The sequence below is a fragment of the Allosphingosinicella sp. genome (assembly GCF_035626655.1).
Taxonomy (GTDB): Bacteria; Pseudomonadota; Alphaproteobacteria; order Sphingomonadales; family Sphingomonadaceae; genus Allosphingosinicella.
The window spans coordinates 1-442487 of sequence record NZ_DASPNF010000005.1 but is presented as its reverse complement, the minus strand read 5'-3'; the positions used below and the strand labels follow the sequence as shown (position 1 = coordinate 442487).

The following is a 442487-nucleotide window of genomic DNA, read 5'->3' as shown; positions in this document are numbered from 1 at the left end:
GCTAGGCAAGGCGCCCCTGGGGGTGGACGTGACGCCTGAAATCTTCCTGCCGCCGGTCCTGTGCTTCCTGCTCGGCTATGCGCTCGGCTCGATCCCGTTCGGGCTGGTCCTGACCCGGGCCGCCGGGCTCGGCGACGTCCGCAACATCGGCTCGGGCAATATCGGCGCGACCAACGTGCTGAGGACCGGCAGGAAGGGGTTGGCCGCGGCCACCCTGGTTCTCGACGCCGCCAAGGGCGCGGCCGCGGTGCTGCTCGCGGCCTGGCTCTGGGCGGAGCTGCCGCAGGCGACGGGGATCGCCGCCATCGGGGCCTTGCTCGGCCATCTCTTTCCGGTCTGGCTCGGCTTCAGGGGCGGCAAGGGGGTCGCGACCCTGGTCGGCATCGTGCTGGCGCTGCACTGGCCGACCGGGCTGATCGTCGCGGGCGTCTGGCTCCTGACGCTCCTGGTCACGCGCTATTCCTCGGTCGGCGGGATGCTGGCCGCGGTCGCCGCGCCGGTCTCGACCTTCCTGTTCGGACGCGTGGATCTTGCCATCCTGCTGCTCGGCTTCGCCCTGCTGGTGCTCTGGAAGCACCGGGCGAATATCGGCCGGCTCGTCCGCGGGGAGGAGCCGAAGGTCGGGCGGAGCAAGGAGGCCTGACGGTGACGGCCGACCGGATCGCGCGGCTGCGCCTGATCCGCTCGAACAGCATCGGGCCAATCACCTACGTCCAGCTGCTGGCCCGCTTCGGCTCGGCGCAGGCGGCGCTCGCGGCGATCCCCGATCTTGCCGCGCGCGGCGGCGGCCGCCCGCCCCAGCTTGCCACGCAAAGCGAGATCGAGCGGGAAATGGAGACCGTAGCCCGCCTCGGCGCCCGCTACCTCTTTCTCGGCGAGGAGGGTTATCCGCCGCTGCTGACCGAGACCGATGCGCCCCCGCCGGCCCTCATCGTGAAGGGGGATGTCGGGTTGCTCGACCGGCAGGCCGTCGCGATCGTCGGCGCGCGCAACGCCTCGGCTGCCGCTTGCCGGTTCGCGCGCGGGCTGGCGCAGGCGCTCGGCGATGCCGGCTTGCTGGTCGTGTCGGGCCTGGCGCGCGGCGTCGATTCGGCCGCGCATGACGGTGCCCTGGCGACCGGCACGGCCGGCGTCATCGCCGGTGGCATCGACATCATCTATCCGCCCGAAAATGCGGACAGGCAGCGCGCGGTTGCCGAGCAGGGCTTGCTGATCGCCGAGATGCCGCCGGGCACCGAGCCACGCGGACGTCATTTCCCCCGGCGCAACCGGATCATCGCCGGGCTGGCGACGGGCACGGTCGTGATCGAGGCGGCGCCGAAATCGGGCTCGCTGATCACCGCCCGCCGCGCTGCCGATTATGGCCGCGAGGTGATGGCCGTGCCGGGCTCGCCGCTCGATCCACGGGCGCAGGGCTGCAACCTGCTGATCCGCGAAGGCGCGACCCTGATCCAGTCGGCGGAGGACGTGATCGAGGCAATTCGCCCCTCCGAGATTGCGCGGCCGCGCAAGACGGTGCCGGTCCGCGATACCGTGCCGGCGGCGAACGCCGGCGATGCCGACCGTGCCGCCCTCGCCGGCCTGCTGGGGCCGACGCCCGTTCCGGTCGACGAGCTCATCCGCCAGTCGGGCCTGGCGCCGGCTTTGGTGCCGACGATTCTGCTCGAACTGGAGCTGGCGGGGCGCCTTGAGCGCCATGCCGGAGGAAAGGTCAGTCTGCCATGAAGACGCCGCGCCTCATCTTCACCATGGCCGGCATTTACGGCCTCCTGATCCTGACGCCCTTCCTGTTCCTGGAACGCCGGATCGCCGAGGCGGCACCCGGCGGGATGACGCATCCCGAATATTATTACGGCTTCCTCGGGGCGGCACTGGTGATGCAGCTCGTCTATCTGGCGATCGGTCGCGATCCGGGGCGCTTACGCCCGCTCATGCCGATCGCGGCGCTCGCCAAGACGGCCTTCTTCCTGACCATCCTGGTCCTCTATCTGCAGGAGCGAGTGCCGGCGCCGGCGCTGGAATTCGCCTCGGTCGACGCGCTGCTCGCCTTCGCCTTCCTCTATGCGTGGCGGATCACGCCGCGAAGCTAGGCCGAATAGCGCCGCTCGTGGATCCAGCGGCTGCCGAGATACTTGACGCCGCTTTCGACCGGCAGCCCCGCATGTTCGGAGAGCGGGTCGAGGCTGCCGTCCGGGCGGGCGCTGACGAAGACGAGGACGTCGCCGGTACGGCCCTTCACCTTGAGACCGGTCTTCACGAACAGGGTCTCGCCGCCTTCATAATCCTCGTTGAGATAGACGAGGGCGGTCTTGATCCGGCCATTGTCGCCGCCGTCATAATCCACATGGGCGCGATATTGCTGGCCGGGGCGGTAGCGCAGCAGCTGCAGCGCCTCGCCCTGCTCCGGCGTCGTGTCGCTGAGCGCGGCGAGGCGGCGGTTGAGGGCGTGGACCGCCGGATCCTCGACGAGCCAGTGCGTGGTCGAGCCCTCGGCAGTGCGGATCGGATCCTGCACGTAGCCGCCCTTGCCGTCGGTCACGAGGCACGGCTTCCAGACGGGATCGGCGGTCTCGAGCAGATAGGCGCATTCCTCGGCCGTGAAGGCGGCGGGAAAGAGCTGGACCGCCGGCGCGTCGCTGAGCCGGTCCGGGGCCGGCAGAATGGCGGGATCTCCCTGGTCGTCGAGGCTCATGGCGTCGATGCGGGCGAGCACCCGCGCGCGTCCCGGATCCGACCGGGCCTCAAGGCGCAGCCGGGCGATCGCCGCCGGCCAGTCCCGCTCGCCGGCAATGCCGCTGGCGAGCAGGTTGGTATAGGCCATGTGCGCCCGGGGATGGCCGGCCTCCGACCCCCGCCGGAACAGCTCCCGCCCGCGCGCGAAATCCTGCGGCACCGGACCGCCCACCCAGGTCGTCTCGGCGAGCAGGAACAGGGCCTCGGGCTCGCCCGCTTCCGCGAGCCGGCGCAGCAGCGCGATCCCCTCCGCCAGCCGGCCCGAGCGGGCAAGCGCGATCGCCTGGGCGAGCATTGGATGGTGCTGTTGTTGCTGCTGCATCGCCGACGCTCATAGAGGCGACGGCGCGGCACTTCCAGCAGGTCCCGACCATCTTGACGGCGGGCGGAGCCACTCGTCACCCTGTACGCGTACGCGTGAGGAAAAACCGAACATTATGAAACTCGTCGTCGTCGAATCGCCCGCCAAGGCCAAGACCATCGAAAAGTATCTGGGCCCCGGTTACCGGGTGCTGGCCTCCTACGGCCATGTCCGCGACCTGCCGCCGAAGGACGGCTCGGTGGACCCCGACCAAGGCTTCGCCATGCAGTGGGAAACCTATGCGGACAAGGCGCGGCAGCTGAAGGCGATCGCCGACGAGGCTAAGGGCGCCGAGGCTTTGATCCTCGCCACCGACCCGGACCGCGAGGGGGAGGCGATCTCCTGGCATGTGCAGGAGGTGCTGGAGAAGCGGAAAGCGCTGCCGGCCCATGTCGAACGCGTGACCTTCAACGCGATCACCAAGGCGGCGGTGACGGACGCGATGGCTCATCCGCGCGGGCTCGACGAGGATCTGATCGACGCCTATCGGGCGCGGCGCGCGCTCGACTATCTGGTCGGCTTCACGCTCTCGCCGGTGCTCTGGCGCAAGCTGCCGGGCGCCAAGTCTGCGGGCCGCGTCCAGTCCGTGGCCTTGCGCCTGATCGTCGACCGGGAGCGCGAGATCGAGCTGTTCCGCCCGCAGGAATATTGGAGTGTCACCGCCCTGATGGAGGCGGACGGCACCGAGTTCCAGGCGCGCCTCGTCCGCTACAATGGCGAGAAGATCGACCGGCTGACGATCGGCGAGGAAGGCACCGCGCTCGCCGCGAAGCGGGCGGTGGAGGAGGGGCTTTTCTCGGTCGTCTCGGTCGACACCAAGCCGCTGACCCGCAACCCGCCGCCGCCCTTCACCACCTCGACCCTGCAGCAGGAGGCGGCGCGGAAGCTGGGCTTTGCGGCCAGCCAGACCATGCGGATCGCGCAGACGCTCTACGAGGAAGGCGCGATCACCTATATGCGCACCGACGGCGTGCAGATGGCCGAGGAGGCCGTTTCCGCGGCCCGGCGCGCGGTCGCGTCGCGCTTCGACGCCGGCTATGTGCCCGACAAGCCGCGCCATTATGCGACCAGGGCCAAGAATGCGCAGGAAGCGCACGAGGCGATCCGGCCGACCGACTTCTCCCGCGAGCGGGCCGGCTCGGGCGACCATGCGCGGCTCTACGAGCTGATCTGGAAGCGCGCGCTGGCGAGCCAGATGGCCTCGGCACGGCTGGAGCGGACCACCGCCGAGCTGGCCGACGGCACCGGTCAGCATGCGCTCCGGGCGACCGGCCAGGTCGTGCTCTTCCCCGGCTTCCTCGCGCTCTACGAGGAAGGCCGCGACGATGCCGAGGACGAGGACAGCCGCCGGCTCCCGCGTCTCCGCGACGGCGACACGCCGGCGAAGAAGCAGGTCACGGCGGAGCAGCATTTCACCCAGCCGCCGCCCCGTTATTCGGAGGCGAGCCTGGTCAAACGGATGGAGGAGCTCGGCATCGGCCGTCCCTCCACCTATGCCGCGACTTTGCAGACGCTGAAGGACCGCGACTATGTCCGGCTCGACAAGAACCGCTTCCATCCCGAGGAGAGCGGCCGGCTGCTGACCGCCTTCCTCGAGCGCTTCTTCGAGCGCTACGTCTCCTACGATTTCACCGCCCATCTCGAGGACGAGCTGGACGATATTTCGGGCGGGCGCATGCAGTGGCAGGCGGTGCTCGAGGAATTCTGGCGGGACTTCAAGCCGAAGACCGCCGAGGTGATGGAGCAGAAGCCGAGCGAGATCACCGCGGCGCTCGACGATTTCCTCTCGCCCTTCCTGTTTCCCGACAAAGGCGACGGTTCGGACCCGCGTCTCTGCCCCTTGTGCGGCACCGGCCGGCTGGGCCTGCGCGGCGGCCGCTTCGGCGCCTTCGTCGCCTGCTCCAACTATCCGGAGTGCAAGTTCACCCGCCGCTTCGGCCAGGCCGGCGAGCAAAGTGAGGACAGCGGCCCGCAGGTGCTCGGCCAGGATCCGGAGAGCGGGCAGGACGTGACCCTGCGCTCGGGCCGGTTCGGGCCCTATTTCCAGCTTGGCGACGGCAAGGAGGCGAAGCGCGCGTCCCTGCCCAAGGACGTGCCGGCCGCGGAGGCGGACCTCGACATGGCGCTGCGCTTCCTGAGGCTGCCGCGCACGGTCGGCGCGCATCCCGAAACGGGCAAGGAGATCATCGCGAATCTCGGCCGCTACGGCCCCTATCTCCAGCATGACGGCAAATATGCGAAGCTCGCGTCCACCGCCGAGATTTTCGAGATCGGCATGAACGCCGCGGTGGCGAAGCTGGCCGACGCCGCCGGCGGCGGCGGCCGGGCGCGGGGCTCGCGCGAGCCGCTGAAGCTGCTCGGCCCGCACCCGCGCACCGAGGCCGAGATCAAACTGATGGAAGGGCGCTTCGGGCCCTATGTCACCGATGGCACCACCAACGCGACCCTGCCCCGCTCGGTCGCCCCGGACCAGCTGACCCTGGAGGAAGCGGCGCAGCTGATCGACGAACGGGCCGCCAAGGGCCCGCCGGCGAAGAAGGGCCGGGGCCGCAAGGCTCCGGCGAAGAAGGCTCCCTCCAAGAAGAAGGCAGCGAAGAAATGATCCTGACCGCGCTCATCGCCCTCGCCGCCGCCGCGCAGGAGCCGCCGCCGCCGGCGCCCGGCGTCGACCGCTCCGATTTTCATTTCCGCTACCTCAACCGGCTCGATCCGCGCGAGGGCTGGAAGCGGACGATCAGCGGCATTCGCTACCGCCGCGTCGGCCGGGCGACGCGGGGCGCGCATCCGGCGCCGACCGACACCGTGACCATTCATTATGTCGGCCGCTTCATCGACGGGGTCGAGTTCGACTCCTCGGTCAGGCGCGGCGAGCCGGCCACCTTTCCGCTGCCCCGCCTGATCCGCGGCTGGCAGGAGGGCGTCCCGCTGATGCGCGTCGGCGAACGTTTCGAGTTCGCCATCCCCTGGAACCTCGCTTATGGCTCGAGCGGCCGCGGCCCGATTCCCGGCGGCGCGACCCTGGTCTTCACCATCGACCTGATCGGCATCGCTCCGCCCGCTCAATAGGCCGTCGCGCGCATCATGGTTGATCCAGCCTTAACCGTGCCTGCTTGAACTCGCTTTACGCGGGCCTGCCAGAAAGGCCGGATGCGTACGGGCAGGCTCAGTATCAGCCGGGGGCATCCGCAGGTGGCGACGGACGAGGCGCCGCCGCCGCACCTCGCCCTCGTTCCGCCGGTCGCGGAGCATGTCCCGGCCCCTCCGGCCAATCTCGAAGCCGTCAGCGAGCGCCTGACCGCGCTCGAGCGGCTGGTCCGTCTCTACGAGCAGGGCGCCCTCACCATCGAGGAGTTCGCCGCCGAGAAGGCCCAGATCCTCGGGGAGCCGCCGGTGACGCCGGTCCATTTCGTGCCGGCCAGGACGCGTCAGCGCCGGCCGTCATTGCTCGGGCGGATGCTGAGCTGGCCCTTCCTGTTGCTCTGCCTCGCTGCCGGCATCGGCCTCACCTATGCGACCCAGCCCGAGGCGACGAACCGCCTCGTCAGTCAGCTTTATCACGCCGTCGCCGGCTGACCGCATGCCCGGCAGGAAGGATCCTTTACGATGCGGATCGATCGCATTTCCGGCGTGAGCCCGTTGAACAGGTGGAGGCGGCCCGAGGAGCTCTGGCCGAACCCGACGATCTCGCGCACCACTTCGAGCGCCGCGAACGTGCCGGCCAGCCCGGCCATGGCGCCGAGCACGCCGAGCTCCGCGCAGGTGTCGCAATCGTCGGCGTCGAAGGCATCGCCCACGAAGCAGCGATAGCAGGGCCTGTCGGGCTCCCAGCCGCGCCACGTCCCGATCTGCGCCTGGAACTGGCCGATCGCGGCCGAGACCAAAGGTACGCGCGCCCTGGTGCAGGCGTCCGAGACGGCGAGGCGGGTGGCGAAATTGTCGGAGCCGTCGAGCACCACCGTCGCGCCCTCGACGAAGCGCAGGGCATTGTCCGGCCCGATCCGCCGCGCCGAGAAATCCACCGCCACGTCGGGGTTCAGCGCCTCCACCTTGCGCTTGGCGAGGCGGGACTTGGCCGCGCCGATATCCCTGGTCGTGAACAGCACCTGGCGCTGCAAATTGGCGAGCTCGACCTTGTCGTCGTCGAGGATGGTGAGCCGCCCGACCCCGGCCGCCGCCAGATACTGGATGGCCGGCGAGCCGATCCCGCCGGCGCCGACGATCACCACCTCGGCCTGCAGCAGCTTGCGCTGGCCCGCGCCGCCAATCTCCTTGAGAACGATGTGGCGCGCGTAACGGTCGAGCTGTTCGTCGCTGAGGGTCACGGCCGCCCGAAGAAGGTGAGCGTCGTCCCGTACCAGGCGGGGCCCGGCCCCGTTGGCGCCGTGACCTGGCCGCGGAAGCGGGTGTTCACGACGGAGCGGGCATAGTTGCGGATCGCGTCGCACGCCCCCGGCCTGGCGACGATGCTGCGGAAGCTGCCGTCGGGATTGACCAGGACGGCGAGGTCGATGCGGACGCCATGCATGTCGCTCCCCTCGCCGCCGATCGGGCCCACGCTCGTGCGGCATTCGGGCTGCCGGCGGGCAAGATCCATGATCGCGGCCGTGTCCTCTGGCGCCGCCCTTGCCCGGCGGCCCAGCTCCAGCTGGGGCAAGGTGGACCAGTCCCGCGGCAGAGGCGGCGCCGCCGGCTGGGCGGCCGCCTGGGCGAAAGCAAGCAACAGCAGACTCGTCATCCCTACCTCCCCGTCGAGCCGAATCCGCCCTCGCCGCGCGCGGTCTCGTCCAGCGCCTCGACCTCGACGAACGCCGCGCGGAGCACAGGGGCCGGGACGAGCTGGGCGATGCGATCGCCGCGGCGAATCTCGAAAGGTTCCTGGCCGAGATTGACCAGCACGACCATGATCTCGCCACGATAGTCGGCATCGATCGTGCCAGTCAGGCAGGTGATTCCGTTCCGGACTGCAGTTCCCGAGCGCGAGCGGACCTGTACTTCGTAGCCGTGCGGAATCGCCAGCGCGATCCCGGTTTTCACCGGATGTCGCGCGCCCGGGGGGAGGGTGACGTCCTCCGCGGCAATCGCGTCGAGCCCGACGGCATGTTCGGAGCCGTAGGCCGGCATGGGCAGCCCCTCGCCGTGTGGCAGGCGCTTCAACTCGATCCGGATCTCAGCTGAGCGCATGGGCGATTCTCTGCGCGAGGCGGCGCGCGACGTCGGTCTTGGACATGCGGTCCCAGCTTTCGGCATCGGTGCCGGTGATCAGATGGACGGCATTGGCGTCGCCGCCCATCACGTCGCCGGAGACGTCGTTGGCGACGATCCAGTCGGCGCCCTTGCGCGCGCGCTTGGCGGCGGCCTCGGCGGCGACATTCTCGGTCTCGGCCGCGAAGCCGACGATCAGGTGCGGACGCAGGTCGTGGGTGGCGAGCCCGGCCAGGATGTCGGGCGTGCGGCGCCAGTCGAGCACCGGCGGGCCGGCCTCCTTCTTGAGCTTCTCGCCGGCCGGCTCGACCCGCCAGTCGGCCACCGCCGCGACGAGCACGGCGGCGTCTGCGGGCAGAGCGGCGAGCACCGCCTGCTCCATCTCCTCGGCGGTCTCGACGTCGCGCCGCGCGACCCCGGCCGGCGTCTCCAGGTTCACCGGCCCGGCCACCAGCGTCACCCTGGCGCCGAGTGCGGCAAGCGCCCCGGCGATGGCGAAACCCTGCTTGCCCGAGGAGCGGTTGGCGATGACGCGGACCGGATCGATCGGCTCGTGCGTCGGGCCGGCGGTGACGATGACATGCCGGCCGGAAAGCGGTCCTGGGCCGCCCAGCGCCGCCTGGATCGCGGCGAAGATCGCCTCGGGCTCGGGCAGGCGTCCCGGTCCATATTCGCCGCAGGCCATCTCGCCCTCGTCGGGCTCCAGCACGGTGACGCCGTCGTTGCGGAGCTGCGCCACATTCCGCTGTGTGGCCGCATGCTGCCACATGCGCACGTTCATCGCCGGCGCGGCGAGCACCTGCTTGTCGGTGGCGAGCAGCAAGGTGGTGGCGAGATCGTCGGCGATCCCCGCCGCCATCTTCGCGAGCAGGTCAGCCGTCGCCGGCGCCACCACGACCAGGTCCGCCTCGCGGCTGAGCTGGATATGGCCCATCTCCGCCTCGTCCTTGAGGTCGAAGAGATTGGTGAAGACCTGCTGCTCGGAGAGCGCGGCGAGCGTCATCGGCGTGATGAACTGGGCGCCGCCGGCGGTCAGCACGCAGCGCACGCTGCCGCCCGCCTTGCGGATCAGCCGGACCAGCTCGCACGCCTTGTAGGCCGCGATCCCGCCGCCGACGATCAGGAGGACCTTCCTGCCGTTCATGCGCATGACCTGAGCACGGAGCGCGCCAAGATCAAGCCCGTACCCATTTGCGGAACAGCGCTTCTGCAGCCTCCCTTGCCGCTCCCGACAGCGTCGTGCGCTCCCGCGGCATGGCTGCAGCGATGGTGAACTCGGTGTCGATAAACCGCTCGACGGCCGCGGGGAGAGGTGTTTCGCCGAGCTCCCGGGTGACCGCCTTTCGAGCGATGAGTTCGTCGACGAGCGCGGCCAGATCGGCGGGTGGGTCGCACTCCGCCATCAGCGTTGGGAAGTGCATCGGCGCGATCGCGGCGTCCGGATGCAGCCGAAGCCAGCGCAGCGCGGCGGCGGGACGCAGGGCGTAGAATATCTTCTTGAGCTTCACCGCCTTGCCATCGGCGAAATAGGTGCTGCGCTGGCGCTCGCCCAGATGGAGATAGTGGCGGGCGATGCAACGGGCGTCGGCATGATCCCGCGCCAGCGCGCGCATGTCGGTGCGGAAGGCGGGGTCGCCGCGATAGACGATCGGCGACATCAGCCATTCGATCACCACGGCATTGCCCTTGAGCAGCAGCTTCAGCGCCTTGCCGAGCTCCCAGCCGTTGACGTCGAGATCCCCTTCGAGCGGTGTCTCGATCACGTCGCGCTTCGGCCATGGCGTCAGATAGTCATCCTCGCGTCGCACGAAGAGGAAGCGACAGTCATAGTCGCTGTCCGGCGAGGGGAAGCCCCAGGCGCGGCTGCCACTCTCGATGGCGAGCAGGACATGGGCGCCCGCGTGCCCGATCCCGTCGAGCCGGCCGTCGATGGCCGCGACCGCAGCGGGATCGAACTCGACCGGGATCGCTCGCATCAAGTCAGCCAGAGCGTCGCCGCCACGCCGGCCGCGGCTGACAGCAGCGCGGTCAGCGCGATCGGCCAGAAGCGGTGGGGACGGATCAGTGCGATCTCGGGCAGCGGCGGCGCGGGCGGGGCGGCGCCGGGTGGCGGGTAATAATAATCGATCCGGCGGACGAGGTCGGGAAGCTTGCGGAGCAGGCGGAAGCCGCGGATCAGTTCGTCGGCGATGCGCGCCTCGGGGCCGAGCTCGCTGCGCGCCCATTCGGTGAGGAAGGGCTCGGCCGTCTCCCACATGTTGATGTCGGGATCGAGCCAGGTGGCGACGCCTTCCTCCATGACCATCGTCTTCTGCAGCAGCAGCAGGTGCGGCTGGGTCGGCATGTCGAAGTCGCGGGTGATCTTGAACAGGCCCTCGAGCATCTGGCCGAGCGAGACTTCCTTGGCGGGCAGGCCGCGCATGGGCTCGCCGACCGCCCGCAAAGCGGTCGCGAACTCGTCGATATTGTGGTGGTGGGGCACATATTGCGCCTCGAAATGGATCTCCGCGACGCGGCGGTAATTGCCGGTGAGCAGGCCGTAGAGGATCTCGGCAAGCCAGATTCGGGCCTGGCGGTCGATCCGGCCCATGATCCCGAAATCGATGGCGGCGAGGCGGCCGTCGGGCAGGGCGAAGAGATTGCCCTGGTGGAGATCGGCGTGGAAGAAGCCGTCGACCACCGCCTGGCGCAGGAAGACGCGCACGAGCGTGGCGGCAAGCGCCTTCACGTCATGGCCGGCCTCGATCAGCTTCTTCCTGTCGGTGAGCTTGATGCCGTCGATCCATTCGAGCGTCAGCACCCGGCGGGAGGTGCGGCTCCAGTCGATCTCCGGCACGAAGAAGCCGGTTTCGGCGATAAGGTTCTGTCGGAGCTCCGAGGCGGAGGCGGCCTCCTGGCGAAGGTCGAGCTCGCGGTTCGTCCATTGCCGGAAGGTGGCGACGACGAGCCGTGGCCTGAGGCGCGCGGCCTCGCCGCCCATCGCCTCGACTTGCGCGGCCGCCCATTCATAGGTCTCGATCGCGTCGGCGAAATCCTCCTCGATACCGGGGCGGAGCACCTTGACCGCGACGACCTTGCCGTCGGTGGTGACGGCGCGGTGGACCTGGGCGATCGAGGCGGCCCCGACCGGCTCCGGGTCGATCTCGGCGAAGACCTCCTCGAGCGGGCGGCCGAGCGCCTGCTCGATCGACGGGCGGATCTGCGCGAACGGGGCGGGGGGCAGGCTGTCCTGCAGCCTGGCAAGATCATGCGCGGCCGCCTCGCCGACCAGGTCCGGGCGGGTGGCCAGCGCCTGGCCGAGCTTGATCGCCGCCGGCCCGATCGCCTGGAAGGCCTCGGCATAGCGGGGCACGTCCGGGATGCGGGCGCCGAAGCGGGCGAGGCGGCAGAGGCGGCGGACGGGCGGCGGCGTGTTCGGATCGCGCTCGATGCCGCGCAGCGCGCCGTGCCGCGCCAGCACCCGGCCCCATTTCAGCAGGCGCCAGACATGGGTGACGGAGCGGGTCAAATCTTCCAGCCGCTGTGAATGGCGACGAGGCCGCCGAGGATCGGCTCGGCCTTCACGTTGCGGAAGCCGGCCGCCTCGATCAGCCGCGCGAAGCCCGGCATGTCGGGGAAGCGCTCGATCGATTCGATCAGATAGCGATAGCTGTCCTCGTCGCTCGCCACCGCCTTGCCGATCTTCGGCACCACCCGGCGCGAATAGGTCTCATAGAGCGTCGCGAAGCCGGGCCACTGGGTCTGCGAGAATTCGAGGCAGAAGAAACGGCCGCCGAAGCGCAGCACCCGGTGGGCCTCGCGGAGCGCGGCGGGGATGTCGGTCACGTTCCGGATGCCGAAGGCGATCGTGTAGGCGTCGAAGCTGCTCTCGGCGAAGCTGAGCTTTTCCGCATTCTCCTCAGCCCAGACCAGGCCTTCGATGCCGCGTAGCCTGGCCCGCTCCACTCCGACCGCGAGCATCTCGGGATTGATGTCCGCGACGGTCACCCGGGCGCCGGCGCGGGCCAGCCGGAAGGCGATGTCGCCGGTGCCGCCGGCCATGTCGAGGATCGTCTCACCCTTGCGCGGGCGGACCTTGCGCACGAATGCGTGCTTCCACAGCCGGTGCTGGCCGCCCGACATCAGATCGTTCATCAGATCATATCGTCTGGCGACGCTGGAAAAAACGCCGCGCACCCGCCGCGTCTTTTCCTCGGGGCTGACCTGCTCGTGGCCGAAAGAGACCTTGTCCATCGCGGCGGGCTCTAGCAGGGGATAAGCCATGGTGAAACATGCCTGAGTTACCCGAAGTCGAGACGACGGTGCGCGGCTTGCGCCCGATCCTGGAAGGGCACCGGATCGAATCGCTCGACCTGCGCCGCGCCGATCTGCGCTGGCCCTTCCCGCCGGACCTGCGCCAGCGGGTGACCGGCGCCGTGGTGACGGGGCTCGGGCGGCGGGCGAAATATGGCCTGATCGACACCGACCGCGGCGATACGATGATCTTCCATCTCGGCATGTCGGGCCATTGGCGGATCGATCCCGCGGAGATCGGCAAGCATGACCATGTCGTGATCGAGACCGACCAGGGGCGGCGGCTGGCGCTCAACGATCATCGCCGCTTCGGCTCGCTCGACCTGGTCCGCACCGACGCGCTCGCGGCCTATCCCCCGTTCGTGAAGATGGGGCCGGAGCCGCTGGGCGGGGATTTCGACGGGGCCGCTTTGGCGAAGGCGCTGGACGGCCGGGCGGCGCCGATCAAGGCGCTGCTGCTCGACCAGAGAATCGTCGCCGGGCTGGGCAACATCTATGTCTGCGATGCGCTCAACCTCGCGCAGATCGCGCCGGGGCGGGCAGGGGGGCAGATCGCCCGCGCCCGGCTCGACCGGCTCGCGGTGGCGGTGAAGGACGTGCTCGGCGCGGCGATCGCGGCCGGCGGCTCGACGCTCCGCGACTATGTCCAGCCGGACGGCGAGCTCGGCTATTTCTCGAAGGAATGGCGGGTCTATGGCCGGGAAGGGCTGCCCTGTCCGCGCTGCGCCACGGCGATTCGCCGCCGCGTCGATTCGGGCCGGTCGACCTTCTTCTGCCCGAAGTGCCAGCGCTGACTTGACGATTCGGCTCTCTCCACGTAGAGGGCGCCCCCTGAGCGGGTGCGGTGCGAGGCCGCGCCCTTTTCATTTTCAGTTACGAGGCATTTGAGATGGCGAATACGCCGCAAGCAAAGAAGCGCATCCTCCGCAACGCGAAGCGGGCCGAAATCAACGGCGCCCGCGTCAGCCGCATTCGCACCTTCGTGAAGCAGGTCGAATCGGCGCTCGCGTCCGGCAACAAGGACGAGGCCAGGGCGGCCATCGCCCGCATGCAGCCGGAGCTGGCCCGCGGCGTCGCCCGCGGCGTGCTGCACAAGAACACCGCGGCGCGGAAATTGTCGCGGCTGACGAAGCGCGTGAGCGCGCTCGCCTAAGCGCTTTAGCCGCATCGAAAAAGCGACCCGCCGGTCCACTCCGGCGGGTTTTTTCGTGCCCGATTCCGGCCGGTTTGGAACGGATCGGGAAACCCTAGGATTCCCCGCGATTCGCGGTTCGCCACACCTGGCATCAGAGATTGCAGATCAATCCAAGTATCTGAAATGTAATGCGAAGTTATGACGAGTCACGGTTTTCTGCCGTTTTTGACAGGTCAACATATTTCTTTCGCATGACAGATTTTTTTCAGCTTGCGCCGGCCCCCTCGCGGTTCCAAGAAAGGGGTCTGGCCAGGCGAATCTCCTGGCCGGCGCAACAACAAAATCAACAAAGGCTGCGGCTGGCCGGGGGCTATCCGCACGGGGGAACATTTGCGCTGAAAAAGGAGCCCCGTCCAGCGGACGGGCGCCGAGGATCGAGGGGTGCGCACGCGGTGCAGAGAGCAGCTGAAGGCGGATTGGACACGGCAGCGGATGTGGGCGGCATGATCGCGTCCGCATGGGAATCGATTCGCGCGAATCTTCGCCGCGACTGCGGCGCCCGCACCTTCGACGGCTGGCTCCGCCCGATTGCGCTCGGCGACTTCGACGCCGACAGCGGCACGCTCCGCCTGCAGCTCCCGTCCCAGTTCATGGCCGACTGGGTGCAGACCCATTTCGCCGAGCGGCTGACCCTCGCCTGGAAGGCGCGCCTGCCGGAGGTCCGCCAGATCCGCATCTGCGTCGGCCCGGGCGCGCCCAGCACCGCTGCCCTGGTCGAGATCCCGGCCCCGCCCGAGAAGGAGGCGAAGGCGGCTCCCGGCCTCTACTCGGTCGCGCTGGAGCCCCGCTACCGCTTCGAGAATTTCGTGGTCGGGAAGGCGAACGAGGTCGCGTTCAGCGCCGCCCAGACGCTCGCCACCTCGGACAAGGTCGCCTTCAACCCGCTCTTCATCCATGGCGGCACCGGCCGCGGCAAGACCCACTTGCTGCATGCGATCGGCCACGAATTCCATCGCCTCCGGCCGCGCGCCAAGATCGTCTACATGTCGGCGGAGAAGTTCACTGTCGAGTTCCTCGCCGCCCTGCGCGCCAACGAGACCTTCAAGTTCAAGCAGCAGCTGCGCTCCGCCGACCTGCTGATGATCGACGACGTCCAGTTCATCGCCGGCAAGGAATCGACCCAGGAAGAATTCTTCCACACGATGAACGAGATCATGTCGGCCGGCCGGCGCTTCGTGATCAGCTCCGACCGCGCGCCGCAGGACCTGGACGGGCTCGAGCCGCGGATCCTCTCGCGCCTCTCCTGGGGCCTGGTCGCCGACATCAATGCGGCCGACCTGGAGCTCCGGCTCAACATCATCACCAAGAAACTGGAGGCCCTGCCCGACGTCAGCGTGCCCGACGACGTGGTGATGTTCCTCGCCAAGCGAATCAGCTCCAACGTCCGCGAGCTGGAGGGCGCGCTCAACCGGATCGCCGCCTATGCGACGATGCAGAACCGGGTGATCGACCTCGACTTCGTCGGCGAGGTGCTCGCGAACATCCTGCGCGCCAACCAGCGCCGCATCTCGATCGACGAGATCCAGACCCGGGTCAGCGACCATTACCGGATCCGCAAGGCCGAGATGACCTCGGCCCGCCGGGCTCGCGAGGTGGCGCGGCCGCGCCAGGTCGCCATGTACCTCTCCAAGCAGCTCACGCCGCGCTCGCTGCCCGAGATCGGCCGCCGCTTCGGCGGGCGCGATCACACCACGGTGATCCACGCCGTGCGGCAGATCGAGAAGCTGCGCGCGCTCGACGCCGAGCTCGACGCCGACATCCGCCTGCTGACGCGCCAGCTGGAGAGCTGAGGCTTCGGGATCGCGATGGACTTGCGTGCTCCTGCGCAGGCAGGAGCGTTGTAAGACCCGCTTTGCCGCCGGCCAGCGCTCCGGCCTTCGCCGGAGCACACCCAATGAGCGCAGCTTTTCCGTCGCATCGCCGTCATCGCTTCCGCGCCTTCGCGGCCGCTTTCCGGCGCATGCGGCGGTTGCGGGCGGGTGCGGAAGTTGACGTTGTTGACGGCACGTCGGGGAAGCATGGGTCCTCGCCGAGGTCGAAATCGCCATCGTCCAGCTCGTCCTCATCCTCTTCCGCCGGCGCGTTCGCGGCCGGGCCCCAGCGGAACAGATTGGCCGATTTCCACGGCTCCCCGTCGCCGTCCTGCGCCAGCTCGGCGATCACCTGGCGGCGCTGTCCTTCCTCGTCGCACCAGGCGTCCCGGGCCACCCAGGTCAGGGCGTCCGCCATGCCGAGCGCGGCGCGTTCCGGATGCGGCGCCCGGTCCCGCCGGTCGACATGCCTGCCGTAGCGGTAGGGCTTGCGGTAGCGCAGCAGGAACATGGCGAGCCGCTCGTCATAGCGGCGGTGGGTGCCGACCAGCTCGCCCTTGTAATAATGCGGCACCTCGACGCCGTTGACGGCGCGGCCGAAAGCGGCGTCCTCGACCTTGTCGACCGCGCCGTCGAGGGCGAGGTCCATGGCGAGGCGGAAGCTCTGCGCGTCCGGGCGCCGGCGGAGCGCATAGACCGCCTCATGCGACACGCCGACCTTCGCACAGGCCTCGCGGATGCAGCCGCAGGCGGCAAAGGCCTGGATCAGCGCCACCTGCCGCGCCGGCGTGAGGCCGTCATGGCGGTAGCGGAGCTTCACCGGCGCGAAGTCCGGAACGGAGGGCGCGCTTTCGCCCGCGCCGCGGCGTTTCCCTGTGTTCATCCGCGAGCGTAGATCAGAGATTTTCCAACATTGATCCAACAATCGTCGGACCGGGCTCGGAATTTCTCTTTCGCCGGAGCGCGGGGCGCGCCAGCCAGAACGTCAGACGACCTCGATTTCCTCGGTCGCCAGCGCCCGCTGCACTGCGGGGCGGGCGAGCATCGCCTGCTTGTGCGCGGTCCAGCCGGGATAGGCCGTCATGTCGAGCCCGATGCGGCCACCCCAGCGATAGAAGACCAGCAGATAGGGATCGGCGATCGAATAGCGGCCGCCGACCAGCCAGCTGCCATCCGGGACCAGGGCTTCGATCTCCGCGAAATAGGCCGCAATGGCGCGGCGACCGCTGGCCATGACCTCCTCGCGCGCGGCCTCGCCATCGGCAAAGCGGGCGGCGCGCCAGAGCTGCGCGAAGGCGATGTGGACGCTGGACGAGAAGAAGTTGAGCAGCTCGTGCGTCCGCCCGAGCCGGTTGACGTCGGCGAGGTCGAGCAGGCCCGCCTCGGGGAAGCGATGGCCGAGCCAGGACAGGATCGCCGGGCTCTCCGTCAGCACGAAGTCGCCATCGGTCAGCGCCGGCACCCTGCCGTGCGGGTTGATCGCCAGATATTCGGGCGTCTGGTGCTCGCCCGCGGCAAGGTTGATCCGGCTGGCGGTGAACGGTTCGCCGATCTCTTCGAGGATGATGTGGGCCGCGAGCGAGCAGGCGCCCGGGTGATGATAGAGCGTGATCATGGCCGACCTCCGCTTGGGACCTAATGCGGCGGCGGCGAAAGAAAAAGGGGCCGGTCACCCGGCCCCTTCCCTGGCGGCAGACGGCGGAAGCCTAGTTCCGCGCCTGGCCCTCGCGCTCGGGCATGACGGTAATCCGGACGGTCTCGCCATTGTTGCCGGGGAAGCCCGTGAACATCGCCTCGATCAGGTTCGGGACCAGCCGCGGCAGCTCGTTGCTGCGGCTGCGGGCCTGGGCCTTGCCCTCGAAGAGGGACTGGCCGTCGCTGGCGCGGCGGATGTCGAGCTCGAGGAAGGAGGTGTAGAGCGTGTAGCTGTGCACGTCGTAGCCGCCCCAGAACGGGTCGTGCCAGCCCCAGAAGAAGGGGCTGCGGTAGCGCCCGAAGCCGCCATAGCCGAAGCGGCTGTAATAGGGGTAACGGCCGAAGCCGCGATAGCCCCAGGGATCGAGGAACGGATCGGGCGTGGCGACGACGCGCTCACGGCCCTGGTCGACGCCATAATCGAGCGACACGATGAAATTCGCGTCCGCTTCGGACGAGGCCTCGCGATAGCCGAGCCCGGTCAGATGCTGGCGGACCAAAGCGGCATAGGTGCCGAATTCGAGCCCGCCATTCTTTTCGCGGTCCGCGGCGCGGACCACGAAGCTCTGCCCGGCCGGGGCCGGCATCGCCTGGAAGCGCGACACCTGGGTGGGAAGGCCGGTCGCGCAGGCGGACAGGCCGAGCGAGGCGGCCGCGGCCGCGACCGAAATGATCAATTTCCTGAGTGACATGGCACCAAGCCTTTGCAGTCGGGGCACCGCCGGAACGAGCGGAGCTTTATCCTGAATATAGAACGAGTTGGCCTGTTTGACAAAGGGCCGCTGAACCATGGGTTTACGAACCGATGCGGGACCGCCGGGCGACGCCCCCGCATGGCTTGGACGCCGCGGGGCGCGGGAAGCCGCAGGCGCAGTCAGTTCATCCTGCCTTCAAGCAGGGGATGGGACGAACGCGCGATGATCCTGTCCCTCACGCTCGCCGCTGCGCTGGCGGCCGATGCGGCGCCGCCGCCCTTGCTCCGGATGGAGAATGCGCGCGTGATCGCGGTCGGGCCGCGGCCTCCCGACTCGGGCATCTTCGCGAGCTATGCGGACATGGACGTCGCGCCCCCGGGCGGACGGCCGCAACGCATGTACATGCTCTGGGCGAGCCGGCACCAATATCTGCCCGACGTCGGCTCGGTCTGCAGGATCGTCTACCGGCGCGAGCCGCTGCTGCCGGGCAATTTGCACCGCCCGCCCGGGCACGGCCAACCCGACCGCGCGCCGTTCAACGTCGTCTACGAGCTCAATTGCGGTTTCGCACCGGGTGCGCCGCCGGTTCAACGCAACCCGAGCGCCTGATAGGCTGGTTCAACCGGGCTGCTGCGGGGAGAAGAAAACGCCAGCCAGATGACGCTCGAGCTCGACGACGAGTTCATAATCCTGGTCCGTGACACGCGGATTGCCCCAGAAAACAGTTGCCATGAGCGGACGATGTTCGATCGCAAGAAGCTCGCGAAATGGCTCGGAATCCGGCGCACTGCCGCGCACGAGGTCGACGCCTCGCATCGAAGTGAGGAAGGCATCGAGAACCCATTGGTCGGCCTCACGTGACAGGCCGCCGATGAGCACGGAGGACAGGGCGATCTCGTCGTCGACGCGTGACGTGAGCATTGCCGAGCCGGAAGCCGACGTAAAGTGCGTGGCGAGGTGGGCGAGAGGCCCGGTCCACGATGCTTTGAAGCTATCGCCATTGTGGCCGAGAAATTCGCGACAGACGCTGAGCCAGTGTTGGGACAGTGCATCGAACCGCCACTGCACGGTCCCGTTGTACCGACCATTGAAATCGAAGCTGGCGATGGAGAACCCCTCGGCGTTCCGCCGCATCATCATCTCAACGCAGGCCCATCGCGCGGTAGGCTCTCTCCAGCGTCGGCGCGGCGAGCGCTGCCGCTTTGGCCGAACCCTTTTCGAGGATCGCCTCCAGCGCCTCGGGATGCGCGTCGAAATCCTGCAGCCGGGCGCGGATCGGCGCCAGCGTCTCGACGACGAGGTCGGCCAGAGCGGGCTTGAACGCGCCGAAGCCCTTGCCGGCAAAGTCGTCCAGCACCGACTGGCTGGAGCGGTCGGTGAGCGCCGCATAGATGGTGACGAGGTTCAGCGCCTCGGGGCGGCCGGCCAGCGCGTCGACATTGTCGGGCAGCGGCTCCGGATCGGTCTTCGCCTTGCGGATCTTCTGCGCGATCGTGTCGCTGTCGTCGCCGAGATTGACCCGGCTCATGTCCGACGGATCGGACTTGGACATTTTCGCATTGCCGTCGCGCAGGCTCATGATCCGCGCCGCGGTCTCGCCGATCAGCGGCTCGGGCAGGATGAACAACTCGACCCCGTAATCGGTGTTGAACTTCTGGGCGATGTCCCGGGCCAGCTCCAGATGCTGTTTCTGGTCCTCGCCGACGGGCACGTGCGTCGCCTGGTAGAGCAGGACATCCGCCGCCTGCAGCACCGGATAGTCGAACAAAGCGACCGAGGCGCCCTCGCGATTCTTGCCGGCCTTGTCCTTCCACTGGGTCATGCGGTTCAGCCAGCCCATCCGTGCCGTGCCGTTGAGCAGCCAGCAGAGCTCGGCATGGGCGGGGATGCGCGCCTGATTGTAGAGCACGGCGATCTCGGGGTCGATGCCGCAGGCGATCAGCGAGGCGGCCATCTCATGCACGTTGCGCCGGCGCTCGGCCGCCGGGATATGTTCGCTGAGCGAGTGGAGATCGGCCAGGAAGATCAGGCACTCCATCTCGTGCTGCATGCGGACCCAGCGCCGGATCGCGCCGAGATAATTGCCGAGATGGAGGTTGCCGGTCGGCTGGATGCCTGAAACGACGCGCATCAGTCAGTCTTTCCCGTTGTTGCTTCCGGTCGTGGTTTGCGCCGGAGGAACGCCTTCAGCTCGGCGAGCGAATAGGCCCGCGTGGCGAAGACGGCGACCGCATAGACGATGACGCCGCCGCCGACCAGCAGCGCGAGGCCGGCGACGCGATGCTCGAAATTGCCGGCGAGGAAGGGGCGGATCCAGGGCGTGGCGGCGAACAGGGCGGCGGCCATGAGCAAGGCGGCGAGCGCGAGCCGGGCGACAAGGCTGGCCAGGCTGCGGTCCATCTCGAACTGGCCGCGCTTGCGGAGCGTCAGATAGAGCAGGGTGACGTTGACCCAGGAGGCGATGGCCGTGGCGAGCGGCGGGCCGACATGCCTGAGCGGCCAGATCAGGATGAGGTTGAGCACCAGGTTCACCGCGATCGAGATCAAAGCGAAGCGCAGCGGCGTCTTCATGTCCTGGCGGGCGTGATAGCCGGGGGTCAGCACCTTGATCAGGATGTAGGCGGGCAGGCCCGTCGAGAAGGCGGCGAGCGCCCAGGCGGTGGCGACCGCGTCGCCGTCGGTGAAGGCGCCATATTGGAGCAGGCCGCGGATGATCGGCTCGGCGCTGACGATGAGCGCAGCGGTCGCGGGGAGAGTGAGGAAGAGGGCGAGCTGCAGCCCCTTCTTCTGGAAATCGAGCGCGCCGCGCTCGTCGCCGCCGGCGAGCATGCGGGCGATGGTCGGCAGCAGCACGGTCCCGAGGCCGATGCCGACCAGGCCGAGCGGCAGCTGGTTCAGCCGGTCCGCATAATAGATGTAGGAGACCGAGCCCTCGTCGAGGAAGCGCGCGGCGAGCATGGTCGAGACGACGAGGTTGATCTGCATGGCGCCGGCGCCGGCCGCGGCGGGCCAGATCAATTTCAGGAGCTGCTTCACGTCGTCATTCAGCCGGGGCAGGCGCAGCTTCAGCTTCACCCCGGCGCGCCGGCAGGCGAGCCAGAGCCAGAGGAATTGCAGGACGCCGGCAATGGTGACGCCCCAGGCCTGGGCGCGGGCGGTGCCGTAATCGTCCGGCCCGTGGAAGAAGAGCAAAGCGGTGATCAGGGTGAGGTTGAGGAGGATCGGCGCCGCCGCATTCACCCAGAAGCGGTGCAGGCTGTTGAGGATGCCGCCGAGCAGGGAGACGAGGGAGATGAAGAGCAGATAGGGAAAGGTGATCCGCGCCAGCTCGGTGGCGAAGGCGAACTGCTCGGGCGTCACCTCGTTGAAGCCGCCGGAGAGGACGAGCACCGCGGGGCCGGCGAGCAGCATCAGCAGGCCGGTGAACAGGATCAGGAAGGGCAGGAGGATCGCCAGGGCCTGCTCGGCGAACAGGAAGGCGCGGTCCAGTCTGCCGTCATCCTCGCCAACCTTGCGGTTGAAGCTCGGCACGAAGGCGGAGGCGAAGGCGCCCTCGGCGAAGAGGGCGCGGAACATGTTGGGCAGGCGGAAGGCAATCAGGAAGGCGTCGGAGGCGAAGCCGGCGCCGAGGAAGCGCGCCATCAGCATGTCGCGCACGAAGCCCAGCACCCGGCTGACCAGGGTGAGGATGCCGATCGAGGAGAAGGATCGGACGAGATTCATGCGGTAATAATGGCCCTCCCGGTCCCCCCCATACCGTTCGGGCTGAGCTTGTCGAAGCCCTGCTTGTCCCTTTTCTGTGGGAAAGAAGGACAGCCCCCTTCGACAGGCTCAGGGCGAACGGGGTCGGTGGTCCCAGAGGTCGTCGGGATCAGGCCTGCCCGGTGTCCCCGAACTGGTTGCCGGTGGCTTCGGCCTGCTGCTGGGCGGCGCTCTGCATGTAGAGGCCGGCGAAATCGATCGGATCGAGCAGCAGCGGCGGGAAGCCGCCGTCGATCACCGTGTCGGCGATGATCCGGCGGGCGAAGGGGAAGAGCAGGCGCGGCGCCTCGGCGAGCAGGAAGGGCTGGAGCTGCTCCTCGGGGATGTTGCGCAGCGCGAACAGGCCCGCATAGAGGCACTCGACGCGGAAGGCGACGCCCTGGTCGCCCTTGGCCTCGACCTCGATCTTGAGCACGACCTCGTGCACGTCCTGGCCGACGCCCTGCACGCCGATATTGACCTGGACGTCCATCTGCGGCTGGCCCTGCCACTGGAAGACCGCCGGCGCGTTCGGATTCTCGAAGCTCAGATCCTTCACATATTGGGCGAGGATGCCGACCTGCGGCAGGCCGTCATTGCCATTGCCGGCATTGGTGTCGATGAAATCGGGAACGCCTGCGTCGTCGGCCATGTTATCGTCTTTCAGAACAAGGGTGATTGGCGTCGGCGCGCGGGCGCGCCGGGTCGCGGCGGCGGGTAGCAGGCGCGCCGCGAGGGCGCAACATCCGCGCCCATGGTTCGTTCATGTTTAATGCTTATTTGAAAGTGCACGGCATCGGGCCTATGTAGGAAAAACTTTCCGGGAGAATTTGGTTGACCGTCGAGATCGTCCTCTTGGCCATGATCGCCCTCTTCGTCGGGCTGCGGCTCTATGCCGTGCTGGGGCAGCGGACGGGCCACGAGCAGCAGCCGGTCAGCAGGCCGGAAGTCCCGCCCGAGACGAAGAAGCCGGCGCCGACGATCGCCGACGTCCCGGCCAACACCGCCGAGCCGAGCGGCCTCGCCTACGAGCGCGGCGCCGCCGCCGGCATCGGCGCGATCATCGCCGCCGACCCGAGCTTCGACGTCGCCCGCTTCATCGAGGGCGCGCAGGCCGCCTACCGGATGACCCTGGAAGCCTTTTGGAAGGGCGACCGCGAGGAGCTTGCCTGGCTCGCCAACGACCAGGTGCGCGCCGCCTTCGAGGAGGCGATCGACGCGCGCGAGGCCGCGGGCGAGACGCTGGAGAACAGGCTGGTGGGGATCGAGCGCGCCACGATCGAGGACGCGCGCCTGACCGGCAAGGTCGCCGAGATCGAGGTCCGCTTCGACGCCTTCATCGCCGCGGTGACGCGGAACAAGGACGGCGAGGTCGTCGCCGGCTCGCTCAGCGACGCGGTGCCCACCAAGGATCTCTGGACCTTCCAGCGCGACCTCAAGAGCCGCGACCCGAACTGGCGTCTCGTCGAGACCGACGAAGCCGCCTGACGCTCCGCGCAACCGTGCGGCGTTTCCTCTTTCTGACGGCTTCGCTCCTGGCGGTGAGCGCATGCGCCCGCGTCGTGCCGCCGCCGCGGCCGACGCCGCCGGTGCCGGCGCCAGCGCCGACGCCCGTGCCGGCCCCGACGCCTGTGCCGACACCGACACCGACCCCGCCGCCGGCGCCGGAATATGCGAATGCGCTGGCCGCGGGCGTGCGCGCGGGGCCGGCATTGCGGCTCGGCGCCGACGAGGCCGAGCGCGCCTACCGGGCCTTCCGCGCGTCCTGCCGGACTGTGACGACGCGGCGCGACACGAGCGGGCTGACCCAGCCCGAGGACTGGCGCGACGCCTGCGCCGGCGAGGCGCTGACCGAGCCCGCGGCGATGGTCCGCTTCTTCGAGCGCAATTTCGAGCCGGTGATCGTCGGCGACGGCGCGGCCTTCGTCACCGGCTATTACGAACCGGAGATCCGCGGCTGCCGGACCCGACAGCCGGGCTGCGAGGTGCCGATCTACCGCCGCCCGCCGGATTTGCTCGAGACCAATCCGCAGACCGGCGCCGCGGGCCGGGGACGGCTCGATGCGAGCGGGACGTTCGTCCCTTATTACGACCGCACGGAGATCGAGGCGGGGGTGCTGGCGGGGCGCGGCCTGGAGCTGGCTTATGCGGCCGACCCGGTCGATCTCTTCTTCCTCCAGATCCAGGGCTCGGGACGGCTCCGCCTGCCGGACGGCGGCGTGATGCGGATCGGCTACGCCCAGCAGAACGGGCGCGGCTATGTCCCGATCGGGCGGCTGCTGCGCGAGCGCGGCCTGATCGTGCCGCCCGTCACCATGCAGAAGATCGTCGCCTGGCTGCACGAAGATACCGGGCGCGGCGCGGCGATGATGCGGGAGAATCCGAGCTACGTCTTCTTCCGCGAGCTGACCGGGCCGGGCCCGCTCGGCTCGATCGGCGTGCCCGTCGTCGGCCGGGCCTCGGTCGCGGTCGATCCGCGCTTCATCCCCTATGGCGCGCCGGTCCTGCTCAGCGGGATGGACAATGCGCGCGCGGACGGGCTCTGGGTCGCGCAGGATACGGGCGGCGCGATCCGCGGGCCGAACCGGGTCGACACCTTCTGGGGCGCGGGCGAGGAGGCGGCGTTGATCGCGGGGGGCATGTCGGCGCGCGGGCGGGCCGTGCTGCTGCTGCCGAGAGGGGCGCTCGCGCGCATCCAGAGCCGTGCCGCGGCGGCTCAGCGCTGAGGAAGCGGCGCTCTGGCGCCGGGTCGTCGACAGCGTCAAACCCCTGCACGGCCCGCTGCCCGTGACGACCGGGACGCCGGCCGTCCCATTCCCGCCGAAGGCAATTGCAAAGCCGCGTGCCGTCGCGCCGCCGTCGAAGCCCGGGCCGGGGACGACGCTCGATGCAAGCTGGGACCGGCGGCTCGCGCGCGGCCTCGTCCAGCCGGACCGAAGCCTCGATCTGCACGGCCACAATCTCGCCACCGCCTACGACCTTCTCGACCGCCGCCTGCGCGAGGCGATCGCCGACGGGGCACGGTTATTGCTGCTGATCACCGGGAAGCCGCCCTCGAAGGAGCATAGCGGTCGCGGCGCGATCCGCGCGGCGGTGGGGGACTGGCTGGCCGCCTCGCCGCATGCGGGCGACATCGCCGCCGTCCGCAACGCCCATCCGCGCCATGGCGGCGCGGGGGCGCTCTACATCATCCTGAGGCGCCGCCGAGAGCCGACGAAATGACCCGCGCGTAGATGCGGGCCAGGGCGCGGATGTCTTCAATCGCGGCCGCCTCGTCCAGTTTGTGCATCGTTGCATTGGGCAAGCCGAAATCCACCACCGGGCAGAGCGCGATCAGGAAGCGGCCGTCGGAGGTCCCGCCATGGGTGGAGAGGCGTGGGCTCACGCCGGTCTCCGCCTCGATCGCCGCGGAGACGATCTCGTAGATCGGGCCGGGCGGGGTCAGGAAGGCCTCGCCGGAGATCTTCGCCTCGACAGTGGCACCGGGCGCGGCGGCCGCGGCGGTGCGGCGGACCAAATCGACCAGGTCGGCGCCGCGCTGGAGGTTGTTGAAGCGGATGTTGAGCTGGGCGCGGGCCCAGGCGGGAATGACGTTGGTCGCCCTGGTCGCGGTCTCGACCGCGGTGATCTCGAGGTTGGAGGGCTGGAAGGCGTCGTTGCCGTCGTCGAGATGCAGCGCTTCCAGCGCCTCGATCACCCTGGCCAGCTTCGGCACCGGATTGTCGGCGCGGTGCGGATAGGCGACATGACCCTGCACGCCGGGCACGGTCACCCACATGTTCACCGAGCCGCGCCGGCCGATCTTCACGATGTCGCCGAGCCGCGCCTCCGAGGTCGGCTCGCCGATCAGGATCATGTCGGGACGGATGCCGCGTTCGGCCATCCAGTCCATGAGGACGGGCGTGCCATAGGTGGCCGGGCCTTCCTCGTCGCCGGTGATGATCAGGCTGAGCGTGCCCTGATGCCGGGTCTGCGACGCCGCCGCGACGAAGGCCGCGATCCCGCCCTTCATGTCGACTGCGCCGCGGCCGTAGAGCACTTCGCCCTGAATTTCCGGGACGAACGGGTCGGTTAGCCAGCCGTCGCCCGGCGGCACCACGTCGAGATGGCCGGCAAAGCCGAAATGCGGGCCGCCGCTGCCGCGCGCGGCGTAGAGATTCTCGACCGGCCCGTCCGGCGCCTCGCCGGTGACGAAGCGATGGACCTCGAAGCCGATCGAGGCGAGCGCCTCCTCGAGCACGTCGAACACCTCGCCCTGCGAGGGCGTGATGCTTCGGCAGGCGATGAGGCGGGAGGCGAGGGCGACCGGGTCAATTTTTGGGGGATCGATTGCGGCTGTCATGGCTCCCGCCTAGAATATTTGCACGGAAGAGACACCCCACTCCGTTCGCCCTGAGCCTGTCGAAGGGCTGCCCTTTCTCGCTGCCGCCGCAAGAGAAGGACAGGGCTTCGACAGGCTCAGCCCGAACGGTTCAGTGGAAACCGGAGCGGGAACCCAGCATGCCGAAGCTCGACATCGATGCGATCGAACTGCTCAGCCGGACCACCTATCCGATGCCCTTCGCCGCGGAGATGGGCGGCCGCCATTATCGGCGGCTCGGCCCGGCCGGCGGGCTGACCCAGCTCGGCATCAGCCATTGCCGGCTCGATCCGGGCGGCGTTTCCAGCATGCGGCACTGGCACGAGGGCATCGACGAGTTCGTGGTCGTGCTGGAGGGCGAGGCGATGCTCGTCGAGGACGAGGGCGAGACCCTGCTCCGCGCCGGCGATTGCGCCGCCTTCCCCCGGGACGTGCCCAACGGCCACCGCCTGATCAACCGCAGCGACCGGCCCTGCCTCTTCCTGGCGATCGACTGCCGGCTCGGCGAGGGCGCCTGCCATTATCCCGATGTCGACCTGCATGCGCCCGCGGGGAGCGACGGCTACACCCACAAGGACGGCACGCCTTACTGAGTGGGAGGCTCGGGGACGCGGGTTGCCTGGATGTGGACTGCGCGCCACTCGCCGCCGAAGCGGCGGAAGGTGTCGGAAAAGCGGATGCGGACGGCAAAGGGCGCGCCGCCTGACGTTCCCCGCACGACGACGTCGCCGCCCACCACCCCCGCATCGGGACCGAGCGGCAGGAAATAGCGGTCGGTGATCGTGATCGGCTCGTAATGCGTCGACGGGTCCATCCAGCCGGCGATGAAGTCGGCGCGGCTCTGGCGCACGCCGTTGCTGCCGACGAAAACGAGGTCCGGCGCGGTCATCGCCTCCATCGTGGCCCGGTCCTGCGCGATCTGGGCCTGGTCGAAACGATCGGCGATCGTGCGGAGCGTCTCGACAGAAACGTCCGGCGCAGCGGCGGTGGCGAGCAGAGCTGCAGCCAGGACGGCAGGGCTCATCGCTGCGGCGCCTCATATTGCTCGATCACCCAGGGCTCCTCCTGCGCCGCCTCGATCCACTCCTTCATCCAGGCATGGTCGAGGATCGTTTCCATATAGGTCGCGGCGAAGCGGGGGACGGGGACGGAATAGGTGACGAAGCGGGTGACGACAGGCGCGAACATGATGTCGACCGCGCCGAAATCGCCGAACAGATAGGGGCCGCCCGAGCCGTGGCGGGCGCGGGCCTGGGCCCAGAGCTCGAGGATGCGCAGCACCTCCAGCTTCACCGGCTCGTTCAGCTCGCGGGTCGGGAATTGCTTGCGCACGTTCATCGACAGCTCGCGGCGCAGGTTCGGATAGGAGGAGTGCATCTCCGCCGCCATCGAGCGGGCCATGCCGCGGGCGGTGTCGTCGCGCGGCCAGTAGCGGGCACGGTCGGTCTTGTCGGCGAGCCATTCGATGATCGCGAGGCTGTCCCAGATCACGGTCTGGTCGTCCCAGAGGATCGGCACCTTGCCGCCCGACGGCGCGAACTCGTCGCCCTCGGTGCGCTTGTCCCACGCCTCGTCGAACATCGGGACGGTGATCTCCTCGAACATCAGGCCCGAATGCTTGACCGCCAGCCAGCCGCGCAGCGACCAGGAGGAATAGGCCTTGTTGCCGATGATGAGCTTGAGCACGCTGACCCGGTCCTCCCTTTTCGTCATGCCGGCAAAGGCTGGCATCCAGGCGGTCTCCGAGACGGTCTGGACCCCAGCCTTCGCCGGGGTGACGGGTTGCTTACGATTCAGCCGCCTCTAGCACCGCCGCGCGCAGACGGTCCATGCCGAGGCCCTTCTCGCTGGAGGTGGCGATGACCTCGGGATGGGCGGCGGGGCGCTTGCGGGCCTCGGCCTCGGTCTCCGCCTGGACGGCCTCGAGCGCGCTCGCCTTGATCTTGTCGGCCTTGGTGAGGACGAGCCGGTAGGAGACCGCGGTGTCGTCGAGCATCTTCATGATCTCGCGGTCGATCTCCTTCACGCCGTGGCGCGAATCGATCAGGACGAGCGCGCGCTTCAGCACCTGCCGGCCGCGGAGATAGTCGTTGACCAGCCAGCGCCATTTCCTGGCGACGTCCTTCGGCGCCCTGGCGAAACCGTAGCCGGGCATGTCGACGAGGCGCAGGCGCAAAGGCTCGCCGACCTCGAAGAAGTTCAGCTCCTGGGTGCGGCCGGGCCTGTTCGAGGTGCGGGCGAGGCCGCTCCGGTTGGTGAGCCGGTTGAGCAGGGACGATTTGCCGACGTTCGAGCGGCCGGCAAAGGCGATCTCCGGCACCGTCGCCGGCGGCAGGAACTTGAGCTCGGGCGCGGACTTCAGGAAGGAGACCGGCCCGGAAAAGAGCTTCCGGGCCGCTTCCTCGAGGTCCCTGTCGTCCGCGCTCACTTCTTGCGCGGCGGGCGGCTCCGCCTCTTGTTCGACTGGGCGCGGGTCACCTGCCGCGACTGGGTCGGCCCGGTCGGCGCCGCCGGCGCGGCCAGCGCCACGGCGGGCGGCGGCGTGTTCACGCCCAGCTTCCGGTTCAGGAACCAGATCTGCAGGATCGAGATCAGATTGTTGGTCACCCAGTAGACCTGGAAGCCCGCCGCGAAGGGCGCCATGATCACCACCAGGATCCACGGCATCCAGGCGAAGATCTTCTGCTGCATCGGGTCCATGGGCGCCGTGTTCATCTTCTGCTGGAGCCACATGGTGACGCCGACGAGGATGGGCAGGATGCCGATGGCGAGGATGCTCGGCGGCGTGAAGGGCAGCAGGCCGAACAGGTTGACCGGGGTCAGCGGGTCGGGCGCGGTGAGATCGTGGATCCACAGGGTGAAGGGCTGGTGGCGCATTTCCACCGCGACCATCAGCACCTTGTAGAGCGCGTAGAAGACCGGAATCTGCAGGAAGATGGGCAGGCAGCCGGCCATCGGATTGACCTGCTCCTCCTTGTACATCTTCATCATTTCCTGCTGCATGCGTGGCTTGTCGTCCTTGTACCGCTCCTGCAGGGCTTTGATCTTCGGCTGCAGCACCTTCATTTTCGCCATCGAGCTGAACTGCTTCTGGGCGAGCGGGAAGAGCAGGATGCGCACGATGATCGTCAGGCAGATAATCGCCACGCCGAAATTGCCGATCACCGAGAACAGCCAGGTCAGCAGGGCGAAGATCGGCTTCATGATGAAGTCGAACCAGCCCCAGTCGATCGCCCGGCCGAGGTCGGTGCCGAGATTGTCCCGGTAGAGGTTCAGATAGTGGATCTCCTTCGCGCCCGCGAACAGGTGCGAGGTGGCGGTCATGCGCTGGTTGGCGCCGATCTCGCGCATCTGGCCGGTATAATCCGCCTGGAAGACGTTGCCGGCCGCGTCGAGCTGGCGGAAGCTGGTGGCGACGTTCGCCTGCTGGCTCGGGATCACGGCGGCGAGCCAATATTTGTCGGTGAAGCCGAGCCAGCCGCCGCGGCTGTCCTGGCTCACGACATGGCCCTGGGTTTCGCCGAGCGTGCTATAGTCGGTGTCGTAATTGGCGGTGCCGTTGAACACGCCGACGGGGCCGACCTGGCTCACCCAGCTGTCGACGTCATGGCCGCGGCCGGTCCTGTTCACGAGCGCGCTCGTGGCCATCATGAGCGGCTGGCCGCGATTGATCAGGTTCTGCTCGGCGGTGAACAGATAGCCGTCGTCCACGCGCAGGACGATCTGGTAGATCTGGCCGCGCCCGTTGTTCCAGGTCAGCGTCACCGGCGTCGTCGGGGTGAGGGCCGGGCCGCCGCTCGCAGTCCAGAGCGTGTCCGCCTTGGGGCGCAGGTCATTGGTGCTCTGCGGCCCGCTCCAGCCGAAGCCGGCATAATAAGCCTCGCGCGTGCCCACGGGGGAGAACAGGCGGACCGGCGGGGAATTGGCGCCGATCCCCTCGCGGTGGCGGAGCAGGACGAGATCGTCGATCCGCGCGCCGCGGAGCGAGAGGCTGCCGCGCAGGAGCGGCGTCTCGATGCGGATGCGCTCGCCGGCCGTCTCGCGGAGCACGAGGTCGCGGTTGCGGTTGGCGACCGGCGTGGAGGAAACCGCGCTTGCCTGGGGCTGGGCGACCGGCACCTGCTTGCCATTCTCGGTCTTCGTCGCCGGCGGGTTGGCGGTCGGGAAATAATATTCGGAGATCGCGCTCCACCCGAACAGCACCAATGCAGACAGGACGACCGCCAGGATCATGTTACGATTGTCGTTGCTCACTTAGTCTTCCCTCAAGGCACAGGATCGTGGCCGGATCCCCCCCAGGGGTGGCAACGACAAAGACGGCGGAATGCCAGCCAGCTCCCGCGCAGCGCGCCATAGCGGGAAAGGGCGGTGATTGCATAGGCCGAGCAACTCGGGCTGTAGCGGCAGCTGGGCGGCAGGATGCGGGACGGGCCGAGCTGCCAGCCACGGGCGACCAGGATGAGCAGCTTCGCGATCACGATTGTGCCTCGCTACCCTCACCCGTTCGGCCTGAGCCTGTCGAAGGTCTGTCCTTCCTGGCTGCAGCAGAAAAAGGCAGGGCTTCGACAGGCTCAGCCCGAACGGTTTTTCCCTTCAATTTCGCCAGGGCTTTTCTGAGCTCGTCCGCGAGCAGGCCAAAGTCCCGTTCGATCCCGCCCTGCCGGCCGATCAGGACATGGTCCGCGCCCGGATGGCCGGATTCGGGGAGGACGGCGCGGGCCAGCTCGCGGAAGCGGCGCTTCATGCGATTGCGGGTGACGGCGTTGCCGACCTTCTTCGAGACGGTGAGGCCGAGGCGCATGGCCGGATCGCCGTCATTGCGGGGCCGGACGAGCAGGACGAAGCCCGGCGTCGGCGCGCGCAGGCCCGCATTCGCCGCGAGGAAGTCCGCGCGGCGGCTGAGCTTGCCGATATTCCCGGTGGTTACGCGGACAGCTTCTTGCGGCCGCGGCTGCGGCGGGCCGCCAGGACCTTGCGCCCGCCGACGGTCGCCATCCGGGCGCGGAAGCCGTGCCGGCGCTTGCGCACGAGATTGCTCGGCTGGAAGGTGCGCTTCATCGCTCATTCCTCGTAATTCGAAGTCTAAAGAAAACGGCCGCCGTAGAGGGCGGCCTCGTTGGGGGCGCGGATAGGGAAGGCGGCGGAGAAAGTCAATCGGAGACGCTTGCATCGCCGGCGGCAGCCTCCTCCGCCTGCTCGCGCTTGAGCCTGTCCTCGCGGCGGCGGGCGCTGAGCCGGCGCATGCCCCAGTCCGCCCAGCGGCCCTTGTTCGGGTGCTTCCGCTTGAATTTCACATATTGGCGCTTCGCCCATTCGCTGTTCTGCAGGACCAGCGCCAGGCCCGCGGCGAAGACGAAGACGCCGCCCGGGCCGGGGATCGCGCCGACCAGGGGCGCGATGATGATCAGCAGGCAGCCGAGCACGAACAGGCCCTGCCGGATCAGGACCGATTTCTTCCGGGGCGTCTTGCCGGGCGTCGCCATCGGCCTGATGTGGGGAAGCGAGGGCGATCTGCAAAGCCCCGGCCATTTGCTCCACTCCCGATCCTTTCGCTCGACTTCCGCGCCGGGCCCATTCAAAATGAATGGGTTTTCCGCCGAAATGGACGGAAAACGACAGGTGGGGGGGGCAAGATGGTCGCGCAGGTCGCCACGGTCGCATTTCTCGGGCTGGAGGCGCGCGCGGTCGAGGTGCAGGTGCAGATCGCCGCGGGCCTGCCGAAATTCCTCGTCGTCGGCCTGCCCGACAAGGCGGTAGGCGAGAGCCGGGAGCGCGTCCATGCCGCCCTGGCCGCGATCGGCCTGTCGCTGCCGCCCAAGCGGATCACCGTGAACCTCTCGCCGGCCGACCTGCCCAAGGAAGGCTCGCATTACGACCTGCCGATCGCGCTCGGCCTGCTCGCCGCGATGGGCGCGATCGACCGGGAGACCCTGGCGTCCTATTGCGCGGTCGGCGAGCTCAGCCTGGACGGGCGCGTGGCGCCGTCGCCCGGCGTCCTGCTGGCTGCTATCCATGCCTCGGCACAGGGGCTCGGCCTGATCTGCCCGGCCGTGCAGGGCACCGAGGCCGCCTGGGCCGGCGACGTGGAGGTGATCGCCGCGCCCGACCTGATCGCCCTGTTGAACCATCTGCGCGGCGGCGCGGTGCTGGCGCCGCCCCGGCCCGGCGAGGCCGAGCCGCCCGCGTCGGGGCCGGATCTCAGGCAGGTGAAGGGGCAGGAGACGGCCAAGCGCGCGCTCGAGATCGCCGCGGCTGGCGGGCATAATCTGCTGATGTCCGGGCCGCCGGGCGCGGGCAAATCGCTGCTCGCCGCCTGCATGCCCGGCATCTTGCCGCCTTTGACCCCGGCGGAGGCGCTGGAAGTCTCGATGATCGCCTCGGTCGCTGGCGAGCTGAAGGACGGGCGGCTGGTCAGGACCCGGCCCTATCGCGCGCCGCACCACAGCGCCTCCATGCCGGCCCTGGTCGGCGGCGGGCTGAAGGTGCGGCCCGGCGAGGTCAGCCTCGCCCATCTCGGTGTGCTCTTTCTGGACGAACTTCCCGAATTTCAGCGCGGCGTCCTCGATTCGCTCCGCCAGCCGCTGGAGACGGGGACGGTGCAGGTCGCGCGGGCCAATGCCCATGTGACCTTTCCGGCGAGAGTGCAGCTCGTCGCCGCGATGAATCCGTGCCGCTGCGGGCATCTCGGCGATCCGGCCCTCGCCTGCGCCCGCGCGCCGCGCTGCGCCGCCGACTATCAGGCCAAGGTCTCCGGGCCCTTGCTCGACCGGATCGACATCCATGTCGACGTCGCCGCCGTGGCCGCCGCCGACCTCGTCCTGCCGCCGCCGGCCGAGGGGTCGGCGGAGGTGGCGGGGCGGATCGCGGCGGCGCGGGCGGTGCAAACGGCGCGCTTCGAGAAGCAGGGCATCCGCACCAATGCCGAGGCGGACGGCGACCTGCTCGATTCTCTGGCGACCCCGGATGAGCCTGGTCGGCGGCTCCTAGCGCAGGCAGCGGAGGCAATGCGGCTCTCGGCGCGCGGCTATCACCGCGTGCTGCGCGTCGCGCGGACGGTGGCCGATCTCGCCGGCAGCGACGGGGTCGGCCGGGTCCATGTCGCCGAGGCGCTCAGTTACAGGCGGCAGGCGCCGCGCAGCTAGCGCTACATGCCGTAGGTCGAATCGTAGGGCCGCACGACGCCTGACGTCATCCCCGGCCCGCCGCGCGGCGGCGACACCTGGTTCTTGATCCAGCAAAGCCCGGTTGCGGCAACGAAGGTGAAGGAGCGGCAGGTGCCGTCCCGCTGGCAGATATTCCGGCACTGCGCAGGGCTCGCCGCCCGCAGGGTGTTGTAGTCGTGGCCCGGCCGGTCGACGCCGGGCTCCAGATCGTCGGTCGCGCCGTCGACATATTTGACGCCCGAGATGCAGCAGGTGTTGTAGTTCCGGCCGGGGACGTTGCCCTTGATCCAGCAGCGGCCCGGCAGGCGGGGATCGCTTGGCCTCACCCAGGTGAAGCTGCGGCAGCGCGCATCGCCGACGCAGACGCCCTGGCAGTTTGCCGGGCTTGGCGTCTCGAGGCTGTAGAGGTCGCCGCCATAGCGGTTCCAGTTGGTCTCGAGATGCACCACCCAGGAGCCTGGCTGGAAGGCTGCCGCCGCTGTGCCGAAGCGCGGGCCGAGGCCGATGAAGGCCAGGCCGCCGATGATGATTCCGGTCAGGAAGACAAGGAGTTTCCGCCGCATCGCCCGTTCCCCTTGAAGGGGGCGCTTTCCGCAAGGGGATTCCGCGGCAGGCACCCCGGTTACGCGCTACGCTCAAGCTGAGGCGGACCGGCTTCCGAAGGCGCATCTTCTGCGGATGCGCGCCGGTTCCGCCTGACCTGCGGGAGGGTGCAGGCTCGCCCGGATCGAGTCAAGGCGCGCGAGCGCTAGTTGCCGTAGACGATGCGGATGCCGTTCGACTGGCGGACCACGCGCGGGCCGGAGCGGGCAGGGGCCTGGCGCTGCTGCCGGGCGGTGGGACGCGCCGCGTTCTGCGACGAGGCCTGGGTCGCGCGCTGGGTCGGGCGCGGGCCGTAGGTGCGGTAGACCAGCTCGCGCGCCGGGATCGGGATTTCCGCGATCTGCAGCGGCTGATAGCGGTCGCGGCCCGGGACGCGGCGCTCCTGCGCGAAGCGCTCGCGCATACGCGGCGCGTAGATGGGCTGCTCGACGCGGACGTCCTCATAGCGCTCGCCGCGCATCCGGCCGAACGTCTCCGGCTCGTAATTGCCCGGCAGCTGGCTGAACGCCTCGACCGAGCGGCTGTCCGGGCGGGTGTAGAAGACATGCGCGCCGACCGTCGTCTGCGTGATCAGGCTCGGCGCCCAATAGGGCCGGATCGCCGTGGTGTGATAGTTCACGGCGAGGCCGACGGGGCGGAAGACGTTGCCGCGCAGCGCCGCCATCGCGATCCGCCGGGCGCGGTCCCAGGCCGCCGGCTCGCCGATCGGGCCCATCACGCCGGTGCAGGTGAAGCTGAACTGGCAGCCGGTGGTGCGCTCGGCGCCCTGGTAGACGACGCCGCAGACCGTGTTCGGATAGGCCGGGTGGCGGACCCGGTTCAGCACGACCTGCGCGACGGCGCGCTGCCCGTCCTCGGATTCGCTGCGCGCCTCGTAATAGATGGCCTCGGTCAGGCATTGGAGCGAGCGGTCGAAGGTCGCGGGATTGCGGTTCGCCACATAGGGCTCGGCCACGGTCCCGGCGAAGGCCGGGGCCGGCATGCTGAGGGTCGCGGCGATGAGAATCCCCGACAGGAGGTGAGAACGCATGATAGAATTTCCGCCCGATGTCTTTTTCGGGGCGGTTCTACCGGGGCAGGGTTGGGAAGCGGTTAACGCGAAAAGCGTGGAATTACCCGGGCTTCGTCATGTGCCGGCCTGTGGGGGCCATCATTTCTGCCGCGGCTGTTCCAGATCGTTGCCGGCGCTGACCAGGTGGCCGGCGCGGCGGGCCTGGACGGCCTCCAGCAATGTGCGCGCGGCGTTGCGGACCTCGTCCTGGATGGCCTGGTCCCTGTCGAGCGCCTCGTGGCTCGTCGCATAGGGCTCCCAATAGCCGATATAGCGGTCGAGCTCGGCGGGCACGCCGGCGGGGACGAGGTGCATGAAGCGCAGCCAGTCGGTCACCGAGCGGCGGACATTCTCGGCGCCCTCGACGTCGCCATGGACGACCACGGAGAAAAGCCGGCCCTCGAGATGGCGGGGATAGGGCCAGTCCGCCAGCTCCAGTTCCTTCGCCTTCTGCGCGTCCTTGCCGTGGGTGGAGCTCGGATCGGGATTGCCGCCGTCGGCGCAGACCAGCCGGTCGATCATCAGCTTCATCGGCGAGGAGGTGTGGTACCAGTTGACCGGCGTGATCAGCATGATGCCGTGCGCCCTGACCCAGAGCGGGTAGATCTCGTTCATCATGTCCTGGGTCTGGCCGAGCGAATAGTTCGGATAGCAGGAGCAGGGCCAGTGGCAGAGCGCCGCCGCGGTCGAGAAGCAGGCCTTGCAGGGATGGATGTGCTTTCCATACTCGGCGGCGAGGCGGGAGAGGTTGAGCGTGCGCACCTCGACGCCGTCGACCCCGCAAATCTCGGCGGCGATCTCCAGCAACCGCCAGCTCTTCGACATCTCGCCGGGGCAGGTATGCTCGGAGCGTGACGAGCCGTTGATGATCAGGATGCAGGGCGGCTCGGCCGGATCCTCATATTCGCGCTGCGCCCGGTCGATCGCAGCTTTGCCGTCGAGCCAGTCGACAGCGAGATCGTAATCGGGGTCGTCAAAGCCCGGGCCGGCCTTGCGGGTGCGGGGCGCCTTGCGGCTGTTGCGATACGCGTCCCAGGCCGCGTCCGCGATCCGCTCCAGCTCGACCTGGAGGGGCTCGAAAGCGGGGTCCGGAAATTGCGACCGGAAGCGGCGCTTGAACTCCGCTTCGTCGAGCTTCACCCCGGGCATGCCCTTGCGCGGCGCGGGCGCGCCGGAGAACAGGCTCATTGCGTGCTGTTGCCGCTGCCCGGCGGGTTGATGTTGATGTCGGGCGTCTTGATGTTGACGTTGATGTCCGTATCGGCCTTCCCGCCGCCGAGATAGCCGCCGAAATAGAGGAAGGCGGCGATGCCCGCGAGCAGGGCGACGATCAGCGCCAGCATGACCGCACCGCCGCCGCCGTCGCGCTCGCCACCGGCGTTAATGATCGTGGTTTCGTGCCTGACCGGCTCTACGTCGGGATCGCGTTCGTCCATGGCGGCCTCCTCGCCCGAAAGAACGCGACCGCAACGAGTGGAGTTCCGGGCAAAGCTGCTATGGGGGCGCGGTGACCGGCACGGATCCCATGCTCATCTGGCTCAACGGCGCCTATGGCAGCGGCAAGACGACAATCGCGCGCCGGCTCGTCCGGTCCTGCCCGGGCGCCTGGCTGCTCGATCCCGAGCGGATCGGCTTCGCCCTGCGGCGGCGGCGGGAGGTCGGCGAGGACTTCCGGGCCCTGCCGGCCTGGCGGGCGCAGACCCTCGCGGCGGCGCTGGCGGCGGCCGAGGGCGGAGCGGAGCGTCTCGCCATCGTGCCGATGGCGCTGGCCGAGCCAGACTGGTTCGACGAGATCGTCGGCGACCTGCGCCGTTGGGGCGTTCGCGTCCACCATTTCAGCCTGCTTGCGACGCCGGAGACGCTGCGCCGCCGCCTGCGCCGGCGGCTCGACTGGCCCGCCTCCCGCCGCTGGGCGCTGGCCCGGGTCGAGTGTTTCGAGGCGCTGCGTCAGCCCGGCTTCGCCGTGCAGATCGAGACGGATGGCCGCCCTGTCGAGGCGATCGTCCGCGAGATCGTCGGCCAGCTGCCGGCGGACCTGGCCGGCCGCTTTCGCGCCTGAGCGTCAGCCGGCCGGCTTGACCTGCTCCATCAGCGCGAGCAGCCGGCCCTCATTGTCCTTGAAGAAGCTCATCCACTCCTCGATGCCGTCCTCGTGGCGATGGATCAGGTGCGGCGCATCGACGAACTCGACGCCCTGGGATGCCAGCGCGATGTGGACGAGGCGGATGTCCTCAACGCGGAAATAGAGGATCGATTCGCTGTCGCTCCCGGCTTCGGTCTGCGACAGGAAGAGGCGGACGCCGCCGCAATCGAAGAAGGCGAGGTCGCCGAAGGAATAAAGGTGCGGGAGGCCGAGCGTCTCGCCGAAGAAGTGCCGCGCGGCGGCGATGTCCTTCACGTGGCGCGAGATCTGGCCGACCGGGCCGAGCAAGGCGTTGGCGTCGCCCATATTTTGCTCCTTCGCGTTAAGAGCGCTGTCGCGCCGGATTCCTGGCCAGTGGCGAAGCGCGATCCGGTTTGGCAGGTCGAGCTTGGCGAGGATGTTGGCCACGTGGAACTTGACCGCCTCGGTGCTGACGCCGGCGCGCCGCGCGATCTGCGGGCCGGTCATGCCGTGCCGGATCATCTCCACCATCCGCCATTCCGCGGGGGTGAGGACGTCGTCATGGGGCGGTCTGCCGCGCTTCGCCATGCGCGGGACCTAGCAGCCGCCGTCGCGAATTACCCTACCCGCGGGCGGCCGCGCCGATGGCCTCGGCGAAGCGCTGCTGGGCGCCCGCGCCATATTCCAGGAACAGGTCGGGCTCGACCGCTTCCAGCTCCATCAGGACGGGCCGACCGTCCCGGTCGCGGACCAGGTCGACGCGAGCGTAGAGCAGGGGCTCGCCGGCGGCCGCGAGCGCGGCCTCCGCGGCTTCGAGCTCGTCCGGGCTGGGATCATAGGGCGCGAGGATGCCCCGATATTCGGGCTGGACGCGGAAGTCGCCGGGCTGCGGGCGCTTGCTGACGGCGTGGCTGAAGCGGCCGCCCAGATAGAGAAGCGAGGGTTCGCCGCCGGTCAGCACGTCCTCCATGAACGGCTGGATCATCGCCGCGTCCGTCGGGGCCCCGTCGAGCGGCGTGCCCGGCGACCAGCGGATCGTGCGGAAGGCGCTGGCGGAAATGCGGGGCTTGGCGACGAGCCGGTCCGTGCCGAAGCGCGCCGCCGCCTCGTGCAGCGCCGCCTCCGTCACCTGCTCGACGAAGATCGTCGGGACGACGGGCGCACCCTTTGCGGCGAAGTCGCCCAGATAGGCCTTATCGGCGTTCCAGCGCAGCACGGCGGGCGGATTCTGCAGGCGCACGCCCGCCGCCTGCCAGCGTCCCACCTGGCCGGCCCAGTCGCCGTCGCGATGATAGCCCCAGGCGAGCAGGGCGAGGACGAGGTCGAAGCCGGTTAGATCCCGGTCGGTGGTCCATTCCACTGCCTCGATGCGCAGGCCCGCCGCCTCCTCCAGCGGCTCGACTATGCGCGCCAGCACTTCGGGCCAGCGCGTCCCGCCATATGAGCCATCCGCCGCCGGGACGAGGATGGCGATCCTTGCGTTGCTCATTCCTCGGGGAGGAAGTCCGGGACCGAGAGGTAGCGCTCGCCCGTATCGTAGTTGAAGCCGAGGATGCGCTTGCCGCTGAGCTCGGGCAATTTCTGGGCGATGGCGGCAAGCGTGGCGCCCGAGCTGATCCCGACGAGGATTCCTTCCTCGCGCGCGGCGCGGCGGGCCATCTCCTTGGCGTCCGCGGGCTCGACCTGGATGATCCCGTCGAGCAGGCTCACGTCCATGATGCCGGGGATGAAGCCGGCACCGATTCCCTGGATCGGGTGCGGGCCGGGCGCACCGCCGGAGAGGACAGGCGACAGGGTCGGCTCGACCGCGAAGACCTGCAGGCCCGGCCATTCCTTCTTCAGCACCTCGGCCGCGGCAGTGATGTGGCCGCCCGTGCCGACGCCCGTGACGATCACGTCGATCGGCGAATCGCGGAAGTCGGCGAGGATTTCCTGCGCGGTGGTCCGGCGGTGGACTTCGAGATTGGCGGGGTTCTCGAATTGCTGCGGCATCCAGCCGCCCTCGGTCTCGGCGACCAGCTCCTCGGCCCTGGCGATGGCGCCCTTCATGCCTTTCTCGCGTGGGGTGAGGTCGAAGGTCGCGCCATAAGCCAGCATCAGCCGGCGGCGCTCCAGGCTCATGCTCTCCGGCATGACGAGGACCAATTTGTAGCCCTTGACCGCGGCGACCATGGCGAGGCCGATGCCGGTATTGCCGGAGGTCGGCTCGATGATGACGCCGCCGGGCCTCAGCGCGCCCGTCCGCTCCGCGTCCTCGATCATGGCGAGCGCGATCCGGTCCTTGATCGACGCGCCAGGGTTGGAGCGCTCGGACTTCACCCAGACCTCGGCGTCCCCGAACAGGCGGTTGATCCGGATGTGCGGCGTATTGCCGATCGTCTCGAGAATATTGGCGGCTTTCATGGGGCGGCTCCTTCTATCGCGCAGGTCTCAAGGGGGTTAGGAATCGGGCGTGGCCGGTCTCTATCTTGCAGTTCCCGACGCGCTGAGCGGCGCACAATGCGACGCAGCGATCGGGCTGGCCGACGAACGGCTGGCGCCGGCGCCCGTTTATGGCGGGGACGGGGCCCGGATCGAGCCGATGATGCGCGATGCGGGGTCGGCCCTGATCGAGCGGGCGGAGGCGGAATGGCTGTTCGAGCGGCTGGATGCCTTGTTCGCGCGCGGCGCGGAGGCCTTCGCCCTGCCGGTGGGGCCGATCGCCGAGCCGATCCAGATCGTGCGCTACGCGACGGGCGGGCATTTCCAGATGTGGCATTCGGACGCCGGCGGCGACCGCGTCGAGCAGAGGCGCATCTCCATGTCGGTGGAGCTGTCGGCGCTGGCCGACCATGCGGGCGGGGCGCTGGAGGTGGTCCCGGACCTGGTCGGCCGTCCGCGGACGCTGGCGCGGGGCGGGGCGCATCTCTTCCCCTCGCGGGCGCTGCACCGCGTCGGGCCGGTGACCCGCGGCACGCGCTGGGCGCTGGTGGCCTGGACGGGCTGACCCGGTCATCTCTTCGTCCCCTCGGTCGCCAGGCCGGCGGCGAGCGGCGGCACGTTCACGTCCGGCATGTCCTTGCCGCATTCGTCGGCGATGGTTTCCGGATCGGGCTGGACGAAGCGGTCGGCCCTGCGGAGGCTCGGAAAGGCCCAGGCGCAGAAGCCGGTGGCCAGCACCGACAGCGCGCCGCCGCCGACCACCGCGATCACCGGCCCGAAGGCGGCGCCTGCAAGGCCGGCACGGAACTCGCCGAGCTCGTTCGAGGCGGAGATGAAGAGGCCCGAGACAGCGGAGACCCGGCCGCGCATGGCGTCGGGCGTGTGCAGCTGGATCAGGGAGGAGCGGACGTAGACGCTGATCATGTCCGCGGCGCCGATCACGAACAGGGCGGCGAGCGACAGCCACATCCAGCGGCTTTCCCCGAAGACCATCGTCGCCAGGCCGAACAGGCCGACGCAGAGGAACATCTTCACGCCGACCTGCCGCTTGAGCGGGTAGCGGGCGAGCAGCAGGGCGGTGAGCGCGGCGCCAACCGCAGGCGCGGCGCGGAGCGCGCCAAGACCCTCCGAGCCGACATGGAGGATGTCGCGGGCATAGACGGGCAGCATCGCGGTCGCGCCGCCGAGCAGGACGGCGAACAGGTCGAGGCTGATCGCGCCGAGCACGATCTTGTTGTCGCGCACATAGGCCAGGCCCTCGATCACCGCGCGCAAGGGCCGCGAGGCGCCGGCATTGCCGCGCGGGATCGGGCGGATCAGCAGCATGCAGCCGAGCGCGACGGCATAGAGCACCGCCGAGGCCTCGTAGGTGAGGCTGGGCGAGATCGCATAGGCCGCGCCGCCGAGCAGCGGCCCGGCGATCGCCCCCGCCTGCCAGGCGATCGAGTTCAGCGCGATGGCGCTCGGCAGCAATTCTGGAGGGACGATGTTGGGCGCGATCGAGGACAGGGCCGGGCCGGCAAAGGCGCGGCCGATGCCGAGGAGGACGGCGACGGCGAAGAGCGGGGCGAGGCTCATCGCCTCGAGCCAGACCAGGGCCGCGAGCGCGGCCGCGCAGAGCATCTCCACCGCGATGAACACCCGCACGATCCAGCGCCGGTCCAGCCGGTCGGCGACATAGCCGGCGACCAGGGTCAGGACGAAGAGCGGCAGGAACTGGGCGATGCCGATCATGCCAAGCCAGAAGCTGGCTTCCTCGATGCTCATGCCGGAGCGCCGGGCGATGTCGTAGACGTGGATGCCGATGACGACGACCAGCATCGTATTGGCGATCGTGCTCGCCAGCCGCGCCGCCCAGAAGGCGCGATAGTCGCGGAACTGGAATGGAGAGGCTGCGGCCATGGCTGCTCACCTAGGCGGGGAGGGCAGGGGCCGCAACCGCGGATGCTGCAAAGGGCAGTGATCGGCGCCCCCTGACGCGGGCCGCGCAAAGTTCTGCCCCCGCCGGCGGAAGCGACGGAGAAGATTTATGCCGGGACGGTGCCCTGCGGCCGGGGCACTGGCCGGATCGGGCGGAGATGGACGCCGACGCGGGACCGGTTGACGGGGACCGCGCCCCCCAAATATCGTCCGGGGCGCCCGGGGGCCCCTGGCTTGTCCTCTTTGCTTTCCCTCTTCCGTCGCAAATGCGGGGAATATTGTGACGATAGGCATCGATGACTGTCTCGCGCCCAGCTATTTCGTCTCCTATTCCCGCAGGCAGGAGGCGATCGCCCGCATGCTCAAGGAGGCGATCGCGGAGGATGCCCGCGCGACCTGGTTCGACCGGGATTCCATCCTCGTGGGCGATGCCTGGTTCGAGGAGATCCGGACCGGCATCGCCGGCGCGGACGAGGTGGTGCTGGTGCTCAGCGAGGACAGCCTGGCCAGCGAAGCCGTGGCGAAGGAGGTCGAGCTCGCCCGTGCCGGCGGCAAGCTCATTCGTCCGATCGCCGTCACGCCGCTGTCGCGGGAGCGGTCGCTGCACATCAGCACGATCCACTTTCTGGACGTGTCCGATGCCCTCGACGATCCCGATCTGCTGCGCGTGCGGCTGCGCGCTCATTTCGGCGCCATGGACGGGGACGATCGCGAGGATGTGCGGCTGAAGCTGTTCGCCACGCGATCGGTCTGGCCGCCTTTCACCGAAGCGCTGGTTTCGCCCGCCGGGCGGGACGATGCGCAGGATTATGCGTCGCGGCTCGTCCGCCTGGCCGAGCCCTACAAGCCGGCGAGCCCGATCCGGCTCAATGCCGGTTTGGCCATGTGCATGGCCGGCCAGTGGCGGGAGGGCGTGGCGCAGCTGACCGCCTATGCCGAGGAGGCCAATAATTTCGCCGGCTGGTATTTCCTGGCGCTGCACGCGCTGCGGCGCGAGCCGGTCGCAAGCGTTTCGCTCGACGGGATCAAGCTCGCCTCCCGGGCGATCGGCAAGGCGCTGCGCCTTGGCGACAACCCGCTGGCCCTGCTGACCGCCGCGGTGATCGAGACGGGCGGGTCCAATCTCGGCCCGGTCAATCTCGAGCGGCGGATGGCGGCGATGGCGGCCGCGCTGGGCGAGGAGAAGGATCCGCCAAGCGAGTATCTGCGCGCCTTCTGGTGCCTCAAGCCCTCGCTGCGCGTGCTCGGAAGATATGAAGAACCAGTCCGCAACCTCGTCAGGGAATTGATGGCATGACCGACAGCACGGAGACAGGCGGCGCCGCGTCGGACCGCAAGGACGTCCGGACCTTCTTCTCCGTCCGCATCCGCAAGGTGCCCGACAAGCGCGGCGTGAACTGGACTCTCGTCTGGATCATCGCGGGCATCGCTGCCGTCCTCGGGCTCGGAGGAGGCTTTGGCGGCTTCTTCCTGCTCGGGTTGCTGGGATTCGGATTGGGGATCTTCATCGATCGCAAGGTCGCGGCAGGCGAGATCCAGGAGGTCACGGGAGAGAACGAGGTCAACGAGGAGAAATTGCGCAGCCTTGCCGAGGTGACTCGCCGCGTGCAGGCCGCCGACCGGACGAAGGCGATCCTGCGCGTCTTCGACCGCACGCAGATCGACCGCGACAAGCTGCGTGTGCTCGATCATGTCTATATTTTCGAGGGCGAGGAGCAGCTGCTCGAAAACGAGCAGCACGAGCGCAAGCTCGGCGACCTGATCAACAAGTCCATCCAGTTCGTCACGCCGGCACGGGGCGGAAAGAGTTTCCACCCGGATGATGGCTGGCAGGCGGTGAAATGGCCGGACGGCAAGGTGGAACATTTCTTCAATCCGATACGCCTGGTCGTGCTTTTCCTGAGCGAGACGCAGCTGGTCATCTGCGACGTCGAGATCGATTCGGCCGAAGGCAGCCTGCGCGAGGAGATCCAGCGCGTCTCGCTGGCAAAGATCGTCAACCTGCACTTCGTCGCCGAGCGGACCCGTTATCCGCTCAAGCGCGCCGACATCATCAAGCGGGCCGAGCAGCTGAACTTCGACAAGGAGGCGATCGAGGAGATGAAGCGCGCGCCCGACAGCGAGATTGAGAATGACTGGAAGCTGGAAATGCTGACCTCCCGCCTCACCGTGTCCCGGACGGACGCCGGCGCGATCACCATGCCGATCCGGAGCCAGCTTTATTTCGGAAAGCATCTGAGCGCGCTGGACGACGACGATTCCCTCGGCGACGTCGAGGTGAAGATCGACCGGATGATCAACGAGCTCAACCGGCTGGTCGAAACCTATTGAGCCTGGAAGGAAAGGCGGCGGCGCAGCGTGCTGGCGCCTGCCCGCTTTTCGGTGCAGAAGGACGCGCGGTGGGCGGGGACAGACGCGGAGGAAGCGAATGGCGCCTCGATTCACCCTGATGCTCGTGTCGGCGGCGGCCGCCGCGCTCACCATCTCCGGCAGCAGCGTGCCGGCCGGCAGCGCCGAGGCCGCCCAGGCGAAGCAGCGCCGTCCCGCCACACGGCAGAACTGGGCGCAGTTCCTCCAGAGCTTCATCGACGGCGAGTTCCGCGCGAACCCGGCCTTCGCGGTCAACCAGGGCCGGCACGAATATGACGGCCAATTACCGGACTGGAGCGAGACCGGGCTCGCCAACGAGCGGATGCGGCTGCGCTCCGCGCTCGCCACCGCCCAGACCTTCAACCCGCGCAGCCTCAGCCGCGAGCAGCGCTTCGAGCGCGACTACCTGACGGCCTATGTGCGCGGCCAGCTCTTCTGGCTGGACGTCGCCGACCAGCCGCACACCAATCCGGCCTATTATATGGACGCGGGGTTGGATCCCTCCGTCTACGTGACGCGGCCCTATGCGCCCGCGGCCACGCGGCTGCGCTCCTATATCCGCTACCTCCGGGAGATCCCTCGCGCCGCGCGGCAGATCCGCGCCAACCTCAGGACGCCACTGCCGGTCAGCTTCATCGACTATGGCAAGGCGGCGTTCGGCGGCTTCGCGGAATATTATCCGGGCGACGGCACCCGCGCCTTCGCCGAGGTGCGCGACGCCCGGCTGCAGGCCGAGCTGCGCGACGCCTCCCGCGACGCCGCGCGGGCGATGCAGGGGCTCGCGGACTGGCTGGAAAGCCAGCGCCGCACCGCGACCACCAACTTCCAGCTCGGCGCGGCGCGCTTCGCGCAGATGGTCCGCGACACCGAGATGGTCGACATCCCGCTCGAGCGGCTGGAGGCGATCGGCCGGGCCGACCTGCAGCGGAATCGCACCGCCCTGGTCGCCGCCTGCCAGCGCTACGCGCCGGGCGCGTCGGTGCCGGACTGTATGGCGCGGATGAATGCCGACAAGCCCGAGGGCGGTCCGGTCGCCGGCGCCCGGCGGCAGCTGGCGGGCCTCAGGGCCTTCATCGAGCAGCACGACCTCGTCTCCATCCCCGGCACCGAGCAGGCGCAGGTGGAGGAATCGCCGCCCTATAACCGGCAGAATAGCGCCTATATCGACATTCCGGGGCCCTATGAGCGCGGCCTGCCGAGCGTCTATTATATCGCGCCGCCCGATCCGAGCTGGACGCGCGAGGTGCAGCAGGCCTTCATCCCGGGCGAGTCCGACCTGCTCTTCACCTCGGTGCACGAGGTCTGGCCGGGCCATTTCCTCAACTTCCTCCACGCCAACCGCTCTCCCTTCCTCTTCGGGCGGGTGTTCGTCGGCTATGCCTTCGCCGAGGGCTGGGCCCATTATGCCGAGGAGATGATGTGGGACGCTGGCCTGGGGAATGGCGACCCCGAGGTGCATATCGGCCAGCTCTCCAACGCTTTACTGCGCGACTGCCGCTTCCTCTCGGCGATCGGCATGCATACCGGGCGGATGACGCAGGAGGAGAGCTTCCGGCTGTTCCGCGAGCAATGCTACCAGGACGAGGGCAATGCCCGCCAGCAGGCGGCGCGCGGCACCTACGATCCCGCTTACCTGAACTACACGATGGGCAAGCTGCTGATCCGCCGGCTCAGGGACGACTGGGTCAGGACGCGGGGCGGGCGGCGGGCCTGGAAGGCCTTCCACGACCGCTTCCTCTCCTATGGCGGCCCGCCCATTCCGCTGGTCCGCGCACAGATGATGGGCGGCCCGGCCCGCGCTGTCTTCTAGCTCAGGCCACCACCTCCGCCAGCGCGCGGATCAGGTCGCCGCCTTTGCCGCGCCAGGCGCTGCCGTGCATGCAGGCGAGGGTCTCCGGCTCGGTCGCGGCGATCTTCGCCAGCGTCGCCCGCGTGGCCGGGCCATGGGCGTAATAGTCCATTGGCTGGCGGAACGCCTCGCTCGGGCCGAGGATGTCCCCTTCGGTGAGCGGCACGTCACCGATGCCGGGCTGGGTGAACAGGTCGCCGCAGAAGAGCGTGCCGGTCACCTCCTCGTAGAGATAGCCGCATTCCCACCCGTGCGGGACGTGCGGGGCGTCGAGCCAGCGGACCAGCCGGTTGCCGAGGCTGAGCACCTCGCCGTCGGCCATCGCGCGGGGCGCCCGGTCGGCGAGGTCATTGACCGAGACCATCGCGGCGATCTGGCCGCAGAGCGGCGTCGCGTGCGGCGCGGCCTCGAGCCAGTGGTTGAGCGAGCCGCATTCGTCCGCCTCGACATGGCTGAAGGCGATATGGCGGAGGCGCTCGACCGGCAGCACAGCGGCGACCGCGTCGCGCACGTGCGGGAAAAGCGACCGCAGACCGGTGTGGAAGAGCAAGGGCTCGTCCGCGAGCAGCAGATACTGGTTGAACGAGAATTGCTGGCCCGGGATCGGGACCGGCGTGTTGATCCGGTAGAGGCCGTCGCCGACCTCGCAGATGTTGGTGCCGTTTTCGGCATTGGTGACGAGCATGACGAATCCTTCAACCCGGAAGTCCTGGGCGCGCCCGTAGCGAAGGGAGAGGGAAAGTCCCGCGCGGCGCGACCAAGCGGGCGGGCGCAGCGACGAGGGCGACGTCAGGCCGGGGCCGTCTCATCCTGGCGCATGACGAAGGCGCGCGCCTCCTCGGCCTGGCCCCGCTCGAAGACGCGATAGTCGATATGCGGCAGGAGATGGCTCTCGATCCGGCCGACGGCGCGGATCCAGGCCGGGTCCGCGATCAGGGCCACCCGGTCCATCTTGCCGAGCATCCGCCCGATCACCGAGAGATGCCGCATTTCCTCGCCGATCGCCGACAGCTCGATGCTCACCTGGCCGCGCACGTCGGCGAGCAGGTCCACCTTGCCGTCGCCGTCCATCAGCGCGTCCATCCGCTGGAACGCCTCGCGCACGTCGTCCCTGGTGATGCGCCCCTCGACGACCGCCTTCAGCGCGCGCGGGGAGAGGGAGGTCCAGGTGATCATGGGGAGGTAACGCTTCGGGGGCGAAATGGTTCTGCCCGATGGCCGCGGGTTGCCAGCGGAAAGGCCGCCCTGCCATAACGCTTCCGGGGGCCGCGTCATGAAGATCTATCGTCCGGTGGCCGGGATCGCGAAAACGGAACTGCCGACGGTGCCGAAGCCCGGGCCGGATCCTGCCGCCGAGGCGAAGCGCAACCAGGAAGAAGCGGAGCGGAAGGCCCGCGCCGCGCTCTGGGCGATGAAGGCGCGCGCCGCCTGGTTTTCGGAGCTGGCCTACCATCACCACGAAGATCTTGCCGACCTGCGGCGGGAGAAGGGCCTGTACGAGTTCGAGTGCTTCGAGGACGGGTCGGGAACCAGTGCTGTCTTCGCGTTCATCTTCGAGGGGCGCGCCTGGCTGGTCTTTCGCGGCACAAATGACCTTAACGACATGGCACGCGATATCAGCTTCCTGCCGTTCTGGCATTTCGGCTTCCGGCTTTGCTTCAGCGAGATCCCGGGCAAACTTGACGACTGGGTCGAGCGCGCCGCAGCGCAGGATTATCGTTTCTGCATCGCCGGCCACTCGCTTGGCGGCGCTCTGGCCATGCTGGCGGCGGAGAAGCTGGCCGGCGACGGGCGGCCGATCGAGATGGTCTGCACCTTCGGCTGCCCACGGGTGTTTGCGCCCGCGCAAGCCGCGGCGTTCGACGGGTTGCCGGCGAACCTGCCGGGCCGGCCCTGCCTCTGCCTGAAGCAGGTGACGTACCGGATCGTCGATCGATATGAGGCGGTGTCGCACGTACCCTTTGCGCTGTTCGGGTTCCGGCATGTCGGCGTGCAGGATGAATATGGTCCGCTGGAGGGGCCCGTCGTGACGCGCGAAGCGGCTGCAGCCAGGGGCCTCCGCGACGATCTCGCCGCCGCTTTCCGCGAGACGTTGAAGGGCGCGCTGATCGGCCCCTATCTCCTGGCGCTGATCATCTTCGGAAAGGCCCTTTATCGCCTCATCAGGTGCCCGGGTGCCCACACGATGCTGCTCTACGCGCGCAATGTCGATCAGATGCAGGTCCTTCGAATCTCCCATGACAGGCCGCGCTCCCGCCGGGGCAAGGGGCGCTCCCGGCCGGCTTCGCTGATCCCGTTCATCATCTGGGGAGCGCTGCTCTGGCAGCTCTGGAGGCTGATCGGCCCGCCGCTGGGGCAGCTGGCGCGACGGACAGGCGAGATCATCTGGCAGGCGCCGTGGACCACCTTGCTTGCCCTGGCGGCGCTGGGCCTGGCGACCTTCTGGATCGAGTTCGCCAGGTTGCGGAGCGCGCGGCGCGAGGCGAAGGCCTGGCCGGTGGGCAGGTTCGATCACTTCCTGCATCCGGCACGGCAGAAGCCCCCCTTCACAGGATCCTGACGTAACCGCCCTGCGGGGCGCGAAACGGTCCCCCGGCGCGAATGACGCAAAGGTGACAAAGGTAACGCTACGTCGCACGCGATGCGTAGGCCGACTTGCGGCTCATCCCGACGCACTCGGCGGCGAAGGAGACGGCGCCGATCATGGCGAGGGCATGGACGAAGCCGCGCTGGCGCTCGGGCGCCTAGCCGTCATGGCGCTGGCGGCGGAAGGGACGGGCTCAAAGCAGAGCGGATCGGCGGACGAGTCGCGCATCGACCAGCTTATGATGGAAGGGAAGGGCTATAGGACAGTTCTTTTTTGTTCTCCTTGCCATCGGTGCGACGGGCGCCGTCAATCTCCGACGGGGGCGCGGGGCGAGGGTTCGCCCGATGGCACCATCTTGTCCGGCTCGGCCAGGCCGCCGACGTCGGCAAGGACTCGCCGGACCAGGTCGGCTTGCCGCGAGACCCCGACCTTCCCGTAGACCGTCTTCAGATGGTATTTGACGGTGTTGGGCGAGACAGCGAGCGCCTCTGCCACCGAGGCAACGCCATGACCCGCGACGAGCAAGGCAGCGGTGCGCGCCTCCGCCGGGGTCAGGCCATAGACAATTCTCAGGCGATCCTCCGAGGGCCGAGTGCTTCCTTTGGAGTCGCTGATGAAGAGGACCGCGCCAGGGGCGGCGGGATGGCCGAGCGCGCCGCCATGCGCGGGTGCCAGGGGTTCGGCGACCACGGCAAGCGGACGCTCATCCCCGGTCGGGAGGGCGAGGGCGTCGACTGCCACGGCGCCAGCACCGATCCCTGTCGCCGCCGCGCGCTCGATCAGTGATAGCAGCGCGTCCGTGTGACGCGGCCGGCCCGCACGAAGTCGTCCCTGGCGGGCGTCCAGGCCCTGGCCGCGGCTCAGCAGGGCATCCGCCGCGCGGTTCGCGAAACGGACCTGGCCGTCGGGCCCGGTCACGATGACCCCCCGTTCGATCCGGTCGAGGACGAAGCGGAGCGTCCCGGCCATCTCCTCCATTTCCGCAAGCGCGCGCCGAACGCGCCAGGCCCGCGCGAGATGCGGCAGCACCATGGCGAACGACTTCATGTCGGCTGATTTGAACTCGGGCTGATGTGCGCGGCGCCCCATGACCATGATGTTGGAGAATTCAGGCTGACGCTCGAGGACCGCTGCAGCAGTGTCGCCGAGATTGAACGGGATGTAGAAATCCTGCCAGATCCTGCTGCCTTCCAGGTGCTCCTTGCCGCCTACGTCGGCGACTGACGCCGGCCGCCGCAGAGGATGCTGCTCGGCCAGCGACAGCCAGGGATTGTGGGCTGGGTCGGCGAGCGGTCCTTCAAGAAGTGAAACAGCCTTGGGATCAGTCTGATGGCCGAAGGCGAACGAAACGCCGCGCCCGCCTCTCGTTATGTTCCCGACGAGGAGGAGGGGAGTATCGAGCATCCCGCACATGCGATCTATACCCTGCTTCCACATATCGGGGTCGACCACGCCCTCATGCAGGCGACCAGCGATTTCGAGGATTTCGCGAGCTGCGGCTGTCATCGGGGCAATTTCTTCGCCCGGCTTCCCGGAAAATCCAGTCGTTTTTTCGACCCACCCGGTCGGGTGGGGCGGGTCGCCTGCGACTCGCCTAACTGGATTGCCGCCGGTCCGCCGGGGCAGATTGCCAGGGCCGACAGGCGCAGATGCAAGGAGAATGACATGAGCAAGATCCTGATCGTTGCGGCGGCGACCCTCACCGCGGTCGCGCTCCCCCTGCCGGCCGCGGCCCAGGCCGCTTCCCAGCCGGAAGGCGTGCGGGTTTCCTATGCGGACCTCGATCTCAGCCGGGCCGAAGGCCGGGCCACCCTGTCGGGGCGCATTTCCCGCGCCGCCGCGCAGGTGTGCGGCCGCTCTTCCAGCTGGAATCCGGTCCACACATTGCTCGTGTCCCAGTGCCTGGTGAACGCCAGGCGGGACGCGCAGGCGCAGGTCGAGACGGCGATCGCCCGCGCGCAGGAGCGGGCGTCCGCCACCCGGCTCGCCGCGCGCTGAGCATGTGAACGGGGCGGCGGGGTCCCATTGTCCCGCCGCCTCACTTTTCCCTGCCGTCACTCTACGGCGCAATTGCCAGGCCGCTACCTCCCGGCTAGCCTCTCACCCGGTTCGAGACTGCGAAAGAGCCGGTGATCAGGGAGGCTGTTTTGAGGCTCGCACCGATTCTCGCGACATCGTTGTGCGCCGCCGCCGCGCAGGTTCAGGCGCAGCCATGGACTGCTTCGGCGCCCGCCCGCCCCGAGAAGTTCGCGCCGGAGGTGGTCGCGCGGGGCGATACCGAGGAATCGATGCTCAGCGTCTCGCCCGACGGGTCGCAGCTCTTCTGGGGGGTGAGCCGGGTCTGGTTCCCGATGTCGCGGGTCAGCGAGATCTGGACCGCGCGGCGGACGGTCAATGGCTGGGAGGGACGCGAGCGGGCGTCCTTCTCGTTCGGCTACAGCGACGGCGACCCGTTCGTCTCGCCCGACGGCAGGCGCATCTATTTCGTCTCGGTGCGGCCCGTGCGCGGCCCACGGCGGGACTTCGACCTCTATGTCGTCGAGCGGACCGCAACCGGCTTCGGCCCGGCGCGCAACCTCGGGACAAACGTCAACTCGCCGGAGGATGAGCTCTATCCGTCGGTCGCCGCCGACGGCACGGTCTATTTCGCCAGCGATCGCTCCGGGACCTGGAAAATCTATCGCGCCCGCCCGCAGGCCGACGGCAGCTATGGCGCGCCGGAGCCCTTGCCGGCGCCGGTGAACGCGGAGGGCAACTGGAACTTCAACCCCTTCGTCTCGGCCGACCACCGGACCCTGCTCTACACCTCGCTCAACCGCGCCGGCGACAGGGGAAGGGGCGACATCTGGATGGCGCGGCTCGACGCCGACGGCGCGGTGACAATCGCACGCAACCTCGGCCCGCTGGTGAACAGCGCGCAAGACGAGTTCCACCCGACCCTGTCGCCCGACGGCCGCGCGCTGTTCTTCATCCGCAGGACCGGCGAACCGGGCGCGACCGCCGACGTCTACTGGGTGCGGACCGATGGCCTGGGGCTGCGCTGAACCGCGCGTGAGACGGCCGGTTGGCCGCGAATGGTCCCAATGGTCGCACTGACCAAGGGGCGTCGTGCGGGTGCCCGCGATGCTCCCGGCGCCCGCACCGGTCACGGGAGGCCAAGCGGTCGTCCAGCCGCCATGGCGGTTGGAGGCGGAGGGAACGGGCTCGAAGGCGAGCGGATCGGCGGGTGTGTCGCGCATCGACCAGCTTATGATGTAGGAAATTGGGTGTAGGAAAGTTCTATTTATCTAAGCTTGGATGACGGGATGGTGCGGTCTTCGACGCAAGGCGGAGGAGCGAAATATGACGAATGGCTGGGACGTCTTTATTAGTCATGCGAGTGAAGACAAGAAGTCCGTTGCTCGTCCGCTGGCCTCTAAGCTGAGGCGACTTGGCTTAACAGTTTGGCTTGATGAAAATGAGCTCAAACTTGGTGATAGTCTTTCAAGGAAAATCGATGAGGGCCTAACAAAATCAAGTATGGTATTGTCGTACTATCGCGGGATTTTTTCAGGAAGAACTGGCCAGAATATGAGCTGCGTGGCCTCACCGCAAAGGTGATGGCCGGCGATGGGCGTATTATTCCGGTGTGGCACAATGTCGGACCAGGAGAGGTCATCCGCTACAGCCCAACTCTAGCTGATGCCGTCTCCGGAAACACCCGGTCACTAGATAAACTTGCGATCCAAATTGCGTCGGTGGCGCGGCCGGATCTTTTTCAGCCGATTATGCGGAAAGTGGCCTTTGCCCAAACTGTTGGGAAGGGAGAGATTATGGAATCTCCTGCGAGCAACATCCGGCAGGGGCCCATCCGACATGCGACCCTTCCGAATGACATGGTCAATCGCATCGACCTGATCAGAACGGCGCTATTAGAGGTAGTGCCACATTCCAGAAATGAGTGGATGGATGGGTTTCAGCGAGACGCTCACCCTTCGAAAGAGGTTGAGGTTTGGGAAGCAATTGCAGCACGATATTCGCGTGCTGTCGAAGCGCGGCAAATCAGTGACAGTGGCAAGCAAGCCATATTCCAGATGCTCCTCCTTTCAAGTCTAGGAAGTGATGAATCTGCGGCCGAAATCCTCTTCAAGGAATTCGGAGACCGGGCTCAGGCGGTCTTCGACCGAACCCGATATGACAAGGGGATTTTTACACCAATTTCAAACGAAGATCGAAGGCGCCAAGCCGAAATAAACGTCGAAATTCAAGATCTCAGCGGGCCCGGTGCGAGCATCGATCTAGCATACATTGAAGAGATAGTGGTAGAAATGAGTCGGAAAGACACAGGTGAATAGACCGCTATTCCACACTCACAAAACTATCCAGCACTCGCTTCCGCCCGGCCTTCTCGAAGTCGATCTCCAGCTTGTTGCCCTCGATCTCGGCGACCGTGCCGTAGCCGAACTTGGAGTGGAAGACGCGCTGGCCCAAAGCAATGTCGCTGCGCCCCGGATTGCCGAGACTGACGGCGCTCGCCTTCACGTCGATCACCCCCCGCACCGCGTTGCGGTCGAAGGCGCCGCTCGACACCGCCCTTTGCCAGCCGGGACCGCGGCCGGCGCCGCGTCCCACGTTCGAGAAGGGGTCGGCGCGTTCGGACCAGTTGGCGCGCCAGAGGCTCTCGCCGCCGGTCATGCTGCTTTCCGACTCGGTATGCGCGGCGGGGAGCTCGTTGACGAAGCGGCTGGGGATGGAGCTGGTCCACTGGCCGTAGATGCGGCGGTTGGCGGCGTGGAGGATCACGCAGCGCTTCCGGGCCCGGGTGATCGCGACATAGGCGAGGCGACGTTCCTCCTCCAGCGACGCGTTGCCGCCCTCGTCCATGGCGCGCTGCGAGGGGAAGACGCCTTCCTCCCAGCCGGCGAGGAAGACGGTGTCGAACTCCAGACCCTTGGCGGCGTGGATGGTCATGATCGTGACCTTGTCCGCCTCGCGGTCCGCGTCATTGTCCATCACCAGGCTGACATGCTCGAGGAAGGCGCCCAGCGTCTCGTAATCCTCCATCGCCCGCGCCAATTCGGCGAGATTTTCGAGGCGGCCGGCGCTCTCGGCGGAGCGGTCGGCCTGGAGCATGGCGGTGTAGCCGCTCTCGTCGAGGATCAGGCGGGCCAGCTCGGGGTGGGGCAATTCGTCGAGTTTCGAGCGCCAGCGGGCGAAGTCGCCGACCAGATTGCCGAGGCTGCGGCGGGCGGCGCCAGTCAACTCGTCCGTGTCGAGGATACGGGCGGCAGCAGCGGAGAGGGGGATGTTCTCGGCGCGGGCGAGCATGTGCAGCTTCGCCACCGCCTTGTCGCCGAGGCCGCGTTTCGGGACGTTGACGATCCGCTCGAAAGCGAGGTCGTCGGCGGGCTGGGCAATGACGCGCAGGTAAGCGAGGGCGTCGCGGATCTCGGCGCGCTCGTAGAAGCGAAAGCCGCCGACGATGCGGTAGGGCAGGCCGATGGCGATGAACCGGTCCTCGAACTCGCGGGTCTGGAACTGGGCGCGGACGAGGATCGCGCAATCGTCGAGCCGGCCGGGCTGGCCATGGTCGCCGCGGCGCTGGATGGTCTCGAGCTCGTCGCCGACCCGGCGGGCCTCCTCGGGCCCGTCCCAGACCCCGATGACCTGGACCTTGTCGCCCTCGTCCAGCTCGGTCCAGAGCGTTTTGCCGAGCCGGCCGCTATTCTGCGCGATCAGGCCGGAGGCGGCGGCGAGGATGTTCGGCGTCGAGCGGTAATTCTGCTCCAGCCGGATGATCTTCGCGCCGGGAAAATCCTTTTCGAACCGCAGGATGTTGGACACTTCTGCGCCGCGCCATGAATAGATCGACTGGTCGTCGTCGCCGACGCAGCAGATGTTCCTGCGCTCCTGCGCGAGCAGGCGAAGCCAGAGATACTGGCTCTGGTTGGTATCCTGATATTCGTCGACGAGGATATATTTGAAGCGCTGCTGATAATGGTCGAGCACGTCGCGACGGGTCTTCAGGATGACCAGCATGTGCAGCAAGAGGTCGCCGAAATCGCAGGCGTTCAGCTCGCGCAGGCGGGCTTGGTAGAGGGCGTAGAGCTTGGCGCCCTTGCCGTTGGCATAGCCCTCCGCCTCGCCGGCATCGACCTGGTCCGGGGTCCAGCCCTTGTTCTTCCAGCGGTCGATCAGCCCGGCGAGCGCGCGGGCGGGCCAGCGTTTCTCGTCGACGTCGGCGGCGGCGATGAGCTGCTTCAGCAGGCGGAGCTGGTCGTCCGTGTCGAGGATGGTGAAGTTGGACTGGAGCCCGACCAGCTCGGCATGGCGGCGCAGCATCTTCGCGCCGATCGAGTGGAAGGTGCCGAGCCAGGGCATGCCCTCCACCGCCTGGCCGATCAGCCGGCCGACGCGTTCGCGCATCTCCCGCGCCGCCTTGTTGGTGAAGGTGACGGCGAGGATCTCCGACGGCCAGGCGCGGCGGGTGTAGACCAGATGGGCGAGGCGCGCGGTCAGCGCCGCGGTCTTGCCCGTGCCGGCGCCGGCGAGGACGAGCACCGGCCCTTCCGTGGTGAGCACGGCGTCGCGCTGCGGCGCGTTGAGGCCGTCGAGATAAGGCGGCTCGGGCCAGGTGGCGGGCAGGTCGGTCACGGGCGAACAGCTAGGGAACGCGCGGGGGGCTGACAAGCTGCGTCAGCCGTTCTCCCTTGCGGATGAATGCGCTCGGATAGACTCAGAAGATCCGGAAGCCGCGGCGGCGGCGCGGGCGTTCCTCCTCATCCGGGGGCAGGTCCTCCACCTCCCAATAATGATCCTGCACCATGTGCGAGCGGACCGGGCGGCCGCTCTGGTCGCGCGAGGGGTCGAAGCGGAAGCGCTGCTCGATCAGCCGGCAGGTGGTGGCGTCGAGCGCGCGGTTGCCGCTCGACCGGGTGACCCGGCATTCCGTGGCGCGGCCGTCCGTCTCGATCGCGTAGATCACCGAGACGGTGCCGCCGATGCCGCCCTCGCCGACCGCGGCGGGATAGTCGCGGTCGGTGATCCGGCCGCGGATCCGGCGCGGCGGGGAATAGCCGCCGCCTTCGCCATCGCCATAGCCGGGGCCGTTGCCCCTGCCGCCGCGACCGGGGCCGTCGCCGAAGCGCCCGCTGCCGGTGCCGCTGCCGATGCCGCCCGCGCCGGTCCCCGGGCCGACAAGCGGGGTCGCGCCGGAGGTGGGCGCCATGTTCTGGCTGGCGACGGACGGCGCCGGCGGGACGGGCATCGGGATGGGCGGCACCGGCGCCGTCACCTCGTTCGGCCTGGCCTCGCGATTGGCCGGCGCCGCGGCGCCCTCCTCGCGGCCGCCCTCGGTCCGTTCGCGGACGGGCGGCGGGACCGGCTCGGGTGCCGGCGGGGGCGGGGCAAGGTTGACCAGCTGCAGCGCCTCGGGCGGGGCGAAGCTGGGCGTGACGCCGAGGCCGCGCAGGATCAGCAGGGCGAGCAGGGCATGGACGGCCAGTGCGGGCGCCGCGGCCCGGACGCGGTCTGACGGATTCGACTGCAGATACATGGGCTTGATCGACATTAGTCACCAAGCGGCGGGAATCAAAGCGGATTCTGCGCTGACCCGGCCCCGTTCCTGGCCCAACGGGACCGGGCGGATGGGTTATTTCTTCTTGGTCTTCTTGCCGCCTTTTTTCGGAGCGGTCTTGGCCGAGCTCGTGCCCGTGGCACCGTCGCCGCCTTCTTCCTTGGGTTTGGGTTCCAGCATCTCGCGGTTCCTCGATCCACCGGCCGCCGGGATGACGACCGGGGCAGGGCCAGAGAAGGCTATTTCCGCGGAAGGATCAAGACTTCAGGCGGTCCGCCGGAGCAAAAGCACAGTCGCCTTGCCGAACCGGCGCTCGGCGTCGAGGACGAGGCCGGGCGGCAGGACCGGCGCCTCGCCGTGCAGCTCGAGGCTGAGCCAGCCGCCCGGGACGAGCCAGGCGGCGGCGCGGTCGAGTGCGGCCTGGGCGAGACCGGCGCCGTAGGGCGGGTCCATCAGGATGAGGTCCGCAGGCGGGAGCGCGGCATGCGCCACGTCCTGGGCGCGGATCTCGGCGCGGTCGCCGGCGCCGAGTCGCTCCGCATTGCGGCGCAGGGTGTCGAGCGCGAGCCGGTCCTTCTCGACGAAGGTGCAATGCGCCGCGCCGCGGGAGAGCGCCTCGAGGCCGAGCGCGCCGGTGCCGGCGAAGAGATCGGCGACGGCGAGGCCCTCGAAGCTGCCGAGCCGGCTGGCGAGCATCGAGAACAGGCCCTCGCGGGCGCGGTCGCTGGTCGGGCGGGTGGAATTGCCCGGCGGCGCCTCGAGCGGGCGGCCGCGCCACTGGCCGGCGATGATTCTCACGCTCTAGCCCCTCCCCTTCGGGGGAGGGGTACGGGGTGGGGCCGGAGGCCGAGGCCGCGCGGGCTTGCGGGATTTCTCCCTTCTGCCCCACCCCAACCCCTCCCCTGAAGGGGAGGGGCTCTCCTTCAGCGACTTCCGGAACACCACCAGATCGTGCTGCCGCACCTCATCGACCGCGCCCGCCGGCAGATCCCCCAGCACGAGCGGGCCATAGGCGGTGCGGATCAGGCGGCTGACCTCGAGGCCGAGATGCTCGAGCACGCGGCGGACCTCGCGATTCTTGCCTTCGCGGAGCCGCATCTCGACCCAGCCGTTGCGCCCGGTACGCCGCTCCAGATTGGCGTTGATCGAGCCGTAGCGGACGCCCTCGATCTCCACGCCGTGGATCAGTTCCTCCAGCTGCGCCTGGCTGACATCGCCGAACACGCGGGCGCGGTAGCTACGCTCGACGCCGGTGGCCGGCAGCTCCAGCTGTCGCTTGAGCTCGCCGTCGGTGGTGAGCAGCAGGAGCCCTTCCGTATTCATGTCCAGGCGCCCGACCGGCATGACCCGGGGCAAGCCCTTGGGTAGCCGGTCGTAGATGGTCGGGCGGCCCTTCGGGTCGCGCTCGGTGGTGAGCAGGCCGCGGGGCTTGTGGTAGCGGAACAGGCGCGCCGGCGCCGGCGCCCTGACCGGCTTGCCGTCGACGGTGACGCCGTGCAGCGAGGTCAGCAGGGTGGCCGGCTTCCCGACCGTTACTCCGTCGATCGCGATCCGACCGTCCTCGATCATCCGCTCGATCTCGCGGCGCGAGGCGATGCCGGCACGGGCGAGCAATTTGGCGATGCGCTGTGGTTCGGCCATCATTTCTCTCAAAGCGGCCCATCCGACCTTTATTTGCGTCCGGGCGATTGCGGGGCGCGGCACCAGCACCCAGATATTCCGTTGAACGAGGCTCAATCGGGAGGGTGGCCCCTACATGCTCTTCGGCAGGCGCGAAAGACGGATCAGCAGGATCATGGTCGTCGAGGACGAGCCGCTCGTCGCCTTCGACAATGAGACGATGCTGCAGGACGACGGCTATGTCGTCGTCGCGACCGTCGACAATTTCGCCGACGCCGCGGCGGTGATGGCGCGCGAGCCGCTCGACCTGATCCTCACCGACATCAGCCTGGCCGGCGAGGGCAGCGGCATCGACGTCGCCCGCGAGGCCGCAGCGCGCGGCATCCCCGTCCTGTTCGTCACCGGCAATTGCACCGGGGAGGCGAAGGCGCTGGCGATCGGCTGCCTCGCCAAGCCCTATAGCGAGCGCGTCCTGCTCGGCACGCTGGAGGCGGTCGACCTCTCGCTGCAGGGCCGCGCGCCGAAGCGCGTGCCGGGGGAACTGACGCTTTACGCCAAGGCGTGATAGACCGCGCCGATGCGGCGCCCGCTCGTTTCCGCCTTGCTCCTCCTCGCCGCCTGCCAGCGCGCGCCCGAAACCGCGCAGCGGGCGCAGGCCAGACCGGCGGACGGAGCGGCGCTCAGGCCGGTGCTGGTCGAATTGTTCACCAGCCAGGGCTGCTCCTCCTGCCCGCCCGCCGACGCCTTCCTCGATCGCTTGCAGCACGAACCCAATATCGTCGCGATCAGCCGGCACGTCACCTGGTGGGACCGGCTCGGCTGGCGCGACACCCTGGCCCGGCAGGAGGATACGGAGCGGCAGCGCGCCTATGCGGCGCGGCACGGAGACGAGGCCTATACGCCGCAGGCGGTGGTGCAGGGCCGGGTGCTGCTGATCGGCGGCCGGGAGGGGGCGGTGCACCGGGCGATCGACGAATATCGCGCCGCTGCCGGCGCCGGGCCCAGCGTCCGCCTGGAGCGCGGGGCGCTCGTGCTCGACGGCGCCGTGGCGGGGCCGGCCGAGATCAGGCTCGTCGCGCTCCGCAGCCGGGTGCGGGTCGCGATCGGCGGCGGCGAGAATGTCGGGCGGACCTATGACTATGTGAATGTGGTCGTCGCCGAGACGCCGCTCGGCACCTGGCGGGGCGGAAGGCTGCGCCTGCCACTGGCGCCGGGCCGGCTGCGCACGCCGGGCGCGGACCGTCATGCGGTGATCGTGCAGGAGCCGGGTGCGGGGCAGGTGCTGGCCGCGGGTTTTCTTTGATCCTCCCCGGGACGGGGAGGTGGCAGCGCGGAGCGCTGACGGTGGGGGCGTGGTGCGAGTCTCTGGACCCCCTCCACCATGCTGCGCATGGTCCCCCTCCCCGTGCCGGGGAGGATCTTCAGGCCAGGGCCCTTTCCACCTGGTCGTGGAACTTGCGGATGCCGGTTTCCAGCGTGCCGAGGGTCAGCGTCTCGAGCGAGCCGGAGGAGAGGCCGCTCTGGCCGAGCGCCGCGGCACGATAATCCTCGCCGCCGAACACGCCCTCGTCGAGCAGGGTCCAGCTCTTCTCCCAATGCTCGATCTCCTCGGCCGTCGTCGGCGGCTGCGGGATCAGCATGAAATCCTCGACGAGGGTACGGCCGACATCCTGCGGCATCAGCACCATCAGGTTCACATAATCCGGGCTCATGATCATGATCGTCGCCGGGAAGAGCTGGTAGGCGAAGGTGATCACGGCGCGCAGCTGCGGCCAGTGCTCATGGTCGATCTCGGCCAGATATTCGTTGCGGCCGACCGCGGAGCGCTGGTGGATGCCGAGCTGGTCGGCGACGCTGACCCCGTCGGTGAAGAAGCGGCCGATCGTCTGCGCGTGCAGGCGCTGGACGTGATAGCCTTCGAGGAAGGCATCCATGATCAGCTTCCAGTTCGAGGCGATGTCGTGGACGCGGCGGCGGAAGAGATGGTGGCCGGCGAGATCGAAGGCGTCGAATTCGGGCGCGAGGCCGATCGCGTCAGAGAAATCATTGGGCTGGCGCGCGAACCAGATCAGCCCGCCGGCCTCGACATTGGGCAATTCGACGAGATGATGGTCGGCCTTGTCCATGCCGGGGAAGGTATCCGGGCGGGGGAGCGCCACCAGCGCGCCGTCCGGCGTGTAGGTCCAGGCGTGATAGGGGCAGACGATGCGCGGGCATTTCTGGACCTCGCCCGTCTCGATCAGCCGCGTGCCGCGGTGCCGGCAGACGTTCCAGAAGACGTGCGCCACGCCCTGCTTGTCGCGGGTGAGCAGCAAGGGGATGCCAAAGCCGTCATGGGTGACGGCCATGTTGCTGTCGGGCAGCAGCGCCGAGGGGGCGATCACCGTCGGCAGCCGGTCGAACAGGGCCGCCTTCTCGGCGGCGAAGCGGGCCGGATCGGTATAGACCGAGGCGGCGACGGTGGAGATCGAATCGCCCGTCGTCGGCGCGCCCGAGGCGAGCCGCCGGGCGAGGGCGAGCTGGCCCTCCGTGGGCCCGCGCCGGATCGGCATGTCCATGGCCGGACTTTGCGCCTTACGCGAACGTAAGGCAAGCAATCAGGTCTTTCCGGCCCGGTGCGACTTGTTACAAGAGCGGCATGAGTGACACCGCCACCGCAGCCCCGCGCACCTGGCGCGACCGCCTTCCCGCCGGGTTTAGGGAATATACGGAAAAGGCGCCGATCGCAGCCTTCTTCGTCGGCGTTTCCTCGGGCTTTCCCTATGCGATGATCGGCGCGACCCTGACGACGCGGCTCGCGCAGGATGGGATCGACAAGAAGACGGTGACCGCTTTCACGCTTGCCTTCCTCGTCTACAATTTCAAATTCCTGTGGTCGTGGATCATCGACGGCGTGAAGATCCCCGTGCTTCACCGGCTCGGCCAGCGCGTGTCCTGGCTGCTCGTCGCGGGGCTGCTGGTCATGGCGGCGGTTGCGAACCTTGCCTTCCAGGACCCGTCCGCGAACGTGTTGCAGACCGCGATTGCGGCCGTGCTGGTCGGCGCAGCCGGCGCGACCTTCGACATCGTGATCGACGCCTATCGCATCGAATTGCTCGAGCCGCGCCAGCTCGGCGTCGGCGCGGGCATGTCGCAATATGGCTGGCGGATCGGCTCGACGCTGGCGGCCGGGTTGGCGCTGATCCTTGCGGCCCGGGTCGGCTGGCAGATGGCCTACCTGGCCTGCGCCCTGTTCGCGCTGCCCGCGATGATCACCGGCCTCATTGCCGGCGAGCCGGCGCGGCACCGGGAGATCAGCGAGCGCAAGGGCATCGCCCAGACCTTCACCGCGATCTGGGGCCCGTTTGCGGAGTTCTTCAAGCGCAGCGGCGCCTGGCTCGTCCTCCTGTTTATCCTGCTGCACAAGATCGGCGACACACTCGCCAATCTGGTGCTGCGGCTGCTGCTCAATGCGCAGGGCTATACGAATGACGAGATCGCGATCTGGGATGTCGGCATCGGCTTCTGGGCGTTCCTGATCGGGATTTTCCTCGGCGGCTGGCTCTATTCCTCGCTCGGCCTGAAGCGTTCGGTGCTGCTGAGTCTCATCCTCATGGGCGTGTCGAATGCGAGCTTCGCCGTGCTCGCCATGGTCGGGCACACCAATATGGGCCTCGGCGCCACCATGGCGTTCGAGAACATCGCCAGCGGCATCGGCGGCGTCTGCCTGGTCGCCTATTTCTCGGCGCTGACCGACCTTCGCTTCACAGCCTCGCAATATGCCCTGATCTCCGCCGCGGCGAGCATCGTCGGCCGCTTGCTCACCGGCACGACGGCGGGCGCGATCGTCGAGCAGATGGGCTTCGTTTCCTTCTACTGGCTGACTGTCGCGGCCGCGGTGCCAGGCATTCTCCTGTTCTGGTGGATGATCCGGGCCGGGCTGATCGACCGATCGATCGGCAGTGCGGGCAAGACCGGCGAGGGCGACGCCCGCAAGGACGCGCCAGAGGCCGGCTGAGCCATGCCGATCCTGTTCGCGATCATCGCCCTGCAGATCGCCTGCGCCGTGCATTGCGTGAAGTCGGGGCGCAGCGGGACCTGGGTGATGGTGATCGTCTTCTTCCCGGTGATCGGGAGCCTGGCCTATGTGGTGATGGAGGTGCTGCCCGGTTCGGGTGTGCCGCAACAGGTGGGCAAGGCGCGCGCGAAGGCGGCGGCGAAGCTCGATCCGGACAAGCCGATCCGGCTGGCGCGCGAGGCGCTGGAGACCGCCGACACCGCCGCCACAAGGGTCCGGCTCGCCGATGCGCTGGCCGACCGCGCGCTGTGGGATGAGGCGATCCAGCATTATGAGCAGGGTGAGCTCAAGGCGCCGGGCGGCAGCGACCGCGGGATCCGGCTGAAGCTGATCCGGGCCCTGTTCGAGGCGGGGCGCACCAAGCGGGCGCGCGACATGCTGGAAGGGCTGGAGCCCTCCTCGCTCAGGAGCGACAATGACCGGGCCTCCCTGCTGCTGGCGCGGATGCTGGAGGCGGAAGGGGAGCACGAGCGGGCGCTGGCGCTCTATGCCGAGGTCGGCATCCGCCTGCCGGGCGCGGAGGCGCAGTGCCGCGAGGCCGGGCTGCTGCTCAGCCTCGGGCGGCGCAGCGAGGCAATGGTGCCCCTCGCCGAGGCGGAGCGCCGGGCGAAACGCATGGAGAAGAGCGAGCGCGCCAAGGACGGCGAGATGTACGCCTGGGCGGCGGAGACGCTGGCGGAATTGCGGGCGGAGGGGTTGGGCTGACCCGTGCTCCGGCGAAGGCCGGAGCGTTGCGAGACATGGCGCGGCTTTTTTCCGGCCAGCGCTCCGGCCTTCGCCGGAGCACAAAATCACCTTATTCCGGCTCTTCCCCGTTCGCCTTGAGCACGTTCCCCGCGAGGTAGAGCGAGCCCATGATCAGCACCACCGGCGGATGCGCGCGGTCGGCGTGGCGGGCGATCCATCTGAGCGCGTCCTCCACCCCGGCGGCGGGCAGCGCGGAGAGGCCCGCCTCGCGCGCGACGGCGGCGAGCGCTTCGGGGCTGTGATGCTCATGGCCGGGCACGGGGATGGTGTGGACCGTCACGTCGCGGCCGCGGAAAGGGTGGAGCACGCCCGCCGCGTCCTTGTTGACGACCAGGCCGAAGAGCATGTGGAAGGGCCGCCCGGCGGGGACGGCGCCGCGGAAATGATCGGCGACCGCGCGGGCGGCGGCGGGATTGTGGGCGCCGTCGAGCCAGAGCTCGGCGTCCCGAGGCAGCAGGTCGCGGACCGGGCCGGGGGAAAGTGTTTGCAGCCGCGCTGGCCATTCCGCCCAGCCCATGGCAGCGCGCAGGGCGGCCTCGGGGACAATGAGGCGGCTCTGGTGGCGGAGCATGGCCACGGCGAGCGCGGCATTGACCGCCTGATGCTCGCCGGCGAGGCGGGGGAGGGGCAGATCGAGGCTGCCGTCGCGGTCGCCATAATGGAGGCGGTCGTCGCGAAGCTCCGCATGCCAGGCGCGGCCGCGCGGCAGCCAGATGGCGCCCGCAGCCTCGGCCCTGTCGCGGATCACGGCTTCCAGCGCATCCGGATAGGCGAGGGTGACGAGCGGCGCGCCGGGCTTGGCGATGCCCGCTTTCTCCGCGGCGATTCCCTCCAGCGTGTCGCCGAGGAAGAAATGATGGTCGTGGCCGAGCTGGGCGATGCCGCAGACCAGAGGCGCCTCGATCACGTTGGTCGCGTCGAGCCGGCCGCCGAGCCCGACCTCGACGATGCAGGCGTCGGCAGGCGTGCGGGCGAAGGCGAGGAAGGCCGCGGCCGTGGTCGCCTCGAAGAAGCTCAGCTCCATCTCGCCGGCGGCCTCGAACACCTCGGCCAGGATTTCGGCCAGCGCCTCGTCCGCGATCAGCCGGCCGGCGAGGCGGATCCGCTCGTTGAAGCGGACCAGATGGGGGCTGGTATAGGCATGGACGTTGAGACCGGCGGCTTCGAGGGCGGCGCGGAGGAAGGCGCAGGTCGAGCCCTTGCCGTTGGTGCCGGCGACGTGGAGGACGGGCGGCAGCGCGCGCTCGGGATTGCCGAGCCTGCCGAGCAGGTCCGAGATGCGCTCGAGGCCGAGAATGTCGCGCCCAGGGGACAGGCGCGCCAGCCGGTCGAGCTGGGCCTGGACGCGCGGGTTGTCGGAGCTGGCGCGGTCCGCCACCGCGGTCCCTAGGCCGCCTCTTTCCGCGGCGAGAGATAATCGAGCAGCAGGCCCAGGCGGGCGCGCAGCTCCTTGCGGTGGACGACCATGTCAATCATGCCGTGATCGAGCAGATATTCGGCGCGCTGGAAGCCTTCGGGGAGCTTCTCGCGGATCGTCGATTCTATCACGCGCTGGCCGGCGAAGCCGATCAGGGCGCCGGGCTCGGCGATCTGGACGTCGCCGAGCATGGCGTAGGAAGCGGTGACGCCGCCCGTGGTCGGGTCGGTCAGCAGCACGATATAGGGCAGGCCCGCTTCCTTAAGCTCGGCGATCGCGACCGTGGCCTTGGGCATCTGCATCAGCGAGAGGATGCCTTCCTGCATGCGCGCGCCGCCGGCGGCGGTGATCACGACATAGGGACAGTTTTCCTCGATCGCGGCGCGGGCGCCGGCGACGAAGGCGGCGCCGACCGCCATGCCCATCGAGCCGCCCATGAAGGCGAAATCCTGCACGCCGAGCACGGCCCGGCGGCCCTCGATCGTGCCGCGCGCGTTGAGCAGGGCGTCCGGCTCGCCGGTGGCGGTGCGGGCGGCCTTCAGGCGGTCGGTGTAGCGCTTGGAATCGCGGAAGCGGAGCGGATCCTCCTGCACCCTGGGCGCGGCGAGGATGGTGTAGCCCGGGTCCAGCAGCAGGGCGAAACGCTGCTTCGGCCCGATCCGGCCATGATGGTCGCAGCGCGGGCAGACGTAGAGATTGTCCTCATATTCCTTGGTGAAGACCATCGCCTCGCATTGCGGGCATTTGTGCCAGAGATTGTCCGGCGTCTCGCGCTTGGGAAGGAAGGGGATCGCGTTGCGGACGCGGGTCAGCCAGCTCATCTCGTCATGCTCCTCGGGCGGCGCGGATAGGCCCGCGCGGCGCTGAAGTCCACTCTCAGAGCGTCGCCGCGATGGCGCGGGCGGCGGCGGCGGGGTCCTCGGCCAAGGTGATCGGGCGGCCGACGACGAGCACCGAGGCGCCCGCGTCGAGCGCCTGGCGCGGGGTGACGACGCGCTTCTGGTCGGCGACGGCGGCGTCGGCCGGCCGGACGCCGGGGACGACGATATGCGCCTCCGGCCAGGCCTCGCGGACCAGCGCGATCTCGGCGCCGGAGCAGACCACGCCGTCCAGCCCGGCCTCGCGGGCGAGCAGGGCAAGGCGCCCGACCTGGGCATCCGCCGCGCCGGGGACGCCGATGCTGTCCAGATCCTCGGCGTCGAGGCTGGTCAGCACGGTGACGCCGACCACCTTCGTGCCGGCGGGCGCGGCGGCCTTGGCGTCCTCCATCATCGCCCGGCCGCCGGCGGCATGGACGGTGAGGATGGCGGGCTCGAGCGGGCGCAGGGCGTGGATCGCCTTGGCGACGGTGTTGGGGATGTCGTGCAGCTTGAGGTCGAGGAAGATCGGCAGGCCGAGATGGGCGATCTCCATCACCCCTTCGCGGCCATTGTGGTTGAAGAACTCGAGGCCGAGCTTGAGCCCGCCGACCTGGCTCTTCACCCGGTTGGCGATGGCCCTGGCCTGGTCGAGATCGGGCGTGTCGAGCGCGACATAGACCGGGCTGGTCATGCGCTCGGCCAGGCCTTGCTGTCGGTCGCCTCGCGGTCCGGCGCGTCGCGCTCGGCGAGCGGGGTCTCTGAAGGCGAGGAGCTGCGGCGGACCGGCGTCGGCACCGGATTGGGAACCACCGACGGCCCGGCATTGCTCGGATTCTGCGTGTCCAGCCGGCGCTTCAGCGACCAGATGCGGGCGCGGTAGACGATGAAGGTGGGGAGGAACCCGATCAGCCAGGCAATCAGCACCAGGATCGGCAGCTTGATGTCGGCGACCAGCCCGGCCCAGAGGTTGACCGGCACGACATGCCAGTTGTCGCGGGCGAACAGCACCATCACCACCGCGAGCACGACCCAGAACAGGGTTTTCAGGAACTGCATGGCGGCCTCTTTCGTGGAATTTGCGCGCGGCGTCCAGTGGTCAGCCGACCTCGCGCTCCAGCTCGGCGAACAGGGTGTCGATATGGGTCAGGCGGCCGCGCTCCTGGGTGAGGATGGCGCGGAAGGCGTCGCGCTTCAGCTCGGCGATCGCCGCGGGCGCGAGCCGCTTGCCCTCGGGCACGGCGCTGTTGACGATGTCGATCAGCCGGTCGGCGCCGTGCAGGCGGCCCCAGAGATAGTCGTTCTCGCGATAGGCGCGGCTGAAGAAGGCACCGAAGCTGTTGAACTGGATGCCCTTCAGCGTCGCCGCCGCGCCGCCGGCGCGGATCGCAACCGCGTCGTTCGGGGAGATGCGGTCGACCTTGATCGGGTCGAACTCGTCCAGCCCCTCGCCCTGGAGAAGCGGCAGGGTGGCGATGTCGTAATACGGATAGCCGAGATAGGCGAGGATCAGGCCCCGCCGGTCCGCCTTGGGCAGCAGCAGCAAGGCGTCGCTCAGCACCTCGTCCGCCTGGGCGTCGATCGTCTCGAGCAGCCAGAGATCGCGCAAGGCGGCGAGCGCGGCCGCCGGCTCCTCGGCCGCCCGGACGAAGGGCGCGCGCAGCGGCTCGGCGACCTGCTCCGGGTCCCGGTCCCGGTAGCGGGCGATGATGGCGTGGAGGACGCGGAGCATGTCCTCCTGCTCCTCGCGCGGCGCCTCCATCTCGTCGGTCGTCTCGGTGATCCGCCGGGCGACGAAGCGCAGCCGGCGGGTGCGGAAGGTGAGGTCGAAATCGACGAGGAACTGGACCACGTCGTCGCGCGCGCCCCTGGCGGTCATCGCATCGGGGTCGGTGAGGCCGAGGGCGCGGACATGGGTCCAGACCGCCTCGCGCACGGCATGGCGCCGCGCACTGTCGCCGCCGCCCCCGCCAAGGCGCAGGATGCAGGCGGCGACCTCCTCGATCACGGTCGCGAGTTTGAGCTGGCCATAAGCGGCATAGGCATAGCCGGCCTCGCGCGCGGAGAGATTGTGCGCCTTGGTCCGCCAGCTTGCGAGCCGCGACGGTGTCGGGCTCGACAGGAAGAAGCTGGAGCCGACCGCGCGCTCGATCGCCGCCTCCACCTCGGGCCGGATCGCCTCCATGATCCACCTGAGGCGGCGGACGCGCGCGGAGATGCGCTTGATGCCCTCCAGATTGTCCCGGATCGGCTGCTCGCGGGGAATGTCGGAGAGGGCGCCGAAGAGGGTCGAGAGGAAACCGGGCGGCTCGACCTCGCCGCTGCCGCCGGGACTGGTCAGCCGGACGCTCTTCATGCCGGGCTTGGGGTCGATATAGACGAAGCGGCGGTCGACCTCGCGCCGGGCCGGGCGCTTCTCCAGCGCGGCGGTGGCCGGGCCGAAGGGGCGGTTGTGCAGCACCGAGCCGTCGATCAGGATCGCCTGCTCCGCCTCGCCCATCGCGTGGCGGCGCGGCAGGGTGCGGGCCAGGAAGGCGTCGCGGCCTGGCCAGGCTTGCCCTCGCTTTTCGAGGCATTGGTCGAGCTCGCCGACTCGAAATGGCGGAAAGGCGCCCGGGAAGCTCGCGGTTGCCCGCGCCGCATAGACGAGTTCGGCGGGGTCGCCGATCCGCCGCCCCGCGCCGCCCGGATCCTGGAAGCTGATGATCAGCCGGTGCTCGGTCTCGATCACCTCTGCGGGGGAGTTCAGCCGCAACCGCTCCGGATAGCCGTTGAAGTCCGTGACCGTAATGAAGAGGTCGAGCGGCTGATAGTCGGGCAGGAGGGGCGCGCCCTTCGGGCCCTTCGCCATCGCGTCGAAGGCGTCGAGCAGCAAATTGGTGAGCTGGGCCCCGCCGAAGGGCGGCTGCAGCCAGGGCGCGCGCACGAAATTGGCGAGCTTGGCCTTCACCTCGGCGCGGTGCGCGGGCTCCACCGTCTTGTCGATCGTACCCGAGCGCGAGGAGAGCAGCCAGGCGACCGGCACCGCGGCGCTCTTCACGAAGCGCTTGAGGCCGCTGCCATGCTCGGCGAGCAGGGCGTCGACGTCGGCCGAATCGAGCCAGAGGTCGGTCAGCGGATCGAGCGCCTCGCCGGTCGCGATCGCATGGCCGAGGAAGACGGCGTTGATCCCGCCCGCGCTGGCGCCGGCGAGGATGTCGACGAGGATGCGGATGTCGGTATCGGCCTCGAGCGCGATCCGGCGGAGCAGATGGGCGTAGATCGCCTCGGTCTCGCCTTCCTGGTCGGCGCGGATCGTCGAGCTGTGGACGTTCTGGCTGGCGCGGGCGAGCCGCCAGATCTCCTTGGTGATGCCGTGCATGTAGACGGCGAGGCTGACGCCGCCATAGCAGACCAGGGCGATCCTCAGCTCCTTCTCGCGCATGTCCGCAGCGTGGCAGGAAGGCGCCCGGCTGTCGAGGAAGGAAGGAGGGGAGCAACCCAGCGAGTCGTCCCGGCGGAAGCCGGGACCCAGGAACACAACAATGCGATGAAGGGCGAATGCGGCTTCGCTTGCCATCTGAAACTGGAGTTCATGGGTCCCGGCTTTCGCCGGGATGACTCAGACGTGGCGACGAACGGAGATTTGGCCGCTTTTCTTCCCCGGAAACGCGAGTTAGGTCCGGACCGTGTTGCGGGGGCGTCTGCCAGTTTATTTGCTGATCGGCCTGGTCGTGGCCGTGGCGCTGTGGGGCATGCTCCGCGGCCGCACGGGCGGCGGCGAGGCTGGGCAGAACAACAGCCAGACCGCGCGCTTCAACATTCCCGTCGCCAACCAGACGCCGCCGCCGGGCGCGGTCGATTATGCGCAGCTCGACGCCAGGCTGCAGCGCCTGATGCGCGACCGTTCTATGGTCGGCCTCGCCATCGGCGTGGTCGAGAATGGCGAGATCCGCTTCCTCAAGGGCTATGGCGTGACCCAGGCCGGCGGCAGCGAGCCGGTGACGCCCTCGACCGTGTTCCGCTGGGCCTCCTTGTCCAAGGGCGTCGCCGCGGACATGGTCGTCCGACTCGTCGCCGACGGGTCATTGTCGCTGACCGACCCGATCGCGCGCTGGGCCACGTCGGTGCGGCTGCCCGGCGGCACCGAGAGCAGCGTCACGGTGGCCGACATCCTCGCCCACACGACCGGCCTCTTCGCCCATGCCGAGGATCCGCGGCTGGAGGAGGGCATGGACCCGCATGTGCTGCGCGCCTCGATGGCGCTCCTCCACAATACCTGCGCGCCCGGCACCTGCCATGCCTATCAGAACGTTCTCTTCGACGCCTCGTCGGAAGTGGTGGAGCGGGTCACCGGCAAGCCCTACGGCCAGGTGCTGCGCGAGCGTTTCTTCGCGCCGCTCGGCATGACCACGGCGAGCAGCTCGCGCGCGGAGCTGATGGCCTCGCGCAGCTGGGCGCGTGGCCACGTCGGCGGCAATCCGCAGACCTTCGAGATCAGCGAATCCTATTATCGCGTGCCCGCCGCGGGCGGCATCAACGGCTCGATCCAGGACCTGTCGATCTGGATGCTCGCCAATATGGGGCTGGCGCCGGACGTGCTGAGCCCCGCCATGCTGCAGCAGGTGCAGACCCCGCGGATCAACACGCCAGGCGAGAACAGGCGTCGCCGGCGTTTCTCCGAGCGGACCGCGAGCACCCAATATGGGCTCGGCTGGCGGGTGATGGACTATGCCGGCCACCGGGTGATCGGCCATCATGGCGGGGTGAAGGGCTACCGCTCGATGATCCTGTTCGATCCAGCGCTCCGCTCGGGCGTCGTCGTCCTCTGGAACTCGGCGAGCTCGCGGCCGAACGGCATCGAATATGAGGTGATGGACATGGTCTATCATTTGCCGTTCCGCGACTGGCTGCGCCTCGACACGCCGGAAGACGCGCCCGTCGAGCGGGCGGAGGAGCCGGAAGCGGAGGGCCAGCCGGCGCCGCGCGGACGGGTCAGCGCGCGCTTCGAGACCGACGGACGGCGGCGGCCCGGGGCACGCTAGTTATTGGTCATTGCGAGAAGCATAGCGACGAAGCAATCCAGCCTGGCTTCAGGACTTACTGGGTTGCTTCGCTCTGCTCGCAATGACGGAGTTTGCTTAGCCACCCAGCGATCTGGTCCGCGGGCTGAGGTCCGCCCAGATCGGGAGGTGGTCGGAGGCGCGGCGGGAGAGAGCGGTGCGGTGCGCGCCGCTGTCCACCACCTTGAGGTCGCGGCTGACCATGATCCGGTCCAGAGTGGCGATCGGGCGGCGGGCGTGGAAGCTGCGGCCGCAGGGCGCGAAATCATGGTCGGCGGCAAAGTCGCGCAGGCAGCCGCCATTGGCGCTCCATTCATTGAGGTCGCCCATCAGGATCGTCGAGGGCGAACCCTCGCGCTCGTCGAGATGCTCGAGGATCGCCCGCGCCTGCCGCCGCCGCCAGAGCCCGGACAGGTCGAGATGCATGCCGACGCAGCGCAGCAGGGCGCCGTCCACCATGACGTCGGCCAGCACGGCGCCGCGCGGCTCCAGCGACGGCAAATGGAAGAGGTGATGCTCGAGCACCTCGACCGGCTTGCGGACGAGCAGGGCATTGCCGTGCCAGCCGATGGAGCCGGCGCGGATGTCGAGCTCCACCGCCTTATAGTCGCTGTGCGAGTCGAGCATGGCGACCGGGATCGCGCTCGCCTTGCTGCCGAAGCGGCGGTCCGCCTCCTGCAGGGCGACGATGTCGGCGTCGAGCTCGTTGAGCACGTCGATCGTCCGCTCGGGCCGGCGCTTGCGGTCGGTGCCGATCGCCTTGCGCATATTGTAGGACGCGACGCGGATCATCGGCCGCCCTTAGGGGTGCAGTCGGGATGGGCGCAAGCTCAGTGCGCCTTCTCCTTGCCGATCGCATGTTCGAGGGCGCGGACGGCCTTGTCGGCGGCGAGGCCGACGGCGATGTCGACCCGGTCAGCATCGGCGTGGACGGCGACCGGCGGATGGCCGTTGACCCGCGCCTCCAGTGTGACCTTCTTGTCGCCGCCGCCGCCCTTGGCCCCATTCATGTCGGCAACGTGGACCTCGACGTCGCTCAGCCGCGCCTCGTAGCGCTTCAGCTTCGCCCGCACCTTCTCCTCCAGCCGGGCGTTGGCCTCCGCGTCGCTGACGAGCCGGTTGTCGGTGCGGATCTGGACGAACATCAAGAGCCTCCTCGCTTGACCTGTGTAGGTTATTAATGCGGGGCCGGGCCGGTGCGTTCCATGATCGCATTTTCCGCTGGATGTTCCTGTGATGTTCCATTACCCAACGACGTCATGGCGAAGCCGAAGAAACGCTATGTCTGCCAGCTCTGCGGCTCGGTGAGCCCGCGCTGGACGGGGCAGTGCGTCGACTGCGGCGAGTGGAACAGCCTGGTCGAGGATGCGGAAGGGGTGGTGACACCTTTCTCAGCCAGGCATAATCTGCGCGGCGGCGGGCGGCGGATCGAGCTGGTCGGGCTCGACGCGGAGGTCATGCTGCCGGCGCGGGTCTCGACCGGGATCGCCGAGCTGGACCGGGCTTTGGGCGGCGGGCTGGTGGCGGGCTCGGCGACGCTGATGGGCGGCGATCCGGGGATCGGCAAGTCGACATTGTTGCTGCAGGCGGCCGCGAAGGTCGCCGCGCAAGGGCTTGAGGTCGCCTATATTTCCGGCGAGGAGGCGGCGGACCAGGTGCGACTGCGGGCGCGCCGGCTCGGGCTTGGCGCGGCGCCGCTGAGGCTGGCGGCGGCGACATCGGTGCGGGATATTTTGACCACGTTGGCGGAGGGCAGGGCGCCTACCCTGCTGGTAATCGATTCGATCCAGACCATGTATTCGGACCTGATCGAGGGCGCGCCGGGCACGGTGAGCCAGGTGCGGGCCGCCGCGCACGAGCTGATCCGCTTCGCCAAGGAGAGCGGGGCGGCTCTGGTGCTGGTCGGCCACGTCACCAAGGACGGGGCGATCGCGGGCCCGCGCGTGCTCGAGCATATGGTCGACACGGTGCTGAGCTTCGAGGGCGAGCGCAGCCATCAATATCGCATCCTGCGGGCGACCAAGAACCGCTTCGGCGGCACGGACGAGATCGGCGTGTTCGCGATGGGCGAGGAGGGGCTGGCCGAGGTCGCCAATCCCTCGGCCCTGTTCCTGACCGACCGGGGGGAGGCGGTGCCGGGGGCGGTGGTCTTCCCGGCGCTGGAGGGGACTAGGCCGGTCCTGGTAGAGATCCAGGCGCTCACCGTCCGCCTCGCCAGCGGGGCGACGCCGCGGCGGGCGGCGGTGGGCTGGGACAGCGGGCGGCTGGCGATGCTCCTTGCCGTTCTGGAGGCGCGCTGCGGGCTGAATTTCTCCAGCGCGGAGGTCTATCTGAACGTGGCGGGCGGCTACCGCGTGACCGATCCGGCCGCGGACCTTGCGGTGGCGGCGGCTCTGGTCTCGGCCTTGTCCGAGCGGCCCGTGCCGGCGGAGAGCGTGGCGTTCGGCGAGGTCGCCCTGTCGGGCGAGCTCCGCCCCGTGGCGCACGGCGCGCTCCGCCTCAAGGAAAGCGCCAAGCTCGGCTTCGAGCGCGCCCTGGTGCCGGCGGCGGTCGCGGCGGAGAAGGGGGCGATGCGGCTGACCGGGTTCCGCACGCTGGGCCAACTGGTCGATCATCTGCTGGGGCGCTAAGCTGCCGCGATTCGAGATTTTTCGGGGCTGGTCATGGCTGTTCGCGCGACCCTCGCCATGCTGCTGCTTTCCGTGCCGCCCGCCGCGCCCGTGGCAGCGCCGCCTGCCGCGCCGGCGCCGGGTGCTAACGTTACCTTGGGCTGGGCCTGCACCCATTCCATGCAGCTGGCGCGGGGAAGGCTGGACGTGACCCGCAATCTCGATGCCGAGGGGCGGCCGGAATATGATTATCTGTTCTGGCAGTCGGGCCCTTGGAACGGCCGGGCCACGGTCGGATGGCAGAGGCTCGATGCGCAGAGCTCAGCCATCCTCCCGTGGAGGGTGAGGACGGACATGATCCTGGCCCCGCTCACTCTGACAAGGCCGGTGCAGCATCCCGTCTGGCTCGTGCTGCGGATCGACGGCCGAATCTCCAGCCGCCGTCTGCTGCCGCAGCGGATGAGCGACCTGCCCGAATTCGATCCGGAGCGGATGGAACTTTTGGGGAGCTTCATGGCCGGCTCGCCCAGACCGGTCCCCGTTCCCGACGTGACGGACGAAAGCGAAGTACTCGTGACGGTCGAGGAAGAGGGTGGCGAAACGCTCGCCCGATATGCGGTGGCGCTGCCCGGCCGGGATGTGATCGATGAGGTGGTCGCCCGAGCGGTGCCGGCGCTTGAGGCCATGGCGGCCGACTTTCGGAACCGGTGCCGGGCAGACAGGGGGCAGGGTCGGGTGCACTAAGGGCCCGCCCGGCTGATCCGCCTTCCCCCGAATCGAAACTGCCTCTAGCAAGGCGCCATGGCTTTCACTGCGCTCGACATCATCGTCATTCTCCTCGTGGGCGGCGGGCTGGTCTTCGGCTGGCTGCGCGGCTTCGTTGCCGAGGTGCTGTCGCTCTTCGCCTGGTTCCTCGCGATCCTGGCGCTGCGCGTGCTGCACCCGCCTTTGTCCGATGCGCTTGAGGGGCCGATCGGGACCGTGTCGGGGGCGGCGGTGCTCGCCTTCATCATCATCTTCGGCCTGGTCTTCGTCGGCGGCAAGTTCGCCTCGCGCCGCGTCGGCGGCCGGGTGCGCAACTCGATCGTCGGACCGCTGGACCGCGTCCTCGGCGCCGCCTTCGGGGCGCTGAAGGGGCTAATCGGCGTGACCATCCTCTTCATGATCCTCAACATCGTCTACAGCTTCAGCTTCATGGGCGGCGCCGGCGGGCGGCCGGAATGGATGACCAACGCCGCCACTTACGGGCTGCTCAAGGCGACCAGCGGCACCGTGTCCGGGTTCGTCGCCGACCAGCAAAATGCGATGAACGCGGCGGAAGAGGGCAACGCGCAGAACGCCACGAACCGCCAATGACCGAGCTTCGCCTCTACGACACGATGGCGCGGGAGAAGCGCGTCTTCACGCCGGCCGATCCGGCCCGGGTGACGATGTATGTCTGCGGGCCGACCGTCTACAACCGCGCCCATATCGGCAATGCCCGCCCCGCGGTCGTGTTCGATGTGCTCTCGCGGCTGCTTCGCCATCTCTATGGCGAGGAGCATGTCGTCTACGCGCGCAACGTCACCGACGTCGACGACAAGATCATCGAGGCGGCGCGGGCCGAGGGCGTCGATCCCGCGGTGATCACGAGGCGCTACGAGGATTTCTACCTCGCCGACATGGGCGCGCTGGGCGTGCGTCCGCCGGACATCGCGCCGCACGCGACGCAGCATGTCGAGGCGATGGTCGCGATGATCGCGCGGCTGATCGGGACCGGCAACGCCTATGAGGCGGACGGGCATGTGCTGTTCCACGTGCCGTCCGACCCCGATTATGGCGCGCTCGGCCGGCGCGACCGGGAGGCGATGATCGCCGGCGCCCGCGTCGAAGTCGCCAGCTACAAAAAGGACCCGGCTGATTTCGTGCTCTGGAAGCCGTCGGAGGCGGGAGTGATCGGCTGGGACTCGCCCTGGGGCCGCGGCCGGCCGGGCTGGCATATCGAATGCTCGGCGATGATCCTGGCACATCTCGGCGAGACGATCGACATTCACGGCGGCGGCCTCGACCTGATCTTCCCGCACCACGAGAACGAGATCGCGCAGAGCCGCTGCGCGCACCGGGGCGCGCCGCTCGCGCGCTACTGGGTGCATAACGGCTTTCTGAGCATGGCCGGCTCGGAAAAGATGTCAAAGAGCCTGGGCAATGTGGTGACGGTCGCGGACCTGCTCGAGCGCGATCCGCGCGGTGAGATTTACCGCTTCGCCCTGCTCTCGGCCCATTACCGGCAGCCGCTCGAATGGTCCGAGGCCCTGATCGCGCAGAGCAAGGCGACGCTCGACCGGCTCTACCGGAGCGCCGGCGATGCAACCGGCGGCGCGCCTGACGAGGGCGTGCTGGAGGCGCTTGCCGACGATCTCAACACGCCGCTCGCTTTGTCGCGCCTCTCGGCGATCGGTGACGGCGCCACGCTCCGCGCCAGCGCCGCGCTCATGGGCCTGCTCGAAGGCGGCGCGTCGGCCTGGTTCCAGGGCGAGGGCGACAGCCGGATCGACGGCCTGGTCGCCGCCCGCACCGAGGCCAAGCAGAAGCGCGACTTCGCCGAGGCCGACCGGATTCGCGACGCGCTTGCGGCGGAGGGGATTTTGCTGGAGGATAGTCCGGTGGGCACCAGCTGGCGGCGCGCCTGACGCCGTCCTTCGTGGAGGGCTCATAGCTGTCCGAATCCTCTGGCTGACCGTCCTGCTCGGGGCCTGCGCGACCGTCCCGGCCGAGCCTCGCTTTCCCGTCGCGCCCGAGCGCTTCATCACGCAGTTCCGCGGCGCCGAAGGGCTGACCTTCAACGGGTCGGGCCAGCTGTTCATCGGGGCCAACAATGCGGTCTGGCTGGCGCAGCACGACGGCACGGTGCGCAGGCTGGTCGATGTCCATCGCCATCTGGGTCAGGCCGGGATCGGCGCGCGCGACATCCTTGCCGCCGATTTCGGGCCGACCAACGCCTTTCAGCAACCGGGGCCGAACGACGACGGGATGGTCTGGCGGATCACGCCGGAGGGCGAGCGGACCCTGTTCGCGACCGGCATCGGTGACCCGAACGCGATCCTCCGCCTGCCCGACGGCGCCTGGCTGGTGTCCGACGACGCGGTCGACATCATCTACCGAGTCCCCGCCGAAGGCGGCCGGGCCGAAATCTGGTCGCGCGCAGTGCCCTTCCCGAACGGCATGGCGCTCTCCCGCGATGGCAGGAAGCTCTACGTCGCCCAGATCTTCAGCGCGATCGGCCCGGTCGTGCCGGCCAATGCGATCTGGGAGATCCCGATCGCGGACGGCCGCCCGGCCGGCGAGGCACGGATCGTCGCGCGGACCGAGCGGGCGCCCGACGGGCTCGCCGCCGACGAGCATGGGCGCATCTACATCGCGGACAACGGCTCGGGCACGATCCGCCGCTTCGACCCTGCGACGGGCGAGCAGGTGGTGATCGCGTCGGGCATGCCGAACGTCGCCAGCCCCGTCTTCGGCGAGGGCCGCTTCGACCATTACTCGCTCTATGCGACCAGCACGGAGCGGGGCGGCGGCACGATCTGGCGGATCCGGGTCGGCGCGCGTGGTGCGCGCCCCCATCCCTGAGGGTTTCGCGATCGCGCGCGCCGCGCCTATATGCCCCGCGTGACCGCTCCTCTCTACAGCCGCGACATTCTCAGGCTCGCCACCTCGATCGCCCATCTCGGGCGGCTCGCCGATCCGCAGTCGAGCGCGGAGCGGCGGGCGCCGGTTTGCGGCAGCTCGATCGTCGTCGACGTCGCTTTGGACGGGGAGGGCAGGGTGGGCGCCTTCGCTCAGGAGGTGAGGGCCTGCGCCTTCGGCCAGGCGTCGGCGGCCCTGCTGGGGCGGCACGTGCTCGGCCGCAAGGCTGCGGAGCTCGCCGAAGCCCGCGACTCGCTCGCCGCGTGGCTGAGCGGGGAATGCGAGGATCCAGGCGACTGGCCCGGCCTCGACCTCCTCGCGCCCGCCCGCCGGCTCAGCGCCCGGCACGGCGCGATCCTGCTGCCCTTCCAGGCGGCGGCAGAGGCCGCGGAACAGGCCGCGCGCGAGACGGTGCGGCCATGACCGATCACGCCGCCCCGGCCGGCCCATCGCTGCTTCACGACGCCGTCATCCTGCTCGGCTTCGCGCTGGTCTTCGTCCTCGTCTTCCGCCGCCTCGGCCTTGGTGCCACTTTGGGCTTCCTCGTCGCCGGCGCCGTCGTGGGCCCCCAAGTCCTGGGCCTGGTCGCTGGTGGCGAGAACATGCTCCACATCGCCGAGCTCGGCATCGTGCTGCTGCTCTTCCTGGTCGGGCTTGAGCTCAACCTTTCCCGGCTCTGGCGCATGCGGCACGACATTTTCGGCTTCGGGCTGCTCCAGGTGGTGCTGTGCGGGCTGGCCGTCTCGGCCCTGGTCTGGCTTGCGACCGGCTCGAGCCTTGCCGCCGCCCTTGCGCTCGGCCTGCCGCTCGGCCTCTCCTCGACCGCGCAGGTGCTGCCGCTGCTGCAGTCGGCCGGGCGCCTGCGCACGCCGTTCGGCGAGCGGGCCTTCTCGATCCTGCTCTTCCAGGACCTCTCGATCGTCCCGTTGATCACCATCATCGCCGCGATGAGCCGCAACCCGGCCGACGCCGCGGGGCCGCCGGGCTGGCTGCTCGGGCTCTATACGGTCGGCGCCATCGTCGGGCTGGTGCTGGCCGGGCGCTTCGTGCTCCAGCCACTGTTCCGCCTGATCGGCAATATCGGCGAGCGGGAGATGTTCATCTTCGCCGCTCTGTTCACGGTGATCGCCAGCGCCGCGCTGATGGAGCTGCTCGGCCTCTCCACCGCGCTCGGCGCCTTCATCGCCGGCGTGATGCTCGCGGACACGCCGTACCGGCATGAGATCGAGGCGGATGTCGAGCCCTTCCGCTCGATCCTGCTCGGCCTCTTCTTCCTCGCCGTGGGCATGTTGCTCGACCTGCATGCCATTGCGGACCGGCCCTTCTTCGTGATCGGCATGGCGCTCGCACTGATCGCGCTCAAGGCGGCGATCATCATGGGCCTCGCCATGCTCTTCCGCATGGCGTGGCGGCCGGCCCTCGGCCTCGGCCTGCTGCTGAGCCAGGGCGGCGAGTTCGGCTTCGTCCTCTTCGCCCAGGCGCAGGGCGCGATGCTGATCGAGCCGGAGGCGGCCAGCCTGTTCGGAGCGATCGTTACTTTGTCCATGGCGACGACGCCGTTCCTGATGATGGCGACCAGGAAGCTGCGCGCCGAGCCGGTGAGCCGCGAGGCGGAGGAGCGCGAGGGGCCGAGTGCGGACGGCGCCAATGCACTGATCATCGGCTATGGCCGCTTCGGCCAGACGGTCGGGCAGATGCTGCTCGGCCAGGGCATCCAGGTCACCCTGATCGACACCGACATCGAGATGATCGACGTCGCCGGCAGCTTCGGCGCCAAGGTCTATTATGGCGACGGCACCAGGGTCGACATGCTCCGCCAGGCCGGGGCCGCGGAGGCGGAGCTGATCCTGTTCTGCCTGGATGGCGACCAGGTCGAGCCGGAGCTGGTCGAGGCGGTGCACGAGGCCTTTCCCAAGGCCGCGATCTTCGTCCGCGCCTTCGACCGGCGCGCCTATCTGAAGCTGCGCGGGGCGCCGATCGCGGGGATCGTCCGCGAGGTGCTTGAGTCGGCGGTGAAGATGGGGCGGCTGGCGATGGAATCCGCCGGCGTGGACGTCGAGGAGATCGACCGCACCGAGGAGCTCTACCGTGCCCGCGACCGCGAGCGGCTGAAGGCGCAGATCGCGACCGGCGACCTGCGCGCCAAGGTGGACCGGATGATCACCGAGCCCGAGACCACGCACGAAACGGTCAGCGAGGACGACGCCAAACGTTAGACGCCGAGCGCGGCCACGATCCGCGCTACCGTCTCCTCGTGCCGGCCGTCGCTGCGGATGCGCAAGTGCGCCTCGGCATAGAAGGGGTTGCGGAGCTCGGCGAGCGCCTGCAGCGAGCGGACCGGATCGGCCCTGTCGAGCAATGGCCGGCGGCCGCTCCGGCTCGCCCGCTCGGCGAGCAGCGCGATGTCGCCGTCGAGCCAGATTGCGATGCCGCGTTCCAGGATCAGGGCGCGGGTGTCCGGATTGACGAACGCGCCGCCACCGGTGGCGATGACGCGCGGCGGTCCCTCGATCAGGCGGGCGATCACCCGCCGCTCGCCGTCGCGGAAATGCGCCTCGCCGAAGCGCTCGAAGATCTCGGCGACGCTGAGCCCCGCCGCCGCCTCGATCTCCGCATCCGCGTCGGCGAAGGGGAGGCGGAGCCGCCTTGCGAGGCGCCGGCCGACGGTCGTCTTGCCGGCGCCCGGCAGGCCGACGAGCACGATCGGCTTTTTCACTCTTTCCGGCCCGTTCGACATGAAGCGGGGGCTATACAGAGCGCGCCCCGCTGGGGCAAAAGGCGCGCCATGCCCAAGTACAGCTTCGCGCCGCAGCGCCGCCGCCGCAATCCGATCGGCCTCCTTTTCCTCCTCATCCTGGTCCTGCTCGTCGGCTTCATGATCTGGCTCGGATTCCGTTCCAACGAGGTGCCCCAGCAGCGGATCGAGGTGGACGTCACCAATGCGCTTCCGGCTCAGAAATAAGGCCGGCCTGCTCGCCGGGGCGGCCCTGCTCGTCGCCATTCCGGCGCTGAGCCAGGAACGGCGTCCCGAATCCCTGCTCCCGCCGGGCTTCGGCGACCCGCAGACCCTGCCTCCTCCCGAAAAGGCGACGCCGCGCCCGCCGCGGCAGCCGGAGACGCCACGCCAGACGCCGGATTCGCCCCCGGCCCAGACCGGCAACGGCACGGAAACCGTCGCCGAGACCGAGAATGGCGTCGAGAGCGCGGCCGAGGGCGTCGATGAGGTGGCCGTCGATTCCAGTCAGCTGCCGCGCCCGACCAATTATTTCACCGTGCCGCAGGGGCTCGAGCGCTCGACCGATCTGATCGGGCCGCTGCTGCCGGGTAATATGGGCTTCGCCGCCGACGCCTTCGGGCGGACCGACGGCTTCCTGCTGCGCGCCCTGCTGCGGCGGACCAGCGCGCCTTTGGCCTCGCGCTGGGCGTCGATCGTGCTGCGCCGCGCCCTGCTCTCGCATCTGCCGGCGCCGGCGGGGGTGCAGCCGGTCGACTGGGCCGCCGAGCGCGCCGCCTTCCTCGTGAAGATGGGCGAGGCGGATGCGGCCCGGGCCCTGGTCCAGGCGGTGGACGTCGAGCAATATACACCGAGGATGATCGAGGCCGCGGGCGAGACCGCGCTCGCCACCGCCGATCCCGCCGCGCTGTGCCCGCTGGTCGGACCGGCGCGGACCATGTCGCAGGATCAGCTCTGGCTGCTCGCCGACGGCATGTGCGCCGCGCTCGAGGGCGAGGCGGCGCGGGCCGGCGGGATTATCGACCAGGTGCGCGGCCGCGGCGGTGCGAACATCGATCTGGCGCTGGCGGAAAAGGTGGTCGGGGTCGGCGCCGAGACCCGGCGGGCCGCCGAACTGCAGTGGGACGGCGTCAGTCAGATCACGCCCTGGCGGTTCGGCCTGGCGAGCGCGACCGGCGCCACCATCCCGGCGAATTTGATCGACAATGCCGAGCCGCGGATCCGCGCCTGGCTCGCCCGCGCGCCGATGGTGCCGATCGAGCAGCGCCTCGCCGCCGCCTCCACCGCCGCCTCGCTCGGCGTGTTCTCCTCGCACAGCCTCGTCGAGATCTACAGCCTGCAGCTCGACCAGACCGACCCGGCGGAAGCGGCCGGCACGGTCGGCGCGCGGCTGCGCATGGCCTGGGTCGAGCAGGATCCGGCCAGCCGCCTGGAGGCGCTGCGCAACCTCTGGGCTGAGGTCGAGGCGCCGGTCGAGCGGCAGGCGCGCCTGATCCTGACCGCGGGCGCGGCGTCGCGCATCCCGGTCAGCGACGATTATCTTGCCGACGCCCCCAACCTGATCGCCTCGATGCTGAGCGCCGGCATGGACGCGGAAGCGGCGCGCTGGGGCAGCGTGGTCGAGGCGGGCGGCGCCTCCGACAAGGCCTGGGCTTTGCTCGCGCTCGGCGCGCCGCGGCTCAACGTCGCAGTCGACGGCGGGCGGATCGGCGCCTTCGTCAGCGCCGACGACAGCCCGGGCCAGAAGCGCGGGCCGATGCTCGTCGCGGCGCTGGCGGGGCTCGGGCGGATCAGCATGGACCAGGCCTCCTCGTCGGGCTTCCGGCCGGGCGCAGACGATGCCTGGACGCGCGCGATCGACCGGGCGGCGCAGGCGCGCGAGCCGGGCACCGTGGCCCTGCTCGCCGGCGTCGGCCTGCAGAGCTCGGGCTGGCAGGGCGTGCCGCCCGATTATCTGTTCCGGATCGTGCGCGCGCTCCGCACCGTCGGCATGGACTTCGAGGCAAGGATGATCGCCGCCGAGGCCGTGGCGCGGCTGTGAGCCACCACGCCGAGCGTGAATCCCTGGCGGACCTGGACGACCGGACGAGCATCGCCGCCTTTCTCGAGATGATGGCCGCCGAGGCGGGGGCGGCGCGCAACACATTGCTCGCCTACGAGCGGGACCTGCGCGGGGCATCGGCGCTGCTCGGCGGCGCCCTTGCGGCGGCGACGCCGGAGGCGCTGCGCCGGCTCGGCGAGGCCTGGCTGCCGCTGAAGCGCGCCACCGTGGCCCGCAAGGCCGCGGCGCTCAGGCGCTTCTACGCCTTCCTGCAGGACGAGGGCATGCGGCGCGACGATCCGGGCGGCGCCCTGCCGCGCCCGGCGAGCGAGCGGCCGCTGCCGAAGATCCTCGACCATTGCGCCGTCGACGCCCTGTTCGCCGAGATCGAGCGGCGGAAGGTGGCCGGCGCACCCGGAGCGCTGCGCCTCGCCGCCCTGATCGAATTGCTCTACGGTTCCGGGCTGCGCGCGACCGAATTGGTCTCGCTGCCGCGGGGCGCCGTCCAGCCCGACAAGCCCTTCCTGATCCTGCGCGGCAAGGGCGGGCGGGAGCGGCTGGTGCCGATCTCGGACCGCGCGCGAGCCGCGATCGCCGTCTATGCCGCGACCCTGGCGCGCGACGCACTCTGGCTGTTCCCGTCGGGCAAGAAGCATCTGAGCCGGGTCAGGCTCTACCAGCTGGTGCGCGAGCTCGCCGCCGACGCGGGCGTCCCGCCGGACCGGATCAGCCCGCACGTGCTGCGCCATGCCTTCGCGACCCATCTGCTCGAGGGCGGGGCCGATCTGAGGGCGGTGCAGATGCTGCTGGGCCATGCCGATATCGCGACCACGCAGATCTACACCCATGTTGATTCGAGGCGGCTGATCGACCTCGTCAATACGCGCCACCCGCTCGCCGACCGGCCCGCGCGCGTTGACGGCGGCGCCAAGCCCGCCTAACCCCCGCGCCGCAATGGCCACCTTTCTCGATTTCGAAAAGCCGATCGCCGAGCTCGAAGCCCGGATCGCCGAGCTGCGCGACACCGCCTCGGCGACCGAGCCCAATATCGAGGCGGAGATCGGCCGCCTGCAGGAGCGCGCCCAGCGCCAGCTGCGCGACACCTATGCCAAGCTCACCCCCTGGCAGAAGACGCAGGTCGCCCGCCATCCGGAGCGGCCGCATCTCAAGGATTATGTCGAGGGGCTGATCGAGGATTTCGTGCCTTTGGCCGGCGACCGCAACTTCGCCGACGACAGCGCGATCATCGGCGGGCTCGGCAAATTGGGCGGGCGGCGCATCGTCCTGATCGGCCATGAGAAAGGTGACGACACGGCGAGCCGGCTCAAGCACAATTTCGGCATGGCCCGGCCCGAAGGCTATCGTAAGGCGATCCGGCTGATGCAGCTCGCCGACCGCTTCGGCCTGCCCGTGGTCACCCTGGTCGACACGCCGGGCGCCTTTCCGGGCGTGCAGGCGGAGGAGCGCGGCCAGGCCGAGGCGATCGCCCGCTCGACCGAGCAATGCCTTGCCCTCGGCGTGCCTTTGGTCGCCGCGATCGTCGGGGAAGGGGGCTCGGGCGGCGCCATCGCCATCGCCGCCGCCAACAAGGTGCTGATGCTGGAGCACAGCGTCTATGCGGTGATCTCGCCCGAGGGCTGCGCCTCGATCCTCTGGCGCACCGCCGAGAAGGCGGCCGACGCCGCCGAGGCGATGCGCGTCACCGCGCAGGACCTCAAGCAATTGGGCGTGATCGACCGAATCGTCGCCGAGCCGGCCGGCGGCGCACATCGCGAGGCCGCCGCCACGATCGCGGCCCTGGGCGCCGCGATCGGCGAGGAGCTGGACGCGCTCGCGCCGCTCTCCGCCGAGCAAGTGCGCAAGGCCCGCCGCGAGAAGTTCCTCTCGGTCGCCTGACCCCGGATGCGAAAAGGGCGGCGGGAGCTGCCTCCCGCCGCCCTTCGCGATCCTGCTCGAAGCGGCTTAGCCGTTCATCGCCGACGCGGCGTTGTTGAACGTCGTGCGGATCGAGGTGCCGAGGCCCTGCATCGCGGTGATGGCGGCGACGGCGATCAGGGCGGCGATCAGGCCATATTCGATGGCGGTGGCGCCCTTGCTGTTCCTGATCAGCTTCAGAATGCGCTGCATGTTCCGGTCTCCTTGGTTCCACTTGGCTCCTGGGGAAGGTCCACACTCCCCGGCCGTCCGTCCTTGCGAGGGGTTCGGCCATCCTTCCCCATAGAGGCTCAGCCTTGAGAAACATTTAATGGGCCGTTGCGGCGGAACCCGTGCCGCAGGCAAAGAAGAAGGGCGGCGGACCAAGGTCCACCGCCCCCCGTTACCGGTCTTAGCGAACGGCTTAGCCGTTCATCGCCGACGCGGCGTTGTTGAAGGTGGTGCGGATGCTGGTGCCGAGGCCCTGCATCGCCGCAATGGCGGCAACCGCGATCAGAGCCGCAATCAGGCCATACTCGATGGCGGTGGCGGCTTTGTTGTTGCGAATGAATTTGCGAATGGTCTGCATTGTCCGGTTCCTCGATCTCGATTTCAATCGCGGAGGGTCCACTGGCCACCCGCGTTGCCCCTCTTAGAGCAGACCCGTTTTGGGCTATCTGGCTTTACAATCCGTTAAAGGGCGGGTCCGTTTTTTGACCTGGATCAGCGACGGGGCGCCAGGGCGACCTATGCGGGCGGACCGACGCGGGCGCTTGCCGCGGGCCGGTCCACAGGACATTTCAAGGGACAGACGCTCAGGCGTCCTGGACTTCGGCGTTGACGTTGTTCCACATGGTAATCGTGGTGCTTGCAAGGGCGTAGACGCCAACGAGAATGGCAAGGAAGATGAGCGCGACGATCAGGCCATATTCGACGGCCGTCGCTGCCCTGGTCTCGCGTGCCAGCCGAAAGAATTTGCGCATCTTTTTCTTCCCTTGCCCGTGGCGAGGGGAGATACCGGAGTTGGAGTTAATGAAACCCTTCCGGGAACGCTGGTTTTGGAAAAAAATCCGACAATGACGGTGGTGGCGGCGGCCTTGCTCGACGGCGACGGGCGGATCCTGCTGCAGCAGCGCGCGCCCGGGCGGGCGATGCCTGGCCTGTGGGAATTTCCCGGCGGCAAGGTCGAGATGGGCGAGCTGCCCGAGGCTGCCCTGGCCCGCGAGCTGGAGGAGGAACTCGGCATCGCCATCCATCCCGCCGATTTCGTCCCGGCCTGCTTCGCCAGCGCGCCGGTGACCGGCCGGCACATGATCCTGCTTCTCTATCTCTGCCGGCGCTGGCGGGGCGAGCCGGCGGCGCTGGATGCGAGCGCGCTCGCCTGGCTGCGTCCGGACGAGATGCGGCCCGACGACATGCCGCCGGCCGACGCGCCGCTCATCCCGATGCTCGACGCCCTGCTCGCCGCGGGGGCGGCATGACCGGGCCGGAGGGGGAGGCCAGGCTGGAGCGGCTGCGCCTGCTGGCCATGGCGGTCTCGCTCTGCTTCCTCTTCCTGATCGTCACCGCGCTCGTCACCATCCTGCGCGACCCCTTTCAGATGGACTTCATCTCTTACTGGGCGGCGGGGCGGCTCGGGCTCGAGGGGCAGGCGGCGCTCGCCTATGACTTCAATGCCCATCGGGCGGTCGAGCTGCAGGCGACGATGGTGGCGGGAATCCCGTTCGGCTATCCGCCCGCCTTCCTGGTTCTGGCGACGCCCTTCGCGCTCTTTCCCTATCCGCCCGCCGCCGTTGCCTGGGTGATCCTGACCTGGGGCGCCTATGCGCTGGCGGTGCGGCTCTGGGCTCCCAAGGCTTTCTGGCTCGCCATGGCGATGCCCCCTCTGCTGATCAACGCGATCACCGGCCAGGCCGGCTTCCTGCTCGCGGCCCTGTTCATCGGCGGCATGGCGCTGCTGCCGAAGCGGCCTTTGCTCGGCGGGATCCTGCTCGGCCTGATCGTGGTGAAGCCGCAACTCGGCCTCGTCCTGCCCTTCGCCCTCGCGGCGGGGCGCGAATGGCGCGCCTTTGCCGGCGCCGCGCTCTCGGTGGGCGGCTTGCTGCTGCTCGGCCTCGTCCTGTTCGGCCTGGAAAGCTATCGCGCCTGGCTCGGCAATGCCGGCCTGTTTTCCTCGGTGGTGGCGGACGGGCTGGCGGGGTGGCAGCGCATGGCGAGCGTCTACAGCGCTTTGCGCTACGACGGCCTCGGCGCCGGGCCGGCCTGGCTCGCGCAAGGGCTGGTCGCGGTCGCCGCGATCGCCGCCGCCTGCCTCCTCTGGCACCGCAAGGCCGAGTGGGGGGCGCGGGCCGGGGCGCTGGCCGCCGCCACGGCGCTCGCGAGCCCCTATCTGTTCGGCTACGATACGTTGCTGCTCATCATGCCCTTCGCCTGGCTGCTGACCCGCGGCCGGCATGCGCTGCTGCTGGCGCTCTGCTGGGCGCTGATGCTGCTCGGCCTGCTCCAGGCTCTGGACTGGGCCGGCGGGCCGAACCTGGCGCCGCTCGTGCCCATCATCCTGCTCGCCCTGATCTGGCGCGAGGCTCAGCGCGCGCCGGAGCCCCCGGGCTTCAGCGCATCGGCGAGCGAGGCCGTGCCCGAGCCGCGCCTGGCCGGGGCCGGCTGAGACGGGGCCGGCGCCCAGCCGCTCAGGAAGATCAGCTCAAACCGCTCCACCGCGCTCTCCCCGAATTCCGCCGTGGCGGCGGCGAAGCCGAGCCGGGTGAAGGGCCGGCGCGCCCGCTGGGCGAGGATGTTGGTAGCGCCGGCGAGACGCAGGTCGGCGAGCAGGCGCGGCAGCGAGGCATAGCGGACCTCAACCACCTCCCGGTCCGCCACCGGCAACGCGAAGCCGGCGCGGGTCAGCAGGTCGCCCGCCGCGCGCACGTCGATCTGCGGGTGGATGCGCGGCGACGGATCGAGGCCCTCGGCCGCCTCGGCCGCGCGCATCGCCTGGCGCAGCCGCGGCAGGCTGCCGGCGCCGGCGAAGGCGGCGAGGAACAGCCCGTCCGGCTTCAGCGTGCGGCGGAGCAAAGCCAGCGCGCCGGGCAGATCGTTGATCGTGTCGAGCAGCCCGACCGAGACGGCGAGGTCCATGCTGGCGGGGGGCAGGCCCGGCAGGTCCGCCTCGTCGACGCGAAGCACCGACAGGCCGCGCTCGGCCAGCCGGTCGCCGAGCCAAGGGTCGCTGCTCAGCTCGAGCGCCGCCGCGAAGGGCCGCGCGACGAGCTCGAGCCGGTCGAGCAATTCCTCCGCGGCGCGCCGGTGCAGCCAGAAGGCGTCGCCCTTGCCCGCGCCCGCGCGCGCCCGGCGCAGGCGGCCGAGCCTGGCATCGAAGGGGAGGGCGGGGCCGTCGGTCATTGCCAGCGCCTATAGCAGAGCGCAGCCTTGCACCAACCGCCTGTCCATGAGCGGACAGTCTGTCCGGAATCGGACGCGATTTCGGCTGTGGCATTCCTGCCCGCAGAGAGGAAATTCGCTGGCACGCCTCTTGCTGCGATGCGGCGGAACGACCATTGGAGAAACGCTTTCCCTTCCCGGTCCTGGCCGATAAAAGCCCCGAAGACCGATAAGTGTATTGCGCCACTAAAACAGTTGTGCGAAGAGCCGCGACGATGACGGAATTGACCTTCGAACCCATGCGCCGCTCTATGGTGGCGAGCCAGCTCAGGACGACGGGCGTCAACGATCCGCGCGTCGTTGCGGCGATGGGCGAGGTCGCGCGCGAGCGCTTCGTGCCGGCGGAGCGCTGCGCGCTCGCTTATGCCGATGCCACCGTCCCGCTGGCCAATGGCCGGGCGCTCAATCCGCCGATGGCGCTGGGCCAGATGCTGACCGCCGCCGGGCTGCAGGGTGACGAGCGCGCGCTCGTGATCGGTGCCGGCTCGGGCTATGCCGCGGCGGTCGTCGCCCGGCTCGCCGGTTCGGTGACGGCGCTGGAGGAGGATGCCGCGCTCGCCGGCATGGCGCGCGAGGCGCTGGCCGGGACGGGGGTGACCGTCGTCGAGGGGCCGCTCGCCGCTGGCTGGTCCGCCGGGGCGCCCTATGAGTTCATCCTGATCGACGGCGCCGTCGAATATGTGCCGCAGGCGATTGTCGACCAGACCGCGGACGGGGGGCGGATCGCCCTGGCCTTGCTCGACCGGGGCGTGACCCGGCTCGGCATCGGCCGGGTCGTATCCGGAGCGTTCGGACTGACGACGATTTCCGATGCGGCGGTTGCCATCCTGCCGGGCTTCGAGAAGCCCCGCGGTTTTACCTTTTGAGAGCGGAGTGGGTTTAATGCGTTCAGCTTTGCTGGCAGCAGCCGGGGTGGCGGCCATCGCTGTGGGTGGCGCCGCGCTGGCGCAGCCCCAGAATACGGGCACGGCGCCGCGCTCGCAGACCCAGGCCTTCGTGCCCAATCCGGCGCGCGCCCCAGCCGCGACCACACCGCCAGCGGCCCCGGTCGACTATGGCCGCGAGCAGACGCTGCGCGACGCCCTGGTGCGCACCTACCAGACCAATCCGACCCTGATGGCCGAGCGCCAGTCGCTCCGCCAGCGCGACGAGGACGTGGACATCGCCCGTGCCGCCGGGCGTCCTCAGGCCGACGTCTCCGCGCAGGTCAATCGCGACATCTACACCCGCCACATCATCGGCGGGAACGGCGCCGACATGAGCGTGACCGGCCGGATCAGCCTGCCGCTCTATTCGGGCGGGCGGGTGCGCAATTCGGTGCGCGCCGCCAATACCCGTGTCGAGGCCGGCCGCGCCGACCTCAGGGCGACCGAGGGCGATCTCTTCACCGAAGCGGTGGCGGCCTATATGGACGTGATCCGCGACCGCTCGATCGTCCAGCTCAACCAGAACCAGGTCCGCGTGCTGGAGACCAACTTGCAGGCGACGCGCGACCGTTTCGAGGTCGGCGACCTGACCCGGACCGACGTCGCCCAGTCCGATGCCCGCCTCGCGCTCGCCCGCAGCCAGCTCTCCATCGCCGAGGGGCGCCTGCGCGCCAGCGAGGAGAATTACCGGCGCGTGATCGGCGAGAATCCCGAGGATCTGCAGCCGCCGCCGCATCTACCGAGCCTGCCGGGCACGGACGAGCAGGCCACCCAGATCGCGCTCGCCAACAATGCCGATCTCGCCTCGATCGCCGCCCAGGCCCGCGCCGCCGGCTATGACGTCCGCGTGGCGCGCGGCGCCCGGCTGCCGACGATCAGCGCGAACAGCACGACCACCTATTTCGACCGGCTCGGCACCGGCGTTGCCGGCGTGAACGGCGTCGGGCTGGACGTCGACAACACGACGAGCTCCGGCGTTGGTCTGTCGCTGACCATGCCGCTCTACCAAGGCGGCGCCGCGGCCTCGCGCGTGCGGCGGGCCGAGGCGGTGCGCGGCGAGCTGCTGGAGACCGCGGTCGCGGTCGAGCGCCTGGTCATCTCCAATACCAATGCCGCCTTCGCCAATTACCGGGCGGCGCTGCAGGCGATCGAGTCGAACGAGATCGCCGTCGCCGCCAACACGCTGGCGCTGGAGGGCACGCGCGCCGAGCAGACGGTCGGCACGCGCAACGTGCTCGACGTGCTCAACGCCGAGCAGGAATTGCTGAACAGCCAGGTGCTGCTGGTGACGGCGCGGCGCGACGCCTATGTCGCCGGTTTCCAGCTGCTCAACGCCATGGGCCAGGCCGAGGCCGAGGATCTCAACCTCGACGGCATCGGGCCGCTCTACGACCCGACGGTCAACTACAATCGCTACAACAACAATTGGAGCGACTGGGACGACGGGCCGCGCATCCGTCCGTCCTCCACCCGCACCGCGCCGCCCAATAACAACAGCCCGGTGACAGAACCCCCCGTGACAGTCTCGCCGCAATAAGCAATAAGCGCGGCGCTATGGGGGACGCCCAACCAGACCCGTCGATGGAGGAAATTCTCGCCTCCATCAAACGCGTTATCGCCGAGGACGGCAAGGCCGCGGCCGCCGTGGTCGCGGCACCTGCGGCGACGAGCGGGCGCGCCCGGCGGCTCCGTCCCGCCGCGCCGGTCACCGCGGAGACGGCCGACGACGACGTGCTCGAGCTGGACGAGCCGATCACCGAGGGTCCGACCTTGCTGTCGGACAATGCCGCCGCCTCCACCCGCTCGCGGCTTGCCTCGCTCTCGGCGCTGCGCCAGCGCGGGGAGGCGCAGGCCGCCGATCCGGGTGCGCTCGAGGCGGTGGTGCGCGAGATGCTGAAGCCGATGCTCAAGGAGTGGCTCGACCAGCGCCTGCCCGAGATCGTCGAGGAGCTCGTCACCCGCGAGATCGCCCGGCTGACGGGGCGGGATCTGTAGGCACCTTCGTGCTCCGGCGAAGGCCGGAGCGTTGCGAGACCCGCACAAGCTGTTCGACCAGCGGTCCGGCCTTCGCCGGACCACGATTTTGGTTAACGGCACCGGGTTGCCCGTCCTCCCGCGCCGGTGCTAACCGCGCTCCCCATGAAGAAGCTGCTGCTCGCGAGCCTTGCCGCGCTCGCTCTCGCCCAGGCGCCCGCCGCCTTCGCCCGCCCGATGACCGCCACCGACCTCGCCACCCTGCGACGGCTCTCTGCGCCCGCCGTCTCACCGGACGGCAATTGGGCGGTTTACCAGTTGCGCGAGACCGATCTTGCCGCGAACCGGGGCCGGACGGACCTTTATCTGCTCGATCTGCGCGCCGCGGACGCGCAGCCGGTGCGGATCGCCTCGGCGCCCGAGCATAACGAGCATGATCCGCGCTTCTCGCCCGACGGGCGCTGGCTCTATTATCTCTCCGACGCGTCCGGCAGCGACCAGATCTGGCGCGTCTCGCTGCCCTCGGGCACGCCGGAGAAAGTCACCGACCTCGCCACCGACGTCGCCGGCTTCGCGATCGCGCCGAGCGGGGACCGCGTGGCGATCTGGGCCGACCGCAACATGGCCTGCCAGGATTTCAGCTGCGCCAACGTCTCCGGGCCGGCGCCGGACCATGGCTCGGGCCGGGTCTACGACCAGACCTTCGTGCGCCACTGGGACACCTGGGTGGAGCCGGGCGTGCGCTCGCGCCTCTTCTCCTTCCCGATGGTCGACGGCCGCCCGCAGGGGCAGGGCACGCCGCTCGCGCCGAACCTGGTCGGCGATTCGCCCTCCAAGCCGTTCGGCGGGGCCGAGGAGATTGCCTGGAGTCCGGACGGACGGACCCTGTTCTTCGCGCTGCGCGAGGCGGGGCGGACCGAGCCGAACTCGACCAATCTCGACATCTTCTCGGTGCCCGCGGACGGCAGCGCGGCGCCGACCAACCTCACGCCCGCGCTGCGGGGCACGGACACGACGCCGGCCGTGTCACCGGACGGGCGCTGGCTGGCCTGGACCAACATGGCGCGGGCAACCTACGAGGCGGACCGGCAGGTCGTCCATCTGCGCAACCTGCAGACCGGCGAGGTCCGGGCGCTGACCGGCGGCTGGGACCGCTCGGTCGGCTCGATCGCGTGGGCGCCGGACGGGCGCTCATTGCTCGTGACCGCGGGCGACACGCTCGACAATCCGGTCTTCCGCGTGGACGTGGCGACGGGCCGGGTGACGCGGCTGACCCAGGGAGGCATCGCGGGCAACGTCATCCCGCTGCGCGACGGCGGCGCGCTCTACACGCTGAACAGCCTGCAGGCCCCGGACGACCTCTACCGGCTCGACCGGCGCGGCCGGGCGCGGCAGCTCACCCGGGTCAATGCGGACCGCATGGCGGACCTCGATCCGGTCACCGTGCAGCGTTTCTCCTTTCCCGGCGCGGGCGGCGACACGGTCTGGGGGCAGATCGTGAAGCCGGCGGGCGCGCAGGGCCGGCTGCCGGTCGCCTTCCTGATCCATGGCGGGCCGCAGTCCAGCTTCGCCAATGGCTGGTCCTATCGCTGGAACCCCTGGCTGTTCGCGGCGCCGGGCTATGCGGCGGTGACCATCGATTTCCACGGGAGCACCGGCTACGGCCAGGCCTTCACCGATGCGATCAACCGCGACTGGGGCGGCAAGCCACTCGAGGATCTGCGCCTCGGCCTCGCCGCGGCGGGGCGGACCGATCCGCAGGTCGACACCGCCAATGCCTGCGCGCTCGGCGGCTCCTATGGCGGCTTCATGGTCAACTGGATCGCGGGCAACTGGCCCGACGGCTTCCGCTGCCTGGTCAGCCATTCGGGCGTCTTCGACCAGCGTGCCATGGCCTATGAGACCGAGGAGCTCTGGTTCACCGAATGGGAGTTTGGCGGGCCCTATTTCGAGCCCGCGGCGCGCGAGAATTACGAGCGCAACAACCCTGTCAATTTCGTGCAGAATTTCCGCACGCCGATGCTGGTCATCCATGGCGAGCGCGACTTCCGGATTCCGTACAGCCAGTCGCTCGGCCTGTTCAACGCGCTGCAGCGGCGGAACATCCCCTCGCGGCTGGTGGTCTTCCCCGACGAGAATCACTGGATCCTGAAGCCGCAAAACTCGATCCAATGGTATCGCGAGGTCCACGGCTGGCTCGACCAGTGGCTCAGAAGGGGTGGCGGAGACGCGCAGGCGCGCTAAGAGCGCGTCCATGACCGAACTGCCAAAAACCTTCGACCCGGCCGCGATCGAGGCGCGCTGGTACGCCAGGTGGGAGAGCGAGGGGATGTTCCGCCCCGCGCGCCCGGACGCCGAGCCGTTCACGATCGTGATCCCGCCGCCCAACGTGACGGGCTCACTCCATATCGGCCACGCGCTCGACAATACGCTGCAGGACATCCTCATCCGCCATGCGCGGCTGCAGGGGAAGGATGCGCTCTGGGTGGTCGGCATGGACCATGCGGGCATCGCCACGCAGATGGTCGTCGAGCGCCAGCTCGAGGAGAAACAGGACAAGCGCACGAACTACACCCGCGACGAGTTCATCGCGAAGGTGTGGGAGTGGAAGGCGGAGAGCGGCGGCCAGATCACGCGCCAGCTCCGCCGGCTCGGCGCTTCCTGCGACTGGGCGAACGAGCGATTCACCATGGACCCGCATTTCGTGAAGGCGGTGCTGAAGGTGTTCGTCGACCTGTACAATCAGGGGCTGCTCTATCGCGACAAGAGGCTGGTGAACTGGGATCCGGGGCTGAAGACCGCAATCTCCGACCTCGAGGTGGAGACCAACGAGATCAAGTCCAGCTTCTGGCATTTCCGCTACCCGCTGGCGGACGGCTCGGGGGCGATCTCGGTGGCGACAACGCGCCCCGAGACGATGCTCGCCGACATGGCGGTGGCGGTCCATCCCGACGATGAGCGTTATCGGGCCTGGATCGGGAAGAAGGTCAGGCAGCCGGTCACGGGCCGGTTGATCCCGATCATCACCGACGAGCATGCCGATCCGGAGCTGGGCTCCGGCGCGGTGAAGATCACGCCGGGGCACGACTTCAACGATTTCGAGGTCGGCAGGCGCGCCGGCATCGCGCCGTCGGACATGCTCAACATGCTCGATGCCGACGCGAAGGTGGTGCAGACCGCGGACGGGCTGGTGCCGGCGGAACTGCTCGGCCTCGACCGGTTCGAGGCGCGTAGGCGCGTCGTCGCGATAATCGAGGCGGAAGGCTGCCTGGAAAAGGTCGAGGACCGGGTGGTCGCGACACCCTTCGGCGACCGCTCCGGCGTGGTGATCGAGCCCTGGCTGACCGATCAATGGTATGTCGACGCGGCGACTTTGGCGCAGAAGCCGATCGAGGCGGTGCGCTCCGGCGACATCCGCGTCGTGCCGAAGACCTGGGAGAAGACCTGGTTCAACTGGCTGGAGAATATCCAGCCCTGGTGCGTGTCGCGGCAGCTCTGGTGGGGGCACCAGATCCCGGCCTGGTATGACGACGCGGCGGGCAAGGTCTATGTCGCCGAGACCGAGGCGGAGGCGCAGGTGCAGGCCGGGGAGGGCGCGGTGCTGCGCCGTGATCCCGACGTGCTCGACACCTGGTTCTCCTCGGCGCTCTGGCCGTTCGCCACGCTCGGCTGGCCGGAGCAGACCGAAGAATTGCGCCGCCATTATCCCAACGACGTGCTGATCTCCGGCTTCGACATCATCTTCTTCTGGGATGCACGCATGGCGATGCAGGGCTTCCAGTTCATGGGAGAGAAGCCGTGGAAGACCTTGTACCTCCACGGTTTGGTCCGCGACGCCAGGGGCCAGAAGATGTCCAAGTCCAAGGGTAATACCGTGGACCCGCTCGGTCTGATCGACCGCTTTGGCGCCGACGCGCTGCGCTTCACTTTGGCGGCGATGGAGAGCCAGGGGCGCGACATCAAGCTCGATGAGAAGCGCGTCGAGGGCTATCGCAATTTCGCGACCAAGCTCTGGAATGCGGCCCGCTTCTGCCAGGCCAACGGCATCGGTGCCTCCGCGGCGATCGAGCCGCCCGCGACGACCCTGCCGGTGAACAAATGGATCATCGGCGAGACGGTGAAGACCATCCAGGCGCTCGACCTCGCGCTCGCCGATTTCCGCTTCGACGAGAGCGCCAACAATATCTACCACTTCACCTGGGCGACCTTCTGCGACTGGTATCTGGAGCTGATCAAATCGACGCTGACGGCGCCTGAAGCACCGCATCTTGCCGGCGGCGAATATGCGGAAGAGACTCGACACGTAGCCGGCTGGGTGCTCGACCAAATTCTGGTCATGCTCCACCCGTTCATGCCATTCGTGACCGAGGAATTGTGGAATGCGCTCGGCGATCGACCCTATCCGCTGATCCATGCCAGGTGGCCCGCTGGTGATGCTCGGGCACTTGATCCCTCGGCGGGGGTTGAGATTGATTGGCTCATCCGGCTGGTAGGTGGCATTCGCGCCGCTCGCGCGGAGCTGAACGTGCCGCCGGGCGCGAAACTGCCGCTCCATGTCCGGGACGCCTCCGACGAAACAGCCGGGAGGCTGGAGCGCGGCGCCACGGCCCTGCAACGTCTGGCCCGCATCAGTGGCATAAGTGATGGCGCTGTCGAGGGCGGCGCAGCGCAGATCGTGGTCGACGAGGCGACCTTCCTGCTGCCGCTGGAGGGCGTGATCGACATCGACGCGGAGAAGGCCCGTCTCGCCAAGGCGGCCGAGGCGGCGGAGAAGGAGCGCGATTCGCTGTCGGCCCGCCTCAACAATCCGAGCTTCGTCGAGCGCGCCAAGCCGGAGGCGGTCGAGAAGGCGCGGGCGGACCATGCGGAGAAGGCATCGGACGCGGAGAAATATCGGGCCGCGCTGGCCCGGCTCGGCTGAGGTCTCGCGCGAAATTCCTGCTGCGGGATCGGGCCCGGCGTGGCGTCTTGCGAGTCCGGAACCGCAGGCTGGACACCCGGTTCCACCCCTCAGACGAAGGAAATCCGATGGCGACTCGTGCCGGACCGGGCCCACGCGGCCGCCATGACCTGACCGAGGGCCCGATCGGCAAGGCCCTGCTCGCCTTCGCCCTCCCGACCCTGCTCTCCTCGATCCTGCAGTCGCTGAACGGCTCGATCAACGCGATCTGGGTTGGGCGCTTCCTCGGCGAGCAGGCGCTGGCGGCGACCTCCAACGCCAATCTCACCATGTTCCTGCTCATGGCCTTCGTCTTCGGTTTCGGCATGGCGGCGACGGTGCTGATCGGCCAAGCCTTCGGGCGGCGAGACATGGACTCGGTGCGCCGGACGATCGGCACCGCGATCGGCAGCTTCGCGCCCTTCGCAGCCCTGATTGGTCTGCTCGGCTGGATCTTCGCGCCGGATCTGCTGCGCCTGCTGGCGACGCCGGCGGAGAGCGCCGCGCTGGCGCTCGCCTATCTGCGCGTGATCTTCATCGCCATGCCGCCGATCCTGATTGCCGTGGTGCTGATCATGGGCCTCCGCGGCACCGGCGATTCGATCAGCCCGATGTGGTTCATGATCGTCGCGGTGGTGCTGGATTCGGGGCTCAACCCGGTCTTCATCCTCGGCCTCGGTCCGATCCCGGCCATGGGCATTGCGGGTTCGGCCATGGCGACGGTGATCGCCAATTATGCGGCCCTGATCGGCCTGCTCTTCTACATCTATGTTCGCGACCTGTCGGTCCGGCTGCGCGGGCCCGAATTGCGCTACCTGATCCCGGACCGGCAGCTGCTGAAGACGATGATCGTCAAGGGCTTCCCGATGGGGCTGCAGATGATCGTCATCTCCTCCTCGGGCCTCGCGACCCTGGGCCTGGTCAACCGCGAGGGCGTCGAGACGACCGCGGCCTTCGGCGTGGCGATGCAGCTCTGGACCTATCTCCAGATGCCGGCCATGGCGCTCGGCGCCGCCTGCAGCGCGATGGCGGCGCAGAATATCGGCGCCGGCAAGTGGGAGCGGGTGGGCGCGATCACCCGCTCGGCGATCACCTACAATCTGCTGATCACCGGCGTCCTCGTGGTGCTGCTGATCGCCTTCGACCGTGCCGCCCTGGCCCTCTTCCTCGGCGGCGGCAGCCCGGCCTTGCCGATCGCCCAGCATATCCAGCTGCTCGCAACCTGGAGCTTCCTCCTGTTTGGCGTGACAATGATCCTGTTCGGCACGGTGCGGGCGAACGGCGCCGTGATCGGGCCCCTGATCATCCTCTTCATCGGCCTCTATCCGGTGCGGCTCGGCTTCGCGCTCGGCGCCTATCACTGGCTCGGCGCGGATTCGATCTGGCTGAGCTTCACCGTCGGCAGCCTCGCCAATCTGGCGCTGGCCGCGGCCTATTACCTGCACGGCGGCTGGCGCAAGGCGCGGATGCAGCCGCCGCCGCGCGAGGAGCTGGTCGAGGAGGCGCAGGCGGATGCCGAGCCGGGCGGGCGGCTCAACCCGACGGCCTGAGGCTCAGGCCGGCACCATCACCTCGATCACCCCCTCCGCCACCTCGACCGCCGCCGGCGTGTGGCCGATCACCTCGCCGTCGATCGAGATGGGCAAAGGGGGATCGGTCTCGAGGCGCAGCTTGCGGGCATGGAAATCGATCACGGTCTGACGTTTCCAGGCCCGGTTGCGCGCCAGCACGGCGAGCCAGTTGCGCAGCAGGCGATGCCTGGCGCGGCCGGGCACGGCCTGAACGACGATCTCGCCGCTGTCGACGCGGGCTGCATCGATCACCTCCACGCCGCCATGATAGGGTCCGTTGGCGATCCGCACCTCCAGCGCTTCCATCTCGTGCCGCTCGCCATTCTCCAGCTCGACGATCAGGCGGAAGGGGCGGAAGCGGAACACGCAGCGTATCGCCCAGAGCAAATAGCCGACGCGCCCGAGCCAGCGCTTGAGCCCGTGCGGCACGGTGGCGCCGATCAACGGCGACAGGCCGATGGCGGCGCTGTTCGCGTAGAAATCGCCGTCGATCACGCCGAGATCGACGCGGCGGCGCCTGCCCGTCGCGATCGTCCTGATCGCGCCGTCCAGGTCGAGCGGGATGCCGAGCGTGCGGGCGAAGCTGTTCGCCGTCCCCAATGGCAGCAAGGCGAAGACGCAGTCGCGGTCGACCAGCTCGTCCACCGCAGAGGAGAGCGAGCCGTCGCCGCCGCCGACGATGACCATCGGCGCGCCGCTCCTGACCGCCTGCTTGACCGTCGGGATCAGATCCCTGGTCTTGCGCACGGCATGGGCGGAGCGGAGCCGGATGCCGGCTTCCCTCAGGCTGAAGACGGCCCGGCGGAAGAGCGCGCGGCCCTTGCGCGAGCGGGCATTGACGACCAGCACGGCCTCGCGCGGGATGGGCTTTTCGGCGGACATGGCGCTCCTAACTCATGGGCGCGGGCGGATGTCCACTGCCGATGCGCATCGGCGTTCGTCTAACGCGGCTTTGCAGGGCGCGGATCGGGCGCTAAGCCCCGCCCTCATGCCTGCCGCCACCTATCCCGCCCTTCGCCTGCGCCGGACGCGCGCCGCTCCGTGGAGCCGGGCGATGGTTGCCGAGACCAGCCTGTCGCCGTCGGACCTGATCTGGCCCCTGTTCATCGCGGAAGGGGGGGGCGTCGAGGAGCCGATCGCGAGCCTGCCCGGCGTCTCGCGCTGGTCGGTGGACCTGATCGCGGCGCGGGCGAAGGAGGCGCGCGCGCTAGGCATCCCGTGCATCGCGCTCTTCCCGAACACGCCGCAGGGCCTCAGGAGCGAGGATGCGCGCGAGGCGCTGAACCCGGACAATCTGATCTGCCGCGCGGTGAAGGCGGCCAAGGACGCGGCGCCGGAGGTCGGCGTGCTCACCGACGTCGCGCTCGATCCCTATACCAGCCACGGCCATGACGGGATCGTCGATCCGTTCGGCTATGTGCTGAACGACGAGACCAGCGCGGTCCTGGCCGACCAGGCCCTGGTCCAGGCCGATGCCGGCGCCGACATCATCGCGCCCTCCGACATGATGGACGGCCGCGTCGGCGCGATCCGCGGCGCGCTCGAGGAGGCCGGCCATGTCAACGTGCAGATCATGGCCTATGCCGCCAAATATGCCTCGGCCTTTTACGGCCCGTTCCGCGACGCGGTCGGCAGCAGGGGCCTGCTGAAGGGCGACAAGAAGACCTACCAGATGGACCCGGCCAATGCGCTGGAGGCCCTGCGCGAGGTCGCGCTCGATCTCGCCGAGGGCGCGGACACGGTGATGGTGAAGCCGGGCCTGCCCTATCTGGACATCGTCCGCCGCGTTAAGGAGCGGTTCGAGGTGCCGGTCTTCGCCTACCAGGTGTCCGGCGAATATGCGATGATCGAGGCCGCCGCCGCGGCGGGCGCGGGCGACCGCGACGCCCTGGTCCTCGAGACATTGATGGCGTTCAAGCGGGCCGGCTGCGCGGGCGTGCTGACCTATCACGCCCCGCTCGCCGCGCGGCTGCTCGCCAGCCGATGAGCGAAACCGCGCGGCTGCTGGCGCTGCAGCGGGCAGCGGCCCCGCTCGAGCCGGATGCGGGTGCGCGCGAAGCGCTTGCCGGGCTGACAATCGGACATGCGGAGGCGTTCCTCGCGGCGCTGGAGGAGGGCCCGTCCTACGCGGCCTGGACCGAGGCCAATGCCGCGGCGCTGGCGGCACCCTTTCCGGAAAGCGGGCGCGAGCCCGAAGCCGTGCTCGCCGAGTTCGACGCCTGCGTCGCCCGGCCGGGTATCACCACCGCTTCCGGGCGCTTCACCGGCTATATTCCGGGCGGCGGCCTGTTCCATGCGGCGCTCGGCGATTTCCTCGCCGCCGCGACCAACAAATATTCGGGCTTCGCGCCGGCTGCCCCGGGCGCCGTCAGACTGGAAAATGCCGTCGCGAGCTGGCTGGCCAGGGTGATCGACATGCCGGAAGGGGCAGCGGGGGTGCTGACCTCGGGCGGCAGCATGGCGAACCTCACCGCGATCGTCGCCGCGCGCGAGGCCGCGGACCCGGACGGGGGCGGGGCCATCTACCTGACCGGCTTCGCCCATCATTGCATCGACAAGGCGCTGCGCATCGCCGGACGGGCGCGGTCGCCGCGCCGGCTGATCGCTACCGACGAGCGCCACCGGATGCGCGCCGACGCCCTCGCCGAGGCGCTGGAGCAGGACAGGGCGGATGGTATCCGGCCCTGGCTGATCGTCGCCTCGGCCGGCACGGTCGACACCGGCACGGTCGACCCGCTTGCCGAGATCGCGGCGCTCGCCACCGAATATCGCGCCTGGCTGCACGTGGACGGCGCCTATGGCGGCCTGTTCATGCTCTGCGAGGAGGGGCGGGCAGCGCTCGGCGGGATCGAGCAAGCGGACAGCGTCGCGCTCGACCCGCACAAGACCCTGTTCCTCCCCTACGGCACGGGCGCCGTCGTCGTCCGGGAGGGGCGGAAGCTGTTCGAGGCGTTCAGCGCCAGCGCCGATTACATTCAGGAATTCGCCGCCAACGATGTCGGCCCGTCGCCCGCCAATCTCTCGCCCGAGCTGACCCGCCATTTCCGCGCCCTCCGGCTCTGGCTGCCGCTGCAGCTCGCCGGCGTCGCCGCCTTCCGCGCCGCCCAGTCGGAGAAGATCGGGCTCGCCCGCTATTTCCATGCGCGGCTGTCGGACATGCCGGACTGGGATGCGGGGCCGCCGCCCGACCTTTCGGTCGTCGCCTTCCGCTATCGCGGCAGCAACGCCTTCAACGACGGGCTGCTGGAGCGCCTCCAGCAGGACGGCCGCGTGTTCCTGAGCGGGACGCGGATCCAGGGCGAGACCTGGCTGCGCTGCGCGATATTGTCGTTCCGCACGCATCTGGCGCATATCGACGAGACGATCGACGTGCTGGCCACCACGGCGGCCGCCCTCCAAGCGGAAAGCAGGGACGAAAGTGCAGAATGAAGCCGCCTCCTTTCACCCATTGTTCAGCGACGCTGCGGGCATGATCGTCCGTCGCGCCGTTCGCGCCGAGGCCTTGAGGGACTGATGTCGAAGAAGAACCGCAGGCAGCAGGCCGCGAACAATCCGAAGCGCGATGCCGCCGCCACGCCGATCCTGCCGGCGCCGCGGGTGAACGAGCGCTATGCCCGCCCGCTCTTCGTGCTGACCATCGTCACCGGTTCGTTTCTGCTGTTTCTTACGCAACCGATGATCGCGCGTATGGCGCTGCCCCGGGTCGGCGGCGCGCCGTCTGTCTGGAACAGCGCGATGCTGGTCTACCAGCTGCTGCTGCTCGCCGGCTACGCCTATGCCCACTGGGCGGTGCGGCTGAAGCCGCGCAGGCAGGCGGGCCTGCACATCATCCTGCTCGGCGTCGCCGCGCTCTGGCTACCGATCGGGCTCACCCAGGCGGTGCCGCCAAGCGATTTCGAGCCGGCGCTCTGGGTGCCCTGGTTCCTGCTCTCCTCGATCGGCCCGGTCTTCTTCATCGTTTCCGCGCAGGCGCCTTTGATGCAGCGCTGGTATGCGCTGGAGACGAGCCGCGGCGATCCCTATCCGCTCTACGCCGCCTCCAATCTCGGCAGCTTCGCCGGCCTGATCTCCTATCCCCTGCTGGTCGAGCCGCTGATGAGCCTGCAGCAGCAGAGCTGGCTGTGGACGGCGATGTATGCCTTTCTGTTTCTTCTGGTCATCGCCTGCGCGCTGACCGTGCCCGCCGATGCGGTCGAGGTCGTGCCCGAGCATGACGAGCCGGCACCGACGACGCGGCAGATGCTGCACTGGATCGTGCTGGCGGCGGTGCCCTCGGGGCTGATGCTGTCGACGACGACGCACCTCACCACCGACATCGTCGCCATCCCGATGCTCTGGGTGCTGCCGCTCGGCCTCTATCTGCTGAGCTTCGTCATCGCCTTCGCCCACCGGCGCAAGGTCGCCGACTTTATCACCATGCTGGCGCCGATCATCATCCTGGTCGCCGGCGGGCTGGTCTTCGGCCGCGGCGCGAGCAACCCGCTCTATCCGGTGACGCTCGGCCTGCTGCTGCTGTTCGCGATCGCGGTGGCGCTGCACGGCGAGATGTTCCGGCTGCGTCCGGCGGCCAGCCACCTGACCCGCTTCTACCTCGCCATGTCGATCGGCGGCATGCTCGGCGGCCTGTTCTGCGCGATCGTCGCGCCTTTGCTGTTCGACTGGGCCTATGAATATCCCCTGCTGATCCTGGGCGCCGCCCTCCTTGTGCCGCAAATGCCGCTCGTGCCCTGGCCGAAGGAGCAGGAATGGCTGATGCGGCTCGCGCTGCCGGCCATGGCCGTCCTGCTCTCCGCCGCCGTCTACATGATGCGCTACAAGGGCTTCAGCTCGCAGATGGTGCTGATCGGCTCGATCCTGATCTCGCTGGCGGCGCTCGCCTGCTTGGGCCGGCGGGTCGCCTTCACCATCTGCCTGCTCGCTTTGATGGTGAGCTACGACAATCGCGGCGTGCTCAGCACCACCGTGGAGGGTGGCCGCACCCGCTCCTATTTCGGCATTTACGAAGTCTATGTCCGGCCCGACGGCAGCGCCCGCGTGCTGACCCACGGCACCACCCTGCACGGCATCCAGAATCTCGATCCGGCGCTGGAGCGCGAGCCGACCTCATATTATGCGCGCCGCTCCGGCGTCGGCATCGCGTTGACCAATGCCGACTCGCTTTTCGGCGCGCATCCGCGGATCGGCGTCGTCGGGCTCGGCTCGGGCACGCTCTCCTGCTACGCCTTCCCGAACCAGAGCTGGACCTTCTTCGAGATCGACCCGGCGATGGTCGAGGTCGCGCGCAACCGCTTCACCTTCCTCACCCGCTGCGCGCCGCAGGCCCGGATCGTGCTCGGCGACGCCCGGCTCAGCCTCGCCCAGCAACCGCCGGGCTCGATCGACCTGCTCGCGGTCGACGCCTTCTCCTCCGACGCGGTGCCGATGCACCTGCTTACCCACGAGGCGCTGCAGGTCTATGGCCGGGCCGTGCAGCAGAACGGCATCGTCCTCTTCCACATCTCCAACCGCTATCTGGACCTGCGCCCGGTGATCGCCGAGCTGGCGCAGAGCAGCGGCTGGCATGCGGCGATGCTCGAATATATGCCGACCGAGGCGGAGGAGGCGCAGAACGCGACCATCTCGGTCTGGATCGCCCTGTCGCGCAACCCGGAAACGCTGCAGCGGCTGATGCAGCTCAGCGGCAATGACGCGACCGCCTGGCGCTCGGTCGATCCGCGGCCCGGCTTCTCCGGCTGGACCGACGACCATGCCTCGATCCTGCCGATCCTGAACTTCGATTCCTTCATCCCGCGCGGCAATTGATGGGCGTAGCGATCGAGACCGGCCGGCTGCTGCTGCGCGACTGGCGCGAGGACGACATCGCGCCCTTCATCCGCCACACCAACACGCCGGCGGTGATGCGCTGGCTGGGCGGCGTGCAGACCGAAGCGCAGCTGGAGGAGGCGATCCGCACCCGGATGATGCGCTGGCAGCAGGAGCGCGGCTTCACCTTCTGGGTCGTGGAGCGCAAAGCAGACGGCGCGCTGCTCGGCTTTTGCGGGCTCAAGATCGCCGACACGCCGGGATCGCCGATCGAGGGCGTGCACGAGGTAGGCTGGCGGCTGCGCGAGGAAGCCTGGGGGCAGGGCTATGCGAAGGAGGCGGCGATCGCCTCGCTCGATTTCGCCTTCGACCGGCTGGGCGCGCAGCGCGTCGTCGCGATCACCTTCGTCGGGAATGAGCCAAGCTGGGGCCTGATGGAGCGGCTCGGCATGACCCGCCGGCCCGAGGACGATTATGACGATCCGCGCTTCCCGACGCTCAACCCCACGATCGTCTACGACATCCGCCCCGGGGAGCTGAAAAGATGAGCCTGATCCCGTTCGGCGGCAAGGCGCCGATCATCGATCCCGCCGCCTTCGTCGCGCCCGGCGCGCGGCTGATCGGCGACATCGAGATCGGGCCCGAATCCTCGATCTGGTACAATTGCGTGCTTCGCGGCGACGTGAACCGGATCCGGATCGGCGCGCGCACCAACATCCAGGACGGGACGGTGCTGCACGTCGATTCGCCACGGCCGGGCAACGAGGGCGGCCACCCGACCCTGATCGGCGACGAGGTGCTGATCGGCCATATGGCGATGGTCCATGGCTGCCTGCTGCACGACCGCGCCTTCGTCGGCCTCGGCGCGATCGTCATGGACGGCTGCGAAATCGAGAGCGACGCGATGCTCGCCGCCGGCGCCCTGCTCACCCAGGGCAAGCGCATCCCCGCCGGCCAGCTCTGGGCAGGGCGCCCGGCCAAATATGTCCGGGACCTTGGCGAGGCGGATTTCCGGGGCATGCGCGCCGGCGTGGCGCATTATGTCGCGCTGGCGAAGCTGCATGCGGAGGCGGTGCGAGCGGCCGGGTAGGACCCCCGCTCCTTTCGCCCTGAAGTGCAGGGCTTCGACGGGCTCAGCCCGAACGGCGCTATCGGGTGTCCCGTGGACTAGCGCCTGATCCGGTTCAGCCGGGTCTGCTGCGAGGCCACGATCCCGTCGACCTGCGCGATTGCGGCCTCGAGCGCGGCGAGGTCGGCGGGGCTGGTGGGCTGGCCGGCGCGGGCCAGAGCGAGCTGGTGGAGCTCGGCGGCGGCGTCGGTGGCGCGCAGGCGCGAGGCTTCCGCGCGGGACCAGGCCTGCTGGGCATCGATCCAGCTGTCCGAGCCCTCGGCGCCGGCCCGGCCCGCAGCCCGCGCGGCCGCCGCATAATCGTCCTCGAACGCCGCATCGCCGGCGCGGGCCTCGCTCACCAGCCGGTTGATCTGCACGCGCAGCGCACTGTCGTCGGCGATCTGCGGCGCCTCGCGCACGGGCTCCTCGATCGCCAGCCGTTCGTCGGGACGCGGCGCCAGCGAGGGGAAGGGGCCCTCGGACACGCAGCCCGCGAGCAGGGCGGCGGCGCAGGCGAGGAGGGGGGCACGCAACGGCTTCATCACCTTCTCCCTATGCCCCCGCGCCTCCGCCCGCAACACCGGCCTCCGCCAGTGCAGGCGAGGGGTTGCGCACCGCAGACCTTCCCCCTATGTCGGCGCCTCCCGCGCGCCCGTAGCTCAGCTGGATAGAGCACCAGACTACGAATCTGGGGGCCGGAGGTTCGAATCCTTCCGGGCGCGCCATTTTCCGATCCAGGACCCGAACAAGCCCCTGCTCAGTGCGCGGGGTCACCCAGCATATGGTCCGCCAGGCCGTAACAGTGGCTCGCCTGATAGGCGTTCCGGCCCCGGTTCATGTGCGTCAGGTTGAAGGCACGGACGGCCCGCAACGCACGGGGCGTCGCGAGGAACTTGCAGATCGAGCGGAAGCCGCGGACCTTGACGCCGAAAATGTCGTCGCCGCGCGGGAAGATGCAGGAGACGTCTTCCGGCCTCACGACACAGCGCTCGAGGAAGGCGTCGTCCACCCGGCCCTCGTCCAGCGACCGGTCGGTGGTGAAATCGGAAAGGTGCACCAGGAACAGGGCGCGGATGTCCTCTCCGTCCGCATAGAGCGAAAAAAGCTCCATCCAGCTCGCATTGATGCGAACGAGCGCCTTCCCCGGCGTCGAGGGCAGGCAGGACACCGACCAATAATGGCGCTCGGTCCGGCGCGGGATCGGGATGCAGTCGCGGCCGTAGAGCCGGATTATGGCCAGAACCGCCTCGGCCTGCGGCCGGCGCATCAGCTTCTCGACCCGCCCGGCATATCTGAAGCGCAGCTCCAGCGATTCCGAACGCTCGTCGGCGTCGCGCGGGACCGCCTTGCCCTGCAGCCAGTCTTGCTGCTGCTGGACATCCAGGAACTGGCGCAAGCCGGTCGTGCCCGCGCGGCGGGGCGCGCTCACCTCGTCATTCGCAGCGCATCGTCGGCCGGTAGACCTGCATGGCGTTGGTGCCCGAATTCCCGCCCAGGGTGATGCCGCCCCCCGGCAGGAAGATTCGCCCGCCGATCACCGCGCTCCCCTTGAGGCCATGCACCGCGATCGGAAGGTTGGGCAATGTCGTCCAGCGGTCGGTGCGGGGATCATAGCCATAGGCGTTGGGCGTCAGGCCCAGCACATGGGTCGGCTCGCCCTCGCCGCCGAAGACGAACATGCAGCCGGCATAAGCGGCGCCGGTGATGCCGCCGCGCGGCGCCGGCAGCGAGGCGCCGCGGCTCCACCGACGCGTCGCGGGATCGTAAATCTCGACCACGTCGACGCGGGGGGCGCCCGCGCCGGGACCGGTGCGCCCGCCGGCGACGTAGATCCTGCCGTTGATCGCTACCATGGCGAGGTGATTGCGCTGGGTGGGCAAGTCGGGAAGCCGCTCCCAGCTGTCGGTCGCCGGGTCGTAGACCTCGAAGGCGGAGCCGCCGGGCGGGCGGCCGCCGGCGACGTAGATCTTGCCGTCGATCACGGCCTTGCCCCCGCCGCCGCGCGCCGTCGGCATCGGTGCCCGTGGCACCCAGCCGCCGACCGCCGGATCGTGCATCCAGACATCCGGGACGAAGCGCTCCGGCCGCCCCGTGCTCGCGCCTTCGACCTCGCCGCCGAGCAGATAGATCCGGCCGCCGACCGACGCGACATGGGTGTGATGGATCGGTTGGGGCAGCGTCGGGCCGAGCGTCCAGCGGCCCGTGGCGGGATCGTAGATCTGAACGAGGTTGGAGGGGAGCCGCCCGGGCGGGTAGCCGCCCAGCACCCAGATCCTGCCGCCGAATTCCGCGACCGCATGTTCTGAGCGCGGGAGCGGCATCGCCGTTCCCATGCTCCAGCCCTCGAACTCGGGAAAGGCGCCGACGGGCGGGCCGGCGCTTACCCGCGGATTCCACGCCTCCAACAACTCGCCCGCCTCGACGCGGACGGCAGGGCCGGCGGGCGGACCGCCGTCTGGGCCCTGCTTTGCCTTGGCGGGCGCTGGTTGCGCCTGCCCAGCCTGCGCAATCGCCGCGACGGACAAAGCGAGCGCTGCCGCCCCGGCCATCGCTCCGGAACCGAATTTCGTCATCCTCGCCACCGCATCCTCCCTCGTCGGCCAGCGGGGATGCTGCCATCGTTTGAGCGGCCTTACCATAGATCGGGGTTGCGTTTTCCGAGGCTCGAACGTTGACACGAGCGGCAAGTCCCGCACTGTGCCCCGCTTGGGGGACTCGCGGCGATGGCAGCGAAGGGCACGGACAGGCAAGGAGAGGTCTCCGAGCCCACCCTCACGCGCCTGCCGCCCGTCGGCTTCTGGAGCTATGCCCGGCAGGACGACGAGCTGTCCTTCGGCAAATTGAGCACGCTGCGCTCCTTGCTCATTCACGAGCTGCAGCAGCAATATGGCCGGGAACAGATCCGGCTCTTCCAGGACGCCAGCACGATCCCGCACGGCTCGGACTGGGAGAAGGAGATCAAGAAGGCGATCGACGCCTCGGTCTTCTTCATCCCGATCATCACGCCCAATTTCATCCAGAGCGAATGGTGCGCGCGCGAGGTCGAACTCTTCCTGGCGCGGGAGCGGAGCCTGCACACCGACTATCCCGGGCTGCGCGGCCAGAGCCGGATCTTTCCGATCCTGTTCATCGACATCGAGGACGTCGATCCGGAGAATCCGGAGGCGCTTGCCGCCCTGCAGAAGCTGCAATGGTTCGACTTCAGGCGCTTCCGCCACAAGAGCTATGAGGAAGCGTCGGTCCGCGAGGCCCTGTCCGAGCTCGCGGGCACGATCCGTTCGCTGCTGAAGGTCAAGGTCGTGGCCGACGGGAAGGACGCCAGGTCGGTGCCGCCGCCCGCGCCGGAGGTCAGCGCCAGCCCGCCGCCCCCCGCCGAGCCGGAGGGCAAGGCGGAGCGCTCTCCGGCCAGGCCGGCGGTCCGCCAGATCGAGACCGGCGACCTGCTCAATCACATGTTCGAGGTGAAGAGGTTCATCAAGGCCGGCGGCATGGGCCAGGTCTTCGAGGGCGCGAACATCATGACCGGGGAGCGGGTCGCGATCAAAGCGCTGCTGCCCGCCCTGGCCAACGACCCGAAGGTCACCGAGCTCTTCCAGCGGGAAGCGCTGACCCTGACCCGGCTGAACCATGAGTCGCTGGTCCAGTATCGCGCGCTCGCCAGGGAGCCGGAACTCGGCATCCTCTATATCGTCACTGATTATGTCGACGGGGTCGATCTCGCGGACGCCCTCGGCGAGGTCGAACGCGGTCCGGCCGAGCTGAAGCGGCTGCTCGGGCGGCTCGCCTCGGGGCTCGCGGTCGCGCACCGGCTGGGGGCGATCCACCGCGACATCTCGCCGGATAATGTCATGCTGCCGGGCGGCGATATCAGGCAGGCGAAGATCATCGATTTCGGGATCGCCAAGGATCTGGGCGGCAATCTGCCGACCCTGATCGGGCCGGGCTTCGCGGGCAAGCTCAACTATGTCGCGCCGGAGCAGCTCGGCGAGCATGAGGGCGAGATCGGGCCCTGGACCGACGTGTACAGCCTCGCTCTGCTGATCCTGGCCGTGGCCGGCGGCAAGAAGGTCGACATGTCGGGCAGCATCTCGGATGCGATCCGCAAGCGGCGGACAGGCCCCGACCTCTCCGCCGCCCCGGAGGAATTGCGGCCTCTGCTCGCCGACATGCTGAAGCTCGATCCGGCGGAGCGGCTCCGCTCGATGGACGAGGTGATCGCCCGGCTCGAGGCGCCGGATCAGCCGGGCGCGCGCCCGGCCCCCGCCAAGGCGGCCTCGCCGAAGCCCGCCGCGCCAGCCCCGGCCGACCCGCCCGAACCGCCGCCCGCGGAAGATGCGGCGAAGACCGTGGTCCAGGCGTCTCCGGCCATCGGCGGCATCGCGCCTCCGGCGGGAGAAACGGCGGAGCCCGGGACAGGGACGACTCCCTCGCGGCGGATCCCCGTCCTGAACCTGGCCTTCGCCGCCATCGCTGCGATCGTGGCGGTCGTCCTGCTCCTGCCAAAGGGGGAGGAGGAGGCGGCGCCGCAGCCCCGCGCGGAGAATATGGCGGCTGTGACGCAAACCGCGCCCGGAGCTCCCGGCACCCGGCCCCCGCCCGCGGCGGACGGCGCGTGGCTCCACGGCCGCTGGTGCGTCAGGGATGCCGCGACCGGACGGCAGGCGGTCTGGACGATCAGGCGGCAGGGCAACCGGCTGCGGGCGACCTATCCGGGCGGCAGCCAGTCCGAGGCAATTCGCAGCGTCACCGCGGCGGCCGTGACCACCGACGCCGCCACCTATATGCGGGATCCGGCCGGCAATGCCGTGACGGTCCGCGAACAGAATGCGGTGACGAGGCTCGAGCGGTGCCGGTGAGACGGGTCCTGCTGCTCGTCGTCGCGGCAATGCTCCTCGCGGGTTGGGGCATGCGCGGTGCTTCGGCAGAAGCGCAGAGCGCCCGCCACTGCGCTACCGAACGCGCGCTGGGCCGCTACCCGCCGGGCTGCCCAAGGCGGGTCACGCCGCGTCCGGTGCAGCGCACGCCGGCAAGCCCAGCCCGCGCCCGTGGCCTTATCCTGAGAAACGGTTGCGACGAGCGCCTGGAACTCGTGCTCGATTTCCGGACGGCGCGCGGCGTCGAACATGTCCCGATCGACGATACGTGGTTCATAGGGCCGGGCGAAACCTCCGGCCCGATGGCGCTTGGCGGTCGGCGCCTCGCGCTGGTGTCGGATGAAATCTACTATGTGGTCTTCAGGTCCGGATCTCGCTGGCAACTGACCGGGGCAGTGCGTCGAGACCATGGTAGCGGCTATCTGGACATGGCCCGGGCGCCGGTGTCGATCGACCGCAGCGGCGCCTATGTCGTTACGTTCTGCCGGGCGCCCGGCACACAAACCTCTATCCCTGGTCATTTCAGGGCGTATTTTGTCTGGGACAGCGACGAGATCATCCCGGAAGCTGCTGCCGTGTTGAACGAAGCCGCGGCAAATTATCTGCGATTGCGCGATTCCGCCGCCCGCATCATCGTGTCGGGTCACGCCTATGTCGAAGGGCCACGGACCGACGCCCTCGATATCAGCCGCCGCCGGGCCAACAATGTCCGTGCCTACCTCGTCTCTCGCGGTGTGCCCGCTGCCTCGATCACCACCGAAGCATGGGGAGATTCCCGGCCCGCCGTCGAGGGGCAGACGGAGGATGTGAGAGTGCAGAACCGGCGCGTCGAGATCCTCTTCGGCGCGGCGACGCCCGGCTAGGCGCGCGCCGGCTTCGTCGCGCCGCCCGCCAGCTTAATCGCAGCAGACTTCTCCATTCACCCTTCCTTCAGCACGATTCGTCGACATACGCGGGGCGGCGGCCGTGCTTATACGGCGCCGCGACAGGGTTCGAAGAGGGGTCAGATGAAACGTCTCGGGACTGCACTCGTGCTCGGCGCCGCCATGGCGGCCTTCGCGCTTCCGCCGTCGGCGATCGGCCAGGAAGGCGGCGCTCCCGCGCCCCGCAGCCTGTCCGTCGGCCAGAGCCTCACCGGCGAGCTCAGCCAGAACGACGCGCAGCGCCGCTCCGGCAAATATGAGGACGTCTATCTGATCCAGGGCCGGCAGGGCGAGCGCGTCGACCTCCGCCTGCTCTCCGAGGCGTTCGACCCGTTGCTGGTGGTCAGCGGCCCGCAGGGCTTCTCGCTGTCGAACGACGACGAGGAGGGGCAGAGCCAGTCCACCAACAGCCGCCTCGTCCTGCAGCTCCCCGTCGACGGCACCTACCGCGTCTCGGTGACCAGCTTCCGCGCCGGCGAGACCGGCGCCTACCGGCTCCAGGCCGCGACCCCGCCCGCCAACGTCGCGGTCAGCCGCGCCACGCCGGCGACGCCGATCCGCATCGGCCAGACCGTCAACGGCAGCCTGACCCGCAATGACGGCCAGCTCGCCTCGGGCGAATATCAGGACCAGTACCGGTTCAGCGCCCGCCGCGGGCAGCGCGTGCGCGTCGAGCTGACCGGCGTCGGCGAGATGGACACCTATCTGATCCTTCGCCGCCCCGATGGCTCGCAGGACGCCAATGACGATTCCGAATATGACGGCGAGCCCTCGCTGAACAGCCGCATCGACACGGTGCTGGCCGAGGATGGCGATTATGTGATCGTCGCCACCACCTACCGCCCCAACACGACCGGTTCCTACCGCCTCAGCCTGCAGCAGAGCCCCGGCCTGCCGCGCCAGGCGCGGGTACAGGGCGGGCCGCGGGTGATCGTGCTGGCGGTCGGCGTTTCCGATTATGGCGGCCGGACAAGCAACCTGCCCAATACCGACGCGGATGCGCGCGAGCTCTACAACAGCATGCGCAGCGCCGGCCTGCTTCACCCTGCGAGCCAGTTGCTGGTCAATGACGAGGCGACGACCAAGAACGTCGCCAACGCCTTTTCCCGCGCGGCGGCTGCGGCGGGGCCGAACGACATGTTCCTCTTCTTCTACTCGGGCCACGGCAACCAGGTCGACGTGCCGGTGAGTGCTGCCGAGCTGGACGGCCGGGCGGAGACGATCGAGCTTTATGACGAGGCGATGACCGACGCCCAGGTCCAGCCGCTGTTCCAGAGCGTGCGTGCGCGCATGTCGATGGTGGTGATCGACGCCTGCTTCGCGGGGGGCTTTCGCAGCTTCATCAACCGGCCGAACGTGATGGGCCTGTTCAGCTCCGAGGAGGATCTGACCAGCCTGGTCGCGGACCGGTTCAAGGCGGGCGGCTTCCTCTCCTACTTCCTGCGCGCCGGGCTGCAGGGCGATGCCGACGACGACGGCGACCGGATCGTCACCGCGGGCGAGCTCTCCACCTATGTCCGCCGCCGCTTCCGCCGCGAGGGCGACATCCCCGCCCAGACCCGCGAGGACGAGAACAACTTCCAGAATATCCTGGTTGAGCGCGGCGGCGTCCATATCGACGACGTGGTCGTGCGCCTCGCCTCGGCGCAGACCGGCGACATGCCGCGCCAGCGCCTGGCGCCGGTCCAGGTGCAGCCGATGCCGGTCGGCGACAGCGAGGGCAAGCGCCGCACGGCGCGGCCGGTGAAGGCGGTTCGGCGGTAGGTTCAGAAGCGTTCAGTCGCCCACGTGCTCGGGCTTGCCCTTGCGCTTGGTCGAGGCGAATTCCTCGAGCTGCTTCTCGGTCATCGATTCCACCATGTGGCGCGAGGCGCCCTTGAGCTCGCTCTTTGGCGTCTCGCCGCGCTTGGCTGACAGCGCGGCGCCGGCGGCCTTCTGCTGGGCGGCGGATTTGGCGGGCATGGCTGGTCTCCTTCGCCCGCGAAAACGGGTGGCGCGAAGCCGCGGTTCCGGCGATGCTGGGCCATGACCGGATGGACGCGGCGGAGGGTGCTGGGCGCGGGCGCGGCGGGCTTGCTTGTCCCCAGCCTCGTCCATGCCCGGCCGCGGCGCCGGAGCCGGCTCGTCTTGCTCGGCACCAAAGGCGGACCGACGCCGAACCGCTTCCGCGCGCCCGCCTCGAACCTGCTCGTCGTCGATGGCGAACCCTATGTGATCGATGCCCCCGACGGGGTCGCCTCGCGGCTGGTGCAGGCGGGCATCGACCTCGCCCGGCTGCGCAACCTCTTCGTCACCCACAATCACAGCGATCACAATGCCGGGCTCGGCGCCCTGCTGATCCTTGCCTGGGGGTCGGGGCTGCAGGACCAGGTCGACCTTTACGGTCCCGCGCCGCTGCGCCGCCTCGTCGCCGCCCAGCTCGCGGCCAATGCCTATGACATCCAGGTGCGGCGGGCCGAGGAGGGACGGCCGCCGCTCGCTCCTTTGGTCCGTGTGCACGAAATCAGCGCCGGTCCGGCCATGGCCAGGAACGGTGTCCGCGTCCGCTGCGCGCTTGCCGACCATCTGACCGTGCCCAATTACGCCTATCGCTTCGACACGCCGGACCGGAGCTTCGTCTTCTCGGGCGACACCAGGCCGAGCGAGGCGCTGATCGCGCTGGCCCGCGGCGCCGATGTGCTGGTCCACGAGGTGATGCTGCCCTCGGCGCTGGGCGGCATCGTCGACCGCAACGCGCCGCGCGTCATCGACCATATCCTGCGTAGCCATACGACGACCGAGGAGCTGGGCCGCGTCGCCGCCGCCGCTGGCGTTCGGACCCTGGTGCTGAGCCACCTCGTGCCGGCCTTCCCGTCGATCACCGACGACATGTGGCTCGAGGGCGCCCGGCGCCATTTCTCCGGCGAGATCATCGTCGGCCGCGACATGATGGAGCTTTAGGCCCCCGGTCGAAGGACGGCGCGTTCCGTCGAAACGGAGATGAAGGCCGGCGCAGGCGAGGCAAGCTGAGATGATGTTCGCCCTGCTCGCCGCTCTTCTGGTCCAGCCGGCCGCGTTGCCGTTGCACGTGACGGGCGACCCGGCGGTCCGGATCGAATGGCGACAGGATTTTGCGAGCCCCGGCGACGACTGGGTGAACGACCTGGTCGCGCTTCCCGACGGCCATATCCTGGCGGTCGGCTTCCTGGACCGTGGCGACGGGCGGGACTGGCGCGGCTTCTCGGCCTTCCTGGGGGCGGACGGACGGCTTGCGGCGCGCCACGATTATGGCGCAGGCGGCGGCATCGATTCCTTCTGGAGTGCGACCGCCCAACCGAATGGCGGCATCGTCTATGCCGGCTTCACGTCGCGGCTTGGCGGGAGCGGAATCGACGGCTGGGCGGTGTTCGCCGATGCGGCGGGGCGCGTGACCGGCGAGCGCGCGTTCGGCGGCGCGGGCTATGACCGGTTCACCGATCTGGCCGTGGCGGGGGACGAGACGCTCCTCATCGGCCACAGCCAGCGTCCCGGGGATGACCGGCGGCGCCTGTTCGCCGTCCGGCTGCGCGCCGACGGCACGACGCGCTGGGAGCGGATCATCGAGGGGCCGGAGACGATCGCACCGCTCTATGCCGAGCCCGCGCCCGGCGGCGGCTTCATCATCGCCGGCGGAATCGGCGACGACCTTTTGGTCATGAAGCTGGACGAGGAGGGGCGCGAAGTGTGGCGCCGCCGGATCGGCGAGGCGGGGACCAATGACACCAATCACGGGCTCGCCTTGCTCCCCAACGGGCGGATCCTGGTGGTCGGGTACAGCCAGAGCTGGGGTGCGCAGGGAAATGACATAGTCGCCGTGACCTTGTCGGCCGACGGCGAGGTGCTGCACCGCGCCATGTTCGGCGGGCCGGGAGACGACCGGCCGAGCCTGGTCAAGGCCGACGCCGCCGGACGCGCCTGGATCATCGGTCAGACGACCAGCGCCGGGGCGGGCAGGCAGGACGCCCTGCTCCTCCGCGTCGATGCGCGCGGGCGGTTCGAGCCGGGGGCGGTGCTGATCGGGACAACGGCGGAGGAGCGTGGAACGGCCTTGCTGCCGCTGGGGGACGGCAGCGTGATCGTCGCGGGCTTCAGCACCGCGCCCGGCGCGGGGGGCGAGGATGCCTTCGTCGCGCGTCTCTCCGCGCCCACTTTCGCGGAGCCGGCCGCGGGCTTCTCCCGGCGCGATCTGCCCTAGGCGAGCTCGCCCAGGTCCAGCGCTGAGAGCAGGGCAGAGCGGGCGGCTGCGATCCTGCCCCAGAGCTCGGGATCGGCGAGATCGGCCGGGGCGATCCGTTCCGGCCACCAGGCGGTGATCATCGCCGCAATCCGGTCGAGCTTCTCCTCGTCGACGAGGAAGCGCGGATCGACCGTCGCCGGATCGGCGACGACGCGCAGCCTCAGACAGGCGGGGCCGCCGCCATTGGCCATGGACTGGCGCACGTCGACCAGGCAGAGCCGGCGGATCGGGCCGTTGCCGGCGGCCATCGCCTCCAGCCAAGACCAGACAGCGGGCGTTTCCTTCGCCTCGCCGGGCAGGATCAGCGCCATGCCGCCGTCGGGCAGGCTGACCAGCTGGGCGTTGAACAGATAGGACTTCACCGCATCGGCAAGGCTGACGACGCTGGCCGGGACCTCGACGATCTCCGTCTCCGGCAGCAGCCGCTTCAGCTCGCCATAGAAGCCAGCCTTGTCGGCGAAGGCCTGCTCGTGCGTGAACAGGACATGCGCGTTCGCGACGGCGACCACGTCATTGTGAAAGGCGCCGGCGGCGATCGCCTCGCCGGATTGCTGGACGAACAGGGTGCGGGCCGGGTCGAGCCGGTTCAGCCGGGCGATCGCGCGCGATGCCTCGAGATGCTGGCGGGCGGGGAAGGGGCCGCCGCTCACCCCGTAGACGAAGACTTCCACCCCCGGCGCGTCGTGGCCGGCGCAGAGCCGCATGTGATTGGCCGCACCCTCATCGCCGAAGGTGGCCGGGACCGGCTCGTGCACCGCGAAATGCGCCTCGTCGGCGAAGGCCAGGCGGAGCTGGGCGAGCGTCTCGGGCCATTCATGGCTGCGATGCGCCATGGTGCGCAGGTTCGCGACGGTCAGGTGGCAGCGGGCGTCGGCCGTGTCCGGTGCCGGCGAGACGGTCGCCGCATTGGCCGCCCACATCGCCGAGGCGGAGAAAGCGGCGGGCCTGAGGCTCTCCGCCGCCTCGGCCGTCGTGCCGAGCGCGGCCAGCCAGTCGCGGTTCGGGCGCCGGTGCGGCGGCAGCACGCCCTGGACGAGGCCGAGGCCGAGATTGTGGCGCATCTTGCCGACGCCCTGCAGCGCCGCCTCGCGGGGAAAGGCGATGTTGCCGGCATTGGCCGTCGCCGCGAGATTGCCGAGGCTGAGCCCCGAATAATTGTGGCTCGGCCCGACGATGCCGTCGAAATTGATCTCGACCAGCGCCATGGCGTCAGCGCCCGACCGCGAGGAAGGCGTCGCCGACGCCGATGCCGAGCACGGAAGCGCTCTTCGTGTCGATCACGGCGGTTCCGTCCGGCTCGGCATGGCCGTGCGCGAAGGTCGCGGCGAAATCTGCGAACCGCCCGGAGGCGGCCAGCATCTTCTCGCCGTCAGTCTCCCCGCACAGGCCTGCGACCCTCAGCTCGCGCGCCTCCCGCACCGTGCGAATTTCCGCGGTTTTCGCCGACATGGTCGGGCCGCCGTCGAATATGTCGATATAGCCTTCATTCTCGAAGCCCTCGCGCTCGAGCATCCGCATCGCCGCCTCGCCGCTCGGATGGGGCCTGCGCATGACGGCGAGCGCCTCGGGCGAGAGCATCGCCGTGTAGATCGGCGTCTTCGGCATCAGGTCGGCGATGAACTGGGTGCCGTGGGCGCCGTTGAACGCATCGGCCTCGTTGAAACCCATGCCGAAGAAGCGCCCGGCGATCGCGTCCCAGAAGGGCGAATTGCCCTCGGCGTCGATCACCCCGCGCAATTCGGCGACCATCGTCTCGGCGAAGCGCTCGAGATTGCGGCGGATGAACAGATAGCGGCTGCGCGCGAGCAGGAGCCCGAGCCCGAGGCCGCTGGCCCGCGCCTCGGGATGGAGGAACAGGCCGCCGACCTCGGAGCAGTCGTTGAAGTCGGTGCAGAGCGTCAGCATCTCGGTCCGGAAGGTCCGGTCCAGCTCGGGCGAGGTCTGGGTGAGCTTGGAAATCCGGTAGGAATAGAAGGGGTGCTCGACGCCGATCCGGCTGAAGACCTGGCAGGTGCCGCGAATTTCGCCACTTTCGGCATTTTCGAGCACGAACAGGAAGAGGTCGCCTTCCGGATTGCCGGTGTCGCTTGCGAACGCGGCTTCGGACCGGGCGAGCTTCGCGACGAGCGCGCCCTTGTCCTGCGGCAGGTTGGTGAAGCCGCCGCCGGTCAGCAGCGCCATGTCGTGGATCGCCTGGAAGTCCCCGTTCCGTGCCGGCCTTACCCTGAAGCTCACAAATCCTCCCCGTTGGCGAGGCGCAGGATCGTCAGCGCGGACAATTGCGCACGCTCGACCAGGCTCTCGACGATCAGAAATTCCTCCGAAGAATGGATGGCGCCACCGCGGGCGCCCATCGTGTCGACCACGGGGACGCCGCAGGCGGCGATATTGTTGCCGTCGCAGACCCCGCCCGAATCCCGCCAGCTGATCCCCTGACCGAGATCGGCGCCGGCGCGTTTCACCAGTGCGAACAATTTCCCGGCCCTGGGGTCGATCGGCTTGGGCGCGCGGGCGAAGCCGCCATGGACGTGGATGGTCACATCATGCCTCGCGGCGACCGCCGCCACCGCTTCGTCGAACAGGGCCTGCGCCTTTGCCTGCAGCTCCAGTGTGCGCGGCCGCAGGTTGACGCGGAGCACCGCATGGTCGGGCACGACATTGTTCGGTCCGCCGCCGTCGATCTTCGCGGGATTGACGCTGAGCCCGTCCTGCCGCGCCTCGGCCAGCCGGAGCGCAAGCTCGGCGGCGGCGAGCACGGCGTTGCGCCCGTCCTCGGGATTGCGGCCGGCATGGGCGGAGCGGCCGCTGATCCGGATCGAGAAGTTCCCGCTGCCGGGCCTCGCGCCGGCCAGCGTGCCGTCGGGCAAGGCCGAGGGCTCGTAGGTCAGGGCCGCCTTCTTCCCGCGCGCCGCCGCGGCGAGCAGGGCGGCGGAGCCGGGCGAGCCGACCTCCTCGTCCGAATTGATCACCACCTCATAGCCGAGCTGCGGCACGCCGGCGCCCTCCACCGCGCGCAAGGCCGCCAGCATGACGGCGAGGCCGCTCTTCATGTCGGCGACGCCGGGCCCGCCGAGCACGCCTTCCTCGCGCCAGAATACCTTCTGGAAGTCATGGTCGGGGCCGAACACCGTGTCCATATGGCCGGTGAGCAGCATCTGCACCTGTGCCTCGGGACGCACCCTGAGATGCAGGTTGCGGCCATGAGCGACCTGGCAGAGGCTCCCGTCCGCCGCCATCGCCTCGACGGGCGCGGCCTCGGCCAGCAGCACCTCTCCGGGCAGGGCAGCAAAGGCGTCGGCGAGCAGGCCCGCGACATCGGCCAGGCCGGCGAGGTTGCGCGAGCCGCTGTTGACCGCGGCCCAGGCCGTGACCTGGTCGAGCATCGGCGCGTCGGCGCAGCGCTCGACCGTGGCCGCCTCTTGTCCGTTAAGCTCCGGCATGGCGCGGCTCTAGCGCGGCAACGAAACTAAAGCCACTCCGCGAAGGCCTTCAGCACGTCGCGGTAGAGGCCCTTCTTGAACGGCACGATCAGCTCCGGCAGCTCCTGCGGCTCGGCCCATTTCCAGGCGCGGAATTCGGGCTCGGGCGTCGCCAGGTTCACGTCCCTGTCCTCACCGAGGAAGCGGGCGAGGAACCAGGTCTGGCTCTGGCCGCGCCACTTACCCTTCCAGACCTTGCCGAGCAGATCGTCGGGCAGGTCGTAGAGCAATTGCCGGTCGCAGCAGGCCAGGATCTCGACCTTGTCGCGGGGAATGCCGGTCTCCTCCTCGAGCTCGCGGAGCGCGCCCTCGCGCGGCTCCTCGCCGGGATCGAGCCCGCCCTGCGGCATCTGCCAGGCGGTGAGGGTGGAATCGAGCCTCTGGCCGACCCAGACCTTACCCTCCCGATTGAGCAGCATCACCCCCGCCGCCGGACGGTAGGGCAGGGTCTCGCGGTCGATCCGCTTGCTCATGCGCCCTCCGCCAGCAGAAGCTTCAGTGCCGCGATCCCGTCGAGCAGATCCTGGTGCGCGGACGGGATCGCCTTCCTGAGGTTCATATAGCCGTGGATATTGCCCTTCGCCTCCAGGAAGATGGTCGGCACGCCGGCCTCGATGCAGGCGGCGGCATAGGCGCGGCCCTGGTCGCGGATCGGATCGAGGCTGGCGGTGGTGACGAGGGTCGGCGGCATGCCCGCCTGGCTCTTCACCAGCGGGTCGTAGCGCCAGTCCCCGGGGTCGGCGCCATAGCAATCCTCGAACCAGTCCATGCCCGGCCTGGTGAGCAGATGGCCCTCGGCGAAATCCTCGTAACTCGGATAGTCCGCGCCCGGGCCGGGATTGGCGGCGGGATAGATCGGCCATTGCGCCAGCACCGGCACCCGGGCCGGCGTGTCGCGCAGCGCGAGGCTGACAATGATCGCGAAATTGCCGCCCGCGCTGTCGCCGCAGGGGACGAGCCCGGTGACGTCGCGGCCGAGCGCGTTCGGACTTTCCGCCGCCCAGTAGGCCGCGGCGATCGCATCCTCCACGCCCGCCGGCCAGGGATGCTCCGGCGCGAGCCGATAGTCGACCGCCAGCACGGGCAGGTCGAGCTGCCGGGCCAGCTCGGCGCAGAGCGGCTCGTGGCTGTCGAGATCGCCAAGCACGAAACCGCCGCCGTGGAGAAAGAGCATGAGCGGCCCCGCCGCGCGCGTCTCGCGCGCATCGAACAGCCGCAACGGGATTTCCCCGCCGGGACCCGGGCAGGTCATGTTCCGGATCACCGCCAGCTCCCCGGTCGGCAGGTCCGCGACATAGCGCATCGGCTTCATCAGCGCGCGCGCCTCCGCGGGCGGCAGCTCATGCGTCTTCGGCCCCGGCAGGGCGTTCAGATAGGTGAGGAACTGGCGGACGTCCGGACGGACATAGGGTTCGGACAAATCGGGCTCCTCAGGCGAATCGCTCGCCTGTGGTCATAGGCAGGGAAGGGGCGATTGTCGCGGCGCGCGGCATAAGCTAGCCTCCACCCGGGCTCGGAAAGGACGTCATGCTCGCATTCCTCCTTGCCTTCGCCATTATCGCCGTCCCGACAGGCGCGCCCGTCGCGCTCGACGGTCATTTCGCGCCGTCGGAATGGGACGATGCCGCCGCAGTGCCGCTCGGCGACGGCTTCACCCTGCACCTGAAGCGCAGCGGCGCGGATCTGCTGCTCGCGGTCCGCTACCCCGCGCCCGCGCCGCCGGCGTCGACCTGTTTCTCGAGGGCGCGCAGGGCAGCCTGCTCAACCTCCATGCCTCGGCCCGGCTCGGCGAGCGGTTGCCGACGGGCGGCGGCTGGTCGCCCTGGGCCTGGGGCAATAACCGGCTCTGGGACAGCCATGTCACCATGACGCCGCAGCCGGGCCGGGAATTCCGCATCGCCCGCGCCCGCCTCGCCGCCGGCACGGTGCGGCTGCGCATCGCCGTGCATGGCGAACGCTCCTTCATCTGGCCCGCCGGAACGCACGAATTCCGGTCCCCCGACTGGGCGGCGATCCGGTTGCCGTGAGAGACGCAGGGGTCTAGGGTTTCCCGCCATTCCAAGACTCAAGGAAGTCCAATTGGCTACGGCCAGTCATTTTCAAACCCCCGAAGAAGCGAAATCCGACGCGCCGCTCGAGGCGGTGGTGGTCCGGTTCGCGGGCGATTCCGGCGACGGCATGCAGCTGACCGGCGGCCAGTTCACGCTGTCCACCGCGCTCGCGGGCAACGACCTTGCCACCTTCCCGGATTTCCCCGCCGAGATCCGCGCGCCGCAGGGTACCACCTTCGGCGTCTCCGCCTTTCAGATCAATTTCGGCTCCTCGGCGATCGAGACGGCGGGCGATGCGCCCGACGTGCTGATCGCGATGAATCCGGCGGCGCTGAAGACCAATGTCGGCGACCTCAAGCCCGGCGGCCTGATCATCGCCGACGAAGGCGAGTTCGGCGCCCGCAACCTCGCCAAGGCCGGCTATGAATCCAACCCGCTCGACGACGACCAGCTCGCCAGATGGCAGGTGATCAGGCTCAACATCTCGCAGCTCACGCTCGATGCGGTGAAGCCCTTCGGCCTTGGCAACAAGGAGGCCCTGCGCTGCAAGAATATGTGGACGCTCGGCCTCGCACTCTGGATGTTCGACCGGGACCGCGCGCCGATCGTCCAGTGGCTCAAGAGCAAGTTCGCCAAGGCGGCGGAGCTGGCCGAGGCCAATATCGCCGCGCTCAACGCCGGCCATGCCTATGGCGAGACCGCCGAGATGGGCGGGCAGGTGACCCAGCATCATATCGGCGCGGCGCCGGTCGAGCCCGGCCTCTACCGCACGGTCACCGGCGCCGAGGCGATCTCGCTCGGCCTCGTCGCGGGCGCCAGGCTGGCCGGGCTGCCGATGTTCTTCGGCGGCTATCCGATCACCCCGGCCTCGGCGATCCTCCACCATCTCTCGCGGCTCAAGGAATATGGCGTCACCACCTTCCAGGCGGAGGACGAGATCGCGGCGATCGCCGCCTCGATCGGCGCAAGCTTCGCCGGCTCGCTCGGCGTCACCTCCTCCTCCGGCCCCGGCATCGCGCTGAAGACCGAAGCGATGGGCCTCGCGATCATGACCGAGCTGCCCCTGGTGATCGTCAATTCGCAGCGCGGCGGCCCGTCCACGGGCCTGCCGACCAAGACCGAGCAGTCGGACCTCTACCAGGCCGTCTACGGCCGCAACGCCGATGCGCCGCTGCCGGTGATCGCTGCGCGCTCGCCCGCCGACGCCTTCGATTGCGCGATCGAGGCCTGCCGGATCGCGGTCCAGTACATGACCCCGGTGATCCTGCTCACCGACGGCTATATCGCCAATGCCGCCGAGCCCTGGAAGGTCCCGGACATGGGCAGCTACGAGCCCTTCCCGGTCTCCTTCCAGGAAGAGGCGCCGGGTGAAGGGGAGGCGGTCAACCCCTACAAGCGCGACGAAAGGCTGAAGCGCGTCTGGATCAAGCCGGGCACGCCCGACCTGATGCACCGGATCGGCGGCATCGAGAAGAATGTCGGCACCGGCCATATCGACTATGCGCCCGAGAACCACCAGGCGATGACCGACATCCGCGCCGACAAGGTGCTGGGCGTGGCGAAAAGCTGCCCGCCGCAGGACGTCTGCCTGGGCGGGGAGGGGGGCAGGCTCGCGGTCGTCGGCTGGGGCTCGACCTTCGGCCCGATCCACCAGGCCGTCCGCCGCGCCCGCCGCGACGGCAAGGACGTCAGCCACATCCACCTGCGCCACATCTGGCCGCTGCCGACCAATCTCGGCGACCTGCTCCGCTCCTACGAGCGGATCATCGTGCCGGAGATGAACAAAGGCCAGCTCAAGACGCTGCTCCGCGACCAATATCTGGTCGACGCGAGGCCCGTGACCAAGGTTTCCGGCCAGCCCTTCAAGATCGCCGAGATCGAGGCGGCGATCGACGAGGCCCTGGGGTGAGGCATGGATCCGAGACCGCCACGGCTGTTCCCATTGCTCGCCATGCTGGTCGTGGTGGTTGCGATCATCGTCTATTTCTACACGAAAAGTTGAGGACCCCATGACCGAGATGGTCAAGCTCACCGCCAAGGATTTCGCCACCGATCAGGAGGTGCGCTGGTGCCCGGGCTGCGGCGATTATGCGATCCTGAAGGCTGTCCAGCGCACCATGCCGGATCTCGGCGTGGACCCGGCGAAGACCGTCTTCGTCTCCGGCATCGGCTGCTCGAGCCGCTTCCCTTATTATATGGAGACCTACGGCTTCCACACGATCCACGGCCGCGCCCCGGCGCTGGCGACGGGCGTGAAGCTCGCCAATCCCGAGCTCGACGTCTGGATCGTGACCGGCGACGGCGACGCCTTGTCGATCGGCGGCAATCACACCATGCATATCCTGAGGCGCAACCTCGATTGCCAGATCCTGCTGTTCAACAACGAGATCTACGGCCTCACCAAGGGGCAATATTCGCCCACGTCCCGCGTCGGCACGCGCAGTCCGTCGACGCCCTTCGGCTCGGTCGACCGCCCGGTCCGCCCCTGCGCCTTCGCCCTGGGCTCGGGCGGGCGCTTCGTCGCCCGCGCGATCGACGTGCACAAGAACCTGCCCGACGTGCTGAAGGCCGCCCACGCCCATAAGGGCGCCGCCTTCGTCGAGATTTTCCAGAATTGCATCGTCTACAATGACGACGTCTTCGCGCCCTTCACCGCCAAGGAGCATAGCGGCAAGCAGCTCTGGCTGAAGGCGGGCGAGCCGATGCTGTTCGACAATGGCTCGAAGGGCCTGACCCTCGACCGCCAGGCGCTGAACCTCAAGGTCGTCGACGTGGTGGACGGCGACTGGCAGGCGGCCGACGTGATCGTCCACGATCCGGGCAACAAGGCGGTCGCGCACATGCTGATCGACATGCCGATCGGCTCCTTCCCGATGGCGCTCGGCGTGATCTACGACGATCCGCGCCCGACCTTCGAGAGCGCCGTGCTCGAGCAGCAGGCGCAGGCGGCCGCCGGCAAGCCCGCCGACCTGCAGGCTTTGGTCTCGCGCGGCCAGACCTGGCAGGTCGACAAGGAACCACACGAGCTTTGACGGGACGCTTGCGCCGCGCCGCAACGCATCGCATCTAGCGACAGGGATGCTGCAGCGGGGCAAACATCTGGTCGGGGCGGACCGCGGCTTCGCCAAGGGGGGCGGGCTGTTCGCGCCCCTGTTCGCCGGCGGCCTGAACAGGCTGATCGACCGCGTCGACCGCGGCATAAAGGAAGGCCGGATCGAGGCGACCCTGCCGGACGGGAGCTTCCGCATCGTCGGCGGGCGCGGCGAGGGGCCGGCCGCGATCATCCACCTGAAGAGCTGGCGCGCGATGGTCAGGCTCGTCGTCTCGGGCTCGGTCGGCTGGTACGTCGCCTGGGCGCGGGGGGAGTGGACCAGCCCGGACCCGGTGAAGATTTTCGAGATCTTCCTGCGCAACGCGCCCTCGCTCGGCGATACGGGCCGCGCCAAGGGGCCCTGGAAGGCGGTGAACTGGCTCGCGCACCGGCTGCGCGCCAACGGCCGCAAGCGGGCGCGGCGCAACATCGCCCATCATTACGACCTGGGGAATGATTTCTACGCCGCCTGGCTCGATCCCTCGATGACCTATTCGAGCGCGATCTTCCATGCACCGACCCAGACGCTGGAGCGTGCCCAGGAGTCGAAGATCCGGCTGCTGCTCGACCGGCTCGACCTCCAGCCCGGCCAGCGCCTCCTGGAGATCGGCTGCGGCTGGGGCGCGCTCGCCGAGATCGCGGCGCGCGATTACGGCGTCCATGTCACCGGCCTCACCCTCTCCGAGGAACAGAAGGCCTGGGCGGACGCCCGGCTCGCCAAAGCGGGACTCTCCGACAGGGCCGACATCCGGCTCACCGACTATCGCGACGTCGAAGGCCAGTTCGACGCGGTCGCCAGCGTCGAGATGGTGGAGGCGGTGGGCCGGGAATATTGGCCGGCCTATCTCCAGGCCATCGCCAGGGCGCTGAAGCCCGGCGGCAAGGCGGCGATCCAGCTCATCTCGATCCGCGACGACCTCTTCCCGCGCTATGCCGCGAATGCGGACTTCATCCAGACCTATATCTTCCCGGGCGGCATGCTGGTCGGGGAGGCGGAGTTCCGCAGGATCGGCGAGGAAGCCGGTCTCGCCTGGTGCGACCGCATCGGCTACGGCGCTCATTACGCCCAGACCCTGGGGATCTGGCGCTCGCGCTACGACGAAGCGGTGCGCGAGGGCCGGCTCCCGGACGGGTTCGACGAAGCCTTCCACAATCTCTGGCGCTACTATCTCATGTATTGCGAGGGCGGCTTTCGCAGCGGCGGCATCGACGTGGCCCAGGTCACCCTGGTGAAGGACGGGCTTGGGACGGATGGAGGCGGCCATGGCTGATCAGGACGTGACCGCCGCCGACTGGGTGACGCTCGGGGTTGCCCTGCTCCAGGCCGAAGGCCCGGCCTCGCTGGAGGTCTCGCGCCTGTGCCAGAGGCTCGGCTGCAGCCTGGCCGACTTCGAGGCGCATTTCGCGGACACCGGCGCCTATGCGTTGGAGGTGGCGCGGCACTGGGCCGACGGGGCCGAGAAGGCCGCGCGGGAAGCGCGACGCGACAGGAAGCCCAGCGAGCGCCTGCTCGCCATGCTGGCGCTGACCGTCGAGGCCGATGTCGCGCTCGAGCGCGGCGTGCGCGCACTCGCGGCCGATCATGAGGGGGTGGCGGACCTGGTCCGCGCCGCCGACGACCGGCACGAGTTGATCCTCACCACCGATCTCGCCGCGGTCTACGGCCTGGGCGCGGAAGAGGCGCAGGAATTCGGCCGCGCGCTGCACGCGCTCCATGTCGCGACGATGAGCCGGCCGATGGCGGAGGCTAAGACTTGGGGCTCGGGCCCGGCCCGCGCGATCACGGCCCTGCTCGGCTCGAACTTCCCGATCGAGTAAGATCGAAGCGGGCGCCGCTCTCGAAATCCCGCTTCAGCAGCTCGACCACCGCCTGGCCGACCGCGTCGGGCTGCTTCAGCGTCGCCGGGTCCTCGCCCGGAAAGGCGCGGGCGCGCATCTGGGTGGCGGTGGCGCCCGGATTGACGATCGCGGTGCGGATCGGCGTCACGTTGCCGACCTCCTGGCCGTAAGCGGTGACCAAAGTCTCCAGCGCCGCCTTGGACGCGCCATAGGCGCCCCAATAGGCGCGGGGCGCGGCGGCCACGCTCGAGGTCAAGGCCAGCACCCGGCCCGCCTCGCTCCGCCGCAGCATTGGATCGAAGGCCGCGATCAGCGCCTGCTGGGCGAGCAGGTTGAGGGTCAGGACCTTCGAGAATTCCTTTACGTCGATCTGCGCGACCGGGCCGAGCGTGCCGAGCAGGGCGGCGTTGAGCACGAGCATGTCGAGCGCCTCCCAGCGCCCGCCAATGGCACTGGCGAGCCGGCTGATGCTCTCCGGCTCGGTGAGGTCGAGTGGCGCGATCGTCGCCGAGCCGCCGGCCTGGTGGATCTTCTCCTCGACCTGCTCGAGATCAGCCGCGGTGCGTGCAGTCAGCACGACATGGGCGCCTTCCGCGCCCAGCGCCTCCGCGATCGCCGCGCCGATCCCCCGGCTGGCGCCGGTAACCAGGGCGAGTTTTCCTTCGAAAGAACCTGTCATTCTCACTCCGTCATGCCAGCGCAGGCTGGCATCCATTCCGAATCATTGTCTCAAAGGCCGCCTGGACCCCAGCCTTCGCCGGGGCGACGGGGAAGATCAGGCCCGGCGCCCCTCCTGGAGCAGGAGCTGGTTGCGCCGCTCCAGGTCGTCATGGTCGGTGAGGCTGGTCGGATAGTCGCCGGTGAAGCAGGCGTCGCAATGCTGCGGCGCCGCTTCGTCCCGGCCCTCCTCGCCAAGCGCCCGGTAGAGACCCTCGGTCGAGACGAAGGCGAGGCTGTCGGCATGGATGAAGCGGTTCATCGCCGACACGTCCATCTGCGCCGCCAGCAATTTCGCCCGCTCCGGCGTGTCGACCCCGTAGAAGCAGGAGTGGCGGGTCGGCGGGCTGGCGATCCGCATATGGACCTCCCGCGCGCCGGCATCGCGCATCATCTGCACGATCTTCATCGAGGTGGTGCCGCGGACGATCGAATCGTCGACCAGCACGATGCGCTTGCCCTGGATCAGGGCACTGTTCGCATTGTGCTTCAGCTTGACGCCCAGGTGGCGGACATGGTCGCCGGGCTGGATGAAGGTGCGGCCGACATAATGGGAGCGGATGATGCCGAGCTCGAACGGAATACCGGCTTCCTGCGCATAGCCGATCGCCGCCGGCACGCCGCTGTCCGGCACCGGCACGATCAGATCGGCCTCGACCGGGCTCTCGATGGCGAGCTGAGCGCCGATCTTCTTGCGGACATTGTAGACGCTGTGCCCGTCCAGCACGCTGTCCGGCCGCGAGAAATAGATATGCTCGAAGATGCAGGGCCGCGGGCGCTGCGGCGCGAACGGCCGGTGCGAGCGCAGGCCCTTGTCGGAGACCTCGATCAGCTCGCCCGGCTCGACCGAGCGCAAGTAGGTCGCGCCGACGATGTCGAGGGCCACCGTCTCCGAGGCGAAGATGTAGGATTCGCCGAGTCGGCCCATGACCAGGGGACGGATGCCGAGCGGGTCGCGGCAGGCGATCATGCCCTCATTGGTCAGGCAGACTAGGCTGTACGCGCCCTCCACCTGCTTCAGCGCGTCGATGAAACGGTCGAGTAGGGTGCGGTATTCCGACGTGGCGACGAGGTGGATGATCACCTCGGTGTCGCTGGTCGACTGGAAGATCGAGCCGCGCCGGTTGAGCTCGCCGCGCAGCCGCAGCGCGTTCGAAATATTGCCGTTATGCGCGACCGCGAAGCCGCCGAGCGAGAGCTCGGCGAAGAGCGGCTGCACGTTGCGCAAGGCCGTTTCGCCGGTGGTCGAATAGCGGACATGGCCGATCGCGGCGCGCCCGGCGAGCCGGCGGATCACCGCCTCATTCTCGAAATTGTCGGCGACATGACCCATGCCGCGATGGCTGTGGAAGGCCTGGCCGTCGAAGCTGGTCATGCCCGCGGCCTCCTGGCCGCGATGCTGCAGCGCGTGCAGGCCGAGCGCGACCAGGGCCGACGCGCCGTCCGCGCCCCAGACGCCGAAGACGCCGCACTCCTCGCGCAATTTGTCTGAATCGAAGGGGTTGGTGCTAAGCATGTCCGCCTGCTGGCCGGCTGATCCTGGCGCGCATATAGTCATGGCATCGTCATTTGTCGCCCCGGATAAAGGCGGCCCGGACCACAAAATTGCCGGGTCCCGAGCCGGGGGGAGTGCTTGACGTTAACGTAAAGGTGAAGTACGCCATCGCCATGCCCGAGACCGCGCTCCATTCGGACTATCACGAGCCGCGCCAGGTGCGTACCTACACGATCACCCAGCTCTGCGACGAATTCGGCGTCACCGCCCGCGCGCTCCGCTTCTACGAGGACGAGGGCCTGATCTTCCCGAAGCGCAACGGCCTCGCCCGGGTCTATAGCTGGCGGGACCGCGCCCGGCTCGCCTGGATCCTGCGCGGCAAGCGCGTCGGTTTCTCGCTCTCCGACATTCGCGAGATGATCGACCTCTACGATGCCGGCGACGGCCGTCTCTCGCAGCGCCGTGTCACCCTCGAAAAATGCCGCGCCCGGGTCGAGACGCTGAAGAAGCAGAAGCTCGATATCGACGCCACGATCGACGAGCTCGACCGGTTCATCGCCATGGTCGAGGCCAGCGATCCCCAACTCGCCCGATAAGGAACCCGCCTCATGCCCAGCTACACCGCCCCCGTCGCCGACACGCGCTACGTGCTCGAGGAGGTGCTCGGCATCGAGCGCTACTCGAACCTGCCCGGTTTCGAGAACGCGACGCCGGACCTGGTCGAGGCGATCCTGACCGAGGGCGGCCGCTTCGCGGCGGAGGTTTTGTTCCCGCTCAACCGGGTCGGCGACGAGCATGGCTGCGTCCGCCACGAGGACGGCTCGGTGACGACGCCGCCGGGCTTCAAGGAGGCCTATGAGCAATTCTGCGCGGGCGGCTGGACGACGCTCTCGGCGCCGGAGCAATATGGCGGGCAGGGGCTTCCGTCAGTCCTCGCCACCGCCGTCACCGAATATCTGCTCTCCGCCAACCAGGCGCTCGAAATGTATAACGGCCTTACCCAGGGCGCGATCGCCTCGATCCTGGTCAAGGGCTCGGACGAGCAGAAGGAAAAGTACCTCCCCAATATGGTCGCCGGCAAATGGACCGGGACGATGAACCTGACCGAGCCGCATTGCGGCACCGACCTCGGCCTGCTGAGGACGAAGGCCGAGCCCCAGCCCGACGGCACCTACAGGATCACCGGCACCAAGATCTTCATCTCCTCCGGCGAGCACGACATGGCGGAGAACATCATCCACCTCGTCCTCGCCAAGATCACCGGCGCCCCGGACAATGTGAAGGGCATCTCGCTCTTCATCGTGCCGAAGTTCCTGGTCAATGACGACGGCTCGCTCGGCGAGCGCAACGGCGTGGTCTGCGGCTCGATCGAGGAGAAGATGGGCATTCACGGCAACTCGACCTGCCTGCTCAACTACGACAATGCGACCGGCTATCTGATCGGCACCGCGGAGAAGGGGCTGGAGGCGATGTTCATCATGATGAACGCGGCCCGGCTCGGCGTCGGCCTGCAGGGCCTGGCGCAGGGCGAGATCGCCTATCAGAACGCCGTCATCTACGCGAAGGACCGCCGCCAGGGTAAGGCGCTGCGCCCCGAGGAGCGCGAGGAGGGCGCTAAGGCCGACACGATCATCCACCATCCCGACGTCCGCCGCATGCTGATGGAGGCGAAGGCGTTCAACGAGGCGGCGCGCGCGCTCGTCCTCTGGGGCGCGCTGCAGGTCGACATCTCCCGCAAGGCGCAGACCGAGGCGGAGCGCGAGGCGGCCAACGACCTGCTCGGCCTGCTCACCCCGGTGATCAAGGGCTATCTCACCGACAAGGGCTTCGAGGCCGCGGTCAACAGCCAGCAAATCTATGGCGGCCACGGCTATATCCGCGAATGGGGGATGGAGCAGTTCGTCCGCGACGCCCGCATCGCCCAGATTTACGAGGGCACGAACGGCATCCAGGCGCTCGACCTGGTCGGCCGCAAGCTCGGCAAGGACAATGGCCGCGCCATCCAGGCTTTCTTCAGGATCGTCGGCGAGGAGGCCGCGGCGGCCAAGGCCGATCCGGAGCTGGCCGCGCTGGCGAGCGGGCTGGAGCGCGCCAATGGCGACCTGCAGACGGCCTCGCTCTGGCTGATGCAGAACGGCCTCGCCAATCCGAACAATGCCGGCGCCGCGGCCTACCCGTACATGAACCTGATGGGCGTGGTCTGCCTGGGCCTGATGTGGCTGCGCATGGCCAAGGTCAGCAGCGCCGCGCTCGCGAACGGGACGGACAACGAAACCTTTCACCGCAACAAGCTGGCCACCGCCCGCTTCTACGCCGACCGCATTCTGCCGGAGAGCAATGCGCACCGGCGTAAGCTGGAGAGCGGTGCGGACAGCCTGATGGCGTTGCCGGCGGAGGCGTTCTGAGCCGGTAAGCCTTCGTTTATGAAGACCAGCCTAGCCTGGCCGCATGTTCGCCGCGTTCATGCTGATCCTGGCCGGGGTGTCGCAGCCGGCCGCTGGCGTTCGCCTCCCGCAGGGCAGTCATTTCTATCACGCGCCGCCCGTTGCGGTCGACCATGAGGCGGTCGTCGTTTCGCACCGGATCAGCGGTTCGGACACCAGCGCCGGCCAGAACGAGCGCCGGCACTGGATCGTCCGCTCCGGCAGCTGGATTCGCGAGAGCGGTTCGGCGGACGCGCGCAGCGGCTTCGCCTATTCGGACTTCGCCACCGGGATCAGCATCGCCTATTCGCGCGACGCAGACGGCTATCAGAGCCTGACGCGACCGGCGTGCACGAGCGGGTGCTCGGCGAGGATTGCGAGATCTGGCGCACGACCAGGGTTCAGGCGATCGCGGGTGCGGATCTCGAGCTGCTGAGCTGCGACACCGCTGACGGTGTCCAGCTCTGGTCGCGCGCCGTGGGGTTTCGCGGCGTCATTATTGCCGAGTCGCGGACGCTTTCCTTCCGCCGGCGTCCCGTCAGCAGAGACGAGGTCCGGCCGCCGGCCGACCTGCTTCGCTGGGCTTATTGGCGGAACCTGCCCGCGCGGGAAGTACTCCCGGTCTGGCCGTCGCGCCGGCCGCGCGATTACGAGCTCCACCAGCAGGGCGGAGAACATGGCGAGCGGGCGCGCCTGCTGCGCAGCCATGGCGACTGGACCTATACGGACAGGATTCGGGGTTGGGGCGGCCGGCATGTGCGGATCGACAACCGCATCATCCTGTTCGATTATGAAGCGGAGACCGATGGCCGTCCCATCGCTCTCGTCATCCACCGCCTGCACCCCGGACAGGCCGGCCGGGATGACAGTTCGGGCTATCTCCCGATCGCTCCGCCGGCGTCCGAGCGCCTGATCGGCGAGACCTGCACCTGGTCGAATCCGGGCACGATCGGCGAAGTCGTGCGCATCTCCGGGGACCATCGCTACTGCGTGACTGCCGACGGGCTGCCGCTCAGGGTCATCGAGCATCATCACGGGTGGATCGCCAATCTGACCGCGACGAGGCTGATCCGGAGGCCGCCGCCGCTGGACGCGGTGATGCCGCCCGCCGAAGCCTTCGACTGGGCGCGCTGGGGCATCGAGCCGCTCGGCTGAGACGTCAGCGCAAGCCACGCAAACCCCGCAGCCGCGCCTGCCGCTCTTCCCGCGTCATCGCCAGCGCCCAGGTCCAGGCGCCGTCATAGTCATAACCGGTGGGGATCCGCCGCTCGAGCCGGACCATCCGGTTGGCGAACTCCTGCCCATAGAGGTCGGTCCAGACATCGTAGAGGAACAGATAGAGCAGGCGGTGATCGTCGAGCCCGGCGGTCCGCGGCATCTGCGCGGTCAGGCAATGGCCCAGCTCGTGGATCAGCGTCCCGATCGCGGCCGAGCCCGTATAGGTGCCGCGCAGCCGGATCGCGCTGCAGCCATAGCCGGTCATCGGCCGCCCGTCGCGCAGGATGATCTCCAGCGGCCGGGCCGGGAAAGCGAAGCCGCTGTGCCGCTCCAGCGCGGCGACGATCCGGCCACCCTCTCGACTCCAGAGCGCGCGGTAATAGTCGGCGGTCTCCGCGAAGCGGGGCTCGAGCGGGGTGAAGGTCACGGGCGGCGCGGCGGCGCCGAGCAGGAGCCAGAAGCCAAGGCCGGCCGACCACCTCACGACAGCGCCGCCTCGAGCAGGTCCAGCAAAGGCGCCTGGCTCGGCAGGATCTTCTCCCGCGCCTCGTCCAGCGTGAACCAGGCCGCGCGGTCGATCTCCGGCCAGGCCTGGAAGCGCCCGCTGCGCGGCGGCCATTCCAGAGTGAACGTATTGCTGCTGATCGCCCCGGGATCGAGCGCGCCCTCCAGCGCGAAGGCCTCGACATATTTGCCGCCTTTCTGCCGGATCCGGCCCAGCGGGACGAGGGGGCCCTCCGCCGGAAAGCCCAGTTCCTCCTCGAACTCCCGCCGCGCCGCCTGCTCGTGCGTCTCGCCTTCCCCGACCAGGCCCTTGGGGATCGCCCAGGCACCGGCGTCGCGCTTCGCCCAAGCCGGGCCGCCGAAATGGCCGAGCAGCACCTCCGGCGCGCCGCCCGCGCCATGACGCCACATCAGGATGCCCGCGCTCAGCACCATCAGGTCCGCATAGGCCGCTCTTGCCAGCGGCGCCAGCGCGTGGCCAAGTGGGAGCGAGGGAGGCGTCATGCTGGTCACCGAGCTCATCCGCCGCGGGGCGCTCTATCACCGGGATCGCCCGGCGTTGCTGTTCGGCGAACGCGCGATGACCTTTGCCGAGGTCGAGACCCTGTCCAACCGACTCGCGCAGGTGCTGGGCGGCCGGCTCGGGCTCGGCAAGGGCAGCCCGGTCTGCCTGCTGCTCGACAACGACCTGGTCTCGGTACCAACCGATTTCGCCTGCGTAAAGGCCGGGCTGGTCCGCACGCCGCTGAATGGCCGCCTGTCGCTCGACGAGCAGCTGGCGATGATCGCCAGGACCGGCGCGCTGACCCTGATCTACGGCCCGGCCCAGGCGGAGCGGGCCGCGTTGGTGAAGGCCGCTCGCCCCGATCTCACCATCTGCGGCGCCGGCGACGACCAGGTGGGCCCCGATCTGCTCGTGCTCGCCGACGATGCGCCTGACCGCGACCCGCGGCTCGATCACCAGCCCGACGACGTGATCCTCGCGCTCTTCACCTCGGGCACGACCGGCACGCTGAAGGCCGTGCACCACACCCATGCCAGCTACGCGGCGGTGGTCCAGAACGTGCTCGCCAACGTGATCGACCCGCAGCGCGGCCAGATCATGCTCCATGCCGCCTCGCTCATCCACGCCAGCGGCTGCTTCGTCATGCCTTACTGGCTGCGTGGCGGCATTGCGGCGATCCTGCCCGGCTTCACCCCGCCTTCCTATATCGAGGCGATCGAGCGGCTGCGGCCACAGGCGCTGAACCTCGTGCCGACCATGCTGCAGATGCTGTTCCAGACGCCGGGCATCGACGAGGCCGATCTCTCCTCGGTCGAGACCATCGTCTACGGCGCGTCGCCCATGCCGCGTCCCGTGCTGGAGAAGGCGCTGGCCCGCTGGGGCCCGGTCTTCGTCCAATATTACGGGCAGACCGAGGCGCCGCTCGCAATTTGCTGCATGAGCAAGGCCGACCATGCGGACGCGCCGCCCGAGCGCCTGCTCTCCTGCGGCCGGCCCAGCCCGGAGACCGAGATCAGGCTGGTCGACGAGGGCGGGCAGGAGGTCCCGCCCGGCGAGGCCGGCGAGATCCTGCTGCGCGCGCCCTTCATGATGAAGGGCTATTCCGATCCTGCCCTGACCGCGGAGGCGATCCTGCCCGGCGGCTGGCTGCGCACGCGCGACATCGGCCGCTTCGACGCGGAGGGCTATCTCACCCTCGTCGACCGCACCTCCGACATGATCGTCACCGGCGGCTACAACGTCTATCCGCGCGAGGTGGAGGACGTGCTGGCCGGGCATGAAGCGGTGGCCCAGGCCGCCGTGGTCGGCCTGCCCGACGAGCGCTGGGGCGAGATCGTGACCGCCTTCGTCATCCTGCGCCAGGGCGCCGCTGCCGACGAGACGGCGCTGATCGCGCACGCCCATGCCCATCTCGCCGGCTACAAGGCGCCGAAGGCGGTGCGCTTCGTGGAGTCCATCCCGTTGAGCCCGGTCGGCAAGCCGCTCCGCCGGGCCTTGCGCGATCCCTTCTGGGTGGGACGGGAGCGGCGGATATGAGCGTCCGTGTCGAGCGGGACGGCGCGGTGGTCACCATCGTCATCGACCGGCCGGAGGCGCGCAACGCGGTCGATCCGGCGACCGCCGAGGCGCTGCGCCAGGCCTTCGATGTCTTCGAGGCGGACGAAAGCGCGCGCGTCGCCGTCCTGACCGGCGCCGGCGGCCATTTCTGCGCGGGCTTCGACCTCAAGGCGCTGGCCGGCGGCGGCGTCGATTACGACCCGGCGGGCGAAGGTCCGATGGGGCCGACGCGCCGGCTGCTCTCCAAGCCGGTGCTGGCCGCGGTCGAGGGCTATGCGGTGGCCGGCGGACTGGAGCTGGCGCTCTGGTGCGACCTCAGGATCGCCGCGGCGAGCGCGACCTTCGGGGTCTTCTGCCGGCGCTGGGGCGTGCCTTTGATCGACGGCGGCACCGTGCGGCTGCCGCGGATCGTCGGGCAGGGCAGGGCGCTGGACATGATCCTTACCGGGCGCCCGGTCGGGGCCGAGGAGGCGCTCGCCATGGGCCTCGCCAACCGGGTCGTGCCGGACGGGCAGGCGCGGGCCGAGGCCGAAAACATCGCGCAACAAATCGCCCGCTTCCCGCAACTTTGCCTGCGCACCGACCGCCACAGCGCCTGCGCAGCCTGGGACCACGACCTGGCAGGGGCGCTCCGGGCCGAGGCGGTCGCCGGCGAGGCCCCCGTCCTCGAGGGCGCCAGAGAGGGCGCCGCCCGCTTCGCCGGCGGAGACGGCCGCCGCGGCACTTTCGACAACATCCGGAAGGGGTGAAGATGCATTATCTGCTGCTGCCGCTGAGACGTTACGCGGACTTTTCGGGGCGCTCGCGGCGGCTCGAATTCTGGCTGTGGGCGCTGCTGAACACGGTCGTCGCGGGCATCCTGACGGTCATGATCCTGATGTCTGTGTTCGACGCGCTGGCCGGCCTCAGGGACCGCGCCGCCGCGGGCGAGTTCGACGGCCTTGCCGGCAGCGAGTTGGGCTACGTGGATCTGAATGGGGATGTCTTCTACGTGCCGCCGGAGATCCTCTTCCGGACCGTCTTCGAAGCCATGGGCGTTCCGGGCATCCTGTTCCTGATCTATTCCGTGCTGCTCTTCATTCCGAACCTGGCAGTGAGCGTGCGGCGCCTCCACGATCAGGACAAATCGGGCTGGTGGATCCTGATCGGGTTCATCCCCATCGTGGGCGGGATCTGGCTGCTCGTCCTCTATCTGCTCGACGGCACGCGAGGCCCCAATCGCTTCGGACCCGATCCCAAGGAGCCGCCAACCTCGCAGATCTTCACCTGAGGGGCCATTGCGGCCGGCCTCCCGCGCCGATAGAGAGCGGCACGTGCCCCTGTGGCGGAATTGGTAGACGCGCTCGACTCAAAATCGAGTTCCGCAAGGAGTGCCCGTTCGAGTCGGGCCAGGGGCACCACCATCGGGAGCGGATATCGCCGGCTGTTCGTACCGCTCATTCCCGCCGCAATTCTGCCTTCTCAGCCGCCCGCGCGTCGGGCATGGTCGCGCCATGAGGAAGCCGGCAGACAAGATGAAGGAAACGCTGCCGACACGGCGCCGGACGCGCTCGATCCTGCCGCGCGCCTCCGAGGTGCCGGCGCCCGAGGATGCCGGCAACAATATCTGGCGGCGCGACCGGCTGCTCGCCTCGATGACGCTGATCACCGGCGCCGGGGTGCTGATCGCCCTGCCGTTCGCGCTCCGGGCCGGCGCGGAATTCTTCCTGCCGGTGACCGCTGCGCTGGTAATCGCCATCGCCCTCGTCCCGCCGCTCGAATGGATGGAGCGACGCCGGGTGCCCTCGGGCCTCGCGGCTTTTCTCTGCCTGATGCTGTTTCTGGTGATCGCCAATGCCGCGATCGCAGCCATCGTCTTCCCCGCCAGCGAATGGGTCAGGATGCTGCCCGAGCGGATCGAGCGCGTGCGCAGCACGCTGGCGCCGATCATCGAGGCCTTTTCGGACCTCGATTCCTTCATCAGCAACGTCACCCACCAATTCTCGAGCGGGCCAGGCCTCGCCAGCCAGACGGTGACCGTCGAGACTCCCAATTCCCTGCTGTCGATCATCGCCACGTCGGCGCCATTCGCCCTGATCCAGATGTTCTTCGCGACCCTGGTGATCTACTTCTTCCTCGCCGGCTGGACGAAGATGCGCAAGCGCACGATCACCAACCGGGCGAGCTTCGACGGTGCGATGACGACGGCGCGGGTGATCCAGCAGGTGGTCGACGCGACCTCCACCTATCTCGGCACGATCACGGTGGTGAACATCAGCCTCGGCCTGCTCGTCGGCCTGATCCTCTGGGCGATCGGCATGGAATCGCCGCTCATGTGGGGCGGCATCGTCGCCGTGCTCAACTATATCCCCTATCTGGGCCCGATCGTGGCGGCGCTGTTGCTCGGCGTCGGCGGCCTGATGGTGTTCGACGAGCCCTGGCGGGCGATGCTGCCCTCGATCATCTTCATCGTCCTGCACCTGATCGAGGCGAACATCGTCACTCCGACCGTGGTCGGGCGAAGGCTCACCATCAATCCGCTGATGATCCTGCTCGCCCTGAGCTTCTGGGCCTGGGTCTGGGGGACGACGGGGGCGCTGCTGGCGGTGCCGCTGCTGATCATCCTGAACACGGTTTTCGCCGCCGCGGGCAAGCCGGACATTACCGGTTTCCTGTTCGAGGAAGGGACTTTGGTGCAGGACCCGGACGAGCCCCGGAATCATTCGCCGCCGGTCGCTTGACAGGCCCCGGCACCTTCACTAGGTCGCCGCCTTCACCGCACGCGGGTGTAGCTCAGTTGGTTAGAGCGCCGGCCTGTCACGCCGGAGGTCGCGGGTTCGAGCCCCGTCACTCGCGCCATTATCTTCCGTCCAGAGTCCAGCCTTGCACGCGCACCGTCGCGCAGGCCGGCGTGCCGTCCGCGCGGTGCCCTGCACGGTGCCGACGAGCCGTTTCCCCGCCATCGCGCCGTCGAGCAGGGCCGGCGGGATGTCGTGGATGTCGATCTTCATCCGGCGGCTCCAGCAGGCGTCGTGAGCGCCCGCCTGCCGCCTGATCGCGATATAGACGAAGCGCCGCTCCGGGCCCTCGCTGCGCACCTGCTCGCCGCAATATTTCGGCCGGGCGCGATGCGGACCGGGAAATCGAAGCAGAGCGGCTCCCCGGACGCCGAGACCCTGGCATCGACGGGCTGGTTCTTGTCCTGCAGGCTGTGCGCCACGCCGGGCACCGGATCCTCGACCACGAGGCGCAGGCGGATCTCGTTCCGGGCGCCGCGCGCCGTCATCCCGCCTTGCGCCAGCGGCCCGTCTCCATCCAGCGGAGCACGGGCTTCAGCGGGAAGATCCAGGCGATTCCCGCGACGACGTAGAACGGCGTCTGCGCCCAGATGGGCGCATCCTTGATCAGCCCGCCGATGCTGGCCGCGCCGACGCACCAGAGGACAATCCAGGCCAGGATCAGGGCCATGCCGGCGCCCTGCCGCCATGTCGGTTCTACGCGCATGCCACCCATTCGCCCGGAGTCGCGACCGCGTCCAGCCTCATGTCCCAGGGATCGACGGGGAGGGGGCCGTCGACGAGCTGGTCCGGCCAGCACAGGCCGATCGTCATGACCGGACGGCCGCCGCCACGGAGATTGGCGAGGGCGCGGTCATAATGGCCCTTGCCGTGGCCGATCCGGACGCCGCTGCGGTCGGCGAGAACGATGGGGACGAGGACGATGTCGGGCAGCAGCGCCTCCGCCTCCGCGGGCGGCTGGGCGACGCCCCAGGGGCTCGGTTCGGTCGCCGGCCCCTCGCGCCAGAGGAAGATCGCGTCGCGATGCTCGAACCAGGGCAGGCCGTAGCGCTGGCCAGCGCCGAGCCCGGCGAGGATCGGCGCCGGACTGATTTCATCCTTGAGCGGATGATAAGCGGCGATCACGCGGGCGCCGAGCAGGTGCGGGAGCACGATCTGCGCCAGCGCCTGCTCCAGGGCCGCGCGGGTGGCGTCGTCGAGGCTCTCGGCATAAGCGCGCCGGCGCCGGAGGCCCTCGGCGCGCAGGTCGCTCTTGCTGGGGGAAGGGGTGGGTGACGGGACCGCCATGGCCGTTTGCCGGAATATCCACTGACGCCAGAACGTCAGGTGGGGGCCATGTACGTCGGGCCAGGGCCCGGGCAGGGACAGCCCCCGAGGATGTCTTATCGCCTCAGGGATGTTCTCTAGAGCTCGTACCGGGCAGTACCCGTCACCGGCCTATCTAGGAAGTTCAGCCGTCCTTCTCAAGGCTGTCGGCCAGGGCTTCCATCCGCGCGGCGAGGCGCTCCAGCGCCTGGGCGACCGCCGGGTCGGGCGGCGGCGGGGGCGGCTCGACGAGGCCGGCGCCGGCGCGCATCTCCTTGATGTCGTCGGCCATGAGCAAGGCGGCGAACAGCAACTGGCGGGTCTCCGTGAGGCTGCCCAGGGCCTCGGAGGCGTCGCGGGCGCGCTGGTCGACCATGGCGGCGACCGAGTGGAGGTGCGCCTCCTCGCCGTCCCGGCAGGCGACATTGTAGCGGCGGCCGGCGACCTCGATATCGATCGACGCCATCAGCGATTCTCGCTTTCGAGCAGGAGGTCGATCTGGCCGATCGCACCCTCGACGCGGGCGCGCAACGCCTGGTGGGCGGTACGCAGCTCGATCAGTTCGGCCGGATCGGAGGATGATTGTGAGGATCTGCGGCCAGAGGCCTCGATTCGCGCCAGCGCGCGCTCGATCCGGGCAATCGCATCAAGGGCGCGTACATCCCCCATAGGCAACGGCATAACATGATCGGGAGCTACCGCAAACTGCCACGGTTGACGGGCGCGCGAGGGCGGATAAAGGGACCGCAGCGTCTCCACGCGTCCATTTCCGGATAGACCCCAAGGAGCCTATGGCCGCCCCGATCCGCACGCTCGCCAACGCCATCCGCGCCCTTGCGATGGATGCGGTCGAGGCCGCAAACAGCGGCCATCCCGGCATGCCCATGGGCATGGCCGACGCCGCCACTGTCCTCTGGACCGAATATCTGAAGCACGATCCTGCGGATCCGAAATGGCCTGACCGCGACCGCTTCGTGCTCTCGGCCGGCCACGGCTCGATGCTGATCTACGCCTTGCTGCACCTGACGGGCTATGCGCATCCGACGATCGACGAGATCCGCCATTTCCGCCAGCTGGGCAGCCCCTGCGCCGGCCATCCCGAGAATTTCCTGCTGGACGGCGTCGAGGCGACGACCGGGCCGCTCGGTCAGGGCTTGGCGATGGCGGTCGGCATGGCGATCGCGGAGCGCCATCTGAACGCCGCGTTCGGCGACGAGCTGGTCGATCACCGCACCTGGGTGATCGCTGGCGACGGCTGCCTGATGGAGGGCGTGAATCACGAGGCGGCGGGCCTTGCCGGCCATCTCGGGCTCGGCCGGCTCAACGTGCTCTGGGACGACAACAGGATCACGATCGACGGTGCCACCGATCTTTCGACCTCGGAGGATATCGAGGCGCGCTACCGGGCCTATGGCTGGCATGTGGTGCGCTGCGACGGCCTCGACGCCGACGACGTCCGCCGCGCGCTCGACGAGGCGGTGGCCGATGAGCGGCCGAGCCTGATCGCCTGCCGAACGGTCATCGGCTTCGGCGCGCCCAACAAGCAGGGCACGGCGGCAACGCACGGCGCCGCTCTGGGCGCGGACGAGGTGGCGGCGGCGCGAGCGGAGCTGGGCTGGGACTATCCGCCCTTCGAAATCCCGGCCGGGCTGCTCAGCACCTGGCATGCGCTGGGCGCGCGGGGGCAGGAGGCGCACGGCGCCTGGAATGCGCGTCTCGCCGCCAGCGACTTGGCCGCAGAGTTCAGCCGCCGGATGGCCGGGGACCTGCCCGAGGGCTTCTCGCTCGACGATTATATCGCCGGGCTGATCGCCAACCCGCAGAAGCTGGCGACGCGCAAGGCGTCGGAGGCCGCGCTCGGCGCGATCAACGCGCTGCTGCCGGAGACGATCGGCGGCTCCGCCGACCTCACTGGTTCGAACAACACCAAAACGAAGGGCCAGAACCCTCTGACGAAAGAGGATTATTCTGGCCGTTACATCTATTACGGCATCCGCGAATTCGGCATGGGCGCGGCGATGAACGGCATGGCGCTGCACGGCGGAGTGATCCCCTATGGCGGCACCTTCCTGGTCTTCGCCGATTATGCCCGCCCCGCCATCCGCCTCTCCGCGCTGCAGCAGGCGCGCGTCATCTATGTGATGACCCACGATTCGATCGGCCTCGGCGAGGACGGGCCGACGCACCAGCCCGTCGAGCATCTGATGAGCCTCAGGGCCATGCCCAATCTCGACGTTTACCGCCCCGCGGACGTGGTCGAGACCGCGGAATGCTGGGAGCTGGCGCTGCGCAAGACGGACGGGCCGTCTTTGCTCGCCCTGACCCGGCAGAATCTGCCGCAAGTCCGTACCGAGGCTTCGGAAAACCTCTCGGCCCGGGGCGCCTACCGGCTGCGCGCCGCCGCCGCGCACCGCCGGGTGGTGCTGCTCGCCACCGGCTCCGAGGTCGAGGTGGCGCTGGCGACGGCCGAAGTGCTCGAGGGGCAGGGGATCGGGGCCGACGTCGTCTCCATGCCCTGCTGGAGCCTGTTCGACGCGCAGGACCCGGTCTGGCGCGCCGGCCTCATCCCCGGCGACGCGCTGATCGTCTCGATCGAGGCGGGCGCGACCCTCGGCTGGGAGCGCTATACCGGCCGCAAGGGCCTGAATATCGGCCTCGACCGGTTCGGCGCCTCGGCGCCCGCCGGCGACCTCTTCAAGCGCTTCGGCTTCACCGCCGGGGCGATCGTGCCGCAGATCATTGCGGCCCTGGAAACTCAAGGAGATCAGTAAGATGGCAACCAGAGTTGCAATTAACGGCTTCGGCCGGATCGGCCGCCTCGTGGCCCGCGCTTTGCTCGCGAAGCAGGAGAGCGGCCTCGAGCTGGTCTCGATCAACGACCTGGCCGACGCCGAGTCCAACGCGTTGCTGTTCAAGCGCGATTCCGTGCACGGCCCCTATCCGGGCGAGGTCCGCGCCGACGGCAACGACCTGATCATCGACGGCCGGCGGATCCACGTCACCGCCGAGAAGGACCCGGCGAAGCTGCCGCACGCGGCAAACAATATCGACCTGGTCCTCGAATGCACCGGCTTCTTCGCGGATCGTGAGAAGGCGAGCGCGCATCTCACTGCCGGCGCGAAGAAAGTCCTGATTTCAGCGCCCGCCAAGGGCGTCGATCTCACCGTCGTCTACGGGGTCAATCACGATCAGCTGAAGGCGGAGCATGTGATCGTCTCCAACGCTTCCTGCACGACCAACTGCCTGGCGCCGGTCGCCAAGGTGATGCACGACAATATCGGCATCGCCCGCGGCCTGATGACGACGATCCACGCCTACACCAACGACCAGCGCATCCTCGACCAGATCCACAGCGACAAGCGTCGCGCGCGCGCCGCCGCCATGTCGCTCATCCCGACCACCACGGGCGCCGCCCGCGCCGTTGGCGAGGTGCTGCCGGAGCTCAAGGGCAAACTGGACGGCTCCTCGGTGCGCGTGCCGACGCCGAACGTCAGCCTCGTCGACCTCACCTTCACGCCGGAGCGCGACACCACCGTCGAGGAGGTGAACGCCCTCCTCAAGGCGGCCGCCGAGAGCGGCCCGCTCGCCGGCATCCTCGACTATAGCGAGGAGCCGCTGGTCTCGATCGACTATAATCACTGCCCGGCCAGCTCGACCGTCGACAGCCTCGAGACCGCGGTGCTCGAGGGCAAGCTCGTCCGCGTCGTCTCCTGGTACGACAATGAATGGGGCTTCTCGAACCGGATGATCGACACCGCGACCGCGATGGCGAAGCTCGGCTGACGTCATGGCGTCGTTCCGGACCCTCGACGACATCGGCGACGTCCGCGGCAAGCGCGTCCTCGTGCGCGTCGACCTGAACGTGCCGATGCAGGAGGGGAAGGTCAGCGACGACACGCGCTTCCGGGCCACTTTGCCGACGGTCACCGAGCTGGCGGACAAGGGCGCGATCGTGCTTCTGCTCGCCCATTTCGGGCGGCCGAAGGCGCCGACGCCGGACCTCTCGCTCGCTCTGGTCACCAAGCCCTATGAGCAGGTGCTCGGCCGCCCGGTCCGCTATATCGACTGGGAGGTCGACCAGGCGGGCGTCGCCTCGCTCCGGCCGGGCGACGTCGCCATCCTAGAAAATACGCGCTTCTTCGGCGGCGAGGAGAAGAACGATCCGGCGGTGGTCGACCGCTTCGCCCGGCTCGGCGACCTCTACGTCAACGACGCCTTCTCCGCCGCCCACCGCGCCCACGCCTCCACCGAGGGCCTCGCGCACCGCCTGCCGGCCTTTGCGGGCCGCGCGATGGAGGCGGAGCTGAACGCGCTCGAGCAGGCGCTCGGCAAGCCCGAGCGCCCCGTGGCGGCGGTGGTCGGCGGCGCCAAGGTCTCGACCAAGCTGGAGGTGCTGCGGCACCTGGTGGCGAAGGTCGACCATCTCATCATCGGCGGCGGCATGGCCAACACCTTCCTCGCCGCGCGCGGCGTGAAGGTCGGGAAAAGCCTCTGCGAGCATGATTTGACCGGCACCGCCGGGGAGATTCTCGACGCCGCCGAGCGCGCGAACTGCACCGTGCACCTACCTTACGACGTGGTGGTCGCGAAGGAGTTCGCGGCCAATCCGCCGTCCCTGCGTACCTGCAATGTCCACGAGGTCGCCGACGACGAGATGATCCTCGACATCGGCCCGGCCGCCGTCGAGGCGCTGGCCGACGTGCTGAAGACCTGCCGGACCCTGGTCTGGAACGGCCCCCTCGGCGCCTTCGAGACGCCGCCCTTCGACGCCGCCACGGTCGCGCTCGCCCGCACCGCGGCGGCATTGACCCAGGAGGGCAGCCTGGTCTCCGTCGCCGGCGGCGGCGACACGGTCGCGGCGCTCAACCATGCGGGCGTGGCCGACGACTTCAGCTTCGTCTCGACCGCGGGCGGCGCCTTTCTCGAATGGATGGAGGGGAAGGAGCTGCCCGGCGTGAAGGCGCTGGCGCGGTGAGGCTCCGCCGCGCGGCGGACCGCGACCGCAGCGCCATCGCCCGGATCCACGCGGAGAGCTGGGCCGACACCTATCGCGGCATATTGCCCGACGCTTTGCTCGACGTCTCGCTGCCGGCGATCATGGCCGAGCGCTGGGCGAGGCAGCCCATCGCGCCCGCCGATGCGGTCTTCGTCGTCGAGGAGGACGGCGATTTGCTGGGCTTCGCCGCCAGCTGGGACGGCGATCCCGTCTATATCGACAATCTCCACGTCGCGGCCGCGGCCCGCTCGCGCGGGCTCGGCCGGCGGCTGCTCGGCGAGACTGCCCGGCACTTTCTCGCAAGCGGCAGGAACCGCGCCCTGCTCCATGTCGTCGCCGCCAACCACCGCGCCCGCGCCCTCTATCTGGCGCTGGGCGGGCGCCCGGACGGACTCGAGGACAAGGACCTCTACGGCACCCTGGTCCCGAACGAGCGGATCGTCTGGGACGACCTCAGGGCGCTTGCCGCGCTCTGAAGCGTTTGTGCCGTGCCGGTGCCTGCGATAGGGCGGCGCCGACACATCGAATCAACCGACAGAGCGAGGACGCGAGAACATGCAGGATGCCGAGATGCTGGCCAGGATCGAGAACGGAAAGGGCTTCATCGCCGCTTTGGACCAGAGCGGCGGCTCCACGCCCAAGGCGCTCAAGGGCTATGGCATCGAGGAAGGCGCCTGGAGCTCCGACGAGGAGATGTTCGGCCTGATCCACCAGATGCGGACCCGCATCATCACCTCGCCCGCCTTTACCGGGGAGAAGGTGCTCGGCGCGATCCTGTTCGAGCGGACCATGGACGGCGAGATCGACGGCAAGCCGGTCCCCGCGGTGCTGAAGGAACGCGGCGTCGTCCCCTTCATCAAGATCGACAAGGGCCTGGAGGCGGAGACGGACGGCGCCCAGCTGATGAAGCCGATGCCGGAGCTCGACGCCTTGCTCCGGCGCGCCAGGGGCCTCGGCATGTTCGGGACCAAGGAGCGCTCGGTCATCAACCTCGCCAACCGCGCCGGCATCGCCGCGGTGGTGCGGCAGCAGTTCGAGGTGGCCGAGCAGGTGCTCGCCGCCGGGCTGATGCCGATCATCGAGCCCGAGGTGAACATCAAGAGCCCGGAGCGGGCGCAGGCGGACCAGATGCTCCTCGAGGAGATCCTGACCGCGCTGGAGGGCCTGAGCGACGGCAAGAGGGTGATGCTGAAGCTCTCCATCCCCGCCAGGGCCGGCCTGTTCGATCCGCTCGTCGACCATCCGAAGGTGCTGCGCGTGGTCGCCTTGTCGGGCGGCTTCGCCCGGCCCGAGGCCTGCGCCGAGCTCGCGAAGAATCGCGGCATGATCGCGAGCTTCAGCCGCGCCCTGCTCGAGGATCTGCGCGACCAGATGAGCGACCATGAGTTCGACGGCGCGCTGGGCGAGGCGATCGACGAGATCTACGCGGCCTCGGTCGTGAAGGCCTGAGCCTTTGGACGAGCTCGCGCCCGATTTCGCCGAGCAGTTCGAGCGGGATCCGCGGCGACCGCCCTGCCAGCTTTACCTGATCTCGCCGCTGGAGGTGGCCGGCAATTTCCCCGACGCCCTCCGCGCCGCCCTGGACGCGGGGCCCGTGGCTGCCTTCCAGTTCCGGGTGAAGGGGGTCGACCAGCACGAGGCGGCCCGCCTCGCCGCGCCGCTCCGGGAGATTTGCGCCGCGCGCGAGGTCGCCTTCATCGTCAATGACGATATGGGGCTGGCGAAGCGGCTGGGCGCGGACGGCGTCCACCTGGGGCAGGGGGACGGCGACCCGGAGGTGGCGCGGCGCCTGCTTGGCCCCAATGCCCAGATCGGCGTCACCTGTCATGACAGCCGCCACCTCGCCATGGAGGCGGGGGAGGCGGGCGCCGATTATGTCGCCTTCGGCGCCTTCTTCCCGACGTTGACCAAGGAAACACACCACCGCCCGGATCCTTCGATCCTCTCCTGGTGGACGACCTTGTTCGAGATACCCTGCGTGGCGATCGGCGGGATCACGCCGGACAATGGGCGCATGCTGGTCGACGCGGGGGCCGACTTCCTTGCCGTGTGCGGCGCCATATGGAGCCATGCGGAGGGACCGGCCGCGGCTGTGCGCGCCTTTCAGGACGTGCTGAAGCCCTAACGCCTTGCTTGCGCGACCATCGCCTTCAGCGTCTGCGCGTCGTGAATGGCGTGGGCGTCAATATCGTTGTTGAAATAGCACCAGGCCGTCCGCCCCGTTTTGGCCTGTTCCACGAGCCAGTCGGTCCAGCCGAGCAGGACCTTGTCGGGATAGCGCCCCCAATACTTGCCGGTGGCCCCGTGGAAGCGGACATAGGCGGCGGCGCCAACCGCGACCTTGTCGGTGGCTGAGCCCGGCATGTCATGGACGCAGAAGGAGGCGCCATGCTTCTCCAGCAAGGCGAAGGTGTCATCCGTGTACCAGCTGGGCTCGCGGAATTCGAAGACGTTGACCACGTCCTTGGGGATCAGTTCCAGGAAGCTCTCGAGCCGCTCTAGATTGACCCGGAAGCGCGGCGGCAGCTGGTAGAGGATCGGCCCGAGCCGGTCGCCGAGCGCGCGGAACGGCGTCATCATCCGGGCCAGCGGCTCCTCGCAATCCCTGAGCTTCTTCGCCTGGGTCAGGAAGCGGTTGGCCTTGACCGCATAGCAGAAGCCCGGCGGCGCCTGCTCGCGCCACCTTTCAAACGTCTCCGCCTTCGGCAGCCGGTAGAAGCTGTTGTTGATCTCCACCGTGTCGAAATGCCGGGCGTAATGCTCGAACCAGCGCCGCTGCGGCAGGCCCTCCGGATAGAAACGCTCGCGCCAGTGCCGGTAGTTCCAGCCCGAGCAGCCGATCCTGATCCTCGTCACCGCAATGGAACGACGGGGCCGCCCCGCCGGTTTCTTCCCCAGGATTTTTCGAGGAGTCGCGAATGCGCTGGATATTGGCTTTGCTGCTGGTGATCGGCCTGGCGGTCGGCGGTGCGTTCGCGTTCGGGCTGATCGGCTTCGGCACGACGCCGTCCAGGGAGCCGGGCCCTGCGGTGGCCACCGCGCCGGCCCGCCCCGCAACGGCGCCCTCCGATCCGTTCGCCGATGCCGGCGAGCTCAGGCCCGAGAATCAGCCGGAGACCCGGCCAGTGATGCAGCGGCAGGTGGTGCTCGACCGGCTCGGCTTCTCGCCGGGCGTGATCGACGGGCGCCAGGGCGCGTCGCTGACCACCGCGCTGCGCGGCTTCCAGCGCGCCAACGGCCTCGCCGAGACCGGACAGGACGACGCGCCGACGCGGGCCGCGCTCGCCCGCTGGGACCGCATTCCCTCGACCAGGACGATCACGATCGACGCCGCCATGGCCGCCGGCCCGTTCGTCGGCCGGATTCCGTCCGAGCCCGAGGACCAGGCCCGGCTCTCGGCATTGGGCTATGCGGATCTCGCGGAAAAGCTCGCCGAGCGCTTCCACACCACCGTGGACACGCTGCGCGCCCTCAATCCCGGCTTCGCGCCGCGCGAGGGCGCGCAGGTCGTCGTGCCGAACGTCGGCGGCGGTGCGGTGAACGCGGATGCCTCGGACGATGCGGGCTGGCGCGCCACCCTCGCCGGACTCGGCGTCGCCGGCAACCAGCCCCGCGCCGCGCGCGTCGTCGTCGACAAGTCGGAAAGCGTGCTGATGGCCTATGATTCGGACAATCGTCTGATCGCCCAGTTCCCGGTGACCACGGGCAGCGAGCATGATCCGCTGCCGCTCGGCCAATGGGAGATTCGCGAGATCGCCCGCAACCCGCCCTTTCATTACAATCCGGACCTGTTCTGGGATGCCGACCCGGACGACCGGCGGGTCACCATCCCCGCGGGCCCGAACAACCCCGTCGGCGTGGTCTGGATCGACCTGTCGCGGGAGCATTACGGCATCCACGGGACGCCCGAGCCGCGGACGATCGGCCGGACCGAGAGTCACGGCTGCATCCGGCTGACCAATTGGGACGCGGCCCGGCTCGCGCAGATGGTGCGCTCGGGGGTGACCGCGGTCTTCCAGGCATGAGCGCGCCCGCCACCCGGCTGCTGAACCGCGGGCTGCTGGTCGCGATCGTCGGGCTGGCGGGCTGGGCAGTGCTGACCATCCCGACCCGCTCGCCCGAGCAGGCGCCGCCCTCCTCAGCGTCCGCGCCCGACGCGCCGGCCCTGTCGACAGCTCCGTCCACGCCAATCACCGCGCCGGGCAGCGCCCTGGTCATCCCCGTCGCGGGCGTGGCTCCGGCGCAGCTGACCAACACCTTCGCCGACGCCCGCGGCGCCGGCCGCCGGCACGACGCGATCGACATCATGGCGCCGCGAGGGACGCCGGTCGTCGCCGCCGCGGAAGGGACGGTCGAGAAGCTCTATTTCAGCGATGGCGGTGGCGGGATCAGCGTCTATGTTCGCTCGCCCGACCGGAACTGGACTTATTATTACGCCCATCTCGACCGCTACGCCCCGGGGCTGGTCGAGGGGCAGCAAGTGCGGCGCGGCGCCCTACTCGGCTTTGTCGGCAGCACCGGCAACGCCAACGCGGACGGGCCGCACCTCCATTTCGCAGTCAATGCGATGTCCCCTGACGAGCGCTGGTGGCAGGGGCGGCCGATCAACCCCTATCCGTTGCTGATCGGGCGTGACGGCGCGCCCTAGGCCGAAGCCCACGTGCGGTCCGCAATTCGTCGCGCATCCGGAACGAGACGGCGTGTGCAGGCCTCCGTGCGACCTTCGGTAGGGTAGCGTTAACCCCCGCGCGGTCTATCATCCGTCGCCATGGGGGTTCTTCTGGCATCATTGCTCGGGCTCGGCGTTGCGGCTGCCGGCGGTCCGTTGGCCGCGGAGGCGGCGCCGGCCTATGCCGACAAGTTCGAGGCGGCCAAGGCGCTCGTCGACGAGGGGCCGACGCCGGGAGAGATCGACGCCGTCCTGCGGTCGGCCCGGCGCAGCTTCGCGACCGACCAGGCCGGCCTTCTGCTGCCCGTCGACGGCATCGCAGCCACCCAGCTCGTCGATACGTTCGGCGCCGCGCGCAGCGGCGGCCGCTCGCACGGCGCGATCGACATCATGGCGCCCCGCGGCAGCCTGGTTCTCTCGGCGGCGGACGGCGTGGTCGAGCGGCTGCACCGGAGCAGCCTGGGCGGGATCACCGCCTATGTCCGCTCCACCGACGGCGATTGGGTCTATTATTACGCCCATCTGGATTCCTACGCGCCGGGGCTCGAGGCCGGGCAGCGGCTGCGGCGCGGCGATCCGATCGGCCGCGTCGGCAGCACCGGCAACGCCCAGGCCGCCTGGCCGCACCTGCATTTCGCCATGTACCGGATGGCGCCGGGCGCCCGCTGGTACCAGGGCCGACCGGTCAATCCCTACCCGCTGCTTGCCGGAAACGCCCGCCGCCGCTAAGAGCCGCCGACTTTCTCCAGTCAGCGAGCAGAATATGAAGATCAGCGGCGTGGACATCCGTCCCGGCAACATCATCGAATATGAAGGCGGCATCTGGCGCGCGGTGAAGATCCAGCACACCCAGCCCGGCAAGGGCGGCGCCTATATGCAGGTCGAGATGAAGAACCTCATCGACGGCCGCAAGAACAATGTCCGCTTCCGCTCGGCCGAGACGGTGGAGCGCGTCCGCCTCGACACCAAGGACTTCCAATATCTCTATGCCGAGGGTGACAGCCTCGTCTTCATGGACAAAGACACGTACGAGCAGGTGACCCTGCCGCGCGACCTGATCGGCGATCCCGCCGCCTTTCTGCAGGACGGCATGGACGTGATCATGGAGCTCTACGAAGAGCGGCCGATCAGCGTGCAGCTGCCGGACACGATCGAGGCCACGATCGTCGAGGCCGATGCGGTGGTGAAGGGGCAGACCGCCTCTTCCTCCTACAAGCCCGCCATCCTCGACAATGGCGTGCGCGTCATGGTCCCGCCGCACATCAGCAGCGGAACGCGGATCGTCGTCGACGTTTACGAGCAGACCTACGTCCGCCGGGCGGACTAAGGAGCTTCACTTGGTTTCCCATTCCGGCCTGATCACCGTCATGCAGCGCGCCGCGCGCAAGGCGGCGCCGCGCCTGAGGCGCGACTTCGGCGAGGTCGAGCAATTGCAGGTGAGCCGCAAGGGTCCGGCCGACTTCGTCTCCATGGCCGACCAGCAGGCCGAGCAGACCGTCGCCGAGGAGCTGCGCCATGCCCGGCCGGACTGGAGCCTGTCGCTCGAGGAAGGCGGGGCGATCGAGGGCAATCCGCTGAAGCCCCGCTGGATCGTCGACCCGATCGACGGCACCTCCAATTTCCTGCACGGCATCCCCCATTTCGCCATCTCGATCGCGGTGCAGGAGCCGAGGCCGGGCGGGCAGGGGTGGGGCGAGATCAGCCAGGCCCTGGTCTACAACCCGATCACCGACGAGAGCTTCTGGGCCGAGAAGGGGCGGGGCGCCTGGCTCAACGAGCGGCGGCTGCGCGTCTCCGCGCGGCGCGACCTCTCCGAGGCGCTGATCGCCACCGGCATCCCCTACAAGGCGCATGGCGATCTGCCGCGCTTCAGCGGGATCCTGGACGCGGTCTCGCCCGAAGTCGCCGGCATCCGCCGCTTCGGCTCGGCCGCGCTCGATCTCGCCTGGGTCGCCGCCGGACGCTTCGACGGCTTCTGGGAAGAGGATCTGCAATTCTGGGACATTGCCGCCGGCATCCTGCTGGTGCGCGAGGCCGGGGGCTTCGTCAGCGACTTTCGCGGCAGCGAGGCGGGCCTGGCCAATGGCCAGGTGCTCGCCGCCAACGACCAGCTCCATTCGAAGCTGCACAAGCTCGTCGCGGGGGCCTTGCGCAAGTGAAGCCGGCGCGGGGGGGAATCGGCGCCGCCATCCTGCTCCTTGCAGCCTGTGCGATGCCGGCCGCCCGCCATGCGGACGCGGCCTGGCCGACGCCGACGCTGGAGCCCGCGGAGCTTGTCGCCTCCTTCCCGGACAGCGCCTCGGTCCAGCGCCGCCAGCTCTCGGCCGCGCATGACGCGCGCGACGCGGCCGCGGTCCGCGCCGGCCTGCAGCGGCTCGCGGCGCTCGGCTATGCGCCGGGCCAGGACACGATCAACACGCTCGCCGTCTATCTGCCGGACGCGGAGATGAATGCCTTGCGCCTGCGCTTTGCCGCCAACGGCGCGCGGGTGCAGGCGAGCCGGCCGTTCACCAGCCTTCCCAACAGCCATCGCCTGGTCGAGGGCATCGCCTGGGACGCGCGCACCGGCCGCCTGTTCGCCGCGACCGTGGTCGACCGGGCCTTGCTCGTCCGCGAGGCGCGCGGCTGGCGCGCGCTCGAGGGGCTGGAGGCGGGCAGCCTGTTCGGCCTCGCCGTGGATTCGCGCCGGCGCCTGCTCTGGGCGGCCTCGGGCGTGGTCGAGCAGACTCCTAATCCGGAGGGCGCCTTTCGCGGCCTGATCGCGGTCGACCTCAACACGCTGCGGCCCGTCCGCCGCCTCGCCGCGCCGGGCGAGGGCTGGCCCGCCGACATCGCGCTCGCCGCCGACGGCACCATCTATGCGAGCGATCCGAACAGCGGCGCCATCTACCGCGCCCGCCCCAGCGAGACCGCGCTCTCCGTCCTGGTCCCGCCGGGCCGGCTGCGCAGCCCGCAGGGCCTGGTCCCGTCCGCCGACGGGCGGCGGCTCTACGTCTCCGATTATGGCTATGGCCTCGCCGAGGTGCATCTGGCCGACGGCAATGTAGCGCGGCTCGAATCCGACGCGAACACGATGCTCGACGGCATTGACGGCCTCTATCCCTGGCGCGGCGGCCTGATCGCCATCCAGAACGGGACCAGCCCGCGGCGGATCCTCTGGCTGTCGCTGAGCCCGGACGGGGAGCGCATCGCCGCCGTCCGCGTGCTCGAGAGCAACCATCCCGACTGGGGCGAGCCGACCCTCGGCTTCGTCCGCCGCAACGACTTTCTCTACGTCGCCGATGCCCAGTGGGAGCGCTATGGCGAGGCCGGCGCGGTGCGGGGCGCCGGACCGGTCCGCGCCACCGCGATCCGGATGCTGCGCCCGCCCAATTGAGCCTGTTGCGATGCACTGCGCGCTGGCCTAAAGCCCCGGCAACCTTTGGAGTCAGTCATGGCGTCCGTCGCCGCCGATTATCTGCCGATCCTGTTGTTCCTCGCGGTCGCGCTGGGCCTGTCCATGGCCTTCGTCGTACTGCCGATGCTGGTCTCGCGGCTTACGGGATCGAACAAGCCCTATCCCGACAAGCTCACCGAATATGAATGCGGCTTCCCGGCCTTCGAGGACAGCCGCGCCCAGTTCGACGTGCGCTTCTATCTCGTCGCGATCCTGTTCATCGTCTTCGACCTTGAGGCGGCCTTCCTCTTCCCCTGGGCGGTAACCGTGTTCGGCCTGGGCTGGACGGCCTGGATCGCGATGATGATCTTCCTCGTCGAGCTGGCGCTGGGCCTGGTCTACGCCTGGAAGAAAGGCGCGCTCGAATGGGAGTGATCCTCGACGCGGGGGGGCGCCCGATGCAGCCGGCCCCGGCAGACGGCACGCCGCCCGATCCCTATATCTTCAACCAGATCCAGTCCGAAGTCTCGGACAAGGGCTTCCTCGTCACCACCACCGAAGACCTGTTCCAGTGGGCCAGGACCGGCTCGCTCTGGTGGATGACCTTCGGCCTGGCCTGCTGCGCGGTCGAGATGATCCATGTGAACATGCCGCGCTACGACCTTGAAAGATTTGGCGCGGCGCCGCGTGCGAGCCCGCGCCAGAGCGACGTGATGATCGTCGCCGGCACGCTCTGCAACAAGATGGCTCCCGCCCTGCGCCGGGTCTACGACCAGATGTCGGAGCCGCGCTACGTCATTTCGATGGGCAGCTGCGCCAATGGCGGCGGCTATTATCATTACAGCTACTCGGTGGTGCGCGGCTGCGACCGGATCGTGCCGGTCGACATCTACGTCCCCGGCTGCCCGCCCACCGCCGAGGCTTTGCTCTACGGGATCATGCAATTGCAGCGGAAGATCCGCCGCGAGGGGACGATTGAGCGCTGAGATGGCCAGCCCTGCGCCCGTCATTCCCGCCCGCGCCGGCATCGTCGAAGAGGTGAAGGCCGCGATCGGCGCCGCCTTCCTCGCCGCCAAGGACGAGGTGGACGAGGTCTCGATCGACGTCGCCCGCGACAGCGTCGCCGAGGTGCTGACCACTTTGCGCGACCGGCTCGAATACCAGCAGCTGATGGAGATTGCCGGGGTCGACTATCCGGAGCGCGCCGAGCGTTTCGAGGTGGTCTATCACCTGCTCTCCGTCACCAGGAACCATCGCCTGCGCGTCCGCGTCTCGACCGACGAGGAGCAGCCGGTGCCGACCGTGACCGGCGTCTTTCCCGTCGCCGGCTGGCTCGAGCGCGAGGTGTTCGACATGTACGGCGTGATCTTCGCCGGCAATCCCGATCTCAGGCGCATCCTCACCGATTACGGCTTCCGCGGCCATCCGCAGCGCAAGGACTTCCCGCTGACCGGCTATGTCGAATTGCGCTATTCCGAGGAGGAGAAGCGCGTCGTCTACGAGCCGGTGAGCCTCGCCCAGGACTTCCGCACCTTCGACTTCCTCTCCCCCTGGGAGGGCGCGGAATATGTGATCCCGGGCGACGAGAAGGCCCAGCCCGAGGCGCCGGGCGCTCCGACGCCGCTCAAGGCCGCGGAGATCGCCAGGCCCGCCGTCTCCAGGGCCGCGACCAAGGCAAAGACGCCGAAGACGACGGAGACGAAGGCCGATACCGGGGCAGGGGAGCCGGCCAACACGGAAGCGGCCAAGACCACGGCGCAGAAGCCGCGCGCCCGCAAGGCCGCGCCGCCCAGGCCCGATGCGGCGGCCGCGAGCGAAGCGCCCCGGGCCCGCAAGCCCCGGGCGCCGCGCAAGCCGAAGAGTGACGCATGAGCACCGCCCCCGACCAGCTGACCCGCGAGGAGGAGGTCGCCCGGACCGGCGCCACCGAATCCGCGATCGCCAACTACACGATCAATTTCGGCCCGCAGCATCCCGCCGCGCACGGCGTGCTTCGGCTGGTGCTGGAGCTTGACGGCGAGATCATCGAGCGCGTCGACCCGCATGTCGGACTGCTCCACCGCGGCACCGAGAAGCTCTGCGAGTACAAGACCTATCTCCAGGCTTTGCCCTATTTCGACCGGCTCGATTACTGCTCGCCGCTCTGCATGGAGCACAGCTACGTGCTGGCGATCGAGAAGCTCCTGGGTCTCGAAGTGCCGCTCCGCGCCCAGTACCTCCGGGTCTTCTTCGCCGAGCTGACCCGCATCTCGAACCATATGCTGAACCTCGGCTCGCACGTCATGGACGTCGGCGCGATGACGCCGAACCTGTGGCTGTTCGAGATCCGCGAGGATTGCATGAACTTCTACGAGCGGGCCTCGGGCGCGCGCATGCACGCGGCCTGGTTCCGCCCCGGCGGCGTCCACCAGGACGTGCCGCTCAAGTTGCTGACCGACATCGGCGACTGGCTCGACAATCGGCTGCCGCGCCTGTTCGAGGACGCGATCAGCCTCGTCGCCGACAACCGCATCTTCAAACAGCGCAACGTCGACATCGCCACCGTCTCGAAGGAAGACGCGCTCGCCTGGGGCTTTTCCGGCCCGATGATCCGCGCCGCCGGCATTCCCTGGGACCTGCGCCGTTCGCAGCCCTATGACGTCTACGACCGGATGGAGTTCGACATCCCGGTCGGCACCAGGGGCGATTGCTACGACCGCTTCATGGTGCGCGTCGAGGAGGTCCGCCAGTCCGCGCGGATCATGAAGCAGTGCCTCAGCGAGATGCCGGAAGGGCCTGTCGCCAGCCTCGACCGCAAGGTGGTCCCGCCGAAGCGCGGCGAGATGAAGCAGTCGATGGAAGCGCTCATCCACCACTTCAAGCTCTACACCGAGGGCTTCCACGTCCCCGCGGGCGAGGTCTATGTCGCGACCGAGAGCCCCAAGGGCGAGTTCGGCGTCTATCTGGTCAGCGACGGCACCAACAAGCCCTACCGCGTGAAGATCCGCCCGACCGCCTTCAGCCACCTGCAGGCGATGGACTTCATGTCCAAGGGCCACATGCTGGCCGACGTGACCGCGATCCTCGGCGCCATGGACATCGTCTTCGGAGAGTGCGACCGGTGAGCCCGGGGCGCCGCGCCGCCTTCGGGCTCCTCGCCGGCCTGGCCCTCGCCGCTCCCACGGTCGCCTATGGTCAGGCGGCCCCGTCGGAAGCCGGCCCTGCGGCCGTCGTCGATCAATTCCTGCAAAATCTGCGTCGAGGACGCCACGCGGCACTGGGGGCGCTCTTGCCGGACCGCGTGCGCACGGGGGAGGGAGAGACGCTGAGAAGGGATCAGGTGATCCTCCTCTACCAAGGCTATACGCTGGCCATGTTCGGTCCGCTTCGCTCCTTCGCCTGCGATGCGCCCGAGACCAATGCGGTGACCTGCCGTCTCCGCTTTCAGTCGCGTTCGCTTCGCGAGCGATATACGGTCGAGGCTGGTCTGATTTCCGGGATCGAGATTCTGCCCTGGAGTGGCGAAGGGGCGTCCCAATGAGCGACGGGGAGCTAGGCTACCGGCTCGGTTATGCCGCCTTCCCGATCGTCTTCGTCGCTATCGCGGTCTTCATCGGCTGGCGCATGGGGCGGAAGCGCGAGCCGAAAAAATTCGTGCTCTGGCCGGTCGCCGTTGCCGGCTTCCTGCTCGCGCTGGGCGCGCTCGGCACACAGCTGCGCAAGCAGGTGGAGGCCGCTCCGACAAGCGAGGCGCGCTGATGACGGCGCCACCGGACATCGTGAACCTCAGCGACAAGCTGGCGCTTTTCTCCGATCACTGGAACCCGCGCATTGTCGGCCGCTACAACGGCAACGAGGTGCGCGTCTCCAGGCTGAAGGGCGAGTTCCTCTGGCACAGCCATGCCGGGACGGACGAATTGTTCCTCGTCCTGAAGGGCCGCCTCACCATCGAGTTCCGCGACGGCGTCCGCACGCTCGGCCCCGGCGAGTTCCTGGTCGTGCCGAAGGGCGTCGAGCACCGCCCGGTCGCGCCCGAGGAGGTCGAGCTGCTGGTCATGGACCGCGAGGGCGAGCCCAATACGGGCGGCGAGCCGGCGTCCGAACTGACCCGGGCGCGGCTGGAGACGCTGTGATGGCCCACCGCGGTCCGATCATGGGCGGCGTTTCCGTGCTGGTCGTCACAGCCGCGTTCGCCATGCTGGAATTTGGCAGTTCCCGGGCGACCCTTGCCTATCGGATGGCGGGTATTGCACTTGTCATCATTCTGCTCGTCGGTGCCTGGCTGCTCGCGGGCTTCGTCCGACGTCATGGCGACGAGATCGGTGAAGCGCGGTTCGACACGCGCAACAAGGATGAGCGCGAGGGCTGACTTCCCATTGCCCGGCCCCTCACTCGGGGCTAGGGGACGCCGCAGAGAGTTTAGCATGATGGAATCACTTCATGGCTGAGGCCGGCCGCGCCCCCGCATCCCCGGAAATTCGCGAACGGTGGGGCAATTTCGCCTGGACTGCCGACAATGCGAAGACGGCGAAGGACATCGTCGCCCGCTACCCGGCGGGGCGGCAGAAGAGCGCGGTCATTCCCTTGCTCGATCTCGCCCAGCGCCAGGTCGGCGCGGAGACGGAGACGCAGGGCTGGCTGCCCATTCCGGTGATCGAGTTCGTCGCCGCCGAACTGGGCATGCCCTATATCCGCGCCTATGAGGTCGCGACCTTCTACACCATGTTCAACCTCGCCCCCGTCGGTTGCCATCATGTCCAGGTTTGCGGCACCACGCCCTGCATGCTGCGCGGCTCGGACGACGTCCTCGCCGCCTGCTACGCCAGGGGGCTGAAGAAGGGGCACACCACCACCGACGGCCTGTTCACCTTGACCGAGGTTGAGTGCCTCGGCGCCTGCGCCAATGCCCCGATGGTCCAGATCAACGACGACAATTACGAGGATCTGAGCTTCGAGAGCATGACCGCGATCCTCGACGACCTCGCCGCCGGCAGGCAGCCCAGGATCGGCCCGCAGGTCGAGCGCAAGACCAGCTGCCCCGAGGGCGGCCCGACCACGCTCAAGGAGATGGTCAAGGAGAATCACGACTATCGGAGCGATTGGTGAGAGCCTTGGCCGTCCTTCTCGCCTTGCCGGCCGCGTGCCAGAACCAGCCCCAGCCGGCGGCCAATGCCGTGCCCGCGGCCAATGCCGCCATACCGCCGGCGCGCAACGACCTTCAGGTCGCCGAGGACAGTGTGCGCAGCCAGCTCGGCAACGGGCAGGATTTGACCTTCGCCAATGCCGTTGCGCATCGCGACGACCGCATCGCCATCGTCTGCGGCGAGGTGACCCGCGCCGGGCGCAGCGAGCGCTACATCGTCGTCGACGGCCGCGGCGCCTGGGTCGAATCCGAAATGCGTCCCGGCGAGATGGACCGCGCGGTGCGGGAATTCTGCGTCAGCGGAAGGAGGCCTTCATGAGTGCGGTCATCGGTATCATTCTGGCGGTCGTCGCGATCTGGCTGCTGATCAAGGTGGTCGGCCTGGTCTTCAAGATCATCGCCGTTGTGCTCCTGATCGCCGCGGCCGTCGCGGTCTATCAATGGGCCCGGAAGAGGATCGACGGGCGATGACCAAGCCGATCCTCTTCATCCTCCTCGCGGTCGCGATCGCCACGGGCTGCTTCCTGCTGCTCGGGGTGCTGCTGCTTCCCGCCCTGGGCGTGGAGGGGATGGCGCGGACGATGATCGCCGGCGGGGTCAGCGGCGGCCTGATCGCCCTTGTCTATTTCTATATGTTCAGGAAGTCTGATGCGAGCTGAACTCCTTTTCGTCATGCCAGCGCAGGCTGGCAGCCATAGGGCCGCCAATCGGGTCGCAGACTCCGCTTGGGCCCCGGCCTGCGCCGGGGTGACGGCTGGGAACAGCCGTCATGCTTGAGGACAAAGACCGGATCTTCACCAATCTCTACGGCTTCCAGGACTGGCGGCTCAAGGCGGCGCAGCAGCGCGGCGACTGGGACGACACCAGGGCCCTCATGGCGATCGGCCAGGACGAGATCATCGAGCAGGTGAAGCTCTCCGGCCTGCGCGGCCGCGGCGGCGCCGGCTTTCCCACGGGCATGAAGTGGAGCTTCATGCCGAAGCAGCCGGCGGCGGACCGGCCCAATTTCCTCGTCATCAACGCCGACGAATCCGAGCCCGGCTCCTGCAAGGACCGCGAGATCATCCGCCACGATCCGCATAAGTTGATCGAAGGCGCCCTGCTCGCCGGCTTCGCGATGCGCGCCCGCGCGGCCTATATTTACATCCGCGGCGAGTTCATCTTCGAGACGAAGGTGCTCGAGGACGCCGTGCAGGAAGCCTATGATGCCGGCCTGCTCGGCAGGAATGCCTGCAAGTCCGGCTATGATTTCGACGTCTTCGTCCACCGCGGCGCCGGCGCCTACATCTGCGGCGAAGAGACGGCGATGCTGGAAAGCCTCGAGGGCAAGCCCGGCAAGCCGCGCCTGAAGCCGCCTTTCCCGGCGGGTGCTGGCCTCTACGGCTGCCCGACCACGGTCAACAATGTCGAGAGCATCGCCGTCGTCCCCACGATCCTGAGGCGCGGCGGGCTCTGGTTCAAGAGCTTCGGCCGCGAGAAGAACGAGGGCACCAAGCTCTTCCAGATTTCCGGCCATGTGAACTGCCCCTGCGTGGTCGAGGAGGCGATGGGCATCCCGTTCCGCGAGCTGATCGACAAGCATGCGGGCGGCATTCGCGGCGGCTGGGACAATCTGCTGGCGGTGATTCCCGGCGGCTCGTCGGTCCCGCTCGTCCCCGCGCACGAGATCATGGACGCGCCGATGGATTTCGACGGGCTCAAGGATCTCGGCTCCGGCCTCGGCACCGCCGCCGTCATCGTCATGGACAAGTCCACCGACGTGGTGAAAGCGATCAGCCGGATCTCCTATTTCTACAAGCATGAGAGCTGTGGCCAGTGCACGCCCTGCCGCGAGGGCACGGGCTGGATGTGGCGGGTGATGGAGCGGCTGGTGACCGGCGAGGCCGAGATCCACGAGATCGACATGCTCCATGACGTCACCAAGCAGGTCGAGGGCCACACGATCTGCGCTTTGGGCGACGCCGCTGCCTGGCCGATCCAGGGGCTGATCAGACATTACCGGCCCGAGCTGGAGCGGCGGATCGTCGCGCGGCAGGAAGGCCAGCTGGAGGCTGCCGAATGAAGAAGTTGCTTTTGTCCGTCCTTGCCGCGGTGACCGTCGTCACGGCCATACCCGCACCGGCTTCGGCGCAGGATTCGGCCCCCCAGGACAATCCGATGCAGGCCCGTCGCCGGGCCCAGGCGCGCGGCGAGCAGGCGGCGCAGTCGGCCTCGACCCGCGCCGACCTGATCCGCGCCGTCGACTGCCAGCTGCGCGCCGATCCGGCGCCGCTGGAGGCGTTGCTCGCTGCCGCGCCTTATTCGGCGGCGGAGGCGAGCGCCGCCGAGGCGCTGATGCCGCATCTCCGCCAGTGCAATTCCAACCGCGCGTTCACCACGCCGGCGCCGGCGGTGCGCGGCGCCGTGGCCGAGGCGCTGCTGAAGGCGCGCTTCCCGACGCCCCAGGCGGCGCGCAGCCCGGCCGTGAACGCGAAGCCGCTGCTGGACGTCGCCGCCGCGACCACGCGCCCGGACGCTGCCACCCTGGTCACCTCCTACGGCATGGCCGACTGCATGGGCGCCACCCAGGGCCAGGCGGTCCGCGCCCTGATCGGCACCGATCCGGGCACGCCGGCGGAGGCCACGATGTTCAATTCAACGCTCAATCCGTTGCTCGGCCGCTGCGCCGCCACGGCGGGCGGCACCGGGCAGATCAGCGTCGACGGCCGCACCCTGCGCGGCATCCTCGCCGAGGCGCTCTACCGCTGGTCGGTCGTCCAGCGCGACGGCGCCGGCTCGCCCTGGGCAAGGCCGTAGCAAATGGCGCCGGGACCCCTTGCCCCTGACCGGGGCGAGCGTCTAACGGCTCCGCAGGCTGCGGCCCGTTCCGGGTCCTTCAGGTTTCGAGTCTCTATGCGAAAAGCCCTGACCGACGCTGTCGAGATCGCGGTGCCGCGCGGCGCCCGCCGGGCCCTGCGCGCGCGCCATCCCGGCCGCGCCTGGCGGCGCCGGGCCCTGCTCGGCGCCTCGGCGCTCCTCGCCGGCAGCCTCCTCGGCGCGCAGGCCTCGGCCCAGCTCCCGCGCGGCGTCTCCGGTCGCAGCACCCTGATCGTCTCGACCGATTCCGAGGAAGCGCTGCGGGCGCTGGCGGCGTTCGGCACCTGCTATGCCCGGCTGAGCACGGCGCGGGCCTTCGAGCTGCTCGCGACCGAGCCCGGCTCGCGCGAGGAGGCGGAGACCTATCGGCGCCTGTTCCGCAGCGACAGCCAGAATTGCCTGGGCGAGGGCATGGACCTGCGCGTGCCGGTGACCTTCGTCCGCGGCGCCATCGCCGAGGGCCTGCTCGAGCACGGCATCGCGGTGCCCGCCGGGCTGGTCCGCGCCGCCCCCGCGCCGGGCGCCGAGATCCGCAAATATAGCGAGGCCGCGCGCTGCTATGCGGCCGGCCACGGCGCCGAGATCCGGACCATGCTGGCCTCGTCGCCGGGCGGGGAGCGCGAGCTCGCCGCGCTCCGGCCGCTCGCCGACCAGTTCTTCCGCTGCATGCCGGCCAATGCGCAGGACCGGCGCTTCAACGCGACCCATTTGCGCTACATGCTGGCCGAGGCGCTGCTGCGCCTGCCGTCCCCGTCCACCGCCCAGGCTGCCCAGAGATAGAAGATGCCCAAGCTCAAGGTCGACGGTGTCGAGATCGAGGTGCCCCAGGGGGCGACCGTGCTCCAGGCCTGCGAGCTGGCCGGCAAGGAGATTCCCCGCTTCTGCTATCATGAGCGGCTCGCCATCGCCGGCAATTGCCGGATGTGCCTGGTCGAGGTGAAACCGGGGCCGCCCAAGCCGCAGGCCAGCTGCGCCCTCCCGGCGGCCGAGAATCAGGAGATTTTCACCAACACGCCGACCGTGAAGAAGGCGCGGGAAGGGGTGATGGAGTTCCTGCTGATCAACCACCCGCTCGATTGCCCGATCTGCGACCAGGGCGGCGAGTGCGACCTGCAGGACCAGGCCATGGCCTATGGCCGCGGCCACAAGCGCTACGAGGAAAACAAGCGCGCCGTCACCGAGAAATATATGGGCCCGGTCGTGCGCACGATCATGACCCGCTGCATCCACTGCACGCGCTGCGTACGCTTCATGGAGCAGGTCGCCGGGGTCGAGGATATCGGCACGGTGGGCCGCGGCGAGAATATGGAGATCACCTCCTATCTCGAGGAGGCGCTGAAGAGCGAGCTTTCGGGCAATGTCGTCGATCTCTGCCCGGTCGGCGCGCTCACCGCCAAGCCCTATACGTTCGAGGCGCGGCCCTGGGAGCTGCGCAAGGTCCCGGCGATCGACGTGATGGACGGGGTCGGCACCAACATCCGGCTCGATGCGCGCGGCCGCGAGGTGATGCGGGCGCTGCCCCGCCTCAACGAGGACGTCAACGAAGAGTGGGCGCACGACAAGACCCGCCATGCGGTGGACGGCCTGACCCGCAACCGGCTCGACCGGCCCTGGCTGCGCGAGAATGGCAAGCTCCGACCGGCTGGCTGGGACGAGGCCTTCGCCAGGATCGCCGGGGCGGCGGCGAAGGCGAAGGGCAAGGTCGCGGCCGTCGCCGGCGATCTGGTCGACGTCGAGACCATGTATGCGGCGAAACAATTGCTCGCCGCTTTGGGCTCCACGCTGCTGGAAGGCCGCCAGACCGGCCTCGCCTATGACGCGACCAATCTCGCCGCGGTCAATTTCAACACCACCATCGCCGGCATCGAGACCGCGGACGTCATCCTCCTGGTCGGCACCAACCCGCGCTGGGAGGCGCCGCTCGTCAACACCCGGATCCGCAAGGCGTGGCGGGCAGGGGCGAAGGTGTTCGCGATCGGACCCGAGACCGACCTCACCTACGGCGTGACCTGGCTCGGCAACGACCTGTCGCTGGCCGCGAGCCTTCCGACCGAGGTCAACCAGGTTTTCTCCAGGGCAGAGCGTCCGGCGGTGATCGTCGGCGGCGCCGCGCTCAAGGTCGAGGGCGGGCAGGCGGCAACGCTCGGGCTGGTCAGGGGCCTGGGCCTCGTCCGCGATGGCTGGAACGGCTACAACGTGCTCCACACCGTCGCCGCGCGCACCGGCGGCCTGATGCTCGGCTATGCCCAGCCCGGCGGCATGGCGTCACTGGCCGACGCCGCGCCGGAATTGCTCTTCCTGCTCGGCGCCGACGAGGCCGACCTCGCGCCGTTCGCGAACAGCCTCAAGGTCTATATCGGCCATCATGGCGACCGCGGCGCGCATGCGGCGGACGTGGTCCTGCCGGGCGCCGCCTATAGCGAGAAGCATTCGATCCACGTCAATCTCGAGGGCCGGGTCCAGCATAGCGAGAAGGCGGTCGATCCGCCGGGCGACGCGCGCGCCGACTGGTCGATCCTGCGCGCGCTCTCCGACGCGCTCGGCACGCCCTTGCCCTTCGACAGCTTCGGCCAGCTCCGCGCCCAGCTCTTCGCCGACTATCCCGCCTTCGCGCAGCCCGGCCTCGTGTCCTTCGAATGGGCGCCGCCGAAACTGGCCGCAGCGAAGCTCGCGAAGGGGACCGCCATCGCCTATCCGATCAGGGACTTCTACCTGACCAACCCGATCGCCCGCTCCTCGCCGACGCTGCAGCGCTGCTCGGCCGAGCTGCTGCACGGGCAGGATTTCGCGGAGGCGGCGGAATGACCGCCTGGTTCCAGGGCCTGCTCGGCGCCGGCTGGGGCTGGTTTATCGCCACCCTCGTGCTGATCCTGCTGATCGCGCTGCCGCTCATGCTCGCGGTGGCGATGATCATCTATGTCGACCGCAAGATCTGGGCGGCGATGGCGCTGCGGCGCGGGCCGAACGTGGTCGGGCCCTTCGGCCTGCTGCAGAGCTTCGCCGACGGGCTCAAGGTCTTCCTCAAGGAGACCATCATCCCGTCCTCGGCCAATCGCGGCCTCTTCCTGATCGCGCCGATCATCACCTTCGCGGTCGCCCTGCTCGCCTGGGCGGTGATCCCGTTCGGGGAAGGGGTGGTGCTCGCCAACATCAATGTCGGCCTGCTCTATTTGCTCGCCATCTCCTCGCTCGGCGTCTACGGGATCATCATCGCAGGCTGGGCGTCCAACTCGAAATACCCGTTTTACAGTGCCTTGCGGGCCGCTGCTCAGATGGTGTCCTATGAGGTTTCGATCGGCTTCATCCTGATCCCGGTCGTGCTCTGGGCGGGCACGTTCAACCTCTCCGGCATCGTCATGGCGCAGAAGGCGCATATCTTCGGGACGATCAACGGCTTCGGCTTCAATCCCCTGCTGTTCCCGCTGGCCGTCATGTTCCTGATCTCCGCCATGGCCGAAACCGCGCGCGCGCCCTTCGACCTCACCGAGGCGGAGTCCGAGCTCGTCGCCGGCTATCAGACCGAATACAGCTCGATGAGCTTCGCGCTCTTCTGGCTCGGCGAATATGGCAATGTGCTGCTGATGTGCGGCATGAACGCCGTGCTCTTCTGGGGCGGCTGGCTGCCGCCGATCGACTGGGCGCCGCTCTACGCCGTGCCGGGCATTTTCTGGTTCTTCCTGAAGATCTTCATCTTCTTCTTCATCTTCTCCTGGGTGAAGGCCACCGTGCCGCGATTCCGCTACGACCAGCTGATGCGCCTCGGCTGGAAGATCTTCCTGCCCATCTCCTTGATCTGGGTGTTCCTGGTGTCGGGCTATCTGATGCTGCAGACGCAGGGGATGCTGCCATGGTGAGCGCGCTCGCCCTTGCACTGGCGCTGCAATCGGCACCGGCCGGGCTCGCCGGTCGCTTTGAATGCGCGATCGAGCACCAGTCCGTGATCACGGAAAATGGCTACGACCCGGCTCAGCAAATTGTTGATTTTACCACCGACCAGCGGACTTGGCGTTTTCAGGTGCGGGTGACGGAAGGAAACGGCCCCCGAGCAACGGTCGAGTGGCCTGCTGACCCAATTCAACTTGCCGGCACCTACCCGCTGGTGGCGATCAACTCCGGGCAGGCGGCATTCGCAATCCTTAGACAGGGACCATGCACGTTCACCAATCAGGCTTGCCTTGCGATGGTGGAATTATCGGCCAGAGCTGACGGCAATCTGGCTTTTTCGATCCTGCCGACGGGTTCGCTTCGCCAGGAGAACGGCAAACTCGAACTCTTCCATGTGATCTTCACAGGTTCATGCCGCCGGCAGAGCGGAGCACAAAGATGAGTATCGGCCACTATATCAAGACCTTCACCCTCTGGGAGTTCGTGAAGGCGCACGCTCTGACCTTGAAGTACTTCTTCAAGAAGAAGGCGACGATCAACTACCCCTACGAGAAGAACCCGATCTCGCCCCGCTTCCGCGGCGAGCACGCGCTGCGCCGTTATCCGAACGGCGAGGAGCGCTGCATCGCCTGCAAGCTGTGCGAGGCGGTCTGCCCCGCCCAGGCGATCACCATCGAGGCCGAGCCCCGCGCGGACGGCAGCCGCCGGACGACGCGCTACGACATCGACATGACCAAGTGCATCTATTGCGGCCTCTGCCAGGAGGCCTGTCCGGTCGATGCGATCGTCGAGGGACCGAACATGGATTTCTCGACCGAGACCAGGGAGGAGCTGATCTACGACAAGGCCAAGCTTCTCGACAATGGCGACAAATGGGAGCGCGCGCTCGCCGCGAACCTTGCCGCCGATGCGCCGTACCGGTAGGGCGCCATGCGAATCCAACAGGGCCTCATGATCCACCATAACGTCATGCCGGCGCAGGCTGGCATCCCAGCTGAGTCCGATTGGACCCCAGCCTGCGCCGGGGTGACGAATAATGGCTGCCGGGGAGACGTCGCGGCGTGATCCAGGTCTTCGTCTTCTACCTGTTCGCAACGCTCGTCATCGCCTCGGGCGTGATGACGATTGCATCCAGGAATCCGGTCCATTCGGTGCTCTGGCTGATCCTCGCCTTCTTCAACGCGGCCGGCCTGTTCCTGCTGATCGGGGCCGAGTTCCTCGCCTTCCTCCTGGTCATCGTCTACGTCGGCGCGGTCGCCGTGCTGTTCCTGTTCGTGGTGATGATGCTCGACGTCGACTTCGCCGAGCTGCGCGCGGGCTTCGCCAATTACCTCTTCCCGGGCCTGATCCTCGCCATCGTGCTGCTCGCCGAGATGGTCGCGGCGCTGATCGCCCGTAACCAGGGCTATATCGACCTGGCCGGCCGCCAGCCCGCGTCGCCCGCCGCCGGCGAGCCTTCGAACATCGTCGCGCTCGGGCGCATGCTCTACAGCGACTATCTGTTCATCTTCGAGGCGGCCGGGATCGTGCTGCTCGTCGCCATGGTCGGCGCGATCGTGCTGACCCGCCGCAAGCGCTCCGACGTCCGCCCGCAGAGCATCGACCGCCAGGTCCGCCGCCGCCCGAAGGACGCGGTCGTCAACATGCAGCCTGGCGTGGGCGAGGGGATGAAGCTGTGACCGGGCGTTCTAATTCCTCCCCGGGACGGGGAGGGGGACCAGCCGCAGGCTGGTGGAGGGGGCTCAGTGTCCCGCTCCGGGCCCCCTCCACCACCGGGCTGCGCCCGGCGGTCCCCCTCCCCGTGCCGGGGAGGAGCAAGATATGATCGGCCTCGGTCACTATCTGACGGTGGGCGCCGTCCTGTTCGTGCTCGGCGTGTTCGGCATCTTCCTGAACCGGAAGAACGTGATCGTCATCCTGATGGCGATCGAGCTGATCCTGCTTGCGGTGAACATCAACCTCGTCGCCTTCTCGGTCTTCCTGCACAACATGGTCGGCCAGGTCTTCGCCATGTTCGTGCTGACCGTGGCGGCGGCCGAGGCAGCGATCGGCCTCGCCATCCTCGTCATCTACTTCCGCGGCCGCGGCACGATCGCGGTCGACGACATCAACCAGATGAAGGGCTGAGATGGTTCAGGCGATCGTCTTCCTGCCCTTGCTGGCCGCGATCATTGCCGGGCTCGGCAACCGCATGCTCGGCAATGTCGCCGCCAAGCTGATCACGACCGGCGCGCTGTTCGCCGCCTGCGCCCTGTCCTGGCCGATCTTCATCGGTTTCCTGACCGGCACGCAGCAAAGCGAGGCGCATCATGTCCTGACCTGGATCGCCTCGGGCGACATGCAGGTGACCTGGGCGCTCCGCGTCGACGCCCTGACTGCGGTGATGCTGGTGGTGGTGACGACCGTCTCCGCCCTCGTCCACCTCTACAGCTGGGGCTATATGGCGGAGGACGACAGCCAGCCCCGGTTCTTCGCCTATCTGTCGCTCTTCACCTTCGCGATGCTGATGCTGGTGACGGCGGACAACCTCGTTCAGATGTTCTTCGGCTGGGAGGGCGTCGGCCTCGCCTCCTACCTGCTGATCGGCTTCTGGTACCACAAGCCGTCGGCCAATGCGGCGGCGCTCAAGGCCTTCATCGTCAACCGCGTCGGCGATTTCGGCTTCAGCCTCGGCATTTTCGGGACCTTCCTGGTGTTCGGGACGGTCTCCATCCCGGCGATCCTCGAGGCGGTGCCGGGCCTGCAGGGCTCGACGATCGGCTTCCTCGGCATGCGGATCGACACGATTACCCTGCTCTGCATCCTCCTCTTCATCGGCGCCTGCGGCAAATCGGCGCAGCTGCTGCTGCACACCTGGCTGCCCGACGCGATGGAGGGCCCGACCCCGGTTTCGGCGCTGATCCACGCCGCCACCATGGTGACCGCCGGCGTGTTCATGGTCTGCCGCCTCTCGCCCATGTTCCAGGCGAGCCCGACGGCGACCGCCCTCGTCACTTTCGTCGGCGCCGCCACCGCCCTCTTCGCGGCGACGGTCGGCACGGTGCAGAACGACATCAAGCGGGTGATCGCCTATTCGACCTGCTCGCAGCTCGGCTACATGTTCTTCGCGGCGGGAGTCGGCGCCTATGGCGCGGCGATGTTCCACCTGTTCACCCACGCCGCCTTCAAGGCCCTGCTCTTTCTCGGCGCCGGCTCGGTCATCCACGCCATGCACCACGAGCAGGACATGCGCTATTATGGCGGGCTCAGGAAGCACATCCCCTTCACCTTCTGGGTCATGCTGATCGGCACGCTGGCGATCACCGGCGTCGGCCTCATCCAGATTTCCGGCCTGCCGCAGCTCGGCTTCGCCGGTTTCTTCTCGAAGGACGCGATCATCGAGAGCGCCTATGCGGCGGGGACGACAGTGGGCGGCTTTGCCTTCTTCATCGGCGTGTTCGCGGCCCTTCTGACCAGCTTCTACTCCTGGCGGCTCGTCTTCCTGACCTTCTACGGCAAGCCGCGCTGGATCGAATCCGGGCATATCCAGCATGCGCTGCACGGCGATCATCATGATCATCCGGACGCCGAGGATGCAGGGCACGACACGCATGTCGGGGAGAAGGGCGCCGACCAGGTGAAGGCGGGGACTGGCGGCTATCATCCGCACGAGAGCCCCTGGACGATGCTCGTGCCGCTGGCCCTGCTCGCGCTCGGCGCAGTGCTCGCCGGCCAGCTCTTCCACGAGGCCTTTATCGGCCATCATGCCGACCATGATTTCTGGCACGGCAGCGTCGCCTTTGACCCGCACCAGATCGAGCGGATGCACGCCGTCCCGCTCTGGGTGAAGCTGTCGGCGACGGCGGCGATGCTGATCGGGCTGCTGATCGCCTTCTACGCCTATATCCGCAACACGGACTTCCCGCGGGCTTTCGTGAACCAGTTCGGGCTGCTCTACCGCTTCCTGCTCAACAAATGGTATTTCGACGAGATCTACAACGCCTTGCTGGTCCGCCCCTCGATGTGGCTCGGCCGCTTCCTCTGGAAGAAGGGCGACGAGGGCACGATCGACCGCTTCGGCCCGGACGGCGTCGCCGCGGCGGTGGTCGGCGGCACGCGAGTCACGGCGCGGATCCAGACCGGCTATCTCTACACTTATGCGCTGGTGATGCTGCTCGGCGTCGCCGCCGCCATCACCTGGGCGATGGCGCAATAATGGCGAGCTTCCCCATCCTCTCGGTGCTGCTCGCGCTGCCGATCCTCGGCGCGATTGCCTGCCAGCTCGCCAGCGCCAACGCCGCGCGCTGGATCGCCCTCCTGACCACGCTCGGCGTCTTCGCGCTCTCAATCGGGATCTGGCTGACCTTCCAGATCGGCGGCCCGCAATGGCAGTTCACCGAATATTTCCCGATTTTCGGGGCCTTTGCCTGGGCGCTCGGGATCGACGGCATCGCCCTGATGCTGATCGTGCTCACCGCCTTCCTGATGCCGATCTGCATCGCCGCCTCGTGGAAGTCGATCGACCGGCGGGTGCAGGAGTTCATGGCCTGCTTCCTGCTGATGGAGACGACGATGCTCGGCGTCTTCGCAGCGCAGGACATCTACCTCTTCTACATTTTCTTCGAGATGGGCCTGATCCCGATGTACCTGATCATCGGCATCTGGGGGGGCGTGAACCGCATCTACGCCGCGTACAAATTCTTCCTCTATACCCTGCTCGGCTCGGTGCTGATGCTGATCGCCATGCTGTGGATGGTGAACTTCGCCGGCACCACCTCGATCCCGGCCCTGATGGAGACCGACTTCCCGGCCGGGGCGCAGAACTGGCTCTGGCTCGCCTTCTTCGCCAGCTTCGCGGTGAAGATGCCGATGTGGCCGGTCCACACCTGGCTGCCCGACGCGCACGTCCAGGCGCCGACCGCGGGCTCGGTGATCCTCGCCGGCGTGCTGCTGAAGATGGGCGGCTACGGCTTCATCCGCTTCTCGCTGCCCATGTTCCCGGAGGCTTCCTCCTACCTCATCTGGGTCATCTTCGGCCTCTCCATGGTCGCCGTCGTCTACACCTCGCTCGTCGCTTTGGTGCAGCAGGACATGAAGAAGCTGATCGCCTATTCCTCGGTCGCGCACATGGCCTTCGTCACGATCGGCCTGTTCGCCTTCAACCGGCAGGGGATCGAGGGCGGCCTGATCGTGATGCTCGCCCACGGCCTGGTCTCGGGCGCGCTCTTCCTCTGCGTCGGCGTGGTCTACGACCGGCTGCACAGCCGAGAGATCGAGAAATATGGCGGCCTGTCCAACAACATGCCGAAATATGCGCTCTTCTTCATGCTCTTCACCATGGCCTCGGTCGGCCTACCGGGCACCGCCAATTTCGTCGGTGAGTTCCTGGCCCTGGTCGGCGCCTATCAGGCGAACAGCTGGGTGGCCGCGGTCGCGACGAGCGGCATCATCCTCGGCGCCGCCTACATGCTCTACCTCTACTGGCGCATGGCCTATGGCACGGCGCGCACGCCCGAGGCCGCAGCCTTGCCGGACCTCGACAAGCGCGAATTCCTGATCCTCGCGCCGATCGCCGCCGCCGTGCTCTGGATGGGCGTCTATCCGGAGAGCTTCATGGCGCCCATGCGCGGCGACGTCGAAATCCTGCTCGAGCGGATCAACCGTGCCCGGCCCGAAAGCGACGCGCATCTCGTCCGTCAAGTGGCTGTGCCTGCCCCGAACGGTGAGAGCGCCCCCGCACCGGCTGCCGCGGGCGGGGAGGGGCACCACTGATGGACCAGAGCTTCATCCTCATCCTCCCCGAGGAGATTCTCAGCGTCGGCGCGATCCTGCTGATGCTGGTCGCCGCCTGGGGCGGGGACAAGTCCGCGCGGACGATCACCTGGCTGGCCGTGACTTTGCTGATCGCCGCCGGCGCCTTCGTCCCGGGCGTGCTCCCGGGCTCGGCCACCGGTCTTGCCTTTGGCGGCCTGTTCGTGGCCGACAGCTTCGCCGCCTTCGCCAAGCTGGTCATCTATGCCGGCGCCGGCATCGCCATGCTGATGGCGATGAGCTGGTTCGGGCGCGACCGCGATTATCGCGCCGAATATCCGGTGCTGATCCTGTTCTCGGCGATCGGCATGGGGATGATGGTCTCGGCGAACGACCTGCTCACCCTCTATGTCGGGCTCGAGCTGCAGAGCCTCGCCGCCTATGTCCTCGCCAGCTTCCAGCGCAGCGACACGCGCTCGGCCGAGGCGGGCCTCAAATATTTCGTCCTTGGGGCACTCGCGAGCGGCATCCTGCTCTACGGCATTTCGCTGCTCTACGGCTTTACCGGCACGACGCTGTTCGAGGGCGTGGCCGCCAAGCTCGGTGACGGCGTTTCGACCGGCGAATTGTTCGGCATCGTCTTCGTCCTCGCCGGCCTCGCCTTCAAGATCAGTGCCGTGCCCTTCCACATGTGGACGCCGGACGTCTACGAGGGCGCGCCGACCCCCGTCACCGCCTTCTTCGCCTCCGCGCCCAAGGTCGCGGCCATGGCTTTGCTGGTCCGCGTGTCGGTCGAGGCGATGGGGCCGGCGACCCTGCAGTGGCGCCAGATCGTGATCTTCGCGGCGCTGGCCTCGACGATCCTCGGCGGCGTCGCCGCGATCGGCCAGCGCAACATCAAGCGCTTGCTCGCCTACAGCTCGATCAACAATGTCGGCTTCGCGCTCGTCGGCCTCGCCGCCGCGGGCGTGGCCGGGGTCGCCTCGGTGCTCACCTATATGGCCGTCTACCTAGTGATGACGCTCGGCACTTTCCTCGTCGTCCTGCGCATGCGGGATGCCGACGGGCAGCCGGTGGAGTCGATCGAGTCCCTGTCCGGCCTGTCGCAGAACCGCCCGATGCTCGCCTTCGCCATGGCGATGTTCATGTTCAGCCTGGCCGGCATTCCGGGCCTGTTCGGCTTCTGGCCCAAATTCCTCGTCTTCGACGCGGCCGTGCAGGCGGACCTGACCTGGCTGGCGGCGATCGCGATCGCGACCTCGGTGATCAGCGCCTTCTACTATCTGATGATCGTCAAGAAGATGTATTTCGATGCGCCCGCGCCGGCCTATGCCGAAACGAAGGAGCCGGTCGGGACCGTGCTGATCCTGGTCACCGCCTTGCTCGTCTCGCCGCTCGGTTATCTGACGATCAAGCCGCTCGGGGAGGCCGCGACAACTGCCGCGCAGGCATTGTTCTAGGTAATTCCACCGTATAGATGGCCTCGTGGCTGCTATCCGGACTGTTTCCGAGACAGGATCGACCAATGACGACGTCGCCGTGCTCGCCCGCGGCGGCGCGCCCGAGGGCCTGTGGCTCAGGGCCGAGCGGCAGACGGGCGGGAAGGGACGGCAGGGCCGCGCCTGGCAGTCGCCGCCCGGCAATCTCTACGCCTCGACCCTGGTCCGTGTCGATCCGAAGCACCCGCCGCCGCCGAGCCTGGCGCTGGTCGCCGCCGTCGCGCTCCACGAGGCGGTCTCGCGCCATACCGGCCGCGCCCGGATCAAATGGCCGAACGACATCATCATCAACCGCGCGAAGCTCGCCGGCATCCTGCTCGAACGGCAGGGCGATGCGGTGGTGATCGGCTTCGGCGTCAACCTCGCCCATCACCCGGAGGATCTGGACCGGCCCGCCGCCAGCCTCGGCGCGCGGGTGACGCCCGAGGCTCTGCTCCGCCGCCTCGCCGCCAGCTTCGAGATCTGGCTGGAACGCTGGCGCACGCAGGGGCTCGCGCCGGTCCGCGCCGCCTGGCTCGCGGCCGCCCATCCGGTCGGCACGCCGCTCTCCAGCGGCGGCACCGAGGGTACGTTCGACGGCCTCGACGAAACCGGCGCGCTCCGCCTGCGCCTCGCCGACGGCGCGATCCGCGTCGTCCATGCCGGCGACGTCTTCCTCGTCTGACCGGTCTCGCCTAGGATCGGGGCCATGACCTTCTGGAAAAGCGCCGGGCTCGCCGCCTTCCTGCTGCTTTCGCTCAGTGCCGCAGCGCCGCCCGCGGAGGAGGCAAGCTGGCGCGCCCGGGCCGCCCGGGTGACCATCACCCGCGACGACTGGGGCATCGCCCATGTCCGCGGGGAGCGCGACGCCGACGCGGTGTTCGGCGCCATCTATGCGCAGGCCGAGGACGATTTTCCCCGGATCGAGGCCAATCTGCTCACCGCGCTGGGGCGCATGGCCGAGGCAGAGGGTGAGCGCGCGCTCTGGCAGGACCTGCGGCAGCGTCTCTACATCGACCCGCAAACGTTGCAGGCCGACTATCGCCGCAGCCCGGCCTGGCTCCGCGACCTGATGGATGCCTGGGCGGCGGGGCTGAACCATTATCTGGCCACCCATCCGGACGTGCGGCCGCGCGTTCTCACCCGCTTCGAGCCGTGGATGGCGCTGTCCTTCACCGAAGGAAGCATCGGCGGCGACATCGAGCGCGCCGATCTGCGCCAGCTCGCCGCTTTCTACGACGGGCAGGGGCCACGCAGCGCGCGGGCCGCGCCGCCGGGGCCCTATGAGGAACGGAGGGCCTCAAACGGCATCGCCATCGCGCCCGGGCTGACCCGCGACGGCCATGCCCTGCTGCTGATCAACCCCCATACCAGCTTCTTCTTCCGCTCCGAGCTCGGCATGGAAAGCGGCGAGGGACTGCACGCCTACGGCGCATCGACCTGGGGCCAGTTCTTTATCTACCAGGGGTTCAACGAGCGGGTTGGCTGGATGCACACGTCGAGCGGCGTCGATTCGGTCGATGAGTTCGCCGTGGCCATCGCCCGGCGGGGCCGGCGGCTCTTCTACCGTTATGGCCAGGCGCTGCGGCCGATCCGCACGCAGCGGGTCACCTTGCGGGTTCGTCAGCCGGACGGCCGGCTGGCGGCGCGCAGCTTCACCACCTACGCCACGCATCACGGACCGATCGTCCGCGCCGAGGGCGAGCGCTGGGTCGCGCTGGCGCTGATGAACCGGCCCGTCCCGGCGCTGCAGCAGAGCTGGCTGCGCACCAAGGCGCGGGACTTCGCCTCCTATATGCGGGTGGCGGCGCTGCAGGCCAATTCGTCGAACGACACGATCTACGCCGATGCGGACGGCCACATCGCCTATCTCCACCCGCAATTCGTGCCCGTGCGCGACGACCGCTTCGACTATCGCGGCCTGGTCGACGGCAGCGATCCGGCCACGGACTGGCGCGGCCTGACGCCGCTTTCAGCGCTGCCCGAGGTGCGCGATCCCCGCACCGACTGGCTCTACAATGCCAATGACGCCCCCTGGCGCGCAGCAGGGCCGGACAGCCCGCGCCAGGACGCCTTCCCGCGCTACATGGACATGGCGGGCGCCAATCCGCGCGGCGACCATGTCACGACGGTGCTGGGACGCGCCCGCGCGCTGAACGCGGAGGGGCTCAGGCGGATTGCCTTCGGAACCTGGCTGCCCTTCTTCGAGCGGGCGACGGCGGATCTCGACCGGGCCTGGGCGAACCTGCCCCGCACCGACCCGCGCCGCGCCCGGCTGGAGCGGCCCGTCGCGTTGCTTCGCGCCTGGGACAAGAGATGGTCCGCCGACTCCGAAGCGACCACCGTGGCCAGCTTCTGGGGCGAGGAAATGTGGGCGCTCGCCGGCCGGCAGCGGCCGCCGCACGGCAATATGTGGGAGGCGATGAACGCCTTCTCCGACGCCGACCGGCTCGCGACCTTCACCCGCGCGGTGGACCGGCTGGAACGCGAGTGGGGCAGCTGGCGGGTACGCTGGGGCGAGGTGAACCGCTTCCAGCGCAACGACGGCGCGATCGTCCAGACCTTCGCCGATGCGCGGCCCAGCATCCCGGTGCCCTTCGCCTCGGCGCGCTGGGGCACGCTCGCCTCCTTCGCCTCGCGCGCCTGGCCGGGCACGCGGCGCTGGTACGGCACCAGCGGCAACAGCTTCGTCGCCGTGGTCGAGTTCGGGCCGCGCCTCCGCGCCTGGGCGGTCACCGCCGGCGGCGAGAGCGGCAACCCGGCCTCGCCGCATTTCAACGACCAGGCCGGGCGCTACGCGTCGGGGAATTTGCGGCCCGTCTATTTCTACCGCGCCGACCTCGCGGGCCACATCGCGCGCACCTATCATCCCGGCCAGTGAGGGGCTAGGAAGCGGCCATGCTGCTCGCTGTCGACGCCGGGAACACCAACCTCGTCTTCGCCCTCGTCGAAGACGGCACGATCCGCGCGCGCTGGCGGATCGCGACCGACGCGCGGCGGACGGCGGACCAATATGCGGTCTGGCTTCACCAATTGCTGGCGCTGGAGGGCTATGCCAGGGCCGATGTCGAGGCGGTGATCATCGGCACGGTGGTGCCGCGCGCGCTCCATAACCTCGAGGTGCTGGCCGCCAAATATTTCGGCGTGACGCCTTTGGTGGCAGGGGAAGCGCCGGCGGAATGGGGCATCGCGCTCGACGTCGCCGAGCCGAAATCGGTCGGCGCCGACCGGGTGCTGAACACGATCGCCGCCCATGCCCTGCACGAGGGCGACCTGATCGTCGTCGATTTCGGCACCGCGACCACCTTCGACGTGGTCGATTATTCGGGCGCCTATAAAGGCGGGATCATCGCACCCGGCATCAACCTCTCGCTCGACGCCCTGGTGACGGCGGCGGCGCGGCTGCCACGAATCGCGCTGGAGGCGCCGAAGGGCAATCTCTCCGTGATCGGCCGCACGACCGAGGAGCAGATGCATATCGGCATCTACTGGGGCTATGTCGCGATGATGGAGGGGCTGGTCGCCCGGCTGAAGGCGGAGATCGGTCGTCCCGTGAAGGTGATCGCCACGGGCGGGCTCGCAACCCTGTTCGACCAGCACACCAATATCTTCGACGCAGTGGAGAGAGATCTCACCATCCAAGGGCTGGCGATGCTCTACGCGCGGAGCAAAGAAGCCGCCTGATCGTCATGCCAGCGCAGGCTGGCATCCCAGCGGACATCGAGGCCGCGACAGATTCAGTATGGACCCCAGCCTTCGCTGGGGTGACAGGAGTGGAATGAAACCCGGCAAGGAACTCCTCTTCCTCGCGCTCGGCGGCTCGGGCGAGATCGGCATGAACGTCAATCTCTACGGCTGCGAGGGCAAATGGCTGATGGTCGACCTCGGCCTGACCTTCGCCGACCCCTATTATCCGGGCGTCGAACTGGTCCTGCCCGATCTCGCCTTCATCGAGGAGCGCAGGGACGATCTGCTCGGCATCGTCCTCACCCACGGCCATGAGGACCATATCGGCGCCATCCCCTATCTGGCGCACGAGCTCGGCGCGCCGCTCTACGCCACGCCCTTCACCGCAGGGCTGATCGCCGGCAAGCTGGAGGAGGAGGGGCTGACCGGCGAGGTCGAGCTGAAGACGATCGAGATGCTCGGCGACTTCCGGCTCGGCCCGTTCGGCCTCAAATATATCCCGCTCGCCCATTCGATCCCCGAGGGCAACGCGCTGCTGATCGACACGCCCTACGGGCGGATCTTCCACACCGGCGACTGGAAGCTGGACGACACGCCCCAGCTCGGCGACCCCTCGACCGAGGCGGAATTGCGCGCGATCGGCGACCAGGGCGTGCTCGCTCTGGTCTGCGATTCGACAAACGTCTTCCAGGAGGCGCCGTCGGGCTCCGAGCTCGGCGTCCGGCAGGGGCTGGACGAGGTGATCCAGGACGCCGATTGCCGCGTGCTCGTCACCACCTTCGCCTCCAATGCGGCCCGGCTGAAGACCCTGGGCCATGTCGCGCAGGATACGGGGCGCCAGGTCTGCGTTGCCGGCCGCTCGCTGGACCGGATCCTGCGGGTTGCGAAGAGTGTCGGCTATCTCACGGATTTCCCTGAAATTATCGATTTCGACGAGGCGATGAAATTGCCCCGGCGCGAGCTGATGATCATCGCCACGGGCGGGCAGGGGGAGCCGCGCGCCGCGCTCGCCCGGATCGCCTTCGACCAGCACAAGCTGAGCCTGGAGCGCGGGGACCTCGTCGTCTTCTCCTCCAAGCAGATCCCCGGCAACGAGATCGCCATCGGCCGCATCCAGAACGAGCTGGCTTCCAGGGGGATCGAGATGATCACCGACCGGCAGGCGCCGGTCCATGTCTCCGGCCATCCGGGCCGGCCCGAGCTCGCCGCCATGTACGACTGGATCCGGCCGGAGATCATCGTCCCCGTCCATGGCGAGATGCGGCACATGATGGAGCAGGCGCGCTTCGCCCGCGCCCGCGGCATCCCGCACGGCATCGTCCAGAAGAATGGCGACCTGATCCGGCTCGCCCCGAACGGACCGGAAAAGCTTTCGGAAGAACGGGTCGGGCGCCTGATTTTAGACGGCGACGTGATCCTGGCGGCAGACGGCGCGACGATGAACGAGCGCCGCCGCCTCGCCACCTCCGGCCTGATCTCGGTCGCGGTGCCGCTCGACGACGGCGACCGCCTCCGCGGCGACGTCGAGATCGGACTTGAGGGCATCCCGGTCGAGGAGGATCGCGAGGCCTTTCTCGAGGAAGCCTGCGCGGCCGCGGCCGACGCCGCCGGTAAGGGGGCCGGCAACGAGGAGAAGCTCCGCGAGGCGGTCCGCCTCGCCGTGCGCCGCGTCGCCACCGACTGGACCGGCAAGAAGCCCGTCGTCTCCGTGCTGATCGTCAGGGTCTGACGCCATGAAACTGACCTCGATCCTTGCCATCTATGTTCTGTTCTGGACGCTCTCGCTCTTCCTGGTCCTGCCCTTCGGCGTCCGCACCGCGGAAGAGGAGGGGACGAAGGCGGCGCCCGGCCATGCCGAAAGCGCCCCGCACCGCTTCAGCTTCGGCAAGGCAGCGCTGCGTGCGACGATCCTGTCAGCAGTGCTGACCGGCCTCTATGTCGCCAATTATGTTTTCGGCTGGATCAGGGTCGAGGACGTCGACTGGCTGAACTAGTGGGGTGAAGGCGGCCAGCGCTCCGGCCTTCGCCGGAGCACGGTACGGCGCCAACCCTTTTTGTGCTCCGGCGAAGGCCGGAGCGCTGGATGAAGCGCTATTTCCGCAGCCGCTCGATCGACTGGGCCAGCGCCACGTAGAGCTTGCCCATGTCGGAGGAGAGCAGGGTGATCGCCACCGCATTGCCGCCCGAGCTGGTCAGCACGGCGCGCAACATCGTCTCGAAGTCGGCGATATAGCGGTTCACCTGGTCGCGGAAGTCCGGCTCTTCCTCGTAATAGCGATGGATCTCGCGCGCCTCGCCCGATTCCAGCAGCCGCACTGCGCGCCGCGTGAAGGCGCCGCGGTCGCCCTTGAGATAGGCGGCCCAGGCGGCGTCGCTGACCTCGTTGGAGAGGATCTTGGAGACGTCGATCGCGGTCGAGTTGAGCGCGTCGATGATCAGGGCCACCCGCCGCGAGAGCTCGCCCGCTTCGCGTTCCTCGCGCTCGGCCCGGTCCTCGGCGATCCGTTGCTCGATCGCCGCCGCGGTCTCGCCGATGGTCAGCAATTGCCGGGTCAGCCGCTCGCTCGCCGCCTTCGCCGTGGCCAGCGCCATGTGCGAGGCATTGCCGATCTCGGCGATCTTCTCCTTGACCGGCTCGTCCAGCGCCTCGCCGAGCGCGCCCTTGCTGGCGTCGACCAAGGCGAGCACGCTGTCCGGAATCACCGCGGCGATCGCCTCGCGGGCATGGGCGGCGGCCTGGTTGGCGGCGTCGCGGACCCTGACGAGCGTGTCGACCAGCTCCGGCCCGGTGTCGCGGATCAGCTGCGCCGCCGCGCCGTCGGCCTCGCCGACCGCCTGGCCGAGTGCCACCATCTTCTCCTCGGCCTCGCGCGCGCCCTCGGTCAGGGTCGCGAGCAGGGCGTTCAGCGCCTCCTGCTGGCGGGTCAGGCTCGCTTCCGTCTCGGAGACGCGCCGGGCGGCGGCATTGGCGGCCGTCTCCATCCGCGCCATCTTCTCGACCACCGCTTCGGCCGAAGCGGCGGTGCGTTCCGACTGGATCTCGATCCCCGCCATGGCCGGCGGCATCTCGTCGCGCAGCTTGCCGGTCACCTCGGCCAGGGCCGCGCTCAGCGCCTCGGCGCGCTGGGTCAGCGCCGCCGACTGGGCGTCGCCCTGCTCGATCTCGCGCAGCAGACCCGTCGCATTGGCCTTGAGCTGGTCGATCGACTGGGAGAGCCGTGCATTCTGCCGGTCTCCGCTGTCGCCGATATGCGCGATCTGCGCCCCGATCTCGTCGAGCTGGCGGGCGATGCCGCCGAGCAGGGTGCGGCTGGCCGCGTCCTGGCTCGCCAGCCGGCCGGCCAGCATCTCGATCTTGCGCCCGGCCATGTCGAGCCGCTCGGCCAGCGCCTTCGTCGCCTCGGCCCCCGCCTCCTCGAAGGCGGCCCTGCTCTGCTCGATCATGGCCAGCATCGCCTGGCCCTGCGCCTCGAGCCCGGCGCGCGCCTGGTCGACCGCCTCGGCCGCCTTGCTCATCGAGCCATCGACGGCCGCCTCCATCTGCGCCGCGGCGTCGTTCATCCGCGCCGTCGCCGCATCCGCGCTGCTCTCGATCCGCGCGACATGGGCGCCGAGCCGCTGCGCGGCCCCGCCGGTTACCTCATCGGCCTCGCGTCCCTTGGCAGCGAGGGCAGCGAGCTGGCTCTCCAGCGCGCCGGCCTGGGCATGGGCGGCGAGCCCGGCCTCCTTCATCGCCTCCGCGGCGGCCCGGGCCTGCGCCTCGGCCCTGGGCAGGTCGCTCATCAGCACGCCGACGTCGATCCGCGCCGCCTCGGCAGCCATGTCGAGCGCCGTCGCCTTGCGGTCGAGCTCGGCGCTCTCGCGGGCGAGCGTCGCGGTGACCCGGCCGATCCGGTCAGAGGCCTCGTCGCCGAGATTCATCAGCCGCGCGGTTTCCTCGCTGAGCGCCGTCCGGTTCGCCTCGATCCGCGCGGCCACCGACGCCAGCGTCGCCTCCAGCTGCTGGCTTTCGCTGCGCATCGCCGTCACCGCATGGGTGAACAGCTGCGTCTCGCGCCGGCTGCTGCGGCCGAACAGCAGCCAGACCAGGCCGAGCAGGATCAGGGGCGCCGAGAAGGTGCCGACCCAGCCCAGCCAGCCGGCAAGGTCCGTGCCGGGATTGGCGAGGGTCAGCCCATAGACGGAGGCGCCGGTCCAGCCGAGCGCCAGCAGGATCAGCAGACCCGCCAGCAGCCTGGGGGCCAGATCGGAGGCCTCGGGCTCGGCCTCGATATCCTCGATCCGGAACGTGTCCTCGGCTTCGGCGGCGGCGGGCACGGCGGTGGTGACCCAGTTGCTGCTGCGCTCCCCGGCATGGGTTTCGACGCTCGTGATACTCATGGCCCGCCCCTTACTGGTTGCCGCTTTGTACCAGAATGGGCCGGATATGAAACGCCCCGTTAACTCCGTTGGTCTTATCCGCGGGTCATGGCCTTCGATCCCGGAGCATTGAACGCATCGCTCGCCGCCGCCGTCGGCAGCGATCCGGCACTGATGGCGGAGCTGAAGACCGCCTTCATCGAGAGCGTGTCGCGCCAGCTCGACCTGCTCGGCCGCGCCCGTTGCGACGCCAACTGGGAGATCGCCGCCGCCCGCCTGAAGAGCGTCGCCGCCAGCTTCGGCGCGATCGGCCTGATCGCTCTGGCCGACGAGGCGCTGGACGGGGCGCCCGGCGATCCCGTGGTTCTCCGCAAGCTCGCCTTCGCGCTCGACGAATTCGCCTCCAACTGAGCCGAACGGCTTTGCAATAAGCTCGCCACCTGCCTAGGTTCCGCGCCCAGCGGAGGGTGAAGAGTGGCGCTCGCGGCGCTGATTGCGGCCTATCATGAATCAGGTGAGCCGGGCCATTTGCGCGCGACCCTGCCGCTCGCCGGTCGCACGGTGATCGAGCGCCAAGCGCGCCTCGCCGCCTCGGCCGGTGCCAATCCCGTGGTGATCTTCGTCGAGCGGCTGCCCGCGGCCCTGTCCGCGGCGGTCGAGCGGCTGCGCCGCGACCGCGTCCCCGTGAAGCTGGTGCGCAGCGCCGAGGAGGCGGCGGAGGCCGTCGATCCCTTCGACCGGCTGCTCATCGTCGGCGACGGCGCGGTCGTGCCCGCGGCGCAACAGGCCCGCCTGGCCGCCGAGCAGGGCAATGCCGTGCTCACCGTTCCCGAGGGCGCGCATGGCGAGCTTTACGAGCGGATCGACGCCCAGTCCCGCTGGGGCGGCCTCGCCGCGATCGACGGGGCGCTGCTGCGCGAGACGGCCGGCATGCTGCGCGACTGGGACCTGCAGTCCACCCTGCTCCGGCGCACGCTGCAGGCCGGCGCGCAGCATGTCGAGGCCGACGGCGCTGCCTCCGTCGCGATCCTCGACCGCGACCAGGATCTGGATGAGCTCGAGCGGCGGATCATTGCCGGCGCGGACAGCGCCAATCTCAGCTGGTCAGACTATCTGCTCGCGCCGATCGAGCGGCTCGTCACCCTGCTGCTGATCGGCAGCCCGCTCTCGCCGCAGCTGATCGGGCTGGGCGCCGCCCTGCTGACCGGGCTCGGCGCGGCGGCCTTCTATGTCGGCTGGTCCTGGATCGGGCTGATCAAGTTGCTGGCCGCGACGCCGCTCGAGGGGATCGCGACCCGCCTTGCGCGGCTGCGCATGCAGAGCGGCATCAGGCAGAGCTGGTGGGTTTACCTGATCCCGCTTTTCACCACCGCCGCCTTCCTCATCCTCGCCTACCGGCTGATGCCCGCCTACGGCTGGGGTCTGGTCCTGCTCCCGTTCGTGACCCTGGCCTTCCTCTACGCTCTCTCGGTCGAGACCGAGGGCCGGCGTATAGCCGGCGCGGTGCTGCTCGCCGAGCGGCGGGGCATGGTCTGGCTGCTCGTGCCCTTCGCTTTGTTCGGGCTCTGGCCGGCCGGGTTCATCTTCCTCGCGGCCTATGCCGCCGCCTCCTTCTTCTGGGCGCAGCAGCAGGCCCATGCCCGCCACGGCCCGCCCGCCGCCTGAGGCATGACCGTAGCCGTCCGCGATCAGGATTAGCGCGGCCTTAACCCTGCGTGGCATAGGGATAATATATGGCCGAAGCCGGATCGAACGGTCGGGGAAAACAGAGCGACGCTGCGCGCCTACTGCTGGCGGCGGCGCGCGAGCGCTTTGCCGTGGCCGCGACGGATCTGCTGCTGCCCGACGGCGCCCGGCTGAGCGAGTGGCAGAGGCTCACCGCGGCGGCCTTGCTGACCCGCCTGATCCATTCGATCGAGGACGATCTCCGCGCCAGGCTGGCTGGGAAGTTCGAGGCCTATCCCGCTGTTCATGCGGCCTTTTCATCCGTACGCGTGCCGATCGCGCTGCCCATCCTCGAGCGCGCCCAGGTGCTGCGCGACAGCGATCTCGGCAACGTCCTCGTCCGCCGCGTCGAGGAGCATCGCTTCTGGAAGGCGCATGCCCCCGCCGAGGGGGAGGATCTGCTGTTCGAGCTGGTCCGCGACGCCGACGAGGAGATCGCCGCCGGCGCGATGGAGCTGGTCATCGCGCGTTCCCGCCGCTTCGACCGCTTCCAGGAGCCCGACATGGGCCAGGTCGAGCTGCCCGCCGAGCTGCAGCACAAACTGGTCTGGCTCGTCGCCGCGGCGCTGCGCCATTATGTCGTCCAGCAGCACGGCCTCGCCGCGGTCGACGGCCTGATCGAGGAAGCGGGCAGCGCCCTCGTCGCCAGCCATGACGAAGGGACGATCCTCGAGGCGCACGCCATGCGTCTCGCCTACCGGCTCGAGCTGCTCGGCCGGCTCGACGGCGCCTTGCTGGTCCGCATCCTCTCCGAGGGCATGCTGCCGCTGTTCCTTGCCGGCGCCGCCACGCTCGCCGGGCTGGACTATGCCGCCGCTTGGGAGGTGATCGCCGATCCGCGCGGCCGCGGCCCGGCCATCCTGCTGCGCGCCGCCGGCGTCGAGCGGGAGGAAGCGGCCGCCATCCTGCTGCTCGCCAACAGCCGCGGCGCGCTCGTCTCCGGCATCGAGGGCGACGCGACTATCGCCCAGCTCGAGCTTTACGACAGCCTCGACCGGACTTCGGCCGAGGAGGTGCTTCGCCTGTGGCGCGCGGCGCCCGGTTATCGGGCCGCGGTCGCCCGGGTCTCGACGCGCGCGCGGCCCGCCGCCGAGGCGGCATGAGCAGCGCCACCCCCGCCGACGCCGGCATCGTCTCGGGCCGGCTCGACGCGGACGGACGGCTGATCGAGGCCGACCCGCCGCTTGCCGCCCTGCAGGCGCAGGCCGGGGGCAGCGCGGGCGGCGTGCTCGCCGTCCCCCAGATCGCCGCGCTCGCCCGGCTCGCCCAACGGCTCGGCATCACCGTTTCGCGCGCCGCGGTCGCCGCCAATGGCGAGGAGGATCTCGATCTCTGGGTACGCGCCGAGCCGGAGGGGCGCGAGGTCTCGCTCGCGATCAGCGGCTGGACGCAGCGGCCGGCGCGCCCGTCCGCGCCCGGGCCGGCGCGCGAGCGCGAGGCCGATTTCCTGCGCGCCGCGGCGGACTGGACCTGGGAGACGGACGACCGGCTGCGCGTCACCGCGCTCTCGCCCGGCGCCGGCGCCGCGATCGGCAGCCCGCCTTCCGCCTTTCTCGGCAAGCAGCTCACCCGCCTGTTCCGCTTCCTCGAGGATGCGGATGGCGGCCTGCCGATCCTGACGGCTTTGGCCGAGCATCGCGCCTTCGACGGGCAGGCGGCAGAACTGCGCGGCGGCCGCCAGGGCCGTTACCTGCTCTCCGGCGTCCCCCTGATCGACGGCACGGGCAGCTTCGCCGGCTTTCGCGGCGGCGCCGTCGCCGACGTTCGCGAGGCGTCCGAAGGCGAGGCGCAGGTCCGGGCCAGGGCGCGCGAGGGCTCCGCCTTCGGCGAGCGGCTCGACCAGGCGCTGCGCGGCCCGCTCGCCCACATCATCGACAATGCCGAGCGGCTGCGCGCCCAGCCCGAGGGGCCGCTGCGCCGCGATTATGCCGGCTATGCCGAGGATATCGCCTCGGCGGGCCGTCATCTGCTCGCTCTGGTCGACGACCTGGTCGATCTGCAGGCGGTCGAGCGGCCCGATTTCCGGCCCGAGGCCGAGCCGATCGATCTCGCCGACCTCGCCCGCCGCGCCGCCGGGCTGCTCGCCGTGCGCGCCGCGGACCGGCGGGTGACGATCGACGCGCCCGGCGCGGACGAAGGCCTGCCCGCGACCGGGGACTTCACCCGCGCGCTGCAGATCATGATGAACCTGATCGCCAATGCCGTGCGCTACTCGCCCGAAGGGGGTCAGGTCTGGGTCCGCTGCGAGGAGGAAGGCGATCTCGCCGCGCTCATCGTCGCCGACCAGGGCAAGGGCATCGCGGCCGAGGACCAAGACCGGATTTTCGACAAGTTCGAGCGGGTCGATCCGCTGGAGCCCGGCGGCACCGGGCTCGGCCTCTACATCGCCCGCCGGCTCGCCCGCGCGATGGGCGGCGATATCGCTGTCGACAGCGCGCCGGGGCAGGGCGCCCGCTTCACCTTCACTCTGCCTTTGAGAAGCGGTGGCTGAGCTCAGCCGGTCCCGCGGATCGTCCGCAGCACATTGGCGATGCAGCTGCCGACCAGGCCGAGCACGACCCCGACCACCACCACCAGCAACACGCCCTGGAACAATTCCCGGGCGATCTTGAGGCCGGCGAGCCAGGGACCGATCCAGATCAGCACCAGGATCGTCGCCGCGGTCGCGAAGGCGAAGCGCGCGACCCAGAAGAAGCGCTGCCGGGCCGAAGAGAACGGCGCCGGCGGCGGGCCGCCGCGCACCCGCCCGACGACCATCAATGCGAGCGTGATCACCGCCAGCACCAGGATCGGCCATGGCGCCACCCGGTCCGCCACCCATTCGGCCGGGTCGTCGAGCAGCAGGCCCGCGGCGAGCGCGAGCGCGGCGAGCAGCAGGCCCGCGAGCAGGACCCGCCGGGCCAGCGCCGGCGGGGCGGTGTCGTCGGAGGCGGGCTCGCCGGACAAGGCTCTATCTCTGGCCGACGGGGACGTAGTCGCGCTGCGTCGCGCCGGTATAGAGCTGGCGCGGGCGGCCGATCTTCTGCTCGGGGTCGGAGATCATCTCGTTCCACTGCGCGACCCAGCCGACGGTGCGGGCGAGCGCGAAGAGGGCGGTGAACATCTCGGTCGGGAAGCCGATCGCGTTCAGGATCACGCCCGAATAGAAATCGACGTTCGGATAGAGCTTCTTCTCGATGAAATAATCGTCCCTGAGCGCGATCGCGGCGAGTTCCTGGGCGGTGTCGAGGACGGGATCGGAAATGCCGAGCTCCTTCAGCACCTCCTCGGCCGTCGCCTGCATCACCTTCGCGCGCGGGTCGAAATTCTTGTAGACCCGGTGGCCAAAGCCCATCAGTCGGAACGGGTCGTTCTTGTCCTTCGCCCGGGCGATATATTCGGGGATGCGCTCGGGCCGCCCGATCTCGCGCAGCATGTTGAGCGCCGCCTCGTTGGCGCCGCCATGGGCCGGGCCCCAGAGGCAGGCGATGCCCGCCGCGATACAGGCGAACGGGTTCGCGCCCGAGGAGCCGGCGAGCCGCACCGTCGAGGTCGACGCATTCTGCTCGTGATCGGCGTGGAGGATGAAGATCCGTCGCATCGCCCGCTCGATGACCGGGTTCACCTCATAGGGCTCGGCCGGGACGCCGAAGGTCATGCGCAGGAAATTGCCGGTGTAGGAGAGGTTGTTCTGCGGATACATGAACGGCTGGCCGAGCGTATATTTGTAGGCCATCGCCGCGATCGTCGGCATCTTGGCGATCAGCCGGTGCGAGGCGATCATCCGCTGCTTGGGATCGGTGATGTCGGTGCTGTCGTGGTAGAAGGCCGAGAGCGCGCCGACGACGCCGCACATCACCGCCATCGGATGCGCGTCGCGCCGGAAGCCCCGGTAGAAGGTCGCCAGCTGCTCGTGCAGCATGGTGTGGCGCGAGATCGTGTAGGTGAACCTGGCGAGCTCGTCGGCGGTCGGCAGCTCGCCGTTCAGCAGCAGATAGCAGACCTCCATGAAGGTCGAATTCTCGGCCAGCTGCTCGATCGGATAGCCGCGGTGCAGGAGGATGCCGGCATCGCCGTCGATATAGGTGATCTCGGACCGGCAGGAGGCGGTGGAGGTGAAGCCCGGATCGTAGGTGAAGACGCCGGTATCCGCATAGAGCTTGCGGATGTCGATCACGTCCGGCCCGACCGAGCCGGAGAGCGTGTCATAATCGTGCGCGTTGCCGCCAAGGGTGAGTGAGGCCTTGCCCGCCATCTATTGGTCCTTCCCAGTCTGCGCATCGGCGATCCGGGCGAGGCTTTCCTCCCGACCGAGCAGCACCAGCACATCGAATATCCCCGGCGAGGTCGCCCGGCCGGTCAGCGCGGCCCGCAAGGGCTGCGCCACCTGGCCCAGCTTGACGCCGGACGTTTCAGCCACCTCCCGCACGGCCTGCTCCGTCGCCTCGACCGTCCAGTCGGCCAATCGGGCGAGCGACTGGTGGACGCGGCCGAGCAGGTCCCTTGCGTCTCCGCCGAGCAGCAAGGCCGCTTTTTCGTCCATGTCAAGCGGGATGGATTTGAACAGGAAGGCGGCGCCCTCGGCCAGCTCGTTCACGTCCTTCGCGCGAGGCGTGAGCACCGGCATCGCCCGCTCAAGCAGGTCCGCGTTCGCGCCCGGAATCAGCGGCGCGACCAGGGCCGCGAGCCGCGCCGGCTCGGCCTCGCGCAGATAATGGCTGTTCAGGCTCTCGAGCTTCTTGAGGTCGAAGCGCGAGGGCGATTTGCCGATCGCGTCGGCGTCGAACCAGTCCATCGCCTGCTCGCGCGAGATGATCTCGTCGTCGCCATGGCCCCAGCCCAGCCGGAGCAGATAATTGAATAGCGCCTCGGGCAGGATGCCGAGCTCGTCGCGATAGGTCTCGACGCCGAGCGCGCCGTGCCGCTTGGAGAGCTTCGCCCCGTCCGAGCCGTGGATCAGCGGCACATGGCCGTAGACCGGCTCGGGCCAGTTCATCGCCCGGATGATGGCGAGCTGGCGAAAGGCGTTGTTCAGATGGTCGTCGCCGCGGATCACGTGGGTGACGCCCATGTCGAAATCGTCGACCACCACCGCGAGCATGTAGGTCGGCGAGCCGTCCGAGCGGAGCAGGACGAAATCGTCGATCTCGGCATTCTGCACGACGACCCGGCCCTGGACGAGATCCTCGATAACGGTCTCGCCCTCCTGCGGCGCCTTCAGCCGGACGACATAGCCGCCTTCGCCCTCGCTGCCGCAATCGCGCCACGGGCTGCGGATGCGGAAGGGCCGCCGCTCCGCCTGCGCCGCCTCGCGCTGCGCCGCCAGCTCCTCCTGGCTCATCCAGCATTTATAGGCATGGCCGCTGGCCAGCAGCTGGTGCGCGATCTCGGCATGCCGGTCCGCATATTCTGACTGGAAGTGGGCCTCGCCGTCCCAGTCGAGGCCGAGCCAGGTCATGCCGTCGAGGATCGCGTCGATCGCCGCCCTGGTGGAGCGTGCCTTGTCCGTATCCTCGATCCTCAGCACGAAGCGGCCGCCATGATGGCGCGCATAAAGCCAGTTGAAGAGCGCGGTGCGGGCGCCGCCGATATGCAGGAAGCCCGTCGGGGAAGGCGCGAATCTGGTTACAACTCGGCTTGCGCTCACGCGTCTAATCTCCAAGAACAGGCGCATGGCGGCCGGTCACGCGAGGGCCCCTAGCATAGGCGAAGCGCCCCCACCAAGGGGGGAGGCGGGTCCCGCCAAAGCCGCTCTTTCCCGGCTTTCCGCCAGATTGGAGGCATTGTTCGAGGCCGAGCGGGCCCAGCTGCCGCTCTGGCTGCCCGTGGGCCTGCTCACCGGCATCGCCGCCTGGTTCTTCCTGCCCGACGAGACCGCCTGGACGGGCTTCCTGTTTCTCGCCGGCGCGGCCGCCCTCGGCTTCGTCGCGTTGGCGCCCGGTACGCGCTGGGGCCGCGCCTTCGCGCTCTTCGGCCTCGCCGCCGCGCTCGGTTGCGGCCTGATCTGGTGGCGTGCGGAGCAGGCGGCTGCGCCCCGCTTCGAGCGCGAGCAACTGCTTCAGGTCAGCGCGACCGTGGAGAGCGTCCAGACCCTGGCCGCGGACGAGGCGGTCCGCCTGGTCGTGCGCCCGCATGGCGAGAACATGCCGGTCCGGCTGCGGGTCAATGTCGAGCGGGAGAAGATGCCGGAGGGCCTGGTTGCCGGCGCCACGATCAGCCTCCGCGCCTGGATCATGCCGCCGGCGCCGATGTCGGTGCCCGGCGGCTATGATTTCTCCCGCACCGCCTGGTTCCAGCAGATCGGCGGCACCGGGCGCGCGCTCGACATCGCCGTCACCGCTGCGCCCGCCGGCCAGAGCCTTTCGGCGCGGATCGCGACCTGGCGGCAGCGCCTCTCAGCCCATATCCGGACCACGCTCGGCGACGGGGCGGAGGGCGGCATCGCCGCGGCGCTGGCGACGGGCGACCAGTTCGGCATTCCGGAGGCGGATGCCGAGGCGATGCGCCGCTCGGGCCTCGCCCATCTGCTCTCGGTCAGCGGCCTGCACCTCACCGCCGTCGTCGGCGCGGTGATGCTGCTGACCCTGAAATTGCTCGCTTTGAGCCCGCTGCTGGCCCTCCGCTTCCGCCTGATCCTGATTGCCGCGGGCGCAGGGGCGCTGGCGGGGGTCGCCTATACTTTGCTGACCGGCGCCGAGGTGCCGACCGTCCGGTCCTGCATCGCCGCTCTGCTCGTCCTGCTCGGCATCGCGCTCGGGCGCGAGGCGCTGACCCTCCGGCTCGTCGCCGTGGCCGCGCTCGTCGTGCTGCTGCTCTGGCCGGAAAGCCTGCCGGGCGCGAGCTTCCAGATGAGCTTCGCCGCCATCGTCGCGATCATCGCCCTGCACGAAAATCCGCGCGTCCAGGCCTGGGTGTCGCGGCGCGAGGAAATCTGGCCGATGCGCCTCGGCCGCTTCCTCTTCGGCCTCGTCCTGACCGGCCTCGCGGTGGAGATCGCGCTGATGCCGATCGCACTCTTCCATTTCCACAAGGCGGGTCTCTACGGCGCGCTCGCCAACGTGATCGCGATCCCGCTCACCACCTTCGTGATCATGCCGCTGGAGGCCTTGGCCCTGCTCTTCGACACGGTCGGGCTCGGCGCGCCCTTCTGGTGGCTGACCGGGCAGGCGCTCGCCTTCCTGCTCCGGCTCGCCCACGCCACCGCCGCCGCGCCGGGCGCCGTCGCCCTGCTGCCGGCCATGCCCGCCGCCGCCTTCGGCCTGATGATGGCGGGCGGGCTCTGGATCTGCCTCTGGCGGACCCGCTGGCGACTCTGGGGCATGCTTCCCGTGGCGGCCGGCGCGCTCTGGGCGCTGCTGACGGCCGCGCCCGACCTGATTGTCACCGGCGACGGCCGTCATCTCGCCCTGCGGACGGACGACGGGCGCCTCGCCATCCTGCGCAGCCGTGCCGGCGACTATGTCCGCGATACGCTGGCCGAAGCGGGCGGCGCCGAACCCGACTTCCTCGATCTCGAGACCTTGCCGGAAGCGTCCTGCAGCGACGCGCTTTGTGTCGCGACGCTCGAACGGGGCGGGCGGCGCTGGCGGCTGCTGGCGACGCGCAGCCGCCACATTGTCGCCTGGCCGGAGATGATCAGCGCCTGCGCCGAGGCCGACATCGTCGTCGCCGACCGCAACCTGCCGCGCGGCTGCAGCCCGCGCTGGCTCCGCGCCGACCGCGCCTTCCTCCGGCAGACCGGCGGCCTGTCGATCGTGCTGGGCGACCCACCGGCAGTCGCCACGGTCGCGGCGCGCGTCGGCGGCCATCCCTGGGCGGCGCGCTGAGACTTGCACCGGGGCAGGGCCGCTCTATGTGCCGCTCATGCCGATCCGCCCCGCCACCCCCGCCGATCATGACGCCATCTGGTCGATCCTCGAACCGGTGATCCGCGCCGGCGAGACCTGGGCGCTCGACCGTGACATGACCCGCGAACAGGCGCTCGCTTACTGGTTCGCGCCGGACCGCGAGCCTTTCGTGCTGGAGGAGGAGGGCCGCATCCTCGGCACCTATTTCATGCGCGCCAACCATGCGGGCGGCGGCGCCCATATCGCCAATGCCGGTTATATGGTGGCGGAAGACGCCGGCGGCCGCGGGGTCGGCGCGGCGCTCTGCCTGGATTCGCTGGAGCGGGCGCGGGAGAGGGGCTTCGCGGCGATGCAGTTCAACTTCGTGGTCAGCACCAACGTGCGCGCGGTGAACCTCTGGCACCGGCTCGGCTTCGAGACAGCCGGGCGCCTCCCCGGCGCCTTCCACCATCCGACGCTCGGCGAGGTCGACGTGCTGGTGATGTACCAGCGGCTCTAGCAGCCGTTGCCCGTCAGGGCCTGGCCGGCAGTCTGGTGTCGACGGCGATCCAATTGTCCTGCCAGGTCGCGCCGGCGTCCGCGGAGAAGGATTGCACGAAGCGGATTCTGTCGCGGCCTTCCGGCGTGATGACGAAACGGACGAGCACGACCCGGCCGTCGACATCGTCCCGGCCGTAGAACAGGCCGCGGCCGCCGGCATCGAAGCTGCCGTGGACCGGCGCCGTGAGCCGGCCGCTGCGCTTGCTGGCGAAGTTGAGGCTCCATTGCCTCGTGTGCGGATTGTAGAGCCGGAGCGAGAGGCCGCGAATCCGGCCCGCGGCACCCGCCACATCCAGCTCGACCAGATTCGCATCGCCGTCCATGGCCGGCGTAACGATGCTTGTGCCGCGATAGTCGACCCAGCGCTCCGGCTCGCCGCTCAAAGGGTTCTGCAGGTAGCGCAGCTCGGTCCGCCAGCGGCCGATCTCGAAATCGAAATCGCGCTGGCCGTCACGCGCCGCCATTGCCCGCGGGGGCGAGACGGCCGCGCCCTGCAGCGGCTGCGCGAAAGCGGGTTGCATGGAGCAAAGCCAGGCGAGGGCCAACAGCACGCGGCGTTTCGGCATCATATCCCCACCATTGGTTTCCGGAGGCCGCGTCCTTGCCCGCCCGGGGACCGCACCGCCACCATCGCTTCGACAAGGATGCCTGAATGATCGTCGAACTGCGCGGCGACTCTAGTGCGGACCCTGGTCCGCCTGCACGCAGGCCAGCTCGTTCCCGCCCGGATCGAGAAAGTGGAAGCGCCGCCCGCCGGGAAAGGCGAAGATCGGCCGAGCGAGCGTGCCGCCCGCATCGAGCACCGCCGCCATCGCTGCCTCCAAATCCTCGACGTCGATCACCGGCAGCGGCGCGCCGATCGCCTCGGCCGAATCGCCCTGGATGCCGATATCGGTGTCGCCGGTCATCGTCGCGGCGTAGGTCGGCCCGAACGAGGTCATCGTCCAGCCGAACGCCGCCTCATAGAAACGCTTTGCCGCCGGGACGTCGAAAGCGGTCAACTCGACATAGTTCAGGCGGGCCATGGCAATTCCCTTCTAGTCGGCAGGCTCCGGTGCAGGCGCCGGCTCCGCAGTGAAGCCGATCCTCCGGAAGCCAGTGCGCTGCAGCTCGAAAATGATGGGCCCCACGCAGCGATAGGGCGTGTTGATATCGGCCTTTAGCTGTGCTTCGCGGCCTCGCCAGCGCCGCGCAAAGGCACCGAATTCAGCCAGCGGAACCCGCCGTCCCTCGACCTCGGCGAAACAGGGCGCCGCCCCGGTTCCCATTCCGCCCGTCGTCACAGCCATGACGCGCGGCGTGGCGCAGCTCGCCGCGCCGGCCGCCCCAAGCAGCAGCGCGACCAGCGACCGGGCGTTCATGCCCCGTTGCCTAATAACGCCGCAGCAGCCCCGCCAGCCGGCCCTGGATCCGCACCTGCTCGGGCCGGTAACGCTGCGGGTCGTAGAGGCGGTTGGCCGGATCGAGGCGGATCATCTGCCCCTCGCGGCGCAAAGTCTTCAGCGTCGCCTCCTCCTCGTTGACCAGGGCCACCACGATCTCGCCGTCGCGGGCGACGTCCGTCTTGCGGATCAAGGCATAGTCGCCGTCGAGGATGCCGAGCTCGACCATCGAGTCGCCGGCCACCTCCAGCGCATAATGCTCGCCCGGGCCGAGCAAGGCGGCGGGAACGGGGAGGGTGTCGGTGCCCTGCAGCGCCTCGATCGGCGTGCCGGCCGCGATCCGGCCGTGCAGCGGGATGTCGAGCACGTCGTCATTGGCGGGGCGCGGCGGCATGACCGGCGCCTTGGCGGCGCCCTTGTCCGCCTCCGGAATCTTCAGCACTTCGAGCGCCCTTGCCCGGTTCGGCAGGCGGCGGATGAAGCCCCGCTCGACCAGCGCCGAGATCAGCCGGTGGACGCCGCTCTTGGACTTGAGGTCCAGCGCCTCCTTCATCTCCTCGAAGGAGGGGGAAATGCCCGTCTCGTTGAGGCGACGGTCGATGTAGAGAAGCAGCTCATGTTGCTTGCGCGTGAGCATCCTAGTGTCCCTCCCGTGGAACGTTTGCGGAACGTGTAAGGAACGTTACGCGCGGAGTCAAGCGGGGGCGGGAAGGGGCTCCGCGGCTGCTTTCGCCAATACGAGGAAATTGGCCAGCAGGGCATGGCCATGCTCGCTGGCGATGCTCTCCGGATGGAACTGGACGCCGTGGATCGGCAGGCTTTCGTGGCGCACGCCCTGCACGGTCCCGTCGGGGGTGCGGGCGTTGACGATCAGCGCGTCCGGCAGGCTGTCCGGCGCGAGCGTGAGGCTGTGATAGCGGGTCGCGTCGAAGGGAGAGGGGAGGCCGGCGAAAACCCCGCTGCCGTCATGCGCGATCGGCGAAACCTTGCCGTGCATCGGCGCGGGCGCGCGGACCACCCGCCCGCCATAATATTGGCCGATCGCCTGGTGGCCGAGGCAGACGCCGAGCAGAGGCCGGCGCGCCTCGGCGCAGGCCGCGACAAGATCGAGCGAGATGCCGGCCTCGTCGGGAGTGCCTGGCCCGGGCGAGATCAGGATCGCCGCGGCGCCGCTGGCGAGCGCTTCGGCGGCGGTCAGCGAGTCGTTGCGCTCGACCCGGACCGCGCCGCCCAGCTCGCGCAGATACTGGACCAGGTTCCAGGTGAAGCTGTCATAATTGTCGATGACCAGGATCAAGCCGGCCGCCGCCTATTGCTGGGGACCCGTGCTCATCGTCGCGGCGATACGCTGCCGCTCCGCGCGGATCGCCGCGGTGTTGCGCTGGACCCCGACCCGGTCCTCCATCGCCTTCAGCAACGCCCATTCTGCCTCGCTGGGCACCGCCTGGACGAGCTGGGCGCGCGCCGCCTCCACGGCCTGCGCCGCCGCGGCGCCGCCGCGGACGCTCTGCTGGGGCACCGCGATCATCCAGCCGGCATCGTTCGGCGCAGCCGCCACGCCGGCCGTGCCCGGCCGCAGGCGGAAGAAGAGCTGCAGCGGCTCGGGCGCCTGCTGCGCCATGATCTGCCCGCGCCGCGCGGTGATCGTCTGCGGCGGCGGCAGCGGCAGCCCGGCCTGGGCAAAGGCCTGGGCGACCGGCGTGCCGGCATTGATCCGCGCCGCGATCGCATGGGCGATTCGCCAGCTCTGCCGGACCGCGGTGCGCCGGACCAGCTGCGCGCGGACCCGGTCGCGCACCTCGGCCAGCGGCGGCGGCGCCGCGGCCTCGGTCCGCTCGATCCCGATCAAGGCGTAGCGCGCATTCTGCTCGACGGCGACGACCTGCGGCTCGGAGGCATCCGCCTCCATGTCGAACGCCGCCGGCAGCGCCGCCCGGAAGTCGGCGGTCAGGCCTGGCCAGGGGGCGCCGTTGCCGAGCCGGCCCTGCGCGGTGATCGGCGGCGAGGTGACAGCGGTGAGGCGGGCGCCGGCGGCCGCTTCCTCGAAGCTCCGGCCGTCCTCGATCTGCTCCTCGATCTGCGTGGCGAGGGCGGCGATCGCGGCGACGCGCTTGCGGCGCTCGATCTCGCGGACGATGTCGGCGCGCACCGCTTCGAGCGGGCGGCCGCCGGCGGCGCTGACGACGCGGACGACGTGCCAGCCGAGCGACGAGCGGACCGGGCCGATGACCGCGCCCTGCCCGGCGCGGAACGCCTGGGCGGAAACCTCCGGCGTGACCAGGGTCGCGAATTGCTGCTCCGTCTGGTTCTCCCGGCGCGCATAGGCATCGCCCCGCCCGGCCGCCTGCGCGGCCTGCTGGAAGCCGGTACCGCCGCGCACGCGCTGGGCGAAGGCGGTCGCGTCCGCCTGGGCCGTGCGGCCGCCGAAGATGATCGATTCCAGGGTCCGGATCCGGCCCGCTTGGTAGCGCGGCGTATTGTTGTAGACCGCCTGGATCTCCGCATCGGTCGGCGCCGTGATGCTCACCTGCTCGGGGCCGATGACCGCATATTTGATCACCCTTCGCTCCGGCACCGCGAAGAAGTCGCGATAGGTCTGGTAGTAGCGCGCGATTTCGGCCTCGCTCGGGTTGAGCCTGCGCTCGATCGCGCCGACCGGCACGACGCCGATCAGGCCCGTCCGTTGCTCCAGCGGCACCGCCGCATAGGCCTCGGCCACGCCCCGCGGCATGGTAAAGCCGGTCTCGATGGGGAGGAGCACCTGCCGCTGCAGCAGCTGGCGGGCGAATTCATCCCTCACCTGGTTGACCGAGATGCCGGCGCTCTGCAGCGCGCGCTGGAAGATGCCGTTGTCGAAATTGCCCCCGATCCGGGCGAAGCTGAACTCCTCCGCATTGGCGATCGCGTTGTCGATCATCTGCTGGGTGACGGCGATGCCGCGCGCATCGGCGAACTGGCGCAGCGCCTCGAGCGCGATGAGCCGGTCGACCGAGCCTTCGAAGCCGCCCTGGTTCAGAAATTCGAGGATCTGGACGTTGGGCAGTTGCTGGCGCAGCTGCTGGAAGCTCTGGTTGAACTGGTTGTTGGCCTGCTCGGTCGTGATCGGCCGGCTGCCGACCCTGGCGAGCTCGGTACCGGTCGGGGCGCCGCCGCTGCCGCCCAGGTCGCCCAGGCCGCCGCCGCCCGTGCCGAAGCCGGTGATGACGATCGCGACGAGCGACAGGAACAGAATCGCACCGACGGTGAAGTTACGGAATCGCTTGCGGGCCATGGGGATCCTGAAGAAGGTGATTTGCGCGGGTCATAGAAGCGCGCTAGGCGCCCGGCAACTCCACAATCCGGGAAAGCCATCGCATGCACCTCCGCCGCAAGCTCGTCGCCGGCAACTGGAAGATGAACGGCAGCCTCGCCGCCTTGGCCGAGCTCGGCCCGGTCGCCGACGCCGCAAGGGCGGCCGGCGGCGTGGACGTCGCCATCTGCCCGCCCTTCACCCTGATCGCGCCCGCCGTGACCCGGGCCGGCGGCGCGATCGCGATCGGCGCGCAGGACTGCCATGCCCATGAGAGCGGCGCCCATACCGGCTGCGTCGCGGTCGGCATGCTGAAGGAGGCCGGGGCGAAGCTGGTCATCACCGGCCACAGCGAGCGCCGCGCCGACCAGCACGAGACCGATGCCGAGGTGCGCGCCAAGGCCGAGGCGGCGCTGCGGGGCGGCCTCCTCACCATCGTCTGCGTCGGCGAGACCGACGCCGAGCGGCGCGCGGGCAGCCATGTCGGGCGCGTCACCACAATGCTCGCCGGCTCGCTGCCCGAGGATTGGGAGGAGGGGGAACTGGTCGTCGCCTACGAGCCGGTCTGGGCGATCGGCACGGGCAACGTCGCGACGCCCGCCGACGTCGCCGAGATGCACAAGGCGATTCGCACCCACCTGGTCGGACGCTTCGGCGACCGCGGCAACCGGATCCGGATCCTCTACGGCGGCTCGGTGAAGGCCGACAATGCGGCCGAGCTCTTCGCCGTCGCGGACGTGGACGGCGCCCTGGTCGGCGGCGCGAGCCTCACCGCCGCGGCCTTCGTGCCGATCGTCGAGGCCGCCGCCGGCTGATCGCCGCCATGGTTGAACCGCGGAGCCCGATCGACTAGATCGCCCGCAACCTCATTTCCCGAAAGTTTCCGATGTCCGGCCTGTTCACCTTCGTGCTCATCATCCAGACGCTCGTCGCCGTCGCGCTCATCTCGCTCATCCTGATGCAGCGCTCCGAGGGCGGCGGGCTTGCCGGCGGCGGCAGCCCCGCGGGGATGATGAGCGCGCGCGGCGCCGCCGACTTCCTGACCCGCGGCACCTCGATCCTGGCGACGGTCTTCATCTGCCTCTCGATCCTGCTCGCCGGCCTCGCCGCCGGCCAGCGCGGCAATGGCGAGATCCGCGCGACCCGGGCGCCGGCCGCGCCGGCCCGTCCGGCCAGCACGCCTGCGCCCGCCGCCGCCCCGAAGGCCGCGGCCCCGGCGCCGGCCGCGCCCGCGAGCAACGGCACCAGCATCCCCGGCCAATAAGGCCCGCGCTGGCGGCCCGATCGGGCCCGCGGGCAAAATAAAGTGATTCGACGGCTTGCCGGATCGCACCCGGCCCGTCTAACCGGTGATTCCCATGGCGCGGTTCATTTTCATCACCGGCGGCGTGGTCTCCAGCCTTGGCAAGGGTCTCATGGCCGCCTCGCTCGCGGCGCTGCTGCAGGCGCGCGGCTACAAGGTCCGCCTGCGCAAGCTCGATCCCTATCTGAACGTCGATCCGGGAACGATGAGCCCCTATCAGCATGGCGAGGTCTACGTCACCGACGACGGCGCCGAGACCGACCTCGACCTCGGCCATTATGAGCGCTTCACCGGCGTGCCCGCGCGCCAGAGCGACAACGTCACCTCGGGCCGCATCTATCAGGGCATCATCCAGCGCGAGCGGCGCGGCGACTATCTCGGCGCCACCGTGCAGGTGATCCCGCACGTCACCAATGCGATCAAGGACTTCATCCGCGCCGACGTCGACGAGGATCTGGATTTCGTCATCTGCGAGGTGGGCGGCACCGTGGGCGACATCGAATCCCTGCCCTTCGTCGAGGCGATCCGCCAGTTCCGCAACGAGAGCCCGCGCGGCCACTGCCTCTCGATCCACACCACCCTGGTGCCCTATATCGCCGCCGCCGGCGAGCTGAAGACCAAGCCGACCCAGCACAGCGTCCGCGAGCTCACCAGCCTCGGCATCCAGCCCGAGATCATCGTCTGCCGCTGCGAGCACCCGCTGCCGGACAATGAGCGCGCGAAGATCGCTTTGTTCTGCAACGTCCGCAAGGAAGCGGTCATCCCGGCGCTCGACGCGCGGAGCATCTATGCGGTGCCTGCCCAATATCACGAGGCGGGCCTCGACGCCGAAGTGCTGCTCGCTTTCGGCCTGCTCGAAAGCGCGGCCGAGCCCGACATGGCGCGCTGGGACGACGTCACCGACCGGCTGTTCAACCCGGAAGGCGAGGTGACGATCGGCGTCGTCGGCAAATATGTCGGCCTGCAGGACGCCTACAAGTCGCTGACCGAGGCCCTGGTCCATGGCGGCATGGCCAATCGCGTCAAGGTCAACATCAAGTGGCTCGACGCGGAATTGTTCGAGCATCCCGAGGCGGAGATCGCCTCCACCCTGGAGCCGATGCACGCGATCCTCGTCCCCGGCGGCTTCGGCGAGCGCGGCACCGAGGGGAAGATCGCCTCGGTCCATTTCGCCCGCGAGCGCCGGGTGCCCTTCTTCGGCATCTGCCTCGGCATGCAGATGGCCTGCATCGAGGCGGCGCGGAACACGGCCGGCCTGAAGGGGGCGGGCTCGAGCGAGTTCGGCGAGGCCGATGAGCCGATCGTCGGCCTGATCACCGAATGGATGAGCGAGGAGGGCCTGCAGAAGCGCTCGGCCGGCGGCGACCTCGGCGGCACGATGCGCCTCGGCGCCTATGAGGCGAGCCTCGCCGGCAACAGCGTCGTCCGGAGCATCTACGGCAATGACAGGATCAGCGAGCGCCACCGCCACCGCTACGAGGTCAATGTCCACTACAAGGACGCGCTGGAAAGCGGCGGCCTGGTCTTCTCCGGGATGAGCCCGGATGGCGAATTGCCCGAGATCGTCGAGCGCCCGGACCATCCCTGGTTCATCGGCGTCCAGTTCCACCCGGAGCTGAAGTCCAAGCCCTTCGACCCGCATCCCCTGTTCGCGAGCTTCATCGAGGCGGCGGTGCGGCAGAGCAGGCTGGTCTAGGCGGCCCTATCCACAATGGATGACGAATCGGACAGCCTGTTCGCCATATGTTATCCTCCTGACTTCCCTCTTGAGGACCTGCATGAAATTGCCGCCGAGTTGATGGCCGATGGCGGCATCGTGCCCGGGTTTATTCCCGCCGACCTTGGGGTGTTTGATCTCATGGTGGTCGAATACGCGAAGCTGATGGGCGAAACGATCGTCATCCTGCCAGACCGCAATGTGGTAAGCCGCATCGCGTCGATTGCGGAAGGGCGCGCACGTTTCCCGCTCGACAAGCCATCGCAGTTGGCCGCGAACCTGATGGCATTTTGCCAGTGCATGGAACTGGATTTCGATCCCTCAATCGCGTTTCACGAACTTGCTCATTTCGAAGGCAACGACGTTGCGAACCGCGAGCTTGCTTGGTTTCGCGCTGCTGATGAGCCGCAGGCGTTGGCTTGGGTAGCAATCGCGCGAGGGCGCTCTCAGAGCCTCGGGGGCCCCGCGGTCAGTAAGATTACCGGTCACGACTTAGCTCGCCCACTGGCCCGATGGCGGCGCAACTATGTTGCCGCGCTCAAAATCGCGGAGCTAGAGTTAGCCGATCGTAAGCCGCTTGAGCGAGCGCTCACCCTCCTTGAATGGATGGTTGAAGAGTATTTCCTAGCAGGACCAGCAGCAATCTTTGCGTCCATGTACTTCTCTCCGAATGCCGCAAAGAAGCGGCTGATTAAGCAACTCCGCTCTGCGGATCGTGAGCGAGCGTTGGCTGGGATTCGCAATGCTGCGTGGGACATGACACACGTCAGCGATCTCTCTCGTCGAATGCGTCAAGAAGGTGACGGTCTTGGTCGATTTATCTTTGCTACGGCAGATCGAGGGCTCGCAGAAATCGCACGCTTAGTGCCGATCGATGCGGAACCATATCAACTTGAGGCAGAGTTTGCGCGCCTCATGTCGATTTGGTGGCCAGAGCAAGATGTCCTTGTGCTCGCGGGCCGTTTCGCGAAAGCGATCTTAGATGTTCAATCTCGCCCTGCGCCGGTAGGCCCCGATGGAATCGCTGACCCAATTGGGCATTGGATTGATTTAGGCGAACGCAAAATGCGCGACTGGTCACCACGTGAGTTGGCGGCATCGCGTTTATGAGTTGCGACGCCGAACCTCTAGCCCAGATCACCTTCAATGCCGAGATCGTCCATTGGCGCGGCCCGGCGCCCTATCTCTTCCTCCCCGTTCCCGACCAACATGTCGCCGACGTCGCCTACGCCGCGCGCCTCGCAAGCTACGGCTGGGGCTGCGTACCGGTCCAGGCCCGGATCGGCGCGACCGACTTCACGACCTCGCTCTTCCCGCGCGGCGACACCTACATGCTTCCGATCAAGGTCGCCGTGCAGCGGGCCGAAGGCCTCGGGCTGGGCGACCGGGTCGCGGTGGAGATGCGGATCGTCGCCCGCTGAGCCCTCCCGCCCGAATGCTGGCGCCCGCCAACGATCCAGTCTAGGCTCCACGCCGGCACGCGCCTCCGGTGCCGAAAGGCACAATCCATGACCATTTCCACCCTGCTCGGCCTCCTCCTCGTCCAGGCCGCTGCCGCGAGGAGCCCCGAGCAGTTCTTCGTCGGGCGCACCGAAAGCACGGGCATCGTCAACATCGCGTTGAGCGGCAGCCACACCGTCCGGGACCGCAGCCGCGGCCGCATCGAGGGCGGCAACACCCTGATCCTCGAGCAGGTCGTCGAGGAACAGGGCAAGCCGGCGCGCAGCCGGACCTGGCGCCTGGTCCGGTCAGCCGACAACCGCATCACCGGCACGATCAGCGACGCGCGGGGGCCGGTGACCGGCGACGTGCGCGGCAACGTCATTCACCTCCGCTATCAGAGCCAGGAGGGGCCGAGCGTCGAGCAGTGGATCACCTTGGATCCCAACGGACGGGTCGCGCGCAACCGGATGGTCTTCAGGCGGATCGGCATCACCCTGGCGACGGTGAATTCGGTCATCTGGCGCGTGGAGTGACCGGCGGCGAGCCGGGCGGCCGGGCGGATTGGTTCCGCGCTTTGCGGCAAGCCGACTCTTTACCGGGACCAACGCCTGTCCGCCTTGATCCGGGTCGGTAACAATCCTCAATCTTTTCAGTCATGATTATCGCATGCGGTTGCTTGCACCTTTTGCCTTCCTGCTCGCCCTCGTCGCCCAGCCGGCGTCCGCGCAGGTCTCGCCCCACCTCCTTCCCCTCGAGCAGCGCCTCGCCGCGCTCGCGACCGAGAATCCCGGCGAATATGGAATCGGCGCGCTCGATCTCGAGACTGGCGAGATGGTCACAATCAACGGCGACCGGCCTTTCCCGATGGCGAGCACGATGAAGATCGCCGTCGCCGCCGCCTATCTGGCCGAGGTCGATGCCGGCCGGCGGAGCCTCGACGAGACGATCGGCAGTTCGACGGCGCTGTCGCTGATGGAATCGATGCTGATCCACAGCAACAACCGCTCCACCGACATACTGATCGCCACGCTCGGCGGTCCGGCGGCGGTGGATGGCTGGCTCCGCGCGCACCGCCTCAGGGGGATCCGCGTCGACCGCAATATCGCCCGGCTGCTCGCGGACCGGCGTGACCTGCACGATATCCGCGATTCGAGCACGCCGGTGGCGATGTTGCACCTGCTGCGCCTGATCGATTCCGGCGACGCGCTGAGCGACCGCAGCCGCGCCCTGCTGCTGGACATGATGCGGCGCTGCGCGACGGGCCGGAACCGCATCCGCGGCCTGCTGCCGCGCGGCGCGACGGTCGAGCACAAGACCGGCACGCTCAACGGCTATACCGGCGATGTCGGCTTCCTCACCCGACCGGACGGGCAGCGGATCGCGGTAGTCTTCTTTGCCCGCGGCGGCGACAACCGGCCCGCGGTCATCTCCACGGCAGCGCGCGCGATCTATGACAGCTTCGGCGGCGAGGGGCAGGGGCTCGCGGCGCCGCTCGGCGGCCGCGTCACCCAGGCCTCGACCTGGCAGCCGGTCCGCCGGGACCCGCCCGCGCGCCAGCCGTCCGCCGCGCCCGCCACGCCCTGCACCTTGCGCGGCAGCGTCTTCGAGGGGCTGTGCTGAGGGCCTGACGCGCTCTGTCTCCGGCGCGGCTGGAAGCGCCGACATCTCCCAATGAAAGCAACGCCCTCCCAAGGGCACCAAAATCCGCTGTCCGCGTTTTGCAGCGCAGGTTAGTGTGCCGGCATGCATCCTCCCGCCGGCACGCGCACGACAGGGAGTTTCGGTATGCTTCGCGTCGCCAGGAGGCTCGCGAGCGCGCTCGCGCTCGGCCTCGTCATTTCAGTCCCGCTTCCCGCTCTCGCCCAAGTCACCGTCTCGATGGAGACCGGGCAGTTGCTCGCCAATGACGGGCTGCGGCCGGGCCAATATCGCTGGACCCCCGAGGCCGCGCCGGCCGAAGGGCCGCTGAGCATCGTCGTCAGCCTGCCGCTGCAGCGCGCCTGGGTGTTCCGCGGCGGCGTCCTGATCGGCGTCTCGACCGTGTCGACCGGCCAGCCGGGCTACGACACACCCACCGGCACCTTTCCGATCCTGCAGAAGCGCGTCGACCACCGCTCGAACCTCTATGACGACGCCCCGATGCCGTTCATGCAGCGCCTGACCTGGGACGGCGTCGCGCTCCATGCCGGGCAGGTGGCGGCGGAGCCCGTCTCGCACGGCTGCATCCGCCTGCCGCGCGCCTTCGCCCGGCATCTCTACGGGATCACCGAGCTGGGGACGGTCGTCGTGGTCACGGACCAAGCCCCCGGGGCGCCGGAGGAAGCGCTGACCCTCGCCTCGGCCTAGGCTTCGGCCGCCGCCTTCATCGCCTCCCGCACGCGGTCGATATCTGCCGCCTCGTGCCGCTCGGGCACGCGCTGCTCCTCCGGCAAGGCCATGGCGTTCACCAGCCGCCCGCGCTGCACGGGCTCGCGCGCCTCGATCGCCGCCGCCCAGCGAACGACGTTGCGATAGTCCTCAACCGACAGAAATTCCGCTGCATTGTAGGCGCCGCGCAGCAGCCCCCCATACCATGGGAAGACCGCCATGTCGGCGATCGAATAGTCGCCGGCGAGATACTCATGCTCCGCCAGATGCGTGTCGAGCACGTGCAGCTGCCGCTTCGTCTCCATCGCGTAGCGGTCGATCGCATATTCGATCCTGAACGGGGCATAATGGTAGAAATGGCCGAAACCGCCGCCGACGAACGGCGCCGAGCCCATCTGCCACATCAGCCAGTTGAACGTCTCCGCCCGCCTCCGCGCGTCCGTCGGCAGGAAGGCCCCGAACTTCTCGGCCAGGTAGACGAGGATCGAGCCGCTCTCGAACAGGCGGAGGGGCGGATCGAGGCTGTGGTCCATCATCGCCGGGATCTTGCTGTTCGGGTTGACCGAGACGAAGCCCGAGCCGAACTGGTCGCCCTCGCCGATCCGGATCAGCCAGGCGTCATATTCGGCGCCCTGATGGCCGGCCGCGAGCAGCTCCTCGAGCATGATCGTGACCTTCACGCCGTTGGGCGTGCCGAGCGAGTAGAGCTGCAGGGGGTGGCGCCCGACCGGCAATTCCTTCTCGTGGGTCGCGCCGGAAACGGGCCGGTTGATGTTGGCGAACTGGCCACCGCTCGCCTTGTCCCAAGTCCAGATTTTCGGCGGCACATAGCCGGGCGGCTGGTTGTCGGCGGGATCGGGCAGGGGGGTGTCGGCCATGATGCTCTCCGGGAAATACTGTGTGTCGGAAAGCCTATTTGGGGAGCCTGATTGCCGTGTGCCAGCCGTGATCGGCCGGCCCGCTCGCCGGCGGGATATGGAAACGATCCTGAGGAAAGGAGAAAGGGCTCAGGCGGCCTTGCCGCCGCTGCCCCGGCGCGCCGTGATCACGCGCCTGGCGACCTTCGCCTCGTCGGCGAGCACGGGCTCGTTGTTGCGGATCGCCGCGAGCCGGCCGAGCGCGACCATCGCCTCGATCCTGTCCGCAGGCAGCGCCTTGGCGAAGAGGTAGCCCTGCAAGTGGGTGCAGCCGACCTTCTGCATCGCCTGCATTTCCTGCTCGGTCTCGATGCCCTCGGCGACGACGTCCTTGCCGAGGATGCGGCCGAAATTGGCGACCGCCTCGATGATCGCAAGCGCGCGCTCGCTGTTCTTGAGGCCGTGCACGAAGCTGCGGTCGATCTTCAGCCGGTCGAAGGGGAAGTCGCGAATATAGGCAAGGCTGGAATAGCCGGTGCCGAAATCGTCGAGCGCCAGCGCGAAGCCGCAATCCTTCAGCGTCTGCAGCATGCGGCTGGTATGGCCGTCATTCGAGAGCAGCACGGATTCGGTGATCTCGATCGTGATCCGCTCGGGACTCACATTGTGCTTCTCGGTCGGGCCGATCAGGTCCTCGAGCACGGAGACGGCGCGAAGCTGGGCGGCCGAGACGTTGATTGCGGTGTGGAGCTGCGGCCAGCGCAGCGAATCCTGCACCGCCCGGTCGATCACGAAGCGGCCGAGATCAGCCATCAGCCCCGCTTCCTCGGCGATCGGGATGAAGATGTCGGGCGGGACGAAGCCGTGGCGCGGGCTGTTCCAGCGGCAAAGCGCCTCGACCGAGGCGATCTGGCCGGTCGAGGCCTCGACGATCGGCTGGTAGAGGACGCTGAGCTCACCGGCCGAGATCGCGGTCTTGAGGTCGACCTCGAGCATCCGCCGATTCTCGATCTTCGCGCCCATCCGGGTCTCGAAGCGCACGTCGCAGCCGCGGCCCGAGGCCTTCGCCTCGTAGAGCGCGATGTCGGCCTCGCGCATCAGGTCATCGAAGCTGCGGCCCGGCTCCGCGAAGGCGGCGCCGACCGAGGCATTGGCCTCGATCAGGTGGCCGACGACGCGGAAGGGCATCTGGAAGCATTCGCGGATATTGGCGAGCAAGGTCTCGCCGTCCTCGCTGTCGCGGCAATTGCGCAGCACCGCGAACTCGTCGCCGCCGAGGCGGGCGATGAAGTCGCCCTCGCGGACGACCTCGCGCAGCCGGTCGGCAAGGATGCGGATCAGCTGGTCGCCGGCATGGTGGCCGAGCGTGTCGTTGATATCCTTGAAGCGGTCGACGTCGACGCAGGCGATGGCGAGCGTGCGGCCGTCGCGCGTCGCGTCGGCGGTGAAGCGGGCGAACTCCGTTTCGAGCTTGCGCCGGTTCGGCAGGCCGGTGAGGCTGTCATGATTGGCGAGATGCTGGGCCCTGGCCTCCCTGGCCTCGATCGCGCGGGACGCGGAGAAGAGCCGCCGGGCGAAAGCGCCGATCACGAGCAGCGAGATGGCGAGGCCGACCAGCACGAGCGGCAGCACGTTCTTCATCAGCAGCAGGCCGGGGCGCCGCGGCGTCCAGGCGAGCGTGCCGAGCGGCTCGCCGGTGTCGGTGCGTACCTGATAGGTGCCGCGCCGCTCGCCGCCGGGCTGGCCGAAGCCGAGATCGGGCAGCAGCATGTCTCGCCCCGCCGCCTGCCAATAGGCCTGGTCCATCTTGATGAAGGAGATGAGGATGCGCGGCTGCGAGCTTTGCAGGCTCATGTCCACCGACGGCGTGATCGCCATGGCCGAGGCCAGCTCGCCATGGTCGCCGATCCTGACGACGGCGGCGGCGCTGCGGCCGTAGCGACGGGCGGTATTCCCCTCGGTCGCGCCTTCCGTGTAATTGGCGTCGGTGATCCGCGGCGAGACATTGCGGCCGCCACGGATCTGCCGGACCAGCGGCATCGCCGCGGCGACGTCGGCAGCGAGCTGCGCATTGGGGATCCGGCCTTCGCTGTTATAGCCGTAGACTGGCCGGTTCTGCTCATCGAGGATGATGATCCGGTCGTGGTGGAAGCTCTCGGTCATGAACGCGCCGACTTCGAGGTCGAGCCAGGCGGTGTCGATCGTGCCGCGGCTCTTCGTCACCGCCTCGTCCCACCAGGCGACCGAACGCACTTCGGAGAGCGAGCGCGTGAGGCGGGCGTTGAGGCTGTTGTCGATCAGCTCGGTCTGCGCACCGACGATGTTCTCGTCCATCTTGCGCGCGGAATAGAGGATGACGGCGACCATCGCCGCACCGACCAGCAGCATCACGATCGCGATCGGCACGACGAAACGGCGCGTCGCGGACACGCCGTTCTCCTCGCGGACGCTGGTCAAACCCCTCGCCATGTCCCGCCGTTTTTATGCCGATCAAGTTAATGAACTCCTGACCAAAGGCGTGCGGGATGATGCGGCTCCCGGGGCGATTACGGTAAATTTTTTGTTAACCATGCGACATTTGTGCGCCGCCCCTGAGACTAGGAGCGGGAAGGCAGGACTGCGGAGCGGGCCTTCGGGGAAAGCAAAAGGTAGCCTTGTGATCGTCCAACTCGCCATCCTTGCGGCCATGCTCCAAGCTCTGGGCTACATCCTCTATGCCCGCCTGTTCCTGAAGAAACTGATCCGCCCGAACGCCGCCAGCTCGTTCATGTTCGCCTATGGGACGGCCCTGCTCGTCCTGCTCGAATATGGCGACGGCGCCTCTTGGCCCGTGCTGGCGCTTCCCGCGACCTGCGCGTTCATGAGCATCTTCATCGCCCTGCTCTGCCTGCGCAAGGGCGCCACCGAGCCCGTCGACAAGGTGGAGGCAATCGCCTTCTCCGCCGACGTCTGGCTCACCATCCTCTGGTTCGGCATCGCCTTCGGCTATGGCGAGATCGCCCTCTATTCCGCCGGCTTCCTTCTCGCCGGCAATGTCACCACGCTCACGGCCTTCTTCCCGGTCCTCCGCTCGACCTGGAAAACCCCCGAACGTGAGCAGCCGCTGCCGTGGCTGGTGTGGACTTCGGCCTATATCGTTCTCGCCGTGGTGACATTTCTTGCAGACCGGGGCCAGCATCCGGCCCTCATGGTCTATCCCGTGCTGAGCGCCTTGCTCCACGGCTCCGTCGCCCTCATGTCCCTGCGCGGCAAGGCCCGGGTCCTGCGCTGGGTCGACGCCGCCCGCTCCATCTATATCGGGCGGAGCGAGATCCACGGCAAAGGCATGATCGCCGGCCGCCGCTTCGAGACGGGGGAGCCCGTCTGGACGCTGACCGGCCGGCCGGTCTTCGGCGCGGTCACCGAGAGCGGCCCCAATTATATCGGCCTCGGCCCGGACGTCTGGATCGATCCGGACCTGCCGCTCGACCATATCAACCATCATTGCGCGCCCAATGCCGCCTTCGGCCCGCGCCGCCAGCTGGTGGCGCTGCGGCCGATCGAGGCGCATGAGGAGGTCACGATCGACTATTCGACGACCGAGTGCGACGCGGCCTGGGCGATGCGCTGCGACTGCGGGGCCAGCGATTGCCGCGGCATGCTCTATTCGATCCAGCACAGCTTCGCGCATCACGAGGAGCCGCCGGCGGCGAGCCCTTTGATGCAGCTGGTCTGGCGCCACCGCCGGGCCGCCGCGGCCGCCGCCAGCGCCTTCCCGCAGCTGCCCGCGCCCGCGCCGGCGGAGCGTCCCGCCCCGATCACCGTGTCGCGCGAGCGCTATGAGCCCGCCCATGTCTATGCCCGCAACCACCGGCTGAGCCCCGGCGCCTCCGTCCGCCGGCGGCTGCTGCGCTCGCGACGCGCGGCCGCCTCGCGGCTCGCTTTCCGGGCCACCGGTTCCGCCTGAGCGGGCCAACCTTGGTTAACGGTCCGCTAACCCGGCCGGGCTAGAAAGCCGCGCCATGAGACAGTCTCCGCTCCGCCGCCTGGCGCTCGCCGCCTTCGCCGCCACCGCCTTCGCCGCGCCCGCCTTCGCGCAGGACGAGCAGGAGCCGGCCGGCGGCGACGGCGGGCTCGACATCAGCGCGACGGTCACCGGCGTCACCGACTATCGCTTCCGCGGCGTCTCCTCGTCGGACCGCGACCCGGCCATCCAGGGCTCGGTCGATGTCAACTATCACGGCTTCTATATCGGCGCCTGGGCGAGCTCGATCGCCCGCACGGCCGACACCAATGTCGAGCTGGACCTCTATGCCGGCTATGCCGGAAGCGCGGGCCCGGTCGAATATGAGGTTGGGGCGATCGCCTATCTCTATCCGGGCGGCGACGGCACCGGGAACATCTACGAGGGCACCGCCTCGCTCTCCTATACGCTGGGTCCGGTGACGGGGAAGCTCAGCGCGAACTATGCGCCCGACCAGGAGAATCTGGCCGGTGACAATCTCTATCTGAACGCGGAGCTGCGTTCGGGCATCCCGACCACGCCGCTCACCATCTTCGCCAGCGTCGGCCGCGAGCGCGGCTCCTTCTACGGCCGCAAGTGGGACTGGTCCCTGGGCTTCGAGTTCAGCCAGGGCCCGTTCACCGCGAGCCTCGCTTATGTCGACACCAATCTCGACAGCGATACCCACTTCCTCGGCCGCAACATCCGCGCCGGGATCGTGGCGAGCGCCGGCTTCACCTTCTGACGCGGCCTATTTGGTCGCGAACTGGCCGGCTTCGGCGCCGAAATGCGCGCGGGCGTGGCTGCGGGCGGCGGTCGCGGTCTTGAAGCTTTCCTCGACCGGATGCTCGCTGACCAGTGGATAGCCCTGGCTGTTGTAGCGCACCTCGCGCACGGTGAGCCGGAAGGCGCCGTCCGCGTCCCTGGCGATCAGATAGGGCTTGGGGATCTCTCTCGACATCGGGAATGTCCTTTCGTGAAGCCGCCCTCCCGTTGCGGGGAGGGCGGGTTGAATCAGTCGATCATCGCGGCAACGAGGTGCCGGAGATCGTCGGGGCGCTGCGCGGGGGAGGCCTTGCGGTCCCCGTGCCGGGCGGGCGCCGGGAGCGCCGCCAGCAGGGCCAGCGGCAGGTACAATTTGGGACGTGTCTGTAAGTTCATTTCTATTCCGGACGGCCTTGGCCGCCACATTCTGATTATATCTGTTTGTAGGTTCATCGCCTGAAGTGCCGCTTCCGGGGTCCGCCGCCGGGCCCCTGGCCCGGCGTGCGTTCGCGGAAGATGATGCGGCCCTTGCTGAGGTCGTAGGGCGTCATCTCGACATGGACCCGGTCGCCGACCACCGACTTGATGCGGAAACGCCGCATCTTGCCGGCGGTGTAGGCGATGATCCGGTGCTCGTTGTCGAGCTTCACCCCAAACCGGCCGTCGGGGTAGATCTCATCGATCTGCCCTTCCATGACCAGCAGTTCTTCCTTCGCCACCCCTAGGAGGCGTCGGCGAGATTCACGGCCGAGGCCTTGCCGTCACGGCCGGTCTCGAGTTCGTAGCTGAGCTTCTGGCCCTCGCGCAGCGAGGCCATGCCGGAGCGCTCGACGGCGCTGATATGGACGAAGGCGTCCTTGCCGCCGGCCTCGTTGGTGATGAAGCCGTAGCCGCGATCGGAGTTGAAGAATTTCACGGTGCCGATAGCCATGATCGGGTCCTTTCATGCAAAAAATGCCCGCGCGCAAAAGGCGCGGCGGGGCCGGTGAAGCTCGAAAGGAAGAAGAGAGGCCCGAAGGCGTCGAATTCGCTCGCAGGCGACGTCAGCGGCTTCCGATATAGGGCATTGGGATGCCGGTTACAATGTCGCGGGTCCCGGTGCCGCCGCGACCCGTCGGCACCAGCCCAAAAAACAAGTGCCCGGACGTTTCCGCCCGGGCACCCGTGAGACGGCTTTGACACCGTCTACCCCCTTGTGACGCTCCAGCCCGCACACCGTTCCTCACCTCGCAGAGGACAGCGGGGCCGAAGCCTCCCCGAACCAGGCCGTTAAGTCCTTGGTTGCGTGGACGTACGCTATGCAGCACAAACGTTCTTGTCATGACTCCTTTGCACGGCGTTGCCAGTTTGCGCCGCAGCTGTGGCCAGTCGGCAACAGGGGTGTGCCCCGGCCCGGCCTTTATTGCCTTGGTCAATAACCGCCCCTAGAGCGACGGCCATGCGCCTGACCCGTTATTTCCTGCCCGTCGTCAAGGAGACGCCCGCGGACGCCCAGATCGTCAGCCACAAGCTGATGCTGCGCGCCGGCCTCATCCGCCAGACCGCCGCCGGCATCTATGCCTGGCTGCCGCTTGGCCACCGTGTGCTCAGGAAGATCGAGCAGATCGTCCGCGAGGAGCAGGACCGGGCCGGCGCGGTCGAGCTGCTGATGCCGACGATCCAGTCGGCCGAGCTCTGGCGCCAGTCGGGCCGCTACGACGCCTATGGCCCGGAGATGCTCCGCTTCCCGGACCGCAAGGGCACCGAGATGCTCTACGGCCCGACCAACGAGGAGATGATCACCCAGATCTTCCTCGGCTCGGTGAAGTCCTACCGCGACCTGCCGCGCACGCTCTACCATATCCAGTGGAAGTTCCGCGACGAGGTCCGTCCGCGCTTCGGCATCATGCGCGGTCGCGAGTTCCTGATGAAAGACGCCTACAGCTTCGACCTGGACGAGGCCGGGATGAAGGCGAGCTACGAGGCGATGTTCGTCGCCTATCTCAGGACCTTCGCCCGCCTCGGCCTGCAGGCGGTGCCGGTGCGCGCGCCGACCGGGCCGATCGGCGGCGACCTCAGCCACGAATTCCACATCCTCGCCGACACGGGCGAGAGCGCGCTCTTCTATGATGCCGCGCTCGAGGACGTGTCCCGCGAGGAATTGCTCTCCGCCGACGCCGCGACCATCGCGAAGCTCACCGGCCTCTACGCGATGGAAGAGGAGGAGCATGCGAAGGTCGCCCAATGCCCCGTGCCGGCCGAGCGCCTGCGCAGCCGCCGCGGCATCGAGGTGGGTCACATCTTCGCCTTCGGCGCGAAGTACAGCGAGTCCATGGGCTTCTCGGTCCAGGCGGCGGACGGCAGCCAGGTCCATCCCTATGGCGGCAGCTACGGCGTCGGGGTCTCGCGCCTGATGGGCGCGATCATCGAGGCCAGCCATGACGAGGCCGGCATCATCTGGCCGGAGAGCGTCGCGCCCTTCCCGGTCGGACTGATCAACATGCGCGCCGACGACGGCAATTGCGCTTCCGCCGCCGACGAGATCTACGCCCGCCTGGGCCAGGCCGGCATCGAAACGCTCTACGACGACCGCGACGAGCGCGGAGGCGCCAAGTTCGCGACCATGGACCTGATCGGCCTGCCCTGGCAGCTGATCGTCGGCCCCAAGGGGCTGGAGAAAGGCGTGGTCGAGCTGAAGCGCCGCGCCACCGGCGAGCGCGAGGAGCTGAGCGTGGAAAGCGCCCTGGCGAGGCTGACCGCGTGACCGGGTCCGTCATTGGGAGCGAAGCCAAGCAACCCAGTGGCTCTGGGTTGCCGCGTCGCTTCGCTCCTCGCAATGACGGCCTGTTGGGGCCGTCATGATCCTCAACCGCTACGAGCGGATGGTCGCGCGGCGCTATTTGCTGCCGCACAAGGGCGAGGGCTTCATCTTCGTCGTCGCCGGGATCAGCCTCGCGGCGGTGATGCTCGGCGTCGCCGCCCTGATTATCGTTATGAGCGTGATGAACGGCTTCCGCGCCGAGCTGTTCGAGAAGGTCACCGGCCTCAACGGCCATGCCGTCGTCCAGGGCCTGAACGGTCGCCTCGACGACTGGCGGCCGGCGCTCGCCGAAGCCCGGCGTACGCCCGGCGTCACCAACGCGCAGCCCCTGATCGAGCAGCCGCTCATGGCGTCGCGCGACGGGCGGGTGCAGGCGATCCTGCTGCGCGGCATGCCCCGCGACCAGATCGTCGGGAACCAGGCGCTGGAGGTCCACGCCGGCTCGCTCGCCGCGGTCAGCCGGGGCAGCGGCAATGTCGCGATCGGCCACCAGCTCGCCCGCCAGCTCGGCCTCTCCGTCGGCAGCCCGATCACCATCCTTTCGCCCGAGGGCCGGACCACGCCCTTCGGCACCGTGCCGCGCATCGTCGACTACAATGTCGCGGCGATCATCGAGACCGGCCTCTACGATTTCGACAAGGCCTTCGTGATCATGCCGATGGAGGATGCGCAGGAATTCCTGATGATGGGCGACGCCGTCGGGATGATCGAGGTGGAGACCACCGACCCGGACCGCGTCCAGGACATCCTCGATCCGCTCCGCGCCCGGCTCCGCAACGGCGTCCTCGTCACCGACTGGCGGCAGATGAACTCGGCCCTGTTCGAGGCGATCCAGATCGAGCGGGTGGTGATGTTCGTCGTCCTCTCGATCATCATCCTCGTCGCCGCCTTCAACATCCTCTCCTCCCTGATCATGCTCGTCCGCGCCAAGCATCGCGACATCGCCATCCTGAGGACGATGGGCGCCTCGCGTCGCGGGGTGATGAAGATCTTCATGACCGTCGGCCTCAGCATCGGCGTGCTCGGCATCGTCGCCGGCATGCTGCTCGGCTTCCTCGGCCTCTATTTCCGCCAGCCCGTGGTCAATTTCTTCCAGGGGCTCACGGGCCAGAATCTCTGGGATCCGGAGGTCCGCTTCCTGACCGAATTGCCCTCGCGCGTCGATCCGTTCGAGATCACGCTGATCGTGCTGATGGCCCTCGTGCTGAGCTTCTTCGCCACCCTGATCCCGGCCTGGCGCGCCTCGAAGACCGATCCGGTGCAGGTGCTGCGCTATGAGTGACGTGCTCCAGGTCGCCGGCCTCAGGCGCAGCTTCGTCCAGGGCGGGGTCGAGATCCACGTCCTGCGGGGCGTCGATCTCAAGGTCGGGGAAGGGGAGATCGTCGCCCTGCTCGGCCCCTCGGGCTCGGGCAAGTCCACCCTGCTCCAGGCGGTCGGCCTGCTCGAGGGCGGCTATGAAGGGTCAATCCGGATCAAGGAGCTCGAGGCCGCCGCGCTCAAGGAGACCGAGCGCACGGCCGCCCGGCGCGACATGCTCGGCTTCGTCTACCAGTTCCACCACCTCCTCCCCGATTTCAGCGCGCTGGAGAATGTGGTCCTCGCCCAGCTCGTCCACGGCGCGGCGCGCGCCGAGGCGACGGCGCGCGCGGAAAGCCTGCTCGGCGCCCTCGGCCTCGCCGAGCGGCTCACCCACAAACCCTCCAAGCTCTCGGGCGGGGAGCAGCAGCGCGTCGCCGTCGCCCGCGCGCTCGCCAACAAGCCGGCGCTCATCCTCGCCGACGAGCCGACCGGCAATCTCGACGAGGCGACCGCCGATATCGTCTTCGCCGAGTTCCTCCGCCTCGTCCGCGAGGAGGGCAGCGCCGCCCTCGTCGCGACCCATAATGAGCGGATCGCCGCCAAGATGGACCGCATTTTGCGCTTGCACGACGGCGTGATCGAATAGACATTCGCCGGCGGTGGCTCACGGATCGGGAGATGTCCGATGCTGACTGCCGCCTTCCTCCTCGCCGCCCAGACCGCCGCGCCCGCGCCGGCCCCGGCCACACCGCCTGCACCACCCCCTCCGGCCTGCGCGACGCCGCAGCACCGTCAGTTCGATTTCTGGGTCGGCGCCTGGGACGTCTATCCCACCGGTACCGACCGGCTCGTCGCCCACAGCCTGATCGAGCGCCGCTATGACGGCTGCGCGATCCGCGAGAACTGGATGCCTTTGCGCGGCCAGGGCGGCGGCAGCTTCAGCGCCTTCCGGCCCGGCACCAACAGCTGGCGGCAGACCTGGGTCGACAGCGCGGGCAGCTGGGTCGAGTTCACCGGCGGCATGGACGGCGACGCCATGGTGCTGACCGGGCCCTGGGCTGGCGCCGCCAACGGCCGGGACGGGATCGTGCGCATGCGCTATTCGCGCCAGCCGAACGGCGCCGTCCGCCAGCACGGCCAGGTCTCGACCGACAATGGCGCGACCTGGACGGACAGCTTCGACTTCACCTACCGGCCGGCCGCGGCGCGCCAGCCGGCAGCGGCATCGGGCGGCTGATTTCCTGTGGAGAAGTGAGGGCGGGGCTTTGCGCGAATCGCCCCCGGCTCCCATAGAAGGTCCATGTCCGCCGCGCCCTACGTGCCTTTGCGCCTGTTTTCCTGCTTCACCATGCTGGAAGGGGCGATGGAGCCGAAGGCGATCGCCAGGCAGGCGAAACGGCTCGATTTTCCCGCCGCGGCAGTCACCGACCGCAACGGCCTCTACGGCGTCATGCCGTTCAGCGACGCCTGCCTCGAAGAGGGCGTGCAGCCGATCGTCGGGACCCTGCTGGGCGTGGCCCGGCCGGGGACGCCGGACGGCAAGCCCCCGTTGATCGACTGGCTGCCGCTCTACGCGCAGGACGAGCAGGGTTATGCGAATCTCTGCGCCCTCGTCTCCGAGGCGCATCTGGGCCGCCCGGTCGAGCAGGATGCCCATGTCCCGCTGGGCGCACTGGAAGGCCGCACGGAGGGGCTGATCGCGCTGACCGGGGGCGGCGAGGGCGCGCTCGCCCGCTTGCTCGCCGAGGGCCAGCCTGCCGGATCGATCCTGGATTCACTGATGCGGCTCTTCCCGGGCCGGCTCTATGTCGAGCTCAGCCGGCGCGGCGACCCGGTCGAGCAGGCCGCCGAGGCCGAGCTGATCGACTTGGCCTATGCGCACGACCTCCCGCTCGTCGCGACCAATCCCGCCACCTATGCGGAGGCCCATTTCCACGCCGCGCACGACGCCATGCTCTGCATCGCCCAGTCGAGCCAGATCGACCGCGACGACCGCCGCCGCTCCTCGGCCGAGGCCTGGATGAAGCCCGCTTTGGATATGCGCCGGCTGTTCGCCGATTTGCCCGAGGCGATCGGGAACACCTCGGTGATCGCGCGCCGCTGCGCCTTCGCCGCGCCGAAGCGCAAGCCCATCCTGCCGCGCACCGCCGGCGACGTCGAGGCCGAGGCCGAGCAGCTCCGGCGCGACGCCCGCATCGGCCTCGCCGAGCGGCTCGCCCTCTATGAGGATCTCACCGAGGCTGATCGCCAGGTTTATGCCGACCGGCTCGAATTCGAGATCGACGTGATCAGCGGCATGGGCTTTCCCGGCTATTTCCTGATCGTCGCCGACTTCATCAAATGGGCGAAGGAGCAGGGCATCCCGGTCGGGCCTGGCCGCGGCTCGGGCGCCGGCTCGGTGGTCGCCTGGTCGCTGACCATCACCGACCTGGACCCGATCCGGCTCGGCCTGCTGTTCGAGCGTTTCCTAAATCCCGAGCGCGTCTCGATGCCGGACTTCGACATCGACTTTTGCGAAACCCGGCGCGGCGAGGTGATCCGCTACGTCCAGCAGCGCTGGGGCGCCGACAGGGTCGCCCAGATCATCACCTTCGGAAAGCTCAAGGCCCGCGCCGTCCTCAAGGATACGGGCCGCGTCCTGCAAATGCCCTATGGCCAGGTCGACCGGCTGGCCAAGCTCATCCCGAACCACCCGACCGATCCCTGGACGCTGGAGCGCGCCCTGAACGGCGTTTCCGAGCTCGCCGCGGAATATAAGGACGACCGCGAGGTCCGCCGGCTGTTCGACCTGGCGATGAAGCTCGAGGGTTTCCCGCGCCACAGCTCCACCCATGCCGCCGGCGTGGTGATCGGGGACCGCCCGCTCGACCAGCTCGTCCCGCTCTACCGCGATCCGCGCTCGGACATGCCGGTCACCCAGTTCGACATGAAATATGTCGAGGCGGCGGGCCTGGTGAAGTTCGACTTCCTTGGCCTCAAGACCCTTTCGGTGCTCCGCAAGGGCGTCGACCTGCTGGCGCAGCGCGGGATCGAGGTGGACCTCGACCGGCTGATGCCCTGGGACGATCCGGCGGTCTACGCCCTGCTCCAGAAGGCGGATACGGTCGGCGTGTTCCAGCTGGAATCGGAGGGCATGCGCCGCACCCTCGCCGCCGTGCGCCCGTCCAATTTCGGCGACATCATCGCGCTCGTCTCCCTCTACCGGCCGGGTCCGATGGACAACATCCCGATGTTCGGCGACCGCAAGAACGGCCGCGCCGAGATCGAATATCCCCACCCCCTGCTCGAAGGCGTGCTGAAGGAAACCTACGGCATCTTCGTCTACCAGGAGCAGGTGATGGAGGCGGCGAAGATCCTCGCCGGCTACAGCCTGGGCGAGGCCGATCTGCTCCGCCGCGCCATGGGCAAGAAGATCAAGTCCGAGATGGACGCGCAGCGCGCAGGCTTCGTCGAGGGCTGCAAGAGGGTGAACGCCATTCCTGCGGGCAAGGCGAACGAATTGTTCGACCTGATCGACAAGTTCGCCGGCTACGGCTTTAACAAGAGCCACGCCGCCGCCTATGCGCTTGTCGCCTATCAGACTGCCTGGCTGAAGGCGCACCATCCGGTCGAATTCTACGCCGCCTCGATGTGCTTCGACATGCACCAGACGGACAAGCTCGCCATCTTCGTCGACGACCTCCGCCGCATGGGCCACACCTGCCTGCCGCCCTCGATCAACCACAGCGCGGCGGAATTCTCGGTCGAACCAGTCGGTGCTCCGGCGAAGGCCGGAGCGTTGGCCGCTTCTGCAGCCTCCGACACAACGCTCCTGCCTTCGCAGGAGCACGGCTTTGCCGTGAGATACGCCTTAGGGGCCCTCAAGGGCGTCGGCGAGAAGGCGATGGAGCAACTGGTCGAGGAGCGTCGCCTGAACGGCCGCTTCGCCAGCCTCGACGATTTCGCCGCCCGCATCGATCCGCGGCTGCTCAATCGCCGCCAGATCGAGAGCCTCGCCGGCGGCGGCGCCTTCGACGAGATCGCGGCGCGCTGGCAGGCGAGCGCCGCCGCCGAGACCATCCTCTCCGCCGCCGCCAGCGCCGCCGATGCGCGGACGTCGGGGCAGGGCGGCCTGTTCGGCGAGGGGCCGGCCAATGTCGTGCCGATCCGCATGCCGACCGGCGAGGACTGGACGCTGGCGCAGCGCATGGCGGCCGAGAAGGAGAGCTTCGGCTTCTATTTTTCCGCCCATCCGGTGGACAATTATCGCCATCTCGCCCGCGCCAACGGCGCCCGGACCTTCGCCGAGCTGGCCGCCATGCCCGCCCCGCCGGACGGCGGCCGCGTCCCCGCCACCATGGCCGGCCTCGTCGAGGATACGCGCTGGCGCACCTCCGCCAAGGGCCGCCGCTACATGATGGCGACGCTCTCCGATTCCTCCGGCCAGTTCGAGGCGACCGTGTTCGACGACCAGGTCGCCGAGCAGGTCGCCAGCGCCGCCAAGGGGGGCCAGTGCGCCTTGCTCGGCGTCGAGCTGGACCGCCGCCCCGGCGAGGAGACGCCCCGCGTCACCATCCGCTCGCTCTCCGGCTTCGAGGGCCTCGCCAGGCGGACCCGGCTGCAGATCGAGGTCGAGATCGAAGATCGGGCCGCGCTCGGCCTGCTCGCCGCCGAAACCGCCCAGGCCCATGGCGGCACCGGCCAGCTGCTGCTCAAGGCGAAGCTCGACATCGGCGAGGCGCAGCTCGTTCTGGGCCGGGATTTCATCGTCGATGCCGAGCTCGCCGCGCGGATCGAACGCATCCCCGGCGTCGCCGCCGTCCGCCTCGCGGTCGCCGAGGCGCCGCGCCTTGCGCTGGTTTCCTGACCGGATATCATCCCCCGCCGACAGGAATGGAGAGGGGAGCCCCGATGCTGGGCGGAATGCAGGACTGGGAGCTCAGGATCCCGCGGCTGATCGACCATGCGGCGCGCGAGCATGGCAGGCAGGAGATCGTCACTCACTGGGCCGACGGGACGGAGACGCGGACCAACTGGGCAGGCATCCATCGCGATGCGAGGAAACTGTCGCAAGCACTTGAAGATATGGGCCTTAAGCGCGGCGACCGGGTCGCGACCCTGGCCATGAATCACAGCCGCCATCTCGTCGCCTGGTACGGCGCGATCGGCATGGGCGGGGTGATCCACACGATCAATCCGCGCCTGTTCGACGAGCAGCTCGTCTACATCGCCAATCATGCGGAGGACAAAGTCCTTTTCTACGACAAGCTCTTCCAGCCGATCGTCGACCGGCTGAAGCCGCAATGGACGACGATCGAGCATTATATCTGCTTCGACGATGGCCAGTTCGAGGAGCTGATCGGGCGCTATGACGGCGACTATCAATGGGCGGAGGGCCCGGAGCGCGAGCCCTGCATGCTCTGCTACACCTCCGGCACCACCGGCAATCCCAAGGGCGTGCTCTACGAGCATCGCTCCTCCGTCATCCATGCCATGGCCGAGATCGCGCCCGCCTGCTTCGACCTTTCGCCGCTCAGCGTCGCGCTGCCGATCGTGCCGATGTTCCATGCCGCGGCCTGGGGCCTGCCCTTTGCCGGGGCGATGGCCGGGATCAAGTTCGTCTATTCGCAGGTCAACGACCCGGTCGTGCTCTGCAGGCTGATGAACGAGCATAAGGTGACCCATTCGGCGGGCGTGCCCACCGTCTGGCTCTCCATGTTCCAGCATATGGATGCGACCGGCGCAAAACCCGAGCATCTCCGCCTCGTCACCATCGGCGGCTCGGCCGCGCCGCGCGCGATGATCGAGCGGCTGATGAAGATGGGCATCCGCGTCGGCCATGCCTGGGGAATGACCGAGACCTCGCCGATCGGCACGATGGGCTCGCCGCCCGCCAACTGGAACGAGTTGAGCTTCAACGAGCAGGTCGATCTGGTCGCCAAGCAGGGCCGCGTGCCCTTCGGCGTCGAGCTGCGCGTGGTCGATGACGAGGGCGAAGTGCAGCCGCGCGACGGCCGGAGCTCCGGCCGCCTCCAGATTCGCGGGCCCTGGGTGATCCGCCGCTATTTCCAGGACGAGAAAGGCGATTGCGCGGGCGAGGGCAATTGGTTCGACACCGGCGACGTCGCCGTCATCCATCCCTGCGGGACGATGCAGATCACCGACCGCTCGAAGGACGTGATCAAGTCGGGCGGCGAGTGGATCAGCTCGGTCGACCTCGAAAATGCCGCAGTCGGCTGCGCCGGCGTCGCCGAGGCCGCGGCGATCGGCATCAGGCACCCGAAATGGGACGAGCGCCCGCTGCTGCTCGTCGTCCGCAAGGAGGGCAGCGAGGTCAGCGCCGAGGATGTCCGCGCCCATCTCGCCGCCCATGTCGCCAAATGGTGGCTGCCGGACGAAATCCTCTTCGTCGACAGCCTGCCGCACACTGCTACCGGCAAATTGCTGAAGACGGCGCTTCGGGAACAATATCGGGACTATCAGCTGGCGACGGCCTGACCTTGGGGTGTCATTCCAGCTTTCGCAGGAATGACGGGAATATTTTTACCTCTCGGCTTTAAGGCCGGTCCATGACCTCGATGGGGCGGATCGACACGACGGCCGACCGGCGGCTGGCGCCCCGGGCGCCGCTGACGCCGGTGCCGGCGTCGAGCGAAACGCGCGTCCTCGTCCGCCCCGCCGACATGATGGTCGAGGCCCTCGAGCCCGAATGGACCGCGCTCGCCGGCGTTGCCGCCGAGCCCAATGCCTTCGCCGAGCACTGGTTCGTTGCGGCCTCGCTCCGGACCCTCGCCAGGGGCGCGGACATCCGTCTGCTGGAGGTCCGGCGCGGGGACAGGCTGATCGGACTGCTGCCCGTAGAGACGCATCGGGGTTATGCCCGCCTTCCGGTCGGGATCGTGCAGAATTGGGCGCACGACCAGATGTTCCTCGGCACGCCGCTCGTCGCCTCGGGCGAGGAGACCGCCTTCTGGTCCGCCGTCCTGGAGACGCTCGACGCCGCTCCCTGGGCTCCCGGCCTGCTTCACTTGCGCGGCCTGACCGAGGACGGCCCGGTCCATCGCGCCCTGCTGGCGGCGCGCGCGGGCGTCACCGTCCACCGCGAGGTCCGCGCCTTCCTGGAAAGCGACCTCGCGCCCGACGCCTATTACGAGCGCGCCGTCCGCCAGAAGAAGCGCAAGGAGATCCGCCGGCTCAGGAACCGCCTCGCCGAGCTGGGCGAGACAAGTGCCCGCATCCTGGACGACGTGGCCGAGCTCGACGCCTGGTGCTCCACCTATCTCGCGCTTGAGCAGGCCGGCTGGAAGGGGGAGGCGGGCAGCACGCTCGCCGGCAGCGCCGAAACCGAGGCCTTCTTCCGCGAGGCCCTGCGCGCGGCCTCGCATGCCGGCCGCCTGCAATTCCTCCGGCTCGACGTCGGCGAGACCTGCATCGCCATGCTGGTCAACTTCCTGACCCCGCCCGGCAGCTTCTCGTTCAAGACCGTGTTCGACGAGGCCTGGGCCCGCTTCTCGCCCGGCGTGCTGATCCAGCTCGAGAACCTCAAGATCCTGGGCGATCCGCGCATCGCCTGGATGGACAGCTGCGCCGCCGAGGACCATCCGATGATCGACAGCCTCTGGACCGAGCGCCGCGCCATCGTCCGCGTCTCCGTCCCGCTGAAGGGCGCCCGGCGCCGGGCGGTCTATGCCCTGTGCACGGGCCTGGAGCGCCTTTCGGCGACGGTGAAAGGGCGTGCGCGCTAGCCCCTAGTGCCCGGAAGCCGGCGCGGCCGTTGCGGCCACCGCCCCCGCCGGCCGCGGCGCCCGCGGCTGGTCGCCGCCGAACGCGTCGCCGAAGAAGCTGCCCTGGTACCAGCGCGGCACCTCCGTCCCGTTCGCGATCTCGCGCGCGATCAGATAGTTGAGCCGCGCGAACTTGGCGCCGGCCTGCCAATTGATGTTCTGCGTGAGGTCGTCGCCCGGCCGATGGTAGCGGGTCGCGAGGAAGCCGCGGAACTCCCGCTCGCCGTCGCCCGAGAAGCCGGTCATCAGAAAGACCGAGGGGATCCCGGTCCGCACGAAATTATAATGGTCAGAGCGGGTGAACAGGCCTTCTTCCGGCAGCGGGTCGGGCGCGAGCCGGACGCCCATCTGCGCCGCCGCGCGCGCGGTGATCGGCCCCATGGTCGAATGTTCGGCGCCGAACGCGATCACGTCCTGGAAGTCGTAGGTCAGGATCGGCATGTCGAGATTGACGACCGAGATCACCCGGCCGTTGCCGACCACCGGATGGCTGGCGAGAAAGCCCGCGCCGAGCAGGCCCTTCTCTTCGGCCGCCACCGCCGCGATCAGGATCGGCCGCCGCGGCCGGTTGCCGGGACGGCTGAAAGCGCGCGCGGCCTCGATCAGGGTGGCGATGCCCGTGGCATTGTCCATCGCGCCATTGTTGATCCGGTCCGCATTGGCCGCATCGTTCGGCTGCGGGTCGCGGACGCCGATATGATCGAGATGCGCCATCAGCAGCACATATTCATTGGCAACGCTGGGGTCGGTCCCCGGCAGGACCGCGATCACATTGGGGCTCGCCATGCGCGTCGGCGCAGCGCCGGCCTCCCGCGCGACCCGCGCATTGATCCGCATCGCGAAACCGCGCGGGCGGCCGCGGCTGGCCGCCTCGTCGAGAACCGGACCCAGCTGCCGGCCTGCCGCGGCAAAAAGCTGCTGCGCGGCCTCCTCGCTCAGGGTCGCCGAGAAGCGCAGGCTTCCGGAATCATTGTGGGGCGAACCATCCGTCTCCAGCCAGGTCGTGCCCGGCCGGTTGCCGAAGCGCGCCACACGATCCCACGGCGTCCCCGCATCGGCGCGCGTCCGAATGCTGATCATGCCGACTGCGCCGCGCGCGCCGGCCATGCGCCGCTTCGCATTCTCGAAATGGGCGGCGACGTCGCTCGGCGTTCCCTCCGGGACACCGGTCAGCGCCACCACGATCTTCCCGCGCACGTCGAGGCCGCGATAATCGTCGAAGCCGTGGCTCGGCATGTCGAGGCCGTAGCCGACGAAGACCAAAGGCGCGTCGAGGGCGAGCGGGGCCGGATCGGGGCTCGAACGCATCACCGCCTCGCGGCCGAGCGTGAAGGTGCGGCTACCCACGGTGATCGACCCGTTGGAGCTGCTCGAATAGCGAATGAACTCGACGGGCTGGTACCAACTGCCATTCACTCCCGCGGGCTGCAGGCCAAGGGCGGCGAATTGCGTCGCCACATAGCGCGCCGCGATTTCGTAACCGCGCGAGCCCGTGTCGCGTCCCTCCAGCAGATCGTCGGCGAGGAAGGTGACATGGGCGCGGAACGCATCGGCGCTGAATTCCTGCGCGCTCGGCGCGGGAGTCTGTGCGAAGGAAGAGGCGGTCACCGAAAGCGCGGCCAGGCCGGCCAGCAGGGGTCTGACGATCATTGGAAGAGCAATCCTCGGAAAGGCGGGTGTGCCGCTGGCCTAATGCAGCGCCACGGCCCTTTCAACAGGCGCTGCGCAATTGCGCAATGTCGGTCAGCCAACCTGAACGGAACAAAACGGAACGATTCAGCCGCCGTTCAACTCGTCGATGTAATAGAACGGTTCGTCGCTGCCACGCTCGGCAGCGATCAGGGAGTAAGACCAATGCGAGTTTTCTTGTTCGGCAAGGCAGGCAGGGACCATGCGCACGATCCGGCGCGGCGTGGCTACCATATCGCCTATCGCGGCAACGAGGTGAACCACTGCCCCGGCTGCGGCCGCTCGCATTGGTATATCGGCCGCCTCTCCGCCGAATGCGGCTTCTGCGGGACCGCCTTGCCGCTGACCGAGAGCCTCAGCACCGGCGCCGGCCTGTTCCGCTGCACCGGCCGCAGCCACGCGCTCCCGGATTTCCAGGCCGCCGCCTGACGAGCTTCCCAAGCCCTTTCCCCGAGCGGGGAGGGGCGGGTGGGGGCGCGCACCTTCGCGAGCGCCCGCGACTGCGCGTCCCCACCCATCACTTTTCCGAAAATGGCGCCTCAGGAGCGCGAGACCAGGCTCCAGTCGGGCTGGTCGGCGGGCGCCGACTGGCTCGCGAGCCACTGGTTCAGCTGCCCGATCGCCAGCGGCTGATCGAACGCGATCCCGGCGTGGTCGCCCTCGCACCAGCGCACCTGGCCGACCAGCCGGCTGCTGAGCCCGCGCATGACGATGGTGACGCGGTCGCCCATGCAGAGCAGGTCGTCCACGAGCACCTTCACGCCGTCGGTCGAGATGTCGCAGATCCGCGCGGTCATGCCCTGCCCCATCACCTCGAGCCGGGCGCGGACGTCCACGTCGACGCGGGGCAGGGCGCGGCGGCCGACGCCGGCGAGCATCGAGGGATCGGCGAGGATCGCCTCGGGATCGACCGCCCTGGCGGGCCGCAGCTCGGCGCGCTTGCCGCCCAGCATGGCCAGCGCCCCGCCAATCTCTTCCTTGCCGATCACCAAAGAGGCCTGTTCGGCGCCGCTGAACGCGACCTCGATGTCGAGCGCGATCACGAAGGGGGAGATCATGCGGACGATGCACAGCGCCTGGCCGGCCCCGGTCGCGATCTTGCCGACGCGGTAGCAGGAAATGCCGCGCGCCGTATCCGTCGCGCCGGCCGCCGCAGCGGCGATGGCCGCTTTCGGCGTCCGCACCTTCCCGAACCCGCTCTTCTGCTGCAACCGCATCGCAAACCCCGCCCTTGAACGCATTGCGGGAGATACCGCGCACATGGTTTACAAAGCATTAGCCATAAGGGCCGTTTCGCCGGGCCCTCTGCGCCAACCTGCCTTGCTCTCGCGCCCCCGCCTGCTATAGGACGCCGCCGAGCCGGCCTCAGCGGGCGTGGCGGAACTGGTAGACGCGCCAGGTTTAGGTCCTGGTATCGAAAGATGTGGGGGTTCGAGTCCCTTCGCCCGCACCAGTTTCGCTAGCTGCCCGCCCCGGACCGCCGGATAAGCCGACACGTAAAGGTTTGAGAGCGAGATGCAGACTGTCGAGACGTTGAACGAGGGCCTGAAGCGCGCCTACCGGATCACCATTTCCGCCAAGGAGATCGACGCGCTCGTCGACAAGGAGCTGAAGTCGATTGCGCCGCAGGTGCGCATGCCCGGCTTCCGGCCCGGCAAGGTCCCGGCCAATCTGGTGCGCAAGATGCACGGCCCGGCCCTGGAGCAGCAGGCGCTGGAGAGCGCGGTGCAGGACGGCGTTCAGAAATTGCTCAACGAGCAGAAGATCCGCCCGGCCATGCAGCCCCAGGTCGCGCTCGAGGAGGGCGGCGGCGGCAAGGACGCGGTGCTCACCGTCGAGGTCGAGACCCTGCCGGACTTGCCCGAGCCCAGGGTCGAGGGCCTGAAGATCGAGCGTCTGCGCGTCGAGCCGGAGAAGGAGGCGATCGACGCCGCCGTGACGCGCCTCGCCGAGGGCCAGAAGAGCTACGATCCCGCCCCGGCCAAGCACAAGGCCGAGAAGGGCGATCTCGTCGTGCTCGACTATGAAGGCAAAATCGACGGCGAGCCCTTCGAGGGCGGCACCGGCACCGGCATGTCGCTCGAGCTCGGCTCGGGCCGGCTGATCCCGGGCTTCGAGGACCAGCTCATCGGCGCCAGGGCGAACGACCAGCTCGTCGTCAGCGTCACCTTCCCCGAAAATTATCCCGTCGACTATCTGAAGGGACGGCCCGCCACCTTCGACGTCACCATCAACGAGGTGCAGGTCGCCCGCGCGATGAAGGCGGACGACGATTTCGCCAAGTCGATGGGCATGGAGGGGATCGAACAGCTGCGCGAGCTGATGAAGGGGCAGATCGAGCAGGAGCTGAACGGCCTCACCCGCACCCATATGAAGCGCCAGCTGCTCGACCAGCTTGCCGCCAGCCACGATTTCCCGGTGCCGGAATCGATGGTCGACGCCGAGTTCCAGCAGATCTGGCAGCAGCTCGAACATGAGGCCAGCCACGAGGAGGATCCGGCCGCGGCGCGCGCCGAGATGGAGAAGGAGAAAGGCGATTACCGCGCCATTGCCGAGCGCCGCGTGCGGCTCGGCCTGCTCCTCTCCGAGATCGGCAACCGGAACGGCATCCAGATCAACGAGCAGGAGATGAACCAGCTCATCCTGCAGGCCGCACAGCAGTACAAGCCGGAGCAGCGCCAGCAGTTCGTGGAATATGTGCGCAACGAGCCGATGGCCGCGGCCCAGCTCCGCGCGCCCTTGTTCGAGGACAAGGTCGTCGACTTCCTGTTCGGCGGCGCCACGATCAGCGAGCGCCCGGCGACCCGCGCCGACCTGGAGGCGGCGATCGAATCCGAGGACGGCCATGTCCATGGCCCGGGCTGTGGTCATGATCATGATCATGATCACAAGCCGGCCAAGAAGGCGGCCGCGACGAAGCCGGCCGCCAAGGCCGGGGCCGCCGGGAAGCCGGCGAAGAAGGCCGCCGCGCCCAAGGCGGAGGCCAAGGCCGAGACCGCCGACAAGGCCGCCAAGAAGCCGGCGGCGAAGAAGACACCCTCCAGGAAGGGGTAACGCAGTCTCGCCCGTCACCCCGGCGAAGGCCGGGGTCCAAGCGGCTTTGGCGGCCCCGAGGCTGTCTGGATGCCAGCCTCCGCCGGCATGACGGGAGTGAGGACATTTTCAATTTTGCCTTTTATGAGGCGGCGCATGGCAACGAGGACCCGCAAGGATCAGACGCGGCCAGCGTCATCGGAAACCGGAGCGATAGCCTCGGCGCCCCTCGCGGGCGTGCGCATCGCCGTGCTGCTGCCCTGCTACAATGAGGAAGCCGCGATCGCGCAGACGATCGCCGGCTTCCGCGCCTCGCTGCCCGGCGCCGACATCTACGTCTACGACAACAACTCGGGAGACCGTACCACCGAGGTCGCGGCCCAGGCCGGCGCGATCGTCCGCTCCGAGAGGATGCAGGGCAAGGGCAATGTCGTCCGCCGCATGTTCGCGGACGTCGAGGCGGACATCTATGTGATGGCCGACGGCGACGCGACCTACGACGCCGCCGCCGCGCCGGAGATGGTCCGCAAATTGCTGGACGAGCAGCTCGACATGGTCGTCGGCGCCCGCAAATCGGAGGTCGACGAGGCCTATCGCCGCGGCCACGCGCTCGGCAACAAGCTCTTCACCGGCCTGCTGGCCAGCCTGTTCGGCCGCACCTTCACGGACATCTTCTCCGGCTACCGGGTCTTCTCGCGCCGCTTCGCCAAGTCCTTCCCGGCGCTGGCCCGCGGCTTCGAGACCGAGACCGAGATCAGCGTCCACGCGCTGGAGCTCGCCATGCCGGTCGGCGAGGTGGTGACCAATTACGGCGCGCGTCCCGAAGGCTCGGTCTCAAAGCTCTCCACCTGGCGCGACGGCTGGCGGATCCTGAAGACCATCATCCACCTCTACCGGATCGAGCGGCCGGTATTGTTCTACGGCAGCTTCAGTCTGTTCCTCGTCTCGCTCGCCGTCGTCCTCGCCATCCCGCTGGCGATCACTTATTTCCAGACCGGCCTGGTGCCGCGCTTCCCGACCGCGATCCTCGCCACCGGCCTGATGATTCTTGCCTTCCTGAGCTTCGCCTGCGGCCTGATCCTGGACACTGTGGTCCGCGGCCGCCGCGAGGTCCGCCGGCTCTTCTATCTCAGCTTCCCGGCGCCGGGCGCGGACAAGGGCGAAGGCTAGCCCGGGGTCGCGCCCGCCGGGGCGGAGGCGCCGCAGGCGCGCAGCGCGTCCAGGGCGGCGCCGAACCCTGCAATGTTCACCCGGAACCGGCCGAACGGGAAGGTCCACTCGATCGCGCTGGCGCCGCGCAGGCGCTGCAGGAGCGCACCATCCTCGATCTTCACCAGCACCAGATTGGCGAGGATGAAGCCCTGCAGCCGAGCCGGCGCCGCGCCGTCGATGGAGAGGCCAACCTCAGCCTCGCGGCTTTCGTTTCGCCAGTCCGGCCGTGCTGCGATCAGGACCGGAACGCCGCTCTCGTTGAGCAGCAGCCGCATATTGGCGTCAGGACCGCTGCTGCGCGCCATGCAGGTGCGGCCCACAACGCCCTCCAGCCGGTCAGACAATTGCCAGTCGGGCGCGCCCGGCATCGGCTGCGCCTGCGGCGCGGCCGGCGCGGCAGCGGCGCCGCAGGCCGCGGTCAGGGCGAGCATCGTGGGGCGCAGGCGCGTAATGCGGGTCATGGCACCTCCTGTCAGTTGCCGGCGGGGAGCAGCCCGAGCTGCTGCGCGACCGTCATATTGTCGTAGGTCGACCATTCCTCGACGATCCGGCCATTGGCGAAGCGGAAGAAGCTCATCCCGTCGATCGTGACCCGGCGCCCGTTCCCCGGAAACATCGCGCCGGCGACGCTGTTCGTGCCGGTCGCGCTCCAGTGCACGGCGACCAGCTCGCCTTCCGCAACAATGCGGTCGACGCGCACGGCGAGGTCGGGAAAGGCGGCGCGCAGCGCCCGGCCCGAGGCCTGGTCCTCGGCCAAAGTGTAATCCCGCCCGAAGCCGTGCGCGACGAAGCCCGGGCCGTAAATCTCGGAGTCGATCTCGAACCGGCCCTGGCCCATCCGCTCGAGCAGGATGCGCGAGGCGGTCCGCCTGTTTTCCTCGGGCCCGGCCTTCGCGGGCGGTGCGGCGAGCAGCAGGGCGGCGGTCAGCAGCATCGGCCTAATCATGACATTTCTCCCCTCATCGCGCGCAGGCCCGTCAGGCGGCGCTCGCCTCTTCCCGCGCCTTGCGCCACTGGCCCGGCGGGACGCCATATTCCTTCTTGAAGGCCCGGTTGAACGCCGCCTCCGAGCCGAAGCCCACTTCATAGGCGATGCTGGCATTGTTCTGCCCCCCCTCGCGCAGCAGATTGGCGGCGAGGTTCATCCGGTGCCGCGCGAGATAGCGCATCGGCGGCTCGCCGATCAGCTGCGTGAAACGGTCAGCGAAGGCCGAGCGCGACAGGCCGGTCTCCCGGGCCAGCGCTTCCGTGGTCCAGGGCTCGGCCTGGCGCGAATGCAGCAGGGTGAGCGCCCGGCTGACATGGGCGTCGCGGAGCCCGGCCAGCCACCCGCCTTCGCCCTCGGGCAGGGCGTCGACATGGCGCCTGACCGCCTCCGCGAACAGCAATTCCGCCAGCCGCGCGACCAGTTCCGGCGAGCGGGCGGATTCGCTCGACGCATAGCGGATCGAGCTGGTCAGCCAGTCGCCCGACGGACCGTCCGCCGCGCCGATGATCATCAGGCTGGGCAGGCTCAGCAGGAAGGCGTTGATGGGCGAGACCGTGCCGAGATAGCCGCACAATATAGCGGTCGTCTCGCCGCCGCCGCCCCAGCTGATCCGCGGCAGGCGCCCGTCCGCCGCGGGCCGGATCAGGTCGCGCGTACGGGTCGGGCGGATGCCCAGCGTGCTGCCCATCAGATGCGGCTCGTTGCGCGGCAGCAGCATGATGTCGCCGGCGCGGACGGTGTGGGGCGGCCCGTCGCCGATCGCGCAGACGAGCTCGCCCGCGATCACATAATGGTAGGAGATGACGTGCGCGGGCTCGGAGAAATAGGCGCGGCAATCCTCGGGGCCGATCTGCGACTGGACGCACCAGGGGCGCGTGAACTCCGCCTCGAGGAACACGCTCCCCGAAAGCTTCATCGCTGCAAGCACGCTCGCCAGTGCCTCCATTTTCCCCGTCTCGCAGTTGGATGGCGCCTCGGTCAACAATCTCGGCGTCCCGGACATTCTTCATAGCCTTTGACGTCGCTAACAGCGCCCGTTCGCACGGCCGTCCGGACCTGTCCGGGCCGACGTCGCGCGAGGAGGCAACAGCAGAACAGAGGGCATGCACGCCGTTCCGGCGAACGACGTGTCGCGTGCCCGGAAAGGAGGAGCGAGATGGATCGCACGGTAATTGAACGGCTGCGGCTGGTGATGGCCATGGCCCTCGTCTTCGGCTGCACCGCGGCCTCGCTGGGCGGCGTGCTCGCCTCCCTGCATGCCCCCAACCAGGTGATGCTGCCGCGCGGCGGCGGGCCCGGGTCGGGGCAGGGCGAGCCGCGGCTCGCCGATCCCGCCCCCTGCGGCCCCGGCCGCAACGGCCCCGGCTGGAGCTGTCACGACCCGGTCGTGGGCCTGGCCTGATCTCTTTCCCGAAAAACCAAAGAAAGGCACCGACATGCAACAGATAAACGAAGACAAGCTCAACGCCCTGCTCGGGCTGATGATCAACGAACTCGGCGCGACGCACAACGCCGCCCTGGTCGTGCTGGGCGACGAGCTCGGCTTCTACAAGACGCTGTTCGAGCGAGGCCCCTTGACCTCCGCCGAGCTCGCCGGGGCGACGGGCACGCACGAGCGTTACGTGCGGGAATGGGCTTCGGCGCAGACGGCGTCCGGCTTCATCAGCTATGATCCGGCAAGCCGGCAGTTCAGCCTTTCCCCGGAGCAGGCGGCAGCGCTCGGCGACGACGACAGCGTGGCGAACGTGGTCGGCGGCTTCCAGGCCCTTGCCGCCTCCTGGGCCGGCCAGCCGCGGCTCGCCGAGGCCTTCCGCAGCGGCGAGGGCATTTGCTGGAGCGACCATTGCAGCTGCCTGTTCTGCGGCACCGATCGCTTCTTCCGCCCCGGCTACCGCGCGAACCTGCTCTCCAGCTGGCTGCCGTCGCTTGACGGCGTCGTCGCCCGCCTTGAGGAGGGCGCCCGCGTCGCCGACATCGGCTGCGGCCACGGCACGTCGACGATCATCATGGCGAAGGCCTTCCCGCGGTCCGAGTTCATCGGCCTCGATTTCCACGAACCGTCGATCGAGGCGGCGCGGGCGCAGGCCGACGGGCTTGCCAACGTCCGCTTCGAGACCGCGCGCGCGCAGGATTATGCCGGCGACGGCTTCGATCTCATCACCCTGTTCGATGCGCTGCACGACATGGGCGATCCGGTCGGTGCGGTCCGTCACATCGCCGCCTCGCTCGCCCCCGACGGCAAGGTGATGCTTGTCGAGCCCATGGCGGGCGACGCCCTTGAGGAGAATCTGAACCCGGTCGGACGCGTCTTCTACGCGGCCTCCACCCATTTCTGCGTCCCGGCGTCGCTGGGCCAGGAAGTGGGCGCCGCGCTGGGCGCCCAGGCGGGCCAGCGGAGGCTCGAGGAGGTACTGCGCGCCGGCGGCCTGCCGAACGTGCGGCGGGCTGCGGAAACGCCGTTCAACATGATCCTGGAGGCCTCACTCTAGCCCCAGGGTCGGCGGGCCGGGGTCCACCCGTCCCGGCCCGCCGAGACGCCGAACGCAGGAAAATGGGCAGGGCTGGGCGGGCCTGACGGCAGGCGCCCGGCTTCGGAATTCCGCAGGGAGCGCGCTAAGACTTCCCTTAACTATCTGTGGCACCATCATAAAGAAGCATGGCCGAGGACAGGGTGCGCTTTTGAAGCTGAGCGGGTTGGCAAGCGGGTTGATCGCGGCCTTTGACAGGCCGGGCAAGAGCGCGCCCCGAGCGGAGCGCCGCAAGGAGTCGCGCCACGATTTCCTCGGCCGCAAGATCATCATCCGCCAGCGCCGCGCGCTCGGCATCATGCACCTCAGGAATCTCTCGCGCGGCGGCGTCTGCGGGATCACCGACATGCCGCTCGAGGTCGGCTCGCTCGTCTTCGTCGAGCTCACACGGACCCATTTCTATGCCGCCGAGGTGGTCTGGGCGAGCAACATCCGGCTCGGTCTGGCCCTGGTCAAACCGCTCAGGATGGAGCTGCTGGAGCGGCTCCAGGCCGAGCATGTCGCCGGCACGAACGCCGCCTGAAACGTTGGTGACAGCGGTCCGCGCCGGAACCGCCCCCACGACCCTAACGTTTCACCCCCACAACAGCGCCGGCTTTCGCCGTGCCCGTCAAGGGAGTCAAACAATGCTCTGGTCGCTTATCGTCATCCTGCTCATCCTCTGGCTGCTGGGCTTCTCGTTCAGCGTCGGCGGCGGCCTGATCCACCTGCTGCTGGTGGTCGCGCTCGTCGTCCTGCTCTTCCAGCTGTTCACCGGCCGCCGCGCGGTCTGAGCCAAGGGAATCGGTAGCGGGGACGGCTGCGTGCGGCCGTCCCCGGATCGCCGAAGAGAGCAGATTGTAACACTTCTGCAACGACGAAGTGCGGGCACCCTTCGTCCACGGCCGGATCACCTTCCGGATGTAGCGCGACCCTGCTAGGTCCCCGGCGTCAGAACCGGGGATCTCTCCTATGCACAAGGGCAGCTGCCTCTGCGGCGCGGTCAGCTTCGAGGTCGAGGGCGAGCTCGCGCCCGGCGACGCCTGCCATTGCAGCCAGTGCCGGCGCTGGTCGGGCCATGTTTGGGCCTCGACCAACGTCCCGCGCGACCGGCTGGTCGTGCACGGCATGGACATGGTCAGCTGGTTCCAGTCCTCGGAAAAGATCCGCCGCGGCTTCTGCAGCGCCTGCGGGTCGGTCCTCTTCTGGGATCCGCCGCACAAGGACTGGACGTCGATCGCCATGGGCGCCTTCGACGCGACGGGGACGCATCTGGAGATGCACATCTTCGTCAGCCAGAAGGGCGATTATTACGAGATTGCCGACGGCGTCGAGCAGCGCGAGCGCTAGCTAGTCCGCCTGCTTGCGGGGGGCGGCGAGCACCTGGTCGCGAAACGTATTGGCCGGGCCGTCCTGCCGCGCCACCTTGTGCCCATCCCGCCACAATTCGACCGGCACGTCGTTCCGCATCCCCTGCAGCTGGTGCACCGCGGCGACGTCGTCGCCGGCATGGAGCGTCTTCCGCCGCTCGATATGACCGCTGACCGGGTTCATGAAGTAGAGATGATACTGGGGCATTTCGGATCGGATGGCTGTTCAAACGCTGCGCCCCGGTAACGATCCAGCACCGTGCCCGTTCCGCCCTCCAATTCTTGATATAGATCAGTTTACCCTTGTTTACAGATATTTAGGTGCGACGCGCTATATTTTGCGGCGAACCGAGGGAAGCATCTTGGATATTTCCTTTGAACCGGATCGCGGCGCCGCGGCGCTCGACATGGGCGGCGAGCTCTTCGCCGACGGCAGGCCCGCCCGGACGCGGGTCGCGCCGCGCAATCCGGTCAACCTCGCCGCGGGCGCACGCCGGGCCGGTGGCACCGGGGTCGCCGTCCGCGTCAACGATCTCTCCACGCACGGCTTCTGCATGGAGACCCATCTCTTCCTGACCCCCGGCACCGACGTCTGGCTGCGCCTGCCGAGCCTGGAGATGCGCCACGCCAGGGTCGCCTGGGTGCGCGGCGCGCTGGTCGGCTGCGCTTTCGAGGCGCCGCTCGCGCCCTATGTCGTCGACCTGGTCGTGCAACGCGCCCGCCAGGACTGAGCGGCCAAAGCTGACGGCCGCCTGCTGACTTTCCCGCCGGCCATGCTATCGGCGGGGGCAAGCGGCGGCGCCCGCCGAACAACGACATGGAGATTTTGAAAATGCTCGATCCCAAGCTCTGGGACCTGCTCCCCGACGGCACCCCGCGCGCCGTCTTCCCGCGCAGCCTCGCAACCACCTCGGGCGGCGACCAGGGCGTGCTGCTGATCGAATATGTCGAGCGGCCGGAGCAGCTGGAGACAGGGCCGTATCAGCGCATCCAGCTCTACCTCAACAAGGCCCTCGCCGACCATCTCCGCGCCGCGATCGACGCGACCGTGACGGGCTGAAGGCGGCGACCTGCGGCAATCTGCTGGCCGAACTGGCGCTCAGGCCGCCTTCAGGCTGTCGAGAAAGGCGTTCGTCTGCTCGGTGAGGAGCTGGGACCGGCGCACCAGATGCTGCGCCACGTTCCCGAGCTCGCCGGTCAGGTCGGCGACGAATTCGGCGCCCTGCTGGGCGTCGGCGGCGCTCGACTGCAGCTCCGTGGTGAGCGAGGCGGCGACGTCCGCATGCTGCCGCAGAAGCTCGATAACGTCCGACTGTCCGTCGAACGCCTGGACAAGCGCCTGGTCGGTTTCCCCGAGCGTCCCGAAGCGGTCGAGCATCCGGCGGATCAGCAAGGCCGTAGCCGTGACCGCCTCGGAGATGGACTTGATCTGCTGGCGTACCTCATCGGTGGCTGCCGCGGACTGGCTCGCCAGCGCCTTCACCTCCTGCGCGACGATCGAAAAGCCGCGCCCGCTCTCGCCCGCGCGCGCCGCCTCGATCGTGGCGTTGAGCGCCAGCAGATTCGTCTGGGTGGCGATGCCGCCAATGGCATGGACGATGCCCTCGACGCCCGCGGCGCAGGCGACGAGCGCCTGCAGCCTCTCACCCGCCTCCTCGGCCAGGCAGCGGACCTCGCCGGACACGGCCTCCTGTGCCGAGAAGCGGCCCTGCACCTGCCGGGCTGACACGGTGAGCTGATCGCAGGCGGACAGCAGGGAGACGGCACCGATGTCGGCCGCGCCGGCGCGGGCTGCGACCGTGGCCGCGCCGCTCTGGGTCCTGACGCTGGTGCTCGCCAGCGCCTCTGCCGCTGCCGACGCCTGCTCGGCCGCCGCCGCCATTTCCGTCACCGTGTCGAGCACCGTCTCCTCGAACCGGGCGGCGATACGCGCGAGCGCCTCCGCGCGTTCGCGGTCGCTCTCTTCCTTGACCCGGCTTGCCGCCTGGGCCTCGGCCGCTTCGGCCTTCCATTTTTCCTGCTGGGCCAGAGCATCGAGGACGGCCCGCTCGGCATCGGCCCTCGCGAGGGCCGCGCCGGTCTCGAACTGATGGGTGAACATGCGCGCATTGGCGATGACCGTCCGGCCGAGCAGCAGGACGAACACACCCATGAAGATGAACACCGTCGCCGGGATCGAGGAGGCAAAGGAATAGATGGACGCGACCAGCACCGCGGCTCCCAGAAAGGCCAGGCTGGCGGAGGGCAGCACCGCGTAGCGAAGGGCGCCGACCGCCATCACGCCCGCCATGATGGTGGCGATCAGCGCCTGCTGGTCTGGCGGTGCATCCATGCCGGCGGTCGAGAGGAAGCTGAACCATCCGATGGCGATGAGGGCGGCCTCGAGAGTGATCGCGACGAGCCGGCGCAGCGCGCGGCCGGACTGCCAGCCGAGCCTGCGCTGCCGTCTCCACCGGATGAGGACCACGGCCCCGATCGCCGCGTGGAGCAAAGCGGTACCGAGCACCGCGGGAAAGTTGCGGACACCGTAAAGCGAGGCGGTGAGGCTGGCGGCGACGACCAGGCCGACCGCATAGGTCTGCGGGTAGGATTTCGAGACGAACTCCGACTGCGCGCGCAGCCGGCCGTCGGGGACATCGGCCCAGCGCCTGACGGCATCGGAAAGCGTGGAAGCAGAAATTCTCAAGGCATTCCCCGGCGGTTGCGGCCGCGGCAGGGATAAGCCGGTATCCCTAATTCGCCGTTAACCGAACCGCGCCCGCGGTCGGCAGGAGCAAGGCCGGCGGCACGCCTGGCCCGGGATCCCCTGGCCACATTCTCCCTCGCAACCTTTTGCCCTCACCCCTATTGATCCCGAGGCAAGCCCGAAGGACCCACCTCATGACCCGCCACAAGATCGCCATCGTCGTCGGCAGCCTTCGCGAGGGCAGCATCAACCGCAAGGTCGCCCGCTCGATCTGCGCCTTCGCCTCCGACAAGCTCGACTGCGAGCTGGTCGGGATCGCCGACCTGCCGCTCTACAACCAGGATTATGATGCGGCGGCGCCCGCCGAATATCAGCGCTTCCGCGAGAAGATCGCTGCGGCCGACGGCATCCTGTTCTGCACGCCCGAATATAATCGCGGCGTGCCGGGCGTGCTGAAGAACGCGATCGACGTCGGCTCGCGCCCTTATGGGCAGAGCGTCTGGGACAAGAAGCCGGCCGCGATCATCAGCGCCTCGCCGGGCGCGATCGGCGGCTTCGGCGCCAATCACCAGCTCCGCCAGGCCTGCGTGTTCCTGAACATGCCGGTCATGCAGCAGCCCGAAGCATATCTCGGCCATGTCGGCGAGGATGCGTTCGACGCCGAGGGCTGCCTGAGGGAGGGTCCCCTGAAGCAGCTGGTCCTGGGCCTCGCCGCCGCCTTCGCCGACTGGGTCGACCTGATCCATCGCTCGCGCCGGCTGCTCGCCGAGGATTCGGCGCACCGCGCGCAGGAGGCCGAAGCACAAAACGGGCCAGCCCTGCAGAACCAATAACAAGCTGTCGCTGGAGCGCTAACATCCTCGCCCAGCGCGGGCTACCGGACGGCGTTCGAGCCGCCGCCCATTTCGAGGCCGATATCGGGATCTGCCGCTGGCAGCCGCGCGCGAGCTTCGCCGACCGCCAGATCCGCAACTACCCCGCCATCAACCTCTGCGACACGATCCGCCTCGACCTGCGCCGTGGCAGGTAAGGGAAGGGGGCGGACAGGAGAGCAAACTCAACGCCAGACGCCCTTCACCCCAGCGGCCGCCCGTCCACCGTCACGAACATCTCCCGCTCGTCGCGCACCGCCAGCAATTTCCAACCCTCGGCCGTCGGCGTCCAGGTTTCGGTCTGCAGCACGCCGCTTTCGACCAATGCCTCCCGCCCGTCGACGATCTGAATGCGGGCGAGGCGCTGGCGGATGTCGGCCACGGCGTTGCCGCCGTCGAGCCTGAGCCCTTCGATCCGGTTGCTCTGCGAGACGATCCGCACCCAGCGGTCGAGATTCCGCCGCATATACCCCACCAGATCGTCCCGGGTCATCCGCGTCCCATCCGGGCGCACCGCCGCATAATCGGGCGCGACCTGGGCGACCAAGGTGGGGAAGTCCTTCGCCGCAAAGGCGCGCTCCCGCGCGGCGAAGGTCGCCTCCAGCTCCCGCCGGACCTGCGCGAGTCGCGCGTCGCTCGGCGCCGCCACCGCTGGCGCGGGCGGCTGTGCCGGCGCACCTGCCGGGACCGTCATGGCGGCGAGAAGAGCCAGGCCTGCCGGGCCGAGGATCCGGGGCTGCCGCATGACATATCCTCCAAGCTGATCTCCCCGTTTATCGCCGGGGGCAGGCGGCGATTTTCGGCAAAGTAGCGACGGGCTTTGCCGGATTCTGGCAAAGCGGGCAGAGCGGGCAGGGCCGGCGACCGGAAAACCACAGCGCCCGGCCCGAAACAGCGGCCCGGCGGGAGAGGGGCTTGAACCTTCCCGCCGATGCTCCGATGTAGCTTTCACCATATTCCTCTGAGGGACCTTCTCGCCGCCATGGACCATCTGGATATCGTCAACGGGCTCGTGCCCATCGTCATCGAGCAGTCGAATCGCGGCGAGCGCAGCTTCGACATCTATTCGCGGCTGCTGCGCGAGCGGATCGTGTTCGTCACCGGGGGGGTCGAGGACCATATGGCCTCGCTGATCACCGCCCAGTTGCTCTTCCTCGAGTCCGAGAACCCGAAGAAGGACATCTACATGTACATCAACTCGCCGGGCGGCGTGGTCACGGCCGGCATGGCGATCCACGACACGATGCAATATATCCGGCCGCGCATCGGCACGGTCTGCATCGGCCAGGCCGCCTCCATGGGCAGCTTCCTGCTGTCGGCCGGCGAGCCTGGCATGCGGGTCGCGCTCACCAATTCGCGCATCATGATCCACCAGCCCTCGGGCGGCGCCCAGGGCATGGCCGCGGACATCGAGATCCAGGCCCGCGAGATCCTCAGGATGCGCGCCGACCTCAACGCGCTCTACGCCAAATATACCGGCAAGAAGCTCGAGGAGATCGAGCGGGCGATGGACCGCGACAAGTTCATGTCGGCCGACGAGGCCAAGGAATTCGGCCTGATCGACGAGGTGTTCGAGAAGCGTCCGACCCCGGCCGAGGGCGAGACCGCCCAAGCCGCCTAGGCGCCTCCGGGCCGCCCTGCTGCGTGATCCTCTCCGGCAGAGCGCGCAGGCGCTGCCGCCGGCGCCGGAAAAGCCGGTCGGCCGCGCGCCGTGGCGACGAGTCTCGCCGAGCGGTTCGCTTTCGGCACGCCGGCCCAGGCCTTGCGCCGGGGGCCTCGCCACGCCACATGTCGGCTCGTCACCGCGCTCTTAACCTTTAGGCCATTGTGTCGGTGTAAGTTTCCCGTCAGGATGCGGGACCGTATTTGAGGAGGGGGGCGTGCGCCCCCGCGAACGAGTTTATGACGAAATTGAGCGGCGGCGACAGCAAGAGCACCCTCTATTGCTCCTTCTGCGGAAAGTCGCAGCACGAGGTCCGCAAGCTCATCGCCGGCCCCACCGTGTTCATCTGCGACGAATGCGTCGAGCTGTGCAACGACATCATCCGCGAGGAAACCAAGTCGGCCCTGGTGCGGACCCGCGACGGCGTCCCGACGCCGGCGGAGATCTGCAAGGTGCTGGACGATTATGTGATCGGCCAGGGCCAGGCGAAGCGCGTCCTCTCGGTCGCGGTGCACAACCATTACAAAAGGCTGGCCCATGGCGCGAAGGGCGCCGAGGTCGAGCTCGCCAAGTCGAACATCCTGCTCGTCGGCCCGACCGGCTGCGGGAAGACCCTGCTCGCCCAGACGCTGGCGCGCACCTTCGACGTGCCCTTCACCATGGCCGACGCGACGACTTTGACCGAGGCCGGCTATGTCGGCGAGGACGTCGAGAACATCATCCTGAAATTGCTCCAGGCCAGCGACTATAATGTCGAGCGGGCGCAGCGCGGCATCGTCTATATCGACGAGATCGACAAGATCAGCCGCAAGTCCGACAATCCGTCAATCACCCGCGACGTCTCGGGCGAGGGCGTGCAGCAGGCGTTGCTGAAGCTGATGGAAGGCACCACCGCCTCCGTCCCGCCCCAGGGCGGCCGCAAGCATCCGCAGCAGGAATTCCTGCAGGTCGACACGACCAACATCCTCTTCATCTGCGGCGGCGCCTTTGCCGGGCTCGAGCGGATCATTGGCGATCGCATGGAGGGCAAGTCGATCGGCTTCGGCGCCCATGTCGCCGCGCCCGACGAACGCCGCACGGGCGAGGTCCTGCGCCACACCGAGCCCGAGGATCTGCTGAAGTTCGGCCTGATCCCCGAATTCGTCGGCCGCCTGCCGGTGATCGCGACGCTCGAGGACCTCGACACCGAGGCCCTGGTCAAGATCCTCAAGGAGCCGAAGAACGCCCTCGTCAAACAATATCAGAAGCTGTTCGACATGGAGGACGTGAAGCTCACCTATACGGACGACGCCCTGATGGCGACGGCCAAGCGGGCGATCGAGCGCAAGACCGGCGCCCGCGGCCTCCGCTCGATCATGGAGAATATTCTGCTCGACACGATGTTCGACCTGCCGAGCATGGACGGGGTCGACGAGGTGCTGATCGACAAGGACGTGGTCGAGGGCCGCAAGGAGCCGGTGCGCGTCTATTCCGAGGAAAAGACCGAAGACGCCGCCTGAGCGGGAAGGCGTCCATAATGCGTGGGCGCTTCGCCCCGGAGCGGCGCCAGGCCCAATGTCACCAATGCCGCGAGCGCGGTAACGGCAGCGAGCTGGACCGGCCGCGGCCGGTCCTCGCGGCTCGCACGGCCCAGGATCAGCCTTAGCCGCCCTTCCAAATTCTCGGCGTCGGTCATCGCTGCCGCGCCGCGCCAACCCGGCCGGCCCATGGCGGCCTCGCGTGCGGTTTCGAGGAGGAGGCGGGCATAGGCGCCCGGCTCCGCTCCGTTCGCCAGGACACGTGCATCGCAGGCGCGTTCGGCCAGATCGCCCAAGGCCCTCAGCGACAACCAGGCAAGCGGGTTGAACCAGTGGAAGGCGGCGGCGAAGCGGGCGAGACCCCCGGTCGCGGCATCCAGCCGGGCGACGTGCGCCAATTCATGCAGCAAGGTCATGCGCAGGCGCTCGCGGCTCCATTGGTCGCTGCCGAAAGGCAGGAGGATGACGGGCCGGAGGGTGCCGAAGGTGCGCGGCACCGGGTCGGCATGGCGGACGAGATCAACCGACCGTCTTATGCCCAGCTGAGAGGCGATGTCCGCAGCGAGGGCCAGAATGGCGGGATCGCTCACCGGCACCGCGCTGCGGCGCATCCGGCCCAGCGCGATCCGGTTGCGCACCATCGCCAGGAGCAGCAGGCTCGCCGGCAGCAGCCAGGCCAGGAGCAGCAGATTGGGGCCGAGCCCCGCGCGTCCTCCCGCAACCAGCCCGAGATGAAGCCGGGGGAGGAGGCCGGAAAGCGGGAGCATGATGACGAGCCCGGCAAGGCCCGCCACCCAGATGGCGTGGCGCAGCGCCGGCGGTCTGTTCCGGCACAAAGCGGCGAGGCCGGCGGTGAGCGCCAGCAGGAGCAAGCCCTTCAGGGCATAAGCGAGCAGCAGCTGGATCAGGGCGCCTTTTTCCCCCGCTCGAGGTCGTCGATCACCTCCTGAAGGCGTTGCAGCTCTTCCGGGCTGAGGTCGATATCCGCAGAGCCGAGCAAAGCGGTGAGCGCGCTGGACGGTGATCCGGCGAAGAAGGTCCGGACAACATGGGAGATCATGGTCTCGCCCGCAGCTCCCTTCGGGACGACGGGGCTATAGACATAGCGCCCGCCAGCGCGCTCGATCCTGAGCTGGCCCTTGCCGACCAGCACCCGAAGCAGGCCGCGCACGGTCGTATAGGTCGGCGGATCCTCGAGCTCGCGGTGGATGTCGGCGGCCGTCGCCGACCCGTGCCGATAGACGACGTCCATGATCTGCCGCTCGCGGCGGGTGATGGCGATCAGCCCGGCGGACTCGGACGCGCTCGCTCTTGACATGATGTTAAAGAATTGACACTTTGCTCATGTCAAAGAAATGACATGTGCTGTGACAGGCGTCAAGCAGTGGAGGATGCAATGTCCCGAAGCTCAATGGCCATGACTTGCTGCACGGCCCTCGCGGTGACGCTGGTCGCCTGCGCGCAGAACCGGCCGCCGGCCTCGGCATCGGTGCGGATGAGCCGGGCCGACGTCGTCGGCATCCGGCAGGCCGGGATGCGTGTCGCTGAGGGTGACTTCATGATGATCCGGCTCGCGGCCGAGAAGGGCGCCGATATCCGGCGCTTCGAGAGGCCGGCGCGCAGCCTCGCGCAATGGGCCGCCGCGCTGCCCGGCATGTTCCCGGCGGGAACCGGCCCCGGTACTGCCAACACCCGGGCGAGGGTCGAGATCTGGTCGAACCGGGCCGATTTCGAACAGAAAGCGGCGGACTTCAGGGCGGCGGTGACTCGAATGGCGGACGCGGCCGCCGCGAACAATATGGCCGAAGGCGCGCGGCAGTGGGACGCGGCGTGGCGCAGCTGCAACGCCTGCCACGATTCCTATCGAGCCCAGCCCGCCAACGCTCCCGCTGCTGCCACATCAGCGCCGCATCGACGGTGAGCGCGAGCGCCAGGGCGCGTCGGACTCCGCCTTAAGGAAAGGCTCAGCGGTTGACGCGGGTCGCGACGTTGTAGCGGCGGAGCTGGTCTTGGGTGAGGCAGCGGCGGGTCTCGCGGCTTTGCGGGCCGGCGGTCACCGGCACCTGGTACATCACCTGGGTGAGCAGGCTCGGGGCGACGCCCATGCCCACCAGGAAGACGCTGTCCTCGCTCGCCAGCATCGCCGAACCCTGCTCGATGCCGTTGATCAGCCGGATCGCCCGATCCTCGTTCACATTCACCTCCTCACGGATCGCGGCGCGGTCAGCGGTGTAGGTGAACATGTGGACCATGAAGATGCCGCCCGGATCGACGAAGCGGGCGATGCCGCCCATGAACAGGAAGTTGCAGGCGGAGAAGCAGGCCCAGCCCGCCGGGATGCGGGTCTGGAAATTCTGGCTGCGGATCAGCCGCCCGGCCTGGTTGCCAACCTCGGCATTGCCGCCGGGCGAGCGCAGCCAGATCTCGTCGCCCTGGAAGCCGTTCAGCGCCGCGGTGAGGCGGGGGATCAGATTGTCGTCGACCACGCCCTCGGCGAGCAGCACCGGGCGCTGGCCGGCGCGCTCCATCACCCGGAAGGTCATCTGCCGGTTGGTCGACCAATTGGGGCGGAGCGGGCAGGTGGGGTTGTCGGGGTCCATCTGCCCCTGCGCCGCCTGCTGCGCCTGCGCCGCCGTGCCGCCGAGCAGCGCCGTCAGCGCCGCCGCCGCGGCGAGCCCCCTGAGGCGGCGGCCCATCTCAGACCCGGACGTAGCGGTTGGTCGGAGGCCGGCGGCACATGCGCTTCGAGGCCTGCGTCTCCTGGCCGTCGACGATGACGACATCGGACACGGTCATGCAGTCGTCGCCGCCGCTGCGGTCGACCGCGGTGACCGTCGACGTGCCGGTAACGCCCGGCCGAGTCTCGCTCTGCCAGGAGGCGCTGTCGCCGACATTGCCGCCGCGCACCGCAGTCTCGGTCGCCTCCGCGGCCTTTTCCTGCTCGCGGCAGTCGAGCATGTTCATGATCGCGTCGCCGAGCATCGAGCTCATCGGCGCGACGATGTTGGCGGCCCGGCCGCCGCCGATGCGGCCGAGAATCGAGCGCCCGATCCCGCCGAGCGCGGAGCCGGCCTGGCGGCGGCCCTCGTTGCGCTGGCAGGTCTGGCCGTCGCGGGACTGGGCAAGCGCCGCGCCGTCGACGGGCGTCGAGGGCAGCGAGACCGGAATCAGCAGGAGCGGGGCGGCAAAGAGAAAGGCACGGTACATGGAGGCAAACTCCCTATCTGGAAGCAGAAATTTTCTAGTCTCCACCCGTATCGGGGTCAATCGCACAGCAAGGCTGAAGAGATTCTGAACGACCCTTTCATTGATGCGTAGGGGCTTTGGCCCCATATGGAGTTGGAATGCCCGCCCCACCGGCGGGCTCTGGAGTCTGAATGAGCACCACCTATCCCGTTCTGCCCCTGCGCGACATCGTCGTCTTCCCGCACATGATCGTGCCGCTCTTCGTCGGCCGCGACAAAAGCGTCGCCGCGCTGGAATCCGCCATGGCCGCGGACAAGAGCATCTTCCTCGTCTCCCAGCTCGATCCCGCCGAGGACGATCCCGACCGCGAGGCGCTCTACGATCTGGGCGTCGTCGCCACCGTCCTGCAGCTGCTGAAGCTGCCCGACGGCACCGTGCGCGTGCTCGTCGAGGGCAAGCACCGCGCCACCTTGCGCACCCTGCATTCCGACGCCGGCCACCTCACTGCCGAGATCGACACGGTAGAGACCGAGGAGCCCGAGGGCGTCGAGGTGAAAGCCCTGGTCCGCTCGGTGATCGAGCAGTTCGAGAATTATTCCAAGGTCAACCGCAAGCTCCCGGCTGAGACCGCGGTCCAGCTCGGCCAGATCGAGGAGCCTTCCAAGCTCGCCGACGCGGTTGCGGCCAACGTCAACATCAAGGTCTCGGACAAGCAGGCCCTGCTCGCCGAGCTCGACCCCGTCCGCCGCCTCGAAATGGCCTTCGCCTTCATGGAGGGCGAACTCGGCGTGATGCAGGTCGAGAAGAAGATCCGCAGCCGTGTGAAGCGGCAGATGGAGAAGACCCAGCGCGAATATTATCTGAACGAGCAGCTCAAGGCGATCCAGCGCGAGCTCGGCAATGAGGGCGAGGAAGGCGGCGGCGACGAGCTCGCCGAGCTGGCCCGCAAGATCGAGCGCACCAAGCTCAGCAAGGAAGCGCGCGGCAAGGCCAATCAGGAGCTGAAGAAGCTGCGCGGCATGGCGCCCATGTCGGCCGAGGCGACCGTCAGCCGCAATTATCTGGACGTGCTGCTCGGCCTGCCCTGGGGCAAGAAGTCGAAGCTGAAGCACGATATCGCCGAGGCGCAGCGGATCCTCGACGAGGACCATTATGGCCTCGAGAAGGTGAAGGACCGGATCGTCGAATATCTCGCCGTCCAGGCCCGCACCAACAAGCTGAAGGGCCCGATTCTCTGCCTGGTCGGCCCGCCCGGCGTCGGCAAGACCTCGCTCGGCCGCTCGATCGCCCGCGCCACCGGCCGCGAGTTCGTGCGCCAGTCGCTGGGCGGGGTGCGCGACGAGGCCGAGATCCGCGGCCACCGGCGGACCTATATCGGCTCGCTGCCCGGCAAGATCATGACCAACCTCAAGAAGGCCGGGTCGTCCAACCCGCTCTTCCTGCTCGACGAGATCGACAAGCTCGGCCAGGATTTCCGCGGCGATCCGGCCTCGGCTTTGCTGGAGGTGCTGGATCCGGAGCAGAACAACAAGTTCCAGGACCATTATCTGGAGATCGACTACGACCTGTCGGACGTGATGTTCGTCACCACCGCCAACTCGCTGAGTCTGCCGCAGCCCTTGCTCGACCGCATGGAGATCATCCGGCTCGAAGGCTATACCGAGGACGAGAAGGTCGAGATCGCCCAGCAGCATCTGATCTCGAAGCAGATCGAATCGCACGGCCTGAAGGAAGGCGAGTTCAGCCTGACCGAGGACGGGCTGCGCGCCCTGATCCGCTATTATACGCGCGAGGCCGGCGTCCGCACGCTGGAGCGGGAGATCGCCAAGGTCGCCCGCAAGGCGCTGCGCCAGATCCTGGAAGGGAAAGCGGAGAGCGTCACCGTCACGCCCGACAATCTCGGCGATTTCGTCGGCGTCCGCCGCTTCCGCCACGGGATGAGCGAGGAGGAGGACCAGATCGGCGCGGTCACCGGCCTCGCCTGGACCGAGGTGGGCGGCGAGCTGCTGACCATCGAGGCGGTCACCGTGCCAGGCAAGGGCGTGATCAAGACCACCGGCAAGCTCGGCGAGGTCATGCAGGAATCGGTGCAGGCCGCCTTCTCCTTCGTGAAGGCGCGCGCGCCGTCTTACGGGGTCAAGCCGAACCTGTTCAGCCGCAAGGACATCCACGTCCACCTGCCCGAGGGCGCCGTCCCCAAGGACGGGCCGTCCGCGGGCATTGGCATGGTCACCGCGATCATCTCCACTCTGTCGGGCATCCCGGTCCGCCGCGACGTCGCCATGACCGGCGAGGTCACGCTGCGGGGCCGGGTGCTGCCGATCGGCGGCCTCAAGGAGAAACTGCTCGCGGCGCTGCGCGGCGGCATCGTCAAGGTGCTGATCCCGGCGGAGAATGAGAAGGATCTGGCCGAGATTCCTGCCAATATCCGCGAGGGGCTGGAGATCGTGCCGGTGAGCCATGTCGACGAGGTGCTCGCCCAGGCCTTGGCCACGCCGGTCGTGCCGATCGAATGGACGGAGGCCGACGAGCTGGCGGCCCTGCCGCCCGCCGAGATCGCCGCCGCCGGCGACGACGGCACGCCGCCCTCGGTCCGCCACTGACGAGCGGCCCGGAAAGGGGCGGTTTCCTAAGGGAAACACGCCTCTTTCCTTTTGACTCCTGACGCGCCGTAGGCATTTAATCGCCGCTTCGTGGGTCAGGCCCCCACGAGTCTCTAGCGCAGGGGTGAGGGAGAGATGAACAAGCAGGATCTCATCGTGCAGGTCGCGGAAGCGACGGGTCTCGGCCGAGCCGAGGCATCGCGTGCTGTCGAGTCGGTGTTCGATGTGATCAGCAATGCGCTGAAGCGCGGCGACGAGGTCCGCCTCGTCGGCTTCGGCACCTTCTCCTGCTCGCGCCGCAAGGCCTCGACGGGCCGCAACCCGCGCACCGGCGAGCCGATGCAGATCAAGGAATCCACCCAGCCGAAATTCAAGGCGGGCAAGGGGCTGAAGGATTCGGTCAACGGCTGACCTTCGAGCCCGTCATTGCGAGGAGTGCAGCGACGCGGCAACCCATAGCGGCGGTGCTCATCTGGATTGCTTCGCGATGCCCGCAATGACGAGTGTGGCGGGCTGGACAGGAAATCTGGCGGCGGTTATGGGCCGCTTCCGCTCAGGCGTGGGCGCGTAGCTCAGTGGTAGAGCACACCCTTCACACGGGTGGGGTCGTAGGTTCAATCCCTACCGCGCCCACCACGCCTCCTTCCTCATGACGATGCTCGGGATCGCCGGGCTCACGAAGCGCCATGGCGCCCGCGCCGCGCTCGACGACGTGAGCCTTTCGGTCGCGGCGGGGCAGTTTGTCGCCCTGGTCGGCCCGTCCGGCTCGGGCAAGACGACCCTGCTCAAGTCGATCAACCGGCTCGTCGAGCCCGACGAGGGGACGATCACGCTGGAAGGCCGCGACGTTCGCGCGGCGCCGCTGGCGGAGCTTCGCCACGGCATCGGCTATGTGATCCAGTCGATCGGCCTGTTCCCGCATATGAGCGTGGCTGAGAATATCGGGATCGTGCCGAAGCTGATGGGGGACAACCGCACCGACCGGACGGCGGAGCTGCTCGAGCTGGTCGCGCTGCCGGCGGAGATGGCCTCCCGCTATCCGCGCGAGCTGTCGGGCGGGCAGGCGCAGCGCGTCGGCTTCGCGCGGGCGCTGGCGGCCGGGCCGAAGCTGATGCTGATGGACGAGCCGTTCGGCGCGCTCGATCCGGTGACCCGCGATTCGCTCGGCCGCGCCTATCGCAACCTCCACGACCGGCTCGGCCTCACCACCCTCATGGTGACGCACGACATCGCCGAGGCCCTGCTGCTGGCCGACCGGATCGTCGTGCTGATCGACGGCCGCATCCGCGCCGACGGGACCGCCGCCGACTTGCTTGCCCATGACGATCCGGACGTGAAGGCGATGATCGACGTGCCGCGCCGGCAGGCGGAAAGGCTGGCCTCCCTGTGAGCCCGGCCCTCGCCGAGGCCCTGGCGGAGCTGCCGGCCCTGGTCCGCGCCCATTTGCTGCTCAGCGGCTCGGCGGTGGCGATCGGCGTGCTCGTCGGCCTGCCGCTCGCCATCCTCGGCGCGCGCCGCCGCGCCGTGCGGACGCCTCTGCTGGCCTTTGCCGGCCTGGTGCAGACCGTCCCGGCGCTTGCGCTGCTGGCGCTCTTCTATCCGGCGCTGCTGATCCTCGGCCAGGCAACCGGACTCGCCATTCCCGCGCTCGGCTTCCTGCCGGCCCTGATCGCGCTCAGCCTCTACGCCTTGCTGCCGATCCTCAGGAACGGCGTCGCCGCGCTGCAGGGCGTGGATCCGGCCGTGCTCGAGGCGGCGGACGGGCTCGGCATGACCGGGCGCCAGCGCCTGACCATGGTCGAGCTGCCGCTGGGTGCGCCGGTGATCCTCGCCGGCATCCGTACCGCCGCGGTCTGGACGATCGGCGCGGCGACCCTCGCCACCACGGTCGGCCAGCCCAGCCTCGGCGACCTCATCTTCTCCGGCCTGCAGACCGAGAACTGGGTCCGCGTGCTCGCCGGCTGCGCCGCCGCTGCCGCGCTGGCGCTGATCGTCGATGGCCTCCTCGCCCTGGTCGAGGCCGGCCTCCGCCACCGCTCCCGCTGGCGGGTCCGGCTCGGCCTGGGCGCGCTCGTGGCCGCCCTCCTTCTGGCCTTCCTGCCGCTTTCAGTCGGAGCGACCAGCCGCGGCGAAACCGTGCTGATCGGCGCCAAGAATTTCTCCGAGCAATATATCCTCGCCAGCGTCATCGAGCGGCGGCTGCAGGCGGCCGGGTACCGTACCGAGCGGCGCGACAATCTCGGCTCCACCGTCGCCTACCAGGCGCTCGCGGCCGGGGATATCGACGTCTATGTCGATTATTCGGGCACGCTCTGGGCCAATATCCTCCAGCGCACCGACACGCCCGCGCCCGAGGCGATGCTGACGACGCTGACGGGCGAATTGCATCGCCGCGACGGCGTGCTCCTCATGGGCACTTTGGGCTTCGAGAATGCCTATGCGCTCGCCATGCGCGGCCAGCGCGCCGAAGCGCTCGGCGTCCGCAGCCTCGCCGATCTCGCCCGCGCCGCGCCGCAGCTCCAGCTCGGCGCCGACCTCGAATTCCTGACCCGGCCCGAATGGCGCGCCGTGCAGGGGCGCTATGGGCTCAACTTCGCCGGCCAGCGCTCCTATAGCCCGACCTTCATGTACCGCGCCATCGCCGACGGCTCGGCCGACGTGATCACCGCTTTCTCCTCGGACGGGCGCATCGCCGCGCTCGATCTCGTCACGCTCGCCGACCCGCGCCGCGCGCTTCCCAGCTATGACGCGGTGCTGCTGGTCACCGCGACCCGGGCGGGGGACCGCCGCTTCGTCGAGGCGCTGCGCCCGCTCATCGGCGCCATCAGCGTGGAGCGGATGCGCCAGGCCAATCTGATGGTCGACCGCGACGCCGACAAGCGCACGCCCGCCGAGGCGGCGCGCTGGCTCGATGCCGGTCAGCGCTGACGGGGAAGGGGGCGCCCGCCTCCGCATCCGGGTCACGCCGCGGGCGAAGCAGACGGCACTCGCCGGGACCGTCGAGGTCGACGGGCATCCGGCGCTGGCGGTCCGCCTGGCCGCCCCGCCCGTGGACGGCGCCGCCAACAAGGCCCTGCTCGGCTTCCTGGCGTCCGGCCTGCAAATGCCGAAGTCCAAAATCCGGATCATCTCCGGCGAGACAGGCCGCCTGAAGCTGGTCTCGCTGTCCGGCGCGGATCCGGAACTGGTCGCCGCGTGGATTAAACGCGAGTCCTGAATCGTTCCCCGGATTGTCACAGGCCGGTGCCAGGGCCTGAGGGGAGGGACTCATGGAAGACGACCGGTCTTATTATGCCCGCCGCGCCGAAGACGAATTCCGCGCCGCGGCCTCGGCGCCGGACGATGCGACGCGCCGGCTCCACCTCCAGCTGGCCGAGATGATGCGCGTCAGGGCGCGCCTGCAGCCGGCCCGCACCGACGCCTTCTTCTCCAGATAAGCACCGGTCCCGATCCGCTCCGGGACGGGCGCGGCAGTCCTTGACGCTATGGGGTCCGCGCCCCTATGTGCGCGCACCTATCTGCGTGGCGATCGTAGCTCAGCTGGTTAGAGCATCGGTTTGTGGTACCGAGGGTCGCGGGTTCAAGTCCCGTCGATCGCCCCATCATTACAAAGCCTTAGGACAGAAACCTGATGACTTCGCTCTGGAATCTCCCGGATTTCGACGAGCATGAGCTCGTGCATTTTGTTACCGACCGGGCGACCGGCCTGAAAGCGGTCATCGGGGTGCATTCCACCCATCTCGGCCCGGGCGCGGGCGGCACCCGCTTCTGGCATTATGCGAAGCCCGAGGATGCGGTCGCCGACGTGCTGCGCCTGTCACGCGGGATGAGCTACAAGAATGCGATGGCGGGCCTGCCGCTCGGCGGCGGCAAGGCCGTGATCCTCGCCGACGAGGCCAGGACCAAGACCCCCGAGATGCTCGCCGCCTTCGCCAGAGCGGTCGATGGCCTGTGCGGCCACTATGTCACCGCCGAGGATGTCGGGATGAGCGTCGCCGACATGGTCGCGCTGTCGAAGGAGACGAGGTTCGTCGCCGGCCTGCCGGTCGCGGACGGCGCGGTCGGCGGCGACCCCGGGCCGCACACCAGCTACGGCGTCTTCCTGGGCGTCAAGGCGGCGGTGAAGCGCGCGCTGGGCAGGGACAATCTCGCCGGCCTGCACATCGCCATCCAGGGCGCGGGCAGCGTCGCCTCGGGCCTCGCGCGCCGCGCCGCCGCGGAGGGCGCCCGGCTCAGCATCGCCGACGTGGACGGCGCCAAGGCCCAGGCGCTCGCCGCCGAGACCGGCGGCACCGTCGTCGCCGTCGACGAGATCATGACCCTCGAGGCCGACCTGCTCAGCCCCAATGCGCTCGGCGCAATCCTCACCGAGGCCTCGATCGCGGCGCTGAACGTGCCGATCGTCGCCGGCGGCGCCAACAACCAGCTCGCCACGCCGGCGGACGGCGACCGCATCCACGCCCGCGGCATCCTCTACGCCCCAGATTATGTCATCAATGCCGGCGGCATCATCAACGTCTCCACCGAATATCTGAAGGACGGCGACCAGGACACGGTCCGCGGCCGCATCGAGGCGATCCCCGGCAAGCTCGAGGCGATCTGGGAGGAGAGCGCGGCGACCGGCCGCAACGCCGCCGAGGTCGCCGACGCCATGGCGCAGCGCCTGATCGGCCGCGCCTAGAGCGGCTCCGCGGCGCGCTCCCTCGCGCGGTCCCGGCCGAGCTTGTGTTCGCGATAGAGGGTGTAGAGACCGCTGCCGACGATGATCGTCGCGCCGAGCCAGGTGGTCGCCGCCGGGTGCGTGTCCCAGAGCAGCCAGCCGAGCAGGACCGCCCAGACCAGCTGCGAATAGTCGAACGGCACCACCACCGGTACCGGGGCGAAGCGCAAAGAGGAGGTCATGAAGAGCTGGCCGATCCCGCCGGACAGGCCGAGCCCGATCAGGATTGCCCAAGTCTCCGCATCGTGCGTCTGGCCGTAAAAGGGCATGAACAGCCCGGTCACCAGCATCGCGAAGCAGGTGAACCAGAGCACGATGGTTGGCATCCGCTCGGTTTTGCCGATCTGCCGCAGGGTGATCGTGACCCCCGCCACGCCCAGGGCGGCGAGCAGGGCCAGGCCGAGCCCGAGCGGATCGAGATGAGTCCCGCCCGGCCGCATGACGACCAGCACCCCGACCAAGCCGACCGCCACAGCCGTCCAGCGATAGCGCCCGACCTGCTCGCCGAGAAACAGCGCCGACAAGGCGACCGAGAAGAGCGGCGCGATAAAGCTCAAAGTCGAGGCCTCGGCCAGCGGCAGCAGGGTGACCGCGCTGAATGCGACGAGCATGGTCGACAGCCCGATCGCCCCGCGCCAGAGATGGGCGAGCGGCCGCTGCGTCCGCCAGGCGCCGAAACTCCCGGTCATCGCCATCCAGACGAGCAAGGGCGGCAGTCCGAAGGCAAAGCGGTAGAAAGCCGTCTCCGGCAGGCTGACCCCATGGTCGGCGCTCAACTTGATCGCCGCGCCCATGAAGGCGAAGCTGGTCGCCGCGCCGACGCGCAGGCCGATGCCGAGCAGGCGGTTCTGCTGCAGCGGGAAGGCGGCGTCCATGGGCACAGGCCCCATAAGCACAAGCTTCCCCGTCGCCAAACCCTCCGCTAACAAAGGCGCCGACCATGCACCTCTTCGCGAATCCGGCCCGTTTCCTGAAAATCGCCCGTCCCCTGACAGCCTGGCTGGGCTGGCTCGGCGGGGCGATGATCGCGGGCGCGCTCGCCTGGGGCCTGTTCGTCGCGCCGGCCGAGCGCTTCCAGGGCGAGAGCGCGCGCATCCTCTACGTCCATGTCCCGGCCGCCTGGCTGGCCATGGCCGGCTGGACGGGGATCGCGGTGGCGAGCCTGATCCAGCTGGTCTGGCGGCATCCGCTCGCCGCCGTCGCCGCGCGCGCCATCTCGGTGCCCGGCGCTTTGTTCACCGCCATCTGCCTCGCCTCGGGCTCGCTCTGGGGCAAGCCGACCTGGGGCACCTATTGGGAATGGGACGGGCGGATGACGTCGATGCTTGTCCTTCTGTTTCTGTTTCTCGCCTATATCGCGCTGGCCAATGCCGAGCGGGAGAAAGCGGGGGAGGGGCGCCTCACCGCCATCTTCGGCCTGGTCGGCGCGGTGAACCTGCCGATCATCCATTATTCGGTCGTCTGGTGGAACACGCTCCACCAGCCGCAGAGCATTTCCTTCATCCGCCGCACCTCGACGATCGACGCCTCGATGCTCTGGCCTTTGCTGGTCTCCGCACTCGGCTTCTCCCTGCTGTTCGGCGCGGTCGTGCTGATGCGGATGCGGGCCGAGCTCGCCCGCAACAAGGTCGAGGCGCGGCTCAGGCGGATGGCGTCATGAGGGTGGACCCCTGGCCCTTCATCATCGCCGCCTACGCGATTGCGATCCTCGGCACGCTCGCCGTCACCTTCTGGTCGTGGCGCGCGATGCGCCGGGCCGAGCGCGACGCCGAGGCCCTGGGCAGCCGCGAGGAAGGCTGAGGCGTGAAGCGGAAGCACCAGCGCCTCACCCTCCTGCTCCTCGCCATCGGCGCGGTGCTCGGCGCCGTCCTGCTCGCCATGTGGGGGCTCAGGGGCAATGCGAGCTTCTTCTACGCGCCCGAGGACATTGCCAGGCAGGGCGGCCCGCCCACCGACCGTGCCGTCCGCGTCGGCGGCATGGTCCGCCGGATCGAGCGGCAGCCGGATGGAATCAGCATCCGCTTCACGATCGGCGACAACAGCGCGCACGTCATCCAGGCGCGCTATACCGGCATCACGCCCGAGCTGTTCCGCGAGGGCGGGGGCGTCATCGCAGACGGCCGCTTCCAGGCCGACGGCAGCTTCACCGCCACCGAGATCCTCGCCAAGCATGATGAGAATTACATGCCGCCGGAATTGACCGAGCGCGGCATGCACAAGACGGACGCCGTCCGGTGATCGCCGAGGCCGGCCTCGCCCTGCTCTGGCTCGCCGGGGCGATGTCGCTGCTCCAGCTCGTGCTCGGCTGGGCGGCGCTCCGCCCAGGCGGCGAAGGCTTGCTCCGCATCGTGCGCCCCGTCGCGGTCGCGCAGGGCGTCCTCGTCGCGCTCTGCTTCCTCAGCCTGATCTGGCTGTTCCTGCAGACCGATCTCTCGGTGAAACTGGTCGCGCAGAACAGCCATTCTCTGAAGCCCTGGCTCTACAAGTTCGCCGGCGCCTGGGGAAATCACGAAGGCTCGATGCTGCTCTGGGTGACCGTGCTCGCGGTCGCCGGCGCCGCCGTCGCCCTGTTCGTGCGCAAGCTGAGGCAGGACACGCTGATCGCGACCCTGGTCGCGCAGGCGGCGATCGGGCTCGGCTTCTATGCCTATATCCTCGCCGTCTCCAACCCGTTCGAGCGGCTGCTTCCCGGGCAGATCCCGCTCGAGGGCAATGGCCTCAACCCGCTCCTGCAGGACCCCGGCCTCGCCTTCCACCCGCCGACTCTCTATTTCGGCTATGTCGGCATCTCGATCGCCTTCTCCTTCGCGGTCGGCGCTCTCATCACGCGCGACGTCGGACCGGCTTTCGCCCGCGCCATGCGGCCCTGGGTGCTGGCCGCCTGGATCTTCCTGACGCTGGGCATCACCGCCGGTTCCTACTGGGCCTATTATGAGCTGGGCTGGGGCGGCTGGTGGTTCTGGGACCCGGTCGAGAATGCCTCGCTCATGCCCTGGCTCGCCGCCACCGCCCTGCTGCACAGCGTCACCGTGCTGGCGACGCGGGCGGGGCTCAGGGCCTGGACGATCATGCTCGCCGTGGTCGCCTTCTCCATGTCCATGATCGGCACCTTCCTGGTCCGCTCGGGCATCCTCACCAGCGTGCACAGCTTCGCCGTCGACCCGCGCCGCGGCGTCTTCATCCTCGTCCTGCTCGCTTTCTATATCGGCGGCGCCTTGCTCCTGTTCGGGCTGCGCGTCCGGCACGTGAAGGAGGGCTCGACCTTCGAATTGGTCAGCCGCGAGGCATCGCTGGTGGTCAACAATCTCCTGCTGTCCGTCGTGCTTGGCATCGTCTTCTACGGCACGCTCTACCCGCTGGTCACGCAGGCCCTCGGCTACGACGTCTCGGTCGGCGCGCCCTATTTCAACGCCTTTACCGGGCCGATCGCGCTCGTCCTCGTCGCGCTGATGGCGCTGGGCCCCATGCTGAAATGGCGCCGCGACCGGCTGCGTGAGACCGCGGGCCGCATCGCCATTCCCGCCTTGCTCAGCGCCGCGACCTTGCTGGCAATCGTCCTGCTCGCGCCCGACACGCGGCCGCTGCCGATGTTCGGGCTCGCCGTTGCGGTCGGCGTCGGCGTCGCCAGCCTGCTGCCGCTCATGGGCCGCAACCTCAGGCGGACGCCGCTGTTCACCTGGGGAATGGTGGTCGCCCACCTCGGCATCGCCGTCGCGCTCGCCGGCATGGCCAGCGAGAGTGCCTTTACGAAAGAGACGCTCGTGGCCGCAGCCCCGGGGCAGACCGTCCGCGTCGCCGACTTCACGGTCAAATATAATGGCGTGCAGCCGGTGACCGGGGCGAACTTCACCGCGCTCCAGGCCGAGCTCGAGGTCCGCCGCGGCGATGGCGCGCCCTTCTTCATGTATCCCGAGGCGCGGCTGTTCAGCACCCCGCCCATGCCGACCAGCGAGGCGGCGATCCGCACCCTCTGGAACGGCCAGCTCTACGTCGCCGTCGGCGATCCCTCCGATCCCAACAACCAGGGCGGCCGGCGCCAGCTCCGGCTCTGGTGGAAGCCGCTGGTGACGCTGATCTGGCTCGGCGGTTTCCTCGTCGCTTTGGGCGGCCTGCTGGCGCTCGTCGGCCGGCTCAGGCGCGACCGGCGCAGCAAGGCGCCGTCGGCGGACGAGGCGGCGGCCGCACCGGAGCGCGGGGAGGCCTTTGCGTGAAGAAGCTGCGCCTCATCCTCTGGCTGCCGCTGATCGGCTTCGCCATCTTTCTCATCGTCTTCGCGATCGGGCTCGACCAGCCGGAGCAGAAGACGATCCCGTCCGCCCTGATCGGCCAGCCCATGCCCGAATTCGCGCTGGCGCCGGCCATGCCGGGCCGGCCCGGCCTCTCCAGCGCCGACCTCCGCCGCGGCCAGCCGCGCCTGATCAACGTCTTCGCCAGCTGGTGCATTCCCTGCCGGCAGGAGGCGCCGCAGCTCGAGGAACTGGCCCGCCGCGGCATCCCGATCGACGGCATTGCCGTGCGCGACCGGCCGGAGGACCTGACCCGCTTTCTCGGCACCTATGGCGATCCGTTCCGCTCGATCGGCGCCGATGTCGACCGGCGCGTCCAGCTGAACCTCGGCTCGGCGGGCGTGCCCGAGACGTTCATCGTCGACGGCCGCGGCGTGATCCGCCACCAGCATATCGGCCCGATCAACGCCGGCGACATGCCCGCGATCATGGCCGCCTGGGAAGAGGCGTCGCGATGAGGCGCATGCTTGCCGCACTGGCGCTGTTCCTCGCCGCGCCGGCGCTCGCCGATTCGCTGCTGCCGCCGGCGCGCTGGGCGAACGTGCAGCTGCCCGATCCGGCCAAGGAACGGCAGGCCAAGGCGCTGATGGAATCGATCCGCTGCCTCGTCTGCCAGGGTGAATCGATCGCCGACAGCCCGGCCGAGATGGCCGGCGACATGCGCTCGCTGATCCGCGAGCGCATCCAGGGTGGCGAGGCGCCCGAATCGATCCGGCAATGGCTGATCGCCCGCTATGGCGACCAGATCAGCCTGCAGCCGCCCTTCCGCTGGCAGAATCTCACGCTCTACCTCCTGCCGCTCATCCTGCTCGTCGGCGGCTTCTTCCTCGCCCGCGGCCGCTTCCGGCGAAAGGCGAGACGCTGATGGGCTGGGTGACGATCGTCCTCCTCGCTTTGGCCATCGGTGCCGGCCTCTGGCCGTTCGTGCGCAGGGACAGGGGCGCGCTGCAATTCCTGGCCGCGGCGCTCCTGCTCGCGCTGGCGGGCTATAGCTGGCAGGGCCGTCCGGACCAGCCCGGCAGCCCGAAGACCGCCCAGGCCCGGCAGGCGCTGCCGGACGACGACTTCACCATCCTCCATCCGGAGCTGCTCGGCCGCTTCGACCGGGCCTATGCCTGGATGGTGCGCGCGGATGCGGACCGGCGCGAGGGCAATCTGCTCGGCTCCGCCCAGACCCTGGAAGGGGCGGTGCGCAATCATCCGCGCAACTATGCGCTCTGGACGGCCTATGCCTATGCGCTCGTCGCGGCGAACGAGAATCTGATGAGCCCGGCCTCGCAGCTCGCCTTCGAGCGCGCCTACCGGCTCGCCCCCAACCATCCGGCGCCGGTCTTCGTCTACGGCCTCGCGCTCGCCCGCGGCGGCAATTGGGACCAGGCCGAGCAGGTCTGGCGCGAATTGTTGCAGGGGCTCGGCCCCAATTATCCACTCTACCGCGCGGCGATCGAGGAAAGGCTGGCCGCGATCCGCGAGGCCCGCCAGACGGGCACCCCGGTCCGCCCGGCCACCCCGCCGCAGCCGGCGCCGGGGCAGGGGGCGCCGCCGGGAGCACCGCCGGCGGGCGGCGAGCAGGCGGCGCCCGTCATTCTGGGCAACAGCTCCAACTAGTCATCCCGGCGAAAGCCGGGACCCATGAACAGCGTGGTTCGAATGAGGGGCGAAGCGGCCGTCGCAGGTCCGTCATCGCCCAAGTTCACGGGTCCCGGCCTGCGCCGGCAATCAGGTCCTCTTGCTAGGCCGGCTCGAAAGGCAGGCCCAGCGCCTCGGCCACGGCCTGGTGCCGGATCTTGCCGCCCGAGACGTTGAGGCCGGCGGCGAGGTGCCGGTCCGCCGCCATCGCCGCCTCCGCACCCTTGTTGGCGAGCTTCAGCACGAAGGGCAGGGTCGCATTGTTCAGCGCGAAGGCCGAGGTGCGGGCGACCGCGCCCGGCATGTTCGCGACGCAATAATGAATGACGCCGTCAATCTCGTAGACCGGATCGCTGTGCGTGGTCGGCTTCGAGGTCTCGAAGCAGCCACCCTGGTCGATCGCGATGTCGACGAGCACCGAGCCGCGCATCATCGTCTTGAGCTGGTCGCGGGTGACGAGCTTGGGCGCCGCCGCGCCGGGCACGAGCACCGCGCCGATCACCACCTGACTGCGCTTGATCGCCTCGGCGATCGCCGACTTGGAGGCATAGGCGGTCTTGATCTGGCTGCCGAAATGCATGTCCAGCTCGGCCAGCCGCTCGTTCGAGATGTCGTAGATGGTGACGTCGGCGCGCTGGCCCGTGGCCATCTGCGCGGCGTTGATGCCGGCGACGCCGCCGCCGAGGATCGCGACCTTGCACGGCGCCACGCCGGGCACGCCGCCGAGCAATTCGCCGCGGCCGCCCTGCTCCTTCTCCAGATAATGGGAGGCGACCTGGATCGACATCCGGCCGGCCACTTCGGACATCGGCTTCAGGAGCGGCAGCGCGCCCGAATCCGAGGTCACCGTCTCATAGGCGATGCAGGTCGCGCCCGATTTCATCAGGCCGTGCGTCTGGTCGGGGTCCGGGGCCAGGTGGAGATAGGTGAAGAGCAAATGGCGCGGCTCGAGCAGCGCGATCTCCTGCGCCTGCGGCTCCTTCACCTTCACGATCATGTCCGACTGGGCGAAAACCGCCGCCGCATCGGGGGCGATCGTGGCGCCGACATTGACATAATCCTGGTCGGAGAAATCGATGCCCGTGCCGGCATTGGTCTCGACGATGACCTGGTGGCCGGCAGCGGTCAGCTCCGCGACCGAGGCCGGGACCAGGCCGACCCGATATTCGTGAACCTTGATTTCCTTGGGCACGCCGACGCGCATGCTCGATCTCCTGCATATGAAAGTGGCGCGTCTATAGCGGGACACTTACCCTTTGTCGCCGTTGCGAAGGCGAAATGCCGGTGCTAATGCGCCCGCCGCTCTGTATAGCGGGGCAGCAACGATAGAAAGTCGGACGTTCGTTCCTGACCGATGAGCGATAGCCCCGCCCCAGAGCTGCCCGCCGACCGACCGGCGGGGCATCATCATCCGCAATCGGGGCTGATCGGCCTCGCCGTCGGCGCGATCGGCATCGTCTTCGGCGACATCGGCACCAGCCCGATCTACGCCTTCCGCGAGACCTTCCACGGCCACCACCAACTCGCTGGCGGCGACCTCGAGATCATCGGCGTGCTCAGCCTGATCTTCTGGTCGATGATGATCGTGGTGGCGATCAAATATGTCACCGTCATCATGCGTGCCGACAACAAGGGCGAGGGCGGGAGCCTCGCCTTGCTCGCCCTGATCAACCGCAAGTCCTCCGAGGGCGAGAAACGGCGGCGCTGGACGGCGGGGATCGTGCTGCTCGGCGTCTTCGCCTGCGCGCTCTTCTACGGCGATTCGATGATCACACCTGCCATCTCCGTCCTCTCGGCGGTGGAGGGACTGAACACCGTGCAGACAGGCTTCGAGCCCTATGTCATCCCGATCGCCATCGGCATCCTCGTCGGCCTGTTCGCGATCCAGTCGCGCGGCACGGCCAAGGTCGGCGCCCTGTTCGGCCCGATCATGATCCTCTACTTCCTCACCATCTCGGTGCTCGGCGTCATGCACATCGCCGACAATCCGATGATCGTCCTGCACACCGTCAACCCGCTCAACGCGATCAACTTCTTCCTGACCGACGGCTGGAGCGCCTTCGTGGCGATGGGCTCGGTGGTGCTGGCCGTCACCGGCGCCGAGGCTCTCTATGCCGACATGGGCCATTTCGGCCGGCGGCCGATCGGCATCTCCTGGCTGTTCTTCGTGATGCCGGCCCTGATGCTCAACTATATGGGGCAGGGGGCGATGGTGCTGGCGCTGGACGGCCCCGCCGTCTCGCAGGCGCTGACCAATCCCTTCTTCTTCCTCGCGCCCGAAAGCCTGCGCCTGCCGCTCGTCATCCTCGCCACTTTGGCGACGATCATCGCCAGCCAGGCGGTGATCTCCGGCGCCTTCTCCGTCACCCAGCAGGCGATGCACCTGGGCTTCATCCCGCGGCTCAGGATCCAGCACACCAGCGCCAGCGCCGCCGGCCAGATCTACATCCCGGTGGTCAACTGGGCCCTGATGGTGATGGTCATCCTGCTGGTCCTGTTCTTCAAGACCTCGACCAACCTCGCCGCGGCCTATGGGATCGCCGTCACCGGCGCGATGTTCATCGACACCTGCCTGCTCACCGTCGTCCTGTTCGTGCTCTGGAAGTGGAAGCCCTGGCTCGCCGTGCCCGTGCTCGCCATCTTCTTCCTCGTCGACCTCGCCTATTTCGCCGCGAACCTGATCAAGGTGCCCGACGGCGGCTGGTTCCCGCTGATGATCGGCTTCTTCGCCTTCACCCTGCTCACCACCTGGGCGCGCGGCCGGCAGCTGATGATCAGGCGGATGAACGAGGCGGCGATGCCGGCCTCGATCTTCATCAAGTCCGCCGCCGCCAGCGCCACGCGCGTGCCCGGCACCGCCGTCTTCATGACCACCTCCTCGGACGGCATCCCGCATGCCCTTCTGCACAATCTCAAGCACAACAAGGTGCTGCACGAGCGGGTGCTGCTGCTGACCGTGAAGATCGAGGACGTGCCCTATGTCGAGGAGCAGAAGACCTTCCACCTGGACGAGCTCGGCCAGGGCTTCTACCGGCTGATCGTCCGCTACGGCTTCATGCAGGAGACGAACGTGCCCGCCGCGCTCGCCCGCGTCGACAATTGCGGGCCGCAGATCAGGATGATGGAGACGAGCTTCTTCCTCGCCCGCCAGACCCTGATCGCCGGGCCCAAGCCGGGCATGTGGGTGTGGCGCGAGAAGCTCTTCGCCTGGATGCTGCGCAACGCGGAAAGCGCGATGGAATTCTTCAGCCTGCCCCCGAACCGCGTCGTCGAGCTGGGCAGCCAGGTCGAGATTTGAAGCGCTGATGGGCGGGGGGCCGCTCATCGTCACCGCTCTGTTCGGCCCCGGCGACGACGGCTGGCTGCAGCTGCTGAGGCGCACGCACTATCCCGCCGAGCGCAACCAGGTGCCCGCCCACCTCACCCTGTTCCACCAGCTGCCGCCCAGCCTCGAGCGCGAGCTCGCCGCGCGCCTCGCCGCCGCCACTGCCGCGCCGCCGCCGCCCGCCACCATCGCCGGCATCATGGACCTGGGGGAGGGGACGGCCTTCCGCGTCGAGAGCCCCGCGCTGGAGGCGATCCGCGACACGCTCGCCGAGGCTTTTCACGGCCTGCTCATGCCGCAGGACCCGGCGCCCTGGCGCCCGCACGTCACCGTCCAGAACAAGGTCTCCCCGCGCGAGGCCCGGTCGCTGCAGCAGCAGCTCCGGGCCACCTTCGAGCCGCGGCCGCTGCAGCTCAGGGCGCTGGCGTCATGGCTTTACCTGGACGGCCCCTGGGAGCCGCTGAAGGTGCACCCCTTCCGCCGCTAGGTTTCGCGACTGAAGGTGTCGTGGTCCGGCGAAGGCCGGACCGCTGGACGAGAAGTCTCGGCATATCTCCCAACGGTCCGGCCCGCGCCGGACCACGCCTCACGCACCACGTCTCGCCTCAGTCGACCTGGCCGATCCCGTCGCAGCTATAGTCGAAGGCGGCCAGGCCGGCGTCCAGATAGCCCGCCAGCAGCGGCATGTCGGTCAGCTCGTCGATCCGCTCGTCCGGCCCCAGGTCGCTCGCCTCGGCGAAGGCCTCGTCCCATTCGCTTGCGTCATAGGTGCCGCGGCCGACCCAGGCGAGCGCCAGGATCTCGGCCAGCTGGTCCTCGGCCAGATCCTCGAGCGTCGCCTGCACCTCTTCCTCGACGCCGTCGTTGAGCTCGTCCTCGAGCACGGACAGGGTGCCGCCGCCTTCGCCGTCCTCCTCGAAATCGTCGACATCGTCGGGATCCTCGTCCGGCTCCTCGGCCGGGATCTGGGCTTCCAGCTCGCGCGCCCGCAGGATCAGGCGGCAGATGGTGTCGAGCGGCGTCAGCAATTCCATTTGGCTCTCTCCCATGTCCCGAAACGACAGGGCCCGGCCCCGGTTCCGGGCCCTTGAAATCCGGTCCGTCCGGCGCCAGTTGACCCGCAGGGCAGCGCTTTCTATAGCGCCGCCTCGCCCAAGGGCCGCGCGGCTCGCCGAAGCGGCCCGACGATGGTGGGGCGGAGTAGCTCAGCTGGTTAGAGCAGCGGAATCATAATCCGCGTGTCGGGGGTTCAAGTCCCTCCTCCGCTACCATCGCTTTTCCGCAAAACCCTTCCATCCGGCGGCGATGCGCCTATCTTGGCGCGATGCGCCCGGCATTCGCCTTGCTTGCTTTTGGCCTCGTCGCCGCCCCCGTGGCGGCGCAGCCCGCTGCGCCCGCGCCATCCCCGCAGGCCCCGGCCAATCCCTATGCGGGCCTGTTCACGCCCTGGGGCGGCGTGAACCGGGATTCGATCGACGCCGAGATCGCGACGGCGCAGCCGGCCGCCGAGCCGCAGAGCAACACCGTCCCCGCTTATTCCCCGCTCGAATCGCGCACCGAGGCCGAGGCGGTGGCGCTCGGCCGCCGCGTGGGCGAGGTGGTCCGCGCCGGCAATTGCGCGGAAGGCGAGCGGATCGCGCGCGAGGCCGGCGACTTCGCGTTGGTCCGGGCCGTCCGCGAGCATTGCCGCCGGCCCCGCTGACCCGGGGAAATCCCGGTATCAATTTGATTGCCAGCGCCCGCGCGCCTGCTATCCCTGAGGCCGCCTTTTGGGAAGAGGCAGAGCAGACCCCGGCCTGGCGCCGGGGTCTCTCCTTATGAAGCGATCCGCTCCAGATAGCCGCCGGCCCAGAGGCTGCGGATCAGTTCGTCCGGCTTCTCATGGTTCAGGTCCGCCGCGGTGAAGACGTCGCCGCTGAGCGCGATGTCCAGCGCATCCCCTTCTTCCGCCTTGAACTCGAGGTCGCCGCCCGGGCCGATCAGGATCAACTTGCCTTCGTCGTCGGCGACGTTCCAGGGCACGAAGCGGCGGCGGCGGTAGCGGTCGTCGGGCCGGGCTACGGCCGAGGCGGAGATCACGCCGGAGACGTTCGGCCGCCGCCCGCGCACGAAATTGTCGGCGAGCAGGTCGAAGGCGCCGTCCATGCTGGCATTCTTCGAGATCAATTTGATGAGCTTGTCGAAATGCTGGCGCGCCTGCTCGCGGTCGAAGTCGCGCTGGGCATAGCCGGCGGGCAGCGAGCGGCGGAAATCGGGCGAGCTCAAGGCCAGCTCGGAGATCGACTCGAGCAAAAGGTCCGCCCAGGTCTTGGTGATCATGCCGACGGTGATGTGCAGCGAAGGCTCCTCGCCGGCATTCTCCGCGTCGTGCATGATCCCGCGCGGCAGATAGAGGCAGTCGCCAGGGTTCAGCGTGAATTCCTGCGTGACCTCGCCGGGCTCGTAGCGGCCGACCTCGAAGCGCTCGCCCCGGAACGGCGTCTCCACCGCGGTACCGTAGACGCGCCAGGCCTTGGAGCCCGAAATCTGCATAACGAACACGTCGTGATTGTCATAATGGGGCGGGAAGCCCTGATTGGCCTCGCCGTCCTCGGCGACCTGCGGGGTCAGATAGATATTGGTCTGCATGTGGCAGGTCAGCACTTCCTCCAGCGCCCGGCAGAATTCGCCGAGGTTGAAGATAGAATCGTGCAGCTGCGGCAGGATGATCGTCGCGCCGTTCAGATATTCCTCGGCGACGATCGCGCGGCTGACCCGGCCGTCATCGTCGATATAGTCGGTCCGCTCGATCCGGTTGCGGTGGTTGGTGAGGTCGACCAGCCCTTCGCGCAGGTCCGCCGAGTTGATGAAATGGTCGACGATGTCGAGCGTCAAGAGGTCGGCATAGCGGTCCGGCTCGTTCCTGATGTTGATCAGCGGCTTCCGCTCGTAATAATTTTCGAGGAAGTCCTCCTTGGCGATCGGGGCGATCAGGAAGCCAAGCGCATCCTCCTCCCATCGGGGGGAATCGCCCGCCTCGTCCGCCTTGAATTGCCCCGTCCGCAACACCTCGGTCATAATCAGCCTCTCCCCAGGGAAAGGCGAGTGTATCGGGCAGCTTGCGGGCGCGGAAGGGTCTATTTGCGCGGCTTCGGGCCGGGCAAAGCGGGATCGGCGCGATAGGGTTCAAGCGCCGTCTCGAGCAGCCGCAGGGTGGCCGTCGCCGGCGCAGCCAGCCGTTTCTGCTCCAGCGGTTCGCGGAAGGCGGCGAGCACGGCGCGCGCGGCCGCGGCCAGCAGCAGCTCCCGCGGCGTGAACGACTGGGGGGCAGGACCCTCCGGCATCACCGCCTGGCTTCTCGCGGCCGGGTCGGCTGCCGGGGCAGGCGCGTCAGCATCTCCTGGCCGCGAGAAAAACGGGCGCGCCTTCATTGAACAGGGCGGCAAGGCTCGGCATACATGAGGTCCAAAAGGGATGAATCCGCGTACTAGTTCATCGCTTTCCACTGAATTGTCAAGCAGGATTTTTCAAAACAGATGAGTTTCGGCACGCGCCTCGCAGAAGAACGCAAGCGGCTTGGGCTAAAACAGGCGGAATTCGCCGATCTCGTCGGGACGGACGTGCCGAAACAGAGCCTCTACGAAAATGACCGGCGCGAACTCCGGGCGGATTATCTTGCCCGGCTGGCCCAGGCCGACGTCGATATTGTCTATGTGCTGACGGGCCGGCGCAGCGAGGGCGAGTGGCTGCAGGAAGGGCCGAGCGAGCTCCTGTCCTGCTATCTGTCGCTGCCGGCCGAGATGCAGGAGGCGCTCGCGGGCCTCGCCCGCTCGCTCCGCGACCAGTTCAGCCGCACCCACGGCGCCCCGACCCTGCACACGCGGCGAGCGGATTACCGCGCGGGCGAGGGGAAGCGGTAGGCGAACTCCTCCCCGGTCCGGGGAGGAGTTACATCCTAGGCCTCCGCCTTCGCCGGAATCACCCCGCGACGGATCTGGTCGAGCTCGATGCTCTCGAACAAAGCCTTGAAATTGCCCTCGCCGAAGCCCTCATTGCCCTTGCGCTGGATGATCTCGAAGAAGATCGGGCCGACCATATTCTCGGTGAAGATCTGCAGCAGCAGACCCTCGCCCGTCTCGGGCGAGCCGTCGATCAGGATACGGCGCTTGCGCATCTCCTCGACCGAGTGGCCGTGGCCCGGCACGCGCTTGTCGATCATGTCGTAATAGGTGTCGGGCGTGTCCTGGAAGCGGATGCCGTTGGCGCGCAGCTTGTCCACGGTGCCGAAAATGTCGTCCGTGGCCAGCGCCAGGTGCTGGATGCCCTCGCCCTTATAGTCGCGGATGAACTCCTCGATCTGGCTGTGCTCGTCCTGACTCTCGTTGAGCGGGATGCGGATCTTGTCGTCCGGCGCGGTCATCGCCCGGCTGAGCAGGGCGGTCTGCTTCCCCTCGATGTCGAAATAGCGAATCTCGCGGAAGTTGAAGATCCGCTCGTAATAGCCGGCCCAATAATCCATCCGCCCGCGGCGCAGATTGTGAGTGAGATGATCGAGCGTGTGCAGGCCGACGCTGTTCTGCTCGGGGGTGGCGCCTTCCACCGGCACGAAGTCCACGTCGTAGATGGTCCGGGGGCCCTTCCTGTCGACCAGGTAGAGGTTCGCCCCGCCAATCCCCTCGATCGCGGGAATGTCGAGCTCGCCCGGCCCGCGCTCTCCCGCCACCGGCACCGCGCCGCGCTCGACCGCGAGCTTCAGCGCCTCGGCCGAATCCTTCACCCGGAAGGCCATGGCGTTGGCGGAGGGGCCGTGCGCCTCGCGGAAGTCCGCGACCTGGCCGGTCGGCTCCATGTTCAGAAGGAAGTTGATGTCGCCCTGGGTGTAGCGCCGCACGTTCTTCGAGCGGTGATTGGCGAGATGGGTGAAGCCCATCGCCGTGAACAGGTTGGCGAGCGCCGCGGGATCGGGGCCGGTGAACTCGACGAACTCGAAGCCGTCGAGGCCCATGGGATTGTTGTGCTGGGTCATGGCCGCGGCTCATACCAGCGCCCGCGAGTCCCGGCAAATGGGCCGTTGCCGACCGGGGGTGCAGTCCCTAAGTCGTTTCGATGACCGCTACCCACAGCTCTCGCATGATCATCCTCGGCTCCGGCCCGGCCGGGCTGACCGCCGCAATCTACGCCGCCCGCGCCGGCCTCGCGCCGATCGTCGTCCAGGGCATCCAGCCCGGCGGCCAGCTCACCATCACCACCGATGTCGAGAATTATCCCGGCTTCGCGGACGTCATCCAGGGTCCCTGGCTGATGGAGCAGATGCAGAAGCAGGCCGAGCATGTCGGCACCAAGATGGAATGGGACCATATCTCGAAGGTCGACCTCAGCCAGCGTCCGTTCCGGCTCGAGGGGGACAGCGGCACCGTTTATCTGGGCGACACCCTGGTGATCGCGACCGGCGCGCAGGCGCGCTGGCTGAACCTGCCCACCGAGGAGCATCTGAAAGGGAAGGGCGTCAGCGCCTGCGCAACCTGCGACGGCTTCTTCTACCGGGGCAAGAAGGTGGTGGTGATCGGCGGCGGCAACACCGCGGTCGAGGAAGCGCTATACATGACCAACCACAGCCATGACGTGACGCTGATCCACCGCCGCGACTCGCTCAGGGCCGAGAAGATCCTGCAGCAGCGACTGTTCGCCCATCCCAACATCAACGTCCGCTGGAACAGTGAGGTCGCCCGGTTCGTCGCGGGCGGCACGCCCGAGACCCTGGTCGCGGTCGACCTCAGGGACACCAAGACGGGCGAGATCGAGCGGCTGGACACGGAGGGTGCCTTCGTCGCCATCGGCCATTCGCCGGCGACCGGGCTGTTCCGCGGCCATCTCGACCTCGACGATGACGGCTATCTCCGCGTCGAGACCGGCACGACCCGCACCAGCGTGCCCGGCGTCTTCGCCTGCGGCGACGTGATGGACAAGATCTACCGCCAGGCGGTCACCGCCGCCGGCACCGGCTGCATGGCCGCGCTCGACGCCGAGAAATTCCTCGCCGAGGCGGACTTCGAAACCGCCGAGCCCGCGCTTCAGGAGGCCTGAGCTTCGTCCTCCGCGAATGCCGCCATCGCCGTTTCCACGGCCATGAGCAGCATCGCGTCGTCGCCCGGACGGGCGAAGGTATGCGAATCGGTCTCGATCACCTGGGTCGCGCGGATCAGGTCGGGATAGGTCCAGCCGCGGATCTCGGCGTCGGCCGCGATCGCTGTATTGTCGCCGCGGCAGAGGATGACCTCGGCGGGGAGCCGATGACGGAGCAGCGCCCGGGCGACGTCGTTGGACAGGCTTTCCGGCTGCTTCCGCAAGAACAGGCTGCGAATGCCGCGCCATAACTTCCTGAAATTGACCGCTCCCGTCAGGAGGCGCTTCCAGCCTTCCCAACTCAGCAGCCGCTTGCGGTAATGCGCGCGGATCGCGGCCGGGGCAGGGGCGCCCTCCTCGGCCTCGACCAGCCAGGGATTGGCGAGGATCAGCCCGTCCAGCCCGGCCTCGTCGCCGTAAAGTGCAAGCGCGCTGGCCCCGTCGCAGAGGCCGAAGCCGATCACCGACCTGAGGCGAGGCACCTCGCGCCGGAACGCGTCGGCCGCCGCCTTCAGGTCCGGCCCGCTCCCCCTGAAGCCGGGATCCTCGCCATTGCTGTCGCCAACCCCGCGCCGGTCATAGCGGAAGCAGGCATAGCCCTTATCCGCCAGTGCCTTGGCAAGCCTTTCATACATCCGATGCGAACCGATCCGGGTCTGGCTCCCCCCGATCACCAGCAAGACACCCTGCGCGGCACCTTCGCCAACATCGACGCTCCCCGCCAGGGTCGCGTCGCCACAGGGAAAGGCGATCAGGCGGCGCACGCGCGGCACCATTCGGCTAGGTCGGCGGCCAGCGCCACGGCCAGTTCCTCCGACGTGCCGGGTTCGGACCGCCGCCACAGCGCCGGCCCGTCCAGCTTGAGGTCCGCCGCCTGCGCGTCGGTCGCAAGCCGCACCGTGCGCAGCGGCGAGACCGCGGCCGCCGTGGCGCCGGCCAGCCCCGCCTTCAGCGCATCGGAAGGCGCATAGCCCGCCCATTCCACGCCCGCGAGGCCGGCGCGCACCATGTCCCGCTGCAGCGCCAGCCCGTCCACCGGGGCGAACCGCCAATGGCCGCGCGCCGTCGCCGCATCGTCGAGCAACACCCCGCCGCGCATCGCCGCGGTCAGTGGCTTGCCCGCCTTCTCCGCCACATAAGCGGCGGCGGCGGTGACGTCATGACGCCAGTCGCCCCAGGCCATGTCAGCCAGCGCCGCCCCGCTTTCGCCGGTGCCGCCGAGGTCGGGCAGCCAGCAGCCGAAGCCCTCGGCCGCCAGCCGGCGCATCACCGCGGCAAGCAGCGCCCGCGTCCGGTTCATCTCCTCGAAGAGCGGTGGGACGAAGAGGATGGCGGGGGCGTCCTCCGCCCCGATCCGCATCAGCCATTCCGCGCGGCCGCCGCTCTCGAACGTCTCGAAGGCGAGGCCGGCCCCGCTCATATCAGGGTCTTGCTGCGCGCGAAGGTCAGGAGCGCGCCGAACGTCTCCATCATGTCGGCGTCGACCTCATGGTCCTCGATCAGGATGCCGAGCCTCTCCTCGAGCTCGGTGAGCAGGCCGGCGACGGCCATCGAATCGAACTCCGGCAGGGCCCCGAACAGAGGTGTTTCCTCGCGGAAGCCGGCGACGCGCGCCGGGTCCAGCCCGAGCACGTCGGCGAGCACGGCGCGCAGGGTCGCCTCGACCTCTAGTCCATCATTGGGCGCGGCGGCCATGTCTCTGCTCTTCCCCTTTGTCGTGCAGCGCGGACTAACCCCTGCGGAGCCGCCCCGCAAGCGCGCGCGCCGAACCCGCGAGGCCGCGCAGCGTCCCGGGATTCCACGCCTCGAGCCGCCAGAGCGGCCGCCTCTCCTCCATCCAGTCGCGCTTATAGGCGTCGTCGCCGGTGCCGTAATCGATGACCTTGACCCGGTCCTGGTCGATCGCGCGGCGGAACATCGCCTCGCCGAGGATGGTCCCGGGCGAGTGCTCCTTCGCATCCTCGCGATAGGCGAGCTTGTGGATCGTCGCCTCGCCATTCTCGACGAGCCAGAGCTGCACCGCCAGGGGCTTGCCGTCCTTGCGCGCGACCCCGAGCCGGAGCGTGCCGGCCGCGCCTTCCTGCTCGGCGAGCGCGCGGAGGAAGGGGAAGGAGCCTTCCTCGGGCTTCCAGCTCGCGCGATAGACCTCTTCGTAGGCCGCCCAGGCGCCCTCGTCGAACCGGTCGAATATCTCCAGGTCGAGCCCGGCCGCCCTGGCCTTGCGCTTCGCGGTGCTGCGCAGCTGGCCCGGCCGCTTCGCCCAGTAAGCGGCGAAGTCCTCGCCTTCGGTGCGCACGCGCCAGTTGCCGGTCTTCTCGGTCAGCCGCACCTTCCAGCCGGCGGCCCGGAAGGCGGCGGCCAAGGGCTCTGGATCCTCGATCGGGGCCAGTTCCAGTTCGGCAATGCCACTCCTGCGGATCGCTACGGCCAGCGGCGTCATGACGTCATTTTCGCCTATCCCGTTGAATCGCAACGAATACCAGGCGGCGTAGGCGCGCGCTTTCCGGCCCTCCACCGCCAGGAACAGCCAGGCGGCCTTCTCGCCGTCCCGCGCCCGCCAGACGGCAAGGCTGCCCGGCGGGGGGACATGGGCGTGCAGCAGGCGAAACCAGGACAGGCGATCATAGGGGCTCGCCTGGCGCGCACGGTCCAGCGCCCCCGCCGCATCCTCCGCCACGGCGTCCAGATCTGTGAACAAAGCGATGTTAACCGTCACGCTTTATGCCCCTTCGCCGCCGCCCTATCATGCCCTCCTTTAAGCAGGAATGAAGTTGACCTCCCCCGATCCCACGCCGCAGCCGCTCGACCATCTCACCCTGCGCGGCGATCCCGCGGCGCCGGCTTTGCTGAGCCGCGAGGGCATGCTCGATTATGCCGCTCTGGAGGACGCCGTCGGCCGCCTGGCCGCGGCGCTGCGGGCGCGGGGCCTGAGGCATGGCGACCGGATCGCCTCCTGGCTGCCGAAGAACCGGCTGACCAGCCTGCTGCCTTTGGCGGCGGCGCGCGCCGGCTTCGTCCACGTCCCGGTCAATCCCTTGCTGAAGCGGATGCAGGTCGCCCATATCCTCGCCGATTGCGGCGCTTCCCTGCTCATCAGCGGCACTGCGCGGCTCGCCACGCTCGAGGCGGGGGACGTCAGCTGTCCGGTCCTCGACGAGGCGGAGGCGAACGCATTGTTCGAGCATGGCGACGCACTCGGCCCCTCCGGCCACGATCCCGAAGATCTCGCGGCCTTGCTCTATACGTCCGGCTCCACCGGCCGGCCAAAGGGGGTGATGCTCAGCCATGCCAATTTGTGGCTCGGTGCGATCAGCGTCGCGCATTATCTGCGCCTGACCCCTGAGGACCGCACGCTGGCGGTGCTGCCGCTCAGCTTCGATTATGGCCAGAACCAGCTGCTCTCCACCTGGGCGGCGGGCGGGGCGGTGGTGCCGCTCGACTATCTCACCGCCAGGGACGTGATGCGCGCGGTCGAACGCAACCAGATCAGCACCTTGGCCGGTGTTCCTCCGCTCTGGGTACAACTGGTCGAGGCGCCCTGGCCGCCCGCGGCCGCGCTCTCCCTGCGCCGGCTCACCAATAGCGGCGGCAAGCTCGCACCCTCGGTCGTCCGGCGGATGCGCGAGGTCTTCCCGGCCGCGGACATCTATTCGATGTACGGCCTCACCGAGGCCTTCCGCTCCACCTATCTCGAGCCGGCCTTGCTCGACGCGCATCCCGATTCGATAGGCATGGCCATTCCCTTCGCCGAGATCATGGTCGTGGACGGGGAGGGCAGGGACGCCGTCGAGGGCGAGCTGGTCCATGCCGGCCCGCTCGTCGCCAAGGGCTATTGGCAGGATCCGGCGCGCACCGCCGAGCGCTTCAAGCCCGCGCCGGCGCACTCGTCTTTCGGCGGCATCGCCGTCTGGTCGGGCGACATGGTGCGCCGCGATCCGCAAGGATTGCTCTATTTCGTCGGCCGCGAGGACGGGATGATCAAGACCTCCGGCAATCGGGTCAGCCCGACCGAGGTGGAGGAGGCGGCGATCGCCTCGGGCCTGGTCTACGAGGCGGTCGCTCTGGGCTATCCGGACGACCGGCTCGGCGAGGGGATCGCGCTGGTCGTCCGCCCGGACCGGAGCGTGCAGGAGGAGGAGTTCAGAGCCTTTCTGAAGAAGCAGCTCCCCAATTTCATGCAGCCATCAAGGATCATCTGGCGCGACGAGCTGCCGCGCAGCCCGAACGGGAAGCTTGACCGCAACCTCCTGAAGGACGAGCTGAACGCATGAGCAAGCCCATGGGCCCGATCCCCGCCGGCTTCGCGGCGGACGAGGACAATATGCTGCTGATCGGCGGCCGACGCGCCGACGCGCTCGTCGCGGAGGCCGGCGACACGCCGCTCTTCGTCTACGACCTCGCTTTGATCGACGCGAAGATCGCCCGCTACCGCGCCGCCTTCCCCGGCGTGCACCTGCATTATGCCATAAAAGCAAACTCCTATCAGCCGTTGCTCGATCATGTCGCGAAGCAGGTCGACGGCCTCGACATCGCCTCGGTCGGCGAGATGGACTTTGCCCTGGAGTCCGGCACGAGCGCGGACAGGATCAGCTTCGCGGGGCCCGGCAAGCGCGACGGCGAGCTCTCCGAGGCGATCCAGGAGGGGCTTACGCTCAACGCCGAATCCGAAGGCGAGGTCGAGCGAGCGCTCAGCATCGGCCGGAAGATCGGTCTGCGGCCGCGGCTCGCCGTCCGCGTGAACCCCGATTTCGAGATCAAGGGCTCGGGCATGCGCATGGGCGGCGGCGCCAAGCCGTTCGGCGTCGATGCGGCGCGCGTGCCCGCTCTGGTCCGCCGCATCGTCGACAGCGGCGCCGACTGGCGCGGCTTCCACATCTTCGCGGGCTCGCAGGCGCTCGACGCCGATGCCCTGATCGAGGCGCAGGCCGCCACCTTGGCGCTGGCCGCCCAGCTCGCCGAGGAAGCGGGGGCATCGCCACCGCTGGTCAATCTCGGCGGCGGCTTCGGCATCCCGCATTTCCACGGTGAACAGGCGCTCGACGTCGAGAAGGTCGGCATTGCCCTCGGCGATGGCCTTGCCGCCCGCGCCCCGATCCTGAGGGACACCCAGTTCGCGATCGAGCTCGGCCGCTGGCTCGTCGGCGAATGCGGCGTCTACCTGACCCGGATCGTCGACCGGAAGGTGAGCCACAACAAGACCTTCCTGATCGTCGACGGCGGCCTCCATCACCAGCTCGCCGCCTCCGGCAATTTCGGCCAGGTCGTGCGCCGCAACTATCCCGCCGCCATCGCCAGCCATTTCGGCGAGGAGGCGGAGGAGGAGGTCAATATCGTCGGCTGCCTCTGCACGCCGCTCGACCGGCTGGCCGATGACGTCATGACGCCGCGCGCCGAGGTCGGCGACCTGGTCGCGGTCTTCCTCGCGGGGGCCTACGGCCTCTCGGCCAGCCCGCAGGGCTTCCTCACCCAGCAGCCGGCGCTGGAGATGGTTCTGAACGCGCGCAATTAACGCCTTTCGGGCGGCCGGTCCCAAAGCGGGACACCGCTGGGCATGCGCCTCGTTCCTAACGCTAATTTTACCTCTTGCCCGCATAGCAGGCCGACTTCCCGCGCCTTTCATCCCCTTCGGGGACGTCCGGCACAGGGGATCGGAGCGAGTGAAGAGGGTTTGATCATGCGCGTTTCCGCCAGGTTCTTCGCCGGCCTTGCCGCCTCTGTGAGCATGCTGGCGCTCGCCGGCTGCGGCGGCAGCGGCGGCACCCGTTTCCTGCCGCCGGCCGCCTCCGCGTCCGATACCGCCGCGTCCCAGGTCGGCGAGAGCTACGTCATCGGCCCGATGGACGAGATCACCATCTTCGTCTGGCGCAATGCGGAGCTCGGCGCGAACGTCCAGGTCCGCCCCGACGGCCGCATCACCACGCCGTTGATCAGCGACATGATCGCCGCCGGCAAGACCCCGGCCCAGCTCGCCGACGACATCCGCGAGGTGCTGACCCGTTACATCACGGACCCGCAGGTCTCGGTCATCCTGAACCGCCCGCAGGGCACCTTCTCGCAGCAGATCCGCATCGTCGGCGCCACCGAGCGCCCGGCGGCGATCCCCTATCGCGCGAACATGACCCTGCTCGACGGGATGATCGCGGTCGGCGGCCTCTCCGAATATGCCGCCGGCAACCGCGCCCGCCTGATCCGCACCGATCGCGCGAGCGGGCAGCAGCGCGAATATGACCTCAGGATCACCGACCTGCTCCGGCGCGGCGACATCCGCGCCAACGTCCGGCTGGAGCCGGGCGACGTCATCATCATCCCCGAGAGCATGTTCTGACGCCCGCCCGCTGAACCCGAGGCCTGAACCGAAGGATTCCCGCCGATAATGGACGGACTTTACAGCCAGATCAGGATCGCCCTGCACCAGGTGTGGCGCCGCCGCTGGCTCGCGGCCGGCGTCGCCTGGGGCGTGGCCGTGCTGGGCTGGCTGGTCATTGCCCTGATCCCGAACAGCTACGAGGCCAAGGCCCGCCTCTTCATCCAGCAGCAGCAGGTCTTCGCCAACCTGCCGGGCAGCACGGTCGAGGACCGCAACGCCCAGATGCTGCGCCTGAAGCAGACCCTCGTCTCGAACGAAAATCTGACGCGCGTCGTCCGCCGCACCGACCTCAACTCGCTGGTTGCCAATGACCGGGACCTGTCCGCGGTCGTCTCGGCGCTGCGCACGCGGATCACCGTCACCCAGCAACCCGACGGCGGCCTCGAGATCAAGGCCAGCTCCAACATTTCCGGCTTCTCCAACGCCCAGAATGCGCGCACCGCCGCCGGCACCGTCCAAGGGCTGATCGACGCCTTTCGCGAGCAGAACATGTCGGGCGACCGGCAGGAAGCCGGCCAGGGTCTCGAAGTGCTGGACGAGGAGCTCCGCCGCCGCGAGGCCGCGCTGCGCGAGGCCGAGCAGCGCCGGGTCGAGTTCGAGCAGCGCTTCATGGGCGCGCTCCCCGGCACCGGCACGATCTCCGACCGGATGAACGCCGCGCGCACCGAGATGGCCGGGCTCGAACAGCAGATCGCCGCCCACCAGGCGTCGCTCACCGCGATGCGCGCCCAGCTCGCCTCGACCCCGGCGACCCTCCCGGGCATGGCCGGCGAGAGCAGCGGCACCGCCACCGGCCAGATCGCGCAGCTGCAGGGGCAGATCGCACAGAATCTCGCCCGCGGCTGGACCGAATCGCATCCCGACATCGTCGCCGCCCGCGCCCAGATCGCGCGCCTCCGGCCCTATGCGGCGCAGGAGCGCAGCTCCGGCAATACCGGCGGCATCTCCAATCCCTCCTACGTCTCGCTGCGCGCGATGATGGCGGAGCGCGAGGCGCAGCTGAGCGCGGCGATGACCCGCCGCAACCAGCTCCAGGCCGATCTCGGCCAGCTCTCCGCGCGCCAGTCGACCGAGCCCAGCCTCGCCGCCCAGCAGAGCCAGCTCGCCAGCGACTACAACACGCTGAAGACGCAATATGACCAGCTGGTCGCGCAGCGCGAGCAGATCCGCCTGCGCCGCGACATCAACAGCCGCACCAGCCCGATCAGCGTCTCGGTCGTCGAGCCGCCCAGCGTGCCGAGCGCACCCGCGGCGCCGAACCGGCCGATCTTCCTGACCCTGGTGCTGATCGTCGCGATCGGCGCGGGCGTCGCCGCGGCCTTCGTCAAGGCGCAGCTGCAGACCACCTTCCCGACCGCCAACCGCCTCGTCCAGGTCACCGGCCTCAAGGTCATGGGCACGGTCAGCGAGGTGGTGAGCGCGTTCGAGCGCAGCCGGCGGCGCAAGAAGCTCGTGCTGCTCGGCGGCACGTTGGCGGCGCTCGGCGGCGCCTGGGTCGTGCTGATGCTCGTCGAATTCTGGCAGCGCAGCGGCGTGGCGTGAGGAGCGAGATGGCCAAGCATATCCCCCAGTCGCTGCTCGAGCGCGCCGCCGAGATGTACGATCTCGGCTCCGCCCTGCGCGGCCCCGCGCCCGCGGCGCAGCCCGAGCAGGCGCGCGCGCCCGTCCCGGCGCCGGCCCCCGTGCCGGTGCCCGAGCCGACCCCCGAGCCCATGTCCGTCGCGGTCGAGGCGCCGAAGCCGGCGCCCGCCCCGGCGCCGGAGCCGGCCCGCCCCGTTTTCACCGCGCCCCGCACCGCCGAGCCGGCCGGCGAAGTGGCGGAGATCAATCGCGACGTGCTGGCCGCCAACGGCTTCATCGTCCCCGGCGCGCCGATGAACGCAATCGCCGAGGAGTTCCGGCTGCTCAAGCACACCTTGCTGTCCGACATCGCGGCGGCGAGGCGGCAGACCGAGGAGCAACGGCGCACCGTGCTCGTCTGCTCGTCGCAGCCGAAGGAAGGCAAGACCTTCTCGGCCATCAATCTCGCGCTCAGCCTTGCCGGCGAGAAGGAGCTGGAAGTGCTGCTCGTCGAGGCGGACTTCCTGAAGCCCGACGCGCTGGCCAAGCTCGGCATCGCCGGCGGGCCAGGCCTCGTCGACGCCTTGCTCGACAACGATTCCGATCCCGAAGCCTTCGTTATCCGCACCGACGTGCCGGGCCTCTCGGTCCTGCCCGCCGGCGCCAAGACCAATAATGTGCCGGAGCTGCTTGCTTCGGACCGATGCAGGGAGGTGCTGGCGAAGCTCGCCGGCAATCAGCGGCGGATCATCCTGTTCGATTCGCCGCCGGTGTTGATGGCGTCCCACGCGATTGTGCTCGCCGGCCTTGTCGGCCGGGCGCTCGTCGTCGTGCGCGCCGACCAGACAACCGAAGCCGACCTGCGCGAGGCCATCGGCCTGCTCCAGGGCTGCGAGATCAGCCTGATCCTGAATGGAGCAGGCCTCGCGGTCACCGGGCGCAAGTTCGGCTCATATGATGGATATGGCCATGAAGACTGAGCTTGCACTCGCGCGCCGCCTGACGCGCCTCACGCTGGCGCTGGGCGCCGCCGTCGTCGCGGCGGGGGCCGCGCAGGCGCAGGAGCGCCTCGGCTATGGCAGCTTTGGCGGCCCGGTCGCGTCCTCGCCCTCGGGCGGCGGCCAGGACGGCAGCAACGCCCGGGACGGCGATCCGCAGGCGGGCGAGGAGCCCCGGCCCAGCCGCCGGCGCAGCAACCGCCCGCAGCGCGCGCGGACCGACGTCTCGGCCTATCTCGAAGTCGCCCAGGTGCTCAGTGCCGACCTCGACAGCGGCGGCGAGACCCTGACCTATACGAGCGTCGCCGCCGGGGTTGACGGCACCGTGCAGACGCGGCGGGTCACCGCCCAGGTCAGCTATCGCTACGAGCGCGACATCGACTGGCAGGACGGCGGCATCGACCGCGACGCCCATGCCGGCCTTGCCATGGTCAACCTCCAGGTCGTCCCGGGCGCGCTGCAGATCGATGCGGGCGGCCTCGCCACCCGCACCGGCGGCGACGGCCGCGTCTTCGGCGTCACCAACCGCACCGACAATGTCGACGTCTATTCGGCCTATGTCGGCCCGACCCTCTCGACCCATGCCGGGCCGCTGGCGATCAACGCCTCCTACCGGCTCGGCTCGGTCTGGGTGGACGATCACCGCCCGAACAGCCCGCTTGACGAGGATTTCGACCATTCGACCGCGCAGAGCGCGACCGCGAGCATCGGCATGGCGCCGGGCCGCGGCCTGCCGATCGGCTGGACGGTCAGCGCCGGCTATGCCCGCGAGGACACGTCGGGTCGCTTCGACCAGGAATTCCAGGGCATGTATGTCCGCGGCGACATCGTCGTGCCGCTGAGCGCGACGCTCGCCGTCACGGCCGGCGTCGGCTATGAGGATATCGAGGCCAGCCAGCTCGATTTCGTGCGCGACGCGGGCGGCTTCCCGGTGATCGGCCCGAACGGCCCGACCCCGGATCCGAGCGCGCCCAGGCTGCTCACCTACGACCAGTCCGGCCTGATGTATGACGGCGGCATCATCTGGCGGCCCAGCCCGCGCACCGAGCTGCAGGTCCGCGCCGGCCACCGTTATGGCGGCACCACCTATTCGGGCTCGCTCGATCACCAGATCAACGAGCATCAGGGCGTCCATGCCGAGGTGTTCGACACGGTCGAGACGTTCGGCCGCTCGCTGACCAACGACTTTGCCGGCCTGCCGGTGGACCTCGACGTCAACCGCGATCCGCTGACCGGCGGCCTCGGCGGCTGCGCGTTCAGCCGGAGCGGGCAGGGCGGCCGCTGCTTCGACCGGTCGCTCTCGTCGATCACCGGCTCGACCTTCCGCGCCCGCGGCGGCAGCCTCGTCTTCTCCGGCGAGCGCGGTCTGTGGAGCTACGGCATCGGCGCCGGCTACGTCCATCGCCGCTATGCCCGCCCGGCTTTGGCCGGTGTCTCCTCCTTCGCGCAGACGGACGACAGCTGGTCGGTCTACGGCTCAATCGCGCGCCAGCTGAGCAGGACCTCGGAGGTCAATTTCGACGCCTTCGCCAGCTGGTATTCGAACGATGTGGACCCGAACACGGTGCGCACGCTCGGCGCGACCTTCAGCTACAACCGGAGCCTGTTCCTGGAGCGCCTCCGGCTGCTGGCCTCGGTCGGCATCTACAATACCGACGACGGCATCGACAGCGCGACCAACGCCTCGGCTCTCGGCGGTCTGAGGTACACGTTCTAAGAGCCTGTGCTCGCGGAGTAATTGTCTATGTACACCAACCATTATCGCCTGACCGGCCAGCCCTTCCAGCTGACGCCCGACGCGCGTTTCTGGTTCGACAGCCGGACGCACAAGAAGGCGATGGCCTATCTCGGCTACGGTCTCGCCCAGGGCGAGGGCTTCATCACCGTCACCGGCGAGATCGGCGCGGGCAAGTCCACCCTGGTCGCGCACGTATTGGCCAATATCGACCGGGCGCGGCTCAACGCGATCAGCCTGGTCTCGACCCAGGTCGAGGGCGACGACATGCTCCGGCTCGTCGCCCAGGGCCTCGGCGTCGCGACCGACAGGCAAGAGAAGGCGCGGCTGCTGGACCTGGTCGAGCAGCGGCTCGAGGAGGAGCTGCGCGCCGGCAAACGCACTTTGTTGATCGTCGACGAGGCGCAGAACCTGCCGGTGTCAGCGCTGGAAGAGCTGCGCATGCTCTCCAACTTCCAGATTGGCGGGCGGGCGCTGCTGCAGATCGTGCTGCTCGGCCAGCCCGAATTCCGGGACAAGCTCGCCGCGCCCGGCCTCGAGCAGTTGCGCCAGCGGGTCATCGCCACCCATCATCTCGACGCGATGGGCGCGGACGAGGTGGCGTCCTATGTCCGCCACCGCCTGACAAGGGTGGACTGGCAGGGCAATCCCGAGTTCGAGCCCGCGGCCTTCGACGCCGTCCACCGTCACTCGAGTGGCATCCCGCGCAAGGTGAACCAGCTGATGCAGCGCGTCATGCTGGCCGCGGCGCTGGAAGATGCCGAGCTGGTGACGGCCGCGACGGTCGAGGCCGTGGCCGCTGACCTGGGCGCCGATGCCCCGGCCCGGCCGGCCGTCGCGCCCGTGCCCGTCGCGCCCGCGGAGCCGATCGCCGCCGAGCCCATGCCCGCGGAGGAGAAGGTCTTTTCGCTCCGCTCCGCCCGCCGCACGGTCGAGGCAGTCCCGGCCCCCGAGCCGGTCGTCGTCGCCGATCCCATGCTCGAGCAAAGGATCGCGGCGCTCGAGGCGCGGGCCGAGGAGCAGGAGGCGCTGCTCCGCCGCGTGCTGATCCTGCTCGTCGACTGGGTCGAAAACTCTCAGGAACCGGCCTATCACCGCACCCACGCGGCTTAGGCCCCGGGGGACGGATGAGGAACGCGCTCTCAGTCGATGTCGAGGACTGGTTCCAGGTCGGCGCCTTCGAGAAGGTGATCGATCGTTCGGCGTGGGAGACCCTCCCGCGCCGCGTCGAGCTGAACACCGACCGCGTCCTCGCCCTCTTCGGCGAAGCGGGCGTAAAGGCGACCTTCTTCACGCTCGGCTGGGTCGCGGCGCGCCATCCCGCCCTCATCCGCCGGATCGCCGGCGCGGGCCACGAGATCGCCAGCCATGGCTGGGATCACCAGCGGGTCTTCACCATGGACGAAAAAGGCTTCCGGGCCGATCTCGACAAGGCGCACAAGGCGATCGAGGACGCGTCGGGCAAGTCGCCGACCGGCTACCGGGCGCCGAGCTTCTCGATCGACGCGCGCACGCCCTGGGCGCACCCTGTCCTGGCCGAGCGCGGCTATCTCTATTCCTCCAGCGTCGCCCCGGTCCGCCACGACCATTATGGCTGGCGGGAGGCGCCGCGCTTCGCCTGGCGGCCGGTCGCCGGCGCCGAGCTGATCGAGCTGCCGGTCACCACGGTCGACCTCGCCGGACGGCGGTTCGCGGCCGGGGGCGGGGGCTTCTTCCGGCTGCTCCCCTACGGCTTCTCCAGCTGGGCGATCCGGCGCGTGAACCGCGACGAGGAGCGGCCCGCCATTTTTTACTTCCATCCCTGGGAGGTCGATCCGGACCAGCCGCGCGTGTCCGACGCATCGGCGCGCTCCAAGATCCGCCATTACACCAATCTGGAAGTGATGGAGGCCAAGCTCCTGAAATTGCTGCGCGACCATCAATGGGGGCGGACCGACGAAGTCGCCGCCGCCGAACGGGCGCGGCTGCAATGAACGCGCCGGCCGCCTTCGCCCCGCTGGCGGTGCACCCGGCCGAGCCCGGCGACCCCCGGCTCGACGCCTTCGTGCGCGGCCATGAGGCGGGGAGCTTCGTGCATCTGCCGAAATGGACCGCGGCGGTCGAGCGTGGCACCCGGCAACGGGGCCATTATCTGGTCGCCGAACAAGAAGGCGCGGTCTGCGGCGTGCTGCCGCTGACCGAGATCCGCTCGCCTCTGTTCGGCAATGCCCTGGTCTCCACGGGCTTCGGCACGAGCGGCGGCATCCTCGCTGCGGACAAGCGGGCCGCCGAGGCTTTGGCCCGCGCCGCCTGGGAGCTCGCCGAACGGCTGGGCTGCGCCTCGGCCGAGCTGCGCGGCGGCCCGGTCCCCGCGGGCTGGCTGGCCAGCACCGGCAGTTATGCGCGCTTCGACCGTGCCCTTCCCGGGACGGTCGAGGCGCTGCTCGCCTCCATCCCGCGCCGGCAGCGCGCCGAGGTGCGCCGGGCGCAGGGCTTCGGCCTTGAAAGCAGCAGCGGCACCGACCGGCGGCACCGCGATGCCCATTACCTCGTCTATGCGGAAAGCGTCCGCAATCTCGGCACCCCGGTCTTCCCGCGCCGCCTGTTCGAGGCCGCGCTCGACGCCTTCGGCGACGAGGCCCGGATCGACCTGGTCTGGAAGGACGGCCGCCCGCTGGCCACCATGCTGAGCTTCACCTTCGAAGGCTGTTGCTCCCCCTATTGGGGCGGCGGCACGCGCGAGGCGCGGCAATGGCGCGCCAACGATCTCGTCTATTATGAGGTGATGCGCCGCGCGCTGGAGGCCGGTTGCACGCGCGCCGATTTCGGCCGCTCCAAGATCGGCACCGGCCCCTGGGACCGCAAGCGCATCTGGGGCTTCGACGAGCATCCGCTCACCTATGCCGTGCGGGCCGCCGACGGCGCCGCGCCGCGCGCGGTCAACCCGCTCGACCCCAGATACCGGCTGAAGATCGCCGCCTGGCAAAGGCTGCCGCTCTGGGCCGCCAACCGGCTCGGGCCCGTCATCTCGCGGGGGCTGGGCTGATGAAGGAGGTCCTCTTCCTCGCCCATCGCATTCCCCATCCGCCGGACCGGGGCGACCGGATGCGCTCCTGGCATCTGCTCCGCCATCTCGGCCGCCATGCGAAGGTCCATCTCGCCGCCTTCACCGAACTCGACTCCGACCATGAACAGGTCCCGCCCATGCGCGCCGCCATGAGGGAGGCGCTGGGCGAGGTTCACCTCGAGCGCCGGATTCAGGAGCCCGGCAAATGGATCATGAGCGCACTCCTGCGGCAGGAGTCCCTGGTCAACGCGGCTTATCGCAGCGCGGCGATGCAGGCCTTTGTCGACCGCATCCTCGCCGAGCGGCCGATCGAGACGATCGTCGCCTTCTCCTTCCAGATGGCGCAATATGTCCGCGCCGGACCGCGCTTCGTCATGGACTTTTGCGACGTCGACTCGGCCAAGTTCGCCAGCTACGCGAAGACCGACCGCGGCAAGCACTGGCTGGTTAATCTCCACGAAGCGATCCGCGTGCGCTCGCTGGAAAAGCGCATCGCGCGGCGCGCCGATCTCAGCCTGTTCATCACCGAGGCGGAAACCGCCTTGTTCCGCGCGCGCGCCGGCAGGATCGACGCCGACATCCGCGCCTTGCCCAACGGCATCGACCTCGACTTCTACGATCCGGCGGCGCCGATCCCGCCCCTAGACCGTGCCTTGCCGGGGCCTCTGCTCGTCTTCACGGGGCAGATGTCCTACCGCCCGAATATCGAGGCGGTCGCCGCCTTCGCGGCGCAGGTCTTGCCGCTGGTCCGCCGGTCCTGTCCCCAAGTGCAATTCGCCATTGTCGGGCGCGACCCCGCGGCCGACGTGAAGGCCCTGGGCGAGCTGCCGGGCGTGATCGTCACCGGCGAGGTGCCGGACGTCCGTCCCTGGCTGACCGCCGCCTCGGTCGTGGTGGCGCCGCTGGCCATCGCCCGCGGCGTGCAGAACAAGGTGCTCGAGGCCATGGCCATGGGCCGGCCGGTGGTCGCCACGCCCGCCGCCTTCAGCGGCATCGAGGCCGAGCCGGGGCGGGATCTCCTCGTCGCGGAGGAGCCGGACGAGCAGGCCGAGGCAATCCTCGCCCTGCTCGGCGATCCCGCCCGCGCGGCCGCCCTGGGCGAGGCCGCCCGGCGCCGGATGATCGAAGGCTATAGCTGGGACGCGCAGCTCGCCCCCCTGGCCGAGATGGCGGGGCTCGCCGCATGACCGCCCTCGCCCTCCCGCGGACCTCCGTCCTGGCGCTCGGCTGGCGCCCGCATCTGCTCGTCCTCGCCTTCGCCGCCGCCGCCATCCTGCTGCTCTTCTACCACGATGCCGAGGCGATCGCCGCGATCTGGTGGAACAGTTCGACCTTCAACCATTGCCTGCTGATCCCGTTCATCCTCTGGTGGCTGGTCGCGCAGCGCAGGCGGGAGCTCGCGCAGCTGACGCCGGCCGCCTGGTGGCCCGGGCTGCTGCTGGTCGGCGCCGGCGCGCTGGGCTGGATGCTCGGCGAGGCCGGCGGCGTTGCCTTCGCCCGCCATCTCGGCCTGCTGTTCATGCTGCAGGGCTCGGTGATCGCGCTGCTCGGCAAGGCCGTGGCGAGGGGGCTGGCCTTCCCGCTCTTCTACGCCTTGTTCCTCGTCCCCGCGGGCGAGGAGCTGGTGCCGGCGATGCAGACGGTGACGGCGCAGATTGCCTCCTTTCTGCTTTCGCTCACCGGCGTCACCGCCCATCTCGAAGGCATCTTCATCACCACGCCGACCGGCTATTTCGAGGTCGCGGAGGCCTGCGCCGGGGTGAAGTTCCTGATCGCCATGGCCGCGTTCGGCGCCCTGGTCGCGAACGTCTGCTTCCGCTCGTGGAAAAGGCGCCTCGCCTTTATCGGCGTCTCGCTCGCCGTGCCGATCTTCGCCAACGGCGTCCGCGCCTGGCTCACCATCTACGTCGCCCATCGCACCGGCAGCGTGGACCTCGCCGCCGGCTTCGACCATGTCGTCTATGGCGGCATCTTCTTCGCGGTCGTGATCGCGATCATCCTCGCTCTGGGCTGGCGCTTCTTCGACCGGGGCGTGAACGAGCCCTGGTTCGATCCGAAGACGCTGCAGCCCGAAGCGCCGCGCGCCGCGCGCCTGAACGCCGTCGCCGGGGGCATCGTCGGCCTGATCGTCGCGCCGGTCGCCTGGCTGTTCCTGGTCAGCGCCAGCGGTGCGCATCCGGTCCCCGCCGAGATCGCTTTGCCGGACGTGCCGGGCTGGCAGATCGTGCCGCAGGGGCAGGGGCGGCCCTGGCAGCCCCACTTTGCCGGCGCCGACCGCATCCGCCTCGCCCATTTTCGCGACGCGAAAGGGCGCACCGTCGATCTCGCCATCGTCGTCTTCGCCAGCCAGAGCGAGGGCCGCGAGCTGGTCGGCTTCGGCCAGGGCGCGGTGCAGCCCGAGGGCGCCTGGGCCTGGACCGCCAATGCCGGCGCCCCGCCTGACGGGCGCGCGGAACGGATCGCCTCCAACGGGGTGGCGCGCGAGGTGCTGAGCTTCTACCGGGTCGGCGACGTGCTGACCGGGAGCGGGATCGAGGTGAAACTGGCGACGCTGAAGACGCGCCTTTTGGGCGGGCCGCAGCGCGCGGTGGCGATCCTCGTCTCGGCCGAGGACAGCGCCGCCGGCGTCAGCGCCCGGCCGGCACTCGACGATTTCGTCCGGGCGCTCGGCCCGCTCGACCGGCTCGCCGACCGCGCCGCAGGACTGAATTGAGCCATGTGCGGCATTGCCGGCATCTTCCATCCCGACGTCCCCAAGCCGGTCGATCCGGCGCGGGTGGAGGCGATGACCGACGCGCTCGCCCATCGCGGGCCGGACGGCAGCGGCGTCTGGACCGCGCCGGGCGTCGGCCTCGGCCATCGCCGGCTCGCGATCATCGATCTGAGCGAGGGCGGCGCCCAGCCCATGCTCTCGCCGGATGCGCGCGAGGCGATCACCTATAATGGCGAGATCTACAATTATCTGGAGGTGAAGGCCGAGCTCGAGGAGAAGGGCTTCGTCTTCCGAAGCGAGAGCGACACCGAGGTGATCCTCGCCGCCTGGCGGCAATGGGGGCCGGACTGCCTGGCGAAGCTCAACGGCATGTTCGCCATCGCCCTCTACGACGCGCCGACGGATTCGCTCTTCCTCGCCCGCGACCGGCTGGGGGTGAAGCCGCTTTTCTATGCCGAGCTCAGCGACGGCGCCCTGATCTTCGCCTCCGAGCTCAAGGGACTGCTCGTCCATCCCCTGCTGCGCCGCAATCCGAGCGCGCAGGCGATCGACGACTATCTGGCCTTCGGCTACGTCCCCGACGATTCATCGATCGTCGAGGGGGTCAGGAAGCTCCCCGCCGGCCACTGGCTGCAGATCCGCCGCGGCCGGCCGGTGCCGCAGCCGGTGATGTGGTGGGACGTGGATTTCTCCAGTCCCGTCCGCGCCTCGGTCAAATCGCTGGAGGAGGAGATGGTCGAGCGCCTGCGCGAGGGCGTGCGCTCGCGCATGGTCGCGGACGTGACCTGCGGCGCCTTCCTCTCCGGCGGCGTCGACAGCTCCGCCGTGGTCGCCTTCATGGCCGAATGGAGCAAGGGCGCGGTCGAGACCTGCTCGATCGGCTTCGACGCCGAGGATCATGACGAAACCCTGCACGCGAAGCGGATTGCGGAGCTGTTCGCCACCAACCACCGCACGCGCCGGGTCGCAGCCGAGGATTTTGGCCTGATCGACACGCTCGCCTTCGCCTTCGACGAGCCTTTCGCCGACGCCTCCGCCTTCGGTACCTACCGCGTCTCCGAGCTGGCGGTGGAGAAGGTGAAGGTCGCCTTGTCCGGCGACGGCGCCGACGAGGCGATGGCCGGCTATCGCCGCTACCGCCTGTTCGCCGCCGAGGAACGGGTCCGCCGGCTGCTGCCCGCGCCTTTCGCCCGCGCCGCGGGCATGCTCGGCGACCATTATCCGAAGCTGGACTGGGCGCCCCAGGTGTTCCGGGCGAAGACGACGCTGCAGGCTTTGGGGCAGGGGAGCGGCGCCGCTTATGCCCATGCGGTCGGGGTCACCCCGCCGCCGCTCCGCCGCCAGGTCCTGACCGCGCCTCTCCACGGCCACGATGCCGAGGCCCGCTACGTGAAGGCCTTCGACGGGGCGCCGGCCCGCGACCCGCTCTCCCGCGCGCAATATGCCGACATGAAGATCTGGCTGCCCGGCGACATCCTGACCAAGGTCGACCGCGCCAGCATGGCGGTGAGCCTCGAGGCGCGAGAGCCGCTGCTCGATCACCGCTTCGTCGAGTTCGCGGCGCGGCTCCCGGCCAGGCTCCGGCTGAAGGGCGGCACCGGCAAATATCTGATGAAGCGCGCGCTCGGCTCGCGCCTGCCCGACGAGATCCTCCACCGCCGCAAGATGGGCTTCGTGACTCCGGTCTCGGCCTGGTTCCGCGGCCCGCTCCGCCACGAGGCGCTCGCCATCGCGAATGCGGCGAGCTTCGCCGAGCTCGGCTGGTTCGACCCCTCGGCGATCCGCCAGCTCGCCGAGGCGCATCTCGCGGGGCGCTCCGATCATGGCCGACTGCTCTGGCAGCTGATGATGCTCGACAAGTCGCTGCAGCGCCTGTTCGGGCTCGGCGGCGGCGCGGTCAGTCGCCCGGATAGCTCGCCCCGGCAAAAAAGAGTCCGTCGGGCGGCGCGTTGAAGCCAAGAGCGGCCCGGTCCGCCGCCTCGAGCGCGGCCCTGAGGTCCGCCTTCGTCCATTTCCCCCGCCCGACCAGCTCCAGGCAGCCGACCATCGAGCGCACCTGGTGGTGAAGGAAGGAGCGGGCCGCGGCCTCGATCTCGATCGTCTCGCCGCGCCGCTTCACCGACAGCAGGTCCAACGTCTTCACCGGGCTGTCCGCCTGGCAGTGCGCCGAGCGAAAGGTCGTGAAATCATGCCTTCCGACAAGAACTTGCGCGGCATCGTTCATTGCGTCCGCATGGAGCGTGACCGGCACCCGCCAGGCCCGCCCCGCCTCCAGCGCCAGCGGCGCGCGGCGGTTGGCGATGCGGTAGAGATAGCGCCGCCCGGTGCAGGAGAAACGGGCGTGGAAATCCTCGCTCACCTCCTCCGCGGAGAGGATGGCAACGGGCAGGGGCCGCAGCTTTGCATTGGTCCCGTCGGCGAGCCGGTGCGCCGTGATCGGCCGTTCGATGTCGACATGCGCGGTCATCGCCAGCGCATGCACGCCCGCATCGGTCCGTCCCGCGGCATGGAGCGTGACCTCCTCATGCGTGATTGCCTGGATCGCCTCCTCGATCGCCTGCTGCACCGAAGGCCCGTGCGCCTGCCTTTGCCAGCCCATGAACGGCCGCCCGTCAAATTCGACGAGGAGGCGGAAGCGGGTCACGCCAGCACTGTGCCCGCCGGAATGACGAAGCCGCGGAGCAGCTCGGCGGTGGTCATCGCGCCGCGCCCGGCCCGCTGGACGAGGCTCGGCACCAGCGACCCCTCCGCGCAGGCGATGGTCAGGCCATGGTCGAGCACCGTGCCGGGAGGCCCGTTCAGCGTCCCGACCTCGGCCGCGAGGACCCGGATCCGCTCGCCCTGATATTCGAAGAAGGCGCCCGGCGCCGGATTGAAGGCGCGCACCTGCCGCTCCGCCTCGACCGCCCGCTTCGTGAAATCCAGCCGCGCCTCCTGCTTCTCGATCTTCGGCGCATAAGTGGCGCGGGCCTCGTTCTGCTTCATCCGCCCGACCTCACCCGGCAGCAGGCCCAGCACGTGCACCATCAGCGTCGCGCCCATGCCGGCCAGCTCCGCGGTCAGCTCGCCCGCGGTCTTGCGCCCGATCTCGGTCGGCACGATCGCGAGCATCGGCCCGGTGTCGAGCCCCTGCTCCATCTGCATGATGGTGACGCCGGTCCGCGTGTCGCCCGCAAGGATCGCGCGCTGGATCGGCGCCGCCCCCCGCCAGCGCGGCAGCATCGAGGCATGAACGTTGAGACAGCCATATTCCGGCGCCTCGAGGATCGGCTGCGGCAGGATCAGCCCATAGGCCGCGACCACCGCCGCCTCCAGGTCGAGCGCCGCGAACGCCGCCTGCGCCTCCGCGCCCTTCAGCGACACAGGCGTCCGCACCTCCAGCCCCGCCGCCTCGGCCCGTAACTGGACGGGGGAGGGTAGCAGCACCTTGCCGCGCCCGGCCCGGCGCGGCGGCTGCGTATAGACCGCCGCCACCTCGTGCCCCGCCGCGAGCAGGGCATCGAGCGTCGGCACGGCGAAATCCGGCGTTCCCATGAAGGCGATGCGCATGGGGAGGCGTGTAGCGGGGGAAATTCGTCATTGCGACCCCGGCGCGGACCGGGGGACGCAATCCAGCGCTGTCTCCAGTTTGCTTCGTCGCTTGCGCTCCTCGCAATGACGGCTACCTAACCGCCATGGCATCGCAGGAAATCGAGGCGCTGACCCAGGCGCTCGCCCGCCTCCCCGGGCTCGGCCCGCGTTCGGCGCGGCGCGCGGTGCTGCACCTGATGAAGAAGCGCGAGACCGCGCTCGCGCCCTTGCTGCGCGCGCTGGAGCAGGTCAGCGCCAATCTCTCCGTCTGCGGCATTTGCGGCAATGTCGACACCGTGAACCCCTGCGGCATTTGCGCCGATCCGCGCCGCGACGCCCGCCTGCTCTGCGTGGTCGAGGAGGTGTCGGACCTCTGGGCGCTGGACCGCTCGCGCCTCTTCCCGGGCCGCTTCCACGTGCTCGGCGGCCGCCTCTCCGCGCTGGAGGGCGTCCGCCCCGAGGATCTCGGCATCGACCGGCTCGTCTCCCGCGTCGCCGCCGGCGGCATCGACGAGGTCGTCCTGGCGATGAACGCGACGCTCGAGGGCCAGACCACCGCCCATTATCTCGCCGAGCGGCTCGAGCGCTTCCCGATCCGCCTCACCCAGCTCGCCCACGGCCTCCCGGTCGGCGGCGAGCTCGATTATCTCGACGAAGGGACTCTCGCCCAGGCGCTAAGGGCCCGCCGCCCGGTCGCCTAGCGCCGTGCCGAGCGCGCCTGCGCCGCGATGAAGGCGCGCAGCCCCGCCTCGTCGGCCGCCGTCCCGGTCCACTGCAGGTCCGGCGGCCCGCCGCCCAGCACGCTCTCCGGCCAGCCGTAGACGGCGCTCGGCAGGAACAGGTCCGCCTCGCCGGAGGGCAAGGCCGTCATCGCCCACTGCTCGCCATAGACGGTGTTGCGATCGGTGGGATCGCCTAGCTGGCGCGCGCCCATCCGCCGGACCTCGTTCACGAACAGGATGCAGGAGCTGCCGCAGCCGCCGTCGGTGAGCACGAAGACCGGACCGGTCCGCGCCGGCCTCGGGCGGGGTCGCTCCCGGCGGGCGGTATCCGCGGTCACGCCCGGATCGGCGACCAGGGGTTCGCCGCGGCCGAGCGCGCCCTCGATCGCGGGCAGCGCCCCGTCCACGAAGGCGACCAGCTCGGGATTCCCGCTCTGCGCCGTCCGCGCGGCGCGCATCGCCTCGACCAGCTGGCGGCTCGCGCGCCAGCGCTTGGGCCGCGCAGGCGCGGGCTCCGGAATGACGCTGCCCTCGCCCCAGAGCGCGGCGCTGAGCAGGGTGCCGAGCTGCGAATTGCCGCCGCCATTGCCGCGAACGTCGAGCACGATATAGGGCGCGCGCCGCAGCCGCGCCCGGGCCGCGTTCACCGCCGTCCGGAGCGCCGCATTGCCCTGCGAATCCGTGAAGTTCGGGAGGCTAAGCCAGGCTGAGCCGTCCGCCTGCCAGTCGAGCCCGAAGCGGGTCTCTCCGATCCGCCGCCGCTGCCAGGGCCGCAGCGCCGCGGCAATCGTCGCGGCCTCGCCTTGCCGCCAGGCGAAGACGATCTCCTGTTCCCTTTGCCCGTCCACCAGAACGGTGCAGCGCTCGATCCGGCGCAAGAACGGATTGCCGCTGTCCACAAGCAATCGCGCCCCGGCGCTGCTGCGATTGGCGGTCACCTGCCAGTTGGTCACGGTCAGATCGAGTTGCGAGGCGGCGACCGCATCGATCGGGCGCCCGCCGCAGTGGAGCAGGCGGAGCTCGCCCGTCGGCGCGCCCGGCGCGTCGACCGGGCGCAGGAACCAGCGCCCGGCGATATGCTCGACGGCATAGCCGGTCCACCAGAGGGGCGGCGCCGGCCGCTGCGGCGCGATGCGGATCACGGCATGGGAATCGCGCAGACTGTTGACGAGGATCCGCAAGGTCCCCGCCCAGGCGGCGCGGTCATTGACCTCGTCGGCACGCATGCGCGCGGTCCGCACATTCTCCGCCCAGCCGCGCGCCAGCGCCGGCACCGCCGGATCGACCATGCCCGGGTGGATGTCGCGCACCGCCTGGTCAATGGCCGCGATATCGGCCAGCGTCCGCTCGCGCCAGTTGACCGGCGCCGGCGCCTCCTGCGCCATCGCGGGCGAGGCGGCGAGGCAGAGGCAAAGCGAGGCGAAAAGCCGTTTCATTCCGGCTCCGTATCCTGCTTTCGGGCGGCCCGCCAGCATGGCCGCTTTCCTTGACCGGCGACGCCCTTGTTCCTATTTCCCCGCCATGGCTTTGCTACCCATTCTCGAAGTGCCCGATCCGCGGCTGCGTCAGATCTCCACCCCCGTCGAGGCGGTGACCGACGAGACGCGCCAGCTCATCGCCGACATGTTCGAGACCATGTATGCGGCGCCCGGCATCGGCCTTGCCGCGGTGCAGGTGGGCGTGCCCAAGCGGCTGCTGGTCATCGACCTGCAGGAGCCGGAAGTGGAGGAGGGCGAGCCGGTCAGGGACCCGCGCGTCTTCATCAATCCGGAGCTCTACGAGCATAGCGACCAGGATGTGCCCTATACCGAGGGCTGCCTCTCCGTGCCCGACCAATATGCCGAGGTCGACCGCCCGGACCGCATCCGCGCCCGCTGGCTCGACGAGAATGGCCAGCAGCATGACGAGGAGATTACCGGCATGCTGGCGGTCGTCCTCCAGCACGAGATGGACCATCTCGAGGGCGTGCTCTTCATCGACCACCTCTCCCGCCTGAAGCGCGAGATGATTCTGAGGAAGATCGCCAAGGCGCGGAAGCAGGCGGCCTAGCTCCGTCAGGCCTGTCCCGTCCGCTCCTCGAGCCAGGAACGGGCATCGTCCACCGCGGTGAAGAAGCGCATATTGTCGCGCAGCGGCTCGCGCTCGGCCACGCGGCGGAACTGCATGCGCGCCGTGCCCTCGCCGCCGACGATCGCGACCTTGCGCGACTTGTGCTTCGTCATCGCGACGAAGTTGGTGAAGATGGCGAAGACGTCCCGGGTCTGGATCCTGAGGTCGCGGACATCCACCAGCGACGAATGGGCGTCGAAGGGAGGACCAAGCTCCTGCACGGCGGCTTCTTTGGCGGCGGCGCATTCGCGCGCCTCGTCGAGCGTGAACCCTCCGATCATGCGGACGTAGATAAGCCGTTCCGCGCGGCTGGTCTCGATCTCAAACACTGAACTCTCCGCGCCTTTGCGTTGGGCAGACCATGACAGGATGCCGTTTAAACTCAGTAAACTGAGCGCGTTATGATCCTGCTTGAGGGTTTCGGGGAAGCGTTGTAGGTTCGCTTTTCGTTCTGCACGGAAAGCTTGCGCATGGATCCCCTCACGCTCCTCATCGTCGCCGCCCTCGTCGCGGGCGGGATCGCGCTTGGCTGGGTGCTGGGCAAGGGGCGGGCAGGGGCGGTCGCCGAGGAGCGGGGGAAAGCCGCCGAGCAGCTCCGCACCGATCTCGCCGCCGCCACCGGCGAACGCGACGCCGCGATCCGCGAGCTGGCCGCGCTCCAGGCCGATGCCCGCAATTTCGAGGCGCGGATGAAGGAGCTGATGGAGGCCAAGGAGGCGCTCACCGCCCAGTTCCACGAGGTCGGCGCGAAGCTGCTCAGCGACGCCCAGCGCCAGTTCCTCGAACGCGCCGACGCCCGCTTCCACCAGGCCGGCGAGAAGAGCGAGGCGCAATTAAAGGCCCTGCTCCAGCCCGTGGAGGCCACCCTCAAGCGCTACGAGGAGGGGCTGAAGGAGGTCGAGAAGAGCCGCGTCGACCAATATGCGGGCCTGCGCGAGGCCGTGCAGCTGCTCCATGCGGGCCACAGCCAGGTCCGCGACGAGACCCGCAACCTCGTCAACGCGCTCCGCTCGAGCCCCAAGGCCCGCGGCCGCTGGGGCGAGCAGAGCTTGCGCAACGTCCTCGAACAGGCCGGCCTCTCGCCCTACGCCGATTTCCAGACCGAAGTGTCGGTCGACACCGAGGACGGCCGCCTGCGCCCCGACGTGATCGTCCGCCTGCCCGGCGGGCGCAAGCTGATCATCGACGCCAAATGCTCCTTGAACGCCTTCCTCGACGCCAATGACGAGATCGACGACGCCCAGCGCGCCGCCCATCTCAAGGCCCATGCCGCCTCGATCCGGGGCCATGCCCAGTCGCTCGGCTCCAAGGCCTATTGGGAGCAGTTCGGCGACGCCGCGGATTATGTCGTCATGTACATTCCCGGCGAGCATTTCCTGACCGCGGCGCTGGAGCAGGACGACAATCTCTGGTCCTGGGCGTTCGAGCGTCGCGTGCTGCTGGCGACGCCGACCAACCTCGTCGCCATCGCCCGCACCGTCTCCTCGGTCTGGCGGCAGGAGAAGATTGCCGAGGAGGCCGCCGAGATCGCGCGGCTCGGCAAGGAATTGCACAGCCGCCTCGCCACGATGGGCGGCCATGTCGCCCGGCTCGGCCGCAACCTGGAGCTCGCCACGGGCGCCTACAACGCCTTCGTCGGCAGCCTCGAAAGCCAGGTGCTGACCCAGGCCAAGCGCTTCGAGACGCTGGAAGTGGCGGGCGGCACCAAGGAGATCGAGGCGCTGCCGGTGATCGAAAGCGGCACCCGCCCGCTCACCAAACTGTTCCCGACCGAAGGCGAGGGCCAGCCAAACTAGGGCACCAGCCGCGCATTGCCGTGGCGGCCGGTCAGGATCAAAGTATCCCCATTCACGAAGCTGATCCGCGCCGCGCCGGAGAAAACCGCGAGCGCCCGCCGCTCGCGCTCCAGGCCCAGCCCCGCGCAGTCCCGCCGGCTGACCGTCATCCGCCCGAAGCGCACGACCGGCCGCCGTTCCGTGAAGGGCACGGTAAAGTCGCTGCAGCCGGCATTGCCCCTCAGCACACCGTCATAGGCGAAGTGCAGATTGACCTCGCCATGCCGGTAGCGCGCGCCGCCGATCGCATCGAGCTCCCAGATCGTGGCGGTCAGCCTCGGCGGCGCGATCGGGCGGCCGCCGCAGCCCGGCTCGGCCACGCCCGTCACGCGGACCGTGTCGGCGAAGACGCGCCCGCTATAGGAATGGCAGCGCACATGGCGGACATCGACGGTAAGCCCGCGCGTCACGTACCGATAGCCGTTCGGGACCGGCTGCCGCGGCGGCAGCGGTACGCTGGTCGGCCGCACACCGGCCAGCCCCGGATCGTAGGTCAGCCGCCCGTTGGCGATGGTGAGCACCCAATTGGGCTCGAAGCCCCCGGCCTCATAAGGCCTGGCGCGCTGGGACGGAGCGGCCCCGATGAGCGCCGTCGCCGCGACGAGAAGGATTACAGCTTTCATGATGGCCTCTTTGCGCTTGCCGGACTCAACCGCCTGGCGATGCGGTCGGGACAGGCGCGCCGCCGCAGCCGCGCAAAGTCCGCCCGTCGACCACCGCCCGCACCGTCTGGGGATAATCGTTGTCGCTCATCCCATCGCTGCACTGCTGGTGCCACATGTAGAGCTGGATCCGGCGCGTCTCCCAGCTCCGGCCGCCCCCGTCTTCCCGCCCGCGCGGCGCGGGGACCGAGAAGCTCTCGTCGGGCGTCCGATAGGTCATCCGGCCATCCGCGATGATGATCGACCAGAAGGGCTCGGTGCCCAGCGCGCGATAGGCTTCGGGCTCGCCCGGCATCATGGTCGCGCAGGCGGCGAGCGGCGCAAGCAGCATTGGAATCGCAGGCTTCATCATTCCCTCCTTCAATCTTCCGGCGCCTCCCTGACCACGCGGCCGCCGCAGCCTTCGACCGTGCGTTCCCCGGCCCTGACGGTCACCGCGTCGGCATAGGTCCGGCGGTCCTCGAGCTCGCAGTCCCGCCGCCGGATCGTCACGCTGAGTCCGCGCGCGTCGTACACGCGCAGGCTCCCGCTCCTCGTCGAGCGCGAGGCCGGGACGGGGACGATGATCACCCTGCCGTCGATCTGGAACGTGATCCGCCCGTCCGCCATGTCCAGCCACCAGAAGGGCTCGCCGCCGGCCGCGCCATAATCGGGGAGGGGCGGGCTCAGCGAACGACCGCCGCAGCCCGCAAATTCCCGCTCGCCGACGCGGACCGTCACCTTGTCGGCATAGAGCCTGCGGGTCAGCGGGTCGGTGCAATTGTCATGCTCGACCGAGATGGCGAAGTCCGGCGTCCAATGGGTGAAGCCGAGCTCGGTCTCCTGCCGCGGCGGCGTCTCCACCTCGACGATGTCGCGGCCCGGCGTCTCGAAGACCATGCGCCCGTCACCGATCCGTGCGCCCCAAAAAGGTGAGGCGCCGAGCGCGCGATAGGGCTCCGGGGTCACCGCCTGCGCGCTGAGCGCGAGCATGGCGAGCAACAGGCTCACACCCGCCGCAGCCGGATCGTCACGCCGCTGCCGGTGAGGATTAGCACGTCGCCGGCGGGATAGGAGATCTGCATCGGCCCGCCGAGCAGGCGAAGGACGGTGCGCTCATGCGCCATGCGCGGGCCCGGGCAGGCCATGCGCGTCGCCGCGATCGGGCCGGCGGTGAGCCGGGCGCCGCGCTGCCGGAAGGGCCCGGTCAGGCGGTTGCAGCCGGCCTGGGCGCTGATCCGGCCCTCGTAGAAGCCCATCACATAGCCATCGCCGTCGACCCGCGCGGTGCCGATCGCCTCGATCCGCCAGTCGGTCGCCTCGAGCACAGTCGGCGGCAGCAGGATCCCCCCGCAGCCGAGATAGCGGCGGCCGCGCATCGTCACCGTGACGGTGTCGCGAAAGCGGCGCTCGCCCACGTCTTCGCAGGCTAGGTGGCGGACCAGCACGGTGAAGCGCCGCGTCACCAGGCGGTAGCCGCCGCGCAAAGGCTGCCGCCGCGGCAGCACGGCGACGATCCCGTCGTCGCTCTCGCTGCCGTCATTGGGCGTGAACCTGATCTGCCGGCCCCTTATCTCCAGGCCCCAGAAGGGCTCGCTGCCCGAGGCGAAATAATCGGGCGCGCGCTCGGGCGCCTGTGCAGCGGCCGCGAGTCCGAGAAACCATGCGATCATATTTTTATCCCCCTCACTGGCGGCGCAAGGTAATGAAGATGCCCGGGACGTTTCGGCTTTCCTGAAGGGACATGATCATCCCGCCGCGGAAGCTGATCTGCACCGGCCCGCCGAGCAGCTGCAGCACCTTCCGCTGGTGGGCGCCGGGCGCGTCCGGACAGGGCCGGGCCTGGGTCACGGTCACGCCCGCGGTCAGGAAGCGGCCCTGCTGCGCATAGGGGCCGGAGAAGCGGTTGCAGCCGGCCCGGCCGCTGAGCCGGCCCTCGCCGTCGAACTGGAGCTCATATTCCTCGCCGCCGACCTGCGCGCCGTCAATGTCGACGATCGACCAGCTGGTGTCGGCGAGCGTCACCGGCGGCAGGATGCCGCCGCCGCAACCTTCGAGCGGGCGGCCGCCCCGGCCCGGCCCGATGAAGACGCGGACCGTGTCCGGATATTCATAATCGCTCATGCCGTGATTGCAGCGGCCCTGATGGCTGATCTCGACGGTCATCCGCGGCGTCCGGTAGACATGGACGCCGTTGCGGCCCGTCACCGGCCGCGGCCGCGCCACGTCGATCCGCGTCCCGTCCGGGTCCGACCAGATCATCCGGCCTTCCGAAGGTCAGGCCCCAGAAGGGCTCGGTGCCGTGCGCGGCGTAGATTTCGCCTTCCGGCGACGCTTCCTGCGCCGCAGCAGGCGCCGCGGCGGCGAGCAAGAAAAGGGTCGCAAGTCGCAGTCTCATAGCCCGCGCCCCATCGCCGAACCGTGCTTTATGAGCGATGAATGGAGCGCGCTGTCAAGACAATCCTTCGATCAGCCCCTTCTCGTCGATCCGCATCCCCTCGGCCGACGGCACCTTCGGCAGGCCGGGCATGGTCATCAGGTCGCCGCAGACCGCGACGATGAAGCCCGCGCCCGCCGCGAGCCGGACCTCGCGCACCGGCACGACATGATGGCTCGGCGCGCCGAGCAGCGCCGGGTCGGTGGAGAAGCTGTACTGGGTCTTCGCCATGCAGACCGGGAAATGGCCGTAGCCGTCCTTCTCCCACTGGTGCAGCTGGTTGCGGACGCCCGAATTGGCGATCGCCTCGTCGGCCCGGTAGATGCGCTTGGCGATCGTGTCGATCTTGGCGAACAGGCCGAGCTCGGCATCATAGAGCGGCGCGAACTGGCCGCCGTCCTTGTCGGCCAGGGCCGCGACCCGGTCGGCGAGCTCCGCCGCGCCCGCGCTGCCGTCCGCAAAATGCGTGCAGATCACCGCCTCGACGCCGTGCGCGGCCGCGATTTCTTGGATCGCACGGATTTCCGGCCCGGTGTCGGTGGCGAACCGGTTGATCGCGACCACGGCGGGGACGCCGAACTGGCGGATATTCTCGATATGGCGGGCGAGGTTGACGCCGCCCGCGTGCACCGCGGCGACATTCTCCTTGCCGAGCTCGGCCTTGGCGACGCCGCCATTATATTTGAGCGCGCGCACGGTGGCGACGATCACCGCCGCATTGGGCTTCAGCCCCGCCGCCCGGGACTTGATGTCGAAGAATTTCTCGGCGCCGAGATCCGCGCCGAAGCCGGCCTCGGTCACCACATAATCGGCCAGGCTCAGCGCGGATTTGGTCGCGATCACCGAGTTGCAGCCATGGGCGATGTTGGCGAACGGCCCGCCATGGATGAAGGCGGGATTGTTCTCCACGGTCTGCACCAGGTTCGGCGCCAGCGCCTGCGCGAGCAGGACGGTCATCGCCCCCTCGGCCTTGAGGTCCGCCGCGGTCACCGCCCTCTTGTCGCGCGTCGTGCCGATCACGATCCGCCCGAGCCGCTCGCGCAGGTCGTCCAGATCCTCGGCCAGGCAGAAGATCGCCATGATTTCCGAGGCGACGGTGATGTCGAAGCCGGATTCGCGCGGGAAGCCGTTGCCGACGCCGCCGATCGACTGGACGACGCTGCGCAGCGCCCGGTCGTTCATGTCGAGCACCCGCTTCCAGCTGACCCGGCGCACGTCGATGTTCAGCGCATTGCCCCAGTGGATATGGTTGTCGATCAGGGCGGCGAGCAGGTTGTGCGCGCTGGTAATGGCGTGGAAGTCGCCCGTGAAGTGAAGGTTGATCTCCTCCATCGGCACAACCTGCGCATAGCCGCCGCCGGCGGCGCCGCCCTTCATCCCGAAGCAGGGGCCGAGCGAGGGCTCGCGCAGGCACAGCATCGCCTTCTTGCCGATCCGGTTGAGGCCGTCGGTCAGTCCGACCGAGGTCGTCGTCTTGCCCTCGCCGGCGGGGGTCGGGTTGATCGCGGTAACGAGGATGAGCTTGCCCTGCGGCCCCTTGCGGCGCCCGGCGAGCCATTGCAGCGAGATTTTCGCCTTGGTCCGGCCATAAGGCTCGACCGCCTCGTCCGGGATGCCGAGCCGGGCCGCGATCTCGCCGATCGGACGCATTTTCGCGGCCCTCGAAATCTCGATGTCGGTCGGCATCGTCATCTTCGTCTCATCCTTTCCTGCGCCGCTGGTTCAGCACCTCATAGGCCATCACCGCGGTCGCCACCGCCGCGTTCAGGCTGTCCGCCTTGCCGAGCATCGGGATCTTCACCAGCAGGTCGCACTCCGCCTCATAGGCCGCCGGCAGCCCCTGCGATTCATTGCCGACGAGCAGGAAGGTCGGCGCCGCGTAGCGGGGCGCCTGATAGTCCTGCTCCGTGTTCAGGCTGGTCCCCACCAGCTGCCCCGGCCCCCCGCGCAGCCAGGCCACGAACTCCTCCCAGCGGGCGAGGGCGATCTTCTGCGTGAACAGGGCCCCCATCGACGCTCGCACCGCCTCGACCGAGAAGGGATCGACGCAATCGTCGATCAGGATCAGCCCGCCCGCGCCGACCGCGTCGCCGGTCCTGAGGATCGTCCCCAGATTGCCGGGATCGCGCAGCGCCTGCGCCGCGATCCAGAGCGGCGCCGCGTTTCGGTCCAGTTGCGCGAGGCCGGTGTCGAACTGGCGGAAGACGCCAATCACCGCCTGCGGATTCTCCTTGCCGCTGATCTTGTGGATTATGTCCTCGCTCGTCTCCACGGCCTCGCCCCCGGCCGCCTCGACCGCCTCGATCAGCGCCTGCACGAGCCGGTGTGAGCCGTCGGAGAAGAAGATCCGCTCCGGCAGCATTCCCGCCTCGCGCGCCTCGGTCAGGATCCGCAGCCCCTCGGCAAGGAACAGCCCTTCGGCGCGCCTCTGCTTCTTCTCGCGCAGCGACCGGGCATGCTTGACCAGGGGATTTGAAAAGGACGTGACCTCCTTGACCACGTCCTAGGCTTCCTCGTGGAACTTCGCCTCGACCAGAGCGGAGAGCTGCTCCACCGCTTCCTCCGCGCCGAGGCCGGTGGCGCTGATCGTGATCGAATCGCCCATCGCGGCGCCGAGCATCATCAGGCCCATGATCGAGGTGCCGCAGACGCGGTTCCCGTCCTTCTCGACCTCGATCTGCGCATCGATCTGCGCCGCCATGGTGACGAACTTCGCGCTGGCGCGGGCGTGGAGGCCTCTCTTGTTGCGGACCTCCACGGTGCGGCTCGGCATCAGGCAGCCGCCTCGCCGAGAATTTCGGAGGCCACCGAGATATATTTGCGCCCCGCCTCGCGCGCCGCGGCGACGGCGGCGCGGACGTCCATCGTCTTGCGCGCGCCCTCGAGGCGAATCAGCATCGGCAGGTTGACGCCGGCGATCACCTCGATCTTGTCGGTCTTCATCAGGCTGATCGCGAGGTTGGAGGGGGTGCCGCCGAACAGGTCGGTCAGAATGATCACCCCGTCGCCGGAGTCGACATTCCTGATCGCCGCCGCGATCTGGTCGCGCCGTTCCTCCATGTCGTCGTCGGGGCCGATGCAGATCGGCGCGATCTGCTGCTGCGGCCCCACGACATGCTCCATGGCGACAATGAACTCGGACGCGAGCCGCCCGTGCGTCACCAATACCAGACCGATCATTCAATCACCTTAGCAGCCGTCCTGCCTTGCCCCTGCGGATCGCGCGATACCGTCTCGAGGCGGCGCGGCGAGGTCGCGATGGTCGAGTCTGGGGGAAAATCCCGCGTCGCGCAACCGTTGAGCGACATGCTCGGCGACATGGACCGACCGGTGGCGCCCGCCGGTGCAGCCGAAGGCGATGCGGACCCGCTCCTTGCCGTCCGCCTGGTAGAGCGGAAGCAGGGTGAGGAGCAGGGCCTCGATCCGGGCCAGCGCCTCCGCATAGGCGGCATCGCCGGAGATATAGGCACCGACCGCATCGTCGAGGCCGGAGAGCGGGCGCAGATGCTCCTGCCAGTGCGGATTGCGCAGGAAGCGCATGTCGAACAGCAGGTTCGCCTCGGGCGGCTCGCCCCGCGAATAGGCGAAGGACATGATTGTGAGCTCGCTCATCCCGGCGCCAGCCCGAACAGGCGAAGCGCCGCCTCGACCTTGAGCGGCGCGGAGGCATGGTGGCCGTCCAGCGCGACCGAGGGGATGCGGATGCCGGCCACCGCCAGCCGGTCGCCGCCTTCGGGCAGCCGCACCGGCTCGCCGGACAGGTCGACATAGAGCGCGACCGGCACGTCCTGCGCCGTTCCCAGCTCGACGATGCCGACGCCGCGCACCTCGATCTTGCCGGCGATCCGTTCGGGCGCCGAGGCGAGGGCCTGGTCCTGGACGCGGCGGACGAAGGTGTAATCGTCGCTGATGAGGGTCGCGCCGCGGTCGATCAGGCGCAGCGCCAGGTCCGACTTGCCGGCGCCGGAGCGGCCGCCGATCAGCACGGCGCGCCCCTCGATTGCGACGCTGCTGACATGGATGGTCTCGGACGAAAGAGACGGCGCGCTCATGGCTGGGCTCCCGAAAAGCGGACGACGAACCGGGCCCCCGACCGACCGTCCTGACGATCCTCGATCTCGATCCGCCCGTCATGCGCCTCGACGATCGCCTTGGCGATGGCAAGGCCGAGCCCGCTGTGGCGGCCGAAATCCTCTTCCGGCCTGATGCTATGGAAGCGGTTAAAGATCGCTTCTCGCGCCTCGACGGGAACGCCCGGGCCCTCGTCCTGCACCGAGATCACCACCTCGTTGCCCAGGCGCACCGCGCCGATCTCCACCAGCCCGCCCGGCGGCGAGAAGGAGACGGCATTGTCGACCAGGTTGCCGAGCATCCGCGCGAGCCGCGATTCGTCGCCCATGATGATGGCGGTGCCGATCCGCGGCCGGGCGAAGGCGATCTCCGCCTTGCCCTCGGCCTGGCCCTCCCACATCGGCGTCAGCGCTTCCATCATCTTGCCGACGTCGATCGGCTCGAAGCGCGCCCGGGACAGTTCGGCGTCGAGGCGCGAGGCCTCGGCGATCTCGACCACCATCCGGTCCAGCCGGCGGACGTCCTGCCGGACCACTTCGAGCAGGTGCGCGCGCATCGCCGGGTCGTTCTCGACCCGCTCCAGCGTGTCGACCGCGGAGCGGAGCGAGGCGAGCGGGTTCTTGAGCTCGTGGGTCACGTCGGCGGCGAAGGCGTCGGTGGCGTCGATCCGCTGCCTCAGGCTCTGCGTCATGTCATGCAGGGCCCGGGCGAGCTGGCCGATCTCGTCGGTGCGCAAGGGGAGCGTGGGAACGTCCACCTCCCGCGCGCTGCCGCGGCGAACGCGATGCGCGGCATGGGCGAGCCGCCGGAGTGGGCTGGCGATGGTCCGCGCCAGGAAGCGCGAGAGCAGGATCGAGACGAGCAGGGTGGCGGCGAGGATCAGCAGCAGGTTGAATCGTTCGGCCCGGACCACCCGCCGGACGTCCCTCGCATTGACGGTGAGCAGCAGGACCGAGCGGTCGGCGCTGTCCAGGCGCTGCGCGGCGGCGATGAAGGGCGTGCCGTCCGGGGCACGGCGGAGCAGGGGCTGCGGCGTGCCGCTGCGCAGCGCGGCCTGCGCCTCCGGCCAGTCGGCGAGCGTATCGCTCGCGCGCGGCACATAATCGGGCGGTGCCGGCGCGCCGACCAGCCGGTCGAAGCCATTGTCCAGCCAGCGCGCGACGTCCCGGTACCAGGCCTCGGTCTCCGGATCGCGCAACGTGTAGGTCGGCGGCGCATTGTGCCAGCTGTCGGCGAGCCGCCGCCCGTCCGGCGCATAGAGCCTGAGCCGGGTTCCCGAATCCCGCCCGAGCCGGACCAGGATCGGCTCGCGCGCGGCGGGCGGCACGGCGGCGATCATGTGCGCGATCATGACCGCCTCGGACTGGGCCTGGTCGACCCGGGCCTGGGTGAGGCGGGTGCGGAAGCTGTCGAGATAGAAGACCGCGCCGAACAGGATCGCGACCGCGAAGATGTTGACCGCCAGGATGCGCTGGCGGATCGTCAGCCGTTTCGTCCAGGCCCGGAAGCGGCCGATCTCGCGGTCACTCCTCGGCAAAGCGGTAACCGACGCCGTAGAGCGTCTCGATCGAGTTGAAATCGTCGTCGGCGGCGCGGAACTTGCGGCGCATGCGCTTGATGTGGCTGTCGATCGTGCGGTCGTCGACATAGATGTCGTCCTGATAGGCGACGTCCATCAGCTGGTTGCGGCTCTTCACCACGCCCGGCCGCTGCGCCAGCGCCTCCAGGATCATGAACTCGGTGACGGTGAGCGTCACGTCGCGCCCGTCCCACTTCACCCGGTGCCGGGCCGGGTCCATCACCAGCCGCCCGCGCACGATCTCGGCCTGCTCGGGCGCCTCGTCCTCGGCCGCGGGGCGCGCGCGCATCTCGGTCCGCCTGAGCACCGCGCGGATCCGCGCCAGCAGCAGCCGCTGGGAAAAAGGCTTGGCGATATAATCGTCCGCGCCCATGGCGAGGCCGAGTGCCTCGTCCAGCTCCTCGTCCTTCGAGGTCAGGAAGATGACCGGGAAATCGGTCCGCTCGCGCAGCCGCCGCAGCAGCTCCATCCCGTCCATCCGCGGCATCTTGATGTCGAGCACGGCAAGGTCCGGCGGATTCTCCACCAAAGCCTTCAGCGCGGCCTCGCCGTCCGAATAGAGGCGCGTGGTGAAGCCTTCGGACTGCAGCGTGACCGAGAGCGAGGTCAGGATGTTGCGGTCGTCATCGACGAGCGCGATCGTTATCGACATTCCGTTTACCTGCCGCCTCCCTAACCCTCTGCGGGCTTTACCGAAGGGCATACCTTCACGCTAGGCTGCTTGACGAAGCGAAGAGAGTCTCCCCAATCCGGTCATCCCGGCACCGGAGCGGTCGCCGCCGCTATTCGAGAAACTCGATCTCCGCGCGCTCGGCGCCGTGCCGCGCGGTCAGACGCGCTGCGCGACCGCGAATCCACACCCGGCCAACCTCTATGGCGGTCCAGCCGCGCGGCAGCACGATGGGGCGGCGGGCCCAGCCGGTGGGGTCGCCGTCATCAGGTCGAAGCCCGGTGAAGCCGAACAGCAGCCCGAGCAGCATACCGCCGAGATTGGCAAAGAAAGGTCCGGCGGCAACCTTCGAATCCGGATGGTCGGGGCGATATTCCAGACACTGATGGAAGCGCGGTGAATCGTAGCTGGCAAAGCCTTGCTCGAACAGCTCCAGCGCAAGCGTGCGATCCCCGGCCAGCGAGGCCCAGGCGCTGTACAGCGCCGGCAACATGGGGGAGCCGACATAGTCCCGCCATCGCGCAAGGAACAATGCGAGCGTGCGCTCTCGCTGCGCGTCGGTGAGCGGATGCTCGAACGGGAAGATGCCGGCGAGCGGCGACGGCGTCGCCCCTTTGTCTTCATCGATGCGGAAGCCCTCATGCGTGGCCAGCGCCCCGTCCGCGCGGAACGGCAAATAGAGGTCCGTCAGGATCGGGCGCCAGCCGGCCGGGACCGGCTTGCCGAGCGCCCCGGCAGCGCACACGGCGCGGCGCATCACGTCAAAGGCGGCCATTGCGGTGAAGGCGTCATTGTCGGGCGGTTCGGGCACCTCGGCCGGCCCCATCGACGACGGGATCTCGATGCCTCGTGGCGTCCGCACCGTGCGGCTGACGATCCAGTCGGCGACGCCCGAAAGAATCGGCCAGGCCTCATCGGCGAGAAAGGCCCGGTCACCGCTTATGTCGGCGTAGAGCGAGAAGGCCCGCGCCACGTGCAGGGAAATATGATCCTCATGGGCTGCGCCGCCGCCACTGCCTGGCGTGGCTTCCTCCCCGGAGGTTGGCGCCGCTTCCCAGGGAAATTGCAGTCCTCGTCGGCCGGACAGGCGCGCATGCTGGCGGGCCGCCGCCCGACCGCGGGCGCGGAAGTCAAGGATCGCTTTCGCGGCTTCGGGCTGAACGAGCAACAGCGGCGGTACGCAAAACGCGTCGATGTCCCACATCACATGGCCATAATAATAATGGTAATCATGCCAGGTTGCCAAACCGAAGATCGAGGTGGCGGCCGGAGAGGCCTCGTTGACCGACGCGTTGAGGTAGTAGAAGGCGGCGTCGATCAGCTCCTGGTGCCGCGCGCTGGCGCCCCTGACCACAATTCGCGCTTTCCAGAGCTCGGCCCATGCTGCGCGGTTACGTTCTCGCAGCGTGTCGAAGCCGGTCTTGTGGCCTCGCGCCGCGCGTCGCACGGCTTCCTCGTGAGGCCGTCGGTGAAGGACGGAGGGCACCAGGGCCGCGAGTTGCCGCAGCCTCACGGGCCTGCCCGCTCGAACGCGGCCGCGATATTCCGTCATCAGCGGCCCGGTTCGATCGAAGGAGGAGACGTGGCTGTGGGCCTCGAGGCCCACCGCCTCGGACAGATGCGCCACGCCGCAGGTGCTGAGGCCTCCCTCGGTTTCCCAGAGGAGCCAGGCATCGCAGGCCGGTTTCTCCTCTCCCGGTGTCGCGGTGCCGCGATCGCGGATGCGGCCGCGGATGTGCGCGGTGTCGACGATCGCGCGGAAGGTCAGCTCGCAGGCCTTGTCCGTTCTGATGGTCGATTCCTGGAGCACGAGGCTGGCGGCCGTGCGGCTGGCGAACGTCAGGACTTGGATCCGCGCGGAAACCCCGCCCGCTTCGAACCGGAAGCTGCTGGTCAGTTCGCCGGTCTCGAAGTCATAGGTCTGCACCAGGTCGTGGATCGTCCAGGGCTGGTCGCCGAGCCAGACGCCATTGACTGCGACGTCCCCGGCCAACGGATAGGGCGCGGTGGCGGACGCCTCGATGCGCAAGTCGGGATGTTCGCCCGACACTCCGCTCACGGTCGCCATGCCGGAGATCAGCGGCACCTCTCGTACGCGCAGGCCGATGACGCCGTTCGACACATAAGTGGGAAGCTCCCCGTCGCGGGCGCCCTCATGCCTCAGCGTTGCAATCGATTGGGCCATTCCGGTCACTGTCCTCTGCATTGCCAACAGCATGCTGATCGGATCGTTCCTTGGCATTATGCAGGGCGGGAGCGGCGGGAATGGGATTGCCGCCGCGCGATGCGTGCCCTGATGGGGCGACCCTTTGCTCCCGGGTTCATAGGGTGCGGCCCGGCCGATCCGACGAGTTATCGATGGGAGAGTGGCGACTGCTTCCCACCCACAGCAGACATTCGCAATTTTCCTGGCCTAACGAGGGTATGGCCCGTCCCGCCGCGCACCCTTTGACGAGACGCCCCGGCTCCGATATGCGCGCCCGCATTGAAAGCCCGCACCCCCCGGCGGGCCGATAACGTATTGGAAGAGAGGAATTCTGAGGTGGCCAATAAGGTCCCGTCGTTCGGTCTGTCGCATCAGGGCATCGACACCGATGCCGTGCTGCACTGGAATCTCGGCACGCCGCAGCTCGTCGAGGAAGCACTGAAGCGCGGCGAGGGGCTGCTCGCGAAGGACGGCCCTCTGGTCGTGAAGACCGGCAGGCATACCGGCCGCTCCGCGAAGGACAAGTTCATCGTCCGCGACGGGGAGACCGACAGCCAGATCTGGTGGGACAATAACGCGTCCATCACCCCGGATAACTTCGCGTCGCTGAAGGCCGACTTCATGGCCGCGCTCGCGGAGAAAAAGGAGCTGTTCGTCCAGGATCTGTTCGGCGGCTCGCAGCCCGAGCACCGGGTGCGCGTCCGCGTGATCAACGAGCTCGCCTGGCACAGTCTCTTCATCCGCACGATGCTGGTCCGCCCCGAGGAGAGCGAGCTGGCCGGGTTCGAGCCCGAATTCACGATCATCGACCTGCCGAGCTTCCGCGCCGATCCCGCGCGCCACGGCACACGCAGCGAGACGGTGATCGCCGTCAACCTGACCGAGAAGCTGATCCTGATCGGCGGCACCGCTTATGCGGGCGAGATGAAGAAGTCGGTCTTCGGCATCCTCAACTATCTGCTGCCGCCCGAGGGCATCATGCCGATGCACTGCTCGGCCAATATCGGCCCGAACGGCGACACCGCGGTCTTCTTCGGCCTGTCCGGGACGGGCAAGACCACGCTCAGCGCCGACGCCTCGCGCACCCTGATCGGCGACGACGAGCATGGCTGGTCCGATACGGCGATCTTCAACTTCGAGGGCGGCTGCTACGCCAAGATGATCCGGCTTTCGCCCGAGGCGGAGCCGGAAATCTACGCGGCCACCAGGCGCTTCGGCACGGTGCTCGAAAATGTGGTGATGGACGAGGAGACGCGCACGCTCGACCTCGACAGCAATCTGCTCGCCGAGAATACCCGCGGCGCCTATCCGATCGACTTCATCCCGAACTGCTCCGAGCGCAACATGGGCCCGGTGCCGAAGAACGTCGTCTTCCTCACCGCCGACGCCTTCGGCGTGCTGCCGCCGATCGCCCGGCTCACCCCCGAGCAGGCCATGTACCATTTCCTGTCCGGCTATACCGCCAAGGTCGCCGGCACCGAGATCGGCGTGACCGAGCCCGAGGCGACCTTCTCGACCTGCTTCGGCGCGCCCTTCATGCCGCGCTTCCCCTGGGTCTACGGCAACCTCCTCAAGGAGCGGATCGCCAGGGGCGGGGTGAAATGCTGGCTGGTCAATACCGGCTGGACCGGCGGCAAATATGGCACGGGCAACCGGATGCCGATCAAGGCCACGCGCGCGCTGCTGAACGCCGCGCTCGACGGCTCGCTCAACGACGTCGAGTTCCGCATCGACCCGAATTTCGGAGTCGAGGTGCCGGTCAGCGTGCCGGGCGTCGACAGTGCGATCCTGAACCCGCGCGACACCTGGGCCGACCAGGCCGATTATGATGCGACCGCGGCGAAGCTGGTGACCCTGTTCACCAGGAATTTCGCGCGCTTCGCGGACCATGTCGACCAGGCCGTCCGCGACGCCGCGCCGCGCGTCGGCGGCGGGCAACAGCCGCAAGCCATCCAGGAGACCACGATCCCGGCCTGACCGCCCACCCCATAGCCTTTTCGAAGGAGCGTGCCGGCGAGGGCCGGCGCGCTCCTTTTCTTTTGCGCGTGAAACACTGAAGGAGAAAGACGATGCCTGACACTGAACTGCACGCACCGCGGCTGTGGCCGCACGACGACGCCATCCGCCGCGTGGGGGAGGGTTTCCTCGCCCGCACCCTCCCGAAGGAGGAATGGACGCACGAGGCCCACATTGCGACCACCTGCTGGCTGATCCTCGAGCGGCCGGACATCCTCCCCGAGCGCGACCTGCCGGACCTGATTCGCGGCTACAATGAGAGCGTCGGCGGGGTGAACGACGCCACCCAGGGCTATCACGAGACCATCACCCAGCTCTTCATCCGCACGCTCAGGGGCGCGTTGGCGGAGCGGGACGGGGAGGGGCTCGCCGCCCGCGTCAACGCGATCCTCGCCGCGCCCGAGGGCCGGCGCGACTGGCCGCTGCGCTTCTACTCGCGCGAACGGCTCTTCTCGAAGGAAGCGCGGCTCGGGTGGGTGGAGCCGGACCGCGCGCCGGTGTAGAAGCCGCTGAAATCCCTGGGAGGGAGGTGGCGTCGATGACCGGCTCTATCGGGAGGACATTTATCCGCTTCCTGCCCGCCGCTCTGGCGGTAGCCCTGCTGGGCGCGGGCGGAGCGGCGGGCGGCCAGTCGAGCGCCGCGAACCCGCCGACGCAGCCTCTCACCTATCTCTCTCTGCCCGTCGACATGGATGTCCGCCCGGGCGCGCTGCAATTCGTCCCGGCGGACGATGGCGACCGCCGCCTCGCCTATAATCTGTTCGTCACCAACTGGGGCAATTGGCCGCTCCGTCTCGCCCGGGTCGACGTCGAGGATGCGGCGACCGGCCGGGTGCTGGTGAGCTACGACGCGGAGGCGCTGGAAAATCCCTATCGCCAGCGCGCCACGCCCTTTTCGATCGGTCCCACCTCGCCGCAGAATCGCGACCTCGAGGGCCGGCGGACGACGATCTTCAACATCGAACTCCGCCTCGCCGCGAATGCCGCGCCGCCCGCTTCGATCCGGCATCGCGTCCTGTTCGAGCCCGATCCGGGCGTGCGCCTGCTGCAGGACGACGGCACGCCCGCGCGCGAGCTGGTCTCCGTCTCCGTGCCCGTGGCCATTGACGGGCCGGCCCCGGTCGTGCTCGGCGCGCCCCTGCGCGGCGGCCCCTGGCTCTGCGGCAACGGCCTCGGCCTCAGGAGCGATCACAATTATATCGGCACGGCGAGCACCGCCCGGATGCGCGTCTCCCAGCGTTATGGCTGCGACTTCCTGAAGATATTCTCGACGACCGTGCGGGAAATCCTGCCCAGCCCGTTCCCCGACACGCTGACGCCCGGCATGTTCTACGGCTATGGCGCGGAGGTGCTGGCCGTGGCCGACGCCCGCGTCGCCGAAGTGCGCGACGGCATTCCCGAAAGCACGCCGCAGGCGGACGGCAGCGTCCGCATGCCGCTCACCCGCACCGAGGATACCGGTCCCGGCAACCGCGTCGTGCTCGACCTGGGCGGCGGCCGCTTCGCCTTTTACGCCCATCTCCAGCCCGGCTCGATCCGCGTACGCCGGGGCGACCGCGTTCGCGAAGGGCAGGTGCTCGGCAGGATCGGGATGTCGGGCAATGCCGTGAACCCGCACCTCCATTTCCACGTCGGCAACGGCCCGGACCTCAACGGCAGCGACGGCGTGCCCTATGTCTTCAGATCCTATCTGCTGAGCGGCCGCGGCAATGACGACTTTGCGGACCGGCAGGTCTCGCACGTCGTGCCGCTGCAGAGCTCGGTCATGACCTTCCCCGGTGCGGCGAGCCAAAGCCGGCGATAGCGTCCGGCCGGCTCAGCCCCCCGACGGCGGTGGCGGCGGTGCGTCCTGGGAGCGCGGGGCGAGGGCGGCCATCGCCGCCTGGCGCTCGGCGTCGCTGATCGTGCCGTTGCGGTCGGTGTCGACCCGGTCGAACAGGGTCAGCAGCCCGGCGCCATTCTCGGCCGCGGAGACCTTGCCGTCGCGGTCGCCGTCGAGCCGCTGCAGCGCCGCGTCCGCACGCTCGCCCAGCTCGGCCCGGTCCAGGAAGCCGTCATGATTGCCGTCCTGCCGGGCGAAGATGGCCTGCACCATCTGCTGCATCTCCGCGCGCGTCGCCGGCAGCATGGAAAGCCCGCCGCTCCGGCCGCCCGGCCCGCCGCGGCGCCCGCCGAAGGCCGCCATCGCCGCCTGCCGCTCGCTGTCGCTGATCGTGCCGTTGCGGTCGGTATCGGCCCGGTCGAACATGGCCAGCGCGCTCGCCGTGGATTCGGCCGCCGAGACCTTGCCGTCCCCGTCGCGATCGACCCGCTCCAGCATCCGCGCCCCGCGCTGGCCCATTTCGTCGGGCGTCAGGAAGCCGTCATGATTGGCGTCCCGCTCCCGGAACCGCTCGCCCGCCTGCCGCTCCGCATCGGCGCGGGTCGCCGGCAGCATCCGCATCCCGCCCCCGCGGAACCCGCGGCCCTCGCCACCGGACCCGGGGCCGGGCGGCGGGGCCTCGGGCGGCTGCGCGGCGAGCGGAACGGCGAGGCCGAGGGCGGCCAGCGCGGCGAGCATGGGGAATTTCATCACTTACTCCTCGAAATATGGCCAGCGTCCTCAATCCACGCGGGCGTTCAAGTGAAATCGGCGGCGCCTTAGGGCAAAACGGCTGAACCTGGCCTTTCGGGTGGGCGCACAGGACAGGAGCCGCACCCGGAAAATGGTCGCGAAATGTCGCGGAGAAGAAGCTGAACCCGTAGCTGACGGTCCCCGCCATGGCGTCAGCGCCGGAACGCGAGCCAGAAGCTCAGCCCCAGCAGCGCCAGGATCGCCGCGCTGATTGCCGCGCCCCAGAACCAGAAAGGGAGCAGCAGGACGTCGGCGATGGCGCCCGTGTCCGAGCGCTGCAGCTGGCCGCCGACATGTCCGCCCGGGCTGAACAGATAGTCGAACTGCCGCCACACGCTGATACAGGCCTGGACGCCGAGCAGCTGGATGGCGAAGCCTTGCCAGGACGGCGATCCGCGCCAGGCGAGCAGGCCGATTGCAATGCCGAGCGCGGGGAGCACCAGCCAGCCCGTCAGGGACCGCACCCAGATCAGCGTGGACAGGATCAACGCCGCGCCCAGCACCCCCATCGCATAGCGCGTCGCGGCCGGCGAGCGCGAGGCGATGATCAGCAGCGCGCCCGCGATCCCCGGCCCGAGCGGCCCGCCCGCCGCGACCAGGGCATCGATCAGCCCATAGCCGTCGGCGGGACGCAGCGAGACGGCGACGCCCGACCCGTCGGCGAAGACCAGCAGCCGCTCGAATCCCCGGCCGGCGAGCAAGGCGACGAGGCCATGACCCATTTCATGAAACCAGGTCGCCAGGATCGTGAAGGGGTAGAGGAGGAGACTGCCGAGACTGGTCTGCCAGAGGAGAATCGAGACCAGCGCGATGCCGAGCAGCAGGGTGATGCGATGTCTTTGGGCCTGGTCGGTGAGCCGGCCGGGCATCACGGGTTCCGGCTGAACCGGTCGCTCACGCCTTGCCCTGCTTGTCGATCAGCACGGCCTGCTGCCACCGGCTCGGCGCCTTGTCGGTGCGGTGGATGCAGCCCGCCCAGCAGCAGGGCCGCTTCTTCCCCTCCTGCAGCTCCTCGCAGGTCCGCGCGATGCGGCGCGCGCGCGTCGGCGCCTGCTTCGCGTCCTCGACCCAGCAGATGAACTCGTTCCGCCCGAGCGGCGTGAGCGCCTCCCAGAGCGCCAAGACCTCCGGCTCCGCCCGCAGCGCCGCCTGCAGGTCGGCGCCCGCCTCGTGGACAATGCCATGCGAGAATGCGTTCGTCATCAACCCTCCGGCAAGCGCGCCAGCTTAGCGCGCCGGCTCTGCCGGCAGCAAGGCCCCGGGGCCGGCCGGTATCCCGCCCTGATCGTCAACGCACCGCGAAGGGGGTGGGCCGAAGCCCACCCCGCATGGCTCACAGGCTGTCGACGGCCTTGCTGACCAGGATGCTCACGGTGACGCGGCGATTCTGCGCCTGCCCCTCGGGGGTGTCGTTGCTTGCCGCCGGATCCGCTTCCGCCATGCCGGTGGGCGTCAGCATTCGCCAGGGCTGCCAGCGGCACGCCTGCTGGAGATGATTGACCACGCTGCCCGCGCGCCGTTCGCTGAGCGCCTGGTTGAACTCGGCGCTTCCCCTGGAATCGGTGTAGCCGACGACGAGCAGCAGGGCGTTGGGGATCGACCCGGCCGAAGTCGCGGCCGCGCAGAGGTCGGCCTTCGCCTGCTCGGACAGGGTTGCCCGGCCGGTGTCGAAGGTCACACTCGTCGTGCTTCTGACATTATACTGGTCGATGCTGGCCACGGCGCCGCGCAGCGCTTCCGTCGCCGCCTCGTTTTCGGCGAAGCGCTGGTTGGTGCCGCCATGGATCATCGCCGCGGTTCTGAGATCGCCATTCCTGAGGACGATCCGGCGCGCCACCAGGCCGCTGCCCGACTGCAGGGTTCTGACGCTGACCGGCAGGCCGTTGACCAGCGAATTGTCGGCAAGCCGGGTGCGGCTCAGGCCCAGGAAGCCCCCGCGGGCGGTGATCCTGGTGTCGCTGCTCACCGTGATGCGCGTGCTGGTGCCGTCCGGGGCGGTGACCTGCACCTGATCGCCCCGGCGCGCCGTGATGATGCCCTCGACCTCGGGCCCTTCGGTCGCCCCGGCCATGTCGAAGGGCTGCGGGCCCTCCGCCGTCACCCTGATATCGGCCTCGGGCGGGTCCTGCGGCTGCGCCGCAAGGCCGGCCGGGGCGGTCGCGGCAAGAGTGGCAAGAAGGAGGAGAAGGCTTGGGTTTCTGGAAATGGCAGTCATGAAGCTGTTCCTTTGAGCTCGAACACCGGGCCTGCAAATGCAGGTTCCCCCCCGACCGCCGCGCATCATGGCGCAACGGGCTCCTGCCCCCTCCATCCAGCCTCACGGATGCGCGGCGGGCTGCCGCACCTGAAGTCGAAGGGACTTCGGGCCCGTGTTCGGCCCAACCTTTCGCGCAGATGAACGGGCCCGGCCCCGCGAGTCGATGCGGCGGTCGCTCGGGCGGATTGCGCGACGAGCCGCCGGGGCCTTGTCCGGCGCAGTTGGCCGGCGCCGCGATCGCTAGGCCGGCTCCACCCTCAGCAGGGTCCCGTCCGCCGCCACGATCCGCACCCTGGCGCCGCTCGGCGCGTCCGGCCCGCTCGCGTTCCAGACGCCGTCGCCGACGCGCACCCGTCCCTTGCCGTTCTCGATCGCGCTCTCGACGGTGACGACCTGGCCGATCAGGCGGGCGGCGCGGGCGTTGAGGTTGGGGTCGGCGCTCTCCACCGGGTTGCGGGCATAATATTGCCGGCCGACATAGACGGTGACGAAGGCGAGCAGCACGAAGACGACGAGCTGCAGCGCGAGGCTGAGCGGCACGAAGGCGACGAGCAGGGCGGTGATCCAGGCGGCGACCGCGACCCAGATCAGGAAGATGCCGGGCAGCAGGATCTCGAGGATGCCGAGCAGGGCGCCGGCGCCCACCCACCACCAATGGTCGGCGAGGTTGCCCAGCCATTCGGTCATTGCTGGCCTCCCTCGAACGGGCCGCGGCGCGGAGCCGGGGGCGGCGGCGGATTGTCACGCCGGCCGCCAATCGCTTCCTTCGCCAGCTCGCCAATGCCGCCCAAAGTACCGATCAGCTGCGTCGCCTCGACCGGGAAAAGGATGGTCTTGGCGTTGGGCGAATCGGCGAAGCGGCCGACCGCGTCGACATATTTCTGCGCGACGAAATAGTTGATCGCCTGGGTGGAGCCGCTGGCGATCGCATCGGAGACCATCTGGGTCGCCTTGGCCTCCGCCTCGGCGGCGCGCTCACGCGCCTCGGCGTCGCGGAAGGCGGCCTCGCGGCGGCCTTCGGCCTCCAGGATCTGGGCCTGCTTGGCGCCCTCGGCCTTCAGGATCTCGGAGGCGCGCAGGCCCTCGGATTCAAGGATCAGGGCGCGCTTCTCGCGCTCGGCCTTCATCTGGCGGCCCATGGCATTGACGATGTCGCCGGGCGGGCGGATGTCCTTGACCTCGACGCGGGTGATCTTGACGCCCCAGGCCTCGGTCGCCTGATCGACCACCACCAGCAGGCGGGCGTTGATCTCGTCGCGCTTGGAGAGGGTTTCGTCGAGGTCCATCGAGCCCATCACGGTCCTGAGGTTGGTCGTGGTGAGCTGCATGATCGCGATATAGAGGTCGCTGACTTCGTAAGCCGCCTTCGCCGCATCCAGGACCTGGAAAAACACGATCCCGTCGACGCCAACCATGGCGTTGTCCTTGGTGATGATCTCCTGGCCCGGAATGTCGAGCACCTGCTCCATCATGTTCACGCGGCGGCCGACCCGATAGAAGAAAGCCGGGAAGAAATTCAGGCCCGGACTTGCGACAGTGGTGAAGCGCCCGAAATATTCGATCGTGTATTGATAGCCCTGGCGGACGATCTTCACACTGGCGAACAGATAGAGCAGCCCCAGAGCGACGACGATCCCGATAACCCCGGTCATGGCTTCACTCCCCTCGCTTGACCGCGCATATCATGTCGATAAAGCGGCCCTCATCCAAGCGGAATTATCCATGGACCGGACCGACCTTCGCAACTGCCGCAGCCTGCTCTTCCTCCCCGCCTCGAACCCGCGGGCAATCGAGAAGGCGCGGGATCTGCCCGCCGACCTGATCGTCCTCGACCTCGAGGATGCGGTCCGCGAGGAGGAGAAGGGAGAGGCGCGGCGGCTGGCCGTCGAGGCGACGAACGGGGGCTTTGACGGCCGCCCGGTTGCGATCCGGGTCAATCGGGCGGGAAGCCGTCATTTCGGCGAGGACGTCACCGCCGTCCGGCATGCCACGATCGATTATCTCGTCCTCGCCAAGGCCGAAACCGGCAAGGACGCGCACGATGCGAGCTGGCTGGTGGCGAAGCCCGTGCTGGCGATGATCGAAACGCCCCGCGCGGTGATCGACGCTAATGTGATTGCGCCTTCGTCTGCCGGTCTCATCGCCGGGGTGAACGACCTGACTGCCGCGCTCGGCCTGCCCGAGCAGAAGGACAGGGAAGGCCTGATCTTCGCGCTGCAGCGGATCGTGCTTGCCGCCCGCGCGGCCGACATTCCCGCCTTCGACGGCGTCTACAACCGGCTGGAATCCGACGCGGGACTGGAGGCGGAATGCCGGCAGGGGCGCGCCTGGGGGTTCGACGGCAAGTCGGTCATCCATCCGAGCCAGATCGAGACCGCCAACCGCCTGTTCGGCCCGACCGAGGAGGAGCTGGAGGCGGCCCGGCGCCTGGTCGCCGCGGCGACGGGCGGGGCGGAGCGCCACGACGGCAAGATGATCGAGGCGATGCATGTGGAACAGGCCCACCGCCTGATCGCCAGGGCGCGGCGATAGCATCGAAAAGCTATCGCCTCCCTTTAGCCGATCTCGTTTGTCAGGCGGCAGCGGCCGCCGGCATAAGGGCGCATGCCGTTGAGACCGAACAGCTGGCCAGGAATGGCGGCGTTCGCCTGCCTCGCGCTGCTTGGCGCCCCGGCGACAGCCTCCCAGTCGAGCCGACGCGAGGTCGCCCAGGCCCTGTTCGAGCAACGCGCTTTGGCCGGCGCCATCGTCGTGCAGGACGTGCGCACGGGGAGGGAGATCGTGTCGGCCTCGATCGGCGAGGGGGCGCGCGAATTGCCCTTGTCGGTCGCGAAGCTCTTGCTCGTGGCGCTCTATTGGGAGCATCGGCGGGAATTGCCGGCCCCGGTCGCGCCCGACATGGATCGGATCGTGGCGCTGTCCGCCGACAATCCCGGGCGCCGGCTTGCGCTCGAGTTGCGCGAAGCCCTGGGGAGCCGGCCGCTGCTCCGCGATCTGGCGCGGCTGGGCTTTCCCGCCTGTACCCCCGCAAGGCCGCGGAACTGCACGACTCTCGCGGAGAACAGCCCGGCATCCCTGTGGGCGGAGTCGCTGTCGCTCGGGGAGGTCGGGTTTCGAACCACCCTGCCGGGCCTGTCGCGATTCCTGCGCATGATCGGCAATGGCGGGGTGGGCGAACGGGGCGAGCGGGTGATCAGCGCCGCCACGGCCCGCCTGCTCCGCCAGGCGATGCTCCGGACCGTCGAGGCAGGGACAGCCCGCCGCTCCCGTGGCCGGCTGCGCGGGCTGGGGCGGATGGGCGGCAAGACCGGCACCGGCCCCGCCGGTCCCCGGCCCTATGACGGGATCTTCGCGGGCCTCATCTTCGGCAATGACGGCAATGCCCGTTTCACCGTGGTGACCTATGTCCGTCGCGGCGGGGGCGGCGTCGTTGCTGCGGAAATTTCCGCCGAGATGGGCGCGCGGCTGCTGGCCGGGCAATCGCCGGCCCGACGCTGACCGGAACCGGCCCTCCCGTCCCCTTCCGAATCGCTTGCGCGCCCCCGCCGCGCTCCTTAAGCAGCGCCATGTTCAAGGCTCTGATCCGCGCCTCCGCGCTGCTTTCGCTTGCCATCGCCGCGCCACTCGCCGCACAGGCGCCGGCGCCCGTCACCGCCGCGGACCTGTTGCGCCACATCCGGCCGCTCGCCAGCGACGAGTTCCAGGGCCGCGCCCCCGGGACCGAAGGCGAACGGCGCACCACCGCCTATATCGTCGAGCAATTCCAGGCCCGGGGCCTGCAGCCGGCGGGGGAGAACGGCACCTGGTTCCAGTCGCTCCGGCTCGCGACACGGCGGCCCGAGACGGCCACCTTGCGCTGGACCGGCGCGCAGCCCGGCCAGCTCACCGGCGACAATCTCGTCGTCACCGGGCGCGAGGCGCGGGAGACCCTGGCCGACGCGCCGCTCGTCTTCGCCGCCCATGGCGCGCGCATGCCCGACCGCGGCATCGACCAGCTGGCCGGCGCCAACGTGCGAGGTGCGGTTGTCCTGATCCTCTTCGAGGGTCCGCAGGTCGAAGGCTTCCCGCCGATCGCCGAGCGGGTCCGGACGGTGGCGGCCGCCGGCGCCGCGGCCGTGGTGGTCATCGTCGGCGACGACGTGCCCTGGGATCAGGTGCGAAATGTCGTCCGCCGCGGCGCGCTGCGCGCCGACGATGCCAGCGTGCCCCGCTTCTCGGCGATCATCCCGATGGCCGCCGCGCAGCGCCTGATCACCGGCGCCGGGGGCAATATGGAGCGCCTGCTGAACGAGCAGCCCGGCTCCTCCTTCCGCGCCGTGACCCTGCCGGGCCGCGTCTCGATCGACGCGACGACGAGCGTGACCCGGACCGAGACCAACAATGTGATCGGCCGCCTCCGCGGCTCCGGCTCGACCGGCGAGAACGTGACGCTGCTCGCCCATTGGGACCATCTCGGCCTCTGCCGCCCCGAGGGCGCGCCGGACCGGATCTGCAACGGCGCCGTCGACAATGCCAGCGGCATCGCCGCCCTGATCGAGATTGCCGGCCAGCTCTCCCGCGGCGACCGGCCGGTCCGCGACGTGCTGTTCCTCGCGACCACCGCCGAGGAAGTGGGCCTGGTCGGCGCCGGCTGGTTCGCCGACCACCCGACCGTGCCGCTCGCCTCGATCGTCGCCGCGATCAACATGGACACGATCGCCATCGCGCCCGCGGGCACGCCGGTCGCGATCATGCGGAGCGGTGTGCCCGGCCTCGACGCTCTGGTCGCCTCCACGGTCGCCGCGGCGGGCCGGACGCTCGATCCGGACGACGAGGCGGCGGCACTCGTCCAGCGGCAGGACGGCTGGGCGCTTGCCCGCCGCGGCGTGCCGGCTTTGATGGTCGGCGGCTCCTTCTCGAACATGCAGCTGCTCGGCCGCTTCCTGCAGAACGGCCGCTATCACGCGCCCGACGACCAGGCGGACGGCCAGCTCGTCCTCGACGGCGCCGTCGAGGACACGAACCTCACCGTCGCGATCGCCCGCCGGCTCGCCGACCCCGCCCAATATCAAAGGGCGCGACCGACAAGCGCCGGAAGCGCCGAGTGACCCAGCGACGGCGGGTCGGACGAATATCTGCACTGACGCGACTGCGGGCGCTTCCCTGCCGCATAGCCCTGGTCCTGTCGGCGATGCTTGCGACTGCGGCGGCGGCGGCAGTGCCGTCCGACGCCCGGATTGCCCGCGACGCCGCCGCAGTCCTTGCGCGTGCGCGACCGTCAAACGGACCGGGTGCCGTGATCCTGATCGCCCGCGAGGAGCGCATCATCTACAGCGGCGCGCGGGGCATGGCCTCGATCGAGCTCGGCGTGCCCGTCGGCCGCAGCCAGGTCTTCGCCATCGCGTCGATCACCAAAATGTTCACCGCAGCCCTCGTCGTGAGGCTCGCAGAAGAAGGGCGACTCTCGCTCGACGATCGGCTCGCGCGGTTCCTGCCGGATTTTCCCGGCGCTGGAGACGTTACCCTGCGCCAGCTCCTCAACCATACCGCCGGCATCTCGGACCGCCGGGTGGCGCCCGGTCCATGGCCCCGCGACCTCACCACGGCCATGCTCGTCGCCGATATTGCGCGGCGCCCGCGCGATTTCGCGCCGGGCACGGAGCAACGCTACTCAAATGCCGGCTTCATCCTGCTCGGAGCCGTTATCGAGCAGGCAACCGGCAAGGCCTGGCACGTCGCGATGGCCGAGTATTTTTTTACGCCGCTCGGCCTCGCCCGTACGGGTTACGCCGGCGTTCGCGCACCCGTAGCGGGGCGGGTGCCCGGCTATTCCAGCTCCCCTTCGCGGCAGGACGTGCTGACCGCCTTCTCGAACCCCGCAGTGCCCGGCGCGGCGGGCGGCCTGATCGCCACCGCCGACGATCTCGCGCAGTGGATGCGTGCGCTCGCGAGCGGCCGCGCCATCGGCAGCGCCGGCTACGCGGAAATGGCCCGGCCGCCCGCGCTTCCCGGCGGCCCATCCCGCGATCCTTACGGTCTCGGCATGTATATCTGGCGGGTGCGCGGCGAAACGATGGTCGGGCATACCGGCCAGATCGACGGCTTTGCCTCGGCGCTCGCCTATCTGCCCGGGCCGAACGTCACAATCGTGATACTCGCCAACGACGACAATCTGGATGCACGCGGCATGGCGCGTCGACTGGCCGCGATCGCGCTCGGCAATCCCTATTCCGAGCCGGTGCCGCAACCGTTCGCACCGGAAGAGATTGCGTCGCTGGTGGGCACCTACCGGGTCGACCCGACGACGACGCTGACCTTGTCGCAGCGTGAAGGCGCGCTCTACGCGCAGCGGAGTCAGCGCAATCCGGTGCCGCTTCAGAAAGCGCGCAATGGCGATCTCCATTTCATGCCTGACGAGCTGACCTACTTCCGCCCCGTGCGGAGTGCGGACGGAGCGGTCGTCCGGCTCGACTATTTCCGCGACGGCGACGGCCCTCCCATTTCCTACCCGCGCATTCCCGAACCGGCCCCTAGCGCCGTAGCACCCCGGCGGTTACATGCGCCGGCAATCTCTGACTCATGACGTCTGGCGGATTCATGGACATCCCTCTCGGCCTCACCTTCGACGACGTGCTGCTGAAACCGGCGGCCTCCTCTATCGTACCCAGCCAGGCCGATACGAGCAGCCGGCTCACCCGCGACATCGCGTTAAACATCCCGATCCTCTCCTCCGCCATGGACACGGTCACCGAGGCGAAGATGGCGATCGTGATGGCGCAGCTCGGCGGCCTCGGCGTGCTCCACCGCAACATGGATGTGGAGGCGCAGGCCGACGCGGTCAGAAGCGTGAAGCGCTACGAGAGCGGCATGGTGGTCAATCCGATCACCATCCGTCCCGACCAGAGCCTCGCCGACGCCCGCGCTTTGATGGAGCGCCACAAGATTTCCGGCATCCCGGTGACGGAGGCGGGCGGGCGGCTCGTCGGCATCCTCACCAATCGCGACGTCCGCTTCGCCGAAAATCCGCGCCAGCCCGTCTCCGAGCTGATGACGCACGAGAATCTGGTCACCGTCGGCCCCGGCGTCGGCCAGGACGAGGCACGCCGCCTGCTCCATCAGCGCCGCATCGAGAAATTGCTGGTCGTGGACGACGACCGGCGCTGCGTCGGCCTGATCACCGTCAAGGATATCGAGAAGGCGGTGGCCTATCCGAACGCCACCAAGGATGCGGGCGGCCGCCTCCGCGTCGCCGCCGCGACCACGGTGGGGGACAAGGGGTTCGAGCGCTCGCAGGCCCTGATCGACGCCGAATGCGACCTGATCGTGATCGATACGGCGCACGGCCACAATGCCGACGTCGCGGCGGCGGTGGAGCGGATCCGCAAGCAATCGAATGCGGTGCAGATCGTCGCCGGCAACGTCGCGACGGGTGAGGCCACGCGCGCGCTGATCGGCGCCGGCGCGGACGCGGTAAAGGTCGGCATCGGCCCGGGCTCGATCTGCACGACCCGGGTCGTCGCGGGCGTCGGCGTGCCGCAGCTCACCGCGATCATGGACAGCGCGGAAGCCGCCCGCGACACCGGCACGCCGGTCATCGCCGACGGCGGCCTCAGGACGTCAGGCGATGTCGCCAAGGCGCTGGCCGCAGGCGCGTCCGCGGTGATGATCGGCTCGCTGCTCGCCGGCACCGAGGAGGCGCCCGGCGAGACCTTCCTCTACCAGGGCCGCGCCTACAAGAGCTATCGCGGCATGGGCTCGCTCGGCGCGATGGCGCGCGGCTCGGCCGACCGCTATTTCCAGCAGGATATCAAGGACCAGCTGAAGCTCGTGCCGGAAGGGATCGAGGGGCAGGTCGCCTATAAGGGCCATGCCGCCGATGTGGTCCACCAGCTGGTCGGCGGGGTGAAGGCGGCGATGGGCTATACCGGCGCCGCGACCATCGCCGACCTGCAGCAGGCCGAGTTCATCCGCATCACCAATGCGGGTCTACGCGAGAGCCATGTCCACGACGTCACCATCACCCGCGAGGCCCCGAACTATCCGCTGAGATGACGCCGCCTGCGCGCCTCCAGGCCGCGATCGAGCTGGTCGACGAAATCCTCGCTTCGGCGAAGGCCGGCGGGGCGGCGGCGGACACTTTGATCGCCCGCTATTTCAAGACGCGCCGCTATGCGGGCTCCAGGGACCGGCGCGCGGTCCGCGACCTCGTCTTCCGCGCGATCCGCAGGGCAGGGGAGGCGCCGGTCTCCGGGCGGGCCGCCCTGCTCGCTATGGCGGATCAGGTCCCCCTGTTCGACGGCTCGCCGCACGGCCCGCTGCCCGTGGCGGAGGGCGAGCCCGTCGCGGAAGCGGGCATCGCCCCGGCCTGGCTGCTTCGGCGCCTCGATCCGCTGGTCAGCGAAGACGAGCTGCCGGCCTTGCTCGAACGGGCACCGCTCGACGTCCGCATCAACCGCCTCAGGCCCTCGCCCCGGCTCGACGCCGCGCCGACGCCGCATTCCCCGCTCGGCCTGCGCTTTCCGGAAGGCACCCAGATCGAACAGATGGAGGCGTGGGCGGCCGGCACGATCGAAGTGCAGGACGAGGGCAGCCAGCTCATCTGCCTCGCCTGCGGAGCGCAGCCCGGCATGATCGCCGTCGATCTCTGCGCCGGGGCGGGAGGCAAGACCCTGGCGCTTGCGGCCGAGATGGCGGATCAGGGCCGGCTGCTCGCCTGCGACAGCGACCGCGCCCGGCTCTCGCGTCTGCCGCCGCGCGCCGGGCGGGCAGGGGTCACGATCGTGGAGACCCGGCTGCTCGATCCCGGCAAGGAAGTCGCGGCGCTGGCGGATTTTGCCGGCCAGGCCGACCTCGTCCTCGTCGACGCGCCCTGCTCGGGCACCGGTACCTGGCGGCGCAACCCGGAGACGCGCTGGCGGGCCAGCCCGGAGCGGCTGGAGCGGCTCACCGCGCTCCAGGCCCGCTTGCTCGATCTGGGCGGAACCCTTCTGCGGCCCGGCGGCATCCTCGTCTACGCCGTCTGCTCGCTGCTCGCCGAGGAGGGCAGGGACCAGGCCGCCGCCTTCACCGCCCGTTCAGGCCTCGTGCCCGAGACGGTGCCGATGCGGCCGGGCCGGCCTGCGGGATCGGGCATCCTGCTCACCCCGGGCCATGACGGGACGGACGGCTTTTTCGTCGCGCGCTGGCGAACGCCATGCTAGACCCGCGCGCGACAGGGAAGATGGAGTATTTGATGCGCCTTACGCCGATCGTCATTTCGCTGGGGATTGCCGCGGCGACCATCGCGAGCGCGGGCAACAGCCAGCGGCCCGACGACCAGGTCGATCCGCGCTCGGCCGCGCTCGTCGCGCAGGCCCAGACCCGCAGCACCGCCGGTCAGTACGACCAGGCGGTCGACCTGCTCGAGACCGCGCTCGTCGTCGATCCCGGCAATCGCAGCGCCTATATCGCGCTCGGCCGCGTCGCCCAGGCCCAGCGCCTGCCCGGCAAGGCGATCGGCTATTATGCCGACGCGCTCCGCCTGGAGCCGAACGATGTGAACGCGCTCGCCAGCCAGGGCGAGGCCTATGTCCAGCGCGGCGCCGTCGACCGGGCCCGGCAGAATTTGCAGCGCGTGCAGAGCCTCTGCGCCCAGCCCTGCCCGCAGGCGCAGCAGCTCGCCTCGGTGATCCAGCGCGGCCCGCCCGCCGAGGTGCTGGCGGCGCAGCGGCCCGAGCAGGGCGCGCCGCCGACTACCGCACCCGCGACCCCGGCGCCGCGGCCGAACTAGGACTCGCTCAGGCCAACGCACCACTCCGTTCGCCCGGAGCCCGTCGAAGGCTGCCTTTCTGTTCGGAAGTGAAGAGCAGGGCTTCGACGAGCTCAGCCCGAACGGTGTTGGTTGCGATGACTGCTAAAGTAGCCGGGCCACGGTGACGAAGTCCGCAACCGCCAGCGTTTCCGCGCGCCGTTCGGGGTCGATGCCGAGATTTTCCAGCGCCTCGACCGCGCCCGGCACACCCGCGAGCGAGCGGCGGAGCATCTTGCGGCGCTGGCCAAAGGCGGCGGCGGTGAGGCGTTCCAGGGTCGCGGCGCTGACGCCCTCCGGCTGCGTGCCCGGCGTGATGTGCACGACCGCCGACATCACCTTGGGCGGCGGCACGAAGGCGGAGCGGTGGACCTTCATCGCCAGCCTCGCCTCGCTGCGCCACTGGGCGAGCACCGAGAGGCGGCCATAGGCATCGCCACCGGGCTTCGCGACGATGCGCTCGGCAACCTCCTGCTGGAACATCAGGGTCAGTGAGCGCCACGCCGGCGGCCAGGGCTCGCCGCCGAGCCAGCGCACCAAGAGCGCGGTGCCCACATTATAGGGCAGGTTGGCGACGATATGCGCGCCAGCCGGCGGCTCGACCTCGAGCGCGTCGCCCTCGATCACGTCGAGCCGTCCGCCGGACGCCTCGGAAAGCTCGGCCAGTGGCGCCAGGCAGCGCCGGTCGCGCTCCACGGCCGTCACCCGCGCGCCGGCGCGCAGCAGCGCCCGGGTGAGCCCGCCCGGGCCCGGGCCGACCTCATAGACCAGCGCGCCGTCCAGCGGCCCGGGCACGCGCGCGATCCGGTCGAGCAATTGCTCGTCGAGCAGGAAATTCTGGCCCAGCGCCTTAGAGGCGCTGAGCCCGTGCCGCGCGATCACCTCGCGCAGGGGCGGCAGCCCCGCGAGTGAGCTCACGCCTCGGCGAGCCGGCGCGCGCAGTCTCCGGCAGTGCGGATGGCGGAGATCATCGCCCCGGGATCGGCGAGATTCTTGCCGGCAATGTCAAAGGCGGTGCCGTGATCCGGCGAGGTGCGCACGATCGGCAGGCCCAGGGTGCAGTTGATCCCCTCGTCGAAATGCAGCGTTTTCAGCGGGATCAAAGCCTGGTCGTGATACATGCAGAGCGCGGCGTCGTAATTACGGCGGCGGCGCTCGTGGAACATGATGTCGGGCGGGTGGGGGCCGCTGACCTTGTAGCCCTCCTCGCGGAGCCGCTCGACCGCCGGCACGACCGTATCCACCTCCTCGCGGCCCAGCGTGCCGTTCTCGCCGGCATGAGGATTGAGGCCGGCCACGGCGAGGCGGGGATTGTCCAGCCCGAACTGGCGCTGCAGGCCCTTGATCGCGACCCGCGCCTTGAGCACGATCCGCTCGATGCTGAGCTGGCCCGCCACGGTGCGCAGCGGGATGTGCGTGGTCACCGGGATCACCTTCAGCGTCGGTCCGGCCAGCATCATCGCGACGGAATCGGTGGCGACGCCGCAGCGTTCGGCGACGAATTCGGTCTGGCCCGGATGGACGAAGCCGATCGCGTAGAGCTGGGCCTTGGAGACCGGGCCGGTGACGAGGCCGCAGGCGGCGCCGGAACGGGTCAGGCCGACCGCGAATTCCAGCGAATCGAGCGAGTTGCGCGCCCCTTCGAGATCGGGCTGGCCCGGCACCACGATGGTATCGGACTTGACCCGGAGGATCGGCAAGCCCTCGTCATAGGCGCCCACCGCTTCGTGCGGGTCCTCGACCTCGACGATCGGGCCGTCCCAGACCGCACGTACGGCCGAGACGCTGCCGACGGCGAGAAAGGGCGGCACCTCTTCCTCCCGGCGCCGCTCCCAGGTTTTCGCGATGACCTCAGGCCCGATCCCCGCCGGGTCGCCGAGCGAGACGGCGAGGGGGACTCTCGGCTGGTCAGCGATAGTCGATCACCGCATCGCGCCGCAGATCGCGCAAATAGCGCTGCGCGCGGCGGGCGATCCGCTGGTCGTTCATCTGGCTGTAGATCTGGTCGGCGCTCGGGGCGACCGCCTCGGGCGGGTCTTCGCGGCCGCACAGGACGAGCACGCTGACCCGCTCCACCGAACCGAAAGCCTGGGTCGCCTGACCGACATTGAGGCCCAGCAGCATCTGCTGGAGCTGCGGCGGCAGCTCGCGGACCCGGACCTGGTCGTTGGAGATCAGCTCCGCGCCGATCCGCTGCGCCGTCGCCTGCGCATTGCCGCAGCCGGCCATGCGCTGCGCCGCCTGGCCCAGTTCCTGGCCCCGCGCCTCGGCCTGGGCGGGGGTCGAGCCGGCCGGGATGTTGATCGACATCTGCATCAGGCTCATCGTCGCGTCGCGCGGATCGGTGGTCAGGATGCGGCGCGTGTCGACCAGAAGGATGATCGAATAGCCGCCGGGAATGGGGATGGCGTCGCTGACCGCGCCGACCGGCATCTGCGTCACCAGGCCGGAAAGCTCGGCAGGCAGCTGGTCGGGCTGGATCCAGCCGAGATCGCCGCCGACCGCGGCCGTGCTCGCCTCGGAGAATTGGCGGGCCATGACCTGAAAGGGGGCGCCCTGGCGGATCTGCTGGACGAGCCTCGTGGCGTTGGCCTGCGCCTCGGCCGCTGTCTCGGGCGTCGAGGAAATATAGATTTCAGCGACCCGATATTCGGGCGTGCCGCGCCTTTCCTCGAGGCGCCGCATCACGGCCTGGACCTCGTCCTCGCCGACGGTGACGAAGGGATCGATGTTGCGCCGCTGGACCCGCTGCCAGCTGAGCTCGCCGCGGATCTGCCGCTTCAGCGTCCGCTCGGACGCGCCGATCGAGCGCAGATATTCGCGGAAGTCCGCCGGCGACCGCCGGGCATTGCCGGCGAAACGCGCGAAATATTGTTCGACCTCCTGGTCGGTCACCGCCATGTCCTGCTGCTGGGCCGCCTGGATCTGCAGCGATTCATCGATCAGGTTGCGCAGCACCTGGGCGCGGAAGCGCTCCATCTCCGCCGGCGGAATCTGGAACTGGTTGGTGACGATCAGCAAATTGGTGCGCTGGTCGACGTCGCTGCCCGTGATCACGTCGCCGTTGACGATCGCCGTCGCCTTGCGGACGCCTTCCTGCGTCTGGCCGACGAACTGCACGTTGCTCGGAATGTTGAGATTGCCTGCGGTCGGCTGACCGCCGCCCTGCGCCGCCACTGCCGATGCGACTGGCGCGATCAACAGAATCGCCGCCCTTGCGAAGCTACCGAACTTCATCATTCCTCCAGTGAAAGCAGGCACATCACCTGCATCGTCCTTGCTGAACCGCAGCTTAGCGGTCGTCCCCAGCCCCTGTCGCGCCTTCCTTAGCGCCCCAAATTCCGAAGCGCTACCCGGATGAGGAAAGAGTTGCCGCGCCTGGCGTCGCCGCTGTCCTCATAATCCCGGCGCCAGGTGACGCCAAGCTCGATACAGTCGTCGTCGTAGAGGATGCCGAGCCGGTGGCGGATCGGGGTGAAGCCGTCGGCGACCGAGAGCGGATCCTCCTGCCGGCTGGTCAGGTCGATGACCGCGGAGCCGAAGATCGACCAGTAGCGGGCGAAGCTGACCCGGCCGCCAAAACGGATTTCCTCGCGGTCGCGCAGATCCTCGATCGAGGGGTCGATGTTCCGGTCGAGCCGGAGATAGCCGATCGTCGCATAGGTGCGCCGCCCGCCGACCGTGGCGTCGATTTCGTTGCGCCGAAGGGCGAGGCTGTCCTTGTCGATCCGGAAGCGGTGGGTGAGGTTCACCATGCGGCCGATGCGGACGTTGGTCCGCCCGACAATGTCGGAGAAGCGGTCGGACAGGCCCGTGCCCGGCGGCAGGATCGATTGCTGGTTGGACAGGCGGTAGGACTGGCCGATCGTCGAGCGGATCGAGATGCGCGGCAGATCCAGCGCCCAGTCGGCGCCGTAGGTGATGCGCACGCCGTCCTCCCAGCGGTCGTAGCCGGGGAAGCGGTTCAGCGCGAACAGGTTCGAATCCTCGAGGTCGACCGAGCGGGCATCCTCGTTCGGAATGTCGAGATTCTCGGTCGGCGGCGAGGCGACGACCTGGATGCGCGGCGTGAAGCGCTGCGTGCCGCCCAGGAAGGTGCCGACGAACGGCCATTTCACGTCCGCCGCGATCGCACCGATGAACCGCCCGCTCCAGCCTTCATTGCCGCGATAGCTCACCGTCTGGGTCAGCAGGGTGTCATTGGCATGATAGAGATCGCCCCGCGCATAGGCGGTCAGCACCACTTCCTGGCCGAGCGGGGTGATGAAGCGCCGGTCCCAGCGGGCGCTGGCGAAGGCGCGCTGCGAATCCTGGCCTTCGGTGCGCAGGATGGCGAGGCTGTTCGCCTGCAGCTCGATCCGGCCGCCCAGGATCGGGTCGGCAATCCGCCAGCGCGCGTCGACAGCCGGAAGGACGAAGGGCTGCATGCCCTCGACGTCGGTCAGCCTGAGCCCCTCGAACGCCCAGCCGGCGATGGAGATGTAGCTGTCCTCGGTGATGCGCTCGGCATTGACGAAGCTGCGCAGCCGGTCATCGCGCGAAATGTCGTAGCGCCGCATGAAGGTGCGGTCGGTCGTGTAGCGGCCGAAGCCGGTGATCGTCCATTGCGGGTTGAGGATGATCCGGCCGCCGCCCTCGATATAGGCGCGGATGCCTTCGTTGCCGCTTGCATCGGGCGGCGCCAGCGGATCCAGCGCGATGCGCGAGCCGTAGGTGAAATAGCCGTGCGCGTAGAAGGCGCTGTTCGAGGTCAGCTGGCGATATTCGGCCTCCACCATCGGCAGCACGCCCGTATAGACGTGCGGCGTGATCGTCGCGTCGCGATTGGGCGCGAAGCGGATGTAATAAGGGGCGGACAGCTCCAGCCCGTTGCGGCGGCTGTAGCGGATCTCGGGCACCAGCACGCCGCTGCCGCCGCCCTGGCTGCCGTCCGGATGGGAGAGGCCGGGCAGGCCGAGGATCGGCGTCCCGAACAGGTTCAGGGTCGCGCCCTGGTAGGAGATGCGGTGGCGGACCGGATCGTGAACGACGCGGACCGCGTTGATCTGCCAGGTCGGGTCCTTCGGGCAGCCATCCGCATCGACCACGGCGCAGGCCGTATAGGCGGCGCGATAGAGGGTGGTGACGCCGTTGCGCCGTTCGGCGCGGATCGCCGCCAGCCGGCCGCCGTCGGCGAGCACGATCAGCATGTTCTCGATCACGCCGTCGCGCAGGGTGTCCTCGAGCTGGACGGAATCGCCGTAGGCGACGTCGCCTCCCGGGCTGACGATGCGGACGCTGCCCTCGGCCCTGACCTCGCCGGTGCGCCGGTTCCAGGTGACGCTGTTGGCGCGGAGGTTGTAGCCCTCGCGCGTCATCCGCACCTCGCCGGACGCGGTCACCACGTCGGCGCGGTCGTCGTAGACGAGCTGATCGGAGCTGAACTGGACCTCGACCGGCGCGCCCTCCGGGTTGGCGGTCGTGGTATCGGCCGGCGGGGGCGACGGAACGGGCGCCGGACCCGGCTCGGCAGGCGGGGGATCATCCTGCGCCAGCGCCGCACAGGGCATGCTCAGCAGCAGCGGCAGCGCGGTCCGGCAGATCAGTTTAAGCTTGTTCACAAATCCCGCTCATGGACCCTTCGCAGGACCGGGATTCACGCGCCAAGATCATGATCTTGGCCCGATCCCGATCCGGACGACAGGCGCCAGCCTATTGCACCGGAAGCCGCTCCCTGCAATGGCGCAGGTTTATGCGCGGCGATCCGCCGCTTCAGGAGAGCCCAGGTTGATCAAGATTTCCTTCGCAGCGGGGCGCCCTGAGGGCGCCTTCGCGCTCGCCATTCCGGTCCGCGGCGACGATTCCCTGGAGGCGCGGCTCGCCGCGCTCGGCCCGTCCGCCGGCCTTGCCGTCCAGGCGGCCGAGGCGCAGCGCTTCGAGCGCGAGCTCGGCGGGATCGCCGAAACCTTCATCGCAGAGGGCGAGGCGGTGCGCCGCCTGCTGGTCGTCGGCCTCGGCACGCAGGCCGACGCCGATGGCGGCTTCGAGCGCGCCGGCGGGGCGCTGACCGGCCGGCTGCTCGTCTCGGGCGAGACCAGGCTGGTCGTCGACCTTTCGGGCCTCGGCCTCGGCGCCAAGGATGCGGCGCGGCTCGCCTTCGGCGCGGCGGCCCGCTCCTGGCGTTACGACCGCTACCGCACGAAGCTGCCCCGCAAGCAGCAACCGACGCTGGAGGAAATCGTCATCGTCGGCGCCGACAAGGGCGCGGCCCAGGAATTTAAAAGGCTCGACGCCCTCCTCCAGGGTCTCGACCTGACCCGCAGCCTGGTCACCGAGCCGGCCAACATCATCTATCCCGAGAGCTTCGTCGAGCGGGTCACGGCCGCGCTCGAGGGCAGCGGCGTCGCAATCGAGGTGCTGGACGAGAAGCAGATGGCGAAGCTCGGCATGGGCGCCCTGCTCGGCGTCGCGCAGGGCTCGGTGCGCCCGCCCCGGCTGCTCGTCATGCGCTGGAACGGCGGCAAGGCGGGCGCGAAGGCCGTCGCTCTGGTCGGCAAGGGGGTCACCTTCGACACGGGCGGCATCTCGATCAAGCCCGCGCTCGGCATGGAAGCGATGAAGTGGGACATGGGCGGCGCCGGCGCCGTCGCGGGTGCCATGAAGGCGCTCGCCACGCGCAAGGCCAGGGTCAACGTGATCGGCGTCTGCGGGCTCGTCGAGAATATGCCCGACGGCAATGCCCAGCGGCCCGGCGACATCGTCACCTCGCTTTCCGGCCAGACGATCGAGGTGATCAACACCGACGCCGAAGGCCGGCTCGTCCTCGCCGACGCCCTGACCTGGGTGCAGCGCGAGGCCAGGCCCGAAGTGGTGATCGACCTCGCCACCCTGACCGGTGCGATGGTGATCGCGCTCGGCCACGAATATGGCGGCATGTTCTCGAACGACGACGGTCTGGCCGAGGGGCTCGCCGCCGCGGGCCGCGCCACCGGCGACAAGCTTTGGCGCCTGCCGATGGGCGAGGCCTATAACAAGATCATGGACTCGCCGATCGCCGACATGAAGAACAGCGCCTCGCGCGAAGGCGGCTCGATCACCGCCGCCTGCTTCCTCGAGCGCTTCATCGAGGAGGGCGTCAAATGGGCCCATCTCGACATTGCCGGCATGGCCTGGTCGGACAAGGCGGGCAGCCTCTACGACAAGGGCGCGACCGGCTTCGGCGTCGCCGTGCTGGACCGCTACATCGCCGACAATCACGAGGGCTAGCGTTCAATCGGCATTCAGGGCGGCGACCCGATCACGCACCCACAATCGAGTGGGAGGGTATCATGAAGACTGCATTCCGTATCGCCTTGCTGCTTGCCGTCGCACTGCCGTCGCCGGCCCTCGCGCAGGATCTCAACGCCGGCGAGGTCGTCGTCACCGGGAGCCGCGCGCGCCAGACCTATATCGATCCCAGGACGAACCGGGCGGTCGAGACGGGGGAGGATGCCAGCGGCCTGCCCTCGGTGGGCCTGCGCCGGCGCGCCGACTTCGCGCTGCTGCCGGTCGTCATTTCGGGCGACACGCGCGAGCGCGACCAGCGCCGCGAGGAAATCCTCACCATGGTGCGCAGCGCGCTCAGCCTTGCCGGCCGCTCGGGCATCGAGCTCGCCGTCGGCGACTTCTTCGTCGTGCCGCTCACCAACGAGAATTACCGGACATTGAGCTTCATCGGCGACGGCCGGCCGGACAGCGAGCGGGTCGTCTTCTTCATCAAGACCCGGCTGGGCGCCAGCGCTGAGGAGGCCAATGCAGCGATCACCCGGCTCGAGCAGTTCGTGCGCTCGGTGCCGGCGGCGGGCCGGGCCGAGATGCGCGCGGCCGGTCCGCTCACGCTGTCGATCGTGGCCCCCGACCAGTATCGCAACCAGCTGCTCGACCAGATCGCGACCGAGGCCCGCGCCATCGCCGCCCGCTTCGGCCCGAACCAGGGCGTCGAGGCGCGCGGCCTCGACCGGCCGGTGGAATGGCGCCGCGCCGGCATCACCGAGGTCTTCCTCTACATCCCGCACCAGCTGACCTTCCGCCCGGCCGGCGGCTGAGACGCGGTCTTGCCTCTGTCATGCTCCGCGTCTAGGGGACCGGCCAAACCAATCCCCCTAGACACGGAGCTTCAGCGGGCATGGCCGAGCGTACCTTTTCGATCATCAAGCCGGACGCCACCCGGCGCAACCTGACCGGCGCAGTCACCAAGATGCTGGAGGAGGGCGGCCTGCGCGTCGTCGCCTCGAAGCGCATCCGCATGACCAGGGAGCAGGCCGAAGGTTTCTACGGCGTGCACCGCGAGCGGCCCTTCTTCAACGACCTGGTCGCGTTCATGACCTCGGGCCCGGTGGTCGTTCAGGTGCTTGAGGGCGACAACGCCGTCGCCCGCAACCGCGAGATCATGGGCGCGACCAATCCGGCCAATGCCGAGGAAGGCACGATCCGCAAGGTCCATGCGGAATCGATCGAGGCGAACAGCGTGCACGGCTCGGACAGCCAGGAAAATGCGAAGATCGAAATCGACTTCTTCTTCACGCCTGACGAAATTGTCGGCTGAGCTTTAGCCCGGTCTCCGGTGCGGGGCCGCACCCGGGCCCGCGGCCGGCGATTGTCTTTTTCGCCGAAATAAACTCTACTCGTCGCGGGAAACGCTCGATTCGGCGTGCGATGGCGCGCGTCCGGCGGGCGAGTGGGGACAGGTGCCGAAGCTGCTGGCGCCATTGCGGGACCGCTTCACGATGGTCGCTTTGGCCATCGCGGCGGCGGCGCTCGCCCTGATCCTCGTCTTCGGCCGCTCCAATCCGATCGAGGCGCGCACCACGCTTCCCGACGCCACGCCGCAGGCACCGGCGCGGCTTGCCGGCGTGGCGCCCAATCTGTCGGACGCGGCGCTTTCGGGCCGCCAGGTCCATGTCGGCATATTCGGCGACAGCTTCGGCGATGGCATCTGGTGGGCGCTCGACCAGCAATTGCGGCGCGAGCACGACATCCAGCTGCACCGCCTCGCCCGACCCTCGACGGGCTTTACCAGCTACGGCCACCTCAACCTGCTCGAGGACATCCGCGCCAAGCTCGACCGGCAGCCGCTGGACGTCGCGATCATCTCCTTCGGCGCCAACGATACCCAGGGCATTTCGGTCGACGGCCGGCCGGTCCGCTACATGAGCGACGAATGGCGCCGGGTGATCGGCGCCCGCGTCGACGCGATCGTCAACCTGCTGCGCGAGCGGGGCGTCCAGGTCTACTGGATCGGGCTGCCGAGGATGCGGTCGGCGAGCTACGAGGAGAAAGCGCGCGCGCTCAGCGGCTTCTTCGCCGAGCGCATGCACGCGCTGGCGGTGCCGTTCATCGACACCGTGGCCGCGACCAGCGACACCGAGGGCCATTATGTCGAGCGCCTGCCCAACCCCCGCACCGGCCGGATGATGCAGGCGCGCAGCGGCGACGGCATCCACATGACGATGAACGGCTATACGATCCTGACCCAGGGGCTGTCCCGCTATCTGAAGCGGCGCGTCGCGGCCCTGCGCGCGGAGGCGGCGCGGCTCAATGCGCGCCAGGCTTCGTCCGCGCCGGCCGGACGGCGCGCGCCGAGTGCGTAACCGCCTTCGCTCCCAAGGGAAATCTGCACGGGTCGCCGAGCGCGGCGCTTGCATCGATTCCGGCTTTCGCACATAGATCAGGCGGGCGGCGGGAACGGGTTTCGGGAACCCGGCCGTAGAGCCTGATCACTGGGGCGGAAGCAGGGGCGCGCTTCCGCTGCAAGGCGTGGATCAGATTCTATTCCTGGCTGGGACCGTGAGTCACGTTTCAGGCTGGATTCAGCCTGACGCGGCCAGGGTCCGGCGCCGTCCGGAGCGGATGAGGGCCTGATACCCGTGAATAAATTCATGTTTGCGTTGGACCGGACCGCGGTGCTGTTCATCGGCATCGTCGTCGGCGCGGTCGTCGGCATCTCCTTCTTTACCGGCGGCGACCGGGTGCCGGGCGGCGAGGCCCAGGCCAAGCCGGTGCTGCCGCCGCCAACCGCGATCGCCGCCTCGCCCGCTGCGCAGACCTTGGCCGCCAACGTCGCCGACGGGCTCGCCCCCCGCCTCGCCGAGGCCGTGCGCGAGGGCCGCACGATCCGCATCGGCGTGTTCGGCGACAGCTTCGGCGACGGCGTCTGGGCCGGCGTCTACAACATCCTGCGCGGCGACGATCGCTACGAGGTCCGCCAATTCTCGGAGCGGTCGACCGGCTTCACCCGCTATCGCAGCCTCAACCTGCTCGACGATGCCCGCGCCAAGCTGGACCGCAACCCGGTCGACATCGCGATCATCTCCTACGGCGCCAACGACACCCAGGGCATCTATCTGGACGGCCGCGGCCACCAGTTCATGAGCGAGGGCTGGCAGCGGATCGTGACCGAAAGGGTGACCGCGATCATCACCCTGATGCGCGAGCGCGGCATCCAGGTCTATTGGGTCGGCCTGCCGAAGATGCGCGAGGCGCAGTTCGACACCGACATCCGCGCGATGAACGCCTTCTTCACCTCGCGCATGCAGGCGCTCGGCGTGCCCTATATCGAGACGGCGACCTTGAGCACCGGCGCCGACGGCCAGTTCGCGCCTTACCTCACCGATCCGCGGACCCGCGAGCGGTTCAACGCCAGGACCAATGACGGCGTCCACATGACCATCCCGGGCTATATCCTGGTGATGCGGCCGCTGACCGACCGGATCCGCCGCTCGGTCGCCGCTGCCGGCGGCCCGGCGGCGCCCGCCGCCCGTACGGCGGACAGCCGGCCTGCCCCCGCTCCGGAGCGCCAGACCGGGCGCCGGACGGAACGGCGGGAGCCGGCGCGCGAGGAGCGCCCGCGCGAGCGGCCGCGCCCGCGCGAAAACGATGGCCGGGAGGCGCCCGCAGGCAAGGCCCGCGAAGCCAGGTCCGCGCGCTGATGCTGGGCCTTCTCGGCGCGGCCGCGGCGTTCGCGGCGATGCAGGCGCCCGCTTCCGCCTCCTGCTTCCAGAACCTCTGCAACAGCGAGGCGATCGCGCCCTTCCTCGCCAAGTTGCGCGCGGCGCGGCCCAATTCCGGCACGCCGCTGCACATCATCCAGATCGGCGACAGCCACACCGCCGGCGACAATATCACCCAGGGCTGGCGCAGCCGCATCCAGGCCGCGCACGGCAACGGGGGCAGGGGGGTGCTCGCCGCCGGCCGGCCCTATCAGGGCTATCTGACCTGGGGCGTCACCGCCTCGCAGACCCCGGGCTGGAGCGTGAACGCGACCTTCGGCCGGGGCTGGCGCGATGGCGGGCAGCCGCTCGGCATCTCCGGCTTCACCCAGACGGCGCGCACCGCCGGCGAGACCATCGGAATCACCGCCGATTCCCCGGACCAGAATTTCGACCGCGTCATCCTGTGCGCGATCGCCCAGCCGGGCGGCGGCACCTTCATCCTGCGCCTGGGCGGCGAGGAGCATCGCTGGAGCCTCGACGCACCGCAGACCCAGCCCGCCTGCCGCGCCGTGGACAGCCAACATCCGGTGGGCTCGGCCTCGGTCACCACCGAGGATGAGGGGATCGTCTCGATCACCTCGTTCGGCACCTTCCGCAGGCGCGGCGGCGTCGTCCTCTCCAACCTGGGCGTGGTCGGCGCGCAGCTCAGCCATTTCGGACGCACCGACGATGCCGTGCTGCGCGCCGAGTTCGGCGTCTACCGGCCCGATCTGATCGTGCTCGCCTTCGGCACCAACGAGGGCTTCTCGCCCGCCGGCTCGGGCGACGGCTTCGAGGCCTCGATCCGCAGCCAGGTCGCCCGCATCCGCCGCCTCGCCGGACCGAACGTGCCGATCCTCCTGCTCGGCGCGCCCGACGCCGGCACGCGCAACGGCGCCATTTCCGGCGGCGTGAATTGCGGCGAGGGCTGGTACGAGCCGCGCCTGCTCTCCATTGTCCGCGACCGGCAGATCCGCATCGCCCGCGAGCTTCGCCTCGGCTTCTGGAACTGGGCGGCAGCGATGGGCGGCCGCTGCGCCTCCTTTCAGTGGGTGCTGACCACGCAGATGCGCGGCGACCATGTCCATTTCAGCCGGGCCGGGGGCGACCGGATCGGCGCCTTGCTGGCTGCCGACATCGACCGCGCGGCCCAGGGCGTCCGCGCCTTGCCGCCCGCTTTGCAGCCGGCGGACCGGAGGCGGCCCTAGATGCTGTTTCCGACGCTCACCTTCGGCCTGTTCTTCCTGTTCGTCTACGGGCTGACTTGGTCGCTGAAGGCGTCGAACGAGTGGCGCAAGATCGTCCTGCTCGTCGCTTCCTGGTATTTCTACGGCGCCTGGGACACGCGGTTCGTCGCCCTGCTCATGGCGTCGGGCATCCTGAACTGGGGCGCGGCGCGGCTGATCGTCGCGGCCGAGGACCGGCCGAAGCTCAGGAAGGTCTGGCTCGCCATCGGCATCGCCATCAACCTGACCATTCTCGGCTTCTTCAAATATTACGGCTTCTTCATGGAGCAGGTGGAGCATCTGCTGCACAGCCTGGGATGGGAACGCGACCTCTACATCATGCAGGTCGTGCTCCCCGTCGGCATCTCCTTCTTCACCTTCCAGGGGATGAGCTACGTCATCGACATCTACCGGCGGAAGACCGAGCCGGCGTCCCTGCTCGACATGGTCCTCCTGATGAGCTTCTTCCCGCACCTCGTCGCCGGCCCGATCGTCCGCGCCTCGCACCTCATTCCCCAGTTCAAGAAGGTGCCCGAGCTCACAAGGGGCATGGCCGCCATGGGCCTCGCCCTCATCGTCTGGGGCCTGTTCAAGAAGGCCATAATCGCCTCCGAGCTCGCCACCGGCCTGGTCGACCAGACCTTCTTCGATCCTTCCGCGCAGTCGAGCCCCGACCTGATCGCCGGCGCCTATGGCTATGCGGTGCAGATCTACTGCGACTTCTCCGCCTATACCGACATGGCGGTCGGCCTCGCCGCCCTGCTCGGCTACCGCTTCCCGCACAATTTCAACCAGCCCTACCGCGCCGTCTCGCTGCAGGATTTCTGGCGGCGCTGGCATATCAGCCTGTCGAGCTGGCTGCGCGACTATCTCTACATTTCGCTGGGCGGCTCGCGCCACGGCCTGGTCCGGCTCTGCCTCGCCCTGATGGGCACGATGCTGCTCGGCGGCCTGTGGCACGGGGCGAGCTGGAACTTCGTCATCTGGGGCGCGCTGCACGGCTCGGTGCTGGCAGTCGAGCGCCTTTGGCGCGAATTCCGGCCGAAAGGATGGAAGCCGATCCCGAACTGGCTCGGCATCCTCATCACGTTCCACATCGTCCTTCTCGGCTGGATCTTCTTCCGCGCGCAGAGCTTCGATTCCGCGCTCGCCTTCATCGCAGGCATCTTCACCGCGGGCGGCACCGCGGCGCTGGTCACGCCGATGCTGCTGGCGATGATCCTGGTCGGCATGACCTTCCACTATGCGCCGCCCTATACGATGCAGCGCGTGGCGATGAAGATCCGCACGGTGAACGCGCTCTGGGTCGGCCTCGGCATCGGCCTGTTCATCCTCGTCGTCGACGCGATGCGCCCCGAGGGCGTCGCGCCCTTCATCTATTATCAGTTCTGAGGCGCGGCAGATGGCGAGAAAGAAAAAGGGAAGCGACCCGGAGCGGATCGAAACGGCGACCGAGGAGATCGAGAAATTCCCGGTCGAGCAGGAGCCGCTGCCGGACGCGCTCGGCCTGACCCACACCTCCTCGCCGGTCGACCTGCCCGAGCCGGCGGTACCGTTGCCCCATGACGGCCTCAAATGGACGACCACCGTGATGGTGGTCGCCACCTTGTTCCTCCTCGTCTTCAACGCCCACGCGTTGCGCGGCTGGGCGTATGAGCTGGTGCCCGACGACACCAGCGCGAAGATCGTCGTGGTCAGCGAGCGCTGGTACGACCTCACCGCCAGGGCAGGCCTCAACCGCCCGGTCGAGGCGCTGCACGGCTGGTGGCGCGGCAACATGAACCTGCGCTTCCCGGGCCAGGCCGAGGCGGCACCGGATGTCAGGCTGGAGAGCGACCAGCCGGGCGGGTGACTGGAGACGCTGCAGTGATCTATCCGTTCATGGCTGTCGTCGCTGATTGCCTGGAAGCCACCCACCACCAGGCGGAGTTCGTGGGAGAGGTGCGAGAGGCTTTCGCGGATATCGCGGCCCAGCGGCGGGACCTCGTAGACCGTTATGACGAAGCCTTTCCCCGTCGAGACGCGGGGGAGATCGAACGACTCCTGATAATCTGCCAGGCACTTCTGGACGAGCGTGAAGACCTATGGATCGGCAATCTGCGGATTAATGCCGTGACAAAGCGGCTGTTCATAGGAACGGGTCGCTCGGTGCCGCTATTCCCATATCGGCAGGGTATCTGATCCCCCAAAGAAAAGGGCGGCCCCGAAGGACCGCCCCTGTCTCGTCAATGCTCCGACCGCGCTAGCGGTAGAAGACGTGGCCGGCGAGGCGCCCGACGCGGGTGCGGCCGCGGAAGTTCACGCGCGCATAAGCGGCGTGGAAGAAGAGCGCGCCCTCCATCACCTGATCGCTGGTGCCGTCCCGGGCCTCCCGGGCCACTTCCACCGCCGTGCGCCAGCGCTGGTTGGTGCGCGACGGATTGTAGGCGTGGACGTTGAAGAACTGGCCGCGCTGCATGATCACGCCGCAGATGGTGCGGCCGAAGCGGCGGCGCGGATCGTTGACCCGGTTCATCACCACCTGCGCGACGGCGAGCTGGCCGGCGCGGGGCTGGTTGCCGGCCTCGTGGACGACGACCTTGGCGAGGCACTCCAGCTCGGCGTCGACGGTCTGCGTCCGCGGACGGGCCGGGACCGGCTCGGAGGTTTCAGGCGTGGCGACCAGGTCGCCGTCGCGGACGCCGTCAATTTCGGGCGCGGCGGGCTGCTCGACGATGAGCGCCTCGCTGGCCTGCGGCTGGACGGGCGTGGGGATGGTCGAAGCGACCTGGATGGGCTGCGGCGTCTGGGACGCCTGATGCGCTTCGGCCGAACCGGCGGCGAGCGCGAAACCAAGGGGTGCCAGGGCGGCACCGGAAAGCGCGACGGCCCCGACGGCCACCGCAAGCGGCTTTCCGAAAAACGACATTCAATACTCCACAACAGGCGCCAAACGGGGAATGACGCGCGCAGCAGGGGAGCCGCGCGGTTCCGCGTTTCACGTCTTATCTTGGGATGAGGTTACGCCTCCCGCGATCGAGGAGTCCTCTGGCGGCGGAATCCCGGGGGCGCAACAAAGGGACGGCGAGTCGTGAGCCCAACGGGACGAATGGCGGAGCCGAAACGACGCCCGAACGTGCATCAAAGGGCGGATTTAACTCTCTAATTCCCTCACAGCGCGGCAATATTCCTCCAGGGCGAGCGGATAGAGGCGATGTTCTTCCTCGAGAACTCGTTGCGCCAGCGACTCGGGGTCGTCGCGCGGCAGGATCTTCACCCTGGCCTGGGCGACGACCGGCCCCGAATCGAGATCCGCGGTGACGACATGGACCGAACAGCCGGCGAACTCGTCGCCGGCGAGCAATGCCCGCCGGTGCGTGTCGAGGCCTTTGTGCAGCGGCAGCAGGCTCGGGTGGATGTTGAGGATCCGCCCTTCCCATTTGTCGACGAAGCCGGGAGAGAGGAGGCGCATATAGCCGGCCAGAGCGACGATCTCGATGCCATGCTCCTCGAGGGCGGCGTCGAGCAGGGCGTCGAACTCCGCCCGCTTCATGCCCTCGTGGCTCTTCGCCCAGGTCCTGAGGCCCAGCCGTTTCGCCAGCACCAGCCCGCGCGCTTCCGGCACGTTCGAGGCGACCAGCTCGATCCTGTAGGTCCGCTCCGGATCGCGGCGCTTGTGCTCGGACAGGGCCAGCATGTTGGAGCCGCGCCCCGAGATCAGCACGGCGACCCGCACCGGATCAGCCATGATGGGTGGCGCTCCAGGCCTCCGGGGTGGACCAGGTTTCGGCCGGGCCGGAGACGGTGCAGCCGCGCGGGCCGCTCTCGATACGGCCGATCGTGAAGACTTTTTCTCCAGCCTCTTCAAGCCGTTCCGACACGACCTTCACATCGGTTTCGGAGACGAGCAGCACCATGCCGATGCCGCAATTGAAGGTCCGCGCAAACTCGCCCGGCTCGATCCGGCCCTGCGCCTGGAGGAAGGCCATCAGCCGCGGCTGCGGCCAGGCGCCCGCGTCGATCCGGGCGTGGAGCCCTTCCGGCAGCACGCGCGGGACATTCTCCAGCAGGCCGCCGCCGGTGATGTGCGCCAGCGCGTGGACCAGCCCGGCGCGGATCACGGGCAGCAGGCTCCTCACGTAGATGCGCGTCGGCGCGAGGAGGGCCTCGATCAGCAGCCTTTCCTGGTCGAACAGGGCGGGCCGGTCGAGCTTCCAGCCCTTGTCGGCCGCCAGCCGCCGCACCAGCGAAAAGCCGTTCGAATGCACGCCGGAGGAGGCGAGGCCGAGGATGACGTCGCCTTCCGCCACCTTGTCGCCGGTCAGCGCCTCGCCGCGCTCGACCGCGCCGACGCAGAAGCCGGCGAGGTCGTAATCGCCCGCGGCATACATGCCGGGCATTTCCGCGGTCTCGCCGCCGATCAGCGCGCAGCCCGCCTGCCGGCAGCCCTCGGCGATGCCGGCGATCACCCGCTCGGCGACGCCGTTGTCGAGCTTCCCGGTGGCGAAATAGTCGAGGAAGAAGAGCGGCTCGGCGCCCTGCACGATCAAATCGTTGGCGCACATCGCGACGAGGTCCACGCCGACCCCGTCGTGCCGGCCGCTGTCGATGGCGAGCTTGAGCTTGGTCCCGACCCCGTCATTGGCCGCGACCAGCAGGGGATCGCGATAGCCCGCCGCCTTCAGGTCGAAGAAGCCGCCGAACCCGCCCAGAGAGACGTCCGCGCCGGGCCGGGCCGTGGCCCTGGCCAGCGGCCCGATCGCCTTCACCAGCGCATTGCCGGCCGCAATGTCGACGCCGGCTTTGGCGTAAGTGTAGGATTCCTCGTCGCTCATGGCCCGCGCCTACCCAGAAGCGGCTTGGATTTCCACGGCCAACTCGCCAAAAGGCCCGCGTGAGCTTCCTGCGCCGCCCCTTTGCCTTGCTGATTCCGGTCATGGCTCTCAGCCTCATGCTGGGCGGCTCGGCGATGCGCGCGCAGCTGGACGGCACCAATCGCGGCATCGATCCCTATGACAGTTCGACCAATTTCGAGGTCGGCGGGGTGCAGGTCGACATCCGCGCCGCCAATGCCGAGGCGGCGCGGAGCGAGGGTTGGCGGCGGGCGCAGATCCTCGGCTGGCGCATCCTCTGGGCGCGCACCCACAACCGGCCCATCGACCAGGCGCCGGACCTCCCCGAATCGACGCTGTCCGGCCTCGTCTCGGGCATCATCATCGAGCAGGAACAGATCGGTCCGACCCGCTACATCGCGCGGCTCGGCGTGATGTTCGACCGGGCGCGGACCGGGCAATTGCTCGGCGTATCCGGCCAGATCACCCGTTCGGCGCCGATGCTGCTGATCCCGGTCATGGTCACCGGCTCGTCCAGCTACAGCTTCGAGTTCCGCAACCTCTGGCAGCGCGCCTGGGCCGAATATCGCACCGCCGGCTCGACGATCGACTATGTCCGCACCGCCGGGCGCGGCATCGACCCCTTGCTGCTCAACTACCCGCAGACCCAGCGCCGCGGCCGCGGCTGGTGGCGGCTGCTGCTCGATCAATATGGCGCCGCCGACATCCTGATCGCCGAGGTCGACCTCAGGCGGCTCTATCCGGGCGGTCCGGCCACCGGCATCTTCACCGCGCGCTACGGGCCGGACGGGACCTTCCTCGGCCGCTTCGTGCTGCGCGCGGCGAACAGCAGCGCGATCCGCACCATGTTCGACGAGGGCGTGCGCCGGATCGACGGCCTCTACCGCCAGGCGCTCGCGCAGGGCCTGCTCAGGCCCGATCCCAGCCTCGTCATCCTCGCCGCGCCGCTGCCGCCGGCGCTGGAGGAACCGGCCGAGGAAACGACCGACGGCAACACCCTGGCGACCGCAGAGGAGCCGACGGCCGCGCCGGCGACGATCCAGAGCTTCAATGTCCAGGTCGCGACGCCTGACGCCGCCTCGGTGCAGCGCGCCGAGCTCGACGTCAGCCGGGTCGGCGGCGTCGCCTCCGCGATCACCACCAGCCTCGCGCTCGGCGGCACCTCGGTCATGAACGTGCGTTTCGCCGGCGATGCCGCCGCCTTCACCGCCGCGCTCCGCGCCCAAGGCTGGAACGTCACCGTGGTGAACGGGAATACGTTGAGGATTTCACGCTAAAGGGGGGGCGGTGAACCAGATTGCACTGCCTTTCGCCTGGCCGGTCGCCGACCGCGACGAGGATTTCCTGCTGTCCGACGCGAACCGGGCGGTGGTCGAGCATCTCACCCGCTGGTCGCTCTGGCCGGTCATGGCGACCCTGGTCACCGGCCCGCGCAAGTCCGGGCGCAGCCTGCTCGGCCGGATCTTCGTCCGCAAGACCGGCGGCCGGCTGTTCGACAATGCCGAGGCGCATGACGAGGAGGCCCTGTTCCATGCCTGGAACGAGGCGCAGTCCGCGCGCCGCCCGCTGCTGATCGTGGCGGACAGGCCGCCGCCCGCCTGGGCGATCGCGCTGCCGGACCTGCGCTCCCGGCTCGCGGCGACGCCGCAAATGGAGATCGGCCCGCCCGACGACGCCCTGCTCGGCCAGCTGGTGCTGAAGCTGCTCGGCGACCGGGGCATCGCCGCCCCGCCCGAGCTCGCCGATTTTCTGGTCCCGAGGATAGAACGAACCTATATCTCGGCCATCATGATCGTCGACATCCTCGACCGGGTGATGCTCTCGCACCACCGCCGGATGACCGTCCCGCTCGCCAAAAGGGCGCTCGAGGAAGCCGGCCTGATCCACCGCGCGCGGCAGGCGGGCTGAGAATGACGCAGCCCATCCCGATCAAGCCGGCCAACGATGCCGCGGCGGAAACGCCGGAGACGGGCGCCCGCTTCTTCAACCGGGAACTCAGCTGGCTCGCCTTCAACCGACGCGTGCTGGAAGAGGCGTGCAACCCCGCCCATCCCTTGCTGGAGCGGCTCCGCTTCCTCTCCATCTCGGGCAACAATATCGACGAATTCTTCATGGTCCGCGTCGCCGGCCTCAAGGGCCAGCAGCTGGCCGGGGTCGAAGAGCGCTCGGCGGACGGGCTCAATCCCGCCCAGCAGCTCGCCGCGATCGGCGCCGAGGCGGACGATCTCACCGCCAGCCAGCAAAGGGTCTGGGCGGACCTGCGCGAGGCGCTGCGCGAGGCCGGCGTCGTCGTGCTCTCCAACGAGGAGATCACGCCCGCCGAGGACGAGTGGCTGGAGCGCCATTTCGACGACCACGTCTCCCGCGTGCTCACCCCGCAGGCGATCGACCCGGCGCATCCCTTCCCGTTCATCCCGAACAAGGGCTTCTCGCTGATCTTCGACCTGCGGCGCCAGTCGGACGGGGAGCAGATCCGCGAATTGCTGATGATCCCGGCCAGCCTGCCGCGCTTCATCCGCCTGCCGGGCGAGGCGGCGCGCTACGTGCCGATCGAGACCCTGATCCGCCGCCAGATCGCCAAGCTCTTCCCGGGCTATAAATTGCTCGGCGGCGGCGCCTTTAGGATCATCCGCGACAGCGACATCGAGATTGAGGAGGAAGCGGAGGACCTGGTCCGCTTCTTCCGCAGCGCGATCAAGCGCCGGCGGCGGGGCCGGGTGATCCGCCTGAAGCTGGAGGAGATGATCCCCGACGATCTCGAGGCCCTGGTCCGCGAGGGCATCGACGCCTCGGACGCGCTCGTCTTCGAATCGACCGGCTTCCTCGGCATCGCCGACCTCGCCCAGTTGGTCGAGGAGGACCGGCCCGACCTCAAGTTCACCCCCTTCACGCCGCGCTTTCCCGAGCGGATCCGCGAATATGACAGCGACTGCTTCGCCGCGATCCGCGCCAAGGACATCGTCGTCCACCATCCCTATGAGAGCTTCGACGTCGTCCTCGCCTTCCTGCGCCAGGCGGCGGACGATCCGAACGTGGTCGCGATCAAGCAGACGCTCTACCGCGCCGGCAAGCAGAGCGCGGTGATCAACGCCCTGATCGCCGCCGCCGAGGCGGGCAAGTCGGTCACCGCCGTGGTCGAGCTCAAGGCCCGGTTCGACGAGGAGCAGAATCTGATGTGGGCCGACGCGCTGGAGCGCGCCGGCGTGCAGGTCGTCTACGGCTTCATCGAGTGGAAGACCCACGCCAAGATGTCGATGGTCGTGCGGCGCGAGGAGGGCGGCACCTACCGCACCTACTGTCATCTCGGCACGGGCAATTACCACCCGATCACAGCGCGCATCTACACCGACCTCAGCTTCTTCACCGCCGACCCGAAGATCAGCTCCGACGTCGCCGACATATTCAATTACATTACCGGCTACATTGAACCCCGGGGCCTCGAGAAGATCGTCATGTCGCCGCTGCAGATGCGGCCGAACATCGAGCAAATGATCGACGCGGAGATCGCCAACGTCCGCGCCGGGCGCCCGGGCGCGGTCTGGGCCAAGCTCAACTCGCTGGTCGACCCGGCGATAATCGACAAGCTGTACGAGGCGAGCCAGGCGGGCGTCGACGTCGACCTCATCATCCGCGGCATCTGCTGCCTGAGGCCTGGCGTTCCGGGCCTCAGCGAGAATATCAGCGTGAAGTCGATCGTCGGGCGGTTCCTGGAGCACAGTCGCATCTGGTGCTTCGGCAATGGCGATGCGCTGCCCAATCGCGAAGCCAGGGTCTACATCTCCTCCGCGGACTGGATGCCGCGCAATTTCGACCGCCGCGTCGAATATGCGCTGCCGATCGAGACCGACACGGTGCACGCCCAGGTGCTGGACCAGGTGATGGTCGCCAACATCATCGACAACGAGCAGAGCTGGCACCTCAATGCCGACGGCTCCTATACGCGCTTCGCCTTGCTGCCGGGCGAGAAGCCGTTCAACCTGCACCATTATTTCATGACCAACCCGTCGCTCTCGGGCCGCGGCGCCGCGCTTCGCTCGGACGGGGCGACGCCGAGGAAGCTCACCATCCCGCGCGGCCGGGCCTAGCCGCCCATGTTCGCCGAGCAGCCGGTCGCGATCATCGACATCGGCTCCAACTCCGTCCGCCTCGTCGTCTATTCGGGCGCCACCCGCATCCCCTCAGTGATCTTCAACGAGAAGGTCCTGGCGGGGCTCGGCAAGGGGGTCGGCGAGACCGGCGCGATCGATCCCGCGGCGGAAAGCCGGGCGCTGGCCGCGCTGGAGCGCTTCGCCTTGCTGGTCAGGCAGATGAAGGTCGTGCGCACCCGGACCGTCGCCACCGCCGCCGTGCGCGAGGCGTCGAACGGCGCCGCCTTCCTTGCCAGGGTCAGGAAGCTCGGCCTGGAGCCGCGCATCCTCTCCGGCGAGGAGGAGGGCAAAAGGGCGGGGCAGGGCGTGCTCTCCGCCATCCCCGACGCCGACGGCATCGTCGGCGATCTCGGCGGCGGTAGCCTCGAGCTGGTCGAGGTCGGCGGCGGCCAGGTGCTGCGCAGCGCCTCTTTGCCGCTCGGCGTGCTCCGGCTCGACGCGCTGGCCGGGAAGGGCAATTTCGCCAGGCGCGTCGCGAGGGCGGTCGAAGCGGCGGGCTTCGCCCGGTCCTGCGATGGCCGGCCCTTCTATATGGTCGGCGGCTCCTGGCGCGCGCTCGCCCGCCTGGACATGGCGCTGACCAACCATCCGCTGCCGATCACGCACCAGCATATCATGGAGACGAGCCGGCCCGCCCAGCTGCGCGCGGCGCTGCTCGACAAGGGGGAGATTCCCGATCTCGGCTCGGTCTCCGTCTCCCGCATCCCGACCCTGCCCAACGCCGCGATGCTGCTCGACGCCCTGGTCGGCGCGCTCAAGCCGGGCGGCCTGATCGTCTCGGCCTTCGGCATCCGCGAAGGCCTGCTCCTGCACGAACTGCCCAGGGCTGAGCGCCTGCTCGATCCGCTGATCGTTGCCGCGCGCGAGGCGGGGGCGGGGCTCGGCCGCTTCGCCCAGCATGGCGACCTGCTCGACGCCTGGCTCGCTCCGGCCTTCGACGACGATCCGCGCTGCGCCCGGCTCAGGCTGGCGTCATGCCTGCTCTCCGACATCGGCTGGGCCGCGCATCCCGATTTCCGGGCCGAGCGCGGCATCGACATGGCGCTGCACGGCAATTGGGTGGCGATCGACGCGCCCGGGCGGGTGATGCTCGCCCAGGCCCTGTTCTGCAATTTCGGCGGGGGGCGCGACCTGCCCTATCCCCGGATCGCAGCGCTGGCGACGCCGGCCGAGCTCAAGCGCGCCACCGCCTGGGGCTATGCGATGCGCCTCGGCCAGCGGCTCAGCGGCGGTGTTGCCTCCGGGCTGAAGCACAGCCGGCTCGTCCGGGACGGCGAGACGCTGCGCCTGGAAGTCGACGAGGCCGCCCGGCCGCTGGTGGGTGAGATCGTGGGCCGGCGAATGAAGAGCCTCGCCGGCGCGCTGGGCCTGAAGGCGGTGTTCTGAACTCGCCCCGAATGACGAAACCTGGCGAACCGAATATCAGCCGCAGCTGATCCGCTCGACCTTGTCCTGCGCATCGAGGCTGATGTTCAGCCGGTCGGCGCGAAATTCCATGGTCACGATCTGGCCGGGCCGCAGGAAGCGCCACATCCCGGCGCCGGCGCGGCGCATTGCCTCGCGGCCCAGCGCCGGGCTGGCCTGGCGCCCGACCAGGTGCTGCGCCGCCGCTGCGTTGCAGGTGCCGGCCTCGGGCGGTGGCGGGGTCGATTCGGGGTGGGGGCCGCAGGCGGCGAGAGCCAAAACGGCGACCAGGATTCTCATTCCTCGATCTCCTTCTCGACCCTGGAACGCACGAGCTTGCCGTTGCGCACCGCAAAGGCGAGCCGGCCCTCGACCAGGTCGAGCGCATCATGGCCGAATTCCGCGTAGCGCCAGCCTTCGAGGATCTGCAGGCCCTCGCGCCGGCCGGCGGCGAGCTGCTCCAGCTCCTCCGCCCGAGCGACCAGCCGCGGCGCGACATTGCTCTCGCGCGCCTTGATCTTGAGCAGCAGCTTCAGGAGGTCCGCGACCAGCGCGCCGTCCTTGCCGAGACCCGGCCCCCGGTCCTCGCGCGCCGGCAGCTCGGCGGCGGGGAGGGGATCGGCACTGGCCAGAGCCTCCATCATGCGTGCCCCGATATCGTTACCCTTCCACGCGGCCGAAAGCCCGCGCACATTGCCGAGCGATTCCTGGCTCTGCGGCGGATGCACCGCGACGTCGGCCAGCGTCTCGTCCTTCATGATCCGGCCGCGCGGCAGGTTCTTGGAGCGGGCCTCCAGCTCGCGCCAGGCGGCCAGCGCCTTCAGCCGGCCGAGCGCATCGGCCCGCCGCGTCTGTACCTTCACCCGTTTCCAGGCGAGCGCCGGGTCGTTGATGTAATTGGCGGGATCGGCGATCCGCTCCATCTCCTGGTCGAGCCACTGGCCGCGGCCGGTCCGCTTCAGCCGCTCCAGCATGCGCGGGAACAGCTCGGCGAGATGGGTGACGTCGCCGATCGCATAGTCGATCTGGCGCTTGTCGAGCGGGCGCCGGGCCCAGTCGGTGAACCGGGCGCCCTTGTCGAGATGGCGGCCGAGCAGGCTCTCGACCAGATTCTGGTAGCCGACCTGCTCGCCGAGCCCGAGCGCCATCGCCGCGATCTGCGTGTCGAACAGGGGATGAGGCGTGCCCCCCGTCATGTTGAAGATGATCTCGATATCCTGGCCGCCGGCATGGAAGACCTTCAGCACGTGCTCGTTGTTGACGAGCAGGTTCATCAAAGGCGTGAGGTCGATCCCCTCGGCCTTGGGATCGATCGCCGCCGCTTCCTCGCTATTGGCCACCTGGAACAGGCACAGGTCCGGCCAGTAGGTATTCTCGCGCATGAACTCGGTGTCGACCGCGACGAAGTCCGATCGGGCGAGCCGTTCGCAGAGTTTTTCAAGCGTAGCGGTGTCGGCAATCAGAGGGTGGATTCGCATTGGCCGCGTCTATAGGTGCCCCGGCCACCGCGGCAAAGTGGGATTCCGGTTTCGGGGAGCGCGCCTCCCGCCGGATGGGGGATTTCCAGCGCTGGAGTCGCTAGCGTCCGGAGGTGTCAGGCATTCGATGGTCGGCGAGCGGGTCGGCCCCGGTCAGGCGGACACAATAATCCACATGAGTGCCGATCCGTGAGACCTGGTTGCTGTTGATCCTCTCGGTTCGCCGGTTTCGGATCAGCTCGTAGTCGCCCCGCGTCTTGTTCAGCCGCCCTCCGAGCTCGAGCGCCCTCCGTTCGAGCTGGGCCGCGAAGGCGCCCATCTCACGGATTCTGCGCCGAAACAGCCCGGCGCGTGCATCGAGTTGTTCAGGGGTCAAATCGGAACGCGCCGCCACAGTCGTCTCGGCGAGCATCTCGTTGTAGTGAACCGTGACACCCTGCAGATCCGCAACACATTCAGACAGGCGCTCGAAGCGGGCCTCGTCCGGGCTCGGGCTTCCCGCGCCGCAGGCGGCAAAGACGAGCGAGGAGGCAAGTACGGCAAGTCTGCGGACCATGCGGGCTTCCTTTCCGTCGGTCCAGGTGAGGCTAGTCGTGTCGTCCCCGAAATCAATCCCGGCCAAATGGGGTGACGGCGCGCGCTGCACGCGCTAGAGGGCGCGATCCGTCTGCGGGCGCCTGTCGCCTGCCGTCACCCTACTTGAGCAGAGCCGATCCGACGATGACCATCCACGCCTACCGTACCCACAATTGCGGCCAGCTCCGCGAGAGCGACGTCGGCGCCAGCGTCCGCCTGTCCGGCTGGGTGCACCGCAAGCGCGACCATGGCGGCGTGCTGTTCGTCGACCTGCGCGACCATTACGGGCTGACCCAGGTGGTCTGCCGCGCGAACAGCGAGGCGCTGAAGGTGCTCGAGCATCTGCGCGCGGAGTCGGTGGTGACGATCGACGGCGAGGTGGTCGCGCGCGGCCCCGAGGCGACCAACCCGAACCTCGCCACCGGCGCGATCGAGGTGGTCGCCGAGGCGGTCGCGATCCAGTCCGAGGCGCAGGAGCTGCCGCTCCCCGTCGCCGGCGAGGCCGATTATCCCGAGGATATCCGCCTGCGCTACCGCTATCTCGACCTGCGCCGCGACCGGCTGCACGCCAACATCATGCTTCGCTCCCGGGTGATCAGCTCGATCCGCCGGCGGATGATCGAGCAGGGTTTCACCGAGTTCCAGACCCCGATCCTGACCGCGTCCAGCCCCGAGGGCGCACGCGACTATCTGGTCCCGAGCCGGGTCCATCCGGGCAAGTTCTACGCGCTTCCCCAGGCGCCGCAGATGTTCAAGCAGCTGATCATGGTCGCGGGCTTCGACCGCTATTTCCAGATCGCGCCCTGCTTCCGCGACGAGGACGCGCGCGCCGACCGCAGCCCGGGCGAATTCTACCAGCTCGACTTCGAGATGAGCTACGTCACCCAGGACGACGTCTTCGCGGCGATCGAGCCGGTGCTTGCCGGCGTGTTCGAGGAGTTCGCCAACGGCAAGAGCGTGACGCCCGCCGGCGAGTTCCCGCGCATCCCGTTCCGCGAGGCAATGCTGAAATACGGCTCGGACAAGCCGGACCTCCGCAATCCCATCCTGATCAGCGACGTCTCCGATCATTTCCGCGGCTCGGGCTTCGGCCTGTTCGCCCGCATCGTCGAGGGCGGGGACGTGGTGCGGGCCATCCCCGCGCCCGGCACGGCGGAGAAGAGCCGGAAGTTCTTCGACGACATGAACGACTGGGCGCGGTCGGAAGGGCATGCCGGGCTCGGCTACATCACCCGCAAAGGCGGCGAGCTCGGCGGGCCGATCGCCAGGAATCACGGCGAGGAGGCGACGCTGAAGCTCTACGAGGCGCTCGGCCTCGGCCCGGACGACGGCATCTTCTTCGCCGCCGGCAAGGAGGCGCAGGCCGCCAAACTGGCCGGCGCCGCCCGCACCCGCGTCGGCGAGGAGCTCGGCCTCATCCCCGACGACGCCTTCAAATTCTGCTGGATCGTCGATTTCCCGATGTACGAATATGACGAGGAGACGAAGAAGGTCGACTTCAGCCACAACCCCTTCTCCATGCCGCAGGGCGGGCTGGAGGCGCTGGCGACGAAGGACCCGCTCGACATCCTCGCCTTCCAGTATGACATCGTCTGCAACGGCGTGGAATTGAGCTCGGGCGCGATCCGCAACCATCGCCCGGACATCATGTACAAGGCGTTCGCGATCGCCGGCTACAGCCAGGCCGACGTCGACACCAACTTCGCCGGCATGATCAACGCCTTCAAATATGGCGCGCCGCCGCACGGCGGCTCGGCGCCGGGCATCGACCGAATCGTCATGCTGCTCGCCGGCGAGCCGAACATCCGCGAGGTCGTGCTCTTCCCGATGAACCAGAAGGCCGAGGACCTGATGATGAACGCGCCGGGCGCGGTCACCGCGAAGCAGCTCCGCGAGCTCAGCATCCGCGTGGTCGAGCCCGCGGGCACGGCCGCGAAGGACCCGGCCAAGGTCGTCGCGCCGGAGTGAGGGAAGCGGCCTGAAGCCAGTGTCCCACGTCATGCCAGCGAAGGCTGGCATCCGGACGGCGTTGGTGTCACCAAGTCGGTCTGGGCCCCGGCCTTCGCCGGGGCGACGGTGATAGACATGGCCATCGACCTCAGCGACTACGAGACCGGCGCCGACTATGACGGCGATTACAAGGAAGACCTCGCCGACCTCCAGGAGCGGCTCTCGCGCCTGTTCGTCGCCAACCATCTGCACAAGAGAAGCGCCGTCATCCTTTGCGAAGGCTGGGACGCGGCCGGGAAGGGCGGGGCGATCCAGCGCATGGTCGCCGAGGGCGATCCGCGCCACTACCGCGTCTGGCCGATCGCCGCGCCGACCGACGAGGAGAAGGCGCATCATTATCTCTGGCGCTTCTGGAAACGGCTGCCGGCCGCGGGCGAGGTCGCGATCTTCGACCGCAGCTGGTACGGCCGCGTCCTCGTCGAACGGGTCGAGGGCTTCGCCAAAGCGGCCGAGTGGAAGCGCGCCTATGACGAGATCAACGAGTTCGAGTCCCAGCTCGCCGCCGCCGGCACCCTGATCGTGAAGCTCTTCTTCCACGTCACGCAGGAGGAGCAGGACGACCGCTTCCGCAAGCGCCTCGACCATCCCTGGAAGCGCTGGAAGGTGACCGGGGAGGATATCCGCAACCGGGCGAAGCGCGACGATTATCTGAAGGCGCTGAAGGACATGTTCGCCCATACCGACACGCACTGGGCGCCCTGGACGGCGATCGACGGCAACGACAAGAAGGCCGCCCGCATCGCCGCCCTGACGCGCGTCGCCGATGCGCTCGACGCTACCCTTCCTGACGGGCCGCCGAAGCCGGGGCCGGAATTCGACGAGATGCGGAAGGCGCTCGGCTGAGCTCGCCGGGCGGCCAGCGCCGCCAGCTCCGGCCGAAGCGCACCCGGAAGATCCAGAACAGCATCGCCGCGAGCACCGAGAGCGCGGGCAGGTACCAGATCGCCGAGCCCTGCCAGGCCTCGGGGAAATTGTCCTGCTGCCCCTGGAAGAAGGAGGTGGTGGCGATCAGCATCGCGGCGCACATCCGCCAGAGATGCCGGCCCACACGCTGCGCGCCCGACAATTGCCGCCTCAGGATGAAATTGAGGTCGAGCGCCGCCGCCAGCGCCGCGAGGCCGGCGAAGACGAACATCGGCTGCCAGGGAAGGAAGTCGATCCGCCCGCGCGGGCTGTTCATCGCGATCAGGCCGAAGCTCAGCTCGGCGGCCGCGCAGGCGAGGATCACCGTCAAAGCGGCGACCTCGAAGCGGCCGGCCCGCCCGTCCCGGTGCCGCGCCGTCCACCAGGAGGTCGCGACCAGATAGCAGGTGATGATCCCGATCACCGCCGTCGCCCGCTCGGGCTTCAGCGCCGCGATCAGCGCGCCGGTCAGCGTCATCACCAGCATCGCGGCGAAGAAGATCGTGCCGGCCCGGCCGTGGCGGCGGCCGCCCTTGCGCAGGATCAGCGCCGCCGCGCCCGAGAGCAAGGCGGTGCTCCCCGCCGCGATATGGATCAGCATCACCGGACTCACGCGCACCTCCCTTGTGCTTGCTTCGGGAATGCGTATTATTCATATAATACAGCTCGCGGCCATGATGCGGAGGGCCAAAGACATGATCGCAGGTTGCATCGAGAAGATGCGGGCGCAGGATTGCTCGACCTGCGACCATCGCAATGACTGCGCCTTCATCGTCCCGGAACTGCTCGGCCGCCTTTTCCAGCCGGCGCCTCAGCCGGCCGGGGAGAAGCCTCCGCAAAGCCGCGGCGGCACCTTCCTGCGCCGGCTGTTCGACGAGATTGCGGGCGCCGCGCGGCGGGAAATGGCGAGAAAGCCGGAAAGGCCGGACAGCTTCCGCCGCCGCGTCGAGGCGGAGCTGGAGCCCATGCTCGCCTCGGGACCGATCCGGATCGAGCCGGTCGCCCGCGCGCTCGGCTGCAGCCGCCAGACGCTCTACCGCCGGCTGAAGGCGGAGGGGCTGACCTTCGAGCAGGTGCTGGACGGCCTGCGCCGCCGTCAGGCGGAGAAATGGCTCCGCGATCCCGCTTTGCCCGTGAAGGAGATCGCCTGGCGCCTCGGCTATTCCGACCCCGCCGCTTTCTCCCGGGCCTTCAAGCGCTGGACGGGCAAGAGCCCGCAGGCGTTTCGCAATCGCCCCGGCTGATTCCGGGGCTTGACCCAGCTTCGTTGCTTGCCCGAAATGAACGCGCCAACAACGGAGGTCCAATGATGCGTCTTCTTCCCATTCTTGCGTGCTTTTCCATGGTCGCGGGCAGCGGCGCCGCTTTCGCGCAACCTGGCGACCAGGCCTTTCACGAGCAGACCCTGCGGGCGCTGGAGCGGATCGAGCGGGCCCTGGAGCGCCTCGAGCGCCGCCTCGATTCGGCGCCGCCCGCCGCTGCGGCCGCGTCGAATGACGAGGTGGTCGCCGCGACGAGTGAGGTTTGCGGGACGACGATGGCCAATTGCCAGCGGGAAGCGCTGCGCCACTGTGAGCGGCTGAATTTCGCGCGTGGTGTCCCCGTCCGCATCGAGGCGCGGGGCGGCTTTAACTATATGGTCCGGGTGCGCTGCTTCAACTGAGCGGACCCGACCGGACAGCGATCGGCCGCCGCGCATTCGCGATATTGTCAGGCACAGCGGACCATCACATGATCCCCGTAAAGGGGAACGGCCATGAAATTCATGCTCGCGCTTTTGGCGCCCGCCATCATAGCGGCTCCGGCAGCCGCGCAGCCATCCTCAATGCAGGTGCTGAACGAAGCCGGAGCGCGCGCTTCCACGCCGACTTTGGTCGAGCGCTACGGCGCCGACGACGTGCGGCGCGGCGATTTGCGGGTGCCGCCCGGACGGGGGCCTTTCCCAGTCGTCATTCTCATCCATGGCGGTTGTTGGCGTTCCGACATGGGAGGCCAGGTCAATATGGCACCGCTCGCCGACGCCCTGGCCCGGCGCGGCTTCGCGACCTGGTCGTTCACCTATCGCCGGGTCGGGCAGCCCGGTGCCGGCTGGCCGGGAACGTTCGAGGACGTGGCGGCGGGCGTCGACCATGGCCGTTCGCTCGGCCGGAGATACCGGCTCGACCTTTCGCGTATCGTCATCGTCGGGCATTCGTCCGGCGCCCATCTCGCCCTCTGGGCGGCCTCACGGCCACGCCTCCGCAACCCCGTGGCAGGTAGGAACCCGCTGCGGGCGGCAGCGGTCGTGGCGATCGACGGACCCGGCGCGCTGGCGCCTTTTATCGGCATCGATGCCCGGATTTGCGGCCAGCCGGCGGTCGTGCCGCTGATGGGCGGAAGCCCCGCGGAGCGCGCCGCCGAATATCGTCTCGCCACGCCCGCCGATCATCTGCCGCTCGGCGTCCGCACCTTGCTGGTGCTCGCCGGGCTCAGCCGGCTCATGGAGCCTTATGCCGAGGCGGCCCGGGCAGCCGGAGAGGATGTCGTGCTGCTGACCCCGGAAGGGGGAGACCATTTCAACATCCTCAACCCGGGCACTCCGCAGGGCAGCCGGGTCGTCGAGTTCATTGCCACGACGGCGCTGCCCCGGCCGGCTCGGGGTAACTGATCGCCACCACCTCATATTCCTTCTCGCCCGACGGCAGCGCCACCCGCCTGAGATCGCCGACCGCGGCGCCTCGAATGGCGCGGGCGAGGGGGGAGTGGAAGCTGATGCGGCCGGCGCCCGCATCGGCCTCGTCCTCGCCGACCAGGGTCACGACCCGCTCGTTGTCGTCCTCGTCGGCGAGGGTGACGGTCGCGCCGAACCAGGCCCGGCTCTTGTCGGGCTGTCGTGCCGGATCGGTGACTTTCGCCTCCTTCATCCGCCGGGCGAGGAAGTTGATCCGCCGGTCCACCTCGCGCAGCCGCCGCCGGCCATATTGGTAATCGGCATTCTCCGACCGGTCGCCATTGGCCGCCGCCCAGGCGATCGTCTCGAGCAATTTCGGCCGCTCGCCGCCGAACAAAGCCTCATATTCCTCGCGCAGCTTCCGGTAGCCGTCGGGGGTGATGTAGTTCAGCTTCTCGGCCATTCGCCCTCACTAACGGAAGAATGGCCTCAGCGCAGCGCGTTCTGTCCCAGGTAATAGGAAATGCGCCCGCGCGAGCGGCTGCGCTCCGGGTGCATGAGGTCGTAGACCATTGCGTTCTCGACGACGCGCTGGACGTAGCCGCGCGTCTCCGAGAACGGGATTTCCTCGATCCAGCGCAGCATGTCGGCGCCGGGCAGACGCGGGTCGCCATTTGCATTGATCCACTGCGGCACCCGGCCGATCCCCGCATTATAGGCGACCGCGACGAGCACGAGATTGTTGCCGAAGCGGTCCATCAGCATGGTGAGGTGGGCGCTGCCGAGCAGGACGTTGTAGCTGGCATCCTCGGTCAGCCGGCCGAGGCTGTAGGGCACGCCGACCCGGCGCGCCTCCGCCGCCGCGGTGCCGGGCATGAGCTGCATCATGCCGCGCGCCCCGACATGGGAGACGGCGGTCCGCTCGAACGAGCTTTCCTGGCGGATGATGCCGTGCGCCGCCGCCCAGTTATGGCTGTAGGCGGCCGGAATCTGGACTTCGGGAAAAGCGCCGCGGTCGTAGAAATTCTCGCCGCGGTTGCGCGCCTCGCGCTGCACCCAGACGCCGAGATCGGGGCGGCCGATATCGCGGCCGAACTGCGCGGCGGCGACCCGTTCCTGCTCGGTCTCCAGGCTCTCGGCCAGGGCCCGCACGAACAGGCCCTGGTCGCTGCGCCGCCCGACCATGCCGAGATAGCGCGTCGCTTCGGCCAGCGGCCGGCGGGCGAAAGCGGCGCGGGTCGCCGCGTCGGGCGGCGGCGAGGCCGCGGGCGGGCGCGGCACCTGGCCGAGCCGCTCCATGGCGAGCAGGCCGTAAAACTGGTCGGGGCTCGACGCCGCCCGCTGCAGCCAGGCATTGGCCTCGGCCTGCTGGCCGGCCTGCGCCGCGGCGCGCGCCGCCCAATAATAGCCCTTTGCCCGGGTCTGCGGCGTGCGGGCGCCGCCGGCATAGAGGACGAACAGCCGAGCCGCCTCGCGCGGCCGGTTCAGCCGGTAGAGCGCGGTCTGCCCGCCGAGCCAGACCAGGCTCGTATAATCGTCGCGCTCGCCATAGGGCCGGTCAGAGACGTCGGTGCCGGGCGCGTAAAGATCCTCGACGCTCGCGGCGATGCGATAGGCGGTCTGCCAGTTGCGGTCGTTGGCGGCGCCGCGCGCGAGGATGAGGGCGATATCGATATAGCGGGCCGGATTGACCGGCGGCCGTTCGAAGCGCGGCCGGTTGGCGAGCAGCGCCCGCGCCGCCGCGCTCTGGTTCGAGTTGCGCAGCCAATAGGCGCGGTCGATCAGCAGCCCCGGATCGCGCGCCGCCGCGGCGTCGAGCGCGGCCAGCCGTGCAGAGGCGTCCGCGTCGCGCCGCTGCAAGGCGAGCTGCGCCTCGAAGACCGGCCGGCGGGCCGCCCGCGCCCAGCCTATGGCCCGCGCCGCGCTCGCCGTGTCGCCATTGCCGAGCAGGGTTTCGAGCCGGGCGTCATGATCGTCCGGCGTGAAGACCCCACCGAAGGCGCCGAGCAGGCGGCTTTCCTCGCTCTGCCCCATCGCCCCCATCCGCCAGGCTCGCCGGGCCGCATCGCGGGCCTCGCCGGTCCGGCCGGCCGCCTGCAGCGCGAGCGCATAATTGGCCTGGCCGCCCGCCGTCGTCGGCGGCAACATTGTAAAGAAGCGGATCACCTCGTTTGGGGAGACGCTCTCCGTCGCCAGCCGCCGCTCGGCGCTGCGCCTGAGCCCCGCCTCGCCCGGCCAGCCGCGGTAGCGGGTCAGGAATGAGGCATAGGAGGTGAAGCCGTTATTGTCCGACTGGCGAAGCGCGTTCCACTGGGCGATGGCGCCGGCGACCGGGCTCGAGACGGCGGCGGCGCGGGGCGGATCAGGGACGAGCTGCTCATTCTGGGCGGCGCCTGTCACCGCGGACATCCCCAACAGGAGGAACAGGACCGCTTTCCGATGCATGCTGGACAGAATGATACGCCCCTCCTTATCAGGTCCTGAACGCCCCGTTTCGTTCGCGTTTCGGTCTAAACCAGGCGAAGCGAGCGGGTGAAGGAGGCAAAGATGTTCAGGGGCTCGATCCCGGCTCTAGTGACCGCATTTCGCGACGAAGCGTTTGACGAGGACGCCTATCGGGCCTTGGTCGAATGGCAAATCAGCGAGGGGAGTCATGGACTTGTCCCCTGCGGCACGACCGGCGAATCCGCGACGCTCGCCGCGGACGAGCATTACCGGATCATCGAGGTCTGCGTGGAGCAGGCGGCCGGACGCGTGCCGGTCATCGCCGGCTGCGGCTCGAACGACACGCAGGTCGCGATCCAGAATATGTGGGCCGCCAAGGAGAGCGGCGCCGACGCGGCACTCGTCGTGCTGCCTTATTATAACCGGCCGAACCAGGCCGGGCTGATCGCCCATTTCACCAAGCTCGCCTCGGCCTGCGACCTGCCGATCGTCCTCTACAACGTGCCGGGACGCACGGTGACCGACATCCTGCCCGAGACGCTCGGCGAGATCGCGAAGCTGCCCACAATCGTCGGGATCAAGGACGCGTCCGGCAATCTCGCCCGGGTGAGCGCGCACCGCCTGCTCTGCGGCGAGGATTTCTGCCAGCTCTCGGGCAATGACGACATGGCCCTGGGCTTCAACGCCATGGGGGGCGTGGGCTGCATCTCGGTGACTGCCAATGTCGCGCCCAGACTCTGCGCGGAATTCCAGAATGCCATGCTTTCAGGCGATTGGCAGGTGGCGCTCGCACTCAACGACAAGCTCTACCCGCTCCATGCCGCACTCTTCTCCGACGCCTCCCCGGGGCCGACCAAATATGCGCTCAGCCGGATCCGCCCGGATTTCCCGACCGGCCTCCGCCTCCCCATGACCTGGCCGTCCGAGGCCAGCCGCAAGGCGGTGGACGCGGCGCTCGCCCATGCGGGGCTGATCTGACGGTGAAGGGGGCGCGCCGGCGCGCGATCGCCCTCGGCGCCATGCTGCTGGCGGCGGGATGCCGGCACGAGGTGGCGGCACCGCCCGGGCCCGCCGACCTCCTCCGTGCCTATCCCGACCATGTCGCCTCGGTCGACGCGACCCAGGTGGTGCTGCGGGACGGCACGCGCCTGCCGCTTTCAGACGGGATCCACGGCAAGACGCCGGCCGAGCGCATCCTGAGGCCGGATCTCGACGACATGTTCGTCCAGGCCTACCGGCCCGGCCGCCCGGGGCGCCCGCCGGCGCCCGACGAGGATCCGGGCCGCGCCCGCTACGAGCCCTTCTTCGACCGGGTCTATGGCGACTGCAATCGCGGCGAGGTGGCGCCGAGGCTGCGCCCCGTGCGCTGGATGCCGTCGCGCGGCGGCGCCATCCTGCTGTTCAACAGCGTCAACGGGGCCGCCGACCGGCTGGAGGCCGTGGTCCGCGACCTTGAGCGGCTGCCGCGGCGGATGACGCGCTATCTCGTCCCCGCCGCCGGCACCTATTCTTGCCGCTTCATCGCGGGCACCCGCCAGCGCAGCATGCACGCCTACGGCCTCGCCATCGACATCAACCTTGCCCATTCCGATTACTGGCTCTGGCTGGGCGGGGAGGGCACGCCCTACCGCAACCGCATCCCGTTCGCGATCGTCCGGATCTTCGAGCGGCACGGCTTCATCTGGGGCGGCAAATGGGGCCATTTCGACACGATGCACTTCGAATATCGGCCCGAATTGCTGCCCCGCCGCTGACGCCTTCCTCTCGCCCCGTTTACCTCCTATGTGCCGGTCATGCCCCGTCCCAAACCCGAGACGTTCGACAAGAAGAAGGTGGTCGCCGAGAACCGGCGGGCGCGCTTCGACTATGCGATCGAGGACAAATATGAGGCGGGGATCGCGCTGACCGGGACCGAGGTGAAGAGCCTGCGCTTCGGCGAGGGCTCGATCGCGGAGAGCTATGCCGAGGTGAAGGACGAGCAGGTCTGGCTGATCAACGCCAACATCCCCGAGTTCAGCCATGGCAACCGCCACAATCACGAGCCGAAGCGCCCGCGCAAGTTGCTCCTTCACACCCGCGAGATCGCGAAGCTGCACGGCGCCGTGGCGCGGCAGGGCATGACGCTGGTGCCGCTCAGCGTCTACTTCAACTCGAAGGGCCGGGCGAAGGTGGAGCTGGCGTTGGCGAAGGGCCGCAAGAGCCACGACAAGCGCGACTATGAGAAGGAAAAGGACTGGAAGCGCGAGCAGGGCCGGCTGCTGAGGCAGCATGGCTGAGATGTCTTCAGGAGAGTCCGGGCCGCCGTCTCGGGTCCCGCCCGCGGACCAGTCCCGGAAAGGGAGCTGGGCGACCCGCTGGGCCAGGAACAATATGCCGAGCCGGGACCAGATGGCGGAGAGCCGCTGGATCCGTGTGTTCGGGCCGTTCGGGCCACGCATCCTGCACAGCGAATATTGGCGTTTCACCCGCCGCTCGGTGCCGCGCGGCGTCGCCATGGGCCTGTTCGTCGGCGTCTTCTTCCTGATCCCGGGCGTGCAGATCATCGGCGCCGCGCTGTTCTGCCTGCCCGTGCGCGGCAACATCCCGATCGCGGCGGGGATGACCTTCCTCACCAATCCCTTCACCACGCCCTTCCTGATCCTCGCCTCGCTGCCGATCGGCAATCTGTTCGGCTTCCATGCCGACGGCAGCGCGATCACCAGCATGTACGAACGGAGCGCGCCGCTCTCCGAATGGCTGGCCTGGCTCGCCTCGGACGCGGCCCCGGCCCTGGTCATCGGCCTGTTCATCATCGCCCTGGCCAGCGCCCTGGTCGGCTGGCTGATCTCGATCTTCGTCTGGCGCTGGTGGGTGGCGCGTAAATGGCGCCGGCGCGCGGCGCGCATGGTGGCCCTCGACGACTGAGTGCCCAGATTGATCGGGGCCGGCGGACTGCTATAGCAGGCCCATACACCTCCCAGCCAAGGACCGCCGCCGCATGCGCACTCTGCTTCTCGCCGCCGCCACCATCTCCGTCGCCAGCCTCTCGGTCGCCATTGCCGGCAGCCAGGCGCAGACGCCCGCCGCGAAGGCGGCGAACACGCCGCGCTACGGCACCTTCGGCTTCGACGTCGCCGGGATGGACCGCAGCGTGAGCCCGGGCCAGAGCTTCTTCACCTTCGCCAACGGCAATTGGGCGCGGACCACGGAGATCCCGTCGGACCGCTCCAATTACGGCATGTTCACCGTGCTCGACGACCTCTCCAAGGCACGAACGCGGGCGATCCTCGAGGACGCCCGGCCCGGCACGCGGATCGGCGACTTCTATGCGAGCTTCATGGACGAGCGGGCGGTCAACGCCGCCGGCGTCACTCCGCTTCGGCCGATGCTCGCCCGGATCAACGCGATCGCCGACCGCTCGGGCTTCGCGGCCGAGGCCGGCCGCCTGTTCCGCCAGGGCGTCACGGCGCCCTTCGCCGGCTATATCGCGAGCGACGACCGCATCCCGACCGAGACCATCCAGCGGCTCATCCAGTCGGGCCTCGGCCTCCCGGACCGCGACTATTATCTCAACGACGATGCGACGCTGGCGCAGAAACGGACCGCCTATCAGGCCTATCTCGCCCAGCTGCTGAGCCTTGCGGGCGAGGCGAACGGCGCCGAGCGCGCAGCCGCGGTGCTCGCCTTCGAGCGGCGGATCGCCGAGGTTCACTGGACCCGGGTCGAGAGCCGGGACGACGAGCGCACCTACAACAAATGGGCGCGCGCCGATTTCGCCCGCAACGCGCCGGGCTTCGACTGGGACGCCTATTTCCGCGAGACCGGCCTCGGCGGCCAGGCGAACATCCTCGTCTCGCAGCCCAGCGCCTTCACCGGCACGGCGCGGATCATCTCCGAGACGCCGGTCGCGGTGCTCAAGGACTATCTGACCCTGCGCCTGCTCGACAACTCGGCGCCTTTGCTCTCGCAGCCCTTCGTCGACGCCAATTTCGCCTTCCGCGGCACCACGCTCAACGGCACCCCGCAGAACGAGCCGCGCTGGAAGCGGGCGGTGACGATGGTCACCGGCGCGCTCTCCGACGATGTGAGCCGGATCTACGTCCAGCGGCACTTTCCGCCCGAGGCGAAGCGCGCCGCCGACGAGCTGGTCCGCAACGTGATCGCCGCGATGGACCGCCGCCTCGCCCAGCTGAGCTGGATGGCGCCGGAGACAAGGGCCGCGGCGCGGGCCAAGCTCGCCGCCTTCACGCCCAAGATCGGCTATCCCGACCGCTGGCGCGATTATTCGAGCGTCCGGATCGGCCGGACCAACCTCGTCCAAAATGTCATGAACGCGAACGAGTTTGAATATCAGCGCAATCTGAACAAGCTCGGCCGGCCGGTCGACCGCAGCGAGTGGCTGATGACGCCGATGGACGTCAACGCCTATGCCAATCCGACCTGGAACGAGATCGTCTTCCCGGCCGCGATCCTGCAGCCGCCCTTCTTCGACCCGCATGCCGATCCGGCGGTCAATTATGGCGGCATCGGCGCGGTGATCGGCCATGAGATCAGCCACCATTTCGACGACCAGGGCAGCCGCTACGACCAGACCGGCGCGCTGCGCGAATGGTGGACGCCGCAGGACCGCGAGCGGTTCAATGCGCTCACCGCGCAGCTCGTCGCCCAATATGACGCCTATGAGCCGCTGCCGGGCCGCCGCATCCAGGGCCGGCTGACCCTGGGCGAGAATATCGCCGACCTCGCCGGCCTCACCGTCGCCTACGACGCCTGGCAGCATACGCTGGGCGGCCGGACGGCGCCGGTCCTGGCGGGCTTCACCGGCGACCAGCGCTTCTATCTCGGCTGGGCGCAGGTCTGGCGGCGCAAATATCGCGAGGCGAATCTCATCCAGCGCCTGCTGACCGATCCCCACTCGCCGAGCGAGCAGCGCGCCGCCGTCGTCCGCAACCTCGATCCGTGGTACGCCGCCTTTAATCCGCGTCCGGGCGACGCGCTCTTCCTTGCGCCCGAGCGCCGGGTCCGTATCTGGTAGGGCATGGCGAGCGCGGCGGGACTGCACGGGAACGGGGGACGGCAAGGCCGGTCGCTGATCCTGTTCGGGCTCGCCGCTCTGGCCTCCGCGGGCCTTTTGCTCTGGGCGGCCGGCAGCCCCGTCTTCGCCGCCGCCTTCCTCGCCGGCCTGGTCGCGGCGGGCGGGCTCATCGCGCTGCGGCGGCCCGCCGTCGCCGAAGCCCCGGCCGCCGCGCCGCTGGCGCTCGACACCGCCTTGCTGCGCGCCGCCCTCGACAATGCGCCGCCGTCCACGGCGCTCGCGATCACCGATGGCGAGGGCAGGCTCGTCTCCGCCAATGCGAGCTGGTCGGGCTGGTTCGTCGGCGCGGCCTCGCCGGGCGAGCTCGCGCAGGACGGGGACCGGCCCGCGATCGACGTGGCGATCCGCGCCGCCCTTCGCGACCGCAGCGCCGTCGTGCCGCCGCTCAGCCTCGGCGGCGTGCAGGTCCGCGGCGACGTCGCGCGGATCGGCAGCGGCCATCTGCTCTGGCGGCTGAAGCGCGGCGACAGCGCCGACCTCGCCGCCGAGACCAGGCGGCTCATCACCGGCGAGGCAGGGCGCCGCATGGGCGAGGCCGGGCTGATGACCGCGATCGTCGATTCGGCCGGAACGATTCTCGCCGCCAACGGCGCCTTCATCGTCCGCACCGCCGGCGCCGACGGCGAGCCGCGCGCCGTCGAGGGCACTCCCTTCGTCGAGCATCTCGCCGCGGCGGCCAACGGCCAGTTCCACTTCGCCGCCGAGGGCAAGGCCGCCACCCCCTTGCGGATCGTCCAGATCCCGGCGGGCGAGGGCGCCGACGCGCTCTCCGCCTTCCTCCTGCTCGACGACGTGCCGGGCGCGCGCGCCGGCGACGACAGCGGCCATGTCCACGCCTTGCTCGACAGCCTGCCGCTCGGCCTGGCGCTGGCCGATGGCGACGGCCGCTTCCTGTTCCTCAACAAGGTATTCCGCACCGCGGCCGGCCTCGGCGCCAATGAGAAGCCGGCATGGCCGGGCGACCTCGTCGTCGACGAGGACAAGGCCGCGGTTTCCGACGCCGTCCGCCGTTTCGGCCGCGGCCGGCCGATGTCGGGCGATCTCGCCGTCCGGCTGCGCTGCAATCCCGAGGAACCGGTGGCGATGACCGTCGCCGGCGCGCGCGGCCTCGGCAATGCCGCAGTGCTGCTCAGCCTCAAGGACAATAGCGAGGAGGCCCGGCTCAAGCGCGAGATCGCGCAGGCGACCAAGATGCAGGCGGTCGGCCAGCTGGCAGGCGGCGTCGCCCATGATTTCAACAATATTCTGACCGCGATCCTCGGCACCTGCGACCTGATGCTGATGCGCCATACGCCGGGCGATTCCGATTATGACGACATCCAGCAGATCCGCTCCAACTCGAACCGCGCCGCCAACCTCACCCGCCAGCTGCTCGCCTTCTCGCGCCAGCAGACGCTTCGCCCGCAGGTGCTGCAGCTGCCCGACGTGGTCGCCGAGGTCTCACATCTCCTGACTCGCCTCCTCGGCGAGCGGATCAAGCTGGACGTGAAGCACGGCCGCGGCCTCGGCCCGGTCCGCGCCGATCCGGGCCAGCTCGAGCAGGTGATCGTCAACCTCGCCGTCAATGCCCGCGACGCGATGACTGCGAAAGAGGGCGCGGGCGGCACGCTCACCCTGCAGACCTTCGCCGTTGCCGCGGAGGACGTGCGCCGAATGGGCAGCGACGTGCTGCCGGTGGGCGACTATACCGCGCTCAAGGTCACCGACACCGGGCACGGCATCCCGCAGCACATCCTCGGCAAGATTTTCGAGCCCTTCTTCACCACCAAGGAAGTGGGGAAGGGGACCGGGCTCGGCCTCTCCACCGTCTACGGCATCGTCAAGCAGTCGGGCGGCTTCATCTTCGCCGAGAGCCAGGTGAAGAAGGGCACCAGCTTCACCATCTACCTGCCGGTCCACCGCGCCCAGCCGGGCGAGGCGCCGGGCAAGGCCAAGGCGAAGGAGAAGGCCGGCGAGCTCTGGGGCTCGGGCACGGTCCTCGTCGTCGAGGACGAGGTCATGGTCCGCGCCGTCGCCGAGCGGGCGCTGGCCCGGCACGGCTATAATGTGCTGGTCGCGGAGAATGGTGAGGCGGCGCTGGAGATCCTGCAGCGCGAGGGGCGGGTCGATCTTCTGATCTCCGACGTGGTGATGCCGACCATGGACGGCCCGACCACGGTCCGCGCGGCGCGCAAGCTGCAGCCGGACATCCCGGTCCTCTTCATGTCGGGCTATGCCGAGGAGCAACTGCGCAAGTCGATCGACATCCCCAACGTCTCCTTCCTCGCCAAGCCCTTCTCCGTGCAGCAATTGGCGGAGACGGTGCGTGATGTCCTCGCGGCGAAATGATCGAGACGCGGAATCCCTCTTTCCCTTTGCGAAACAAACGCTAGGGCGGGCGCATGTCGGGGAACAAGACCATCCTCATCGTCGAGGACGAGCCTCTGATCGCGATGATGCTCGAGGACTTCCTCGATTCGCTTGGCCACCAGGTCGCGGCAAGCTGCGACAACGTCGCCGATGCGCTTGATCATGTGTCGAGCGCCAGTTTCGACGTGGCGATCATCGACGTGCGTCTCAAGGACGGCGAGCAGATCTGGCCGGTCGCCGACGCGCTCGCCGATGCCGGCAAGCCCTTCATCCTGGCCACCGGCGGCCATGTCGATCCGCCGCCCGAACGCCATGCCGCCGCGCCGGTGCTCGCCAAGCCCTATACGCTCGACGCGATCGAGCCGGTGCTGGCCAGGGCGCTGGCGCCCTAGAGGGTGCAGCGGTGACCCGCAGGCGCCTCGTGATCCTGCTCGTCGTCGTTCCGCTCATCATCTATGCCGCAATCTGCGCGGCGGTGTTCTTCTTCCAGGCGAGCCTGATCTTCCCGGTGTCGCAGGTCGGCCCCGCGGGACCGCTGCCGCCGGGCGCGGCGCGGATCCAGCTGAACGCCGCGACCGGCGAGCGCCTCGCGGGCCTGCACATCCCGGCCGCGGCGGGGGCAGGGGAGGGCCAACCCGTCATTCTCGGCTTTGGCGGCAATGCCTGGAACGCCGACGCCATGGCCGCCTATCTGCACGACCTCTATCCTGGGGCGGACGTCGTCGCCTTTCATTATCGCGGCTATCCGCCGAGCGAGGGCAGCCCGGGCGCCGCCGCCCTGCGAGAGGATTCGCTCGCCATTTACGACTGGGCCCGGCAGCGCTTTCCGGGCCGCCGGATTATCGCCGCGGGCTTCAGCATCGGCAGCGGCGTCGCCGCCTCGCTCGCCGCCAGGCGTCCGCTGGCCGGCGTCATTCTCGTCACGCCGTTCGACAGCCTCGCCGCGGCCGCCGCCGACCACTACCCCTGGTTGCCGGTCCATCTGCTTTTCCGCCACGAGCTGCCGGCCGCGGACGACCTGCGCGCCAGCCGGGTCCCCGTCGCCATCCTCTCCGGCGAGCGCGACACGTTGATCCTCCCCGCCCGCGCCGACGCGCTGCGGCGAGCCGCGCCGAACCTCGCCTACAGCCGGGTCGTGGCGGGCGCCGGCCATAACGACATCTACCGGCGCGACGACTTCCGCGCCGCGATGCGCGAGGCGCTCGCGGCCCTGCTCAAGCGCTGAATTCGGGAAAGCACGTAAACGGACCGTTTCCCACTTGTTCCGCTGGAACAAATACAGTACATCGTTTCTCCGAAATGGATCGGACGGCCATTGATCAAGCACGGCCGACACAATACGGGGAGCAAGCCAATGACGGCCTCACTTCAGGTGGTTTCCGACAGGAGCGCAATGGACACGGACAAGCAGAAGGCGCTCGACGCCGCTCTGGCGCAGATCGACCGCGCCTTCGGCAAGGGCAGCGCGATGCGCCTCGGCTCGAAGGAAGCGATCGAGATCGAGACCATCTCGACAGGCTCGCTCGGCCTCGACATCGCGCTCGGCATTGGCGGCCTGCCGCGCGGCCGCGTCGTCGAGATTTACGGCCCGGAAAGCTCGGGCAAGACCACCCTGGCGCTCCATGCCGTGGCGGCGGCGCAGGCGGCCGGGGGCGTCGCCGCCTTCATCGACGCCGAGCATGCGCTCGACCCCGTCTATGCGAAGAAGCTCGGCGTCGACATCGACAATCTGATCGTCTCCCAGCCCGACACGGGCGAGCAGGCGCTGGAGATCACCGACACCCTGGTCCGCTCCAATGCGGTCGACATATTGATCATCGATTCGGTCGCTGCCCTGGTGCCGCGGGCCGAGATCGAGGGCGAGATGGGCGATAGCCATGTCGGCCTGCAGGCGCGGCTGATGTCGCAGTCGCTCCGCAAGCTGACCGGCTCCATCTCCAAGTCGCGCTGCCTCGTCATCTTCATCAACCAGCTGCGCATGAAGATCGGCGTGATGTACGGCAATCCGGAGACGACGACGGGCGGCAATGCGCTGAAATTCTACGCCAGCGTCCGCCTCGACATCCGCCGCACCGGCCAGATCAAGGACCGCGACGACATCGTCGGCAACGCCACCCGCGTGAAGGTAGTGAAGAACAAGCTGGCGCCGCCGTTCAAGCAGGTCGAATTCGACATCATGTATGGCGAGGGCGTCTCCAAGACCGGCGAGATCCTCGATCTCGGCGTCAAGGCCGGCCTGGTCGAGAAGTCGGGCGCCTGGTTCAGCTATGATTCGATCCGCATCGGCCAGGGCCGCGAGAACGCCAAGCAATATCTGAAGGACAATCCCGAGATCTCGGACCGGATCGAGCGCGCCATTCGCGGCAAGACCGAGGAGGTCGCCGACGCGATGATGACCGGCCCGGACGCCGAGGACGATCTGTAGGATTTGATCGCAGGGGAGGGGCGACTCTCCCCTGACGTGCCGTCAACTTTGTCAACTTCCGCCGAGAGCGGGCAGAGGGGACGGGCAGCGCGAGGGCCGCGGCCCGCCGCCCTGCCGCTAGGCGAGCGGCGCTTCCGACGGCTCGACCGGTTCGTTCCGCGAATGGGCGGGCAGGCCGGCATTGGCCCAGCGCGCGACGGCGAGGCCGAGCACCCCGCAGATCGCGAAGCCCGCGACCAGCGGCACGGTCGTGCCGTTGAACAATTGCCCGATGACGAGGCCGATCAGGGCCGCCCCGACCGTGCTGAGCAGCCCCTGCAGCGCCGAGGCGGTGCCCGCGACATGGCCGAGCGGCTCCATCGCCAGCGCGCCGGCATTCGCGCCGACCAGACCGAAGCAGGCCATGGTCAGCGCCTGCAGGATCACGAAGCTCCAGACCGTCTCGCCCACGCCGAAAATCCAGGCCAGGTGCAGCGCCGCCATCAGGGTGAAGGCGCTGAGCGCGGTCAGCAGCATCCGGCGCGAACCGAAGCGCATCACCAGCCGGGCGTTGGTCCAGGCGCTGATCGCCATCGGCCCGGCGATGCAGGCGAAGATCAGGCCGAGCAAGTCCGGCTGACGGAAGACGTCGAAGACGATCTGCTGGATCGAGTTGAGCATGCCAAGCAGCGACCCGAAAATCAGGGTCATCGCCAGCGTATTGCCGGCCGAGGCGCGGTTGGTGAGCGTCTCCTTCACCGCCGCGCCGAAATGCCGCGCCGACAGCGGCCGGCGATGCTCCGCGGCGAGCGTCTCCGGCAGGCGCAGGGTCGCCCAGCAGGCGAGCAGCAGCCCATAGGCGGCGAGCGCGACGAAGATATAGCGCCAGCTCCCCAGCGCGAGCAGCAACTGGCCGATGCTCGGCGCCAGCACCGGCACGATCATGAAGATGATCATTGCGGTCGACATGATCTGCGCCATCGCCGAGCCCTGGAAGCGGTCGCGGACCACGGCGACGACCAGCACGCGCGATCCGGCCGCGGCCATGCCGTGCAGCACGCGGGCGGCGAGCAGCAGCGCGAAGCTCCCCGCCACCGCGCTGAGCAGGGCGAAGCCGGCATAAGCGAGCATGCAGCCGACCAGCAGCCTTTTGCGCCCGTAGCGGTCGGCGAGCGGTCCATAGGCGAGCTGGGCGACGCCGAAGCCGAGCATGTAGAAGGTGATGACGAGCTGCCGTTTATTCTCCTCGGCCACGTCCAGCGCCTCGCCGATCGGGGGCAGGGCCGGCAGCATGGAATCGATGCCGAACGCGTTCGACGCCATCAAGGCGGCGATGAGCAACACGAATTCTCTTCTGCCCGGCCCGCGGCCGGCGTCGCTCGCTTGCATGTCCGTGGCTTTCGAAAGTTCCCGCCGGGCAGGTCCGACCCGCCTATACGCGATGCGGCCCGCCCCGCAAGCCGCCCCCGCGGAAAGTCGCTCGCCCGCCGGCGCCCGATGCTCTAGACCCGCCCCATGCTTGCGGCGACCGAATGGCAGGGACAGACGGGCGAGGCCTGGGCTGAGGAATGGCGCCGCACAGACCGCACGCTGGCGCCGCTGAACGACGCTTTGCTCGCCCGGATCCTGCCGTTCGAGGGCAGGCGCATCCTCGACATCGGCAGCGGCGCGGGCGCGACCAGCTTCGCGCTCGCCGACGCGCTTCCCGAAGCGCAGGTGACCGGTCTCGATCTCTCCGACGCGCTGGTGGCCGCCGCTCAGGCGCGGTCGGCGGGGCGCCCGAACGTCCGCTTCGTCCAGGGCGACGCCGCCCGCGCCACCCCGGACGGTGCCCCGTTCGACCTGATCGTCTCGCGCCACGGCGTGATGTTCTTCGAGGATCCGGTCGCGGCCTTCACCCATCTGCACGGCCTCGCCCCGCGCGGCCGCCTGCTCTTCTCCTGCTTCCGCGCGGCGGTCGAGAATGAGTGGATGGCGGCGATGCGGGGAATCATCGAGCGCCATGCGCCCGAGACGCTTGCCGTCCCGCCTCCCGCGCAAGGGCCCTTTGCCTTCGCCGAGCCGGCGCGGGTCCAGGCGATTCTGCGCGATGCCGGCTTCGCCCCGCCGGTGCTGGAGCCGTTCGACTTCGACTTCTTCGCCGGCGCCGGCGAGGATCCGCCGGCCGACGCGCTCGCCTATTTCAGGCGGATCGGCCCGATGGCGCGGCTGGCGGCGGCGATGGACGAGGGGGCGAAGGCCGCCTTTCTTGCCGATCTCGAACAGGTCGTCACAGCGCACCGCCGGCACGACGGCATCGTCTTTCGCGCCGCCGCCTGGATTGTCAGCAGCCGCGCATGAACGCGCCCCGAGTCCGGCTGCTCGGCCTGCCGACCGATGCCCACAGCTCCTTCCTGCGCGGCGCCGCTGCCGGGCCGGCGGCAATCCGGGCGGCGCTCGCGTCCGATCACTCCAACATGGCGGCGGAGAATGGGCTCGAGATCGGCTCGGACGTGGCGGTCGAGGACGTCGGCGACCTCGCTTTGTCCGGCGCTGCGGACGGTCTTGCCGTCATCCGCGCCGCGATCCTCGATACGCATGCGGCCGGCGCGGTTCCGATCTCGCTCGGCGGCGATCACAGCGTCACCTATCCGATCGTCGCAGCGCTCGCGGCGGTGCACGGCCCGCTGAACATCCTCCATTTCGACGCGCATCCGGATCTTTACGACGAATACGAGGGCGACCCGCTCAGTCATGCCTCGCCTTTCGCGCGGATCATGGAGAAGGGCCACGCCCGCCGGCTCGTCCAGTTCGGCATCCGCACGCTCAATGCGCATAGCCGCGCCCAAGCCGCGCGCTTCGGCGTCGAAATCGTCGAGATGCGGGACTTCGCGCCGGACAAGGTGCCGATCCCGGACGCGCCGCTCTACGTCAGCATCGACCTGGACGGCTTCGATCCCGCCTTCGCGCCGGGCGTGGCGCATCACGAGCCGGGCGGGCCCGGCGTCCGCGAATTCCTCCACGTGCTGCATCGCGTGCCGGGCGGGATCGTCGGCGCCGACATCGTCGAGCTCAACCCGGCCCGCGACATCAACAATGTCACCGCCACACTCGCCGCCAAGCTCGTCAAGGAATTGGCCTCCCTCGTGCCAGGAGCGCGTTCATGATCAGGGTCCACCATCTCGAGAACAGCCGCTCGCAGCGCATCCTCTGGCTGCTGGAGGAGCTGGAGCTGCCTTATGAAGTGATCCGTTACGAACGCGACAGGAAGACGATGCTGGCGCCGCCCTCGCTTCGGAAGGTCCACCCGCTCGGCAAGTCGCCGGTGATCGAAGATGAAGGGAGGGCGATCGCCGAGACGGGCGCGATCGTCGAATATCTGGTGGAGAAAGCCGAAGGCCGGCTCGGGCCGCCCGCCAATCGCGACGCGGTGCTGCTTTACCGCCAGTTCCTCCATTATGCCGAAGGCTCGATGATGCCGCCTTTGCTCGCCCTGCTCGTCGTCGGCAAGCTCGGCCTGCTCGGCAAGCCGGCGAAGAAGCCCCTGCTCGCCATGTTCCGCCAGCATCTCGACTTCCTCGAGGGCGAGCTCGCCGGCCGCGCCTGGTTCGCCGGCGACGAGTTCACCGCTGCGGACGTGATGATGAGCTTCCCGCTCGAGGCGGCCCGCCAGCGCGCCGGGCTCGGCCCGTCCCATCCGCACATCCTCGACTGGCTGGAGCGCATCCATGCCCGCCCGGCCTACGCCGAGGCGCTCCGCAAGGGCGGGCCCTACGCTTATGCGTGACGGCGCGAGGCCAGAGCGAGCTGTACCGCCAGCGCGCCCATCGCCGTCGCCGCCAGCCAGCGCGCCGCGTTGCCCAGCCAGCTTATGTGCCGCAGGCGGTCCGCTGCGCCGGCCGCGACCAGGGCCACGAGGATATTGACCAGGGTCCCGGCGAAATCGAACCACAGGCCGAGGCAGAGGATCTGCAGCGCCGGCACTTGCGCCGACGGGTCGACGAATTGCGGCAGGAAGGCGAGGAAGAACAGGGCCACCTTGGGGTTCAGGATATTCACGAGCATCGCCGCGCGGAACAGGCGCCAGGGCGATGCGGGCGGCCGCGGCCCGTCCTTCGCCGCGTCCCCCGCGCGCAGCAGCGAGAGAGCGAGCCAGAGCAGATAGGCCGCGCCGATCCACTTGATGATCTCGAACGCCGTCTGCGACGAGGCGAGGATCGCGGAAAGGCCGAGCACCGCGGCCACGATATGGACGAGCGCGCCGGCCCCGACCCCGAGCGCGGCGATCACGCCGTCCCGTCGGCCGCCGCGCGCGGCGCTGGCAATGATGAAGGTCATGTCCGCGCCCGGCACGATGTTGAGCGCCAGCCCCGCCGCGACGAAGCTCAGGAAGACCGGCCAGGCCGGCAGCAATTCGATCCCTGCAATCTCGAGCATGCCCCCTCCTAACATAGCTCCGCGCCGGCGCCAGCACCGCGGCGAGGCTTGACTTTTGCCGGCCCGCGCGCGCGGATGATCCGCGCCAATTAGGGGAGGAAGATCATGGACGACGGAACGCCGCGACGCGTCTCGCTGCAGGTGAAGATGCTGATCGGCTTCCTGATCGGCCTAACCGCCGGGTTGATCGTGCACTGGACCCAGGCCGACGCGCCGTGGATCGACTGGCTGCGCACCTACGTCACCGGACCTGTCGGCCAGGTCTTTCTCCGTCTGCTGTTCATGCTCGTCATCCCGCTGCTCTTCTCGGCGCTGGTCATCGGTGTCGCCGAGATGGGCGACGTCCGGGCGCTGAAGCGGATCGGGCTCAAGACCCTGTTCTTCACGATCGGGCTGTCGGCGGTCGCGGTGATCCTCGCGCTGGCCATCACCAACCTGATCCGGCCCGGCACGGGCGTCGATCCGGCGCTCGCCCAGCAGATGCTTGCCGATTCGCGGGGCAATGCCGGCGCGATCATCTCCGGTGCCGCCGAGCGGCCGCAGGGGATCGCGGCTTTCCTCAACATCATCCCGAGCAACGTCGTCACCGCGGCCGCCGACAACGACATCCTCGCGGTGATGTTCTTCGCCCTGTTCTTCGGCATCGGCTTGCTCCTCGTGAACACGCCCGCGGCGAACAAGCTGCAGGATGTCGTGCAGGGCGTGTTCGACGTCACCATGAAGCTGATCGGCATCGTCATCCGGCTGGCGCCGCTCGCCATCGCCTGTTTCATGTTCAACCTCGCCGCCGTCTTCGGCTGGGAGCTGCTGGTCCGGCTCGGCGCCTATGTGCTGACCGTGCTGCTCGCGCTCGGCATCCACATGTTCATCGTCTATCCGCTGGCGCTCAAATTCCTTGCCGGCATGTCGCCCATGCGCTTCTTCCGCGATGTGCAGGAGGCCATGGTGATGGCCTTTTCCACCGCCTCGTCCAACGCGACCCTGCCGACCGCCATTCGCGTCGCCGAAAACAATCTGAAGCTGCCGCGGCGCGTCTCGCGCTTCGTGCTGACCATCGGCGCCACCGCCAACCAGAACGGCACCGCCATCTTCGAGGGCGTGACCGTTCTCTTCCTGGCCCAGATTTTCAGCATGGAGCTGACCATCTGGCAGCAGCTTTCGGTGCTGCTGATATGCATCCTCGGCGGGATCGGCACGGCGGGCGTTCCCGCGGGGTCCTTGCCGGTGGTCGCGCTGATTCTCGGGCTGATCGGGATTCCGCCCGAGGCGATCGGCCTCGTGCTGGGCGTCGACCGGCTGCTCGACATGTGCCGCACCACGCTGAACGTCACCGGCGACCTCACTGCCGCTGTCGTGATCTCGCGCGGCGAGGAGCATGAGCCGGAAGAGGCAGCGACCACCGACCGGCCGGAGCCGACCCCCTCTAGTTGACGACCGGCTGCTGCGGCGTCGTGGTCGTCGGTCGCGGTCGCCGGATCGGAACCCTGTTCACCGAATTGGTCGGCGGCCGTGTCGTCGTCCCCGTGGTTGCGGGCGGCCGGCTGTTGTTCGGATTGGTCGTCGTCCCTGGCTGGCGCGTGTTGGGCGGCCGGGTGGGATTGGTCGTCGAGGGCGGCCGCGTGGGCCGGCGCGGCGGCCGGCTGTTGATGATGTCGCCGATCAGGCCGGGCAGGTCGACCTGCGGGCGCGGGCGTGGCCTTCGCGGGCGCTCCGGCGGCCGGTCGTTGACCGGCTTGTCGTCGGTCCGCGGCGGGGTGGAGGGCGGCGTCGAATAAGGCGGCGGCGACGAGGGCGGGTAGACGGGTTCCTCCTCGACCGGCGGCGTGGTCACCGGAGGCGTCGTCACCGGCGGCGTGGTAACGGGCGGCTGCCGGCCGGACGGCTGCCGTACTGGCGGTGCCGGGGTCGGCGCGGGGGCCGGCTCGGGCATCAGGTCGACCACGGCCGGGGGCTCATCCACGACCTCGTTGACCGGCTCGGACGGGGCCGGAGCCGGGGCGGTCTGGTTCTGCGCCGCCTCGAGCTCGGTGACGCGGGCCTGCAACATGCTCCGCTCGTTGACCAGGTCGCGGACCGCGACATAGGCCCACACCGCCGCTCCGACCGCGCCCGCGGCGGCGAAGAGCTGGAAGACCAGCAGGAGCCAGGCGGTGCGGACGAAGCGCCGCGTGGTGGGGGAGCCGTGCGTGCTCATCGGCGGGAGGCCTTCGCGATGCGTAAGAGGACGAAGAGCGTCATCAGCAGCAGGGTCGTCGACGCCGCCATGGCGAAGATGGTGAAGCCGCCGAACAGCTGGACGGGCAGGGCGCCGGTGGCGACCAGGCCGGTGACGATGCTGATCGTCGCGGCGAGCAGGATCGCCGCCCAGCCGAGCAGCGAGACCCTGCCGAGACCCTGCAGCGCCGGCCCGGGCGGCGGCGCATGCGCATCCACCCATTCGCCGTTGATCCGGCGGCGCACGCGGCCGTCGAGCGTGGTCCAGCATTCCTCGACCCGGGTCCCGCCCCAGCCGCTGAAATCGAGAAAGTTGAGCGCGGAGAAGGGCAAAGGCAGCTTGGTCCGGTCAAGGCTGATCTGCACCAGCTTGCCCGCGTCCAGCGCCTCATTGGCCTCGGCGCGCACCCAGAGCGACTGGCGCGCGGTCTCCGACCAGGCCACGACCACGCAGGGCGCGGCGTTGATCTGCTCCTCGATCAATATGGCATAATCGTCGCCGGGGTTGAGCGACCGGTCCCACCAGACCGAATAGCCGCTCTCCTCCAGCGCGTCGCTGACCGTCACGATCCGGTCGCGATTGGCGCGCGAGTAGGAGACGAACACCTCGGCCATTGCGGCAGCGTATCAAAGATCACCCGAAGGGGACAGTCACTCGTGACCGTCCCCGGAGCGCTGCCGAATAGCTCAGGCCGGCTCCAGCTCCTTCTGCACGACCTTGTCGGCCAGCACGCCGTTCAGCTCGGCGAGATGGTCGTAGGCCGCCTCGTAGGTGGCGAGACCCTGGCTCAGCGAGCGCAGCTCGGCGTCGAAGCCCTGCATCTCCGCCTCGGGGATCAAAGCCTCGACCCGGTCCCAGCGCGACCAGCCCTCGCGCGCTTCCATGCCAAGCATCTGCCCGCGCCGGCTCGCCACCGCCGAGGTTGCCTTGGAGGTGGCGTGGTTGGGCACGAGGATGGTCACCTTCATCACCGGCTCGAGCAAATGCGGCGCGGCCTGGGCGAGCGCCTCGGCCATGCCGATCCGGCCGGCGGTCCGGAAGGCCAGCTCCGAGGAATCGACGCTGTGATAGGAGCCGTCGATCAGGGTGACGTGCACGTCCACCACCGGGAAGCCAAGCGCGCCCTTGACGAGAGCGTCCCGGACGCCGGCCTCGACCGCCGGAATCCACTGTTTCGGCACGACGCCGCCCGAAATCCGGTCCTCGAACTTGAAGCCGCCGCCGCGGGGCAAAGGCTTCACCTCCAGCACGCAATCGCCGAACTGGCCATGACCCCCCGACTGCTTCTTGTGCCGCCCGCGCTGGGTGACGCTCTTGCGGATCGATTCCTTGTAGCCCACCGCGGGCTGGCGGCTGTCGATGGCGACGCCGTAGCGCCGGCGCAGCCGCTCCAGCGTGACCTTCAGATGCTCGTCATTGACGCCCTTGAGGCGGGTCTCGTGCATCGCCTCGTCCTGCTCCCAGAGCAAGGCCCGGTCCTCCTCGGTGAGCTTGTGCAAAGCGGTGGAGAGGCGGACGTCGTCCTTGCGGTCCTTGGTCGAGATGGCGAGCGTATAGTTGCGGATTGGCTGGGCGATGTCGAGCGCGGCCGGCGCCTTGCCCGCGCCCAGCCATTCGCCGGCATGGACGCCTTCCAACTTGGCGATCGCCACCACGTCGCCATCTTTCGCATCGGCAAGCTTGGTCGTCTTGTCGCCCTGCATCGCGAAGAGCGTGCCGATGCGGACATGCTCGCCGCCGCTCGTCACCACCTCCTGGCCTTCCTTCAGGCCGCCGCCGAACACCCGCGCATAGGACAGGCGCCCCATCGCGCCGCCGTGGCTGACCTTGAAAATCACCGTTCCCGCGCCGCTCGCACCCAGTCGCTGCGCCGCGGCGGAGGGGGCAGGGGCCTCGTGGCGCAGCGCCTTCATCAACCGACGAACACCCTGCGAGGATGTCGACGAGCCGAACAGCACCGGCACGATCTGCCCGGCACCGGTCTCCTTCGCGAGGTCTGTGAACACGGTCTCCCGGTCGGGGATCTCGTCCATCAGCAACGCCTCGAGCAGGGCGTCGTCATGGTCGGCGAGCTTCTCAAGCATCGCGCTGCGCTCCAGCGCCTCGCGATCGGCGAGGTCGGCGGGAATCTCCTTCTGCTCGCTGGGCTTGCCCGGCTGGTAATAATAGGCCCGCTCCAGCGCGATATCGACGAAGCCGGTGATTTTCTCGCCGTCGCGGATCGGGATCCAGCGCGCGATCAGGGGCGAGGCGCTCATCGGCTGCAGCGCCTCCAGCAGCCCCTGGATCGAGCCCCGCGCCTGGTCGATCTTGTTGACGAAGATCATGTGGGGGATGCCCTGCGCCTCGAGGCTACGCAGCGTCGGCTCGGCGAGCAGGGCGCGGTCGGCGTCCGGATCGACGACGACGATGGCGAGATCGGCGACGGCGGTGCCGAGCGCGCCGTCGGCGGCAAAGCCGACCGAGCCCGGGCAGTCGGTCAGCACGTAGCGGTCGCCCATATAGTCGAAATGCATGAGGTTGAGCTCGGTCGAGCCGCCGCGCGCCCTGGCCTCGGGGCTGGCGTCGCCAATGCTGGTGCCGTCCGCGACATTGCCCTGCCGCCCGGTCGCACCCGCCGCAAAAAGAAGGGCCTCGGCGAGGCTGGTTTTACCCGCCCCGCCGGGGCCCACGAGCGCGATATTTCTGGTGCCTGGGGCTCTGGTGGGCATATGTGTCTCCTTCGTCCGCCGTCACGGATCCGCGAAGAAGACGCGGCCCGCGCCTCATGGGAAACGTTCAGCTTCGGCTTCTCTCAGACGAAGTGCAAGGGGGTAGTGAAGGGCTTCGTCGCCGCCGCCCGGCGGCTCAACGCGGCGACAGCCAGGCCGCCACGGCCTGCCGGTCGGCCGCCGACAATCGCGGCAGCGACATCTCGATGCCCGGCACCAGCGCGTCCGGATCGGCGAGGAAACGTTCGAGCAGGGCGCGCGTCCAGCGCCCTTCGCGCGCCGCGAACCGGCGCAGGGCAGGGGAGTAGTTGAACCCCCGCAATCCCGCGATCGGCCGGCCGGCGAGGCCGTGCAGGGTCGGCCCGGCCGGCGTGTTCCGCCCGGGATCGAGCGCGTGGCAGCTGAAGCAGACCCGCCGATAGACCTCGGCGCCGCGGTTGGGGGCCGGCTGCGCCGCAAGCGCCGCCGCGGCCGCCAGGCCGGCGACCGTCCCCGCCGCAGCCAGCAGGCGGATCATCGCGCCGGGCCGGTCCGCACCACCATGATCCGGTCGAGCCGCGATTCCGGCAGGTAGATCCAGCCCGGCCGGCCCAGTATCTGGCGGACATTGGCATTCTCGCCGCTGCCCGGATAGCGCGTCCAGCGCTCCGTCGTTGGATCGAAGGCCAGAGTGGCGTTGCTGCCCCATTCGGTGATCCAGACGATGTCGCGGTCGTCGACATAGACCGCGTAGACGCGCGTCCGTTCGCCCTCGGGGCGCCAGCTGCGCCAGGCCCCCGTGGCCGGCGTGTATCGGCTCAGCTGGCCGCTCTCCCATTCGGAGATCCAGAGATTGCCACGGCTGTCGGCCCAGACCCGGCGCGCGCCCTGGCCTGCGGTCGGCGGCTCGATGATTGTCGCTTCACCCGTCTCCCGGTTGACCCGCGCCAGATGGCTGCCGGCGAGCGACACATAATAGATGTCGCCGGACGGGGTCGCCGCGATCCCGTAGGGTCCGCGCCCGTCCGGATCGCGCCAGACGCGCATCTCGCCGGTGCGCGGGTTCAGCCGGCCATAGACGCCGGTCTGGCCGGTGAACCAGATCACCCCCTCGCGGTCGAAGGCGGCGGTGTTGAGGTTCGAATCCGGGAATTCCGCGGGCAGCCTCCACACCCGCACCGCGTCGGTCGCCGGATCGACCCTTACGATCGCGTTGAGGCCGCCGTCGGTGATCCAGGCCGCGCCGTCCGGCCCCTGGATCACGCCGTGCGGCGCCGAGCCCTCGCCCAGCCTGACCTCGCGCACCGCGCCTGTCTCGGGGTTGAGGATGCCGAGCGTACCGCGGCGCTGGCCGGTATACCAGACGAGCCCGTTAGGCCCGGGCGCGACGTCGTGCGGCCGGCTGCCCGCGGGCACCTCGAACAGGCGAACATTGGCGGGCAGATCGGTCCGCGGCGGAGCGGGCGGCGCGGGCTGCTGGGGCTGGCCGGCGGACGCGACTGGCGCCATCGCGGCCAGGGCCAGGGAAAGCAGAGCGGCGGAACGGATCATCGCGGCATCTCCTCCTGCTGGAGCGCGAACGAGCCTAGCAAAGCGACGGTCGGCCCGATAGCCGGGGTCGCTTGCCGCAGCGCAGCATGTCGCTTACATCGCCCGGATGATCTCGACGAACGACATTCGCCGCGCCTTCCTCGACTATTTCGGCCGCGAGGGGCACGAGGTCGTGCGCTCGGCGCCGCTCATCCCGCAGAACGACCCGACTTTGATGTTCGTCAATGCCGGCATGGTGCCCTTCAAGAACGTCTTCACCGGGCTGGAGACGAGGCCCTACCAGCGAGCGGTGAGCGCCCAGAAATGCGTGCGCGCCGGCGGCAAGCATAACGATCTCGACAATGTCGGCTACACCGCCCGGCACCATACCTTCTTCGAGATGCTGGGGAATTTCTCCTTCGGCGACTATTTCAAGGAGCGGGCGATCCTGCTCGCCTGGAACCTGTTGACCAGGGAATGGGGCCTCGACCCGGACCGGCTGACCGCCACCGTCTACCATACGGACGACCAGGCCTGGGATCTGTGGAAGAAGATCGCCGGCCTGCCGGACCACCGCATCATCCGGATCCCGACCAAGGACAATTTCTGGGCGATGGGGCCGGACGGCCCCTGCGGGCCCTGCTCGGAAATCTTCTACGATCATGGCGAGCATATCCCCGGCGGCCCGCCGGGCAGCCCCGACGAGGACGGCGACCGTTTCACCGAGATCTGGAACCTCGTCTTCATGCAGTTCCTGCAGGAGAATGACGAGATCGTCGCCGATCTGCCCAATCCGTCGATCGACACCGGCATGGGCCTCGAGCGGATCGCCGCGGTGCTGCAGGGCGTACACGACAATTACGAGACGGACACGTTCAGGACGCTGATCGAGGCGTCGGAATCGCTGACCAGCAACAATGCCGCGAACATGCAGGCGAGCCACCGGGTGATCGCCGATCACCTGCGCGCCTCGGGCTTCCTGATTGCCGACGGCGTGCTGCCGTCGAACGAGGGCAGGGGCTATGTGCTGCGCCGGATCATGCGCCGCGCCATGCGCCACGCCCATCTGCTCGGCGCGTCAGAGCCGCTCATGTACCGGCTGGTCCCGAGCCTGACCGCCGAGATGGGCGCCGCCTGGCCCGAGCTGGTCCGCGCCCAGCCCCTGATCGAGGAGACGCTGAAGCTGGAGGAGACCCGCTTCCGGCAGACCCTCGCCAACGGCCTCCGGCTGCTCGACGAGGCGACGGGTTCGATGCGCAAGGGCGATACCTTGCCCGGGGCGACCGCGTTCAGGCTCTACGACACCTATGGCTTTCCCTACGACCTCACCGAGGATGCCCTCCGCGCCCAGGGCTTTGGCGTCGACCGGGCCGGCTTCGACGCGGCCATGGCCGAGCAGAAGGCCGCGGCCCGTGCCGCCTGGAAGGGGTCGGGCGCCAGGGCCAGCGAGGATGTCTGGTTCGACATCGCCGAGGAGCTGGGGGCGACCGAGTTCACCGGCTATCTCGGCCATGAGGGCGACGGCCAGGTGGTCGCGCTGGTCAAGGACGGCGCCCGCGTCGAGAAGGCGGGCGAGCGCGACCAGGTCGTGATCCTCACCAACCAGACGCCATTTTACGGCGAGAGCGGCGGCCAGATCGGCGACACCGGAACGATCAGCTCGGACAAGGGCTTGCAGGCCGATGTCGAGGAGACGTCGAAGCCGCTCGGCAAGCTCCACGCCCATCATGCCGTGATCAGGGCCGGCGAGGTCGCGGTTGGCGATGCCGTGCATCTTAATGTCGACGCCGTGCGCCGGGCAAAGGTCCGGGCCAATCACAGCGCCACCCACCTGCTCCACGCCGCGCTGCGCAAGCGTCTCGGCACGCATGTCACGCAGAAGGGCAGCCTGGTCGCACCGGACTATTTCCGCTTCGACTTCTCCCATCCCAAACCGATGACCCGCGAGGAGATCGAGCTGGTCGAGGCCGACGTGAACCGGCTGATCCGCACCAACGAGCCGGTCGGCATCCGGCTGATGAGCATGGACGATGCGCTCGAGGCGGGCGCCATGGCCCTGTTCGGCGAGAAATATGGCGAGGAGGTCCGCGTCCTCTCCATGGGCGTGGAGGATGACGGCAGCGCCTGGTCGGTCGAATTGTGCGGCGGCACCCATGTCAACGCCCTGGGCGACATCCAGCTGCTGAAGATCACCGGCGAGAGCGCGGTCGCCGCCGGCGTGCGCCGCATCGAGGCACTGACCGGCGAAGCCGCGCGCCTCTATCTCTCGCAGCGCGAGGAGCGGCTGAAGGAGACCGCTGCGGCGCTCAAGGCCGCGCCTGACGAGGTGCCGGCCCGCGTCGCCAGCCTGATCGAGGAGCGCCGGCGGCTCGAGCGCGAGCTCGCCGATGCGAAGAAGGCGCTGGCCCTGGGCGGCGGCGGCAAGGCCGAGGCGGCCGGACCCGAGCAGATAGGGGACACCAGCTTTATCGGCCAGGTGCTGGACGGCATGGACCCGAAGCAGCTGCGCGGCCTGGTCGACGAGGCCAAGGCCCGAATCGGCTCCGGCGTGGTCGCCCTGGTCGCGGTCAATGACGGCCGCGCCACCGTGGCCGTGGGCGTCACCGACGACCTCATTGCCAGCCGCAACGCCGTCGACCTCGTCCGCAAGGCGGTCGAGGCGGTCGGCGGACAGGGCGGCGGCGGCCGTCCCGACATGGCCCAGGGCGGCGGTCCGGACGGCGACAAGGCGGCGGAGGCGCTCGCGGCGGTCAGGAGCGCGCTGGAGACGGTCGCCGCCTGACCGTCATTGCGAGCGAAGCGAAGCAATCCAGTCCCGACTGGGTTGCCGCGTCGCTGCGCTCCTCGCAATGACGGGCCCATTTTGTTGGATACATGTAGGATTTTCGTCTATCAGCGTCCGACGGGCTCTTTCAACCGTCGGATCTCCAGAGACCCTCGCCCCTCGCGCATAGGCGCCCTTTCCGGGGAGGGCCGACACACAGATGGCAGTGTAAGGTTCGTAAGCTTTGAGGCGCGAAACGGAGGAATGCGGCGCGGAGGCGGTCGCTACCGCGGACTAGCGTTCCAGCGCGTCCCGCAGCCTTTTGCCCCGCTGCTGGGGTTCCTCCTCCAGGTCGCCCATCTCCATGATCTGCTGGCGCATCTCGGCGCGCTTCTCGTGGATCGAGGCGATCACCGGGCCCATCGCCATGCCCAGGTCGACCAGCGCCGCCTCGGCCAGCTGCAGCGAGGATTCGAGCGTCTCCGGCACCGCGTCGGTCGCGCCGGCCCGGTAGAGCTCGGCGGCATGACGCGTGTCGCGGGCGCGGGCGACGATGGTGAGGTCGGGGCACCAGGCACGGACCCTTTTCACCGTGCGGATCGCCTGCACCGGATCGTCCATGGTGAGGATCAGCGCGCTGGCATGGCCAAGGTTGAGCTTGTCGAGGAATTCCGGCCGCGCCGCATCGCCGAACACGATCGAGAAGCCCTCGGCCCGCCCGGCCTTGACGGAATCGATGCTGGAATCGACCGCGACATAGGGCTTGCCATGTTCGGTGAACATCTCGGCGACCATGCGGCCCACCCGGCCGAAGCCGATGATCACCGCCCGCGGCTCCTCGCGCGTCGGCGCGAGCACCGGCTCGTTCCGCTGCGTCCGTTTCTCGATCCGGGCGCCCGCGTCGCGCCCGATCCGCGCGAGCAGAGGCGTCAGGGTCAGGCCCATGGCGGTGACCACCTGCCAGAAGGCGGCAGTCTCGCTGTTGATCAGTCCTGCCGTGCTCGCCGCGCCGAGGACGATCAAAGTCGTCTCCGATGGCGAGGCCATGAGCAGGCTCGCCTCTGCGGCGACGGCGCGGCGGCGGCCGCCCCAGCGCAGGAAGACCGCGGTGACCACGGTCTTGGCGATCATCACCCCGACCAGCGCCATGAGCAGCTGCGCCCAATGCTCGGCGATGAAGGCGAGGTTCACGCTCATCCCGACCGTGATCAGGAAGATGCCGAGCCCCAAGCCTCGGAAGGGAGCGGTCATCACTTCGACCTCGCCATGATAGTCGGTCTCGGCGATGAGGATGCCGGCGATGAGCGCGCCGACAATCGGGGAAAGCCCCGCGGCGGTGGTGGCGAGGCTGGCGGCGATGACGATCAGCAGGCTCGCCGAGAGGAACAGCTCGGGGCTTTTGGTCCGCGCCGCCTGGGCGAAGAGCGGCGGCAGCAGGAAGCGGCCGAGGATCAGCATGACGACAATCACGGCCGCGCCGATGCCGAGTGTCTGCAGCAGCGGCCCGATGCCGTCCTGCGTGCGCGGATCGAGTGCCCCGAGGGCGAAGACGATCGGGACGAGCGCCAGATCCTCGAACAGCAACATGGCGAAGGCCGACTTGCCGACCGGGCTGGTCGTACCGACCAAAGGCAGCACCACCGCGGTCGAGGAGAGAGCGAGCGCGACGCCGAGCGCGAAGCTCGTGGTCCAGCCGGCGCCGCCGAGGTGGATGGCGACACCGATGAGGATCGCTGAAGTCACCAGCTGGCCGGCGCCGACCCCGAAGACGAGCTGCCGCATCCCCCAGAGCCGCCGGAACGACAGCTCTAGCCCGATCGAGAAGAGCAGGAGGATGATGCCGAATTCGGCGAACGGCTCGATCGCATGGACGTTGCTGATCGTCAGGTAGTTCAGCCAGGGCAAGTCGGCGCTGAACTGGCCGAGCCCGAACGGGCCGATCGCGATGCCGATCAGGATGAAGCCGATGACCGGGTTGATCCGGATCCGCGCGAAGGCGGGAATGACGATGCCCGCCGCGCCCAGGATGACGAGCGCGTCGGACAGGCCGGAAGTGCTGAAATCGGTCGGAGCCGCCATAGCCTCCTTATGCAGCAACGGCCGGCTTTGTCAGCCGCAGGGCAGCGAAAAAACCCCGCTTTCCGTTGCCGCCGGCCGCAGTCCTAGGCCCAGCTGCCCATCTCCTGCTCGAGATTGACGCGGATCGCCTCGAAGAATTGCTCGGTGGTCATCCAGCTCTGGTCCGGCCCGATCAGGATGGCGAGGTCCTTGGTCATCTTGCCGCTCTCGACGGTCTCGATGCAGACCTTCTCCAGCGTCTCGGCGAAGCGCACCACCTCGGGCGTCTCGTCGAACTGGCCGCGGAAGCTGAGCCCCTGGGTCCAGGCGAAGATGGAGGCGATCGGGTTGGTCGAGGTCGCCTTGCCCTGCTGGTGCATGCGGTAGTGGCGGGTGACGGTGCCGTGCGCGGCCTCGGCCTCCACCGTCTTGCCGTCGGGCGTCATCAGCACGGAGGTCATCAGGCCGAGCGAGCCGAAGCCCTGCGCCACCTGGTCCGACTGCACGTCGCCGTCATAATTCTTGCAGGCCCAGACGAACTTGCCGCTCCACTTCAGCGCCGAGGCGACCATGTCGTCGATCAGCCGGTGCTGATATTCGATCCCCGCTTCCTTGAAGCGCTCCTCGAACTCGGCCTCGTAAATCTCCTGGAAGATGTCCTTGAAGCGGCCGTCATAGGCCTTGAGGATCGTGTTCTTGGTGGAGAGATAGACCGGCCATTTCCGGTTGAGCCCGTAGTTGAGCGAGGCATGGGCGAAGTCGCGGATCGAGGCCTCGAGGTTGTACATGCCCATGGCGACGCCCGCGCCGGGGAAGTCGAACACTTCCCGCTCGATCACGTCGCCATTCTCGCCTTCCCACTTCATGGTGAGCTTGCCGGCGCCGGGGACGACGAAGTCGGTCGCCTTATATTGGTCGGCGAAAGCGTGACGGCCGACGACGATCGGGTCGGTCCAGCCGGGGATCAGCCGCGGCACGTTCTCGATCACGATCGGCTCGCGGAAGATGGTGCCGCCGAGGATGTTGCGGATCGTGCCGTTGGGCGACTTCCACATCTGCTTCAGGCCGAACTCGGCGACGCGGGCCTCGTCGGGCGTGATCGTCGCGCATTTCACGCCGACGCCATGCTCCTTGATCGCGAGCGCGGAATCGACGGTGATCTTGTCGTTGGTCTCGTCGCGCTTCTCGACGCCGAGGTCGAAATAGATGAGGTTCACGTCGAGATAGGGCAGGATCAGCCGCTCGCGGATCCACTGCCAGATGATCCGCGTCATCTCGTCCCCGTCCAGCTCGACGACGGGGTTCTTCACCTTGATCTTGGCCATGTGGGCGAGCGCTTTCGTGTCTTGCGGGTTGCGTTGTCGCTGGCCGTCCTAAGGGCAGGGAGGGACGTGTCAACCGCCGGACGCATGGTTGTTTCACTCCGCCGCACGGCTTAAAGGCCTGCCAATGTCTTCCCTCGAAAAGCCGGACCTCGTCACCACCAACGTCCAGTGGCGCTGGCCCTCCGTCCATCCGGAAGGGCGCAAGTTCGTCGTCGTCGCGCTCGCCGTCGCTCTGCTCTTCTGGTTCGTGATCGACTGGGACTGGCTCGGCTATGCAGCGCTGGCGCTCAGCGTGTTCATCGCCGCCTTCTTCCGCGATCCGATCCGCACCACGCCGGTCGGCAGTGACGTCATCGTCTCGCCGGCCGACGGGCTGGTGACGATGATCACCAACGTGCCGCCGCCGAAGGAGCTGCAGGGGGAGGGAATGCTGGGCGCCGAGCCGGTGGTGCGCGTCTCCATTTTCATGAGTGTGTTCGACGTGCACATCAACCGCACCCCGATCACCGGCGTGATCCGCAAGGTCCATTATATCGCCGGCAAGTTCCTCAACGCCGATCTCGACAAGGCGAGCGAGGAGAATGAGCGCCAGCATATCCTCGTCGAGGGCGAGGATGGCAGCCTCGTCGCCTTCACCCAGATCGCCGGGCTGGTGGCGCGGCGGATCGTGCCCTGGATCAAGGCGGGCGACCGGGTGATCGCCGGGCAGCGCATCGGCCTGATCCGCTTCGGCAGCCGCGTCGACGTCTATCTGCCCGCGGGCACGTCGAGCCAGGTGCTGCTCGGCCAGCGCACGATCGCGGGCGAGACCATCGTCGGCCGCACCGGCATTTCCGAGCTCATCGAGGGCGTTGCGCAATGAGGTGGGCGCAATGAGCCTGCCGCCGGGGAGACGGGAGCGCCCGGGCATTCCGCTGCGCGCGGTCGTGCCCAATGCGGTGACCGCGCTGGCGCTCTGCTCCGGCCTTTCCGGCATCCGCTTCGCGATCACCGCGGAGTGGGACAAGGCGCTGATGTTCATCGGCATCGCGGCGCTGCTCGACGGCCTGGACGGGCGCATCGCCCGGCTGCTGCGCGGGCAGAGCCGGTTCGGCGCGGAGCTCGATTCGCTGTCCGATGTCGTCGCCTTCGGCGTGGCGCCGGCCTTGATCATCTATCTCTGGGTGCTGCAGATCGAGAACAGCCCGTCCTGGCGGACCTATGGCTGGGTCTTCGCGCTCGCTTATGCGGTCTGCATGGCGCTCAGGCTCGCCCGCTTCAACGCCCGCATCGACGCGGAGGACCAGCCGCACAAATCGGCGGGCTTCCTGACCGGCGTGCCGGCGCCGGCGGGGGCCGGGATCATGCTGCTCCCGGTCCTGCTCTGGCTGGCCAGCGACCGGCAATTGTCCTGGCTGGAAAATCCCGGACTGATCATGGCCTGGTCGGGTATTTCCGCCTTCCTGATCATCTCCAGCATCGCCACCTTCTCGATGGGGGCGCTGCGGCTGAAACGGAGCGTTCGGCTGGAGGCGATCCTCGTCATCGTCCTGATCGGGATCGCGATGATCGTCGCCCCGTGGGCGACGCTGAGCGCGGTCGTGATCGTCTATCTCGCCACCATCCCGCTCAGCGTCATGCGCTACGCCGCGGTCAAGCGGCGGCGTGCGCGCCAGGCAGGCGGCGAGCCGACCCTGCCGTTGAGCCCGCCTTTGCCGCCGGTGCCGCCGAAGGCCCCCGCAAGGCACCGACGATCTCCGCCCGGTGGGCCCTGAAGATGTGCTCCAGCAGCGCGGCCAGCGCGACGAGCAGGCCGAAGAAGAAGATGATCGAGAGCAGGTGGCCCACAGCTTTTCCCCTTACTTATTCACAGCGCAATTCCCGAAGGGGCGGTCGGCTCCCTCGGACAGAGACAATGTTCCTGTTTTGTTCTAATGTCAAGCGACGAATTGTGACAAAGCCGGGTCGGTCCGAATCGGTGGAATCCCCTCGGGACGCGGCCAATTGCGAAACCGCTGGAGGACGAGGCCCCATGCGACGCGCATCCATATCTCTTTTCGTTCTCGCCCTCGCCGCCGTCGCGGCGCCGGCGGCGGCGAAGAACTGGGTAACGCTGGACTATCAGCTCGGCCGCGGTGGCCAGTGGCTGGACCGCGACACGGTCCGGCGGGATGGCGACATCGTCCGCTTCGAGGCGAGCCGCCGGCTCGGCAACCGGGTCTATCCAGACGACAATACGCCGGGCATTCCCCAGGCCTATAATTGCCGGACCAAGACGCTGCACCCGGTCCGCGACGGCGCGCTCGGCGAGGGGCGGCGGCTCGAAGGGTCGGCGGCCATTCCTTACGATCTCGTCTTCTGCCGCTGAGGCAGCCGCTGCGGCGCGGCTCGCCTGTCGCGATCGGACAAGGAAAAGTCAGGCAAATGTCAGGCCGATGCGCGGTTTCGGGATCGGGACCGGCGCCGCGAATGTTCCCAATGTTCGCACTGGCCACGGAGTGGGGGAACACGCGGAACCTGACAAAGATGACACGATAGTCCTACAGGATCCTGTGCTCCGGCGAAGGCCGGAGCGTTGCGCGCCAGGCCTGTCCCTTACGGCCAACGCTCCGGCGTTCGCCGGAGCACGGACCATGTTTTCGCTCGCGAGGAGAAGGAACTGACACTGCGAAAGAGCCGGCGCGGCCGGGACCGCGAGTCGCCGGAGCATGGCAGGTCAAATCCAACATTAATCCAACAATCTGCGGCGCAGGGGAGACCGGGCACGGCCTTGCAGTACGGCTTGATTTCCGGCGCCTTCGCCTCTAAGTGCGCGCCCATTCCACATGCGGGGCCAACATACCGGTGTCCGCCACAGCCCTCGGGCGACGGCGGATTTCACGGCCCTGCAGAGGTATAACCGGAAGGAGAAAGACCATGGCGTCCAACGACGTCACCATGCAGCAATTGCTCGAGGCCGGGGCGCATTTCGGCCACCAGACCCACCGCTGGAACCCCAAGATGAAGCCGTACATCTTCGGCGAGCGCAACGGGGTGCACATCATCGACCTGTCGCAGACCGTGCCGCTGTTCGCGCGCGCGCTCGATTTCGTCCGGCAGACCGCGGCCGCCGGCGGCAAGGTGCTGTTCGTCGGCACCAAGCGCCAGGCGCAGGAGCCGATCGCCGACGCCGCGCGCCGCTCGGGCCAGCATTTCGTCAACCATCGCTGGCTGGGCGGCATGCTCACCAACTGGAAGACGATCTCCAACTCGATCAAGCGCTTCAAGAGCCTCGAGGAGCAGCTGGCGGGCGACACCGCTGGCCTTACCAAGAAGGAGGTGCTCCAGCTCACCCGCGAACGCGACAAACTCGAGCTCTCGCTCGGCGGCATCCGCGACATGGGCGGCATCCCGGACGTAATGTTCGTGATCGACGCCAACAAGGAAGAGCTGGCGATCAAGGAAGCGAACGTGCTCGGCATCCCGGTCGTCGCGATCCTCGATTCCAACGTGAGCCCGCAGGGCATCGCCTTCCCGGTCCCGGGCAATGACGATGCCAGCCGTGCCATTCGCCTCTATTGCGACGCGCTCGCCGAGGCCGTGCTGGCCGGCAAGCAGGGGGGTGCGGCCGCGCGCGGCGCCGATCTCGGCGCCATGGATGAGCCGCCGGCCGAAGCGGCGCTCGCCGAGGCTTAATTCGACGGGGTCGGATCCCCATATCGGATCGGACCCCACTCCCGTTCGGCCCCGGATTTGATCCGGGGCTCGCCGAAGCCCCCCTTTCTTCAGGAAGAAGGAAGGTCTTTCGACAAGCTCAGGGCGAACGGTGTTGGCTTGAAACCAAAAGGATATGAGACATGGCTGAGATTACGGCCGCGATTGTGAAAGAGCTGCGCGAGCGCACCGGCGCCGGCATGATGGACTGCAAGAAGGCGCTCGCCGAGACCAATGGCGACATGGAAGCCGCCATCGACTGGCTGCGCACCAAGGGCCTCGCCGCCGCCGCCAAAAAGGCCGGCCGCCAGGCGGCCGAGGGCCTGGTCGGCGTCGCCGTCGACGGCAGGAAGGGCGCGATCCTGGAGGTGAATTCGGAGACCGACTTCGTCGCCAAGAACGAGCAGTTCCAGGATTTCGTGCGCACCGCCACGGCGATCACGCTCGGCACGGGCAGCGACATCGAGGCGCTGAAGGACGCCTGCTGGCCGGGCGGCGGCACCGTCGAGGAGAAGCTGACCTCGAACATCGCGACGATCGGCGAGAACCAGTCGATCCGGCGGGGCGCGCTGCTCGAAGTGTCGAAGGGCGCGATCACGTCCTATGTGCACAATGCGGCGGCGCCGGGCCTCGGCAAGATCGGCGTGCTGGTCGCGCTCGAGAGCGAGGCCGACACGGCCGCGCTCGAGACGCTCGGCAAGCAGCTCGCCATGCACATCGCCGCGGCCAACCCGCTGGCATTGCGCGGCGAGGATCTCGATCCTGCTCTCATCGAGCGCGAGCGCGGCATCGCCAAGGAGAAGGCGGCCGAGAGCGGCAAGCCGGCCGAGATCGTCGAGAAGATGGTCGAGGGCGCGATGGCCAAGTTCCGCAAGGAGAATGCGCTCCTGTCGCAGCTCTTCGTGATGGACAACAAGACGAAGATCGAGGACGTGATCGCCGCCGCCGGCAAGGAGGCCGGTGCGCCGATCGCGCTCAGGGCCTATGTCCGCTTCCAGCTGGGCGAGGGCATCGAGAAGAAGGTCGACGACTTCGCCGCCGAAGTCGCCGCGGCATCGGGGATCAACAAGCCCGAGCCGGTCGCCTGAAGCTGACATGCTTGGCAGGGTGGCGCGCGCCGACTAGGGTGCGCGCCACCCTTCTTTTTACCTGCGAACGACCGTAAAGGCAGCGCCCATGACTCGCCCGCGCTTCAATCGGATACTCCTGAAGCTGTCCGGCGAAGTGCTGATGGGCGAGGGCCAGTTCGGCATCGATCCGGACACGGTCGCCCGCCTCGCCGAGGAGATCAAGGCGGCGGTGTCGGACGGCCATGCGCTCTGCCTCGTCGTCGGCGGCGGCAACATCTTCCGCGGCCTGGCCGGCGCGGCCAAGGGCTTCGACCGGGCGAGCGCCGATTATATGGGCATGCTGGCCACGGTGATGAACGCGCTCGCCATGCAGAATGCGCTCGAGAAGATCGGCGTCGACACCCGCGTCCAGTCGGCCATTCCGATGGCCACCGTCTCCGAGCCCTATATCCGCCGCCGGGCGGTCCGGCACATGGAGAAGGGCCGGGTGGTGATCTTCGCCGCCGGCACCGGGAATCCCTTCTTCACGACCGACACGGCCGCCGCCCTGCGCGCCGCCGAAATGGGCTGCGACGCCCTGTTCAAGGGCACCAGCGTGGACGGCGTCTACGATGCCGATCCGAAGAAGGTCTCCGGTGCAAAACGTTATGAAACAGTCACTTTCAACACAGTCCTCTCGGACAATCTGAAGGTGATGGACGCCACCGCCGTCGCGCTCTGCCGCGACAACAACATCCCGATCGTCGTGTTCAACGTCCGCGAGCAGGGCAATCTGGCCCGCGTGCTCGGCGGCGAGGGCACTGCCACGATCGTGCAGAACAATTAGGGAGAGAGACGATGCCGGCCTATGACAAGGGCGATATCCAGCGCCGCATGCACGGTGCGGTGGAGGTGCTGAAGCACGACCTGGGCGGGCTGAGGACCGGGCGCGCCTCGACGGCCCTCCTGGATCCGATCCATGTCGAGGTCTATGGCGCCAACATGCCGCTCAACCAGGTCGCCACGGTCTCGGCGCCGGAGCCGCGGTTGCTCTCGGTCCAGGTCTGGGACCGGTCGAACGTCTCGGCGGTGGAGAAGGCGATCCGCAATGCCGGCCTCGGCATCAACCCGGTCACCGACGGCCAGAATATCCGCCTGCCGATCCCCGATCTGACCGAGGACCGCCGCAAGGAGCTCGCCAAGCTCGCCCACCAATATGCGGAAAAGGCGCGGATTGCCGTCCGCAACGTGCGCGGCGACGCCAGGGACGCGCTGAAGACCGACGAAAAAAAGAAGGAAATCAGCGAGGACGAGCATAAGCGCCTCGACACCGAGGTGCAGAAGCTGACCGACGAGGCGATCAAGGAGATCGACGACATCCTCGCCGCCAAGGACAAGGAAATCCTCCAGAAGTGACGGCCGAGGCCGCCAGGGCGGGCGGCGCGGGCACCTCCACGGTCCCCCGGCACGTCGCCATCATCATGGACGGCAATGGCCGCTGGGCGAAGGCGCGGGGGCTGCCGCGCGCCGCCGGCCACCGCGCCGGCGCCGAGGCAGCCCGTGCCGTGCTCCGCGCCGCCGGCGAGGCGGGGGTCGAGTGCCTCACCCTCTACGCCTTCTCCTCAGAGAACTGGCGGCGGCCGGCGCAGGAGATCAGCGACCTGACCGGCCTGCTGCGCTTCTACATCCAGCGCGAGCTGAACAGTCTCCACAAGGAGGGGATAAGGCTCAAGATCCTCGGCGATCACACGGCCTTCGAGGCGGACGTCGCGAAGCTCGTCGACAAGGCCGTGGAGCGGACCGCCGGCAACAGGCGGATGACGCTCGCCATCGCGCTCAATTACGGGTCGCGCGCCGAGCTGGTCCGCGCCGCCCGCACCGCGGCGTCCGCGGGCGAGATCGACGAGGCGGCGATCGAGCGCGCGCTCGACACGCACGATCTGCCGCCGCTCGACCTCCTCATCCGCACCTCGGGCGAGCATCGGCTGTCCAATTTCCTGCTCTGGCAGGCGGCCTATGCCGAATTGCTCTTCGTCGACACGCTCTGGCCGGATTTTGACGGCGACGCCCTGCGCGCCGCCCTGGCCGATTATGCGAAGCGCGAGCGGCGCTACGGAGGCCTATGACCGACACGCCCCAAAAGCAGCCCGGGCAGCCCGATTCCGACATCACGATCCGCTTTGCCATGGGCGTGGCGATGATCGCGGTGGCGCTGCTGGTGACGATCGCCGGCGGCTGGGCGTTCCGGGTCTTCGCGCTGGTTGCCGCGGGGCTGATGCTCGTCGAATGGGCGGACATCCACAAGGTGCAGCGGCTCTGGGCCTATGCCGGTGCGGTACTCGCCGCCGCTATCCTGCTCGGCGCCGCCGAATATTATTATCCCAATGCCGCCGACGAGGGCGAGCTCAGCTGGATCAGCTTCGCCCCGGCGCTCGGCGCGGCGGTCTTGCTCGGCCTCGCCAGCCGGAGCCTGAGCATGGGCTGGGGCTTCGCCTATATCGTCGTCCCGGCCTTCGCCCTCGTCATCATCTCGTGGGTGTCCGAAGTGGCGACGGGGATGATCTTCTGGGTGCTGATCGTCACCTGGGCGACCGACATCTTCGCCTATCTTGCGGGCCGGGCGATCGGCGGCCCCAAGCTCGCCCCGAAGGTCAGCCCGAACAAGACCTGGGCGGGGCTGATCGGCGGCATCGCCGGCGCCTCCTTCTTCGGCTGGCTCGTCGCCTGGTATTTCGATCTCGGCCGGCCGTTCCTCTGGGTCGGCGCGACCATGGGCCTGATCGCCCAGCTCGGCGATCTCTACGAAAGCTGGGTCAAGCGCCGCGCCGGCGTCAAGGACAGCTCCAGCCTGCTGCCGGGCCATGGCGGCGTGCTCGACCGGCTGGACGGCCTGCTGGCGGTGGCCGCGGCAACCATGCTGATCCTGCTGCTCGAGCTCTGGACCCTGCCCGAGCCGATCGAGATCCCGGACACGGTAACCGTCATGCATGTCACCGGGCCGCAGGCGGGGTGAGATGAGCCGCAGCGTCACCATCCTCGGCGCCACCGGCTCGGTCGGCCGCTCGACGCTCGACCTGGTCGCGCGCGCCGCCGACCGGTTCGAGGTGGTCGCGCTGACCGCGCACCGCGACGTCGCCGGCCTTGCCGAACTGGCGCGGCGGCACCGGCCGAAGCTCGCGGTGATCGGCGATGCCGGCCTGCTCGGCGAGCTCAGGGCCGCGCTCGCCGGGACCGGGATCGAGGCGGCGGCGGGGGAGGGGGCGATCGCCGACGCCGCCGCCTCGGGCGCCGAATGGACGATGGCCGCGATCGTCGGCACTGCCGGCCTGAAGCCGGTGATGCGCGCGCTCGAGGGCGGCCGCACCGTCGCCCTGGCGAACAAGGAGGCCCTGGTCTCGGCCGGGGCGCTGATGATCCAGGCGGCCGCGGCCAGCGGCGCGACCCTGCTGCCGGTCGATTCCGAGCATAATGCGATCTTCCAGTGTTTCGACCGGGCGCGGCCGGAGAGCGTGAGGCGGATCATCCTTACGGCCAGCGGCGGGCCGTTCCGCGACTGGCCGATCGAGCAGATGCGCGCGGCGACGCCGGACCAGGCCGTCGCCCATCCGAACTGGTCGATGGGGGCCAAGATCTCGGTCGATTCGGCGACCCTGATGAACAAGGGGCTGGAGCTGATCGAGGCGCACCGCCTGTTTCCCGTCGGCGCCGAGGCGATCGAGATCGTCGTCCATCCCCAGTCGGTGATCCACAGCCTCGTCGAATATGTCGACGGCTCGGTCCTCGCCCAGCTCGGCGCGCCGGACATGCGCGTGCCGATCGCCCACACGCTCGCCTGGCCGGAGCGGATGGAGACTCCATGCCAGCGGCTCGACCTGGTCGCGATCGGCGCGCTCGCCTTCGAGGCGCCTGACCCGGTCCGCTTCCCGGCGCTCCGCCTGGCCCGCGAGACGCTGGCCGCCGGCGGCGCCAAGCCCGCCATCCTCAATGCCGCCAACGAGATAGCGGTCGCATCTTTCCTTGAAAGACGGCTGGGTTTCCTCGATATCGCGTCGCTGGTCGGCGAGGTGCTGGCCCGATTTGACCCGCCCGCCCCGACGTCGATCGACGCGGTGCTTGAGATTGACGGGGAGGCCCGTAGGGTGGCCGCCGCGCTGACTGGAAAGATCCACGCTTGAGCAATCCCGGCTTCCTGTTCACGGTCCTGATGTTCCTGCTCGTCATCGGGCCGCTCATCTTCATCCACGAGCTCGGCCATTATTATGTCGGCCGCTGGTTCGGGGTGAAGGCAGACACCTTCTCGATCGGTTTCGGGCGCGAGCTGTTCGGCTGGACCGACAAGCGGGGCACGCGCTGGAAGGTCGGCTGGCTGCCGCTCGGCGGCTACGTCAAGTTCGCCGGCGACATGAACCCGGCCTCGACGCCGACCGACGAATGGCTGAACCTGCCGCCGGAGGAACGCGCCAGGACCTTCCAGGCCAAGCCCGTCTGGCAGCGCTTCCTGATCGTGCTGGCCGGCCCGGCGACGAACTTCCTGTTCGCGATCGTCTCCTTCATGATCATCTTCGGCGTCTACGGCTATCCGTCGACCCCCGCGACCGTCGGCGCGCTGACCAAGGGCGGCGTGGCGGCGCAGGCAGGCTTCCGCCCGGGCGACCGCGTCCTTTCGATCAACGGCTCGCGGATCGACAATTTCGCCGACCTGCAGACCTATATCGCGCTGCGTCCCGAGGAGCCGATGCATTTCCGCGTGGCGCGTGGCGGCCGGGAGATCGGCATAGACGCGACGCCGGTTGCCCATATCGAAGAAGACAGGTTCCACAACCGCTCGCGGATCGGCCGGGTCGGGATCGCCCTGGCGGGGCCGACGGAGTTCAGCTCGCTCCCCCTCTGGCAGCTGCCGGGCGCCGCTGTCGGCAAGACGGTGGATTCGGTGCAGACCATGCTGACCGCGCTCGGCCAGGTGATCAGCGGCCGCCGTTCGCTGTCCGAGCTGGGCGGGCCGCTGAAGATCGCCCAGGTTTCCGGCCAGCAGGCGAGCCTCGGCTGGCTCAACTTCTTCTTCTTCATGACGGTCGTTTCAATTAATCTGGGATTCATCAACCTCTTGCCAATCCCTCTGCTGGATGGCGGGCACCTGCTATTCTACATGATCGAGGGAGTGAGGCGTAAACCGCTGCGGCCAGAGGCCCAGGAATGGGCGTTCCGGACGGGCCTCGCGGTGCTGCTGGCGCTGATGATTTTCGTTACTTTCAACGACCTGGCCTCTTTTGGCCTCTTTGAGAAGCTTGGCGGCTTGATCGGCTGACCCGGATCGGGCAGGGCGGTGCGCTGACAGGGAGTGTAAAAGGTCCGGGCGAAGCTCCGACCCTAGAGTGAAGGCGGGGACGCGTGACGGCGAACAGAGTTTTTCCAAAGGGACGTACATATTGCGCCGTACTGCTGGTCGGCACGGTGCTCGGCGGCACGGCGCTGCCCGCGTCGGCCCAGCAAACGGCCCAGCCCGTGGCCGCGCAGCCCGCGGCTGCGCAGCCGACCACCGCGGTCACCACGCCCGCGCCGCAGCGCCAGATCGTCTCGGTGTCGGTGAGCGGCAACCAGCGGCTCGAGCCGGAAACCATCCTCTCCTACACCAACCTGCGTCCCGGCGAGCCCTATGACAATGAGCGGCTCGACCAGGCGCTCCGCGACCTGCTCGCCACGGAGCTGTTCGCCGACGTGCAGATCGCCGGCGCCGATACCGGCAATCTCGTGATCCAGGTCCGCGAGAATCCGGTGATCAACCGCATCATCCTCGAGGGCAATCGCCGCGTAAAGGACGACAAGATCGCGCCGGAAATCCGGCTGGCGCCGCGCCAGATCTTCACCCGCAGCCGCGCCCGGGCGGACGTCGCCCGGATCATCGAGCTCTACCGCCGCCAGGGCCGCTATGCCGCGACCGTCGAGCCGCAGATCGTCCAACTCGACCAGAATCGCGTCGACGTGGTGTTCGAGATCAACGAGGGGCCGAAGTCGCGCGTCCGCCGCATCAACATCATCGGCAACGAGCAGTTCGGCGACGGCCGCCTGATCAGCGAAATGGCGACCCGCGAGCATGTCTGGTACAATATCTTCAGCTCGCGCGACACCTACGACCCCGACCGTCTCGCCTATGACCAGCAGAAGCTCCGGCAATTCTATTTGACCCAGGGCTATGCCGACTTCCGCGTCGTCTCGGCGGTCGCGGAGCTCACGCCCGACCGGCGCGACTTCATCATCACCTATGTGGTCGAGGAAGGGCAGCGCTACCGGTTCGGCGACGTCGCCGTCGAGAGCGACATTCGCGACTTCAGCCCGGAGCAGCTGCGCGCCAACCTGCCGATGCGCACCGGCCAATATTACAATGCGCAGCAGGTCGAGGACACAGTCACCCGGCTCAACGAGCTCGCCGGCCTGTTCGGCTACGCCTTTGCCGACGTCCGCCCGACCTTCAACCGCAACCGCGAAAACCTCACCATGTCGGTCACCTTCCGGGTGGCCGAGGCGCCGCGCGTCTATGTCGAGCGGATCGACATTTCAGGCAACACGACGACGCGCGACAAGGTGATCCGGCGCGAGTTCCGGCTCGCCGAGGGCGATCCGTTCAACAACGTCCGCGTCCGCCGCTCGCGCGACCGCATCCAGTCGCTCGGCTATTTCCAGGAGAATCTGGAGATCACCCAGACCCAGGGCTCGGCGCCCGACCGCGTCATCCTCGGCGTCGAGGTCGAGGAACGGGCGACGGGCGAGCTGCAGCTCTCGGCCGGCTTCTCCAGCCTCGAGCGCTTCCTGGTCAATCTCTCGGTCCGCCAGCGCAACTTCCTCGGCCGCGGCCAGGAGCTGCGCGCCGCAGTCAATTATTCGAGCTACTCCAAGTCGGTCGAGCTGGGCTTCACCGAGCCCTATCTGTTCGACCGCAACATCGCGATCGGCTTCGACCTGTTCCGCCGCGACCTGGACAGCTTCAACTTCTTCGGCAACGACCGCACCACCACCTACGAGCAGACCACCACGGGCGGCCAGATCCGCGCCGGCGTGCCGATCACGGAAACGCTGTCGCTCGCCCTGCGCTACGGCCTCTCCTATGACGAGATCACGCTCAACCCGGACATCTACTTCACCGATCCGGACGGCACCGGGCCGCTGCCCGCCGCCTGCGACCCGCTGATCGCCGGCCGCTATCTCTGCGACGTGATCGGCAACCGGCTGAACAGCTCGATCGGCTATTCGCTGGTCTGGGACACGCTGAACAACCGCATCCGGCCGAGCCGCGGCGCGCGCTTCGTGATCAGCATGGACTATGCCGGCCTCGGCGGCGACGTGCGCTTTCTGCGCACCCGCGTGAACGCGGCCAAATACTGGACCGTGCTGGGCAACTTCGTCTTCTCGATCCAGGCCGAAGGCGGCTACATCCACAGCTTCGAGGACGGCAGCCCGGGCATCGATCCGGTTCGCCTGACCGACCGCTTCTTCCTCGGCAATCCGCAGATACGCGGCTTCGACATCCGCGGCGTCGGGCCGCGCATCCAGCGCCTGCGCTACACCTTCGATGTCGATGACAACAATCCGGACGGGCCGGCGCAGAATGTCGCGCTCGACGAGGATCCCCAGAACATCACCGACGACGCGATCGGCGGCCGGGCCTATTATGTAGCCCGCGCCGAGCTCGAAATTCCGCTGGGCGCGAGCGTCCGCGAGCTGGGCCTCCGGCCGAGCATCTATATCGACGCCGGTGCGGTGTTCGGCGTGCGGTCGCCCAATCTGATCGACATCAATCCGGACAACCCGCTCGCCTTCAACGAGTGCACGCTCAATGCCGGCGGCACGACGCGCCTCACCCGGGGCGCCTGCAACTCCACCACCGAAACGCTCACGCGCTTTGCGACCACTCCGTTCACAGAGCGCTTCCTCGGCGATTCGCCGAGTCCGCGCGTCTCGGTCGGTTTCGGCGTCAACTGGAACTCACCCTTCGGGCCGTTCCGTATCGACATCGCCCGTGCCCTGCTCAGCGAGCCGGGCGACGACACCAAACTTTTCACGTTCAACGTAGGGACAGCATTCTGATGAAGACCAAGATTATCCTTGGCGCGGCCTTTGTCGCGCTCGCCGCCACCGCCCCCGCGGTGCTGCAGGCCCAGCAACTGCCCGCGCCGGTCATCGCCGTGGTCAATACCGACCAGATTTTCGGCACCTGCACCCAGTGCGCCGCCGCCAATACCCAGCTCCAGGCCCAGGCGAATCAGCTGCAGCAGCGCGTTCAGGCCCTGCAGACGCAGATCCAGACCGAGGGCAACGCGATCGAGCCGCTGATCCGCGCGCTGAACGGTGCCCAGCCCGATGCCGCGCTCACCACGCGCATCCAGAATTTCCAGACGATGCAGCAGAATGCCGAGCGCGAGATCGCCGCATCGCGCGAGCGCATCCAGCGCAACGTGAACTTCGTCCGGCAGCAGATCGGCCAGCGCGTCCAGCCGGCGATCGCCACCGTGCAGCAGCAGCGCGGCGCGACCATCGTCGTCGACACGAGCCAGGTGCTGGCCTCGTCGCCGGCCCTGGACATCACGCCCGCGGTGCTCGCGATCGTGAACCAGAATGCGACGCCGCTGAACGTGAACGCGCCGCAGCAGGCCGCGCCGGCCCGTCCCGGCACGCCGACGCCGCCGGCGCCGGCCCAGCCGAACCGGCCGCGGCCGCAGGGCCGCTAATGGCCGATCAGGAAGGCGGAGCGGCAGCGGCCGCCACCGGCGTCCCCTTCGACGTCCGGCGGGTGATGGAATCGCTGCCGCACCGCTATCCGATGCTCCTCGTCGACCGCGTCGAGGAGATGGTGATCGACCAGCGCATCGTCGCCGTGAAGGCGGTGACGATGAACGAATTGTTCTTCCAGGGTCATTTCCCCGGGCGTCCGATCATGCCCGGGGTGATGATCATCGAGGCGCTCGCCCAGGCGGCGGGCGTGCTCGCGGTGGAGAGCCTCGGCCTCGCCCATTCGGGCAAGCTCGTCTATTTCATGTCGATCGAGAACGCGAAGTTCCGCAATCCGGTCGAGCCCGGCGTGCTGCTCCGTCTCGAATGCGACCTGATCCAGCGGCGCGGGCCGGTCTGGAAGTTCGGCGGCAAGGCCTATGTCGGCGACAAGCTCGCCACCCAGGCCGATTTCACCGCGATGATCGCGGACCCGCCGGCAACCCCCGACTGATCAGGCGGCGACGGGCTGCCAGCGGCCGTCCACTCTCTCGATCCCGAAAATCGCAGCGACATGCGGGCCATCCAGGCCCTCCGCGGCGATCCGTCCCTTGTCCATGACGAGGATGCGGTCGGCGAAACGCTGCGCCGCGTCGAGATCGTGGATTGCGACCAGGGCCGCGCGGTCCCCGCGGGCAATTTCGGCGCGGATCAGCGCCATCAGCCGCAATTGCCAGAGCGGATCGAGATTGGCGGTCGGCTCGTCGAGCAGCAGCAGGTCCGGCTTCGGCGCCAGCGCGCGGGCGATCAGGACGCGGCCGCGCTCGCCGGTGGAAAGCGTGTCGACACGCCGGTCGAGCAATTCCTCAAGTTCCAGCCCCTCGACCGCCCCGCCGCCGCCGCCGAGCGCGATCAGGTCGCGGGCGAGCAGCGGCCAGGGGAGGTCACGCGACGCGGGAAGATAGGTGAAGGCCCCTGGCCGGGCCGCCGGGCCGAACATGCGCGGGTCGACGCCGTTCAGCGAGACGGTGCCGCCGGCTCCTCCGATCCCGGCCAGGGCATGGAGCAGGCTGGTCTTGCCGCTGCCGTTCGGGCCGACCAGAGCGACGAGCTCGCCCGCCGCGACCGCCAGCGACGCATCGTGCAGACGCCCGGGGAGCGAAAGGCCGGAAGCGGTCAGCATCATGACGTCACCCGCCAGCGCATATGCACGACCAGCCAGAGGAAGAAGGGCACGCCGATCAACGCGGTCAGCACCCCGATCGGCAGGGTCCGGCCGAGCGGGGCGAGGCGCACGGCGAGGTCCGCGGCGGTCAGCAGAAGTGCGCCGATCATCGCTGCGGGCAGGATCGCCCGCCCGGGATGGCCGCGCACCAGTCGCCGCGCGAAGATCGGCGCGATCAGGCCGATGAAGCCGATCGCCCCGCAGATCGCGACGCAGGCGCCGACGCCCAGCGCGGTCAGGCAGACAATCTGCAGGCGCAGGCGGCTGATATTGTGACCGAGCGACTGCGCCACCTCCTCGCCGAGCGCCAGCCGGTCCAGGGCCGGCGCGAGACGGAGCAACAGCAGGATGACGAGCAGACCGGGCACGGCGGCGAAGGCGGCCTGGTCGAGGCTGCGGTCGATCAGCGAGCCCATCAGCCAGTCATAGGCGTCGTAGAAGGCGAAGGGCGAGGGGGCGAGCGCCAGCGCCAGGGTGGTGAGCGCCCCCGCCAGGGCGCTGATCGCAAGGCCGGCGAGCAGCAGGGTCGCGGTCTCCGCCTTCGGTCCGGCCAGCGCGAGCAGCAGCAGCAGGGCGAGGAGCGCGCCCCCGACCGAGCCGATGGCGAGTCCGGCCGGCGCGGTCAGGTTGAAATAATAGGCCGTGACCACCGCGCCGAGCGCCGCGCCGCTGGTCGTGCCCGTGAGATCGGGCGAGGCGAGGGGATTGGCGAACAAGGCCTGCACCGCCGCGCCCGCCGCCCCGAGGGTCGCGCCATAAGCGAGGGCAAGCAGAGTCCGCGGCAGGCGCAGCTCGCCCAGCACGGCGAGGCCGAGGTCCGGATTGGCCGCGAACAATGCCCGGAGCGGCCCGAACGGCAGCAGCAGCGAGGCGGCCGCGACCAGCGCCAGCGCCGCCAGGAGCAGGAGAATCGCCCGCGCTTTCATCGCGCTGCCTCCCGCCGCAACCGCTCGATCTCCTCGATCAGCAGCGGCCCCATGCAGGTCCACCGCCGCCCGTCGGTCGGCAGGGTCCGGAGCGCGGCCGCGTGGCGGGCGGCCGGATGGGACAGCCAGCGCTGGTCGCTGGAATATTGGCCCGCGCGATAGTCGCTGCGCAGCAGCAGGGCCGGTGGACTGGCGACGAGCGTCTCGAGCGGGACGCGGTCGCCCTGCAGCGGCCGCTGCCGCAAGCCCGCCAGCACCATCCATTGCGCCTCCAGGCCGGTCGCCGCCACCGTGCGCCCGCCGCCGCCGAGCCAGATCGTGTCGATCCGGCCGCCCCGTGGCCGGCTGCGGATCAGCGCGCTCATCCGCCGGATCAGCGCCGTGCCCGCCTCCGGCCGGCCGATTGCGGCGGCGAGGCGGCGGACATTGTCGGCGACGTCGCCGAGGGTCTGTGCGAAGACCAGATCGAGCGTGCGGATGCCGAGCCGTGCGGCGATGCCGAGCCGGTCGCGGGTCCCGCCGCCCATGGTGACGACCAGGTCGGGCTGCAGCGCGACCACGGACAGCAGGCTGCCGTCGTTGCGCGGATAGGCGCGCGCCTGCCGCCAGAGCGGTGTCTCCGCCTCCTGCTGGGCGAGATGGGTGACCGAGGCGATCTGCCCCGGCGCGGCGAGCATGAGCAGCAGCTCGTCCGTGCACAGGTTCAGCGATGCAACCCGCCGGGGCGCCGCGTCCGCCGCCCCGCCGAGCAGCAGCGCGCTAGCGGCCAAGAGCGACGCGAAGACCCGCATAGACCGTCCGTCCGGGCGTGTTGTAGCCGACCACGTCCTGATAATCGGCGTCGAACGCATTCTCCACCCGCGCATAAAGCTCCAGCTGCGGAAGGATCCGGTAGCCCAGGCGGAGCGAGCCGAGCACATAATCGTCGAGCCGGACCAGTGCCGCCGGGAACAGGTCGAAATCCATATCCCGCCGGGCACCGACCCAGGCCAGGCTCGCGCCCCAGCTGAACCGGCCGCGCTCGCCCCAGGCCGCGAGGTTTGCCGTGCTGCGCGGCCGGCGCACCTCGCGCAGCTGGGCAGTGCCCGCGACGCGCTGCTCGCTCGCGTCGAGCCAGGTATAATTGGCCTCGACGTTCAGCCAGTCGGCATGACGCCACGACGCCGACAGTTCGATGCCGTCACGCCGGCTCTTGCCCGACGCATTGGCGGTGCTGGAGAAGTTGGAGGCCGGATCGAACGTATCGACGATCTCGTCGCGCAGCCTGCCGGTGAAGCCGGTCAGCCCGACGGCGAAATGCGCGTTGGCCCAGCGTATGCCGGCCTCCCAGCCGCGTGACGTCTCGGGCCTGAGATCCGGATTGCCGATGAAGGAGCCGGGGAAGAAACCGTACAGGTCGTAAAAGGTCGGCTGGGCAACGCCCTCGCCATAGGCCGCGTGCAAAGTGATGCCGGCGCCCGGGCGGACGAGCAGCGAGGCCCGGAAGGTGGTCTCGTCGGCGAAGGCGCTGAAATCGTCATGGCGGACGGCGAGGTCGGTGACGATCGCCGGCGCCCATTCCGCCCGCCATTCGCCGACGATCGCGGTGAGGCTGCGCGAGCGGTCCTGGTCGGTGAAGCCACCGAACGATGTGTCGCGGGCGCGGAAATTCTCCTCCTGCCGCTCGACCGCGGCGATGATGGTATGGCCGCCGAGCCGGCGCGAGATCTGGCCGCCGAGCGTCAGCCGGTCGCCGAACGTGCTGTTCAGCGGCGCGCCGGCGAGGCGGTTGCGGTTGGCGCTGTCCAGATAGGAGGCTTCGCCGCGCACCGCCCAGTCGTGCCACTCGCCCGCGGCGAAGGCCCGCACCGCGCCGATCCGGTTCCGCGTCGAGTCGAGCGTGTCGGCCCGCAGAAAGGTGAGGGGGTCGAAGCCGTCATAGCGGGAGCGCCCCTCGACCCAATGGCCGGTGACGCCAAGACGGACTGTCTCCGCCGGTCGCGCCTCGATGCGAAGCGACGCGGCGAGATTCTCGAAGCCATCGCGGTCGCCCGCGCCACCGCCCAGCGAGTCGATCCCGTCGCTGCGCTGCCAGCCGAGCCCGGCGCTGATCCCGACATTGCCGGTCCGCAGCGCATAGCGGCCGAAGAGTCGGGCGCTGTCGTGGCTGCCATATTCGCCCTCGCCGACGAAGCCGGTCCGGCGAAAGGGATCGGCCGTCTCGACCGCGATCACCCCGCCCAGGGCTTCGGAGCCCCAGAGCGCCGATTGGGGGCCGCGCACGACTTCGATCCGCGAGAGCAGGTCGCTGGTCAGCAATTCGAAGCGGGCCTCGTTGCCCGCGGCGGGATCGTTGAAGCGGATGCCGTCGACAAACAGCAGTGTGTGGCTGGCCTCGGCGCCGCGGATCCGGAGCTGGGTCTGCGTACCGCGCGGGCCCGTCGTCGCGACCGTGACACCGGGCGTCAGCCGCAGCAGGTCGGCTGCAGCGGGCAGGTCCAGCGCCCGGATCCAGGGCTCGCCCAGCACGGTCGAGGAAACGGGGGCGGCGTCGGCGGCGACCGGCTCGAGGGCCCCGGTGACGACGATCTCCGCATCGGCCTGAAGCGCCGACGCGGTGAGAAGAAGCAGGGATAAAGTCATGTTTTTCCTCCTGAAACGACATACTCACATGTCGCCTCGGAGGAACCGCGCGGCCGTCAGCGGACCAGGCGGTGCCACGCACCGCTGGCTGGTCCCGGCCGGGTGCGGACGACGGCGAAGGCAGGTCTCCTGGCTCGCGGGTCCCTGCGCGTCTCCCCACTTGGAGGGGAGGGCGCTCGCCGCTTACAGTTGCGGGCACAGCGCCGGTTTCTCACCGGCTTCCCATTTTCACCGCCTTTTGACGGGCGGCACCTTCACGGCTACGGGCTTATTGCGGTGCAGCACGGCTTGTCAATCGCGGCCCCAGCGGCTAGAGCGCGGCCTGCTTTTTCCTACAGGCTGGTCGGAACCAGCCAAAATCGCGGAAGATCAAAGACATGAAGACCGAGACCCACCCCGATTACCACTTCATCACGGTCCAGATGACCGACGGCAGCACCTTCCAGACCCGCTCCACCTGGGGCAAGGAAGGCGACACGCTGCAGCTCGACATCGATCCGAAGGTCCATCCGGCCTGGACGGGCGGCAACACCCGCGTGATCGACCAGGGCGGCCAGGTGGCGCGCTTCAACAAGCGCTTCGGCGGTCTGACCCTCGGCAAGAAGTGATGGCGGCGCGCGCGGCTCCGGTCCTGGAGACCGCGCGGCTCATCCTTCGCCCCTTCGAAGAGAGCGATCTCGACGCCCAAGCCAGGGCCATGGGCGATCCCGAGGTCATGCGCTATCTCGGCGCGAACCCGCTGTCGCGGGAGGATACCTGGCGGCGCATGCTCTGCGCGCCCGGCCTCTGGACCCTCGTCGGCTTTGGCTATTGGGCGGTCGTGGCGCGCGACGACGGGCGCTATCTCGGCCAGCTCGGCTTCGCCGACTTCAAGCGCGACATGACGCCATCGATCGAGGGGCTGCTCGAGATCGGCTGGATCTTCGCCCCCGCCGCGCAGGGGCAGGGCTATGCGACCGAGGCGGCGCAGGCCGCGCTCGCCTGGGCCGATGCGGTGCTGGCGCCGGACGAGGTCGTCGCGATCATCGACGCGGAGAATGCGCCGTCCATCCGGGTCGCGGAGAAAATCGGCTTCAACGAAAATGAGCCCGCCACCTATCGGGGCGAGCCCATCCTCCTGTTCAGACGCAGGCGCGCCTGACGCTTACTGCGTGCGCTGCGACGCGCGCCACTCCTCGGCGGTCCGGCAGACGCGCCGATAGGTCATCCGGCTCTGCGAACCGGTTTCGACGCGGCGGCAGATGCGGCGCTCCCCGTCGGCGCCCTGGCCGCCACTACCGGTGCTTTCCGGCGTGTTGCTCTGCGTGGCGAGTTCGCCGGCGCTGCCACTCACGGCGCCGCTGCCGCCCTGCGCGAAGGCCGGCGTGGCCACCAAAGCAACCGAAGCAAGTGCAACAAATACCCTCATCGGAAAAGACCTCCGCCCAATGTTTCCAATTTTCAGCAGTCGCAGCCACATAATGTGGACCGGAACGTGACGCAAGTGGCTGGATGTGCGCAGTTTATCGTTTCGTCGCATCGGCTCCCGGGAGACGGGGGCTCGGCCTGTCCGCGACCTGCCTGTTGCCGTCGATGACGATCGGGGAGGCGATTCCCGGCACCCCGCCGGGCGCGATCTGCAGGCCGCGCGCGATCACCTGCGGATCGGCGAACACCTGGGCGACGTCGTTGATCGGCCCGGCCGGAATGTCCGCTGCCGCGAGCGCGGCGAGCAGTTCGTCGCGCCGGCGCAGCGCGATGGCAGGCGCGAGCAGGGCGTCGAGCGCCGCCCGGTTCCGCACCCGCCCCGCATTGCTCGCATAAAGCGGATCTTCGGACAGCCCGAGCAGGGCGAGCAGCCGCTCGAACTGCGCGTCATTGCCGACCGCGACGATGACATGACCGTCCGCGACCGCGAAGGCCTGGTAGGGCGCGATATTGGGGTGGGTATTGCCGAGCCGGTGCGGGACCTCGCCGCCGATCAGCCAGTTCATCGCCTGGTTGGCGAGCACGGCGACCTGCACGTCAAGCAAAGCCATATCGATATGGCAGCCGGTCCCGGTCGCCTCGCGCCCCCTGAGCGCGGCGAGGATGGCACTCGAGGCATAGACGCCGGTGAAGATGTCGGCGAAGGCGACGCCGATCTTCTGCGGCTCGCCGTCGGGATCGCCGGTCAGGTCCATGATCCCGCCCATGGCCTGGATCATGACGTCATAGCCGGGGCGGCCCGCATAGGGCCCGTCCTGTCCGAAGCCGGTGATCGAGCAATAGACGAGCCTCGGGTTCACTTCGCGGAGGGAGGCGAAATCGAGCCCGTATCTGGCGAGCCCGCCAACCTTGAAATTCTCGATCAGCACATCGGCGTCGCGGACGAGTTCGCGCACCTGGTCCTGGCCCGTCCTACTCTCCAGATCGATCGCGACGGCTGTCTTTCCCCGGTTGCAGCCGTGGAAATAGGCGGCGCTGCCGTCCGCGGCGAAGGGCGGCCCCCAGCTGCGCGTATCGTCGCCGGCTCCGGGCCGCTCGACCTTGATCACCTCGGCGCCGAGATCGGCGAGCAATTGCCCCGCCCAGGGGCCCGCAAGGATCCGGGCGAGCTCGACGACCTTCAGCCCGGCGAGCGGCTTGTCCATCATCCCTCCACGAGCAAAATCAGAACGCCGGAATCCCCGTGATCGCGCGGCCGAGGATCAAGGCGTGCACGTCGTGCGTGCCCTCATAGGTGTTCACGGTCTCGAGATTGGCGGCATGCCGCATCACCTGGAATTCCGCCGAAATGCCGTTGCCGCCATGCATGTCGCGCGCGATCCGGGCTATCTCCAGCGCCTTGCCGCAATTGTTGCGCTTGATCATGCTGATCGTCTCGGGGATCAGCTCGCCTTCGTCGAGCCGCCGGCCGACGCGGAGCGCGGCCTGGAGGCCGAGGGTGATCTCGGTGACCATGTTGGCGAGCTTCAGCTGCACCAGCTGGGTCGCGGCGAGCGGCCGGCCGAATTGCTTGCGGTCGAGCGTGTAGCTGCGCGCCGCGTGGAAGCAGGCTTCGGCCGCCCCCATCGAGCCCCAGGCGATGCCGTAGCGGGCGCGGTTGAGGCAGCCGAACGGCCCGGCAAGGCCCGAGACGTTGGGGAGGAGATTTTCCGCCGGCACCTCGACCTCGTCCATCACGATCTCGCCGGTGATCGAGGCGCGCAGCGAGAGCTTCTCCTTCACCTTGGGCGCGGTCAGGCCCTTCATGCCCTTTTCGAGCACGAAGCCCCTGATCCGTCCCTCATGCTCGTCCGACTTCGCCCAGACCACGAAGACGTCGGCGATCGGCGAGTTGGTGATCCACATCTTCGAGCCCGAGAGGAGGTAGCCGCCGTCGACCTTCTTCGCCCGCGTGCGCATCGAGCCCGGATCGGAGCCTGCATCCGGCTCGGTCAGGCCGAAGCAGCCGACCCACTCGCCGGTGGCGAGCCTCGGCAGATATTTCCGGCGCTGTTCCTCGGAGCCGTAGGCGTTGATCGGGTGCATCACGAGGCTGGACTGGACCGACATGGCCGAGCGGTAGCCGCTGTCGACCCGCTCCACCGCCCGCGCGATCAAACCGTAGCTCACATAATTGAGGCCGGCGCCGCCATAATCGGGCGAAATGGTCGCGCCGAGCAGGCCGAGCTCGCCCAGCTCGTTCATGATCTCGCGGTCGAAGCGCTCCTCGAGATAGGCGGAGGTGACGCGGGGCTGCAGCCGGTCCTGGGCGAAGGCCTCGGCGGTGTCGCGCACCATCCGTTCCTCGTCGGAAAGCTGCGCGTCGAGCGCGAAAGGGTCCACCCAGTCGAAGGGCAGGGGCTTGGGGTCGGCCATGAAACGATCTCCTGTTCGCCGCCGCCTAGCCGAGCCGTTGCCGTGAGGGAAGATCGACGTCGAGCCCGCGTGAGGCGGGGCCACAGCGGGAGATGTCCAGCCCGTTCATTTTGTTGGATTAATGTTGGATTCGGCGGTTCATGTGCGAGTCTCCTCAAACCAGGAGACAGACAATGCCGGACGTCACGCACCATCGCGACTTCATCAACATCACGGACTTTCAGGATCCTGCGAACGGCAACGATCTCACGGAAGCGCTGGAAGCAATCCTCTATTCGGCCTTTCCCGGCTTGGACGCGATCCAGGTCTTCATCCCGGAGGGCGAGTATGTCGTCACGCGGCAGCTCATCCCCGCCCGCCCGGTCACCATTCGCGGTGCCGGCATGTTCGCCACCATTCTCGATTTCGCCAGCGTCGCCGGCATCGATTCGATCATGGTCGGGGCGATCAGCATCGGCGCGCTCGCGACCCTGCAGGAAGACGACCTGGACGACGGCAAGGTCACAGGAGCCAATGGTGCGGACTTCTCATTCATCGAGGATCTGACCATCCGGATCAGCGGCACCCGGCCCGGGGGCTTCGACTATGGCCTGTGGAGCGCCGCGCGCGTCTTCGCCCGCAACCTGCGGTTCGACGAGTGCGGCGCCAAGCTCGAGGCGGGCACGAGGATCGCCGGCAGCGGCGACGTCGAGGGCAACGCCAATCTCTCTGAGCTCAGCAATTGCCACGCCATCCGCCCCACCGAGCATGGTTTCATGTTTGACGGCGACGATGCGAATGCCTGCAAGGTCTTTGGCTGCAATGCCTTCGTGCCGGCCGTCGGCTGCTTCGGCTTCTATGACGCGAGCTTTCTCGGCAACAGCTATGTCGGCTGCCATACGGACGGCGACAGCACCGGGGCCGCCGGCTACAAGGTGGAATATGGCAGCGGCGCCAACCGCTCGGTCTTTGCCGGCTGCTATGCCGAACCAAATTTCACTGGAGACGCCTGGGATGTCGCCCTCCCGGCTCTGATCATCGCTCCGATGGGCGAAATGCCGGCGCCGTCCTACAACACGAACGCCGTCCTGGCGGGCGCCGGCGGTGCGGGCTTCGTTATCGCCGATCAGCTCAGCTTCGTCGCCGATCTCGCCGGCTCCACGCTCGGCGACGCGAGTCATCCGGGGACCCGCCTCTCTCCCGGCGGCATGCTGATCCGGGGGCAGGGCGACGGTAATTTCTACTATTTGATCGGCCAGGGCGGCGGCTACGGCCTTGCCGGCGGCACTGGCGCCTCCATCGTCAAGCAGGAGGCCGCCAATCCGGGCAATCAGTACGAACTGATCCACTTCGGCGACACCCGCAACCGCCCGGCCTTTCCGCGCGGCTTGGTCGCCACGCTGCCGACTTACGCCAATAACAGCGCCGCGACCGGCGGCGGCCTTACGGCGGGCGAGGTCTACCAGACCTCCACCGGCGAGGTGCGGATCGTCGTCTGACGCCGGTGACAATAGTGACCGAGTGGCGGACAGGGTGGGATTCGAACCCACGGTGGGCGTGAACCCACGGCGGTTTTCAAGACCGCTGCCTTAAACCACTCGGCCACCTGTCCACGCAGAGCGCTTATCCCGAAGCAGGGAAGGGCGCTAGGCCCAGGCCGCCTCGTAGATGCGGCTGCGCTCGGCCTCGGTGAGTTCCAGATCCCTGAGGCCCACGTCCAGCGCGTAGCTGCGGCCCTTGGGCGAGCGCAAGGCGAGCACCCATTGCTGGTCTGGCGGCGCATCGGCGGGCGGGCGGACGAGAAAGGGCTCCTCGCCGGGGCCATAGGCCTTGACCGAGGCACGCGCCGCGCCGGGCGGGCGGAAGTGGATGGTCAGGCAGTTGGACGGCATGTGCCGGGTCGCCTGCTCGATCGGCGCGATCAGCGGATCGGGGCTGGCCGCGGCCTTGGCCAGGCCGCCGCGGCCAATGGCCCACCACCAGAGCAGGCCGACGAGCGGGAGGATCAGCAGGAGGAAGGGCGCCGCCCATTGCGAGAAACTCGGATCGCGGTCGATCTCCGGACGCAGCATCGCGCGGGACGGGTCCTGCGGGTCGTACCACACCGCGGGGGTGAGGATCGGAGCGCGGCCGTCGAGCCAGACGTCGGCCTGCCGCTCGCCCCCGCCTTCCTCCGGGCGCAGCGTGTAGGTCACCGTGAAACTGCAGCCCTTCGGCGTCTCGGTCCCGCTGAGCCGCCGGCGGTAGGAGGTGCAGCTCCCCTCGGCATCGCCGGTGGCCGCGGCCATGACGCCGCGCTCGCGCAGGTCTGCGCGCAGGCTCGCCTCGTTCCAGCGCACCACGCCCCAGTAGAGCGAGGGGCCGAAGAGCAGCAGGCAGAAGGCGAGGCCGATGAGGCGGCCGCGCCGGTGTTTCGGCGTGGTGACGAGGGCGATCGGACGGCGGGGGAAGGCGGCGAGGACCGGGGAAGCGCTCATGCATGGGCTCCTTCGCGAAGCGGCAACTATGTGGCGGTCGCTTCAGGCTTGCAACCAGCCGCAAAAACCCGTCCTTCCCCCTTGCTCCGCCGCGGTCCATATGAGAGTCGACCTTGGTCGAGGGGTGCTTATGCGTTGGATGTTCGGGCTTGCTGCTTGCCTGCTGCTGGCGGGGACGCCGGCCATGCGGGTCGGGACCATCGATCTGCCGTTCGGCGAGGCGCCCGCCGCGGCGCAGGGCAGGGGGCTCAGCGAGGCGGGGTTCCAGGCCTATCTGCCGCGGCTCAGGGCCGAGGCCGAGCGCGCCGGCATCCGCCGCGAGACGCTGGACCGGATCTTCCCGACGCTGACCTTCTCGTCCCGCACCGTCCAGCTCGACCGGTCGCAGCCCGGCGGGACGCCGGGCGTCACGCCGAGCGGCAGCAATCCTCCCTTCGCCCCGTTCCGCGCGCGCCATGTCACCCGGGCGCTGATCGACCGCGGGCGCGCCCGCTATGCGGCCAATTTGTCGCAACTTCGCGAATTCACCCGCCGCTACGGGGTGCCGGGCACGATCATGGTCGCGATCTGGGGGAAGGAGACCGGCTACGGCTCCTACATGGGCAATTTCGACCTGCTCAACAGTCTCGCCAGCCTTTCCTATGACGGCCGCCGGCGCGAGCTGTTCACCGCCGAGTTCATCGCCACCTTGCGCCTCGTCGAGCGCGGCTTCGCGCGGAGCGAGCTGCAGGGCAGCTGGGCGGGCGCGGCCGGTCATCCGCAATTCCTGCCGAGCGTCTATCTGCGCCTCGCCGTGGACGGCGACGGCGACGGCCGCTCCGACATCTGGCGCAGCCATCTCGATGCCCTGGCCTCGATCGCCAATTATTTCCGCGCCTCGGGCTGGCGGCCGGGCCTGCCCTGGGGCGTCGCCGTGCGCGTCCCCTCGGGCTTCGACCGCGAGGCGGTCGCCAATCGCCTCCGCGCGCCGCGCTGCCCCGCCGTCTTCGCCCGCCACAGCCGCTGGCTGACCGGCCGCGAATGGGAACGGCGCGGCATTGCCAATTCGCTGCCGCCCGACGCCATGGCGACCTTGATGGAGCCGGACGGGCCCGGCGCCACCGCTTATCTGCTCACCAACAATTACCGGGTGATCCTCGACTATAATTGCTCGAACTTCTACGCGCTCACCGTCGGCATCCTCTCCGATTCGATCGGGCGCTGACCTGTCAGGACATCAACACCATCATGACCCGCAAGCCTTTCTACCTCCTCGCCTCGGCCCTCCTCATCGCCATGCCAGCCGGCGCCGCGGCGCCGCCCTTCGAGACCGCGGCGACGACCGCGATCATGGTCGACCTCTCCTCGGGCGCGGTGCTGTACGCCAAGGACGCGGACCGCCGCATGCCGCCCGCCTCGATGGCCAAGATGATGACCACCCATGTGGCGTTCGACCTGATCAAGCGCGGCCAGCTCAACCCCAACCGGATGTGTACCGTCCGCCCCGAGACCTGGCAGCGCTGGCACGGGCCGGCGGCGGGCTCGACCATGTTCCTCTCGCCGGGCGAGCAGGTGAAGGTCAGCGACCTGCTGCACGGCATCGTCACCCTCTCGGGCAACGATGCGAGCGTGGTGCTTGCCGAATGCATCTCCGGCAACGAGGCGGCCTTCGTCCAGCTGATGAACCGCCATTCCCGGCAACTGGGCCTGCGCAACTCGCATTGGGGCAATCCGGTCGGCTGGCCGGACAATGGCGTCACCTACACGACGGCGCGGGACCTCGCGACGCTCGCCGCCGCCACCATCCGGGACTATCCCGAGCTCTACCGCGATTATTATGGCGTGCGCGAATTCACCTGGGGCCGCACCATGGGCACCAACCAGGCGATCACCCAGGGCAACCGCAATCCGCTGCTCGGCCGGGTCAACGGCGCCGACGGCCTCAAGACCGGCCATACCGAGGAAGCGGGCTACGGCTTCACCGGCTCGGCGGCGCGCGACGGCCGGCGCATCGTGATGGTGGTTGCCGGGCTCACCAGCTTCAACCAGCGGATCGAGGAATCGGTGCGCTTCATGGAATGGGGCTTCAACGCCTGGCAGTCCCGGCCTTTGCTCCGCCAGGGCCAGCATATCGGCGAGGCGCAGGTGCAGGGCGCGACCGTGTCCAGCGTCGGCCTGGTCGCGCAGCGCCCGATCGCGGTCACCTATCCGGCCGGGCTCGGCCAGAACATCCGCGCGAAGATCGTCTATACCGGCCCGGTCCGCGCCCCGATCGCGCAGGGCCAGCATATCGCCGACCTGGTCGTCGAGACCGGCGACGGCACGCCACCCCAGACCATGCCGCTCGTCGCCGAGACCGAGGTCGGCGAGGCCGGCTTCTTCGGCCGCATCTGGTACGGCCTGAAGAGCCTCTTCGGCGCGGCGTGACGCCCGCGTGAATCCGGGCCGCTTCATCACCCTCGAAGGGGGGGAAGGCGTCGGCAAATCGACCCAGGTGAAGGCGCTTGCCGCGGCGCTGCGCGCCCGCGGCCTCGATGTGATCGAGACCCGGGAGCCGGGCGGCAGCCCGGGCGCCGAGGCGATCCGAAGCCTGCTGCTCCACGATCATCGCTGGCCGCCGGAGGCCGAGGCGCTGCTGTTCGCCGCCGCCCGCGCCGATCATGTCGCCGTCACGATCCGGCCGGCCCTTGCGCACGGCACCTGGGTGGTGTGCGACCGCTTCGTCGACAGCTCGATCGCCTATCAGGGCGGTGCTGGCGGCCTCGGCTTCGACGCAATCCGGGCGCTGCACGCGTTCGGCAGCGGCGGCTTTCGGCCCGACCGCGTGCTGCTCCTTGAGCTGCCCAGAGCAGAAGCGCACCGGCGCGCCGGCGACCGCGACCAGGGCGCCGCCGACCTGATCGGCGGCCGCGCCGTCGACTATCATCGGCGCGTCACCGAGGCCTATCGGCGCCTCGTCGAGGAGGCGCCGGACCGCTACTGCGTGGTTGACGCCTCGGGCAGCGCCGAAGAGGTGACCGCGCGCCTGTTCGCCGCGATCGAAGATCTGCTGTGACCCCGCTCTACGGACATGAAGAGGCCGTCGCCGCCTTCCGCGCCGCGCTCGACACGGGCCGGCTTCACCACGCCTGGCTGCTCGCCGGGCCCGAGGGGGTCGGCAAGGCGCTGTTTGCCGACAAGGCCGCGCTCCGCCTGCTCGCGGAAGGCGCCGGACCGCCGGTTCATGCGCCCGGGCTCGACGTCCCCGACGAGCATCCGGTGGCAAGGCTGGCCGCCGCCGGCAGCCATCCCGATCTCGCCCGGCTGGAGCGCCTGACCAAAGAGGGCGGCACCGAGCTCGCCCGCTCGATCAGCGTCGATCAGGTGCGCGGCCTGCAGCGCCTGTTCGCGACCACGCCCTCGCTTTCGCCGCGCCGCGCCGTGGTGATCGACGCGATCGACGATCTCGAGCGCAATGCCGCCAATGCCCTGCTCAAGAATCTGGAGGAGCCACCGCCCGACACGCTCTTCCTGCTGGTCAGCCATTCGCCCGAGCGGTTGCTGCCGACGATCCGCTCGCGCTGCCGCCTGCTCCGGCTCTCGCCGCTGGGACCCGACGCCATGACGTCGGCCTTGCGCGCGGCGCTGCCGGATGCGGATGCGGAGGAGATCGAGGCCCTGGCCGGGGTCGGCGAGGGTGCACCCGGCCGGGCGATCGCCTGGCGCGGGCTCGACATCGATGCGCTCGACCGGGAGATGGATGCGCTCGTGCGCCAGGGCGATCCGATCAATGCCCGCCGCTCGGCGCTCGCCGCCAGCCTGTCGACCAAGGCCGCCCAGGGCCGCTACGAAGCCTTCCTCGCCCGCGCCCCCGCGCGCATCGCCGCCGCGGCAAAGGGACGGGGCGGCCAGGCCCGCGCCGAGGCGATCCGCCTCTGGGAGCGCGCGACCAACCTCGCCGGCAGTGCCCAGCGACACTCGCTGGACCCGACGAGCGTCGTCTTCGAACTGGCCGGCCTGCTCGCCGCGCTCGCAGAGGGGGAGGGCCGGGACGCGGCTTGAGCCACCGCGCCAAACCCTCTACGCGCTCAGGCCATGGGCGAGCCTTTCTACATCACTACGGCGATCAGCTACCCGAACGGGCGGCCGCATATCGGCCATGCCTATGAGGCGATCGCGACCGATGCGATCGCGCGCTTCCAGCGCCTGCGGGGCCGCGACGTCTTCTTCCTGACCGGCACGGACGAACATGGCCTGAAAATGGCCCAGGCCGCCCGCGAGCGCGGCCTTGCGCCCGCGCAGTTTGCCGAGGAAATGTCGAGCACGTTCAAGGCGATGGACGACGCCTTGAATATTAGTTACGACCGTTTCATCCGCACCACCGAGCCCGCCCATCACAAAGCGAGCCAGGCGATCTGGCAGGCGATGGCGGACCGGGGCGACATCTATCTCGGCCGCTACGAGGGCTGGTACTCGGTCCGCGACGAGGCCTATTATGACGAGAGCGAGCTGGTCGTCGCGGACAGCGGCGAGAAGCTCTCGCCCCAGGGCACGCCGGTCGACTGGACGGTGGAGGAGAGCTGGTTCTTCCGCCTCTCCGCCTATCAGGAGCCACTGCTCGCCCATTATGCGGCCCAGCCCGACTTCATTCGCCCCGAGACGCGGCGCAACGAGGTGCTGCGCTTCGTCGAGGGCGGGCTCAACGACCTCTCCATCTCGCGCGCCAGCTTCGACTGGGGGGTGAAGGTGCCGGGCAGCCCGGACCACGTCATGTACGTCTGGCTCGACGCCCTGACCAATTACATCACGGGGGTCGGCTATCCCGACAATACAGAGACTTACAGGAAATTCTGGCCAGCCGATCTTCATATCATCGGCAAGGACGTGGTGCGCTTCCACACGGTGTACTGGCCGGCTTTCCTGATGTCGGCCGGGATCCCGCTCCCGAAGCGGGTGTTCGGCCACGGCTTCCTGCTCCACCGCGGCGAGAAGATGTCCAAGTCGCTCGGCAATGTCGTCGACCCGCTCGAGCTGGTCGAGGCGTTCGGCGTCGACCAGCTCCGCTATTTCCTGCTGCGCGAGGTCACCTTCGGCCAGGACGGCGGCTACAGCGCCGAGGCGATCGTGACCAAGGTCAATGCGGATCTCGCCAACAGCTTCGGCAATCTCGCCCAGCGCACGCTGAGCTTCATCGCGAAGAATTGCGACGGGGTGCTGCCCCCGGAAGGGAAGGGCGACCCCGCGGATGCGGAGCTCCTCGCCCTGGTCCGCAAGGCAGTCCGCGAGGAGGTGCCGGCCCAGTTCGAGGCGCTGGCGCTCAGCTTCGGCATCGAGGCCTGGCTGAGGGCGGTCTTCGCCTGCAACCAATATATCGACGCCCAGGCGCCCTGGGCGCTGCGCAAGACCGATCCCGAGCGGATGGCTGCTGTGCTCGCCACCCTGTGCGAAGCGATCGTCGACCTCGCCATCGCCATCCAGCCCGTCATCCCGGCCTCGGCGGCGAAACTGCTCGACCAGCTCGGCGTGCCGGCGGACGAGCGGGACTGGCCCGCATTGGCCGACGAGGGCCGCTATGCCCGGCTCGCCGCCTCGGGCTTCACGCTGGCGCCGCCGAGCCCGATCTTTCCACGGCTTGAATTGCCGGCAGATACCTGAATCATGTTCGTCGATAGCCATTGCCATCTGAACTACAAAGGCTTGGTCGAGGACCAGCAGGGCGTGCTCGAACGCGCCCGCAGCGCGGGCGTGACGCAGATGCTGAACATCTCGACCCGCGCGTCCGAATGGGACGCGGTGATCGGCGTGGCCGAGCGGGAACGTGACGTCATGGCGTCGGTCGGCATCCACCCGCACGAGGCGGACGTGCATCCGGACGTCGAGACCGCGACGCTGGTCGAGAAGGCGAGGCATCCCAGGGTGATCGGGATCGGCGAGAGCGGGCTCGATTATTATTACGACCATAGCGACCGCGCCCGGCAGCGCGACAGCTTCCGCAATCATGTCGCCGCCGCGCGCGAGACGCAGCTGCCCCTGATCGTCCACACCCGCGACGCCGAAGACGACACCTGGGCGATCCTCGGGGAGGAGATGGGGAAGGGCGCCTACCCGGCCCTGATCCACTGCTTCACCGCCAGCCGCGACTTTGCCGACAAGGTGCTGGCGCTCGGCCTCTACATCTCCATTTCGGGCATCGTGACCTTCAGGAATGCCAAAGCGCTGCAGGAGGCGGCGAAGGCGGTCCCGCTCGATCGACTGCTGATCGAGACGGATTCCCCCTTCCTCGCCCCCGTGCCGCATCGCGGAAAGCCCTGCGAACCGGCCTTCGTCGCCGACACCGCGCGCTTCCTCGCCGAGTTGCGCGGGGAGCCGCTCGAGACCCTGGCCGAGGCGACCACGGCCAATTTCTACCGTCTGTTCAGCAAGGCAGAAGCGTGAAGGTCCGGATTCTCGGCTGCGGCACCTCCTCGGGCGTGCCGCGGGTCGGCGACGATTGGGGCGAATGCGACCGCGCCGAGCCCCGCAACCGCCGCCGGCGCGCCTCGGTCATGGTCTCCTATGGCGAAACGCGGATCCTCGTCGACACCAGCCCGGATTTGCGCGAGCAATTGCTCGACGCCCGGGTCAGCGACGTCGAGGCGGTGATCTGGACGCACGACCATGCCGATCATTGCCACGGCATCGACGACCTCCGGCAGCTCTACCATGCCCGGCAGCGGCCGGTGGCCGGCTATGCGCGCAAGGAGGCGCTGGCGATGCTGAAGAAGCGCTTCGCCTATGCCTTCGAGGGGAAAGGGGGCTATCCGGCGGTGGTCACCCCCCACCTCCTCCCCAATCACATCAATCTCGGCGGCATCTCGATCCGCGCCGTCGACCAGCCGCACGGCGAGATCACCAGCGCCGGCCTGCGCTTCGACGCAGGCGGCGTCTCAATAGGATATTCCACTGATTTCAATGCAATGACCGACGATATGAAGATGTTGTTCGAGGGTCTGGATCTCTGGGTGGTCGATGCCCTGCGCCGCCGGCCGCACCCGACCCATCCGCATCTCGCCGACACGCTGGAATGGATTCGCGCTTTGGCCCCGAAGCGCGCTATCCTGACCCATATGGACAACAGCATGGATTATCGAACCTTGTGCGCCGAGCTGCCCGAAGGGGTCGAGCCGGGCTATGACGGGCTCGAGGCGGAGGCCGGAGCGCCCGCATGAGGGACGGCAGCCAAGCCCTTAATCTCATTTATCTTTTCATCATCCTGGTCGCTGTGGCCAGCGCGTTCACGATCCGCCGGGTAAAGATCGGCCAGACGCTGAAGATGGTGCTGGCCTGGATGCTGATCTTCGGCGCGATGTTCGCCATCTTCGCGCTGCGCGACGATTTCCGGGCGCTCGGCAACCGGCTCTGGGCGGCGATCACCGGCAATGACAATCAGGAGGTCCAGAGCGGCGAGCTGCGCATCGCGCAGTCGGACGACGGCCATTTCTATGCCGATGGCGAGCTCAACGGCCGCAACGTCCGCTTCCTGATCGACAGCGGCGCCACGGTGACGACGATCGGCCCGGAGACCGCGCGCGAGGCCGGCGTCGCGCCGACCGGCGAGCGCACCATGGTCGATACCGCCAACGGCATCGCCCATGTCGACCGCGGCCGCGCCGAATTGCTGAAGATCGGCCCGATCGAGCGGCGCGATTTCGCCGTGTTCATCGCGCGCGGCGACGAGACCAACGTGATCGGCATGAACTTCCTGTCGACGCTGTCGCGCTGGAGCGTCGAGGGGCGGACCCTCGTGCTGCGGCCATGAGGCAGAGCGGAAGAGCCCCTCCGCCTCTCTCTGAGTTTTACATAATGTATATTATCGGACTTTTTGATGCGTGAAAATCCCGGCTCCCCCATCGACCGTCTGCTCGCAATCATGGCCCGGCTGCGCGATCCGGTCACGGGCTGCGAATGGGACAGCGTCCAGACCTTCGGCACGATCGCGCCTTACACGATCGAGGAAGCCTATGAGGTCGACGACGCGATCCGCCGCGGCGACATGGCCGAGCTGAAGGACGAGCTCGGCGACCTTTTGCTCCAGGTCGTCTTCCATGCCCGCATGGCCGAGGAAGCCGGCCATTTCGATTTCGCGGACGTCGCGCGGGCGATCTCGGACAAGATGGAGCGCCGCCACCCGCATCTGTTCGGCGCCGCGGACCAGGGCGGTCATCATCTCTGGGAGCAGATCAAGGCCGAGGAACGCGGCGCCAGGGGCCATGCGAGCGCCCTGGACGGCATCGCTTCTGCCCTCCCCGCGCTCATGCGCGCCGAGAAATTGCAGAAGCGCGCGGCCCGCACGGGCTTCGACTGGCCCGACCCGTCCGGCGCCCGCGCCAAGATCGACGAGGAACTGGCCGAGGTCGAGGCCGCGGCCCCGGACGAGCGCGCCGGGGAGATTGGCGACCTGCTCTTCGCGACGGTCAACTGGGCGCGGAAGCTGGGCGTTGACGCCGAAGAGGCGCTGCGCGCCGCCAATGCCAAGTTCGAGCGCCGTTTCCGGGCCATGGAAACCGATGTCGGCGAGGCCTTTGCCTCGCTCGACCTGGAAGCGCAGGAAGAACTTTGGCAGCGCGCGAAGTCCGCCGAATAACTATCCGTATTTATTCAATTTACCGGGACAGAAACCGCTCATAATCGGCGCGCGCCATGCGCACTTCATAGTCGATCCTGTCGCCCTCGACCCGCTGGTCCAGCACCTCGCCATGCTGATGGAGCCAGGCGGCGCCCGCGCCGTCGGCCGCGTCGAGCGCGATCGTGTAGCGCTGATGGCCGGCAGTGAGGCGGGCGGCGACATGCGCCTGCAGCGCCCCGACCCCTTCCCCGCTCAGTGCAGAGAGGGTCACGACATCCTCGCGGCGCGCGGCCTCGGCCCGGACCGCCGCCTTCTCCTCTTCCCCGAGCAAATCGAGCTTGTTCCAGGCCTCGATGCGCGGCGTCGTCTCGGCGACGCCGATCTCCTTCAGCACCGCCTCGACATCGGCGCGCTGCGCCTCGCTGTCGGGATGGGCGATGTCGCGCACGTGCAGGAGGAGATCGGCCGAGACCACCTCCTCGAGCGTCGCCTTGAACGCGGCGACGAGTTGGGTCGGCAGGTCCGAGACGAAGCCGACCGTGTCGGAGAGGATGACCTTGTCGATGCCGGGCAGGCCGATCTGCCTGAGCGTCGGATCCAGCGTGGCGAAGAGCAGATCTTCCGCCATGACGTCAGATCCGGTCAAGCGATTGAACAGGGTCGATTTTCCCGCATTGGTATAACCGACGAGCGCGACCACCGGCCAGGGCGCACGCTGGCGGCGCTCGCGGTGGATGCTCCGGGTGCGGCTGACCTGGTCCAGCTCCCTGCGCAATTTCGCCATGCGGTCGCGGATCAGGCGGCGGTCCGCCTCGATCTGGGTCTCGCCCGGGCCGCCGAGGAAGCCGAAGCCGCCGCGCTGCCGCTCGAGGTGGGTCCAGGAGCGGACCAGCCGCCCGGCCTGATAGTCGAGATGGGCGAGCTCGACCTGCAGCCTGCCCTCCGCGGTCGCCGCGCGCTCGCCGAATATCTCGAGGATCAGGCCGGTGCGGTCGATCACCTTGGCCTTGGTGCCGTCCTCGAGGTTCTTCTGCTGGACGGGGGTGATCGCGGCGTCGACGATGACCAGTTCCGCCTCGGCCTGGATGACGGCGTCGGCGATCTGCTGGACCTGGCCGGGCCCGAACAGGGTGGCCGGGCGCGGCGCGCGGATCCGGAAATGCAGTTTCTCCTCGACCGCCACGCCGATCGCCTCGGCCAGGCCTGCCGCCTCGTCGAGGCGCGCGCCGGGGTCGCGCCGACTCTCGCGCCCCAGGTCGGGCAGCGCGATGACGGCGCGGGCGCCGCGGGTGACCTCGTTCTCCGCATCCCGGTTGAAAACGCTCAGCCGCTCACTCCTCGGCCTGGGCTTCCTGGAAGTTCACCGGATTCTCGGGCTGCACGGTCGAAATGGCGTGCTTGTAGACAAGCTGACAAAGACCATCGCGTTCGAGCAGCATGCAAAACAGATCGAACGCGCCGATCTCGCCCTGCAGCATGACGCCGTTCACCAGGAACATGGTGACATGCTCGCCCGACTTCCTGACCGCGGTCAGGAAGACCTCCTGCAGCAGGGTCGGCTTCTTCTTCTCGAGCTGGGCAGCGAAGGCCTCCTGCAGGCCCCCGAGGTCGATCGGCTGGGCCGGCATGATCGTCGAGATGGCATGCTTGTAGATCAGCTGCGCCTGCCCGTCCCGGCGCAGCAGGACGGAGAAATTGTCGAACCAGGTGATGATCCCCTGCAGCTTCACGCCCTTCACCAGGAACATGGTCACCGGGGTCTTGCTGCGGCGGAGGCTGTTCAGGAACATGTCCTGCAGGTTGTTGACCTTTTCGGGCATTGCGCTCTCTTTCCGGGTCTTATTGGCGGCAGGTCCGCAGCGTCCCAATATCACGCCTCGGGGGCGCTCGCCAACCGGGGCCGGTGCGCCCCTATTCGCCCCCCTCCCCGCGCGTGTCGGCGAGGCCGAGCGCCTTCAGCTTCCGGTGCAGGGCCGACCGTTCCATGCCGATGAAATTGGCGGTGCGGGAGATGTTGCCCGAGAAGCGGCGGATCTGGACGCGCAGATATTCGCGCTCGAACGTCTCGCGCGCCTCCCGGAGCGGCGTCCCCATGATCGCCTTCACCGCCTCGTTCGGGGTGAGCTGCGCCTGGTCGTTGAGGATTTCGGGCGGCAGCATGTCAATCTCGATGCAGCCGATCCGCTCGCCCGGCGCCATGATGATCGTGCGCTCGACAATGTTCCTGAGCTGGCGGACATTGCCCGGCCAGTCATAGGCCTGGAGCGCGGCCATGGCGTCGTCCGAGATGCGCGGCGTCGGCACGCGCTGGTCTGCGGCGTAGCGCGCCGCGAAATGTTCGACGATCGCTGGAATGTCCTCGCGCCGGTCGGCCAGCGCCGGCAGGTGCACCGGCACGACGTTGAGCCGGTAGTAGAGATCCTCGCGGAAGCGGCCGGCGGCAATCTCCTCAGGCAGATCCCGCGAGGTCGACGAGATCACCCGCATGTCGACCTTGACGGTGCGTTGCCCGCCGACCCGGGTGAAGCTCTGGTCGGTCAGCACGCGCAAAATCTTGCCCTGCGTGGAGATCGGCATGTCGGCGATCTCGTCGAGGAACAGCGTACCGCCATGCGCCTGCTCGAGCAGGCCGGGGCGCGCCATCTCGCCCCCCTCCTCCACGCCGAACAACTCCTCCTCGACCCGCTCGGGCGTCATCCGCGCTGCGGTGACGACGACGAACGGGCCGTCGGCGCGGCCCGACCAATTGTGCAGCAGGCGCGCGGCCACCTCCTTGCCGACTCCGGCCGGGCCGGAGATCAGGACGCGGCTGCCGGTCGCGGCGACCCGCTTCAGCGTCGCGCGGACATTGTTGATCGCGGCCGAGGAGCCGGTCAGCTCCATCTCGGTGCCGATCTGCTGCCTGAGCGCCTCATTCTCGCGCCGCAGCCGCTCGGTCTCGGTCGCGCGCTGGACGAGATGGACGAGCCGGCCCGCCTCGAACGGCTTTTCAATGAAGTCGACCGCGCCCTGCCGGATGGCGGCGACCGCGGTGTCGAGATTGCCGTGGCCCGAGATCATCAGCACCGGCAGGGTCGCGTCGCGGCTCTTCACCGCCTCGAGCAATTGCAGGCCGTCCAGCTTCGAGCCCTGCAGCCAGACGTCGAGCAAAAGCAGCGAAGGTCGCCTGTCGGCGAGCGCCTGCAGCGCCTCGTCGCTGCTGCCGGCGGTGCGGGTCTCGAAGCCCTCATCCTCGAGCACGCCCGCGACCAGCTCGCGGATGTCGCGCTCGTCGTCGACTATGAGGATGTCCAAAGCCATAATCTTCTCAATTCTCTGTCGATACTTCTTCAGAAACGGATGGGGCCGAGCGGTCGAGCTTGGCGAGCGCCTGGGCGTCGAAGATCAGGCGGACCAGCGAGCCGCCCTCGGGCCCGTCGGCGAACTCGATCCGGCCGAAATGCTCCTCGACGATCTTCTTGACGATGGCGAGGCCGAGGCCGGTGCCCTTGGCGCGGGTCGTCATATAGGGCTCGGTGAGCCGGCCGCGCTCGGCGGGAAGGCCGATGCCCGTGTCGGTCACTTCGATGATCACCGACGGCCCCTCGGTGCGGACGGTCATCACGATCTTCTCGCCGCCCTTGGCCTTCTTGCGGCCGGCTTCCCGCTTCTGCTCGACCGCCTCGACGCCGTTCTTGACGATATTGGTCAGCGCCTGGCCGAGCAGCCGGCGGTCGCAGACCAGCACCGGCGCCGGATCGGGCAGGACCAGGCTGAAGCCGATCTCTGGATGCGCGACTTCGTGCAGGAACAGAGCCTGGCGGGCGATCTCGGCGAGCGGCTCGGCTGCGAAAGTCGGCTTGGGCATGCGCGCGAAAGAGGAGAATTCGTCGACCATGCGCCTCAAGTCGCCGACCTGGCGCACGATCGTGCCGGTCAGCCGCTCGAAGGTGGCCGGGTCCGTGTCGATCTCCTTGCCGTAGCGCCGCTGCAGCCGTTCGGCGGCGAGCTGGATCGGGGTCAGCGGGTTCTTGATCTCGTGCGCGATGCGCCGGGCGACGTCCGACCAGGCGGCGCGGCGCTGGTCGAGCAACTGCTCGGTAATGTCGTCGAAGGTCATCACGTAGCCGCCGCGCACCCGGACGGTCTTCACCGCCAGTGTGCGGGGCTCGCCGCCCGAGGACAGCTGGACGACGTCCTCCGGCTCGTCGGCGATCAGATGGCGATCGAGCTCGGGGGCGAGATCGGCGAGCTTCTGCCCGACCGGACTGCGCCCGCCGGTCTTCAGCAGCGCCTCGGCCGAGCTGTTGATCAACCGCACGACATGGCTCTCGTCGACCGAGACCACGCCCGCGGTCACTCCGGAAAGCACCGCCTCTGTGAAGGCGCGCCGGCTTTCGAGCTGGGCATTGGCGCTGACCAGCGCGCCGGTCTGCTCCTCGAGCCGCGTCGTCATCCGGTTGAAGGCGAAGCCGAGCGCGGCGACCTCGTCGTTCGAGCCGGTCGGCGGCACGCGGGCGGAGAGATCGCCGGCGGTGACCTGGCGCGCGGCGTGGACCAGCCGGCCGACCGGGCGAACCAGCCGGTCGGCGAGCTTCAGCGCGATCCAGATGGCAAGGGCGACGATCAGCAGCGACAGGCCGAAAAGGGCCGCGTTGAAGCGGAGCTGGAGATCGCGCGACCGCGTCGCCAACGCCTGGTAATCCTGCCGGATCTGCCCGCTCAGCCGCATCTGCTCGCCGAGCTCGGCTTCGAAAACGCGGGCGACGTAGAGATAGGTGTCGGCGCTGCTCGGCAGCGTCGCGACCGCCTCGAAGCGATTGGCGCGGACGATCTTGATTGCCCCTTCCCGCCGCACCCGCGCGATCACGTCAGGCGTCAGCGAGCGTTCGAGATCGCGCTCATAGGGATTGACCAGGGCCAGCGACTGGATCTCGCCGCTGCGCCCAATGCGGAAGAGGATCGCCTCCGACAGGTTGCGCTCGTAGGTCTGCGAGACCAGGGCCTGGACGAAGCGCGGATCGTCATAACTGACTTCGCGGAGATAGCCCGCAATGTCGCCGCTCATCGTCACCGCATTGGCGCCAACCCGGTCGAACTCGCGATTATAGTTGGACTGGGCGAGATCGGTGGCGTTCTCCAGCATCCCGCGCGCCCGGTCCGAGAACCAGAATTCGACGCTGTACTGGAACAGCAGCGAGACGACGATGGTGACGACGAGCGTCGGCACCGCCGCGATCAGCGAGAAGATCGCGACCAGGCGGACCGGCAGCCGACTCTTCATGCCCAGCGCGGTGCGCGACGCGCGCTTCAGCGCGACGCGCCGGGCGAAAAGCACCATCAGGGTCATCGCCGGAACGAGGTTCGCGACCAGCAAGGTGGCGACGAGCGGCGGCGTCAGCAGCCCGCCCGGGTCGACCCGCCGCGAGATCAGGGCGCAGCTAATCGCGATCGTCGCGACGAGCAGCAGCGCGACCCCCACCTCGATGAACGGGATCCAACCGCCGCGACGGCGCATCACACGCAGCTTTCGCCGCCATCGGGGCCGCATCGGGGACGCTACAGGAATCGCGGCTTCGGCATTCACACTGCGGCTCTAGCACAACAATGTGGCATAAAGAACACAGTGAATTTCGCCGCCCGCCGCAGCAAGAGCGCAGCTTGTCTCAGGCGGCGGCGCGACTCAGCCAGGGAGCGTAGAAATCGCGCAACATGGCGAGCGCGCGGGCCGGATCGGCCTCCTTGTTGAAGGCGTTGCGGAACTCGGCCGAGCCGTGCAGGCCCTTCGTGTACCAGCCGACATGCTTGCGCGCGCAATTGGCGCCGACCTGCGGGCCGTACAGCGCGAGCATCGCCTCATATTGCTCGACGATGACCGCATATTGCTCGTCCAGGCTCGGATCGGGGAGCCGTTCGCCGGTCCTCAGCCAGTGCATCGCCTGCTTCAGCAGCCAGGGCCGGCCATAGGCGCCGCGGCCGATCATCACCCCGTCGGCGCCGGACTGCGCCAGCGCGGTGTCGACATCCTCGATCGTGTTGATGTCGCCATTGGCGATGACCGGGACGGAGACGGCCTCCTTCACCTTGCGGATGAAGGCCCAGTCGGCCGTGTCGCGGTACATCTGGCAGCGGGTGCGGCCGTGCACGGTGATCATCCGTATGCCGAGATCCTCGGCGATGCGGGCCAGCTCGGGCGCGTTGAGGCTGTGATGATCCCAGCCCATGCGCATCTTCAGCGTGACCGGGACCTTCACCGCCTTCACCGTGGCGTCGATGATCGCGGAGGCGAGCTTCAGGTCACGCATCAAGGCGGAGCCGGCCTCGCCGTTCACCACCTTCTTCACCGGGCAACCCATGTTGATGTCGATGATCGCGGCGCCGCGATCTTCGTTAAGTTTCGCCGCTTCGGCCATTTCCCCGGGCGAGCAGCCGGCGAGCTGCATGGAGACGGGCTCCTCGGAAGGATCCCATGCCATCTTCTGCAGCGACTGGCGCGTCTCGCGGATCGCGGCCTGGCTGGCGATCATTTCGGTGACGGTCAGCCCGGCGCCATAGCGCTTCACGATCCGCCGGAACGGCATGTCGGTGACGCCCGTCATCGGCGCCAGGATCACCGGCGTTTCGATGCGGACGGGGCCGATCTGGATGGGCTTCAGGCGGGTCATGAGCCGCGCGAGATAGGGGCAAAGGCGCTGACGGGCAAGGTTTCGCCCAGTCTATTCGTTGGGCATTCCCTCGGGGATGGTCGACGGGCGACCCTGGCTGCGGCGCTCCTGACAGCGTGGTCTGATCTGCTCGACATAATCGACATAGGCGCTGAGCGCATTCTCGCTCAGCGGCAGGGTTGGCGGCCGGGCTCCGGTCGGGGACAGATCGGCGCTCACCTCGCCCTCGAGGCGGCCCTGCCCATAAAGGTCGACGCAGGTCGGCCGTGCGCCCAGCCAGAAGCCGCCCAGCGTCCGACCGGCGCTGTCGACCACGACAATGTACAGAGCGTGGGTCGGCATGCCGCGGCGCACCAGTGCGGCGCGCATATTCTCGACCTCGTAGCGCTGCGTGAACGGCCCGCCCAGTATTTGCAGGGTGAGGTTCGTGTAGCGGAGCGGATCCGGAAGCAGCGCCATCCCGTCGGCCGGGCAGGCGACGGTGGTTGGCGATGGCGTGCAGACGACCAGATAGGATGGCTCGAACTGACCCAGATGGCTGCCGCTCGTCCAGGGGTAGATCCGGCCGTAGCCGGCCTGGGCGCTTGCCGGCGCGGCTGCCGCGAACAGGCACGCGGCCGGCACGAGGCAGCGCGTAAAGTCTCGAAACATGGTCTCTCCTCCGCAATCGAAACGGGGTGAGAACGCCACTTTTCGCCTGGCCATCGGGCCGGCCGCACGATCCTACGCCCCGTGGGAAGTTGCGTCCAGCATGGTGCCGTGCAGTGAATGCGCTGGCGGGCAAGTTTGGGCTCGGCTAGGCGGATCAGGCATGACACGGACGGTGGCATTGGTCGTGGCCGGAGGGAGCGGCAGCCGCATGGGCGGCGAGCTCCCGAAGCAATATCAGGAACTGGGCGGGATCCCGGTCCTTCGCCGAGCCGTCATCCCTTTTGCCGACCATCCGCGCGTTGATGAAGTTCGCGTTGTGGTGGCGGAGGGCCGGATTGAAGACGCCTGTCGTGCGGTTGGGGGCGGCTTCGGCGACGTGCAGCCCATTGTCGGAGGCGAAACACGAGGCGAGTCGGTATGGAACGGGCTCAAGGCTATCGATGGCGATATTGTCCTAATCCATGATGCCGCGCGGCCGTTCTGCCCGGCAGTCGTGATCGACCGCCTGCTCGAAGCGCTCGCTCAACATTCCGGTGCCGTTCCCGTCCTGCCCGTGCACGATACCTTGGCGCGCTGGACCGGATTGCTCGGCGAATCGATCGAACGGGAAGGTGTCGTGCGCGTGCAAACGCCTCAGGCCTTCGATTTGGCGAAGCTCAGGGCAGCGTACGACCGATGGGAAGGCCCCTTTCCCAGTGACGACGCGGCTGTCGCAAAGGCGGCCGGCTTGAGCGTTGGCGTTGTGGCGGGGTCATTCGAGCTGGAAAAGCTGACCACCCCGGAAGACTGGAAGCGCGCCGAAGCGTCGGTCGCAAGTCGGAAAATCGTGCGCACGGGCATCGGCTTTGATGTGCATGCGTTCGGCGGTGAAGGCCCTGTCATGCTCGGCGGCATTTCGATTCCGCACGAGCGCGGGCTGGCAGGTCACAGCGATGCCGACGTCGCCTTGCATGCGATGACGGATGCGCTCCTCGGCGCCGCCGGGCTAGGCGACATTGGCGACCATTTCCCTCCCTCCGATCCGCAGTGGAAGGACATGTCTTCCGATCGCTTCTTGCTGCACGCGGCGGCACAAATCTTCGCGCGAGGCGGCGTGATCGATCATCTCGATTGCACGATCATCTGCGAGGCTCCGAAAATCGCTCCGCATCGGGAGGCAATGCGTGCATATGTTGCGGACCTTCTAAACCTCCGGATCGACCAGGTGAGCATCAAGGCGACAACCACCGAACGTCTCGGTTTCGCAGGCCGCCGCGAGGGCATCGCTGCTCAGGCCGCCGCAACCATCCGTCTGGAGGCCAGCCTGTGAGCGAGCATCGCGATTTCGTCCTGCCCGAGCAGCTGGTCGACCTCGCCCGGCGCGTGGTCGAGGAGAATCGCGCGGCGGGGCGGCGGGTGGCGACGGCGGAGAGCTGCACCGGCGGCCTCGTCGCGGCCGCGCTGACCGAGATTGCGGGCAGCTCCGACGTCGTTGAGGTCGGGCTCGTCACCTATTCCAACGAAGCCAAATGCAAATTGCTCGGCGTGTCGATGGACGTGATCGAGACGTTCGGCTCGGTGTCGGTCGCGGTCGCCTGGGCGATGGCGCAGGGGGCGCTGAAGGCGAGCGACGCCGACGTGGCAGTGGCGCTGACCGGGATTGCCGGGCCCGCCGGCGGCTCCGACAGGAAGCCCGTCGGCACCGTCGTCTTCGCGCGGGCGGAGCGGGGCGCCGACCCCAGGGACATCGTCGCCGATACGCAATGCTTCGGCGATCTCGGCCGCGGCGGCGTCAGGCTTCAGGCGGCGCTCTGCGCGCTCGAGCTGCTGCTGCCGGACTCGCCGGCACCGTAGAGCACAGCCGCCCGCTCCTCGAAGGCGTTGATCATCCGCCGGAGCGCGCGGTCGAACATCTGCCCGGCCAGCGCCTCGAAGATGCGGTTGCGGAAGGCGAAATCGACGCAGAAATCCACCTCGGTCCCGCCCGGCACGGCGCGGAACTTCCAGTGGTTGTGCAGGAACTTCAGCGGCCCCTCGATATAGTCGATATCGATCTGCTCCGGCCGCCTCTTCTTCACCCGCGAGGAGAAGGTCTCCTTCAGCGCGCTGAAGCCCACGATCAGGTCGGCGACCATCTCGGTCTCGCTGTCCTCGCGGATTCGGGTGGCCGCGACCCAGGGCAGGAAATCCTGATAATGGCCGACATCGGCGACCAGGTCGAACAGCTGCTCAGGCGTGTAGGGCAGGAAGCGCTTTTCCGTATGGCGGGGCATCTCGCTTTCTCTAACGCGTTGCCGCCAGCTTCGCTTCGCGGGCGGCGCGCATCTTCTCGAAATCGTCGCCGGCATGATAGCTGGAGCGGGTCAGCGGGCTGGCCGCGACGAGCAGGAAGCCCTTGGCCCGCGCGATCGCCGCATAGGCGCTGAACGCCTGCGGGGTGACAAACTCCTCGACCTTCGCATGGCGAGGCGTCGGCTGCAGATATTGGCCCATGGTCAGGAAATCGACGTCGGCCGAACGCATGTCGTCCATCACCTGATGGACTTCGAGCCGTTGCTCGCCGAGCCCGACCATGACGCCGGACTTGGTGAAGATGGAGGGATCGTGCCGCTTCACGCTCTCCAGCAGGCGGAGCGAGGCATAATAACGCGCCCCGGGCCGGATCGTCGGATAGAGGCGCGGCACCGTCTCGAGATTGTGGTTGTAGACGTCGGGACGGGCCTGGATGATCTTCTCGACCGCTGCCTCCGACTTGTTGCGGAAGTCCGGCGTCAGGATTTCGATCGTGGTCGACGGGGTGTTGCGGCGGAGCGCTTCGATCACCTTCACGAACTGGGAGGCGCCGCCGTCCGGCAGGTCGTCCCGGTCGACCGAGGTGACGACGATATGGGTGAGGCCGAGCTCCGCCGCGGCGACGGCGACATGCTCGGGCTCGAGCGGATCGATCGCGCGCGGCATGCCTGTCTTCACGTTGCAGAAGGCGCAGGCCCGCGTGCAGGTGTCGCCGAGGATCATCACCGTCGCGTGCTTCCTGGTCCAGCACTCGCCGATATTCGGGCAGGCCGCTTCCTCGCAGACCGTGGCGAGGTTGAGGCGGCGCATCAGCTTGCGCGTCTCCATGAAACCCGCGCTGACCGGCGCCTTCACCCGGATCCAGTCGGGCTTGCGCGGGCGTGGTGCCTGGGGGACGCTGGCGGGATCGGCTTCGCTCATGGCGCGCAGATAGCGATCCTTCGGCCCACTTGCCACCCCCTGCCCTCACCCCTTAACGGACCCGCCATGACCCGATTCAGCGACCTCATCCAGGGCTATCACCGCTTCCGCGACCGCGAATGGCAGGAGGAACGGGACCGCTGGGCGGAGCTGGCCGAGGGGCAGAGCCCCAAGGTGATGGTGATCGCCTGCTCGGACAGCCGTGTCGATCCGGCGACGATCTTCGACGCGCGACCGGGCGAGATGTTCGTGGTCAGGAACGTCGCCAATCTCGTCCCGCCCTTCGAGCCCGACCAGAATTATCATGGCGTCTCGGCAGCGCTGGAATTCGCGGTGACCCAGCTCGAGGTCGACGAACTGGTGGTGATGGGCCACGGTTTCTGCGGCGGCTGCGCGGCGGCCCTGACCGGCCAGTTCGACGAGGCCGGGCACGGCCAGGGTCATTTCATCGCCCACTGGATCGAAATGCTCGCCGATGCGCGCGAGAAGATCCGTGCCGCCCATGACGCGCTCGACCGGCAGGCCTTCCTCGAAATGGAGCTGGAGGGCGTCCGCCTCTCGCTGCGTAATCTGATGGGCTTTCCCTGGGTCCGCGAGCGCGTCGAGGGGGGCCGGCTGACCCTGCACGGTGCCTATTTCGCGATCGTCGACGGCGTGCTCCACGTGCTCGACGAGGCGACGGGGCAGTTCGCCCCGGCCTGATTCAGCGCCGTGCTGGCAGGCGCCGCGCGCTGATGATGCGGACCCGCGGCTGCAGCATCTGGCCGCGCATCGCCCCCGCCCCTTCGGTCGGCGAGGTCGGCGCGTTGAGGATCGCGCGGACCACGTCCATCCCCTCGACCACGCGGCCGAAGACGGCGAAGCCGAGACCGTCGCCGCTTCCGGATTCGGGGCCGGCGTCCAGATAGTGGAGCGGGCTGGCCATGATCGTGAAGTCGGCCCGCGCCGTGCCGACGGCGCCGCGCGGCGCCGACAGCGCGCCCTCGACATGGGTGAGCCCGGTCTGCGAGGTCGGCTCGTGCGCGATCGGCGGGAAGAGCAGCCGCCCGTCGGTGACGATGCCGCCCTGGATCAGGCCGAGATTGTCGCCGGTCTTCATCGAACGGTAGATTTGCTGGCCGTCATAGCGCCGGTTGTCGACATAGCGCAGGAAGTTGCGCCCCGTGATCGGCGCCCGCACGACGTCGAGCTCGAGGACGATCCGGCCCATGCTCGTCTCCAGCGCCACGCGCGGCAACGGCGCCGGCGTAGCCGCCGGCGGACTCTGGGCGAGAGCCGGACCGGCCAAGGCGATGAGCAGGCAGAGCAACAGTCTTTTCAACATGGTCTCAACCCTTCTTCCCTGCCGCCATCGCCTCGGAAACCCGGCCGGCGGCGAACAGGATGGCGCCGGCGACGAGCCCGGCCAGCCCCGCGAGGAAGGCCATGAACTGGCGGGTGAAGCGCAGCCCGCCGCCGGCATCGCCCATCGCCGGATCGTAGACGAAGGCGGCAACCGCGACGAGCAGTCCGAGCGCGCCGATGAGGAGGCCGGCATATTGCATCGGCTCGGGCTTGCGCTCGGAGAGGACGCTCTTGCGATAGCCATAGGCCAGATAGAAGACGAGGCCGGCCGCGTTCCAGATCAGAAAATATTTCTGGGTCAGGAAAGGCAGGCTGTAGAGCAGATAGAGGCAGCCCAGGATGCCCACGATCCCGACGGGCCAGGCCCAGGGCGTGCGGAACTTCCGCTCGGCGTCCGGCGCCCGCACCCGCATGACCAGCATGCAGATGCAGACAGCGATGAAGGCGGTCAGCGTCCCCGCATTGGCGAGCGCGGCGAGCTCCGCGAGCGGGATGAGGCCGGCAAGGATCGCAACGACCAGGGCGGTGAACAGGGTGATCCGGGTCGGCGAGCCGCGCTGCGAGACCTTGGCAAGACCACCGGGAAGCACGCCGTCACGCGCCATCACAAAGAAGATCCGGCTCTGCCCGTAGAAGAAGGCGAGGATCACCGTCGGCAGCGCGATCACCGCCGAGGCGCCGAGGAATTTCGCGGCGCCGTCCTCGCCGAGTGAGCGCAGGATCAGGGCCAGGGGCTCGGGGCTGTTCGCGAAGCCGGTGAAGTGCATCGCCCCGATCGCCGCGGCGGCGACGACCATGTAGATGAGGATGCAGGCGAACATCGAGCCGACTATGCCGATCTTGAGGTCGCGGCCGGGATTCTTCGTCTCCTCCGCCGCGGTGGCGATCGCATCGAAGCCGTAAAAGGCGAAGAAGATGATCGCCGCCGCCGCCATGACGCCAACCTCCGCGCCGGGCGCCCCCGACTTGCCGAAGCCGAAGGGCATGAACGGAGAGAAATTGGCCGCGTTGAAATGCGGCAGGGTGACCGCCACGAAGAGGATCAGGGCGACGACCTTCAGGCCGACCAGCAATGCGTTCACCGTCGCGCTCTCGCGCGTGCCCAGGATCAGCAGGCCGGCGACGACGAAGATGATGAAGATGGCCGGCAGGTTCAGGATGCCGCCGAGCTCCGGCCCGGCTGCAAGCAGCGCGGGAATCGCGAACTGCGTCTCGGCGAGGAAGCCGGTCGTATAGCCGGACCAGCCCACCGCCACGGCGCTGACGACGAGGCTGTATTCGAGGATCAGGCTCCAGCCGACGACCCAGGCCAGCAATTCGCCGAGCACGACATAGGTGTAGGTATAGGCGCTCCCCGAGGCCGGGATCATCGTCGCCATCTCGGCATAGGCGAGCGCGGCGGCGATGCAGATCACGCCGGCGATCGCGAAGGAGAGGATCACGGCGGGCCCTGCCTTTGCGGCGCCGACCCCGGTCAGGGTCAGGATGCCGGTGCCGACGATCGCGCCGATGCCGAGGGCGATCAGGTGCGGCCAGGAAAGGGTCGGCTTCAGCCGGTGATGCTCGGGCATCTCCTCGCGCGGGATGACGGTCTTCTTGGCGTTCCAGGCGGCCACGGGCTTCCCTCCCCTTTTCCGCCTTTCTGAGCCGCTTCCGCGCGCGGCTTCAAGCGGGAAAGTTAAAGCCGGAGGAACCGGCGGCCGTTAACAGAGTTAATGCACCCGCCATGGGGGCATTTCACCAGACCGGGTGCCGCAGTTCCGTCGATGACCGCACGTCCTGATCCGTCCGCGCGTGCCGCGCCCGCTCCCGAGGAGCTGGTCGGACTTGCGCTGAACGCGGCCGCCCTGGGCAAGGCCGCGCTCGCCGAGGCGCTGGGCAGCCCGTCCGCGCCGATCTACGTCACCGACGCCGAGGGATATATCACCTTCTTCAACCAGGCCTGCATCGGCTTCACCGGCCGCCGGCCGGAAGTGGGCAAGGACCGCTGGTGCGTCACCTGGCGGCTCTACGGCACCGACGGCGCACCCCTCGCCCATGAGGATTGCCCGATGGCGGTGGCGATCCGCGACCGCCGCGCCGTCCGCGGCGCCTGCGCGGTCGCCGAGCGGCCCGACGGCACGCGGGTGACCTTCGTCCCCTACCCCACCCCTTTGCTCGACGAGACCGGCGCCCTGGACGGCGCGGTCAACATCCTGATCGACGTCACCGAGGCCCGCCAGGCCGCGGAGCTGGCCGAACAGGCGGAGCGCTGCCGGCGCCTCTCCCGCGCCTCGACCGACCAGCAGGTGATCGACACCCTGCTGGCGATGGCCGACGAGTATGACGAAAAGGCCCGACGCTTGCGCCGCGACTGAGGCGGAGGACCGGCGGGCAGCCGGCTAGCGCGTCAGCTTCCGGTAGGTGACCCGGTGCGGCCGGTCCGCCTCCGGGCCCAGGCGGCGGCGCTTGTCCTCCTCATAGGCCTCGAAATTGCCCTCGAACCATTCGACATGGCTGTCGCCCTCGAAGGCGAGGATGTGGGTGGCGAGGCGGTCGAGGAAGAAGCGGTCGTGGCTGATGATCACCGCGCAGCCGGCGAAATTCTCCAGCGCCTCCTCGAGCGCGCGCAGGGTCTCGACGTCGAGATCGTTGGTCGGCTCGTCGAGCAGCAGGACGTTGCCGCCATCCTTCAGCATCTTGGCGAGGTGGACGCGGTTGCGCTCGCCGCCCGAGAGCTGGCCGACCTTCTTCTGCTGATCCGGCCCGCGGAAGTTGAAGGCGCCGACATAGGCGCGGGTGCCGATCTCGTGCTTGCCGAAGCGGAACACATCCGCGCCGCCCGAGACCTCCTCCCAGACATTCTTCGAACCGTCGAGCGCATCGCGCGACTGGTCGACATAGCCGAGATGAACAGTCGGGCCGATCTTGATTTCGCCCTCGTCGGGCTGCTCCGCGCCGGTGATCAGCTTGAACAGGGTGGTCTTGCCGGCGCCGTTCGGGCCGATCACGCCGACGATGCCGCCGGGCGGGAGCGAGAAGCTGAGCTCGTCGAAAAGCAGTTTGTCGCCATAGGCTTTTGAGACGTTCTTCACGTCGATCACATTGCCGCCCAGCCGCTCCGGGACCTGGATCAGGATCGCGGCCTTGCCCGGCGTCCGGTTCTCCTGCGCCTCGACCAGCTCGTCGAAGGCGCGGATGCGGGCCTTTGACTTGGCCTGCCGGGCCTTGGGCGAGCGACGGATCCATTCCAGCTCGTCATTGATCGCCTTCTGCTTGCCGGCTTCCTCGCGCTCCTCCTGCTCCAGCCTCTTAGCTTTCTTCTCCAAGTAGCCGGAATAATTGGATTCATAGACGTAGTAGCGGCCACGATCCAGCTCGAGCACCCAGTTCACGACATTGTCGAGGAAGTAGCGGTCGTGGGTCACGAGGATGACGTTGCCGGGATAGTCGACGAGATGCTTCTCCAGCCACTGCACGCTTTCGGCGTCGAGATGGTTGGTGGGCTCGTCGAGCAGCAGGATGTCGGGCTTCTCCAGCAGCAGCCTGGTGAGCGCGACGCGGCGCTTCTCGCCGCCCGAGAGATGCTCGACCGCGGCTTCGCCGGGCGGGCAGCGCAGAGCGTCCATCGCGATTTCTAGCTGGTTGTCGAGCGTCCACCCATCGACCGCGTCGATCTTCTCCTGCAGGTCGCCCATCTCGGCGCCGAGCGCCTCGAAATCCGCCCCGTCCTCGCTCATCTCGGCGACGATCTGGTTGTAGCGATCGACCAGGTCGGCGACCGGGCGGACGCCGTCGCGGACATTCTCCATGACCGTCTTGCTCGGATCGAGCTGCGGCTCCTGCTCAAGATAGCCCACGCGAATGCCCTCGCCGGGCCAGGCCTCGCCGGAAAATTCGGTGTCGCGGCCGGCCATAATCTTCATCAGCGTCGACTTGCCCGAGCCGTTCGGGCCGACGATGCCGATCTTGGCGTCCGGATAGAATTGCAGGTGGATGTTGTTCAGCACCGGCTTGGGGGCACCGGGGAAGGTCTTGGTCATGCCCTTCATGACGAAGCTGTACTGGGCGGCCATGGCGGCGCTCGCTTTCTCTTTTTGATGTTGGTCGAATGAAGTTGCGTTTGGTCGAACGAGGCGACCAGGAATCGCGCCGTTCCCTAAAGCGGCGGGCCGAGATTGGCAAACCGCCCTCGCCCCCCTAGGTCGCATCCCCATGAAAATGCCTGTCCTGCTTGCCCTTGCTTTTCCCTCCCTCGCCGCCGCCCAGCCCGCCTCTCCGCCGCCCGCAGCGGCCTGCGCGGCACCGGACGCCGCCCTCCCCGCCGATCTCGCCACGTGGCGGACACCCGCCGACGCGGGCGCGACCGTCGCGCCCGGGCAGGCCGTGACGCTCGCGCCGACGGCGCCGCTGACCCTGGTCGTCGCCGAAGCCGGGACGTATGGCGTCGCCATCGACCAGGATGCCTGGATCGACCTCTCGCAGAACGGCGCGGCCTTGCCGCCGATCGCCCGGGGCCATGGGCCGGCCTGCTCCACGATCCGCAAGATCGTCCAGTTCGCGCTCCAGCCCGGCCGCTACACCATCACGCTCTCCCGGACGCAGGCGCCCACGATCCGCCTGCTCGTCGTCCGCCGCTAGCCTCCAGGAAAACCGAGATGAAGAAGACCCTGCTCCTCGCCTTTGCCCTTGCCGTGCCCGCGCTCGCCGCGGCGCAGCCCGCCGCCGACCAGGCCGCCTTGCTGCGCGATCAGGCGATGCGCGGCGACACCCTGGCCTGGGAGCTGGTCGAGGGCCTCACCACCGAGGTCGGCCCCCGCCAGGCGGGCACCGAGGCGGAGGCGCGGGCACGCGAATGGGCAGTGCGCCGGCTGACCGCGCTCGGCTTCTCCAACGTCCATGTCGAGCCGTTCGAGATGCCGGTCTGGATGCGGGGGATCGAGCGGGCGGAGATCGTCGCGCCCTTCCCGCAGCCGCTCGTGCTCACCGCGCTCGGCAACAGCGCGGCGACGCCCGCCAGCGGGCTCGAGGCCGAGGTGATCGGCTTCCAGAGCGTCGACGAGCTCAGGGCCGCCCCGGACGCGGCGGTGCGCGGCAAGATCGTCTTCATCAACCATGCCATGGCGCCGACCCAGGACGGGTCGGGCTACGGCCAGTTCGGCGCGCCGCGCCGCCAGGGGCCGACCCTCGCCAGCCGCAAGGGCGCCGCCGCGATCGTCGTCCGCTCGATCGGCACCGACTATCACCGCAACGGTCATACCGGCGTGCAGAGCTTCGGCGAGGGGGCGCGGCCGATCCCCGCCGCAGCGCTCACCGTGCCCGATGCCGAGCAATTGCAGCGCATCCTGAACCGCGCCGGTGAGCGGCCGGTGCGGATGCGGCTCACCCTGACGCCGCGCAATATCGGCCGGCGGCAGTCCGGCAACGTCGTCGCCGAGGTGCCGGGCACCGATCCGGCCGCGGGCGTGATCATCGTCGGCGGCCATCTGGACAGCTGGGATCTCGGCACCGGCGCGATCGACAATGCGGCCGGCGTGGCCATTACCACCGCCGCCGCGCACCGGATCATGCAGGCGGGCCGGCCGCGGCGGACGATCCGCGTCGTGCTGTTCGGCGCCGAGGAGGTCGGCGGCGGCGGTGGCCCGACCCATTTCCGGCTGAACAATCCGGCCGGCAACGTCGTCATGGTCGGCGAATCCGATTTCGGCGCGGACCGGGTCTGGCGCGTCGACTTCAACTTCGCCCAGGGCAATGCGGCCCTGGCCGACCGGATCGCCGCTCTTCTCGCCCCGCTCGGCATCGTCCGGGGGCAGAATCCTGCCGGGGCCGGCGCCGATCTCAGCCAGTGGGTGCGCGCGGGCACGGCGGCGATCGACCTCAACCAGGACGGTACCCGCTATTTCGACTATCACCACACGCCCGACGACACGCTCGACAAGGTGGATCCGGCGCAGCTCCGGCAGAATGTCGCAGCCTGGACGGCGGTGCTTGCCGTGCTGGCGAACGCGCCGGGGCGGATCGAGGGCATCACCCCGGCTCCTCGCCCGGCACGCTGACGCCGGAACAACTTGACGTTTACCCTGAGCCGATAAAGAAGCACCTCACGCCGGGGGGCGACACGAGGCTGCAGTCGTGAAGCGACGCCGTTTAGTCCCTTGTCTGATCGGCGGCGCCGCTGCCGCCTTTGGCGCCGCGCGCGCCCAAGCCCAGGATGCCCCGACCCTGCCCGCCCAGCCGGCGTCGCAGAGCGATCTTTCGACCCTGTCGATCGAGGATCTCGCGCAGCTCACCGTGCGCTCCGCCTCCAAGCGCGACGAGCCCCTGTCCTCGGCGCCGACCGCGGTCTTCGTCATCACCAATGGCGAGATCCTGGACAGTGCCGCCACCACCCTGCCCGACGTGCTGCGCCTCGCCCCCAATCTGGGCGTGCAGCAGGTGAACGGCCACGAATATGCGATCACCGCGCGCGGCTTCAACAGCCTGGAGACATCCAACAAATTGCTCGTCCTCGTCGACGGGCGCAGCGTCTATTCGACCCTCCATTCCGGCGTGTTCTGGGACACGCAGACGCCGTTCATCGAGGATATCGACCAGATCGAGGTGATCTCGGGCCCCGGCGGCACGCTCTACGGCCCCAATGCGGTGAACGGGGTGATCAGCATTTCGACGCGCGACGCGCGGGAAACCCTGGGTGGGCTGGTCCGCGGCGGCGCGGGCGCCTTCGAGCGCAATGTCGGCGGCCGCTACGGCTTCGCGCTCGGCGAGCGCGCCGCGGTCCGCGTCTACGCCCATTATTTCGACCGGGAAGACCTGCCCCAGGGGAATGTCGGGCCGCTGCTCAACGATCGCTGGCGCGGCTGGCAGGCGGGATTCCGCGCCGACTTCGGCACGGGGACCGACGAGTTCACGCTCCAGGGCGACATTTTCGACAATGAGGTGGGCAACCTGTCTGGTGACGGCAATCAAGGCCACAATCTGCTCGCCCGCTGGACCCATGGCTTCGGGGATAACGACAGCCTGCGGGTCCAGGCCTATTATGACGATTATGAGCGCCGGGCCCTGCTGACCTCGGATTCGCTCCAGGTCTTCGATCTCGACGTGCAATATAATGCGACTTTGGGCGCGCACGATTTCGTCATCGGCGGCGGCCTGAGGACGACGCGCGACGAGTTCGTCAACAATCTGAACGGCTTCCAGCTCAACCCACCGAGCCGGCGGCTCTGGGTCTACAATGCCTTCCTGCAGGACCGCATCCGGCTGAGCGAAACCCTCTCGCTGATCGCCGGCGTCAAGGTCGAGGAAACCAGCTTCACCGGCATCGAGATCCTGCCCAATCTGCGCCTCGCCTGGCAGCCCGACGACCGCGCCCTGCTCTGGGCGGCGGTGTCGCGGGCGGTGCGCACGCCGTCGCGGATCGACCGGCAGCTCGAATTCCTGCCCCTGCTCGCCCCGGGGGACGATTTCGTGTCGGAGAAACTGATCGCCTTCGAGGCCGGCTATCGCGGCCAGCCGACAGAGCGGACGACGCTCTCCGTCAACGTCTTCTTCAACCTCTATGACGACATCAGGACGACCGAATTCTCTCCGGGCATGCAGTTGCCGATCCGGCTGATGAACGGGATCGAGGGGCATAGCTGGGGCGTCGAGGCGTGGAGCAGCAGCCAGCTCCTCCCCTGGTGGCGGCTGAGCCTCGGCGTCTCCACCCTGTTCAAGCATTTCCGCCAGAAGCCAGGCCATCTCGACCTCGCCGCAGGCGACGCAGTCGGCCACGATCCGGAATTCCAGCTCTTTGCCCGCTCGCAATTCGACCTCAGCAGCCGGCTGCGGATCAATGCGGGCCTGCGCTTCATCGATGGCATCGAGAGCGATCCGCCGCTCGGCTCCTATGTCGAGGCCGACGCGCAGGTGACCTTCCGGCTGACCGACCGGCTCGACCTCTATGCCGCCGGGCTGAACCTGCTTCACGACACCCATCAGGAAAGCAACGACCCGGACCGGGCCCAGCGCGCCCAGCGGTCGCTGCTCGTCGGCGCGAGGGTCAGGTTCTGAGGCGCTTCCGCCCCTTTCGCGCAGCGGCCGCGCTGGCGCTCCTCTCCGGCCTCGCGGCGGGCGGCGCGGCGCACGCCCAGCCGACCGAGGAAGCGGTGAAGGCGACCTTCCTGCCCAAATTCGCCCGCTATGTCGGCTGGCCCGCCCAGCGCCAGCCGGGCGCCGGCGCGCCCTTCATGCTCTGCGCGATCGGCCGCGACCCGTTCGGCCGCCTGCTCGACGCCGCCGCCGCGGCCGAGCAGATCGACGGGCACGGCGTCATGGTGCGGCGGCTGCCCGACGAACGGGGGGCCGGCGCCTGCCATCTGGCCTTCGTCCAGGGCCGCCAGCCTGCCGATACCGGCCGGCTGCTGCTGGCGCTGCGCAACCTGCCGGTGCTCACCATCACCGATGCGCGCGCCGGCCCGCAGCGCGGCATGATCCACTTCACCAACCTCTCCGGGCGGGTGCGCTTTTTCATCAACGACGCCGAGGCGGCGCGGCGCGGGCTGACGATCAGCTCGCGGCTGCTCGCCCTTGCCGCCGGCGTGACGCAGAGGCGCTGATGGCGAAGCGGCCCCGCCTTCCCCGGACCTGGATCGACGCGCCGGCGGCGATCGTCGCTGCGGTCGTCCTGCTGCTGCTCGTCGGCATCGGCGTGATCATGCAGAGCGAGGCCGCCTATCGCGACCTGCAGGAGCAGGAGACGCGGGTGCAGGCGGAAATCCTGGCGGCCAGCGTCACCGCGGCGCTGGACTTCGAGGACCGGGTGGCGGCGAGCGAGGCGGTGAGCGCGATCCGGGTCAACCGCCAGGTGCGCAGCGTCGGTGTCTATAACGAGCACGGTACCCTGGTCGCCGGCTATGGCCGCGACGGCCAGGCCCCGCTTCCCACCTTCGCCGACCGGCTGCCGACGCCGGAGAATGCGGTGGCTTCCGAGGTGCCGGTGACGAGCCGGGGCGAGCGGATCGGGACGGTCGTGCTCGTCACCGACCCTGAACCGGTCTCGCGGCGGCTGACCCGCTATCTGGTCATCGGCCTGCTGATCGTGATGGCGGCTTTGGTGGTCGGCGTGACCGGCGTCGCACAGGGCGCGCTGCGGCGGGCCAATCGCACGCTCGAGGAACGCGCCGACGCGCTCGCCGACGCCAATGCGGAGCTCAAGGTCCAGGTCAGCGAGCGCGGCAAGGCCGAGGAGCAGTTGCGCCAGGCGCACAAGATGCAGGCGCTGGGCCAGCTCACCGGCGGCATCGCGCATGATTTCAACAATCTGCTGACCGTGATCCAGGGCTCGGCCGACATGCTGCGCCGGCCCGGCGTGTCGGAGGAGAAGCGCATCCGCTTCGCCGAGGCGGTCGTGCAGGCCTCGGGCAAGGCGGCCGCGCTGACCGGCCAGCTGCTCGCCTTCGCCCGCCGCCAGCCGCTCAGGCCCGAGATGATCGACGCCAACGCGCTGATCCGGGACATGACGGACCTGCTGGACCGGACGCTGGGCGAGCGGATCGAAGTGGTCACGACGCTGGCGCCGGGGGCCTGCACGGTGGAGGCGGACCGCGCCCAGCTCGAATCGGCTTTGCTCAACATCGCAGTCAATGCGCGCGACGCCATGCCCGAGGGCGGCCGCCTCGAGATCCGCACCTCGCCCGTCACCGACGCGGAAAAGGGCGAGATGATCGCGCTATCCGTCAGCGACAGCGGCGCCGGCATGGACGAGGATACGCTTGACCGCGCCTTCGAGCCCTTCTTCACCACGAAGATGACCGGCAAGGGGACGGGCCTGGGGCTCAGCCAAGTCTACGGCTTCGCCAGCCAGTCGGGCGGTGACGTCCGGATCGAATCGGCGGTCGGGCGCGGCACCATTGTCACCCTGCTCCTGCCCCGGCGGGGCGCGCTGCCCGAGCCGCCCCGGACGACCGAACGCGCGGCGCTGAAGCGCGGGCGGACCGGGCGCATCCTGCTCGTCGAGGACAATGACGAGGTCGGCGCCTTCGCCGCGCACCTGCTCGGTGAGTTGGGTCATGACGTCGTGCGCGCGCAGTCGGGCGAGGAGGCGCTGGAGCGGGCGCTGGCCGACCGGTTCGACCTGGTCTTCACCGATGTGGTCATGCCCGGGATGAGCGGGCTCGACCTGGCCGGACGGCTCGCCGAGCAACGCCCCCGCCTGCCCGTCATCCTGACCACCGGCTATAGCGACGAGATCGCCCGCTCCGGGGCCGGCGGGCGGCCGGTAATCCTGAAGCCCTATACGCCGGAGGCGCTGGCCGCGGCGGTCGAGCAGGCGCTCGCAAGCGGGAAATAGCTGGTCGGGGAGACAGGATTCGAACCTGCGACCCTCTGCTCCCAAAGCAGATGCGCTACCAGGCTGCGCTACTCCCCGACCCTGGCTAACCGGCCCGCGCCATTGCGAAGGCTGGTGGGCCCGGCAGGATTCGAACCTGCAACCAAGCCGTTATGAGCGGCCGGCTCTACCGTTGAGCTACAGGCCCCGCCGCGCCATGCCATGCGGGGGCCTTCGCGGCAATGTGAAAGCTCAGACCGAGCCCTCGCTGCGGCTGGGCGTCTCCGTCTCGGCGGTGACCGCCGGCAGCGTCAGGATGAAGCCGTCCGGCGCGACGTCGAGCGATCCGCCCGCCGCCTCTGCGAGGTTGCGGACCAGGCGCAAGGCGAAGCCGAGGCCCAGCGCGGGCGCGCCCGGCCAGTCGCCGTCCGGGCTGTACCCGGGATCGAGCAGTTCGCGCTCGTCGAGCCCGGCGATCGCCCGCGGGCGGCCGAGTGAGAGCTGCAGGACCGGCGCCCGGCGCTCGGCGACCAGCCCGAGCGCAAGGCCGATCGCCTCGCCCTCCCCGGCCAGGCCGATCGTTCCGGCGAGCAGGCGGCCGAACATCCGCTCGGCGGCGCCCGGCTCAACACGGGCGAGCGGCAGGCCTTCCTCGATCCGCAGCTCGATCGCGGCACCGCGCTGGGCGGCGACCCGGGCATAGCTTTCGTGCAGCCGGGCCAGCAGGGCGACGGCGTCGGTGGCGCCCTCCGCCAGCTCGAGACGGCGCGATTCGATCCGCGCGGCGGTGTCGAGATCGTCGACGGCGCTCAGCAGGCTCCGCGCCTGCTCCATGATCGTCGCCGCGCGGCCGCGATAGGGCATGGCGGCCGGGCCCATATACTGGCCCTCGATCATCTCCGCGAAGCCGATGATCGCGTTGAGCGGGGTGCGCAGCTCGTGGATCAGCTGGCGCAGCGAGTCGGCGGGGAATTCCGTGCCGAACACGCCCTCGGCCACCGCCTCGAGGGCGCTCTGGGCAATCTCGTCCGGACGGGGGCGCCGGGCGGTCCCGCGATAGCCCTGGAAGGCCCCGCTCGCCGTATCGAAGAAGGGAATGCCGGAAATCCGCCAGTCGCCCGAGGCGGGCCCCTCCCCCGCGACGGTGAAACGCGCGTCGCGGAACGGGCTGCGCTTCTCGAAGCCGCCGGCCGCCTGGCCGTCCACGCCATGCTGGCCGCGGCCCGCGACCCAGGCGATGCTCTGCCCGACCAAGGCGCCCCGGGGCGCGCCCTCGACCCAGACGAGGACGCCGTCCGTGCCGGTCTCCCAGCGGAAGCTCTCGGCGCTGTTCGCGGCCGCGGCCGGGGCATGGGCCTGCGCCTCGCGGCGCTGGCGATAGGCCTCGATCCGGTCGACCAGCTCGCGGATCTGGGAATCGCCGCCCGCCGGTGCGGGCGCGGGCGTTTCCGCCGACCGTTCCGAACCCCCTTCGAGCCGGAAGTCGCTCGGGCCGAAGGCGCCGAGCGCCGCCCTCACCTCCGGCGCCAGATCCTGCCGGTGCCGCAAGAGCGACCGCGCGGCGGGCCCGAGCCGAGGCAACAGCCCCAGCCAGGTCTCGCTGTCGAGCCGGACGCCGCCGATCAAGGGCGCTGCGATCGAGGGCATATCCTCGGCGAAGAAGGCGACGAGGTCGGGGTCGACAGCCCGGCCCGCCAGCGACCGCGCCGATTGGCGGCGGATTTCGGGATCGATGCCGCGCCGGGCCTTGCGGAGCCACGCATAGGCCGCTTCTTCCTGCTCACCGCCGATCCCGCTGCGCTGCTGGGCGAGCAGGTCGACGAGCTGGCGCCAGCGCGCGGTGCACCGGTCAGGCCGGTCCGCGGCCTGGCCCAGCACGGTGGCAAGCATGTCGTCGAAACGCATCCGCACCGCCTAACTCGCGGGCAGGCCGTGCGAAAGCGCCTTATTGAGTGCGGCTCAAATCGGGACGCGCGGAGCGCTCAATCCAACCATGTCGGATCGAACGCTCCGAGCTCTTCCTGCCGCGATTTCCGAGTCGCCGGATATGATCATCCGACTGGAAATCGCTCAGCTCGTGCGGGTGGAGAGCCAGAGCAGCCAGAGCTGGGCGAGCTCGGCCCGCGGCCCGGTGACGGCGCGGAACGCCGCCTCCGCCTCGGCGCGCTGCCCCGCCATGGCGAGCGCGGCGCCGAGCCGCGTGTTGCCGAGGCCGGCCTCCGCGCCCTTCTGCAGCGCCGCGCGGTAGAGCTCGGCAGCCGGCCCGTATTCGCCATAGCCGTAATAGGCATCACCCATGGCAAGCGCGGCCGCGGCATCACGCCCGGCGAGCGCAGCCCGGCGGCCTTCCGCCAGCGAGCCGCGGTCGTCGGCCGCGCGCCGGGTGGCAAGCTCGATGCGCTCTCGCGCATAACCCGCATTCTGCGTGATCAGATTACGCCGCAATCCGTCCTCGAGCACCGCCTTGACCTCGCCGAACGCGCGGACCTGGTTGGCGGCCTCGGACAGCTCGATGAAGTCGCGCTCGGAGTTCATCGCGCCAGCGGCGCGCATGAGCCGGTACGTATCCAGTTTGAAGCTGGCATTGGTACTCGCGTAAAGGGCCAGGACATCGTGCCAGCTGCTCGGGCTCGGCGCTGCGGCCAGCCACTCGCGGAAATAGCGCATCGTGTCCGGCGATCGGGACTGATAGGCCAGAGCTGCCATTTGCTGTCGCCAGGCGGCCGGGATCGCCTGGCCGGCGCGCTGTTGTGCCTGGACGGCTTGTTGGTAGAAACCGAGCGCCCCCGGGTAATCGCGGGCATTGGCCCGGATCTGCGCCTGACGGATGAAGCGCGTCGGATCGTTCGGGTTCATCGCGTCGAGGGCGGCCATGGCGCGCTGCGCCTTGGCGGTATCGCCGGCCGCGGTCGCGAATTCGAGCTGGTTCTCGTACAGCGCCCGCATCTCGGTCGGCAGCGCGCCGCCGGAGGCGATCATCTCGTCAATGCCCTGCGACTGGAAGGCCCGGTTCTGGGTGTTGATGCCGATCTGGAGACGGATCTGGCCGACCAGATATTTCCCGTCATTGCTGGTCGCAGCCGGGGCCGCGGTCGCGAGCGCGGTGGTCGCCGTCGCCCAGTCGCCGGCGGTGACTGCGGCGATGACGGGCTGGAAGGCCTGCCGCTCCTGCCGAGTGAGATTGTAATTGCGCGTCGGCTGGGCGGGCTGGGCGGCCTGCCCGGACTGCGCGGGAGCAGTCCGCGGCGGGGGCCTCTCAATCTGGGGCTGGGGCGGCGGCGGCGTCGGCGCTCCGTAACCCTGGGCCAGGGCCGGCGCGGCCCCGCCGACCAGCGCTGTGATCGCCAGGGCGGCCTTTTGGATGGTCATCGAAATGTCTCCTGTTCGCACAAAACGACAAAATGAAATCAGGCCGGCCGACGCGACAGCCAGGTCAGCCAGAAGGCGGCAAGGTCGGCGCGCGGGCCGGTTACCAGCCGCAGCGCCGCTTCGGCCTCGGGCCGGCGGCCCGCCATGGCGAGCGCGGCACCGAGGCGCAGGTTGACGAGATTGGGATCCTCCCCGCCTTTTTGCAGGGCAAGGCCGTAGAGCGCGGCCGCCTCCGCATATTGGCCGTAGGCGTAGAAATTGTCTCCCGCCGCGCGCGCGGCTGCGCCGGTGCCGCTCTGCGCACGCGTCCTCAGCCCGGGCAGGGCCGCACGATCGGCGGCCACGGCGCGGGGCGCGATCCGCCCGGCCAGCGCGGGCGCGATGCGCGCGGTCTCGACCATGTTGCGCTGCAGGCCCTCGTCGATCACCGCCCGCGCCTCGCCGATCAGCCGCGCGTCGGCAAGCGCGCCGGCAAATTCCATATAGTCGCGCTCGCCGGCCAGCACGCCGGCCGCGCGCATCAGCCGGCGGATGTCGAGATCGAGCACCGGATCCCCGGCGAGGTCGCGATAGGCGGCGAGCGCGTCGCGCCAGTTGGACGGTGTCGGATAGGCCTCGACCAGCCCGCGCGCGAAGGCCAAAGTCGCGGGCGCGAAGCTCGCATTGCTGATCGGCGGGCGGGTCCCGTCATAAGCGACGGCAAGCCCACGCAGATACCAGCTCTCCGGCGAAACCCGCCCGGCCGCCCGGTCCGCGGCGACCGCGCGCTGGAACAGGCTGACCGCATTGGTGCGGATAGTGATCGCGGCCGGGCGCCGGGCGGTTGTGAGATGGCTCGCCGTATACTGGCCGTAATCGACGAGCGCGGCGCTGTTGTTCGGCTGCAGCTCCACGAGCCTGGCGATCAGCCGGTCGGTCTTCGTCGCGTCGCGGCCGGCAAGCGCGCGGCCCGCGAGATAGGCGACCAGGCCGGGCGCTTCCTCGGGCGTCACCAGGCCGCTTTCGATCATCGCCTCGGCGCCCTGGGTCTGCATCGCATTATCGTTGCGCTGACGGCCGATCTGGAACTGATAATGGGCGACCGCATAGCGGGCCGACGCGCCCTGCGCGCGGGCCCGCGCCGACGCCAGGGCGGCATCCTGCGCCGCCCGGTCGACGCCGGCCGACGCGGCCTGGAGGGCGGCGATCGCGTCCCGCTCCTCGCGGCTGAGATTGAGCGAGCGCGGCGTTTGCGCCTGCGCCGCGAGGGAAAGCCCGGCCGTGGCCAGCAAGGCAGCTGTCAGGGCCGTCAAAGCTTTCATCGGGAAGCCTCCTGTCGCAAGTGCCGGGTCATGGCGAATCCACCCGTCTCCGGCAATCGGGCGGTGGCTTCTAACGCTTATGCGGGTCGCTTTCTAGGGCCGGGCCAATGAACCGCCGTTGAACTGGGCGGTCGCCGCAATATATCTGATAAAAGGCACTTTTCTGCGGTTTTCCACCGGATTTCCTCGCGCGCGCGTACACGCGCGTGCGCGCGGGGTGGTCAGGGGCCCCGGCATGGTCTAGGGTTCCGCTTCGCCAGCGCAGTCGCGCTTTCTCACACAGACAACAACCCAGGAAATCCCATTGGCCAGCGTACCGCCGACCATCGAGTCCAGCGACATTTCCCCCATCTCCATCGTCGAGGAGATGAAGACCTCCTATCTCGACTATGCCATGTCGGTGATCGTCGCGCGCGCGCTGCCGGACGTGCGCGACGGGCTGAAGCCGGTGCATCGGCGCATCCTCTACGCCTGCCAGCAGGGCGGCTTCGTGGCCGGCCGGCCCTATCGCAAGTCGGCCAAGATCGTCGGCGACACGATGGGCAATTACCACCCGCACGGCAATCTCGCGATCTACGACGCGCTCGCCCGCATGACGCAGGACTGGTCGATGCGCGTGCCGCTGATCGACGGCCAGGGCAATTTCGGCTCGATGGACCCCGATCCGCCCGCGGCGGAGCGCTACACCGAGGCGCGGCTCGCCAAGGTCGCGATGACCCTGCTCGAGGATCTCGACAAGGACACGGTCGACTTCACCCCGAATTACGATGCCTCGCTGACCGAACCGACCGTCCTGCCCGCCCGCTTCCCGAACCTGCTGGTGAACGGCGCCGGCGGCATCGCGGTCGGCATGGCGACGAATATCCCGCCGCACAATCTGGGCGAGGTCATCGCCGCCTGCAAAGCCTATATGGACGATCCCTCGATCAGCTCCGAAGCGCTGATGGAGCATGTCCCGGCCCCCGATTTCCCGACCCGGCCCCTGATCCTCGGCCAGGCCGGCGCGCGCAGCGCCTATCTCACCGGCAAGGGCTCGATCATCATGCGCGCCCGCCACGAGATCGAGGAAGGCCGCGGCGACCGCCGCTCGATCGTGCTGACCTCCATTCCCTACCAGGTCGGCAAGAGCGGCCTGGTCGAGAAGATCGCCGAGGCGGCCAAGGACAAGCGCGTCGAGGGCATTTCCGACATTCGCGACGAATCCAACCGCGAGGGCGTGCGCGTGGTCATCGACCTCAAGCGCGACGCGACGCCGGACGTGGTGCTGAACCAGCTCTGGCGGCACACGCCGGCCCAGTCGAGCTTCCCGGCCAACATGCTCGCCATCCGCGGCGGCCGGCCCGAGACCTTGACCCTGCGCGACATCATCGAGAGCTTCGTCCGCTTCCGCGAGGAGGTGATCACCCGGCGCTCCAAATATGAGCTCGCCAAGGCGCGGGAGCGGGCGCATCTGTTGCTCGGCCTGGTCATTGCGGTCACCAATCTGGACGAGGTGGTGCGGATCATCCGCGGCTCCGCCTCTCCCGGCGAGGCACGCGCTTCGCTGCTCGCGCGCGAATGGCCGGTCGCCGAGATCGCGCCCTATATCCGCCTGGTCGAGGCGGTGGAGACCGAGATTGCGGGCGACAGCTACCGTCTCTCCGAGGCGCAGGTGCGCGCCATCCTCGAGCTGCGCCTGCACCGGCTGACCGCGCTCGGCCGCGACGAGATTGCCGGCGAGCTGCGCGAACTCGCCACCTCGATCGGCGAATTGCTCGAGATCCTCGGCGATCGCGTGCGGCTCTATGCAGTGATGCGCGCGGAGTTCGACGAGATCGCGGAGGCCTTTGCGACGCCGCGCGTCACCGAGATCGCGCCGTCCTTGGATGGGGTCGACGACGAGGACCTGATCGAGCGCGAGGACATGGTCGTGACCGTCACCCTGGGCGGCTACATCAAGCGCACCCCGCTCGAGGCGTTCCGCACCCAGGCCCGCGGCGGCAAGGGCCGCGCCGGCATGGCCACGAAGGAAGAGGATGCGGTCACGAAATTGTTCGTGACCTCGACGCACACGCCGGTCCTGTTCTTCTCCACCGCGGGCAAGGTCTACCGGCTCAAGGTGTGGCGCCTGCCCGAGGGCGCACCCCAGGCCCGCGGCCGGCCGATGGTGAACCTGCTGCCGCTCGCAGAGGGGGAGACGATCTCGACCGTGCTGCCGCTGCCCGAGGATGAGAATGAGTGGGGCAAGCTCCACGTCATGTTCGCGACCGCCCGCGGCACGGTGCGGCGCAACTCGATGGATGCCTTCACCAACGTCCCCTCGAACGGCAAGATCGCGATGCGGTTCGACGAGGGGTCGGAGGACCGGTTGATCGGCGTCTCCCTGCTCACCGAGGAGGACGACGTGCTGCTCGCGACGCGGAACGGCAAGGCGATCCGTTTCTCGGCAACGGACGTGCGCGAGTTCCAGAGCCGCACTGCCGCCGGCGTGCGCGGCGCCCGCATGGTCGGCGACGACGAGGTGATCTCGCTCTCCATCCTCCGGGGCTTCGAGGCCACAACCGAGGAGCGCGACGCCTATTTGCGGGCCGCGCCCTGGAAGGAAGGCGAGCGCGAGACGAGCCTGTCGCCCGAGCGCATGGCCGAGTTCGAGGCGGCGGAGGAGTTCATCCTCACCGTCTGCGCCAACGGCTACGGCAAACGCTCCTCCGCCTATGAATATCGGCGGACCAACCGCGGCGGCCAGGGGATCACCAATATCGACAATCTGGCCCGCAACGGCCCGGTCGTCGCTTCCTTCCCTGCCCATCATGGCGAGCAGCTGATGCTGGTCACCGACCAGGCCAAGATGATCCGGATGAGCGTCGGCGACACCAGGGTGATCGGCCGCTCCAGCGCCGGCGTGCGCCTGTTCAACGTGGCGGAGGACGAACATGTCGTCTCGGCCGCGCGGATCGAGGAGAGCGAGGAGGAAGGCGAGACCGTGGCGGAGACGGTGGAAGGCATGGATGAAGCTGACGCCGGAACCGAATAGAAGGCAGCGGCTGGTCGACGGGCCGCGGCTGCTCGCCGGGATCGTCGTCGCCGCGCTCGCCGCCGGCCCGGTCTTCTTCATCAGCGGGACCCTGCTGACGGGGCTGGTCGCCTCGCGGGGCGGCGAAGTGTTCGACTGGGCCGGGAACCAGGCCCTGCCCTTCATCCTGCTGCTGTCGGTCCGCTACGTCTTCCTGTCCGCCATCCTGCCGATGACCCTGGGGGCGGCGGGGATGGCGGTGCTCGGCGCGATGTTCCGGGGCGCCCGCTCCTGGCTGGCCTGGATGCTGGCCGGCGCGGTGCTGGCCGGCCTGATCTGCCTGCTCTTTCCGGACCTGCTCTCCACCTACCGCCTGCTCGGGGTCGCCCTGCTCGTCACCGGCCTCGCCTGCGGCCTCATCTGCCGCGCCTTCGCGCGCTGGCCGGAGGATGCGGATTCGGGCGGCGGGGACCGGGCTCAGACGTAGAGGTCGACGACCTCGACGTCCGGCAGCACCGTCTCGTGCAGCGGCGTGCGGTGGCAGCCGGCCGGATCCCGCTCGAAGCAGAGCAGCGCCGACGGCTTCTCTCCCGCGAGGGCGGTCATCTGCGCCGCCTCCATGCCGGCTTCCGGCGTTTCGAGCTGCGCCGCGAAGATGCGCCGCATCTCGTCCATCCGCCCCTTGCGCGCGGCCTCCCGGCCGGCGGGCGGCGTGCCCAGCGCCTTCAGGTGGACATAGTCGATCCCGGCTTCCTTCAGGCCCGCCGCCAGCACGTTCTTCGAGAAGCCGGGCTTGCGCGACAGCGGCACGGCGCGGACATCGATCACCCGCTCGACGCCGGCAGCCTGCAGCGCCGCGACCAGCTCTGCCTGGGTGGCGCCCTCATAGCCGATGGTGAAGATGCGTGCGGGGCCGGTCATCTGACGTCTGTATAGCCTTTGGTCGCGGGCTTGCCGCGGAACACGATGGAGAAGAAGTTGACGAAATAGAGGCCGGCCATCCGGAGATAGCCATGCTTCTGCAGGCGCCGGCCCGAGGTCGGCATCACGAAGCGGGGGTGGAAGAGCACTTCCCCATATTTCCTGGCGCGCTTGGCGATGTCCGCATCCTCGCCGTAGAATTCGATCTTCGGATCGAAGCCGCCCATCTTCTCCAGCACGTCGCGGCGGATCGCGAAATTGCCGCCGACCAGCATGTAGCCGATGATCCCGTAGAGCGGCCGCGCCGCGACGAACCAGCCCGAGGCGACCTTGTTGCGCCAGCCGGCGAGGTCGTAGAAACTGTACGGCCCGGACAGCGAGGCGAGCTTCTGGTTCCTGCCGAACTGCTCCCAGATCTGCTCGATCCAGCCCGCCGGCGGATGGGTGTCGGCGTCGACATAAGCGAGGATGTCGCCCTTCGCCGTCAGGAAGCCGCGCTGGCGGGCGCGCGTGATCCCCTTTTCCGGCTCGAACACATAGGTGACCGCCGGATAGCGCTCGACGATCGCCCTGGTCCCGTCGGTGCTGTTATTGTCGACGACGATGACCTCGAACGCCTTGCCCGCAATATTCTCCATCACCGCGTCGAGGCAGGCGCCGATATAGGCCTCCTCATTATAGGCCGGGATGATGAGGCTGATCGTCGGCCTGTCTGACATGGTCTCGGCGGTCATGAGATGGGCTAGTGCCGCAATATCTCTGGTCTGGCCAGAGTCCAGAGGCCCGGGCCGGGACCGCGACGGGACGGCTATCCGGGCGCGTGACATACGGCCTCGACATTGATTCGGTCGGGATCGAACACGAAGGCCGCATAGTAGTTCGGCCCATAGTGGGGACGAAGGCCCGGCCTCCCATTGTCTCTGCCGCCTGCGGCGAGGGCAGCGGCGTGGAAGGCGTCAACTTCCGCGCGCGTCGCAGCGGTGAAGGCGACATGGGTCCCCTCTCCCACAAGTTCATTGTCGCCGACCCAGAAGGACGGATTGCCGTCTTTCCCGAAACCGTGTGCTGTACCGCCCGACTGCGTCTGCTCCGGCGTGACGGTCATGATCAGGCCGATTCCGAGCGGCGCCAGCGCCTGTTCGTAGAAGGTACGCGACCGTTCCGCGTCGGCCACCGCAAATCCGACATGATCGAGCATGCTTCCTCCCGCTGGTGAAGGAGACTATCGCAGCCCGCCATGACTTACCAAGTGCATATCATCGGCGGCGGGCTCGCCGGCTCGGAGGCGGCCTGGCAGCTCGCGGAGGCCGGATTGAAGGTGCGCCTCTCCGAGATGCGCGGCGGCGGCGAGATGACTCCGGCGCACCAGACGGATGGCCTCGCCGAGCTCGTCTGCTCGAACAGCTTCCGCTCGGACGATGCGGTGAGCAACGCCGTGGGGCTGCTCCATGCCGAGATGCGCGCGCTCGGCTCTGTGATCATGGCGGCTGCGGACGCGCACAAGGTACCGGCCGGCTCGGCGCTGGCGGTCGACCGGGACAATTTCTCGGCGGCGGTGACGGCGCGGCTCGCCGCCCATCCCAATATCGAGATCGTGCGCGAGCGCATCGACGCCCTCCCGGCCGCGGGCCTCACCATCGTCGCCACGGGACCGCTGACCGCGGCCCGGCTGGCCGAGGCGATCGGCGCGGCGACCGGCGCGGACTCGCTCGCTTTCTTCGACGCGATCGCGCCGATCGTGCACCGCGACACGATCGACATGGACGTCTGCTGGATGGCGAGCCGCTGGGACAAGGGTGACACCAGGGATTACATCAACTGCCCCATGACCAGGGAGCAATATCTCGCTTTCCACCAAGGCCTGCTCGACGGCGAGAAAGGCGAATTCCGGGAGTGGGAGAAGGACACGCCCTATTTCGAGGGCTGCATGCCGATCGAGGTGATGGCCGAGCGGGGCGTGGACACCTTGCGCTACGGGCCGATGAAGCCGGTCGGGCTCGACGATCCGCGGACCGGGCGCTGGCCCTATGCGGTGGTCCAGCTCCGCCAGGACAATGCGCTCGGCACGCTCTGGAACATGGTCGGCTTCCAGACCAAGCTGAAGCATGCCGAGCAGGTGCGCCTGTTCCGGACGATCCCGGGCCTCGAGAAGGCCGAGTTCGCGCGGCTCGGCGGCCTGCACCGCAACACCTTCATCAATTCGCCCGAATTGCTCGACGGCACGCTCAGGCTGCGCAAGGCGCCGCACATCCGCTTCGCCGGCCAGATCACCGGTTGCGAGGGCTATGTGGAATCGGCGGCGGTCGGCCTGCTCGCCGGCCGTTTCGCGGCTGCGGAGGCGGGAGGAAACGCCCTTCCCCCGCCTCCGCCCACAACAGCTCTGGGGGCGCTGCTTGGCCATATTACCGGCGGCGCCGACGCGGCGAGCTACCAGCCGATGAACGTCAATTTCGGCCTCTTCCCCCCGCTGAACGCCGGCCGCACCAAGAAAGCGGACCGCAAGAAACTCTACACCGACCGCGCCCGGGCGGACCTGGAGGAATGGCTACCCGCTTCCTAGCGCGCACCTCGCTGTCCACCGCCGCTGGCCCCGGCGCTGCGCTGGTTTGTGCAGTCGCAGCGGGCATTCCTCGCGCTGGCAGTGCGGCGCGGGCGCGGGGCGGTGGTGGCGAATTCGGCCCGGTTGAGGGCGCGATCGTTGTTCGCATCCGCCTCGGCGAACTTGCGCAAGGTCGCGGAGGCCCATTCCTCGAAGCTCAGCTGGCCGTCATGATTGGCGTCGAGCCGCTGATAGTTGCGGCGGCGCTGCCAGGTCATTTCCTCCACCGTGACCCGCCCGTCATTGTCGCGGTCGGCGCGGTCGAAGCGGCGCTGCTCGCGCGTCCGCGAATCCGCCGAGGGCGGGCGGCCGGGGGTCATCGGCAGGTCCGCCGCTGCCTCGGTCGCCGCCGGCGCGGCGGGCACCGGATTCTCGTTGCGGTTGGCCACACCCTTCCAGATGAAGAAGCCGGCAAGCAGAAGCAAAGTCGCCGATCCGGCGCCGGTAAGGAATCGCAGCATCACGTCCTCCCCTGTCCGGAGACGATGCTAGTCATTGCTCATCGAAAATGCAAAATATATGCGGTTATTTCATCCAAAATGGATTAATATCCGCTGATCCGGTGCTGCATCATCCGTAGGATGCGGGCCGGGCTTCCGGGTCTTTCCGGTTTTCGTCCAAGCCGTTCAAGATCACGTCTCGCAAGCATTGCCAACATGCCAAGTGGACGGAGCCGTTTCGGCCATTTCGTCTTCGACTCGGGCGGCGGCGACTTGACTTCACCGGCACGGCGGCTGTGGCGGGCGAGATCGGCCAGCGCCCAGGCCGCGCCCGCCCGCCTGACGGGGAAATCGGCCACGCCGAGCAGTCGCGCAGTCAGCACGAACAGCTGCGCGCCCCGGAGCTCGGCGTAACGGGCCAGCTCCGCTTCGGTCAGCGCCTCCTCGGCCAGCAGCATCAGCCAGCCCTCCTCCATCGCGGCCAGCTCCGCGCCGCTTGCCGTCGGCAGGACATGGGCCGCAAGCGCCTGCAGCAAGGGCTCCGCGGGCGGCGGTTCCCGGTCCAGCCGCTCCAGCGCCTCCCGCCACCAGGCGAGCCGCATCTGCGAGACCAGGGGCTGGGTGCCGGTGGCGAGGATCGCGCCGAAGCCGGCGTCGAGCCGCCACAGCGCGGCGACCGCCGGGCGCACCGCGGCCGGGACATAGGCGAGCGCGAGCGTCCGGTCGGGATCGAGATCCATCACCCGCAATCTAGCGGTAGCAAACCTTCTTCGCAGCAGCGACGACGTCCGCCGACTTCACCAGCGCCAGTTTCTCGAGGTTCGCAGCATAAGGCAGCGGGACATCGACGTCGGTGACGCGCAGGACGGGAGCGTCGAGATAGTCGAACCCCTCCTCCATCGCGATCGCCTGGAGCTCGGAGGAGATCGAGCAGACCGGCCAGCCTTCCTCGACGCAGACCATGCGGTTGGTCTTCTTGAGGCTCGCCAGCACGGTCGCCTTGTCGAGCGGGCGCAAGGTGCGGAGGTCGATCACCTCCGCATCGATGCCCTCGCCGGCGAGCGCGGCAGCCGCCTCGAGCGCGACGCCGACCCCGATCGAATAGGAGACCAGAGTGACGTCCTTGCCCTGCTTCACGACCTTCGCCTTGCCGATCGGGAGGACGTAGTCGTCGAGCTTCGGAACGTCGAAGCTCTGTCCGTACAAAAGCTCGTTCTCGAGGAAGACGACCGGGTCCTCGGAGCGGATCGCCGCCTTGAGCAGGCCCTTGGCGTCGGCCGCCGAATAAGGCGCGATCACCACCAGCCCCGGCACCGAGGCGTACCAGGGCCCGTAATTCTGGCTGTGCTGCGCGCCGACCCGGGCCGCGGCGCCGTTCGGACCGCGGAAGACGATCGGGCAGCGCATCTGCCCGCCGGACATATAGTTGGTCTTCGCCGCCGAATTGATGATGTGGTCGATCGCCTGCATGGCGAAGTTGAAGGTCATGAACTCGATGACCGGCTTGAGACCGCCCATCGCCGCGCCCGTCCCGACGCCGGCAAAGCCATATTCCGTGATCGGCGTGTCGATCACGCGCTTCGGCCCGAACTCGTCGAGCAGGCCCTGGGTGACCTTGTAGGCGCCCTGATATTCGGCGACCTCCTCGCCCATCACGAAGACGCGGCCGTCGGCCCGCATCTCCTCGGCCATGGCGTCGCGGAGCGCCTCGCGCACCGTTGTCTTCACCAGCTCGGTGCCGGCCGGCACGTCGGGCTCGTCCACCGTATGCGCGACCGCGGCGACGAGATCGCGCGCGGCGGTCTCCATCTGATGCGGAGTCGGCGAGGCGGATTCGGGCGCCGGAGTCTCGGCCGCGGGCGCCGGGGAAGGCGCAGGTGCGGCGGGTGCGGGAGCCGGCGCGGGAGCCGGCGCCGAGGCATTCTCGCCCTCCGCGGCCATGACCGCGATCACCGCGCCGACCTTCACCTCGTCCGTGCCCTCGGGCACCAGGATCCGGCTGATCACACCCTCGTCGACCGCCTCGAACTCCATCGTCGCCTTGTCGGTCTCGATCTCGGCGAGGATGTCGCCGGCGGCGACCTTGTCGCCTTCCTTGACCAGCCATTTGGCGAGCGTCCCCTCCTCCATGGTCGGGGACAGAGCCGGCATCCTGATCTCGATCGCCATCAGTAGCTCCCCACCAGCACGTCGGTATGGAGTTCGGACGGATCCGGCTCGGGCGCCTGCTCGGCGAAGTCGGCGGCCTCGACGACGATCTTCTTGATCTCGTTGTCGATCGCCTTGAGCTCGACCTCGGACACGCCCATCCCTTCCAGCTCCTTCTTCGCATGCTCGATGGGATCGGACTTGTCGCGCACCGCCTGCACCTCCTCGCGCGAGCGATATTTGGCAGGGTCGGACATGGAGTGGCCGCGATAGCGGTAGGTCTTGAGCTCGAGCAGGATCGGCCCCTTGCCGCTGCGCACCCAGTCGAGCGCCGTCTCGGCGGCGCCGCGCACCGCGAGCACGTCCATGCCGTCCACCTGCAGGCCGTTGATCCGGAAGCTCTCGCCGCGCTTGTAGAGCTGGTCCTCGGCCGAGGCGCGGTTCACGCTCGTGCCCATCGCATACTGGTTGTTCTCGATCACGAAGATGATCGGCAGCTTCCAGAGCTCGGCCATGTTGAAGCTCTCATAGACCTGGCCCTGGTTCGCCGCGCCGTCGCCGAAATAGGCGAGGCAGACCCCGCCATCCTCGGCATATTTGTGCTTGAAGGCGAGGCCGGTGCCGAGGCTGACCTGCGCGCCGACGATGCCGTGGCCGCCATAGAAGCCGTGCTCGACGCTGAACATGTGCATCGAGCCGCCCTTGCCCCTGGAGATGCCCGCCTGGCGCCCGGTCAGCTCGGCCATGATCACCTTGGGATCGATGCCGTAGGCGAGCATGTGGCCATGGTCGCGATAGCCGGTGATCACGCTGTCCTTGCCGACGGTCATCGCCGACTGCAGGCCGACCGCGACCGCCTCCTGGCCGATATAGAGGTGGCAGAAGCCGCCGATCAGGCCGAGGCCGTAAAGCTGGCCGGCCCGCTCCTCGAAGCGGCGGATGAGCAGCATCTGCCGGTAGAATTCGAGCAGCTCGTCCTTGTCCGCCTTGTAGCGGACCGGCTCGTCCGGTCGCTCGCGATTGGGAATCTGGGGCGCCGGAGCAGCGGCCTTTTTGGGGGCGCGCTTCGGCGTTGCTGCCTTGGCCATGAAAGGCTCTCTCCTCGTCTCGATTGCGGCCCTATGGCGGCAAACGGGCGGACGCGCAACATGGCGTCCGGCGGCTGGCGGACCTCAGGGAATTCGGATGAAAATCAGCGACGCTGCGCGGCGGCGCGGGCGTCGGTCGAATCGTCGAGCGGGATGATGATCTCGTCGGGCCGGACATAGCCGAGCTGGTTGCGGATCATCTCCTCGGCGAGGTCGGGATCGGCATTGGCGGGATCGAGCAATTGCGAACGGTGCTGCAGCCTCGCCCGCTCCGCTTCGAGCCGGGCCAGGGTCACGCCGCGCTCGGCCTTGGCGCGGCGATAGTCGCCCCAGGCCATCACCCCGTTCTCCCCGACCACGGCGGCGCCGACGAAATAGCAGATGATGAGAAGCCCCGCCGCGGGCCAGGCCGCCCGCCGGATCAGTTTCAAAGGATTGCGCCCCACCGTCATCGCCCCGACACAGAATCAGCAAAGCGAAGGAGAATCAACCCCTTTGGGACGGCCTGCGTAGAAATCCGGTGGGGCGAGCGGCTAGCGAGTCGAAGCGTTGAACACGCCCCGCCCGGCGTAGATGGCGGCGCTGCCCAATTCCTCCTCGATCCGGAGCAGCTGGTTATATTTGGCGAGCCGGTCGGAACGGGCGAGGCTGCCCGTCTTGATCTGCCCGCAATTGGTGGCGACGGCGAGGTCGGCGATGGTCGTGTCCTCGGTCTCGCCCGAGCGGTGCGACATCACCGCAGTGTAGGCCGAGCGGTGTGCCAGCGAGACCGCGGCGAGTGTCTCCGTCAGCGTGCCGATCTGGTTGACCTTGATCAGGATGGAATTGGCGAGCCCGTCCTGGATGCCCATGGCGAGCCGCTTCGGATTGGTGACGAAGAGATCGTCGCCGACCAGCTGGATCCTGCGGCCGAGCAGGTCGGTGACCGCCTTCCAGCCGGCGAGATCGTCCTCGGCCATGCCGTCCTCGATCGAGGCGATCGGATAGTCGTTGCAGAGCTGGCCGAGAAAGGCCGCCATCTCGTCCGGGGAGAGGGTCATGCCCTCCCCTTCCATAAGGTAGGCACCGTCGCGGAAGAACTCGGTCGCGGCGCAGTCGAGCGCCAGCACGACGTCGTCGCCGGGCGTGTAGCCGGCCTGTTCGATCGAGCGCATGATGAAGTCGAGCGCCTTGCGCGCGGAGGCGAGGTTCGGGGCGAAGCCGCCCTCGTCGCCGACCGCCGTGGCGAGGCCGGCCTCGTGCAGGCCTTTCTTCAGCGTATGGAAGATCTCCGCGCCGCAGCGCAGGCCCTCGGCGAAGCTCGCGGCGCCGACCGGCATGATCATGAATTCCTGGAAGTCGATCGGATTGTCGGCATGGGCGCCGCCGTTGAGGATGTTCATCATCGGCACCGGCAGCAGCTGCGCCGAGACTCCGCCGACATAGCGGTAGAGCGGCAGGCCCCGGGCCTCGGCGGCCGCCTTGGCGACGGCGAGGCTGACCCCGAGGATGGCGTTGGCGCCCAATCTCGACTTGTTCTCGGTGCCGTCGAGATCGATGAGCAGGGCATCGATCTCTCCCTGGTCCTCGGCGTCCATGTCGAGGATCGCCTCGGCGATCTCGCCGCGCACCGAATTGACCGCCTCGCACACGCCCTTGCCGAGATATTTGCCCTTGTCGCCGTCGCGTTTCTCGACCGCCTCGTGGGCGCCGGTCGAAGCGCCCGATGGAACCGCCGCCCGGCCCATGCTTCCGTCCTCGAGCAGGACGTCCACCTCGACGGTGGGATTGCCGCGGCTGTCGAGAATCTGGCGGGCATGGACGTCGAGAATGGCGGTCATTGTTACGGCCTCGTTCTGAACTATATGAGGTGGAGCGAGGCGCGGCTTATCGGCGCGGCGCAGGCGACGCAACTTTCGTCGCTGCGCGGCGGAACGTGAGGCACGGCTCGCCGTTCTCGCTGCAAAGCAACACCAGGTGGAGTAAAAGCTATGCCTCCTCGCAATGACGAGCTTCCCGAAGGCACGGATCACATCATCAACGGCGCCATGGAGACTGGCGGCGCGGCCGGCGGCGGCGGGGCGAGCTCGGGCTTCATCGGCGCGTCGGGCGGCGACGGAACGGGCGGCACGGCCGCCTCAGCAGGAGGAACCGAGATGACAGCGACTGAAGGCACCGGCGGCTCGGCCGCGGCGGACGAAGGCGGCGGCACCAGCATCGGCAGCGGAGTCACCGACCAGGTGCGCGGCCAGATCTACAATCTTCGCGACCAGGCCGGAGGCAAGGTCCGCGAATTCGCCGACACCGGCAAGT

447 protein-coding genes, 10 tRNA genes, 5 pseudogenes and 1 riboswitch are annotated in these 442487 nt (G+C 68.9%); of the genes and pseudogenes, 272 read left to right on the top strand and 190 right to left on the bottom strand.

The genetic code is table 11. The annotated features are described in order from the left end of the window. Positions 1–28: 28 nt before the first annotated feature. The 3 genes from plsY to VEC11_RS05105 are packed head-to-tail and all read left to right on the top strand — an operon-like array spanning position 29 to position 2090. Entirely contained in the window at positions 29–643 is a 615-nt protein-coding gene (gene plsY, locus VEC11_RS05115) for a glycerol-3-phosphate 1-O-acyltransferase PlsY (RefSeq protein WP_464129710.1), read from the top strand. A gap of 2 nt (positions 644–645) precedes the next feature. Further along, on the top strand, positions 646–1725 hold the full coding sequence (gene dprA / locus VEC11_RS05110) for a DNA-processing protein DprA (protein ID WP_464129517.1): 1080 nt from the start codon (positions 646–648) through the stop codon (positions 1723–1725). Then, the gene (locus tag VEC11_RS05105) at positions 1722–2090 is read left to right on the top strand and encodes a hypothetical protein (RefSeq protein WP_464129516.1); all 369 of its coding nucleotides are present in this window, start codon (positions 1722–1724) and stop codon (positions 2088–2090) included. The genes dprA and VEC11_RS05105 overlap by 4 nt, the downstream gene beginning before the upstream one ends. On the opposite strand, the gene VEC11_RS05100 is transcribed toward VEC11_RS05105, so the two are convergent. Then, positions 2087–3055 (bottom strand): 2OG-Fe(II) oxygenase, encoded by a 969-nt coding sequence (locus VEC11_RS05100; protein ID WP_464129515.1) that lies wholly within the window; start codon positions 3053–3055, stop codon positions 2087–2089. The two genes, VEC11_RS05105 and VEC11_RS05100, sit on opposite strands and share 4 nt — an antisense overlap. Before the next feature lie 115 nt (positions 3056–3170). Here VEC11_RS05100 and topA point away from each other — a divergent pair, with 115 nt between their 5' ends. The 3 genes from topA (at position 3171) to VEC11_RS05085 (ending at position 6667) form a co-directional block, all read left to right on the top strand. Continuing rightward, complete coding sequence (gene topA / locus VEC11_RS05095) at positions 3171–5696, top strand: type I DNA topoisomerase (RefSeq protein WP_464129514.1); 2526 nt, start codon at positions 3171–3173, stop codon at positions 5694–5696. Next, positions 5693–6160, top strand: coding sequence for an FKBP-type peptidyl-prolyl cis-trans isomerase (locus VEC11_RS05090; RefSeq protein WP_464129513.1), 468 nt, complete (start codon positions 5693–5695; stop codon positions 6158–6160). Before topA ends, VEC11_RS05090 begins: the two co-directional genes overlap by 4 nt. Before the next feature lie 81 nt (positions 6161–6241). After that, positions 6242–6667 (top strand): SHOCT domain-containing protein, encoded by a 426-nt coding sequence (locus VEC11_RS05085; RefSeq protein WP_464129512.1) that lies wholly within the window; start codon positions 6242–6244, stop codon positions 6665–6667. Here the strand turns inward: VEC11_RS05085 and VEC11_RS05080 are convergent. Genes VEC11_RS05080 through VEC11_RS05050 form a run of 7 tightly spaced genes read right to left on the bottom strand, consistent with a single transcriptional unit; the run spans position 6649 to position 12529 of the window. Continuing rightward, positions 6649–7416 carry a HesA/MoeB/ThiF family protein gene (locus VEC11_RS05080; protein WP_464129511.1) on the bottom strand — a complete coding sequence of 256 codons (768 nt, stop codon included), beginning with the start codon at positions 7414–7416 and terminating at the stop codon, positions 6649–6651. The two genes, VEC11_RS05085 and VEC11_RS05080, sit on opposite strands and share 19 nt — an antisense overlap. Further along, on the bottom strand, positions 7413–7829 hold the full coding sequence (locus tag VEC11_RS05075) for a hypothetical protein (protein ID WP_464129510.1): 417 nt from the start codon (positions 7827–7829) through the stop codon (positions 7413–7415). Before VEC11_RS05075 ends, VEC11_RS05080 begins: the two co-directional genes overlap by 4 nt. Positions 7830–7831: 2 nt before the next feature. Further along, positions 7832–8275: a dUTP diphosphatase gene (gene dut / locus VEC11_RS05070; protein WP_464129509.1), complete on the bottom strand. Its 444-nt coding sequence runs from the start codon at positions 8273–8275 to the stop codon at positions 7832–7834. Next, a complete protein-coding gene (gene coaBC, locus VEC11_RS05065) occupies positions 8262–9440 on the bottom strand; it encodes a bifunctional phosphopantothenoylcysteine decarboxylase/phosphopantothenate--cysteine ligase CoaBC (RefSeq protein WP_464129508.1) in 1179 nt (392 codons plus the stop codon). Before coaBC ends, dut begins: the two co-directional genes overlap by 14 nt. Positions 9441–9471: 31 nt before the next feature. Then, complete coding sequence (locus VEC11_RS05060) at positions 9472–10272, bottom strand: nucleotidyltransferase domain-containing protein (protein ID WP_464129507.1); 801 nt, start codon at positions 10270–10272, stop codon at positions 9472–9474. Continuing rightward, positions 10272–11804, bottom strand: a complete 1533-nt coding sequence (ubiB, locus tag VEC11_RS05055; RefSeq protein WP_464129506.1) for a 2-polyprenylphenol 6-hydroxylase — start codon at positions 11802–11804, stop codon at positions 10272–10274. Before ubiB ends, VEC11_RS05060 begins: the two co-directional genes overlap by 1 nt. Next, a complete protein-coding gene (locus tag VEC11_RS05050) occupies positions 11801–12529 on the bottom strand; it encodes a class I SAM-dependent methyltransferase (RefSeq protein ID WP_464129505.1) in 729 nt (242 codons plus the stop codon). The genes ubiB and VEC11_RS05050 overlap by 4 nt, the downstream gene beginning before the upstream one ends. Before the next feature lie 38 nt (positions 12530–12567). On the opposite strand from VEC11_RS05050, the gene mutM reads away from it, so the two are divergent. The 3 genes from mutM to dnaA all read left to right on the top strand — a co-directional run bounded on the left by mutM (position 12568) and on the right by dnaA (position 15574). Continuing rightward, complete coding sequence (gene mutM / locus VEC11_RS05045) at positions 12568–13383, top strand: bifunctional DNA-formamidopyrimidine glycosylase/DNA-(apurinic or apyrimidinic site) lyase (protein WP_464129504.1); 816 nt, start codon at positions 12568–12570, stop codon at positions 13381–13383. Between the two features lie 95 nt (positions 13384–13478). Beyond that, on the top strand, positions 13479–13742 hold the full coding sequence (gene rpsT / locus VEC11_RS05040) for a 30S ribosomal protein S20 (protein ID WP_464129503.1): 264 nt from the start codon (positions 13479–13481) through the stop codon (positions 13740–13742). A gap of 485 nt (positions 13743–14227) precedes the next feature. Beyond that, positions 14228–15574, top strand: coding sequence for a chromosomal replication initiator protein DnaA (dnaA, locus tag VEC11_RS05035; RefSeq protein WP_464129502.1), 1347 nt, complete (start codon positions 14228–14230; stop codon positions 15572–15574). Between the two features lie 133 nt (positions 15575–15707). On the opposite strand, the gene VEC11_RS05030 is transcribed toward dnaA, so the two are convergent. The 3 genes from VEC11_RS05030 to VEC11_RS05020 all read right to left on the bottom strand — a co-directional run bounded on the left by VEC11_RS05030 (position 15708) and on the right by VEC11_RS05020 (position 17982). Further along, complete coding sequence (locus VEC11_RS05030) at positions 15708–16478, bottom strand: hypothetical protein (protein WP_464129501.1); 771 nt, start codon at positions 16476–16478, stop codon at positions 15708–15710. A gap of 102 nt (positions 16479–16580) precedes the next feature. Then, a complete protein-coding gene (locus tag VEC11_RS05025; RefSeq protein ID WP_464129500.1) occupies positions 16581–17210 on the bottom strand; it encodes a glutathione S-transferase family protein in 630 nt (209 codons plus the stop codon). Positions 17211–17301: 91 nt separating this feature from the next. Beyond that, the gene (locus tag VEC11_RS05020; RefSeq protein ID WP_464129499.1) at positions 17302–17982 is read right to left on the bottom strand and encodes a DUF4136 domain-containing protein; all 681 of its coding nucleotides are present in this window, start codon (positions 17980–17982) and stop codon (positions 17302–17304) included. A 225-nt stretch (positions 17983–18207) separates the two neighbouring features. Here VEC11_RS05020 and VEC11_RS05015 point away from each other — a divergent pair, with 225 nt between their 5' ends. Beyond that, the gene (locus VEC11_RS05015) at positions 18208–18594 is read left to right on the top strand and encodes a hypothetical protein (RefSeq protein WP_464129498.1); all 387 of its coding nucleotides are present in this window, start codon (positions 18208–18210) and stop codon (positions 18592–18594) included. Between the two features lie 9 nt (positions 18595–18603). Here the strand turns inward: VEC11_RS05015 and VEC11_RS05010 are convergent, their stop codons facing one another. The 4 genes from VEC11_RS05010 to secB all read right to left on the bottom strand — a co-directional run bounded on the left by VEC11_RS05010 (position 18604) and on the right by secB (position 22378). Continuing rightward, on the bottom strand, positions 18604–19125 hold the full coding sequence (locus VEC11_RS05010; protein WP_464129497.1) for a hypothetical protein: 522 nt from the start codon (positions 19123–19125) through the stop codon (positions 18604–18606). A 1-nt stretch (position 19126) separates the two neighbouring features. Further along, positions 19127–20116, bottom strand: coding sequence for a tryptophan--tRNA ligase (trpS, locus tag VEC11_RS05005; RefSeq protein WP_464129496.1), 990 nt, complete (start codon positions 20114–20116; stop codon positions 19127–19129). Then, on the bottom strand, positions 20116–21708 hold the full coding sequence (gene murJ, locus VEC11_RS05000) for a murein biosynthesis integral membrane protein MurJ (RefSeq protein ID WP_464129495.1): 1593 nt from the start codon (positions 21706–21708) through the stop codon (positions 20116–20118). Before murJ ends, trpS begins: the two co-directional genes overlap by 1 nt. A 148-nt stretch (positions 21709–21856) precedes the next feature. Next, positions 21857–22378 (bottom strand): protein-export chaperone SecB, encoded by a 522-nt coding sequence (secB, locus tag VEC11_RS04995; RefSeq protein ID WP_464129494.1) that lies wholly within the window; start codon positions 22376–22378, stop codon positions 21857–21859. 209 nt (positions 22379–22587) lie between these two features. Between secB and VEC11_RS04990 the strand changes: the two genes are divergently transcribed. The 3 genes from VEC11_RS04990 to VEC11_RS04980 are packed head-to-tail and all read left to right on the top strand — an operon-like array spanning position 22588 to position 24948. After that, the gene (locus VEC11_RS04990) at positions 22588–23214 is read left to right on the top strand and encodes a Tim44/TimA family putative adaptor protein (protein WP_464129708.1); all 627 of its coding nucleotides are present in this window, start codon (positions 22588–22590) and stop codon (positions 23212–23214) included. A 53-nt stretch (positions 23215–23267) separates the two neighbouring features. Further along, complete coding sequence (gene mltA, locus VEC11_RS04985; RefSeq protein ID WP_464129493.1) at positions 23268–24452, top strand: murein transglycosylase A; 1185 nt, start codon at positions 23268–23270, stop codon at positions 24450–24452. Continuing rightward, positions 24430–24948 carry a Smr/MutS family protein gene (locus tag VEC11_RS04980; protein WP_464129492.1) on the top strand — a complete coding sequence of 173 codons (519 nt, stop codon included), beginning with the start codon at positions 24430–24432 and terminating at the stop codon, positions 24946–24948. The genes mltA and VEC11_RS04980 overlap by 23 nt, the downstream gene beginning before the upstream one ends. On the opposite strand, the gene dapE is transcribed toward VEC11_RS04980, so the two are convergent. After that, the gene (gene dapE, locus VEC11_RS04975) at positions 24914–26068 is read right to left on the bottom strand and encodes a succinyl-diaminopimelate desuccinylase (protein ID WP_464129491.1); all 1155 of its coding nucleotides are present in this window, start codon (positions 26066–26068) and stop codon (positions 24914–24916) included. The genes VEC11_RS04980 and dapE overlap by 35 nt on opposite strands. Before the next feature lie 158 nt (positions 26069–26226). On the opposite strand from dapE, the gene VEC11_RS04970 reads away from it, so the two are divergent. After that, positions 26227–26679 carry a cupin domain-containing protein gene (locus VEC11_RS04970; RefSeq protein ID WP_464129490.1) on the top strand — a complete coding sequence of 151 codons (453 nt, stop codon included), beginning with the start codon at positions 26227–26229 and terminating at the stop codon, positions 26677–26679. Here VEC11_RS04970 and VEC11_RS04965 read toward each other — a convergent pair. The 8 genes from VEC11_RS04965 to VEC11_RS04930 all read right to left on the bottom strand — a co-directional run bounded on the left by VEC11_RS04965 (position 26673) and on the right by VEC11_RS04930 (position 31569). Further along, a complete protein-coding gene (locus tag VEC11_RS04965; RefSeq protein WP_464129489.1) occupies positions 26673–27110 on the bottom strand; it encodes a nuclear transport factor 2 family protein in 438 nt (145 codons plus the stop codon). The genes VEC11_RS04970 and VEC11_RS04965 overlap by 7 nt on opposite strands. Continuing rightward, positions 27107–27799: a glutathione S-transferase family protein gene (locus tag VEC11_RS04960; RefSeq protein ID WP_464129488.1), complete on the bottom strand. Its 693-nt coding sequence runs from the start codon at positions 27797–27799 to the stop codon at positions 27107–27109. Before VEC11_RS04960 ends, VEC11_RS04965 begins: the two co-directional genes overlap by 4 nt. Before the next feature lie 73 nt (positions 27800–27872). Then, positions 27873–28514: a ribosome biogenesis GTP-binding protein YihA/YsxC gene (gene yihA / locus VEC11_RS04955; protein ID WP_464129487.1), complete on the bottom strand. Its 642-nt coding sequence runs from the start codon at positions 28512–28514 to the stop codon at positions 27873–27875. Next, the gene (yidC, locus tag VEC11_RS04950; protein WP_464129486.1) at positions 28511–30340 is read right to left on the bottom strand and encodes a membrane protein insertase YidC; all 1830 of its coding nucleotides are present in this window, start codon (positions 30338–30340) and stop codon (positions 28511–28513) included. The genes yihA and yidC overlap by 4 nt, the downstream gene beginning before the upstream one ends. Positions 30341–30351: 11 nt before the next feature. Beyond that, positions 30352–30564: a membrane protein insertion efficiency factor YidD gene (gene yidD, locus VEC11_RS04945; protein WP_464129485.1), complete on the bottom strand. Its 213-nt coding sequence runs from the start codon at positions 30562–30564 to the stop codon at positions 30352–30354. Further along, positions 30561–30950, bottom strand: coding sequence for a ribonuclease P protein component (gene rnpA, locus VEC11_RS04940; RefSeq protein ID WP_464129706.1), 390 nt, complete (start codon positions 30948–30950; stop codon positions 30561–30563). Before rnpA ends, yidD begins: the two co-directional genes overlap by 4 nt. 59 nt (positions 30951–31009) lie before the next feature. Further along, on the bottom strand, positions 31010–31144 hold the full coding sequence (gene rpmH / locus VEC11_RS04935) for a 50S ribosomal protein L34 (RefSeq protein ID WP_464129705.1): 135 nt from the start codon (positions 31142–31144) through the stop codon (positions 31010–31012). Between the two features lie 92 nt (positions 31145–31236). Then, positions 31237–31569 carry a hypothetical protein gene (locus VEC11_RS04930; protein ID WP_464129484.1) on the bottom strand — a complete coding sequence of 111 codons (333 nt, stop codon included), beginning with the start codon at positions 31567–31569 and terminating at the stop codon, positions 31237–31239. 150 nt (positions 31570–31719) lie between these two features. Here VEC11_RS04930 and VEC11_RS04925 point away from each other — a divergent pair, with 150 nt between their 5' ends. Then, a complete protein-coding gene (locus VEC11_RS04925) occupies positions 31720–33228 on the top strand; it encodes a YifB family Mg chelatase-like AAA ATPase (RefSeq protein ID WP_464129483.1) in 1509 nt (502 codons plus the stop codon). A 2-nt stretch (positions 33229–33230) separates the two neighbouring features. Here the strand turns inward: VEC11_RS04925 and VEC11_RS04920 are convergent, their stop codons facing one another. The 4 genes from VEC11_RS04920 to VEC11_RS04905 all read right to left on the bottom strand — a co-directional run bounded on the left by VEC11_RS04920 (position 33231) and on the right by VEC11_RS04905 (position 36339). Continuing rightward, positions 33231–33812 (bottom strand): PAN domain-containing protein, encoded by a 582-nt coding sequence (locus tag VEC11_RS04920; protein WP_464129482.1) that lies wholly within the window; start codon positions 33810–33812, stop codon positions 33231–33233. A 185-nt stretch (positions 33813–33997) separates the two neighbouring features. Further along, positions 33998–34882 (bottom strand): cell wall hydrolase, encoded by an 885-nt coding sequence (locus VEC11_RS04915; protein ID WP_464129481.1) that lies wholly within the window; start codon positions 34880–34882, stop codon positions 33998–34000. A 120-nt stretch (positions 34883–35002) separates the two neighbouring features. Next, entirely contained in the window at positions 35003–36091 is a 1089-nt protein-coding gene (locus tag VEC11_RS04910) for a flavodoxin family protein (RefSeq protein ID WP_464129480.1), read from the bottom strand. Further along, entirely contained in the window at positions 36088–36339 is a 252-nt protein-coding gene (locus VEC11_RS04905; protein WP_464129479.1) for a hypothetical protein, read from the bottom strand. The genes VEC11_RS04910 and VEC11_RS04905 overlap by 4 nt, the downstream gene beginning before the upstream one ends. A gap of 71 nt (positions 36340–36410) precedes the next feature. On the opposite strand from VEC11_RS04905, the gene VEC11_RS04900 reads away from it, so the two are divergent. Further along, a complete protein-coding gene (locus tag VEC11_RS04900) occupies positions 36411–36962 on the top strand; it encodes an AAA family ATPase (RefSeq protein WP_464129478.1) in 552 nt (183 codons plus the stop codon). Between the two features lie 3 nt (positions 36963–36965). Here the strand turns inward: VEC11_RS04900 and VEC11_RS04895 are convergent, their stop codons facing one another. Genes VEC11_RS04895 through cysK form a run of 3 tightly spaced genes read right to left on the bottom strand, consistent with a single transcriptional unit; the run spans position 36966 to position 39410 of the window. Beyond that, positions 36966–37595, bottom strand: a complete 630-nt coding sequence (locus VEC11_RS04895; RefSeq protein ID WP_464129477.1) for a LuxR C-terminal-related transcriptional regulator — start codon at positions 37593–37595, stop codon at positions 36966–36968. A 34-nt stretch (positions 37596–37629) separates the two neighbouring features. Next, on the bottom strand, positions 37630–38496 hold the full coding sequence (locus tag VEC11_RS04890; RefSeq protein ID WP_464129476.1) for an ATP-grasp domain-containing protein: 867 nt from the start codon (positions 38494–38496) through the stop codon (positions 37630–37632). Further along, a complete protein-coding gene (gene cysK / locus VEC11_RS04885; RefSeq protein WP_464129475.1) occupies positions 38493–39410 on the bottom strand; it encodes a cysteine synthase A in 918 nt (305 codons plus the stop codon). Before cysK ends, VEC11_RS04890 begins: the two co-directional genes overlap by 4 nt. Positions 39411–39459: 49 nt before the next feature. On the opposite strand from cysK, the gene VEC11_RS04880 reads away from it, so the two are divergent. Then, positions 39460–39993 (top strand): 2OG-Fe(II) oxygenase, encoded by a 534-nt coding sequence (locus VEC11_RS04880; RefSeq protein WP_464129474.1) that lies wholly within the window; start codon positions 39460–39462, stop codon positions 39991–39993. 5 nt (positions 39994–39998) lie between these two features. On the opposite strand, the gene VEC11_RS04875 is transcribed toward VEC11_RS04880, so the two are convergent. Then, positions 39999–41330: an MFS transporter gene (locus VEC11_RS04875; protein ID WP_464129473.1), complete on the bottom strand. Its 1332-nt coding sequence runs from the start codon at positions 41328–41330 to the stop codon at positions 39999–40001. Between the two features lie 298 nt (positions 41331–41628). On the opposite strand from VEC11_RS04875, the gene VEC11_RS04870 reads away from it, so the two are divergent. The 3 genes from VEC11_RS04870 to VEC11_RS04860 all read left to right on the top strand — a co-directional run bounded on the left by VEC11_RS04870 (position 41629) and on the right by VEC11_RS04860 (position 45528). Beyond that, on the top strand, positions 41629–42645 hold the full coding sequence (locus tag VEC11_RS04870; RefSeq protein ID WP_464129472.1) for a toll/interleukin-1 receptor domain-containing protein: 1017 nt from the start codon (positions 41629–41631) through the stop codon (positions 42643–42645). Continuing rightward, entirely contained in the window at positions 42642–43679 is a 1038-nt protein-coding gene (locus VEC11_RS04865) for a hypothetical protein (RefSeq protein ID WP_464129471.1), read from the top strand. The genes VEC11_RS04870 and VEC11_RS04865 overlap by 4 nt, the downstream gene beginning before the upstream one ends. A gap of 97 nt (positions 43680–43776) precedes the next feature. Beyond that, a complete protein-coding gene (locus VEC11_RS04860) occupies positions 43777–45528 on the top strand; it encodes a DUF885 domain-containing protein (RefSeq protein ID WP_464129470.1) in 1752 nt (583 codons plus the stop codon). Between the two features lies 1 nt (position 45529). On the opposite strand, the gene VEC11_RS04855 is transcribed toward VEC11_RS04860, so the two are convergent. Together VEC11_RS04855 and VEC11_RS04850 are read right to left on the bottom strand one after the other, a co-directional pair. After that, positions 45530–46252, bottom strand: a complete 723-nt coding sequence (locus tag VEC11_RS04855; RefSeq protein WP_464129469.1) for an oxygen-binding di-iron domain-containing protein — start codon at positions 46250–46252, stop codon at positions 45530–45532. A 104-nt stretch (positions 46253–46356) separates the two neighbouring features. After that, on the bottom strand, positions 46357–46743 hold the full coding sequence (locus VEC11_RS04850; protein WP_464129468.1) for a SpoIIAA family protein: 387 nt from the start codon (positions 46741–46743) through the stop codon (positions 46357–46359). Positions 46744–46978: 235 nt separating this feature from the next. Between VEC11_RS04850 and VEC11_RS04845 the strand changes: the two genes are divergently transcribed. Then, positions 46979–48127, top strand: coding sequence for a lipase family protein (locus VEC11_RS04845; protein WP_464129467.1), 1149 nt, complete (start codon positions 46979–46981; stop codon positions 48125–48127). Between the two features lie 333 nt (positions 48128–48460). On the opposite strand, the gene VEC11_RS04840 is transcribed toward VEC11_RS04845, so the two are convergent. After that, positions 48461–49660 (bottom strand): helix-turn-helix transcriptional regulator, encoded by a 1200-nt coding sequence (locus VEC11_RS04840; protein WP_464129466.1) that lies wholly within the window; start codon positions 49658–49660, stop codon positions 48461–48463. 159 nt (positions 49661–49819) lie between these two features. Between VEC11_RS04840 and VEC11_RS04835 the strand changes: the two genes are divergently transcribed. The 4 genes from VEC11_RS04835 (at position 49820) to VEC11_RS04820 (ending at position 52488) form a co-directional block, all read left to right on the top strand. Beyond that, positions 49820–50152: a UrcA family protein gene (locus tag VEC11_RS04835; RefSeq protein WP_464129465.1), complete on the top strand. Its 333-nt coding sequence runs from the start codon at positions 49820–49822 to the stop codon at positions 50150–50152. A 149-nt stretch (positions 50153–50301) separates the two neighbouring features. Next, on the top strand, positions 50302–51198 hold the full coding sequence (locus VEC11_RS04830; protein WP_464129464.1) for a TolB family protein: 897 nt from the start codon (positions 50302–50304) through the stop codon (positions 51196–51198). Between the two features lie 298 nt (positions 51199–51496). Next, positions 51497–51754 carry a toll/interleukin-1 receptor domain-containing protein gene (locus VEC11_RS04825; RefSeq protein ID WP_464129463.1) on the top strand — a complete coding sequence of 86 codons (258 nt, stop codon included), beginning with the start codon at positions 51497–51499 and terminating at the stop codon, positions 51752–51754. After that, positions 51754–52488 (top strand): hypothetical protein, encoded by a 735-nt coding sequence (locus VEC11_RS04820; protein WP_464129462.1) that lies wholly within the window; start codon positions 51754–51756, stop codon positions 52486–52488. The genes VEC11_RS04825 and VEC11_RS04820 overlap by 1 nt, the downstream gene beginning before the upstream one ends. Positions 52489–52492: 4 nt before the next feature. Here VEC11_RS04820 and VEC11_RS04815 read toward each other — a convergent pair whose 3' ends face one another. The 4 genes and pseudogenes from VEC11_RS04815 to VEC11_RS04800 all read right to left on the bottom strand — a co-directional run. Beyond that, positions 52493–54787, bottom strand: a complete 2295-nt coding sequence (locus VEC11_RS04815; protein WP_464129461.1) for an ATP-dependent helicase — start codon at positions 54785–54787, stop codon at positions 52493–52495. 82 nt (positions 54788–54869) lie between these two features. Then, positions 54870–55688: an energy transducer TonB gene (locus tag VEC11_RS04810; RefSeq protein WP_464129460.1), complete on the bottom strand. Its 819-nt coding sequence runs from the start codon at positions 55686–55688 to the stop codon at positions 54870–54872. A 285-nt stretch (positions 55689–55973) separates the two neighbouring features. Next, positions 55974–56507, bottom strand: a complete 534-nt coding sequence (gene rsmD, locus VEC11_RS04805; protein WP_464129459.1) for a 16S rRNA (guanine(966)-N(2))-methyltransferase RsmD — start codon at positions 56505–56507, stop codon at positions 55974–55976. Between the two features lie 123 nt (positions 56508–56630). Further along, positions 56631–57446: pseudogene (locus VEC11_RS04800) on the bottom strand (pseudouridine synthase); the annotation flags it as partial. Between the two features lie 19 nt (positions 57447–57465). Between VEC11_RS04800 and VEC11_RS04795 the strand changes: the two are divergent. Both VEC11_RS04795 and VEC11_RS04790 read left to right on the top strand, forming a co-directional pair. Next, positions 57466–57894 (top strand): response regulator, encoded by a 429-nt coding sequence (locus tag VEC11_RS04795; protein ID WP_464129458.1) that lies wholly within the window; start codon positions 57466–57468, stop codon positions 57892–57894. A 12-nt stretch (positions 57895–57906) separates the two neighbouring features. Next, complete coding sequence (locus VEC11_RS04790) at positions 57907–58632, top strand: DUF1223 domain-containing protein (RefSeq protein ID WP_464129457.1); 726 nt, start codon at positions 57907–57909, stop codon at positions 58630–58632. A 118-nt stretch (positions 58633–58750) separates the two neighbouring features. Here VEC11_RS04790 and VEC11_RS04785 read toward each other — a convergent pair whose 3' ends face one another. Continuing rightward, complete coding sequence (locus tag VEC11_RS04785) at positions 58751–59887, bottom strand: aromatic ring-hydroxylating oxygenase subunit alpha (protein WP_464129456.1); 1137 nt, start codon at positions 59885–59887, stop codon at positions 58751–58753. 80 nt (positions 59888–59967) lie between these two features. On the opposite strand from VEC11_RS04785, the gene VEC11_RS04780 reads away from it, so the two are divergent. Further along, positions 59968–61326 carry an AmpG family muropeptide MFS transporter gene (locus VEC11_RS04780; protein WP_464129455.1) on the top strand — a complete coding sequence of 453 codons (1359 nt, stop codon included), beginning with the start codon at positions 59968–59970 and terminating at the stop codon, positions 61324–61326. A 3-nt stretch (positions 61327–61329) separates the two neighbouring features. Then, on the top strand, positions 61330–62091 hold the full coding sequence (locus tag VEC11_RS04775) for a PLDc N-terminal domain-containing protein (RefSeq protein ID WP_464129454.1): 762 nt from the start codon (positions 61330–61332) through the stop codon (positions 62089–62091). Between the two features lie 91 nt (positions 62092–62182). On the opposite strand, the gene VEC11_RS04770 is transcribed toward VEC11_RS04775, so the two are convergent. The 5 genes from VEC11_RS04770 to VEC11_RS04750 are packed head-to-tail and all read right to left on the bottom strand — an operon-like array spanning position 62183 to position 67831. Continuing rightward, positions 62183–63511 carry a bifunctional folylpolyglutamate synthase/dihydrofolate synthase gene (locus VEC11_RS04770; protein WP_464129453.1) on the bottom strand — a complete coding sequence of 443 codons (1329 nt, stop codon included), beginning with the start codon at positions 63509–63511 and terminating at the stop codon, positions 62183–62185. Positions 63512–63519: 8 nt separating this feature from the next. Then, positions 63520–64371 carry an acetyl-CoA carboxylase, carboxyltransferase subunit beta gene (gene accD, locus VEC11_RS04765; protein ID WP_464129452.1) on the bottom strand — a complete coding sequence of 284 codons (852 nt, stop codon included), beginning with the start codon at positions 64369–64371 and terminating at the stop codon, positions 63520–63522. Positions 64372–64426: 55 nt separating this feature from the next. Continuing rightward, on the bottom strand, positions 64427–65101 hold the full coding sequence (gene pyrF / locus VEC11_RS04760; protein WP_464129451.1) for an orotidine-5'-phosphate decarboxylase: 675 nt from the start codon (positions 65099–65101) through the stop codon (positions 64427–64429). Beyond that, positions 65098–65466: a LapA family protein gene (locus VEC11_RS04755; protein ID WP_464129450.1), complete on the bottom strand. Its 369-nt coding sequence runs from the start codon at positions 65464–65466 to the stop codon at positions 65098–65100. The genes pyrF and VEC11_RS04755 overlap by 4 nt, the downstream gene beginning before the upstream one ends. Positions 65467–65506: 40 nt before the next feature. Further along, the gene (locus tag VEC11_RS04750; protein WP_464129449.1) at positions 65507–67831 is read right to left on the bottom strand and encodes a patatin-like protein; all 2325 of its coding nucleotides are present in this window, start codon (positions 67829–67831) and stop codon (positions 65507–65509) included. Between the two features lie 271 nt (positions 67832–68102). Here VEC11_RS04750 and VEC11_RS04745 point away from each other — a divergent pair, with 271 nt between their 5' ends. Beyond that, entirely contained in the window at positions 68103–69431 is a 1329-nt protein-coding gene (locus VEC11_RS04745) for a serine hydrolase domain-containing protein (protein ID WP_464129448.1), read from the top strand. 96 nt (positions 69432–69527) lie between these two features. On the opposite strand, the gene VEC11_RS04740 is transcribed toward VEC11_RS04745, so the two are convergent. Next, complete coding sequence (locus VEC11_RS04740; RefSeq protein ID WP_464129447.1) at positions 69528–70241, bottom strand: endonuclease/exonuclease/phosphatase family protein; 714 nt, start codon at positions 70239–70241, stop codon at positions 69528–69530. A 38-nt stretch (positions 70242–70279) separates the two neighbouring features. After that, entirely contained in the window at positions 70280–70594 is a 315-nt protein-coding gene (locus tag VEC11_RS04735; protein WP_464129446.1) for an HPF/RaiA family ribosome-associated protein, read from the bottom strand. Positions 70595–70708: 114 nt separating this feature from the next. Here VEC11_RS04735 and radA point away from each other — a divergent pair, with 114 nt between their 5' ends. From radA to VEC11_RS04700, 7 genes are read left to right on the top strand one after another with little or no spacing between them, the layout of a single operon-like run. Beyond that, positions 70709–72079, top strand: a complete 1371-nt coding sequence (radA, locus tag VEC11_RS04730; protein WP_464129445.1) for a DNA repair protein RadA — start codon at positions 70709–70711, stop codon at positions 72077–72079. Positions 72080–72112: 33 nt separating this feature from the next. Then, positions 72113–72802, top strand: a complete 690-nt coding sequence (locus tag VEC11_RS04725; RefSeq protein ID WP_464129444.1) for a hypothetical protein — start codon at positions 72113–72115, stop codon at positions 72800–72802. Positions 72803–72859: 57 nt separating this feature from the next. Continuing rightward, complete coding sequence (locus VEC11_RS04720; RefSeq protein WP_464129443.1) at positions 72860–73414, top strand: CvpA family protein; 555 nt, start codon at positions 72860–72862, stop codon at positions 73412–73414. Then, positions 73411–74727, top strand: coding sequence for a cysteine--tRNA ligase (gene cysS / locus VEC11_RS04715; RefSeq protein ID WP_464129442.1), 1317 nt, complete (start codon positions 73411–73413; stop codon positions 74725–74727). The genes VEC11_RS04720 and cysS overlap by 4 nt, the downstream gene beginning before the upstream one ends. Next, positions 74666–75664, top strand: a complete 999-nt coding sequence (locus VEC11_RS04710) for an SMP-30/gluconolactonase/LRE family protein (protein ID WP_464129441.1) — start codon at positions 74666–74668, stop codon at positions 75662–75664. Before cysS ends, VEC11_RS04710 begins: the two co-directional genes overlap by 62 nt. A 30-nt stretch (positions 75665–75694) precedes the next feature. After that, positions 75695–76144 (top strand): iron-sulfur cluster assembly scaffold protein, encoded by a 450-nt coding sequence (locus VEC11_RS04705; protein WP_464129440.1) that lies wholly within the window; start codon positions 75695–75697, stop codon positions 76142–76144. Beyond that, on the top strand, positions 76141–77937 hold the full coding sequence (locus VEC11_RS04700; RefSeq protein WP_464129439.1) for a cation:proton antiporter domain-containing protein: 1797 nt from the start codon (positions 76141–76143) through the stop codon (positions 77935–77937). The genes VEC11_RS04705 and VEC11_RS04700 overlap by 4 nt, the downstream gene beginning before the upstream one ends. Here the strand turns inward: VEC11_RS04700 and VEC11_RS04695 are convergent. Further along, a complete protein-coding gene (locus tag VEC11_RS04695) occupies positions 77934–78458 on the bottom strand; it encodes a shikimate kinase (RefSeq protein ID WP_464129438.1) in 525 nt (174 codons plus the stop codon). The two genes, VEC11_RS04700 and VEC11_RS04695, sit on opposite strands and share 4 nt — an antisense overlap. A gap of 48 nt (positions 78459–78506) precedes the next feature. Between VEC11_RS04695 and VEC11_RS04690 the strand changes: the two genes are divergently transcribed. From VEC11_RS04690 to VEC11_RS04675, 4 genes are read left to right on the top strand one after another with little or no spacing between them, the layout of a single operon-like run. After that, positions 78507–78683 carry a hypothetical protein gene (locus VEC11_RS04690; protein ID WP_464129437.1) on the top strand — a complete coding sequence of 59 codons (177 nt, stop codon included), beginning with the start codon at positions 78507–78509 and terminating at the stop codon, positions 78681–78683. Then, positions 78661–80496 carry a hypothetical protein gene (locus VEC11_RS04685; RefSeq protein WP_464129436.1) on the top strand — a complete coding sequence of 612 codons (1836 nt, stop codon included), beginning with the start codon at positions 78661–78663 and terminating at the stop codon, positions 80494–80496. The genes VEC11_RS04690 and VEC11_RS04685 overlap by 23 nt, the downstream gene beginning before the upstream one ends. After that, positions 80493–81437, top strand: coding sequence for a tyrosine recombinase (locus VEC11_RS04680; RefSeq protein ID WP_464129435.1), 945 nt, complete (start codon positions 80493–80495; stop codon positions 81435–81437). Before VEC11_RS04685 ends, VEC11_RS04680 begins: the two co-directional genes overlap by 4 nt. Before the next feature lie 13 nt (positions 81438–81450). After that, complete coding sequence (locus VEC11_RS04675) at positions 81451–82392, top strand: acetyl-CoA carboxylase carboxyltransferase subunit alpha (protein WP_464129434.1); 942 nt, start codon at positions 81451–81453, stop codon at positions 82390–82392. A gap of 66 nt (positions 82393–82458) precedes the next feature. Here the strand turns inward: VEC11_RS04675 and VEC11_RS04670 are convergent, their stop codons facing one another. The 3 genes from VEC11_RS04670 to VEC11_RS04660 all read right to left on the bottom strand — a co-directional run bounded on the left by VEC11_RS04670 (position 82459) and on the right by VEC11_RS04660 (position 83393). Next, entirely contained in the window at positions 82459–82623 is a 165-nt protein-coding gene (locus VEC11_RS04670; protein ID WP_464129433.1) for a Flp family type IVb pilin, read from the bottom strand. A 211-nt stretch (positions 82624–82834) separates the two neighbouring features. Then, on the bottom strand, positions 82835–82999 hold the full coding sequence (locus tag VEC11_RS04665) for a Flp family type IVb pilin (RefSeq protein ID WP_464129432.1): 165 nt from the start codon (positions 82997–82999) through the stop codon (positions 82835–82837). A gap of 226 nt (positions 83000–83225) precedes the next feature. Then, positions 83226–83393, bottom strand: coding sequence for a Flp family type IVb pilin (locus tag VEC11_RS04660; RefSeq protein WP_464129431.1), 168 nt, complete (start codon positions 83391–83393; stop codon positions 83226–83228). Between the two features lie 93 nt (positions 83394–83486). Here VEC11_RS04660 and VEC11_RS04655 point away from each other — a divergent pair, with 93 nt between their 5' ends. Both VEC11_RS04655 and VEC11_RS04650 read left to right on the top strand, forming a co-directional pair. Continuing rightward, a complete protein-coding gene (locus VEC11_RS04655) occupies positions 83487–83891 on the top strand; it encodes a (deoxy)nucleoside triphosphate pyrophosphohydrolase (protein ID WP_464129430.1) in 405 nt (134 codons plus the stop codon). Beyond that, a complete protein-coding gene (locus VEC11_RS04650) occupies positions 83888–85075 on the top strand; it encodes a glycosyltransferase family 87 protein (RefSeq protein ID WP_464129429.1) in 1188 nt (395 codons plus the stop codon). Before VEC11_RS04655 ends, VEC11_RS04650 begins: the two co-directional genes overlap by 4 nt. Here the strand turns inward: VEC11_RS04650 and VEC11_RS04645 are convergent. Then, the gene (locus tag VEC11_RS04645) at positions 84994–85809 is read right to left on the bottom strand and encodes a class I SAM-dependent methyltransferase (protein WP_464129428.1); all 816 of its coding nucleotides are present in this window, start codon (positions 85807–85809) and stop codon (positions 84994–84996) included. The genes VEC11_RS04650 and VEC11_RS04645 overlap by 82 nt on opposite strands. A 254-nt stretch (positions 85810–86063) precedes the next feature. Here VEC11_RS04645 and VEC11_RS04640 point away from each other — a divergent pair, with 254 nt between their 5' ends. The 6 genes from VEC11_RS04640 to VEC11_RS04615 all read left to right on the top strand — a co-directional run bounded on the left by VEC11_RS04640 (position 86064) and on the right by VEC11_RS04615 (position 95237). After that, a complete protein-coding gene (locus tag VEC11_RS04640; protein ID WP_464129427.1) occupies positions 86064–86714 on the top strand; it encodes a protein-L-isoaspartate O-methyltransferase family protein in 651 nt (216 codons plus the stop codon). A gap of 16 nt (positions 86715–86730) precedes the next feature. Next, positions 86731–88311, top strand: coding sequence for a TolC family outer membrane protein (locus VEC11_RS04635; RefSeq protein WP_464129426.1), 1581 nt, complete (start codon positions 86731–86733; stop codon positions 88309–88311). 44 nt (positions 88312–88355) lie between these two features. Beyond that, complete coding sequence (locus VEC11_RS04630; RefSeq protein WP_464129425.1) at positions 88356–88769, top strand: DUF2497 domain-containing protein; 414 nt, start codon at positions 88356–88358, stop codon at positions 88767–88769. Between the two features lie 144 nt (positions 88770–88913). Continuing rightward, positions 88914–90992 (top strand): S9 family peptidase, encoded by a 2079-nt coding sequence (locus VEC11_RS04625; protein ID WP_464129424.1) that lies wholly within the window; start codon positions 88914–88916, stop codon positions 90990–90992. A gap of 10 nt (positions 90993–91002) precedes the next feature. Beyond that, positions 91003–93669, top strand: coding sequence for a valine--tRNA ligase (locus VEC11_RS04620; RefSeq protein WP_464129423.1), 2667 nt, complete (start codon positions 91003–91005; stop codon positions 93667–93669). A 107-nt stretch (positions 93670–93776) separates the two neighbouring features. Then, complete coding sequence (locus VEC11_RS04615) at positions 93777–95237, top strand: MATE family efflux transporter (protein ID WP_464129422.1); 1461 nt, start codon at positions 93777–93779, stop codon at positions 95235–95237. Positions 95238–95240: 3 nt separating this feature from the next. Here the strand turns inward: VEC11_RS04615 and VEC11_RS04610 are convergent, their stop codons facing one another. After that, positions 95241–96140 (bottom strand): diacylglycerol/lipid kinase family protein, encoded by a 900-nt coding sequence (locus VEC11_RS04610; protein ID WP_464129421.1) that lies wholly within the window; start codon positions 96138–96140, stop codon positions 95241–95243. A gap of 106 nt (positions 96141–96246) precedes the next feature. Between VEC11_RS04610 and hemB the strand changes: the two genes are divergently transcribed. From hemB to VEC11_RS04585, 5 genes are all read left to right on the top strand, one after another. Further along, on the top strand, positions 96247–97245 hold the full coding sequence (gene hemB, locus VEC11_RS04605) for a porphobilinogen synthase (RefSeq protein ID WP_464129420.1): 999 nt from the start codon (positions 96247–96249) through the stop codon (positions 97243–97245). Then, on the top strand, positions 97242–98687 hold the full coding sequence (locus tag VEC11_RS04600; RefSeq protein WP_464129419.1) for a pyridoxal phosphate-dependent decarboxylase family protein: 1446 nt from the start codon (positions 97242–97244) through the stop codon (positions 98685–98687). Before hemB ends, VEC11_RS04600 begins: the two co-directional genes overlap by 4 nt. 84 nt (positions 98688–98771) lie before the next feature. Continuing rightward, a complete protein-coding gene (locus tag VEC11_RS04595; protein WP_464129418.1) occupies positions 98772–101060 on the top strand; it encodes a spermidine synthase in 2289 nt (762 codons plus the stop codon). Further along, positions 101060–101608 carry a GNAT family N-acetyltransferase gene (locus VEC11_RS04590; RefSeq protein WP_464129417.1) on the top strand — a complete coding sequence of 183 codons (549 nt, stop codon included), beginning with the start codon at positions 101060–101062 and terminating at the stop codon, positions 101606–101608. The genes VEC11_RS04595 and VEC11_RS04590 overlap by 1 nt, the downstream gene beginning before the upstream one ends. Continuing rightward, positions 101605–102150, top strand: coding sequence for a gamma carbonic anhydrase family protein (locus VEC11_RS04585; RefSeq protein ID WP_464129416.1), 546 nt, complete (start codon positions 101605–101607; stop codon positions 102148–102150). The genes VEC11_RS04590 and VEC11_RS04585 overlap by 4 nt, the downstream gene beginning before the upstream one ends. A gap of 77 nt (positions 102151–102227) precedes the next feature. Here VEC11_RS04585 and VEC11_RS04580 read toward each other — a convergent pair whose 3' ends face one another. Next, entirely contained in the window at positions 102228–102713 is a 486-nt protein-coding gene (locus VEC11_RS04580; protein WP_464129415.1) for a hypothetical protein, read from the bottom strand. Between the two features lie 106 nt (positions 102714–102819). On the opposite strand from VEC11_RS04580, the gene VEC11_RS04575 reads away from it, so the two are divergent. Further along, positions 102820–102896 (top strand) — tRNA-Arg (locus VEC11_RS04575). A 32-nt stretch (positions 102897–102928) separates the two neighbouring features. Here VEC11_RS04575 and VEC11_RS04570 read toward each other — a convergent pair. Together VEC11_RS04570 and VEC11_RS04565 are read right to left on the bottom strand one after the other, a co-directional pair. Then, positions 102929–103600 (bottom strand): hypothetical protein, encoded by a 672-nt coding sequence (locus VEC11_RS04570; protein WP_464129414.1) that lies wholly within the window; start codon positions 103598–103600, stop codon positions 102929–102931. Positions 103601–103604: 4 nt separating this feature from the next. Continuing rightward, positions 103605–104744 (bottom strand): Kelch repeat-containing protein, encoded by a 1140-nt coding sequence (locus tag VEC11_RS04565; protein ID WP_464129413.1) that lies wholly within the window; start codon positions 104742–104744, stop codon positions 103605–103607. A 150-nt stretch (positions 104745–104894) separates the two neighbouring features. On the opposite strand from VEC11_RS04565, the gene VEC11_RS04560 reads away from it, so the two are divergent. The 3 genes from VEC11_RS04560 to VEC11_RS04550 all read left to right on the top strand — a co-directional run bounded on the left by VEC11_RS04560 (position 104895) and on the right by VEC11_RS04550 (position 109732). After that, positions 104895–107027, top strand: a complete 2133-nt coding sequence (locus VEC11_RS04560) for a protein kinase domain-containing protein (RefSeq protein ID WP_464129412.1) — start codon at positions 104895–104897, stop codon at positions 107025–107027. After that, positions 107024–107908 (top strand): OmpA family protein, encoded by an 885-nt coding sequence (locus VEC11_RS04555; RefSeq protein ID WP_464129411.1) that lies wholly within the window; start codon positions 107024–107026, stop codon positions 107906–107908. Before VEC11_RS04560 ends, VEC11_RS04555 begins: the two co-directional genes overlap by 4 nt. A gap of 144 nt (positions 107909–108052) precedes the next feature. Further along, positions 108053–109732, top strand: coding sequence for a caspase family protein (locus VEC11_RS04550; protein WP_464129410.1), 1680 nt, complete (start codon positions 108053–108055; stop codon positions 109730–109732). Positions 109733–109744: 12 nt separating this feature from the next. Here VEC11_RS04550 and VEC11_RS04545 read toward each other — a convergent pair whose 3' ends face one another. Further along, on the bottom strand, positions 109745–109930 hold the full coding sequence (locus VEC11_RS04545) for a DUF3008 family protein (RefSeq protein ID WP_464129409.1): 186 nt from the start codon (positions 109928–109930) through the stop codon (positions 109745–109747). Positions 109931–109993: 63 nt separating this feature from the next. Between VEC11_RS04545 and VEC11_RS04540 the strand changes: the two genes are divergently transcribed. Then, positions 109994–110908, top strand: a complete 915-nt coding sequence (locus tag VEC11_RS04540; RefSeq protein WP_464129408.1) for an MBL fold metallo-hydrolase — start codon at positions 109994–109996, stop codon at positions 110906–110908. Between the two features lie 70 nt (positions 110909–110978). Beyond that, complete coding sequence (locus tag VEC11_RS04535) at positions 110979–112181, top strand: hypothetical protein (RefSeq protein ID WP_464129407.1); 1203 nt, start codon at positions 110979–110981, stop codon at positions 112179–112181. Here the strand turns inward: VEC11_RS04535 and VEC11_RS04530 are convergent. Genes VEC11_RS04530 through VEC11_RS04510 form a run of 5 tightly spaced genes read right to left on the bottom strand, consistent with a single transcriptional unit; the run spans position 112178 to position 117122 of the window. Then, positions 112178–113428, bottom strand: a complete 1251-nt coding sequence (locus tag VEC11_RS04530; protein ID WP_464129406.1) for an N-succinylarginine dihydrolase — start codon at positions 113426–113428, stop codon at positions 112178–112180. The genes VEC11_RS04535 and VEC11_RS04530 overlap by 4 nt on opposite strands. A 4-nt stretch (positions 113429–113432) precedes the next feature. Next, positions 113433–114458, bottom strand: a complete 1026-nt coding sequence (locus tag VEC11_RS04525; protein WP_464129405.1) for an arginine N-succinyltransferase — start codon at positions 114456–114458, stop codon at positions 113433–113435. Beyond that, positions 114455–115663: a hydrolase gene (locus VEC11_RS04520; RefSeq protein ID WP_464129404.1), complete on the bottom strand. Its 1209-nt coding sequence runs from the start codon at positions 115661–115663 to the stop codon at positions 114455–114457. The genes VEC11_RS04525 and VEC11_RS04520 overlap by 4 nt, the downstream gene beginning before the upstream one ends. Positions 115664–115689: 26 nt before the next feature. Further along, positions 115690–116175, bottom strand: coding sequence for an RNA pyrophosphohydrolase (locus VEC11_RS04515; protein ID WP_464129403.1), 486 nt, complete (start codon positions 116173–116175; stop codon positions 115690–115692). Continuing rightward, on the bottom strand, positions 116172–117122 hold the full coding sequence (locus VEC11_RS04510) for an alpha/beta hydrolase (RefSeq protein WP_464129402.1): 951 nt from the start codon (positions 117120–117122) through the stop codon (positions 116172–116174). The genes VEC11_RS04515 and VEC11_RS04510 overlap by 4 nt, the downstream gene beginning before the upstream one ends. A 193-nt stretch (positions 117123–117315) precedes the next feature. Between VEC11_RS04510 and VEC11_RS04505 the strand changes: the two genes are divergently transcribed. From VEC11_RS04505 to VEC11_RS04485, 5 genes are all read left to right on the top strand, one after another. Further along, positions 117316–117729, top strand: coding sequence for a hypothetical protein (locus tag VEC11_RS04505; protein ID WP_464129401.1), 414 nt, complete (start codon positions 117316–117318; stop codon positions 117727–117729). Positions 117730–117781: 52 nt separating this feature from the next. Next, positions 117782–119662, top strand: coding sequence for a 2-oxoacid:acceptor oxidoreductase subunit alpha (locus VEC11_RS04500; RefSeq protein WP_464129400.1), 1881 nt, complete (start codon positions 117782–117784; stop codon positions 119660–119662). Positions 119663–119762: 100 nt separating this feature from the next. Then, positions 119763–120785: a 2-oxoacid:ferredoxin oxidoreductase subunit beta gene (locus tag VEC11_RS04495; protein WP_464129398.1), complete on the top strand. Its 1023-nt coding sequence runs from the start codon at positions 119763–119765 to the stop codon at positions 120783–120785. 46 nt (positions 120786–120831) lie between these two features. Beyond that, entirely contained in the window at positions 120832–122115 is a 1284-nt protein-coding gene (locus VEC11_RS04490) for a class I SAM-dependent methyltransferase (RefSeq protein WP_464129397.1), read from the top strand. Further along, positions 122108–122662, top strand: coding sequence for a TetR/AcrR family transcriptional regulator (locus tag VEC11_RS04485; RefSeq protein ID WP_464129395.1), 555 nt, complete (start codon positions 122108–122110; stop codon positions 122660–122662). The genes VEC11_RS04490 and VEC11_RS04485 overlap by 8 nt, the downstream gene beginning before the upstream one ends. Here the strand turns inward: VEC11_RS04485 and VEC11_RS04480 are convergent. Beyond that, on the bottom strand, positions 122625–123362 hold the full coding sequence (locus VEC11_RS04480) for an SDR family NAD(P)-dependent oxidoreductase (RefSeq protein WP_464129394.1): 738 nt from the start codon (positions 123360–123362) through the stop codon (positions 122625–122627). The genes VEC11_RS04485 and VEC11_RS04480 overlap by 38 nt on opposite strands. Before the next feature lie 96 nt (positions 123363–123458). Then, the gene (gene purF / locus VEC11_RS04475) at positions 123459–124916 is read right to left on the bottom strand and encodes an amidophosphoribosyltransferase (protein WP_464129393.1); all 1458 of its coding nucleotides are present in this window, start codon (positions 124914–124916) and stop codon (positions 123459–123461) included. A gap of 152 nt (positions 124917–125068) precedes the next feature. On the opposite strand from purF, the gene VEC11_RS04470 reads away from it, so the two are divergent. Genes VEC11_RS04470 through VEC11_RS04455 form a run of 4 tightly spaced genes read left to right on the top strand, consistent with a single transcriptional unit; the run spans position 125069 to position 128473 of the window. After that, positions 125069–125491: a MerR family transcriptional regulator gene (locus VEC11_RS04470; RefSeq protein ID WP_464129703.1), complete on the top strand. Its 423-nt coding sequence runs from the start codon at positions 125069–125071 to the stop codon at positions 125489–125491. Between the two features lie 12 nt (positions 125492–125503). After that, the gene (locus VEC11_RS04465) at positions 125504–127300 is read left to right on the top strand and encodes an acyl-CoA dehydrogenase C-terminal domain-containing protein (RefSeq protein ID WP_464129391.1); all 1797 of its coding nucleotides are present in this window, start codon (positions 125504–125506) and stop codon (positions 127298–127300) included. A 43-nt stretch (positions 127301–127343) separates the two neighbouring features. Further along, complete coding sequence (locus VEC11_RS04460) at positions 127344–127754, top strand: hypothetical protein (protein ID WP_464129389.1); 411 nt, start codon at positions 127344–127346, stop codon at positions 127752–127754. Continuing rightward, entirely contained in the window at positions 127667–128473 is an 807-nt protein-coding gene (locus tag VEC11_RS04455) for a hypothetical protein (protein ID WP_464129388.1), read from the top strand. The genes VEC11_RS04460 and VEC11_RS04455 overlap by 88 nt, the downstream gene beginning before the upstream one ends. A 4-nt stretch (positions 128474–128477) precedes the next feature. Here VEC11_RS04455 and VEC11_RS04450 read toward each other — a convergent pair whose 3' ends face one another. Both VEC11_RS04450 and VEC11_RS04445 read right to left on the bottom strand, forming a co-directional pair. Then, on the bottom strand, positions 128478–129020 hold the full coding sequence (locus VEC11_RS04450; protein ID WP_464129387.1) for a hypothetical protein: 543 nt from the start codon (positions 129018–129020) through the stop codon (positions 128478–128480). After that, complete coding sequence (locus VEC11_RS04445) at positions 129017–129544, bottom strand: NUDIX hydrolase (protein ID WP_464129702.1); 528 nt, start codon at positions 129542–129544, stop codon at positions 129017–129019. The genes VEC11_RS04450 and VEC11_RS04445 overlap by 4 nt, the downstream gene beginning before the upstream one ends. Here VEC11_RS04445 and VEC11_RS04440 point away from each other — a divergent pair. From VEC11_RS04440 to VEC11_RS04415, 6 genes are all read left to right on the top strand, one after another. Further along, on the top strand, positions 129543–131081 hold the full coding sequence (locus VEC11_RS04440) for an AMP-binding protein (protein WP_464129384.1): 1539 nt from the start codon (positions 129543–129545) through the stop codon (positions 131079–131081). The two genes, VEC11_RS04445 and VEC11_RS04440, sit on opposite strands and share 2 nt — an antisense overlap. Continuing rightward, positions 131078–131851: a crotonase/enoyl-CoA hydratase family protein gene (locus VEC11_RS04435; protein WP_464129382.1), complete on the top strand. Its 774-nt coding sequence runs from the start codon at positions 131078–131080 to the stop codon at positions 131849–131851. The genes VEC11_RS04440 and VEC11_RS04435 overlap by 4 nt, the downstream gene beginning before the upstream one ends. A gap of 2 nt (positions 131852–131853) precedes the next feature. Continuing rightward, complete coding sequence (locus VEC11_RS04430) at positions 131854–132372, top strand: DUF805 domain-containing protein (RefSeq protein WP_464129381.1); 519 nt, start codon at positions 131854–131856, stop codon at positions 132370–132372. A gap of 45 nt (positions 132373–132417) precedes the next feature. Further along, positions 132418–132502: transfer RNA gene (locus VEC11_RS04425), tRNA-Leu, on the top strand. A gap of 234 nt (positions 132503–132736) precedes the next feature. Further along, positions 132737–133822, top strand: coding sequence for an AI-2E family transporter (locus VEC11_RS04420; protein ID WP_464129700.1), 1086 nt, complete (start codon positions 132737–132739; stop codon positions 133820–133822). A 41-nt stretch (positions 133823–133863) separates the two neighbouring features. Further along, positions 133864–133940, top strand: a tRNA-Asp gene (locus tag VEC11_RS04415). A gap of 113 nt (positions 133941–134053) precedes the next feature. Here VEC11_RS04415 and VEC11_RS04410 read toward each other — a convergent pair. The 5 genes and pseudogenes from VEC11_RS04410 to VEC11_RS04390 all read right to left on the bottom strand — a co-directional run. Continuing rightward, a pseudogene (locus tag VEC11_RS04410) lies at positions 134054–134179 on the bottom strand (DUF5990 family protein); the annotation flags it as partial. Between the two features lie 184 nt (positions 134180–134363). Beyond that, positions 134364–134585: a DUF2842 domain-containing protein gene (locus VEC11_RS04405; protein ID WP_464129379.1), complete on the bottom strand. Its 222-nt coding sequence runs from the start codon at positions 134583–134585 to the stop codon at positions 134364–134366. After that, positions 134576–135166 (bottom strand): 5-formyltetrahydrofolate cyclo-ligase, encoded by a 591-nt coding sequence (locus VEC11_RS04400; RefSeq protein WP_464129378.1) that lies wholly within the window; start codon positions 135164–135166, stop codon positions 134576–134578. Before VEC11_RS04400 ends, VEC11_RS04405 begins: the two co-directional genes overlap by 10 nt. Positions 135167–135329: 163 nt before the next feature. After that, positions 135330–135650, bottom strand: coding sequence for a cell division protein ZapA (locus VEC11_RS04395; RefSeq protein ID WP_464129376.1), 321 nt, complete (start codon positions 135648–135650; stop codon positions 135330–135332). After that, positions 135650–135853 (bottom strand): hypothetical protein, encoded by a 204-nt coding sequence (locus VEC11_RS04390; RefSeq protein WP_464129375.1) that lies wholly within the window; start codon positions 135851–135853, stop codon positions 135650–135652. The genes VEC11_RS04395 and VEC11_RS04390 overlap by 1 nt, the downstream gene beginning before the upstream one ends. A 122-nt stretch (positions 135854–135975) precedes the next feature. Here VEC11_RS04390 and tkt point away from each other — a divergent pair, with 122 nt between their 5' ends. From tkt to thiE, 6 genes are all read left to right on the top strand, one after another. Continuing rightward, complete coding sequence (gene tkt, locus VEC11_RS04385; RefSeq protein WP_464129373.1) at positions 135976–137955, top strand: transketolase; 1980 nt, start codon at positions 135976–135978, stop codon at positions 137953–137955. Between the two features lies 1 nt (position 137956). Continuing rightward, positions 137957–138967: a type I glyceraldehyde-3-phosphate dehydrogenase gene (gene gap / locus VEC11_RS04380; protein ID WP_464129371.1), complete on the top strand. Its 1011-nt coding sequence runs from the start codon at positions 137957–137959 to the stop codon at positions 138965–138967. A gap of 4 nt (positions 138968–138971) precedes the next feature. Next, the gene (locus VEC11_RS04375) at positions 138972–140159 is read left to right on the top strand and encodes a phosphoglycerate kinase (protein ID WP_464129370.1); all 1188 of its coding nucleotides are present in this window, start codon (positions 138972–138974) and stop codon (positions 140157–140159) included. Then, entirely contained in the window at positions 140156–140656 is a 501-nt protein-coding gene (locus tag VEC11_RS04370) for an N-acetyltransferase family protein (RefSeq protein WP_464129368.1), read from the top strand. Before VEC11_RS04375 ends, VEC11_RS04370 begins: the two co-directional genes overlap by 4 nt. Before the next feature lie 79 nt (positions 140657–140735). Then, entirely contained in the window at positions 140736–141629 is an 894-nt protein-coding gene (locus VEC11_RS04365; RefSeq protein WP_464129367.1) for a fructose bisphosphate aldolase, read from the top strand. A gap of 4 nt (positions 141630–141633) precedes the next feature. Further along, on the top strand, positions 141634–142305 hold the full coding sequence (thiE, locus tag VEC11_RS04360; RefSeq protein WP_464129365.1) for a thiamine phosphate synthase: 672 nt from the start codon (positions 141634–141636) through the stop codon (positions 142303–142305). On the opposite strand, the gene VEC11_RS04355 is transcribed toward thiE, so the two are convergent. Beyond that, positions 142302–143036: a DUF72 domain-containing protein gene (locus VEC11_RS04355; RefSeq protein WP_464129364.1), complete on the bottom strand. Its 735-nt coding sequence runs from the start codon at positions 143034–143036 to the stop codon at positions 142302–142304. The genes thiE and VEC11_RS04355 overlap by 4 nt on opposite strands. 62 nt (positions 143037–143098) lie before the next feature. Here VEC11_RS04355 and VEC11_RS04350 point away from each other — a divergent pair, with 62 nt between their 5' ends. From VEC11_RS04350 to VEC11_RS04180, 35 genes are all read left to right on the top strand, one after another. Continuing rightward, positions 143099–144205: a L,D-transpeptidase family protein gene (locus tag VEC11_RS04350; RefSeq protein ID WP_464129362.1), complete on the top strand. Its 1107-nt coding sequence runs from the start codon at positions 143099–143101 to the stop codon at positions 144203–144205. Beyond that, positions 144202–144828 (top strand): M23 family metallopeptidase, encoded by a 627-nt coding sequence (locus tag VEC11_RS04345; protein ID WP_464129361.1) that lies wholly within the window; start codon positions 144202–144204, stop codon positions 144826–144828. The genes VEC11_RS04350 and VEC11_RS04345 overlap by 4 nt, the downstream gene beginning before the upstream one ends. A 120-nt stretch (positions 144829–144948) precedes the next feature. Further along, complete coding sequence (locus tag VEC11_RS04340; protein WP_464129359.1) at positions 144949–145578, top strand: M23 family metallopeptidase; 630 nt, start codon at positions 144949–144951, stop codon at positions 145576–145578. Between the two features lie 34 nt (positions 145579–145612). Continuing rightward, the gene (efp, locus tag VEC11_RS04335; RefSeq protein WP_464129358.1) at positions 145613–146176 is read left to right on the top strand and encodes an elongation factor P; all 564 of its coding nucleotides are present in this window, start codon (positions 145613–145615) and stop codon (positions 146174–146176) included. A gap of 10 nt (positions 146177–146186) precedes the next feature. Beyond that, the gene (locus VEC11_RS04330) at positions 146187–147008 is read left to right on the top strand and encodes an inositol monophosphatase family protein (RefSeq protein WP_464129356.1); all 822 of its coding nucleotides are present in this window, start codon (positions 146187–146189) and stop codon (positions 147006–147008) included. Next, the gene (locus VEC11_RS04325; RefSeq protein ID WP_464129354.1) at positions 147005–148225 is read left to right on the top strand and encodes a hypothetical protein; all 1221 of its coding nucleotides are present in this window, start codon (positions 147005–147007) and stop codon (positions 148223–148225) included. The genes VEC11_RS04330 and VEC11_RS04325 overlap by 4 nt, the downstream gene beginning before the upstream one ends. A 57-nt stretch (positions 148226–148282) precedes the next feature. Beyond that, on the top strand, positions 148283–148660 hold the full coding sequence (gene ndhC / locus VEC11_RS04320; RefSeq protein ID WP_464129352.1) for an NADH-quinone oxidoreductase subunit A: 378 nt from the start codon (positions 148283–148285) through the stop codon (positions 148658–148660). Next, positions 148651–149211: a NuoB/complex I 20 kDa subunit family protein gene (locus VEC11_RS04315; RefSeq protein ID WP_464129350.1), complete on the top strand. Its 561-nt coding sequence runs from the start codon at positions 148651–148653 to the stop codon at positions 149209–149211. Before ndhC ends, VEC11_RS04315 begins: the two co-directional genes overlap by 10 nt. A 1-nt stretch (position 149212) precedes the next feature. Next, the gene (locus tag VEC11_RS04310) at positions 149213–150097 is read left to right on the top strand and encodes an NADH-quinone oxidoreductase subunit C (protein WP_464129348.1); all 885 of its coding nucleotides are present in this window, start codon (positions 149213–149215) and stop codon (positions 150095–150097) included. After that, positions 150094–151329 (top strand): NADH-quinone oxidoreductase subunit D, encoded by a 1236-nt coding sequence (locus VEC11_RS04305; protein WP_464129347.1) that lies wholly within the window; start codon positions 150094–150096, stop codon positions 151327–151329. The genes VEC11_RS04310 and VEC11_RS04305 overlap by 4 nt, the downstream gene beginning before the upstream one ends. After that, entirely contained in the window at positions 151326–151745 is a 420-nt protein-coding gene (locus tag VEC11_RS04300) for a hypothetical protein (RefSeq protein ID WP_464129345.1), read from the top strand. Before VEC11_RS04305 ends, VEC11_RS04300 begins: the two co-directional genes overlap by 4 nt. Then, the gene (locus tag VEC11_RS04295; protein WP_464129344.1) at positions 151742–151963 is read left to right on the top strand and encodes a hypothetical protein; all 222 of its coding nucleotides are present in this window, start codon (positions 151742–151744) and stop codon (positions 151961–151963) included. Before VEC11_RS04300 ends, VEC11_RS04295 begins: the two co-directional genes overlap by 4 nt. Further along, positions 151963–152337 carry a cupin domain-containing protein gene (locus VEC11_RS04290; protein ID WP_464129342.1) on the top strand — a complete coding sequence of 125 codons (375 nt, stop codon included), beginning with the start codon at positions 151963–151965 and terminating at the stop codon, positions 152335–152337. Before VEC11_RS04295 ends, VEC11_RS04290 begins: the two co-directional genes overlap by 1 nt. Continuing rightward, complete coding sequence (locus VEC11_RS04285) at positions 152337–152573, top strand: hypothetical protein (RefSeq protein WP_464129341.1); 237 nt, start codon at positions 152337–152339, stop codon at positions 152571–152573. The genes VEC11_RS04290 and VEC11_RS04285 overlap by 1 nt, the downstream gene beginning before the upstream one ends. A gap of 71 nt (positions 152574–152644) precedes the next feature. Beyond that, positions 152645–153310, top strand: coding sequence for a complex I 24 kDa subunit family protein (locus VEC11_RS04280; RefSeq protein WP_464129340.1), 666 nt, complete (start codon positions 152645–152647; stop codon positions 153308–153310). Further along, positions 153307–153666 carry a hypothetical protein gene (locus VEC11_RS04275; protein ID WP_464129338.1) on the top strand — a complete coding sequence of 120 codons (360 nt, stop codon included), beginning with the start codon at positions 153307–153309 and terminating at the stop codon, positions 153664–153666. Before VEC11_RS04280 ends, VEC11_RS04275 begins: the two co-directional genes overlap by 4 nt. After that, positions 153663–153818: a hypothetical protein gene (locus VEC11_RS04270; RefSeq protein ID WP_464129337.1), complete on the top strand. Its 156-nt coding sequence runs from the start codon at positions 153663–153665 to the stop codon at positions 153816–153818. The genes VEC11_RS04275 and VEC11_RS04270 overlap by 4 nt, the downstream gene beginning before the upstream one ends. Continuing rightward, entirely contained in the window at positions 153815–154006 is a 192-nt protein-coding gene (locus VEC11_RS04265) for a hypothetical protein (protein ID WP_464129335.1), read from the top strand. The genes VEC11_RS04270 and VEC11_RS04265 overlap by 4 nt, the downstream gene beginning before the upstream one ends. Positions 154007–154116: 110 nt before the next feature. After that, the gene (gene nuoF / locus VEC11_RS04260) at positions 154117–155409 is read left to right on the top strand and encodes an NADH-quinone oxidoreductase subunit NuoF (protein WP_464129332.1); all 1293 of its coding nucleotides are present in this window, start codon (positions 154117–154119) and stop codon (positions 155407–155409) included. Then, positions 155406–156143, top strand: a complete 738-nt coding sequence (locus VEC11_RS04255) for a hypothetical protein (protein ID WP_464129331.1) — start codon at positions 155406–155408, stop codon at positions 156141–156143. The genes nuoF and VEC11_RS04255 overlap by 4 nt, the downstream gene beginning before the upstream one ends. 96 nt (positions 156144–156239) lie before the next feature. Then, entirely contained in the window at positions 156240–156983 is a 744-nt protein-coding gene (locus VEC11_RS04250) for a hypothetical protein (protein ID WP_464129330.1), read from the top strand. A gap of 3 nt (positions 156984–156986) precedes the next feature. Continuing rightward, positions 156987–159008 (top strand): NADH-quinone oxidoreductase subunit NuoG, encoded by a 2022-nt coding sequence (nuoG, locus tag VEC11_RS04245; RefSeq protein WP_464129328.1) that lies wholly within the window; start codon positions 156987–156989, stop codon positions 159006–159008. Next, a complete protein-coding gene (nuoH, locus tag VEC11_RS04240; protein WP_464129327.1) occupies positions 159005–160057 on the top strand; it encodes an NADH-quinone oxidoreductase subunit NuoH in 1053 nt (350 codons plus the stop codon). The genes nuoG and nuoH overlap by 4 nt, the downstream gene beginning before the upstream one ends. Continuing rightward, positions 160051–160530 carry a hypothetical protein gene (locus tag VEC11_RS04235; protein ID WP_464129326.1) on the top strand — a complete coding sequence of 160 codons (480 nt, stop codon included), beginning with the start codon at positions 160051–160053 and terminating at the stop codon, positions 160528–160530. Before nuoH ends, VEC11_RS04235 begins: the two co-directional genes overlap by 7 nt. Continuing rightward, positions 160527–161012, top strand: coding sequence for an NADH-quinone oxidoreductase subunit NuoI (gene nuoI / locus VEC11_RS04230; protein ID WP_464129325.1), 486 nt, complete (start codon positions 160527–160529; stop codon positions 161010–161012). Before VEC11_RS04235 ends, nuoI begins: the two co-directional genes overlap by 4 nt. Before the next feature lie 137 nt (positions 161013–161149). Further along, complete coding sequence (locus VEC11_RS04225) at positions 161150–161767, top strand: NADH-quinone oxidoreductase subunit J (RefSeq protein ID WP_464129324.1); 618 nt, start codon at positions 161150–161152, stop codon at positions 161765–161767. A 142-nt stretch (positions 161768–161909) separates the two neighbouring features. Next, positions 161910–162215, top strand: coding sequence for an NADH-quinone oxidoreductase subunit NuoK (gene nuoK / locus VEC11_RS04220; RefSeq protein ID WP_464129323.1), 306 nt, complete (start codon positions 161910–161912; stop codon positions 162213–162215). 1 nt (position 162216) lies between these two features. After that, positions 162217–164283: an NADH-quinone oxidoreductase subunit L gene (gene nuoL / locus VEC11_RS04215; protein ID WP_464129322.1), complete on the top strand. Its 2067-nt coding sequence runs from the start codon at positions 162217–162219 to the stop codon at positions 164281–164283. After that, positions 164283–165839 (top strand): NADH-quinone oxidoreductase subunit M, encoded by a 1557-nt coding sequence (locus VEC11_RS04210; protein WP_464129321.1) that lies wholly within the window; start codon positions 164283–164285, stop codon positions 165837–165839. Before nuoL ends, VEC11_RS04210 begins: the two co-directional genes overlap by 1 nt. Next, entirely contained in the window at positions 165839–167278 is a 1440-nt protein-coding gene (nuoN, locus tag VEC11_RS04205; RefSeq protein ID WP_464129319.1) for an NADH-quinone oxidoreductase subunit NuoN, read from the top strand. The genes VEC11_RS04210 and nuoN overlap by 1 nt, the downstream gene beginning before the upstream one ends. Before the next feature lie 25 nt (positions 167279–167303). Continuing rightward, positions 167304–167981 carry a biotin--[acetyl-CoA-carboxylase] ligase gene (locus VEC11_RS04200; RefSeq protein ID WP_464129318.1) on the top strand — a complete coding sequence of 226 codons (678 nt, stop codon included), beginning with the start codon at positions 167304–167306 and terminating at the stop codon, positions 167979–167981. Between the two features lie 24 nt (positions 167982–168005). Beyond that, positions 168006–170177 carry a penicillin acylase family protein gene (locus VEC11_RS04195; RefSeq protein ID WP_464129317.1) on the top strand — a complete coding sequence of 724 codons (2172 nt, stop codon included), beginning with the start codon at positions 168006–168008 and terminating at the stop codon, positions 170175–170177. Between the two features lie 17 nt (positions 170178–170194). Beyond that, positions 170195–170980, top strand: coding sequence for a type III pantothenate kinase (locus VEC11_RS04190; RefSeq protein ID WP_464129316.1), 786 nt, complete (start codon positions 170195–170197; stop codon positions 170978–170980). 94 nt (positions 170981–171074) lie between these two features. Then, positions 171075–172712: a ribonuclease J gene (locus VEC11_RS04185; RefSeq protein ID WP_464129315.1), complete on the top strand. Its 1638-nt coding sequence runs from the start codon at positions 171075–171077 to the stop codon at positions 172710–172712. A 4-nt stretch (positions 172713–172716) separates the two neighbouring features. Continuing rightward, positions 172717–172977, top strand: a complete 261-nt coding sequence (locus VEC11_RS04180; RefSeq protein ID WP_464129314.1) for a DUF1467 family protein — start codon at positions 172717–172719, stop codon at positions 172975–172977. A 97-nt stretch (positions 172978–173074) separates the two neighbouring features. On the opposite strand, the gene VEC11_RS04175 is transcribed toward VEC11_RS04180, so the two are convergent. Continuing rightward, positions 173075–175363 (bottom strand): coiled-coil domain-containing protein, encoded by a 2289-nt coding sequence (locus VEC11_RS04175; protein ID WP_464129313.1) that lies wholly within the window; start codon positions 175361–175363, stop codon positions 173075–173077. Positions 175364–175450: 87 nt separating this feature from the next. On the opposite strand from VEC11_RS04175, the gene VEC11_RS04170 reads away from it, so the two are divergent. The 4 genes from VEC11_RS04170 to VEC11_RS04155 all read left to right on the top strand — a co-directional run bounded on the left by VEC11_RS04170 (position 175451) and on the right by VEC11_RS04155 (position 179558). Continuing rightward, positions 175451–175753, top strand: coding sequence for an Hpt domain-containing protein (locus tag VEC11_RS04170; RefSeq protein WP_464129312.1), 303 nt, complete (start codon positions 175451–175453; stop codon positions 175751–175753). Positions 175754–175816: 63 nt separating this feature from the next. Further along, complete coding sequence (locus tag VEC11_RS04165; protein ID WP_464129310.1) at positions 175817–177007, top strand: hypothetical protein; 1191 nt, start codon at positions 175817–175819, stop codon at positions 177005–177007. A 68-nt stretch (positions 177008–177075) separates the two neighbouring features. Then, complete coding sequence (locus VEC11_RS04160) at positions 177076–178170, top strand: DUF2336 domain-containing protein (RefSeq protein WP_464129309.1); 1095 nt, start codon at positions 177076–177078, stop codon at positions 178168–178170. Then, complete coding sequence (locus VEC11_RS04155) at positions 178167–179558, top strand: sensor histidine kinase (RefSeq protein ID WP_464129308.1); 1392 nt, start codon at positions 178167–178169, stop codon at positions 179556–179558. The genes VEC11_RS04160 and VEC11_RS04155 overlap by 4 nt, the downstream gene beginning before the upstream one ends. Before the next feature lie 2 nt (positions 179559–179560). On the opposite strand, the gene VEC11_RS04150 is transcribed toward VEC11_RS04155, so the two are convergent. Genes VEC11_RS04150 through gltX form a run of 3 tightly spaced genes read right to left on the bottom strand, consistent with a single transcriptional unit; the run spans position 179561 to position 182693 of the window. Then, positions 179561–180013 (bottom strand): hypothetical protein, encoded by a 453-nt coding sequence (locus VEC11_RS04150; protein WP_464129306.1) that lies wholly within the window; start codon positions 180011–180013, stop codon positions 179561–179563. 4 nt (positions 180014–180017) lie between these two features. Further along, positions 180018–181301, bottom strand: coding sequence for a citrate synthase (locus VEC11_RS04145; protein ID WP_464129305.1), 1284 nt, complete (start codon positions 181299–181301; stop codon positions 180018–180020). Next, the gene (gltX, locus tag VEC11_RS04140) at positions 181302–182693 is read right to left on the bottom strand and encodes a glutamate--tRNA ligase (RefSeq protein ID WP_464129304.1); all 1392 of its coding nucleotides are present in this window, start codon (positions 182691–182693) and stop codon (positions 181302–181304) included. Between the two features lie 127 nt (positions 182694–182820). Here gltX and VEC11_RS04135 point away from each other — a divergent pair, with 127 nt between their 5' ends. Continuing rightward, a complete protein-coding gene (locus VEC11_RS04135) occupies positions 182821–184872 on the top strand; it encodes a ComEC/Rec2 family competence protein (RefSeq protein WP_464129302.1) in 2052 nt (683 codons plus the stop codon). 37 nt (positions 184873–184909) lie between these two features. Further along, positions 184910–185392 carry an N-acetyltransferase family protein gene (locus tag VEC11_RS04130; protein ID WP_464129300.1) on the top strand — a complete coding sequence of 161 codons (483 nt, stop codon included), beginning with the start codon at positions 184910–184912 and terminating at the stop codon, positions 185390–185392. 13 nt (positions 185393–185405) lie between these two features. Here VEC11_RS04130 and VEC11_RS04125 read toward each other — a convergent pair whose 3' ends face one another. From VEC11_RS04125 to VEC11_RS04100, 6 genes are all read right to left on the bottom strand, one after another. Then, entirely contained in the window at positions 185406–186002 is a 597-nt protein-coding gene (locus tag VEC11_RS04125; RefSeq protein WP_464129299.1) for a hypothetical protein, read from the bottom strand. Positions 186003–186110: 108 nt separating this feature from the next. After that, positions 186111–186458 (bottom strand): VOC family protein, encoded by a 348-nt coding sequence (locus VEC11_RS04120; RefSeq protein WP_464129297.1) that lies wholly within the window; start codon positions 186456–186458, stop codon positions 186111–186113. A gap of 12 nt (positions 186459–186470) precedes the next feature. Then, a complete protein-coding gene (locus tag VEC11_RS04115) occupies positions 186471–186794 on the bottom strand; it encodes an ExbD/TolR family protein (protein WP_464129296.1) in 324 nt (107 codons plus the stop codon). A gap of 10 nt (positions 186795–186804) precedes the next feature. After that, positions 186805–187452 (bottom strand): transcriptional repressor LexA, encoded by a 648-nt coding sequence (gene lexA, locus VEC11_RS04110; RefSeq protein WP_464129294.1) that lies wholly within the window; start codon positions 187450–187452, stop codon positions 186805–186807. A gap of 57 nt (positions 187453–187509) precedes the next feature. Beyond that, entirely contained in the window at positions 187510–188112 is a 603-nt protein-coding gene (locus VEC11_RS04105; RefSeq protein WP_464129293.1) for an anthranilate synthase component II, read from the bottom strand. Positions 188113–188124: 12 nt separating this feature from the next. Continuing rightward, complete coding sequence (locus VEC11_RS04100) at positions 188125–190086, bottom strand: SurA N-terminal domain-containing protein (protein WP_464129291.1); 1962 nt, start codon at positions 190084–190086, stop codon at positions 188125–188127. An 83-nt stretch (positions 190087–190169) separates the two neighbouring features. Here VEC11_RS04100 and tpiA point away from each other — a divergent pair, with 83 nt between their 5' ends. The 8 genes from tpiA to VEC11_RS04060 all read left to right on the top strand — a co-directional run bounded on the left by tpiA (position 190170) and on the right by VEC11_RS04060 (position 196913). Further along, positions 190170–190919 carry a triose-phosphate isomerase gene (gene tpiA, locus VEC11_RS04095; protein ID WP_464129290.1) on the top strand — a complete coding sequence of 250 codons (750 nt, stop codon included), beginning with the start codon at positions 190170–190172 and terminating at the stop codon, positions 190917–190919. 80 nt (positions 190920–190999) lie between these two features. Beyond that, a complete protein-coding gene (gene secG, locus VEC11_RS04090; protein ID WP_464129698.1) occupies positions 191000–191368 on the top strand; it encodes a preprotein translocase subunit SecG in 369 nt (122 codons plus the stop codon). A gap of 94 nt (positions 191369–191462) precedes the next feature. Continuing rightward, positions 191463–193103, top strand: a complete 1641-nt coding sequence (locus tag VEC11_RS04085) for a CTP synthase (protein ID WP_464129288.1) — start codon at positions 191463–191465, stop codon at positions 193101–193103. Positions 193104–193118: 15 nt separating this feature from the next. After that, entirely contained in the window at positions 193119–194234 is a 1116-nt protein-coding gene (locus VEC11_RS04080; RefSeq protein ID WP_464129287.1) for a hypothetical protein, read from the top strand. Further along, the gene (locus tag VEC11_RS04075) at positions 194231–194545 is read left to right on the top strand and encodes a DUF1905 domain-containing protein (protein ID WP_464129285.1); all 315 of its coding nucleotides are present in this window, start codon (positions 194231–194233) and stop codon (positions 194543–194545) included. Before VEC11_RS04080 ends, VEC11_RS04075 begins: the two co-directional genes overlap by 4 nt. An 87-nt stretch (positions 194546–194632) precedes the next feature. After that, entirely contained in the window at positions 194633–195100 is a 468-nt protein-coding gene (locus VEC11_RS04070; RefSeq protein WP_464129284.1) for a DUF3833 family protein, read from the top strand. A 139-nt stretch (positions 195101–195239) separates the two neighbouring features. Continuing rightward, positions 195240–196187, top strand: coding sequence for a serine hydrolase (locus tag VEC11_RS04065; RefSeq protein ID WP_464129283.1), 948 nt, complete (start codon positions 195240–195242; stop codon positions 196185–196187). Positions 196188–196352: 165 nt separating this feature from the next. After that, complete coding sequence (locus tag VEC11_RS04060; protein ID WP_464129281.1) at positions 196353–196913, top strand: L,D-transpeptidase family protein; 561 nt, start codon at positions 196353–196355, stop codon at positions 196911–196913. On the opposite strand, the gene yghU is transcribed toward VEC11_RS04060, so the two are convergent. Both yghU and VEC11_RS04050 read right to left on the bottom strand, forming a co-directional pair. Beyond that, entirely contained in the window at positions 196910–197812 is a 903-nt protein-coding gene (gene yghU, locus VEC11_RS04055) for a glutathione-dependent disulfide-bond oxidoreductase (protein ID WP_464129279.1), read from the bottom strand. The two genes, VEC11_RS04060 and yghU, sit on opposite strands and share 4 nt — an antisense overlap. A 129-nt stretch (positions 197813–197941) precedes the next feature. Continuing rightward, a complete protein-coding gene (locus VEC11_RS04050) occupies positions 197942–200260 on the bottom strand; it encodes a bifunctional diguanylate cyclase/phosphodiesterase (RefSeq protein WP_464129278.1) in 2319 nt (772 codons plus the stop codon). 217 nt (positions 200261–200477) lie between these two features. On the opposite strand from VEC11_RS04050, the gene VEC11_RS04045 reads away from it, so the two are divergent. Both VEC11_RS04045 and VEC11_RS04040 read left to right on the top strand, forming a co-directional pair. Beyond that, positions 200478–201737 (top strand): SET domain-containing protein, encoded by a 1260-nt coding sequence (locus tag VEC11_RS04045; protein WP_464129276.1) that lies wholly within the window; start codon positions 200478–200480, stop codon positions 201735–201737. Between the two features lie 55 nt (positions 201738–201792). Continuing rightward, complete coding sequence (locus VEC11_RS04040) at positions 201793–202518, top strand: TorF family putative porin (protein ID WP_464129275.1); 726 nt, start codon at positions 201793–201795, stop codon at positions 202516–202518. Positions 202519–202524: 6 nt separating this feature from the next. Here the strand turns inward: VEC11_RS04040 and VEC11_RS04035 are convergent, their stop codons facing one another. From VEC11_RS04035 to VEC11_RS04020, 4 genes are read right to left on the bottom strand one after another with little or no spacing between them, the layout of a single operon-like run. After that, positions 202525–202734, bottom strand: coding sequence for a hypothetical protein (locus tag VEC11_RS04035; protein WP_464129274.1), 210 nt, complete (start codon positions 202732–202734; stop codon positions 202525–202527). Positions 202735–202787: 53 nt separating this feature from the next. Further along, the gene (locus VEC11_RS04030; RefSeq protein ID WP_464129272.1) at positions 202788–202934 is read right to left on the bottom strand and encodes a hypothetical protein; all 147 of its coding nucleotides are present in this window, start codon (positions 202932–202934) and stop codon (positions 202788–202790) included. A gap of 53 nt (positions 202935–202987) precedes the next feature. After that, positions 202988–203257, bottom strand: a complete 270-nt coding sequence (gene infA / locus VEC11_RS04025) for a translation initiation factor IF-1 (RefSeq protein WP_464129270.1) — start codon at positions 203255–203257, stop codon at positions 202988–202990. A 2-nt stretch (positions 203258–203259) separates the two neighbouring features. Further along, the gene (locus VEC11_RS04020) at positions 203260–203469 is read right to left on the bottom strand and encodes a cold-shock protein (protein WP_464129268.1); all 210 of its coding nucleotides are present in this window, start codon (positions 203467–203469) and stop codon (positions 203260–203262) included. A 507-nt stretch (positions 203470–203976) separates the two neighbouring features. Here VEC11_RS04020 and proS point away from each other — a divergent pair. The 7 genes from proS to VEC11_RS03985 all read left to right on the top strand — a co-directional run bounded on the left by proS (position 203977) and on the right by VEC11_RS03985 (position 214362). Then, on the top strand, positions 203977–205281 hold the full coding sequence (proS, locus tag VEC11_RS04015) for a proline--tRNA ligase (RefSeq protein WP_464129267.1): 1305 nt from the start codon (positions 203977–203979) through the stop codon (positions 205279–205281). 94 nt (positions 205282–205375) lie between these two features. Next, on the top strand, positions 205376–206620 hold the full coding sequence (locus VEC11_RS04010) for a lipoprotein-releasing ABC transporter permease subunit (protein WP_464129265.1): 1245 nt from the start codon (positions 205376–205378) through the stop codon (positions 206618–206620). Continuing rightward, positions 206613–207284, top strand: a complete 672-nt coding sequence (locus VEC11_RS04005; protein WP_464129264.1) for an ABC transporter ATP-binding protein — start codon at positions 206613–206615, stop codon at positions 207282–207284. Before VEC11_RS04010 ends, VEC11_RS04005 begins: the two co-directional genes overlap by 8 nt. 39 nt (positions 207285–207323) lie before the next feature. Continuing rightward, the gene (locus tag VEC11_RS04000; protein WP_464129263.1) at positions 207324–207875 is read left to right on the top strand and encodes a hypothetical protein; all 552 of its coding nucleotides are present in this window, start codon (positions 207324–207326) and stop codon (positions 207873–207875) included. 63 nt (positions 207876–207938) lie between these two features. Next, positions 207939–211484, top strand: coding sequence for a DNA polymerase III subunit alpha (gene dnaE, locus VEC11_RS03995; RefSeq protein WP_464129261.1), 3546 nt, complete (start codon positions 207939–207941; stop codon positions 211482–211484). Positions 211485–211528: 44 nt separating this feature from the next. Continuing rightward, complete coding sequence (locus VEC11_RS03990) at positions 211529–213115, top strand: long-chain fatty acid--CoA ligase (protein WP_464129259.1); 1587 nt, start codon at positions 211529–211531, stop codon at positions 213113–213115. A gap of 71 nt (positions 213116–213186) precedes the next feature. Continuing rightward, positions 213187–214362: a GNAT family N-acetyltransferase gene (locus tag VEC11_RS03985; RefSeq protein ID WP_464129258.1), complete on the top strand. Its 1176-nt coding sequence runs from the start codon at positions 213187–213189 to the stop codon at positions 214360–214362. A 3-nt stretch (positions 214363–214365) separates the two neighbouring features. Here the strand turns inward: VEC11_RS03985 and VEC11_RS03980 are convergent, their stop codons facing one another. Further along, the gene (locus tag VEC11_RS03980) at positions 214366–216051 is read right to left on the bottom strand and encodes a M28 family metallopeptidase (RefSeq protein WP_464129257.1); all 1686 of its coding nucleotides are present in this window, start codon (positions 216049–216051) and stop codon (positions 214366–214368) included. Positions 216052–216255: 204 nt separating this feature from the next. Between VEC11_RS03980 and VEC11_RS03975 the strand changes: the two genes are divergently transcribed. Continuing rightward, positions 216256–216519 (top strand): hypothetical protein, encoded by a 264-nt coding sequence (locus VEC11_RS03975; protein WP_464129255.1) that lies wholly within the window; start codon positions 216256–216258, stop codon positions 216517–216519. 110 nt (positions 216520–216629) lie between these two features. Here the strand turns inward: VEC11_RS03975 and VEC11_RS03970 are convergent, their stop codons facing one another. Then, positions 216630–217307: a PilZ domain-containing protein gene (locus tag VEC11_RS03970; RefSeq protein WP_464129254.1), complete on the bottom strand. Its 678-nt coding sequence runs from the start codon at positions 217305–217307 to the stop codon at positions 216630–216632. Positions 217308–217458: 151 nt separating this feature from the next. On the opposite strand from VEC11_RS03970, the gene VEC11_RS03965 reads away from it, so the two are divergent. The 3 genes from VEC11_RS03965 (at position 217459) to VEC11_RS03955 (ending at position 220293) form a co-directional block, all read left to right on the top strand. Continuing rightward, positions 217459–217543, top strand: a tRNA-Leu gene (locus VEC11_RS03965). 62 nt (positions 217544–217605) lie between these two features. Next, on the top strand, positions 217606–219144 hold the full coding sequence (tig, locus tag VEC11_RS03960; RefSeq protein WP_464129252.1) for a trigger factor: 1539 nt from the start codon (positions 217606–217608) through the stop codon (positions 219142–219144). Between the two features lie 135 nt (positions 219145–219279). After that, positions 219280–220293, top strand: coding sequence for a glycosyltransferase family 2 protein (locus VEC11_RS03955; RefSeq protein WP_464129250.1), 1014 nt, complete (start codon positions 219280–219282; stop codon positions 220291–220293). On the opposite strand, the gene VEC11_RS03950 is transcribed toward VEC11_RS03955, so the two are convergent. From VEC11_RS03950 to VEC11_RS03940, 3 genes are read right to left on the bottom strand one after another with little or no spacing between them, the layout of a single operon-like run. After that, entirely contained in the window at positions 220290–220796 is a 507-nt protein-coding gene (locus VEC11_RS03950) for a hypothetical protein (protein ID WP_464129249.1), read from the bottom strand. The genes VEC11_RS03955 and VEC11_RS03950 overlap by 4 nt on opposite strands. 11 nt (positions 220797–220807) lie before the next feature. After that, complete coding sequence (locus VEC11_RS03945; protein WP_464129247.1) at positions 220808–221281, bottom strand: ester cyclase; 474 nt, start codon at positions 221279–221281, stop codon at positions 220808–220810. Between the two features lie 31 nt (positions 221282–221312). Next, positions 221313–222326 (bottom strand): AraC family transcriptional regulator, encoded by a 1014-nt coding sequence (locus tag VEC11_RS03940; protein WP_464129246.1) that lies wholly within the window; start codon positions 222324–222326, stop codon positions 221313–221315. A gap of 153 nt (positions 222327–222479) precedes the next feature. Between VEC11_RS03940 and VEC11_RS03935 the strand changes: the two genes are divergently transcribed. The 5 genes from VEC11_RS03935 to VEC11_RS03915 all read left to right on the top strand — a co-directional run bounded on the left by VEC11_RS03935 (position 222480) and on the right by VEC11_RS03915 (position 225180). Further along, positions 222480–222725: a hypothetical protein gene (locus tag VEC11_RS03935; RefSeq protein ID WP_464129244.1), complete on the top strand. Its 246-nt coding sequence runs from the start codon at positions 222480–222482 to the stop codon at positions 222723–222725. Positions 222726–222759: 34 nt separating this feature from the next. Further along, positions 222760–223812 (top strand): class I SAM-dependent methyltransferase, encoded by a 1053-nt coding sequence (locus VEC11_RS03930; RefSeq protein ID WP_464129243.1) that lies wholly within the window; start codon positions 222760–222762, stop codon positions 223810–223812. 217 nt (positions 223813–224029) lie between these two features. Then, a complete protein-coding gene (locus VEC11_RS03925) occupies positions 224030–224374 on the top strand; it encodes a PilZ domain-containing protein (protein ID WP_464129242.1) in 345 nt (114 codons plus the stop codon). 103 nt (positions 224375–224477) lie between these two features. Further along, on the top strand, positions 224478–224624 hold the full coding sequence (locus VEC11_RS03920) for a lmo0937 family membrane protein (protein ID WP_464129240.1): 147 nt from the start codon (positions 224478–224480) through the stop codon (positions 224622–224624). A 178-nt stretch (positions 224625–224802) separates the two neighbouring features. Further along, positions 224803–225180, top strand: coding sequence for a GFA family protein (locus VEC11_RS03915; protein ID WP_464129238.1), 378 nt, complete (start codon positions 224803–224805; stop codon positions 225178–225180). Here VEC11_RS03915 and VEC11_RS03910 read toward each other — a convergent pair whose 3' ends face one another. After that, a complete protein-coding gene (locus tag VEC11_RS03910) occupies positions 225181–225408 on the bottom strand; it encodes a hypothetical protein (RefSeq protein ID WP_464129236.1) in 228 nt (75 codons plus the stop codon). It abuts the gene before it with no gap. 154 nt (positions 225409–225562) lie between these two features. Here VEC11_RS03910 and VEC11_RS03905 point away from each other — a divergent pair, with 154 nt between their 5' ends. Further along, on the top strand, positions 225563–225931 hold the full coding sequence (locus tag VEC11_RS03905; RefSeq protein ID WP_464129235.1) for a PilZ domain-containing protein: 369 nt from the start codon (positions 225563–225565) through the stop codon (positions 225929–225931). An 86-nt stretch (positions 225932–226017) separates the two neighbouring features. Next, on the top strand, positions 226018–226260 hold the full coding sequence (locus tag VEC11_RS03900; RefSeq protein WP_464129233.1) for a hypothetical protein: 243 nt from the start codon (positions 226018–226020) through the stop codon (positions 226258–226260). 39 nt (positions 226261–226299) lie between these two features. Here the strand turns inward: VEC11_RS03900 and VEC11_RS03895 are convergent, their stop codons facing one another. Next, entirely contained in the window at positions 226300–227886 is a 1587-nt protein-coding gene (locus tag VEC11_RS03895; RefSeq protein WP_464129232.1) for a methyl-accepting chemotaxis protein, read from the bottom strand. A 194-nt stretch (positions 227887–228080) separates the two neighbouring features. On the opposite strand from VEC11_RS03895, the gene VEC11_RS03890 reads away from it, so the two are divergent. Continuing rightward, positions 228081–228719, top strand: coding sequence for an NADPH-dependent FMN reductase (locus VEC11_RS03890; protein ID WP_464129230.1), 639 nt, complete (start codon positions 228081–228083; stop codon positions 228717–228719). Positions 228720–228960: 241 nt separating this feature from the next. On the opposite strand, the gene VEC11_RS03885 is transcribed toward VEC11_RS03890, so the two are convergent. Further along, the gene (locus tag VEC11_RS03885; RefSeq protein ID WP_464129229.1) at positions 228961–229503 is read right to left on the bottom strand and encodes a DUF4440 domain-containing protein; all 543 of its coding nucleotides are present in this window, start codon (positions 229501–229503) and stop codon (positions 228961–228963) included. 237 nt (positions 229504–229740) lie between these two features. Between VEC11_RS03885 and clpP the strand changes: the two genes are divergently transcribed. Together clpP and clpX are read left to right on the top strand one after the other, a co-directional pair. Further along, positions 229741–230379: an ATP-dependent Clp endopeptidase proteolytic subunit ClpP gene (gene clpP, locus VEC11_RS03880; protein ID WP_464129227.1), complete on the top strand. Its 639-nt coding sequence runs from the start codon at positions 229741–229743 to the stop codon at positions 230377–230379. 281 nt (positions 230380–230660) lie between these two features. Beyond that, positions 230661–231920 (top strand): ATP-dependent Clp protease ATP-binding subunit ClpX, encoded by a 1260-nt coding sequence (gene clpX / locus VEC11_RS03875; protein ID WP_464129225.1) that lies wholly within the window; start codon positions 230661–230663, stop codon positions 231918–231920. Here the strand turns inward: clpX and VEC11_RS03870 are convergent. Together VEC11_RS03870 and VEC11_RS03865 are read right to left on the bottom strand one after the other, a co-directional pair. After that, the gene (locus VEC11_RS03870) at positions 231887–232810 is read right to left on the bottom strand and encodes a M56 family metallopeptidase (RefSeq protein ID WP_464129223.1); all 924 of its coding nucleotides are present in this window, start codon (positions 232808–232810) and stop codon (positions 231887–231889) included. The genes clpX and VEC11_RS03870 overlap by 34 nt on opposite strands. Before the next feature lie 32 nt (positions 232811–232842). Continuing rightward, entirely contained in the window at positions 232843–233256 is a 414-nt protein-coding gene (locus VEC11_RS03865; protein WP_464129221.1) for a BlaI/MecI/CopY family transcriptional regulator, read from the bottom strand. 123 nt (positions 233257–233379) lie between these two features. Here VEC11_RS03865 and VEC11_RS03860 point away from each other — a divergent pair, with 123 nt between their 5' ends. Beyond that, entirely contained in the window at positions 233380–233859 is a 480-nt protein-coding gene (locus VEC11_RS03860; RefSeq protein ID WP_464129220.1) for a cytochrome c, read from the top strand. A gap of 43 nt (positions 233860–233902) precedes the next feature. Here the strand turns inward: VEC11_RS03860 and VEC11_RS03855 are convergent, their stop codons facing one another. Beyond that, the gene (locus VEC11_RS03855; protein ID WP_464129218.1) at positions 233903–234634 is read right to left on the bottom strand and encodes a COG3904 family protein; all 732 of its coding nucleotides are present in this window, start codon (positions 234632–234634) and stop codon (positions 233903–233905) included. Between the two features lies 1 nt (position 234635). Continuing rightward, positions 234636–235145 (bottom strand): hypothetical protein, encoded by a 510-nt coding sequence (locus tag VEC11_RS03850; RefSeq protein WP_464129217.1) that lies wholly within the window; start codon positions 235143–235145, stop codon positions 234636–234638. A gap of 170 nt (positions 235146–235315) precedes the next feature. On the opposite strand from VEC11_RS03850, the gene lon reads away from it, so the two are divergent. From lon to VEC11_RS03805, 9 genes are all read left to right on the top strand, one after another. Continuing rightward, entirely contained in the window at positions 235316–237727 is a 2412-nt protein-coding gene (gene lon, locus VEC11_RS03845; RefSeq protein ID WP_464129215.1) for an endopeptidase La, read from the top strand. A gap of 135 nt (positions 237728–237862) precedes the next feature. Next, complete coding sequence (locus VEC11_RS03840) at positions 237863–238138, top strand: HU family DNA-binding protein (protein ID WP_464129214.1); 276 nt, start codon at positions 237863–237865, stop codon at positions 238136–238138. A gap of 150 nt (positions 238139–238288) precedes the next feature. Beyond that, a tRNA-Val gene (locus VEC11_RS03835) sits at positions 238289–238363 on the top strand. 19 nt (positions 238364–238382) lie between these two features. Further along, complete coding sequence (locus VEC11_RS03830) at positions 238383–239117, top strand: ATP-binding cassette domain-containing protein (RefSeq protein WP_464129696.1); 735 nt, start codon at positions 238383–238385, stop codon at positions 239115–239117. Continuing rightward, positions 239114–240655, top strand: a complete 1542-nt coding sequence (locus VEC11_RS03825) for an ABC transporter permease/substrate-binding protein (protein WP_464129213.1) — start codon at positions 239114–239116, stop codon at positions 240653–240655. The genes VEC11_RS03830 and VEC11_RS03825 overlap by 4 nt, the downstream gene beginning before the upstream one ends. After that, complete coding sequence (locus tag VEC11_RS03820; RefSeq protein ID WP_464129211.1) at positions 240639–240944, top strand: DUF167 domain-containing protein; 306 nt, start codon at positions 240639–240641, stop codon at positions 240942–240944. The genes VEC11_RS03825 and VEC11_RS03820 overlap by 17 nt, the downstream gene beginning before the upstream one ends. Positions 240945–240996: 52 nt before the next feature. Beyond that, positions 240997–241164, top strand: coding sequence for a hypothetical protein (locus tag VEC11_RS03815; protein WP_464129210.1), 168 nt, complete (start codon positions 240997–240999; stop codon positions 241162–241164). 88 nt (positions 241165–241252) lie between these two features. Next, positions 241253–241329 (top strand) — tRNA-His (locus VEC11_RS03810). Positions 241330–241358: 29 nt separating this feature from the next. Further along, on the top strand, positions 241359–242408 hold the full coding sequence (locus VEC11_RS03805; protein WP_464129208.1) for a Glu/Leu/Phe/Val family dehydrogenase: 1050 nt from the start codon (positions 241359–241361) through the stop codon (positions 242406–242408). On the opposite strand, the gene VEC11_RS03800 is transcribed toward VEC11_RS03805, so the two are convergent. Further along, the gene (locus VEC11_RS03800; RefSeq protein ID WP_464129207.1) at positions 242405–243322 is read right to left on the bottom strand and encodes a DMT family transporter; all 918 of its coding nucleotides are present in this window, start codon (positions 243320–243322) and stop codon (positions 242405–242407) included. The genes VEC11_RS03805 and VEC11_RS03800 overlap by 4 nt on opposite strands. Positions 243323–243387: 65 nt before the next feature. Between VEC11_RS03800 and ccmC the strand changes: the two genes are divergently transcribed. Genes ccmC through VEC11_RS03765 form a run of 7 tightly spaced genes read left to right on the top strand, consistent with a single transcriptional unit; the run spans position 243388 to position 248341 of the window. Continuing rightward, positions 243388–244107 carry a heme ABC transporter permease CcmC gene (gene ccmC, locus VEC11_RS03795; protein ID WP_464129205.1) on the top strand — a complete coding sequence of 240 codons (720 nt, stop codon included), beginning with the start codon at positions 243388–243390 and terminating at the stop codon, positions 244105–244107. Beyond that, positions 244104–244247, top strand: coding sequence for a hypothetical protein (locus VEC11_RS03790; protein WP_464129204.1), 144 nt, complete (start codon positions 244104–244106; stop codon positions 244245–244247). Before ccmC ends, VEC11_RS03790 begins: the two co-directional genes overlap by 4 nt. A 3-nt stretch (positions 244248–244250) precedes the next feature. Further along, positions 244251–244685, top strand: coding sequence for a cytochrome c maturation protein CcmE (gene ccmE, locus VEC11_RS03785; protein ID WP_464129202.1), 435 nt, complete (start codon positions 244251–244253; stop codon positions 244683–244685). Continuing rightward, on the top strand, positions 244682–246658 hold the full coding sequence (locus VEC11_RS03780; RefSeq protein ID WP_464129201.1) for a heme lyase CcmF/NrfE family subunit: 1977 nt from the start codon (positions 244682–244684) through the stop codon (positions 246656–246658). Before ccmE ends, VEC11_RS03780 begins: the two co-directional genes overlap by 4 nt. After that, positions 246655–247191, top strand: a complete 537-nt coding sequence (locus VEC11_RS03775) for a DsbE family thiol:disulfide interchange protein (protein WP_464129199.1) — start codon at positions 246655–246657, stop codon at positions 247189–247191. The genes VEC11_RS03780 and VEC11_RS03775 overlap by 4 nt, the downstream gene beginning before the upstream one ends. Then, positions 247188–247598, top strand: coding sequence for a cytochrome c-type biogenesis protein (locus VEC11_RS03770; protein WP_464129198.1), 411 nt, complete (start codon positions 247188–247190; stop codon positions 247596–247598). Before VEC11_RS03775 ends, VEC11_RS03770 begins: the two co-directional genes overlap by 4 nt. Further along, positions 247598–248341, top strand: a complete 744-nt coding sequence (locus tag VEC11_RS03765) for a tetratricopeptide repeat protein (protein ID WP_464129196.1) — start codon at positions 247598–247600, stop codon at positions 248339–248341. The genes VEC11_RS03770 and VEC11_RS03765 overlap by 1 nt, the downstream gene beginning before the upstream one ends. A gap of 124 nt (positions 248342–248465) precedes the next feature. On the opposite strand, the gene ald is transcribed toward VEC11_RS03765, so the two are convergent. Further along, complete coding sequence (gene ald / locus VEC11_RS03760; protein WP_464129195.1) at positions 248466–249566, bottom strand: alanine dehydrogenase; 1101 nt, start codon at positions 249564–249566, stop codon at positions 248466–248468. A gap of 150 nt (positions 249567–249716) precedes the next feature. Between ald and VEC11_RS03755 the strand changes: the two genes are divergently transcribed. Together VEC11_RS03755 and VEC11_RS03750 are read left to right on the top strand one after the other, a co-directional pair. Beyond that, entirely contained in the window at positions 249717–251660 is a 1944-nt protein-coding gene (locus VEC11_RS03755) for a potassium transporter Kup (protein WP_464129194.1), read from the top strand. A gap of 7 nt (positions 251661–251667) precedes the next feature. Next, positions 251668–252174: a 2'-5' RNA ligase family protein gene (locus tag VEC11_RS03750; RefSeq protein ID WP_464129192.1), complete on the top strand. Its 507-nt coding sequence runs from the start codon at positions 251668–251670 to the stop codon at positions 252172–252174. Positions 252175–252292: 118 nt separating this feature from the next. On the opposite strand, the gene VEC11_RS03745 is transcribed toward VEC11_RS03750, so the two are convergent. Beyond that, positions 252293–252721 carry a DUF3775 domain-containing protein gene (locus VEC11_RS03745; RefSeq protein ID WP_464129191.1) on the bottom strand — a complete coding sequence of 143 codons (429 nt, stop codon included), beginning with the start codon at positions 252719–252721 and terminating at the stop codon, positions 252293–252295. Positions 252722–252881: 160 nt separating this feature from the next. Between VEC11_RS03745 and VEC11_RS03740 the strand changes: the two genes are divergently transcribed. Together VEC11_RS03740 and VEC11_RS03735 are read left to right on the top strand one after the other, a co-directional pair. Further along, positions 252882–252958: transfer RNA gene (locus VEC11_RS03740), tRNA-Met, on the top strand. A gap of 53 nt (positions 252959–253011) precedes the next feature. Continuing rightward, entirely contained in the window at positions 253012–253389 is a 378-nt protein-coding gene (locus VEC11_RS03735; protein ID WP_464129190.1) for a hypothetical protein, read from the top strand. A 113-nt stretch (positions 253390–253502) separates the two neighbouring features. Here the strand turns inward: VEC11_RS03735 and VEC11_RS03730 are convergent, their stop codons facing one another. Beyond that, positions 253503–254744: a cupin domain-containing protein gene (locus VEC11_RS03730; protein ID WP_464129188.1), complete on the bottom strand. Its 1242-nt coding sequence runs from the start codon at positions 254742–254744 to the stop codon at positions 253503–253505. 59 nt (positions 254745–254803) lie between these two features. After that, positions 254804–255010 carry a hypothetical protein gene (locus VEC11_RS03725; protein WP_464129187.1) on the bottom strand — a complete coding sequence of 69 codons (207 nt, stop codon included), beginning with the start codon at positions 255008–255010 and terminating at the stop codon, positions 254804–254806. Between the two features lie 192 nt (positions 255011–255202). Between VEC11_RS03725 and VEC11_RS03720 the strand changes: the two genes are divergently transcribed. Next, positions 255203–255586 (top strand): helix-turn-helix domain-containing protein, encoded by a 384-nt coding sequence (locus VEC11_RS03720; protein ID WP_464129186.1) that lies wholly within the window; start codon positions 255203–255205, stop codon positions 255584–255586. A 35-nt stretch (positions 255587–255621) separates the two neighbouring features. Here VEC11_RS03720 and hppD read toward each other — a convergent pair whose 3' ends face one another. After that, a complete protein-coding gene (gene hppD, locus VEC11_RS03715; RefSeq protein ID WP_464129184.1) occupies positions 255622–256692 on the bottom strand; it encodes a 4-hydroxyphenylpyruvate dioxygenase in 1071 nt (356 codons plus the stop codon). An 80-nt stretch (positions 256693–256772) separates the two neighbouring features. Here hppD and trxB point away from each other — a divergent pair, with 80 nt between their 5' ends. Continuing rightward, on the top strand, positions 256773–257750 hold the full coding sequence (trxB, locus tag VEC11_RS03710; RefSeq protein ID WP_464129183.1) for a thioredoxin-disulfide reductase: 978 nt from the start codon (positions 256773–256775) through the stop codon (positions 257748–257750). Here the strand turns inward: trxB and VEC11_RS03705 are convergent. The 4 genes from VEC11_RS03705 to VEC11_RS03690 are packed head-to-tail and all read right to left on the bottom strand — an operon-like array spanning position 257738 to position 260505. Beyond that, entirely contained in the window at positions 257738–258553 is an 816-nt protein-coding gene (locus tag VEC11_RS03705) for a hydrolase 1, exosortase A system-associated (protein WP_464129182.1), read from the bottom strand. The two genes, trxB and VEC11_RS03705, sit on opposite strands and share 13 nt — an antisense overlap. Beyond that, positions 258541–259209 (bottom strand): alpha/beta fold hydrolase, encoded by a 669-nt coding sequence (locus VEC11_RS03700; protein ID WP_464129180.1) that lies wholly within the window; start codon positions 259207–259209, stop codon positions 258541–258543. Before VEC11_RS03700 ends, VEC11_RS03705 begins: the two co-directional genes overlap by 13 nt. Then, the gene (locus tag VEC11_RS03695) at positions 259206–259484 is read right to left on the bottom strand and encodes an acyl carrier protein (protein WP_464129178.1); all 279 of its coding nucleotides are present in this window, start codon (positions 259482–259484) and stop codon (positions 259206–259208) included. Before VEC11_RS03695 ends, VEC11_RS03700 begins: the two co-directional genes overlap by 4 nt. A 34-nt stretch (positions 259485–259518) precedes the next feature. Further along, positions 259519–260505: a GNAT family N-acetyltransferase gene (locus VEC11_RS03690; RefSeq protein WP_464129177.1), complete on the bottom strand. Its 987-nt coding sequence runs from the start codon at positions 260503–260505 to the stop codon at positions 259519–259521. 49 nt (positions 260506–260554) lie between these two features. Here VEC11_RS03690 and VEC11_RS03685 point away from each other — a divergent pair, with 49 nt between their 5' ends. From VEC11_RS03685 to VEC11_RS03630, 12 genes are all read left to right on the top strand, one after another. Continuing rightward, entirely contained in the window at positions 260555–262060 is a 1506-nt protein-coding gene (locus VEC11_RS03685) for an acyl-CoA ligase (AMP-forming), exosortase A system-associated (protein ID WP_464129176.1), read from the top strand. Then, positions 262057–263298: a pyridoxal-dependent decarboxylase, exosortase A system-associated gene (locus tag VEC11_RS03680; protein WP_464129174.1), complete on the top strand. Its 1242-nt coding sequence runs from the start codon at positions 262057–262059 to the stop codon at positions 263296–263298. The genes VEC11_RS03685 and VEC11_RS03680 overlap by 4 nt, the downstream gene beginning before the upstream one ends. A gap of 165 nt (positions 263299–263463) precedes the next feature. After that, positions 263464–264114 (top strand): XrtA/PEP-CTERM system exopolysaccharide export protein, encoded by a 651-nt coding sequence (locus tag VEC11_RS03675; protein ID WP_464129173.1) that lies wholly within the window; start codon positions 263464–263466, stop codon positions 264112–264114. 48 nt (positions 264115–264162) lie between these two features. Beyond that, positions 264163–265698, top strand: coding sequence for an XrtA system polysaccharide chain length determinant (locus tag VEC11_RS03670; RefSeq protein ID WP_464129172.1), 1536 nt, complete (start codon positions 264163–264165; stop codon positions 265696–265698). Between the two features lie 8 nt (positions 265699–265706). Then, positions 265707–266696, top strand: a complete 990-nt coding sequence (locus VEC11_RS03665) for a P-loop NTPase family protein (RefSeq protein WP_464129170.1) — start codon at positions 265707–265709, stop codon at positions 266694–266696. After that, positions 266686–268431: a hypothetical protein gene (locus VEC11_RS03660; protein WP_464129168.1), complete on the top strand. Its 1746-nt coding sequence runs from the start codon at positions 266686–266688 to the stop codon at positions 268429–268431. The genes VEC11_RS03665 and VEC11_RS03660 overlap by 11 nt, the downstream gene beginning before the upstream one ends. A gap of 27 nt (positions 268432–268458) precedes the next feature. Next, positions 268459–269562: an ExeA family protein gene (locus VEC11_RS03655; protein ID WP_464129167.1), complete on the top strand. Its 1104-nt coding sequence runs from the start codon at positions 268459–268461 to the stop codon at positions 269560–269562. Between the two features lie 14 nt (positions 269563–269576). Beyond that, the gene (locus VEC11_RS03650; RefSeq protein WP_464129165.1) at positions 269577–270422 is read left to right on the top strand and encodes an XrtA system polysaccharide deacetylase; all 846 of its coding nucleotides are present in this window, start codon (positions 269577–269579) and stop codon (positions 270420–270422) included. Then, positions 270419–271474 (top strand): FemAB family XrtA/PEP-CTERM system-associated protein, encoded by a 1056-nt coding sequence (locus tag VEC11_RS03645; RefSeq protein ID WP_464129163.1) that lies wholly within the window; start codon positions 270419–270421, stop codon positions 271472–271474. The genes VEC11_RS03650 and VEC11_RS03645 overlap by 4 nt, the downstream gene beginning before the upstream one ends. Further along, entirely contained in the window at positions 271474–272682 is a 1209-nt protein-coding gene (locus VEC11_RS03640; protein WP_464129162.1) for a TIGR03087 family PEP-CTERM/XrtA system glycosyltransferase, read from the top strand. Before VEC11_RS03645 ends, VEC11_RS03640 begins: the two co-directional genes overlap by 1 nt. Continuing rightward, positions 272679–274208 (top strand): exosortase A, encoded by a 1530-nt coding sequence (gene xrtA / locus VEC11_RS03635; protein WP_464129160.1) that lies wholly within the window; start codon positions 272679–272681, stop codon positions 274206–274208. The genes VEC11_RS03640 and xrtA overlap by 4 nt, the downstream gene beginning before the upstream one ends. A gap of 3 nt (positions 274209–274211) precedes the next feature. Continuing rightward, positions 274212–276161 (top strand): XrtA/PEP-CTERM system amidotransferase, encoded by a 1950-nt coding sequence (locus tag VEC11_RS03630; protein ID WP_464129159.1) that lies wholly within the window; start codon positions 274212–274214, stop codon positions 276159–276161. Here the strand turns inward: VEC11_RS03630 and truA are convergent. After that, positions 276106–276852: a tRNA pseudouridine(38-40) synthase TruA gene (gene truA, locus VEC11_RS03625; RefSeq protein WP_464129157.1), complete on the bottom strand. Its 747-nt coding sequence runs from the start codon at positions 276850–276852 to the stop codon at positions 276106–276108. The genes VEC11_RS03630 and truA overlap by 56 nt on opposite strands. Then, positions 276849–277757: a methionyl-tRNA formyltransferase gene (gene fmt, locus VEC11_RS03620; protein WP_464129155.1), complete on the bottom strand. Its 909-nt coding sequence runs from the start codon at positions 277755–277757 to the stop codon at positions 276849–276851. Before fmt ends, truA begins: the two co-directional genes overlap by 4 nt. 125 nt (positions 277758–277882) lie before the next feature. Between fmt and recR the strand changes: the two genes are divergently transcribed. Further along, on the top strand, positions 277883–278479 hold the full coding sequence (gene recR, locus VEC11_RS03615) for a recombination mediator RecR (protein ID WP_464129154.1): 597 nt from the start codon (positions 277883–277885) through the stop codon (positions 278477–278479). Here recR and VEC11_RS03610 read toward each other — a convergent pair. Then, positions 278476–279936: a S41 family peptidase gene (locus VEC11_RS03610; protein ID WP_464129152.1), complete on the bottom strand. Its 1461-nt coding sequence runs from the start codon at positions 279934–279936 to the stop codon at positions 278476–278478. The genes recR and VEC11_RS03610 overlap by 4 nt on opposite strands. Positions 279937–280021: 85 nt before the next feature. Between VEC11_RS03610 and def the strand changes: the two genes are divergently transcribed. Next, on the top strand, positions 280022–280549 hold the full coding sequence (gene def / locus VEC11_RS03605) for a peptide deformylase (protein ID WP_464129151.1): 528 nt from the start codon (positions 280022–280024) through the stop codon (positions 280547–280549). A gap of 5 nt (positions 280550–280554) precedes the next feature. On the opposite strand, the gene VEC11_RS03600 is transcribed toward def, so the two are convergent. Further along, on the bottom strand, positions 280555–280938 hold the full coding sequence (locus tag VEC11_RS03600) for a SpoIIAA family protein (RefSeq protein ID WP_464129149.1): 384 nt from the start codon (positions 280936–280938) through the stop codon (positions 280555–280557). Positions 280939–281079: 141 nt separating this feature from the next. On the opposite strand from VEC11_RS03600, the gene VEC11_RS03595 reads away from it, so the two are divergent. Continuing rightward, positions 281080–282405, top strand: a complete 1326-nt coding sequence (locus tag VEC11_RS03595; RefSeq protein ID WP_464129147.1) for a DNA recombination protein RmuC — start codon at positions 281080–281082, stop codon at positions 282403–282405. Here VEC11_RS03595 and VEC11_RS03590 read toward each other — a convergent pair. From VEC11_RS03590 to VEC11_RS03525, 14 genes are all read right to left on the bottom strand, one after another. Beyond that, a complete protein-coding gene (locus VEC11_RS03590; RefSeq protein ID WP_464129145.1) occupies positions 282402–283067 on the bottom strand; it encodes an META domain-containing protein in 666 nt (221 codons plus the stop codon). The genes VEC11_RS03595 and VEC11_RS03590 overlap by 4 nt on opposite strands. A gap of 25 nt (positions 283068–283092) precedes the next feature. After that, positions 283093–283458: a COG3650 family protein gene (locus tag VEC11_RS03585; protein WP_464129144.1), complete on the bottom strand. Its 366-nt coding sequence runs from the start codon at positions 283456–283458 to the stop codon at positions 283093–283095. Between the two features lie 8 nt (positions 283459–283466). Continuing rightward, positions 283467–284096 carry a hypothetical protein gene (locus VEC11_RS03580; protein ID WP_464129142.1) on the bottom strand — a complete coding sequence of 210 codons (630 nt, stop codon included), beginning with the start codon at positions 284094–284096 and terminating at the stop codon, positions 283467–283469. Further along, the gene (locus VEC11_RS03575) at positions 284093–284758 is read right to left on the bottom strand and encodes an META domain-containing protein (RefSeq protein WP_464129141.1); all 666 of its coding nucleotides are present in this window, start codon (positions 284756–284758) and stop codon (positions 284093–284095) included. The genes VEC11_RS03580 and VEC11_RS03575 overlap by 4 nt, the downstream gene beginning before the upstream one ends. 13 nt (positions 284759–284771) lie before the next feature. After that, the gene (locus tag VEC11_RS03570) at positions 284772–285347 is read right to left on the bottom strand and encodes an META domain-containing protein (RefSeq protein WP_464129140.1); all 576 of its coding nucleotides are present in this window, start codon (positions 285345–285347) and stop codon (positions 284772–284774) included. Between the two features lie 190 nt (positions 285348–285537). Beyond that, the gene (locus VEC11_RS03565) at positions 285538–287208 is read right to left on the bottom strand and encodes a formate--tetrahydrofolate ligase (protein ID WP_464129694.1); all 1671 of its coding nucleotides are present in this window, start codon (positions 287206–287208) and stop codon (positions 285538–285540) included. 13 nt (positions 287209–287221) lie between these two features. Continuing rightward, a complete protein-coding gene (locus VEC11_RS03560) occupies positions 287222–288022 on the bottom strand; it encodes a TrmH family RNA methyltransferase (protein ID WP_464129139.1) in 801 nt (266 codons plus the stop codon). Positions 288023–288025: 3 nt separating this feature from the next. Continuing rightward, a complete protein-coding gene (locus VEC11_RS03555) occupies positions 288026–288295 on the bottom strand; it encodes an HPr family phosphocarrier protein (protein ID WP_464129138.1) in 270 nt (89 codons plus the stop codon). Continuing rightward, positions 288295–288702 carry a PTS sugar transporter subunit IIA gene (locus tag VEC11_RS03550; protein WP_464129136.1) on the bottom strand — a complete coding sequence of 136 codons (408 nt, stop codon included), beginning with the start codon at positions 288700–288702 and terminating at the stop codon, positions 288295–288297. Before VEC11_RS03550 ends, VEC11_RS03555 begins: the two co-directional genes overlap by 1 nt. 9 nt (positions 288703–288711) lie before the next feature. Beyond that, on the bottom strand, positions 288712–289134 hold the full coding sequence (locus tag VEC11_RS03545) for a RapZ C-terminal domain-containing protein (RefSeq protein WP_464129135.1): 423 nt from the start codon (positions 289132–289134) through the stop codon (positions 288712–288714). Beyond that, positions 289131–289574: an HPr kinase/phosphorylase gene (locus VEC11_RS03540; RefSeq protein ID WP_464129133.1), complete on the bottom strand. Its 444-nt coding sequence runs from the start codon at positions 289572–289574 to the stop codon at positions 289131–289133. Before VEC11_RS03540 ends, VEC11_RS03545 begins: the two co-directional genes overlap by 4 nt. Continuing rightward, the gene (locus VEC11_RS03535) at positions 289571–291130 is read right to left on the bottom strand and encodes a sensor histidine kinase (protein ID WP_464129131.1); all 1560 of its coding nucleotides are present in this window, start codon (positions 291128–291130) and stop codon (positions 289571–289573) included. The genes VEC11_RS03540 and VEC11_RS03535 overlap by 4 nt, the downstream gene beginning before the upstream one ends. Then, a complete protein-coding gene (locus tag VEC11_RS03530; protein WP_464129129.1) occupies positions 291117–291824 on the bottom strand; it encodes a response regulator transcription factor in 708 nt (235 codons plus the stop codon). Before VEC11_RS03530 ends, VEC11_RS03535 begins: the two co-directional genes overlap by 14 nt. Positions 291825–291954: 130 nt before the next feature. Continuing rightward, a complete protein-coding gene (locus VEC11_RS03525) occupies positions 291955–294027 on the bottom strand; it encodes a glycoside hydrolase family 65 protein (protein WP_464129128.1) in 2073 nt (690 codons plus the stop codon). Positions 294028–294384: 357 nt separating this feature from the next. Between VEC11_RS03525 and VEC11_RS03520 the strand changes: the two genes are divergently transcribed. The 3 genes from VEC11_RS03520 to VEC11_RS03510 all read left to right on the top strand — a co-directional run bounded on the left by VEC11_RS03520 (position 294385) and on the right by VEC11_RS03510 (position 297868). Further along, positions 294385–296025, top strand: a complete 1641-nt coding sequence (locus VEC11_RS03520) for a phosphoenolpyruvate carboxykinase (RefSeq protein WP_464129126.1) — start codon at positions 294385–294387, stop codon at positions 296023–296025. A 92-nt stretch (positions 296026–296117) separates the two neighbouring features. After that, entirely contained in the window at positions 296118–296567 is a 450-nt protein-coding gene (locus VEC11_RS03515) for a hypothetical protein (RefSeq protein ID WP_464129125.1), read from the top strand. 35 nt (positions 296568–296602) lie between these two features. Next, positions 296603–297868: a M23 family metallopeptidase gene (locus VEC11_RS03510; RefSeq protein WP_464129123.1), complete on the top strand. Its 1266-nt coding sequence runs from the start codon at positions 296603–296605 to the stop codon at positions 297866–297868. Positions 297869–297880: 12 nt separating this feature from the next. Here VEC11_RS03510 and VEC11_RS03505 read toward each other — a convergent pair whose 3' ends face one another. The 6 genes from VEC11_RS03505 to VEC11_RS03480 form a co-directional block, all read right to left on the bottom strand. Continuing rightward, positions 297881–298636, bottom strand: coding sequence for an EF-hand domain-containing protein (locus VEC11_RS03505; RefSeq protein ID WP_464129122.1), 756 nt, complete (start codon positions 298634–298636; stop codon positions 297881–297883). Positions 298637–298830: 194 nt separating this feature from the next. Beyond that, positions 298831–299547, bottom strand: coding sequence for a M50 family metallopeptidase (locus tag VEC11_RS03500; protein ID WP_464129121.1), 717 nt, complete (start codon positions 299545–299547; stop codon positions 298831–298833). A 25-nt stretch (positions 299548–299572) separates the two neighbouring features. Next, positions 299573–299881: a YdeI/OmpD-associated family protein gene (locus VEC11_RS03495; RefSeq protein WP_464129119.1), complete on the bottom strand. Its 309-nt coding sequence runs from the start codon at positions 299879–299881 to the stop codon at positions 299573–299575. A gap of 130 nt (positions 299882–300011) precedes the next feature. Then, positions 300012–300893 carry an OmpA family protein gene (locus VEC11_RS03490; RefSeq protein ID WP_464129117.1) on the bottom strand — a complete coding sequence of 294 codons (882 nt, stop codon included), beginning with the start codon at positions 300891–300893 and terminating at the stop codon, positions 300012–300014. Positions 300894–301175: 282 nt separating this feature from the next. Then, positions 301176–301622, bottom strand: coding sequence for an NfeD family protein (locus VEC11_RS03485; protein WP_464129116.1), 447 nt, complete (start codon positions 301620–301622; stop codon positions 301176–301178). After that, complete coding sequence (locus tag VEC11_RS03480; protein ID WP_464129114.1) at positions 301619–302587, bottom strand: SPFH domain-containing protein; 969 nt, start codon at positions 302585–302587, stop codon at positions 301619–301621. Before VEC11_RS03480 ends, VEC11_RS03485 begins: the two co-directional genes overlap by 4 nt. Positions 302588–302657: 70 nt before the next feature. On the opposite strand from VEC11_RS03480, the gene VEC11_RS03475 reads away from it, so the two are divergent. The 7 genes from VEC11_RS03475 to VEC11_RS03445 all read left to right on the top strand — a co-directional run bounded on the left by VEC11_RS03475 (position 302658) and on the right by VEC11_RS03445 (position 310683). Beyond that, entirely contained in the window at positions 302658–303467 is an 810-nt protein-coding gene (locus VEC11_RS03475) for an HpcH/HpaI aldolase/citrate lyase family protein (protein ID WP_464129112.1), read from the top strand. A 102-nt stretch (positions 303468–303569) separates the two neighbouring features. Beyond that, on the top strand, positions 303570–304433 hold the full coding sequence (locus tag VEC11_RS03470; RefSeq protein ID WP_464129111.1) for a hypothetical protein: 864 nt from the start codon (positions 303570–303572) through the stop codon (positions 304431–304433). Between the two features lie 68 nt (positions 304434–304501). Next, positions 304502–306022 carry a M28 family peptidase gene (locus VEC11_RS03465; RefSeq protein WP_464129109.1) on the top strand — a complete coding sequence of 507 codons (1521 nt, stop codon included), beginning with the start codon at positions 304502–304504 and terminating at the stop codon, positions 306020–306022. A gap of 188 nt (positions 306023–306210) precedes the next feature. Beyond that, positions 306211–307497, top strand: coding sequence for a serine hydrolase domain-containing protein (locus VEC11_RS03460; RefSeq protein ID WP_464129108.1), 1287 nt, complete (start codon positions 306211–306213; stop codon positions 307495–307497). 14 nt (positions 307498–307511) lie between these two features. Beyond that, positions 307512–308966, top strand: coding sequence for an IMP dehydrogenase (gene guaB, locus VEC11_RS03455; protein ID WP_464129106.1), 1455 nt, complete (start codon positions 307512–307514; stop codon positions 308964–308966). After that, positions 308963–310114 carry an RsmB/NOP family class I SAM-dependent RNA methyltransferase gene (locus VEC11_RS03450; protein ID WP_464129104.1) on the top strand — a complete coding sequence of 384 codons (1152 nt, stop codon included), beginning with the start codon at positions 308963–308965 and terminating at the stop codon, positions 310112–310114. The genes guaB and VEC11_RS03450 overlap by 4 nt, the downstream gene beginning before the upstream one ends. A 32-nt stretch (positions 310115–310146) precedes the next feature. Beyond that, complete coding sequence (locus tag VEC11_RS03445; RefSeq protein WP_464129102.1) at positions 310147–310683, top strand: tetratricopeptide repeat protein; 537 nt, start codon at positions 310147–310149, stop codon at positions 310681–310683. A 123-nt stretch (positions 310684–310806) separates the two neighbouring features. Here the strand turns inward: VEC11_RS03445 and rsmA are convergent, their stop codons facing one another. The 4 genes from rsmA to VEC11_RS03425 form a co-directional block, all read right to left on the bottom strand. Then, a complete protein-coding gene (gene rsmA / locus VEC11_RS03440; protein ID WP_464129100.1) occupies positions 310807–311619 on the bottom strand; it encodes a 16S rRNA (adenine(1518)-N(6)/adenine(1519)-N(6))-dimethyltransferase RsmA in 813 nt (270 codons plus the stop codon). Next, positions 311616–312617, bottom strand: a complete 1002-nt coding sequence (gene pdxA, locus VEC11_RS03435; protein WP_464129692.1) for a 4-hydroxythreonine-4-phosphate dehydrogenase PdxA — start codon at positions 312615–312617, stop codon at positions 311616–311618. The genes rsmA and pdxA overlap by 4 nt, the downstream gene beginning before the upstream one ends. After that, positions 312610–313941 (bottom strand): peptidylprolyl isomerase, encoded by a 1332-nt coding sequence (locus VEC11_RS03430; RefSeq protein WP_464129099.1) that lies wholly within the window; start codon positions 313939–313941, stop codon positions 312610–312612. The genes pdxA and VEC11_RS03430 overlap by 8 nt, the downstream gene beginning before the upstream one ends. Before the next feature lie 86 nt (positions 313942–314027). Further along, on the bottom strand, positions 314028–316250 hold the full coding sequence (locus VEC11_RS03425; RefSeq protein WP_464129691.1) for an LPS-assembly protein LptD: 2223 nt from the start codon (positions 316248–316250) through the stop codon (positions 314028–314030). A gap of 220 nt (positions 316251–316470) precedes the next feature. On the opposite strand from VEC11_RS03425, the gene VEC11_RS03420 reads away from it, so the two are divergent. The 9 genes from VEC11_RS03420 to VEC11_RS03380 all read left to right on the top strand — a co-directional run bounded on the left by VEC11_RS03420 (position 316471) and on the right by VEC11_RS03380 (position 325096). Continuing rightward, positions 316471–317946: a leucyl aminopeptidase gene (locus VEC11_RS03420; RefSeq protein ID WP_464129689.1), complete on the top strand. Its 1476-nt coding sequence runs from the start codon at positions 316471–316473 to the stop codon at positions 317944–317946. A gap of 62 nt (positions 317947–318008) precedes the next feature. Next, positions 318009–318764: a TonB-dependent receptor gene (locus VEC11_RS03415; protein ID WP_464129098.1), complete on the top strand. Its 756-nt coding sequence runs from the start codon at positions 318009–318011 to the stop codon at positions 318762–318764. 80 nt (positions 318765–318844) lie between these two features. Continuing rightward, positions 318845–319264, top strand: coding sequence for a nucleoside-diphosphate kinase (gene ndk / locus VEC11_RS03410; RefSeq protein ID WP_464129097.1), 420 nt, complete (start codon positions 318845–318847; stop codon positions 319262–319264). Positions 319265–319406: 142 nt separating this feature from the next. Next, entirely contained in the window at positions 319407–320309 is a 903-nt protein-coding gene (locus tag VEC11_RS03405; protein ID WP_464129095.1) for an SGNH/GDSL hydrolase family protein, read from the top strand. Positions 320310–320597: 288 nt separating this feature from the next. Next, positions 320598–321647, top strand: coding sequence for an SGNH/GDSL hydrolase family protein (locus tag VEC11_RS03400; protein WP_464129093.1), 1050 nt, complete (start codon positions 320598–320600; stop codon positions 321645–321647). Next, positions 321647–322897, top strand: coding sequence for an SGNH/GDSL hydrolase family protein (locus tag VEC11_RS03395; protein WP_464129092.1), 1251 nt, complete (start codon positions 321647–321649; stop codon positions 322895–322897). Before VEC11_RS03400 ends, VEC11_RS03395 begins: the two co-directional genes overlap by 1 nt. After that, positions 322898–324307, top strand: coding sequence for an MBOAT family O-acyltransferase (locus VEC11_RS03390; RefSeq protein WP_464129091.1), 1410 nt, complete (start codon positions 322898–322900; stop codon positions 324305–324307). Between the two features lie 10 nt (positions 324308–324317). Then, a complete protein-coding gene (locus tag VEC11_RS03385; protein ID WP_464129089.1) occupies positions 324318–324767 on the top strand; it encodes a hypothetical protein in 450 nt (149 codons plus the stop codon). Between the two features lie 14 nt (positions 324768–324781). After that, the gene (locus tag VEC11_RS03380; RefSeq protein ID WP_464129088.1) at positions 324782–325096 is read left to right on the top strand and encodes a hypothetical protein; all 315 of its coding nucleotides are present in this window, start codon (positions 324782–324784) and stop codon (positions 325094–325096) included. Between the two features lie 61 nt (positions 325097–325157). Here VEC11_RS03380 and VEC11_RS03375 read toward each other — a convergent pair whose 3' ends face one another. The 3 genes from VEC11_RS03375 to purM all read right to left on the bottom strand — a co-directional run bounded on the left by VEC11_RS03375 (position 325158) and on the right by purM (position 327729). Next, entirely contained in the window at positions 325158–325823 is a 666-nt protein-coding gene (locus VEC11_RS03375; RefSeq protein ID WP_464129086.1) for a cell wall hydrolase, read from the bottom strand. 225 nt (positions 325824–326048) lie between these two features. Continuing rightward, positions 326049–326642, bottom strand: coding sequence for a phosphoribosylglycinamide formyltransferase (purN, locus tag VEC11_RS03370; protein WP_464129084.1), 594 nt, complete (start codon positions 326640–326642; stop codon positions 326049–326051). Beyond that, on the bottom strand, positions 326635–327729 hold the full coding sequence (gene purM, locus VEC11_RS03365) for a phosphoribosylformylglycinamidine cyclo-ligase (protein ID WP_464129083.1): 1095 nt from the start codon (positions 327727–327729) through the stop codon (positions 326635–326637). Before purM ends, purN begins: the two co-directional genes overlap by 8 nt. A gap of 101 nt (positions 327730–327830) precedes the next feature. On the opposite strand from purM, the gene VEC11_RS03360 reads away from it, so the two are divergent. Genes VEC11_RS03360 through VEC11_RS03345 form a run of 4 tightly spaced genes read left to right on the top strand, consistent with a single transcriptional unit; the run spans position 327831 to position 333281 of the window. Next, complete coding sequence (locus tag VEC11_RS03360) at positions 327831–329024, top strand: heavy-metal-associated domain-containing protein (protein ID WP_464129081.1); 1194 nt, start codon at positions 327831–327833, stop codon at positions 329022–329024. A gap of 10 nt (positions 329025–329034) precedes the next feature. Then, the gene (locus VEC11_RS03355) at positions 329035–329655 is read left to right on the top strand and encodes an HdaA/DnaA family protein (RefSeq protein ID WP_464129079.1); all 621 of its coding nucleotides are present in this window, start codon (positions 329035–329037) and stop codon (positions 329653–329655) included. Positions 329656–329657: 2 nt separating this feature from the next. Beyond that, positions 329658–331832 (top strand): RNA degradosome polyphosphate kinase, encoded by a 2175-nt coding sequence (locus tag VEC11_RS03350; RefSeq protein WP_464129078.1) that lies wholly within the window; start codon positions 329658–329660, stop codon positions 331830–331832. 6 nt (positions 331833–331838) lie between these two features. Next, positions 331839–333281 (top strand): Ppx/GppA phosphatase family protein, encoded by a 1443-nt coding sequence (locus VEC11_RS03345; protein ID WP_464129077.1) that lies wholly within the window; start codon positions 331839–331841, stop codon positions 333279–333281. A 36-nt stretch (positions 333282–333317) separates the two neighbouring features. Here VEC11_RS03345 and VEC11_RS03340 read toward each other — a convergent pair whose 3' ends face one another. From VEC11_RS03340 to VEC11_RS03330, 3 genes are all read right to left on the bottom strand, one after another. Next, positions 333318–333599, bottom strand: coding sequence for an I78 family peptidase inhibitor (locus VEC11_RS03340; protein WP_464129075.1), 282 nt, complete (start codon positions 333597–333599; stop codon positions 333318–333320). Beyond that, positions 333596–334777: a ribonuclease D gene (rnd, locus tag VEC11_RS03335; RefSeq protein ID WP_464129074.1), complete on the bottom strand. Its 1182-nt coding sequence runs from the start codon at positions 334775–334777 to the stop codon at positions 333596–333598. The genes VEC11_RS03340 and rnd overlap by 4 nt, the downstream gene beginning before the upstream one ends. 100 nt (positions 334778–334877) lie before the next feature. Next, positions 334878–335333 carry a hypothetical protein gene (locus tag VEC11_RS03330; protein WP_464129072.1) on the bottom strand — a complete coding sequence of 152 codons (456 nt, stop codon included), beginning with the start codon at positions 335331–335333 and terminating at the stop codon, positions 334878–334880. Positions 335334–335503: 170 nt separating this feature from the next. Between VEC11_RS03330 and aspS the strand changes: the two genes are divergently transcribed. Both aspS and VEC11_RS03320 read left to right on the top strand, forming a co-directional pair. Beyond that, a complete protein-coding gene (aspS, locus tag VEC11_RS03325) occupies positions 335504–337321 on the top strand; it encodes an aspartate--tRNA ligase (RefSeq protein WP_464129687.1) in 1818 nt (605 codons plus the stop codon). A 117-nt stretch (positions 337322–337438) separates the two neighbouring features. Further along, on the top strand, positions 337439–338206 hold the full coding sequence (locus VEC11_RS03320; protein ID WP_464129071.1) for a polyphosphate kinase 2 family protein: 768 nt from the start codon (positions 337439–337441) through the stop codon (positions 338204–338206). On the opposite strand, the gene VEC11_RS03315 is transcribed toward VEC11_RS03320, so the two are convergent. Then, positions 338139–338879, bottom strand: coding sequence for a DUF2306 domain-containing protein (locus tag VEC11_RS03315; RefSeq protein WP_464129069.1), 741 nt, complete (start codon positions 338877–338879; stop codon positions 338139–338141). The genes VEC11_RS03320 and VEC11_RS03315 overlap by 68 nt on opposite strands. Before the next feature lie 82 nt (positions 338880–338961). On the opposite strand from VEC11_RS03315, the gene VEC11_RS03310 reads away from it, so the two are divergent. The 3 genes from VEC11_RS03310 (at position 338962) to VEC11_RS03300 (ending at position 340913) form a co-directional block, all read left to right on the top strand. Beyond that, positions 338962–339510 carry a helix-turn-helix transcriptional regulator gene (locus VEC11_RS03310; RefSeq protein WP_464129068.1) on the top strand — a complete coding sequence of 183 codons (549 nt, stop codon included), beginning with the start codon at positions 338962–338964 and terminating at the stop codon, positions 339508–339510. A 62-nt stretch (positions 339511–339572) separates the two neighbouring features. Beyond that, positions 339573–339929 carry a hypothetical protein gene (locus tag VEC11_RS03305; RefSeq protein WP_464129066.1) on the top strand — a complete coding sequence of 119 codons (357 nt, stop codon included), beginning with the start codon at positions 339573–339575 and terminating at the stop codon, positions 339927–339929. A gap of 162 nt (positions 339930–340091) precedes the next feature. Next, positions 340092–340913, top strand: coding sequence for an alpha/beta hydrolase family protein (locus VEC11_RS03300; protein ID WP_464129065.1), 822 nt, complete (start codon positions 340092–340094; stop codon positions 340911–340913). On the opposite strand, the gene greB is transcribed toward VEC11_RS03300, so the two are convergent. Together greB and VEC11_RS03290 are read right to left on the bottom strand one after the other, a co-directional pair. Then, positions 340870–341379, bottom strand: a complete 510-nt coding sequence (greB, locus tag VEC11_RS03295) for a transcription elongation factor GreB (protein WP_464129064.1) — start codon at positions 341377–341379, stop codon at positions 340870–340872. The two genes, VEC11_RS03300 and greB, sit on opposite strands and share 44 nt — an antisense overlap. A gap of 26 nt (positions 341380–341405) precedes the next feature. After that, a complete protein-coding gene (locus VEC11_RS03290; protein ID WP_464129063.1) occupies positions 341406–343316 on the bottom strand; it encodes a lytic transglycosylase domain-containing protein in 1911 nt (636 codons plus the stop codon). A gap of 147 nt (positions 343317–343463) precedes the next feature. On the opposite strand from VEC11_RS03290, the gene dapA reads away from it, so the two are divergent. The 9 genes from dapA (at position 343464) to recA (ending at position 353209) form a co-directional block, all read left to right on the top strand. Further along, positions 343464–344339 (top strand): 4-hydroxy-tetrahydrodipicolinate synthase, encoded by an 876-nt coding sequence (gene dapA / locus VEC11_RS03285; protein ID WP_464129061.1) that lies wholly within the window; start codon positions 343464–343466, stop codon positions 344337–344339. Between the two features lie 2 nt (positions 344340–344341). Further along, positions 344342–345115, top strand: a complete 774-nt coding sequence (locus tag VEC11_RS03280) for a M15 family metallopeptidase (protein WP_464129059.1) — start codon at positions 344342–344344, stop codon at positions 345113–345115. Between the two features lie 39 nt (positions 345116–345154). Then, the gene (gene smpB, locus VEC11_RS03275; protein ID WP_464129058.1) at positions 345155–345637 is read left to right on the top strand and encodes an SsrA-binding protein SmpB; all 483 of its coding nucleotides are present in this window, start codon (positions 345155–345157) and stop codon (positions 345635–345637) included. 94 nt (positions 345638–345731) lie between these two features. Continuing rightward, positions 345732–346265: a DUF2062 domain-containing protein gene (locus VEC11_RS03270; protein WP_464129056.1), complete on the top strand. Its 534-nt coding sequence runs from the start codon at positions 345732–345734 to the stop codon at positions 346263–346265. A gap of 73 nt (positions 346266–346338) precedes the next feature. Next, positions 346339–348375, top strand: coding sequence for a M13 family metallopeptidase (locus VEC11_RS03265; protein WP_464129054.1), 2037 nt, complete (start codon positions 346339–346341; stop codon positions 348373–348375). A 3-nt stretch (positions 348376–348378) separates the two neighbouring features. Continuing rightward, positions 348379–350763 carry a response regulator gene (locus VEC11_RS03260; RefSeq protein ID WP_464129052.1) on the top strand — a complete coding sequence of 795 codons (2385 nt, stop codon included), beginning with the start codon at positions 348379–348381 and terminating at the stop codon, positions 350761–350763. Positions 350764–350816: 53 nt separating this feature from the next. Further along, entirely contained in the window at positions 350817–351176 is a 360-nt protein-coding gene (locus VEC11_RS03255) for a response regulator (protein WP_464129051.1), read from the top strand. An 11-nt stretch (positions 351177–351187) separates the two neighbouring features. Further along, a complete protein-coding gene (locus tag VEC11_RS03250) occupies positions 351188–352009 on the top strand; it encodes an alpha/beta hydrolase (protein ID WP_464129050.1) in 822 nt (273 codons plus the stop codon). Positions 352010–352177: 168 nt separating this feature from the next. Further along, positions 352178–353209: a recombinase RecA gene (gene recA, locus VEC11_RS03245; RefSeq protein WP_464129049.1), complete on the top strand. Its 1032-nt coding sequence runs from the start codon at positions 352178–352180 to the stop codon at positions 353207–353209. Positions 353210–353326: 117 nt separating this feature from the next. On the opposite strand, the gene VEC11_RS03240 is transcribed toward recA, so the two are convergent. Continuing rightward, positions 353327–354577 carry a multidrug effflux MFS transporter gene (locus tag VEC11_RS03240; protein ID WP_464129047.1) on the bottom strand — a complete coding sequence of 417 codons (1251 nt, stop codon included), beginning with the start codon at positions 354575–354577 and terminating at the stop codon, positions 353327–353329. A 126-nt stretch (positions 354578–354703) separates the two neighbouring features. Between VEC11_RS03240 and VEC11_RS03235 the strand changes: the two genes are divergently transcribed. The 3 genes from VEC11_RS03235 to VEC11_RS03225 are packed head-to-tail and all read left to right on the top strand — an operon-like array spanning position 354704 to position 356954. Next, positions 354704–355528, top strand: a complete 825-nt coding sequence (locus VEC11_RS03235; protein WP_464129046.1) for a class I SAM-dependent methyltransferase — start codon at positions 354704–354706, stop codon at positions 355526–355528. Continuing rightward, positions 355525–356334, top strand: a complete 810-nt coding sequence (gene speB, locus VEC11_RS03230; protein WP_464129044.1) for an agmatinase — start codon at positions 355525–355527, stop codon at positions 356332–356334. The genes VEC11_RS03235 and speB overlap by 4 nt, the downstream gene beginning before the upstream one ends. Then, positions 356331–356954 (top strand): glutathione S-transferase family protein, encoded by a 624-nt coding sequence (locus VEC11_RS03225; protein ID WP_464129043.1) that lies wholly within the window; start codon positions 356331–356333, stop codon positions 356952–356954. The genes speB and VEC11_RS03225 overlap by 4 nt, the downstream gene beginning before the upstream one ends. Here the strand turns inward: VEC11_RS03225 and VEC11_RS03220 are convergent. Further along, positions 356945–357604 (bottom strand): LysE family translocator, encoded by a 660-nt coding sequence (locus tag VEC11_RS03220; protein ID WP_464129041.1) that lies wholly within the window; start codon positions 357602–357604, stop codon positions 356945–356947. The two genes, VEC11_RS03225 and VEC11_RS03220, sit on opposite strands and share 10 nt — an antisense overlap. A gap of 105 nt (positions 357605–357709) precedes the next feature. Between VEC11_RS03220 and VEC11_RS03215 the strand changes: the two genes are divergently transcribed. Continuing rightward, the gene (locus VEC11_RS03215; RefSeq protein ID WP_464129040.1) at positions 357710–359035 is read left to right on the top strand and encodes a dicarboxylate/amino acid:cation symporter; all 1326 of its coding nucleotides are present in this window, start codon (positions 357710–357712) and stop codon (positions 359033–359035) included. Here the strand turns inward: VEC11_RS03215 and VEC11_RS03210 are convergent. The 5 genes from VEC11_RS03210 to VEC11_RS03190 all read right to left on the bottom strand — a co-directional run bounded on the left by VEC11_RS03210 (position 359028) and on the right by VEC11_RS03190 (position 364060). Beyond that, the gene (locus VEC11_RS03210) at positions 359028–359798 is read right to left on the bottom strand and encodes a hypothetical protein (RefSeq protein ID WP_464129038.1); all 771 of its coding nucleotides are present in this window, start codon (positions 359796–359798) and stop codon (positions 359028–359030) included. The genes VEC11_RS03215 and VEC11_RS03210 overlap by 8 nt on opposite strands. After that, positions 359795–360433, bottom strand: coding sequence for a toll/interleukin-1 receptor domain-containing protein (locus VEC11_RS03205; RefSeq protein WP_464129037.1), 639 nt, complete (start codon positions 360431–360433; stop codon positions 359795–359797). The genes VEC11_RS03210 and VEC11_RS03205 overlap by 4 nt, the downstream gene beginning before the upstream one ends. A 72-nt stretch (positions 360434–360505) precedes the next feature. Continuing rightward, the gene (locus VEC11_RS03200; protein WP_464129035.1) at positions 360506–362530 is read right to left on the bottom strand and encodes an elongation factor G; all 2025 of its coding nucleotides are present in this window, start codon (positions 362528–362530) and stop codon (positions 360506–360508) included. Positions 362531–362666: 136 nt separating this feature from the next. Next, positions 362667–363047 (bottom strand): c-type cytochrome, encoded by a 381-nt coding sequence (locus VEC11_RS03195; protein WP_464129033.1) that lies wholly within the window; start codon positions 363045–363047, stop codon positions 362667–362669. Further along, positions 363044–364060 carry a Vgb family protein gene (locus VEC11_RS03190; protein WP_464129032.1) on the bottom strand — a complete coding sequence of 339 codons (1017 nt, stop codon included), beginning with the start codon at positions 364058–364060 and terminating at the stop codon, positions 363044–363046. The genes VEC11_RS03195 and VEC11_RS03190 overlap by 4 nt, the downstream gene beginning before the upstream one ends. 106 nt (positions 364061–364166) lie before the next feature. Here VEC11_RS03190 and alaS point away from each other — a divergent pair, with 106 nt between their 5' ends. After that, positions 364167–366821: an alanine--tRNA ligase gene (gene alaS, locus VEC11_RS03185; RefSeq protein WP_464129030.1), complete on the top strand. Its 2655-nt coding sequence runs from the start codon at positions 364167–364169 to the stop codon at positions 366819–366821. Between the two features lie 276 nt (positions 366822–367097). On the opposite strand, the gene VEC11_RS03180 is transcribed toward alaS, so the two are convergent. Together VEC11_RS03180 and VEC11_RS03175 are read right to left on the bottom strand one after the other, a co-directional pair. Next, positions 367098–368882, bottom strand: a complete 1785-nt coding sequence (locus VEC11_RS03180; protein ID WP_464129028.1) for a cation:proton antiporter domain-containing protein — start codon at positions 368880–368882, stop codon at positions 367098–367100. A gap of 83 nt (positions 368883–368965) precedes the next feature. Beyond that, the gene (locus tag VEC11_RS03175) at positions 368966–370186 is read right to left on the bottom strand and encodes an NADP-dependent isocitrate dehydrogenase (protein WP_464129027.1); all 1221 of its coding nucleotides are present in this window, start codon (positions 370184–370186) and stop codon (positions 368966–368968) included. 124 nt (positions 370187–370310) lie between these two features. On the opposite strand from VEC11_RS03175, the gene VEC11_RS03170 reads away from it, so the two are divergent. From VEC11_RS03170 to fabZ, 14 genes are all read left to right on the top strand, one after another. After that, the gene (locus tag VEC11_RS03170; protein ID WP_464129026.1) at positions 370311–371048 is read left to right on the top strand and encodes a phosphatidylserine decarboxylase; all 738 of its coding nucleotides are present in this window, start codon (positions 370311–370313) and stop codon (positions 371046–371048) included. Between the two features lie 10 nt (positions 371049–371058). Next, positions 371059–371940, top strand: a complete 882-nt coding sequence (locus tag VEC11_RS03165; protein ID WP_464129024.1) for a CDP-alcohol phosphatidyltransferase family protein — start codon at positions 371059–371061, stop codon at positions 371938–371940. A gap of 257 nt (positions 371941–372197) precedes the next feature. Further along, positions 372198–372533 (top strand): hypothetical protein, encoded by a 336-nt coding sequence (locus VEC11_RS03160; RefSeq protein WP_464129023.1) that lies wholly within the window; start codon positions 372198–372200, stop codon positions 372531–372533. A gap of 548 nt (positions 372534–373081) precedes the next feature. Further along, positions 373082–373840 (top strand): 30S ribosomal protein S2, encoded by a 759-nt coding sequence (rpsB, locus tag VEC11_RS03155; protein WP_464129022.1) that lies wholly within the window; start codon positions 373082–373084, stop codon positions 373838–373840. A 161-nt stretch (positions 373841–374001) separates the two neighbouring features. Next, positions 374002–374946 carry a translation elongation factor Ts gene (gene tsf / locus VEC11_RS03150; RefSeq protein WP_464129021.1) on the top strand — a complete coding sequence of 315 codons (945 nt, stop codon included), beginning with the start codon at positions 374002–374004 and terminating at the stop codon, positions 374944–374946. Positions 374947–375034: 88 nt separating this feature from the next. Beyond that, on the top strand, positions 375035–375754 hold the full coding sequence (gene pyrH / locus VEC11_RS03145) for a UMP kinase (RefSeq protein WP_464129020.1): 720 nt from the start codon (positions 375035–375037) through the stop codon (positions 375752–375754). A gap of 11 nt (positions 375755–375765) precedes the next feature. Beyond that, positions 375766–376323 (top strand): ribosome recycling factor, encoded by a 558-nt coding sequence (gene frr, locus VEC11_RS03140; RefSeq protein ID WP_464129019.1) that lies wholly within the window; start codon positions 375766–375768, stop codon positions 376321–376323. Continuing rightward, positions 376320–377033, top strand: a complete 714-nt coding sequence (uppS, locus tag VEC11_RS03135; protein WP_464129018.1) for a polyprenyl diphosphate synthase — start codon at positions 376320–376322, stop codon at positions 377031–377033. Before frr ends, uppS begins: the two co-directional genes overlap by 4 nt. Further along, positions 377030–377920, top strand: a complete 891-nt coding sequence (locus VEC11_RS03130; protein WP_464129017.1) for a phosphatidate cytidylyltransferase — start codon at positions 377030–377032, stop codon at positions 377918–377920. The genes uppS and VEC11_RS03130 overlap by 4 nt, the downstream gene beginning before the upstream one ends. 1 nt (position 377921) lies before the next feature. After that, a complete protein-coding gene (locus tag VEC11_RS03125) occupies positions 377922–379082 on the top strand; it encodes a 1-deoxy-D-xylulose-5-phosphate reductoisomerase (RefSeq protein WP_464129016.1) in 1161 nt (386 codons plus the stop codon). 29 nt (positions 379083–379111) lie between these two features. Beyond that, the gene (gene rseP, locus VEC11_RS03120; RefSeq protein WP_464129685.1) at positions 379112–380212 is read left to right on the top strand and encodes an RIP metalloprotease RseP; all 1101 of its coding nucleotides are present in this window, start codon (positions 379112–379114) and stop codon (positions 380210–380212) included. An 83-nt stretch (positions 380213–380295) separates the two neighbouring features. Next, positions 380296–382986: an outer membrane protein assembly factor BamA gene (gene bamA, locus VEC11_RS03115; RefSeq protein ID WP_464129015.1), complete on the top strand. Its 2691-nt coding sequence runs from the start codon at positions 380296–380298 to the stop codon at positions 382984–382986. Next, positions 382986–383627, top strand: coding sequence for an OmpH family outer membrane protein (locus tag VEC11_RS03110; protein WP_464129013.1), 642 nt, complete (start codon positions 382986–382988; stop codon positions 383625–383627). Before bamA ends, VEC11_RS03110 begins: the two co-directional genes overlap by 1 nt. Continuing rightward, positions 383627–384121 carry a 3-hydroxyacyl-ACP dehydratase FabZ gene (gene fabZ, locus VEC11_RS03105; protein WP_464129012.1) on the top strand — a complete coding sequence of 165 codons (495 nt, stop codon included), beginning with the start codon at positions 383627–383629 and terminating at the stop codon, positions 384119–384121. The genes VEC11_RS03110 and fabZ overlap by 1 nt, the downstream gene beginning before the upstream one ends. On the opposite strand, the gene VEC11_RS03100 is transcribed toward fabZ, so the two are convergent. Genes VEC11_RS03100 through VEC11_RS03085 form a run of 4 tightly spaced genes read right to left on the bottom strand, consistent with a single transcriptional unit; the run spans position 384122 to position 388380 of the window. After that, positions 384122–384793: an ABC transporter ATP-binding protein gene (locus tag VEC11_RS03100; protein WP_464129010.1), complete on the bottom strand. Its 672-nt coding sequence runs from the start codon at positions 384791–384793 to the stop codon at positions 384122–384124. It lies immediately after the preceding gene. Beyond that, the gene (locus VEC11_RS03095) at positions 384790–385758 is read right to left on the bottom strand and encodes a FecCD family ABC transporter permease (protein ID WP_464129009.1); all 969 of its coding nucleotides are present in this window, start codon (positions 385756–385758) and stop codon (positions 384790–384792) included. The genes VEC11_RS03100 and VEC11_RS03095 overlap by 4 nt, the downstream gene beginning before the upstream one ends. Further along, a complete protein-coding gene (locus VEC11_RS03090) occupies positions 385755–386528 on the bottom strand; it encodes an ABC transporter substrate-binding protein (RefSeq protein WP_464129008.1) in 774 nt (257 codons plus the stop codon). The genes VEC11_RS03095 and VEC11_RS03090 overlap by 4 nt, the downstream gene beginning before the upstream one ends. Next, positions 386518–388380 carry a TonB-dependent receptor plug domain-containing protein gene (locus tag VEC11_RS03085; RefSeq protein WP_464129007.1) on the bottom strand — a complete coding sequence of 621 codons (1863 nt, stop codon included), beginning with the start codon at positions 388378–388380 and terminating at the stop codon, positions 386518–386520. The genes VEC11_RS03090 and VEC11_RS03085 overlap by 11 nt, the downstream gene beginning before the upstream one ends. 102 nt (positions 388381–388482) lie before the next feature. Next, a riboswitch (cobalamin riboswitch) is annotated at positions 388483–388651 on the bottom strand. A gap of 106 nt (positions 388652–388757) precedes the next feature. Here VEC11_RS03085 and rpmE point away from each other — a divergent pair. Continuing rightward, a complete protein-coding gene (rpmE, locus tag VEC11_RS03080; protein ID WP_464129005.1) occupies positions 388758–388988 on the top strand; it encodes a 50S ribosomal protein L31 in 231 nt (76 codons plus the stop codon). After that, entirely contained in the window at positions 388988–389521 is a 534-nt protein-coding gene (locus VEC11_RS03075) for a GNAT family N-acetyltransferase (protein WP_464129004.1), read from the top strand. The genes rpmE and VEC11_RS03075 overlap by 1 nt, the downstream gene beginning before the upstream one ends. 3 nt (positions 389522–389524) lie before the next feature. Here VEC11_RS03075 and VEC11_RS03070 read toward each other — a convergent pair whose 3' ends face one another. The 3 genes from VEC11_RS03070 to VEC11_RS03060 form a co-directional block, all read right to left on the bottom strand. Next, entirely contained in the window at positions 389525–389788 is a 264-nt protein-coding gene (locus tag VEC11_RS03070) for a hypothetical protein (protein ID WP_464129002.1), read from the bottom strand. A 94-nt stretch (positions 389789–389882) separates the two neighbouring features. Further along, positions 389883–390992, bottom strand: a complete 1110-nt coding sequence (locus tag VEC11_RS03065; protein WP_464129001.1) for a CaiB/BaiF CoA transferase family protein — start codon at positions 390990–390992, stop codon at positions 389883–389885. Positions 390993–391011: 19 nt separating this feature from the next. Beyond that, positions 391012–392202, bottom strand: a complete 1191-nt coding sequence (locus tag VEC11_RS03060) for an acyl-CoA dehydrogenase (RefSeq protein WP_464128999.1) — start codon at positions 392200–392202, stop codon at positions 391012–391014. A gap of 173 nt (positions 392203–392375) precedes the next feature. Here VEC11_RS03060 and VEC11_RS03055 point away from each other — a divergent pair, with 173 nt between their 5' ends. Further along, a complete protein-coding gene (locus VEC11_RS03055; RefSeq protein ID WP_464128998.1) occupies positions 392376–393680 on the top strand; it encodes a hypothetical protein in 1305 nt (434 codons plus the stop codon). A 23-nt stretch (positions 393681–393703) separates the two neighbouring features. Here the strand turns inward: VEC11_RS03055 and VEC11_RS03050 are convergent. Further along, positions 393704–393793 (bottom strand) — tRNA-Ser (locus VEC11_RS03050). Positions 393794–393827: 34 nt separating this feature from the next. Further along, complete coding sequence (locus tag VEC11_RS03045; RefSeq protein ID WP_464128997.1) at positions 393828–394658, bottom strand: hypothetical protein; 831 nt, start codon at positions 394656–394658, stop codon at positions 393828–393830. A gap of 184 nt (positions 394659–394842) precedes the next feature. On the opposite strand from VEC11_RS03045, the gene VEC11_RS03040 reads away from it, so the two are divergent. The 9 genes from VEC11_RS03040 (at position 394843) to mazG (ending at position 403239) form a co-directional block, all read left to right on the top strand. Then, entirely contained in the window at positions 394843–395862 is a 1020-nt protein-coding gene (locus VEC11_RS03040; RefSeq protein WP_464129683.1) for a lytic murein transglycosylase, read from the top strand. 23 nt (positions 395863–395885) lie between these two features. Then, positions 395886–397064 (top strand): D-alanyl-D-alanine carboxypeptidase family protein, encoded by a 1179-nt coding sequence (locus VEC11_RS03035; RefSeq protein ID WP_464128995.1) that lies wholly within the window; start codon positions 395886–395888, stop codon positions 397062–397064. Positions 397065–397071: 7 nt separating this feature from the next. Beyond that, a complete protein-coding gene (gene tmk, locus VEC11_RS03030) occupies positions 397072–397692 on the top strand; it encodes a dTMP kinase (protein WP_464128994.1) in 621 nt (206 codons plus the stop codon). After that, the gene (locus tag VEC11_RS03025) at positions 397689–398678 is read left to right on the top strand and encodes a DNA polymerase III subunit delta' (RefSeq protein WP_464128992.1); all 990 of its coding nucleotides are present in this window, start codon (positions 397689–397691) and stop codon (positions 398676–398678) included. Before tmk ends, VEC11_RS03025 begins: the two co-directional genes overlap by 4 nt. Positions 398679–398711: 33 nt before the next feature. Continuing rightward, positions 398712–400271 (top strand): methionine--tRNA ligase, encoded by a 1560-nt coding sequence (gene metG, locus VEC11_RS03020; RefSeq protein ID WP_464128991.1) that lies wholly within the window; start codon positions 398712–398714, stop codon positions 400269–400271. A gap of 3 nt (positions 400272–400274) precedes the next feature. Beyond that, entirely contained in the window at positions 400275–401051 is a 777-nt protein-coding gene (locus VEC11_RS03015) for a TatD family hydrolase (protein WP_464128989.1), read from the top strand. Next, positions 401048–401824 (top strand): MBL fold metallo-hydrolase, encoded by a 777-nt coding sequence (locus VEC11_RS03010; RefSeq protein ID WP_464128987.1) that lies wholly within the window; start codon positions 401048–401050, stop codon positions 401822–401824. The genes VEC11_RS03015 and VEC11_RS03010 overlap by 4 nt, the downstream gene beginning before the upstream one ends. 53 nt (positions 401825–401877) lie before the next feature. Beyond that, entirely contained in the window at positions 401878–402414 is a 537-nt protein-coding gene (locus VEC11_RS03005) for a retropepsin-like aspartic protease family protein (protein ID WP_464128985.1), read from the top strand. Positions 402415–402480: 66 nt separating this feature from the next. Then, positions 402481–403239 (top strand): nucleoside triphosphate pyrophosphohydrolase, encoded by a 759-nt coding sequence (gene mazG / locus VEC11_RS03000; protein ID WP_464128983.1) that lies wholly within the window; start codon positions 402481–402483, stop codon positions 403237–403239. Between the two features lie 19 nt (positions 403240–403258). On the opposite strand, the gene hflX is transcribed toward mazG, so the two are convergent. From hflX to VEC11_RS02970, 6 genes and pseudogenes are all read right to left on the bottom strand, one after another. Beyond that, entirely contained in the window at positions 403259–404548 is a 1290-nt protein-coding gene (hflX, locus tag VEC11_RS02995; protein ID WP_464129682.1) for a GTPase HflX, read from the bottom strand. Positions 404549–404552: 4 nt separating this feature from the next. Then, positions 404553–405158: pseudogene (gene hfq, locus VEC11_RS02990) on the bottom strand (RNA chaperone Hfq); the annotation flags it as partial. Then, positions 405133–406521 (bottom strand): nitrogen assimilation response regulator NtrX, encoded by a 1389-nt coding sequence (ntrX, locus tag VEC11_RS02985; RefSeq protein WP_464128981.1) that lies wholly within the window; start codon positions 406519–406521, stop codon positions 405133–405135. The gene ntrX and the pseudogene hfq, both read right to left, overlap by 26 nt. 7 nt (positions 406522–406528) lie before the next feature. Further along, positions 406529–408718, bottom strand: a complete 2190-nt coding sequence (locus tag VEC11_RS02980; RefSeq protein ID WP_464128979.1) for a sensor histidine kinase — start codon at positions 408716–408718, stop codon at positions 406529–406531. A gap of 148 nt (positions 408719–408866) precedes the next feature. Next, entirely contained in the window at positions 408867–409865 is a 999-nt protein-coding gene (gene dusB, locus VEC11_RS02975) for a tRNA dihydrouridine synthase DusB (RefSeq protein WP_464128977.1), read from the bottom strand. A 51-nt stretch (positions 409866–409916) separates the two neighbouring features. Beyond that, on the bottom strand, positions 409917–410516 hold the full coding sequence (locus VEC11_RS02970; protein ID WP_464128975.1) for a hypothetical protein: 600 nt from the start codon (positions 410514–410516) through the stop codon (positions 409917–409919). A gap of 160 nt (positions 410517–410676) precedes the next feature. Here VEC11_RS02970 and VEC11_RS02965 point away from each other — a divergent pair, with 160 nt between their 5' ends. Further along, entirely contained in the window at positions 410677–411825 is a 1149-nt protein-coding gene (locus VEC11_RS02965; protein WP_464128974.1) for a bifunctional 2-C-methyl-D-erythritol 4-phosphate cytidylyltransferase/2-C-methyl-D-erythritol 2,4-cyclodiphosphate synthase, read from the top strand. Beyond that, positions 411822–412349, top strand: coding sequence for a CinA family protein (locus tag VEC11_RS02960; RefSeq protein WP_464128973.1), 528 nt, complete (start codon positions 411822–411824; stop codon positions 412347–412349). The genes VEC11_RS02965 and VEC11_RS02960 overlap by 4 nt, the downstream gene beginning before the upstream one ends. Here VEC11_RS02960 and VEC11_RS02955 read toward each other — a convergent pair. Together VEC11_RS02955 and lipA are read right to left on the bottom strand one after the other, a co-directional pair. Beyond that, a complete protein-coding gene (locus VEC11_RS02955; protein ID WP_464128971.1) occupies positions 412295–412768 on the bottom strand; it encodes a type II toxin-antitoxin system RatA family toxin in 474 nt (157 codons plus the stop codon). The two genes, VEC11_RS02960 and VEC11_RS02955, sit on opposite strands and share 55 nt — an antisense overlap. Before the next feature lie 10 nt (positions 412769–412778). After that, on the bottom strand, positions 412779–413708 hold the full coding sequence (gene lipA, locus VEC11_RS02950) for a lipoyl synthase (protein ID WP_464128970.1): 930 nt from the start codon (positions 413706–413708) through the stop codon (positions 412779–412781). 66 nt (positions 413709–413774) lie between these two features. Between lipA and VEC11_RS02945 the strand changes: the two genes are divergently transcribed. Next, positions 413775–414410, top strand: a complete 636-nt coding sequence (locus VEC11_RS02945; protein WP_464128968.1) for a carbonic anhydrase — start codon at positions 413775–413777, stop codon at positions 414408–414410. Between the two features lies 1 nt (position 414411). On the opposite strand, the gene VEC11_RS02940 is transcribed toward VEC11_RS02945, so the two are convergent. Together VEC11_RS02940 and VEC11_RS02935 are read right to left on the bottom strand one after the other, a co-directional pair. Then, the gene (locus tag VEC11_RS02940) at positions 414412–415032 is read right to left on the bottom strand and encodes a peptidylprolyl isomerase (RefSeq protein ID WP_464128967.1); all 621 of its coding nucleotides are present in this window, start codon (positions 415030–415032) and stop codon (positions 414412–414414) included. Positions 415033–415270: 238 nt separating this feature from the next. Continuing rightward, positions 415271–416623 (bottom strand): annotated as a pseudogene (locus VEC11_RS02935) (amino acid permease); the annotation flags it as partial. A 195-nt stretch (positions 416624–416818) separates the two neighbouring features. Between VEC11_RS02935 and VEC11_RS02930 the strand changes: the two are divergent. Beyond that, positions 416819–417409 carry a PAS domain-containing protein gene (locus VEC11_RS02930; protein WP_464128965.1) on the top strand — a complete coding sequence of 197 codons (591 nt, stop codon included), beginning with the start codon at positions 416819–416821 and terminating at the stop codon, positions 417407–417409. Between the two features lie 24 nt (positions 417410–417433). Here VEC11_RS02930 and ettA read toward each other — a convergent pair whose 3' ends face one another. Further along, positions 417434–419107, bottom strand: coding sequence for an energy-dependent translational throttle protein EttA (gene ettA, locus VEC11_RS02925; protein ID WP_464128963.1), 1674 nt, complete (start codon positions 419105–419107; stop codon positions 417434–417436). A gap of 139 nt (positions 419108–419246) precedes the next feature. Between ettA and VEC11_RS02920 the strand changes: the two genes are divergently transcribed. The 5 genes from VEC11_RS02920 to VEC11_RS02900 all read left to right on the top strand — a co-directional run bounded on the left by VEC11_RS02920 (position 419247) and on the right by VEC11_RS02900 (position 425358). Beyond that, complete coding sequence (locus tag VEC11_RS02920) at positions 419247–419672, top strand: hypothetical protein (protein WP_464128962.1); 426 nt, start codon at positions 419247–419249, stop codon at positions 419670–419672. Between the two features lie 17 nt (positions 419673–419689). Further along, entirely contained in the window at positions 419690–421087 is a 1398-nt protein-coding gene (locus tag VEC11_RS02915) for a M20/M25/M40 family metallo-hydrolase (RefSeq protein ID WP_464128960.1), read from the top strand. 76 nt (positions 421088–421163) lie between these two features. Further along, positions 421164–423080: a TonB-dependent receptor plug domain-containing protein gene (locus tag VEC11_RS02910; RefSeq protein ID WP_464128959.1), complete on the top strand. Its 1917-nt coding sequence runs from the start codon at positions 421164–421166 to the stop codon at positions 423078–423080. 95 nt (positions 423081–423175) lie between these two features. Continuing rightward, complete coding sequence (locus VEC11_RS02905; RefSeq protein WP_464128957.1) at positions 423176–423625, top strand: YfiR family protein; 450 nt, start codon at positions 423176–423178, stop codon at positions 423623–423625. Continuing rightward, complete coding sequence (locus VEC11_RS02900) at positions 423625–425358, top strand: ATP-binding protein (RefSeq protein WP_464128955.1); 1734 nt, start codon at positions 423625–423627, stop codon at positions 425356–425358. Before VEC11_RS02905 ends, VEC11_RS02900 begins: the two co-directional genes overlap by 1 nt. Position 425359: 1 nt before the next feature. Here VEC11_RS02900 and VEC11_RS02895 read toward each other — a convergent pair. The 5 genes from VEC11_RS02895 to VEC11_RS02875 all read right to left on the bottom strand — a co-directional run bounded on the left by VEC11_RS02895 (position 425360) and on the right by VEC11_RS02875 (position 430007). Continuing rightward, positions 425360–425436 (bottom strand) — tRNA-Pro (locus tag VEC11_RS02895). 34 nt (positions 425437–425470) lie between these two features. Then, a tRNA-Ile gene (locus VEC11_RS02890) sits at positions 425471–425545 on the bottom strand. A 44-nt stretch (positions 425546–425589) separates the two neighbouring features. After that, positions 425590–427242, bottom strand: a complete 1653-nt coding sequence (locus VEC11_RS02885) for a sensor histidine kinase (RefSeq protein WP_464128954.1) — start codon at positions 427240–427242, stop codon at positions 425590–425592. Positions 427243–427407: 165 nt separating this feature from the next. Next, positions 427408–428706, bottom strand: a complete 1299-nt coding sequence (locus VEC11_RS02880; protein WP_464128951.1) for a hypothetical protein — start codon at positions 428704–428706, stop codon at positions 427408–427410. A 38-nt stretch (positions 428707–428744) separates the two neighbouring features. Beyond that, entirely contained in the window at positions 428745–430007 is a 1263-nt protein-coding gene (locus VEC11_RS02875; RefSeq protein WP_464128950.1) for a hypothetical protein, read from the bottom strand. A 304-nt stretch (positions 430008–430311) separates the two neighbouring features. Here VEC11_RS02875 and gyrA point away from each other — a divergent pair, with 304 nt between their 5' ends. Next, a complete protein-coding gene (gyrA, locus tag VEC11_RS02870) occupies positions 430312–433020 on the top strand; it encodes a DNA gyrase subunit A (RefSeq protein WP_464128948.1) in 2709 nt (902 codons plus the stop codon). After that, positions 432995–433486, top strand: a complete 492-nt coding sequence (locus VEC11_RS02865) for a hypothetical protein (RefSeq protein ID WP_464128947.1) — start codon at positions 432995–432997, stop codon at positions 433484–433486. The genes gyrA and VEC11_RS02865 overlap by 26 nt, the downstream gene beginning before the upstream one ends. Here the strand turns inward: VEC11_RS02865 and VEC11_RS02860 are convergent. The 3 genes from VEC11_RS02860 to VEC11_RS02850 form a co-directional block, all read right to left on the bottom strand. Continuing rightward, on the bottom strand, positions 433477–433920 hold the full coding sequence (locus tag VEC11_RS02860) for a DUF488 domain-containing protein (protein ID WP_464128946.1): 444 nt from the start codon (positions 433918–433920) through the stop codon (positions 433477–433479). The genes VEC11_RS02865 and VEC11_RS02860 overlap by 10 nt on opposite strands. Continuing rightward, positions 433917–434654, bottom strand: a complete 738-nt coding sequence (locus tag VEC11_RS02855) for a glycosyltransferase family 2 protein (protein ID WP_464128944.1) — start codon at positions 434652–434654, stop codon at positions 433917–433919. Before VEC11_RS02855 ends, VEC11_RS02860 begins: the two co-directional genes overlap by 4 nt. A gap of 74 nt (positions 434655–434728) precedes the next feature. Then, positions 434729–435118, bottom strand: a complete 390-nt coding sequence (locus VEC11_RS02850; protein WP_464128943.1) for a VOC family protein — start codon at positions 435116–435118, stop codon at positions 434729–434731. A 39-nt stretch (positions 435119–435157) separates the two neighbouring features. Here VEC11_RS02850 and trmFO point away from each other — a divergent pair, with 39 nt between their 5' ends. Continuing rightward, positions 435158–436480, top strand: coding sequence for a methylenetetrahydrofolate--tRNA-(uracil(54)-C(5))-methyltransferase (FADH(2)-oxidizing) TrmFO (gene trmFO / locus VEC11_RS02845; protein ID WP_464128941.1), 1323 nt, complete (start codon positions 435158–435160; stop codon positions 436478–436480). Here trmFO and VEC11_RS02840 read toward each other — a convergent pair. The 6 genes from VEC11_RS02840 to eno form a co-directional block, all read right to left on the bottom strand. Then, complete coding sequence (locus tag VEC11_RS02840) at positions 436477–436980, bottom strand: histidine kinase (RefSeq protein ID WP_464128939.1); 504 nt, start codon at positions 436978–436980, stop codon at positions 436477–436479. The genes trmFO and VEC11_RS02840 overlap by 4 nt on opposite strands. Positions 436981–437063: 83 nt before the next feature. Further along, positions 437064–437699, bottom strand: a complete 636-nt coding sequence (locus VEC11_RS02835; protein WP_464128936.1) for a squalene/phytoene synthase family protein — start codon at positions 437697–437699, stop codon at positions 437064–437066. 10 nt (positions 437700–437709) lie between these two features. Beyond that, a complete protein-coding gene (locus VEC11_RS02830; protein ID WP_464128935.1) occupies positions 437710–439128 on the bottom strand; it encodes a pyruvate dehydrogenase complex E1 component subunit beta in 1419 nt (472 codons plus the stop codon). Next, positions 439128–440195 (bottom strand): pyruvate dehydrogenase (acetyl-transferring) E1 component subunit alpha, encoded by a 1068-nt coding sequence (pdhA, locus tag VEC11_RS02825; protein ID WP_464128933.1) that lies wholly within the window; start codon positions 440193–440195, stop codon positions 439128–439130. The genes VEC11_RS02830 and pdhA overlap by 1 nt, the downstream gene beginning before the upstream one ends. 104 nt (positions 440196–440299) lie before the next feature. Beyond that, positions 440300–440626, bottom strand: a complete 327-nt coding sequence (locus VEC11_RS02820) for an FtsB family cell division protein (protein ID WP_464128932.1) — start codon at positions 440624–440626, stop codon at positions 440300–440302. Positions 440627–440728: 102 nt separating this feature from the next. Then, entirely contained in the window at positions 440729–442015 is a 1287-nt protein-coding gene (gene eno / locus VEC11_RS02815) for a phosphopyruvate hydratase (RefSeq protein WP_464128930.1), read from the bottom strand. A 150-nt stretch (positions 442016–442165) separates the two neighbouring features. On the opposite strand from eno, the pseudogene VEC11_RS02810 reads away from it, so the two are divergent. Next, a pseudogene (locus VEC11_RS02810) lies at positions 442166–442487 on the top strand (hypothetical protein); the annotation flags it as partial.

What these genes read in the sequence shown, in the direction of transcription:
- VEC11_RS04390 (WP_464129375.1), bottom strand. Translation starts at nt 135,853, where the DNA reads ATGGGGGATGTACGCGCCCTTGATGCGATTGCCCGGATCGAGCGCGCG.
- VEC11_RS03980 (WP_464129257.1), bottom strand. Translation starts at nt 216,051, where the DNA reads ATGATCGTCAGACCCCTGCTGGCCGGCCTGGCCGCGCTTTCGGTGACC.
- VEC11_RS04505 (WP_464129401.1), top strand. Translation starts at nt 117,316, where the DNA reads ATGGGACGATGCCGCCGCAGTGCCGCTCGGCGACGGCTTCACCCTGCA.
- efp (WP_464129358.1), top strand. Translation starts at nt 145,613, where the DNA reads ATGAAGATCAGCGGCGTGGACATCCGTCCCGGCAACATCATCGAATAT.
- VEC11_RS04695 (WP_464129438.1), bottom strand. Translation starts at nt 78,458, where the DNA reads ATGTCGAACGGGCCGGAAAGAGTGAAAAAGCCGATCGTGCTCGTCGGC.
- VEC11_RS04495 (WP_464129398.1), top strand. Translation starts at nt 119,763, where the DNA reads ATGACCGAGATGGTCAAGCTCACCGCCAAGGATTTCGCCACCGATCAG.
- VEC11_RS03240 (WP_464129047.1), bottom strand. Translation starts at nt 354,577, where the DNA reads ATGCAAGCGAGCGACGCCGGCCGCGGGCCGGGCAGAAGAGAATTCGTG.
- trpS (WP_464129496.1), bottom strand. Translation starts at nt 20,116, where the DNA reads ATGCGCGTCGTTTCAGGCATCCAGCCGACCGGCAACCTCCATCTCGGC.
- ald (WP_464129195.1), bottom strand. Translation starts at nt 249,566, where the DNA reads ATGCGCGTCGGCGTGCCCAAGGAAATCAAGGTTCACGAATATCGGGTC.
- VEC11_RS05090 (WP_464129513.1), top strand. Translation starts at nt 5,693, where the DNA reads ATGATCCTGACCGCGCTCATCGCCCTCGCCGCCGCCGCGCAGGAGCCG.
- VEC11_RS03200 (WP_464129035.1), bottom strand. Translation starts at nt 362,530, where the DNA reads ATGCCCACCAGAGCCCCAGGCACCAGAAATATCGCGCTCGTGGGCCCC.
- dnaE (WP_464129261.1), top strand. Translation starts at nt 207,939, where the DNA reads ATGTCCGCCGCGCCCTACGTGCCTTTGCGCCTGTTTTCCTGCTTCACC.
- VEC11_RS04190 (WP_464129316.1), top strand. Translation starts at nt 170,195, where the DNA reads ATGCTGCTCGCTGTCGACGCCGGGAACACCAACCTCGTCTTCGCCCTC.
- VEC11_RS04365 (WP_464129367.1), top strand. Translation starts at nt 140,736, where the DNA reads ATGCAGGATGCCGAGATGCTGGCCAGGATCGAGAACGGAAAGGGCTTC.
- VEC11_RS03305 (WP_464129066.1), top strand. Translation starts at nt 339,573, where the DNA reads ATGATGCGTCTTCTTCCCATTCTTGCGTGCTTTTCCATGGTCGCGGGC.
- dnaA (WP_464129502.1), top strand. Translation starts at nt 14,228, where the DNA reads ATGATCGCGTCCGCATGGGAATCGATTCGCGCGAATCTTCGCCGCGAC.
- VEC11_RS03465 (WP_464129109.1), top strand. Translation starts at nt 304,502, where the DNA reads ATGTTCAAGGCTCTGATCCGCGCCTCCGCGCTGCTTTCGCTTGCCATC.
- VEC11_RS04020 (WP_464129268.1), bottom strand. Translation starts at nt 203,469, where the DNA reads ATGGCTATCGGCACCGTGAAATTCTTCAACTCCGATCGCGGCTACGGC.
- VEC11_RS03575 (WP_464129141.1), bottom strand. Translation starts at nt 284,758, where the DNA reads ATGATCGCATGGTTTCTCGGACTCGCGGCCGCTGCACAGGCGCCCGAG.
- rpmE (WP_464129005.1), top strand. Translation starts at nt 388,758, where the DNA reads ATGAAGACCGAGACCCACCCCGATTACCACTTCATCACGGTCCAGATG.
- VEC11_RS04670 (WP_464129433.1), bottom strand. Translation starts at nt 82,623, where the DNA reads ATGCAGCGCATTCTGAAGCTGATCAGGAACAGCAAGGGCGCCACCGCC.
- tkt (WP_464129373.1), top strand. Translation starts at nt 135,976, where the DNA reads ATGGCCGCCCCGATCCGCACGCTCGCCAACGCCATCCGCGCCCTTGCG.
- VEC11_RS02880 (WP_464128951.1), bottom strand. Translation starts at nt 428,706, where the DNA reads ATGACCATCCAAAAGGCCGCCCTGGCGATCACAGCGCTGGTCGGCGGG.
- VEC11_RS03800 (WP_464129207.1), bottom strand. Translation starts at nt 243,322, where the DNA reads ATGGACGCCGCCTTCCCGCTGCAGCAGAACCGCCTGCTCGGCATCGGC.
- VEC11_RS05010 (WP_464129497.1), bottom strand. Translation starts at nt 19,125, where the DNA reads ATGATGATGCGGCGGAACGCCGAGGGGTTCTCCATCGCCAGCTTCGAT.
- VEC11_RS05025 (WP_464129500.1), bottom strand. Translation starts at nt 17,210, where the DNA reads ATGATCACGCTCTATCATCACCCGGGCGCCTGCTCGCTCGCGGCCCAC.
- VEC11_RS03540 (WP_464129133.1), bottom strand. Translation starts at nt 289,574, where the DNA reads ATGAGCGCGCCGTCTCTTTCGTCCGAGACCATCCATGTCAGCAGCGTC.
- rpsT (WP_464129503.1), top strand. Translation starts at nt 13,479, where the DNA reads ATGGCGAATACGCCGCAAGCAAAGAAGCGCATCCTCCGCAACGCGAAG.
- guaB (WP_464129106.1), top strand. Translation starts at nt 307,512, where the DNA reads ATGGACATCCCTCTCGGCCTCACCTTCGACGACGTGCTGCTGAAACCG.
- VEC11_RS02965 (WP_464128974.1), top strand. Translation starts at nt 410,677, where the DNA reads ATGACACGGACGGTGGCATTGGTCGTGGCCGGAGGGAGCGGCAGCCGC.
- VEC11_RS03725 (WP_464129187.1), bottom strand. Translation starts at nt 255,010, where the DNA reads ATGCCGGAGGGTCCTGCCCCCCAGTCGTTCACGCCGCGGGAGCTGCTG.
- pyrH (WP_464129020.1), top strand. Translation starts at nt 375,035, where the DNA reads ATGACTCGCCCGCGCTTCAATCGGATACTCCTGAAGCTGTCCGGCGAA.
- VEC11_RS04395 (WP_464129376.1), bottom strand. Translation starts at nt 135,650, where the DNA reads ATGGCGTCGATCGATATCGAGGTCGCCGGCCGCCGCTACAATGTCGCC.
- VEC11_RS04910 (WP_464129480.1), bottom strand. Translation starts at nt 36,091, where the DNA reads ATGAGCCTGTTCTCCGGCGCGCCCGCGCCGCGCAAGGGCATGCCCGGG.
- VEC11_RS04440 (WP_464129384.1), top strand. Translation starts at nt 129,543, where the DNA reads ATGCTGGTCACCGAGCTCATCCGCCGCGGGGCGCTCTATCACCGGGAT.
- VEC11_RS04725 (WP_464129444.1), top strand. Translation starts at nt 72,113, where the DNA reads ATGGCTGTTCGCGCGACCCTCGCCATGCTGCTGCTTTCCGTGCCGCCC.
- VEC11_RS04850 (WP_464129468.1), bottom strand. Translation starts at nt 46,743, where the DNA reads ATGATCACCTGGACCTCCCTCTCCCCGCGCGCGCTGAAGGCGGTCGTC.
- VEC11_RS04690 (WP_464129437.1), top strand. Translation starts at nt 78,507, where the DNA reads ATGCCCAAGTACAGCTTCGCGCCGCAGCGCCGCCGCCGCAATCCGATC.
- VEC11_RS03885 (WP_464129229.1), bottom strand. Translation starts at nt 229,503, where the DNA reads ATGCGGCAGCCCCGGATCCTCGGCCCGGCAGGCCTGGCTCTTCTCGCC.
- VEC11_RS04780 (WP_464129455.1), top strand. Translation starts at nt 59,968, where the DNA reads ATGAGTGACACCGCCACCGCAGCCCCGCGCACCTGGCGCGACCGCCTT.
- VEC11_RS03225 (WP_464129043.1), top strand. Translation starts at nt 356,331, where the DNA reads ATGATCAGGGTCCACCATCTCGAGAACAGCCGCTCGCAGCGCATCCTC.
- VEC11_RS02945 (WP_464128968.1), top strand. Translation starts at nt 413,775, where the DNA reads ATGACCCGATTCAGCGACCTCATCCAGGGCTATCACCGCTTCCGCGAC.
- VEC11_RS03970 (WP_464129254.1), bottom strand. Translation starts at nt 217,307, where the DNA reads ATGCGGTTGCAGCAGAAGAGCGGGTTCGGGAAGGTGCGGACGCCGAAA.
- dapA (WP_464129061.1), top strand. Translation starts at nt 343,464, where the DNA reads ATGTTCAGGGGCTCGATCCCGGCTCTAGTGACCGCATTTCGCGACGAA.
- rpmH (WP_464129705.1), bottom strand. Translation starts at nt 31,144, where the DNA reads ATGAAGCGCACCTTCCAGCCGAGCAATCTCGTGCGCAAGCGCCGGCAC.
- VEC11_RS04810 (WP_464129460.1), bottom strand. Translation starts at nt 55,688, where the DNA reads ATGTATCTGCAGTCGAATCCGTCAGACCGCGTCCGGGCCGCGGCGCCC.
- nuoG (WP_464129328.1), top strand. Translation starts at nt 156,987, where the DNA reads ATGCCCAAGCTCAAGGTCGACGGTGTCGAGATCGAGGTGCCCCAGGGG.
- hemB (WP_464129420.1), top strand. Translation starts at nt 96,247, where the DNA reads ATGCCTGCCGCCACCTATCCCGCCCTTCGCCTGCGCCGGACGCGCGCC.
- nuoL (WP_464129322.1), top strand. Translation starts at nt 162,217, where the DNA reads ATGGTTCAGGCGATCGTCTTCCTGCCCTTGCTGGCCGCGATCATTGCC.
- VEC11_RS04875 (WP_464129473.1), bottom strand. Translation starts at nt 41,330, where the DNA reads ATGGCCGCAGCCTCTCCATTCCAGTTCCGCGACTATCGCGCCTTCTGG.
- VEC11_RS03060 (WP_464128999.1), bottom strand. Translation starts at nt 392,202, where the DNA reads ATGGCCGACCCCAAGCCCCTGCCCTTCGACTGGGTGGACCCTTTCGCG.
- lexA (WP_464129294.1), bottom strand. Translation starts at nt 187,452, where the DNA reads ATGCTCACGCGCAAGCAACATGAGCTGCTTCTCTACATCGACCGTCGC.
- nuoF (WP_464129332.1), top strand. Translation starts at nt 154,117, where the DNA reads ATGCTTGAGGACAAAGACCGGATCTTCACCAATCTCTACGGCTTCCAG.
- VEC11_RS03955 (WP_464129250.1), top strand. Translation starts at nt 219,280, where the DNA reads ATGGCAACGAGGACCCGCAAGGATCAGACGCGGCCAGCGTCATCGGAA.
- VEC11_RS05105 (WP_464129516.1), top strand. Translation starts at nt 1,722, where the DNA reads ATGAAGACGCCGCGCCTCATCTTCACCATGGCCGGCATTTACGGCCTC.
- nuoK (WP_464129323.1), top strand. Translation starts at nt 161,910, where the DNA reads ATGATCGGCCTCGGTCACTATCTGACGGTGGGCGCCGTCCTGTTCGTG.
- VEC11_RS03075 (WP_464129004.1), top strand. Translation starts at nt 388,988, where the DNA reads ATGGCGGCGCGCGCGGCTCCGGTCCTGGAGACCGCGCGGCTCATCCTT.
- VEC11_RS03300 (WP_464129065.1), top strand. Translation starts at nt 340,092, where the DNA reads ATGCAGGTGCTGAACGAAGCCGGAGCGCGCGCTTCCACGCCGACTTTG.
- purM (WP_464129083.1), bottom strand. Translation starts at nt 327,729, where the DNA reads ATGAGCGACGAGGAATCCTACACTTACGCCAAAGCCGGCGTCGACATT.
- VEC11_RS03515 (WP_464129125.1), top strand. Translation starts at nt 296,118, where the DNA reads ATGCCTGACACTGAACTGCACGCACCGCGGCTGTGGCCGCACGACGAC.
- VEC11_RS04920 (WP_464129482.1), bottom strand. Translation starts at nt 33,812, where the DNA reads ATGCGGCGGAAACTCCTTGTCTTCCTGACCGGAATCATCATCGGCGGC.
- VEC11_RS03555 (WP_464129138.1), bottom strand. Translation starts at nt 288,295, where the DNA reads ATGCCGAGCCGCACCGTGGAGGTCCGCAACAAGAGAGGCCTCCACGCC.
- recA (WP_464129049.1), top strand. Translation starts at nt 352,178, where the DNA reads ATGGACACGGACAAGCAGAAGGCGCTCGACGCCGCTCTGGCGCAGATC.
- VEC11_RS04590 (WP_464129417.1), top strand. Translation starts at nt 101,060, where the DNA reads ATGGGCGTAGCGATCGAGACCGGCCGGCTGCTGCTGCGCGACTGGCGC.
- VEC11_RS04600 (WP_464129419.1), top strand. Translation starts at nt 97,242, where the DNA reads ATGAGCGAAACCGCGCGGCTGCTGGCGCTGCAGCGGGCAGCGGCCCCG.
- VEC11_RS03660 (WP_464129168.1), top strand. Translation starts at nt 266,686, where the DNA reads ATGAAGACTGAGCTTGCACTCGCGCGCCGCCTGACGCGCCTCACGCTG.
- tpiA (WP_464129290.1), top strand. Translation starts at nt 190,170, where the DNA reads ATGCACCTCCGCCGCAAGCTCGTCGCCGGCAACTGGAAGATGAACGGC.
- VEC11_RS04550 (WP_464129410.1), top strand. Translation starts at nt 108,053, where the DNA reads ATGAAACGTCTCGGGACTGCACTCGTGCTCGGCGCCGCCATGGCGGCC.
- VEC11_RS04480 (WP_464129394.1), bottom strand. Translation starts at nt 123,362, where the DNA reads ATGACAGGTTCTTTCGAAGGAAAACTCGCCCTGGTTACCGGCGCCAGC.
- VEC11_RS04620 (WP_464129423.1), top strand. Translation starts at nt 91,003, where the DNA reads ATGACCGAACTGCCAAAAACCTTCGACCCGGCCGCGATCGAGGCGCGC.
- VEC11_RS04530 (WP_464129406.1), bottom strand. Translation starts at nt 113,428, where the DNA reads ATGGCGCTGGTCGAGATCAATTTCGACGGCATCGTCGGGCCGAGCCAC.
- VEC11_RS03765 (WP_464129196.1), top strand. Translation starts at nt 247,598, where the DNA reads ATGGGCTGGGTGACGATCGTCCTCCTCGCTTTGGCCATCGGTGCCGGC.
- VEC11_RS03270 (WP_464129056.1), top strand. Translation starts at nt 345,732, where the DNA reads ATGCCGAGCCGGGACCAGATGGCGGAGAGCCGCTGGATCCGTGTGTTC.
- VEC11_RS03400 (WP_464129093.1), top strand. Translation starts at nt 320,598, where the DNA reads ATGTTTGCGTTGGACCGGACCGCGGTGCTGTTCATCGGCATCGTCGTC.
- VEC11_RS04635 (WP_464129426.1), top strand. Translation starts at nt 86,731, where the DNA reads ATGCGTTCAGCTTTGCTGGCAGCAGCCGGGGTGGCGGCCATCGCTGTG.
- VEC11_RS03650 (WP_464129165.1), top strand. Translation starts at nt 269,577, where the DNA reads ATGAGGAACGCGCTCTCAGTCGATGTCGAGGACTGGTTCCAGGTCGGC.
- VEC11_RS05100 (WP_464129515.1), bottom strand. Translation starts at nt 3,055, where the DNA reads ATGCAGCAGCAACAACAGCACCATCCAATGCTCGCCCAGGCGATCGCG.
- VEC11_RS03045 (WP_464128997.1), bottom strand. Translation starts at nt 394,658, where the DNA reads ATGAGCGCTTCCCCGGTCCTCGCCGCCTTCCCCCGCCGTCCGATCGCC.
- VEC11_RS03990 (WP_464129259.1), top strand. Translation starts at nt 211,529, where the DNA reads ATGCTGGGCGGAATGCAGGACTGGGAGCTCAGGATCCCGCGGCTGATC.
- VEC11_RS04585 (WP_464129416.1), top strand. Translation starts at nt 101,605, where the DNA reads ATGAGCCTGATCCCGTTCGGCGGCAAGGCGCCGATCATCGATCCCGCC.
- trmFO (WP_464128941.1), top strand. Translation starts at nt 435,158, where the DNA reads ATGACTTACCAAGTGCATATCATCGGCGGCGGGCTCGCCGGCTCGGAG.
- dut (WP_464129509.1), bottom strand. Translation starts at nt 8,275, where the DNA reads ATGCGCTCAGCTGAGATCCGGATCGAGTTGAAGCGCCTGCCACACGGC.
- VEC11_RS05050 (WP_464129505.1), bottom strand. Translation starts at nt 12,529, where the DNA reads ATGGACAAGGTCTCTTTCGGCCACGAGCAGGTCAGCCCCGAGGAAAAG.
- dapE (WP_464129491.1), bottom strand. Translation starts at nt 26,068, where the DNA reads ATGACAGCCGCAATCGATCCCCCAAAAATTGACCCGGTCGCCCTCGCC.
- VEC11_RS03175 (WP_464129027.1), bottom strand. Translation starts at nt 370,186, where the DNA reads ATGGCCAAGATCAAGGTGAAGAACCCCGTCGTCGAGCTGGACGGGGAC.
- VEC11_RS04660 (WP_464129431.1), bottom strand. Translation starts at nt 83,393, where the DNA reads ATGCGCAAATTCTTTCGGCTGGCACGCGAGACCAGGGCAGCGACGGCC.
- VEC11_RS04905 (WP_464129479.1), bottom strand. Translation starts at nt 36,339, where the DNA reads ATGGACGAACGCGATCCCGACGTAGAGCCGGTCAGGCACGAAACCACG.
- VEC11_RS04685 (WP_464129436.1), top strand. Translation starts at nt 78,661, where the DNA reads ATGCGCTTCCGGCTCAGAAATAAGGCCGGCCTGCTCGCCGGGGCGGCC.
- ettA (WP_464128963.1), bottom strand. Translation starts at nt 419,107, where the DNA reads ATGGCCGCCCAGTACAGCTTCGTCATGAAGGGCATGACCAAGACCTTC.
- VEC11_RS03505 (WP_464129122.1), bottom strand. Translation starts at nt 298,636, where the DNA reads ATGAAATTCCCCATGCTCGCCGCGCTGGCCGCCCTCGGCCTCGCCGTT.
- cysS (WP_464129442.1), top strand. Translation starts at nt 73,411, where the DNA reads ATGACCGAGCTTCGCCTCTACGACACGATGGCGCGGGAGAAGCGCGTC.
- VEC11_RS04085 (WP_464129288.1), top strand. Translation starts at nt 191,463, where the DNA reads ATGGCGCGGTTCATTTTCATCACCGGCGGCGTGGTCTCCAGCCTTGGC.
- VEC11_RS04595 (WP_464129418.1), top strand. Translation starts at nt 98,772, where the DNA reads ATGTCGAAGAAGAACCGCAGGCAGCAGGCCGCGAACAATCCGAAGCGC.
- VEC11_RS04755 (WP_464129450.1), bottom strand. Translation starts at nt 65,466, where the DNA reads ATGCAGTTCCTGAAAACCCTGTTCTGGGTCGTGCTCGCGGTGGTGATG.
- VEC11_RS03190 (WP_464129032.1), bottom strand. Translation starts at nt 364,060, where the DNA reads ATGATCCGTTCCGCCGCTCTGCTTTCCCTGGCCCTGGCCGCGATGGCG.
- VEC11_RS03360 (WP_464129081.1), top strand. Translation starts at nt 327,831, where the DNA reads ATGGCTCTCAGCCTCATGCTGGGCGGCTCGGCGATGCGCGCGCAGCTG.
- VEC11_RS03340 (WP_464129075.1), bottom strand. Translation starts at nt 333,599, where the DNA reads ATGAGAATCCTGGTCGCCGTTTTGGCTCTCGCCGCCTGCGGCCCCCAC.
- VEC11_RS03695 (WP_464129178.1), bottom strand. Translation starts at nt 259,484, where the DNA reads ATGGCCGCCGCGCCCAATGATGGACTAGAGGTCGAGGCGACCCTGCGC.
- VEC11_RS05015 (WP_464129498.1), top strand. Translation starts at nt 18,208, where the DNA reads ATGATCCTGTCCCTCACGCTCGCCGCTGCGCTGGCGGCCGATGCGGCG.
- VEC11_RS03790 (WP_464129204.1), top strand. Translation starts at nt 244,104, where the DNA reads ATGAGGGTGGACCCCTGGCCCTTCATCATCGCCGCCTACGCGATTGCG.
- VEC11_RS04045 (WP_464129276.1), top strand. Translation starts at nt 200,478, where the DNA reads ATGCTCCAAGCTCTGGGCTACATCCTCTATGCCCGCCTGTTCCTGAAG.
- accD (WP_464129452.1), bottom strand. Translation starts at nt 64,371, where the DNA reads ATGAGCTGGCTGACCCGCGTCCGCAACGCGATCCCCTTCCTTCCCAAG.
- yghU (WP_464129279.1), bottom strand. Translation starts at nt 197,812, where the DNA reads ATGGCCGACACCCCCCTGCCCGATCCCGCCGACAACCAGCCGCCCGGC.
- VEC11_RS04290 (WP_464129342.1), top strand. Translation starts at nt 151,963, where the DNA reads ATGACGGCGCCACCGGACATCGTGAACCTCAGCGACAAGCTGGCGCTT.
- VEC11_RS04740 (WP_464129447.1), bottom strand. Translation starts at nt 70,241, where the DNA reads ATGATCCGCGTCGCGTCCTACAATATGCGCAAGGCGATCGGCACCGAC.
- VEC11_RS03910 (WP_464129236.1), bottom strand. Translation starts at nt 225,408, where the DNA reads ATGCCCCAGTATCATCTCTACTTCATGAACCCGGTCAGCGGTCATATC.
- VEC11_RS02850 (WP_464128943.1), bottom strand. Translation starts at nt 435,118, where the DNA reads ATGCTCGATCATGTCGGATTTGCGGTGGCCGACGCGGAACGGTCGCGT.
- xrtA (WP_464129160.1), top strand. Translation starts at nt 272,679, where the DNA reads ATGACCGCCCTCGCCCTCCCGCGGACCTCCGTCCTGGCGCTCGGCTGG.
- gap (WP_464129371.1), top strand. Translation starts at nt 137,957, where the DNA reads ATGGCAACCAGAGTTGCAATTAACGGCTTCGGCCGGATCGGCCGCCTC.
- VEC11_RS03550 (WP_464129136.1), bottom strand. Translation starts at nt 288,702, where the DNA reads ATGATCGGTCTGGTATTGGTGACGCACGGGCGGCTCGCGTCCGAGTTC.
- mutM (WP_464129504.1), top strand. Translation starts at nt 12,568, where the DNA reads ATGCCTGAGTTACCCGAAGTCGAGACGACGGTGCGCGGCTTGCGCCCG.
- VEC11_RS03495 (WP_464129119.1), bottom strand. Translation starts at nt 299,881, where the DNA reads ATGACGAACGCATTCTCGCATGGCATTGTCCACGAGGCGGGCGCCGAC.
- rpsB (WP_464129022.1), top strand. Translation starts at nt 373,082, where the DNA reads ATGGCGTCCAACGACGTCACCATGCAGCAATTGCTCGAGGCCGGGGCG.
- VEC11_RS04195 (WP_464129317.1), top strand. Translation starts at nt 168,006, where the DNA reads ATGACCTTCTGGAAAAGCGCCGGGCTCGCCGCCTTCCTGCTGCTTTCG.
- VEC11_RS04490 (WP_464129397.1), top strand. Translation starts at nt 120,832, where the DNA reads ATGCTGCAGCGGGGCAAACATCTGGTCGGGGCGGACCGCGGCTTCGCC.
- cysK (WP_464129475.1), bottom strand. Translation starts at nt 39,410, where the DNA reads ATGAAAGCCGCCAATATTCTCGAGACGATCGGCAATACGCCGCACATC.
- VEC11_RS04630 (WP_464129425.1), top strand. Translation starts at nt 88,356, where the DNA reads ATGGAGGAAATTCTCGCCTCCATCAAACGCGTTATCGCCGAGGACGGC.
- ccmC (WP_464129205.1), top strand. Translation starts at nt 243,388, where the DNA reads ATGCACCTCTTCGCGAATCCGGCCCGTTTCCTGAAAATCGCCCGTCCC.
- VEC11_RS04785 (WP_464129456.1), bottom strand. Translation starts at nt 59,887, where the DNA reads ATGGACATGCCGATCCGGCGCGGGCCCACGGAGGGCCAGCTCGCCCTC.
- VEC11_RS03415 (WP_464129098.1), top strand. Translation starts at nt 318,009, where the DNA reads ATGAAGACTGCATTCCGTATCGCCTTGCTGCTTGCCGTCGCACTGCCG.
- VEC11_RS04860 (WP_464129470.1), top strand. Translation starts at nt 43,777, where the DNA reads ATGGCGCCTCGATTCACCCTGATGCTCGTGTCGGCGGCGGCCGCCGCG.
- lon (WP_464129215.1), top strand. Translation starts at nt 235,316, where the DNA reads ATGAGCACCACCTATCCCGTTCTGCCCCTGCGCGACATCGTCGTCTTC.
- VEC11_RS04640 (WP_464129427.1), top strand. Translation starts at nt 86,064, where the DNA reads ATGACGGAATTGACCTTCGAACCCATGCGCCGCTCTATGGTGGCGAGC.
- VEC11_RS04775 (WP_464129454.1), top strand. Translation starts at nt 61,330, where the DNA reads ATGCCGATCCTGTTCGCGATCATCGCCCTGCAGATCGCCTGCGCCGTG.
- VEC11_RS04700 (WP_464129439.1), top strand. Translation starts at nt 76,141, where the DNA reads ATGACCGATCACGCCGCCCCGGCCGGCCCATCGCTGCTTCACGACGCC.
- VEC11_RS04340 (WP_464129359.1), top strand. Translation starts at nt 144,949, where the DNA reads ATGGGGGTTCTTCTGGCATCATTGCTCGGGCTCGGCGTTGCGGCTGCC.
- ndk (WP_464129097.1), top strand. Translation starts at nt 318,845, where the DNA reads ATGGCCGAGCGTACCTTTTCGATCATCAAGCCGGACGCCACCCGGCGC.
- VEC11_RS03430 (WP_464129099.1), bottom strand. Translation starts at nt 313,941, where the DNA reads ATGATGAAGTTCGGTAGCTTCGCAAGGGCGGCGATTCTGTTGATCGCG.
- VEC11_RS04075 (WP_464129285.1), top strand. Translation starts at nt 194,231, where the DNA reads ATGAGTTGCGACGCCGAACCTCTAGCCCAGATCACCTTCAATGCCGAG.
- VEC11_RS04125 (WP_464129299.1), bottom strand. Translation starts at nt 186,002, where the DNA reads ATGATGCCGAAACGCCGCGTGCTGTTGGCCCTCGCCTGGCTTTGCTCC.
- nuoH (WP_464129327.1), top strand. Translation starts at nt 159,005, where the DNA reads ATGACCGCCTGGTTCCAGGGCCTGCTCGGCGCCGGCTGGGGCTGGTTT.
- VEC11_RS04650 (WP_464129429.1), top strand. Translation starts at nt 83,888, where the DNA reads ATGACCGGGCCGGAGGGGGAGGCCAGGCTGGAGCGGCTGCGCCTGCTG.
- pdhA (WP_464128933.1), bottom strand. Translation starts at nt 440,195, where the DNA reads ATGGCCAAGGCAGCAACGCCGAAGCGCGCCCCCAAAAAGGCCGCTGCT.
- VEC11_RS02915 (WP_464128960.1), top strand. Translation starts at nt 419,690, where the DNA reads ATGAAGAAGACCCTGCTCCTCGCCTTTGCCCTTGCCGTGCCCGCGCTC.
- VEC11_RS03445 (WP_464129102.1), top strand. Translation starts at nt 310,147, where the DNA reads ATGCGCCTTACGCCGATCGTCATTTCGCTGGGGATTGCCGCGGCGACC.
- ntrX (WP_464128981.1), bottom strand. Translation starts at nt 406,521, where the DNA reads ATGGCTTTGGACATCCTCATAGTCGACGACGAGCGCGACATCCGCGAG.
- VEC11_RS04080 (WP_464129287.1), top strand. Translation starts at nt 193,119, where the DNA reads ATGGATGACGAATCGGACAGCCTGTTCGCCATATGTTATCCTCCTGAC.
- VEC11_RS03070 (WP_464129002.1), bottom strand. Translation starts at nt 389,788, where the DNA reads ATGAGGGTATTTGTTGCACTTGCTTCGGTTGCTTTGGTGGCCACGCCG.
- VEC11_RS03490 (WP_464129117.1), bottom strand. Translation starts at nt 300,893, where the DNA reads ATGACTGCCATTTCCAGAAACCCAAGCCTTCTCCTCCTTCTTGCCACT.
- VEC11_RS04000 (WP_464129263.1), top strand. Translation starts at nt 207,324, where the DNA reads ATGCTGACTGCCGCCTTCCTCCTCGCCGCCCAGACCGCCGCGCCCGCG.
- VEC11_RS04310 (WP_464129348.1), top strand. Translation starts at nt 149,213, where the DNA reads ATGGCCAGCCCTGCGCCCGTCATTCCCGCCCGCGCCGGCATCGTCGAA.
- VEC11_RS04540 (WP_464129408.1), top strand. Translation starts at nt 109,994, where the DNA reads ATGACCGGATGGACGCGGCGGAGGGTGCTGGGCGCGGGCGCGGCGGGC.
- VEC11_RS03755 (WP_464129194.1), top strand. Translation starts at nt 249,717, where the DNA reads ATGAGCGATAGCCCCGCCCCAGAGCTGCCCGCCGACCGACCGGCGGGG.
- VEC11_RS03425 (WP_464129691.1), bottom strand. Translation starts at nt 316,250, where the DNA reads ATGCCCTGTGCGGCGCTGGCGCAGGATGATCCCCCGCCTGCCGAGCCG.
- VEC11_RS03545 (WP_464129135.1), bottom strand. Translation starts at nt 289,134, where the DNA reads ATGAGCGAGCTCACAATCATGTCCTTCGCCTATTCGCGGGGCGAGCCG.
- VEC11_RS04145 (WP_464129305.1), bottom strand. Translation starts at nt 181,301, where the DNA reads ATGGCGGGCAAGGCCTCACTCACCCTTGGCGGCAACGCGCACGATTAT.
- VEC11_RS04965 (WP_464129489.1), bottom strand. Translation starts at nt 27,110, where the DNA reads ATGAGCCCTGCCGTCCTGGCTGCAGCTCTGCTCGCCACCGCCGCTGCG.
- VEC11_RS04250 (WP_464129330.1), top strand. Translation starts at nt 156,240, where the DNA reads ATGCGAAAAGCCCTGACCGACGCTGTCGAGATCGCGGTGCCGCGCGGC.
- VEC11_RS04350 (WP_464129362.1), top strand. Translation starts at nt 143,099, where the DNA reads ATGCGCTGGATATTGGCTTTGCTGCTGGTGATCGGCCTGGCGGTCGGC.
- coaBC (WP_464129508.1), bottom strand. Translation starts at nt 9,440, where the DNA reads ATGAACGGCAGGAAGGTCCTCCTGATCGTCGGCGGCGGGATCGCGGCC.
- VEC11_RS04990 (WP_464129708.1), top strand. Translation starts at nt 22,588, where the DNA reads ATGATCGCCCTCTTCGTCGGGCTGCGGCTCTATGCCGTGCTGGGGCAG.
- VEC11_RS04610 (WP_464129421.1), bottom strand. Translation starts at nt 96,140, where the DNA reads ATGTCCGCCGAAAAGCCCATCCCGCGCGAGGCCGTGCTGGTCGTCAAT.
- VEC11_RS03700 (WP_464129180.1), bottom strand. Translation starts at nt 259,209, where the DNA reads ATGAGCGGGGCCGGCCTCGCCTTCGAGACGTTCGAGAGCGGCGGCCGC.
- VEC11_RS04790 (WP_464129457.1), top strand. Translation starts at nt 57,907, where the DNA reads ATGCGGCGCCCGCTCGTTTCCGCCTTGCTCCTCCTCGCCGCCTGCCAG.
- VEC11_RS04185 (WP_464129315.1), top strand. Translation starts at nt 171,075, where the DNA reads ATGAAACCCGGCAAGGAACTCCTCTTCCTCGCGCTCGGCGGCTCGGGC.
- VEC11_RS03890 (WP_464129230.1), top strand. Translation starts at nt 228,081, where the DNA reads ATGACCCGCCACAAGATCGCCATCGTCGTCGGCAGCCTTCGCGAGGGC.
- tig (WP_464129252.1), top strand. Translation starts at nt 217,606, where the DNA reads ATGCAGACTGTCGAGACGTTGAACGAGGGCCTGAAGCGCGCCTACCGG.
- VEC11_RS04160 (WP_464129309.1), top strand. Translation starts at nt 177,076, where the DNA reads ATGGCCGAAGCCGGATCGAACGGTCGGGGAAAACAGAGCGACGCTGCG.
- VEC11_RS04180 (WP_464129314.1), top strand. Translation starts at nt 172,717, where the DNA reads ATGAAACTGACCTCGATCCTTGCCATCTATGTTCTGTTCTGGACGCTC.
- VEC11_RS04970 (WP_464129490.1), top strand. Translation starts at nt 26,227, where the DNA reads ATGCCGAAGCTCGACATCGATGCGATCGAACTGCTCAGCCGGACCACC.
- VEC11_RS02860 (WP_464128946.1), bottom strand. Translation starts at nt 433,920, where the DNA reads ATGACCGGCCCCGCACGCATCTTCACCATCGGCTATGAGGGCGCCACC.
- VEC11_RS04795 (WP_464129458.1), top strand. Translation starts at nt 57,466, where the DNA reads ATGCTCTTCGGCAGGCGCGAAAGACGGATCAGCAGGATCATGGTCGTC.
- VEC11_RS03850 (WP_464129217.1), bottom strand. Translation starts at nt 235,145, where the DNA reads ATGTACCGTGCCTTTCTCTTTGCCGCCCCGCTCCTGCTGATTCCGGTC.
- VEC11_RS03500 (WP_464129121.1), bottom strand. Translation starts at nt 299,547, where the DNA reads ATGCCCGGCCGGCTCACCGACCAGGCCCAAAGACATCGCATCACCCTG.
- VEC11_RS05030 (WP_464129501.1), bottom strand. Translation starts at nt 16,478, where the DNA reads ATGAACACAGGGAAACGCCGCGGCGCGGGCGAAAGCGCGCCCTCCGTT.
- frr (WP_464129019.1), top strand. Translation starts at nt 375,766, where the DNA reads ATGCCGGCCTATGACAAGGGCGATATCCAGCGCCGCATGCACGGTGCG.
- VEC11_RS04115 (WP_464129296.1), bottom strand. Translation starts at nt 186,794, where the DNA reads ATGAACGCCCGGTCGCTGGTCGCGCTGCTGCTTGGGGCGGCCGGCGCG.
- VEC11_RS04665 (WP_464129432.1), bottom strand. Translation starts at nt 82,999, where the DNA reads ATGCAGACCATTCGCAAATTCATTCGCAACAACAAAGCCGCCACCGCC.
- VEC11_RS02830 (WP_464128935.1), bottom strand. Translation starts at nt 439,128, where the DNA reads ATGGCGATCGAGATCAGGATGCCGGCTCTGTCCCCGACCATGGAGGAG.
- VEC11_RS03205 (WP_464129037.1), bottom strand. Translation starts at nt 360,433, where the DNA reads ATGGCCGAGGTGTTCGTCTCCTACTCGCGCGCCAATCGCGACCGGATC.
- VEC11_RS04445 (WP_464129702.1), bottom strand. Translation starts at nt 129,544, where the DNA reads ATGACGCCTCCCTCGCTCCCACTTGGCCACGCGCTGGCGCCGCTGGCA.
- VEC11_RS04520 (WP_464129404.1), bottom strand. Translation starts at nt 115,663, where the DNA reads ATGCCGGAGCTTAACGGACAAGAGGCGGCCACGGTCGAGCGCTGCGCC.
- VEC11_RS03630 (WP_464129159.1), top strand. Translation starts at nt 274,212, where the DNA reads ATGTGCGGCATTGCCGGCATCTTCCATCCCGACGTCCCCAAGCCGGTC.
- VEC11_RS04100 (WP_464129291.1), bottom strand. Translation starts at nt 190,086, where the DNA reads ATGGCCCGCAAGCGATTCCGTAACTTCACCGTCGGTGCGATTCTGTTC.
- VEC11_RS04040 (WP_464129275.1), top strand. Translation starts at nt 201,793, where the DNA reads ATGAGACAGTCTCCGCTCCGCCGCCTGGCGCTCGCCGCCTTCGCCGCC.
- VEC11_RS04175 (WP_464129313.1), bottom strand. Translation starts at nt 175,363, where the DNA reads ATGAGTATCACGAGCGTCGAAACCCATGCCGGGGAGCGCAGCAGCAAC.
- VEC11_RS04465 (WP_464129391.1), top strand. Translation starts at nt 125,504, where the DNA reads ATGCCCAGCTACACCGCCCCCGTCGCCGACACGCGCTACGTGCTCGAG.
- VEC11_RS04430 (WP_464129381.1), top strand. Translation starts at nt 131,854, where the DNA reads ATGCATTATCTGCTGCTGCCGCTGAGACGTTACGCGGACTTTTCGGGG.
- VEC11_RS04675 (WP_464129434.1), top strand. Translation starts at nt 81,451, where the DNA reads ATGGCCACCTTTCTCGATTTCGAAAAGCCGATCGCCGAGCTCGAAGCC.
- VEC11_RS04720 (WP_464129443.1), top strand. Translation starts at nt 72,860, where the DNA reads ATGGCTTTCACTGCGCTCGACATCATCGTCATTCTCCTCGTGGGCGGC.
- eno (WP_464128930.1), bottom strand. Translation starts at nt 442,015, where the DNA reads ATGACCGCCATTCTCGACGTCCATGCCCGCCAGATTCTCGACAGCCGC.
- VEC11_RS03525 (WP_464129128.1), bottom strand. Translation starts at nt 294,027, where the DNA reads ATGGCCCAATCGATTGCAACGCTGAGGCATGAGGGCGCCCGCGACGGG.
- VEC11_RS03975 (WP_464129255.1), top strand. Translation starts at nt 216,256, where the DNA reads ATGCGAGTTTTCTTGTTCGGCAAGGCAGGCAGGGACCATGCGCACGAT.
- VEC11_RS05085 (WP_464129512.1), top strand. Translation starts at nt 6,242, where the DNA reads ATGCGTACGGGCAGGCTCAGTATCAGCCGGGGGCATCCGCAGGTGGCG.
- VEC11_RS03665 (WP_464129170.1), top strand. Translation starts at nt 265,707, where the DNA reads ATGGCCAAGCATATCCCCCAGTCGCTGCTCGAGCGCGCCGCCGAGATG.
- VEC11_RS03530 (WP_464129129.1), bottom strand. Translation starts at nt 291,824, where the DNA reads ATGTCGATAACGATCGCGCTCGTCGATGACGACCGCAACATCCTGACC.
- VEC11_RS02875 (WP_464128950.1), bottom strand. Translation starts at nt 430,007, where the DNA reads ATGAAAGCTTTGACGGCCCTGACAGCTGCCTTGCTGGCCACGGCCGGG.
- VEC11_RS04435 (WP_464129382.1), top strand. Translation starts at nt 131,078, where the DNA reads ATGAGCGTCCGTGTCGAGCGGGACGGCGCGGTGGTCACCATCGTCATC.
- VEC11_RS04625 (WP_464129424.1), top strand. Translation starts at nt 88,914, where the DNA reads ATGAAGAAGCTGCTGCTCGCGAGCCTTGCCGCGCTCGCTCTCGCCCAG.
- VEC11_RS03255 (WP_464129051.1), top strand. Translation starts at nt 350,817, where the DNA reads ATGTCGGGGAACAAGACCATCCTCATCGTCGAGGACGAGCCTCTGATC.
- VEC11_RS04345 (WP_464129361.1), top strand. Translation starts at nt 144,202, where the DNA reads ATGAGCGCGCCCGCCACCCGGCTGCTGAACCGCGGGCTGCTGGTCGCG.
- VEC11_RS04295 (WP_464129344.1), top strand. Translation starts at nt 151,742, where the DNA reads ATGAGCGACGGGGAGCTAGGCTACCGGCTCGGTTATGCCGCCTTCCCG.
- fabZ (WP_464129012.1), top strand. Translation starts at nt 383,627, where the DNA reads ATGGCCGATCAGGAAGGCGGAGCGGCAGCGGCCGCCACCGGCGTCCCC.
- clpX (WP_464129225.1), top strand. Translation starts at nt 230,661, where the DNA reads ATGACGAAATTGAGCGGCGGCGACAGCAAGAGCACCCTCTATTGCTCC.
- VEC11_RS04405 (WP_464129379.1), bottom strand. Translation starts at nt 134,585, where the DNA reads ATGCGCGTAGAACCGACATGGCGGCAGGGCGCCGGCATGGCCCTGATC.
- smpB (WP_464129058.1), top strand. Translation starts at nt 345,155, where the DNA reads ATGCCCCGTCCCAAACCCGAGACGTTCGACAAGAAGAAGGTGGTCGCC.
- alaS (WP_464129030.1), top strand. Translation starts at nt 364,167, where the DNA reads ATGATCTCGACGAACGACATTCGCCGCGCCTTCCTCGACTATTTCGGC.
- purF (WP_464129393.1), bottom strand. Translation starts at nt 124,916, where the DNA reads ATGCTTAGCACCAACCCCTTCGATTCAGACAAATTGCGCGAGGAGTGC.
- VEC11_RS04655 (WP_464129430.1), top strand. Translation starts at nt 83,487, where the DNA reads ATGACGGTGGTGGCGGCGGCCTTGCTCGACGGCGACGGGCGGATCCTG.
- VEC11_RS04285 (WP_464129341.1), top strand. Translation starts at nt 152,337, where the DNA reads ATGGCCCACCGCGGTCCGATCATGGGCGGCGTTTCCGTGCTGGTCGTC.
- VEC11_RS03385 (WP_464129089.1), top strand. Translation starts at nt 324,318, where the DNA reads ATGGCGAGAAAGAAAAAGGGAAGCGACCCGGAGCGGATCGAAACGGCG.
- nuoI (WP_464129325.1), top strand. Translation starts at nt 160,527, where the DNA reads ATGAGTATCGGCCACTATATCAAGACCTTCACCCTCTGGGAGTTCGTG.
- VEC11_RS03920 (WP_464129240.1), top strand. Translation starts at nt 224,478, where the DNA reads ATGCTCTGGTCGCTTATCGTCATCCTGCTCATCCTCTGGCTGCTGGGC.
- VEC11_RS05075 (WP_464129510.1), bottom strand. Translation starts at nt 7,829, where the DNA reads ATGACGAGTCTGCTGTTGCTTGCTTTCGCCCAGGCGGCCGCCCAGCCG.
- VEC11_RS04280 (WP_464129340.1), top strand. Translation starts at nt 152,645, where the DNA reads ATGGCTGAGGCCGGCCGCGCCCCCGCATCCCCGGAAATTCGCGAACGG.
- VEC11_RS04010 (WP_464129265.1), top strand. Translation starts at nt 205,376, where the DNA reads ATGATCCTCAACCGCTACGAGCGGATGGTCGCGCGGCGCTATTTGCTG.
- VEC11_RS04580 (WP_464129415.1), bottom strand. Translation starts at nt 102,713, where the DNA reads ATGAAGCCGTTGCGTGCCCCCCTCCTCGCCTGCGCCGCCGCCCTGCTC.
- VEC11_RS03565 (WP_464129694.1), bottom strand. Translation starts at nt 287,208, where the DNA reads ATGCCGACCGACATCGAGATTTCGAGGGCCGCGAAAATGCGTCCGATC.
- VEC11_RS03330 (WP_464129072.1), bottom strand. Translation starts at nt 335,333, where the DNA reads ATGGTCCGCAGACTTGCCGTACTTGCCTCCTCGCTCGTCTTTGCCGCC.
- rseP (WP_464129685.1), top strand. Translation starts at nt 379,112, where the DNA reads ATGTTCCTGCTCGTCATCGGGCCGCTCATCTTCATCCACGAGCTCGGC.
- VEC11_RS03470 (WP_464129111.1), top strand. Translation starts at nt 303,570, where the DNA reads ATGGCGGCGTTCGCCTGCCTCGCGCTGCTTGGCGCCCCGGCGACAGCC.
- VEC11_RS04270 (WP_464129337.1), top strand. Translation starts at nt 153,663, where the DNA reads ATGAGTGCGGTCATCGGTATCATTCTGGCGGTCGTCGCGATCTGGCTG.
- VEC11_RS03815 (WP_464129210.1), top strand. Translation starts at nt 240,997, where the DNA reads ATGGAAGACGACCGGTCTTATTATGCCCGCCGCGCCGAAGACGAATTC.
- VEC11_RS04615 (WP_464129422.1), top strand. Translation starts at nt 93,777, where the DNA reads ATGGCGACTCGTGCCGGACCGGGCCCACGCGGCCGCCATGACCTGACC.
- VEC11_RS03055 (WP_464128998.1), top strand. Translation starts at nt 392,376, where the DNA reads ATGCCGGACGTCACGCACCATCGCGACTTCATCAACATCACGGACTTT.
- VEC11_RS04535 (WP_464129407.1), top strand. Translation starts at nt 110,979, where the DNA reads ATGATGTTCGCCCTGCTCGCCGCTCTTCTGGTCCAGCCGGCCGCGTTG.
- rnd (WP_464129074.1), bottom strand. Translation starts at nt 334,777, where the DNA reads ATGCGAATCCACCCTCTGATTGCCGACACCGCTACGCTTGAAAAACTC.
- VEC11_RS03720 (WP_464129186.1), top strand. Translation starts at nt 255,203, where the DNA reads ATGAGTTTCGGCACGCGCCTCGCAGAAGAACGCAAGCGGCTTGGGCTA.
- VEC11_RS04035 (WP_464129274.1), bottom strand. Translation starts at nt 202,734, where the DNA reads ATGTCGAGAGAGATCCCCAAGCCCTATCTGATCGCCAGGGACGCGGAC.
- VEC11_RS04460 (WP_464129389.1), top strand. Translation starts at nt 127,344, where the DNA reads ATGTTCGCCGCGTTCATGCTGATCCTGGCCGGGGTGTCGCAGCCGGCC.
- VEC11_RS04265 (WP_464129335.1), top strand. Translation starts at nt 153,815, where the DNA reads ATGACCAAGCCGATCCTCTTCATCCTCCTCGCGGTCGCGATCGCCACG.
- VEC11_RS04210 (WP_464129321.1), top strand. Translation starts at nt 164,283, where the DNA reads ATGGCGAGCTTCCCCATCCTCTCGGTGCTGCTCGCGCTGCCGATCCTC.
- VEC11_RS04560 (WP_464129412.1), top strand. Translation starts at nt 104,895, where the DNA reads ATGGCAGCGAAGGGCACGGACAGGCAAGGAGAGGTCTCCGAGCCCACC.
- VEC11_RS03160 (WP_464129023.1), top strand. Translation starts at nt 372,198, where the DNA reads ATGCGACGCGCATCCATATCTCTTTTCGTTCTCGCCCTCGCCGCCGTC.
- VEC11_RS05060 (WP_464129507.1), bottom strand. Translation starts at nt 10,272, where the DNA reads ATGCGAGCGATCCCGGTCGAGTTCGATCCCGCTGCGGTCGCGGCCATC.
- VEC11_RS04400 (WP_464129378.1), bottom strand. Translation starts at nt 135,166, where the DNA reads ATGGCGGTCCCGTCACCCACCCCTTCCCCCAGCAAGAGCGACCTGCGC.
- VEC11_RS03805 (WP_464129208.1), top strand. Translation starts at nt 241,359, where the DNA reads ATGACTTCGCTCTGGAATCTCCCGGATTTCGACGAGCATGAGCTCGTG.
- VEC11_RS03735 (WP_464129190.1), top strand. Translation starts at nt 253,012, where the DNA reads ATGCGCCCGGCATTCGCCTTGCTTGCTTTTGGCCTCGTCGCCGCCCCC.
- VEC11_RS03235 (WP_464129046.1), top strand. Translation starts at nt 354,704, where the DNA reads ATGCTTGCGGCGACCGAATGGCAGGGACAGACGGGCGAGGCCTGGGCT.
- VEC11_RS02940 (WP_464128967.1), bottom strand. Translation starts at nt 415,032, where the DNA reads ATGTTGAAAAGACTGTTGCTCTGCCTGCTCATCGCCTTGGCCGGTCCG.
- VEC11_RS03610 (WP_464129152.1), bottom strand. Translation starts at nt 279,936, where the DNA reads ATGAAACGGCTTTTCGCCTCGCTTTGCCTCTGCCTCGCCGCCTCGCCC.
- VEC11_RS04890 (WP_464129476.1), bottom strand. Translation starts at nt 38,496, where the DNA reads ATGAGCAACGCAAGGATCGCCATCCTCGTCCCGGCGGCGGATGGCTCA.
- topA (WP_464129514.1), top strand. Translation starts at nt 3,171, where the DNA reads ATGAAACTCGTCGTCGTCGAATCGCCCGCCAAGGCCAAGACCATCGAA.
- VEC11_RS05020 (WP_464129499.1), bottom strand. Translation starts at nt 17,982, where the DNA reads ATGTCACTCAGGAAATTGATCATTTCGGTCGCGGCCGCGGCCGCCTCG.
- VEC11_RS03645 (WP_464129163.1), top strand. Translation starts at nt 270,419, where the DNA reads ATGAACGCGCCGGCCGCCTTCGCCCCGCTGGCGGTGCACCCGGCCGAG.
- VEC11_RS03640 (WP_464129162.1), top strand. Translation starts at nt 271,474, where the DNA reads ATGAAGGAGGTCCTCTTCCTCGCCCATCGCATTCCCCATCCGCCGGAC.
- VEC11_RS02955 (WP_464128971.1), bottom strand. Translation starts at nt 412,768, where the DNA reads ATGCCCCGCCATACGGAAAAGCGCTTCCTGCCCTACACGCCTGAGCAG.
- recR (WP_464129154.1), top strand. Translation starts at nt 277,883, where the DNA reads ATGGCATCGCAGGAAATCGAGGCGCTGACCCAGGCGCTCGCCCGCCTC.
- VEC11_RS04420 (WP_464129700.1), top strand. Translation starts at nt 132,737, where the DNA reads ATGACGCTGATCACCGGCGCCGGGGTGCTGATCGCCCTGCCGTTCGCG.
- greB (WP_464129064.1), bottom strand. Translation starts at nt 341,379, where the DNA reads ATGGCCGAGAAGCTGAACTACATCACCCCCGACGGCTACCGGAAGCTG.
- proS (WP_464129267.1), top strand. Translation starts at nt 203,977, where the DNA reads ATGCGCCTGACCCGTTATTTCCTGCCCGTCGTCAAGGAGACGCCCGCG.
- trxB (WP_464129183.1), top strand. Translation starts at nt 256,773, where the DNA reads ATGACCGCTACCCACAGCTCTCGCATGATCATCCTCGGCTCCGGCCCG.
- VEC11_RS04845 (WP_464129467.1), top strand. Translation starts at nt 46,979, where the DNA reads ATGAAGGCGCGCGCCGCCTGGTTTTCGGAGCTGGCCTACCATCACCAC.
- VEC11_RS03485 (WP_464129116.1), bottom strand. Translation starts at nt 301,622, where the DNA reads ATGACCGAATGGCTGGGCAACCTCGCCGACCATTGGTGGTGGGTGGGC.
- VEC11_RS03915 (WP_464129238.1), top strand. Translation starts at nt 224,803, where the DNA reads ATGCACAAGGGCAGCTGCCTCTGCGGCGCGGTCAGCTTCGAGGTCGAG.
- VEC11_RS04030 (WP_464129272.1), bottom strand. Translation starts at nt 202,934, where the DNA reads ATGAACTTACAGACACGTCCCAAATTGTACCTGCCGCTGGCCCTGCTG.
- VEC11_RS04855 (WP_464129469.1), bottom strand. Translation starts at nt 46,252, where the DNA reads ATGCTCGTCACCAATGCCGAAAACGGCACCAACATCTGCGAGGTCGGC.
- hppD (WP_464129184.1), bottom strand. Translation starts at nt 256,692, where the DNA reads ATGACCCAGCACAACAATCCCATGGGCCTCGACGGCTTCGAGTTCGTC.
- VEC11_RS03130 (WP_464129017.1), top strand. Translation starts at nt 377,030, where the DNA reads ATGACCGACACGCCCCAAAAGCAGCCCGGGCAGCCCGATTCCGACATC.
- VEC11_RS03670 (WP_464129172.1), top strand. Translation starts at nt 264,163, where the DNA reads ATGGACGGACTTTACAGCCAGATCAGGATCGCCCTGCACCAGGTGTGG.
- VEC11_RS03320 (WP_464129071.1), top strand. Translation starts at nt 337,439, where the DNA reads ATGGCCATCGACCTCAGCGACTACGAGACCGGCGCCGACTATGACGGC.
- VEC11_RS02970 (WP_464128975.1), bottom strand. Translation starts at nt 410,516, where the DNA reads ATGTTTCGAGACTTTACGCGCTGCCTCGTGCCGGCCGCGTGCCTGTTC.
- ndhC (WP_464129352.1), top strand. Translation starts at nt 148,283, where the DNA reads ATGGCGTCCGTCGCCGCCGATTATCTGCCGATCCTGTTGTTCCTCGCG.
- VEC11_RS02855 (WP_464128944.1), bottom strand. Translation starts at nt 434,654, where the DNA reads ATGACCGCCGAGACCATGTCAGACAGGCCGACGATCAGCCTCATCATC.
- VEC11_RS04305 (WP_464129347.1), top strand. Translation starts at nt 150,094, where the DNA reads ATGAGCACCGCCCCCGACCAGCTGACCCGCGAGGAGGAGGTCGCCCGG.
- purN (WP_464129084.1), bottom strand. Translation starts at nt 326,642, where the DNA reads ATGGCTGATCCGGTGCGGGTCGCCGTGCTGATCTCGGGGCGCGGCTCC.
- VEC11_RS04170 (WP_464129312.1), top strand. Translation starts at nt 175,451, where the DNA reads ATGGCCTTCGATCCCGGAGCATTGAACGCATCGCTCGCCGCCGCCGTC.
- mazG (WP_464128983.1), top strand. Translation starts at nt 402,481, where the DNA reads ATGCGTGAAAATCCCGGCTCCCCCATCGACCGTCTGCTCGCAATCATG.
- VEC11_RS04070 (WP_464129284.1), top strand. Translation starts at nt 194,633, where the DNA reads ATGACCATTTCCACCCTGCTCGGCCTCCTCCTCGTCCAGGCCGCTGCC.
- VEC11_RS03040 (WP_464129683.1), top strand. Translation starts at nt 394,843, where the DNA reads ATGCGGGTCGGGACCATCGATCTGCCGTTCGGCGAGGCGCCCGCCGCG.
- VEC11_RS04895 (WP_464129477.1), bottom strand. Translation starts at nt 37,595, where the DNA reads ATGGCGAAGCGCGGCAGACCGCCCCATGACGACGTCCTCACCCCCGCG.
- VEC11_RS02885 (WP_464128954.1), bottom strand. Translation starts at nt 427,242, where the DNA reads ATGCGTTTCGACGACATGCTTGCCACCGTGCTGGGCCAGGCCGCGGAC.
- VEC11_RS03475 (WP_464129112.1), top strand. Translation starts at nt 302,658, where the DNA reads ATGGACCGGACCGACCTTCGCAACTGCCGCAGCCTGCTCTTCCTCCCC.
- VEC11_RS04235 (WP_464129326.1), top strand. Translation starts at nt 160,051, where the DNA reads ATGGTGAGCGCGCTCGCCCTTGCACTGGCGCTGCAATCGGCACCGGCC.
- VEC11_RS02900 (WP_464128955.1), top strand. Translation starts at nt 423,625, where the DNA reads ATGGCGAAGCGGCCCCGCCTTCCCCGGACCTGGATCGACGCGCCGGCG.
- VEC11_RS03095 (WP_464129009.1), bottom strand. Translation starts at nt 385,758, where the DNA reads ATGAAAGCGCGGGCGATTCTCCTGCTCCTGGCGGCGCTGGCGCTGGTC.
- VEC11_RS04705 (WP_464129440.1), top strand. Translation starts at nt 75,695, where the DNA reads ATGCCCCGCGTGACCGCTCCTCTCTACAGCCGCGACATTCTCAGGCTC.
- VEC11_RS03085 (WP_464129007.1), bottom strand. Translation starts at nt 388,380, where the DNA reads ATGACTTTATCCCTGCTTCTTCTCACCGCGTCGGCGCTTCAGGCCGAT.
- VEC11_RS03685 (WP_464129176.1), top strand. Translation starts at nt 260,555, where the DNA reads ATGAAGTTGACCTCCCCCGATCCCACGCCGCAGCCGCTCGACCATCTC.
- VEC11_RS04005 (WP_464129264.1), top strand. Translation starts at nt 206,613, where the DNA reads ATGAGTGACGTGCTCCAGGTCGCCGGCCTCAGGCGCAGCTTCGTCCAG.
- nuoN (WP_464129319.1), top strand. Translation starts at nt 165,839, where the DNA reads ATGGACCAGAGCTTCATCCTCATCCTCCCCGAGGAGATTCTCAGCGTC.
- VEC11_RS02920 (WP_464128962.1), top strand. Translation starts at nt 419,247, where the DNA reads ATGAAAATGCCTGTCCTGCTTGCCCTTGCTTTTCCCTCCCTCGCCGCC.
- VEC11_RS03215 (WP_464129040.1), top strand. Translation starts at nt 357,710, where the DNA reads ATGGACGACGGAACGCCGCGACGCGTCTCGCTGCAGGTGAAGATGCTG.
- VEC11_RS03830 (WP_464129696.1), top strand. Translation starts at nt 238,383, where the DNA reads ATGCTCGGGATCGCCGGGCTCACGAAGCGCCATGGCGCCCGCGCCGCG.
- pyrF (WP_464129451.1), bottom strand. Translation starts at nt 65,101, where the DNA reads ATGACCAGCCCGGTCTATGTCGCGCTCGACACGCCCGATCTCGACCAG.
- VEC11_RS03390 (WP_464129091.1), top strand. Translation starts at nt 322,898, where the DNA reads ATGCTGTTTCCGACGCTCACCTTCGGCCTGTTCTTCCTGTTCGTCTAC.
- VEC11_RS03930 (WP_464129243.1), top strand. Translation starts at nt 222,760, where the DNA reads ATGCAACAGATAAACGAAGACAAGCTCAACGCCCTGCTCGGGCTGATG.
- VEC11_RS03750 (WP_464129192.1), top strand. Translation starts at nt 251,668, where the DNA reads ATGGGCGGGGGGCCGCTCATCGTCACCGCTCTGTTCGGCCCCGGCGAC.
- VEC11_RS04835 (WP_464129465.1), top strand. Translation starts at nt 49,820, where the DNA reads ATGAGCAAGATCCTGATCGTTGCGGCGGCGACCCTCACCGCGGTCGCG.
- VEC11_RS04645 (WP_464129428.1), bottom strand. Translation starts at nt 85,809, where the DNA reads ATGACCGACGGCCCCGCCCTCCCCTTCGATGCCAGGCTCGGCCGCCTG.
- VEC11_RS02835 (WP_464128936.1), bottom strand. Translation starts at nt 437,699, where the DNA reads ATGGATCTCGATCCCGACCGGACGCTCGCGCTCGCCTATGTCCCGGCC.
- VEC11_RS03855 (WP_464129218.1), bottom strand. Translation starts at nt 234,634, where the DNA reads ATGGGCCGCCGCCTCAGGGGGCTCGCCGCGGCGGCGGCGCTGACGGCG.
- VEC11_RS03310 (WP_464129068.1), top strand. Translation starts at nt 338,962, where the DNA reads ATGATCGCAGGTTGCATCGAGAAGATGCGGGCGCAGGATTGCTCGACC.
- VEC11_RS03820 (WP_464129211.1), top strand. Translation starts at nt 240,639, where the DNA reads ATGCCGGTCAGCGCTGACGGGGAAGGGGGCGCCCGCCTCCGCATCCGG.
- VEC11_RS04915 (WP_464129481.1), bottom strand. Translation starts at nt 34,882, where the DNA reads ATGCGTTCTCACCTCCTGTCGGGGATTCTCATCGCCGCGACCCTCAGC.
- VEC11_RS04750 (WP_464129449.1), bottom strand. Translation starts at nt 67,831, where the DNA reads ATGCGCGAGAAGGAGCTGAGGATCGCCCTGGTCTGCTATGGCGGCGTC.
- VEC11_RS04825 (WP_464129463.1), top strand. Translation starts at nt 51,497, where the DNA reads ATGACGAATGGCTGGGACGTCTTTATTAGTCATGCGAGTGAAGACAAG.
- VEC11_RS04930 (WP_464129484.1), bottom strand. Translation starts at nt 31,569, where the DNA reads ATGGCGACGCCCGGCAAGACGCCCCGGAAGAAATCGGTCCTGATCCGG.
- VEC11_RS03865 (WP_464129221.1), bottom strand. Translation starts at nt 233,256, where the DNA reads ATGTCAAGAGCGAGCGCGTCCGAGTCCGCCGGGCTGATCGCCATCACC.
- dusB (WP_464128977.1), bottom strand. Translation starts at nt 409,865, where the DNA reads ATGACCCGCCTGAAGCCCATCCAGATCGGCCCCGTCCGCATCGAAACG.
- VEC11_RS02980 (WP_464128979.1), bottom strand. Translation starts at nt 408,718, where the DNA reads ATGCGCCGTCGCGGCGGTTGGATCCCGTTCATCGAGGTGGGGGTCGCG.
- VEC11_RS03570 (WP_464129140.1), bottom strand. Translation starts at nt 285,347, where the DNA reads ATGATCTGGTCGGACCCGGACGGGACGCGGATCGACGTGGCGCGGCCG.
- VEC11_RS04485 (WP_464129395.1), top strand. Translation starts at nt 122,108, where the DNA reads ATGGCTGATCAGGACGTGACCGCCGCCGACTGGGTGACGCTCGGGGTT.
- VEC11_RS04120 (WP_464129297.1), bottom strand. Translation starts at nt 186,458, where the DNA reads ATGGCCCGCCTGAACTATGTCGAGTTGACCGCTTTCGACGTCCCGGCG.
- VEC11_RS04925 (WP_464129483.1), top strand. Translation starts at nt 31,720, where the DNA reads ATGGTCGCGCAGGTCGCCACGGTCGCATTTCTCGGGCTGGAGGCGCGC.
- VEC11_RS04255 (WP_464129331.1), top strand. Translation starts at nt 155,406, where the DNA reads ATGAAGAAGTTGCTTTTGTCCGTCCTTGCCGCGGTGACCGTCGTCACG.
- VEC11_RS04735 (WP_464129446.1), bottom strand. Translation starts at nt 70,594, where the DNA reads ATGTTCGTCCAGATCCGCACCGACAACCGGCTCGTCAGCGACGCGGAG.
- VEC11_RS03950 (WP_464129249.1), bottom strand. Translation starts at nt 220,796, where the DNA reads ATGACCCGCATTACGCGCCTGCGCCCCACGATGCTCGCCCTGACCGCG.
- VEC11_RS03395 (WP_464129092.1), top strand. Translation starts at nt 321,647, where the DNA reads ATGCTGGGCCTTCTCGGCGCGGCCGCGGCGTTCGCGGCGATGCAGGCG.
- VEC11_RS03220 (WP_464129041.1), bottom strand. Translation starts at nt 357,604, where the DNA reads ATGCTCGAGATTGCAGGGATCGAATTGCTGCCGGCCTGGCCGGTCTTC.
- clpP (WP_464129227.1), top strand. Translation starts at nt 229,741, where the DNA reads ATGGACCATCTGGATATCGTCAACGGGCTCGTGCCCATCGTCATCGAG.
- VEC11_RS03210 (WP_464129038.1), bottom strand. Translation starts at nt 359,798, where the DNA reads ATGAGCACGCACGGCTCCCCCACCACGCGGCGCTTCGTCCGCACCGCC.
- VEC11_RS04155 (WP_464129308.1), top strand. Translation starts at nt 178,167, where the DNA reads ATGAGCAGCGCCACCCCCGCCGACGCCGGCATCGTCTCGGGCCGGCTC.
- VEC11_RS03595 (WP_464129147.1), top strand. Translation starts at nt 281,080, where the DNA reads ATGGATCCCCTCACGCTCCTCATCGTCGCCGCCCTCGTCGCGGGCGGG.
- VEC11_RS02865 (WP_464128947.1), top strand. Translation starts at nt 432,995, where the DNA reads ATGAAGCTGACGCCGGAACCGAATAGAAGGCAGCGGCTGGTCGACGGG.
- VEC11_RS04960 (WP_464129488.1), bottom strand. Translation starts at nt 27,799, where the DNA reads ATGACGAAAAGGGAGGACCGGGTCAGCGTGCTCAAGCTCATCATCGGC.
- VEC11_RS03745 (WP_464129191.1), bottom strand. Translation starts at nt 252,721, where the DNA reads ATGGAATTGCTGACGCCGCTCGACACCATCTGCCGCCTGATCCTGCGG.
- VEC11_RS03935 (WP_464129244.1), top strand. Translation starts at nt 222,480, where the DNA reads ATGGATCGCACGGTAATTGAACGGCTGCGGCTGGTGATGGCCATGGCC.
- VEC11_RS03350 (WP_464129078.1), top strand. Translation starts at nt 329,658, where the DNA reads ATGACGCAGCCCATCCCGATCAAGCCGGCCAACGATGCCGCGGCGGAA.
- VEC11_RS04060 (WP_464129281.1), top strand. Translation starts at nt 196,353, where the DNA reads ATGCTTCGCGTCGCCAGGAGGCTCGCGAGCGCGCTCGCGCTCGGCCTC.
- VEC11_RS03375 (WP_464129086.1), bottom strand. Translation starts at nt 325,823, where the DNA reads ATGTCGTTTTTCGGAAAGCCGCTTGCGGTGGCCGTCGGGGCCGTCGCG.
- VEC11_RS03985 (WP_464129258.1), top strand. Translation starts at nt 213,187, where the DNA reads ATGACCTCGATGGGGCGGATCGACACGACGGCCGACCGGCGGCTGGCG.
- VEC11_RS03015 (WP_464128989.1), top strand. Translation starts at nt 400,275, where the DNA reads ATGTTCGTCGATAGCCATTGCCATCTGAACTACAAAGGCTTGGTCGAG.
- def (WP_464129151.1), top strand. Translation starts at nt 280,022, where the DNA reads ATGGCTTTGCTACCCATTCTCGAAGTGCCCGATCCGCGGCTGCGTCAG.
- VEC11_RS03590 (WP_464129145.1), bottom strand. Translation starts at nt 283,067, where the DNA reads ATGAAAGCTGTAATCCTTCTCGTCGCGGCGACGGCGCTCATCGGGGCC.
- VEC11_RS03195 (WP_464129033.1), bottom strand. Translation starts at nt 363,047, where the DNA reads ATGATCCGCCTGCTGGCTGCGGCGGGGACGGTCGCCGGCCTGGCGGCC.
- VEC11_RS04315 (WP_464129350.1), top strand. Translation starts at nt 148,651, where the DNA reads ATGGGAGTGATCCTCGACGCGGGGGGGCGCCCGATGCAGCCGGCCCCG.
- tsf (WP_464129021.1), top strand. Translation starts at nt 374,002, where the DNA reads ATGGCTGAGATTACGGCCGCGATTGTGAAAGAGCTGCGCGAGCGCACC.
- VEC11_RS03450 (WP_464129104.1), top strand. Translation starts at nt 308,963, where the DNA reads ATGACGCCGCCTGCGCGCCTCCAGGCCGCGATCGAGCTGGTCGACGAA.
- VEC11_RS04820 (WP_464129462.1), top strand. Translation starts at nt 51,754, where the DNA reads ATGGCCGGCGATGGGCGTATTATTCCGGTGTGGCACAATGTCGGACCA.
- VEC11_RS03510 (WP_464129123.1), top strand. Translation starts at nt 296,603, where the DNA reads ATGACCGGCTCTATCGGGAGGACATTTATCCGCTTCCTGCCCGCCGCT.
- VEC11_RS03900 (WP_464129233.1), top strand. Translation starts at nt 226,018, where the DNA reads ATGGAGATTTTGAAAATGCTCGATCCCAAGCTCTGGGACCTGCTCCCC.
- metG (WP_464128991.1), top strand. Translation starts at nt 398,712, where the DNA reads ATGGGCGAGCCTTTCTACATCACTACGGCGATCAGCTACCCGAACGGG.
- VEC11_RS03345 (WP_464129077.1), top strand. Translation starts at nt 331,839, where the DNA reads ATGTTCGCCGAGCAGCCGGTCGCGATCATCGACATCGGCTCCAACTCC.
- VEC11_RS02840 (WP_464128939.1), bottom strand. Translation starts at nt 436,980, where the DNA reads ATGCTGCGATTCCTTACCGGCGCCGGATCGGCGACTTTGCTTCTGCTT.
- VEC11_RS03480 (WP_464129114.1), bottom strand. Translation starts at nt 302,587, where the DNA reads ATGACCGGGGTTATCGGGATCGTCGTCGCTCTGGGGCTGCTCTATCTG.
- VEC11_RS03170 (WP_464129026.1), top strand. Translation starts at nt 370,311, where the DNA reads ATGTCTTCCCTCGAAAAGCCGGACCTCGTCACCACCAACGTCCAGTGG.
- speB (WP_464129044.1), top strand. Translation starts at nt 355,525, where the DNA reads ATGAACGCGCCCCGAGTCCGGCTGCTCGGCCTGCCGACCGATGCCCAC.
- VEC11_RS03770 (WP_464129198.1), top strand. Translation starts at nt 247,188, where the DNA reads ATGAGGCGCATGCTTGCCGCACTGGCGCTGTTCCTCGCCGCGCCGGCG.
- VEC11_RS03110 (WP_464129013.1), top strand. Translation starts at nt 382,986, where the DNA reads ATGAAGACCAAGATTATCCTTGGCGCGGCCTTTGTCGCGCTCGCCGCC.
- VEC11_RS04545 (WP_464129409.1), bottom strand. Translation starts at nt 109,930, where the DNA reads ATGCCCGCCAAATCCGCCGCCCAGCAGAAGGCCGCCGGCGCCGCGCTG.
- VEC11_RS03730 (WP_464129188.1), bottom strand. Translation starts at nt 254,744, where the DNA reads ATGACCGAGGTGTTGCGGACGGGGCAATTCAAGGCGGACGAGGCGGGC.
- VEC11_RS04840 (WP_464129466.1), bottom strand. Translation starts at nt 49,660, where the DNA reads ATGACAGCCGCAGCTCGCGAAATCCTCGAAATCGCTGGTCGCCTGCAT.
- murJ (WP_464129495.1), bottom strand. Translation starts at nt 21,708, where the DNA reads ATGAATCTCGTCCGATCCTTCTCCTCGATCGGCATCCTCACCCTGGTC.
- secB (WP_464129494.1), bottom strand. Translation starts at nt 22,378, where the DNA reads ATGGCCGACGACGCAGGCGTTCCCGATTTCATCGACACCAATGCCGGC.
- VEC11_RS03945 (WP_464129247.1), bottom strand. Translation starts at nt 221,281, where the DNA reads ATGATTAGGCCGATGCTGCTGACCGCCGCCCTGCTGCTCGCCGCACCG.
- VEC11_RS03180 (WP_464129028.1), bottom strand. Translation starts at nt 368,882, where the DNA reads ATGGCGGCTCCGACCGATTTCAGCACTTCCGGCCTGTCCGACGCGCTC.
- VEC11_RS02930 (WP_464128965.1), top strand. Translation starts at nt 416,819, where the DNA reads ATGACCGCACGTCCTGATCCGTCCGCGCGTGCCGCGCCCGCTCCCGAG.
- VEC11_RS04515 (WP_464129403.1), bottom strand. Translation starts at nt 116,175, where the DNA reads ATGAGCAAGCGGATCGACCGCGAGACCCTGCCCTACCGTCCGGCGGCG.
- fmt (WP_464129155.1), bottom strand. Translation starts at nt 277,757, where the DNA reads ATGCGCATCGCCTTCATGGGAACGCCGGATTTCGCCGTGCCGACGCTC.
- VEC11_RS03065 (WP_464129001.1), bottom strand. Translation starts at nt 390,992, where the DNA reads ATGGACAAGCCGCTCGCCGGGCTGAAGGTCGTCGAGCTCGCCCGGATC.
- VEC11_RS03100 (WP_464129010.1), bottom strand. Translation starts at nt 384,793, where the DNA reads ATGATGCTGACCGCTTCCGGCCTTTCGCTCCCCGGGCGTCTGCACGAT.
- VEC11_RS03680 (WP_464129174.1), top strand. Translation starts at nt 262,057, where the DNA reads ATGAGCAAGCCCATGGGCCCGATCCCCGCCGGCTTCGCGGCGGACGAG.
- VEC11_RS04865 (WP_464129471.1), top strand. Translation starts at nt 42,642, where the DNA reads ATGACCGACAGCACGGAGACAGGCGGCGCCGCGTCGGACCGCAAGGAC.
- VEC11_RS03165 (WP_464129024.1), top strand. Translation starts at nt 371,059, where the DNA reads ATGAGCCTGCCGCCGGGGAGACGGGAGCGCCCGGGCATTCCGCTGCGC.
- VEC11_RS04130 (WP_464129300.1), top strand. Translation starts at nt 184,910, where the DNA reads ATGCCGATCCGCCCCGCCACCCCCGCCGATCATGACGCCATCTGGTCG.
- VEC11_RS04050 (WP_464129278.1), bottom strand. Translation starts at nt 200,260, where the DNA reads ATGGCGAGGGGTTTGACCAGCGTCCGCGAGGAGAACGGCGTGTCCGCG.
- VEC11_RS03125 (WP_464129016.1), top strand. Translation starts at nt 377,922, where the DNA reads ATGAGCCGCAGCGTCACCATCCTCGGCGCCACCGGCTCGGTCGGCCGC.
- lipA (WP_464128970.1), bottom strand. Translation starts at nt 413,708, where the DNA reads ATGAGCGAAGCCGATCCCGCCAGCGTCCCCCAGGCACCACGCCCGCGC.
- VEC11_RS03655 (WP_464129167.1), top strand. Translation starts at nt 268,459, where the DNA reads ATGTACACCAACCATTATCGCCTGACCGGCCAGCCCTTCCAGCTGACG.
- VEC11_RS03265 (WP_464129054.1), top strand. Translation starts at nt 346,339, where the DNA reads ATGCGCACTCTGCTTCTCGCCGCCGCCACCATCTCCGTCGCCAGCCTC.
- VEC11_RS03840 (WP_464129214.1), top strand. Translation starts at nt 237,863, where the DNA reads ATGAACAAGCAGGATCTCATCGTGCAGGTCGCGGAAGCGACGGGTCTC.
- VEC11_RS04565 (WP_464129413.1), bottom strand. Translation starts at nt 104,744, where the DNA reads ATGACGAAATTCGGTTCCGGAGCGATGGCCGGGGCGGCAGCGCTCGCT.
- VEC11_RS03585 (WP_464129144.1), bottom strand. Translation starts at nt 283,458, where the DNA reads ATGATGAAGCCTGCGATTCCAATGCTGCTTGCGCCGCTCGCCGCCTGC.
- VEC11_RS03035 (WP_464128995.1), top strand. Translation starts at nt 395,886, where the DNA reads ATGACCCGCAAGCCTTTCTACCTCCTCGCCTCGGCCCTCCTCATCGCC.
- VEC11_RS04375 (WP_464129370.1), top strand. Translation starts at nt 138,972, where the DNA reads ATGGCGTCGTTCCGGACCCTCGACGACATCGGCGACGTCCGCGGCAAG.
- VEC11_RS03260 (WP_464129052.1), top strand. Translation starts at nt 348,379, where the DNA reads ATGGCGAGCGCGGCGGGACTGCACGGGAACGGGGGACGGCAAGGCCGG.
- VEC11_RS04470 (WP_464129703.1), top strand. Translation starts at nt 125,069, where the DNA reads ATGCCCGAGACCGCGCTCCATTCGGACTATCACGAGCCGCGCCAGGTG.
- VEC11_RS03675 (WP_464129173.1), top strand. Translation starts at nt 263,464, where the DNA reads ATGCGCGTTTCCGCCAGGTTCTTCGCCGGCCTTGCCGCCTCTGTGAGC.
- VEC11_RS03940 (WP_464129246.1), bottom strand. Translation starts at nt 222,326, where the DNA reads ATGTCCGGGACGCCGAGATTGTTGACCGAGGCGCCATCCAACTGCGAG.
- radA (WP_464129445.1), top strand. Translation starts at nt 70,709, where the DNA reads ATGGCGAAGCCGAAGAAACGCTATGTCTGCCAGCTCTGCGGCTCGGTG.